Origin of the sequence: Gordonia sp. ABKF26, assembly GCF_041103195.1 — a bacterium.
Lineage (GTDB): Bacteria > Actinomycetota > Actinomycetes > Mycobacteriales > Mycobacteriaceae > Gordonia > Gordonia terrae.
In genome coordinates this window covers 54491-515863 of record NZ_JBGCVZ010000003.1, presented here as the reverse complement: position 1 = coordinate 515863, position 461373 = coordinate 54491, and the positions used below count along the sequence as shown (strand labels likewise).

Below are 461373 nucleotides of genomic sequence, written 5' to 3'. Positions count from 1 at the left end.
GGCGATGGTGGTGCGATCGAACGTGGCCGACTCGCGCAGGCCGCGCTGTTCGGTGCTCAGGTTGTTCGTCATGGTGGTTCTCTTTCGTCGTGTGGTCGTGCGACGTCGCGGCCCTTCGTGGCTCGTCGCTGGCGCTCCTCGCACCTCAGGGAGCAGAAGGTCGGGCCGCTGGCGCTCCTCGCACCTCAGGGAGCAGAAGGTCGGGGCCGCTGGCGCTCCTCGCACCTCAGGGAGCAGAAGGTCGGGGCCGCTGACGCTCCTCGCACCTCAGGGAGCAGAAGGCGCTCAGTACGCGGCGGTGTTGTCGACCTTGAAGTGGTAGAGCTCGCGGGCCGATCCGTAGCGGGTGTAGTCGCGGGGATCGTCGTCGCCGAACCCGGCGGCCTTCAGGAGTCCGGCCAGTTCCTCGAGGTGTTCGGCGCGCATCGGCTTGGCGATGCAGTCGGCGCCGAGGGATGCGACCTCGCCGCGTACGTAGATTCGGGTCTCGTAGATGGAGTCACCGAGTCCGTCGCCCGCGTCTCCGCGGACGACCAGGCGGCCGGCCTGGGCCATGAAAGCGCTGTTGTGCCCGACGTTTCCGCCGACGACGATGTCGACGCCCTTCATCGAGATCCCGCAGCGGGCGGCGGCGTCGCCCTCGACGACGAGAAGCCCGCCGTGCGCGGTGGCACCGGCCGACTGCGAGGCGTTGCCCTTCACGATGACGCTGCCGCTCATCATGTTCTCGGCGACACCGGTACCGGCGTTGCCGTTGATCGTGACCTCGGCCTGCTGGTTCATGCCGGCCGCGTAATAGCCGACGTGGCCGTTGATCGTGATCTTCAGGGGGAGGTTGACCCCGGCGGCGACGCTGTGTGCGCCGGCCGGATTGTCGATGACGATCTCACCCGAGATGTCACCGTGGAGCGTCGAGTTGATCTCGCGCAGTGCGGTGCTCGCGAGGTCGAAGGTGTGGTTGGGACTCATCGTCTCAGCTTTCGCCGTGCCGGTGGAGGCGGGTACGGAGGTTGTCGAGGCCATGTCGGCGGTCATCGTGTCCATGCGTAGACGACCTCCGGCTCGGGCTCCCAGATGCGGGCGTTCTCCACGCCGGGCAGCTTGGCCAGCGCTCGGTACTCACTTGCCATCGCCACCCAATCGTCGGTCTCGGCGATGACGGCCGGTTTGCACGCGATCGCGTCACGGACCACGGCGAACGAATCCCGGTTGGACACGAGGAGGGTGTAGAAGCCGTCGAAGTTCGCGCACACCTCCTTCAGCGCGGTTTCCACATCTTTGCCCGCCGCCAGCTGGTGGGCGACGAAGCGAGCACCCACCTCGGTGTCGTTCTCACTGTCGAATTCGACTCCCGCGGCGCGCAGTTCCCGTCGGATGGTGGCGTGGTTGGCGAACGAGCCGTTGTGGACCAGGCATTGCTCCGGACCGACCGCGAACGGATGCGCCCCCGAGGAGGTGACGGCCGACTCGGTCGCCATCCGGGTGTGACCGACCCCCTGCCATCCCGAAGCCGCTGACAGACCCCAGGATTCGGTGAGGTCTCGGGGAGCTCCGACACCTTTGAGCACGGTGAGGTCGGCGCCGAAGCCCGCGACGAGAGCGTGCGGGTAGGCCGCTCGGGCGGCGGCCAGCAGTTCGTCGGACGTCACCGGGGCGGAGGCCACGAGAGTGACGTCGATCGACTGTGCCGCGACGGGCACGCCGAGGGCCGCGCTCAAGATCGCGGACACCTCGTCGGGCACCGCGTCCAGTTCGAGCAGGGAGATGCAGCCGTGACCCGGCGGCGCCCACGCGGGGTTGCCGTAGACGGCGATTCCTGCCGAATCCGCACCGCGGTCCTGCATCTCGCCGAGCATCTCGGCGAGCATCTCGCCGAGCCGGGGGTGGAGGTCCGGGTTGCGCAGATGCAGCCCGACGATTCCGCACATGGTCAGATCCTTTACGTCGAGGGGTGGATGATGCTGTCTGAGAGATGAATCGGTCGAGGTGGACGGTCAGAACGCCGTCAGGTACTTGTCGACCTCCCACGGCGTGACCGCCGCGTGCCAGTCGAAGAACTCGTCGCGCTTCAACCCGGCGAAGTACGCCGAGACCCGCTGCTGATCGGCCGGCCAGTCCTCTGGCAGTGCGGCGTCGAGCGTTCCGGTGACCACTGCGTCGGCCTCCAGCGCCTCCACGGCGTGCAGGAGGGTGAGCGGGAGTTCGGCGATGTGACCGGGACAGTTCCCGACCGCACCGGGGTCCAGACTCCGCTTGATGCCGTCGAGTCCGGCCCCCAGCAGCGCGGCGGCGGCCAGATAGGGATTCGCCGATCCGTCGCCTCCCCGGAGCTCGACCCGCTGGTCGTCGGGCACTCGGATGTAATGGGTGCGATCGTTGCCACCGTAGGTGGCCCGCCGGGGAGCCCAGGACGCACCGGAGCGGGTCGCTGTCGCACCGGTGCGCTTGTAGGAGTTGACCGTCGGCGCGATGACGGCCTGGAGTGCGGGTGCGTGCTCCAGGATTCCGCCGATGAACCCGTAGGCGGTCTCCGACAATCCGAGGCCGCGCTCGTCGTCGGTGACCTGGGGGAATACCGCGTCACCCGCCTGCGTCAGGGACAGGTGGAAGTGCAATCCCGATCCGGTGCGCTCGGCGAACGGTTTCGGCATGAACGTGGCGATCATGCCCTTCTCGGCGGCCAGGGCGGAGAGCAGGTAGCGGAGGGTGACGACACGATCGGCGGTCGTCAACGCATCGGAGTAGGCGAAGTTCTGCTCGAACTGGCCGTTGCCGTCCTCGTGATCGTTGGCGTAGTTGCTCCAGCCGAGCTGGTTCATCGCGGTGGAGACAGTCGTGAGATGGTCGTACATCCGGGTGAGGCCGCGCACGTCGTAACACGGCTGATCGGAGTCGTCGGCGGCGTCGGCGGTCACCAACGAACCATCCGCGGCCCGCTTGAGCAGGAAGTACTCGACCTCCGCCCCGACCCACGGTTCGAAGCCGGCGTCCGCGGTCTGCGCGATGAGCGCCTTGAGGATGTTTCTCGGCGCGAAGGGCCACGGCTTGCCCTCGACATGCGGATCGCACTGGACGACCGCGAGCCCCTCTTTGATGAACGGGATGGGGAGGAACGAGCGGACGTCCGGGATCGCGATGAGATCGGGGTCCTTCGGTTCCTGCCCGATCGCGCCGACGGCGTAACCGGCGAAACCCACACCGTCGGAGGCCAGTTCGTCGACCGCCTCCACCGGCACCAGTTTGGCGCAGGGTTTGCCGCGGAGGTCGACGAACATCGCGAGGATGAACTTCGTGCCGTGCGTGGCGCAGAGATCGGCGAGGTCGCCGGTCGTCGTCTCGGTGGTTGTCATCATGTGCTCCGGGGGTCGACTCTAGGGGCTTCGGTTGCGTCTGTCCACTCACGTGAACCTTTGTCTACTAGTAGTAGACCTGTTGGATGTTTCGGCCCTGTTTCGACTCAGTGAGCGGTGGGTGTCGGTTTGCCCGCACGATTTCGGCGTCGCACAACGCAGACGCCTCGGGGGCCCACCGTCGAACGGTGAGCCCCCGAGTGGTCGGGTCGAGAACGACGACCGGCGTCGATCAGACCCCGGCCGGCGGCGCCGATGTCGGAGCGCTCGTGGGCATGGCCTCCTCCACCTTCTCCGCAGCGCGAGCGGGCGACATGGTCGCGAGCCCACCTGCGTGTCCGACTGAGGCGCTGGGGATCTCGTAGGCGGTCTCGGCGTGCAACGCGGTGTCGAGGCCGACCATCTCGGTCTCCTCGTCGACGCGCATCCCGATCAGCTTGTCGAGTCCCTTGGCGATAAGCCAGGTCATTCCGAACGAGTAGGAACACGTGATGACGATTCCGGCGAGTTCACGCCAGACGATGTCGACGGGTCCGCCGAACAGGATGCCCTGGACACCGGCCGGTGCCGCCTCGGTGGCGAAGAGCACGATGCAGATGGTTCCGACGATGCCGCCGATGCCGTGCACGGCGAAAGCGTCGAGCGTCTCGTCGATCTTGATCTTGCTCTTGAAGCTGAGCAGGAACGCCACGACCGCAGCGGCGAAGACGCCGACGAGCAGGGCACCGAGCGGGGCCATGCTGCTGGCCGCCGGGGTGATGCCGACGAGGCCGGCGACGGTACCGGTGATCATCCCGAGGGAGGTGACGTGTCCCTCGCGCCACCTCTCGATGATCGCGAAGCCGATCATTCCCGCCGAACCGGCCAGCAGCGTGTTCAGGATGACGGCCTGCGCGAGGAAATTGGCACCGAGCGCGCAACTACCGTTGAAACCGAACCACCCGAAGAACAGGATGCCGCCGCCCATGATGGTCATCGGCACGTTGTGCGGACGTTCCATCCGGCGCTTGCGCGCGCCCAGCACGACTGCCAGCGCGAGTGCCGCGACACCGGCGTTCATGTGGACCGCGGTTCCGCCTGCGTAGTCGACGATCTCGAGGTCGTTGAGCAGGAAGCCGCCGCTGTGGTTGTCGTCGACGTCGGCCGCGAAGACCCAGTGCGCCACCGGGAAGTACACCACCAGCAGCCAGATCGGCGCGAAGACGAGCCACGCCGAGAACTTCATCCGTCCGGCCGCACCACTTGCCACGATGGCAATGGTGATCGCGGCGAACAGGATGAACCACGCGGCGAAGTACAGGTTCTGGGTGGCGCCGGAGGCGTCGTCGGTGAGCCAGTTGGTCAGGCCTATGTAGTCGGTCGGATTGCCGATGAATCCCCACCCGCCCACCGACGGGCCGGACACCAGTCCGTGCCCGATCACGACGTAGAGGACCGCCGTGATCGCCAGGGTTGACATGACCATCGTCATGATGTTGAGGACGTTCTTCGATCCGACCATGCCGCCGTAGAAGAAGGCCAGGCCGGGGAACATCAGCAGGACGAAGACGAAGGCCGCCAGCATCCATGCCAGGTCGGCATTGGCGGCGAGTATGGGTTCCATGAGCGATCTTTCGGTTCAGGGACTCTACGAGAAGTCGGGTGTTCGGGACCTGAGCTCACGGGCGTCATTGACCGCGCAGATATGCGACGACGCTGTCGCGGTAGTCGAGAAATCCCTTGTAGGCGGCGATGTCCTCGCCGAGCGTCTCGATAACGGTCGCCAGTTGACCGGCCCACTCGGGAATGCGCTTCACGTCCTCGAGCGAGGCCATGAATGTCCGAATATTGAACGTCACCGCACCCGACATCGGCAACCGGACGAAGTGTTCCAACTCGATTCGCAGACGTGCGCGGCCGAAATCGCCGTCGGCGACCATGCCCGGGACGTCGGTCGCCCACTCCGGGAGTTCCTCGAGGCTGACGTCGAGCTTGTGGGAATCCGACGCCGACAGCGTCCAGTTCACCCGGCGGTACACCTGATCGGCGGGTAGCCTGCGCAGGAACTGCTCGGCGCGGGCGACGATGCCTTCGCGGAGCATCCGGGGAACGGGTACGTGGATCTCGTACATGTCCATGCCGACGTCGAACGAGACCGACCACGCCGCGGCGAAGGTGACGACGCCGGCGTCGAAGTACAGGTGTCCGTCGCGCTCGGTGACGAGCAGCAGGTCGTCGGGGACCTCGCGGGCGAGGAACTCCATCGGGCCCCACGGCAGGGTGGCCGGGTCGCCGAGGACGAATCCCTGGTCTGTCCCGAGAAGGTCGTTGCGCCAACGGAATCGGCCGTCACCGTACTCGGTGAGCCGCATGTCCGCGGGATAGGCGTGGCCGAGATCCCGAAGGTAGTACAGGAGAAGGTCCCAGCACGCGAGTTCCATGCCCGGACGCACCCGGACACGCGTCGGATCGGCGTCGAGGATTCGGCGTCGCTCGGCCATGATCGCCGGGTACTCGACACCGCCGAGGTCGACGAGGTGCCGCCCCCATTCCCCGGCGCGGGTGGGGCGCGGGATGCGTGCCGGCTCCACGTTGACGCTGTAGGAGAACTCCTCCAGTTCGTCCGGGAACGGCCAGGGCAGGTTCGCCAGATGGTCGACCCGCCGGTCACATTCGGCCCGCTCGCTTCGCTCCCGGCGCCGGGTCGAGAACGAATCGATGCTCACAGGTCCACCTCGATCTCCTCGCCACGCGACACGCAGCACAGCATTGCGTCGCCGGTGGCCTTTTCGTCGTCGGTCAATACGAAGTCACGGTGCTCGATACGCCCGCGTCGCACCGGGATCCGGCATTCGCCGCACACCCCCTGACGGCACAGGTTGGACACCGGCACACCGTGGTCGAGAAGCCGCTGCAGCAGCGACACCCCGGGCGGTACGTCGATCCGGACCCCGGTGGACGCCAGGGTGACGGTGAACGGGTCACCGGGATCCTGCTCGGGCGCACTGAAGCGCTCGAGATGAACACGTGCGCTCGGCCAGCCGGCCGCCTCGGCGAGTTCCGTATACGCCGTCAGCATCGACGCCGGGCCGCAGGCGTAGGCATGTGTGCCGAGCGGCTGGGCACGAAGCCGCTCGGCGAGCAGCGCGGCGGTCGCGGCGGCACCGGACACCTCGTGCAGCGTCACGGTGGGTTGCTCCGCGAGCGCGCGCAGGTCGTCGGCATGCGCATCGCACCCCGGGCGATACGAGTAGACGATGTCGGCGCGACGCCCGTCCCGGGCCAGAGCTCGGGCATGGGACAGCACCGGCGTCACGCCGATGCCACCGGCCACCAGCAGGGCGCCGCGCTGATCGAGCACCGGCGCGAACATCGAACGCGGACCCTCGATCTCGACGACGGAATCCTCGACGAGGTTGTCGTGCAACCAGTCCGAGCCACCGCCCGCGCCTCGCCGCAGCACCGAGATGCCGTAGCTGGTCGGGTACATCCCGTCGTCGACGAGCGAGTAGGCGTTACGTTGTCCACCCGCGGAGATGATCAGATGGCTGCCCGGCTGATACGCGGTCAGAGCCGGCGCATCGGCATCGAGGGGCCCGAACCGGAAGTGGGTCACCTCATCGGTGAGTCGTCGCACCGAGAGGACGCGCATCGGTCTCGGACCGGTGACGTATGCGGGGTGGAGGTGAGCCGGATACGCCACCCCGACAGTGGCCGCGGTCATGCCTCGCCGCCCGACGCGGAGCCCAGAAAGCTACCCAATACCGGCGAATGATGCTCGTGCACTTCGAGATCCCGTGCGCAACCGGGGCACCCGACGGTACCGCCGGCAGCGGCGACGACCCGAAAGGTGTCGCGGCAGTGTGCACAGTACAGTGGCAGATCGCGCGTGTGCGTGACATACGACGACAGTTCGGCCGCCACCGCGCCGGCGGCCCGGGCCATCGCGAGTGCGGTCATCACGTCGTACTGTCCCCCGGTCACCAGGATGCGGGTGCCGGTGCGGCACTCGTCGAGAGCCGACCGCAGCGCCGACCGGTCCGCTGCGTCGACGAGTGGGTCCAGGACCAGCAGACGCGTCGCGCCGATCGCCTCGGCCTCACCCACCCAGCCCCGGGACACGTGCGCGACGTCGGCGTCGTCTCCGATCGCCACGACGAGAAACGCTGATCCGGTGGTGTCGACGGCCGGCGGCCTCGTGGGCCAGACCGGCATCCCCGGTCCAGGCGTCGCGGCCGGCACGGGTGCGGCCGCCCGCAACCACTGCGCCGCTCGATCCCGGAACTTGATGATGCCTTTGTAGTCGGCCATGTCGGCAGGCAGCTCGGACAGGACGTCGGCGGCGCGGCGCCGCCAGGGTTCGACCGTCGCGAGTTGGTCGAGCGGCAGCATGTAGGTCCGGATCAGGAACATCACCGCACCCGAGTCCGACAGGCGGATGAGGTGTTGCACCTCCACGCGCAGATGCACCCGCCTGCCGAACTCGTCGTCGGGCACCCGCTGAATGGCCTCCCGGTCGGGTCCCCACTCGTGGTAGATCTCGGTCGAGACGTCGAGGCGGCGGTCGATGGTCAGGGTCCAGTTGGTCCGCCGGTACGGCTGATGGGGTTGCAAGCGCTTGAGGAACTCGTGCGCGCGGGTGATCACGCCTTCCTTCCGGATGCGTGGCACCGGTCCGTGGATCTCGAGGAAGCTCATCCCGACGTCGAACCCGAAGCTCCAGTCGGCGGCGAAGGTCACCACCCCGGCGTCGACATACAGCTGGTCGTTGCGCTGATCGAGGAGCGCGATGTCCTCCTGCACCTGAGAGGTGATGTACCGCAATGGTTCCTCGGGCAGAGACGCGGGATCGCCGTAGCGGAAGTGCTGCTCGATGCCCAGGATCTCGTTCCGCCACAACCAGGTGTCGGTTCCTGTTGTCCGGAGCTGCATCTGATCGGGGTGGGTGACGTCGAGTTCCCGCATCAGCGTCAACATCGCGTCCCAGGCGGCCGGCACCATGTGCGGCAGCACCGCGTGGCGCGTGGGATCGGCGGCCAGGATCATCGCGCGCCGGTCGAGTTCGGCGCGGTACTCCGAGTCGATGTCGACCACCGCTGCGCCCCACCGGCCGGCCGCGGTGGTCACCGTCGTCCGTGCCGGCTCGACGTTCGTGCTGTATCGGTAACGGTCTTCGGGGAACGGGAACGGAAAGCCCGCGAGGAGATCATCCGCGGACGGCACACCTGTTCCGGCCGCCGGTTCGAATGTGGTCGTCACAGTGGAACCTCCAAAGTGCTTGCGGCAGTGGCACGCGAGACGCACGGCATGATGGCGTCCCCCGCGTCTTTCTCCTCGGTGCTGAGATACAGGTCGCGATGGACCGGGGTACCGCCGGCGAGCGGGATGCGGCATTCTCCGCACACCCCCTGCCGGCAGAGATTCGGCACTGCGATGCCCTCGTCCTCGAGTGCCTCCAACATGCTGGTCCCCGCCGGCACGTCGACCGTGCGTCCCGAAGCGGTCAGCTCCACGCGGAACGGGTCGCCGGGATCGAGGGCGTCGACACCGAACCGCTCGAAGTGGACGCGCGATTCCGGCCAGCCCGCGTCGACGGCGGCACCGACGACCACGTCGATCATCGACGACGGTCCGCACACGTACAGGTGGGTCCCGACGGGTTGGGCTCGCAGTGCCTGCCCGAGACGATCAGTGAACGACGCACGGTCGGTGAACAATTCGGCGCGACGACCGGCCAGACGGGTGACGTCGTCGAGATGCGCGGCCGACGAGTCGCGAAAGACGTAGAGCAGCTGCACATCGCGACGCCACCTGACCGCCGCCCGAAGGTGCGACACCATCGGGGTGATGCCGATCCCACCGGCTATCAACAGGTGCTTGCGCGCCCGGGCGATCGGCGCGAACGCGCTGCGCGGCAGTCCCACCGTCACCGTTGCGCCGACCTCGAGTTCGTCGTGGAGCCACCGTGATCCGCCCTTGCCCCCGGGGAGCCGCAGAACCGAGATCGAGTACTGCGACGGGTGCGCGCCATCACCGGTGAGGCTGTAGGCGTTGGTGGAAGCGCCCGCGTGCACGACCAGGTGGCTGCCGGGTACGTAGGCGGGCAGGGCGCGTCCGCTCGGGTCGGCGAGGGTGATCGTCCGGATGTCCCGAGAGGGCGCGTCGACAGCGGTCACGACGAGTTCCAGCGTCGTCGCGGCAGATGCACGACGCAGGACGGGCTCGGACGGGCTCATCTCGGCCACTCCGCTGATCATGAGACGGGTTCCTCGTGTGGTTCGTTTGCTGGACAGGGCGATTGGGCGGTCTCCGCGTCGATCATGAATCCCAGGTAGTGACCGGTCCGGCGCGAGACGTGGTGGTACACGAGGAGATCGCGACGACATCCGGCGCAGGCGACGACATCGTCGATCGCCGCCGCCGTACGCGTGACCGAGCGGCAGTGCGCACAGAAGACCTCGACGGTGACCTCCGCTGCGGACGCCGCGGGAACGACGGTGATCTCGTCGTCCTCGAGGCCGGCACCGAGCGCCACCGCGCGCAGGGTCAACGCCGATCCCGCATCGGCTGCGATCCAGACCCGGACGCCGACAACGGCTTCGGTCAGCGCACTGCCCAGTTGGGCGGCGGCGGTGTCGGTGTCACCTTGGATCCGGGTCGTGACTTGCGGTGGCAGTGCGGACTCCCAACGCGCAAGGGTCTCGGCGACGTCCCCGACACCGACCAGCACGTAGGAACTGCCGGTCGGCACCGGCGACGTCGCCTCGATCGGACCACCGGGGCGTGCCCACGTCGGCACGCTGGAGAAGGCGATCTGCGACACGGCCGCGGCTCAGAGGAGGGTGGCGTCGCGCAGCCCGGTGTAGAAGGCGAGCGCATAGTCGGGGGTGCTGAAGTAGATCTTCGAACCCTTCGGGAAGAAGATCGCGTCCTTGGCCTTGGCGACCGTCTTCTGGCCGGTCTCCTTGTTCTCGAGGAGGAACTCACCTTCGAGAACGACCTTCATCTCGTCGTACTCGTATTCGTAGTACAGCGGCTCGTCGGTGTGGCGCAGCTCGAAATAGCCGCTGCACATGGGACTTCCGTCCGGATTCTCGTAGACGTCGCCGATGAAGCCCTCGGTTCCGGGGTACTCGGCTTCCGGCATCTTCGGCAGGTCTTCGTGTCCGCCGCTGGTCACGCGGAACTCCAACGCCTTGGCACTCTCGATGGTCACGATGCTCCTTCACAGTTTTCCGATGCGTACTCGCGGGCGGCGGTACGTCGACGATGTCCTTCGGATCGTCCGCGGTGCGGATCTACGTCGGCCGCGTGCGGCGACTCCCCTCAGTGGACTTTGTCCCCTGTTATGAAACAAGCGTCGTGTTTCGGAAGTGTGACGGCTCTGTAATGGAGTGCTACGCGCTCAGCGGGCAGTCGCCAACCCTTATCGTCTCGCACAGTGGGCCGGCTCCAGACCATTGAGCTCTCGGCTCAAGTACACCGGCATTAGCTCGACATGCGTGATCCGCGAACCAGGTCGTCGTTGGAGGGTCGACGCCAGGACTGTCAGTGTAACTATCACTGAGCTGAGTTAGTAAGGGGATGGTATTCAGACCTTCCCTGCGTCTTGCAGCCCCTCGCTCCTTCGATCGGTGGTATCGTCCGCTGAACGTTCGGCTTGCACCGCGCGGACGCTTCGCACAGATGTGATACCTGCGGGCGGGATGCGTTGTCGTGAGACGATGCTCCGGTGGCAAACGACCAAAGGCCCCTGATAGCGGCTATGCACGTACAGGACTTGCATGGACACAGAACCTACGACGTCGAGGCTCCTCTAGCGTCCGACGGCGCCGATACGTCCAGGTTGATACTGCTCCATGGGGAGAATGGTTCAGGCAAGACGACCTTGCTACGCCTCGTCTGGCATGCTCTGAGTAGCGCAGACAACCGCGGTCATCGTACGCACCTCGCACGAACCCCTTTCTCGACACTCTCCATCGACTTCACCGACGGTCGTACACTACTTTTCGACAAGGTATCAGGCCTGACGGGTGACTTTACAGTGAGCCTGAATAGCAAGTCGAAGCAAGAATGGGCTGTTTATTACTCGGTCGACGAGGACATGAGGGTTAGTCGTCGCTCGCGGGCTCTCTGGTCAGAGAGAATATCTCAGCAAGACAATGGTATTAAGTATCGCCATGTCTACCCGCACTCCCCACAGCTCGAGATGGATCTCGGTGATGATGTCAATACTAAGATCATCAAGTGGAGCGATGCGACAAATATTAAGAATGAAAATCGCTATTATCAGTTCCTTGAGAATTATGTAGAAACACCGCTATTCTTGGCGGACGATCGAATCCTCTACTCGGATGATCCTCTCCACAATAGGACTCGAGAAATGCTCTCGCGCCGTAGCGATCGTTCCGACCGACTTGATAGTCACCTGCCTACTTCCCACCAAGTATCCCTGGAACTTCGTATCACAATGCGCAGGGTGAACGATGTTCTGCGGAGTTTAACCATAGGTGGGCAGACAGACGGTTCCGCCAACAGAAACACGATTTACGCCGATGTTCTTCGCCAACTAGTTCAATCTCCGTTGACCCGAGCGGGTGCGACACCTCTTATCGAATCGGCATCGATATCTGTATACGCGCAGCTAGACGAAATTGCCGATGCGGCTCCGTCCTTTGAGCGATACGGACTGTCACCCAGGCTTGACGTTCCGGTCTTTCGCAGCCTACTTCAAGACGCCGACGCAGCGGGTATAGGGGACACTGCGCGATCGATTGTCGAACCCTTCCTATCCAGCATCCGAGCCCAGCAACATGCTCTGCGGCAATCCCAGCAGTTACTTGAGTCGCTTATCCCCACAATCAACGACTTCTTGCAGAACAAGACATTGAGTTTCGCCCCGCAGTCCGGGCTTGGCATCCATGCGACGCACGACGACAACGCGCTTGAGCCCGAGGACCTGTCGTCAGGAGAACGCCAACTATTGATGGTTCTCTTCACGACACTACTCGCCAGATTTGACACGCGGCTGTTTATTATCGACGAGCCCGAACTCAGCATGGGAGTCCCCTGGCAACGGCGTCTGATCGACGCGCTAATAACGTTAACTCACGACAGTCCAGTTCAGTTCCTTATTGCTACTCATTCAATCGAGATTATCAGCAGTCATGTCGACGCATTGGTACAGCTTAAGGATAGGAACAAGGGGTGACCGATTCCCGCGGGGCCTTACGTAGAACGACCGAAGAAATATTTACGCTTTACAAGTTGAACCCGCAATTCAGAGACGTAATTGTAGAAGGACGCACTGATGCACGGTGGATTCGCTGGTTCGTCAATCAACTCGGGATCGACGCAAAGGTCTATGCAGTAGACGACCGGATCCATATCGACCGCGCAACGACGTTGTCGTTCCACAGAGAGAATAATGCGCGCGGTCGCGTAATTGCATTCGCCGAACTGCTCGCAAAGAATGGAGACATTTCCTTATGCGCATCGGCGATTATCGATAGTGATTTTGATGTCATCGATAGAATGAGAGGCGAGGACGTACCTAACCCCTCGCCTCTACTTCGCACTGACTACCCTTCGATCGAAGTATACGCGATGGACGCGCGTCCACTCTCAAAGTTCCTAACTACCGTCATCGATACTGACGAGAGCGTTGAGACGATCTACGACGACATCGTTCCTGTACTGCAGATCCTATTTGCGGTTCGCTTCGTCATCCACCGAATGGGGTTCACCGCGAAAATCCCGAAGAAGGTTGCCGAGGACATGCAGATCCTCCCCGACAGGGTGTATCTAAATCACGAGGATCTCTTGAAAAGGTGTACGCCATCCTTGACGAGGGACGACCTCGCTCGTGCTGCGCACGAGACCTCCGCTCTTCTCGCGGACTTCGCGGATGGGCGGGGTCTATCTTTCGCTCACGGCCACGACATTGCGCCCGTCTTCGCGAAGTATTTTCGTCTGGCTAATCATATGGCCCGACCAGAGGTTCTCGAGCTGCACCTGATGCAGAGCCTGGAGCTCTCGGACCTGCATGCGACACCTATGTTTCAACGCCTGTCTGAACGATTAGCCGACTGACTCCCTGAGATGGGGCGGACGCGACAACCGGGGCAGACGACGTCCAGGCCCCGCCGTACGTTGCGCCCCGCCTCGAAGTCTGACAACATTCGTTCTCAGTTTGATCGGAGGTGTTCGGTGAACCAGCGGCGTCAGAGGGCGACGGTGGCCGTGATGGCGGCCGCAGACGGACGGCAGGTCCGGCGAGAGGACGGTCTCGCCGGCGTGCGCGACCCGCAGCCCACCTGTTCCTCGAACCCGGACGCGTGGTTTCCGGAACAGAACGCCGGACCCCGTAGCCAAGCGAACCGTCACGCGCTCGACGGATGCGTCCGCTGCCCCATCCGTTCCAGTTGTGCCCGTCTCGCCCTCGACGACCCCACACACCTCACCGGCATCTGGGCGGGCGTCTACGTGCCGCCGCCGGGCCACCAGCACACGGCCCGTACCCATGCGCTGAACCGGCTGCGGTCAATCGGGTTTGCCGCCACACGGGAGGATTCCGCGGACGCCCTTACCGCGGTGTGAGTCCCGGCCACTACCCGGGAGGTAGTGGCGTCCACGACGTCGGACGCCGACTCTGGAATCACGACGATTCCGGAGGAGGTGTCCGATGACCACCCACCCGACCATCGCGAGCACGCGGCCCCCTGCACATGTCGCGCCCACGACGTCGAGTCCACGCTGGTTGACGGCGGTGATGCGCTGCGACCGGGCCCTGTCGTCCTGGTTCATCGGGGCGGGTTTCTTCTTCGCGCCGATCCTGTTGATGCTCGACCCATGGCCCGTCGCCGTCGTGATCGCCTGGGTCACGATCTCGGTGTCCGGGCTGTGGCTCGGGCTGCTCGGCGTGTTCATGGCCGCCGGTCTCGCCCAGGTGCTGCGCGCCGGTGAGGAGATACCCGACGAATTCTGGTCCGGCCTCCTGGAGTACCGCATCCGAACCGGCCGGACGCCAACCGATCGGGCGTCGGGAGCCCGTCGCTAGGCGGGATCGGTTGCGCCGACCTTCGGCGCTCCGGTCCGGCCACGGACGAGCGCGGCCGCCGCGATGAGCACGAGCGACAGGCAGGCCGCGACGACGAACGCGAGGTGGATGCCGTCGGCCCCCGCCTGTAGCGGATTCACCCCGTCGTCGATGGCCGACTGCGTACCCCGGGACATCAGCGTGATGAACAACGCGGTACCCGCCGCTCCGGCGACCTGCTGGATCGTGCTGACCGTCGCGCTCCCGTGTGAGTACAGTTCGGGGCTCAGCGAGCCCAGGGCCGAGGTCATCAGCGGGGTCAACCCGAAAGCGATTCCGGCGCTGAGGATCACGTGGGCCGCGATCACCATGCCCAACGACGACCCGGCGTCGAGCGTGGTGAGCAACCACGTACCCGCGCTGACGGCGACCGTGCCGGGAAGAACCAGCGGTCGTGCGCCGACCTTGTCGAACAGTGCTCCCACGAACGGCGCCAGCAGACCCATCACGAGACCGCCGGGCAACAGCACGAGGCCGGTGGTCAGGACATCCTTGCCCATCACGTTCTGCAGATAGAGCGGCAGCAGGATGAGGGCGCCGAAGAGCGTCAGCATGAAGCCCGCCATCAGCACCACGGCCAGCCGGAACGGTGCGATCGCGAAGGTCCGCAGATCGAGCAGCGCCAGGCCGCGGTCGGCGAGTTTGAGCTGTCGCACGACGAACAGCGCCAGCGCGACGGCGCCGACGACCAGCGGGACCCAGGGCGGGATCGGCGCGTGTCCACCCGCCGATTCCCCGATGCTGCTCAACCCGTACACGATTCCACCGAAGCCCAACGCCGACAGCGGGACCGAGATGATGTCGAGCTGCGCGGGGCGCCGCTCGGTGACATTGCGGACGAACACCCCGCCGAGGATCAGCGCGCCGATCGCGATGGGCAGCACGATCCAGAACATGGCTCGCCAGCTGAGGGACTGCAGGATCAGACCGGACACCGTGGGCCCGACGGCCGGCGCCACGGCGATGACGATGGAGACCAGTCCCATTGTCCGGCCGCGGTTCTGCTCCGGTACGACGTTGAGGATCGTCGTCATGAGCAGCGGAACCATCAGCGCGGTACCGGATGCCTGCACCACGCGCGCGATGATCAGCAGTTCGAAGCCCGGCGCCAGCGCGGCGACGAGGGTACCGATGGTGAACAGGCTCATCGCCGCGATGTAGATGGAACGGAGGGTGAACCGCTGCATCAAGTACCCGGTGATCGGGATGACGATCGCCATCGTGAGAAGGAACCCACTTGTGAGCCACTGCGCGGTGGCGGCGGTGATGTCGAGATCGGTCATCAGCGTGGGCAACGCGACGCTGAGAATCGTCTCGTTGAGAATCACCACGAAGGCCGCGACGAGCAGCACGCCGATCAGCAGCACGGGGCTGCGATCCGTGCCGGTGGCGGAGCGGTTGTCGGTGCCCTGCAGGGCGGCGTTCTCGGTCACAGGCGTTCTTCCATCGCGTCGGTCATCCGGTCGATCACAGAACGAAGCTACCGGATTATGGCAGAGACTGCCACAGTGGCAGTAGATGCCACTGACGCAGATCGCCGCGCTAGTCTCGACGCATGCCAGATTCCTCCGAGACCGGTGGCCTTCGGGCCCGCCGGCGGGATGCGACGCGCATGGAGATCCACGAGGCCGCGGTGGATCTGTTCGAGCGCAACGGATTCGACGAGACGACCGTCGACGAGATCGCCGCGGCGGCCGGGGTGTCCCCACGGACCTTCTTCCGCTACTTCCCGACCAAAGAAGAGTGCGTGCTGTTCGACCGCTTCGGTTTCGATCAGGCGCTCGACGACCATCTGGCGGACATCGACCCCGACACCCTGGCGCTCGCCGACATCGAGCGTGTCTACCGGGCGCTGCTGGACGGCTTCGGCGATCGCAGCGACGACGTGTCCGCCCACTTCATGCGCGTGCAGAAGCTCGTGCTCGCAACCCCCACGCTGAGTAGAGCCGCACTCGGACGCTATGCCGACAAGTCGCGCCGCCGTCCGGAGGCTCTCGGCGACCGGAGTTCGGCGCGCACCCGGGGCCAGATCCGGATGATCCTGGAGATCGCCAATCTCGAGGTCCAATGCGCGTTCGAGGAATGGGTCGAGATCAACGAGGGCGCAGGCGCAGCGGGGACGGCCCGCGCGCTGGTGGACGTCTATGACGACGTGTGCCGTCGGATGCGGGAGCTGTAGGCGGAAACGACTCCCGCACCTGGATCACGGGCGATCACCCTGGCCGGGACCGGATACCGATGCGCAGCGACGCTGCGTCGAGGACTACCCGACGCGCACGATCGCAGGCGGCGACCAGGACGGGTCCCGCGGCCCGTACAGCCGAAGCATCACCCGGAACTCGTCGGGCGGACACGGAAGCCAGTTCGCCCCGGACGACGGTCTCGCATGCTGGAGGAGGAGAGCGAGCGCCCCGTCGTCGTTCACCTCGAGACCGGGCGTCCGATCGGTGATCGCATGGCGTCCGATGACGTTCTCGCACAGCAACCCTCGCCGGTGATACATCGTGAGCGACCAGAAGTGGTCCGCAGGAGGGAGATCGTCCGACGCGAACGTGATCGAGTAGCTGTGCGCACCGGTCAGGGAACGCCCGAGGTGGTCCGTCTCGCATACCGGGTACACCGCCTCGGCGGCCGGGTTGATGTAGATCTGCGAGTACGCCACTGCCGCTCGGAGAAGGTGGTCGTCGCCGAAGTCGGTCCCTCCGTCGTTGATCGCCCAGCCGTTCACGGTGCGGCCGAGCACCGAGACGTGCTGCGCGATCCGGTCCAGTCCTGTGGCCAGGCCCTGCGCGACCATGTTGCTCCCACCGCCCGATTCGTCGTCGGCCAACCACTTACGCAGTCGGAGTCGTGCCTCGACGACCCAGGAAGGTATGTCCGCCGTCGACAGGCCGGCCATCGCAGTGTCGAGCGATTCGAGAAACCCTTCTGGAGTGCGGACTTCGTCATCGCGACCCCGGTTGACGAGGGCAACGGTCCCCGGGGCGGACGGAGTCGCGGGCGACGGCGGCCCGGTCAGTTCGATCAGGTCCTGAAGCCGTTGCGCCGCAAGCAGGTCCCCGGACACACCGGGTTCGACGAGGATGCGGATCGCCACCATGAGATACCGCGACCGGCACTCCACACGGTCGTCGACCTCGGAACGTCCGGCCCCTCGGGTCAGTAGGAGTGGCGGCAACGTCGCTCCATGCGTCCGACACCCCACGACGGCGGCCGTCGACGAGTCCGCCTCCCCGATCTGCACGCTGTAGTAACGACTGCCGAAGTCCGGCATCCGCAGCTCGAAATCCCCGGAGTCGAGGTCGAGAAATGCCAGCGAATAGAGGGTGTCGACGTTGGGCGCCACGCCGGCCGTCAAGGTGTGGTCGGACAGGCGTCGTTGATGCCCGAGTTCGTTGAGCGGCGCTCCTGCCGAGGTCGGCGGGCGCGGGGTGCGCGGGTCGAGCGGACAGGTGAATCGGAGACGCAGTCGCTGCGCAAAGATCAAGGGGTAGCCCCAGATCTGTAGATCGCGTGCCGCGTCCATCACGGCAGCGGATTGGCTGGAGGTCATGAGTTGACTCCTGTCCGGGTTCTTGAAGTAAGTTCAATTCGGTCGAGTTGATGAACGACGAGGGTTTGACGAGGGAGCGACGTTGCCGCAGAACCGATCAGCACCCCGCCGACCTCGGTGGGTCTATGCCGCGGGCGGGGAACCGGATGCTCGATTCAGCCTGGCGAACGAGCGGACGTACCTGGCCTGGATTCGAACGTCACTGGCGCTCATGGCATCCGGCGTGGCGTTGCAGGCCTTCGACATCGGTGGCGGGTCCGTCGCGGGCATCGTGGCATCCTTGCTTCTCGTCGGCACATCCATCTGGTTGCCACTCCAGGCGTGGTGGAGCTGGGCACGCACCGAGCGTCAGCTGCGGCGCGACAACCCACTTCCGGCACCGCACGTGGCCGTGCCGCTCTCGGTACTCCTCGCCGTCACCGGTTGCCTCGTACTCTGGGCGGTTCTGGATTGACCGCGGCGGCCGTGCCCCCGAACCGAATCGCCGACGGTGGGCTGCAACTCGAACGCACGAGTCTGGCGTGGCAGCGCACAGCGTGTTCGATCGTCATCCTCGCCGCCGTCGGGATCCGTCTCGCCGCACATCTCGATTCCGTGTGGATCACGGTGGCCGCATCGGTTGTGGGCGTCGGCGCCGCGCTCGCCGTCCTCGCCGCCATTCGCCAGACCATGCCGGACCGGCGGGACCTCGCCCTCGACGACGATTCGGGGCTCGTGTACCTACAGGCCACCGCTGCGAACCGCGGCCTGCTCATGAGCGCCGCTGTGTCCGCGATGGGTGCCATCGCACTCCTCGGTGTGCTCACAGTGGCGTCAACCGGTCGATGACCGCACCCCGAGTGGAGGCCTCGCCGGCTCCGAGGCCTCCACGCCGTACTACCCGGTGAACATCTGCTGCCAAGCCTGCGAGCGCTGCTTGACGTAGTCCGGAGTCAACTGTCCGGGGTCAGGGGACCGGATGTCCTTCGCATCGGCGGTCGACCCGGGAATTCCCGGTAGCGCGGTGGCCACGCCGATCGCCTGCGCCGCTTGCCCTTCCGGACTGACCAGGAAGTCAGCGAGCAGCTGAGCCGCGTTCGGATGCGGCGCGACTGCCGTGATGTGCCCGAAGAACGGTGTGCCCCAAGACGGATCGGGCAGCGCCCAGTCGACCGGCGCACCGGTGGCCGCCTCCTGCACGAGCGGTTGGACCATCGGCGACACGACGACCTCGCCGGACGTCAGCGCCTGGGCGACACCGATCGCACTGGGGAAGATGCGCGGCTCGAGACCTGCCAGCTTCTCCTCGAAATCAGCGCCGAAGTGCTCACCATAGAAGTCATACAGGTCGACGAAGGAAGCGATCCCGTTCGGGTTCACGATCCCGATCCGGCCCCGGTACTCGGGTTTCAGTACATCCTGCGGCGTCGTCAGACCGGCGGGAACCGCGTTCGTGTTCCATCCCATGCCGAAGGTCGCGGCCACGGTGAGAAAGAAGTCACCGGCGCGGACACTCGTCTCACGCGCGTAGTCGGGATTGTCGAAGGCCGGCCCGCGCACCGCCTGGGAGAAGTCACCGGATTCGCCCGCGGAAGTGATCCACGAGGTGTCGGTCACCACGTGGACGTCGGCCGCTCCCCGACCGGTTCGGTTCTCGGTCTCGATCCGCGGATTCAGATCCGCGTCGGTGCCTCGGACGAACTCCATCGTGATGCCGGGATACTTCTTGTTCCAGGCCTTCTTGACGTTCTCGAGGATCACCGAGTTCTGACTCGAGTACAGCAGCACCGAGCCTTCCTGTTCCGCGGCAGCGACCACCTCGTCCCAGTTGCCCTCGACGGCAGACGTAGCGCCCGAACTGCCACCGCACGCGGCCGTCGTCATTGCGACGGCGGCGGCAACGGTGGCGCAAGCGACGTGTTTGACCAGCCTTCTGACCCGCACGTTCTCCTCCTTGTGTTGAACTGACATCAGTTCACCAGCTAGGCTGAGTGATGTCAATCACGCTGTGGCAATAGTTGTGATCAGCCTGATTTTTAAGAGAATGGAGCCGAGATGCGCGTCGACGACGACCGGAGATACACCACCTACGATCCGGCGGCCGCAGATCAACTGACCAGCTCGTCCGCGCCCGACATCCGTCCGATGTCGTCCTGGGCGCGACGCTCGCTGGCGCGTGCGGCCTCTCAACAGGCGGTCATCTATGGCCTGCCGTCGGTGTACCAATACGCCGCGATGTGCGCGCAATGCGCGCCGGACGGCGAAGGAGAACCGTGGCGTCTCGACGAACTGGACCACGCTCGTCGTCCCGCGGATGCCCGTTACCAGCCGTTTCGGGTTCCCAACGTCGACACCCTGTACTCCAACGGATGGCTGGACCTCACCGCCGGGCCCGTCCTCATCGATCTTCCCGACTTCGGGGATCGCTACTACACACTGAACTTCCTGGACGCCTACAGCAACGCCAGCAACGTGAGCGCGCGAACACATCCGGTGCAACCCCGCCGACTCATTGTGGTCACCTCTGCGTGGACCGGAGACGTCCCACCGGGTACCACCCTGCTACGCGTGGCCACACCGGTGTTGTGGCTGCTCTTGCGGATTCAGTACTTCGACGTCGACGACGACCTACGCGCGGTCCACCGGCTTCAGGATGGCGTGCACCTCAGCTCACCCGCCGCCGGCTCACGGTCCTGGCCGGTTGTCGACCAGGGTGCTGTCGAGACCTCGCCGGGAGAGTTCCTGACCGCTCTGGACGCGTCGTTGCGGATCAATGGTGTGCCGCACGCCGATGCCGCCCACGTCGACCAGTTCCGCATTCTCGGCGTGGGTGACTCGCCGACCGACGGCCGGCCGGAGCCCGATCCGGATGTCGCGCAGGGAATCCAGGACGGTTTCGATGAGGCGATGCGGTTGCTGCGCGAGTCCAGACCGCTGTTGGGACGCAGGATCGCCAGCGGATGGACCAGGGTGCTCGACAAGGGCGCCCACGGCACCAACTTCGTCGCCCGGGCCGTGATGAATCTGGTCGGCCTCGGCGCGAACGTCGTCGAGGAGAACTGCTCGTACAACACCTACGTCGACTCCGACGGGGACACCCTCGATGGGGCTGCGGCCGCCTATCGGATCTGTCTGCCGACACCACCACCCGCGCATGCCTTCTGGAGCGTCACCCTCTACGACGCCGACACCGGCCTGCTACACGACGCGCCCGACGCACGTCACAGCATCGGCACCGCGGTCAACCGCGATCACGACCAGGACACGTTCCCCGACATCGTCATCTCCACCGCTCCGCCGACGACCCCCGATGAGGAATGGTTACCGTGCCCGGCGAGACCCTTCTTCCTCGTGCTGAGGATCTACCAGCCCGCGCTCTCGGCACTTCGGGAGGAATGGACCCCACCACCGGTCGAGCGGATCGATGTGCACGGTGCGGCGAAACCGGTATCCGCATGACCGAGTTGGTCTGTCAGTCCAGCCAATCCAGCACGGACGCCGCGGTCCAGCTCTGCTGCATGCTGCCGAGCGGCTCACCGGTGAACGGTTCGTAGTACTCGGCGAACGTGCCGTCGGTCGCTTGCCGGAGCCCCTCCTCACGCAGGCGTGCCGACCGTTCGGTCCAACCGCGGCGGGCGAATGCCCAACTGAAGAGCCAGGTCATCACCGGCCAGACCGGGCCACGCCAGTACTCGCGGGGACGGAAGTCCGCCGAGATCGGCGACGTCGACGGCGGGACCGCGTAGCGCAGGTCCGGGTGACCGCAGTACCGCGGGCCGTCGAAGAGTCGGAGCAGGGCGCGTTCGCGGTCCCGGGAGAGGCCACCGCACAGCAGCGGCGCGAACACCGCGATCGTCTCGGTGTTGATCCACGAGTTGGCGCGCAGGTCGAAATCCCGTGCGGCCCCGTTGCGGTCGTTGGCGGCGGAGACGACCCCGGCCCGGAAACGGTCGGCCCACGCGCGGAGGTCGCGCACATCCGACCGCGGTTTGGAGTAGTCCTCCCCGATGGTGGCCAGCACGTCGCAGGCGACGGCGAAGATGGCGCTGACGAAGACGTCCTCGACCGCGAAGTCCATCACCTTGGGAAGCAGCTCGTCGTCGTATCCGGCGCGCTTCATCTGTTCGACGAGCCAGATGTACCGGTCGTATTCGAGGTCGGTGGGGCGCATCGACGAATCGTCGACGTGGTCGAGGTCGGCCCGTCGATACGGCGGAAGGTCGGGGCCGGGAACGACATTGGCGTACGCCGAATCCCAACGGGGCGAATTGTCCATCCCCGACTCCCACCCGTGGAAGATCGTGATCCGACCGCGCCCGTTGGGATCCCGAGCGTGCGCCAGCCAGCGATGCCAGCGGACGAGCGAGCTCCAGCGCCGGTCGATGAACTCGTTGGCCACGGCGCGGGTGGTGCGTCCATGGCGTCGGGAGTGATCGAGGATCCGCTGCACCGCGATCGCGTGTACCGGCGGCTGGGTGATGCCGGAGGTGTCGGGGAAATCGGGCGCGCACTCGGCCAGTCGGGCGCACTCCCATCGGGCCGGCCCGGGGAAGTATCCGTCGCGGCCGTTGGCGAACACGATGTGCGGGATCATGCCGTTGCGCCACTGCGCCGACAGCAGGGTGTCCATCTCGATGACGGCTCGTTCCACCGACAACGGCGCCAGACCGACCGTGACGAATGCCGCGTCCCAGCTCCACATGTGCGGATACAACTTGGGCGCAGCGCTTGTCATCGTGCCCAGGTCATTGCCTCGGAGCAGGTACGCGGCACGTGCCGAGAGCTGCGTTGGGGTGAATCCGTACCTGGCCACGTCGACGATTGTGCCCCGCGACGTCGGCGTGTGCTCATCGAGCCCGACGCGGCTCCCGGTCGCCGATTCCCAGTAGGGTCGAGGCGTGCCCACCGCGTTGATCACCGGGGCGAGCCGTGGCCTCGGAGCCGAGATCGCCCGCCAGCTCGCGCCCACCCACGACCTCCTCCTGGGCGGACGACCCTCTCCCGAACTCGACCGACTGGCCACCGAACTCGACGGGGCGAGCACCTTCGCCGTCGACCTCACCGACTACGACGAGGTCGAGGCCGCCGTGGAGGCGATCAACGAACTCGACGTACTCGTCCACAACGCCGGAGTGGCCAGCAGCCTCGAGCCGGTCGCGGAGACCCCCGTCGAGGAATGGCAGCACGTCCTCGAGGTGAACCTCGTTGCGGTCGCCGAACTGACGCGGCTGCTCCTGCCCGCGTTGCGAGCGGCCGGCGGCCACGTCGTGTTCATCAACTCGGGCGCGGGACGCCGGGTGAACCCCGGCTGGACCCCCTACGCCGCGAGCAAGTTCGGGGTGCGTGCGCTGGCCGACGGATTGCGGGCCGAGGAACCGACTCTTCGCGTGACGTCTGTCTTCCCCGGGCGCATCGACACCGACATGCAGCGTGACATCGTCGCCATCGAAGGGGACGACTACGACGGGTCGCGGTTCCTGCGTCCCGCGACCGTCGCCCGCGCCGTCGTGCAGGCCGTCTCCACCCCGGCCGACGCCCACCCGGAAGAGATCATCCTGAGGCCGACCGGGCGGGGGTGACCCTCAGAGCTGCTTGAGGTCCGACTGCTGCCAGACCGCGCGCATCGTCGACACCTTGCCCTCGGCGTCGAAGACCATGATGTCGACGGGGGTGATCTCGAAGGCGAGTCCGGCGGTCTTGGTGACCAGGGTGAACTCGAAGACGGCGGTGTCGCCGGCGATCTTCTTCCACTTGAGCGTCGCGGTGCGCTCGTCCATCCCGGTGATCACCGAGTAGAACTCGACAAGCTGCTCCCGGGTGTCGCGGATGTCCGCGCCGATGGGGTCCTCGACGGTCGCGTCGGCCGCGTACAGGTCGGCGATCTGTTCGGCGGTACCCGAGTTGAGCAGCTCGATGTAGGCATCGACGGCAGCGTCGATCTTCTCGGCGAGCCCGGCTTGTTCCACGGTCATGAATCCTCCAGAAAAGTAGAACGTGTTCTAGTTCGGCACGGTAGCACGGCGTCCGTCAACCGGTGGATGATTCCGGTGCGCCGTCGCAGTTGTTTGATACGTTCGCCGCACAGTTCTCCAGCGCGGAAAGGCCGGTGCACTTCTCGATGACCGAGCCGCCGCGCGTCCCGCACCCGCCGTCCGGCGAACCCCCATGGCAGCCACCCGATGTCTCCGACGAGTGGAGCCCGGTCCCATCTGCCGAGGCGTCGGACCGTCCGCGGGCCCGTCCGCCGGCACCGCCGCAGCAGCCGTCGACCGAGCCCGGACCGCAGCCCGCGTGGGGGTCAGCCCAGAGGGGTTCCACACAGTTGGGTTCCACACATTGGGGTTACGGAGGTTTCACACCGACCGCCCCGTGGGCGGGATGGGGGCCGCCACCGTCGGCATCGGCCGGCGTCCTGCTGCAGCGGATCTTCTCGACGGCAGTCGCGGCACCTCGTGTGTACCTCGGCCTCGTCGGCCTGACCTGGATCGTCGCGGCCGCCCCTCTCGCGCTCGCCACGTTCTGGCTGGTGAACGCCGAGGCCACCTTCGACGATCCGAGCGAATGGGCCTCGACCGTCGCACCGATCGCCGCGTTCGTCGGTGTCATCTTCGCCCAGTGGGTCGTGGTGGCGGGCATGGTCAGCGGCGTTGCCGCCCACTCCGTCACCCGACGTCGCGGCGGGTCGCGTCCGACCCTGGCCGACACGCTGCGCCATGCACGGGGGTCGCTGCCCCGGCTGCTGGTGTGGACCGCGCTCCTGGGGCTCGCCATCGCGGCGGCCTTCGCACCGGGCCTCGCGCTGTTCGGTCTGGGCGTCGGCTCCGGCGGGTTCGTCCTGCTCGCCGGGAGCCTCCTCCTCACCGTCGTCGCGCTCATCCCGGTGTCGTGGCTGCTGGTTCGCACGGCCTTCACCGCACCGGCGATCGTGATCGACGGGCTCGCCGTCAGAGACGCGATCGCCCGATCGGGTTCGCTGACGGCGGACCGGTTCTGGCGGACCTTCGGCATCCTGGCGGTCATGCTCGTGCTGGCGTGGGTCGCGATGACGACGATGATGTACCCGTTCGATCTGCTGGGATCGATCGCCGACACGTGGTTCGGCACCTCGGACTCCGGCATCGCGGCGACCGTTCTCTCGGTGATCGGCACCGTGGTCGCATCGATGGTCGTGCAACCGGCGCTGACGGTCGTGCCGGCAGTCCTCTACGACGATGCCGCGTCGGTACCGACAGCGTTTCCCCCGGGACGGGTCGACCGGTGATCGAAATCCTCGCGGCGCCGTTGGATCCCGACAACGAGCAAGCACGCCGGTGGGCCGAGCAGGAACTCTCCGAGTCCGACTACCAACCGCCCGAGCCGTCCTGGCTCGACCGCTTCGGTGAACGTCTCTGGGAGTGGATCGCCGACAACGTCTTCGGCTGGTTCGGCGGCTCCGACACCCTTCGCGCGATCGTCATCGTGCTCGCGATCGCACTCGTGCTCGGTCTCGTCGTCGCGGTCGTCCGTCACCTCCGCCGCAACCCGCGGCTCCCCCGGACCACCGGCTCGGCGTCCTCCGAGACGGTGCTGATCGGGCCCGCCCGGTCGGCGGCCGACTTCAGGTCCGACGCCGAGTCCGCCTTCGCCGCAGGCCGGTACGACGCGTGTGTCATCGCCGCCGTACGTGCCGTCGCGCGCCGCGGCATCGAGCGCGAGTTGCTGGCCGACGAGCCCTCACTCACCGCTCACGAGGTGGCTGTCGACCTCGGTCCTCGATTCCCCGCACAGGACGACCGGTTACGAAGGGCGACAGACCTGTTCGACGCCATCGCCTACGGCGACCGGCATGCATCCGCCGAATCGGCCCGCGAGGTACTGGAACTCGAGCAGGCAGTCTCGTCCACCCGGCCGGTCGAGGCCGACGCCTCACGTCCGCACCGCCTGGCGGTGCCCCGTTGACCGGCACCGTGCAGGCGACGCCGGCACCCGGGCCGGTCAAGAACCGGACCCCGCCGTGGGTCTGGGTGGTCATCGTCCTGGTGATCATCGTCGTGGTCGCCGGTGTCGGTCTACTCGGGATCACCGCGCTCACCGGTGTCGGGGGTACCCCCGGGCCCGGGGTCAACAACGACCCCGACAACGCCCGTCCCACCGGGTCACGCGCGCTCGCGCAGATCCTCGACGACCGCGGGGCCGACCTCCGGCAGATGCGCGGACTCGACGAGTTCACCGACGCTCCTCGTCCCGGCCGGGGAACAACGGTCGTGGTGAGCTCGACGTCGTCGCTGAATCCCGGTACCACTCAGCAGTTCCGCGAGCGCGTGCGAGACGCCGACCGCGTGATCCTGATCGCGCCGGACAACACTCTCCTGACCGCGCTGGATCTGCCCGTCACCTCCGGTTACGGTGCCGGCCCGGCCGCGGTCGCCGCCGGGTGCCGCACATCCGACATCGACGAGACCGACATCGTCGACTTCACCCCCTTCGGTTACTCACCGACGTCGACGTCGGCCACCGCCTGCTTCACCTCCGGTGGGGCGTCGAATCTCGTGATCGTGCCGCGGACGGCGGGGCGCCCCGAATTCATCGTCCTCAGCGGCGAGATGCTCACCAACGAGCGACTCGCACAACAGGACAACGCGGGCGTTGCGATCCGGGTCTTCGCGAGCTCCGACGAGATTCTCTGGTATGTGCCGTTTTTCACCGACCAGGTGGCATCCGACGACGACGAGTCCGACATCCCGGCCGCGGTCGGACCGCTGATCGTGCTGGGCGTGTTCGGCGTTCTGGCCCTGATGCTCTGGCGTGGTCGGCGTTTCGGGTCGCTGGTCGCCGAGCCTCTCCCCGCGGTTGTCAGGGCTGTCGAGACCACCCGTGCGCGGGGCCGGATGTATCACCGCGCCGGTGCCGACGCGCGGGCCGCGGGTGCGCTGCGCATCCACACCCTCGGTTCGCTGGCGTCGTATCTCGGTCTGCCGTTCGACGCGGCGAAGGCCACCGACGCACTCTCACGACCCGACTGGGAGACCGTCATCGCGCCGACCGAGACCGCGGATCCGTCGGTGTCGGCGATCGTCATCGCCGTGGCCGGGGCGACACACCGCGACCTCGCCGAGGTCCGTGCGCTGCTCGCCGGTCCGCTCCCCACCACCGACGCCCAGCTCGTCCACTTCACCGCCGAACTGACCGTCCTCGAGAAGGAAGTCCGACACACACCATGACCGTCGACCCATCCCGCAACCCCGGCCCCGGTCCGTACGCCCCGGCCGGACCCCCATCGTCGGACCCCTTTGCGAAAACGTCCGCCGGGCCGCCGCCGGAGAACGCGCACCACCGGCCGGGCGGACCGCCGAACCGCGCCCGCGACGCGCTCGGCGCAGTGCGCGGCGAGGTCGCGAAAGCCGTTGTCGGGCAGGACCCGGCAGTGGCAGGCATCTTGATCGCGCTGCTGTGCCGCGGGCACATCCTCCTCGAGGGTGTGCCCGGCGTCGCCAAGACCCTGCTCGTCCGGTCGGTGGCCGCCGCGCTCGACGTCGAGACCAAACGTGTGCAGTTCACGCCGGACCTGATGCCCGGTGATGTCACCGGATCGCTCGTATTCGATTCCGCCAGCTCGGAGTTCACGTTCCGCGAGGGGCCCGTGTTCACCAATCTCCTGCTCGCCGACGAGATCAACCGCACCCCGCCGAAGACGCAGGCATCCCTGCTGGAGGCGATGGAGGAACGGCAGGTGACCGTCGACGGCGACCCACGCCCGCTACCGAGTCCGTTTCTCGTCGCGGCGACACAGAACCCGGTGGAGTACGAGGGCACCTACCCGCTGCCCGAAGCCCAGCTCGACCGATTTCTGCTGAAGGTCACGCTTCCACTGCCCCCGCGCGACGACGAGATCACCGTGCTCACTCGACACGCATCCGGGTTCGATCCGCGGAACCTGGCCGCCGCGGGACTCCGACCGGTCGCCTCGGCCGCCGACGTGGAGGCCGGCGCCGAACAGGTCCGCCGGGTGACGGTCGCTCCGCAGGTCACTGCCTACATCGTCGACATCGCCCGGGCCACCCGGTTCTCCCCGTCGCTGGCACTCGGCGTCAGCCCGCGAGGCGCCACCGCCCTGCTGGGCACGAGCCGCGCATGGGCGTGGCTGAACGGTCGCGACTTCGTGACCCCCGACGACGTGCAGGCGCTCGCCCAATCGACGCTGGCGCACCGGTTGTCGTTGCGCCCGGCGGCCGAACTCGAAGGCGTGTCGGTGGGTTCGGTGCTCGACGCGGCGATCAACTCGGTGCCCGTACCCCGCTGATGTTCCTCACGGGCCGCTTTCTGATCCTGGTGCTGCTCGGCGCGGTGCCCATCCTGATCTGGCCGAATTACGCGGTCCCCGTGCTGTGGGCGCTGTTCTGCATCCTGCTCGTCTGCCTCGACATCGCGTTGGCGGGATCCACGAAGTCGATCACCATGTCGAGGTCGGCGCCCGGTCCTCTCCGACTCGGGCAGAGCACGACGTGTTCGATCGCGGTCACCAACCACGGCTCGAACACGTTCCGTGGCGTCCTGCGCGACAGCTGGCAGCCCTCGGCCGGCGCGTCGGGAAACACGCACCGCGTGACCGTTCCACGATCGGAGACCCGCTCGGTGACAACGACTCTGGCCCCCACCCGGCGCGGTGATCGGCTGGCGGTCCGGGTTGCCGTTCGTCGCGTCGGTCCGCTCGGCCTCGGCGGTCGGCAGCGGTCCGTGCCCCTGCCCGGTCGCGTCCGCGCACTCCCGCCGTTCGACTCCCGGCGGTTGCTGCCGTCGCGGCTGGCACATCTCCGTCAGCTCGACGGCAGGTCAGCGGTGCGTGTGCGCGGTCAGGGCACCGAATTCGATTCCCTGCGCGACTATGTCGAGGGTGACGACGTCCGCAGCATCGACTGGCGCGCGACCGCCCGGCGTCGATCGACGGTGGTCCGCACGTGGCAACCGGAGAAGGACCGGCACATCGTCATCGTGCTGGACACCTCCCGGACGTCGGCCGGGCGCGTGGGCGACACCCCTCGACTCGACGCCGCGATGGACGCCGCATTGCTCCTCGCCGCGCTCGCGTCGCACGCCGGTGACCGAGTCGACCTCATCGCCGGTGACCGCCGGGTCCATCGACGGGTGGTCGGCGTCGGCCGCACCATGTTGCTCAACAGTCTCGTCACCGCGATGGCGGATCTCGAACCTGCTCTGTTGGAGGCCGATTGGCCGCTGCTCGGAGCCGAGGTCGCCAAGATCGGGCGGCAGCGCGCACTACTTGTCCTGCTGACGCCGCTCGAACCCGCAGCCGTCGAGGAGTCGCTACTGCCCCCGCTGGCGGTACTGGCGCAGCGGTACAAGGTCGTCATCGGCTCCGTCGCCGACCCCGCGCTGGACGCCATGCTGATCGAGCGTGCCGACGCCACGCAGATCTACGACGCCGCGGCCGCAGCCCGCACGCTCACCCTGCGGGACCGCACCGCCACCGCGGTGAGCCGGCTCGGCGTCGACGTGGTGGACGCGGCGCCCGACAAGCTCCCGGCGAAGCTCGCCGACCACTATCTGTTGCTCAAGTCGCGCGGGTTGCTCTGAGCCACCCCCGGGATGGACCCGGCACCGAGCGAAGCCGCCGGGCCGAGCAAGCGACGAAGGAGCGCGTCGAGGTCGAGGCGCCGAGTCGAAACCACCTCGCAACCAAACCACCCTTCTCTCAACCACTCCCGGCATCGACCGCGTTTGTCGGTGGGGTGGTTTACCTTGGTGGGCAGAGGGCCGGGATGGGGACCGGTCCGCGAGAGTCCGGGGTCATCGTGCGGGTGTGGACCGATCTACCGAGCGAGTTCCTCGCCGGGATCGAGCCTGCCTACGTCGACGAAGACGACATGGTCACCCTCACGAACGGGCTGTCCGCCACCCACCGGGGCCAGTCCTATCTCGCCTGGAGTCGCTACCAGACGGTCGCGGTCCTCTACGACCGGCTCGTCGCCGCGCGCGAGCACACCGATGCGTTCGTGATGGACGGCTACGCCGACTGCGCCGCCCGTATCGCCCGCCAGTCCACCATCTCGCGGCGCCGCGCCGAGATACTGATCGACGAAGCCCTCGCCCTGCGAGATCGCCTCCCCGAGGTGGCCACCACCCTGCGCGACGGGATCCTCAGCGAGGATCAGATCCGCCTGGTCATCTCCCGCACCGAACTCATCCCCACGGACGACCCGATCATCCTGACCATCGACGCCGAGATCGCCAAGACCATCCGCAACCGGCGAGGCTCGTGGGATCGTGCACGGCTGCGGGACATGGTCGACCGACTCGTCTTCCGCCACGACCCCGACCTCGTCCGCGAACGACGCCGCGACGCCCTCGACTCCCGCGGCGTGTGGACCGACAACTTCCACGACGGCGTCGGGGAGATCACCGCCGTCATGTCCGCCGAGAACATCCGCATCGCCGCCAAAGCGGTACGGATACTGGCCGATTCGGTGTGCGAGCACGACGGCCGCCTCCTGGGTGTCCGAACCTCCGACGCCATGTTCGCCCTCCTCACCCGAACAGACTTCGAGTGCCAGTGCGACCGCGACGACTGCACCGCCACCATCCCCGACCCCGACGCTCTCGTCGCCGCTCTGCGCACCGAGGTCGTCATCCATGTCGTCACCGACGCCGCCACCCTCGCCGGCGCCACCGGACCCGGATTCCTCGACGGATACGGCGTCATCTCCGACGAGCATGTCCGCGACCTCGCCGCCCGTGCAGACGCCACCCTCACACCCGTCACACCATCCCGGACACGGCCGATACCCGCAGCGGCCGAATCGGTTTCCGGACCCAGCACCGACGACCCCGACCACACCGGCGAACGGCGCACCGCGCACCGCAACGCACCGGCCGTGTCGTCAGATCCCGAAGTCGCGGTGATCTACCCGGGTTCACAGCCGGCCGACCCCTACCGGCCCACGACGGCGTGTGCCGACTTCGTTCGCGTGCGCGACGGTTACTGCACCGAACCCGGCTGTGAACGTTCGGCTTTCGACTGCGACCTCGACCACGTCACCGAATACGACCACACCCATCCCGCGTATGGCGGTCCGACCGCGAGTGACAACCTCAACGCGAAATGCCGCCCGAGCCATCTCCTCAAAACTCACGGCGACTGGGTCGACGAGCAGTACCGCGACGCCGACGGACGCCTGCACACCGCATACACCACACCTGAAGGCGTCACGATCGACGGCGACGCCGAAACCCTCGAAGACCTGTTCGGTGAACCTGCGCCGCATCCGGTTCGAACAGGCCGCACAGGCACCGCCCTCACCCCACACGATCGTGCCCGAGGACAACCCGCGGCGCACCACCACCCGACTGGAGGCGAAACTGGCCCGTCGGCGGGCCGAACGTGCCCGCAACAAGAAGCAGCGCGAAGCCGAAGAAGCCGCCGACCGTCAGGACTTCCGGGACAACCCACCACCGTTCTGACATCGCGCTTCCGCGCCGCCATCAGTCGAGGATCGCGGTGGCCTCGACTTCGACGAGCACGTCTGGTTCGAAGAGGTAGTCGACGCCGATCAACGAAGCGGGCGGCATCGGAGACGGCAACCCGATGTCCGTCGCGACGCGCTCGACACCGGCCATGAAGTCGGCGATCTTCTCGGGAGCCCAGTCGGTCACGTAGAACGTCAGCCGGAGAACATCGTCGAAAGACGCTCCCGCCCCGGCCAGTCCGGTCGCGGTGTTCCGCAACGCCTGAGCGACCTGGCCCGCCAGGTCACCCGGTGCCACGGGCGTTCCGTCGGCAGTGCGGGCGATCTGGCCACTGACGTGCACGTGACGCGTCCCCGTGCCCACGGCCACGTGGTGGTAAGGCGTCGGTTGTGTCATGCCCTTCGGGGTCGAGTATGCAACTGCCATCGTGTTCTCCTTCGAGTGAATCCGATCAGGTATATCGTTGATACCTGGTTGTCGAAGGACACTTCAAGGAGACTTGGTTTCATGACCGATACCGGTGGGCGGGCCGCCGAACTCGCGATCAGCGCACCGCATCGCGAGCTGCTGGATCAGGTGCTCGACAAGTGGTCGTTGGCGGTGTTGAACGAGCTCTGTGAACAACCGAGCCGCTTCAACGGTTTACGGCGCGCAATACCGACGGTCACGCAGAAATCGCTGACCGCGACCCTGCGGAAGCTCGAGCGGAACGGCATCGTCGAACGGGTACTGCTGAGCTCGCGCCCGGTCGCGGTCGAGTACCGGATCACCCCGCTGGGCAAGACACTGCGTCCGCCGATCGATGCGATCCTCGAATGGGCGACGGCACACATGCCCGACATCGAACGTGCCCGGGCGGCCTTCGATTCCGCCGAAGACGACCGGACCTAGACCGCCACCGCAGGGATGTCCGCTGCGTAGCGGATGACCGAATCAACCCGGCCGAAACGGCGTTCGATGATCACGATCGCCTCGGCGAGCTGGTTCGGGTCGTCGACGTCGGCGACGAGGGCCGCGGTGTGACCGTTGTTGCCGAGCATGAACGGAAGGACCGCGGAGTACTGACTGCTGACGACGGCCAACGGGATGTCGCGACGGAACAGGTCGTAGGCGTGGTCGATCGCAGCGGGGTTCTCGAGGACGACCAGTGGGACTGAGGTGACGTGCTTGTTCTTTCTCATGATCCGAGAGTGAACCCGCAGGTTATGAGGCGGTTGACGGATCACTGTGAGTTCGCTGGCAGCTGCGTCCCGGCGCCGCCCCGGCCGACGAGGTCACCTGCCGAGTTGCTCGTCCAGAATGCTGGGGATGACCCCGCCGCGTCGGAGCAGGCGGCGGTCCAGGTCGGTCTCCGCGGCGACCTGCGCGTCGAAGCGGACGGCGGTCCCGTCCACCCGCCGAACCTCGACCGGCACCGTCCCGCGGTCGACGGCATCGGCGGTGCCGACGATGTGCAACCGGTCTCCCGGCCGCAGGTCCTGCAGGCCGCCGTCGACGTCAGCGGGGATGAGCAACGGCAGGACGCCGACGCCGATCAGATTGGACCGGTGGATGCGTTCGAAACTGCGCGCGAGCACGGCCCGCACTCCGAGTAGACGCACGAGCTTCGCCGCCCAGTCGCGCGAGCTGCCCATGCCGTACCGTTCCCCGGCCACGATCACCACCGCGTCGCCGTCCTGCGCGTACCGGTCGGCGGCCTGCGGAAGGGTCATGACCTCGCTGGTGGGTGCGTGCACGGTGTGCGCGGGACCCGCATCCGGGACGAGCGCGTTGCGGACATTCTTGTTCTGAAAACCGCCCCGCAACATGGCTTCCCAGTTGCCGCGTCGGGACGCGTAGACGTTGAGATCGCCCGGGGCCGCACCCCGCTCCACGAGGTATCGCCCGGTCGGACTCTCGACGTGGATCGCCCCCGCCGGCGAGATGTGGTCGGTGGTGATGTCGTCGGCGAGGACGAGCAGCGGGTGGGCGGCGTAGTCACCGAGCATGCTGCGCGCGAAATCGTCATCGGCGAACGGGGGACGCCGCAGCGCCGTCGACGACGGGTCCCAGGGAAAGAGCGGTTCATCCGGTGCATCGAGTGCGTCCCACGCGGGATTGCGCGACGCCGAGACGAAGTCGCCGACGACATCGCGCGGCCGCCGCGACGAATCCGTGAGGGCGTCGATCTCTTGAGGGCTGGGCCACAGATCGGCGAGCATCACGGCCCGTCCGTCGGCGTCGACCCCGATCGGTTCGGCGGTGGGGTCGATGGCCGCATCACCGGCGAGCGCGAAGACGATCACCATCGGCGGTGACATCAGCAGTCCCAGTTCGAGGTCCGGGTGGACGCGGCCGGGGAAGTTGCGGTTGCCGCTGAGTGCGGCAACCGGTTTGCGTGTTCCGTCAGCGGCCACCCCGGCGATCTCACGAGGTAGTCCACCCGAATTGCCGATACATGTCGCACAACCGAATCCGACGATGTCGAATCCGACGGCGGACAGGTCGTCGACGAGCCCGGTTCGCTCGAGCACGCCGGCAGCGGAGGGCGAACCCGGCGCGAGGGAGGTCTTCACATACGGCGGCACCCGCATCCCTCGCTCCCGTGCACGGCGGGCGACCAGGCCCGCGGCGATGAGGAGGCGCGGGTCGGAGGTGTTGGTACAGCTCGTGATCGACGCGATGGCGATGGGGAAGGCGGGCATGTCGATGTCGTCGTCGCATGCAGAAGGCGCCTCGGCGCGGAAGGTCGCCGGCAGATCGGTGAGCGGTACGAGATCCTGCGGACGGCGCGGGCCGGCCACCGAGGGGACCACGGCGCTCAGGTCGATGTCGATCGTGCGGGTGAAACGCGGCACGGCGTCGGGGTCGAACCAGAGTCCGAGACGTCGTGTGACCGACTCGACGAGGTCGCAGTGCTCTACCGAACGCCCGGTGTCGGCCAGATAGTCGAGGGTCCGTGCGTCGACGGGGAAGAACCCGGTGGTGGCACCGTATTCCGGTGCCATGTTGGCGATCACCGCCCGCTCGCCCACCGTCAGCGCCGATACGCCCGGCCCGAAGAACTCGACGAATTCACCCGTGACCCCGATGTCGCGCAGACGGTGGGTGACCACCAGCGCGAGATCCGTGGCGAGCACGCCCGCGGACAACGCACCAGTGAGGCGCACACCGACCACCTCGGGGATCCGCAGGGTGGTCGGCATGCCGAACATGACCGTCTCGGCTTCCAATCCGCCTATGCCCCAGCCCAGTACACCCAGACCGTTGATCATGGGCGTATGACTGTCGGTGCCGAGCATCATGTCGGGGACCGCGTGATCGACGCCGTCGACCGTCTCCACCGTCACCACGGTGGCGAGCTGTTCGAGATTGATCGTGTGCATGATCCCGGTACCCGGCGGGTTGATGTGCACGGTGTCCATGGTCTTCGACGCCCAGGACAGAAAGCGATACCGTTCCGAGTTGCGGCGCATGTCGTGGGCCAGGTTGACGACGGCGGCATCGCGGCGCCCGAAGGACTCGACCGCAAGCGAATGGTCCACCGAGACCTCCACCGGCAGGCGCGGGCTCAACGCCGTCGGATCCCCACCGCGGGCGGCGACCGCGTCCCGCATCGCGGCGATGTCGACGAGGGCGGGCGTGCTGGTGGTGTCGTGCATCAGCAACCGACCCGGTGCATACGGGATCTCGGCGTCGCTGCTGCCGGTCTCGAGCCACCGCGCCATGTCTCGCAGGGCTCGATCGCGCGTGCCGGGGTCGGCTCGGCGGGTCACGTTCTCGGCGAGCAGACGGATCACCGTGGGCCATTGCCGGTACACATCGACGCCGACTCGCTGCTCGACGTCGACCACCGGCAGCTCGGACCCGCACTGTTCTGGTCTGCTCATTCGCTCATCATAGGTTATAACCTATAACTTGCACCACCGGTGCTAGTATCTCCGCGTCCGGGAGCGCCGGACCCCGACGCCCACGACCACCACCCGGAGGCCCGCCATGACGACACCCGGCGGGATGTTCACCAAAAACGACTACGCATACGCCGAACTCCAAAGACGCATTCTCACCGGCGTCCTCCCGGCCGGCGCGGTGATCCCCCAGGCAAAACTCGCGGCCGAGATCGGCGTCAGCACCACGCCCCTCCGTGAGGCGATCCGTCGCCTGTCCGCCGAGGGCATGGTCGAACTCGAGGCCCACCGGGATGCTCGGGTGACCCCCGTGTCGGCCGACGAGGCACGTCACCTCTACCAGGTGCGCGAGAATCTCGATCCACTCGCGGCGGCGCTCGCCGCGCAGACGCGGACAGCGTCCGACATCGCGGCCATCAGCGCGGCCTTCGATCGCCTGTCGCCCATCGCCAGCGCATCCGATCTCGATGCCCTTGTCCGACACCGGGAATTCCACCGCACGGTGTACCGCGCATCGGGCAATCCCGTCCTGATCGGCATCCTCGAACGACTCTGGGACAAAGCAGACCGCTACCGGGTCATCGGCCTCTCCCACCGCGGCGACTCCCCCGAAGACCGGTCGCGGGTCACCGCCGAGCACCGGGCGATCATGGAGGCCGTCGCCGACGGCGACGCCGACCGAGCGAACGCGGTCATGCGCGAGCACATCGGCAACAGCCTGGGGCGTCGCGCGATCGATGCGCTCGCCGAGGATTCCGCAACCGGCTGACAGCCCACATCTGCACTTTGTGCGATGTGGCCCGCGCACGGTCATAGGTTATAATTTATAACCAGCACCCAAGGTAAAGCGCGCGAAAAGCGCAAAACGATACTTATGCGCCTAAGCGTGACCGTGATGCCGGTTACACCAACACTCCTGATGTGACCACCGACGTGGTTGCCTCACATCCGACCCAGAATCGAGAAGGCGATGTTGGCACTACTCGGCCTCGGCGACCGACCCCGAATGGAAACGAGCAACGCATGACCTCACCACCTCCCGGTGCCGACGCACCGGCCGAGACACCGTCGGCGCCGCCCACTCCGAGGCGTCTACCCACCCTCATCAAGGCGCTCGGCGCCCTGGTTGCCGTTGCGATCGTCGCCGTCGGAGTCATCGACGCGGCCGGGAGTGAGGGTGGGGCCGACGCACGTTCTCAGCTGACCCTGATCGCTCCCGCCGCCGCCGGCGGAGGGTGGGACGGCGCGGCGCGCGAGATGCAGCAGGCGATGCGAGCCCAGAACATCGTCAACAACTCGCAGGTCGTCAACATCCCCGGCGCCGGCGGCACCATCGGGCTCAGTCAGTTCGCCGGAATGACCGGGGACGCCACCACGATCATGGTCATGGGCATCACGATGCTGGGCGCGATCAACATCAACGGGTCCGATGTGGATCTCGGCGACGTCACCCCGATCGCGCGCCTCGCCGATGACTACGACGTGGTCGTCGTACCTGCGGATTCGCCGATCACCAGCGTCGACGAGCTGATGGCCGCGTGGAAGAAGGACCCGAAGGGTTTCACGTTCGGCGGCGGATCGCTGGGCAGCGTCGATCAGATGATCATCAGCCAGATGGCCCGCGAGAACGGCATGGACCCCGCTGCGGTCAATTACATCGCGTACTCCGGTGGCGGCGAGCTGGCGACGTCGCTCATGTCCGGGACGATCAAGGCCTCGGTCAGCGGTTACGAGGACTTCGTCGACCAGATCACCGCCGGAAACCTCCGCGCGCTGGCGATCTCGGCTCCCGCCCCGGTCCCGGCCATCGACCTGCCGACCCTGTCCGAACTGGGCTACGACGTCGCCCTCACCAACTGGCGCGGAGTGGTTGCGCCGCCGGGCATCACCGATGACCAGCGCACCGAACTCGAGGCGATCGTCACCGAGGTCGTCGAGTCACCCGAGTGGCGAGATGCGTTGCAGCGCAACAACTGGTCCGACACGTTCACCCCGGGGAACGGATTCACCGAGGTCATCGACCAGCAGTCGGAGTTCGTCCGCGGCATCTGGGCCGATCTCGGGTACTGACCGATGACCCCGGGCCTCCACCGCACAACCCCTGCCTCACACGACATCACGGAGACACCATGACCATCCTTGTCGCCTTCGCCCACACCCCCGAAGGCCGCGCGGCGCTCGATCACGGCCGGCGCGTCGCGCGCAGCGAGAACTCGCAACTGATCATCTTCGACATGGACACCCCCGCTGTCGACGACGACGGCGGCATCCCCGAGCCGGACTTCGCCCGTGCCGGAAACCCGATCGACGACATCGCGATCCGCTGGGTTGGCCATCGCCGGGAGGACTCCGATCCGGCCGCCGAACTCATCGACGTCTCGGAAGAATTGTCCGCCGATCTCATCGTCGTCGGCCTGCGCCGACGGTCGCGGGTCGGGAAGCTCCTGCTCGGCTCCAACGCGCAGCGCATCCTCATCGACGCCGAGGTCCCGGTCCTCGCGGTGAAGGCAGCCCATCATGACGACTGAGAATGCGGCGGCCCAGCCCGCGGGCACATCGATCGACGACGGACCGGTGCGCGCCCGCCGCCCCCTCACCGGACGGAGCGGTCTGGTCGTCGCGGGCTTGATGCTCGCGCTCGCCGTCTACCTGACCGCCGGCATCATCGGCATGGAGATCCCGGGAAGCGCGGCCACTCCTGGGCCGGCGTTCTTCCCGATCATCCTGACGATCTGCGCCTACCTCATCGCCGGTCTCCTGACCGTGCAGACGCTCCGTCACCCCGACGAGCCCGATCCCGACATCGTCCCACCCGCAACCGGACAGTGGCGCACGCAGAGCGATTGGCGTGCAATGGGTCTCGTCCTGGCCGGGCTCATCGCCTTCACCGTGCTGCTGATCCCGCTGGGTTGGATCCTGTCCGCCGCACTGCTGTTCTGGATGGTCGCCCACGCCATGGGTTCCACCCGCCCGATTCTCGACACCGGGGTGTCCCTCGTCGTCTCCTGTGCCGTGCAGGCGTTCTTCTCGGCGGGCCTCGGTCTGAATCTGCCCGCCGGCATCCTGGGAGGGCTGTTCTGATGGACAACGTCTCGCTTCTGCTGGAGGGCTTCTCCCAGGCGCTCACGCCGATGAACCTGCTCTGGGTCTTCATCGGCGCGCTGCTCGGTACCGCGGTGGGGGTGCTCCCGGGTCTCGGTTCGGCGATGGCCGTCGCGCTGCTGCTCCCGGTGACCTTCACCCTCGACCCCACCGCCGCGTTCATCATGTTCGCCGGTGTGTACTTCGGCGGTCTGTTCGGTGACTCGACCATGGGCATCCTGATGAACACGCCCGGCGGATCCACCGCCATCGCGACTTCGTTCGAAGGTCACCGGATGGCCAAGCGCGGGAGGGCCGCACAGGCGCTCGCCACCGCCGCCATCGGCGCCTTCATCGGCGGGATGATCGCGACGACGATCGTCGTGTTCTTCGCTCCCAAGCTGGCCGACCTCGCCATCCAGTTCGGTCCCGCAGAGTATTTCGCACTGGCCGTCTTCGCGTTCATCGCGATCGCCTCGGTGGTCTCCGACTCCGTGATCAAGGGCCTGACCGGGTTGCTCATCGGTCTGATCCTCGCGGTCATCGGGATCGACGGGATCTCGGGCACCCAGCGCTTCACCATGGGCGCTCCCGAGTTGTTCGACGGCATCAGCATCATCGTGATCACCGTCGGCACCCTGGCGCTGGGCGAGGTCATCTATGTCGCCTCGCGCATCCACCGCACTCGTGCCCCGGACGCGGACGCCGTCATCGGCCGGCCCTTCCTCAAGCGCGCCGAGTTCCGTGAGGCGCTCCCGGCGTGGCTGCGCGGCACCGGTTTCGGTGTTCCGTTCGGCGTCATCCCGGTCGGTGGCGCGGAGGTTCCCACGTTCCTCGCCTACGGAACCGAGCGGCGCCTGGACCGCAAGCGACCCGACCCCCAGTTCGGACAGGGCGCCATCCGCGGCGTCGCCGGACCGGAGGCGGCGGGCAACGCGACGTCGGGCACCGCGATGGGAGCCCTGCTCGCCATGGGCCTGCCCACGTCCGCCACCGCGGCCATCATGCTGGCTGCGTTCCAGCAGTACGGCCTGCAGCCCGGACCACTGCTCTTCGAACGCAACGCGGACCTCGTGTGGACCCTCATCGCCAGCCTGTTCATCGGCCTGGTCATGCTGCTGATCCTCAACATGCCGTTCGCCGCCATCTGGGCGAAGCTGCTGCTGATCCCCAGGCACTACCTCTACGCGGGCATCGCGGTGTTCTGCGTCCTGGGCGTCTACGCGACCTCGGCCGCGATCACCGACCTCATCCTTGTGATCGCAATCGCGTTCGTCGGATATCTGCTGCGCCGTTACGGTTTCCCGCTCGCGCCGGTCATGATCGGCGTCGTGCTCGGCCCCCTCGCCGAGACCAGCCTGCGCAACGCGATGATGTCGAGCGGCGGGGATCCGAGCGTGTTGGTGGGCAGCGCGATCACCTGGGTCCTCTACGGCGTCCTCGCTGTTGTCGTCCTGTTCACCGCGTTCCGCCGCCTGCGCATGCGGACACGTCAGGACACGTGATGCGCACAACCACCGACCGCGCACTCATCCGTTCCCGGTTCCTCGCCGTCGACGTCGCCAATGTCGCCGATGTCCTCGACGACCTCGGCCACCGTGATCAGGCGCTCGGGACCGACCTCGCCTGCGTGGCCGGGCGCGAACGTCTGGCCGGGTGGGCGTTCACCATCTCGGGTGCGATGAGCGACGAGCCGGGTCGGGACCCGCTGAAAGCGCAGGCGTGCAACGAGATCGGCCCGGACGAGGTCTCGGTGTGGGAGGGGAACGGACGTGGTGTCTGCTACTTCGGTGAACTCGTCGCGATCGGGATGATGCAGCGGGGTTCTCCCGGCGCAGTGCTCGACGGCGGTGTTCGCGACCGGAAGTGGCTGCACGAGATCGGCTTCACGACATTCTCGCGCTACCCGACGTCGGTCCAGACCAGCGGCCGCTGGCGCGTCAGCGCGTGGCAGCAGCCCGTCACCCTGCCGGGCGCGTCCGGGCAACCGATCGTCATCGAACCCGGGGACTTCATCCTCGGCGACGACGACGGCGTCATCGTCATCCCCGCCGCGATCGTCGACGTCGTGCTCGAGGCCGCCGAAACCATGACGGACAAGGAAATCGACGTCCGTGCGGCGATCCGCAACGGTATGACCCTCGCCGATGCGATGACGCAGTTCGGCCGCATCTGAACTCCCGCCCCCTGCGGAGCGAGCTTGCGAGCGTCATTCCCGCTCCCTGAGGAGGCCGGAGCCTGCGGAGGCCGTCTCGAAGGGTCGTGGCGAGATGCGTCGCCAACCCTTCGTGGCTCGTCGCTATCGCTCCTCGCACCTCAGGGAGCAGAAGTCATGCGGCCGTTTCGGATCAGGGACCAGGAGTCAGGCGGCCCTTTCGGATCAGGGAGCCGGGGGTGACGTGCGCTCCCGGACCTCCCGCTCCAGGTAGTCGAGGTTCTGCCGCATCTGCGCGATGAGTCGTTCCGCGCCCGACACGGTGTCGTCCGCATCGGGGTCGACGACCGAGCTGACCGCCATGTCGGCCAGCTGGCGCGCGACCTTCCGGTCATTCTCGCTGTCACCCGGGTGATGCCACCAGGCCAGCCAGTTCAACATGCCGACGATGCCGAGCGCGGAGATCCGTGGATCAGCGGCACGGAACCGGCCCCCGGCGATGCCTTCCTCCATGACCGCGACCAGCTCTTTCAGCACTCGCCGACGGCTCTGCCGGTAGGTCTCGGCGAGTGCGGGCGGCAGCTCCGCCTCCGAGCGGATCAGCAACCGGAACCGATCGAGGGTCTGGGTCTGGTGGAGTGCGATGGACATCGCCATCTCGTGGATTTTCCCGACGGGATCGAGGTCGGTTCGCTGATTGATCTCATGCAGCAGGATCGCCGGCTCCTCGGCGATCTCGCTGACCAGCCGGGCGAACAGCTCGTCCTTGTTGGCCACGTAGTGGTACAGCGCCGGACGTGTCAGGCCGGTGGCGTCGGCGATGTCCTGCAGGGTGGTGCTCGCCAGCCCACGCTCGGCGAACAACCTGGTGGCCTGCTCCATGATCTCGCGTTCGACCAGTTCACGCCGCGAATTGCTGCGGCCGGTGCGCCCGGCGGTCGGCGACTCCTGGGGCGTCGAGCTGGTCATAGGCGAAGAATAGTGCGTCCGGCCCCTGCGCCGCGTCCGACCTCCGGGACCCCGTCCGGGACCGCGCCGTCGCTCACGGACACGAGATCGGTGCGCAGGCTCACCAGCCCGGCGACGAGGTCGTCGTAAGAGCTGGTGGGCGCCTCCACGACGATCAGCGCGTCCGTCTCCTGTCGCAGACGCTCGCCGAGATCCAGTCGCGTCAGCACCGCGTCCCGGTCGCCGCGACCGGTCAGCCAGACCGCGGACGAGCCCGCGGCCCCGGCGAGAAGAGGTCCCGCCGCCTCTCCCCACGCGGAGTCGATGTCGACCTCGAGCCGGGTGGCTCCCGGTTCGGCCAACAGTTCGGCGGGGGCCAACCGGGTCGGAAACGACCACGACCCGTGTGACAAGGGCTGCTCGACAACCCATGTCGACAATCCGCCGGCGGGGACCGGCCCGACGTCGACGCCGGCATACGCGGTGAGTCCGCGCCGGGCCACCGCGGGCGCCGCGGACGCGAAACGGTCGAGCCCGACCTTCCCGGCGCGGGTCATGTACGCGATCATCAACTGGTCCACCGGCATGTCCGCACGACGCGGGAACGATTCCCACCACTGCTCGCTCCGGATGGCAATCGACTGCAGGTATTCGACGTTCGGCCGACGCGCCGACTCGTACGCCGAGAGCGCCTCGTCGAGCGTCGTCGCATCCCGCACCGCGCGGTCGAGTTCGATCGCGTCCTCCATCGCGAGTTTGGTTCCCGACCCGATCGAGTAGTGCGCGGTGTGCGCCGCATCCCCGAGCAGCACGACGTTTCCGGTGTGCCACCGGTTGCACGTCACGGTGCGAAAGCGCAGCCACCGGGTGCGGTTTCCGATCAGACGGTGACCGCCGAGCGTGTCGGCGAAGGCTCCCTGAAGGTACGCCAGCGCGGCCTCGTCGCTGTCGGTCATCGGGGTGGCCTCGGTCGAGAGATCGAAACCCGCACGACGCCAGGTGGTCTCGTCGGTCTCGATCAGGAACGTGCTGCGATCCGAGGCATAGGGGTAGGCGTGCGCGACGAAGGTGCCGTGTTCGGTGGTCACCGGCGTGAAGATGGCACTCGGCAGCGCGAAATCCGTCCCGCACCAGAGGTACAGGCCTTCGCCGGTGCTGATGGCCGGACCGAGGTCGTCGGCGAGATCGGTGCGGGTGGCGCTGTTGACGCCGTCGGCGGCGACGATGAGGTCCGCGTCGACGTCGGCAACCGACCTGCGCGCGCCGAACTCCAACCGCACACCCGCGGCCGTGGCATGGTCCTGCAAGACCTCCAGCAGCGTCGTCCGCGCGATCGCGAGCAACTCCCCGTGGGACAGGCGCGCGACGTCGTCACCGACCCGCATCGACATCTCGTGTGGATGCGACACCGCGACGATGGCGTCGAGGGACGCGGGGTCCGCCTCGCGCAGATTCCGCTGGGTTCGGGATGCGAGTCCGACGCCGAATCCGAAAGTGGTGTCGGGCGAACCCTGTTCGTACACGGTCACCTCGGCATCGGGGTGACTGCGCTTGAGCAGGCGCGCTGCGTACAGCCCACCCGGACCGCCACCGAGCACGGCGATTCGACTGAGTTTCATCGTTTCTTCCTCACTGATCAGTTCGCTCGAGCTTGGCCACGACGTCGGCGCGGAGTCTCTTCTTGTCGATCTTCCCGACGTTCGTCTGGGGCAGTTCCGACACGTGCTCGAGTCGCTCGGGCCACTTGAACTTGGCCACGCCCAGCTCTTCGAGGTGTGCGCGAACACTCGCCATCGACACCGGCTCGCCGTCCGCGGTGACCAGGTATGCGCAGGTCCGCTCACCCAGCCGCGGATCCGGCATCGCGACGACCGCCGCGTTGCGCACTCGCGGATGCGTGACGAGCAGCTGTTCGACTTCTTCGGCGTTGATCTTCTCGCCACCGCGGTTGATGAGGTCCTTGATTCGCCCCTCGATGGAGAGATGACGTTCGCCGTCGACCAGCACGATCTTCGCGAGATCCCCGGTCCGGTAGAAACCGTCGGATGTGAACGCGTTCCGATTGTGGTCGGCGGCGTCGAAGTAACCGGGGATCGTGTACGGGCCTCGGCAGGACAGCTCACCGACCTCGCCGTCGGGCACCTCGATCTCGGTGCCGGGGTCGAGGATGCGGATCTCGTCCCGCGTCGCGATCGGGGTGCCGACGGTGGCCAGCCGCGACTCCTCCAAAGCATTCCGCGGAGAGACCGTGACCAGGCCTTCGGACATCCCGAAAAGCTGACCGACCCAGCGTGTTCGGCCAACGGCCCGGTCGAAGAGCTCGCGACTCGGCTTGGCGCCGGACAGGATCACATTGCGCAGGAACGCACTCGGCTCGTCGAACTGAGGATCGGCGACGGCCTGATAGTGCCCGTGTCCGATCAGGACGTCCGTGGCCTGTTCCCGTGCCATGAGCGGGAACGCCTTCGACACGTCCGCGGTCGCGAGGACGAGACAAGCTCCCACCGAATGCGCGGCATGGAGTCCACAGCTGATGCCCGCGTTGTGGATGATCGGGATCAGGTGCGCGACGCGCGTCTCCTCGGTCCACCCCAGGCGCCGTGCGTACAGCAGGGCGTTGTCCCAGTACTCGACGTGCAGCCGCGGAATCACCTTCGGCACACCGGTGGTGCCGCCCGACAACTGGAAGACGCAGACGTCGAGCGGGTGGATGCCGGCCTGGATCGAGGTCACCCGCGCTCGGGCCTCCGCGGGTGCGGTTGCGGTGCCGAGCGCCTCCACGGGGTGCACGTCGTCGCCGACGTCGTCGAGCGCCCCGATGGTGAAGATCGTCCGCAGCGTCGGGTGGCCCTGGGCCTGCTCCCGCGCGAACTCGACGAGGTCGAAACCGAGCCCCGCCTCGACGATGTGTCCGACGGCGCCGACCGCACGGGAGATGTGACCGATCTCGTGCGCGCGGTGCGCCGCCAGCGTCGCCACCGGCACCAGCCCCGCTTTGAGACAGGCGTACCAGGCGAGGACGGTCTCCATCCGATTTCCTGCCTGGAACAGCACCGGGTCGCCGGGCACCAGGCCGAGATCGAGCAGTCCCGCCGCGATCCGATCGGTGCGAAGTCCCAACTCGGCGTACGTCATCGAGGCCACGTCGGTCACCACGGCCGGACGATCGGGAAAGCGGTCGACGGTGTCCTGCAGGCGATGAACCAGCGGACGGTCGGTCCACTCCCCCGCCTTCCGATAGACCGCAGCGCGGTCCGCCGGGTACCCGACCAGTCGGTCGGCCCAGCGTGACCGACCAGGTCCCGGAGTCCGGGCCGACGATCGCTCGGGGGTGGAGGTCACCGTCATCGACCCGCCACCGCTGGGAGCAGTTGCGCGAGTTCGGCGACGTGGTCGGGATGGTCGACCGGCACGATGCCCGAGTAGACGGCCGTGAAGCACCCCGGGCAGCATTGCTGCCGGAACACCACGTCGGTGTCGACGTATTCGCGGGGATCGGAGGTGACCTGCGGACCGGCGTCGCTCGACGGGCCGTCGTAGCGTGCCAGGTCGAGCCGGCCGGACTTGCTGTCGCCCAACAGCCTTCCGCAGTGTGCGCAGCCCACGACGCGGGCATCGCCGATCGTGGCCTCGACCAGGTTGTCGTCCAGTCGACGGGCGCGATCCAGGTCCAGGGTCGCCTCTTGGCCGGAGGGAAGCTCCGAACGGTTCCGTCGAATCTCGCGCAACTGTGCCCGCTTCGCCTCGGTCCGCGAGTCGTCGACCCGACCGTCGGCGAGAACGACGCCGTAGGTCTCCTCGGCACCGGCGAGGGTCACCTTGCCGTTGCGTACGTCTGTCGCCACGGCTTCCGGCTCGCGGTGCAGCGGGTCGCCATAACCGCCCCCGCCCTGCCAGTGCATGTACAGCACCTCACCAGGGGCGAGGTAGCTCTCGTCGTAGCACGCGCCGATCTCCTTGTTCCCGGTCAGTTCATCCATCGATCCGGGAATTCGCCCCTGTGCCAACAAGTCCTGCACGCCGGAATCACGAACGAGTATCTCCAGGCCGGTGTTGCCGGGCAGACCCCCCGCCAATCCGGAGTTCTGGGCCACCGCCTTGCCCGCCGAGGCGAACACGAGCCCCATCGGCAGACTGGTGCCGTACGGAGTGACCGCCAGCGACGCCGATACCCCGCCGCGATGCCGCCCCGGACCGCCGGAGTCGGGCTCCTCCCGGCGCCACAGGGTGAGCAGCGGGTAGAGGAACTCCGTCATCTCGGTGTCGGGGATGCGCCCCATCGGGATGCAGAACAGGCCACCGGTATCCATACCGTCGGCGACTGGCCGCGCGCCGTACCCGCCGGCCATCGGCTCCATCATGATGTTGAGGAACGGCACTGGTTGCTCACCGCGCTCGTCGAGGCCGGCCACCACCGCGGTGTCCCACGTACCGCAACACGACGCCTGCACGTTCTTGCCGAACTCGAGGTGGCGGTCCAACATCTGGGCCAGACACTCCGCGATCAGGTTGCCGGTGAGCCAGGCCGGGCCGATCGGTCCGCGGCTCACCGCGGCCGGGAAGGTCGCGTTGTTGATCGTCCCCTCCTCGGCCACCAGATCGAAGCATCGCATCAGACCGCCTGCCGACCAGGGGATGTCACCGGCGAGGATCGGGAGCAGCGCCAGCATCACCCCGCCGCGCATGCCCGCGTACGTGCAGTTGATGACGCCCGTCTGCGGGTCGGTACCGGTGAAGTCGAACTCGAGGTGGTCGAATGTCTTTGTCATGGCGACGGTGATCTTGTGGACACCGCGGTCGCCGGTCTGGGACTGGTCCTGGTACCCGGTGGCATGCCAGGTGCCGTCCGGCAGGTCGGACAGCTTCGTTCGCAGCCGCCCCTCGGCGTCGGACATCATCCGCTTCATGACGGCCTTGACCGTGTCGGCGCCGTACTGCTCGATGACGGCGAGCAACCGGTCACGTCCGACGCTGTTCGCACCGATCTTGGCGCGCAGGTCGAGCCCGACGAGCATCGGGACCCGACTTCGCCGGACCCAGACGTCGGCGACGTCGCGCTGCAGCTCGTAATCGCGGACCACCTTGATCGGCGGCGTCGGAAGCGACTCGGAGAACACGTCTTTGGCGGCCGGGTCGAAGGAGCCCAGCCCGGATCCGCCGAGGTCGGGCTCGTGGCAGATCGCACTCGTCCAGGCGAAGAGCTTGCCGTCGTGGAAGACGGGCTGGTAGACGATCACGTCGCTCTGATGGAGTCCGCCGCCGACCCACGGGTCATTGCAGAGGAACATGTCGCCCTCGGCAATCCCAGGATTGAGCGAACGGTGCTGCAGCGTCCAGTAGATGGCGAGGTCCACCGCGCCGACGAGCATCGTGTTGTACAGCCCGACCTGGACCTCTTGGCCCAGTTCGTCGCTGACCGCGAAGTCGAAGTCGTTGGCATCGGTCACGATCGGCGATCCCGACATCCGTTTGAGGGCTTCACCCATCTCGTCGGTGACCGACCACAACCGGTGCCGGATCACCTCGTACGTGAGCGGGTCGAGTGCATCGATCTGTTCCTGCGAGACGGTGTGCACCGGCAACGACGGCGGCAGGGATCGGGCCAGCGCGTCGAGATCGGTGGGTCGGCTCGAGAAGACCTCCGAGCCGGGAATGGGTGCGGTCATGAGAGCGACTCCTGTGATTGCTGCGTGTGGTCGGTCATGCGGGATCGACGGTGATGTTCAGGTTGCCGAGGCGGTCGATCTCACCGGTGGTGTCGTGCGGGACCACCACCGTCGTGGTGGGCACCTCGATGACGGCGGGACCGCGGATGATGTGGCCGGCTCGTAGTCCGGCGTAGTCGTAGATGTCGGTGTCGACGAAGCCGCGCCGGCCGTCGAGGCAGACCTTTCGCACACCCACGTGCGCCGACGACGGGTCGGTGGTGTCGGCGGTTGCCAGTTCGGGCAGCTCCGGCGAGAACGGCAGGATCCCCGTGCCGCGCACGCGGTAGGTGATGGCTTGGATGCCCGCCTCGCGGAATCCGCTGTCCTTTCCGTAGAGATCCGCGTACTTCTTCTCGAATGCCTCTGCTGCGTCGACGATCTCGGCGGATGTCAGCGAACCGTCCGGTAGCGGGGTCGCGACCTCGGCCAGCTGCATGCTGTATCGCATGTCGATCTCGCGCTCTATCTCGACCGCGGCGAACTGCAGGCCCTGACGGTCGAGCTGACCGCGTACCTGTTCCTCGAGGACCTTGAAGTTCTCCTCCACCCGGGCAGGGTCGACCGGCATCGCTGCCGGGTCCGAGAGTTCCTTGGCGAGAACGATGTTCGACGATGCCAGGCCGTAGGCGGAGAAGGCGGACGCCACCTGGCCGAGCGGGACGACGACCCGGGACACCCCGATCTCCTGCGCGTACAGGCCGCAGTGCGCCGGGCCCGAACCGCCGAACGCGTAGACGATGAAGTTGCGGGGGTCGTGACCGGCTTCGACGACCGTCTTGCGCAACAGGTCTCCGGTCTGGGCGTTCTGCACCGCGTAGATGGCCGCGGCGGCCTCTTCCACCGACAGGCCGAGGGGTTCGGCGATGCGGGTACGGATCGCCTCGCGGGCGAGCTGCAGATCGAGCGCCTTGCGACCACCCAGCAGGCCGCGCTCGGGCAGGATGCCGAGGACGAGATTGGCGTCGGTGTTGGTCGGTTCGGTCCCGCCCTGCCCGTAGCAGGCCGGACCCGGCACGGCTTGAGCGCTGTGGGGTCCGATCTGGAGGTTGCCGCCGGCATCGATCCAGGCGATCGCGCCGCCGCCGGCGCCGATCGCATGGACCTCGAGCGTGGGGACGTTGATCGGGTGATGGTTGATGATCGTCGTCGACGACCGGACCGGCTCGCCGTCGACGACGAGCCCCACGAGGAAGGTCGTGCCGCCCGCGTCGGTGGCGATGATGTTGTCGTGGCCCAGCTGCCGACCGAGGGACACCGACCCGACCACCCCGCCGGTCAGCACCGAACCGACGGTCGAGATGGCGTTGCCCGGCGCTTCGGACGCGGCGACCGCGCCGCCGTTGCTCTGCATGACGAGGAGGGGACCGGCGAGCTGATGGTCGCGCAACCTGCCCTCGAGTTCGCCGAGGTAGTCCCGGAGGCCGGGGCCGATCTGGGTGCTCATCACCGTGGTCGCGTTGCGCGCGAACTCACGGATCCGTGGACTCACCTCACTCGACAGCGAGACGAACACGGTGGGGTCGACCTCGGCGACGATCTCGCGAATCCGCTGCTCGTGGGCCGGGTTACGGAACGACCACAGCAGCGACACGGCGATGGCGGAGATCCCGTCGTCGAGCAGCTCACGGACTGCGGCGCGCACCTCGTCCTCGTCCAGCGTCACCACGACACGACCGTCACGGTCCATGCGCTCGGTGACCTCGAGCGCGTGACGCTTGTGGATCAGACCGTGGGATTTGTTCTGCGCGAGCACATTTTGCAGCTGTTCGGGTGACCGTCCGAGGTAGCGGCCCTCGACGTTCATGATGAAGATCGAGTCGCGGTGCCCCTTGGTGGTGATGAATCCGACGTCCGGCACCCGGCCCATGACGAGCGCGTTCAGCGACGATGTGGTGCCGTGCGCGATGTGGTGGGTGTCGGCGAGCATGTCGTCGAGTGGACGGCCCAGCTGCTCGGCCAGAACGGTCAGGACGTCGATCACGCCGGCCGAGTAGTCCGGCGGAGTCGATGGCGCCTTCCCGGCGACGACCAAGCCGTTGCCGTCGTCGAGGACGGCGTCGGTGAACGTCCCGCCGACGTCCACACCGATCACGTATGCCATGGCCAGGTACTCCTTCGTTGTCCGGGCTTCGAGGCCCTTCAGGTCCGTTTACGTTGGCGTTGAGTATTCGACGTGATCGACCATGTGTCAAGCATTTGATATGAGTTGGATCACCCCTGATTGTCCCCTACTCGCCCATCGCTGCAGGTCAACACGATCGAGACCAGCACCTTGACGAATCATCACTAGCGTCGAATAATCATCATCAGCGTCAACTTGGCGCGATCGACCCGCTGCACGGGTCGCGATCGAAAGGACCGGACCCATGGGTGTCCACCGCATCGGCCTCGTCGTGCCGAGTTCGAACGTCACGGTCGAGACCGAGATGCCGGCCCTCCTGAACCGGCACCCGATCTCGCAGTTCTCGTTCCATTCGACCCGGATGAGGATGCACACGGTGTCCCCGGAACAGCTCGCCGCGATGAACGCCCAACGCGAGCGGTGCGTTATGGAGATCGCCGATGCCTCGCCGGAGGTGATCCTCTACGCCTGCCTGGTTGCGCTGATGGTCGGTGGACCGGGCGAGCACCAGCGCGTCGAGGGTGCCGTCGCGGAACAGCTGGCCACCGGCGGCTCCGACGCGATCATCCGGTCGAGCGCGGGCGCTCTGGTCGAAGCGCTCCGTGCGCTGGATGCCCGGCGCATCGCCCTCGTGACCCCGTACCTCCGGCCACTCGCCGAGAAGGTCGTCGAGTATCTGGACGCCGAGGGCTTCGAGGTGATGGATTGGCGGGCCCTCGAAGTCGCGGACAATGCGGAGGTCGGATGCATCCCCGGTGACCGCGTCATGACCGCCGCCCGGTCCCTCGAACTGGACGGCGTCGATGCGCTGGTGCTGTCTTGTTGCGTCCAGATGCCGTCGCTGGATCTGATCGACGACGCCGAACGAGAGTTCGGCCTGCCCGTTCTGTCGGCCGCGACGGCGGGCGCCTACAGCATCCTGCGCGGACTCGGCCTGCCGGCGTCCATCGAGGGCGCGGGGAGCCTGCTGCGCGCCGACATCGCCACCGTCCCGGCCTGATCACTCATCCCGATTCTTCTGGAGCTCTCATGAATTCACTCCCCCACAAGGTTCGTGGCGTCGACCACGTCGCCTATCCCACCTTCGATCCGGCCGCGACGGTCCGCTTCTACCGCGACGTCCTCGGTTTCCCGGTCGTGCACTCGATCTGCGCGGCCGGCTGGGGACCCGACAAGCATCCCGACTTCATCCACTTCTTCTTCGACATCGGCAACGACGACCGGCTGGCGTTCTTCTACTACTTCGGTCTGGAGCCGTTCGACGGTGGCCCACAGGGTGATTCGTATTCACGATTCGCCGAGGACGTGCCGATCTGGTTCATCCGCTCGCGCCATCTCGCCATTCACGTCGACGACGAGAGCGACCTGTTGGAATACCGACGACGCCTCGACGCCAGTGAGTGGCCGGTCGAGATGCAGATCCAGCACGAGACCATCGAGTCCATCTACACCCACGACCCGAACGGTTACATGATCGAGATCACCCGCGCCATGCGACCGGTGACGCCGCAGGAGGACCTCGACGCCAACCTCACCATCGAGGCCCTCATCGACGTGGTGTCGCAACCGAATCCGAGCATGGATGCCCTGCTCGTACGCAAGGCGGAACGGATCCTCGAGCGTGCATCAGACTGGCAGGACCAACAGACGACCGGCAGCGTCCTCGCCGGTGGGGAGGTATCGTCGCGATGACGACGTTCTTCGTGCTCGACGTCCCCGAGAACAAGGCGGTCGCCGCGGTCGCCGGCGAGGCACCGGGTGTCACCGTGGATCACATCGGCCCCTACTTTCGCATCTCCTCCGACGACGCCATCGTCGTCGACCGGCGTGCAACCGGGTGTCGGCATGCCGTCTGGTACAGCAGCGTCGCGGGTCTGCTCGAGTCTCGAATCAGCCAGTGGGACAAAGACGCACTGAAGGTCGAGCCGCGATGACCGCCCACACCGCCGCGGGCGCAGACCGGCTCGGCGCCGGTCGATACATCGACGCCGCCGAATCACCGGCGGACACCACGACCTCCGTCCACGAGCTGACCACCGCCGACGGCGCCAAGGTCACCGGGGTCCTGCGCACCGTCCCCGGCGCGACCGTGGTGGTCGCACTCATGCACCCGCGTCAGGACCTCACGCATCATGTGCTCGTCCCCGAACTGCTCGCCCGAGGGTTCGCGGTGTGGACGCAGGGCACGCGTTCGGTCAACAACGACCTCACATTGATCCACGAACAGGCCATCCTCGACGCCGCGGCGGGACAGGCCTTTCTCCGCGAACGCGACTTCGGATCTGTGCTCACACTGGGTCATTCGGGTGGCGGCGCGTTGTTCGCCTTCTATCACCAGCAGGCCGGACTGGCGCCCGGTGACCGACTGACCACGACTCCCGCCGGGCGGCCGGTGGACCTGGCCGGCGCCGACATGCCGTTGCCCGACGGCGCGATCTTCCTGGCCCCGCACCCCGGTCAGGGCGAACTGCTGCTGCGCCTCATCGACCCGTCGGTGACCGACGAGGACGATCCGCTCGCCGTCGACCCGGCGCTCAATCCGTTCGATGCGGCCAACGGATACGCCGAACCGCCGGAGAGCTCTTCTTATACAGCTGATTTCGTCGAGAGGTACCGGGCTGCGCAACGCGCTCGCGTCGAACGTCTCGACGCTGTCGCACGCGAACTCGTCGCCGAGACCGGCCGCGCCCGTGGCCGTTTTGCCGACAGCGCGGATCCCGTCGACCGCCGGGCCGCACTCGCACCGCGCGTCATGACGGTCTACCGCACCGACGCCGACCTGCGATTCCTCGATCTGACACTGAGTCCCAACGACCGGCCGTACGGGTCACTGTTCGGCCGGCGTCCCGATCTCACGGATTACGGCCTGGTCGGGTTCGGTCGGCTGGCGACCCCGGATGCGTGGCTGTCCACGTGGTCGGGTCTGTCGAGCAACGCCGGATTCCTCCGCTGCGCCCCCGGTGTCCGGGTGCCCACGCTGTTCGTCGAGCTCACCGGCGACCAGGCGTGCTTCCCCGAGGATGCGGTGGCGATGGTGAACGCCCTCGGCGCGGGCGATGTCACGCACGTCCGCGTCGAGGGAACCCATTTCGGCGGTCCGATCCGCCGAGATGCTCCGAGCGGCGCAAGCCTGGCCGCCGCCGAGATCGGCGGCTGGCTCGCGCAGCGGTTCCCGCAGTTCGCCCCCTGAGGTGCGAGGAGCGCAAGCCGCCGGTCCGAGCAAGCGACGAAGGAGCGTGTCGAGGTCGACGAGCCACGAAGGGCGCCGTCGTCACTTCTTCGCAAGCGCCGCCCGGTAGCCGAGGAAGCCCACGTAACCAGCCAGCCCGACCAGGCCCAGGCGTCGGGTGCGCTTCGACACCAGCGCCGCACCGATTGCGGTCTCGCAGGCGCCGTTGCGGTAGGTCCACGTGGTGGTGTCGTCGGGGAACACCGGCGCGGTGATCGGCGCGAACGCTTGCGGGGCGACGAAATGCGCGAGCCCCATGGCCGCGAGTCCCCCGCCCACCAACGAGACCTTGTCCAGCGATTGCTTGCCTGCGGCCATCAGAGTGTTCCCTCCGTCGTCGAGTCTTTCCGGTGATCGTATGCACTCAGGTGGGTCCGGTTGCGGCGACCCACTCCTCGGCCGTCAGTGACCGCCGGCCTCGAGTGCGCGGCGCAGACCCCAGATGTAGTCGTCCGGCCGCTCCCACGCGGCGAAATGTCCACCGCGATCGAACTCGCGCCAGTCGGCGACAGCGAAGTGACGGTTCGCGAACTGCCTCGGGGCGTTGACCAGATCGTGGGCGAACAGCGTGAACACCGTCGGCGTCTCGACCCGCGGCCAGTCTTTGGCAGCCCTGGTCGCGTAGGGGCCGAACGATGTCGCGATCGTGCCGGTCAGCCAATACGCGGTCACCCAGGTGAGAGCTTCGTCGTAGGAGAACACGCGGGTGATGTCACCGTCGCAGTCGGTCCAGCGCAGAAGCTTCTCGACGATCCACGCCGCCAGTCCGACCGGAGAGTCGCCGAGTCCGACCGCCAGGGTGTCCGGCCTCGTCGACTGATACTGGGATACATCAGTGAAGTGCAGTGATGCCACGCGCTCCGGGTGGCGGGCGGCCAGGGCTTCCGCCACATCACACCCGACATCGCCGGCCGAGACGGTGAACCGGTCCACACCGAACTCCGTCATCGCGGCAGCGACGGCATCGGCCATCTGAACCGAGGACAAGCCACGCTCCACGGGCGCGGAGAACGGGAACCCGGGGAGCGCGGGCGCCACGTAGGACACATCCCCCAGGAGGGGAAAGAGCCGCTCGAACCGCAACACCGAGTCGGGCCAACCGTGGAGCAGCAGCACCACCGGGGCACGCCCGCCGTCGGCCTCGGACATCACAGCCCGCACGGGCACCTCGGCCCGCTCTGTCTCCACCCAGCCGAGCTCCGCTATCCGATCCTCGTGGATCCGCCAGTCGAACCCGGTCGTCCAGTGATCGACGAGGTCATCGAGCAACTCCGGATCGAATCCACCGGTCCCGGCGACGTCGGCGCGCGGGATCGACCGGAAGCGGAGCAGCCGGTCCCGGAGATCGTCGAGCGCGGCGGTCGTGCTGCGACGGAACATGTCCCGGGTCACCGCACCGTCGGTGCGGTGAGTCCGCGGTCGGCCTCGTCCAGATCACCGGTGTCGCCGTACTCGTACGCTCGGCGGCCGGCGACGAAGACGTATGCCATGAACAGCGACCAGGCCGTCACGCCGATCCCGATGCGCGCCCAGGTCGGGAGCGGGGACGGCGTGACGAACGCCTCGATGACCCCGCACAGCAACAACACGACGACCAGGCCCAGTGCCACGCCGACCGCCGCCCGGCCCTCCTCGCCGAGAGCCGCTGCGCGCGTCCGATTTCCCGGCGACACCCACGCCCAGAAGATTCGCAGTCCCACCCCCGCGGCGACGAACAGGCAGGTCAGCTCGAGCATCCCGTGCGGCAGGATCAGTCCGAAGAACAGGTCGCCACGGCCGTGGCGGATCATGATCGACGCCACGACGACCAGGTTCAGGACATTCGTGTGGAGCATCCAGATCACCGGAAAGCCGAAGACGCCCAACGCGATACACAATGCGGCGAGCCAGAAGTTGTTGGTCCACACGCGCGCGGCGAACGACGTCGCCTCGTATTCGCTGTAGTAGTTCTCGAAGTCGTTGGTCACGAGGCGCTCGATCTCGCCCGGTGACGCGAACGAGCTCTCGATCCGCGGGTGCTCGAGGACCCACCACGTCATGATCACGGCTGCACCGAGCGACCCGCCCATCACCGAGAGCCACCACCAGCGCATCCGGTACAGGGCGGCGGGGAACGACCTCGTGAAGAACTCGATCACCGTCGCCGGCGTGCTGACCCGGGTACCGGTCGCACGACCGCGAGCGCGTGCCAGCAGAGCCGACAGGTACGCGACGAGCGACGCATCGGGGGCGGTCGAGCGGATGACCGACAGATGGGTGGCCACCCGCTGGTAGGTGTCGATCATCTCGTCGGCCTCGGCACCGGTGAGTCGGCGGTGCCGCGAGAGCGCGTCGAGCCGCTCCCACGTCGCGCGATGCGCGGAGACATAGGCGTCGAGGTCCACGCGGCCAGCGTATCCGGCATTCTCGCGCCGGCGACGCGTGTCATTCAGCGGACGTCCGCGCTGTGTGTTCCCGATGCCGCCTCCCGGGACCGCGTCGTAGGGTGAGGCGTGATGACTCATCCCGTGCCGCCGCGACCCCCCGCCTGGGGATCCGGCGCCACGGCGACGGTCGGAGTCGGGCGCGACGACCTCGTCTCCGGCGAAGCGGTCGCGCTCGCACTGCCGCCCGCGAACCTCGGCTATCGGATTCTCTCCGGCATCATCGACGTCCTGCTGGGGTTCGGGCTGTGGCTGTTCTTGTGGTGGTTGTCGTTCAAGGTCGCCGGCGAGGCGAGCGAGGCGTGGCGGGGAACCATCAACACGCTGATCCCGATCGTCGCCGTCGTCGCGCTCCCGACACTGCTGGAGACACTGACCCCGGGAAAGTCCGTGGGCCACCTCGTCCTCGGTCTCCGGACGGTCCGGGACGATGCCGGACCGACGGGCTTCCGGCACTCGCTGACCCGCGCCCTGATCGGTTTCGTCGAGCTCTACGCCTGCCTCGGGCTCCCCGCCCTGATCTCGGCGGCCATCTCCCGCAGGAACAAGCGTCTGGGTGATCTGCTCGCCGGGACCTACGTGATCCGCGACCGTCATCGACTGGTCGAACAGGCACCCATCGACATGCCGCCGGGCCTGACGTCGTGGGCCGTCTCGGCCGACATGGCCGCACTTCCCGATCGGCTCGCCGTGATCATCCGCCAGTTCCTCAACGGCCGGCACGGCATGAAACCCGAACCGCGGGCCCACGCCGCGCGACGGATCGTGTTCGACGTCGCACCGTTCGTCGCCCCGGCTCCCCCACCCGGGGCCCCGTTCGAGGACGTGTTGTCGGCGATCATGGCCGAGCGCCGGCGCCGCGACACCGAACGCCTGGCGCGCGAGGCGGAACTGCGCGCGCGTCTGTTGCGATGATCCGTGCCTCGGGCCGCTCGGCTCGCCACGCGCGGTGACCGTGGCGGTTACGCTGCTGGGGTGACGGTGCCGGCCCCCTCCGCGAGGGACACGAGACGAGCCGGCGGGCGGCGCCCGGTCTCCGTCTTCCTCGCCGCCGGAATGGCCTGTGCCGCGGTCCTCGCGGGCGGCGGACCGTCATGGGCGGCGCCGGCCGAGGGGGCACCGGCGGTCCAGCAAGTGATCCCCCGCATCATCGATATCGAGAGCGTGACCGACCGGACCATAGCCCTCCCCCAGGCTGATTCGACGCCTCGCGTGCGATACACCTCGACTTCCGTGCGAGGAGTGCCCACGGTGATGTCCGGTACCCTCCTCACGCCGTCGACCCCTCCCCCGCCCGGCGGCTGGCCTCTTGCCGTCTGGAACCACATGACGGTGGGCGCCGCCGACGTCTGTGCGCCGTCCGCGGCGCACGCCGGGCACCCCGAACTGCCTCGGATGGTCTCCGGCGACGCCATCGTCTCGCGCCTGCTCGACGCCGGACTCGTCGTGGCCCGGCCGGACTTCGAGGGAATCGGTTCGCCCGGTCCGCACCCCTACCTCATCGGGCGTTCGCTGGCGCGGTCGACGATCGACATGGCGCTCGCCGCGGCCGATCACGACGCACGCATCGGTCGTGACGTCGTCGTCGCGGGCCACTCGGAGGGCGCCGTCGCCGCCTTGTCGGCCGCCGGCCGTCACTCCTCGGAATGGGGACATCTGCGGCTGCGCGGTGTGTCGGCGCTCGCACCGCCGACACGGGTGGCCGACCTGCTCGACGGGGCGTCGAACATCCCGGTGGCCGGGCCGGCGATCGATGAACTCATGGGGTTGGCCGCGCTGATCGGAAGTGGCGCGGCCGCAGCAGATCCCGGCTTCGATGCGTTGATGGAGAACGGGGGGCTCAGTGCCCGAGCGCGTGCGCTACGTCCACAGGTGGAGACCCGGTGCTACGCCGACCTGACCGCGCCGGACTCCTTCGGGGGTCTCGCTCCGACGCAACTCCTCGGCCCCCGGGGCGACGAGATGAAGCGGGAACTGCTCGAGGTGCTCAGGGCGAACGACGTTGCCCGTCTGCGGTTTCCACCAGGACTCCCGGTGCGCATCGACTCGGGAACCGTGGACACCGTGTCCCCGCAACCCCTGGTGTCCGGTCTGGTCGACACCTACCGACGGGCAGGGGTGTCGGTGACTTACTCCGACCACTTCACCGGACACCCGGGAGTGGCGACCGACCGCGACAACGCGGCCGTCATCGCCCGCTGGCTTGTCGGCCAGGTCTGAGGCGCCGAGCACCGCGATCCGGTCAGGCGGCCGGTCCCAACCAGGTCCGCGCAGCGACGACCTGCGCTCGCACCCCGATCGAGAGCGTGGGGTCGATGACCGGCGCATAGTGTGGGGAGTGATTCGACGGCACCTGCAGCAGCGCGGGATCCGTCATGTCGCCGGTCGTGAACAGGGCCGGATCCGCGCCACCGAGCAGCCAGTACGAGAGCGGCGCACCACAGCTCGTCGCGAGGATGCCCACGTCCTCGCTCCCCGCCCCCGCACCCGGGTCGAGGATGTTGTCCGAGCCCAACCATTCCGCGAACGCGTCGAGCGTGGTGGACAGCGCGGTGGAGTCGTTCGTCACCACCGGAAAACGTTCGATCTCGGTGATGGTCGGCTCTCCCGGCGCGCCCGATGCGGCAGCCTCCCCGCGCACGATGCGCTCCACACTGTCCAGGATTCGACGCCGCACGGTCTCGTCGTAGCTGCGGATGTTGAGCTGTAGCTCCGCCTCGCCCGGAATGACATTCGCGGCATCGCCGGCGTGGATGGATCCCACGGTCAGGACCGCGGTGGCGGTGCTCGGGATCTCACGCGAGATCACCGTCTGCAATCGCAGCACCGTCGAGGCCGCCAGCACGATCGGGTCGACGGACGCTTCCGGCATCGAACCATGCGCGCCCCGACCCACCAGTCGTATCCGCAACGAGTCCGACCCGGCGTACGATGCACCCGCGTGACCGGCGATCTTCCCCGCCGGAATCGGTGACACATGTTGCCCGAGAACGACTTCCGGAACCGGGACGCGGTCCCACAGGCCGTCGTCGACCATCGCCTGAGCGCCGGCCCCCAGCTCCTCCGCGGGCTGGAACACGACGATGAGGGTGCCCGACCACGTCGCGACCTCATCGGCCAGAATCGCTGCCGCACCCAGCAGGCAGGTGGTGTGGAGATCGTGTCCGCACGCGTGGGCGACCGGAACGGTCTTACCGTCTTCATCGGTCGCGGTGGCGGTGCTGGCGTAGTCGAGACCGGTGTCCTCCCGCACGGGGAGAGCATCCATGTCCGCCCGCGTCGCGACGATCGGACCGTCGCCGTTGCGCAGCACCCCGACGGCGCCGGTCTTCCCCACCTCGGTGAGGACGTCGAAGCCCGAGGACCGGAGACGATCCACCACGATCGACGAGGTCCGCCCCTCCCGGAAACCCAACTCCGGATTCCGGTGCAGGTCCTTGTACAGGTCGATCAGCGACGGGTCGATCGTGATGTTCTCGGGTGCGGTCATCCCACACCACCTCCGATGGACGGGATTCTCGGTCAGGGCGGCGGTCTCGGCCCTCTTCTCCCCCATCGTCACATCTGGGCAACCGGGATATGCCGTGTTTGTCGCTTTGCTCTGTGCGACTGCGGCCTACTACTTCAAATCGGTTGAGGTCTTCCCCAACACGCGTCGGGCGATGATCAACTGCTGAATCTGCTGTGTGCCCTCGAAGATGTCCAGGATCTTCGAGTCACGCGCCCACTTCTCCACCAGCGAGGTCTCGGAATAGCCTGCGGTGGCGCCGATTTCGACGGTCTTGTTGGTGATGTCGGTGACAGTACGGCCGGCCTTCGCCTTCGACATCGAGGCCTCGGTCGAGTTCGGCTGCTTGTTGTCGGCCATCCACGCGGCCCGCACCGTGTGCAACCACGATGCCTCCCAATCGGATTCGAGTCGGATGAACTCGGCGACGGTGGCGTGCTGCGACGTCGCGGGACGGTCGTAGTCGATCTGGTGACCGGCCTCCTCCAACATCCGCCGCAACTCCTCGAGGGACGCGCGGCCGAGCCCGATGGCCATCGCCGCGACGACCGGGCGGGTGTTGTCGAAGGTCTGCATGACCCCGCCGAAGGCCTTCTTGGTGTCGATCTCCGGCGAACCCAGGAGGTTCTCGGCAGGCACCCGCGCATTCTCGAAGCGGATGACCGCCGTGTCGGAGGCCTTGATGCCCAGCTTGTGCTCGAGACGGGCGACGGTGACACCGTCGGTGGTCATCGGGACGACAAAACTCTTGATGGCCGCGCGTCCGACGCTCTTGTCGATGGTCGCCCACACGACGACGTGGTCGGCGCGCGAGCCCGCGGTCACGAAAATCTTCTCGCCGTTCAGGATGTACTCGTCGCCGTCGAGCGTCGCGGTCGTCGACACCGCCGCCGAGTCCGAGCCGAAGCTCGGCTCGGTGATGGCCATCGCCGCCCACACATCGCCGAAACGCTCGAGCTGCTCGGGGTTGGCCACCGCCGCGATCGCCGCGTTGCCGAGGCCCTGGCCCGGGATCGAGAGCAGCAGGCCGACGTCGCCCCAGCTCATCTCGAGAGCGGAGAGCAGACCGCGCATGTTGGCGCCGTTCACCGACGGCGCGTCGGAAGCCGGCTTCTCGGCGTCGTCCGACTTCTCCGAGGATCGGCCCTGCTTGGCGAGCTTCGCCAGTTCGTCGAGTTCGACCGGATACTCGTGCTCGGCCTGGTCGTACTTCCGCGAGATCGGCCGGAAGAGGTGCTCGGCAGCCATGTGGGTGCGCTCGACCGTCGAATCGAACTTCTTCGGGAGCTCCAGGTTGATCGCCATGTCAGCACCTTACTGCGCAGTAAGTTCCTTGCCAAGTCCCGGTCCGTGACCGAAGCCGAATAGCCTGGACCGGTGGCGTACGACGAGGAACTGGCCTACCGCATCCGCGCTCTGCTGGCGACCGAGTGCGGCCTCGACGAGAAGACCATGTTCGGCGGTCTGGCGTTCCTGATCAACGGCAACATGGCCGTCGCTGCCAGCGGCAAGGGCGGGATCATGGTCCGCGTCGCACCCGAGGAGACCGAGAGCCTCCTCGAGTACCCGCACACCCGGCCGATGGTGATGTCCGGCCGTGAGACCCGCGGGTGGCTACGCGTCGACGACGCGGGCATCGCGACCGACCGACAGCTCTCCCGCTGGATCGCAATCGGTTCCGACTTCGCGCGGAAGCTGCCGCCGAAGTAGATAGCGTCGCCCTTCGAGGCTCGTCGCTTACGCTCCTCGCACCTCAGGGGGCAAAGGGGCGTCGCTTACGCTCCTCGCACCTCAGGGGGCAAAGGGGCGTCGCCATCGCTCCTCGCACCTCAGGGAGCAGAGGTCAGGGGACGATGTTCACCATCCGGCCGGGCACCACGATGACCTTGCGGGGCTCGGCGCCGTCGAGGATCGCGACGATCTTCTCGTCGGCGAGGGCGGTGGCGCGCACCGTGTCCTCGTCGGCGTCGGCGGGGACGGTGATCCGGCTGCGGACCTTGCCCTTGACCTGGACCGGGATCTCGACGGTGTCCTCGACCAGCCACGCCTCGTCGGCCACCGGGAACGACGCCCGCACCACGAGCGTGTCGTGACCCAACCGGTGCCACAGCTCCTCGGCGATGTGCGGGGCCAGAGGAGCGAGCATGGTCACGAGCGGCTCGACGGCATCCCGCGGCGCACCCGACTTCTCGAAGTTCTTGGTGAGGTGGTTGGTCAGGACTGTCAGCTTGGCGACCGCGGTGTTGTTGCGCAGCGCGTCGTAGTCCTCGCGAACGCCGGCGATCGTCTTGTGCAGCAGTCGCTTCGTCTCGTCGTCGAGTTCGGTGTCGGCGACGCGCAGCGAACCGGACTCCTCGTCGACGACGAGCCGCCAGATGCGCTGCAAGAAGCGCTGGGAGCCGACGACGTCCTTGGTCGCCCACGGGCGCGACTGGTCCAGCGGACCCATGAACATCTCGTAGACGCGCAGGGTGTCGGCACCGTAGTCACGGCAGATGTCATCGGGGGCCACCGAGTTCTTCAGCGACTTGCCCATCTTGCCGTACTCCTGGCGGACCTTCGCACCGTTGTAGAAGAACTCGCCGTTCTCCTCGGTGACCTCCTCGGCAGGCACGTAGACCCCGCGCGAGTCGGTGTAGGCGTAGGCCTGGATCATGCCCTGGTTGAACAGCTTCCGGTACGGCTCGCGACTGGTGACGTAACCGAGATCGAACAGGACCTTGTGCCAGAACCGCGAGTACAGCAGATGCAGCACGGCGTGCTCGACACCACCGATGTACAGGTCGAGACCGCCCGGATCGTTCGCACCGTGCAGTGCCGGGCGCGGACCCATCCAGTACGCCTCGTTCTCCTTGGCACACAAGGTCTCCGAGTTGGTCGGGTCGATGTAGCGCAGCTGGTACCACGAACTGCCCGCCCACTGGGGCATGACGTTGGCGTCACGCGTGTAGGTCTGGACGCCGTCGCCGAGGTCCAATTCGACGGTCATCCAGTCGGTGGCCTTCGCCAGCGGGGGAGAGGGCTCACTGTCGGCGTCGTCCGGATCGAAGGACACCGGCGCGTAGTCGTCGACCTCCGGGAGTTCAACGGGCAGCAGTGATTCCGGCAGCGCGTGCGGCTGACCGGCGGCGTCGTACACGATCGGGAACGGCTCGCCCCAGTACCGCTGCCGCGCGAACAGCCAGTCGCGCAACTTGTACTGGATTCGTCCGGAGCCAACACCGTCGGCCTCCAGACGTTCGACGATGGCCGCCTTCGCGTCCTCGACGTTGCGACCGTCCAGGAACCCGGAGTTCACCAGGGGACCATCGCCCACGTAGGCCTCGGTCGCGATGTCGGTGTCGGAGCCGATCACCTCGCGGATCGGCAGTCCGAAGACCGTCGCGAACTCGTGGTCCCGGGCGTCGTGGGCCGGAACCGCCATGATCGCACCGGTGCCATATCCCATCAGCACGTAGTCGGCGACGAAGACCGGAACCCGCTCGCCGTTCACGGGATTGACGGCGAAGCTGCCGGTGAAGACGCCTGTCTTCTCCTTGTTCTCCTGCCGCTCGAGGTCGGACTTCGCGGCGATCGACGCGCGGTACTCCGCGACCGCGGTCGCGGAGTCCGTTGCACCGCGGGTCCATCGGTCATCGGTGCCGGCAGGCCATTCGCCTCCGGTCAGCTCGTCGACGAGCGGATGTTCGGGCGCGAGGACCATGTAGGTGGCACCGAAGAGCGTGTCGGGACGGGTCGTAAACACCTCGATACCGCCGACACCGGGCACGTCGAAGCGAACCTGCGCGCCGCGCGAGCGTCCGATCCAGTTGCGCTGCATGGTCTTGACCTTGTCCGGCCAGTCCAGCAGATCCAGATCGTCGAGCAGGCGGTCGGAGTAGGCGGTGATCCGCATCATCCACTGCCGCAGGTGCTTCCGGAAGACCGGGAAGTTGCCGCGGTCACTGCGACCGTCGGCGGTGACCTCCTCGTTGGCCAGCACGGTGCCCAGCCCCGGGCACCAGTTGACCAGCGAATCGCTCAGGTACACCAGGCGATGGTCGTCGAGGATCTCGGTGCGCTCGGCGGGGGAGAGGTCGGCCCAGTTGCGCCCCTCGTGATTTCCGCTCAATGCTCGTGCACCCGAGACGAATTCGTCGACCAGTTCGGAGATGCGCCGGGCCTTGCCCTGGTCGGCGTCGTACCAGGCGTTGTAGATCTGCAGGAAGATCCACTGGGTCCAGCGGTAGAAGTCGACGTCGGTGGTGGCCACCCGACGACGCTCGTCGTGGCCCAGCCCGAGCCGGCGGATCTGGCCCAGGTAGCGCTCGATGTTCTGCTCGGTCGTGGTCCGCGGGTGGGTACCGGTCTGCACGGCGTACTGCTCGGCCGGCAGGCCGAAGGAATCGAAGCCCATCGTGTGCAGCACGTTCTTGCCGGTCATCCGCTGGTAGCGGGCGAAGACGTCGCTCGCGATGAAGCCGAGTGGGTGGCCGACGTGCAGGCCCGCACCGGACGGGTAGGGGAACATGTCCTGCACGAAGAGCTTGTCGGCCGCGTCGGCAGAGCCGCCGCCGAAGGCGGACAGGTCACCGGCGAGCGGCCCGACGGGATTCGGCGCCTCGTAGGCGTGCTCGTCGGACCAGGTCTGCTGCCAGCGCTGCTCGATCTCCCCGGCGACCGACGCCGTGTAGCGGTGTGCGGTCGTGCCGGCGGTGTCGCCGCTCGTCTTCTCGGCTGAAGTCACGCGACCAGGGTAAATCCTGTCGGTCGCAGCCCCCCAATCCGGTCGCTTCCGCGGTGGCCGGCGCCGGCGCGTCCGATACCGATTCTCCGCCGTACGACGCACGGTCGTATGCTGTGGGTCGTGAATGCCGTGTCCGTCGCCGTTGCCGTACTGCTCTTCGTGCTGGCCGGACTCTGGGCGGTGGTAGGAATCCGTGGACTCCGCGGCACCCTCCCGCGCAATCGGTGGATCGGCGTCCGCTCCGCGGAGACCATGCGATCCGACGAGGCGTTCACCGTCGCCAACCGCATCGCCGGGCCCGGCACCCTGGGAGCCGGTCTGATCCTCGCGCTGGGCGGCATCGCGACCCTCGCGGTCCCGAGCGGGTGGGCCGTTGCCTTAGGCCTGGTCTCGCTGGTCGTCGCGCTCGTGGTGATCGGGCTGGTCAGCGGCATCGGCGTACGTGCCGCGGCAGCCGTACCCGTCGACGACGACGGCTGTTCCTGCTGTTCGGGCGGCGACGCCCACGGTCATGCCGCCGACGAGGACACCTCCGGCCCGGCGGCCGATTGCGGCACCAGCAGCTGCGGTGCCTGCTCGTTGCGCGGCGTCTGCGCGAGCGACTCGGCCCAGGCCTGAGTCGGCCCGCGTCGTCTCACACCACTGATCTCGGGGCACATCCATGCGTACTCTCAAGAATCTTCTCGATCGCTCACCGATCGACGGCTTCATCCTGGCCATCATCATCGCCGTCGTCGTCGCCGCCTTCCTGACGGTTCGCGGTGCGGCAGCAGAGGCACTCGACTGGGTGGTGATCGTCGCGATCGCCGCGCTGTTCTTCCTCTACGGCACGCGATTGCATCCGCGCGAGGCACTCGAAGGCCTCCGGCACTGGCGACTGCACGTCACGATCCTGGCGTTCACGTTCATCGTGTTCCCGATCGTCGGGCTCGCGCTCAAACCGGTCGTCGAGCCGCTGATCGGCGAGGATCTCTACGCCGGCCTGCTGTTCCTGTGTCTGGTGCCGTCGACTGTCCAGTCCTCGATCGCCTTCACCTCGATGGCCCGGGGCAACATCGCCGGTGCCATCGTCAGCGCGTCCACGTCGAACATCCTCGGCGTCTTCCTGACCCCGCTGCTCGTCGTCGCGCTGATGCAGAACGCAGGCGACATCAGCATCGACGCGACGTCGGTCCTCAAGATCGTCGCGCAGATCCTGGTGCCGTTCCTGATCGGGCAGCTCGCCCGCAAATGGGTCGGCCCGTTCTTCACCCGGCACGCGAAGATCACCAAGCTGGCCGACCGTGGCGCCATCGTGCTCGTCGTCTATGTGGCGTTCAGCGAGGGGGTCGTCCAGGGCATCTGGTCGACCGTGGGCGTCGGCCAGGTCATCGCAGTGACCGTCATCTCGCTGCTGCTCGTCCTGGTGATGCTCGCGATCACCGGCTGGCTGCCGAAGCGGCTCGGCTTCGATCGCGCCGACACGATCGCCATCCAGTTCTGCGGCACCAAGAAGAGCCTGGCCACCGGCCTGCCGATGGCGACCGTCCTCTTCGCCGGGACCACCGTCGGCCTCATCGTGCTGCCGCTGATGATCTTCCACCAGATCCAGCTCATGATCTGCTCGTGGCTGGCCACCCGGTACGGGCGCGAGGCCGACGAGGCCGAAGTGGCCGGCGCGCCGGTCTGATCAGCCGACCGGCCGACCCACCGGCGTCGACAGCGGCAGGTTCACGAAGCTCGGCCGGTTCGGGTCGAGCTGGATGTGCTGCGGCCGCAGACCGGACTCGTTCAGCAACGGCCGCAACGGAAGACCGCGTGGGAAGTTCATCGCGAACACGTCGACCCGCAGCCGGTGCCCCGGCTTGATCAGCGCCTCGGTCGGCAACAGACCGATGTCGACGCTGACCGGACGGCCCGGCACGACCGGCTGCCGCGACGCCAGGGTCAGCTCGTAGAACGGATCGATCACGTCACCGTTGGGCGCGAACTGCGAGGCCGCCTTGTCGTACCCGCGCAGCGACGCCATCGCCTGACCCGAGGTCAGCACCTTCGACGTCCCGTCGGGGGCAACGTCGTTCAGCGTCGCCGTCCAGTAACCGTCGGTGGCGTCAAGCACGGTGTTCAATCGCACGTTCGAATACCCGGACACGCTGCGCGTCGTGGTCAGCGGGGGAGTGGTGAACGACAACGCCGCGCGCTCGGAGATGCGGGCGTCGTCGGCGCAGAAGGGGAAGATCGCGAGGGCGCCGGCCAGCTGTTGCGCGGCGTCGCGCGAACACATCGGTGCCAGACCGGGCGCGATGGTCATCCGGGCACGCGAGGCGGGTGGGGTGGGGGTCAGGCTGCCGTCGCGGACCGCGTGCGCCGCGGTGCCGCTGCGCCGGTCGCCGAGATAGAGCCGCTGACGTTCCATCCCGGCCCGCGGAAACTGCTGCGCGGTGATCCACGAGTCGCCGACCTGCTTGAGGTTGACCGGCCCATAGGAGTCGACACCGTTGTCGATTCCCTTGAGCCACTTGTCGAACCACGCCTTCTGTAAGACGTCCAACCGTGGCGGGGTGTTCCGCCGGCCCTCCTGGCCGCCGCCGATCGTGAGGTGATACCCGTCGCCCATGATCAGTTGCTTCTGGCCCGGCGGCAGCGGGATCTTGTTGTACATCCGGACTTCACTGTTGGTGAAGAGGTCGAACCAGCCGCCGTAGATGAGCGTCGGGGTGGTGATGCGATCGGCGTGGTCGAGCCAGGACGACCGTGGCTCGGAGTCGTTGTCCAGCAATGCCTTCAGGTTCGGCGGCACCGACGGGATGTCGGGGGTCAGCAACGCGGCGAACAATTGCGGGTAGAACGTGAACGGGTCGGAGATCCGGTCCGCCAACCACTTCCAGTCGAACGTGCCGTTCAGCATCGACGCGACGTTCGGGATCATCTTGGTGGTGTTGACCAGTGTCAGCCACAGCGGGAGGAATCCGACACCCAGAGCGCCGCCCGGGGCGACGATGTCGCGGATGAGGTCGCCGCCGGGCTCGACCGGGAAGATCGCCTTGAGTGCCTTCGGGTTCTTGTTGGCGGCCTGGATCTGGTTGATCGCCGAGTAGGACACACCCGACATGCCGACCTTGCCGTTGGACCACCGCTGCTTCGACGCCCAGTCGATCACCTCGATGGTGTCGCGCTGTTCCCGCGACTGGAAGACGTCCCAGACGCCCTGGGAGAAACCGGTGCCCCGGACGTCCACGACCACCTGCGTGTAGCCGCTGCGGACGAGGTCGAAGTCGACGAGGAAGGTCTTCGCACCGCCGTCGCGAATCGTGTGCGCGATGTCGTTGATGCCGTCGATCGGCGTCCCGGACAGGTTGATCGACCGCGCGATCTGCAGCAGATAGGGCTCGAGGACCGGGTTCTGCATCACCGCGGATCCGACGGTGGTGATGAGCTTGGTGTACGGCGTCATGTTGACGATGACGGGCGTCTTGGTCGCCGTCGGTCGCTCGCGGACGTCGGCCGGGCGGTACACGTTGGCCCGGAGCACCGTGCCGTCGCTCATCCGGATCGGGACATCCCAGGTGACGTTGACGCCGGCGTACGGCTGCGGGCCGTCATGGCTCGCCGCCCACCGTGCCGCATCGGCTCCGCCTGTCGGTCCGACCGGTGCGGCGCCCGCCACGGCGATCGGCGCGACCAGCGCGACCACCGCCAGGACCACCGCGATCAGGACCCGAGCACTCTTCGACCCACTCATGCACACCCCCGCATGTCATGCGCTGGAGAACCCACGGTTGATCCAGCGAGCTTGTGATCAAGCGTCCACAACCTAACACCTCGGGGGTGACGTGGATCACCGGGTGTCTCAGGGAATGCTCAGCATCACCGACGGGTGCCGGGACGACTCAGTTCAGACTGAGATCGATCGGGTGCGTCGCGAGGAGTGGCTTGGGCCAAGCCTGCCTGCGCAGGACGTCGAACCACACATCGGACGCCGGCGGTGCGAGCAGATCGCGGGGGAGTGCCGACGCGGTCATCCAGCTGAACTGGTCGAGCTCGTCGTCGAGCTGCCCGACCCCCCAGCCGCTGTAGCCCGCGAAGATCCGGACGCCCTCGAGGACGTCGGCAAGAGGTTCGGGGTCGGCGTCGAGGTCGACGAGGACGACCCGGCCGTCCACCGGACGCAGGGCGGGTACGTCGTCGACGTCGACGCCCGGTTTCACCACCCCCAGGCACAGCGCGGCTTCCTGGTTCACCGGCCCGCCCACATAGAGGGCGCGCGGCGAGGCCGCGATGTCGGTCCACTGGGGCAGGAGATTGTGGACGGCGGTCTGGCTCATCCGGTTGAGGATGACACCGAGGCTGCCCGACTCGTTGTGCTCGATCACGTAGATGACGGTGCGCGCGAAGGTGGGTTCGACGAGGTCGGTCGACGCGATCAGCGCGGTGCCCGCCCGCACCCTCGGCGTCGGGTCGGCGTCCCACGGAACGCCGGGCATACGTGCACCACCACCGGCACCCGCCGAGTGCTCTCCGGGGCGGGATTCCGGTGTGGGATCGTCTGCGTCGTCACCTCCGGCCACCCGACCATCATCGCACGTCCGTGGCCGACGGGGTCCATCGTCAGCTCGGTACCCTGGATCAGTGAGCAGCACCCAGGTGACCCGTGACCGACGCGGGTGGTCGGTGTTCGTCCACTCCCTCCGTTCCTCGCCTGGACTCGGCCGCCTGCTGTCGGTGCGACTGTCGAGTCAGATCACCGACGGCATCTTCCAGGCCGCGCTGGTCGGCAGCATCCTCTTCAACCCGGAGCGTCACGCCGACCCGCTCGCGGTGGCCGGTGGCCTGGCAGTGCTGCTACTGCCGTATTCGCTCATCGGCCCGTTCGCGGGGGCGTTGCTCGACCACTGGGATCGACGCAACGTGTTGCTGTACGCGAACCTCCTGCGCGGACTGATCATCGGACTCGTCGCACTCTCGGTCGCCTCCGGCGCGCCCGACGTCGTGGTGCTGATCTCCGCGCTCGCCGCGACGGGCGCGAGCCGGTTCGTCGCCGCCGGGCTGTCCGCCGGACTGCCCCACGTCGCCCGGCGAGAAGTGCTCGTCGCCACCAACGCACTGTTCACGACACTCGGTGGCGCGATGCTCACCGTAGGGCTCGGCGTCACGCTGGGTCTGCGTGCGATCTTCGGGGACGACAACGTCGGTAGCGCCCTCACGATGCTCTCCGGGATCGTGCTCGCCGTCGTCTCCGGCGGGCTGGCACACGGGTTCCGCCCACTGCAGCTCGGTCCCGACGAGCCCGACGATCCGGGTCGTTCGGCGGTGCACGCGGTGTCCGTCGGGCTGTGGCACGGCGCGCGTGCCGTCGCGCACCACAAGACCGTGGCCGCCGCGCTCTCGGCGATCGGCGCGCATCGGCTCGTGTTCGGGATGAACACGCTGATGATCCTGGTGCTGACGCGCCAGATGGGTCCCGGCGACGGCCTCGACCGCGTCAGCGTCGTGATCGGCTTCACCGGCGCCGGTGCGCTTCTTGCCGCGGTCGTGACGCCGATCGCGGTGGCACGCGCGGGCCGGTACGCGACCCTGCTCGTGGCGCTGGGCGTCGGGGCGGTCGCGGAACTCTCCGTGCTGAGTTTCGAGTTCGCGGTGATATGCGGTTCGGCATTCGTGCTGGGGCTCATCGGCCAGATCACGAAGCTGTGTGGAGACGTGGCGATGCAGGTCGACGTCGACGACGCGGTACGCGGTCAGGTGTTCTCGGTTCAGGACGCCGTGTTCAACATCGCCTATGTCGGTGCGGTGACGGTCGCGGCCCTCGCGATCCCCGACAACGGGCGGGCGACCGGGCTCGTCGTGCTCGGGGTGGTGCTGTACCTCCTCGGGATGCTCGTGGTGCGCCTCCTTCATCCGCGCGGGCACGGGTCCACCCAGCCCACGACCGTGCGGCCCACCGTCACCGACCCCGCCGCGTGAACCGCGGATCCCGCTTGTCGTAGGTCGCGTCGGCGATCCCGTCACCGTTCGTATCGACCAGGACCACATCGTGTCTGCCATCGGCATCGGAATCCACGTACAGACGTTCGCCGACGATCCGGCCGCCCCGGTCGGCTCCGACGATCTCGGCGTCGGGGTCACCGTCATCGTCGAGGTCGATTTGGGTGACGAGCGCCGCCGGGGGTCGCGAATTCTCGTCGGGGACGTCGCGCCGCGGCAGCTGGTCGCCGGCAAGGTCGGCTCGCGCGACGGGCCGGTCCCAGAGTCCCGCCCCGGAGTCGCGGTAGAACGCATCGGGCACTCCGTCGTCGTCGGTGTCGAGAGCGGCCACGTCAGCGACACCGTCCGCGTCCGTGTCCCACATAGCGTCATCGCGGTGTCCGTCGCCGTCGAAGTCGAGCCGGATGGCATCCAGGGCTTCGGACCGCGGGGTCCCGAGCGCGATATCGGCGGTGCCGGACCAGCGCGTCGTCCGACCGTCGCCGGTCCCGAAGAAGTACTCGATCGCCGGGTCCATGAGGTCTTGGACGCAGCGGGGCGTCGTCCGGTTCCCTGGAGTGGACACATCGCCGGGCCGGGTTTCACCGACGCACCCGCCGGGTGACCCCGCACCCGACCACCCGGTAGGTTGTGGCCCATGTATGTCAGCGATCTCGGCGAGCAGTGGCACGCGGCCCGGCTCGAACCAGCCCTGGCACATCTCGACTCTGCGTCGGCGGGTCGCTCCTCCTACGCACTGATCGGCGCGATGACGGCACATCTGTGGCGGGAGACCGAACGCGGTTCCTACGTCGCCGCTGACGACCGCGCCGATGAGATCGCGCGGGACACAAGGAATCTCGCCGCGCTCATCGGACACACCGGCGACGAGGTCGTCTTCCGTGAGAGCGCCCGCGCCGCACTGCGTGCCCTTCTCACCAACTGGAGCCTGCCCGTCACCTCGACGGTGTGGGTGGCCAAGAACGAATTCGGGCCCAACCTCGAGGAGTTCGAGCGCCGCGGCTACGCGGTGCGGACGATGCCCGACGGCGACGTCTACGGTCATGTCGACACCGACGCACTCGAGAACATGCTGCAGTTCGAGCAGCCCGACTTCATCCACGTCTGTCACATCGGCTCGATGTCCGGTGTGGTGCAGCCGGTCACGCGGATCGTCGAACTCGCGCACCGGGCCGGTGTGCCCGTGGTGGTGGACATGGCGCAGTCGGTGGGTCACGTCCCCACCGTCACCGGCGCCGACGTGGTCTACGGCACCAGCCGCAAATGGCTCACCGGCCCGCGCGGCGTCGGGTTCGTCGCGGTGCGCCGGGACTCGTTGCGGCCGGTCCGGATCGACGGCTCGGAGGCATTCATCGCCGGACGCCTCGGACTCGGTGTCGCCGTGCGCGAGCTGCTCGAGATCGGTCAGCAGCGCGTCTTCCGCGAACTCGCGAAGATCGGTCAGGCCACCCGGGAACGGCTCCACGGCATCGCGAGCTGGGAGGTGCTCGAACCACTCGACGAGCCGTCCGCGATCGTCACCCTCGCGCCGCCGCCCGGGTGGCAATTCGACGACATCGCCGCCGCCCGCGACAAGTTGCTCTCACTCGGCGTCCTGGTCACCGCCGCCGACACCTGGCGCGCGCCGCTCGCGACCGAGCACCCGGTCCTCCGGATCAGCCCGCATCTCGACGTGCGCAGAGCCGACCTCGACCGCGTAGCCGACGCCTTGCGCACGATGGGTTACTGACACACCCGGGAACGCCTCGACACCGGACTCCTCACCCGAGGACCTCGCCGACGATCCGCTCGATCTCCGGGCGGGCCGCGTCGGCGTCGCGCCGGACGAGTCCGATCCGGGTGCGCCGGTGCAGGATGTCGTCGGCGTCGAGGGCTCCCTCATGAGTCATCGCGAACTCGATCTCGGCGCGGGTGACGTCGATCCCGGGGACGATCGGATCCAGCGGACGGTCGATCGTCGCGGCGTCCACGACGGCCGGCGCCTCCCCACCGAAACGCTGCACCAGCGAAGGCGGCAGGCCCTGCTCCCGCGGAGTCCGCACCGCCCCCACCAGCGGCGTCGTGGTCGTGACACAGTCTCCGGCCGCCAGATCGGTGGTCGCCAGCGCGGCGTCGACGGCGTCCTGCGCCATGCGCCGGTAGGTGGTGAGCTTGCCGCCGAGGACGCTCACGAGACCGTCGCCGCGGACACCGACGTGGTGCTGCCGCGAGACGTCGGCCAGGGCATCGGCGTCGCGGCCGGCGGTGCCGCCGCGGGTGTCGACCAGGGGTCGCAGACCCGCGAACGTGCCGACGATGTCCGAGCGGTCGAGTGGCCGCGCGAGCGCGGGGTTGATCGCGTCGAGCAGGAAGTCGATCTCCGACTCGTCCGGCGTCGGGACATCCGGGATCGGTCCCGGCGCGGCGACATCGGTGAGGCCGACGTAGACGCGACCCAACTGGGCGGGTATCGCGAAGACGAACCGCGACACCGAGCCGCCCAGCGGGCTCATCAGCGCGGCGTCGGGATGGCCGAGCCTGGCCGCGTCGACGACGAGATGCGTTCCGCGACTGGGATAGACGGCGATGCCGTCGTCGATGCCGCCGGACCAGACCCCGGTCGCGTTGACGACCATCCGGGCACCGACGTCGAACCTCTCGCCGGTCTGCCGGTCGGTGAGGGTGGCCCCGCGGCCGTCCACGCGTTCGGCCCGGACCCTGGTGCAGATCGATGCGCCGTAACCCGCGGCCGTCCGCGCAAGTGCGATGACCAGTCGGGCATCGTCGATAAGCTGGCCGTCAGCGGCGGAGATCCCGCCGCGCAGACCATCGGGGGACACCGCCGGACAACGGCCGAGGGTCTCCAGCGCCGACAGCCGTGAGGGTGGGGGCAACAACGAATCGGAGGTGCCGGCGTTGCGTCGGAGCACGTCTCCCGCCCGGAGACCCACACGGATGACAGAGCTCTGCCGGCCGCCGCGATCGGGGATGATCTGCCGGAGGGGGGCGATCAGATGTGGGGCGATGGCGGTCATGAGGTGATGACGCTCGACCGCGCTCTCCCGCGCGATCCGGATCTCACCCTTCGCCAGGTAGCGCAGGCCGCCGTGCACGAGCTTGCTGCTCCAGCGGGAGGTCCCGGCCGCCAGGTCGTCCTTCTCCACGAGCGCAACGCGCAGGCCACGGGTCGCGGCGTCGAGCGCCACGCCGGCGCCGGTGACACCGCCTCCGATCACCAACAGGTCGAGAGGTTCATCGGATGCCAACCGGTCCAGCGCACGGCGGCGGGTCTCGGCGGACAGCGTGGCCATCAGTGCCGTCCCGCCGCGGGATCGGTGCTCACGTCGTCACCCGTCGCCGCCCGGTCCGACCGGACGCAGGTAACCGGCCAACATCTCGTGCAGTTCGACGCTCCAGCCGTCGGCGAGGATGTCGGACACCAGCGCCCCCGACTGCAGGAACGACTGCGCGATCAGCAGCACCATCGCGGCCATCCGCTTGGTGTCACCCGCACGCACCTGTCGCCGTTCCTGCCCCTGCGACAGCATGTCGGCGAGAATGGCGAGGATTCCCTGCTGGCTCGTACCCAGACGCTCGAAGACGTACGGCGACATGAACTCTCGCTGCTCACGCCACAGCGAGGCGATCAGTTCGTCGTCCCGGAGCGCGCCGACCACCGCCACCACCTGCCCGACGAGCGCGTCGAGATCGGCGGGCTCACCGGTTCCGCCGATGGCATCTTCGACCACCCCGAGGACCTCCCGGGTCAACAGACCGCGGATGATCTCGGTGATGTCGGGCCAGCGGCGGTACACCGTCGGTCGACTGACGCCTGCTTGTCGGGCCACTTCGGAGACAGTCACCTTGCGTCCGCCGCTACGCAGCAGGCAGCTCCGCGCTGCATCCAGAACGAGATCCCCGATCTCCTCGTTACGGATTGCCATGATGTGTAACACTGTAACGGATCACTTGAACGGCGGGGGGCCGACTCATATGACTATCGAACACGCCACAGTTGTGGCCAGTCCGTACGCGCGTCACGGAACGGGACTCCGTGTGGCGCACGACGCTGCGGAACTCCTGCGCGCCCGGGACGTGGAGGTGGAGGTCATCGTCGGCGAGGACATCGCCGACGCCGCCGATCTCGCGGGCAAGGCAGCACGGGGAGACACCGACGTCATCGTCGTCGTGGGGGGCGACGGCACGGTGCGTCTGGCGGTCGAGGCCATCATCGGATCCGGCAAGCCACTGGCCGTCATCCCGGCCGGCAGCGGAAACGACTTCGCGCGCAACCTCGGCATCCCGCTCGAGCCCGCCGATGCCGTCGAGGTCGTCCTCGCCGGTCACCGCCGGCCCATCGACCTCGGCCGCGTCAGCTTCCCGGACGGTCAGACCGCGTTGTTCAGCACGGTCGCCGCCACCGGGTTCGACGCAGCCGTCACCGCCCGGGCGATCGACATGCGCCGCCCGCGCGGACAGTCGCGGTACACGATCGCGGCGCTGCTCGAGCTGCTCGCGCTGCGCTCGCGCCACTACCAGGTCCGAGTCGACGACCAGGCCGTCGAATCCGACCTCGTCTTCGCCGCGATCGGCAACACCACGTCGTACGGCGGCGGTATGAAGATCACTCCTGCGGCCTCGATCACCGATGGGCAGCTCGACGTGACGCTTGCGCTCACCCCGCCGCGGCTGGCCCGCTGGACGATTGCCCGCGTGTTCCCGAAGGTGTTCTCGGGCAAGCACATCGACAGTCCCAATGTGCGGACCATGCGCGGCGAGGAAGTCGAGCTCTACTGCGATCCGCCGGCGCTGGTGTCGGTCGACGGCGACCTCGTCGGACAACTCCCGGCGGTCTTCGAAGCGGTGCCCCACGCGATCGAGGTCTTCGCACCCGCGAGCTGAGCCGGCCGGGGGGAAGCCGCGGGCGGCGTCACTTCCCGCCGCGGGCCGCCCACCATTCCCGCAACGCGTCCTCCGCCTCATCGCGGCTCAGTGGTCCGCGGTCGAGTCGCAGTTCTTTAAGGTGACGCCATGCCTGACCGACGATCGGACCGGGCGGCACACCGAGGAGCTCCATGATGGCGTTGCCGTCGAGGTCGGGACGGACCTTCTCCAGGTTCTCGGCCGCCTGCAGGGCGGCGATCCGCTGCTCGAGGTCGTCGTAGTTCTGTTGCAGACGCCGCGCGCGCCGTTTGTTGCGCGTGGTGCAGTCGGCGCGCACCAGTTTGTTCAGCCGGTCGAGCAGGGGACCCGCGTCGGTGACGTACCGGCGGACGGCCGAATCGGTCCACGCGCCGTCACCGTATCCATGGAACCTCAGATGCAGGAAGACCAGCTGCGCGACATCGGACACCACCGTTTTGGGGTACTTCAGGGCCCGCATCCGTTTGCGCACCATCTTCGCGCCGACCACCTCGTGATGGTGGAAGCTGACGCCGCCTCCCGGCTCGTGGCGGCGCGTCGCGGGCTTGCCGATGTCGTGCAGCAGGGCCGCCCAGCGCAACACCAGGTCCGGATCGCCGTCCTCGAGGTCGATGGCCTGGCGGAGCACGGTCAACGAGTGCTGGTAGACGTCCTTGTGCTGATGGTGTTCGTCGATGGTGAGCTTCATCCCCGGCACCTCGGGCAGCACCCGCTCGGCCAGGCCGGTCTCGACCATGGCGTCGAGGGCCTCGATCGGGAACTCCCCGCAGATCAGCTTGTCCAGCTCGGTGCGAACGCGTTCGACGGTGATGCGTTCGATCTCGCCGTTCATCTCGGTGACGGCCTGCCACACCCGCGGCGCGAGCCGGAACCCCAGCTGGGAGACGAACCGGACCGCGCGCAGCATCCGGAGCGGGTCGTCGCCGAACGACTGCTCCGGGGTCGCCGGGGTGTCGATGACCCCCGCCAGGAGTGCGGTCAGACCGTCGAGTGGATCGCGGAAATCCTGGGCGCCGGAGGAACCGACCTGCACGGCCATCGCGTTCACCGTGAAGTCGCGCCGGATCAGATCGTCCTCGAGCGACTCCCCGAAGGTGACATCCGGATTGCGGCTGACCTGGTCATACGCGTCCGCGCGGAACGTCGTGATCTCGATCAGGTGGTCACCCTTTCGGACCCCGACCGTGCCGAACTCGATGCCGACGTCCCAGAACGCGTCGGCCCAGCCGCGGAGCAGCTGCGAGACCGCCTCCGGGCGCGCGTCGGTCGTGAAATCGAGGTCGTTGCCCAGCCGGCCGAGGATCGCGTCGCGCACCGAGCCGCCCACCAGGTACAACTCGTGACCGGCGTTCTCGAAGAGTGTCCCCAGCGGCACCAGGACGTCGTCGAGTTCGCGGAGCGCGATCGCCGCGGCGGCGAGCAGACGGGTACGCCGTTCCGGGTCCGTCGCGCTCGATCGCCCGTCCGAGCTCACCTGGTCCGAAGAGGCCGTCGTCCCGGACGAGGATGTGTCGTTCACGGCTTGTCACCCTACCGTCGTGACCCGCGCCGATGACGCCGCGCAGTTCGACGCCGACCACTCCTACACTTCCCGCGCACTCTCGACACCCCGAATCCACAACCTACGCGCCCGGGGAGGCGTCCAGACAAACTGCAGGTGACCAGCCGCTAGCATCGTGGAGTGTCCACCGATTCCTCGACCAACCCTTCAGACGTCAGCGGCGTCTCGTCGGGTGCACATGGCGAGGGCGGCGGACAGGGCGAGCAGAACCCCGCCGGCCAGGGCCGTCGTTCCCGTCGCGGCCGCCGACGCCGGGGCCGTCGCAAGTCCGAGGCCCGCGGTGCCACGGCCGCCCACACGTCGGCATCGCACAAGCAGAGCGGCCACCCGCAGTCCTCGAACAGCCAGCCCAAGAACAAGCAGCCGGGTTCCGGCCAGGCGGGTTCCCGACCGGGCCACAAGCCGGGTTCACCCAACCCGGCGTCCGAACCGGCACCGTCCACACACCACCCGACGCCGAACGACCTCGCGCGCGCCCGGGCGTCGGATCCGGCGTGCCCGGACCCCGTCGAGGCCGAACCGGTCGACAAACTCCCTGTCGATCCCGACCGCGCACGGCCGCGGGTCACCCCGCCGAAGCCGTCGGACATGGTCTCCGTCAGCGCCAAGCTGACCAAGACCGGTCTGGCCCAGACGGGATCGGCGCCATCCGGAGGCAAGGCGGCGAAGGGCCGACGACGCTCATCACGACCCGACCGCGGATCCGAGCGTCCGGCCACCGAACGCACCCACTCCGACCGCGCCGGCACCGAGAAGCTCCGGACCGTGCGCGAGACCTCGGCGGGTGGCCTCGTCATCTCCGACCTCGACCTCCCCGTCGATCAGTTGTCGGCGGCGCTCATCGGCCGGGTCGACCGGCGGGGACGCACGATGTGGTCGTTGCCCAAGGGCCACATCGAGACCGGCGAGACCGCCGAACAGACCGCGATCCGTGAGGTCGAGGAGGAGACCGGCATCCAGGGCACCGTGGTCGCCCCGCTCGGCAAGATCGACTACTGGTTCGTCAGCGAGGGGCGTCGAATCCACAAGACGGTGCACCACTATCTCCTGCGGTGCACCGGTGGCGAACTCTCCGACGCCGACTACGAGGTGTCCGAGGTGGCCTGGGTGCCGTTGCACGAGCTCCCGCGCCGGCTCACGTACTCTGACGAGCGACGACTCGCCCGGATGGCCCGCGGCGTGATCGCCGAGCTCGCCGCCGACCCGACCCGGCTGGCCCAGTCCGAGGCCGACAGCATTCGCACCGAACCCAACGCCTATGAGAAAGCCGCCGCCGCGCGCAACCAGCGCCGCAACGAGCCGCCGCCCCCGGCTCGTCCTCGTCGGCGCCGGCGCCGTCCACGACGGCCCGCGGCCGGCGATGGCTGAGCCGCGTCCGTCCGCCGCCGCACCTCGTTCGTCTCGTTCATCGGCGCTGTCGCGCGCGACGCGGTCCCGTGCGCGCACAGCCCTGGCCGCGGCCGTGGTCCTGGCCGTCCTCGGTCTGACGCTCCTGTCCGGCGCGGTGGGATCGGGACCGGCCTCGGCGGCACCCGAGACGAGCACCAGCGGATCCGACACCGGAACCGGCACCTCGGACCAGCAATCCCCGAGCAGGTTCGCCCGCATCGTCATCGATTCGATGACGCCGAACATCGTGACCACGACCAGCCGACCGGTGGTCACCGTCAGCGGCCGCGTCGACAACGTCGGCGACCGGTCCATCACCGACCTCACCATCCGGCTCGAGCGCGGGGATCCGGTCACGTCGGCCGCCGGCCTGCAGACCGATCTCGCCGACGAGGATCCCGCGGTCGCGGTGGCCGGTCCGTTCGAGGCGCTGTCCGACTCGCTCGCCCCCGGCGAGAGCGTCGGGTTCCGCATGTCGATGGCCCTGTCGGCCAACAACGGCCCCGACGGTCAGGGCCTGGCCATCTCCCGGACCGGTGTCTACCCGATGCAGGTGAACGTCAACGGCACGCCCGAGTACGGCAACACCGCGCAGGTCGCGGGATCACGCATGCTCTTGCCGGTGTTGTCCCTCCCGCCCGACGAGACCCGCGCGGAAGGGTACGTCGACCCGTCCACCGAGTACTCCGACACCGACCCGGTCGCCGGGCTGGGACCGGACGGGTCGATCTCGGCGAACCTGTCCAGCCCGGCGCGCATGACCATGCTGTGGCCGCTGGCCGCACCGCCCCAGCTCGCCCCCGGCGTGCTCGGGGGCAACACCGAACCGGTCCGGCTGATCAACGAGAACATGGCCCGTTCCCTCGCCGACGGTGGTCGTCTCGACGAACTGCTGACGGCACTGCAGAAGGTCGTCGGCGAACCCCCACCCGCGCAGTCGGATTCGACCGCGTCTGGCTCAGCTCCGCCGGAGACGTCGGAGAGCCCTGAACCCGCCGCACTGCCGGGGTCGGAGAAACTCGCCGACAGCATGTGCCTCGCCGTGGATCCCGACCTCATCGTCACGGTGCGCGCGATGTCACTGGGATACGAGGTGTCCGACAATCCCGCCGATCCCAGGTCGTCGACCCGCCCGGGCAGCGGAGTCGAGGCCGCCGGGCGCTGGCTCGACACCCTGCGCTGGACCGCGCAGCGGATGTGCGTCGTGGCGCTGCCGTACGCGCAGGCGGACCTGACCTCGCTCTCCCGGATCGGCAACGCCGGACTCACCGAAGCCGCGCTGCGGTCGCCCGCCGACATCGTCGACACCGTCCTGGGTGTGCGGAGCGTGCGTGGTCTGTCGATACCGGCCCTGGGCGCCATCGACTCCGACGGTGCGGCGACGCTCACCGGGGCCGGGCTCGCCGCGACCGCGGTGGCGTCGAATTCCGTCGCACCGACGGGCCGTCGTGACGACGCCGGGCGCTACCGGATCGGCGACCTCGCGGCGCAGACCTACGATGCGCCGGTCACGGCGTCGTTCGCCGCCATCGGTACCGCGCCGTCCACCCCCGCGCTGACGCCACCCGATCAACGCGTCGACCTGTCCGACGAGTCCGAGGGAAGTCGCAGGCAGAGTGCGATCGGCGCGCTGGCGTACCCGGCGATCGCCGCCCCGGAGGCCGCACCGACCGGGTCCGATTCCCGGCCGTCGCCTCGCGACCCGGTCGTCGGGAGATCGGCATTCCTGCTGCCACCGACGTACTGGTCTCCGACGACCACCGACGCCGAGGCCCTGTTCGCCACCGCGCGCCTGCTGCTCGAGTCCGGTGCCGCGACGCCGACACCCCTGCCGACGCTGGTCGCCGAACTCGGGTCCGCTCCCGAGCAGGCACGACTGATCGACCCGCCCGGGGTCGGGCCCGTCGGCCGCATCGGTTCGGTGCTGACAACCGACGCCACCGCGTCGATACGGCGCAATGTCGAGGACAGCTGGCAGTTCGAGGGCGCCCTGGTGCGCTCGGCAGATGTCGCCGCGACCCCCGAGCGCTACATGTCCCCGCTGCGCGAGGACCAGTTGCGGGCCATCCGCTCGCCGGATGCCTGGGGTTCGGCCGTCTACACCCATCTGCGCCGGGCGCAGGCCGAGCGCATCGACGCGGTGTCGTCGACCCTGCACGGGATGTCCCGGTCGGTCACGATCCTCGATCCCGGCGGTCGCTACACGCTGGCCTCCGAGCGCAGTCCGCTGCTGCTGGTCGTGAAGAACGACCTCGCGCTGCCGGTACGCGCCCGGATCACCACGTCCGAACCGGCCGGCATCGAGATCGGCGACCTCGGCGTCATCGAGATCCCCGCCCGCGGCACCCGGCAGATCCAGCTGCCCACGCAGGGCGAGGCGTCCGAGGCGATCAGTGTCGAGATCCGCTTGTCGACGGTCACCGGCGTGCCGCTCGGCGAGCCGATCAGTCTGTCCGTCCACACCAACGCCTACGGCAAACCGCTCTTCTACATCACGATCATCGCCGCGGCAGCACTCGTCCTGCTCACCGCCCGGCGCCTGTGGCATCGTTTCCGCGGCCAGCCCGATCCCGCCGACGCCGACCGGCCCGAACCCGACGAACTCGAGCGGATGCTCGCCGGAAGCGGGTATCAGGAGCGACGCCGTACCCTGCAGAGCGAGGGTCGGATGCACGGCGAGGAACCGGACGATGACCCCTCATGACCGACATCAGACGACCCGAGGACGGCGGCAGAAGCGACGTGACCTGGAACGATGAGCCGCGTGCACCGCGGTCGGGGAAACCCGGCCCGGTGCCGCCCCAGCGTCCCGAGCGCGCCGCACCCCAACGGATCCCGCCGAACCGGGTCGCCGGTGGCCGAGTCCCGCCCACGCGGATTCCGCCAGGGTCCCCGGACCCGAGGTCGACGACTCCGCGGTCTGCCGACCCGCGGTCGTCGAATCCCCGACCCGGCCGGCCCACTCCCTCGGCCGGTCGTCCGCCGACGCCCCGCCCGCCCGCACCCCCGGTGGCCCCGTCGGCCCGACCCGACGCGTCACCCGCTGAGGGCAACACGCGGATCATGACCGCGCCCGCCCCCGATCGTCCGTCGGGCGGTCCGGCGACCACCTCCGCGGCGTCGGAGCAGAAGGCGCCGGGACAGGAGGCGTCGTCGACCGGGCTGGCGCGCGACTCCGACTCGAGCATCCTGCGCACCAGCGGATCCATCGCGATCGCGACACTGTTCAGCCGCATCACGGGCTTCCTGCGCACCGTGCTGATCCTGGCGATGCTCGGACCCGCCATCGCGTCGGCATTCCAGGCGGCCGATGTGCTGCCGAACATGATCGCCGAGGTGGTGCTCGGTGCCGTCCTCACCGCGATCGTGATCCCGCTGCTGGCCCGGGCCGAAGCCGAGGACAAGGACGGCGGAGAGGGGTTCATCAACCGGATCTTCACCATCACCGTCGTCGTCCTCGGGTCGGCGACGGTGGTGGCGGTGATCGCGGCACCGCTGCTGACCTATCTCAATCTGGGCGACGGCCAGGTCGATCGCGAGCTCGCCACCGCGCTCGCCTACCTGCTGCTCCCGGAGATCCTGTTCTACGGACTGTCCGCGCTGTTCATCGCGATCCTCAATCTCCGCGGACACTTCAAACCGGGAGCCTGGGCGCCCGTCCTGAACAACGTCGTGCAGATCACCACGCTCGTGCTCTATGCGGTGGTGCCCGGCGAGATCACCCTCAACCCCGTCCGGATGTCCGACCCGCAACTGCTGGTGCTGGGTATCGGTTGCACGACCGGTGTCGTCCTGCAGGCCCTCATCCTGGTGCCGTTCCTGCGGAAGTCGGGCGTGCGCCTCCGCCTGCAGTGGGGCATCGATGACCGGTTACGCCAGTTCGGGAACATGGCGGTCGCCATCGTCGCCTATGTCGCGCTGCTCCAGGTGGGCTTGATCGTCACGTACCGGATCGCGTCGTCGGCCGACGCCTCGGGCGTGAGCATCTACTTCACCCACTGGCAGTTGCTGCAGCTCCCGTACGGCGTGTTGGGCGTGACCATCCTGACCGCGATCATGCCGCGACTGTCCCGCAACGCCACCGCGGACGACACCAAGGCCGTCGTCGACGATCTCTCGCTGGCGACCAGGCTCACGATGGTCGCCCTCGTCCCGGTCGTGTCGTTCATGACGTTCTTCGGACCGGCCATCGCCATCGCCGTGTTCAACTTCGGCAAGTTCGACGCCGCGTCCGCGTCGCAACTGGGTTCGGTGCTGTCCTGGGGTGCGTTCACGCTCATCCCCTATTCGATGACCCTCGTCCAGCTCCGCGTGTTCTATGCGCGCGAGGACGCGTGGACCCCGACGTTCATCGCGCTGGGCATCACCGTGGTCAAGGTCGCGTCGTCGTATCTCGGGCCGGTGCTCTTCGACGATCCCGAACTCATCGTGCGCTGGCTCGCGCTGTCGAACGGACTGGGTTATCTCGTCGGTGCCGTCGTCGGACACTTCCTGCTCCGCAGCCGGCTGCGCGGGGCCCGGCTCTCCGATGTGGCACGCACGTCCGTCGTGACCTTCGCCGTCTCGATCGGGGTCTCCGGGACCGTCTGGGCCGTGGCGAAGCTGAGCGGTCTCGACCACATGATCGGCTGGCTGGGCAAGGTCGGTTCCGTGCTCTACCTCGGCCTCACCGCCGCGGTGGTGCTCGCGGTGACCTACGCCGGACTGGCCGCGGCCCGCGTGCCCGACGTGGTCGCGATCGGGCTGGCGGTTCGACGCCTCCTCGGCCGGTTCATCCCCTCGCTCGCCCCGCCGGCACAGCCCGAACGTGAACAGTCACCGGCGATCACAGTTCAGTTTCCGCGGGTCACCGGCGACGAATCGCTCCCGTACTCTGGTCAGGTACAGGTGCTGCGCCGCTTCGACAGAGGTACCGCGACGTGGCAGTCGTACTCCGTGCATTCCGGTGGCGCGATCGGCGCGACCCGGGACGTGCGCCCCATCCCGGAACGCGCGCCGGTGCCGCGCGACATCAGATACCGCAGGAGAGGAGTCCGTCGCGTGAGTGACAGTGAGGTCGACACCACCGCTGCCACCGGGCCGCCCACCGAGCCCGGAGCCGGCGACACACCCACTCCACCGACTCCGACTCCCGCCGATGCCGGTACGGCCGGCACCGCCGACACCGCAGCGAGCCCCCGCCGCCGCGGACCGCGCCTCATCCCCGGCGCGGCGGTCGCCGGTGGTCGGTACCGACTGCTCGAGCAGCACGGCGGCACCCGCGGACTCCAGTTCTGGCGAGCCCAGGACATCAACCTCGACCGCGAGGTCGCTTTGACCTTCGTCGACGCCGAGCAGTTGGCGCCGCCCCCCGAACGCGGCCAGGCCGCGAAGATGTCCGACCAGGGACCGCAGGCAGTGCTGTCGCGCACCCTGCGTCTCGGCCAGATCAACTCCGACGGCGTGGCACGCGTCCTCGACGTCGTCCGCGGGTCCTCCGGCGGCATCGTCGTCGCCGAGTGGGTGCCCGGATCATCGCTGGCCGATGTGGCGCGATCGGAACCGTCACCGATCGGCGCCGCCCGCGCGGTGCGTTCGCTCGCCGCGGCCGCCGAGATCGCCCACCGCTCCGGTGGTGCGTTGTCGATCGATCATCCCGACCGCATCCGGATCAGCCACGACGGCAATGCCGTGCTGGCGTTCCCGGGGACCCTTGCCGGCGACGACAAGGCGTCCGACGTCCGCGGACTCGGGGCGGTGCTGTACGCGCTGCTGCTCAACCGCTGGGCGCTCGACCCCGCCGACGGGTCCCGGCTGATCACCACCGCCGACGCCGCCGAACCCGTGGGCGGGATCCCGGTCGCCGCTCCCGGTGACGACGGCCGACCGGTCGAGCCGCGAGTGATCAAGCCCGACACCCCGTTCGAGATCTCGGCTGTCGCCGCGCGCGCTCTCGACGGGACCCGGGGTATCCGAACCGCCGCCACCGTCCAGCATGTGCTCGACCAGGCCACCGTCGTCGACCTCAACACCGACATGCTGCCGGCCATCACCGATGCAGACGCTCCACCGCCGGTGACGGTGACACCGCGTCTGGGCGGCAGCGGCGGCGAGAAGCCGCCGCGGCGCAACCTGGCGTTGCTCATCGGCGCCGGACTGCTGGCCCTGTTCATCGTCATAGCGCTGATCGTGGGCGCCACCAACGTCTTCGGTGGCAGCAACGGATCGAGCGACATCGACTCCATCCTCACCACCACCGAGCCTGCACCCTCGCCCGGCGCCAACCCGCCGCCGACCCCGGCGGCGCCGGCTGCTCCGACACCGATCGCGCTGCAATCGGTCTCGGTGGTCGATTTCTCCGCGCAGACGCCGGACAACTCGGCGAATGTCCGCAACGTGATCACCGGTGCCGCACCGCCGTGGCAGACGGACAATTACCGCGGCCGGCCGGATTTCGGCGGACTCAAGCCGGGATTGGGACTCATGTTCGACCTCGGCGCGGAGCGCGCGGTCCGGTCGGTCACCATCGAGAGCCCGACGCCCGGTATCGGCGTCGAGATCCGTACCGCGCCGTCGGCGCGCCCGGCCTTCGCCAGGACCACGACGGTGGCCTCGGGGCAGGTGGACCAGGCGTCGACCACGATCCCGATCGCGCAGCCGCCGACCACCCGTTATGTGATGGTCTGGCTCACGAGCCTGCCGAGTTCCGGAAGCGGCTACCAGGCGGAGATCTCGCGCGTCACGATGACCGGCTGACACGCCGGTCCTCGCGCCCCGCAGCCGAAGTCAGCCCGCGGTCTCGGCCGTGGTCGAGCTGGTTTCGGTCGCCGTGGCCGGTGTGCCAGGTCGGGTGAGGTCGCGCGGCGTCCATCCCGGAGGTCCGAAGACGTAGCCGAGGCGGGCGCGCCACGATGACGCCGCGCGGACGTCACGCGCGATCGCCGCGTACTCGTGCGTCTGCAGACGCACGATGTTGTAGGTGTCCACCGGCTTGGTCAGTCCGTAGCGGGGGCGTCGGACCTCCGGTGCGAATGTGCCGAACATCCGGTCCCACACGATGAAGACGCCACCGTAGTTGCGGTCGAGGTATTCGGGGTCGCATCCATGGTGCACGCGATGATGCGACGGTGTGTTGAATACGATTTCGAACGGTGCCCAGAGTCTTCCGATCCGCTCGGTGTGAATCCAGAACTGGTAGATCAGGTTCAGCGAGTAGGCGGCGAACACCAGCGCGGGCGGGACGCCGAGCAGGGGGAGTGGTATCCACATCACCACCGCGGCACTGATGTTCCATTTCTGCCGGAGTGCCGTGGCGAAATTGAAGACCTCGCTGGAGTGGTGGGCCTGGTGGGTCGCCCACACCAGGCGGACCCGATGCGAGACGCGATGGCTCCAGTAGAAGAGGAAGTCGACACCGACGAACGCGATCACCCACGTGTACCACTCGTCGGCGGGGAGTTGCCACGGCGCGACGTAGGCGAACAGCGCGCTGTACAGGAGTAGTCCCAGGAACTTCCAGAAGGTGCTGGTCGCGATCGACACCAGACCCATCGACACGCTGGAGCGTGCGTCCCGGGCGTCGTAGGCGCCCGGCGGTGCTTGCGCGGGACGCCCGGCGGGGTCCGAGTCGGCCGCTCCATCCGCGGTCAGCGCGTGTTCGTCGTGCTCCAGTTTGGCCGCGGCGAACCATTCGATGGCGAGCAGGGTGACGAAGAACGGGATCGCGAGCACGGTCGGCTCGCGCATCGGCTCCGGCAAGAACTCCAACACGGTGTACCCCTCACGACATCATCTGACACGAAGACGTGTCAGTTGGTTCTGACAAGGTATCGTGTCAGAAGCAGGGCTGTAAAGACCCGGGAGGGAGATCGCGTGGCGTCCGTGCCGAAGCCGACCCCATCGACATCGGAGAATCCGCCCGGACGCCGCTATGGCGGTGTCGACCCGGCGCAGCGAAGGGAACGACGCCGGGCCGCACTCATCACGGCCGGACTCGACGTGTTCGGCACCGACGGATACGCGAAGGTCTCGGTCAAGAGCATCTGCGACCAGGCCGGCCTGACGCAGCGTTACTTCTACGAGTCGTTCGCCGACCGCGCCGCACTGCTCGTCGCCGTGTACGACGACTGTGTGGCCTTCGTCCGTGCGGCGACCGTGCAGGCTGCCGCCGACATCGCCGAGGCCGACCCCGAACGGTTGGAGGCCGCCGAAGGTGTTGCCGCCGATCGTGTTCCGGACGTCACTCGTGCCGCCCTGGGCGCCTTCATGTCCTGCCTCGCCGACGATCCCCGACGCGCACGGGTGATGCTCGTCGAAGTGGTCGGTGTGTCCCCGGAGATCGAGCGGGTCCGGATGCGCGCGATCCACGACTGGGCGGCACTCATCCTGGCGCTGGCCCGCGGCGCGCGACCGCCGACGGACCGCGAGCGCCTGGCGTCGGTGGGCCTCGTCGGAGCGGTCACCCAGCTGCTCGTCGACTGGTACGTCGCCGGCGCGGAGGACGCCGACGCGGAGCGGTACGCGCTCGACGAGATCCTCGACGTGTGCGTCGAGCTCTTCGTCGCCGCCTACGGCCGACTCCTGACCTGACCCTTCGCGGCTCGCTTCGCCCAGTACTCCTGAGCTGAGGAGGGTCAGCGAGCCGTTGGCGAAAACGCTCCGAGAACCGGTTGCCGGGGAGTAGATTCTCGTGCAACTGCGCTACAACCGTCGGACGTGGGTCCGGGAGGTGTCCGGTGAGCACTGCCGAAGAACGTGCGAGACAGCTCGACCTTGTTGCGCGACTTCACTCCTCGTATCCCGAGCTGCCGGACGCGCCGACACCCGATCTCCTCGATCACAGCCGGTTCGTCGCCTACATGAAGCCGGTGCACGACGTCGGCGGCGAACCCGACGCTCCGATCACCTACGAGGGCAAGGCGTACGAGGAGTGGGAGCACATGACGTACGTCATGTGCGAAGTCCTCGCCTGGCGCGGGATCTGGCTGTCCGAGGAGCGTCGTCGGATCGGCAACGTCGATGTGGGGCGTGCGATCTACCTCGGTATTCCGTACTACGGGCGCTGGTTGCTCGCCGTCGCCAGGATTCTCGTCGAGAAGCACCACATCGCACTCGGTGAGCTCAGCGAGCGCATGCTCGACGTCCGGCAACGATACGCCGGGGGACTGGACGGTCGGCGCCTCGAGGCCCGACCCCGCGGCGTCGGAGACGGATCCGACGTTCCGCGGAACACCCATCATCGTCACGCGGTCGGGGTCGGCGACCCGCAGATCTACGCCGGCCGGGCCGGCGACGCCGCATTCCGGATCGGCAACCGCGTCCGAGTGCGCGAACTCCCCGTCCTGTTATACACGCGGACACCGGAATACGTTCGAGGAGCAGTCGGCGAGATCGCCGCCGTCGCATACGAGAGCCCGGCGCCCGAGGACGAGACCTGGGGTCTGTCCGATGCCCAGCCGGAATGGTTCTACGTGGTCCGGTTCACCATGGGCGACCTCTGGCACGGCTACACCGGACCCGCAGACGACACCCTGCAGACCGAGATCCCCGAGCGCTGGCTCGCCTCGGCCGGGGGAGAGGACGAACGCCGATGAGCGACGGCCACGGCACGCACGACCACGACCACGACCGCACGGTCAAACCGATGGTCGACGAGATCACCGACTTCGAGGTGCTCGAGATCGCACTGCGCGAACTGTGCATCGAGAAGGGTCTTTTCACCGCCGAGGAACACCGCCGCTTCACCGAGTTCGCGGAGCAGATCGGGCCGACCCCCGCCGCCACACTGGTCGCGCGAGCCTGGCTCGACCGGGATTTCGCGAAGCTGGCGCTCGACGATCCCGTGGCGGCCAGTAAGGAGGTCGGCGTCGATTGGCTGGAGCCGACCGGGTTCGGAACCCCCAGCGACTTCACGGCTTTCGAGATCCTCGCCGACACACCCACGGTGCACCATGTGATCGTGTGCGCGCTGTGCTCGTGTTACCCACGTCCCATCCTGGGGAACTCCCCCGAGTGGTACCGCACCCCGAATTACCGTCGTCGCATGGTGCGGTGGCCCCGACAAGTCCTGTCCGAGTTCGGCCTTCAGCTCCCCGACGGCGTCTCGGTACGCGTGCAGGACTCCAATCAGAAGCATCGGTTCATGGTGATGCCGCAACGCCCCGAGGGTACCGACGGGTGGACCGAGCAGCAGTTGTCGGAGATCATCACCCGCGACTGCCTCATCGGCGTCGCGCTGCCCAAGCCGGGTGTCACCACCAATGCCGTCTCCACCATCCGGCCGGCCGTCCACCCGGCGGGGGAGTAGGCCGATGATCGACGAGGGGAACTCCGGGTCCCACCGGCCGCTCGACGAGATCGTCGAGCGCAACCAGGTGTGGCACCGGATGGCGGCGAAATACGGTGTCGAGAACCCGGTTCCACCGTGGAAGACCAGCCTCGACGGGCTCTGCGACGCCCTCGATCGGGTCGCCGACTCCTCGTCCGTCCGCGCGGATACTCCCGGCGTCGTCGAACGACGGGACGAGGAGGACCGGTTGTCGTCGACGATCTACGCCGAGCTGCCGTACCCCGAGAACCAGCTCGTGGCGCTGGCGCACACCCTGCTGGACCGCGGTGTCATCGACGAGGGGGAGTTGCGGACCCAGATGGACGCGGTGCGCGCACGCCTGCAGTCCTGACCCGTCCCGCCTGAGGAGTAATCCACTTCGCTCCGGCAGCTGTGCACAGACGTCGCTTCATCGGATGACCCGGTCCGGGCTCCATTACTCTCAGCCCATGCCCGGGGGGAACGACGCGATCGACACGCGTACCGACGAGCAACTCCTGCACGCCCACCTCGCCGGTGATCCACACGCGTTCACCGACCTGATCAACCGCCACCTCGAGTACCTGTGGTCGGTGGCGTTGCGGGCCAGCCAGAATCCGGAGGACGCCGCCGACGCCCTGCAAGATGCCCTGTTCGCCGCTCACCGGACCGCGCAGGACTTCCGGTCCGACGCCAAGGTCACCAGCTGGCTGCATCGGATCGTCGTGAACGCCGGTCTGGATCGCATCCGGCGCAACAAGGTTCGCAGGACGGTGCCCCTGCCGGAGTGGGATGTCACGGCGATCGCCGACACCGCCGACGAGCTCGCCGCCGTCGACCTGTCGGTCTCGATCGGGCGCGCCCTCGACGTCCTCACCGACGGACAGCGAGCGGCCATCGTCGCGGTCGACATCGAGGGATACACGGTCGCGGAGGCGGCGACGATCCTCGGCGTCGCCGAGGGCACGATCAAGAGCAGATGCGCCCGCGGGCGCCTCAAGCTCGCGCAGGTGCTCGGCCATCTGCGTGACGGGTGAACGGAGCCCGCGGGGTGGCGCCGACCCGTTCCCGGCCGATCGCGATCACCGGGAACCGAATCGCAGCGGGGCGCGTCCAAGTATCCGACGCCGACCCGACGCGAACTCCACGAACGCCCGCGACCCCGGAAATGGAAGACTGACACCATGACCCCTCGGGGACCAGATGACCACGAGACGAGTGATCTACCCGATCCGCCGTACTCGGCAGATCTTCTCGCCGACTTCCACGCAGGTGCGCTGCCCGACCCGGTGGCTGCCCACATCCGTGCTCATCTTGCGGAAGATCCTGCAGCGCAGTCGATTCTGGACGCGCTGGATCGTACCGTCGGCGATCTGCGCTCCGCGGAAGCGGCGCGGGAACCCGTACCCGCCCGTGTGCGCGACGACGTTGCCGCCACTCTCACCGCGCTGGGAGCGAATCCCGAGCCCTCGATCCGACAGCCCGGGGGATTCCGTACCGGGTCTCCGCCCGTGGCATCTGCGCCCGTCGACATCACCACCGCACGCCGAGGGCGCCGCACGGCCACCCGACTCCTGCTGGCCGCAGCCGCGGTCGTCGTCGTGGCGGCCGGGTCGATCGGGGTGTCGCGACTGATCTCCGCGTCCGACTCGTCTCCCGGGCCGGCACCTCGAGCCCAGTCGTCGGCCCCCGCCCCGACCGGGCCCACCGATGCCGCGGTCGCACTCACCGTTCTCGGCCGGACCGACGGAGCACCATTCGGCTCCGTCGAGGCACTCCGTCGCTGCACCGCCGCCCACCTCGTGCCGGCGACCGTCGTGATCGTCGGCTCCGGCCGCATCGTCGTCGACGGCTCCGGCGCGGCGGCGATCCTTCTCTCCACCGGGGTGGCGGGACGTTTCGACGCACTGATCGTCGGCCTCGACTGCGACCTGGGGAACCCGTCGCTGATCTCGCGGGGCATCGTCGGCGGGTGACCGAGGCGTCCCCAGCCCGCCGGCGGCCGACGGGCCGGACGCGCGGCACATCCGAGGGAACATCTCCGCATACCCTGGTGTTGAAGCAGCCGTGACCCGCCGGGATGGGCGGGTCTCGCTAAACCCACAGCACGGAGGACAAGTGAGCCAGCCAGAGACCCAGCAGATCCACGAGTTGATCATCATCGGATCTGGTCCTGCCGGGTACACCGCAGCGATCTACGCCGCGCGCGCCGAGCTATCACCCATCGTCTTCGAGGGCACCCAGTTCGGCGGCGCTCTGATGACGACCACCGAGGTCGAGAACTTCCCCGGTTTCCAGACCGGTATCCAGGGTCCCGCGTTGATGGACGAGATGCGTGAGCAGGCGATCCGTTTCGGCGCTGACCTGCGCATGGAGGACGTGGACACGGTCCGGCTGTCCGGCCGCGTCAAGGAGGTCGAGGTCGGCGGCGAGGTCTACCGGGCCCGCGCGATCATCCTCGCCATGGGTGCCGCGGCACGCTACCTCGGCGTCGAGGGCGAGCAGCAGCTCCTCGGGCGCGGAGTGTCGGCCTGTGCGACCTGTGACGGATTCTTCTTCAAGGACCAGGACATCGCCGTCATCGGCGGTGGCGACTCCGCGATGGAAGAGGCCACCTTCCTCACCAAGTTCGCACGCAGCGTCACGCTGGTCCACCGCCGCGACGAGTTCCGGGCGTCGAAGATCATGCTCGAGCGCGCCCGCGCCAACGACAAGATCCGATTCGTCACGAACGCCGCCGTGCACTCCGTCGTCGGCGACGGGTCGGTGTCGGGCCTGAAGGTCGAGGACACCCGGACCGGCGAGGTCAGCACTCTCGACGTGACCGGCATGTTCGTCGCGATCGGCCACGACCCGCGCAGCGAACTCGTCCGCGGGCAGGTCGACCTCGATCCCGAGGGCTACGTCCTGGTCCAGGGACGCACGACACTCACCTCGGTGCCCGGTGTGTTCGCCGCGGGTGACCTCGTCGACCACACGTACCGTCAGGCCATCACCGCCGCCGGTAGCGGCTGTTCGGCCGCCATCGACGCCGAGCGCTGGCTGGCCGAGCAGGGCGAAGCCGCCGACCTCACTGTCGATGACGCCGAAGCTGCCACCGTTTCCGAGATCGACGCTGTTCAGGCACCTGCCTGAGCCGTCAACCACATTCACCCGGGCCATCGCGGCCCGGTCCGACCAAGGAGGTCACATCATGGGTGCACACACCGTCGCCGTCACCGACACCACGTTCAAGGACGCCGTTCTGGGCGCCGACAAGCCGGTCCTGGTGGACTTCTGGGCCACCTGGTGCGGTCCCTGCCGCATGGTCGCCCCGGTCCTCGAGGAGATCGCACGCGACCATGGCGACAAGCTGACCGTCGCCAAGCTCGACGTCGACGAGAGCCCGGCCACCGCGCGTGATTTCCAGATCATGTCGATCCCGACCATGATCCTGTTCGACAAGGGTCAGCCGGTGAAGACGATCGTCGGCGCCAAGGGCAAGGCCGCGCTGCTGCGCGAGCTGGACTCGGTCGTCGGCCAGTCGGCCTGACCACCTGCTGTTTTCCTCATATCGTCGCGACAGTCCGACGGGTGAACGACGCTGCCGTTCCACCCGCGGACTGTTTGCGTTGGTAGTGTCGGCCGTGGTCTCGACCGGAGACCCCTGTGCCCGGAGTCGGAATGCTTCGACCATGGACAGTTTGGTGTAGTGAAGTCCACCTGCGAGAATGCAGGCTGACGTTTGACCGATGTACCGCTTGGCGTACATCGCACATCGCGCAGAGCCGCACCTGCCGCGATTCGTACGAGGGGTGACGACATGCCATTGTTCCGACTTGGTGATCACGGCTCGGCGGTGGCCGAGATCCGCGCCATCTTGGTCGGACGCGGTCTGTTGCCCGACGACGGGTCCACGAACACCGCCCACGGTGGTACGACGAACGGCTGGAATCCTCCTGAGGCCGTCTTCGATGAAGCCTGCGACCGGGCTGTCCGGGCGTTCCAGCAGGAGCGGGGTCTGATCGTCGACGGCATCGTCGGTCCGGCCACCTATCGAGTCCTGCGCGAAGCGTCCTACCGTCTCGGAGCCCGGGTGCTGTCGTACCAGCTGTCGGCTCCCATGGTCGGCGACGACGTCGCCACGCTGCAGAGTCGGCTGCAGAATCTCGGCTATTTCACCTCCCTCGTCGACGGCGTGTTCGGCCTGACGACGCACAACGCCGTGTGCCTCTATCAGAGCGAGTACGGCCTCGCCTCCGACGGGATCTGCGGCCCGGCCACGCTGCGGTCGCTCGAGCGCCTCGGTACACGGGTGACCGGCGGGTCTCCGTATGCGATCCGTGAAGAAGAGCACGTCCGACGATCGGGACCGCAGCTGTCCGGCAAGCGAATCCTCATCGATCCCGGAACAGGCGGACTTCACGCACTGTCGACGGGTGATGTCGCCCACCGCGAGTCCGAACTGCTGTGGGACCTGAGTGCCCGCCTCGAGGGCCGGATGGCGGCCGCGGGCATGCAGACTTTCCTGTCGCACGACGGGCGTGGACGCCCCGGCGACGACGAGCGCGCCCGGGTCGCCAATCTGATGGACGCCGATCTGATGATCTCGCTGCGATGCGGTCACTACCGGAATACGCGCGCGAACGGCGTCGCGTCGTTCTACTTCGGCAACAGCAACTCGTACTCGACGATCGGTCGCAACCTCGCCGGCTTCATCCAGCGTGAGATCGCAGCGCGGACCCCGTTGTCGGACTGCCGAACCCACGAGCGCACCTGGGATCTCCTCCGGCTCACGAAGATGCCGGTGGCCCTCATCGACGTCGGATACATCACGAACCCCGATGACGCTGCAGTGCTTGCGGATTCAGACTGGCGGAACGTGATCGCCGATGCCATCGTGGTGGCCGTGAAACGGTTGTACCTGCTCGACCGGGACGATCGCCCTACCGGAACCTACACATTCGAGGATCTGCTGGCCGCGGAGAACAGCTCCCGCTGAACCGATGCGGCCCGGCTCCCACCGGGACCGCCGTCTGCTGCCGTCCGGCCAGATCGATCTGCGCCATCACCACCAGCTTCTGCAGCGCGCTCTCGACTTCGAACTTCCAGCCGAGGCCCTCGTCGAGTTCGAGTCGGAACCGTGGGAAACGCTGATGCGACGACACCACGTCGAATCCGGAGTCCTTCAGGAACGACGCGTCGTTCATGCAGGAAGTGCAGAGATCCGTTTGCGGATCGTCGAGGATCTCCCGCGCGACTTCGACAATGGCCTCATCCGACCACAGCTCGAGCTCGTCGGCCAGTCCGCCTGCACTGCCGACCGACTCGAACGGATCCACGCCGATCCCGTTCCGCACCAGACCGAATGACTCGACCGCTCGGACACCGCGACGGATGAGATCACCCAGCACTGCGTCCAGAAGGATCGTCGCCACCTCGTCATAACCGGGTTCGGTACGGATACTCGTGAGCAGCACCGCGTCGTGACTGACCGGCGAAGTGGGGAAGTGCTGCGACCGAGGAACACGATTGGGCGGCGCATAGAACGCCGTACCGACAACACTGTTCGTTCCGGACTCGATCGCGACCTGACCGCACGCACCCCACTCGAGGAGCAGACCCGAGATCCACGCCTCCTTGTCGAACTCGCTCTCGTAGGGCTCGAAGTCAGGGAGGCCGGTTGTCTCGGTCGCCGGCTCGACCTCCCAGAAGACGCATTTGCGCGTGTGCTGGGGGAGCGATCCGAAAAATCCGAGATCCAATCGACTGACAGACACACTCATGTCAGCGCACTCCGCGTCACAGCGCTCGATTGAACGAAAATTACTGAGCAACAAGCCCTTTCGCGATGAATGCGCCCGTCGGCTTCCTCTATCGTCACTGTGACATTACTTCCGCGTCTAGGTGGTACCGGAAATCCCGCGCCAGAATTCACTTCTTCGGATCGATGAACTGAACGATGCGTTCCAGGTCGTCGACCGAGCCGAACTCCACCACGATCTTGCCTTTTCTTTTCCCTAGACTGACTGTAACCCTGGTGTCCAGGCTGTCGGACAGCCTCTCCGCGAGATCCTGCAGGCCCGGCATCTGCATCGGTCGGCGCTTCGGTGCGGTGGGAGATTTCGCGTCCGGCCCGTCTCCTCGATTGGCGAGTGTGACCGCCTCCTCCGTCGCCCTCACCGACAGACCTTCGGCAACGATCCGCGCAGCAAGCGCCTCCTGCGCGTCGCTTCCGGTCTCGAGGGAGAGGAGAGCGCGAGCATGGCCGGCCGACAGCACCCCGGCCGCCACGCGGCGTTGGACGGGGATCGGCAATTTGAGTAGCCGGATCATGTTGCTGATCAGCGGGCGAGAGCGGCCGAGGCGGGAGGCGAGTTCCTCGTGCGTGACCCCGAACTCCTCGAGAAGCTGTTGGTAGGCCGCGGCTTCTTCGAGGGGGTTGAGTTGCGCGCGATGGATGTTCTCGAGCAATGCGTCCCGCAGCATGTCGCCGTCGGGTGTCTCCCGGACAATCGCGGGGATTGCGTCGAGTCCCGCCTCCTGGCTGGCTCGCCAGCGACGCTCACCCATGACGATCTGGTACGCGATCCCGTCCGCAGTGGGCTCCTTGAGGCGCCTCACCACGATGGGTTGCATGAGGCCGAACTCGCGAATCGAGTGCACCAGTTCGGCCATCGCCTCGTCGTCGAAGACGGTACGCGGCTGATTGGGATTCGGCTGGATTTCTTTCGGAGGCAGTTCGCGATACACCGCGCCCGCCTCTTCTGGACTGAGGGGTTGCGTTCCCGCACCCGTCGACGTGGCGGTTGCCGAGTCCTTGTCATTGCCACCGGTGGTGGTATCACGACCGGCAGTCGTCGGGCCCTTACCGATCACGACGTCGGCCGCGGCGTTACCGAGACGGGGCGCGCCCGACTGATCGTCGGCCGGTCCGGTCGGAATCAGTGCGGCCAGCCCACGACCGAGTCCGCCCCGGCGCTGAGCGGTATCCCGTTGACTCATTGGTGGTTCCCTTCGCGGTCCTGGTGCCAGATCAGCGCTTCACGTGAATCGTGGATACACATCACGCCGGCGCCCCCTCGGACGCACGTAGTGCCAACTCGCGCGCGGCGTCCAGATAGCTCATCGCCCCTCGGGAGCCCGGGTCGTATTCGATGATCGTCATCCCATATCCGGGCGCCTCCGACACCTTGACGCTGCGGGGGATGATCGTACTCAGCACCTTGTCGCCGAAGTGTCGACGTACTTCCTCCGCGACCTGGTCCGCCAGCTTGGTCCGGCCGTCGTACATCGTCAGCACGATCGTGGAGACGTGGAGGTCGCGGTTCAGGTGTGCTTGCACGAGTTCGATATTGCGCAGCAGCTGTCCCACGCCTTCGAGTGCGTAGTACTCGCACTGGATCGGGATGAGAACCTCACGAGCCGCCACCATCGCGTTCACGGTCAGCAGGCCCAGCGATGGGGGACAGTCGATGAAGACGTAATCGATCTGGTACTCCGCGAGAACATCGTCGGACAGCGCGTTGCGGAGCCGGTTCTCCCGCGCAACGAGCGAAACGAGTTCGATCTCGGCGCCGGCCAGATCCAGGGTGGCCGGGACGCAGAACAGACCTTGCTGACTCGGCGACTCCTGAATCGCTTCTCTCAGCGTCACCTCGCCGAGCAACAGTTCGTACACCGAGGCGATGTCCTGCGCCCGATGATCGATACCCAGCGCCGTGCTGGCATTGCCCTGCGGGTCGAGGTCGACCACCAGAACCCGAAGACCCCGCAGCGCGAGACCCGCCGCCAGGTTCACCGTCGTGGTGGTTTTTCCGACGCCGCCCTTCTGGTTGGCAACCGTCATGATCCGCGTGTGCGGAGGTCTCGGCAGCTGGCCGGCTCCCCCCGGAGTCAGGACTTGGCTCGCACGTTCGGCGGCCATCGCGATGGGGGTGTCGGCGAATGGCTGACCATCCACTCCAGGGCGTGCCCCGACCGGGGTTTCACGTGAAACATTCGGGTCTTGATCGACCACGCGTGGACTCCTTTGACCGACCTCGTAAGGACTCGCGTCAGTACCGTCGACGGCAGGGGCCGTCGATCCGACTACCGCGGAAGCGTCGATAGCGGCACCTTCGGGGGTGCCGGCAGAACGCTTCCTATTCTGCGCCCTCCGCGGACTCCACACCAATTCGATCGCCTCCTCAACGCCGTCCGGCGCGGCCGCTTCGCGACCGCTCACTCTTCGTTCCCGTGATCACCGTCGTCGGTGTGTCGAGGAACCGCTCACCGCATGTGCGAACCGACAGGTCGGTGATTCCAGAGCGCCCGACAACCGAGCGATCGCGCTCGATCTCCTCGGCCGCTGACGACCCCTTGATCGCGATCATCCGGCCGCCCGGACGGACCAGGGGAGCGGACCACTTCGACAGTCGTTCCAAGGGAGCGACCGCCCTCGACGTCACCACATCCGCGAGACCGACCGTTCCGCGAACAGACTTCTCCTCGGCTCGTCCGCGAACGACGGTCACGTTGTCGAGCGAGAGCGCCTCGGTCGTCCGCTCCAAGAAGGTGCTGCGTCGGAGTAGGGGTTCGATCAACGTGATCGACAGGTCGGGACGCGCGATCGCCAGCGGCACTCCAGGGAGCCCGGCACCGCTCCCGATGTCGATGACGCTCGCACGCTCCGAGATCAGTTCGCCGAGTACTCCACAATTGAGAATGTGGCGATCCCACAACCGAGGGATCTCACGCGGACCCATCAAGCCGTGATCGATTCCGTCGGTCGCAAGGATTCGCCAGTAATCGGCGGCCAGGTTCAGCCGATCGCCGAAGACGTCTACGGCAGCGGCCGGCGGAACCGCCAACGCATCGAGATCTTGATCGTGCTCGGGTAGTGCGTCAGACGGCACTTCGCCTCCGTTTCAGATGGTCCTTCGCACCCAGTGTTTCACGTGAAACCTCGGCGCGGTCCCGTCGGTGCATATCGCGCCGCCGCACGTCGTTTCACGTGAAACAACATCGATGTGATTCAGCGAAAAGCAGCCTGTCAGGTGTCCGAGATCGAATTGTCACGTGACGGACCAGGACGCCCTGCCCAGTCCGCCCACGGGGCCTGGCAACGAACGGAGTAGGCGACGGAGCGTGAGGGGCCCGACTGTCCACACCCACGAACCGTCGGTTGCACGACCGGAGGGTTCCACAACGAGAGTGTTCCACGACGAGAGTCTGACAATCCCAGCTACTGCGACGACGCCGCGGTCGAACTACTCCGGCACCCGGCGGCTCCGTGGCACCCAACGTTTCGGCACCATCGATCTCTCCATTGCCCCACACCTCACCATGACCGGATCGTGCTCTCGGACCGATCTGCCACACCGGTCCCTCACGCCGCCGTACCGGCCAGCCGCCATGAGACGAGGGGGTGACCCGCTACCCCTGTGGCAAGGCCGTCGGGCATGATCACGGCGACCGGGTTGCTGTGCACGGTTGGCCCGACCGATCCTGTTTCACGTGAAACAACACGTGTGTAAGTAACGCACCGCCCGCTTCCTACGGCTGGTGGACTCACGCCGGCAACCGAGACAGCACCCAGAAACAGATCAGGCCCCGACCGTCGGTCGGGGCCTGATCTCCTCCGTGGGGGAGGGGAGTTCTACTACGAGGGGAGGACAACCACGCGGCGCTTGGGCTCCGCGCCCTCGCTCTCGCTCACGACGCCGTCGACCACTGCCACTGCGTCGTGCACGATCTTCCGCTCGAACGGTGTCATCGGATCGAGAGCCTCACGCTCGCCCGACGACAGCACCCGCTCCGCAACTTCGCGACCCAGACGCGCCAGACGATCACGGCGATCCGAACGCCAGCGCGCGATGTCGAGCATCAGACGGCTTCGCTCACCCGTCGCCTGCTGGACCGCAAGGCGGGTCAGTTCCTGGAGTGCGTCGAGCACCTCACCCTTACGACCCACGAGCTTTGTCAGGTCGTCGCCACCGTCGATGCTGACGACCGCCCGGTCGCCATCGACATCGAGATCGATGTCGCCGTCGAAGTCGAGAACATCGAGCAACTGCTCGAGATAGTCGCCGGCGATCTCGCCTTCTTCGACGAGACGGTCTTCGTCGTCCTCGTCATCGGAGTCGTCGTCGTCGTCGACGTCATCGGTCTCGTCAGACGCGTCATCGCCGGTGTCGTCCGCGTCGGCGGCTTCACTCACCACCGCGGCCTCGGTGTCCGCAGCTTTCTGCGCGGTATCGTCGGCCTGATCCTCGGGCTGGGTCCCGGCCGTTGCCTCGGCGTCTGTACCGGCTTGAGTTGCAGTCTCTGCTGTCATCTCATTCACCTAACTTCTGTGCTTCATCGAACAAGTCTGGGGCGGTCACCGTTTGCCACCGCGTTTGTTGCCGCGTTTGGCCGTCGACCGGCTTCCGCGGTTGTGGTTCTGTTTCTTGCCCGGTGCGGCGCCTGCTCCGGGACGCGTGGGTTTCTGGCCGGGCTTGGGTTTGGCGCCGGCCGCGGTGTCCGGTGCGGCGGGCGTGGACTCGCCGGCCGGAGTGGCGTCGGTCTCCACCGCGTCGGCGTCGGGCTCGTCCGTGGACCCGTCCTTGGACAGCGAGACACCGGTCGAATCCGTGCCATTGCTGTTCGTGGCAGCGTTGCGCTTCTTCCGGTCGGGCCGCACACCCGGCTTCGGGGCGTTCGCCTTCAGCTTCTCCTGCTTGAGGAGCTTGGCCTCTTCCTCTTCCTTGGCGATGTTGCCGAAGACGATGTGCTGCTGGCCGTAGGTCCAGATGTTGTTGCTCATCCAGTAGAGGAGGATGGCGACCGGGAAGAACGGACCGGTGATGAGGATGCCGATCGGGAAGATGTACAGAGCGAGGTTGTTCATCATCCGCGTCTGCGGGTTCTCCAGCGCCGCCTCGGGCTGACGGGCAACCGAAGCTCGGGAGTTCATGTGCGTGGCGATCGACGCGATGATCATCATCGGCACGACGACGTACGCGATCTGCGGCCGGGTGAAGTCGATGGGGGAGCCCGGCTCGACGAACGCCTGGAACTCGGTGGCCGGCTCGACCAGATAGGACGACAGCGGAACCCCGAAGAGGCGGGCGTCGAGGAAGTTCTGCACCTGATCGGCGCTGAAGACGTAGTTGCCCTGCGAACGGGTCTCGGCGGCACTCATGCCGAGCTGGCCCATGCCGGTACCCATGCGGTTGAACGAACGCAGCACGTGGAACAGACCGATGAACACCGGGATCTGCAGCAGCATCGGCAGGCACCCGAGCATCGGGTTGAACCCGTGCTCCTTCTGCAGCTTCTGCATCTCCTCGGTCATCTTGACCCGATCCTTGGCGTACTTCTTACGAATCGCCTGGAGCTGCGGATTGATCTCCTGCATCTTCTTCGTGGTGCGGATCTGCTTCACGAAGGGCTTGTAGAGAATCGCGCGCAGGGTGAACACGAGGAACACCACCGACAGAGCCCACGCGATACCGTTGCCACCCGGGGTGTCGGGCGTGACATGGCTGAAGAGCCAATGCCAGACCCACATGATCCCGGAGACCGGGTAATAGATGAAGTCGAGCACGGGTCAGTTACCCCTCACTTGTTGTACTCACAGAGCATGCGTCTCGCCGGACGCCTGCTGATGGTTTCGAGGTCGGTGCGCTCCGGTCATCCCGCCCCACAGGCCGCGGCACAGTTCGCCGAAGCCGCGTTCGGGGACCGGGTCGTAACCGGGTCTGTGCCACGGCCCGCACTTGGCGAGTCGGACGATCGACAACACCGAGCCGTACAGAAAGCCGTGTCGGTCGAGCGCTTCGACCGCGTAGCCCGAGCAGGTGGGCTCGAACCGGCACGACGGTAGGCGCATCGGGGACACCCAGGTGCGATACAGCTCGATGAGGAAGATGACGGTGCGGCGGGGGAGGAGACGCACCCCCCGCATGAGGCGCGCGCCGGCCGCGGCCGAGGACTCGGAACCCGGCGGCGTCTCGGCGTGGTGTTCAGACGACGTGGCGTCGGGGGTTCCGCTCATGGCTACGACCCCACCCTCTCGGCCGGGACCGCAGCCGCAGCGGACAGGCCTGCGACCCGCTTGCTCGCGAACGCGTCACGGAGCTGGTCGGCGAGATCATCGCTGGATCGGTCTGCGGCACTGCGGCGAGCCCGGATGACCACGTAGGTCTCCGGGGGAAGGAGATGTGATGCATCCGTGAACGCGGCACGCAGACGTCGTGCCACGAGATGGCGGGTCACCGCGTTGCCGACGGACTTGCTGACGACAAGCCCGAGCCAGGGGCCGCCGACCATCGCGACATCCCGACGCAGACCTCGCGGGTCCGGCCAGTTCCGACCGACCATCGCGAGATGCACGACGAAGTCACGACTGTTCACCCGCGCACCGGACTTCAGGGTGCGAGAGAAGTCGGATCCCCGTGAGATCCGATGAAGGGGCGCAGTCATCGAACAGCTGACCGGATCCGCGGACGGATCCGGTGAGAGCCGACGATCAGGCGGTGAGCTTCGCGCGGCCCTTGGAACGGCGGCCGCTGACGATGGCACGCCCGGCGCGGGTCCGCATGCGCAGACGGAAACCGTGCACGCGTGCGCGACGACGGTTGTTCGGCTGGAAAGTACGCTTGCCCTTGGCCACGGTGACTCCTTGTGCTCCCTGTGGGCACGCCGGTTACCCGGGCATGACCCACATGTTGTGGTTGGTCTGTTGATCCAGGACGGTGCCGAACTGGTGTCGGTGATGACTCGGCGAACACGAACGATCGCCGCGCAAATCCGCAACCTGGATGACCAGTCGAGACTACTGACACCGAGCGTTCAAATCAAACGACGGGATCGCCTCGGGGGTACCGCCCCCCGACCAGTGTGTTCTGAACCACGAAAGCAAGATTCTCAGCAGATTCGAGTCAAACGTCCCGATCGCTTTGTGGCCCCCGGTCACCTCTGTTACGTTCCTTCACAGCGTCGGCCACCCGCCTGCCGAGGAACACCCTCGGGGGCCTGGCTCAGACCGAAGTCCCCAGCTCGTCGTCACCTTTGTACACAGGTGTGGATAACCCTGTGGAAAGATGCGGTCTCCGGCGCCGATGTCACCAGTCTCGTCAACGCTGGTAGTTTTCCGGACCAGGAGGCCAGCCCCGTGACTTCAGACCGAGACACTTTCGGCGAGGTGTGGCAGCAGGTCGTCGCCGAACTCAACGACGACGAAGCCGCACGCGACCACGAACCACTGACACGCCAGCAGAAGGCGTGGCTGTCGCTGGTTCGACCCCTCACACTCACCGAGGGTTTCGCCCTGCTGACCGTGCCGACGGCATTGGTCCAGGAACAGATCGAACGAAATCTCCGCGAGACCATCCGCTCGGTCCTGAGCCGTCACCTCGAGGAGCCCGTCGACCTCGGGGTACGTATCGCGACCCCGCGCAACGACGAGCCGGTGCCCGAGGCGCCGGTACCCGACGCTCGTCCGATCGGTGGACGCGCCGCGGCCGCCGACTACGCTGCTGCCCCGGTCAATGCCGGTCTGGGCTCGGCCCCCGTGTCGGAGTCCCCGCGGCCGTCCGGCGACTGGGCGTCGTACTTCGCCGAGCGACCCACGTCCACGCCGCCGGCAACCGGGGCAAACCTCAACCCCAAGTACACCTTTGACACATTCGTCATCGGTGCGTCGAATCGTTTCGCGCACGCCTCGGCGGTGGCGGTGTCGGAAGCCCCGGCACGGGCCTACAACCCGTTGTTCATCTGGGGCGAGTCCGGTCTGGGCAAGACGCACCTGCTGCACGCCGCGGGACACTACGCACAGCGCCTCTTCCCGGGCATGCGGGTGAAGTACGTGTCCACCGAGGAGTTCACCAACGACTTCATCAACTCGCTGCGCGACGACCGACGGGTGGCGTTCAAGCGCCGGTACCGCGACGTCGATGTCCTGCTCGTCGACGACATCCAGTTCCTGGTGGGCAAAGAAGGTATCCAGGAAGAGTTCTTCCATACCTTCAACACCCTGCACAACGCGAGCAAGCAGATCGTCATCTCCTCCGATCGACCGCCGAAACAGCTTGCGACACTGGAAGATCGGCTCAGGACGCGGTTCGAGTGGGGACTGATCACCGATGTCCAGCCGCCCGATCTGGAGACGCGGATCGCGATCCTGCGCAAGAAGGCGCAGATGGACAACATCGCGGTGCCCGACGACGTCCTCGAACTCATCGCGTCGAAGATCGAACGCAACATCCGCGAACTCGAGGGGGCGCTGATCCGCGTCACCGCGTTCGCCTCGCTCAACGACGCCGCACTCGACAAGTCCCTCGCCGACGTCGTCCTGCAGGCGCTGCTGCCCAATTCGGGGACCCTCGAGGTCAGTGCGGCGAGCATTCTCGCGATCACCGCCGAATACTTCGACATCTCCGTCGAGGAACTGCGCGGTCCCGGTAAGACACGATCGATCGCCCAGGCACGTCAGATCTCCATGTACCTGTGTCGGGAACTCACGGACCTCTCGTTGCCGAAGATCGGGGAGACCTTCGACCGCGACCACACCACCGTGATGTACGCCGAACGCAAGATCCGCAAGGAGATGGCGGAGCGACGTCGGGTCTACGACCACGTCCAGGAGCTCACCGCACGCATCAAACAGCGTGCCGTCGGCTGAGACGCCCTCTCCCGTATCTGTAGCTCTCTCGCACCCCCGAGGCCGCATCGGCCCGGGGGTGCGGTCGTCTCACGGTCCGACGCCGGCGACCGGATTCAGCGGGCCCGAAGGCCAACTCTGTTCCTCGGGTCGAGGGTCGCGGACGCCGTCCGACGACTTGTCGTCTTCGGATCCGGCAACGAACGGCCCTGGTCGCGATTGATCACCAGTTGTGGATGATCCTTGGGATAACCCCGGTCGGCATGTGCACCGACGGTGGACGCCGCGCGAACAACATGAAAACTCCACACCGGTGCCCGGATCCGCTCGACGTTGCTCCACCGGTCATGCACACGCTCACACCCATCCGGACTGGCCCGATGGCATGGTTGTCCACAGATTGCACAGCTCCTATTACTGAGATGGATCCCTCTAGAAAGAGAATCTTTTGTAAGAAGGTCTGTGCACAGACCGTTGCCGATCGGCGCGCTCGGACGCCGCCGGTACGAGGGCCGGACTTGCCCCCAACCACTCCGGCTCGGGCAGTGGCGTTCTACAGTGGGATTCCCGGATGCGGGATCCCACTCCAGGCCGGCCGACCCACTGTGGCGCCGACCCGGCGATCCAGGCGGGAACGAGAACGAGAGAAGGGCAACCTCCCAGCATGAAGTTTCGTGTCGCGCGTGACGAGTTCGCTGATTCCGTCGCCTGGGTCGCTCGCAGTCTCCCGTCTCGTCCGCCCGTCCCGGTTCTCGGTTGTGTCGTGCTCAACGTCGGTGAGACGGGCCTGACCGTCTCGGGCTTCGACTACGAGGTCTCGGCGCAGGAGAACCTCGGCGCGGAGGTCGCCGAGCCCGGGCAGGTGCTGGTCTCCGGCCGGCTTCTCGCCGACATCACCAAGGCCCTGCCGAACAAGCCGGTCGACGTGACCCTCGACGGCTCGCGCGTCGCGATCACCTGTGGCAGCGCGAAGTTCTCCCTTCCGACGATGCCGGTCGAGGACTACCCGCAGTTGCCCGACGTCCCGTCCATCACCGGCACGATCCCGTCGCAGCTGTTCGCCGAGGCCATCTCCCAGGTGGCCGTGGCAGCCGGCAAGGACGACACGCTGCCGATGCTGACCGGCGTGCGCGTCGAGATCGAGGGCAATTCCGTCGTTCTCGCCGCGACCGACCGATTCCGTCTCGCGGTGCGCGAATTGCAGTGGGAGCCTTCTGATCCCGACACGAAGGGTGCCGTTCTGGTCCCGGCCAAGACGCTGTCGGAGAGCGCCAAGACCGCAGGTGCCGAGGGCACCGGCGTCGTCTCCCTGGCCTTCGGCGGGGGCGCGGCCATCGGATCCGACGGCATCCTCGGCATCCTCGGCGAGACCAAGAAGACCACCACCCGCCTGCTCGACGCGGAGTTCCCGAAGTTCCGTCAGCTGCTGCCGGCCAGCCACACCGCCGTCGCCACCATCGACAGCGGCCCGCTGATCGAGGCGATTCGACGTGTGGCCCTGGTCGCCGAGCGCGGTGCGCAGGTCCGGATGGAGTTCTCCGAGGGATCCGTGCTGCTCACCGCAGGTGGCGACGAGGCAGGCAAGGCCGAAGAAGAGCTACCGGTGTCGTTCCAGGGCGAACCCCTCACGATCGCGTTCAACCCCGGCTACCTGCAGGACGGACTGTCGGCGATCAACGCCGACGCGGTGGACTTCGGGTTCACCACGCCCAGCCGGCCCGCCGTTCTCCGTCCGGCCGGCGGCGAGGATCCGGTCGCGGACGAGTCCGGCGCCTTCGTCGCCCCGGAGAGCGCATTCAGCTACCTGTTGATGCCCGTCCGCCTTCCGGGCTGACGGCCGCCGCCGGCCTCGCGTCACCAGGATCGACGCCGACTCGTGTTCGTCCGTGAGCTGCATCTGAGGGATTTCCGATCGTGGCGGGCCGTCGATCTCGATCTGGCCCCCGGTCCGACCGTCTTCACCGGCCGCAACGGCTTCGGCAAGACCAACCTGCTCGAGGCGCTCTTCTATCTCTCCACCCTCCGGTCGCATCGTGTGAGTTCCGACGCGCCGCTGGTACACGCGGGATCCGCGTCGGCCTCGGTGATCGCGACCGTCGAGAACGACGGCCGCGAACTGACCGCGGATCTACGGATCAACGCCGAGGGCGCCAACAAGGCCGCGATCAACCAGAGTCCGGCACGCCGACCCCGTGATCTGCTCGGGATCCTCCGCACGGTGCTGTTCGCGCCGGAGGATCTGTCCCTGGTGCGGGGGGATCCGAGCGACCGGCGGCGCTTCGTCGACGAGCTCGTCGCTCAGCGGGGTCCACGTCTGGCCGCAGCCCGCGCCGATTACGACCGGGTCCTCCGCCAGCGGTCTGCCTTGCTCAAGACCGCCGCCGCAGCGCTGAGACGTGGTGGGGACCAGGCAGATTCGGTGATCAGCACGCTCGATGTCTGGGACGGTCAGCTCGCGGATCTCGGTGGTCAGGTGGTGTCGGCGCGGTTGTCGGTACTCGCGGAGCTCGAACCCCATTTCACCGGTTCGTACGCATCGATCGCGCCGCATTCCCGACCGGCCGTGCTCCGATACCGGCCCGCGGGGGGTGCGGAGATCGACGAACGCACGCCCGAGGCGATCGCCGACGTGCTGGCGCTACGCCTGACCGAGTTGCGCGACAAGGAGATCGAGCGCGGCCTGTGTCTCGTCGGCCCGCATCGCGACGACATCGACATCGTCCTCGGCAGCGATATCGCGAAAGGTTTTGCCTCCCATGGGGAATCCTGGTCGTTGGCCCTGGCTTTGCGCCTGGGATCCGTCGAGCTGACCCGTGCGGAGGGTGTCGAGCCGGTGATCATGCTCGACGACGTGTTCGCCGAACTCGACGCCAAGCGGCGTGCCCAACTCGTCGAGTTCACCGCCGGTGCCGAACAGCTGCTGATCACCGCTGCCGTGGCGGAGGACATCCCCGAGCGGATCGGCGGACGGCGAATCGGTGTCGACGTCGTCGACGACGACGAGGGACGGCGTTCGCACATCGTCGACGTCAACGGCGCCGGGGCTCCCGAGGATGATGACGATGACCGCGAGGGTGACGACGAGGTGGCCGCGGGGGAGGGAACCCATGAGTGAGGACCACCCATCCGCTTCTCCGGATGATCCCATCGAGCCGGCGCCGCGCCCGACGCCGCCGGGTGAGCTGGGCGGATACGAACGCGCCCGCAAGGCACTCGAAGAGGCCCGTGCGCAGGCCCGCGCCGCGGGGAAGTCCGTCGGTCGGGGTCGGGCGTCGCCGGTGCGTCGGGTACCGCGGGGATCCCAGGGTCGCCGACGCTGGTCCGGCTCCGGACCCGATGCGCGGGATCCGCAGCCGTTCGGCAGGCTCGTCGGAGGTCTGGCGAAGGAACGCGGCTGGCAGGAGAAGATCGGCGAAGGCACCCTGTTCGGCATGTGGGAGCAGATCGTGGGTTCCGACATCGCTGCACACTCGAAGCCGGTTGCTCTGCGCGACAACGTACTCCACGTCCAGGCCGAGTCGACGGCATGGGCGACCCAACTCCGTTACGTCCAGTCGCAGATCCTCGCCAAGATCGCGGCCGCCATCGGCAACGGTCAGGTCACCTCGTTGCGGATCAGTGGCCCGAAGGGGCCGTCGTGGCGCAAGGGCGAGCGGCATGTGCGAGGCCGGGGCCCGCGCGACACCTACGGCTGATGCGTCGCTAGCAGAGTCGCCGGCACTTTACTAGTTGCTGAGCCTCGTGGGCCGTTTTACATCCCCAAGCCACGATCGACCCGGGATGAAGCCAAGAAAATCGATCTGAGGGCCTGTTAGCGGCCCCGGATGCGCGTTCCAGGGCGAGTCAGGCAGTACACTGTGGGGAGTTGTCCCGACAGGGGTGCACAACAACAGACAGACAGCGCCTTCAGGCTACCCGGATCCACACACCGGGTATCCCTGTGTGCGTAGCCGCCGTGTGCCCCGTCGAGAAGGATCGACGACGGATCCGGAGACCCCCTGATCCGTCGATGAGCAGAACAGGAGCGGACGCACCTCGTGGCCGACACCAGCGACACCGGACCGAAGAAGAACAAGAAGAAGCCGTCAGAGTATGGCGCCGATTCGATCAACATCCTCGAAGGTCTGGAAGCCGTCCGCAAACGGCCCGGCATGTACATCGGATCCACCGGTGAACGAGGCCTTCACCACCTGATCTGGGAGGTCGTCGACAACTCCGTCGACGAGGCGATGGCCGGTTTCGCCTCTCGGGTCGACGTGACGCTCCTCGCCGACGGCGGTGTGCAGGTCGTCGACGACGGTCGTGGCATCCCGACCGGCATGCACCGGACCGGCGTGCCGACCGTCGAGGTCGTCATGACCCAGCTGCACGCCGGCGGCAAATTCGACTCCGACGCCTATGCGGTGTCCGGTGGTCTGCACGGTGTCGGCATCTCGGTGGTCAACGCGTTGTCCACCAAGGTCGAGCTGGAGATCCAGAACGACGGCTACAACTGGGAGCAGACCTACAGCTACGCCAAGCCCGGCGCCCTGGAGCAGGGGAGCGCGACGCGCAAGACCGGCACCACCGTCCGGTTCTGGCCGGACCCCGAGATCTTCACCGAGACCACGCGATTCAACGCCGAGACGGTCGCGCGTCGACTGCAGGAGATGGCGTTCCTGAACAAGGGCCTCACCATCACGCTGACCGATCAGCGCCCGCAGGCCGTCGAGCCGCCGGGTGATGCCGACGGCGACGAGGACGGCGGCAGCACCGAGGCCGCCGAGGTGGTGAAGTCCGAGGAGGAGAAGGCTGCCGCGGCGGCCAAGCCGAAGACCCGCACGTACCACTACCCCGACGGACTCGTCGACTACATCAAACATCTCAACCGCACCAAGCAGTCGATCCACAACACGGTGATCGGATTCAACGCCAAGGGTGACGGCCACGAGGTCGAGATCGCGATGCAGTGGAACGCCGGCTACTCCGAGTCGGTCCACACCTTCGCCAACACCATCAACACCCACGAGGGCGGCACCCACGAAGAGGGGTTCCGCGCGGCGCTGACCAGCACGGTCAACAAGTACGCGCTGGACAAGAAGCTGCTCAAGGAGAAAGACGGCAAGCTCACCGGTGATGACATCCGCGAGGGTCTCGCGGCGGTCATCTCGGTGAAGGTCTCGGACCCGCAGTTCGAGGGCCAGACCAAGACCAAGCTGGGCAACACCGAGGTCAAGGGCTTCGTCCAGCGGACCTGCAACGAGCACCTGGGTCACTGGTTCGAGGCGAATCCGGCCGAGGCCAAGATCATCGTGAAGAAGGCCGTCGACTCGTCGCAGGCGCGCATGGCCGCACGCCGCGCGCGCGAGATGGTGCGTCGGAAGACCGCCACCGACATCGGCGGTCTCCCCGGCAAGCTCGCCGACTGCCGCAGCAACGACCCGACCAAGTGCGAGGTCTACATCGTGGAGGGCGACTCGGCCGGCGGCAGCGCCAAGTCGGGCCGCGACTCGATGTACCAGGCGATCCTCCCGCTGCGCGGCAAGATCATCAACGTCGAGAAGGCGCGCATCGACCGCGTGCTGAAGAACGCCGAGGTGCAGTCGATCATCACCGCGTTCGGCACCGGCATCCACGACGAGTTCGACATCTCCAAGCTCCGCTATCACAAGATCGTGCTGATGGCCGATGCCGACGTGGACGGCCAGCACATCTCGACGCTGCTGCTGACCCTGCTGTTCCGTTTCATGCGGCCGCTCATCGAGCACGGTCACGTGTTCCTGGCCATGCCGCCGCTGTACAAGCTCAAGTGGCAGAAGTCGGCGCCCGAGTTCGCGTACTCCGACCGCGAGCGGGACGGACTGCTCGAGGCCGGCCGCGCGGCGGGCAAGAAGATCAACACCGACGACGGCATCCAGCGCTACAAGGGTCTCGGCGAGATGAACGCCAAGGAACTGTGGGAGACCACGATGGACCCGGCGGTGCGCGTCCTGCGCCAGGTGACCCTCGACGATGCCGCGGCCGCCGACGAACTGTTCTCCATCCTCATGGGTGAGGACGTCGCCGCTCGCCGCAGCTTCATCGCCCGCAACGCGAAAGACGTTCGCTTCCTCGATGTCTGATCGCCAAACGGTTGGCTCCGAGCCGCTGATCCGCACCCCGCTGGTTGAGGTGCGAGGAGCGCTAGCGACGAGCCTCGAAACCACTGGCAGAAAGAATTCAAATGACTGACACCACCCTGCCGCCCGCCGGCGGTGAAGGCGATCGCATCGAGCCCGTCGATCTCGGGCAGGAGATGCAGAAGAGCTACATCGATTACGCGATGAGCGTCATCGTGGGCCGCGCTCTTCCCGAGGTCCGCGACGGCCTGAAGCCGGTGCACCGCCGGCTCCTCTATGCATCCTTCGACGCCGGGTTCCGGCCGGATCGCAGCTACGTGAAGTCGGCGAAACCCGTTGCGGAGACGATGGGTAACTACCATCCGCACGGCGACACCGCGATCTACGACGCCCTGGTGCGTCTCGCCCAGCCGTGGTCGATGCGGTACCCGCTCATCGACGGCCAGGGCAACTTCGGCTCACGCGGCAACGACGGTGCGGCCGCCATGCGGTACACCGAGGCTCGCCTCACCCCGCTCGCGATGGAGATGTTGCGCGACATCGGCGAGGAGACAGTCGATTTCGTCCCGAACTACGACGGCAAGACGAACGAGCCGACGGTTCTGCCGGCCCGTATCCCGAACCTCCTGATCAACGGATCCGGCGGCATCGCGGTCGGTATGGCGACGAACATGCCGCCGCACAACCTCAATGAGGTTGCCGACGCGGTGTTCTGGGCACTGGAGAACCACGACGCCGACGACGAGACCACTCTCGCGGCGTGCATGGAGTGCATCAAGGGTCCCGATTTCCCCACCGCCGGACTGATCGTCGGCAGCCAGGGCATCAAGGACGCCTACATGACCGGGCGCGGCAGCATCCGCATGCGCAGCGTCGTCGACATCGAAGAGAACAAGGGGACCACCACGCTGGTGGTCACCGAGTTGCCGTACCAGGTCAACCCGGACAACCTCATCCAGTCGATCGCCGAGCAGGTCAACGAAGGAAAACTGAAGGGCATCAGCCGGATCGAGGACCAGTCCTCGGACCGCGTCGGCATGCGCATCGTGGTGACACTGCGCCGCGACGCCGTCGCCAAGGTCGTGCTGAACAACCTGTACAAGCACAGCCAGCTCCAGACCAGCTTCGGCGCCAACATGCTGTCCATCGTCGACGGCGTGCCGCGCACCCTGCGTCTGGATCAGATGATCCGCTACTACGTGGCGCACCAGATCGATGTCATCGTGCGTCGTACCCGGTACCGGTTGCGCAAGGCCGAGGAACGCGCCCACATCCTGCGCGGCCTGGTGAAAGCCCTTGACGCCCTTGACGAAGTGATCGCGCTCATCCGCCGCTCGGCGAACACCGAGACCGCGCGGACCGGCCTGATCGATCTCCTCGACATCGACGAGATCCAGGCCGATGCGATCCTCGCGATGCAGCTGCGTCGCCTGTCTGCCCTCGAGCGTCAGAAGATCGTCGACGAGCTCGCCGAGATCGAACTCGAGATCGCCGACTACAAGGACATTCTCGACAAGCCGGAGCGTCAGCGCGCGATCGTGCGCGACGAGCTCAAGGAGGTCGTCGAGAAGTACGGCGACGAGCGTCGGACCAAGATCATCGCGGCCGACGGCGATGTCAGCGACGAGGACCTGATCGCGCGTGAAGACGTCGTCGTCACCATCACCGAGACCGGGTACGCCAAGCGCACCAAAACCGACCTCTACCGCAGCCAGCGTCGCGGCGGCAAGGGTGTGCAGGGAGCCGGGCTCAAGCAGGACGACATCGTCAAGCACTTCTTCGTGTGCTCGACCCACGACTGGATTCTGTTCTTCACCACCCGGGGTCGGGTCTACCGCGCCAAGGCCTACGAGCTGCCCGAGGCGAACCGCACCGCGCGGGGCCAGCACGTCGCCAACCTCCTGGCTTTCCAGCCGGAAGAGCGTATCGCCCAGGTCATTCAGCTCAAGACCTACGAAGACGCGCCCTACCTCGTGCTGGCCACCCGCAACGGTCTGGTGAAGAAGTCGCGACTCGTCGACTTCGACTCCAACCGTTCCGGCGGCATCGCGGCGATCAACCTGCGCGGCGAGGACGAACTGGTCGGTGCCCAGCTGTGCAGTGCCGACGACGATCTGCTCCTGGTCTCACAGAAGGGCCAGTCGATCCGCTTCCACGCCGACGACGAGGCCCTGCGGCCGATGGGCCGACAGACCTCCGGTGTCCAGGGCATGCGGTTCAACACCGACGACACCCTCCTGTCGCTCAACGTCGTCCGCGACGGCACCTACCTCCTGGTCGCGACGTCCGGTGGATACGCCAAACGAACCGGCATGGACGACTACCCGGTGCAGGGCCGAGGCGGCAAGGGTGTGCTGACCATCGCCCACGATCGCCGTCGCGGGGAACTGATCGGCGCCCTCATCGTCGACGACGACTCGGAGCTCTACGCCATCACCTCGGGCGGTGGTGTCATCCGCACCACGGCGAAGTCGGTGCGCAAGGCCGGTCGCCAGACCAAGGGTGTGCGCCTGATGAACATCGACGAGGGAACGACGGTCATCGCCATCGCCCGCAACGCCGACGAGCCGGACGAGACTGAGGTCTCCTCCTAGGCGTTAGGGTGAAGACCACTGTTTCGCGGCCCGCCGGCAGTCGGCGGGCCGGGGAACAGTGGGTTCGGACCCGGCGCCGAGCGAGCAACGTCAGAACGCCTGAGTGAGGGAATGTCTGTGAGCACACCGAACGAGCCGCATCAGGACCAGAACGGGCGCCCCGCCGGGGGGCCTGGGGGCCCCGGGACCGGTACCCCGACCGGGGGACTGGTGCCGCCCTGGCAGCGCGGACCCGCCGAGGATTCGGCCGCCGCACCGACCGAGACGTTCACTCGTGAGGGCGCGTCACGCCCCGGCGCCGACGGGAACCCGGGCGGCCCGCCGCCGAGCAACCCGGGCGGCCCGCCGCCGAGCAACCCGGGCGGCCCGCCGCAGAACAACCCGGGCGGCCCGCCGCAGAACAACCCGGGCGGCCCGCCGCAGAACAACCCGGGCGGCCCGCCGCCGCGCGGCGTCGTCACCAACAGCGGCACCGCCGCCGCCAGCATGAGCGGCCAGCAGGCGCCGGTGACCAAGCTCGAGAGTCCGCGCCGACCGGGTGCGGCGACGGCCACCGAGGAACCCGGCTTCGTCGAGTCACCGACCAGCACGATCGACCGAGGGCACCTGCCGGAGAACGACCTGCCCGATCTGGATCAGATCCACCACACGGCCGACCTGAAACGACCCGAGGCACCGCAGACGCCGCCGGGAGGCAAGTCGGCTCCGCGGTCGGCACCACGCCAGGTGCTCGCTGCGGGGACCGCGCTGCGCGCGTCGGTGCAGGTGCGTCGGATCGACCCGTGGGCGACGTTCAAGGTCGCGGCGGTCCTGTCGGTGGTCGGCTTCTTCATCTGGATGATCTCCGTGGCGGTGCTGTATCTGATCCTCGACGGCATGGGCGTGTGGGATCAGGTGAACAACAGCTTCGGAACACTCATGGCCGAGGAATCGAGCACGAGTGGTGACGTCATCGGGGCCGGCACCGTCTTCGGCGGTGCGGCCCTCCTGGGGGCCATCAACGCCATCCTGCTGACGGCGCTCGCGACGATCGGCAGCTACATCTACAACATCTGTGCCGACCTCGTCGGCGGCGCCGAGGTGACTCTCGCCGACCTCGACTGAGCGAGCTCCTGACCAGCCGTTTTGTTTGTTGGGGCATCGGTCGGGTAATCTCACTCCTCGGTTCAAGGGCCTATAGCTCAGGCGGTTAGAGCGCTTCGCTGATAACGAAGAGGTCGGAGGTTCAAGTCCTCCTAGGCCCACTGCGACAGATGTTTTCGAACATCGGAATTCGCATCCCGCCGAACCCATCCGGGTCGGTACGGGGCCTTAGCTCAGTTGGTAGAGCGCTGCCTTTGCAAGGCAGATGTCAGGAGTTCGAATCTCCTAGGCTCCACCACTTTCACCGAAGGCGACGATGCGGCTCGATGAGCCCTCGTCGCCTTCGGCGTTTCCACGATCCGCGGCTGTCACCCCAGCCGCACAACCGGCCGGTCACCATGTGGACCGAAGAGATGCAGGATCTCGACGGGGCTGTCGCCGGCCGGTCCGAACCAGTGTGGTGTCGTCGGATCGAACTGGGCCGTCTCGCCGGGTTCCAGGAGGTGCTCGTCGTCGGCGAGAAGTAGGCGCAGTCGCCCGGCGAGCACATAGAGCCAGGCGTGCCCCTCATGGGTGACGAGGTGCGGCTCGCGTGGGCCGAGGATGTGCTTGAACGCCCGTACCCGCCCCGGGTAGCCGGTGAGTGGAACGATGACACCCCCGGACGACACCGACCTCGGTTCGAGATGCACACGAGGATCAGCCGTGGGCGGTGCGTCGACGAGTTGATCGAGCGAGACCCGATACACCTTCGCGAGGGGGAGCAGGACGTCGAGCGTCGGCTGCCGCTTCCCGGTCTCCACCCGGGAGAGTGTGCTGATGGACAGTCCCGACTCCTCGGCCACAGCGGTCAGCGTGAGCGCCCGCGCGAGGCGGAGCGTGCGAAGCCGCGGACCGATCGCGCTGATCAGATCGTTCAGGTCCGCGGTCATGGCGTCATCTTTGCAGATTCCGCAAAAGCTCTCGCCGGTCGCGACTGCCGTCGCAGACGATGGACTCCATGAGCATCGGGAACGACGCAAGTGGCGTTGAGGTGGACGAATCGAACGAGCATCTAAGAATCCTGCTCCTCGGTGGGCGCGGTGCGGTGGGCACCTTTGTCGCCCGCGAGTTGGCGGCCGCCGGCCATGTCGTGACCGCGACGAGCCGCACGGCAACCGGTGACGCTCGGGTCGATCTACTGGGCAACCTCTCTGAGTTGCGTGGTCTCGTTGCGCGACACGACGTCGTCGTCAATGCCTCGGGGATCGAGCGCCCGGAGCTCGGCACCGCGACCGGACCGACGCCACTGGTCGACATCTCGGCGTCGGGGGCCTACCTCGACGCGCTGCGGGACGCCGCCGTGGGGCCCGTCCTCCTGGGAGCGGGGCTTGCACCGGGCCTGAGCACGATCCTGGCCGCCTCCCTCGACTCGCGCCCGGACGACGACCTCGATGTACTCGTGATGCTCGGAGCCGGCGAGAAGCATGGCCCGGCGGCAGTCGCCTGGACGGTCGGTCTGGTCGGCACCGACGTCCACCACCCGCCGGAAGGCCGGCCGGTGCGCAACCTCGGCGAGACCCGCCGCGCCACCGGACCGGACGGACGCAGCAGGCGCTATCTGCGCGCCGACTTCCCCGACCACGTCCTGCTCGACGACAAGCCCGGCGCGATCCGCTCGTATCTCACCCTCAGCTCGGCACCGATGACCGCGGCGCTGGGTCTGATCGGTCGGGTGCCGGTGTTGCGGAGCACCTTGACGTGGGCGCCTCCCCTCGGGTCGGACGCCTGGCACGTCATCGCCGAGAACCGGCGGTCCGGTGAACGTCGACACGCCTGCGGTACAGGACAGTCCGAGGCGACAGGTCGGTTGACGGCGCTGGCCGCCATCCGCGCTGCGACAGAGCTGCGCGATTCGTCGCGGACTGCGGTGACGATGGCCGACCTCGTCTCGCTCGACGACGCGCTCGCGGTGATGACGTAGGTCCGCTCCTACGTCGCGGCGTATTCGACGATCGAGACCCCGGTCTCGAAGTCCTGACCACTGACGCGGCGAAACCTCCTGGGCGCGTACCGACCCGGAGCCATCAGCGGGATCCCGCTGCCGAAGAGCACCGGCTGACGTTTCAGGACGAACCGGTCGATCTCGTCGGCCAGCTGGGTCGCCAGATCGCCACCCCCGCAGAGCCAGATATCCTTTCCCTCAACCTGTTTGAGATCGCGCACGACGTCGAGCGGGTCGCGGTCGGTGAACGTCACACCGTCCACGGGGTCGCGTCGTCGATGGGTGAAGACGTACTGGTCGAGGTGGCGGTACGGGCTCGTGACCTCGGGCAGCCCCGCAGCGTAGGTGCCGGCTCCCATGAGCACGGTGTCGAAGATGCCTGCGCTCTGGTCGATCCCGAGTGCGGCGGCGTAGTCGGTCGGGATCGTGTCGGCGAATCTGTCGTTGATCCCGTCCATGTGATCGCCTTCGATGAGAAAGGCGTCGAACTGCCCGTCCGGTCCGGCGATGTACCCGTCGAGACTGACGGCCACGTAGTACACGAGTTCACGCATGTTGTCCCCAATCACTTCAGATGTAGTGGTTGAGAAACTACAGCACATGTAGTGGTTGCGCTATCGTTTTCCCATGGCCCGAAACGACGACCGCCGACGCGCGCTGGCCGATGCGGGCCTCGAAGTACTCGCCGACACCGGCGCCCGCGGGCTCACCCACCGCGCCGTCGATCGTGCCGCCGGCGTGCCTGTCGGTACGACGACGAACTACTTCCGTTCTCGCTCAGCACTTCTGACCGGTCTGGTGGAGCGCATCTACGAGCGGCTGGCGCCGAGTGACGACTTCATCGCCGAACGGGCCGGACGCACACCGACGCGGGAGCTGTTTGCCGAGTACCTCCGCAACATCGTCGAACGTCTGATGGCGAACCGGACCGTCACCATTGCACTGATCGAACTCCGGCTGGAAGGTATTCGGCGCCCCGAGGTCGCAGAGATCATCGTCGAATGGCGCCGCACCGGATTCGCCGGGGACGTGGCCTTCAACGAGCAGGCGGGCCTGCCGGGAACCGCGCGGGAGATCGCCCTGTTCCACTACGCGGTCGACGGACTCCTCCTCGACCAGTTGACCGGCCCCCTGCTCCCGGACGTACCGGTCGACGACATCGTCGATGCTCTGGTCGACGGGTTGCTGCCCGGCTGAGATCGCGCCGCCCGGGTCCGACTTCGGGTCGACGATGGCTGGACATCGAACCCGCTACCGTGAACAGGTGGACCGAGACCTGCTCGACGGACGCTACGAGATCCGGGGAGTTCTCGGACGCGGCGGCATGGCAGTGGTTTACGACGGGTGGGACCGGCGACTCCACCGATCGGTCGCCATCAAACTGCTGCGCTCAGAGCCGGAGACCGGGACGGTCGCACGGGACCGATTCGCGGCGGAGGCGCGGGCGGCTGCCGCACTCAACCACGCGAACATCGTCGCCGTCCATGATTTCGGCGAGCACGACGGCACGCCGTACATCGTGATGGAACGGCTGAGTGGCACAACGGTCGGCGACCTCATGGTCGGCGGGCCGTTGCCACCCCACCGCGTCGCGGCGATGCTCGACGACGTCCTGGCCGCCCTGCAGGCCGCCCATTCCGCCGGCGTGCTGCACCGCGACATCAAACCCGCGAATCTGCTGATGTCCGGCGACCGGGTGAAGGTGGCCGATCTCGGCATCGCCAAGACCGCCGGGATGGCGCACACGGCGACGGGAGAAGTGGTCGGCACCATCTGCTATCTCAGTCCCGGTCGCGTGTTGGGCCGGGCGGCGACTCCGGCCGACGATCTCTACGCGGCTGCGGTCGTGGCGTACGAGGCGTTGACCGGTCGCCGAGCGTACGACCACGACAACCCTGCCGCCGTGGCGCACGCCATCCTGCACGCGCCACCGCCACCGCTGGCCGACATCCGTCCGGATGTCGCGCCGACACTGCGCGAGACGATCGACCGGGCGATGCGTCCGGGCGACACCGTGCCGTTTCCGAGTGCCGCGGCGATGAGCGCGGCGTTGGCGGGAGGCGACCACCCGGGCCGCGACGCGGGGACGAACCGGCTCACGGCGCCGCTGCCGCCGCTGATGCCGCCCCCTGGGATCCCGTCGGGAACGGCTCCGCTTCCGGGTGGGCCGAACCGGTCCCGACGTCGAACGTCGATCGCGGTTCTGGGTGGCGCTGCCGCCCTGCTGGTCGCCCTACTCGTAGCCGTCGTCGTCATCGCCGGCGGATCCGACGACGACACACCGGTCCCGGCGACCCCGACCTCCCTGCCGGCCGCCGAGTCCTCGGCCACTGAATCCCGTCCGACTTCGCCGAGCACAGTCGACGCGTCCACGCCGATCCCTGTACCGACCGACGCGACGGAGACCGACGCGCCACCGACCGAGCAGGGTCCGGCCGAAAGCGGTGGAAACGGGCGGGGGAACAACGGTGGTGGCAACAGTGGTGGTGGCAACAGCGAGAACAAGGGGAACGGGAAACCGAAGGACGACAAGAACTGACAGGTCCGCGGTGTCGGACTCCGCAGAAGACTTCGGACCCAGCGGTCTCAGGGTCGAGGCCCCGACCCTCAGTCGTTCTTCTTCTCCAGGTGCGCGTACCGACGGCGGAACTTCTCGACCCGGCCGGCGACGTCGGGGATCGTGTTGACGCCGGTGTAGAACGGGTGCGAATCGCTGGTGACATCGACGGTGATGAGCGGGTACTCGTTGCCGTCGGACCACGTGACGGTCGCCGACGACGTCGCGGTCGAGCGGGTGAGGAACTCCTTGCCCGTTGAACCGTCGCGGATGACCACGGGGTGGTAGTCGGGGTGGATGCCCTTCTTCATGCTGGGTGCCTTTCGAGAGATGGATGAGCGTCAGTTGTCCCGCGGGTCCGAGGCGTCGAGCCCCGGGATCGCGTCCACGGTCGACTCGGCGACGTCGAGGTCGTCGCACGGGTCGGCGTGGAACTGACCGAAGGGATCGTCGAAGGTCGACCAGAATTGCTGTCCCGCAGCGAATTCGACCTCGTTGAGGCACGCGGTCCGCAGTGCCTCCTCGATGTCGGCGGGTTCGCCCGAGTGAACGAGCACGACGAGTGACGTGTGGCGGTCGCCGAACGTCTCGTCCCAGCGCAGGGCACCGAGGGCGCGACGTTCGGCGGACACCTCGGCGAGCTCGTCATCGGACATGGAGGCCAGCCAGGGGCCTCCGTGGGCGACGCGCAGCCCGCCACCGGCCGACTCGAGCCACAGCGCCTCGTCGGGCTGTGTCGCCATCCAGAGCCTCCCGCGCGCACAGACGACCCCGTCGAGCAGCGCGTCGATCGCGTCGTGGAAACGGCCCGGGTGCAGAGGTCGGTCGCTGTGGAACTCGACCCAGGTGACCCCGCAGTCGGACTCCAACGGGGGCTCGCCTGCGAGCAGGGGATCGTGCGGACCGTCGATGCGACCCCGCCGTGAACGTGGGGGCACCGCGGCGAGCAACTGCTCGGCGAGAAGCGGTGTGATCGGACGCTGGGGCAGCTCGAACATCATCGGGACATGCGGTGCGAGCCGCTTGAGGACGGCGACGAGCCGGGCCGACGTCCACGCGTCGCGGAAGGTCGGGTCGCACGCCGCGACCACGAGCGCATCGGCGAAGGCGACCTGTCCGACCGCGACCTGAGCGAGCGTGCGGTCGTCGTCGAGCGCGACGTGCCCGCCTTCTGCCAGGGAGAGGTCGCCCGTCGCCGACGTCAGCCAATCTTCCTCGGCGACACACGCAATGGTGAGGTCGACGCGGACGTCGGCGGCCGCCGGGGCGTCGTCGAACCCGGGCATGTCCGCGACGATGACGTTCTCGATCGACCAGGCGACCTGCTCGGGTTCCAGGACGGGGTCGAGCGTGAGGACGATCCGGTTCACCGACGGTCGACGATGAAGGCGCCGGAGCATGGGGAGCAGGTCCTCGCGCAGCGTGCACGAGATGCATCCATGGGCCAACTCGACGATGCAGACGTCATGTCGGCTACGCCCGTCGGGTCCCCGCCAACTGAGGGTCCGGACGACGCGCCCATCCTCCACCTGGGTCAGGTCGTGGTGTACCTGCACGCTGCCGACACCGCCGCACTCCAACGCATCGCCCACCCGATGGATCGACGGTGCGTCGAGCCCGGTGACCAGGACGACCGAGGTTCGATGGTCGGTCGGTCCGGCGACCTCCGGGCGGTTCGCGAGTCCATCGTCGAACACGACTCCACTCCGATCTATTGAGAATGATTTCCATTTGTGCCCCGCCGACGGTACCGTGGCCGAACAGTTAATGCCAATCATTGTCGATAAGAACAGGAGGCAGCATGTCCAAGAGGTGCCAGGTCACCGGTCGGGTGCCGGGATTCGGCAAGCAGGTGTCGCATTCGCACAAGCGGACGTCGCGCCGGTGGGACCCGAACATCCAACGACGCCGCTACTACGTGCCCAGTGAAGGGCGGTATGTGATGCTGCGCGTGAGCGCCAAGGGGATCTCGACCATCGACAAACACGGCATCGAGTCGGTGCTGCGCAAGATCCGCGCGCGTGGAGAGAAAGTCTGATGGCGCGCAACGAGATCCGCCCGATCGTCAAACTGCGCTCCACCGCCGGGACCGGGTACACGTACGTGACCCGGAAGAACCGCCGCAATGATCCCGACCGGATGGTCCTCCGCAAATATGACCCGATCGCCCGGGCCCACGTCGACTTCAAGGAGGACCGCTGATGGCCAAGAAGTCCAAGATCGTCCGCAACGACCAGCGTAAGGACGTCGTCGCGCGGTATGCCGACCTCCGCGCCGAACTGAAACGCGCGAGCGTGGCGGCAGATTCGACGCCCGACGAGCGGATGGAAGCGATGCGACGTCTCCAACGGCTGCCGCGCAATGCAAGTCCGACGCGGCTGCGGAACAGGGATGCGGTCGACGGCCGTCCGCGCGGGTACATCGGGAAAGCGGGTCTGTCCCGCGTCCGGTTCCGAGAGCTCGCGCATCGCGGCGAACTACCCGGGATCCAGAAGTCCAGCTGGTGAGACGGCCCTACGAGAACCAGGAACGGTGATGGCCAACAAGAGAATCCGCCAGCGCGACGACGTGCCGGCCAAACGCAAGAAGAACCTGCTCGCAGCGCAGGGTGTACGCGTCGACGGGCGTAATCCCGTCGACTACAAAGACGTCGCGCTGCTGCGGCAGTTCTTGTCCGACAAAGGACGTATCCGGAGCCGACGGCTCACCGGATTGAGTCCACAGGAGCAGCGCCAGGTCGCCACGGCGATCCGCAACGCACGCGAGATGGCGTTGCTGCCGTACGACTCTCGGCACTGACGCGCGCCTCGGTATCTGCGGCCTGGCGGCCGTCGTGGAACAACAAAAGAACACTCGTGAGCGTCCCGATCTCTGCTCCCCGAGGTGCGAGCGAAGCGAGCCACGAAGGGGCTGGCGAGGTATCTCACCAGGCCCTTTCGTGGCTCGTCGCCAACGCTCCTCGCACCTCAGGGAGCAGAGGGGGGGCGCTTCTTTCGGATTAGGGAGCGGGAGGGGGCGTCGCTAACGCTCCTCGCACCTCGGCGAGCAAAAGTCCTACTTCGAGCCCTGCGGGACGTTCTCGAGTCGATCGAGCAGGGTGCGGGCCAGCGATTCCGACGATGCGGGGTTCTGGCCGGTCAACAGGTTGCCGTCGGTCTCGATGTGGACCGTCCACGGTTCGGCGAGGGTGACCTTGAATCCCGCCTGGGTGAGCCGGTCCTGCAGGAGCCAGGGAGCCTTGTCGGCGAGCCCGGCCTGCTCCTCCTCGGCGTTGCTGAAGCCGGTCACCGTGCGACCGGCGAACGCGTTGACCCCGTCGGGGGTGTTCGCGGCGAGCAGGACCGCCGGCCCGTGACAGACGATCCCGACCGGTAGTTGCGCCTCGTCGGCTGCGATCAGGAGGCCACCTGCGTCCGCGTCGACCGCCAGATCCTCCATCGGGCCGTGTCCGCCGGGAACGAACACGGCGTCGTAGTCGGCGATGCGAACGTCGGTGAGCGCGATCGGCTTCTTCAGTTCGGGTGCGGTCTCGACCACGTGGCGGATCTCGGCCGCGCGCTCGGGCGTGCCGATGCTCTCGACCGCCAGACTGGTCTCGTCGACCGGTGGCTGTACGCCGTTCGGGGTGGCCACCGTGACCTTGTATCCGGCCGCGCGGAAGACCTCCAGTGGGGCGACGGCCTCTTCGGCCCAGAACCCGGTCTTGTGAGCCGAGCCGTCGTTCAGCGTCCAGCTTCCGGCGCCGGTCATGATGAAGAGAATGTTGCGTGTCATCTGAACCTCCTGTGTCCAGGTAGACGATGTGGACATCGTCCGCCAACGTAGAGAACAACCGCGATCTCGGCCACGGTGCAGGTCAGGTCAGGTGAGACCGGTGAGCTCGGCGGAGCGCTGCCACAGACCGTCGATCAGTGTCTGGTCGTGGGCCTGGCGATTCTCCCGGCCGTTGGGCTTGTGGCGGTTGAAGTACACCCCGTTGACGCTCGGGTCGGCGCCGCGCTCGGCCAGGGCGATCAGCGGGGCGGCACCCTGCTCGGGGGTGATGGTCACCAGGCGTGTGATCGGGGACCGATAGGCGAGCCCGACGAATCGCGAGTCGCGGCCGAAGCTCGTTGCCGCGGGTCCGGGATGCACTGCGGCGGAATAGATCTTGTCGGCAGTCCAGCGCTGGGCGATCCCGCGCGTGAACAGGATGTTCATCAGCTTGGCGGTGCCGTACGGGCGCATCGCGAGTGTCCGGCGTTTCTCGAAGTCGAGATCATCGAGGTCGACCTGCCCGAAGAGATTGCCCACGCTGGAGGTGTTCAGGACCAGGGACTGCGGTGCCGCGGCCAGTCGGTCTCGCAGCAGGTGAGTCAACAGGAACGGCGCGAGATGGTTGATCTGGAAGTTGAACTCGTGCCCGTCGGCGGTGCGTTGGGACGAGTCGAACGTCCCGCCCGCGTTGTTCATCAGGACGTCGATCGTCCCCACGGCGCCGTTGATCTCGGCAGCGAGGTCCCGCACCTGCGCCAGATCCGAGAAATCCGCGGTGAACTGGGTCGCGCCGGTCTCCGCCGCGATCGGCGCGAGCTTCTTCGGTGAGCGTCCGACGAGGACGAGATTGGTATCGGGCCCGGCCAGGGACCGGGCGGCGATCGCGCCGATACCGTCGCTGGCGCCGGTGAGAACGATGGTGCGGGTCGGTTCGGCCATCACTGTCCCTCCGCCGTGCCCTCGGAACCGCCCAGAGCGTGGCCCTGATCGGAGTGACCGGTGTGGGGAGCGGCCTCGTAGGCGGCCTTCTCCTCCTCGGTCCGCTTCGTCTGCCCGATCGCGGTGTCACCGGCGGCCGGCAGAACGGACTCGGGACCGTGCTCCTCGTCCGGATCGTCCCGCAGATCGGGGTCGGTTCTCAGTTCGTCTTCGTTCGTCGTCCAGGTGGGCTTCTCGTTGTCCGGCATCTCTCCACCTTGCCCGAAGACGCGCGAATTCACACCGGTATTGACTTCAAGTTCACTTGAGGTTGTCTGCTCGTCGTCGTGACCACACTCGACCCGGCCAGCCGGCGCATCGGCCTCATCCTCGTCGTCCCGACCCTCATGGTGATGCTCGACGTGACGGTGGTGACCGTCGCGCTCCCACAACTCACCACCGAATTCGACGCCCCGCTGTCCAGCGTGCAGTGGGTGACCACCGCCTACGCGCTGGCCCTTGTGGCGGTGATGCCGCTATCCGCGTACGCCGGCAATCGGTTCGGCGGTCGGCGCGTGTACTGCGCGGCGCTGTTGGTCTTCGTCCTCGGCTCCCTGCTCACCGCCCTGTCCTGGAACATCGTCAGTCTCATCGTCTTTCGCGCCTTACAGGGACTCGGCGGCGGAATGCTCCAACCCGTGGGCATGGCCATCGCGCTGCAGGCGGTGCCCGAGAGACTACGCGGTCGGATGATGGCCATCTTGGGACTGCCCACCCTCGTCGGTCCCGTGCTCGGTCCGGTGCTGGGCGGCGTTCTCGTGGACCATGGCAGCTGGCGCGTCGTCTTCGCGGTCAACGTTCCCCTCGGACTGATCGCGGTGGCGTTGGCCTGGCGATTCTTCCCCCGGACCGGCTCTCGCCGGATGCCGCGGATCGACCTGCGTGCGGTTGCCGCTCTGTCCCCGGGTGGTGCGTTCCTGGTTCTCGGCCTGTCTCGCGCCGGCGACACCGGTTCGCTCCTCGCGGCGTCGATCCTGGTGCCGGTCGGTATCGGCGTGATCCTGTTGGCGTATTTCGTGCGCCGGTCGCTGCGCAGCCGCGCCCCCGTCCTGGATCTCCGACTCCTGGCACAAGCTCGCCTGCGTGGTGGCGTCGTGGTGATGATCTTCTTCGCCGGGGCGTACTTCGGCTCGATGACCATTCTGCCGATCTATGTCCAATCGGTCCGGTCCGATTCGGCCACGACCGCAGGCATGCTGTTCGTCCTCCCCGCGCTCCTGAGCGGCATCACTCTCCAGATCGCCACCCGCGTGGCCGATTCCGTGGACCCACGGCGGGTCGCGATCTGCGGGATCGTGCTGTCGACGACGGCGATGATCCTGATGGCGACGCTGCTCGACGAGTCCACTTCCTACCCGGTCATCGTCGCGATCCTCGCTCTCATGGGAATCGGTGTCGGAGCGACGATGTTGCCCACCATGACCGCCGCCACCCGCGATCTCGAAGGCGCCGACACCCCGGGTGGCACGACCATCCTCACGACCTCGAACCAGTTCGCCGTCGCGATGGCATCCGCCGCGATCACCGCCACCATTGCGGCGCTGATGAACTCGCGCAGCGGGGCGGTCGACGGTCGAGGAGTGGCGGGGGCGATGACGTTGAGTCCCACCGAACGCATCGACGCCGCGCCCGAGTTGGCCTCGGCGATCGCCGACACGTACCTCCTCACGGCCGGTCTGCTCGTGTGTGCCCTCCTCGCGGCCGTGTTCGTGATGCCGGCGCGGCGAGCCCTTCGAGACGCTCGCAAGGCTCGCTCCTCAGGGGGCGGGGTGAGACGCTCGCAAGCTCGCTCCTCAGGGGGCGGGGTGAGACGCTCGCTCCTCAGTAACTGCGGCCGTCGTGGACTGCGAAAGCACTCGTTGTGACCGGAGCGGGCCCAATTACTGCTCCCTGAGGAGGCCGGAGCTTGCGGAGGCCGTCACGAAGGGTCCTGGTGAGATGCGTCACCGAACCCTTCGTGGCTCGTCGCTAACGCTCCTCGCACCTCAGCTCAGGGAGCAGTGGTTGTGTCGTTCTTTCGGATTAGGGGGCGTGTTAGGTGGGCGCCGGCTCGCTTCTAGGTATCTGCGGCCCTTTTGGATCAGGGAGCGGGGGCGATCCGCGGGACCGCGGCGAGGAGTTCGCGGGTGTAGGGATGCTGCGGATCGTCGAAAACCGCGTCCGCCGAACCGTACTCGACGACCTCACCGGCACGCATCACCGCGATGTCGTCGCTCACGTGGTGGATGACGCCCAGGTCGTGCGAGATGAACACCAGCGCGACACCGGTTTCCGCCTGCAGACGAGCCAGGAGATCGAGGATCCGTGCCTGGATGGACACGTCGAGGGCCGACACCGGCTCGTCGCACACGATGACGGCGGGACGCGGTGCGAGCGCACGGGCGATCGCGACGCGCTGGCGCTGTCCGCCCGACAGTCGTGAGGGGTGCCGGTGCCGGTACTCCGTGGGCAGCCCGACCTGGTCGAGGAGTTCGGTGATCCGGTGGTCGAGATCTGCGCTGCGCACGCCGGTCACCCGCAGGGCGTCGGCCAGGATGCGGTCGACGGTCCATCGCGGGTCGAACGAACTGAGCGGGTCCTGGTAGATCACCGAGATCAGGTGGCGCGACGCGCGGCGCCGGGCCTCGGAGAGTCCGGACCACGCCGCGCCGTTCAATTCGACCGTGCCGGAATCGGGTTCGGTGAGCCCGAGGATGATCCGTGCGGTGGTGGTCTTGCCCGAACCCGACTCGCCGACGATGCCGAGGGTACGACCGGGCGCGAGGTCGAAGCTCACCCCGGCCACGGCGGGGCGGGCAGTGATCGCCGTGCCCCTGATCGCCGGATTGCCGAACGACTTGTGCAGGTCGCGAACACGGAGTGCGAGTGGCTGGTCGGGCGTCGGCGTCGGCGGAGTGGAGATCTGCTCACCGCTGACGAGCGACGTGCCCTTGGACGCGCGGGAGGGGATCGCGTCGATGAGACCTCGGGTGTACGCGTGCTGCGGGGCGGTCAGCACCTCCCGTGCGTTGCCGTACTCGACGATCTCGCCGTCGCGCATCACGGCCACCCGGTCGGCCAGGCGTGACACGACGGCCAGATCATGCGAGATGAGGATGATGCCGTTGCCACGCGACTTGGCCTCGGCCAGCACGTCGAGGATCTGGGCCTGGACCGTGGCGTCGAGTGCCGTCGTCGGCTCGTCGGCGATGAGGAGTTTCGGGTCCTGGGCGATCGCCGATGCGATGAGAGCACGCTGGCGGAGTCCGCCGGAGAGCTCGTGCGGACGCTGACGCGCTCGTACCCGCGGTTCGGGAACGCCCACGAGGTCGAGCAGCTCGACGACGCGTTCCTCGCGGAGCGCACGACCGAGCCGTGCCGGGGTCCGACGACCGATGCTGCCGTGCGCGGTCAGCGACTCGGCGATCTCGCTGCCCACCGTGCGCAGTTGATCCAGGGACACCAGGGCGTCCTGGAGGACGAATCCGATCTCGCGGCCTCGGATGGCGCGCCACTCGCGGTCGACCAGGCCGCGCAGATCACGCCCGCCGAACGCGAGGGCGGTGGCGTCGATCTCGGCGCCCGAACCGGTGAGTCCGATGAGGGTGCGCGCGGTGACGGACTTGCCGGAACCGGATTCGCCGACGATCGCCAGGCACTGGCCGGCAGAAACCGAGAACGACACGCCCTTGACGACCTGGCGGCCGGCGAACGAGACGCGGAGGTCGCGCACCTCGGCCAGCGGTGCGTCGGTGCGGTCGACGCGGACGGAGGCCATCGCCTCTCGGGTGACGACGGTCATCGGCGGTCTCCTTCCAGGCGTGCGCCGAGGTGACGGCCCACGGTCGTGAATGCCAGTGCCACCGCGACGATGACGAGACCGGGGAAGATCTCCAGCCACCAGGCCACGGTGATGTAGGTGCGTCCGGCGTCGAGCAGTGCGCCCCACTCAGGTGCGGGTGGTGGTACGCCGAGTCCGAGATAGGCCAGTCCCGACGCCCAGATGATGGCCTGTCCCACTCCCAGCGTCACGGTCACGATCATCGGGCGGAGCGCGTTGGGCGCGATGTGCTGCAGCAGGATTCGACGGCGAGGGTGCCCCAGGGCGGTCGCCGCCTCGATGTAGGGCGCAGTCCGGACGGCGAGCACCTGACCGCGCACGATGCGGGCATACCCCGGGGCGATGCCGATACCGATCGCCAGGATGAGGGTCACCTGTCCGGGCCCGAAGACCGAGGTCAGGAGGAGACCGAGAAGCACGATGGGGAAGGCGAACATCACCTCGATCCAGCGATTGGCCAGCGCCTGGGCTACGCGCCCTGACAGCCCCGCGGCGATGCCGAGCAACACCGCCAGGACCGACGCGAGTGCGACCGCGCCGAGCCCGATGATCAGCGATTGCCGGGTGCCGGCGATGACGCGACTCAGCAGGTCTCGTCCCGACAGATCGGTGCCGAACGGGTGTGCCCAGCTGGGCGGTTGCAGGGTGGCGTCCAGGTCGACGGCGAGCGGGTCGTAGGGAGCGAGCAGGTTGGGCGCCACCGCGGCCACGAGCAACAGAGCCAGCACCACGAGTGCGGCGATCACCGCCGCTGGTGGCCACGAGCGACGTGGCTGGTCGTCCTGACCGCGAGGCGTGCCGGTGGTGGACCTACGAACCGCGGAGAGCGCGTTCGTCAGTGCGGGGCGGACCGGATTGGTGAGGGTCATGGGACCTCGATCCTGGGGTCGATGACGGTGTAGAGGAAGTCCACGACGAGGTTGGCGATCGTGTAGACGAGGGCGACGAACAGAACGATGCCACTGACCAGCGGGACGTCACGCGAACTGGCCGCCGCGACCAGCGTCTGACCGATACCCGCTCGCGCGAACACGGTTTCGGCGATGACCGCACCGGACAGCAGCGCGCCCATGGCCCAGCCCGAGACCGTCACCGCGGGAAGAACGGAGTGTCGCAACACATGTCGATACCGGACCGACAGATCGCCGAGTCCGCGACTGCGGGCGGTGAGCACGAAGGGCTGGTCCAGTGCGCGGGCGAACTCGTCCCGGGCGATCTGGCCGAGGAAGCCCGACAGCGGGATCGCCAGGGTGAGCACGGGCAGGACGAGTCCCCACAGGCCGGTTCCGCTCTCGACGGGAAACCAACCGAGGTTGATCGCGAACACCACCAGGAGGATCGATCCCACCCAGTACTGCGGCAGCCCGGCGCTCACGGTCTCGATCAGGGACCCGGCCGCGCCCCAGGGTCCACGGTGGCCTGCCGTGAGCGTGGTGAGGACGAGGACGAAGAGCCACGCGACGACCAGGGCGGTGAGGGTGAGGACGAGTGTGGGTCCGATCTGGTCGGCGATGATCTCGGTCACCGGCTGCTGCAGCTGGAACGAGACGCCGAGATCGCCGCGCAGCAGACCGCCGAGATAGTCCAGATACTGCGACCACACCGAATCATCGAAGCCATACTCGGCGTTGACCGGAGCGAGTTCGTCCGGTGTGCGTTCCCGGCTCTCGCCGGACGAGAGGTTGAGGAGCAGCGTCGCGCGGTCGCCGGGAGCGAGCACCTGGAGCAGGAAGGTGATGGAGGCCGCGGCCCACAGCACGAAGACGGCCGAACCGATCTTGCCCGCCCACCGGGTCAGGCCCCGCGGGGGGACCACCTGGCGTCGGGCCGCGGTCACGGCCGGGTCGTCGACCAGGGTCATCGCACGAACCTCGCATCCGCGAACACCGGTTCGCCTTGGGATTTCTCGACCCACACCCCGTGGAGGCGTGGTGACACCGCCAACGACGTTGTCTGCGTGTACAACCCGATCGACAGCGCGTTGTCACCGATGAGGCGCTGGGCGTCGCGGTAGAACCCCCGGGCCTGTTCCGGATCCGGAGAGGCGTTGCCCTGCTCGATGAGGGCCTGCAGACGCGGGTCGTTGTAGTACGCGGTGTTGTGCGGGTTCGGACTGTCCGGGAGGCGCTGACGCCAGTTGATGTACAGCAGGCCCGGGGTCGGGCTCGTCCAGTAGCCGACGTAGGCGTCGTAGGTCGGTGCCTTGGCGTACTGCCCGCCGAAATACGCGCTCTGGGTGGCGGGGACGAGCTGGATGTCGAAGCCCACGTCACACGCCTGTCGAGCCACCGCCTGCAGGATCGCGGCACCCTCGGGTCCGACGATCGCGTCGGCGGCGTACACGACGCGCGCGGTCAGGCGTCGTCCGTCCTTCGTGCGGATGCCGTCGTCGTCGCGACCGGTCCAACCCGCGTCGTCCAACAGGGCAGCGGCCGCCTCCGGGTCGTGCGGGTAGTTCCCGGCCTCCGGGTCGTAGTCCGGGGTGCTCTGACTGAGCGCGCCGTTGGCGTTGTAGGGGACCACGCCGAGAAACGCCGTCTCGACGGCTTTGCGACGGTCGGCCGAGTAGGCGAACGCCTGCCGTACCCGGACGTCGTCGAACGGCGCGTGGTCGACGTTGAGGGTGATGGCATTCGGGCGCCCCGGCGTCACATAGCGGCTCACCTGATACCGGCTGGTCGCGTCCGCCCAGTTGATGGCCGGCACGTTGTAGATGACATCGGAGGAGTCGCTGCGCAGCGATCCGTAGCGGAGGACCGGGTCCTTGAGGAACTTCCAGATCAGCTTGTCCACGTACGCCGGACCCTGGTTCTCCGCGTTCGCCGGGGGAGAGTTGTACTTCGGGTTGCGCACGAAGGTGATGCTGCGATTGCGGTCCCAGCGTTCGATGATGAACGGGCCGGACCCGACCGGGCTGGTGCAGTTCGCCTTCGGACCACGCGCCAGCGCGGTCGGCGACTGGATTCCGAAGTAGCCCTGCGTCAGCACGGTGAGGAGCGGGGTGTACGGCGACCTGAGGTTCATCCGGTAGGTCAGCGGCCCGACGACCTCGTCGGACTCGAAGTACTTGCCGATGTAGGACACCACCGTGCCGTTGGGCTTGTCCGGGTTCAGATACGACGCGAAGGTGGCACGGACGGCCTCGGCGTCGAGCGGTGTGCCGTCGCTGAATTCGACACCGGGTTTCAGATGGAAGGTGTACGAGCGCCCGTCGGCGGAGATGTCCCAGCGGGTGGCCAGCCACGGCACCACTCGTCCCGAGTCGTCCAGCGACACCAGGTTGTCGAGGTATTGCCGTGCCAGATAGGCGTTTTGAACCCACCCACCGTGCACGCAGGGTGGTTCCTGCTCGTGGCCGTAGGAGATGGTCCCGCCCGAGACGTACTGGCCCGGCGCGGCGGGGACCCCCGTCGACTCGCCGTCACCGGTGCGCGGCTGGGCACATCCCGCCAGCAACGCCACGCAGGTCAGGGCGACCCCGGCCGCGGGCAGCAGGCGGGATCGCCGCGATCGTCGCGGCACAGGACTTCGTCGCAGCACAGAACTTCTCCTCGGGCAGCACAGATGGCGGCGGACGCGGCTCGAGGTCGTGGGACACGAGAGCGGGAGCCCGGCGTCGGGGCGGGAATCACCACAACCTAGGGGCTCCGGACGGTGTCGGGCACCCCTTGGGGCCACCCTGATCCGAAGTCGCCGGACGCGCGGCGCCGTCCGTAACGTCGCGCTGAGTCCGACGCCTCGTGATCAGGAGCAGCCATGTCCGCGCCCCCCTTGAACTTCGCCGCCTTCGTCATGAACACGACATCGCACATCCTGCACGGAGCGTGGCGGGCGCCGGAGGCGCAGCAACACCACTTCAACGATCTCGACCACTGGATCGGCCTCGCAAAACTGTTGGAGAAGGCCCGGTTCGACTTCATCTTCTTCGCCGACGTGGTCGGACTGTACGACGACTATCAGGGGGACTGGAAGAAGTTCGTCGACTCCGGCCTGCAGATCCCGAGCAACGACCCGCTCGTGCTGGCCTCCGCGATCGCCTCGCACACAGAGCATCTCGGCATCGCGATCACGAGTTCGATCCTGCAGGAGCACCCGTTCGACTTCGCTCGTAAGATCTCCACCCTCGATCACCTGAGCAAGGGCCGGATCGCGTGGAACATCGTCACGAGTCTGTCCGACAACGCCTGGCGCAACTTCGGATACGACGGGATCACCAAACACGACGACCGCTACGCATGGGCCGACGAGTACGTCGACGTCGCGTACAAGTTGTGGGAGGGTTCCTGGGACGAGGGCGCGCTGATCCAGGACAAGACGGGCGGTCTCCACGGAGACTATGACCGCGTCCACAAGATCAACCATGTCGGCGAGCACTACCGGGTCGAGGGACCTCATCTCGTGTCGCCGTCCCCGCAGCGGACCCCGGTGCTGTTCCAGGCCGGTTCCTCGCCGGCCGGACGACGTTTCGCGGCCCGCAACGCCGAGGCGCAGTTCATCCTCTCGCCGTCTCCCGACGCCGCGCGCACGCTGATCGCCGACACCCGTCGCCTCGCGGCCGAGGCCGGCCGGCAACCGACGGATCTCCAGTTCTTCCAGGGACTCTCATTCGTGATCGGGAGTACCGAGGAGGAAGCGGCGCGCAAGTCCCGCGAACTCGACGAGCTCATCGACCCGAGCACGATCATCGCCCACTCGGCGGGCGGCATCGGCGTGGATCTCGGGCACTACGACCTCGACACCCCGATCGGGCAGATCCACACCGAGGGTTCCCAGAGCTTCCTGCTGTGGCTTCGCGAGGCCGTGCCCGACCGCGAACCGACCGTGCGCGATCTCGCCCAGTTGCGCAGCCGGACAGGCCGGGTCGTCGGGACACCGGACCAGATCGCCGACCGTCTCGAGCAGTGGCGTGACGCCGGGGTGGGTGGCATCAACGTCATCAACGCGACCATCCCCGGCAGCTACGTCGACTTCGCCGACCACGTGCTGCCCGTTCTCCGCGAGCGCGGTCTGGCGAAGCGGGAGTATGCCGAGGGAACCTCACGTGCCAAACTCAGCGGCCACGACCGGCTTCCGGAGTCGCACCCCGCCGCACGCCATCGCGGCGCGTTCGCGAAGGTGCCGGCATGACCGCACCCGCGCGGGTCGTGACCGACCGGAACGAGATCCTCGCCGAGATCGCGGCCGGGTCGGCCGAGCGCGAGCGCCAGGGCCGGGACCCCCGCGAAGCCGTGGCGCTCCTCCGACGGTCGAGGTTGACCGCGCTGTCGCTCGACACACAGTCCGGAGGTGCCGGGGCCGGAAGTGTCGAACTCTTCGAGTTCATCATCGACCTCGCCCGCGCCGACCCGATCGCCGCGCACATCCTGCGCGCCCACTACTGGTTCGTCGAGCAGATCGAACGCCTCCCCGTCGGACCGGTGCGGAGTCGGTGGAGCGAGCGGATCGCCGCGGGCGCCATCGTCGGCAACGCGTCCAGTGAACGCGGTGTCGCCGCCGGGTCGCGCCAGTACGCGACTCAACTCGTCTCCGACGGTGACGGCTGGCGGTTGCGTGGCGAGAAGTTCTACAGCACCGGAACGGCTTTCGCGGACTACGTCACGGTCCTCGCCATCGTCCCGGACGCCCTGCGCGCGCGGCTGGTGAAAGTGGTCGTCCCGGTCGACCGCGACGGGGTGAGCGTCATCGACGACTGGGACGGGATCGGGCAGCATCGGACGGGCACCGGTTCGACGTTGTTCGACGATGTCCGCGTCACCTCGGACGACGTCCTGGAGTTCGTCGAACTCGATGATTCCACTCCGCCCGCCGCCAACGACGGCCCGTTCCTGCAGCTGTTCCTACAGGCACTTATCGCCGGCATCCTCCTGGCCGCCTCGGATGATGCGGTCGCACTGCTGAACTCACGCGCACGGACCTTCGAGCACGCGCCGTCGCCCGAGCCACGGCAGGATCCGATCCTGCTGGAGCGGATCGGTGAGATCGACGCCGCCGCACATGTGGCACGGGACGCGGTCCTGAGTGCGGCGCGGCAGGTCGAGACCGCGAACGCATTGGCGCGACGCGGCGTCATCGACGTCGAGCAGTTCGCGCAGGCGTCCCTCGCCGCCGCGCGCGTCAAGGTGCACGTCGATCGCATCGCCCTACCGGCGGCGGCGGCCGTCTTCGACGTGGGTGGTGCCTCGTCGGCGAGCCGTAGCCGCAACCTCGACCGGCACTGGCGCAACATCCGGACCATCACCCTGCACAACCCGACGTCGTACAAGGCCGTCGCCATCGGTGATCTCCGCGTGAACGCCACCCCGTTGCCGGGCAACGGGTACTTCTGATCGCGAGACCCGCCGGCAGCTCACCGAGGGCGCCCGGAGCTCGCACTTCCGGGGCGGAGGGTTGATTCCCTGCTCGTCGGTCGGCGTCAGGCGACGAACAGGATCCAGCCGTAGACGATCAGCCCGAACACGAAGACCCCCAGGTAGGCCCAGCCGACCCAGATCGCGGCGGTGGCGAAGGGCAGACCGATCTCGCGACGCTGCCGGATCTGCGTGCGCGACCGGTAGCCCAGGACGAGTCCCACGATGAAGGTGATCCCGAGGATCGACAATGCCAAGGCCCACAACGCCATCCGATTGACACGCGGACCGGCACCGGACTGGGGAGCCACGCTGTCCTCCGAACTACTAGTGGGATGTGCTGCTGCTGCTGAATAGGCCTGGGTTTCCTGGCGGTCGGCGACCGGAGGCGTGCTCACCGCGCCGGGACTGTCGACGACGCGGGTGTCCGACGCCGGATCCTCGGACTGATCGACGAATCCGCCAGCTGCTCCCACCACCTGCGTGGTGCGGTTGTCCCGGGTGGCATCCGGGCCGGGGGAGCCCGGGCGCTCGCCGGGCGCAGCACCTGGACGGGTGCCGGCAAACGGCGGACGTGATCCGTCGAGGGGTCGATTGCCCTGTGGCGGAACACCTTTGGCGAGTGGTGGTGCTCCGGGAGTCGGGCGCCGGCCGGGCGGGGGTCGATGCCCGGGTGGCCCGGCCGGCATCGGCGGGCGTTGGCCCGGACCGACGGGGCTGCCACCCGGCCTCGGTCCCGCGGGGTTGGCTCCCGCACCGGGCGCGTTGGGTGTCGGCCCGGCCCCGGTCGGCCCCGGTCCCGGCGCGGGTGGGCGCGGTCCGGCGGGACCTGCCGTCGGCCCCGGGGTGTCGGCGCGCTGCGGTGCCGGTCGTTGGCCCGGAGGTGGGCCGGGGCGGGTTTGCGGGCGACCGCCCGGAGGCGGGGTGAATCCGCCGCCCGGCGCCGGACGGCCGGCGCCGGGAGTGTCCGTCCCGTGCGGGGGCGCGCTGACGGGCCGTGCCGGAGCCCGTTCCCACGGCGCGGGATTGCTCGTCGGCGCGGAGCTCTCGGGCGTCGACCACGACTCGCGGGTCCGGTCGTCAGCGCCGCCGGACCCCGGCGGCGGGTTCGGGGAGCGCTCGTCGTCTGAGGTCACGAGTCCAAACTACCCGTGCAGGACATGCGGCCGGTGCCGAGGCGGCCGCGGCGGGTCACGACGCCTGCGTCTCGGTGCTCTCGGCGAGCGCCTCGCGCACCTCCTCGATCCGCGGGACGGTCGGGGACACCGGGGCCACCACGCGTCGTGCGCGACGCAGCGAGCCGACGGCGACGACGGCGGTGACGGATGCGACGACCACACCCAGCGCGGCGAAGAGGTAGTTCTTGGACATGGGCTCAAGACTGCCAGCCGGTGCCCACAGCTGCCACCCCGGCCCGGCGCATTTGCGCACCTCGCGGCCGTCTCCCGACCATCGGACCGGGTGTAAGTGGTTGGATGGAGGTGTGACTACACAGAAAACCTCCGCAGTCATCCACACCAATCGCGGCGACATCAAGGTCGACCTGTTCCCGAACCACGCGCCGAAGACCGTCGAGAACTTCGTCGGCCTGGCCGACGGCAGCAAGGAATACAGCAAGCCCAACGCGTCCGGCGGCAACTCCGGCCCGTTCTTCGACGGCTCTGTGTTCCACCGCGTCATCTCCGGGTTCATGATCCAGGGCGGCGACCCGACCGGAACCGGCATGGGTGGCCCCGGCTACCAGTTCGGTGACGAGTTCCACCCGGAACTGCAGTTCGACCGTCCGTACCTGCTCGCGATGGCCAACGCCGGGCCGGGCACCAACGGTTCGCAGTTCTTCATCACCGTCGGCCCGACCCCGCACCTCAACCGTCGCCACACCATCTTCGGTGAGATCACCGATCCGGCGTCGCAGCAGGTCGTCGACGCGATCGCCACCACCTCGACCGACCGCAGCGACCGGCCGCTCGACGAGGTCGTCATCGAGAAGATCGAGGTCAACTGACCTCTCCGGAGCACGCCGCCCCGCAGCGGGCGGTGTGCTACCGGCATCCCGATCGTCCCACCGGCTTGTCATGCAGCCGGTGCGGGCGTCCGGCATGTCCCGAGTGTCTGCGCCCGGCTGCGGTCGGCCAGCACTGTCTGGACTGTCTCCGCAACGACGGAGTGCAGCGGTCGCCGTCACTCGGCGGCCACAGGGGTGGCGTCCGCAGGATGGCGCCGACGCGCACCGCGCCCACGCAGCCCTACGCGACCTATGCGCTCATCGCGGTGAACCTGCTGATCTTCGCGCTGTGCGTTCTCCAGGCCGGGGTCGGTGACCCGGGCGGTGCGTCGATCTTCAGTGCCGGCGACCTCCTCAAGAGCGACGTTGCGGCCGGTGAGTACTGGCGTCTGCTGACCGCGGGCTTTCTGCACTTCAGCGTCATGCACGTGGCCGTCAACATGCTCTCGCTCTACATCCTGGGCCGCGACCTCGAACTCGCGCTCGGGATCGGCCGCTACCTGGCCGTGTACGTGATCGCCCTGCTCGGCGGCAGCGCCGCGGTCATGCTCTTCGAGAACGACCGCGCCCTGACCGCCGGTGCGTCCGGGGCCATCTACGGCCTCATGGGCGCGATGCTCGTGATCATCCTCAAAGCCCGTGTGTCCCCGGTCCCGGTGCTGCTCATCATCGGGTTCAACGTCGTGCTGTCGTTCTCGCTCCCCGGGATCTCGGTTCTGGGGCATCTCGGCGGTCTCGTCTTCGGCGCGGCCGCCACCGCGGCCATCGTCTATCTACCCGACGCGGTGCTCCCCGCGGGTCGTCGAGATCCGCAGACCGCGAGCCGGGTGGGCTGGATCGCGCTCGCCGCCCTGTTCGTGCTCGCTCTCGGCCTCGGCATCGGCGCAGGTGTCGCCTACGACGGGCTGATCTACATCCGCTGAGCCGGCCTGAAAACCGCCCCTCACCGGCCCTTCGCTGGCGCATTGCTTGCAGCCGCCTTCCCGAGGGTGGGTTTCAGCGCGTCTGCCCACACGGTGACCCGACCCTGGGTCCTGGGACCTCTACCCCTCGTCGACGACGAATCCCGACTCGCGCAGCGCGTCGACCACGGTCGGCAGGTCGGTGCCGAGGTCCCAGCGGCTGAGCACGACCAGGCGGGTGTCGTCGCGCGGACCCATGCCGTCACGGTGCGACGGCGACGCGGCTGCCTCGTCGTCGAGCACGTCGATCTCGAGTTGTCCGACGCGGCGTCCGACCCGGCGGATGGACAGCACGCGAATGCGCTCGATGCGTTCGCGGGGATACGCCCGCGGCCCGCGCAGCGTTCGGATGATCAGGACGGGCGACGGGCCGGACGAGACGGCCAGCCGGGGACGCACCAGCAGCGTGTAGGCACCGAGTGCGAGAAGAAGGATCCCGGCGACGCCCATCAGGACCGACCCGGCGGGATCCCCGGCGACGACCACGGCCGCCCCGACCAGCACGACACCGCCGAGGCACCCGGCGAGGCCGGCACCGACGGGGGTCGCCCAGGCATGTGTGTAGGAGTCGTCAGAGTTATCCACAGGAGTTACTCACAGTGGGGATGACTTACACACATGTGATTTCCACAGTGTGGATAACTTACACGCATGTGTTTCAGCAGCTCAGCGGCTTCGACACGCGAATGATCGACGACGCCTACCGCCAACGCATCGTCATCAACAGGCCCGCCACCATCAGCGAGAAGCCGATCAGGAAGTTCCACGAGTTGAGCTCGGCCATCCAGTGCAGGACCTGGCCCTCGCCGCCGTACGCGGTGGGGGTTGCGGCCAGGTAGTAGACGACGAGCCAGGCGAGACCCAGCACCATCAGGCCGAGCATGAGGCTTACGTAGATGGTGCTCGAAGGGCCGGCCTTGACCTTGACCGGCGTCCGGCTGGCCGGGTTGATCGTGTAATCGGTCTTCTTCCGGACTTTTGACTTCGGCATGACTTCCTCTGTTGTGCGGCACCGCCGGAGCGGTCGTACGCGAGCGGGGCGACAACACACGTCCCCGCCATTGGCAAACACTCGAGATCTACGGTATCTCACCAGGTCGCCGACGCCGAGCACCCGCTTCAGCGGTAGCCTTCTCGCGTGAGTCGCATTCTGGTGGTCGACAACTACGACAGCTTCGTCTACAACCTGGTCCAGTACCTCGGCCAGCTCGGCGTCGAGGCCGTCGTGTGGCGCAATGACGACCCGCAACTCTCCCCGGCCGACCCCGACCGTCTGCGCGAGGCGGTCGCCGGATTCGACGGCGTGCTCCTGAGCCCCGGCCCCGGTACCCCGCAGCGCGCCGGCGCGACGATGCCGATGGTCCGCGTCGCCGCCGAGGAAGAATTGCCGCTGCTGGGAGTGTGCCTGGGCCACCAGGCGATCGGGGCGGCGTTCGGCGGCACCGTCGACCGCGCACCCGAACTCCTGCACGGCAAGACCTCACTCGTCTTCCACGACGACGCAGGCGTTCTCGAAGGGCTTCCGGATCCGTTCACCGCCACCCGCTACCACTCGCTGACGGTGCTGCCCGAGACGATCCCCGACGAACTCGTCGTCACCGGCCGCACCGAGTCGGGCATCGTGATGGCGATGGCACACCGCGAACTGCCCATCCACGGCGTCCAGTTCCACCCGGAGAGCGTCCTGACCCAGGGCGGTCACCGGATGCTCGCCAACTGGCTCAAGACGTGTGGGATCGAGATCGACGAGACCCGGGTGTCCGCCCTCGAAGCGGAGATGGCGACCGCGATCGGCTGACCCGGGCAGTGGGGTCGACGAGGTGGTTTCGACTCGGCTCCTCGACCTCGACGCGCTCCTTCGTCGCTAGCTCGGCCCGGCGGCTGCGCTCGGTGCCGGCTCAACCAGCAGAGAATGCGGCTCCTCGACCTCGACGCGCTCCTTCGTCGCTAGCTCGGCCCGGCGGCTGCGCTCGGTGCCGGCTCAACCAGCAGAGAATGCGGCTCCTCAGTTGGGGAGCAGACTCGCCTGGCCGACGATGATCGTGATCGAACCGCTCTTGCGGGTCTGCGACCCGGGATTGGGTTCCTGTCCGACGACGCGACCGTCGTCGGGACTGCCGAGCGGGACGTTGCGGGTCTGGCGCGTCAGGGTGGACCGCTCCCACCCGGCCCGCTCGAGCTCGGTCTGTGCCTCGGCGGGCGTCTTGCCACGCAGGTTCGGGACGGTGAAGAGATTCCCGCGCGACACGCTGATCTGCACGGTGCTGCCCTGTTCGGCGGTCGAGCCCGGACCCGGTGACGTGGAGATGACCTCTCCGGCCGGACGGTCGGAGTCGGCGGCTACGACCACGACCATCATGCCGAGCTCTTCCAGCACCGACCGTGCCCGATCCTCGGACATTCCGACCACGTCGCGAACGGTGACCTCGCGCGGCCCGTTGCCCACGTTGACGACGACCGCGCCGTTGACCGGCACCTCGGTGCCGACTGCCGGGGCGGTCGAGACGACCTTGTCCTTCATCTCGGCCGACGAGTCCACCCGGTCGGTGCGCACATTGGTGAACCCCAGGACCTTGAGCGAGTCCAGGGCCTCCGTGGGTGTCTTACCGACCAGATCCGACGGCAACCGCACGCGCTGGGGACCCGTCGAGATGTAGAGCGCGATCTCGGAGCCCTCGGCCGTCATCACGCCCTCGCCCGGAGTTGTCCGGGTGGCGAGACCCGCGCCGACGTCGAGGCTGGGTTCTTCGAGAACGCGGACCTCGAAGCCGGCTCGTTCGAGCGAGGCCTGCGCGTCGTCGGAACTGAGGCCCGAGACCGCCGGGACCGATTCCTGCGGTGCCGACCCCGAACTCCACGGCGACCACAGGAACAGGGTGCCGACGAGCAGGGCCACGACGGCCAGGGCGCCGGCCATGAGCAGCCGAGACCGGCGTCGAGGTGTCTTCCCGTCCTCGTCCTCGTCGTCGCGGCGGTGAGTACCGCCGTTGCCGTTCGCGGTGCGGGCGGGGATCGCGCGGCGCGGACCCGTCGTCTCCGCGCGGGTCGGGCGCCGCGGCCCGGTGTCGATGAACTCGGTGCGCTCCTCGTCCGACAGCAGCATCGGCGCCGATGGCTTACCGCCGGCGAGAACCCGGATCAGGTCGGCGCGCAGGTCGGCGGCCGACTGATAGCGGTTGTCCTTGTTCTTGCTCATCGCCTTGAGGACGACGGAGTCGAGTTCGCGCGGGATCTCGGGGCGGACGTGCGACGGCCACGGCGGATCCTCGTGCACGTGCTGGTGTGCGACGGCCACCGGCGAATCACCCGTGAACGGCGGCTCACCGGTGAGGAGCTCGAAGAGCACGCACCCCATCGAGTAGATGTCGCTGCGCGGGTCGACCTTGATGCCGCGGGCCTGCTCCGGAGACAGGTACTGCGCTGTTCCCATCACCGCAGACGTCTGGGTCATCGTCGACGTCGCGTCGCTCATCGCCCGAGCGATGCCGAAGTCCATGACCTTCACGGCTCCGGACTTGTCGATCATCACGTTCGCCGGCTTCATGTCGCGGTGGACGATGCCGTTCCGGTGCGAGAAGTCCATGGCGGCCGCGACGTCGGCCATCCAGGTCATCGCCTGTCGCGGAGAGATCGGACCGTTGGCGCGCAACACATCTCGCAGGGTGTCGCCGTCGACGTACTCCATCACGATGAACGGCAGCGGACCGTCGTCGGTCTCGGCCTCGCCTGTGTCGAAGACCTGCACGATCGTGGGGTGGTTCAGCTTCGCCGCGTTCTGCGCCTCGCGACGGAAGCGGAGATAGAACGACGGATCACGGGCGAGGTCGGCACGCAGCACCTTGACCGCGACGTCGCGATGCAGCAACAGGTCGCGCGCGTAGTGCACCTCGGACATGCCACCGAAACCCAGCGTTTCGCCGAGTTCGTAGCGGTCGGAGAGGTGGTGTGGTGTCGACATCGGCCTCGGTGGTTCGCCCCTCAGGATCTCAGATCAGAACATATCGGTCGGAAACTTCTCGGTCGGAGACATTCGGAACACGGGCACTGCGGGTGCCTCGGCACGGTTGTCTCCAGTACAGCTGTCCATCAGCACAACGGTGAGAACGGCACGCCGGGGAAGCACGGGGTTCCGGTGGCGGCACCGGGATCCGGCGGCGAGTCGGGGGGTCCCGACGGCGCGAGTGTGGTCGTCTCCTCGCTCGTCTCGCTGGTGGTCGTGGTCTCTTCGCTCGTCGTCGTGCGAGTCGTGCGCCGGGTGGTGGTCGGCTCGTCGGTCTCTTCGGTCGGTGCATCGGTGGTCGTGGTCTCGGTGACCGTCGGCGACGACGACGGGGGTGGCGTCGCCGCCCCACCGTTTCCACTGTTCACCAGATAGAACCCGATGAGTCCGATGGCGCCGACCAGCAGGGCGGCCGCGATGCCGGCGAGGACCTTCTGCCCGGTCGTCCAGCTGTTGTCCGGCGGTGGTGGCGCGACCGCGGTGCGGGACGTCGGCCGGGGTGTCATCGGTCGCGACGCGGCTCCGGTCGGTGGCGTGGCGCCACGTGCGACCGCGGCACCGAGCGCTGCGGCACCCGCTGCTCCCGCAGCGGCACCGGCGATCGCCCCCGGACGAGGCGGACGGCGCCCGGCGCGTACGGCGGCCACCGCGTCGGCGAACTCGCCGCCGTTGGCGTAACGCTGCCGCGGATCCTTGGCCATCGTGATCTCGATGAGTTCGCGGACACCCGACGGCAGGTTCGACGGCAGTGGGGGCGGCGACTCCCGGATGTGTTTCATCGCGACGGTGATCGCGCCGTCGCCGAGGAACGGCCGCCGACCGGTGAGCGCCTCGTAACCGACGACTCCGAGCGAGTAGACATCCGACGCCGCGGTCGCCTCGTCACCGGTCGCCTGCTCCGGGGAGATGTACTGCGCCGTCCCCATGACCATCCCGGTCTTGGTGACCGGGGCGGAGTCGACGGCCTTGGCGATACCGAAGTCGGTGATCTTCACCTGGCCGACCGGCGTGATCAGGATGTTGCCGGGTTTGACGTCGCGGTGCACGAGACCCTGGTTGTGCGCGGCCTGCAGGGCGCGACCGGTCTGTTCGAGCATGTCGAGCGTGTTGGTCAGCGACAGCCGGCCCAGCCGGGAGATCACCGAGTTCAGCGGTTCGCCGTCGACGAGTTCCATCACCAGATACGCCAGCGGATCGCCGCCGTTGTAGTCCGGGGTCTCGCCGTAGTCGAAGACGTTCGCGATCCCCGGGTTGTTCAGCTTGGCGGTGGTCTGTGCCTCCGCGCGGAACCGGGCGATGAACTCCGGGTCGCTGGTGTACTCGGCCTTGAGGACTTTCACCGCGACACGTCGATTGAGACGCGTGTCGAGCGCCTCCCACACCTGTCCCATACCGCCTGTGGCGATCAGGCGGATGAGCCGATACCGATCGCCGATGGTGGTGCCGTTCTGCAGGGTCATCGACTGCCACCTCCCACCAGTGAGTTGATCACTTCTCGTCCGATCGGCGCCGCGACGGTTCCGCCGACCGAGTCCGCACCGAATTGTCCATTCTCCACCACGACGGCGACCGCGATCTGCGCGTTCGACGACGGCCCGAAGGCGATGTACCAGGAGAACGGGGTGTCCGTACTCGACCCGCTTTCCGCCGTTCCGGTCTTCGACGCGATCGACACCGGACCGCCCGCGCCGGCCGTCGACCGTTCCGACTCGATCATCATCGACGTCAGCTCGGCGGCCTGCTCGGGCGTGATCGGCTTGTTGGCCGTGGTCGGCGGGGTGGTCTGCAGCGTCCGCAGATCCGCGGCCTGCAACTTGTCCACCAGGTACGGCTGCATGCGCACACCTCCGTTCGCCACGGTCGCGGCGATCATCGCGTTCTGGAGCGGGGTGAGCCGGACGTCACGCTGCCCGATCGAGGCCTGCGCGAGGACGTCGAGGGACGGGATCTGTCCGACAGTCGAGTCGGCGACGGGCATCGGGATGTCGGGGCCCGGCTGATCGAGGCCGAAGAGGCTCGCGGTCTCGGTGAACTTCGGGATCGCGTCGGACATCTTCTCGGTCACCAGTTCGGCGAAGGCGGTGTTGCACGAGTACTTGAACGCCGTCTCCAGTGACACGGTTCCGCCCGACGACCCGGGGCAGGTCTCGCCGCCGTAGTTCGGCAGCGAGACATCGGTGCCGGGCAGCGGGAAGGTCGGCGCGGCGGTGAGACGGATGCCGGGAGTGATGTTGTCGCGCAGGGCGGCGGCCGACGTCACGACCTTGAAGGTCGATCCCGGTGGGTACAGCTGGCTGATCGCGCGGTTCAGCATCGGCTGCGCGGTGTCACCGGGGCGGTTCCACGCCTCCCAGCTGCCCTCGCGGACCTCCTGGTCGTGGCTGGCGAGCTTGTTGGGGTCGTAGCTCGGGGTCGAGACCATCGCGAGGATCTTCCCGGTGTTCGGCTGCAGGGCCACGACGGCGCCCCGGCACGGTCCGTCGCACGGGCCGTTGAGCATCGCCTGGTAGGCGGCCTGCTGGACCTTCGGGTTGATTGTCGTGACGACGTTGCCGCCGCGTGGGTCGCGGCCGGAGAACATGTCCATGAACCGCTGGCCGAACAACCGGTCGTCGGATCCGTTCAGGATGCTGTTCTCGTAGTGCTCGATCTGACTGGCGAGGTACTGGAACGAGTAGTAGCCGGTGACCGGGGCGAAGGCCTCGGCGCCCTCCCGCGGGTACTGACGGAGGAACTTCAGGCGGCTGTCGATCGGCACCGACAGCGCGATGACCGTGCCGTCGGCGGTGGTGATCAGACCGCGCTGGCGGGAGTACTCGTCGAGCAGCACGCGGTTGTTGCGGGTGTCGGTCTTCAGCGCGTCGGCCTTGAAGACCTGCACATAGGTGGCGTTCGCGAGGAGCGCGATGATCATCACGATCACCGCCATCGACACATTGCGGATCGGCTTGTTCACCGGCGCTTCACCACCTGCGTGGGCAGTGCCTCGACGGGCTTGGCCGCGGGCCGCTTCTTGCCGGGATCGGGTTCGCGCGCGGCGTTCGAGATCCGGATGAGCAGCGCGACCAGGATGTAGTTGGCCAGCAGCGACGATCCGCCGTAGGACAGGAAGGGGGTCGTGAGACCGGTCAGCGGGATCAGCTTGGTGACGCCGCCGACGACGACGAAGATCTGCATCGCGATGGTGAACGCGAGTCCGGTCGCCAGGAGTTTGCCGAAGCTGTCGCGTACGGCGATGCCGGTCCGTAGTCCGCGGTGGATGAAGATCATGTACAGCAGGAGGATTGCGGTGAGGCCGGCCAGGCCGAGCTCCTCACCGATGGTCGAGATGATGAAGTCGGTGTTGGCGAACGGCACGATGTTGGGCCGGCCCGAACCGAGGCCGGTGCCGAACAGTCCGCCCGTGGCCAGGCCGAACAGGCTCTGCCCGATCTGGTAACCCGAGCCGTCGAAGTCCGCGAAGGGATCCAGCCACACCGAGACACGTGTCTGCAGGTGCGAGAAGATCGACCACGCGAACACCGCGCCGATGGCGAACAACCCGATGCCCAGCACCAGCCATTCGACACGTGAGGTGGCCACGTAGAGCATCGTCAGGATCGTCGCGAAGATCAGCAGCGACGTACCCAGGTCTTTCTGGACCACCATCACGGCGATGGCGATCGCCCAGGCGGCCAGGAGCGGACCCAGGTCGCGGGCGCGCGGCAGGTCGACGCCGAGCACGTGCGGACCGGCCGTGATGAACAGGTCGCGCTTCGACACCAGCACCGCCGCGGCGAAGATGATGATCAGGATCTTGGAGAACTCGCTGGGCTGGATCGAGAAGAACGGTGTGATGATCCAGTTCTTCGAACCGTTGATCTCCGAGAACGCACTGGGCAGGATCGCCGGGATGATCAGGAAGACCAGTCCGCCGAGGCCGAGCGTGTAGGCATAGCGCGACAGCGTGCGGTGATCGCGGATCAGGATGAGGACCGCGGAGAACGCCACGATGCCGAGCACCGCCCACAGCAACTGCTGGTCGGCGTTGCGGGTCGCCTCGGTGGCGTTCACCGACTCCCCGGTGTTGCCCGTACCGAGGTCGAGCCGGTGGATCAGCACCAGCCCCAGGCCGTTCAGGACGGCGACGACGGGCAGCATGATCGGATCGGCGTGGGGTGCATAGCGTCGGACCACGAGGTGGGCGACACCGAACAGCCCGGTGTAGGCGGCCACGTACTTGAGGATGTCCCAGGTGAGGTTCTGACCCTGGGCGGCCTGGACGATGAGCAACGCCACCGTCACCAGACCGATGGCGAACACCAGGAGCAGCAGTTCGGCGTTGCGACCGGTGCTCGTGGCGGGTTGGCGTGGCGGGGCGTGCGGTGCGGGCGCGGCTTGAGTCATCTCACCTGCTGCCGGCAACTCGTGCCGGCGTCCTGATCAGGTGCGGGCGTGGCGGAAGGCCCGGCGTTGCCGGTGGGCGGAGCCACCGACTCGGTCGCACCCTGCTGCGGGATTCCCGGTGCGGGCGCCGCGGTGGCGCGTGGTGCGGGCGCGGACGGGTCGGTGCTCGGTGTGGACTCCGACGGTGCCGGTGGCGGGGGAGTCGGTGCGGGCGTTGCCGACGAGGGCGCGTTGTCGCAGCGGAAGGTCAGCTCGTCGGTGACGACGCCCTGGATCTGCTGCTCGCTCTTGTTCCGGATCATCACGTTCTTGACCGACTGCGCCGGCCCCGACACCAGGTCGTCGACGTTGAGGGGGAACTCGCAGGTGCCGTCGTCGTAGGAGATGAACGTGTACGTCGGTTCGGTCTGATCGAGGTCCTCGACGCAGACGCGCTGCACCGGGTTGCTCATCGAGAGGAAGAACACCTTTTCCGGTGATCCCTGGTAGACGAGCACGTCGCCGCTGTCGTCGGCGGCCACGTAGTAGTTGCTGCGTACGACGGAACGGACGACGAAGACGCCGACGACCAGCGCCGCCACCACGGTCAGCACGACACCGGCGACGATCCAGCGTCGGTACTTGCTCTTGTGTTTGGCGGCGGGCTCGTCCTCGGTCAGCACCGTCGGGCGCTGCGGTTCGGCGGGGGGCGGGCGAAGTGCTGCCGCCCGTCCCGCGGCGGTCGCCGGGTCGGGCGTGTAGATCTCCTCGTTGCCGCCGGCAGCGCCACCGACGATCGGGCGCGAGTCGCCGTACTCGGTGTCGACGACGTCGGCGAGGACGACGGTGACGTTGTCCGGGCCGCCGCCGCGCAGCGCGAGTTCGATGAGACGGTCGGCGCACTCCTTGGGGTCGGTGATGGACCCCAGGGTCTCGGCGAGGGTCTCCTCGGTCACGACGTCGGACAGGCCGTCGCTGCACAGCATGTACCGATCGCCGGCGCGGGCCTCGCGCATCGTCAGGGTCGGCTCGACCTCGGTGCCGGTGAGCGCGCGCATGATCAGCGAGCGTTGCGGATGGGTGTGTGCCTGTTCGGCGGTGATGCGACCTTCGTCGACGAGGGTCTGGACGAAGGTGTCGTCGCGGGTGATCTGGGTCAGCGCCCCGTCGCGGAACATGTATCCGCGCGAGTCGCCGATGTGACACAGGCCGATTCGGCTGCCGGCGAAGAGGATCGCGGTGAGCGTGGTGCCCATGCCGTCGAGTTCGGGTGATTCGTGCACCTGTGCCGCGATCGCCTCGTTGCCGGCACGGGTGGCGCCGTCGAGCTGGGTGAGGAGGTCGCCGCCGGGCTCGTCGTCGTCGAGGGTGCTGAGTGCGCGGATCACCAGCTGGCTGGCGACTTCGCCGGCCGCGTGGCCGCCCATTCCGTCGGCGAGGGCCAGCAGGCGAGGACCCGCGTAGAACGAGTCCTCGTTGTTGGACCGCACGAGACCACGGTCGCTGCGCGCGATGTAGCGCAACACAAGTGTCACGGGCGCAACTCGATCACGGTCTTGCCGATGCGGATCGGCGTGTTCAGCGGGACCTTGACCGCGGTCGTCACCTTGGAACGATCGAGGTAGGTGCCGTTGGTGGAGCCGAGGTCTTCGACATACCAGTCGTCGCCGCGCCTGGAGAGCCGCGCATGTCGCTCGGAGGCGTAGTCGTCGGTCAGCACCAGGGTCGAGTCGTCGGCGCGTCCGAGCAGGACCGGCTGCTGACCGAGGCTGATCCGGGTGTTCGCCAGCGCGCCGTGGGTGACGACGAGATAGCGGGCCGCGCCGCGGACGCCGCCGCTGCGACGACGCTTCTCCGAGCCGCCGGAGTACCGGGGGATGCGGAGTCCGCCGGCCGACGCGATGTCGGCGCGCAGCGTGCGGATCACGGCGAAGACGAACAACCAGAGCAACAACAGAAAACCGATGCGGGTCAGTTGCAGCACCAAGCCCTGCATGTCGTGTTCACCTCCAGCGCGTTCCGTCTCGGTCGGGTCGTACCCACGGCAGCGATCATGGGACCGCCGAGCGAAACGAGCGGACCCGACTGCATCTTATGGGCAGATTCGCCGAACCCGGTCATTCGGATATGACAGTTCAGTATCAACCGGCCGGAGCGGTCTCGGGCCAGTCTCGACCGCCGCCCACGACAGGTGGGCGTGCGCTCGGCGTTTGTGGGTCTACTGGAACCGGACGGTGATGTCGGAGTGTCCGACGCGGATGCGGTCGCCGTCGGCGAGTTCCCAGGTGTTCACCTGGAGATCGTTGACGGTGGTGCCGTTGGTCGAGTTGAGATCGGTGAGCATGGCGGTGGCGCCGTCCCAGCGGATCTCCACGTGGCGGCGCGAGACGCCGGTGTCGGGCAGACGGAACTGCGCGTCCTGTCCGCGGCCGATCACGTTCGATCCCTCGTGCAGCTGGAAGGTGCGGTTGCTGCCGTCCTCGAGGAGGAGCGTGATCGACGACGGGGCGTAGCCTGCGGCCGGGCGGCCCGCGCCGTATCCCTGGTCGTAGCCACCCTGGTAGTCGTATCCCGCGGGCTGCTGGGCGTACGCCTGCTGGCCGTAGCCCTGCTGCTCGTAGCCCTGCTGACCGTAACCCTGGTCGTAGCCGGGTTGCTGGCCATAGCCCTGCTGGTCGTATCCCTGTTGGCCGTAGCCGGGCTGCTGGCTGTAGCCCTGCTGCTCGAAGCCGGGCTGTTGGCCGTAGCCCTGCTGGTCGTATCCCTGTTGGCCGTAGCCGGGCTGCTGGCTGTAGCCCTGCTGCTCGAAGCCGGGCTGCTGGCTGTAGCCCTGCTGTCCGTAGCCGGGCTGTTGGCCGTAGCCCTGCTGGTCGTAGCCCTGCTGGTCATACCCCTGTTGTTCGTAGCCCTGCTGGCTGTAGCCCTGCTGGTCGTACCCCTGGTCATAGCCGGGCTGCTGACCGTACTGGTCGTACCCCTGCTGGCCGTAGCCCTGGTCTCCCGGCTGTCCCGATCCCTGGCCGTACTGGTCGTAGGCGGGATCGGCGCCCCTGCGCTGGTCGTATCCGGGATTCTGAGTCATCTTGGGGGCTCCTTGGTCGGGGGCGTTGGTAAGTGGGGGAACAGGGGCCGGGCGTCCGGCCGGCGGGCCGGGGACCGGCGCAGCGTGCGGATGCTCCGAACGCGCTCCCGCCGGGCGGGGCCGCGCGTCCGGGTTGACCGTGCCGCGTGCGCGGAAGATCCCCGTGTGCAAGGACGGCGATTGCTCGAACTCTACGACGACCTTGCCGTAGGTCTGCCATCCGTTGTCCTTGATGAAGTTTTCCAAATGCTTCGAGAAAGTCTTGCGGTTCAGCTCGTATTCCGCAGCGATGTGCTGATGATCGGTGGGACTGAACAGCAAGGTGTAGCTGTTGGCCGCAAGGACCGTACCGTCACCGAGGTTCTCGAGCGACTCCTCGGCTTCTCGCTGAAGCCCGTTCTCGATCTCCTGCGGGGCCACCTGACCACCGAAGACACGGGCAAAACCGTCGTCAACTGCACCTTCGAGCTTGCGTTCCAGTCGTTGCAGGATCCCCACCGAGACCTCCTTTCGCGGCAATAGAGCGTGTCGCCGTGCATCTGGCCTTGTTTGATGATAGCGACATCAACGGCCAACTGTGCCACCAAGGCAACTGGCGCACCGTGTGCAACTCCCGTCCCATTGGTGTGTATTCGGCATCTGACGTAACCCGACGTACTGCACAAATGCAACGTCGGAGATCGAGTTTTGTTTCGGCGGCGGCGTGCTGCTATCGTCGTCCAGTCGCCGGACACACCCAGTTCGACGACATGCCCACCGGATTTTCGGTGGCCACGGGCGAGTGGCGGAATGGCAGACGCGCTGGCTTCAGGTGCCAGTGTCCTTCGGGACGTGGGGGTTCAAGTCCCCCTTCGCCCACCACGAGCGAAGACAAGGTCAGGTTGCACAGGGCAACCTGACCTTTCTCGTTTCCGGACCCGATGGACGGGTACCGTCCTGCTGCCGCTCGTACCGCTCCCCGGTCGCAGGCAGGGACGCCGAACCACAATACGGTTCGCGACCGTTCGATCAGGAGGTGCGCTGTGTCCGACGACCGCGATCGCGACCCCGACGGTCGCGCGCGTCAGGCCCGGCCACGTGACGAGCTGGGACGGCCGCTGCCCTATGGCGAGCGCGGCGTCGAGCCCGTGTCCGAGGAGCCGTTGCCGCCCGACGAGACGATTGCGCTGGCATGGCGATTGCTCGAGGACGGTCGTCCGTTCTCCGCGCACGAGGTGTTCGAGACCCGCTGGAAGTCGTGTCCGCCGGCGGAGCGTCCGCTGTGGCAGGGACTGGCCCAGCTCTGCGTCGGACTGACTCACCATCGTCGTGGCAACGCCGTCGGCGCGCGACGCCTCTACGACCGCGCGGCTGCGCGATTGACGGAGTACGAGCAGTCGCACGGACCGACGTACGGGATGGACCTCGCCGCGATCCGCGCCCGTGCTCTCGAGGAGATCGACTCCGATCCCACCTGAACCGCGTCACACCGTCCGATAGCGCAGCAGCGAGACGCCCAGCTCGAAGGCCTTGGTGTCGACGAGCCGCAGGGTCGGGATCTCCAGACCGTCGGGGAACAGCCGCCGCCCCGATCCCTGGACGGTCGGGTAGACGAACAGCCGGTACTCGTCGACGAGACCGGCGCCGATCAGGGTGTGGCACAAGCTGATGCTGCCGGTCACGACGATGTCCTTGCCGTCGGCGTTCTTCAGCGCGGTGACCTCATCCACGACATCGCCGGACAGCACCGTCGAGTTCTGCCAGTCCGGGTCGGTCATCGTGCTCGACACCACGTATTTGTCGACGGTGTTCAGGTAGTCGGTGATCCCGGTGGCGTCCTCGGTCTGGTGCGGCCAGAAGCTGCGGAAGTCTTCGAAGGTCTGCCTTCCGACCAGCAGACCGTCGGCCTCGGCGTCCTGCCGGTGCGACTCGGCCATGAGGTCCGGCGCCTCGACAGTCGGGTCGAACCAGTCGGTCACCATCTCGATCGAGCCGTCGAGCGTCATGTTCTGGGTGATCGCCAGCGTTCGCATGCTTCTCCTCTGATTAGTCGCAATGTTCTCCCAGATATCGACCGGCGGGGCGGGCGATAGTCATCGGGGATCAGCGCGACGGCCGCAGACAGTTCTCGACGATCCGGTCGACGAGTTCGTCGTAGTCGATCCCGGGCGCGGCCAGTCCCAACGATCCCGTCGAGGACAGCATCGCGATCCCGTGTACGCCGACCCACAGCTCGGCTGCGCGCAGCTCGGGAGCGTCGACGGTGCCGCTGTGCTCGATCAGCGAGACCAGCCAGGCGAACAGTGGCCGTGAGGTGGTGCGGAGGTCGGCCCCTCCGCCCTCGAGCAGGTCGTGCCGAAAGATCAGGGCGAACATCGCAGGTCGACGACGGGCAAACGCGACGTACGCGAATGCGACGTGCCGGATGTTCTGGGGAACCTCGCCCGCCGCACGCATCAGTTCCGACGACAGGTCCTCCAGGCCTTCGCGGGCGATGGCCGCCAGAAGCGCGCGGTGCGTCGGGAACCATCTGCGGGGAGCGCCGTGGGAGACGCCCGCGCGGCGTGCGATCTCGCGCAATCCCACATCTGGTGAACCGGTCTCCTCCAGCAATTCGACGCCGGCACGAACCAACGCGATCCTGGTCTTCGCTGACTCCACGTAGACAGTGTCACCCATGCTCGGGTAGACACTGTCTATGCGCGCGAGAACCAGGCTGTCGTACGCCCTGTGTCGGTACGTTCTCATCGGTCCGGCACTCGTCCTGTGGGGGAGACCCCGGATAGCGGGCCGCGAGCATCTGCCCACCACCGGGCCGGTCATCGTGGCTGCGAATCATCTGTCCGTGCTCGATTCCTTCTACCTGGCTCTGGCCGCGCGTCGACCGGTGACGTTCCTCGCCAAGCGCGAGTACTTCGAGCGGCCCGGTCCCGTCGGTCGCCTGCAACGCTGGTTCTTTCTCACCCTGGGGCAGATCCCGGTCGATCGTCGTGGCGGCACGGAAGCGTCGTCGGCGCTCCGACGAGCGGTGGAGATCCTGGATGACGGGGGAGCCTGGGGAATCCACCCCGAGGGCACTCGATCCCCGGACGGGCGGATGTATCGCGGACGGACCGGGGCCGTGCGGGTGGCGCTGATCACGGGTGCGCCGCTCGTACCCGTTGCGATCTCCGGGACCGGGCGAGCGGATGGCCGGTTGCCAGGCAGACGCAGGGTCACGATCGACATCCTCCCGCCGATCGACCTCGGATGCGGAGACGTCGCCGAGGGCCGAATCCGCGTCCTCACAGACGAACTGATGGCGACGATCTGCGAGCGGTCCGGACAGAACTACATCGACGAGTACGCGCGGCGGTGGACCAGCGGCGAAGGGCGGCCCGGCGCTGCGTGAATCATCGAAAGGGCGGGACCCCTTACCGCGGTGTCAGCTCGACGATGGCCAGCGGACGCGTCGTCTTCTTCTGGTAGCCCGCGTAGCGACCGCGGTTCACCTCGTCGACGAGGACGAAGCGCCTGGCGTAGTCCGGGTCGTCGGGGTAGGTCGCCCGCGCGGTGACCTGGATCCGGCGCCGACCCACCTGGACCTCGACATTCGGATGGGCCCTGAGGTTGGCGAGCCACCCCGGCGGTCGCGGCGACCCGCCGTTCGACGCGACCACCAGGTAGGCCTCGCCGTCGCGGGCATAGGTCAGTGCGTTGCACCTCGCCTCACCCGTGCGGCGCCCGATCGTCCGCAGCAGCAGCGTGGGATTGCCCATGAGCAGGCGGTGGCCGACGAGACCGCCCGAATGCTCGTACAGCCACTGGTGGGTCTGAAGTGCTCGGATGAACAGCGAGGTCATTGGTCCACTATCGCCGAACCGCGATCGGCGAACCGGCTGAAACACCGGTTCGCCGATCGACGCTCCGCTCAGCTGTCCCCGCTCGCCACGCGCTGTGCGAATCCCGCGAGGTGGGTGCGCAGCGCGGCAATGCGTTGCTGCCGCACGGTTTCGGGGTCGTCGGTGGCGAAGATGGCCGACGGCTTGGCGCGGACGTTCGTCGAACATTCGAAATTCGAGCAGATCAGCGTGCCGACGGTGTTGCCTTTGCGCCCCGCGGCGCCGGCGAACTTCGCGCTGAAGAAGGCGACCTCGTTGGGCAGCTGGACATCTTCGCAGAACGAGCACAGCGGACGGTTGCGCGGCTGGCGGCCGCCGAGTCGCAGCATGATCCCGACGACGTCGTCGTCGGTCGGGATGACCACGTATCCGACCATCGGGAGCTTCGGATCCCGCCAACCGGCGAAATCCAGCTTCTCCCAGTAGAACTCGTCGAAGTCGGGTGGGAGGGTCATGCTCTTGCGTTCGCGCAACGAGGCGTTGACGAACGACGAGCGAATCTGGGCTTCGGTCAAGGAATGCATGGTTGTGTACACCTCAGGTGTCGGAGGATGGAGGAGAGCACGATTCGACCGGCGCGGTCCACAACAGGGGACGCGCGCCGGTCGGGGCGGGGTGCTCAACCGTCGGCGCGCACGACGCCGACGACCTCCTCACGCCCGAAGGGCGACACTCTGACAGACACGAGGACCGATGGTGGACCTCCTGGTGATCGCTGTCAACCCGTTTCGCGGTGACTCAGCCGGCGAGGAGTTTCGCGATGCGCACCACGCGTTGTGCCATGTGTGCGAGGGCCGCCTTCGTCGCGTCGTCGAGGTCGTTCTTGTTCTCCGGACCCGTGACGTGGGAGACGCCGTAAGGGTTGCCGTCGGCGAACTTCAGCCCGTCGGTGTAACCGGGCGGGACGAGGATGCCGCCGAAATGCATCAGCGACGTGTAGAGCCCGGTGAGCGTGGTCTCCTGGCCGCCGTGCGCGGTCTGGCTCGAGGTGAAGGCGGCGTAGGCCTTGTCGGCCAACTTGCCCTCGGCCCAGAGTCCGCCGAGCGAGTCGATGAACGACTGGAACGGCGAGGCCGTGCTACCGAACCGCGTCGGGCTGCCGAAGATCACCCCGTCGGCCCAGACGATGTCGTCACCGCTTGCCGCGGGCAGGTCCTTGGTGGCCTCGTAGTTGGCCGACCACGCCGGATTCTCGGCGAACGTCTCCGGATCCCGCGTCTCGGCGATGTGTCGGACACGAACCTCGGCTCCGGCGGACTCGCCGGCGTCTGACAACGTCTGCGCCATCGCGGTGCCGTGCCCGGTGGCCGAGTAATAGATGATCGCCAGCTTGGTCAATGTGTCGCTCCCGTCTCGGTGATTGGCATATGCCGCCGACGGGTACCCGGAGCACGTGAATCGACACCCACGCGCATGCCGACTACTCGTCGTGGACGGGATTCGTAGCCCCGTCCCCAACGGATAGGCACGACGGTGCTGTTCATCGGCACCTCCGGGTGGCAGTACCGCGACTGGCGGGGTGCGTTCTACCCCCAGAAGCTCCCGCAGCGTCTGTGGTTGGACTACTACGCCCAGCGGTTTCCGACCGCAGAGGTCAACAACACCTTCTATCGGCTGCCGGAGAGGAAGGCGTTCGAGAACTGGGCCGAGACCGTTCCCGCCGACTTCCGGATGGCGGCGAAGATGAGTCGCTACCTGACCCACATCAAGCGCCTCCAGGAGCCGACCGAACCGGTCCAGCGCTTCCTCGAGCGGTCGGCGGGACTCGACGGTCGGCTGGGGCCCGGTGCTCCTCCAGTTGCCTCCCAACCTCCGCGCCGCGCGCGACGCCCTCGACGAGACGCTCGCGCTGTTCCCGAAGACGATTCAGGTCGCGGTCGAGCCCCGGCACGACTCGTGGTGGACCGACGAGACCCGGTCGGTCCTCGAACGGCACAACGCGGCGTTGTGCTGGGCCGACCGGAAGAACCGCATCCTCAATCCACCCTGGCGCACAGTCGATTTCGGATACCTGCGACTTCACGACGGCACGTCGCGACGACCGATGAGCTACGGGACCCGTGCGATCGACGGCTGGCTGCGCCGCCTCTCGGAGTTCTACGACGACTCGTGCGATGTGTACATCTACTTCAACAATGACCCGGGTTGTGCCGCAATCGACAACGCGTTCACCATGATTCGCCGTGCGCAGCGGCTGGGGCTCGCCGTCAAGACCGTCGAGCGTTGATCCGGTGAGAATCGGGCCGGTCGGTTGTGCGGCACGGGCGGGTCCATCGTTCGACGTAATCGGAGCACAGTTGCCGCCGACGACGTGGCAGCCCGCCCGGCGCTCGGTACGGTGCGAGCATGTCGATCCTGCTGATGCTCGTCGTCCTGCTCGCGCTGCTGGCCGTCCTCGGTGCCGGGATCGCAGGCATCGTCGTCCTGGTGTCCCGGAGGTCGGCGGGTTCGGTTGTGGACGGCTCACAGAATGTCGTGGCCGGCTGGTACCCGGACCCGCAGGACCCGGTCGCGGATCGGTACCACGACGGTCAGACCTGGACCACTCACACCCGGCCCCGCATCGCCGACGGCGGATAGGCAGCCCGCACGCGTCGGGTGACCGGCATCACCGGTCTTAATTGGTATTCTGAGTACCAATTTATGATCTACTGACACTATGCAATTGACCCGCTTCACCGACATCGGCCTCCGAGTCGTGATGCGGTTGGCGGTCGCAGATCAAGGCGGCTCGGTTGCAACAGCTCTCACCACCAAGGACCTCGCCCGGGAACTCGCGGTCCCGTACACGCATGTCGCCAAGGTCGTCGGCAGGCTGTCGGAGATGGGCGTCGTCCATGCTCGACGCGGTCGAACAGGTGGGCTGACGATCACCGAACTCGGCCGCGATGCCCGCGTCGGGTGGCTCGCACGTTCGCTCGAAGGCGATGGTGAGGTCGTGGAATGCGAGGGCGCACAACCCTGTCCGCTGCGGAATGCGTGTCGGCTCCGGGGCTCGCTGGCCCGCGCGGTGACGGCCTTCTACGAAAGCCTGGACACCGAGACGGTCGCCGACCTCGCCCGCGAGCCGACGAGCGCGGTGTTGTTGTCGCTGACGCCGCGTCCGGCCGGCCATGAATCGTCCGCAATGACAGTTCGACGCCCGGGCTCCTAGAGCGCTCCGGGTCGGCCGGTACGCCGAAAACCCCAGATTTACTGCACACCAACCGATGAGCAGATGAACAAAGGAGTTCTCATGCTGTCTGACACCCAGCGCGCGACGATCGCCGCCACGCTTCCCGCTGTCGAGGGGTCGCTCGCGGAGATCACCCCGCTCTTCTACCGCGGACTCTTCGCCGCGCACCCGGACCTGCTCGACAACCTCTTCAACCGCACGCACCAGAAGTCGGGTGAGCAACCGCAGGCGCTCGCCGGGTCGATCGCCGCGTTCGCGCGGCTTCAGCTCGAACCCGACGTTCGGCGCCAGCGTTTCATTTTGGACCGCATCGCTCACAAACACGCATCTCTCGGTGTCACCGCTGAGCAGTATGTCGTTGTGCACGAGCATCTTTTCGCGGCGATCGTCGAAGTGCTCGGTGACGCGGTCACGCCCGAGGTAGCCGACGCCTGGGACCAGCTCTACTGGGACATGGCAGACCTGCTCATCGCTTCCGAGGCGCACCTCTATGCCGACGCAGCCGTCGATCCCGGGCACGTCTGGCGCGAAGTCCGGGTCACCGAGCGCGTGCAGGTCTCGCCCGACACGATCGCGCTGACGGTGGCAGCGGTCGACGGACGGCTGCCCGGATTCCGTCCCGGACAGTACATCTCGGTGCAGGTACCGCTTCTCGACGGTGCTCGACAGATCCGTCAGTACAGTCTCACCGGTTCTCCCGCCGAGTCGCGGTGGCGGTTCAGCGTCAAACTCGCCGGCGAGGTGTCGGCGCACCTGCACGAGCAGGTCTTCGAGGGGGATCTCCTCGACGTCAGCACGCCCTTCGGTGACCTGGTCCTGCCCGACGACGAGGCGCCGCTTCTGCTCGCCTCGGCGGGTATCGGCTGCACACCCGTCATCGGCTTGCTCACCGCATTGTCGGAGCAGCGCGACACCCGGCCGGTGACCGTGCTCCATGCCGACCGTTCGCGAGACCGGCAACCGCACCGCGGAATGCTGGCCGCCCTTGTCGATTCACTGCCGTCTGGCCGATTGATCCAGTGGTATGAGAGCACGTCACCCCACGTGGTCTCGGACGCGATCCGGGTCGGGCAGATGACACTCGACGACGTCGACGTCGATCGGGACTCGCACGTCATGCTGTGCGGGCCCACCGGATTTCTCTCGTCGATGCGCGAGGCATTCATCGGTCGCGAGGTCGACGAGAGCCGGATCCACTACGAGACGTTCGGACCGGAGCTGTTGCGGACCGGCGCGCGATGAGCGCTGCCGGCGCGGTCGTCACCGCGCTCACGTTCCTGTGGCTCGGCATGGTGTTCGCCATCTCGTTCATCGAGGCGCCGCTCAAGTTCCGCGCACCCGGGGTGACCCTGCCCATCGGGCTCGGCATCGGTCGGTTGGTGTTCCGCGCGCTCAATACCGCCGAGATCGCTTGGGCAGTGGGCATTCTCGTGGCCCTGGTCCTCGGTGAGTGGGGTGGTCTCGCGGAACCGATCGCGGCCGGCGTGGCAATTGCCGCCCTCATCGTTCAGCTGGTGGCGGTGCGGCCCGCACTGACCAAGCGGTCCGACGCGGTGCTCGCCGGGCATGAGGGACCCCGCAGTCACGCCCACTTCGTATACGTCGGATTCGAGCTGGTCAAGGTCGTCGCACTCGTCTGGCTCGGCGCTGCGGTGCTGATCGGCGCGACCTGATCGGTGGCCGCGTGCTGGTTGATCGGCAGGTCCTTGTACTGGCCGGTCTCTGTGACTGGTGGGGTTTCTGTTCGCCACGGTTCACTGCGGTTCACCGATGTTGCGTAAGTGGCAGAGAGTGTGGGGCAACTAGATTCGCTCGCGAGCGGGGTTGTGGAGAAATCTCGTCGTCGAACACTTTGGCGAGTACCTTGGTGTCATGACCTCGATCACCGAGCTTCGTGACACCCTCATTGCCTCGCCGTCACCACCCGACGACGGGAGTGGTCGCGCTCTGGTCGAGCGTCTCGACGAGCTGCGGATGATGCGCAACGTGCTGGATCATCAGATCGCCGTGCATATCGCGCTTCTCGACGAGTCGGGCGCGGCGACGCGTGCCGGTTCGACAACACGGTCGTGGCTGATCGAGATGGGCATGGCGCCGACGGCCGCGCACCGTGGCGTGCGAATCGCCGGCGGCCTGTCTTCGTTGCCGAAGGTCGCTGACTGTGCCGCCGAAGGCTATCTGTCGGCGGAGTGTGTCGACGCGGTGGTCCGCGGCATCGCGTACATCGACAAACGCACTGCGGCAGGGTTGTCCGACGACGACCGATCGGCGTTCGAGAGCGATCTGCTCGCGCAGGCGTTCTCCGGTGCCACGCCCGCCGAGATCGGCACCCACGCCCGCGGTATCGCCCTCCGGGTCGCCGACTCTGATCCGAACGCGGTCGCCGCCGCTGATGATGCGTCGCTGAACACTGTGCACACGCGGGTGACCGACGAAGGCAGAGTCGCCATCACCGGGGATGTGACGGCAGTGATCGGGGAGAAGTTCCTGTCGATGATCGACGAACGATCCTGCCCGCGCCCCGAACCCGACGGCGCCGAGGATCGTCGCAGTCTCGGAGAACGCCGCGCCGACGGCCTGGAACTCCTTCTGGATCAGGCGGCGATCGGTGCCGCGGTGACCACCGCCGGAGCACCCCGCACCCAAGTGTTGGTCACCATCCCCGCTGACGACGCAGATCCGGCACGATTGCCGTGGGTCGGGGCAGTCACGGCATCGACAGCACGCCGGTTGTCGTGTGACGGCGGAGTCGCCGAGATCGTCCTCGACAGCGAAGGGGTGCCGTTACGGATGGGCACCACCAAACGTCTGTTCCCGCATCACCTGCGCCAAGCGATCATCGTCCGCGATATGTGTTGTGTGAAATGCGTTGCGCCAGCGGCACATAGCCAAGTTCACCACCTGGTCCACTGGGCTGACGGTGGCCCCACGGACCTGGACAATGGATGCCTACTCTGCCAGAGGTGCCATACCCAGGTTCATCACCATGGCTGGCAGGTGGTGATGGGCCCGGACCGGCATCCCTGGCTGATTCCACCGGTCGACGTCGACCCGCGGCGTCTACCCCTGCCCGCTTACAACCGGCGCACCATGCGACTCGACGACGTTCTCGTCTAACCAGGATCCGCCTCCAACTAGACCCTCCGGCGTCGACAAGGATGCCACACGACCTTTGACAACTCCACAGTGTGAGGCCGACCCCGCCCGCCGGGTTTCGCAGCGAATTATGTTTTATAGCAGCGCGTTTGGCCACCCGTCCGGCGGATCGGGTGGGTCGGCTCGCCGCGCCCTCCGCAAGCTCCGGGCGCTACGCAGGGAGCAGTGGGTCAGCAGGTCTCTCGGGCTCAGGCGCGGCGGTGTCGCGGTTCTTTCGGATCAGGGAGCGGGAAGTGGCTGGCGTCGCTCGAACCGCAGGATTGTCGTACCCACGGCATAGCGTGTGCACGACTGACACCGGACGAGGGGACTTCGATGCCGAGCAGGATCGCCGCACTGGGAAACCACGACGCCGGCACACTCACCGGCTATCTCGAGGTGTGTGACGACCAGTGGGAGCACTGGCAGAGCATGGTCAACACTGCTCGACTGGCGGGCGCCGATCCGCGGACCATCCGGCTCTACGACTCCGAGGCCGCGTACTGGAGCCGCTTCGCGGAGATGCTCCGCGTCGCGATCGCGGAGGTCGAGGCGTCGAATCGGCGAGCCGGGCGCCGACGAACCGCGTGACACCCCGTGCGCGCACATGTCTGGAGGTTCGTGTGGGGCGTCGACCGGCCACTTGTCGGACGTATCCCAAAACCGTTGCCGCAGTGTCGTGTCCGGGTCGTCGATGTGGTAAGTTGAGTCACACCCCTCCACGATCGGAAGATGTTGTGACGGAAGCGAATAAGTCCGGCCGGCGCCCGGCGTACCAGGTCGTGGCCGACGCGCTTCGGGTTCGCATCCTGGCCGGCGAGCTGACCCCGGGCACCAGACTGCCACCCGACACCGAGTTGCGCGCCGAGTTCGGCGTGGGGCAGAGCACCGTACGTGAGGCCATCCGGTCGCTCGCCAGCGAGAACCTGGTGCACACCACGCGTGGCGTGACGGGTGGGACGTTTGTTGCGACCCCCGACATCAGCCAGCTCAGCGCCCACCTCGAAGCCGGGGTCACCCTGCTGGCGGCGGCCGAGGGTGTGACCGTCGATCAGCTCATGGAGGTCAGGCAGCTCACCGAGGTCCCCGCGGCGGGCGTGGCCGCGTACCGCCACACCGACGTGCATCTGGAAGAGTTGCGCGCCACCATCTTCGATCCTCTGGGTGAGATCGGTCCCGAGGTGTACGCGAACAACCAGGAATTCCATCGCGTGCTGCTCCGCGCCGCCGACAACCCACTCCTCGACCTCATCACCGTGCCGGTCTTCCGGGTGATCGGTAGCCGGTTCAGCCGGGACACCGCACCCGAGGACTTCTGGAAGTGCGTCGACGAAGACCACCGGGCCATCCTCGAAGCGGTCGAGGCGCGGGACTCGATGACCGCGATGACGCTCATGCGCCGCCACCTCGACCACCTCGGCGACGTCTACAAGCAGATGGACCTACTCAGACGCCAGGGCTGAGCAGACTCATCACGCTCTCACCCGCACCGGCGGAAGCAGTCGATGCCAGTCGGTGTGCGCCTGGAACTGCTCGGCGAGAGCGAACAGGGTTCCCTCGCCACCTCTCGTCGCGGTCATCTGTGCCCCGATCGGCATCCCGGACGGGTGGACTCCCACCGGCAGCGCGAGCGTCGGGCCGTCGTGTAACGACCACGGGTAGGTCAGCTGCCCCATCCGACGTGCCTGTGCAACAACGGCATCGCCACCACCGAGCAGGGGGACGTCCGCCGGCATCGCCGGGGTGAGGACCACGTCCACGTCCTCGAAGAGCTCGGCCGTGGCAGCGCGGAACAGATCACGTTGTCGCCGCGCCGTGGTCACCTGACCGTCGGAGATGCTGAGTCCGAGCAGGATCCGCTCGCGCGTCGCCGACTGGAATCGGCTCGGCTCGTCCCGCAGTCGTTCGGCATGGGTCTTCGCCAAGTCCGAGTAGATGAGGGTGTACACGACGTCCTGCGCCGATGCGCTGTGCGGAACCGGCACGTCGACGACACTGTGGCCCAGGTCGCGAAGCAGGTCCGCGGCACCGACCACCGCGTCGCGCACTGCCGGATCCACGTCCTCGGTGACGAACGGCCAGGGCAGAGCGATCCGCAACGACCCGCTCCGCAACGGTGCCGAGTCGGCGCCCGCGAGCACCGCGAACGTCTCCCGAACCAGTGCCGCCGATCGTGCCAGCGGGCCGACGGTGTCGAAATCGGCACTCACCGGGAAGATCCCGGTCATGTCGAGCACTCCGACAGATGGCCGCAGACCCGTCACACCGCAGCACGCGGCAGGCAGCCGGATGGATCCGCCGGTGTCCGTGCCGAGGGACACGTCGACTATCCCCGCCGCCACCGCGACGCCCGACCCACCGCTCGATCCACCGGGTACGCGATCGGCGGCCCACGGGTTCACCGACCCACCCGATGCCGAGTTCTGACTCGTCACACCGACGGCGAACTCGGCGAGATTCAGCGTCGAGGTGATGACGGCACCGGCCTTTTTCAAGGCGGTCACGCACGCCGCGTCGGCAGATGCCACCCGGTCCGCGAAGTACTCGGACCCACAGGTGGAGCGCACGCCGCCGACCTCGATGTTGTCCTTCACCCCGATCCGCAGGCCGGACAGCGGACCGGATGCGACATCGGGGTCGACACCGAACTGCTCGGGCACCCACGAGATGACCGTGTTGAGCCGCGCGGCAACGTCTCTCACAGATTGCGCCGCGGTGCTTTCCGGGGAATGGCCGGAGGGGCCGGCGACAGAATCGCCGGCCCCTCCGATGTCACTGGTCAGGACGCCACCCGCGACGCGCGGAGCTGCTCGGTGGCCGCTGCGTCGACGGTCCAGTCGTCGGTGTTCACGACGACACCGTAGTCCTGACGCGCCTCGTCCGCGGACAGGTACTCGTCCCACACGTCGGAGAGCACCGCGAACGGATCGCGCAGGAACGGATCGCCGAAGCCACCGCCCGACGGCATCCGGATCTCGAGACGCTCGCCCTCGCGGATGACCTCCTGGGTCACCTTCGAGAACAGCACCTCCTCCTCGGGCGTGCCGGGGTTGCGGACGAACGAACCCGACGCGCCGTCGCCGCCGCCGAGGGCGCCCGCGGGCGGGTCGGTGCGGTTGTCGGCCTCGGAACCGAGGAACGTGTCGGTCTGCATGTACCAGGTCCGCACGCTGCCGATGCCGCCGCGCCACTGGCCGGGTGCCGGTGACTCGTCGCGGAGCTCGTAGCGCTCGGCACGCATCGCGTGGTTCAGCTCGAGTTCCTCGATCGGGTTGTTACGGGTGTTGGCCATCAGGGCGTCGACGGCGTCCATGCCGTCCTTGCCGTTACGGGCGCCGTAGGAACCCTCGTTGATCTCGATGTAGACCCAGTACGACTCACCGTCCTCGGCCAGACCCGAGTACGCGATGGCGCACAGCGCCGCCGACGAACCGGCGATCGCCCGCTCGGGCAGCACCGGCGCCAGCGCCAGGTTGATCGAGTCGAAGATGCGGTTGACCTGCGAGAAGCGTGCGAAACACGATGCCGGGAAGTCCGGGTTGAAGATCGTGCCCTCCGGCGCGTAGGCGCGCACCGGACGGAAACACCCGTCGTTCTGCGGGACGAACTCCTCGGTGAGGTACTCGTCGAGCAGGATGGTGCGGATCGCGCTCACCGCCACCGGCAGCACCGAACCCTCGAACGGCACGTTGAACGCCGTCGGCACCTGGTCGTTGGAGCCGGTGAGATCGATGAGGACGTCCTCGTCCTCGACCTGCACGCGCACCGCGACCTTCAGCGGCACACCGCGGTTCTTGCCGTCGTCGTCGAGGTAGCCGATCGGTGCCTCGTAGCTGCCGTTGGGGATCTGGCGGATCCGACTGCGCAGCATCTCTTCCGAGTAGTCCATCCACCGGTCGGCGGCACTCATGACGGTGTCGAGCCCGTGCTTCTCGAGCAGTTCGACGAACCGCTTCTCACCGATGCGCGAGCAGGCGATGAGAGCCTCCAGGTCACCGCGGTTCTGTTCCGGGGTGCGCACGTTGTCCAGGATGTGCTGGATCAGCATGTCGTTGCGGACGCCGCCGTCGTAGATCTTCATCGAGTCCATCAGCTTGCCCTCGGCCCAGACGTCGACGACGTCCATGCACAGGCCGGGGAAGTTGCCGCCGATGTCGGAGACGTGACCGGTGCAGCCGGCGAACCCGATGTGCTCGCCCTCCCAGAAGATGGGGATGATCACGCCGTAGTCGGGGGAGTGCGCCGCACCGTGATACGGGTGGTTGTGCAGGATCACGTCACCGGGCTTGTACGTGCCGGCGAGCTTGCGGTTCACGCCACGGATGTACGCGGGGATCGAACCACAGTGCATCGGAGTCGAATCCGACTCGCACAGTTCGCGGCCGTTGACGTCGAAGATGCCGGCGCCGAGGTCCTCGGACTCACGGATGAGGCTCGAGTAGGCCATCCGGTAGAGGACCTGGGCCATCTCCTTGGCCATCGAGTTCAGCGCACCGCCGATGACGCGCAGGGTGATCGGGTCGACCTCGACGGTGTTCCAGGTCCGGTTGGCCTCGGCGGCGAGCGAAACGCCGTCCGTGGGCATCAGAGCTTTCGCCATGTCAGGCGCTCCTCTCGATGATGATGTGGCCCACGGCGTCGACCGTGGCCTTCTGTCCGATGCCGACGATGGTCGTCGAGTCGAACTGCTGGACGATCGCGGGACCGTCGAAGGTGTTGCCCGCCTTGAAGAGTGCGCGGTCGTAGATGGGGGTGTCGACCCATTCCGGATCGGCCGAGTCGTTCTTCCAGAACAGCGCGCGGGTGGTGGCCTTGATCGCCGACGACGCGTCCGCGTCGCCCTTCTCGATCTCGGCGATGCGGATGTGCTCGACCGCGCCCACCCCGGTCACGCGGATGTTGACCAGCTGGACCGGCTTGTCGTCGAAGCGCTGCGAGTACGTACGACCGTGGACCTCGTGGAAGGTGGCCGCGGTCTGCTCGACCCACTCGTCGGTGATGTCGCCGGCAGGTGCGGGCACCCGGAGCTCGTAACCCTGTCCGACATAACGACAGTCGACGCTGCGCTCGAGAGTGATCGCGTCCTCGGCGATACCGTCGGCGCGAAGCTGGGCGACGGCCTGCTCGGACAACCGGTCCATCTCGCGACGCAGCAGCTCCAGATCGGGTTCGGCCGACGAGGTCCACACGGTGGTCGGCACCTCGTAGCGAACATCGGTGGTCAGCAGGCCGACCGCAGAGGTGATCCCGGGATGACCGGGCACGATGACACGCGGAATGCCGAGGTGTTCGGCGATCTGCCAGGCGTACAGGGGTCCGGCGCCACCCTCGGCGACCAACGAGAACTCGCGCGGGTCATAGCCTTTGCGCACCGAGTGCAGCGAGATGGCCTCGGTCATCGAGTGCGCGAGGATCTGGAAGATGCCCATCGCGGCATGCTCGATGTCGGCACCGAGCTTGTCGGCGATGTGGGTCTGGACCGCCTCGGTGGCGAGTTCGGTCTTGACCTCCATGGTTCCCGACAGGAAGCTGTCCTCGCGGAGCCAGCCCATGACGACCATCGCGTCGGTGGAGGTGGGTTCGGTGCCGCCGCGGTTGTAGCAGGCCGGGCCGGGCATGGCACCGGCGCTGCGCGGTCCGACGCGGAACATGCCGCCCTCGTCGATGCTGGCGATGGATCCGCCGCCGGCACCGATGGTGTCGACCTCGGCCATCGGCACCATCGCGTGGTAGTCGCCGATGCGGGTGTCGAGCAGGTGCTTCATGCGGAGCTTGCCGTCGGGGGCGACGCCGATGTCGGCGGAGGTGCCGCCCACGTCGAGGGTGATGACGCTCGGGTAGCCCGACGCCTTGCCGATGAAGCAGCCGCCGAGGAGTCCGGCGACGACACCGCTGGTCAGGAGCGAGACCGGAACCTCGCTGGCGCTGCGCGACGTGACGAGACCGCCGGCGGAGGTCATCAGGTGGACGTCCTCGCCGACCTGTTCGGCCTTGGCCTTGCCGGCCAGGTTCTCGATGTAGCGGGAGGTCTTGGGGCCGACGAACGCGTTGAGCGCGGTGGTGGAGAAACGCTCGTACTCGCGGTACTGCGAGGCGACGTCGCTGGACAGCGAGACGAACACGCCGGGGTACTCCTCGGCGATGATGTCCCGGACGCGGTGCTCGTGGGCCGGATTGCGGTAGGCGTGCAGGAAGGCCACCGCGATGGCCTCGACACCGCGCTCGCGGAGCAGGCCCACCTCGCGGCGAACGGCATCTTCGTCGAGCGGGGTGAGCACGTTTCCGGCCGCATCCATCCGCTCGGCGACGGTGCGCCGGTTGCGACGGGGCACCAGCTGCCACTTCTGCCACGGCAGATCCTGGTAGTTGGAGTAGTTCAGGGGGCGCTTCTTGCGCGCGATGTGCAGGATGTCCCGGAAGCCGTCGGTGGTGATCATGCCGACGTCGCTGCCGTTGTGCTCCAGCACGATGTTGGTGGCCACGGTCGTGCCGTGGAAGAACATCTCGATGTCCGCGACGTCGATGCCCGCACGTTCGGCGAGCACCCCGATCCCGTCCATCGTGCCGATCGAGGGATCGTGGTTGGTCGACGGCGTCTTGTGCACCGTGACCGTCCCGTCGTCGTCCCACAGGACCAGGTCGGTGAACGTGCCGCCCACATCCACGCCGATTCGCTTCATCGAAACTCGCTTCCTCTGTACATGCCGTCACCCCGACGTCTTCAGCTGTGTCCCCGATGACGGGAGTGATCTGAGCCATAGCTGCGCTCCGGAGCATCATGCAATACCTCGGAGGGTTTCGGCAACACCTGCGGCAAAACTCAGGGTATTGCCAGGATGAGGAGATCCTTGACGTTCTAAAGATCAGATGTTTATGGTGGTCCGCGTCACGGCTCGTTGTGTGCACTCCACGACGCCGCACCCTGAGGAGGACCATTGACCACCCATCCCGCCACTCTCGGACGCTTCTTCGAGGACTACGTCGTGGGCGACGTCTACCAACACCCGATGGGCCGCACCATCACCGACACCGACAACGCGTGGATCACATGCCTGTCGATGAACACCAACCAGAACCACTTCAACTCCCACCTCGCCGCGACGAATCCCATCACCGACGGCAAGGTCATCGTGAACTCGGGTCTGACCATCGCCCTGGTCCTCGGACTCTCGGTCATCGACATGAGCCAGAACGCGGTCGCGAACCTGCAGTTCACCGACGTCAAACTGGCCCACCCGGTCTACGTCGGCGACACCATCTACGCCGAGAGCATCTGCACCGACCTGCGCCTGTCCCAGTCCCGTCCCTACGCGGGGATCGTGTCGATGGTGACCCGCGGGATCAACCAGGACGGCGAGGTCGTCATCTCCTGGAAGCGTTCGGTGATGGTCGCGACCCGCGAGAGCGGCATCGGACAGAACTACTTCCCCGAGGTCAAGGCCCCGTCCCTGACCGAGCTGACCGGAACCACCGAGGGGAGCGTCGGATGAAGCCGCTCGAGGACGTCCGCATCATCGCCATCGAGCAGTACGGCGCCGGCCCGTTCGGCAGCGTCCACCTCGCCGACCTCGGCGCGGACGTGCTGAAGATCGAGGAGCCGCAGTCCGGCGGCGACGTCGGAAGGTATGTCCCCCCGTACAACTCGGGCGAGGATTCCCTGTTCTTCGAGGCCTTCAATCGCAACAAGCGCAGTCTCTCACTGGATCTCGCGACCCCCGGCGGTCGCAAGGTGTTCGAGGACCTCGTGCGGACCAGCGACGCGGTCTACTCCAACCTGCGCGGCGACGTCCCGGCGAAGATCAAGATCACCTACGACGACCTCAAACACCTCAACCCGGCGATCGTCTGCTGCAGCCTCACCGGCTTCGGCATGACCGGTCCGCGCGCCAAACAGCCCGGTTACGACTACATCCTGCAGGGCCTGGCCGGCTGGATGGACCTCACCGGCGACCCGGACGGACCACCCACGAAATCCGGTCTGTCCCTGGTGGATTTCTCCGGCGGATTCGTCGCGGCCCTGAGCTTGATGGCCGGTCTGCACGCCGCGCGCCGCGACGGTGTCGGCGGCGACTGCGACGTCTCGCTGTACGACACCGCGGTCTCCATGCTCACCTACCCGGCCGCATGGCATCTCAATGCCGGTTACCGTCCGGGTCGCACCAAGAACTCGGCGCATCCGTCGCTGGTGCCGTTCCAGGCCTTCGAGGCCTCCGACGGTTGGTTCGTCGTCGGCTGCGCCAAGGAGAAGTTCTGGGTGCGCCTCGCCGAGGCCATCGGTCTGGCCGAGCTGCTCGACGACCCGCGGTTCACCGACTTCGCCGCCCGCGGACAGCACAAGGACGAACTGCTGCCGATCCTGGAGAAGCGATTCGCCGAGTCGACCGTCGACCACTGGGTGTCGCTGCTTACCGACGCGGGGGTTCCCACCGGGCCGATCAACGACGTCGAGCAGGCGCTCACCGAGGAGCACACGCTCGCACGCGGTCTCATCGCCACCACCGAACACGAGGTGTGGGGTGAGGTCCGGCAGGTGACCTCGCCGGTGCGTTTCGGCACGGACAAGACGGAGTATCGTCGGGCACCGCATCGCAACGAGAACTTCGACGAGGTGATGGGTCTGCTGGGCTACAGCGCGGACGACGTCCGTGGTCTCGTCGACGGCGGCGCCTTCGGCGCGGTCGCCCAGACTCCCTCCGGTCAGGCCCCGTCGTGACCGCCCGCCGACTCGCGAGCTGGGCCGCCGGCCTGAGTATCGACGCGATCCCCGAGACCACCCGCCGCGCCGCACTCCGACACCTGCTCGACGGCATCGGCAACGGGATCGGGGCCCGGCGCCTCGACCAGGGCGGACCGGGGTTGACGGTGGCTCGCGCGCTCGGCGGTCCCGCCCAGGCCCACCCGCTCGGAGATGCCGAGGCGATCTCGTCCCCCGCGGCGGCGTTCGCCAACGGCGTGCTGATGCATGCGCTCGACTTCGACGACACGCACGCCGGCGCGCTGGTGCACCCGACGACGGTCGTGGCCCCGGCGGTGCTGGCGGTCGCCGAGGAGGTCGACGCGACCGGCGCCGACACCGTCGTCGCGCTGGTGGCCGGGCTCGAGGTCGCGTGCCGTCTCGGCGCGGCCGCGCCCCACGGGTTCCATGCGCGCGGACTGCACGCCACCGCCGTCGTCGGTCCGCTCGCCGGTGCCGTCGCCGCCGGATTGCTGTACGGCGCCGGGACCGATGTGCTCACCAACGCGATCGGCATCGCCGCGTCGTCGTCGGGTGGGCTCCTCGAGTTCCTCGACACCGGCGCGAACACCAAGACCCTGCACCCCGGGAACGCCGGCTTCAGCGGTGTCCTGGCCGCGCGGCTCGCGGTGGCCGGGGCGAGCGGACCCGAGTCGGTGCTCGAAGGCCGCCGCGGTCTGTACCGTGCGCTCGCCGATCGTGACATCGATCCCGACATCATCGTGGCCGACCTCGGAACCCGCTGGGAGAGTGCCAGTATCGGCATCAAGCCGTATCCGAGCTGCCAGCTGATGCATGCCGCGCTCGACGCGGTCGGCGCCGCACTGGTCACGGCCGGCGAGCAGGGTCGCGAGATCGTGCCGGGGGAGATCGCGAGCATCGCCGTCGACGTCCACCCGGACAGCGTCGAGATCGTCTGCGGCCCTGGCACCGGTACGCGCAGCCCGCGCAGCGTCTACGACGCCAAGTTCGACTTGCCGTGGAGCGTCGCCGCCCTCGTGCACGACGGTGCCGTCACCGTGGGCACCTACGCTGTGGACTCGATCGGGCGCCCCGAGGTCGCGACCACCGCGGGACTCGTCGAGGTCACCACCGTGCCCGATGACCGCCCGGCCGCCGACGCCGCCGGCCGGGCGGTCATCACCTTCGCCGACGGCTCCCGGGTCGTCGGCGAGGTGCCCTGCAGCCGTGGCACTTCGGGCCGGCCGATGGACGACGCCGCCGTGGCCGCGAAGTTCCGTGGGAACAGCGGTGGCGGAGATGCCTCCGATGACCTCGTCGACGCGGTGTTCGGTCTCCCGAACGCGTCGTCGGTCGTACCGATCACCACCCTCGCGACGACCATCGTCGCCGCCGGCTGACACACACCACGCCCATCTCGCCGTGGGTTTGCCGCCGCGAACCCGTCCGGTCACGCCTGAGAGCAAGGATCACAATGGATTTCAGTTTCAATTCCGAACAGCGCGACTTCCGCGCCGCCCTGCGTCAGCTCGTCGACAAGGAGATCATCCCGGTCGCCAACGAGTGGGAGCGCACCGGCCGGTATCCCACCGAGATCGTCGACCGGTTGCGGGAGATGGGTCTGTTCGGGATCACCACGCCGGAGGAATTCGGCGGACTCGAACTCGACATGGTGTCCTTCACCCTCGTCTACGAGGAGCTCGCACGCGGTTGGATGGGCATCGCCGGAATCCTCGGCAGCCACAACCTGTCCTGCTGGATGATCGCGCGCCACGGCACCGACGAACAGAAGGCACAGTGGCTCCCGCGCCTGGCAAGTGGTGAGTGCCGCACCGGAATCGGCCTCACCGAACCCGGGGCCGGAACCGATCTACAGGGCATCAAGACAACCGCCACCAAGGACGGTGACGACTACGTCATCCGTGGCACCAAGACGTGGATCACCAACGCGCGTCACGCGAATGTGATTCCGGTACTGGTGAAGACCGACCCGTCGGCCACTCCGGCGCACAAGGGCATGAGCATCCTGCTGGTGGACACCACCACGCCCGGCTTCGAGGTCCAGCGGGACATGGGCAAGCTCGGCTACAAGGGCACGGAGTCGTGCGAGATCTTCCTCGACGAGGTGCGCGTCCCGCAGTCGACGCTGCTCGGCGGCGTCGAGGGCCGGGGCATGCAGCAGGCGCTGTCGGGCCTCGAGATCGGTCGGTTGAACATCGCCGGCCGTAGCGTCGGCATCGCGCAGGCGTCGTACGACGCCGCGCTCAACTACTCACGTGAGCGGACGGCATTCGGCAAGCCGATCTCGGACTTCCAGGCCATCCAGCTCAAGCTCGCCGACATCGCCACCCAGCTGCAGGCGGCGCGTCTGATGACGTACTGGGCAGCGGCCAAGGCGGATTCGGGTGCCCGGGTCGACGGCGAGGCCGGCATGGCGAAGTACTTCGCGTCGGAGACCGCGATCACCGCGAGCCTCGAGGCGATGCGCATCCACGGCGGATACGGCTACTCGACCGAGTTCAACGTCGAGCGCTACTACCGGGACGCGCCGCTGATGTCGATCGGTGAGGGCACCAACGACATCATGCGGACGGTCATCGCCAAGGCGCTCGTCAACGGCACCGTCACGGTCGGATGACGCAGACGCTGGTCTTCCTGTACGTCCCGGGCGACCGGCCCGAGCGCTTCGACAAGGCGGTCGGGTCGGGGACCGATGCCGTGGTCCTCGACCTGGAGGACGCGGTGCCGTTGTCGGGCAAGGACACCGCACGCATCGCCGTCGGCGCGTGGCTGGAGAACCGCGACCGGGACGGCGTCCCCGTCTGGGTGCGGGTCAACCCCGGAGCCGAACTCCGCGACGACCTCACCATGGCGGTGCGGGCCGGCGCCGACGGCGTCTGGCTGCCCAAGGTCGACGACGCGGCGACGCTCGAGCGGGTGGACACCATGCTGGCCGAGCTCGAGGCCGAGTGGGGACGACCCCGCACACCGGTGTCGCCGCTGATCGAGACCGGGGCCGGACTCTGCAACGCGGCGTCGATCGCGGCCGGACCGCGGGTCGAGTTCGTCCAGATCGGCGAAGTCGATCTCGCCGCCGACCTCGGGGTCACCTCGGTGGTCGGCAACGAACTGCTGTGGGCACGCTCGCAGGTGGTCGCCGCGTCGGCGGCGGCGCGGATCGGTCCACCGCTCGGCGCGGCGTCGCCGGTCATAGACGACCCGGACGGCTTCGCCGACGAGACCCGACGGCTGACCGCCCTCGGGTTCCTCGGGCGCGCCTGCATCCACCCGCGACAGATCGCCCCTGCCCGAGCAGGGATGGCGCCGACCGACGCCGAGGTCGCTTCCGCCCGCGACGTCCTGACCGCCTTCGACGCCGCGGGAGGCGCCGCGGCCACGGACAGTGCGGGCCGTCTGATCGACGAGGCGGTCGCGCGGATCGCCCGGCGAACTCTCGCCCGGCAGTCGACGTAGGATCGACAGCGCCGGGGCGGGGCGACCCACGGTTTCCTGCTCGGTGCCGGACCCGACCCCTCACGCGAACATCGAAACGGAGACGAACATGGTGGACAACATCCTGTGGCAGGCGATCCAGGACAACGAACTGGCACTGGCCGTACTGCAGTACGTGTTCTCGGGCGTCAAGTAGGGGAATCCCGAAACAACCGCAATCACGTTGCGGCAGCTCGGTCCGAATTGCGGGCCGAACTGCCGCAACAAACATTTTGGGACGTATTTCAGAAATCGATCCGGTGAATTCACCGGCTACTCGGGCGGTGTCTGAATTGTCCGCTAGTGTTTAGCGATGCTCACAGGCACGCGCGGTAATCGATGGCTGGTGCGTCTCTCGGTGACGGCACTTGTGCTGGCGGTGGCCGCAGGTTTGGCGATCGTCGCCCCCGGTCCGTCGCAGGCGGCGCCCGTGGTGAACCCCAAGGCCGGAAAGCTCGTCGCGCAGGCCGACTTCCAGGTCAAACGAGACGGTTTCTCGTTCGAGAACTGGGGGCCGAACGACGCTCTGCACACTCGTGGTTTGAGCATCGAGGGCATGCGGGCGGTCTTCGGTGACGAGGTCTGCGCCCGAATCGTGTTCGGAGTCTGTTCGCCGACGACGGTTGCCGAGCTCGTCCAGCAGGAATTCAACGAGTCGATGGCGGGCGGGCACTGCTTCGGGATGGCCGCCCTGGCCGGACTGTATGCCACCAAGCGGTTGAACCCGTTCCCGCTGGCGATGCCGTGGCAGTCCGTCTACAGCATCGGCCCGTCGGCGCCGCTCGACGAACTCATCGCGCGGATGTTCATCACCCAGGGCTTCCCGCCCACCGACCTCCTCGAGTCAGAGGTCACCGTCACAGAGGCGCTGTCCCGACTGCGCTCGGCGTGGGCGCGCAACGACAACTACGTCCTGGCGATCTACACCGATGAGGAGCAGAGCGCCGGGCACGCCATCAACCCGATCGCCATCCGCGACCTCGGGCAGGGCAAGCGCGGCATCGTCGTCTACGACAACAACTTCCCCGGCGTGGAGAAGATGATCGTCGTCGACCCGGCTGCCAACAGCTGGTACTACTCGACGGCCACCAACCCGTCCGAGCCGACACTGTTGTTCCAGGGGTCGCCGGCCAACAAGATGATGCTTGTTCCGCTGGCACCGATCCTGGCACGTCATCAGGATCCGGAGCTGCGTAACGACGAGACGGTCGTGATGGTGTCGGACAACAACGGCGGTGCACGCGGTGTCGGCGACGTCGACTGGGACGTGCGGGTCACCGATCCCGCCGGTCGTGCGATCCCGGGTGTCGACAAGAAGATCTTGTTCAACAACGACAACTCCGTCACGTTCACGGTGCCCGCGAACCGGAAGTTCCGGATCGTCGTGGACGGGGTGGAAGCGGGTCGGACCGCGGACATCGACGCCACAGTGCTCAGCGCGGGCGGCGTGGTCGCGATGGGTGATCTCGAGGTGCCCGCGGGTGCGGTCGCGGTCATCGACGCCGATCCGGCCCGGCACGGGATGCGGGTGACCTCGTCGGCACCGTCGACCGCGGAGTTCGAAGTCGCGACCGAGAATTCGCTGCGATCACTGTCGACCGAGACCACGCAGTTGGCGATCGGCCCGGGCTCGGCGGTCTCGGTGGGGGCCACCTCTCCGTCGGGAGTGACCGTTCGATCCGAAGGACGGGCACAGCGGCTCCGACTGGAGGTCGAACGCAGCGACACCTTCACCGATCGCGTCGCGGTCAGCCCGACGTCGATCTCGCTGCCCGCGGGCGCGACGGTCACGGTGCCGGTGAATCTGTGGCCCGGGTTCGGACCGCTGCCGGCGACCCTGCGTAGCGGCGCGTCGATCACGCCTGTACCGCTGAGCGTGCGGTGACGGCCACGTCGCGTCGCGTCCGCATCGCACTGGGGGTCGTCGTCGCCGGCGTGTTGGGACTGTCCGCGTGCTCCACGGGAACCACGCCGACCCCGACCCCCAGCAGCAGTGCCACAGCCGCCCCGGTCGAGTACCTCGACGAGGTGACCGTCCACCGGTTCGACTACCCGACGCCGGACGATGGTGACTCCGAACAGAATTGGGCCGAGCTGTACCTGCCCGCGGGTGAGCAACGGGTCGACACGATCCCGCTGGTGGTCCTCATCCACGGCGGTGCCTGGCAGAGCGCCCTCGGGGCCGACGTCTTCGAGCCGCTGGCACGAGACCTGGCCGATCGGGGCATGGCCGTGTACAACATCGAATACCGCCGCGTCGGATCGGGCGGTGGTTGGCCGACGACGTTCCGGGACGTCGCGAGCGCCCTGGACCACGTCGTCGTGGTGGACCGGCAGTTCCCGCAGATCGACACCGACGACGAGCTGGTTGTCGGGCACAGTGCCGGAGCGCAACTCGCGGTCTGGGGCGGCACCCGGCACAAACTGGACGACGACGAGGTCGGTGCGCGGCCGCTGTTTCGCCCGACGCGGGTCGTCTCGCTCGCCGGTCCACTCGACATGACCTATGCGGCCACGCATGGCGACGACCGGATCGTGACCGCCCTCGGCGGCACCCCGGCGCAGGTCCCGCAGCGGTACACGATGGTCGATCCCATCCAGAACATCGATCCCGACACCCCCGTGGTCGCCGTTCACGGAACCGCCGATCGGATGGTCGCGCCGGCCAATTCGCAACGCTACGTCGCCGCCGTCGTGCGTGACGGCGGAGACGCCGAGGCCGTTCTCATCCGTGGCGGCAACCACGGGTCGGTGGTCACCTCGACTGCGCCCGAGTACCCGCGGGTCCTCGACATCATCTCCGGAGCGTCGGCGGCGGATGTGCAGGACGTGGCCTGAGCTGGTCGTCGGCACCGGGACCGACGTGCCTCCGGGTCGACTCAGAGGGTCACGAGACTCGCTGCGGGCGTGTACTTCTCCCGCTTGATCCGCCGGGGCGGCATGCGTCGTCGCTTGAGGGCCCGGACCCCCGCCTCGACCATCGCGGGCGGGCCGCAGAGGTATGCCGAGTGGTTGCGGCAGGAGTCGAAGTCGGCCATCATCGCGTCACCGACGTAACCGGTACGGCCGCTCCACTCTTCGCGGCTGAGGCAGGGCGTGTACCGGACATTCGGGTGCTCGGTCTCGAGTGCGCGCCAGAAGTCGACGTCGTACAGCTCGGCCTCGGTGCGGACGCCGTGGTAGACGTGGATCTCACGATCGGGGTCGGCGTCGAGTGCTGCTCTCGCGATCGACTTCAGCGGCGCGAGACCGGTTCCCCCGGCGAGCAGGATGAGCCCGACGTCGGGTTCGCCCGGCTGATGGCAGAAGTCGCCCCACGGTCCCGTCATGGACACCGCCGCCCCGACCGTCAGGGAATCGAAGATCCACCGGTCGGTGGCGAGACCGTCTGGCTGCCTTCGGACGTGGAACTCGAGAGTGTCGGATTCGCTGGGCGGGTTGGCCATCGAGTACGGCCGGGTCTGGCCGGTGCCCGGGATCGACAACTCGACGTATTGGCCGGCCGTGAACTCGAACGGTTCGTCGAGTGACACCGTGATGGACACGGTGTCATCGGCCACCGCGGTGATCGAACCGACCGTTCCGGCGACATCGCGCAACAGGTGATGGCGCTCGCCGCACTCGGCGGCGGGCGGTTCGACGGCGATGTCGGTGATGGGTGTCGACTGACACGACAGCACGTATCCCTGCTGCTGCTCGGCGTCGGACAGGACACTGTCGGGGGCAGGCGGGGCGGTCACCATGCCGTCGATCACCCGGACCTTGCAGGTGCCGCAGGTGCCCTGGTTGCAGGAGTTGGGAATCCACACCCCCTGGCGCAACAGGGCATCGAGAACTCGCTGTCGGTCACCGCAGGTCACCGAGGTGTTGCCGGCGTCGATTCGGAAGGCCGTCGGGCCGGGCCGGGTCGTCGGGTCGGACACGTCACACCTCCCACACCGTGTGCAGTGACGTCGGCCCGCGGAAACCCCAACCCCAGAACTCGACGTCGCTGCTGTTGTCGCGCTCGAGGTTCGGGATGGACTCGAACAGCTCTTCGAGTCCGATCCGGCACACGTGATTGGCGAAGTAGATTCCTGCGCAGGCGTGGTTGCCGGCACCGAATGCGAGATGCGGCAACGGCGGTCGGGTGATGTCGTAGTCCGACGGTGCCTCGTAGACGGAGTGGTCATGATTGGCCGAACCGTACGACATCAGGACCACTGAGCCCTCCGGTAGGTCGACGCCCGCGACCTCGACGTCCTTCGTACTGATCCGGGCCGTGGCCGACCAGATCGGTGACGTCCACCGCATGCCCTCCGAGATCGCGCGCGGGATCAGGTTCGGCTCGTCGACGACCTGCTCGAATTGGTCCGGCCGGCTGAAGAGGCCGACCAGTGTGGAGGCCATGGCGTGGCCAGGCTCCTGCATCGCTCCGAGGAGGTACACGTACAGCGTCGGGTAGATGTAGTCGCGGTCGCGCGTCTGTCCCTCGGGCATACCGTCGTGCAACCAGTGGGAGATCGCGCTGTCGTCGGGATTCTCGATCCAGTTGTCGATCAGCGGATTGACGATCGACTGGATCTCCAGCTTCGCGGCGTCGGCCTCGGCGAAGCCGTCCGGGTTGGTGAACTCGCCGTTCTCGTCGACTCCCGCGTTGGTGAACGACGCCGACAGTTTGTGGAACCATTCGCGCAACTTGTCCGAACTCACCGACTGAAGGCCGAGAAGGTCGCCGAGCGCGCGCACGCTGACGGGTTCGCAGTACTGGCCGACGAGTTCGGCGCGCCCCACGTCCTCGAAGTCGCTCAGGTACCGGCGGGCGATCGGCCGGACGAGGTCGTCGATCCACCGGTCGACCTCCTGGGGTTGCAGGGCTGGATCGACCATCGACCGTAGGTCGTCGTGGATCGCACCGTTCACCCCGATCACTGCCGGGTGTCCGAAGGTACGGCCGCCGGCCTTGGTGATCACCGCCTCGAAGTCGGGGCTGGTGGCGATCGACCGGCAGATGTCCGCGGTCGTCGCGACGTACGACCCGAGAACCGGGACATAGGCGAGCGGCGCCTCGGCGCGAAGCCGTTCGTAGACGGGGTAGGGGTTGCGTTCGAGTTCGGTCATCGTGATGTCGTCGATCCACGACATGGTGCTGGTCATGGGTTCCTCCGCTGTGTTCGTCTCGAGAGCCGGGGGCGGCGGCCGGCAGGTTGTCGGCGACCCGGTGCGAGGTGACATTAGGGACCGCCGACCGGGCGGTCGATACGCTTCGCGCGTCGGCGGCACCGATCGCGCGGCAATGTGATCGCAGTCTCCGAACCGGGTGGCGAGTGTCGTGTGTCACCGGGTTGAATCGAGATGCACGACCCTGCGCGACCGGAGTACGAGGAAGAAGTCCATGCGGAGCACGACATCGACCAGCGACTGGGAGACGGCGCATCGTGCCGTCGAAGAGGTGTACTTCCCGCATGAGCTGACCGCGCTGTCGTCGCCGGATCAGCTGAATCTGAACCTGCAGACCGTCGAGCTGGGACCGGTCACGATCGGCAAGCTCAACTGGGGAACCGACGTCTCCATCTCCTGCGACTACCCGGGTGCCTACGAGATCAACATCCCGATCCGCGGTGTCCTGGACTCGCGCGCCGGGTCGGTGGAGACGACGTCGGAGGAAGGCAAGGCCACGGTCTTCACCGCGGATCGCCCGTCGACGATCACCCGGTGGTCCGCGGACTGTGTCGTGGTCGGGGTGAAGTTCGACGCCGACTACCTCGAATGCGAGGCCGACCGGGTCCGGGCGTCGGCGCTGCGTTCACAGTTGCGGCTGCCCGATCAGCTGGATCTCGCCGGACCCGACCAGCAGGCGTGGTTCGGGCTCGTGCGCGCGTTGTCGGCCCAGGTGCGCGAACCCGCCGACCTCCTGTCGAACCCACTGGTCGGACCGCAGCTGGCGAGCGCGATCAGCAGCGCGTTCCTCCTCGCTGTCTCTCCGGAAGAGGCGGGGACCGGTCTGCGCCCGCGGATGGTCAAGCGTGTGCTCGACGCATTGCATGACGATCCGGGACGCGACTGGCGTCTGGCGGACATGGCCGAACTGGGCGGCTCGAGCCTCCGGCGGCTGCAGGAGGGCTTCGCCGAACACGTCGGTGCGAGTCCGACCCAGACGCTACGGGACATCCGACTCGACCGGGCTCACCACGACCTCACCGAAGCGGACAACACCGACACGGTGGCCGAAGTTGCTGCGCGATGGGGCTTTTCGAGCCCCAGTCGGCTGGCGGCCGCGTACAAGAAGCGCTACGGCATCCCGCCGTCGGAACACCGTCGGCGGTAGGCATTCCGGGGGTACCGCTCGAATCTGTGCCGGAACTTCGCAGTTCAGACCACGCGGCGACGCCGATCGGTTAGTTTCCGCACTGCGTGATTCCGACGGACCCATCGAAAGGCGCGGCCATGAAACGTCGCCATGCTCTGCTTGCCACCCTCATCAGTGTCACGCTGGCACTCTCCGGGGGAGGGGTGGCGGCCGCCGCGCCGAACCCTTTGGGCGCATTGGATTTCGGATCGCTGGGCGGGCCGGAGGCGGGTGGATGTTCCGCACAGCTGTTGTACAACGACGAACTGTTCGGTCCGAAGATTCTGGCGACCGATGCCCCGGTGGGTCCGCAGTTGAGGGGTTACGACCGGCTCGCGGGTCTGAGTCCGAGCGAGTTCCTGCAGACGTATCGGAAAGGGGACAAGTGGGACTATCCGGACCACGACGGATACACGCTGAACCCCGACGGGTCCGCCAAGAAGTCGCTGACCACCCTCAACCCGAACAAGCGGATAGATCGCTATGGTCCCGCCAATGGTCGCTTCCTGGCCCCCGCGGGCACGCACTACAAGAGGCGGGCGCTTCCGCCGGAGAACCTCGTCGACAAAGACAACCCTCAGTTCTGCAACTACCACGTGTACGTGGTCATGCGCTCGGTGAAGGTGTGGACCGGACGTATCGCCAAGGGCTTCGGTCAGCCGGGCGGCGGCATTCAATATCAGATCGACCAGCAGCTCCTCGATCCCGGGTTGATCGAGGACCATCGCGGATGTTTCAACGAGACAGGCGGTTTCGTCAACACCCAGTGGTTGCTGTGTTCGGGTGTGCTCGAGAGCGTCTTCCCCGGATGACGTCGGGCGCCGACGACCAGCTCGACCCCGAGATGCGCAGCCGGATAGCCGATCTCGCGGCGACGATGTCGGCGGAGCCGTCCGATGTGCCTCGCCTGGGTCACATCCTCGACGACGCGACGCCCTCGTGCGTGCGCGACTCGGACGGTGTGTGGCACTTGATCATTCGCGAACGCGGCACGGTGATGTTCGACCGGCAGTCCAGCGATCCAGAGGAGTTCCTGAGCTGGGTTGCGGTGGCGATCGCCGAAGCGGCGTCGTATCGGCTGCACTCGCCCGGCGCGCCCGACTATCTGCGCCGGATCTGGGCGGAGCAGTATCGGATGCTGACCGCGGCCGACCCGGGGTGGGCCCGTACGTGGCTGGAGCGGACCCGGAAGAGGTTGGTCGACCAGGGAGCCGACGATCGTGAACTGGCGCAACTGCCGGGCGGGCACCACGGCTGAGACGAGGCCGGGAATCGGCGTCCACCGGTGTGGGCGGCGTAGCGGTGCAGGTTCGCTATCCCGGTCTCGAAGAGACGATCGTAGTCACCACGGCTGGTCGAGCCAGACTCATACTCGTTCGACATTGCGGCACGGCCTTTTCAGTCCGGTCTACGCGGGGGTCCACTCGAGTCCGAGGAGCGTCAGGGCGCGGGCCAATTGTGGATCCGCGGCGTCGATGGGGCAGTGATCGACAACGTCGATGTGGGGGCTGATGTCGGGGTCGGCGGCGCGTTCATAGAGCGCCCACATGCGCAGCTGGTCGCCGTGTCGGGAGTCGAACTCGATCCCGTCGACCGCTGCATGGCCGTGGTCGGTGAGGGCGTAAATCCAGCGGGAGATGGCCTGGGTGAGCCCGCGGGGCCGGCCGTCCCGCAACGCGGCGGTGTCGAGGTCATCGAGCCCGTAGCGGATCGCGAGCGGCCGAAACACCGTCCGGAGGGTGGCGAGGCTGTCCGGGTCGGCGGGCACCGCGAACCGTCCGGTCAGGGTGCCGTGACCGATCATCCGTAGATCGCACCACGATCGCGGAACGTGGCCGGGCGGCAGCGCGGGGTAGTCCTGCTCGTCTTCCTCGTCGACGACGATGTCGTCGAGCTCGGCGATCAGTTGTGGGCTGGGTCGGGCGAAGGCGAGGACTTCGAGGTAGCAGGCCAGGGGAGTGTCGGCGCAGTACAAGGTGCGCCACACCCCCGTCGGGGTCGTCCCAGCGGCCGGCGAAGCGGTCGTCGGTGGCGTACTCCCATGGTGTCCACTCCCACGGGCTGGGCGCGTATCCGACTCGATATATGGGCGTGGCAGTCCGGATGCTGGTGGTGATCGGGCCGTGCGGGGTGCTGATCGTCGAAGGCTGTGGTTGGTTCATCCCACCGCGGCGAATTGGCGGGCGGCGGCGAGTACTTGCGGTCCGACGTCGGCGAGCTCGCCGTCGCGCAACAGCAATGCCGGCGCCCGGTCGTCGAGGACCGGGTTGAGGCCCTGGAACCAGGCTTGTGCGACGGCGGGGGTGTCGCGTTCGGTGATCAGGCGGGCGGCGCGGTAGGCGATCCGGAGCCGTTCGACGTCCTCGGGGTTGGCGATGGTGCGGGTGCCGTCAGCCCATTGCCGCACCGCCCGGGTCTCGCTCACCCGACCCAGGTAGGCGACCAGCCGCGCGCCGAGCAGATCTCGCAACGCAGCCACCAGTTCGGGCTGCGACATACGAGCCGCCTCGGCGTAGGCAGCTAGTGTTCTGAGTCATTAATTCGTGTGCAGTAGTGGGCGATGGAGTCGAGGATCTGGTCAGCGGTCTTGACCCACACGTAGGGGCGGGGGTTGTCGTTCCAGGTCTCGATCCATGCTCTGATGTCGGCGTTGAGCGCTCTCACGGTGCGGTGGGGGGAGCGTTGGAGCTTCTTGGTGGTCAGTTCGGCGAACCAGCGTTCGACGAGGTTCATCCAGGATGAGCTCGTCGGGGTGAAGTGGACAACGAATCGTGGGTGCGAGGTCAGCCATCGTTTGACCGCGGGCGTCTTGTGGGTAGAGGCGTTGTCCATGACCAGGTGGACGTCGAGCTCGTCGGGCACCTCGGCGTCGATCTTGCGGAGAAACCCGATGAATTCTGTTGCCCGATGCCGTGAGTGAAGCGAACCGATCACTTTTCCCGACGCGATGTCCAACGCCGCGTACAGACTGGAGGTGCCGTTGCGCACATAGTCGTGGCTGGCCCGTTGCGGGGTGCCCGGGAGCATGGGAAAGATCGGCTGGGTGCGATCGAGAGCTTGGATCTGGGTCTTCTCGTCAACGCAAAGCACCAGGGCACGTTCGGGTGGGTTCATATAGAGCCCGACGACATCGCGGACCTTCTCGGTGAACAAGGGATCTCTCGACAGCTTCCACGAATCCTGTTTGTGCGGAGCCAATCCGAACGCCCGCCACACACGCGACACGGTTGACTGTGACATGTCGAGATGCTCGGCCATCGCCCGCGTCGACCAGTGTGTCGCATTCTTCGGAGTGGTCTCGAGAGTCGCGGTGATCAAGTTTTTGATCTGCTCGTCGTCGACGGTGCGAGGTCGCCCAGGCCGGGGTTCGTCGAGCAACCCCTCGCAGCGGTGCTCGACGAACCGGCCTCGCCAGCGCCGCACGGTACTGCGATTGAGGCCGAGTCGTTGTGCCACTTCAGTATTCGAACCGCCATCAGCGGCGGCGAGAACGATTCGTGAGCGCATCGCCAAACCCGAGGCCGTCGTTCGCCGACGCGCCCACCCTTCGAGCTCACGGCGCTCGTCATCAGTCAGAACAATATCCACTGCTCGCGGACCCCGGGTTGCCATTCCCTAGCCTAACAACCGAACGGAAATTAATGACTCAGGACACTAGGTGGGGTTCGCCGCGCTACATTCCAGTGATGACCGCACTTGAGCGCGGTCTTCCCGTTACGGCAACGTCGAACACACTCGTGAGCTGTCGTGGCTGAATCTATTGGCGATGGGCGGTTCGAGGCCGGGCTCGAGCACCTGCACCGCTACGTCGCGGTGTACGGCACCAGCAACGCCCGCCGGCGCGATGTCATTGACGGATTCGCGATCGGCACCTGGGTGCAGAGCCGCAGCGCTGACTACCGCAAGGGCCGGTTGTCGGCCGAGCGGATCGAACGGCTCGAGACCGAGTTCCCGGACTGGCGGTGGACCATCCGGACTAATCAGGGATGCGTCAATGCATCGCGACCGTAAGATGGCGAGCAGCCACCGCTCACGGAAGCGGAGCTTGAGAAACTGTTCCTCGCACTGGCCTAAACAGTCGGCCAACCTAGTACTACCGCGAGTCGTAGCGACTTGAATCGCCCCGGGTTTGCTGGAGGCTCGGTTAGTTGGTTCCAGCGTTTGCGGGGACCGGGTTCTCACGGTAGCTGGTGACGGTTTGGGTCGACCAGTAGGCGCTCTCGTACTCGACGGGTGGGACGTGTCCGATCTCGCCGTGCAGGCGGCGGTGGTTGAACCATTCGACGTACTCAGCGACGGCGATCTCGACCTCGCCCACACCTGCCCAGCCGCCTCGCGGGCGCATCACGGGGTTACGGATGCATTCGGCTTTGAACAGCGAGTTGAACGCCTCAGCCATCGCGTTGTCGTATGAATCCCCTTTGGAGCCAACAGATGTCACCGCTTCGGCTTCGGCCAGTCGTTCGGTGTAGCGGATGGCTCGGTATTGCACTCCGCGGTCGGAGTGGTGGATCAGCCCGGCCACGTCGTGGCCGGCACGCGACCGTGCCCACAATCCCATGTTCAGGGCGTCGAGGGCGAGGTCGGTGTGCATGGTGGTCGAGACCTGCCAGCCGACGACCATCCGCGAGAACACGTCCAGGACGAACGCCGCGTACACCCAGCCCGAGTGGGTGCGGATGTAGGTCAGGTCCGCCACCCACAACGCGTTCGGTGCCGCCGCGGTGAACTGACGGTTGACCCGGTCAGCCGGCCGGGGTGTTTCAGCTCCCTCGCTGCGCGTGGTCTTGCGTGTCTTGAGTCTCGCTATCCCTTGCAGCCCATCGGCTTTCATCAATCGCTCGACGGTGCAGCGGGCAGCACTATGGCCCTGTCTGCGCAATTGGGCATGCACCTTGCGGGCACCGTAGACGCCGAGGTTGTCGGCATGCACCGCGCGGACCTGGGTAAGGAGCTCCCGGTCACGCACCACACGAGGCGCCTCGGTCTTCTGGGGGCTCAGGTGGGCTCGTACCGTGGACGGAGCGATCTGGGCGGACGTATCGCGCAATGCCGCACAGATCGGATCGACTCCGTGTTCATCGCGGTGAGCCGCGACGAACTCCACGATCAGCGCTGTGGGCGGTCGATCTCCGCCGCAAAGAAAGCCGAAGCCTGCTTCAAGATCGTGTTCGCTCGCCGCAGTTCACGGTTCTCCCGCTCCAACGCCGCGATGCGGTCAGCGTCCTCACTCGTGGTGCCCGGGCGGACCCCGCCGTCGATCTCGGCCTGACGAACCCAATTGCGCAACGCCTCGGGATGGACTCCGAGCTGATCGGCGATCCGCTTGATCGCACCTCTCGACGAATCGGGATCTCGTCGCGCTTCACATGCCATCCGGGTGGCCCGGTCCTTGAGTTCCTCACTGTACTTGCGTGGTGCTGCCATGCTCTCCATCCTTCACAGGTTCGAGAGCCTCCGACAGACCCGGGGCGGTTCAACTGTAGCCAGGACGGAAGGAAGAGAGCTGCACATTCGAGGGAGCTCGCCGCCCTCCCCTCCAATCCTGTGAGAACAGTGCTGCCGGTGACCGTTATGGTTCAGCCGCTGTGTACGAGCCTGATGCTGCAGCGCCGCGACTGGTGGGCGGGCATTCCGCTCGGCCTGACCCTCGCGGTCAAGCCGGTCCTTGCGGTGTTGTTTTCCTGTCGCTACTGAACCGGCAGTGGAAGGCCGAGCGTTTGCAGTTCCAGCCCTGTTGACCGTCGCAGCCTGACCGCTGGCGGTGGATCGCCGAACGTGGTCGCGTACCTCGCAGAGTTGGCGGCGCGCAGAACGGAGACGCGTGCGGCGTCAGTCTGACCGCGTGAAGTTGGCGAAGAAGTCATCGATTGTTGATACGTCGGCATAACGTCGAAAGTGAGCAACGTCGACCTTGACGAAAACACCGCTAGAGGTGAAGTACGTTTGCTCATCGAACGATCCGGCGGCCGCGATGTGCAGTAGGCGATCCGACTCGTGGTCAATCCAGGCAGTGAGACGTATGGGAGTGTGCAGCGGGACCGGCCGGCGGTATTCGACGGTCAGGGTGCGGGTCACCGCGGGGGTCCGCGCGATCCACAGGGTGAAACCCATGATGTCGTCGCAGGCGGCCGAGATCGCGCCACCGTGCGCCAACCCGGGCGCGCCGAGGTGTTTCTCGTCGAAGGTGTGATCGGCGTACACCCGCTCGCCGCTCCGGTAGACCTCAAGTTGAAGTCCGTGGGGGTTGCTGCTTCCGCAGCCCATGCATTGGGACGAGTGTGCCGGCAGTCTTGCTTCGGGGGTCATCTCTGATCGTTGTCCTTAACTCAGCCCGCCACCTACGCAACAGGGTGCGGGGGGATCGATGAGGTGTGGGGAACCGGTCCCGAACACGGTCTGTGCTCACCACTATAGGTAATACTGCGAGTACCTGATACTGTCCATTACGCACACGCGAATGGAGTGGCGCACACCACACGCACTAGGGGGGGGAGATGGCCATCACCACCGGCACCGGCGTCAACCGTCTGCTAGACGGCGCTGCCACTTTTGGTAACACCGTCGGCTTGGCTGGTCAGGCCCTGCGGTGGGTAGCAGTAGACATTGCTACAGGACGATTTCCGTTTCGCGAAGCCGTATCGCAGACCTGGTTCGTCATCGTCGTGACAACTCTGCCGGCGATTCTGGTAGCTGTGCCATTCGGTGTCATCGTGTCAGTACAGGTGGGTAGCCTCACTCAGCAAGTTGGGGCCACGTCAATAGCTGGCGCCGCTGGCGGCCTCGGGATCATTCAACAGGGAGCGCCCATCGTTACCGCCCTCCTACTCGGGGGCGCGGCCGGATCAGCGATTGCCTCTGATTTGGGTGCTCGAACGATTCGCGAAGAAATTGCTGCCATGGAGACACTCGGACTCAATCCGATCAGGCGAGTCGTAGCGCCCCGGTTCGTATCTGTGTTGATCACCGCGCCGCTGCTCTGCATGCTAATCGTCTTCACCGGGCTGCTGGCGGGCTACGCCATCAGCGTCGACGTCCAAGGCATCACACCAGGCAGCTACGTCGCCTCGTTCGCTTCGTTCGCATCGATAACAGACATCGTTGTCGCTCTATGCAAATCGCTGGTGTTCGGACTTGTAGTGGTGACGATTGCTTGTCACCGCGGCCTGTCGACGAAAGGCGGCCCTAAAGGCGTCGCAACCTCAGTAAATGCCACCGTAGTACTGGGCGTCGTCGCATGCTTCGTGATCAATGTCTTTATCACGCAATTAACAACCATGTTCGTCCCCCAAACTATTGGATGAGAAACGCCTCGTGACCACCGTTCCCTCCCGGAGGTTCTCCGCCGCCACCCGCCCTGTCGAAGCCGTGATCGCGCCAGTTGTACACGTACCTGAACGCTTGGGGCACGTCGCGACCTTTGTGATCGCCGCGGTCCTCGGCATCCGCCATGTGATCACCACCTACCGACGCCAAACCCTGCTCTACATACAAGAATTCGCCTGGGGCAGAGGTGCAGTCTTGGTCGGTGGTGGAACGGCCATCGTCCTCGCCATCCTCGGCATCGCCGTCGGCGCCTCAATCGGTATCCAGGGTTACGCCTCGCTGGACCTCGTAGGGATGGGTTCACTGACGGGGTTCATCTCTTCCTATGCCAACACCCGAGAGCTTGCGCCAATGATCGCGGCGATCGGGTTCGCAGCACAAGCCGGCTGCCGGTTGACAGCTGAGATCGGCTCCATGCGCATTTCCGAGGAGATCGACGCTCTCGAGGCTATGGCGGTACGTCCTATTCCATTCGTCGTCAGCACTCGCGTAGTTGCGTCGATCACGACCGTGATTCCTTTGTACATCGTCGCGCTCATTCTCGGATTCGGGGCCGCCAAACTCGTCGTCACACAAGTTCACGGCCAATCCGGCGGCACTTACGATTTCTATTTCGACCAGTTCCTCAAACCTCAGGATCTTGCCTTCTCGCTTATCAAAGTTCTTGTATTTGTCATTTCTGTAGTGATTATCCATAGCTATCAGGGCTACTTCGCCACGGGCGGAGCTGAGGGGGTGGGTCGAGCGTCCGGTCGAGCGATCCGCACGAGCCTCATAGTCATCGTCGTGGAGGACATGATCTTGACCCTTCTGATGTGGGGATTCGATTCCGGCGTACGGATTTCAGGGTAGGGGGTTCAGTGGCTGTCTTTCATGATCCGTCCGGACGCGAGCCGTCGCACGGGAACCTGGCCCTTCGGGGGGTCGCCCTATTGATCCTCGGCGCGATAGCTGCCTACTTACTGATAAGTGACGCTAACGGCGACTTCAGCGATCACACGTCGTTGACCATCAACACCGACGCGATAGGCGACGGGTTGAAGGGGGGATCGGAGGTGAAGTACCTTGGGTTCACCGTGGGGGAGGTCTCGAGCATCGCGGTTCGAGACCGTGGCGCGGCGGTCAAAATCAACCTCACCGGTTCCGGTAACGACCTAGTTCTCCGGCAGGGCATGACGGTGAACTACACCTCGTCAAACGCATTGGGACCAACTGCACTGGAGATCGTAGATCCTGGACAAGGACCACCCATCGGTTCCGGCGGGAGTGTCTACGTGAGCAGGTTGCAATCTGAACAGACCTCGGTGTCAACGCTTGTTCGCAAGATCTCCACGCTGGTCGAGGCACTGGACCAGCCCTCATTTGAAGCGGTAGTGAGGTTCATCGTTGAGGACTCGCAGGCAATGGCTGATAGCGGAAGACTCGTTTTCCAGATTGCGCAACTCACGCGGGATGTCCAGAAACGGCCGGTCGGGGAGGACCTAGAAATTGCGGCTAACCTGTCCACCGGAGTCGCCGACTTCATGACGCCGTTTGTCCCTGGCGTCTTGAAGAACGTCGATATCGCTGACTTTTTCGCCACCCAACAAAACATCGACCGCACGAAGAGTAATCTCGGCGACACGGGAAAGGTTCTGTTCGGTGGGCTCGGCGGCCTGCTCGATAAGAATTACCCAGCCCTGAGTTCGCTGTTAGACGTCGGCCTTGACCTAGCGCGGCCCGTCGCCAGATCCGCCTCGGGGCTAGTTCGCACGGTGTACACGATCCCGCAGATCCTCGATGGCATCGACAAAGCCTTGCCGAAATTCAACGAACGGGTCCAGCTCCAGCTAGCGCTGGTGGTCCAGACGTCGCCTGCCCTACAAGGCGCATTGAGAATGGGGGGTGCCACTCGATGACTCTGAGGTCGCTAACACCCACAATCATTAAAATCGTCGCGTTCATCGCTCTCATCGGAGTCCTTTCATATGTCATCATCGCGATTCTGCAGCCGACCAACGAAGGATCACCCAGTTCGCAGCGTTCCGCGGTGTTTGCCGACGCTTCCGGACTCAAGCCCCGCGACGGGGTACGACTCGCTGGAGTGAAAGTGGGATATGTAACGGCTGTCGATCTCGAGGGCTCAACAGCGATCGTCCGTTTCCAACTGGATGACGGTGTCGCGATTACCCCCGCGACGACTGCCGCTGTGCGTTACCAAAATCTGCTGGGGCAGCGGTATGTGGAACTTATCAATGCCGGACAAGGCGCCGACCAGGACTCGATCACACAGGTGGCACTCGAGAAGACCGTCCCGTCCTTCGACGTATCGACACTATTCAACAGTTTCAAACCAGTATTCGATACATTGAATACTGCGGAAATCAACGAGCTTCAGTCGAACCTTCTACGGGTTGCCCAGGGAGACGGTCGAGGTATCGCACCAGTCATGAAGCAAGTCGCGAACATCACTGATTACGGGAACCAGCGTTCAGAGATCATCACCAATATTGTGACGAGCCTGGGGCAGGTGTCCGACCAGTTGATGGGGCGCTCCGCTGAACTGGTTGAGTTGATAGACAAATTGGGGTCAATCGTCGATGCGTTCAGCCGCGTGAGCGATCGACTGCGGGCCTCGCTGCGAGAGGTCAACCGTTCGATGGCAAAGACTGTACTCGCCGGTGAGCAGATCGAGTCGACCTACGACACCAGCTTCGCGGCTATCTTTCAGAGATTAGTGCGGGAGCCAGGGGATACAGAAGGCCTACTGAATGGTGCCGTTCTCCTGAAGCCGCTCCTGGACGCCCTGGCCGCAACATCCAACGCGACTCCCCCGCCCTCGGCGGCAGGGTGTACCCGAGGGGTGCTCGACCTACCGAGAACAGTGCAGATCGCCCTGATGGGTCAACGACTGGTGGTGTGCCAATGACCCGTTTCTTCGGCAAGCGTCCGCATCACCGCCCGCAGCGTCGGCGGGACCTCATCCTGGCGGGGGTCGTAACTATGGTCACGGTGGCCGGTCTCGTCGCCGCCGGAGCTGTGTATATCTCGCCGCCCGGACAAACTATCTACAGCGCTGAGTTAGTCAACACCGGCGGATTGGAAGCTGGCGACCAGGTACGTATCGCCGGGATCAGGAAAGGCAAGGTAGCGTCGGTCGACCTGACCGGAACGTTCATCACCGTGCGGTTCCGGCTGGACGACTCGATTGCCGTTCGGTCGGACGCGACGGCGAACGTCCGTCTCATCACCCCTATCGGTGGACGCGTATTGGACCTCGACCCAGGCTCAGGCCCATCGGCCATTGACGGCGCGATCCCACTGGTGCAGACAGGCAGCACCTATGATATTTCCAGCACCCTGGAGACATCTACACCGGTCTTCCGTGACGTGCGTGGTGTTGATCTACGGCGCACGGCGGCGTTGCTACAGGATGCCTTTTCCGACGGAAACACCAACATCCCAAACGCCCTTCAAAACGCGAGCAGCCTGATGGACTTGCTGGAGCGTCAGTACGCACAACTCGACAAGACGGTGGCTTTGTCCGACGAGTATGTCGCCGCCCTCGCCAACCGCAAGCAGGTACTCGTGGACTTCCTCCGCCAGCTCAGCTTCCTTGCCCGCACCCTTGGACCAGACATCGCCAACGTCCAGAGCGGGTTCGATTATCTACGTCGTCTTTTTAAGTTGCTGACCCGGCCGCTTGTCGCGTACCGCGACGGTATAGAACCATCGGTACAGCAGTTTAAGATCCTTCTAAACAAGGTGTCAGCCCAGATGCCCGCCTACCAAGACGCGCTGGCCCAGGTCGATCAGATCACCAGAAGACTGAGCATTCTCCTCAATGCTCCGCAGGTCGGACCTGCGAGTCATGAACCGACCGTCCGCGTCTGTATCCCGATTGGTGATAACAAATGTTGACGGAGCGGATGCGTCGGCATCTGATCCCGATCGCCACCATTGTCACACTGGCAGTAGTGATCGGGGGCGTCGGAATCGACTATGCGACACCCGACGACGACACGCGATCACTATGTGCGGAGTTTTCTGACGCATCAGGTCTGTACGAAGGCAATTCCGTCGCGATGCTCGGCAAGAAGGTGGGCAGCGTCGTAAGCATCCACGAGGAGGGACAGAAAGGTGTGCGTGTCGATATGCGGATCGACAAGACCGTGCCACTTCCCGCAGATGTGGGTGCGACCCTGGTGTCCACCTCGATTGTCACCGAACGACAAATCGAGTTCACCCAGCCCTATCGTGGCGGAGAATATTACAAGTCGGCTGAGTGTATCCCACTGGAAAAGACCAAGACCCCACTGGGGATTAGTCAAACACTCGACGCGATAAGCACTCTTTCAGACGAACTCGTCAAGGACGACGGACGTAACACGGATGCGATTCTTCAGGCACTTACACTCGTCTCGAAAAACATGGAAGGGACCCAGGGTGATATATCCGGCATTCTCCAGGACTCGGCCACGCTAATCAACGATCCGACCCGGCGTGATAGCCAGATACGCAGGATTGTCGCCAATCTCGCCACCTTAACCGGTGTTGCCACCGAAAACAGTACTGAGGTGACCCAGCTATTCGACAACTTCGTAGGCGCAATTGAGGTGATTGTTGCTTTCGGTCAAACATTCGGCGCCGCAACAGAGTACGCAGGCACCTTCGTCCCTATCCTGTCGCGCCTATCGTCTGACTTCGGGCCACCTATTTTCTCACTTGGAGATGCTGCGGTTCCTCTCCTCTCGCAAGCGGGCAAGCAAGAAAACATACTTGCGTCCGTCGCCGCTCGAACAGCTGACCTCATCGTTGAGCATCCAGATGCGAAGTCGATCCTGCGGGCATTCGCAATATCTGTACCACTGCAGGCCCTCAAGAACGCGTGCGCTCCTCCTTCCGTCAAGGACGTTTGCGCGACGGGTAACGAAGCGGCGACGATCGCCAACTTGATCGGAGGGCAATCTCGATGATGATCTACGGCTACCTCCGCCGCGTCACGGCCGCGATCGTGACGCTGTTCGTAGCGACTATCGCCCTCGCCGCCTGCAGCATCAGTGCTGACAACCCGCCGACCATCGGTGGATCACACGCCCGAGACGGCTACGACATCGAGATCGAGTTCACGAGTGCTCTGAACTTGCCTGCCCGTGCCAAAGTCCTCTCTCGAGGGATTGACGTCGGTACCGTCACCAGCGTCGCTTACGACGGAGGCCACGCGCTGGTTGCCGCCCGAATCAACGGAGACGCTCAACTGCCTGAAGATTCGCGCGCAGAACTCCGCCAAGACACTCTCCTGGGCGAGATTTACGTGGCCATCCTTCCCCCTGCACAGCAGTCCACCCAAGGCTTGCTGCGCGCGGGATCGGTAATACCTCTCTCACGCACCGCACCGGCTGCCAACGTCGAGGACGTGATGCGGGGTATGGCTAACGTATTGGGCGGGGGTGAACTCGATAAAATCCATACCGCGATATCGACGCTGAACTCGACTTTTCCGAGTGACCCCGCCGAGTTCGATGCGCTCTACCGCACGACCTTGCGCACCGTGTCTGAGGTGTCTGCCAACACCGACAAACTCGACGTAATCCTGCAGTCGGCCGATCGCACACTCAAAGTGATCCTGGCCGACCCGTCAGGTACAGACCGAATGTTGACCAAGGGGGGAGTGAACTTTTATGGTCTGGGCTACTCGCTAATTGACGTAGCGCTACTCATCGCTAATCTGCGCGACTTCGCGGTATCCGCAGGCCGTATCGTCGATCCTGAGTATTCCCGCATCAAGGAAACGGTGGGCGCGATCGCGCCAGTGGTCGCGTCCATCGCGCACTCAGACATCTACTCCAAAGATGTCTCCGACAAGGCGGCTCGTGTAATACGCGAAAAGCTCATCCCATTCGTAAGCTCCCCAGATATCAACGTCTCCGATGTGTCTATCGATGGCCGAGAACTGGCGCGGCGTGATGCCGAGTCGTTCATAACCGTATTGCGAGCGATCGGAATGATGCCATGATCCGCAGCACCCTCGTATCGCTGGTTGCCCTTGTCCTCGTTCTCCTCGTCGGAGCGACATACTTGATCATCGACGTGGCACGGGTAAACCCGTTCCGCACCGACTACGCGATCTCGGCCATACTCGAGAGCTCGGGCGGCCTTCTAGACACATCACCGGTAATGCTAGAGGGGGTGCCGGTGGGAAAGGTGACATCAATTCGCGTCACAGGTAATCAGCTCGCCGTCGACATGTCCATCGACTCCGATTATAAGATTCCTCGCGATAGTATCATGACGATTCAGAACCTCTCGGTCGCGGGAGAACAATACATCAATTTCATCCCACCGGGCACAACCACCAGTGAGTACTTGCGTAGTGGGGACCTAGTGCCCGCCGGCGCCATCCACGTGTCCCAATCCGTTCCCCAGGTACTCCCGAAAATGTCGGCAGTGGCGGACGCGCTCGATCCAGCATCGATTCAGTCCATCAACGAAACGATCTCGGCGGCAGTCGACGGCCGGCAAAAGGACCTCGACACGATCGGAGACATGATGCACCGCCTCGTGGACTTCGTCGGTGACGACGGTGCCGTCCGTACCACTGCGGACAATGCCGAGTTCCTCCTGGGCCTTATGTCGAACGTGGGCGGTGTGCTCAGCACCGCGTCGGTCCGGACCCCGGATGCCGTCGACGGTTTGGCGAGGATCCAACGTGCGTTCATCGTTTTCACTTCTACGTCCTACGACAAATGGCCACCGATCCTGAAGCTAGTGGAGAAGCTCAGCGGCTACATCCAGATACTCCAGCCCGATATTGTCGCCATTACCCGCGCGGTGAAGCCGGCGACGGCGAAAGTCGCAGACACATACATCGACTTCGGATCGATCGGTGATCTTCTGGCTCGAACATTCCCAGCGTCACATCGGGGGCAGGCGCAGATTCCGATCGCCGTCACGCCATCACCTCGCTGACGCCCGATGGATACCTCCTACACCAGCATTCACAGAAGGCAGCAAATGACGGCACAAGACAACGGACCAGAATCCAAGGACAGCAGCGCTGAGGATAAGCTGACTGCGGCTTCCGACAAAGCAGATCGCAGCGACGCCACTGGTGCTACAGAATCTGCGACGTCCCAAGACGGTCCCGCCCCGGACGAGGCAAGCCCCCCGACGTCCGAGGCCAGGCACCGATGGAGATCAGCACGCCTCCAGGCGGTGGCCGCCGGCGCTTTCGTGGTGGCACTCGCGGTGCTGGCCGGCCTCTTTGCTTACCTCTACATCGACATGCGGGAAGCAAAGACGTCCGCGGAGAACGCTGCCACACAACGAGCGCAAGCAGCGCAGGCAGCATCGGAATACACCACAAAGTCGCTCACCTACAGCTACCAAAACACCGGCGCATTCTTTACCGAAGTCAAAAAGAACGCCAGCGATGCCTTAGTCAAGCGATACGACGATGTCAAACCCACCTTGACCCAAATCATGGAACAGGCCAAGGTCCAAGCGTCGGGCCGCGTACTGGCGACCAGTGTCACCGGCAACCCCAGCGAAAACCGGGGGGAATACACGGTGCTCGTCTTCGCCACCCAGAAGACCCAGAATGTTCAGAACCCCCAGCCGAGCGAACTCCCAACACTGTTGAAAGTAGTCGTACTGAAGACCGACAACGGCTGGCAGATCCAGGATTACGGACCAGCTGAATAGTCCAGCGTCCGCCGCGAAAGGAGAGTTTAATGAAAAGCACCATGCAGGAGGTGCCGATGACAGTGTCATCGATACTGCGCCACGTCGCAACCAATCATACTGTCAGACAGGTGATTACCTATTCCGCGAACGGTTCTGCCCGGTATGCGACCTACGGCGATCTTGAAGAGCGATGCGCACGTCTGGCGAACGCTCTGCGTGGGGTTGGCGTGGTCGGCGACGACCGCGTGGCAACGATGCTGTGGAACAACCAGGAACACCTCGAGGCGTACGCTGCGGTACCCGCGATGGGCGCGGTGCTGCATACGTTGAACATCCGGTTATCACCGGCTCAACTGCAGTTCATCGCCAACCACGCCGAAGATAAAGTCATCATCGTGGATGGGTCGCTGGTGCCATTGTTGGCGGCGGTCCTACCGGGCTTGGCGACGGTTCGGGTTGTGTTGGTTACCGGCGACGGTGACACCTCCCCGCTCGACGGCCACGGCGTGACCGTGATGCGATACCACGACGCGCTCGCAGCAGAATCACCAATGTTCTCTTGGACTGATCCCGACGAGCGGTCAGCTGCGGGTATGTGTTACACGAGCGGCACCACAGGCGATCCCAAGGGGGTCGTCTACAGTCATCGCTCAGTGTTTGTGCACTCCATGGCAGCTTGTACCGGTAACGCTCTGGCGATCGCAGAAGCCGATCGTGTACTTCCCGTCGTGCCGATGTTTCATGCTAGCGCCTGGGGTCTGCCCTACGCGTCGCTGATGGCGGGTGCGGACTTGCTGATGCCTGATCGATACCTTCAAGCAGCGCCACTCGCTGACATGATCCAACAACATCGCCCCACGAAGGCAGGAGCAGTACCGACAATCTGGAACGATCTTCTCCAGTACGGTACCGCGCATCCGGGTGTCGACTTGTCATCGATCGACCTTGTCGCCTGTGGTGGAGCGCCTGTCCCGCAGTCGTTGATCGAGGGGTTTGCGGACCGCTTCGGCGTTCAGATTATTCAGGCTTGGGGCATGACTGAGACGTCCCCGCTTGCGGCGGTAAGTCGGCCTCCCGCCGGGATCAGCCCCACAAAGGAAATGTCGTACCGCAAGCGGCAGGGACGGGCAATTTGCGGGGTGGAGATGCGCCTCATTGACGAGGGCGGCCTGCCGGTTCCCCGTGACGACAAGTCCGTCGGCGAACTCGAAGTGCGGGGTCCGTGGGTTACAGGCAGCTACTACCGGCTCGAGGACGCCGAGAGGTTTCGGGGTGGCTGGTTGCGGACGGGCGACGTGGGACACATCAGCCCGGACGGGTACCTGACGCTGACCGACAGGTCCAAGGACGTCATCAAGTCAGGGGGCGAATGGATCTCGTCAGTGGAGCTCGAGAACTGGATCATGTCGCACCCGGATGTCGCCGAGGCCGCGGTTGTCGCGATGCCCGACCCCCGCTGGCAGGAAACAGCTCTCGCTGTGGTGGTTCCGGTACCGGGTCGAGAGGTGTCGGCTGACACGCTTCACGAGTGGTGCCTAAGAAATTGCCCGGAGGAGATCCCACACTGGTGGATCCCGAAGAACTGGACGTTCATGGAGCAGGTACCGCGTACGAGCGTGGGCAAGTTCGACAAGAAGGTGTTACGCGCGAAGCATGAGCAGGGCGAGCTGCCGGTTGTATCGAATTAGCGCCGCTATAGGCCGCAAGTGTGCCCACCGAACGTCGTCAGCGTTCGGTGGGCACACTTCTATAGAAGCAATGCATTTGCCGATGGACACCCCCGGGTGGGACAGACAGCACAGCACCGTCACTCGAGACTACGAGCCACCGACGACAAGCTGGGCTGGTCTTCGCGTTTGTTCCACCCCATTTGCACGGCGTTGCCCGCAGGGCCGTTTAACTCAGGGAGGCGCAACAGAGCGAGCTGTCCGGCGGCGGACTTTGGTACGGAGTGGCGGGGTGACATGACGAAGACCTCCGAGTGAAGTGCGAACTGCATAGGTCAGCACCGCTCAACTCAAAAGATCTGGGTGTCTCACCGTAACGCCCCTTTGACCGCACTCGGTCGCCTACGACTTGCCCAATCTGTCGTCGACGAAGGCTGGTCGATTCGCCCTGCCGCTGCACGCTTTCAAGTCGAACCGACTACCGCCCAGCGGTGGCCCACCCGCTACCGCGAACACGGCCCGGCCGGGCTGGTCCATCGCAACTGTCGTCCGCACTAACAGCCCCAATCGCACCGAACGCCGCTTCATCAAAGCCCGAGTGTTGCGCCACTGGGACCCGGCCCGCATCGCCGACCTCGTCGGCCTGAACGTATCGACCGTGTACCGGGTTCTCGCCCGCTAGGGCTGGCCCGGCTGTGCTGGCCCAGCTGTGCTGGCAGACCGACTCGCCGCGCGGGTAGTCCGACGCATTAGGGCCGACCACCCGGGTGATCTGGTGCAGTCGACGTGGAGAAGCTGGGCAAGATCCTCGCCGGACGGTGGTTGGCGCAAACTCGGTTGCACCGTCGGCAACCACCATCCTCACACCGACAGAAGCAGCGGCCAAGCGAACAAGTACGACCAGTCGGTGCGCCGCTCTCATTTGCTGCCCACCGCGATCAATGCCCAACACATCTGACCTACTCCGAGATCGTCCTGGCCGACGAAGGTCAGCACACCGCCACCGAATTACGGGCTCGAGGCCCAGGAATGGTTCGCGGACAGTGGTGACGGGGCTCAAGAAACTTCCCCAGGTGTGCTCACTGAAATTCCCCACCCGTGGGCGGCTCCTACTGTAGCGTCCGTCGGGTTGGTGCGGTGGCGGTGCGCTGGTTTTGGGTGCGGGCGTGGTGGTCGCGTAGCCGGTAGGAATCGCCGTCGAGTTTGAGCACGACGGAGCGGTGTAGCAGTCGGTCGAGCATGGCGGCGGCGACGGTGGTGTCGCCGAGGACTTCACCCCATTCGGCGACTGACCGGTTGGTGGTGATCACGATGCTTGTCTTCAAATATCGTTGTGCCACAACTTGAAACAGCGCTGACGCGGCTTCGGCCGGTAGCGGCAGGTATCCGAGTTCGTCGATCACCAGCAGGGTGGGACCGGCGAAGAATCGCATGCAGGTGGCCCAGCGGCCCTCGATGGCGGCTTTGTGGCAGCGGGCGGCCAGATCCGCGGCGGTGGTCACATACGTGCGGTAGCCGGCGTGCACCGCGGCATGCGCCAGCCCGACGGCGAGGTGGGTTTTGCCGGTGCCGGGCGGTCCGATGAGCAGCACGTTGGTGGCCGATTCGAGGTAGGCGCAAGTGCCCAGTTCGCGGATCAATGCTCGGTCGACTCCGGGGGCGGCGTCGTAGTCAAACCCGTCCAGGGTGGCGGGGGTGGGCAGGCAGGCGAACCGCAGCCGCCCGGCCAGGCGGCGGGCCTCGGTGGCATCGACCTCGATGCCGAGGAGGTGCTCGAGGGTGTAGGTCATCGTCCACTCCTGCTCGGCGGCGGTCTGCAGCACCTGCGGTAGGGCTTGCGCGGCGGAGTCGAGTTTGAGTGCGGCGAGATGCCCACGTAGCTGCTGATACACCGAGACCGCCGATTGTGACTGCGGTGCATCACTGTTCGGATTGGAGGTGGTGGTGGTTTCGTCGGTCTTGTTGGTCATGGGAGTTGGGTCCTGTTCTGTGCGGCGCGTTCGTACACGCTCAGATCGATCACCGACGCCTCGGTCGGTGTGGCGGGGTGGGCGGTTGCGCGGCGCAGCGCTTCTGCAGCTTGTCGGGCGGTCTGGCCGGGTGGGATGCGTTCCTTGCGGCGATGCGGTCGGCGACTCGATGAGGCGCCGGCCTGGGCCAGGGTGTCCAAGGCGACGACATGGCCGTGGTCACGCACTTGGGCTCCCGAGCCGGCAGTGGCCAGGCGGTGGCGGGCGATCACGATGCCCGAGTCGGTGGCGATGTCGATATGCCCGTCACCGAGACGCTCACTGACGTGCACGTCGCTCATCGCCAACTCCGGGGGCACCGAGTACTGGTTGCCCTTCCATGCCGCCAGCGCCTGGCGAGACACTTTCCGCACCTCGGTGACCGTCGTCGGGTACGGAGCTGCTGGCGGGGCGCTCAGGGGTTCGCGTTTGGCGATGGTGGCCACGTTCGAGCGCCCATCTTTGGTTCGGCGCACCCGAACATCCGAGCGGGTCCGGCAGAACGTGTCGCAACTGGTCTGGGCTTGCTCGACGGTCAGCTCGTCAGGAAGTGTGCGCCACCAGCGTTGCGCGGCAATGTGATTGGACTTCTCCACCACACCCTTGCGGTTCCCGCGCCGGGGTGGGCACACGGCCACCGAGACGCCGTAATGCTTGGCGACGCCGGCGAACTCGGCGGTCAACGCGCCGGTTGCCGGGTGACACACCGTGGCCATCCGGTCGAACCGCCACGACTTGGTGACCCCACCCAAGCGGCGGGTGATGCGGTCGATACCGGCGATCACCTGCGGGCGGGTCATATCCGGTGCCAGATAGCCACGCCACCGCCCCGAATGCGACAGTGACCCGACCAGCAGGAATGCGGTCGAACCCCAACCCCACTGCGCTGGAGGATTCGGCAACTCCACCCAATCCCATTGTGTCTCTTCACCCGGCGGGTGTTCGATGATCGCATTCGCCCGTTCGGTGACCTGCGCGCAGTCCGCACACTTCGGTCGCAGACCGCGAGTCCGGATCTGGCGGGTCAGGGTCTGATACGACTGGGTGTAGCCGAGGTCCTCGAGTTCATCGCACAACGTGCGTGACCACAGATGCGGGTCCTCGTCGAGTCGGGCCCGGACATAGTCGAGGTAGGGGTCGAACGGATCAACCGCCGGCCTCTTGCGCTGGCCCGGGGTGCGCTCACCGTTGAGGTAGGCCCGGATCGTCTTTCTATCGTGGCCGGTGTGGCGGGCGATCGCCGAGATCGTCCACCCCCGGTTGTGCAGTGCATGTACTTCCACATCGTTCTCCCGTGTCAACATGAAAGCGGGCCTCCCGAGGTTGCTGGTGAGTGGTCAGAGACCATCAGCATCACGGGAGGCCCGCCTACTCTGGCGGAGCCACACGGGTGGGGAATTCAGATGAGCATCACTGGGGAATTTCGATGAGCGCCGTCAGTGGCACCGAGGTACGGATAGTATTGAGACAACGGCTCGTGCCACCGCTCCCATGTCTTCACCCATACCCCGGGGGCCGTCGATCATCCACCGGCGCACCCGACCGTATCGTCACAATTAATGGCAAGGCTAAGCGGCTTCACCGAACCCTAGCCGATGACCGGGCCAATGGCCGCCTGTACACCAGGGGACGCCGAACCCTGTGCACAGTTTCCGGTACGGCTACACAACTACAATCATCACCGCGGTCAACCGCACTCGGAAGGCAACCACCAGCCAGCCGCGTACCAAGGTCAGTGCAGCTAGCGTTTGAATTAGGACGCAACTCATCTATCACGGCCGACGGTGCTGCGTCATGCTTATGCCCCTCCTACCTGTTGACGGAATGGTCGGGATATTCAGCGACCGACGCTTGTCAGATCCCCATGGGTCCGTCCGCGTGAGTTTGTCCGTCCGCGTGACTTTTGCGATGGTCAAGGGGCGAGCCGGAAACGGTCGATGTCACCCGGCCACCAGCTCGCAGTGCCCAGCAGCACCGCTAGCGCCGGGACTACTAAGGTCCGCACCAGGAACGTGTCGAGCAGCAAACCGACACCGATGATGAACCCGATTTGCACCATCACATCGATGGACCCGACCATCAGCCCAAACATGCTGGCCGCGAATATCAACCCAGCCGAGGTGATGACCGACCCGGTGTAAGCGACGGTACGCATTACGCCGACCCGCACGCTCCACCTCGTTTCCTCTCTCAGCCGTGACACCAGCAGCATGTTGTAGTCGGCGCCCACCGCCACCAAGACAATGAACGACACCAGTGGCACGGGCCAGGCGATCCCGGCACCGAGGATGTGTTGAAGTACGAGCACACCAATACCGAGAGCCGCCATGTAGTTCAAGACGACGGTTGCAAGGAGATAGACAGGTGCAACGACGGCCCGCAACAGCAGCATCAGGATCAGACCCACGATGAGAAGGGTGGCTATGCCGAGCAGTTTGAAATCGTACGACAACAGCCGCTGGACGTCGGAATTGATCGCAGGAAAGCCCGCAACAGAAGCACGTCCGCCCTCCAGAGTGGTGTTCGGCATCGCGTTCTCGGCGACGCTGGACAGCTCGTTCGCCAGCGTCATTGCATCGGCAGAGTATGGGTCGTAGGCGGTCTGTACCGCATAGCGCACGGTTTTCCCGTCGGACGAGATGAACTGTCGAGCGACCTGACTGAACTGCTGGTCCTTGAACGCATCCGCGGGGAGATAGAAGCCGGTTGCCGAGTCAGAATCGCCGACCTCCCGTGCGGGAGCCCGAAGCTGTGCGGCGACCTGTGCCAGTCCACTGAGTAGCTGAAGGTTGCTGTCCACCAGAGCACCGACTCCGTTCGACAACTGACGCGCGCCGTCGGCAAGTGCGCCGACGCCGGATTCGAGTTGCGAGAGCCTGTTCCCCAGGTCCTGTCCGCCGATGGCTTGTAGTGCAGAATCCAGCGTTTGAAGAGAACGCTGCAGCTGTGCAATGTTGGTCGAGCCTGGCGCACTCACGCGGCCGAGCTGCGCGGCAAAGTCAGCCACCCTCCCAAGCGACTGATCATCCGCGAGTGCCCGGATGTCGGCCGTTTGCGCGCGCAGTGCCGAGCACTGCGCGATCTGCTGGCACCACGGATTGTCTAACGCGGACAACGCCGGCGCGACCGCATCTGCCGCAGACTGGGCCCGACGTGCGAGTTGAGACAGCTCAGGCGCTTGCTTGGAAAACTGTCTAAGCCTTGGGGCAGCGTTCGCCAGTTGGTTCACAAGCGGCCGATACTCGTCGAGCTGCGGGCCAAATGACGACACCTCGTCGAGCAACCCCGACAGCGGAGCGAGGTTGGAGGATATCTGGTCTTCTAACAGTGCCAGGCCTCCGGCGAGCTGCTCTGACCCCGTCTTCAGGACGGCCAGATCACCCTTGCGGGCCTGTCCATCACCGGTCTCCTCGGTGATCTTGGTACCGATCTGATCATTCTGCCAAGATAATTGCGCCTGCTCTAGCTTCTCACCGGTCGGCCGCGTCACGCCAATGACCCTGGTCACGCCGGGAATCTGCGCGACGCGGGAGGCTAGCTGGTCGAGGTCGGCAAGGCCCTGAGCCGTGCGCATGTCGTTCTCGGACTCCACCACCAAGAATTCTGAGATGATGATGTCTTTCGGGAAGTGGCGGTTGAGAAGCGCGTATCCTTCGTTGCTCCCTGTGTCAGTTGGCTGCCCCTCGCGATCGTCGTAGGTGATCTGAATTGTTGCGGCGACCATGGCGAGGCCGATCAACACGACCACACTGATCGCGAGCAGAGGGACCGGCCGCCGGATAACCATGACTCCGACTCTTCTCCAGTAATCCCGCGTCAGGTCACGGCGGGGAAGGCCGGCACCTTTCTTGGCAGCGAAAGAGAGTACGAGGGGCAGCAATGTCACCGTCGCCAAGAATGCGAACGCTATGGCGATTGCGCAGGCCGGACCCAAAGTGTTAAACACACTGAGCTTGGCGAAGGCCATAGCCAGGAACGCTAGGGCCACAGTGCCCGCCGACGCTAGAACCACGCGGCCGATAGTTGCATTCGCGTGGGCGATAGCGACATCAGGAGAGTAACCCGCTCGAATACCTTCATGATAGCGGCTGATGAGGAACACCGAATAGTCAACTCCGGCACCGAAGATGATGACGGTCATGAACATTGATGTGAACTGGGATACCGGCATGCCCAGCTCGCCCAGTCCAGATAGAACTCCGCGACCCACAGCCAAGCTCATGCCCACGACAAGCAGCGGCATCAGCGCGGTGAAGACCGAACGATAGACGATCAGGAGGATCACGGCGATCAGCAGCACGGTGGCAACAGTGATCAGGACCAGATCCGACTCGCCCACGGCGAGTTGGTCGCTAAAGGTCGCGGGCGGGCCTGTCACACGGACTGTCGTCCCACTGTCACGAAAGATACTCTCAGCGATCTCACGCACCGCTGCGACCGCCTCCGCGGTATCGGGTCCCCCGAGTGTGCCGGCCACTCCCACGGGCAGATACCAGGCTTGCTTGTCTTTGCTGAGAGCCTGACTTGCGGTGAGGGGATCGCTCAGCAGGTCCCGGACAGCGATGACGTGCCTGTCGTCCGCCCGCAGGGTGTCGACAAGCACGTGATATCGATCGCGGGTGTTGTCGGACAGGCCTGCACTGCTCTCCATCACAACGAATACAGTGGTCTTGGCGCCGCGCTCGTCGAACGAGGCACCCATACGGTCCAAGGTCTGAAAAGACGGGACTCCGGCCGGGATTGGATCCACAGATTGTTCCCTGACCACCGACTCCAGTTGAGGAAAGACAAGGCCTAAGCCGATAGCAGCGCCGAGCCAGACCAGCGTCACAATTCCTTTGCGCCGGAGGGTAAACCATGCAACCCGCTCAAGGGTCGGACTGTACTCGCCGAGTCTCTCGCCCCCTCTCGACGGGCGGGTTCGAATGGGAGACGAACTCACCATGTGCAATATCCTCTCGACCTACAGTGGGCGACCCAATCGTGCGGACCCGTTTCGCGAACGTCCATGCGGTGGATGATTGTCACTTGTGGTGATGCTCGACCATGTTCTCGACTTCCTCGAGAGTGGTGGGCAGGTGGTATGGGGGAGTGCTCTTGCCTGAGATGCGGTATCGGCCCCAGAAGTCGGGATCCCCGACGACACACTCCGCTCGGCCCTCGGGGGTCGTAAACACAGCGATCGCGCGAGCGCCTTTCAGGAGACCGTCGAGCTCTTCATTCTTCTGAATACGGCCATACCAGGTGTACAGGCCGTTCAGCGGCTGGAAATAGCCTTTGATCTTCGCTTCGACATGGATCTCCGCCCCGCGGCACACCAGGGTCCCTTCGCCGGAGTAGTCGAGGTCATGGTCGTCAGACATACAGTCCTACCTTCTTCGCACTGAGCGTTGACAAATATCGCAGTTCGTGGATACTAGCAGTACCAGATACTACGAGTAATGGGTACTGGGCGCCAGACCCAACTCCCAGCCTTGAACGACCGAGGAGACGACATGACCGTGCAGGATGTCCAGATGAACCCCGACTTTTCGAAGGAGGGCATGGCTCGGGTGAACGGGCGTAAGCCCGTCGACATGGAACGATCTGCGGGTCGATTGCTGCGGTCTTCCGCAGAGAAGTTCTACGACGCGGAGATCGACATCGACTGGGAGTCGCCCTGGGAGGACGGCAAGTGCTTTCTGCCAGAGCATCGAGTGTCGCTATACGGCACCAGGCTGTGGGACAAGATGACTGAGGAGCAGCGCCGCGAGTTGGGGCGCCATGAGATCGTAAGCATCCTCAGTTTCGGCATCTACGCAGAGAATCTGTTGAGTTCAGCGCTTCTGCGCATGTCGGCGAAGGGGGCTTTAACCGATCAGAAGTCTCTATACGCGTTGACAGAGATCGGCGATGAGTCCCGCCACTCCACTATGTTCGCGCGCCTCATCAACAAGACGGGCGTGCCCCCCTACAAGCTTCCTAAGGGCTTCTTAAGCTTCGCGAAGATCCTGCATTTCGTCCCTCTCGGGCCGTCGGTGTCTGGAGCTACGCTGTTGATCGAGGAAATCCTGGACCGCGCCCAACGCGAGGCGATGAACGACCCCAACATGCAGCCGCAGCTTCGCCAGCTCATGAAGATCCACGTCCTTGAGGAAGCCCGCCACATTACCTTTGCGCGACTGGAGATGATCGAAGGCATGCAGCGTCGTCGTAAGGCAACGCGCGCCTGGCACCGAGGCGTGCTCGCCGTCATCGCGAACCTGGCGTACCCGCTGCTCATCAATCCGAAAGTGTACCCCGCAGTGGGAATTAGTCGCTGGCGTGGCGTGTGGGCGCAGCAGACCAGCCCAAACTACCGAACCAACCTGCAATTTATGTCTGAGCCCATGATTCGGTTCTTCCATGAGGCGGGAATGTTGGAAGGCAAATTCACAATGGCCATGTGGCGTGCGACGCGCAGCCTTCCCGACGATCTTCGCTGATCTCCGTTCACGCGACCGTGACGTCGTGATCGACACTATAGACCCGCGCGAAGCATGCTCGATCGCTTCGCGATCACTTCCGCCTCAACAGATCACCTGCCGCCACTGTGCGCAGGTGATGTGTTGTGCGATCCAACCTACGAGGGAGAAAGCATAACCATGGCATCATCGACTACCCGGCGCGCCACGCGCGCAACCGCCAAGACGGATTCAACCAACGACCCGATTTCCACCAAGATTCTGATTATTGGAAGCGGGTTCTCTGGTCTCGGGATGGCCGCGCAGCTTAGACGTCGCGGGTATAGCGATTTTCTGATTCTGGAAAAGGCCAGCTCCGTCGGCGGGACCTGGCGCGACAACACCTATCCAGGCTGTGCATGTGACGTTCCGTCGCTGATGTACTCGTACTCATTCGAGAGTCGAGGTAGCTGGTCGAAGGTGTGGTCATCACAGCCAGAAATTGAGCGGTATCTACAGGATGTCGCGGATAAGCGTGGCGTGACACAAAAGATTCATTTCGGCCAGAAATTGGTTTCTGGATACTGGAGCGAGTCGGAGTCGCGGTGGCACCTGCGCACTGAGTCCGGACGTGAGTACATTGCTCAGTTCGTGGTGTCAGGAGTCGGCGCGCTGCATATCCCCAATTTCCCCGAAATTTCGGGTATTGCGGACTTTAAAGGCGACGCGTTTCACTCCGCACAGTGGGATCATTCGGTGGATCTAGAGGGCAAGCGTGTCGCCGTGATCGGCACTGGCGCCAGCGCTATCCAGTTTGTACCTTTCGTGCAGAAGGAGGCCATGTCCCTCAAGGTATTCCAGCGAACCCCCGCCTGGGTCCTACCCCGCAAGAATTTCTCCGTTCCGCCGGCCCTGCGGACTCTTCTGAGTAAACTCCCGATTGCACGTCGTATCGCCAGGTGGTCGGTGTACTGGGGTGCGGAGAGCCTGGCCTTCGGCCTCAACGGTCACTCTAACCTCATGCGGCCAATTGAAAAGGTCGCTCAATGGAACATCGAACGCTCCATCACTGATCCGGCATTGCGCAAGAAACTGACCCCGTCGTATCGTATCGGCTGTAAGCGGATTCTGGGGTCAAACGACTATTACCCGGCGCTTGCGGCACCTAACACCACTGTCATCAGCGACCGGATTGAGAAGGTGACCGCTGATTCCATCATTACTTCAGACGGTGTCGAGCATCTCGTGGACGTTATAATTTATGCGACCGGTTTTCACGTGACTGACGGTTTCGATCAGCTCGCCCTCAAGGGCGCCAGTGGCGAGGATCTCCCGTCCCATTGGCATCAGACTGGCATTAATACGCACCTGGGCATCACGACCGAGGGTTTTCCCAACCTGTTTTTCCTCCTCGGACCCAACACGGGCCTCGGCCACAACTCCGTGGTGTTCATGATTGAGCAGCAGATCAAGTACATCATGAAGGCAATCGACGCAGTAGAACGCCGAGGCGCTGAGAAGGTCGACGTACGCCCGTCCGTGCAGGAACGTTTCAACACCGACATCCAGCGGAAGCTGGCCAAGGGAGTGTGGACCAACGGCGGCTGCACGAGTTGGTATCTCGATTCGAAGGGCGTCAACCGCACCGTGTGGCCGGGCTTCACCTGGCAGTACTGGCGCGCCACGAAAGATTTCGAGCCCGCCGAGTACGACATCGCCTGATGCCCGAACGCACGGAGACACGATTCGAAGAGATGGTGGGACGACGGTGAGCAGTTCTAATCGGCATGACTATACCGGCAAGGTGGCAGTGGTCACCGGTGCTGCGTCAGGGATCGGGCGATCTCTGGCACTCCAGTTGGCGAAGCGAGGTGCGGCATTGGCACTGTCCGACGTTGATGAGATGCACTTGAAGGAGACTGCAGAACTTTGCCGCACCACGCATGGGGCAACGGTAACCGCCGCCGTGTTAGACGTTGCGGACCGTGCTGCTTTTCAGGACTATGCCGACGCAGTGCGGTCAGAGTCCGGCCACGTAGACATGGTGTTCAACAACGCCGGCGTGGCTTTGGGCGTCGACGTAGTCGACATGGCCTGGGAAGACTTCGACTGGCTCATGGGCATCAACTTTGGCGGAGTCGTGAACGGGTCAAAGGCGTTTCTGCCTCACCTGATCGCGTCCGGGGACGGACATCTCATCAACACATCGAGCGTGTTCGGCTTGGTCGGAATCCCCAGCCAAAGCGCCTATAATGCCGCGAAATTCGGCGTCAGAGGCTTTACCGAGGCGCTCCGACAGGAGATGAAGATCAGTCGTTACCCGGTCACAGTGACCTGTGTGCACCCGGGGGGGGTAAAAACCAATATCGTCAACAATGCCAGAGGCGTCTCCGCCATGGGGGCAGACACCGCGACTGTCGCCTCGCTGTTCGACAAGATCGCACGAAGCACCCCAGAGAAAGCAGCGGCGACAATCCTGAAAGGTATGGACAAGAAGAGAGCGCGAGTGCTGATCGGTGCGGACGCCCGCGGTTTCGACTTCGTGGCACGGGTGATCGGTCCCCGCTACCAGGACATCGCGGCTCCACTGACACGAGCGGGTTACGCGGTCGCACGTAGACAGGGGATCCTCAAGTGACCGTCGAACCCGATTCACGTCCGGCTGCCGCGGCGGCCCGCTCACGCACCTTAACCGTCTCGGAAGTGATCCAGGAAACGAAAGACTCCGTTACCATTTCGTTCGAAATCCCCGACGCCATGGTCGAGGAGTTCAAGCATACCCCAGGGCAATTCATCACCGTCAAGATCCCATCTGATCGGACCGGTCATGTCGCACGGTGCTACTCATTGAGCAGCTCGCCTCACGTCGACGACTTCCGTCTCGAGATCGGCATCAAGCGGACCGAGAACGGTTACGCATCGAACTGGCTGTGCGATAACGCGATCACGGGAATGGAATTGACCGTCCTCCCGCCGTCAGGGCATTTCACGGCGAAGAATCTCGACGTCGATTTTCTATTCTTCGCAGGAGGAAGTGGGATCACTCCGGTCTTGTCGCTGATTAAGTCGGCACTTGTGTGCGGCGGGGGCGAAGTCACACTATTCTACGCGAACCGCGATGCCGAGTCGATCATGTACGGGGGGCAACTGACGCAGATCGTCTCCGAGTTTCCTGAGCGTTTCACCGTCTTCCATTGGTTGGAGTCGGCTATGGGTATTCCGACGCCTCAGAATGTCGAGTCCGCCATACGTGAGCACCGCGGTGCACAGATTTTCACCTGCGGTCCGGCGCCGTTCATGGATCTGGTGCAGAAGTCGGCGGAGGCCTGCGGTGTCGAGCACTCCTCGGTACATCGAGAAGTCTTCCAGTCACTGACCGGGGATCCGTTCGATACAGCCACGATGCGTCAGCTTGGTGACGACGACGGTGTGGCGACCGCTACGGTCTATCTGAATGGGCAGTCCATCACGACTGAGTGGCCGCGCAACACGCCGTTGCTCGACGTGCTACTGGCCCAAGGCCACAATGCCCCGTACTCCTGCCGAGAAGGAGCCTGCAGCGCGTGTGTATGCAAGCTGGTCGAGGGTGATGTAGAAATGGCGCAAAACCACATCCTCGTTGAGGATGATGTTGCCGACGGTGAACGGCTCGCATGCCAGGCACTTCCGCTGACGGATGCTGTCACGGTGAGCTTCGATGACCTCTGAGTTTGCGAGTGCGTCGCGAGGATCGCGTGACCTCGAGGTCCTTTCCTCCGACGGGACCAAGTTGTTCGCTCAGGAATTCGGTCCGGGCCGGGATGCTCCGCTCCTAGTCTTTAGTCACGGCTGGGCTTGTCAGGGACGTTTCTGGCGTCCGCAGGTCGAGCAGTTCGCGGCGACGCATCGGGTGGTGGTCTACGACCAACGCGGACACGGGTTGAGCGACCGGGGCCGGGTACCGTTCTCGGCGAAGCTCTTGGCCGATGATATGGAGGCCGTAGTCCGGGCAGTGGCGACTCCCGCCGACAAGGCTGTCGTGGTCGGACACAGCATGGGAGGCATGTCCATCATGAGTTGGGCGGCTGAGTACCCCGCCTCGGTTTCGGAGCTGGCCCGCGGAGTAGTACTGGCAAGCACCGGGCCATCACAGTTGGTGGATCGGTCTACATTGCTCAAGGTTCCCCGACAGCTACGACCGAGACTTGAGCGGGCCTTCGCGGCCAGTCTTGCAGTCGCCGGACCCGAGATGCAGGGGACGCGTTTGTCTCGCCGCCTGATTCGTTACGGAACCCTGGGCCCGGGCGCGACTGCCGAGGTAGTCGACGAGTGCGCCGACATCGTGTTGCGATGCCCACCACAGGTGCGCGGGATGTGGGGTTCAGTGTTGGCGACAATCGACGTCAGTAAGGGGGTTGACTCGCTGGAGGTGCCGGCGACGGTCATCGTAGGTGATGCCGACAGACTGACCCCAGCGACCCATTCAGTGGATCTCGCAGCGCGCCTGGGTCGGAAGGGCGTTCTATTTGAATTCACTCTTCTTGACAAAGTCGGTCACATGTCCAACCTAGAGGCCGTCGAAGACTTCAATTCAGCCGTGGCCAGATTAGACAAATCCGCCTGACGCGGGTCTCGTCGACCCAACCCATGTTCACTGGCTAGTGCGTCACTGGCGCGACAAGTCAGCCATCCTGATAACGTAGGAGGTCATGTCTGTAGTCCGTCGCATCTCCGCGGCCCCGGTGAAAGTGCAGCGACGTGTGCGCGACGCTCGAAGCACGCGCTGGGACGACCACCGCGCCGTCGTCAAAGCTGAACTCGTCGATGCAGCGATACGCGCGATCGAAAAGTTCGGCGATGCCGTGAGCATGGACGATTTTGCGGAAGAGGCTGGTGCGTCGAAGCCTAAGCTCTACCGCCATTTCGGTGACAGGGCTGGGCTCTACTCCGCCGTGGCAGCCCGTCTGGGTTCTATGATGTGGGAGTCAGCGCAGTCAACTCTGCTCTCCGGACAGGCAGACAGCACCGTCGACGAACTTTTCCGTTCAGCGGTGTCCGCATACGTATCCTTGGTTGATGAACATCCAGCGGTCGTCCGTTTCCTCATGACGAACCACATGTTCCAGTACTCTGAGTCCGGCGAGGGTGGGGCCGCAGATCAGCTGAGATCGGCAATGGAGATTATTTCCGACGAGTTCGCTCGTGGCCTCCGAGAGGTCGATGCCGAGGAGTCCCCCGTCGCCGTAGCAGTAGCCTCCATTCTGGGGGCTGGCCTATCAGCGACCCAGTGGTGGATCGATCACGGTCGGCAGAATGGAATGAGCAGGGACATGTTTGCCGCGCACCTGTGCCAGACCTCGTGGGGGATCATAGACGGCGCTGCAGCCACAGTAGGCGTTCGATTCCATAGGGACAGGCCCTTAGGCGACCCTGGATTCGCCACTCGCCTCGACGCCGTCTGATCCCCTTCGTACGGGTGGTCCGCCCTGTGTCACGCACGCGGCAGAACTGCTCACACAAACGGAGCGCATTTCACAATCCTGACTGCTGGCTGTCATGGGGGATCATCCTTGGTCGCCGCTCATCTTAGTAGCGGAGCGCTACAGACGGTACTGTTGACGACAGTGCCACAGTCGTGGCGGCACTCATAAGGCCCCCCTCGAGCCTTCCATCGGTACCGCCACTGGCAGTTTCGTTCTGTTACCGACGGTATTGGTGTGCAGTCAGAGGTTCTTGATTTGGTTTCGTAGGGAGTGGCCAGGGTGGAAACCATCGATTTCGACGATGTTGACCCGAGGCGGGTTCGGTCGCGTCAGCGTTTGTTGGATGCTGCGGTGACCTTGCTGAACAGTGGCGGGGTCGAAGCCGTTACCGTGGAGGCGGTCACTCGACTGTCTCGTGTTGCTCGCACCACCTTGTATCGTCACTTCGAGAGCTCCACAGATCTGGTGGCGGCTGCCTTCGAGCGATTGTTGCCTCAGGCCGAGACCCCCGAGACGACGACGTCGATCCGTGATGACCTGCTGAAGCTGATGCAGCGGCAGGCTGAGCTTATTGAGCATGCACCGCTGCAGTTGACGACGCTGGCATGGTTGGCAATGCTTCCCGAGCAGCCCCGGCAATCCGGGCAATCCGACGGGGATCAGAACGCGCTCGCGCCACTGCGTCGTCGAGTCGTCGAGCAGTATCGAGAACCATTCGATCGAGTTTTGACGAGTGACGTGGCCACGGCTGAGCTCGACAACTTCGATTTGACCATGGCTGTCACCCAGCTCGCGGGCCCGCTGATCTTTGCCAAGCTCACGGGCATTCGGTCGATGACCGTTGGCGATCTCGAACAGCTTGTCGACGATTTCCTCATGGCCCACCGGCGACACCAAACCTCCTGACCTCCTTCCCCATCTACGGTACTGCTAGTACCGTAACGATACCGTCGGTTTCGTAGACGGGCTGGGTCGAGGGTGAGGTGCTGCATATGGTGGTCCAACGTCCAAGTGGTGGGCGCTTGGCGGCGCGCCGGTTGGCGGAACGCAGCGAGTACAGCACGACATTGGGGCGGTTGGCACGGTTCACCTTGGCGCACAGATTCCTCGTCATCGGGGCGTGGGTGGCTGTGGGTATCGTCTTGGCGATTCTGTTTCCCCAGCTGGAGACGGTGGTGCGGCAGCAGTCTGTTGATCCGATCCCTGCTGGGGTTCCATCGTTTCAAGCACTCGATCAGATGGGTGGTGCGTTCGGTGAGAAGGGCGCCAAGACCACTGTTTTCGTGACCATGGAGAACCCGAACGGGTTCACCGACGTGGCGCGGGAACGCTACGACATGCTCGTTCTGCAGCTGCGCGAAAATTTCGACGATGTGCAGTCAGTGCGGGATTTGCTTTCCGATCCGACGACGGCCGGCCAAGCCTTGAGTGAGGACGGGCAAGCCTGGTACCTGCCTGTCGGGGTCACCGGAACATTGGGAGGGCCAACGGCCACGCATGCTGTGGAGACCGTGCGCCAAACCGCGCAGCGCGTGTTTGACGGTACGGGCACCACTGTCCATGTCACCGGGCCGACAGCCACTTTCAGTGACCAGATCGTCAGTGCTGAAAGCGATTTAGTCGTGATCACTCTGGCGACGGTGGCGCTTATCGCGATCATTCTGTTGATCGTTTACCGATCGCTGTTCACCGCGCTGGTGCCGTTGTTGGTGATCGGTGTCAGCCTCGGCGTGGGCCGTGGCATCTTGTCCGCACTCGGCGAACTCGGTATGCCGGTATCGCAGTTCACCGTCGCGTTCATGACCGTCATCCTGCTCGGAGCCGGGGTCGACTACTCAGTCTTCTTCATCAGTCGCTATCACGAACGGCTACGCCAGGACGCCACCACCGAGGTTGCGCTCGTGGACGCGACAGCAACTATCGGACGGGTCATCCTGGCTTCAGCTGCCACGGTGGCGCTGGCCTTTTTGGCGATGGTCTTTGGTCAGCTGAGCGTGTTCTCCACCTTGGGTCCGGCATGCGCGATCGCCATCCTCATCGGATTCCTCGCCACGGTCACCCTGCTACCACCGGTGTTGCTGTGGGCGGCACGATTCGGCTGGGGCGCACCCAGGCGAGATCTGACCCGAAAGTACTGGAATCGCGTCGCCGTGCTCGTCGTGCGGCGTCCTGTGCCGCTGCTGGCACTAACCCTGGTCGGGCTAATCGTGCTTAGCGTCTTCGCGACGGGCATCCAGATCACCTTCGACGATCGTGAGGGGCAACCCGCGACAACCGACAGCAACGAAGGCTACGCGTTGCTCGACCGTCATTTCCCTCAAGACGTCACTATCACCGAGTTCCTCGTCGTAGATGCACCGATCGATCTCCGTACTGCCAGCGGGCTGGCCGATCTTGAGCAAATGGCCTCACGTGTATCCCAGATCCCCGGAGTGACTCGAGTCATCGGCGTTACCCGTCCCACCGGGGACAAGCTCGAGCAAGCCGAGCTGTCCTGGCAGAACGGCCAGATCGGGAACCGGCTGGCGGGTGCGGTCGACGATGGCCAGAACCGCCGCGGTGACCTCGAACAGCTCCGTACAGGCGCATTCCAACTCGCCGACGGGCTTACTCAGCTCGACACCCAGGTACGCACCAACTTGGCCCCCCTGGCCGGCATCCTCGATCAGGCAAGCACAGCCGGGCAGCAAATTCAGCAGTACCAGCCACTACTACGCCAACTCGCCGCATCTGCACCAGCGCTCGATCGCGCTTCTCAGAATGCCCCACAGCTGGCCGCGCTCACCCGCCAAACATCTGCAGCCCTGGCAACAGTGACCTCGATCCTGCCCATCCTCGATAATGCGCCCTGGTGCACCCAAGTCCCGCAGTGCGCAGCTCTGCGCGCGCAGACCCGCAATCTCGACGCCCTACTGAGCAACGGGACCCTCGACCAGATCGCCACGCTGTCAACACAACTCGCGCAGCTGGATACACCGATCTCAACAGTCACCGACCAACTCACTTCCACCGTCAACTCACTGGGCTCCACGCTGGGAAGCATCAGCAGCCAAGACCTTCCCGGCAAGCTCACCCAACTGCAAACAGGTATCAGTCAACTCGCGGCGGGATCACGCCAACTCGCCGCCGGTGTATCCGCGCTGATCGACAGCAACCTTCAACAACTCGCCGGGATGGCCGCGCTAGCCACACAACTACAAACCTCCGCCCGCGAGACCGCCGGAACAAACTCAGCAACCGGCTTCTACCTCCCACCTCAGGCCAACGCAGACCGCCGTTTCGTCGACGTCGCTCGCCAGTTCGTCTCGCCCGACGGCCATACCGTGCGCTACGCAATACAAACCAGCTTCGACCCCTACAGCACCGAGGCCATGCAACTGGCCGACACAATCACCGATGTCGCACTCGCCGCCAGACCGAACACAACCCTGCAGGACTCCAACATCGCGACAGCCGGGTTCCCCGCCATCAACGCCGATCTGCAACGTCTACTCACCGAAGACTTCCGACTCCTAGCGTTGGCCACCCTCACCATCGTCGGCCTGATCCTGATACTCCTACTCCGAGCACTCATCGCGCCGCTATACCTTCTGGGCACCGTCATACTCAACTACACCGCGGCACTGGGTATCGGCGTCCTGATCTTTCAACACATCCTCAAAACCGACATCGCCTGGCCCGTACCACTACTGGCCTTCATAGTCCTCGTCGCGGTCGGCGCCGACTACAACATGCTTCTCATCTCTCGCCTACGCGAAGAATCCCAAAACAACATCCGCATCGGCGTCCTGAGAACCGTCACCAACACCGGATCAGTCATCACCTCGGCCGGCCTCATCTTCGCTGCCAGCATGTTCGGACTCATGGCCGGATCCATCTCGATCATGACCCAGGTCGGACTCATCATCGGCATCGGCCTGCTGCTCGACACCTTCATCGTCCGCACCATCGTCGTGCCGACCATCGCCACACTTGTCGGCAGAGCAAGCTGGTGGCCGAGTACCCGAACCGACACGCATCCAGCGTCCCGCTAGTACGCACGCACGTGCCGAGATCTGACCGGCCCCGCCAGTCATCCAGCCATCGCGCCCACCTCATCGACTGACACCCGCTCGACGGTCGGCCGCGGCACCACACCCGACCCACGTGCGAGCGCCCCTCGCGTCGTTGACGCTGGTAGAACTCGCAGGAGGGCCCGTCGCGGCGTTGGGGACTGTCGCTGATTCGGTGTAAGTGGTTTTGATCGCCCCCGGCGTGGGGCAGGAGGAATCACGACGATGACCGACACAATCGGGGGCGTGGATGCCCCGGTGGCAGGGCCGGTTCAGACCGGTCAGGAACACGATGTCACCACCGCGGATGCGGTGCGTGAGCTCTCGAAGGCCGAGCAGGCTTTGGTGAGCGATCTGGTACGTAGCTCACGCGCTCAGGGAGTGGCTCTGACCGGTCCTGACGGGCTGCTCAAAGCGCTGACCAAGAGCGTGCTCGAAGCCGCGCTCGATGAAGAGATGACCGAACATCTTGGCTATGACAAACATGACGTGGCCGGCCGCAACACCGGCAATTCACGCAACGGCACGCGCACGAAACGGGTCCTGACCGACGCGTGCGGGCAGGTGCCCATCGAGGTGCCCCGCGACCGCAACGCCACCTTCGACCCGGTAATTGTCGGTAAGAGCAAACGTCGCGTCACCGATGTGGATCGGGTAGTGCTGTCGCTGTATGCCAAAGGCCTCACAACCGGCGAGATCTCAGCGCATTTCGCCGATGTCTACGGTGTCAACGGCGGCTGAAAACTGACCCCTTATCGACGGTTGAATTTTGACCCCCTTTGGTGTGGTTACTGGTCGGTGTTGACGAGTTCTCGTCGGGCTTTGGTGCGGTAGGAGTCGCCGTCGATAGCGATGACCTCGGCGTGATGGACGAGGCGGTCGATGAGTGCGGCGGCGACGACGTCGTCGGCGAAGACTTCGCCCCAACGGCCGAATGGCATGTTCGAGGTGATCAGAATCGAGCCTTGTTCGTAGCGACTGGCAATGAGTTGGAAGAACAGGTTGGCGGTGTCGGAGTCGAATGGGAGGTAGCCGATCTCGTCGATGATGATCAGTCGGTAGCGGCGGAGCCGTTTGAGTTCGGCGGCCAGGCGGCCGGTGGTGTGTGCCTCGGTCAGGCGGGTGGCCCATCCGGTGGCGGTGTCGAAGAGCACGGGGTAGGCGTTGTGTGCGGCTTTGATCCCGAGCGCGATCGCGAGGTGGGTTTTTCCCACCCCGGGTGGTCCGAGAAGGATCACGTTGTCGCTCTTGGCGATCCAGGTGCTGGTGGCCAGGTGGGCGATCACATCACGACGCAGTCCTGGAAGGTGGTCGAAGTTGAAGTCCTCGAGTGTTTTGACCGCAGGGAAGCGCGCGCCGCTGATCCGCAGCATGGTGCCGTTGGCTTCGCGTTCGCTGACCTGGCGGTCAAGAATCGCTGCGAGGTACTGCTCGTGGGTCCAGTTGTCGGTGCGGGCCCGCTCGGCCAATTCCGCCCAGCATCGGCGGATCGCTGGCATCTTCAACGCCCGCGCCGCGAACTCGATCTGTTTACCTGTTTGATTGTCGGACACAGTCTTTCACCTTTCAATGCTGGTGGATGTGGTGGGCGGGTGAGCTTGGGGCGGGGTGGCAAAGTTCACCCCGAACAGCTCGTCGTAGTCCGGTAACGCCCGGATCGGCACCTCGTGGCCATCAGGGTGGGCGCGGATGCGGGCGGCGTTTCGGGCCCGGTTGGCGAGGTCTTGGCGGCGGTAATCGCGGCGCAGTTCTTTGGCTGCTCGCACGTGCTGAGGGTCGGCGATGGTGACGTGGTTGGCCCAGCTGCGCGCGTGGTCGGCGACGGTGACCTCGCCGCAGAGGATGCGCACCTGCTGCAGGTCGGCAGTGATGTCGACGAACCGACCGATCACCGACGGGTGCACCGAATAGTCATTGCCGGCTACACGTACGTAGTAGTCGCGACCGAGTCGCACCCGGCTACTCAAGCCGATATGCGGTGCGGTCGGAGGTAGGCCGGTCATCTGCTCGAGGTCCTCGGCGAACACGTCACACGGGCGTCGATCACCGATCGCGCGCACCACTCGGGTGTTGGCATGATCGGCCAGCCACCGATCGAACTGGGCGGTGAAATCGGCCGGTGAGCTGAACTGGCGGCCCGGCAGGAACGAGCTCTCGAAGAACCGGTTGTTGCGTTCGACCATGCCCTTGTACTCGGGGTCTCGCGGTGGCGCCAGCTCCAGCCGCGTACCCAACGTGCCCACGAAGCCGGCCGCCAACGCGGTGGGTGTGCCCTTGGGGCCGATCGCGGCTTCGCGGTCCCACACCAGTTTGCGGGTCACCCCGCCCAGTTGCGACAGCAGCAGCCACATTCCCGTCAGGATGTCTCCGCCCTGGCGAGACGGGATCATCACCGCCGACCGGTACCGGGAGAACGCCAACGTCATCACCAACACCGGTAGCATGGCGAACTGATTGTGGCTCAGAGGGATTCGGTAGTCCGGAAACCACAAATCCCACTGTGAACAGCCGCCGGGCTGATAGATCACCCGATCGGCTGGATCTACCCCACGAAACTCTGGACGAATAGCCCGGACCCGGTCTTTGAGGACCGTCAACGACCTCGTCCACCCAACCCGCTCGGCGATCACCGTCGCCGGCATCGTCGGATACTCCCGCAGCAACGCCCGGATCTGCGGTTCGAACGCGTCGACCGCCGAGCCCGTCGCCGGCCGCGAGTACTTCGGCGCGGTATCCGAAGCCAACGCCGCACGAACGGTGTTGCGGGCCACCCCCAACCGGCGCGCGATCTCCCTGATCGGCACACCCTCACTGCGATGCAAACGGCGGATCTCTGCCCATTGCTCCACTGAAATCACCCTCCTAACAAGACGGGGGGGGTCAAAATTCACCCGTCGTCAGGGGGTCAGTTTTCAGGCGTCGTCAACATACGGTGCGTCGGTATCGAAAGACACTGAACCGCCCCGGGTCTGTCGGAGGCTCTCGAACCTGTGAAGGATGGAGAGCATGTGTCATTTGCCACGGTGAAGGGACCGCTGTGAGCTGATTTTTGCCATGTGGATGGGACCACCTGGATTGCCAGTTATGGGACCACCGGCGCGTTGCGCTGGTGGTCTCTTGTTTTGTCAGTTGACTCGGCCGTGACGAGCAGTCATGGAAGGGGCGGCGGCATGGGCTATCGGGAGGTTGCTGTGGAAGAGATCAGAGAAGTCCTGCGGTTGTGGCTGGGTCTGGCGGTGGGGTTACCGTCGCCGGGTCTACGCACGATCGCCGCGCATGCGGGGGTGGACCGCAAAACGGTGCGTCGCTACGTCGTGGCCGCGCAGGCAGCTGGTGTGACGCGCGAGTCAGGGGCGGCGGGGCTCACCGATGAGGTGATCGGTCAGATCGTCGCTGCGGTCCGTCCGGCCCGCCCGAACGGGCATGGGCAGTCCTGGGAGCTGTTGGTGCCGTTCACCACGCAGATCAAGGCCTGGGTGGCCGGGTCGGACGACGCGAAACCGTTGACGGTGACCAAGATTCACGAATTGTTGGGCCGTCGAGGCTGTGTGGTGCCCTACCGGACGTTGGTGCGGTTCGCTACCGAGGAGTGCGGGTACCGGCGCACGGCGACGACGGTACGGGTCGCCGATGGTGAGCCGGGGGTGGAGTGCCAACTCGACTTCGGCTATCTGGGGATGCTCACTGACCCGCAGACGGGCCGGCGCCGCAAGGTGCACGCGCTGGTGCTCACGGCGGTGTATTCGCGGCACACATTCGTGTGGCTGACGTATTCGCAGACGCTAGCCGCGGTGATCGCCGGCTGCGAGGCGGCGTGGGAGTTCTTCGGCGGCGTGTTCGCGGTCCTGATCCCGGATAACATGAAAGCGATTGTCACTCAGGCGCATAAGCTGGAACCTCAACTCGGTCGCGGATGGCTCGACTATGCCCAGCATGCCGGATTCGTCACCGACACCGCCCGGGTACGCACCCCGACCGATAAACCACGGGTGGAACGCACGATCCATTTCGTGCAGAACAACTTCTGGGCCGGCGAGAACTTCACCAGCCTGTCCGAGGCGCAAGACGCGGCCCAGGTGTGGTGTGCCGATCGGGCCGGCCTGCGGGTGCACGGCACCACCGCGATGGCGCCGGCGCTCGTGTTCGCCGCCGACGAAGCTGCCCTGCTGTTACCGGTACCGGCCGCCTATGATGTGCCGATCTTCAAACAGGTGAAGGTACACAGAGACTTTCACGCCTCAGTCGGCAAGGCGTTGTACTCGCTGCCCGAAACGTGGATCGGCACCGTCCTCGACGTGCGCGCCGACAGCCAGAGCGTGAAGTTCTATCACCGCGGGCAGTTGGTCAAACAGCACCCTCGCCAGGCGCCGGGCGGGCGCAGCACCGATGCCAACGACTACCCTGCGGACAAGAGTGCGTACGCGATGCGCAACATCACCGCCCAACTCGACAGTTGTGACCGTCATGGCCCGAATATCGGAATCTACGCCGCCCGCCTGGTCGACGACCCGCAGCCGTGGTCACGGATGCGGTCGGTCTACGCGCTGATCGGGCTGGTCAGCCGCTACGGGCCCGGTCCGGTCGATACCGCATGCGCCACCGCGTTGGCCCTCGACGTGATCTCGGTGCCCAAGATCGGCTCCATGCTCGCCCGCGCCACCGAGAAGTCCACTCCGGCCCTGCCCGCCGCTGCCGGCCAGTCACCGACCCGATTCTCCCGCGACCCAGCCGAATACGCGACCACCCCAACGCAACTCACCCTCATCATCACCGATGCCGACAGTGAGGACAACTGATGACGACCCGACCGACGACTCCCGAACCGCTCGGCGCCGACATGATCGGCATGCTCAAAACGCTCAAGCTCGGTGCGCTCGCCGACACGCTGCCCGCCCGCGCCGCCCTGGCCCGACAGCACAAAACCTCCCACCTCGGGTTCCTCGAACAGCTACTCGCCGATGAAGTTTCCCGACGCGAATCCAGCTCAGCAGCACGACGATCAGCCAAAGCCGGTCTCGACCCGGCCATGCGCATCGAGGGCTGGGAAGCCACCGACGACCTCCGCTATGACCGCACCCTCCTCGAGGACCTGACCGCACTCCGCTTCCTCGACGCCGGGCACTCCGTCATCCTCCTCGGCCCCGTCGGAGTCGGCAAAACACATCTAGCAAATGCACTGGGCCACATGGCCATCGGACGCCGGCGCTCGGTCGTTTTCGGACGTGCGGACAAACTGTTCCACCGCCTCAAAGCCGCCCGCCTCGACAACAGCGTCGACGCCGAACTCCGCCGCCTGACTGCCGTCGACATCCTGATCATCGACGACTTCGCACTCCGCGCGCTCGACGCCACCGAAACCAACGATTTCTACGAACTCGTCGTCGAACGCCAAACCAAGACCACCATCATCACCTCCAACCGAGAGCCCGCCGAATGGCTCACCATGACCGCCGACGCTCTGCTCACCCAATCGGCCATCGACCGCCTCACCTCGCGCGCCCACACCCTCGTCATCGAAGGCCCGTCCTACCGGCAACGCGACCGCACTCGTCTTGACGGCCGACACCACGACGAGCATCCTCAATAACGCGCCACGGTGGTCCCATCCTCATGGCAACACGGCGGTCCCATAGCCGTGGCAAATGACAAGCATGGCAGCACCACGCAAGTACAGTGAGGAACTCAAGGACCGGGCCACCCGGATGGCATGTGAAGCGCGACGAGATCCCGATTCGTCGAGAGGTGCGATCAAGCGGATCGCCGATCAGCTCGGAGTCCATCCCGAGGCGTTGCGCAATTGGGTTCGTCAGGCCGAGATCGACGGCGGGGTCCGCCCGGGCACCACGAGTGAGGACGCTGACCGCATCGCGGCGTTGGAGCGGGAGAACCGTGAACTGCGGCGAGCGAACACGATCTTGAAGCAGGCTTCGGCTTTCTTTGCGGCGGAGATCGACCGCCCACAGCGCTGATCGTGGAGTTCGTCGCGGCTCACCGCGATGAACACGGAGTCGATCCGATCTGTGCGGCATTGCGCGATACGTCCGCCCAGATCGCTCCGTCCACGGTACGAGCCCACCTGAGCCCCCAGAAGACCGAGGCGCCTCGTGTGGTGCGTGACCGGGAGCTCCTTACCCAGGTCCGCGCGGTGCATGCCGACAACCTCGGCGTCTACGGTGCCCGCAAGGTGCATGCCCAATTGCGCAGACAGGGCCATAGTGCTGCCCGCTGCACCGTCGAGCGATTGATGAAAGCCGATGGGCTGCAAGGGATAGCGAGACTCAAGACACGCAAGACCACGCGCAGCGAGGGAGCTGAAACACCCCGGCCGGCTGACCGGGTCAACCGTCAGTTCACCGCGGCGGCACCGAACGCGTTGTGGGTGGCGGACCTGACCTACATCCGCACCCACTCGGGCTGGGTGTACGCGGCGTTCGTCCTGGACGTGTTCTCGCGGATGGTCGTCGGCTGGCAGGTCTCGACCACCATGCACACCGACCTCGCCCTCGACGCCCTGAACATGGGATTGTGGGCACGGTCGCGTGCCGGCCACGACGTGGCCGGGCTGATCCACCACTCCGACCGCGGAGTGCAATACCGAGCCATCCGCTACACCGAACGACTGGCCGAAGCCGAAGCGGTGACATCTGTTGGCTCCAAAGGGGATTCATACGACAACGCGATGGCTGAGGCGTTCAACTCGCTGTTCAAAGCCGAATGCATCCGTAACCCCGTGATGCGCCCGCGAGGCGGCTGGGCAGGTGTGGGCGAGGTCGAGATCGCCGTCGCTGAGTACGTCGAATGGTTCAACCACCGCCGCCTGCACGGCGAGATCGGACACGTCCCACCCGTCGAGTACGAGAGCGCCTACTGGTCGACCCAAACCGTCACCAGCTACCGTGAGAACCCGGTCCCCGCAAACGCTGGAACCAACTAACCGAGCCTCCAGCAAACCCGGGGCGATTCACACCGTCTCCCGAATCACGGATCGGGTCATCGAAGAGATGGTGTCGTGGTGGGCACGCCCGCTGGAGAAAGTGTACGCGGCGGTGTTCATCGACGCGATCATGGTCAAGATCCGGGATGGGCAGGTGCGTAACCGGCCCATCTACGCCGCGATCGGGGTGGATCTCGACGGGCACAAAGACATCCTCGGCATGTGGGCCGGCGACGGCGACGGCGAGTCGGCCAGGTTCTGGCTGGCGGTGCTCACCGACCTCAAGAACAGGGGTGTCCGCGACATCTTCTTCGTTGTGTGTGACGGATTGAAAGGGTTGCCCGACAGTGTATCTGCCGCGTTCCCGTTGGCCACGGTACAGACGTGCATCATCCATCTGATCCGCAACACCTTCAAGTACGCCTCCCGCAAGTATTGGGACACGATCAGCGCCGATCTCAAACCGATCTACACCGCGCCGACCGCCGCTGACGCCCGGGCGCGGTGGGAGGAATTCGCCGAGAAATGGGGCACGCCGTACCCGGCGATCGTGACCCTGTGGGAGAGCGCGTGGGAGGAGTTCATCCCGTTCCTTGACTACGACGTCGAGATACGGCGAGTGTTGTGCTCCACCAACGCGATCGAAAGTCTCAACGCCCGCTACCGGCGTGCGGTGCGCGCTCGAGGACACTTCCCGAACGAGCAGTCCGCACTCAAAACGCTCTACCTGGTCACCCGGTCGCTGGACCCGAAGGGTACCGGTCAGACGAAGTGGGCCGTACGCTGGAAGCCAGCGCTCAACGCCCCGGCCATCACGTTCGCCGATCGTATGCCCGCAGCCGAAGAACGCTGACCCGCCGAGCAATCGGAAAACCGCCGCTTACACCGAATATCGGACAGACCCGTCGGGGCCCGATTCCCGCCGAGCTCGTGGTGAGCGTGCGTGAGACGCTGGGTGGGGGTCGTCCAGAACGGGGGGTGTCCCTATGGGTTTGTCAAGCAGCTGAAGCGATTGGGGTTCGGTAGGGCTCGCTGTGCTTGAGCATCGCGTAGAGGACGTCGCATCGTCGGCGTGCCAGGCAGATGAGGGCGGCGTTGTGTTTCTTTCCTTCGGCGCGTTTGCGGTCGTAGTAGGCGCGGCTGGTGGGGTCGTGCAGTGCGGCGAACGCGGAGAGGAAGAAGGCTCGTTTGAGTTTGCGGTTTCCGAATCGGGCGGGGTGCTCGCCACGGATGGAGGTGCCGGATCGGTGGGTGACTGGTGCGATGCCGGCGTAGGCGGCCAGGTGGCCTGCGGTGGCGAATGCTGAACCGTCGCCGACTTCGAGGAGGATGCGGGCTGCTGTGTAGGGGTCGTAGCGGATCTGGTTTCGCACCGCGGCAAAGTGGCTCCGCGCCATGTCTCGATCGTTGTCCGCGTCGCCGGTAGCATCACGGGTGGACGCCTGCACGGTGGCGTGGTCGAAGGCCAGGATACGTGACGCTGCGAGAAGAACTGCAGGCTTCCCGGTTGCCTCCTGTCGATGTCACAGGACCCGGGTCAGCGGGAACCGGCGTCCTGCTGATGGTAATGCTCCTGCGTGCGTTTGTGTGAACGCGGCGGCCCTGCTTAGCGTCCTCCTCGCGGACTTGCCGCGACAGGCCGGTTAGCCTGACAAGGATGCTGCGGCCTTTCGTAGTGACGCCTCCAGGGTCGTTTCCGCCTCGGGTAGAGCCGCCGCGAGGGTTGTGACGGATCGGAGCCGCTCGGATGAGGCGTGATCCTTCTGTACTGCTGCGCGTGCGACTGCAGTCCAGGATGTCGCCGCATGGTGGGCGTTGGCTGCAAGGATGGCGGTGGCGTGATCGCCGGTGAGGCGCGCGATTTCGTCGCAGCCCTGTGCCAGCAGTCGGCGGAACAGGCCGCCGCCGGTCCCCGCTTTCTCGATGAAGGCGCCGAGGCTGAATAAATGCATCTCGAGGTCGTCGGTCGACAGGGCTCCCCAGCTGCAGACGTCGGATGCGAGCGCGCTGGCAGCGTCGAGGCCGTGTGACCCGTGTTCTGCGGGCCCGGCGATCGTCGATGCGCCTGGGGTGCTCAGGCTCGCTGCGGATTGTGCGAATGCCTGTGCGGCCACCTCGAGAATCGAAGGTGGCGTCTGTGGCCAATTGATACGAAACAGCGTGTGTCGGGTTGGCTCCGGGAAGGAGGTCGAGCGGCGCGCGCGTGCGAGTGCGTCCAGTGGGACGCGTTGAAGGTCTTCGCGATCGTTGTCGGCGATGTACGCGACGCCTTGCGTCTCGTCGTAGCCGACTACAACGATGTCGTGGCGGCTCATGCGCAACTGGACCCGCAGGTAGGGGAGTTCTGCGATCTCCGCCCAGACCAGTGCAGGGCGTCCCTGATCGATCTCGCCACGAAGGTTCTCCCAACCCTCGGCCGGGTCGTCTGTGGCAAGCACCTCGACGGTGCCGCCCAGACGGCGGGGGAGGTCGATCTCAAAATCAGGTCCTCGTCCGACTAAGTACACGGGTGGCATCAGCGCTTTTGATCGAATGTAGGTGAGGGAGAGGGCTCCGCCGAGGGCAAAGACGAGGCCCTCGTCGGGTGGGCCGTCGTAACCGAGCCCGGTCCACTCCATGAGGTCTCGCATCGCACCGGACCCACAGTGGCCACCCATTCGGTGCGGGTAGGGGTCGATCATCGAGGGGCCGGACACTGACACGATCCTCCTGTGTTGAGGCGGTACGAAAATTGTCGATTGCCGGGCCGACGACTGAGGCAGACCGGGTTAGGCGTGGAATGCATCTAGTGACGTCGCACGCTGCGTGAGTATAAGAGGGCCATAGGCCTCTTTTAGAGCCACCAGGATGTTGTCGAGAGGCAGGTCGTTGTACACACCTCTTTCGCGGACGTACTCCATGTGTGTTGAGCCGTCCGCGGAGTGAGCGTGGAGCAACGCGTCGCTGTCGCCGGTGAAGTCGATCGGGGCGACTCCGAACCGCGCGCACAGTTCCGAGTTGAACGCGGGTGTCGCCTTGAGCCACCGTCCGTCTATGTAGACGTGGCTGTACCCGTGATAGACGAAGACGTCGGTTCCCATCAGCTCACGTAGGGCGCCCGTTTGGAGGTGATTACGGACGTCGGCGAAGCCTAGCCGCGCTGGGATCCCGGCGGCGCGGAATGCGGCGGTAAGCACGACGGCCTTGGGGACGCAGTATCCACGCCCGGATTCGATTACATGGCTGGCCCGGTAGTGCTCTGGGTCGTTGGAGACGGTGTACGGGTCGTAGCGGATGGCGTCGCGCACCGCGGTGAACAGGCGGCCGGCTTTGTCTTTGTCGGTGGTCGCGTTGCCGACGGCTTCGCGTGTGAAGGTTGCGACGGTGGCGTGCTCGATGTCGAGGAAGCGTGAACCCGTCAGCGCCGCCGGGCTGACCGCATTTGTCGGTGATGTGGTCATGGGGCCGCTCCGATCAATTCGGACCTGACGATCGGCGCTCGTTGTGCAATGGCGCGCTTGGCGGTCACGAAGTCAGCGGGTCTGTTGACGCAGTCAGCTGCAATCAGTTCTCCGGCGGTTAAGTAGTAGCAGGTGAAGTCGCGGCCATGGGCGGGGTTGCCGCTGACCAGCACCTCGTCGTATCCGGTGTTGAGCCCGGCGATCTGGAGTTTGAGGTCGTATTGGTCGGACCAGAACCATGGCAGTGCGGCGCGACCGGTTGTGTTGTCGCAGATTGTGGCCGCCGCGATCTTGGCGTGCTCGGTTGTTGCGGACACGCACTCGAGACGAACACGTCGCCCGTACCGCTCGATTCGGTGGTTGGCGCAGTCGCCGGCTGCGACGATGTCAGGATCGCTGGTACGAGCGCGGTCGTCGACGAGGATGCCGTTTTCGACGTCGATGCCCGCAGCTGCTGCGAGCTCCGTGTTCGGAATGACGCCGACGCCGACGATGACCAGGTCAGCGGCCAGCGTCTCCCCCCCGGACAGGACAACGCCGTCGACTCGTTCGTCGCCGCGGAACCCTTCGACCATTGCGTCGGTCCGTACCTCGACACCCTTCTCGCGGTGAATTCGATCGAAGAATTCCGACACGACGGGCGCCGTGACACGTTCGAGTACGCGTCCTGCCGCCTCCAGGACGGTGACCTCGACACCCAGGGTTCGAAGCGAGGCCGCTGTCTCCAGGCCGATGTACCCGCCGCCGACAATGACGACCCGCGAACCCGGGACCGCGGCGGCGCGGATGGCCTCGACATCGGTGGCGGTGCGCAGATAGTGCACGCCCGGCAGGTCGGCGCCGGGGACCGGCAGTGCGCGAGCTCGAGCGCCGGTGCACAGGGCCAACTTCGAGTAGGACACCGCGTCGTTGTTGCCAAGAGTGACGGTTCGTTCGGCACGGTCGATCGAGGTCACGGTCCCGTCGACGAGCTCGATCCGTTGCTTGTCGTAGAACTGGCGGCTCCGAATCGCGACATCGTCGAGATGGCAATCGCCAGCCAGGTATGCCTTGGACAGCGGCGGCCGCTGATACGGCAGGCGGCCCTCGTCGCCGATCAGCAGGATGGCCCCAGCCCACTTCTCCTTGCGCAAATTGGCCGCCAGCTGTGCGCCCGCGTGGCTTGCGCCGACGATCACGACCCGATCAGTACTCACGTCTCCGGCTTGGGAGTCAGACGGACCATCATCTTGCTGATCCCACGAACGAAGTTGGACTGCACGTACTCCGGATCACCGACCACCTCGATGTCGTCGAAGCGCTCGAGAAGTTCTTCCCAGAGAATGCGCAACTGCAATTCGGCCAAACGGTTTCCCATGCAACGGTGCACACCGAAACCGAACGCGATGTGGTTGCGAGCGTTGGACCGATCGATGATGAGCTCGTCCGGGCGGTCGAACACTCGCTCGTCGCGGTTGCCGGAGGCATACCACATGACGACTTTGTCACCTGCGCGGATGAACTGACCGTTGAGCATCACGTCCTTCTTGGCGACCCGACGCATGTATGCCAGCGGGGTTTGCCACCGGATAATCTCCGACACCGCATTGGGAATCAGATCCGGATTGGCTTTGAGTTTCTCGAACTGCTCGGGAAACTCGTTGAGAGCCAGCACTCCGCCGCTCATCGAGTTGCGGGTGGTGTCGTTGCCGCCGACGATCAGCAGCACGAGGTTCCCGAGGAACTCCATCGGGCTATTGTCGAGAAGGTTCTTGGTGTCCTCGTTGCTCTGCAGCATGGTGATGAGGTCGAATCCGGTCTCCTCGCCTGCCGCGGTCCGCGCGGCCTTGTCTCGCCACAGCGCACTCAAGCCCTGTGCCATCGCGACCATCTCGCGGAAAACTTTGTCGTTGTCCGATGGTCCGCCGTTGGCCTGCTCCATCGACGTGGCCAAATCCGACCACTGGACGAGTTTGTGGCGCTGCTCGTAGGGGTAGTCGAGCAATGTCGCGAGCATCCGCGCGGTCAGTTCGACCGACACGGTCTGGACCCAGTCGAACGGTTCGTCGAGCGGTAGCTCCTCGACGACTTCCCGGACGCGAGACCGGATGAGGCCCTCCATCTCGCGCAGGTTCTTCGGTGCGACGACTCCCTGGACGGCGGCGCGCTGCTTGTCGTGCCGCGGCGGGTCCATGGCGATGAACATCGCGATATCCATGAAACGCGGGGGCCGACCGATGATGATGAACGGTTCGGCGGAGAACGCTTCATGGTTTTTGTCGACAGCGATGATGTCGGCATGTCGAGTGACCGACCAGAACGGCCCGAAGGGACTGCGGGGCTGGAAGTGAACGGGCGCCTCATTGCGCACACGCTCGAAGTAGGACCGCCACATGCCCTGTCGGTAGAGAAATGGGTTGCTCAGATCGATGTCAGTGAGTTCGACGTCCTCGACCGGCGGGATGGGGGTCTCGGTGAAGATTTTCTTGCCGTCGGTTCGGGTGACGATCCGGCGGGTCTTGTCATAGACGTGAGCGCCACGGATCTGCAGATCGATCGGGATCATGGACTGCGCCTTCTCGGCGATCGCGGTGGTAATGCTCATCTGAAAGTCGCTCTCATTCTCTCACTTCACAACTGGAACTCGGGGAGGTGAACGGTCAACCCGTCCCACTCTTCGCGCGCGGTCATCTGACACGACAGCCGCGAGTTGGCCTCACGCTCGGGGTGCATGCTCAACATGCCTTCTTCGACGTCTGTGCTGTGGCCGACGGTGTCGATCCACGCGCTGTCGACGACGACGTGGCAGGTTCCGCATGCCGCCTCACCGCCACAGTCGCCATCAATGCCCGGTATCGCCTGGTCGACCGCGGTCTGCATCAGTGACCTGCCGGGCATCACCGGCGCGGGGTAGTCCTCGCCGTCGTGGGTCACGTAGGTGATCGTGGCCATGGCCACCTCCTTGTTCCTGGGTCGTAGAGATGAGTGTGCGCGCGGCGAATGTGGTCGATCCAGGTTCGGACGTCGCGATGTCTTGTTAACTTGGCTCATATGAGCCTTGTCGAGTCGGGGATGCCGCCGCTGGCGTTCGCCCAGCTCCTCGACAGCGGCGCCTTGGGCGCGGCGGAGACCCGAGCGTTCGAACGCATCATGGCCCGCGAGGGCGTCGATCTCGCGGTCGTCATTGCGCGACAGGGCCAAGTGCCTGTCCGGTGGTTTCACGAGGTGTATCCGGCGATGGATTCCCAGCAGGGATTCCGGTTGGGCGTAGCGTTCGCCGAGCACGCTCAGCTCACCTCGTTCGGCCCCATCAGTTTGCCGCTGGTCAGTGCGGGTTCCGTCGTCGAAGTTGTTCAACTGCTTCAGTTCTTGCCCCTGATATCGACCGCGCTGAGCACCGAGTTCCAGCACGGAGATTCTGGACTGACGATCGCTCTGGCCGGGCGCACCGACAGCGCCGGCACCGATTGTTTCGCCGTCACCTACGGTGGTCTGGCTGTCCTGCGGTTGGTGGACATGCTCGCCGGTGCCGTCCCCTCCGTGGAGCTTCATCTGACATGCCAGGCGCCGGCAGACCTGATCGCCGTGGGTGAGATCGGCCATCGGATCGTTTTCAACGCGCCCGCGGCGTTCGTGCACATACCGGCTGCCGTGCTCTACGACGTGTGCCGTTTCTCCGACCCCGTGGCCTACCGGATCGGTATTGCCGAGCTTCGACGCGTCTACGAACAGCGTAGGCCCAGTTCCTACACGCAGCTGGTCCGCGCACAGTTCGATGCCGACCCTGCCCGCGCTGACGGTGCTCGTATCGCGGCGGAGCTGTCGATATCGGTGAGCACACTCAAGCGACGCCTGAACGCCGAGGGCACCACCCTGCGTCGCCTGCGGCAGCAGTTCGTCCAAGAACGGGCCACCGCGCGACTGCTGGATCCGGGCATCGGTGTCGGCGAGATAGCCGCAGAACTGGGGTACTCCGACGCCGCCAGCTTCTCTCATGCGTTCACACGGTGGGTCGGATGCTCCCCGACGCGGTTTCGCCGCGCACCGGCGAATCGGCAGGCAGCGCCGGGCATCTGAGCAGGTCAGTCCGCGCGAAGAAGATTGACGAAAAAGCTGTCTACCGTGGAGGTGTCGGCGTAGCGCGCGAAGTGCATGAGATCGACTTTCACGAACTCGCCGGTGGCGGAAAAGTAGGTCTCGCCGTCCACAGTCCCGCTCGCCCCGATGTGCAGGATGTGATCGGCGTCCTCGTCGATGCACGCCGTAAGACGTACTGGTACGTGGAGGGGTACCGGTCGGCGGTACTTGACGGTCAACGTGCGCGTGACGGCCGGGGTGCCGGCGATCCACAGCGTGAATCCCATGATGTCGTCGCACGCGGCCGAGATAGCGCCTCCGTGCGCCAAACCTGGTCCACCGGAATGCTTGGTGGTGAAAGAGTGATCGGCAAAAACGCGGTCGCCGTCGCGGTACACCTCGAGCTGCAGGCCGCTGGCATTCTCCGGCCCGCAGCCCATGCACGATGGGGAGTGTGCGGGCAGTTTGGTGGGTGCTGACATCACAGTCCTCGAATCGATGCTCGTGCCGGTAGCAGACCACTACCAACGGTATCGTTGGTAGAATGCCACATCCACGCTGGACCAACAGCGTGAGGAGACCTGGTGGCGGTGAGCATCAATGGCCTCGACGACGTCGATCCGCGGCGGGTTCGTTCCCGGAACCGTCTGCTCGACGCCACGGCGGTGTTGCTGCGCAGCGGGGGAGTGGAGGCTGTCACCGTCGAGGCGGTCACGAGCGTTCCCGCAGCTGGAGACAGTCGTGCGGCAGCAGTCGGTCGACCCGATCCCTGCGGGAGTGCCGTCGTTTCAGTCATTCGACCGGATGGGCACGGCGTTCGGGGAGAAAGGCGCCAAGACAACGGCGTTTATCGCCATGGAGAACCGTGGCGGCCTCACCCCGACGGTGCGTGCACGCTACGACGAGCTTGTCCAGGAACTTCGTGGCACCACCGCCGATGTCGCTTCCGCCCGCGACCTGGTGGGGGGATCGCCGATGTGTGTTGTCGAACTTGTCAGGATGTAAAGCCTGGGACGGGATCACGGTCGTTCTAGAAGTACTGGCCGACGTCGGCAATCTTGTAGGCCACCGGGTCATGCAGGCTGTGCGTCCGGATGTTGCGCCAGAACCGGTCCAGCCCCAAACGCGGGTGTGTCCCACGCGCCCCGATGACCTCGAAGATCCGGCTGCCTATAGACAGACCCGCCTCGGTGGCCAAGACCTTCACCCCCGACACCTGAACCATCAGCGAGGCCCGATCGGCGGGTGCCAAAGCATCACCCTTCTCCCAGATCCGCTGCACCGCGTGCGACGCATCGCGGGCCGCCGCGTCAGCGCCTTGTAGTTTAATCGCAAGCTCTCCAAAGGTCCGAACTACGTATGGATCCTGCGTGGCCTCAGAAACCCCCGCAGGGGTCCATGGCCGTGCGTGCTCCAGCGTGTATTCGCGAGCGGAGTCCAGCGCTTCGGCGGCAATTCCTATGTAGACGTGCGAGAAGATCAGTTGCACCAACGGGCCGAATAGGCTGGCGCGCCTATAGCCGAAAAAGTCGGTGATCACGCTGTTCGGAGCCCCCAACACCTCGTGCGGAAGCACTTGAACATCTTTGAAGTCCGTTGTACCGCTGTCGGTCCGCCGCATCCCCAGGGCTTTCCAGTCATTGTTGGGACGCACTCCCCCTCGGTCGGTGGGTATGACCGCTGTGATAATTCCCGACCGCTCGGGTGAGTCATCATCCTGCGCCACGCCAAACACCAGAAGCAGATCGGATCCGAGCGCCCCGCTACAGAAATGCTTGGTCCCGTTCAGCACGTAACCACCGTCGTCGCGTGGGGTTGCACGCACCTTCCAGTCGAGAATGTGACTGTTGTTCTCGCTCAACGCGTTCCCCGTCCAGGAACCCTGCGCCACGCGGCGGTAAGTGGCGTCGCGCTGCTCCGGCGAGCCGAGGAGTTCGATGAAGGCTGCACACACGAGGTGGTATCCGTAGAGGTGGCCAAGCGAGCCGTCGACCTTGGCAATCTCGCGGATTACTGCGAAGACTGAATCGCCCCGGGTTTGCTGGAGGCTCGGTTAGTTGGTTCCAGCGTTTGCGGGGACCGGGTTCTCACGGTAGCTGGTGACGGTGTGGGTCGACCAGTAGGCGCTCTCGTACTCGACGGGTGGGACGTGTCCGATCTCGCCGTGCAGGCGGCGGTGGTTGAACCATTCGACGTACTCAGCGACGGCGATCTCGACCTCGCCCACACCTGCCCAGCCGCCTCGCGGGCGCATCACGGGGTTACGGATGCATTCGGCTTTGAACAGCGAGTTGAACGCCTCAGCCATCGCGTTGTCGTATGAATCCCCTTTGGAGCCAACAGATGTCACCGCTTCGGCTTCGGCCAGTCGTTCGGTGTAGCGGATGGCTCGGTATTGGGCGCGTTCAATCGGTCGATGCAACACTGGGTTGTTGTAGCGAGTGTAGTTGTTCGCCAAAGACTTCGGCGGGAGTTTTCCATCCAAGGACTTTTCTAGGACGGTTGTTGAGGGTGTAGGCGATGGCCTCGAGGTCCTCAGCTGACCACCGCGACAGATCAGTTCCCTTAGGAAAATATTGGCGCAGAACACCATTGGTGTTCTCGTTGGATGGTCGCTGCCACGGTGAGTGCGGATCGGCGAAGAACACCTGCGTTCCGGTGTCCATCGCGAACTGGGCGTGAGCGGACAGTTCCTTGCCGCGATCCCACGTCAACGTTTTGCGCAACTGCTGCGGCAGCGCGGCGATCGACGCTGTCAGTCCTGCATTCATCGCGATGGCACCGTAGCCACCGAGTGCGGGCCCGTTCTTCACAGGCGGCTGCTCACCCCAGCCCTGCTGGCGTGGCAGATGCACCAGAAGTGTTGCACGACTACGACGTTCAACGATCGTGCCGATCGCCGATCTCCCAGTTCCGATAATCAGATCACCCTCCCAGTGCCCGGGGACGGCACGGTCCTCGGCCTCGGCAGGGCGCTGACTGAACACGACATCGGAGGTGACGTGACCCTGCGGCTTGTTGCGCGAGCGGGCCCGCGGCTCCCTCAGTGCACGTCCGGTGCGCAGGCACGCGACCAGCTCACGTTTGAGCGCGCCGCGGCCCTCGATGAACAGGGACTGGTAGATCGCCTCGTGACTGATACGCATGGATTCATCATCGGGGAAGTCGACCTTCAAACGCTGGGAGATCTGCTCTGGACTCCACGCCAGCGACCACCGCCGGTTGGCCCGGTGCGGTTTGTTAAGCCCCTTCCATGGCGGTGGCGTGGGGCCCGCAGCGATCGTGCCATCGGGACGGCGGACAACGCCGGCCAGGCGGTCCTGTACGTACTCCCGCAACTCGACGTGGGCCACGAGCTTCGCTGTTTTCGGGCGCTTGGCGGCCTGCTGGGCTTTCCACTGCGCCACCAACGCCCGATACTCGAGCTTCCCGCTCCTGGTTGCGGCGTTGCGCCGTAGCTCACGCGAGATCGTGGCCGGACTCCGCCCGATCCACCGTGCGATCTCACGCACCCCACGATCCTGGGCGCGTAGCAGCGCGATCTCTTCCCGTTCGGCGAAGGATAGATAGCGGCCCGAAGGCTCATCCAGACTCAGCGGCCTCATGCCGCCAGCGTGGCGGAACCAGCGTGTACCCACCGGCACCGACACACCGACAGCGATCGATGCCTGTGCCGTGCTCACCCCCGTCGCGACCACCCGCCAAAACTCACGTTGCACCTGCCGCGACGGCTCCGGCCGCCCCGGCGATCGCATCGCCGGCCGAAGTGCACGATCAGCACGCCACTGCCGACGAACACCTACCGCCACATCGCTGGTCCTCCGACTCCAGTCCGCCGTAGCCACCGCAAACACCTCCATGATCATGGTGTTGCGACGACCAGTTGAATCCGCCTTGCACTCCGCGGTCGGAGTGGTGGATCAGCCCGGCCACGTCGTGGCCGGCACGCGACCGTGCCCACAATCCCATGTTCAGGGCGTCGAGGGCGAGGTCGGTGTGCATGGTGGTCGAGACCTGCCAGCCGACGACCATCCGCGAGAACACGTCCAGGACGAACGCCGCGTACACCCAGCCCGAGTGGGTGCGGATGTAGGTCAGGTCCGCCACCCACAACGCGTTCGGTGCCGCCGCGGTGAACTGACGGTTGACCCGGTCAGCCGGCCGGGGTGTTTCAGCTCCCTCGCTGCGCGTGGTCTTGCGTGTCTTGAGTCTCGCTATCCCTTGCAGCCCATCGGCTTTCATCAATCGCTCGACGGTGCAGCGGGCAGCACTATGGCCCTGTCTGCGCAATTGGGCATGCACCTTGCGGGCACCGTAGACGCCGAGGTTGTCGGCATGCACCGCGCGGACCTGGGTAAGGAGCTCCCGGTCACGCACCACACGAGGCGCCTCGGTCTTCTGGGGGCTCAGGTGGGCTCGTACCGTGGACGGAGCGATCTGGGCGGACGTATCGCGCAATGCCGCACAGATCGGATCGACTCCGTGTTCATCGCGGTGAGCCGCGACGAACTCCACGATCAGCGCTGTGGGCGGTCGATCTCCGCCGCAAAGAAAGCCGAAGCCTGCTTCAAGATCGTGTTCGCTCGCCGCAGTTCACGGTTCTCCCGCTCCAACGCCGCGATGCGGTCAGCGTCCTCACTCGTGGTGCCCGGGCGGACCCCGCCGTCGATCTCGGCCTGACGAACCCAATTGCGCAACGCCTCGGGATGGACTCCGAGCTGATCGGCGATCCGCTTGATCGCACCTCTCGACGAATCGGGATCTCGTCGCGCTTCACATGCCATCCGGGTGGCCCGGTCCTTGAGTTCCTCACTGTACTTGCGTGGTGCTGCCATGCTCTCCATCCTTCACAGGTTCGAGAGCCTCCGACAGACCCGGGGCGGTTCAGACCGTCGGCCAATCTGCGCCCCAACCACCGTGCTCCTCGGGTACCGCGAGCGCCAGCAGACCACTTAGGCGTAAGTCCTCTTTCTCACGGGTGGCTGGCCCCCCATCGCGATCCCGTTCGACGATTCCCTCCCGCCAGCTTGCAGCAAGGTCTCGAGCCACCGCGAGAGGATCGCCCGCCCGCCGATCGGTGGCCGCCGCCGTGTCGTCGGTGACTGTCATTCGTATTCTCCAATCGCTGATGTGCCGGCCGCGCATGTACGCAGGCTCGTCTGCAGAAATTCCGGGGCCGACCAATCAGTCAGGTCGATCGCCTTATCCACCAGATCGTGGTCGACCAGGTACCGCTGTGTCGCAGCAAGGACAGTGAGCGCATCGTGGTCGAGGGTGGGTACTAAGTTGTCGGTGAAGTGCTCGCCGAAACCGCGTGTCACCGCAGTCTCGCTAACACCGAGGTTGCGGGCATGAATCGCGACTGTCTCGGTCAGATGATCGCGCGCCCAGGAGCCTGCCCGGACCACCGTATCCACCAGATGCTGCACGAGTGACGGGTTCTTATCGACGAGTTGCGCGCTGATTGTCCAAACGCTGGCGTAGTGGCTTGTCCTGTCCAAGCTCAGGTCACGCAGCGGTCTAACACCGGTGAGGTCTTCGAACTCCGCGGACCACGGAAGCCAGCTGAATAGCGCATCGACCGTCCCCCCGGCAAAGACTTGTGCCTGATGGGCCCCGACGGCGGGAAAGAGGTCCGAACCGTTCACTGATGCCGATGCGCTGAGTCGGTCCTGCGGTAAGTCGACTCCCGCCGTCTCAATGGGTACGAGCTCGATATCGTTTACTGTTACGCCGGAGTGACGAAGGGTGTGCTGCAGGGCTCGCGCCTCCCAAGTGCCCAGTGCGACGAGAGTCTGGCGCCACGGGTCGAGCTGTCGGTAGTCACCAAGGTCGCCGCGCAGGATCCGGATTGCCGATGCGGATACGCCGACACGATGCCCCGCCAGTTGCTCCGGTGCGGTCAGGGTGGGGTCGGCCGCGTAAAAGCCCAGCTTTCCCTCGAACAGGGTGACGCCCAGGAGGCGTGTGCGACCCGGTGCACGCAGGCCCTCACTCACCAACGGCGGGATCTCTCCGCCGAATCGGGTGTAAGCGGGATGATCGTAGGTGAAGTGCAAGGAGCCCAGCGGCCCTCCCAGCACGTCCAGATTGATGCCAGCCTCGGCGAGCAACTGCGACTCGCGGCCAACCAGCAGGGCGTTGGGAACAGGGCAGTTGCTGTACGCGAGGGTGTGGACCGCTGAGCTGGTGTCGGTCACAGCGCCGCCGCCCCGCTTGGCAGTTCCAGGCCGAGGTGGTCGCGCAGCGTTGATCCCTCATACTCGTCGCGGAATACCCCACGTTCTTGCAACAGCGGCACCACCTGGTCGACAAAGTCCTCGTAAACGCCGGGCAGATAGGCGGCGGAGATGATGAACCCATCAGCCGCTCTCGCATCGAAGTACTCGACCAGTCTGTCGGCGATCTGGGTGGGCGTTCCTCCCCACTGCGGGACAAAACCCACGTTCGTGCCATAACGCTTTCCAAGGTCGGCCAGTGTCAGATCCTCGCCGTCGCTCGCAACCGTGGAGAACATGTGGAGCATGGTGGGGATGTGCGCGTCCCCCAAGCTCGCGACGATGTCGGAGTACTTCGCGTCTAGGGGGAAGGCGGACAAGTCGATTCCACTATGACTCGACAACGTCGACAGACCGACCTCGGGGTGGACGAGACCGTTGATGTATTCGAGGCGATCGCGTGCGATCGCCTCGGTCTCCCCAAGTATGGGCATGACAGCTGTGAAAACCTTCGTGGCGTCGGGGTTGCGACCCGCGGCACTCACTTGCCCCTTGATGTCCTGGTACGTGCGCTGCATCATCTCCAGCGTCGGCGAGATGCTGAACACGGCGTCGGCCCACTGGCCCGCGAAACGTCTACCGCGAGGCGACAATCCGGCCTGGAGGAGTACTGGCTCGCGCTGACTTGAAGGGGGGATTTGCAGGGGGCCGCGCACGTCGAACCAGTCACCACGGTGATCGACGTAATGAACTTTCTTAGGATCAGCGAACCGGCCGCAGATCTTGTCCAACAGCAGCGCATCATCGTCCCACGAGTTCCACAGCTTACGTACGACCTCGACGAACTCGTCCGCGCGGTCGTAACGGGTGTCGTGTTCAAGATGAGCATCGATTCCGAAGTTCTTTGCCTCTGAATCGTTCAGCGATGTCACGATGTTCCACGACACCCGCCCGTCGGACAGGTTATCCAGCGTTGCCAGGATACGGGCGACGTGAAACGGCGGGTAATACGTGGTGGAGATGGTGGCTCCAAGTCCCAACCGGTCGGTCACGGCGGCCATCGTCGCCACCACCGTGGCGGGCTCGAGTGCGATCGCGCCCTGGCCGCCCAGTCCGACGCCTGTTTGCAGATCATGGCCGTAGCTGTCCTCGACTGCGAGAGCATCCGGAAGGAAAAGAAGATCAAACTTTCCGCGTTCAAGGGTCTGAGCGATCTTCTTATAGTATGCACCGGAAAGAAAATCGTTAGTTGCTGCGGATCTAGTGTCCTGAGTCATTAATTTCCGTTCGGTTGTTAGGCTAGGGAATGGCAACCCGGGGTCCGCGAGCAGTGGATATTGTTCTGACTGATGACGAGCGCCGTGAGCTCGAAGGGTGGGCGCGTCGGCGAACGACGGCCTCGGGTTTGGCGATGCGCTCACGAATCGTTCTCGCCGCCGCTGATGGCGGTTCGAATACTGAAGTGGCACAACGACTCGGCCTCAATCGCAGTACCGTGCGGCGCTGGCGAGGCCGGTTCGTCGAGCACCGCTGCGAGGGGTTGCTCGACGAACCCCGGCCTGGGCGACCTCGCACCGTCGACGACGAGCAGATCAAAAACTTGATCACCGCGACTCTCGAGACCACTCCGAAGAATGCGACACACTGGTCGACGCGGGCGATGGCCGAGCATCTCGACATGTCACAGTCAACCGTGTCGCGTGTGTGGCGGGCGTTCGGATTGGCTCCGCACAAACAGGATTCGTGGAAGCTGTCGAGAGATCCCTTGTTCACCGAGAAGGTCCGTGAATCACCCCTGGTTTGATGCCGCTTCCTTCTGAGTCAGGAAGGATGAGCACATGCCTAAGAAGATCGATCCGGAGGTCCGTTCGAGGGCCTTGCGTTTGCTGGAGGCGCACGGCGGCGAGTACACGTCGTTGACTGCCGCGGCAGAGGCGATCGCCAAGCAGGTCGGTGTCGGTGGGGAGACGGTACGTCGGTGGGCCGTGCAGGCCCAGGTCGATGCCGGCGCCCGGTCGGGGACCACGTCGAAGGAGTCCGCTGAGATCAAGCGACTCAAGGCGGAGAACAAGCAGTTGCGAGAGGACGTTGCCATTTTGAAAGCGGCGACGACTTTCTTCGCGGGGGAACTCGACCGCCGCAATCGATGATTGTGGCGTTCATAGATCAGATGCGCGCCAACGGTTTTGCGGTCGAGTCGATCTGTCGGGTCTTGCGTGAGCAGGGCTGCATGATTGCCGCACGAACCTATCGGGCGTGGCGAACACGCACGCCTGCCGCTCGGACCGTCTCCGATGCTCACGTCGTCGATGCGGTGCGCACCGTGGTCTGGCGGACCGGTGACGACGGCCGGCGGAAGATGACTCCGGAGGGCCTCTACGGGCGGGTGAAGATGCGCGCCCATCTGCATCGGACAACACTGCCCGGGGTGTCCTATGGCGCCGTTGATCGAGCGATGAAAGTGCTAGGCCACAACGGGATTCGAAGGTCCAAGGGAGTCCGTACGACCGTGCGGTCCGCTGATGGTGTACGTGCGGAGGATCTGGTGAATCGACAGTTCAGTGCCGTCGAGCCGAACCGGGTGTGGGTGACCGATTTCACCTACTGCCGGACGTGGGCGGGGTGGGTGTACGTGGTGTTCATCATCGACGTGTTCTCACGTCGGATCGTGGCGTGGCACGCCTCGACGTCGAAGACGGTGGAGCTGGTGACGGTCCCGCTTCGGATGGCGCTGTGGCAGCGGAAACGAGAGGGTCATCCGGTGAAAGCTGCTGAGCTGATTCATCATTCGGATGCTGGAAGTCAGGGCGGATTCAACTGGTCGTCGCAACACCATGATCATGGAGGTGTTTGCGGTGGCTACGGCGGACTGGAGTCGGAGGACCAGCGATGTGGCGGTAGGTGTTCGTCGGCAGTGGCGTGCTGATCGTGCACTTCGGCCGGCGATGCGATCGCCGGGGCGGCCGGAGCCGTCGCGGCAGGTGCAACGTGAGTTTTGGCGGGTGGTCGCGACGGGGGTGAGCACGGCACAGGCATCGATCGCTGTCGGTGTGTCGGTGCCGGTGGGTACACGCTGGTTCCGCCACGCTGGCGGCATGAGGCCGCTGAGTCTGGATGAGCCTTCGGGCCGCTATCTATCCTTCGCCGAACGGGAAGAGATCGCGCTGCTACGCGCCCAGGATCGTGGGGTGCGTGAGATCGCACGGTGGATCGGGCGGAGTCCGGCCACGATCTCGCGTGAGCTACGGCGCAACGCCGCAACCAGGAGCGGGAAGCTCGAGTATCGGGCGTTGGTGGCGCAGTGGAAAGCCCAGCAGGCCGCCAAGCGCCCGAAAACAGCGAAGCTCGTGGCCCACGTCGAGTTGCGGGAGTACGTACAGGACCGCCTGGCCGGCGTTGTCCGCCGTCCCGATGGCACGATCGCTGCGGGCCCCACGCCACCGCCATGGAAGGGGCTTAACAAACCGCACCGGGCCAACCGGCGGTGGTCGCTGGCGTGGAGTCCAGAGCAGATCTCCCAGCGTTTGAAGGTCGACTTCCCCGATGATGAATCCATGCGTATCAGTCACGAGGCGATCTACCAGTCCCTGTTCATCGAGGGCCGCGGCGCGCTCAAACGTGAGCTGGTCGCGTGCCTGCGCACCGGACGTGCACTGAGGGAGCCGCGGGCCCGCTCGCGCAACAAGCCGCAGGGTCACGTCACCTCCGATGTCGTGTTCAGTCAGCGCCCTGCCGAGGCCGAGGACCGTGCCGTCCCCGGGCACTGGGAGGGTGATCTGATTATCGGAACTGGGAGATCGGCGATCGGCACGATCGTTGAACGTCGTAGTCGTGCAACACTTCTGGTGCATCTGCCACGCCAGCAGGGCTGGGGTGAGCAGCCGCCTGTGAAGAACGGGCCCGCACTCGGTGGCTACGGTGCCATCGCGATGAATGCAGGACTGACAGCGTCGATCGCCGCGCTGCCGCAGCAGTTGCGCAAAACGTTGACGTGGGATCGCGGCAAGGAACTGTCCGCTCACGCCCAGTTCGCGATGGACACCGGAACGCAGGTGTTCTTCGCCGATCCGCACTCACCGTGGCAGCGACCATCCAACGAGAACACCAATGGTGTTCTGCGCCAATATTTTCCTAAGGGAACTGATCTGTCGCGGTGGTCAGCTGAGGACCTCGAGGCCATCGCCTACACCCTCAACAACCGTCCTAGAAAAGTCCTTGGATGGAAAACTCCCGCCGAAGTCTTTGGCGAACAACTACACTCGCTACAACAACCCAGTGTTGCATCGACCGATTGAACGCGCCCAGTACACATCGGTTACACTGACTGAGCGGCTGCGGCTCGAAGACATCGCCGCGTCGATCGGGTCGGTCGGAGACGCCTACGACAACGCTCTGGCCGAGTCGGTGAACGGGCTGTACAAGACCGAGTGCATCCGGACCACGATCTTCCACTCCGGCCCGTACCGGACGATCTCCGACGTCGAGTTCGCGACCGCTGGTTGGGTCGACTGGTACAACAACAGCAGGCTGCACTCGAGTATCGGCCAGATTCCCCCGACCGAGTTCGAAACGCTCCACTACGCTGGCCTCGGCCCCGAGGACCAGCCCACACTGGAGGCGGCACAAAACCCTAGGGTGATTCACCCAGCCGATCTTTCCCATGCTCCCGGGCACCCCGCAACGGGCCAGCCACGACTATGTGCGCAACGGCACCTCCAGTCTGTACGCGGCGTTGGACATCGCGTCGGGAAAAGTGATCGGTTCGCTTCACTCACGGCATCGGGCAACAGAATTCATCGGGTTTCTCCGCAAGATCGACGCCGAGGTGCCCGACGAGCTCGACGTCCACCTGGTCATGGACAACGCCTCTACCCACAAGACGCCCGCGGTCAAACGATGGCTGACCTCGCACCCACGATTCGTTGTCCACTTCACCCCGACGAGCTCATCCTGGATGAACCTCGTCGAACGCTGGTTCGCCGAACTGACCACCAAGAAGCTCCAACGCTCCACCCACCGCACCGTGAGAGCGCTCAACGCCGACATCAGAGCATGGATCGAGACCTGGAACGACAACCCCCGCCCCTACGTGTGGGTCAAGACCGCTGACCAGATCCTCGACTCCATCGCCCACTACTGCACACGAATTAATGACTCAGAACACTAGCGGGAATTATGTCATAACGTAGGTTATCGGCGAATCTTGGAGAAAGTCAGGTCATTTCGTCATCAATGACGAAACTGTGGAGCAATCACGAACCGTTCGGCCGTCGAGGCGTTCTCCAAGCTGATCCTGCGGAACGAGTACACCCTCTCCGACGTCGAGAAGGTCATCGCCGGGGACACCGATGCCGTCGACGTGCCACCCGACTAGACCCCGTCCAGCGGTAGGCCGCGACCGCTCACGGTCGTGGCCCATCGCCCCGGCCCCGCTCACACCCGCCACCTCGAGGGACCATCGTGACCATCACCGCCGAACTTTTCCCCCGCTGCGCCCTGCCCGGCTGCGCGATCCCCACCGACACCCAGGGCCACCCCTGCAGACAATGCCGCCGTGACCTCGGAACCCTCGTGCGCCACAACCCCGGCGGCCGCCGACGCCCAAACCGGCCGCGACCACGACGTCGCCCTGGCTTACCGGGCTTAAGAACAGCTACGCATCGCCGACGCCGCCGAACAACGCATCCCCCAGGCCGGTATGCAGGAGAAGCCCGGACAGTCCAGCTGGCTGTGCGAGGAACGCCGAAGGTGTGACATTCTGTCCGTTCCGTACCCGAGGAGTGCGAACGTTCTGTAGGTATCGCGCGACGGGCGGTGCGACCACCATGGATGCACTGCGCATCGTCGCGCGCCATGCCCGAACGCACCCCGCCCGATCGGGGGCCGACACCTCCTGGACGGACTCAATGACCGCACTCGACGCCGCGACCCCGTCGGCACCCGGACCGGGCCATTCGGGCCCGCAGGCCGAGGCCGAACTCGAACTGATCCCCGAATCCGCGAAGACCCATGACGTGCGCGGACAGTTCTGGATCTGGGCCGGTGCGAACATCGCGCCGATCAACTGGGTGCTGGGTGCACTCGGCGTCACGATGGGCCTCGGGCTGTGGGAGACAGTGGCGGTCCTCGTCGTCGGCAATGCCATCGGCATGACCATCTTCGGCGTCTTCGTCGTCATCGGTCAGCGCACCGGGGTCACCGGAATGGTGCTGTCGCGAGCCGTCTTCGGACGCCGCGGCGCCTACGTTCCCGCCGCCGTCCAGGCCCTGGTCTGCATGGGCTGGTGCGCGGTCAACACCTGGATCGTTCTCGACCTGGTGATGGCGCTGCTCGGCGAGATGGGACTCGTCGACCCGGACCTCGACAACAACGCCGCACGGATCGTCGTGGCCGCGGTCATCATGGGGATGCAGGTGACGATCGCGTGGTTCGGGTACCGGGTGATCTCCGCGTTCGAACGATGGACGGTGCCTCCGACGGTCGCGATCCTGCTCGTCATGACCGTCGTCGCGTGGGTCGGCCTCGACGTCGACTGGGGACAGACGACCGCTCCGGAGCTCACGGGATCGGCCCACATCGGCGCGATCACGGCGGTGATGACCGCGATCGGCATCGGCTGGGGTCTGACGTGGATCGGTTACGCCGGCGACTACTCGCGCTTCGTGTCCCGGGAAGTCCCGTCGCGCAGGCTGTTTCTCGCCAGTGCACTCGGGCAGTTCATCCCGGTCGTCTGGCTCGGAGTGCTGGGTGCGTCCCTGGCGACATTGAGCGACTCCGCCGACCCGGGTGAGATCATCGTCGACGCCTACGGCGTTCTCGCACTGCCGGTTCTGTTGCTGGTGATCCACGGACCGCTCGCGACCAACATCCTCAACATCTACACGTGCACGGTGTCGACGCAGGCGCTCGACATCCGCGTCGACCGGCGCGTGCTGAACCTGATCATCGGCGTCGTGGCGATGGCGGTCGTCGTCTACTTCGTGCTCAACAGCGACTTCGCTACCACCATCGACTTCTGGCTGGTGTCGATCGTCGGCTGGTTGAGCCCTTGGGGCAGCGTTGTTCTCGTGCACTGGTTCCTGATCGCTCGGCAACAGATCGACGCCGAGAGCCTGTTCGCCACACCGGCGGACAGCGTCCTGCCGATGGTCCGGCCGACCGCCCTCGTCGCACTCGCTCTCGGTGTCACCGCGACCTGGATGTTCATGTACGGGATGCTGCCGGCACTGCAGGGCCCCGTCGCCGTCGCCCTCGGCGGGATCGACCTGTCCTGGCTGGCCGGGGCCGTGGTCGCCGGTACCTCCTACTGGACCATGGAGAAGCTCACCGCCCCACGCGCTGCCTGAAGCCCGTCCCGCCAGAGCCGAGGCTGTCGGCGGCGACGACGGGCGAAAGCCGCCTATCGGGTCGGGGCGTCCACTAGGGTTCGGCCCAGCGGGAGGTAACGCGGCCTCCTGATGAGGAGGTTTCATGGCCACCGTCCAGACCGCAACCGGCTCGATCGATTCCGCCGACCTCGGGAACGTGTTGGTGCATGAGCACGTCTTCATCGTCAACGAGGAATTCCGGCAGAACTACCAGGACGACTGGGACGAGGACGAGAAGGTCGCCGAAGCGGTGCGCGATCTGGCGGAACTGAAGGAACTCGGGATCGACACGATCCTGGACCCGACGGTTCTCGGTCTCGGCCGCTACATCCCGCGGATCCAGCGGATCGCCGAACAGGTCGACCTCAACATCGTCGTCGCGACCGGCCTGTACACCTACAACGACATCCCGTTCCAATTCCACTATGCGGGACCCGGGCTGCTGTTCGACGTCCCGGAGCCGCTGGTCACCCTGTTCACGAAGGATCTCACCGAGGGCATCGCGGACACCGGTGTGCGGGCGGCTTTCCTCAAGTGCGCCATCGAATCCCAGGGACTGACACCGGGTGTCGAGCGCGTGATGCGCGCGGTGGGACAGACCAGCGCCCAGACCGGCGCGCCCATCACCGTGCACACCGATCCGCACAGTCAGTCGGGACTGGTCGCCCAGAAGGTCCTGGCCGAGGAAGGGGCCGACCTGACGAAGGTCGTCATCGGCCACTCCGGAGACAGCGTCGACCTCGACTACCTGATGAAACTCGCCGACGCCGGTTCCGTTCTCGGCATGGATCGTTTCGGGCTCGACCTCCTCCTGCCGTTCGACGAGCGCGTGAACACGGTCGCCGAACTGTGCAAGCGCGGCTATGCCGACCGCATGGCCCTCGCGCACGACGCCGCCTGCTTCATCGACTGGTTCGACCACGAGGCCAAGAAGCAGGCACTCCCGAAGTGGAACTATCGGCACATCAGTGAAGAGGTGTTGCCGGCGCTACGGGAACGCGGGGTGAGCGAGGCCGACATCACGACGATGCTCGTCGACGTGCCGCGACGCTACTTCGAGTAGCGCCGCGATACCGGCTCGGGGTCAGCGCAGGCTGGTCTGGTACCGGCGCATCCCGCGCAGCCACCGGTCGTAGTCGGCGCCCTTCTGGCGGTACATCTCGAGGACCTCGGGGTGGGGGAGGATGAGGAAGCGTTCGTCGGCGACGGCGTCGAGCACGATCGCGGCCACCGCCCCGGGCGTGAGCACCGTGCCCGCGGTCTCCACGGCGCGCTGCATCAGTCGTTGCTCCTCGGTGGCGGAATCACCGTCCGGCCGCAGCAGTTTGGTGTCGACGCCCATCGGGCAGAGGCAGCTCACCCGGATGCCGTCGTCGCCGTGGGTGATGTTGAGCCACTCCGCGAAGCCGACCGCCGCATGCTTGGTGACCGAGTACGGGGCATTGCCGATCTGCGTGAGCAGACCCGCGGCCGACGCCGTGCTGACGAAGTAGCCGGTCCCTCGTTCCACCCAGTCCGGGACGAGGCGCCGAGCTGCTCGGATGTGGGCGCGGAGATTGACGTCCAGCGTGAGATCCCACACCGCCTCGGCGGTGTCGACACCGCCACCCACACCCACGCCGGCATTGGCGAAGTAGAGATCGACCGGGCCGAACGTGTTCTCCGCCAGCCGAACCGCGGCGTCGATGTGCTCGTCGGATGAGGCGTCGCCGCCGATCGCGGTCGTCGAATCCCCCAGTGAGTCGGCGACGGCCAGGGCGCCGGACTCGTCGAGATCGGTGACGACGACCTTCGCGCCCGCATCGACCAGCGCATGCGCGATCGCCGCGCCGATACCCGCACCGCCACCCGTGACGATGGCCACCTTGCCTGCGACGTCCATGGATCTCCTTCGATCGCCGATGTGTGGGGTCCAGAGTTACCAGACGCGAGGGCGAAATCCCGCTCCCTGAGGTGCGAGGAGCGCAAGCGACGAGCCTCGAAGGGTCCCGACAGCAGTCACGAGACTCGAAGCCGATGACTTTTCCGCCGCCCCACGGTCTGACATCGTGACGTTCACCGCGAAGAGACGAGAGGCCACACCATGGGAAAGATCCACGTCCACGAATTCATCACCCTCGACGGCAGCTACGAGGACCCGAGCTTCACGATGCCGTATGGATTCGCCGACGGGATGGGCGAGCTGCTCGGCTCCTTCATGTCCGACTGCACCGGAATCCTGCTCGGACGCAACACCTTCGAGATGTTTGCCCCGGCCTGGGCGCACCGGACGGTCGAGGACGATCCCGGTGCGCCGTTCTTCAACGACACCACCAAGTACGTGGTGTCCTCGACCCTCGACGACGCGGCTGCCTGGCAGAACTCGGAGATCATCGGCGCCTACGACGCCGACCGGATTCGCGAACTCAAGAAGGATCGCGACCTCTACATCAGCGGCAGCGGCACCCTCGTGCGGGCGTTGCTGCGCGACGAGCTCATCGACGAGCTGCACCTGCTGGTGTACCCCGTGGTCCTGGGGAGCGGTGCCCGCCTCTTCGACGGTCTGGCCGATCTGCCTCTCACGCTCGTCGGCACAGACGTCTTCGACAACGGCGTCGTACACCTCTCGTACAGCTCCACCGACTGAGCGGTCGCGATCCTCGGCGGAGATGGCGCCGGAGTTCGTCGAAGGCGCAGCGGCCCTTCGTGGCTCGTCGCTTGCGCTCCTCGCACCTCAGGGAGCAGAGGGGGTCGCTCCTTTCGGACTAGGGAGCAGGGGGGCGTTGCGACGGCCCCGATGCCCCGTCGGCGAGGTCCATGGCGCTGAGGAGCAGGCGGGCGACGCGGGCGTAGGCCTGGTGCTCGGCCTCGCACAGTGCGATCTCCTCGTCGCCGAGCTCGGCATTGCGGGCTGTCGTCAGATTGTCCATCCACTCGCGCATCTCGGCGGCACAGATGTCGAAGAACTCGTGCACACGCTCCCGATCCCGGTGGCACGCCGCGAGAACCGTCGTCGGGGACAGCTTGTTGTCGAGCTTCTGGTTGACCCGCAGGAGACTGAGCAGGGCGCCGGGCAACCGATCGCCGCGGCCGCGATGATCCAGTTTCGGCTGGCTGCCGAGCCGCCTGATCATGTCGCCGCGGGCCGACCTGGCGAAGTCGTCCCAGCGCCGGAGGGCGGCATCGAGGTTCGCGGGACTGAACACCGCGACGTCGATCCGGCGCTGCGCGTACACGAGTCCGTTGCGCACGACCACCGCGACTTCGGGCCATCGCGGGGAGAACTCCGCGACCACCATCCCGAGCAGCGAGGGTGCGGGCACCGACGAGCTGAGGATGGTCACGATCTCCAGCGAGCGGGCATCTCGGGTCGGTCGTAGCAGCGAGGTGCCCGTCGACCGCAGGAAGATGGCCTTGCGCGGACTGACCACGGCGGGACGGCCCGCCGCGGTCATCGCGGCGCGGACCAGTTCGACGAGATGGTCTTTCGACTGCGGGATCACCCCGCCCTCCGCGGGGGCGTCGACGAATCGGGGCGGCGCGGTGAAGCGGAGTGTGTCGGCGTCGGTGATGCGTACGGTGTCGTCGGGATCCTCGCCGACCACGCGGCTCGACTCCGATGACCGGGCCTGGTCCCGCTCGGCGTCGAGATCGTCTGCGGGCAGAGGTGAGTGGTGGCGGGCGAAGGACGGGTCGCCGATGCTGACGAATGACGGATGGATGACACCCCACACCTCGCGCAGGGCCCGCACGGCGGCGTCGGCGAGGTCGGCGAACCGGAGGGGGTCGACCTCGAAACAGAAGGCGCTCCGACCTTCGAGCCGACACCAGCCGCGGTCGACGATGTAGGTGGCCTGTCGCATCCACCGGTCCTTGTCGGTCCAGGTGAGGTCACCCGCGGAGATGGTGCAGCGGAGGCGTTCGGTCGACCCGAGGGTTCCGGTCACCGCAAAGGTCATCCGTCGACGCCATCCCCCGGCGGCCGCCTCGACGATGGCGAGACTCTGACCCGGCAGGAGGCGTGGCACCCGGACCGCGAGAGTGTCGGCGAAGTCCCGCCAGGCCGCCTCGAGGACGGCGTCGAAGTCGGGGGACATGCGGGTTCCTCCTGGGCGGGACGTACGCGGACCGGATCCGAATAGTACGACGCGGAGCAGACACCCGGGGCGACACCCGTGACAGAACTAGCGGGGTGCCGAGTGCTCGACCGTCTCGTCGAAGACGGGGTGCCAGGGAAGGCTGTGCGCGGCGTAGTCGGCGCTCGTCGGCGCGGCCCGCGGCACCGGTTCACCGGTCATCGACCTCCATGCGATCGAGTTGACGATGCGGACCGTGGCGGCGTCGGAGATCGTCGGGTGCCAGGTGTCGACGGACTCGAGCGGACCCGTCACGAGCGGCGCGGCGAGGCGGGGATGCGCTCGTTCTCGTTCGGCTCGAGAGATGTCGCAGAGCACGCAGGTGCCGGGCGCCGACGGACGATGGCGTCGTCGCCGGGCCCACGCGTCGGCGCGCATCGGGATGACGGCCAGCTGCACGAGCGTCCCGAGTCGGCCGCCGTCCCCGACGGTGTGCGTCGAGGGGGCGAGGAACTGCTGATCGTCGAATCCACCGCCGGCCGGCCCCCGGTGCGAGGCGAGCGACGGTTGCGTGGGGACCTCGAGATAGTCGCCGGCGTCGAAGTCCGGCACCCCGGTGAACACCTCACCGCTGATCGCGTTGACACCGTCGACGCCGACCATCACCAGGAACGGATGCAGGTGCGGCGAGGAGAAATCCAGCCAGGTGGCCTCGGACTGCCACATCGGGATCGTCGCGTGTGCGTCCCCGTCGGGAGAGCCCTGGGCGAGGCGCAGGGCACCGTCGCCGCCGGCCGAGCCGCATCCTCCGACCGGGTCGGGGGTCCGCAGCGTTCGCTGGAACGTGACGTGCAAGCGCGCGTCGCGACCGAGTTCGGGAAAGGTGAACGTGAGCGCGCCGCGATCAGTGGTGATGGCCATGCGAGGGCTCCGATCGGTGACGCGAACCGCTGAGGGTGGCCTAAAGAATTGAACGCCTCGCCGGCCGCCGGCGCGATGGGCGGCGTCGAAAATCGTCCGCGCAGACTACGTGCGCCGATGATTCGGATCCCGATTTGCCGGGATCACTTGGCTGATGAGCTGCTGTCCGCGGTGTCGTCGTCGGACAGCACGACGACGCGGAGAGCGGCCCGCAGGTTGTGCGTGGTCGCCTTCCAGGTGTCGGCCTCGTGACGACAGGCATCGGCCTCCACCGAGTCCGACGCGGCGGCCGCGTCGACCGCCGAGCGCCGCCACGTGAGGTGCTGTTCTTCGCTGGTGTGGATGTAGGAGAGGATGTCGGCCTGGTTGTAGCGGCAGATCTTGGCGACCTCGCGGGCGCTCAACGACCGGCCGTCCGGGTCGAGCTCGAGCAGGGTCTGCAGGGCGTCGGGGAGCCGGCCGTCGTTCCGCGCGGTCAGGGGTGTGTCCTCGCCGACCTTGGCGATGACGGACGGTGCGCAGTCGGCGAGGAACGAGAACCACTCGGCCAGGGCCGAACTGAGGTTGTGCGGGTGGAAGACCGCGCACTCGACGGTCAGCGTCGCGAAGACCTCGTTCTCGAGCAGGTGCACGCGCACCGCCGAACCCATGGTCGGCTGGGCGGCGACGATGTCGGCGGCGCGCCGGCGGTCGGTGATGTCGCCGGCCAGGCGAGCGAAGAACTCGAGCCGCGGGGCGTCACTGCGCGGACTCAGCCACGACGAGACCGGCTTGGTGGGCAGGGCGATGTCACCGTCGGCGTCGGTCTGGATGCGGCAACCGGTGAGGTCTTCGAGCGAGCCGACGAGCAACGCGCGCAGATGGTCGGCGTCGAAGGGCTGGACCGCGACCTCGATGCGGGGTTCGGGGCGAGCGGCGGGGGAATGGTCGAGGAACGCGGGGTGCACGACCTCCCAGACCTGACGCAGCGTCAGCACCGTCACGTGCGCGAGCTGATCCACGCGGCGTCGGCCGACCTCGAAGATGTGGGTGCCGTTGCGCAGGCGCCGCCAGCCGAGAGAGGCGAGCATGGTCACGTGCTCGGCGAAGTACTCCGGGGTGGGATGCAGGTCGGTGTCGTCGATCGTGCAGCGCAGCCGACGTGAACCGGTGATCGTGAACCGCAGCGTCCCGTGGGGTCCCTCCGGGATCATCGGGTCCTGCTGGATCGTGAGGGTCTCGCCCGGCTCGAGATGCGACAGGCGATCGCCGACGTGCAAGGCGAACGTGCGCCAGGCGTCGTCGATGTTCGAGTCCACGGTGAAGTCGGTCATGTCGACTCCCTTCCTCGTGCGCTGACGAGCATGCGCATTGTGCAGCGATGTCGGGATCGGGAGCACGCTCCACCGAGCTGTTCGACGGCCGGCCCCGAACCCGCCTCGGAGTTCAGGTTAGGTGACCTGGCCGACAGACTTGGTCGGTTGAACAGACCCCGCGATGAACTCGTTGCCCGAACCGTACTCCAAGGTCGGTGACCCGGCTGAGTCAGGCACAGGTTGTCAACCGACAACGAGGAGTTGTGTCCCCAGCCTTGGGGACACGCACTCGGGCCACCGCTCAGACGCTGAGCCGCTGATGCCAGCGCAACGTCACCGAGGTCCCGTCGGGCCCGCTGGTCACGTCGGATGCGTCGCTGAGCGCCGAGATCAATGCGAGGCCGCGCCCGCGATAGGGCGACGACGAGGCATCGGATTTCCAGCGCCCCGAGTCGGTGACCGTGACCTCCAGCGATTCGTCGCGCGTCACGTGGGCGCGAACCCCGATGGCACGGGACCGTGTGGCCGAGGACTGGGCGGCGGGGGACTGGGCGGCGGGCGAGGGCGCGTCAGCGGCGTACGCGTGCTCGGCCGCGTTGGCCACGGCCTCGTAGACCGCGAGGACGATGTCGCTGCGACGTTCGGCGTCCACGTCGAGCGTCGCGTCCAGCCACCGTGTGAAGTGCTGCCGAAAGAGGTGGGCGGACTCGGGCGTGGCTGTCACCGACAGCGTCAGGCCGCCGTCCGAGTCCTCGGGGCGCGGGTGGGCCGATGAAATCCGGACCATCGGCGTCTAACCAGCCGGACGGTCGGCCAGCCCCTCTGTGGTGGTCATGGCCGTGACCGCGTCGTTCAGTGTCGGGTAGAGCACCATCGTCTGGTCGAGTCCCATCACGGTGAGGGGCCGTGTGGTCGCCGGTCCGGCGGCCACGACCCCGAACATGCCTCTCGGCGCGATGGCCTCATGGGCGGCGACGAGCGCTGCCATGCCCGCCGAGGCCAGGAATTCGGTGGTGGTCAGGTCGATGATCAGACCGTCCGGTTGCCCGCTCAGCGCCTGGCAGACCGCCTCGGACAACTGCGGAGCGGTGAGCACGTCGATGCTGCCCTCCACGGTCAGGATCACCAGCTGCTCGTGTGCCGCGGACACCACCGTCATCAGGGCGCGTCCGGCACTCAGGCCGTTGTCGTCGACGATCACAGCGTCAGGATGTTCTGCCTGCATCGGTGGTGGCCCTCTCTACGGGGGACTACAGCAGGCCGGCGTGCGGCCCCGTCCCGGCGAAACGTATGACGGCAGTTGCTCAACCGGTGCCGTCCATCGTGCCATGGGACGCCGTCGCGCCGGTACCGGGGTGAGCGAGAGATCTACCGCGCGATGAGTGACTATTTGCCGAAGAGCCGGTCGAGGAACGGGATCGTGTCGGCTTGCGACCGAACCAGTGTTCCGCTGTGGTCACTCGGATAGGTCCGGAAGGTCACGGGTTGGCCGTTGGCCGCCAGCGTCGCGGCGTACGCCGCGGTGGTGGGATACGGCACGTCGGTGTCCAGCAGGCCATGGCCCATGAAAAACGGCTTGTCGAAACCCTTTTCGGGCATGCCGAGGTAGTCGGCGAGGGTCGCCGAGAAGTTCGGCAGGCTGGTCAGCGGAGCGGAGAAGTAGTCGCCGACGGAGACTCCCCGGAGCTGCTCCTCGAACTCGCCGACACACTGTGTCTCGGCGAGCGCCACATACTTCCGGCCGGTCGGCGTGAGAATGCGATCGATGCCGAGTTCGGGGTGTGCGTATCGGAGGCCGGCCGTGATGTAGCTGAGGTAGGCGGTCAGCGCGGGTGTGATCGCCACCGGCGGTACGCCCGGGCCGGCGATCTGGACGAGGCGTTCGATGTAGGCCGGCGTACCGGTGCCCACGGCGCCGCGGTAGTCGAGTGCGGGACCGCCGAATTGCGTGGCGTAGCGCGCGGTGTAGATCGCCGCGCCGCCGCCCTGCGACTGCCCGACCGCCGCCCAGGATCGTGACAACCGCTGTGCGGCAGGCAGACTCGCGGAGAACTCGCGACCCGCCCGCACCATGTCGACGACATTGTGGGCCGTGGTCCGGCCGTCGAGGTAGGCATGCAGGCCGGGGGTGCCCAGGCCGGCGTAATCGCTGGCGACGATGGCGTATCCCTGCTGCATCCACTTGGCCAGGTACGGCAGGTCGCGCTCCGGGAGGCCTGGTCCCCGGACCGACGGCGCGCAGTCGTCGCCGATCCCGGATGTCCCGTGGGCCCAAGAGATCACCGGCCAGCCGCCGGGCGGGGCGGTGCCCTCGGGGATGAAGACGGTCCCGGTGCTCAGCGCCTTGTTCCCGAACGTGTCGGTGGTGACGTAGGTCAGGACGGTGGCGTCGGCGGACCCGGGCACCCAGAACTGCGGCGCCAGCGGGCGCGACGAGACGACCGAGCCGGTGTCGCCGAGAGTCGACGGTGAGGCGATGGCCGGACCGGTGGCGAGGGTCCCGGCCGCGCCGGAACTCCCGATCACGACGGCCGCACACGCGGCGAATGCCAGAACTTTGCGATGCCATCGAGTCACGGTCCTCACCGTACTGCGGACGAGTCCCGGTCGTCGATTCGCTCACCTATCCCGTTGCTGCGCAGCCATTTCGGTGAGCGGTACCGGATTCGGTGAGCGGGGCCGGTGGCCGCGGCAATACGCTGGGTCGGACAATCCCGACAGACAGGTGCCACGACATGGCGTTGCAGGCGGTCGACCTGCCGACTCCGGCGGAGATGCGATCCAGGTGGGCTGCCTACGCAGCTCTCCTGGCGGTACGAGGAGAACGCTGGGCGCAGGGTGCGCATGCGACGCCGGACGGGTGGCACTACGACGACGGTGGCGGCAACTGGGTCGACGTGGTGCTGGTCGGTGCCGACCGGGCGGTGCTCGTCGGCCACGATCACGAGTACTCCGAGACGTACTTCCGCGAGGGCGCCACATATTTCGGCGAGTCGGAGACCGACCTGCTCGGCGGCGCGCCGCCGTGGTGGGAACCGGCCATCGCGTCTCACCTCGAGAGGCAGCGCACCGACGGCATGTGGATCGGATTCGTCTACGGTTTCGACGGCCGATGGACCCGATCCGGTTACGACCTCGCCGACGGTTTCACCAGTGTCGGGCTGCCGTTCACCGATGACCAGAAGACCGTCGATGCGCTCGACGATCTGCTGGCGAACTGGTTCGTCGAATTGCGACTGGCGCTCCCGGCCGACATCCGTGCCCGTGTGCGGGAGATCATCGAGCCCGGGGCCGAGGTGACCGCGGCGGGTCTGCAACGGATACTCGGGCCGGCGGGCGCACACGCCGACATCCCCGGGGCAGTGGCTGCGGCGCAACGGTTCTGACGATGTCAGGTCCGACGCGCCGCACGTCCGTCACTGCGAGCGCAGCTCCCGCTTGAGCAGTTTGCCGCTCTGATTGCGGGGGAGCTCGTCGACGAACCGCACCTTCTTCGGGACCTTGAACGGCGCGATCCGGGACCGGACGTGCTCGATCAGTTCCTCCTCGGTCACCGACCGGCCGTCCCGCACCACGACGACTGCGGTGATGGCCTCGATCCACTTCTCGTCCGGCTCGCCGATGACGGCCACCTCCGACACCGCCTCATGGGTGTAGACGGTGTCCTCGACCTCACGTGAGGCGACCAGGATGCCGCCGGTGTTGATCACGTCCTTGATGCGGTCGACCACGGTGATGAAGCCCTCGGCATCGCGGGTGACGAGGTCGCCGGAGTGGAACCAGCCGTCTCGGAACGCCTCCTCGGTGGCCGCGGGGTTGTCCCAGTATCCGCGGCAGAGTTGCGGCGAACGATAGAGGATCTCGCCGGGGACCCCGGGCTCGACGTCGTTCCCGTCGGTGTCGACGACGCGCGTCTCGACGAAGAACACCGGGCGACCGCACGACGACGGCCGGTCGTCGTGTTCCTCCGGGCGCAGAACCGTTGCGAGCGGGCCGATCTCGGATTGCCCGAAGCAGTTGTAGAACTGCATGCCGGGGAACTGGTCGCGGAGCCGGTTCAGCACGGTCACCGGCATGATCGACGCGCCGTACTGCGCCTTGCGCAAGGAGGACAGATCGCTGGTGGCGAGGTCGGGATGATTGGCCAGCGGAACCCACACGGTCGGAGCGAGGAACAGCGAACCGATGCGGTCGGCCTCGACGCGCCGCAGGATCTCCGGGATGTCCGGCGTGGCCATGAGTCGGACGGTCGCGCCCACGGAGAGGTACGGCAGCATGAAGACGTGCATGCCCGCCGAGTGGTAGAGCGGCATGGCGATCAGCGGATTGTCCTCGGCCGTGAAGTCCAGCGCGATGACCGACGAGACGTACTCGCTGATCAGTGCGGCGTGGGACATCATGGCGCCCTTGGGCTTCGACGTGGTCCCCGAGGTGTACAACAGCTGCGCGAGGTCGTCACCCGAGGCCCGGGAGTCGAATGCGGCGGGCGGTTCGGATGCGGCCGACGCGAGCAGCGAGTCGTCGGCGTCACGCAACGGGACGACTGCCTCGACGTCGGCGAGATCGCCGCGGATCTCCTCGACCCGCTCGGACAGCGCGGGGTCGACGAGGACGGCGCGTGCGCCCGACTGCACCACGAGGTAGCGGAGCTCGTCACCCCGGAGCGCGTAGTTGATCGGCACGTGGACGAGTCCGGCGCGACAGCATGCCAGGAAGCCGATGACGTAGGCATCCGAGTTCGTGCCATAGGCCGCGACCCGGTCCCCCTGCTCCAGGCCGCGGGCGAGCAGGCCGGCGGCGGCAGCGGACACAGCGTCGTCGAGCTGACGATAGGTGTAGTCGCGGTCGTCGAAGACCAGCGCGGTGCGGTCGGGATGCCGCGCGGCGGACCTGCGGAGAATCCCGTCGATGCTGTTCGTGGAGGAGAGTCGCGGAGCCATACCGACGACGATACTTGGACGTCCTAGTGACACACCACCGATTGCGTGAGGTGGGTTCCGCCCATCAGGGCCAGAAGATGGTGCCGTTCAGGAAGTCCTGCGCGAACCGGCCGCCGGTCCGGTACTCCCCGCCGAGCGGAACCCCGAAGTACCCGCCCGCACCGCCGGTGTTCTCCCACTTCTGCCGGATCTGGCCCCACACGATCTGTGCGCCACCGGTCTTGGACCACGTGACGACGCCGCCCTGGAAGTCGTTGCTCCGCCCGCTGCCCGACCGGTACTCGTTGCTCACGGGGTAGCCCAGCGCGCCGCGCTCCGCGCCGGCCTGCTGCCATCGACTCCGGATCGCGCCGCCGACCTGATGCGCGGTGCCGCCGTCGGCTGCCGGGTGCCAGTAGAACGACGTGTCGCGCGAGAACGTCTGGAAACGGCCGCGCTTGGCGGCCGCGCGTTCGGGACCGGTCGGGACGCCCCACTTGAAGAACCCGCCCGTCGAGGCGTACGCCTGCTCGATCTTCCCGCCCACCAGGTGCCCGTTGATGACGCGGTCCGCATGCGCGCTCGGCGCGAACATCACCAGCGACGCCATCGCCGCCACGATCGCGACGCTCGCCAGACGTACCCGCACTCGCCTACGGGCGGATTCCGGGCGGAGGTCACGAGAGGGGCGTCGGGTCGACGTCGTCAGAGCAGACATGCGCGCGATGGTACGGACGTCCCAGGGTGCCTGCTGTTGGACAGCTCACACCCGTGGTGCGGTCACGGAGTCCCCGCAGGTGCTTCCGGGTCGGCGGGGGCGTCGGCCGGAGGCGGGCTCTCCGTGGTCGTCGTCGTGGTCGTGTCGTCGGGGAGCTCCTCGGCAGGGGTTGCGGGATCCGCGGAGCCGTCGGATGCCGGTGGCTCGGATGCCGGTGGTTCGGAAGCCGGGGCCGCCGGCGGCGCGGCGATCCAGTTCGCCGATCGGACGGTCACCGATCGCGACGCGCCGACCGCCGTCAGCGTCAGGGTCCACACCCCGGTGCCGGTGGTGGAGCCCGACACCGCAGGGCGGTGCAGCGCGGAACCGGCGACCGACCGGGTCACGCCGTCGGTGCACGAGAGCGTGACGGTACCGAGTGCGGGACCGCCGGGAACCGTACAGCCCACCGACAGCCCGGCGTCGACGAAGCTGAAACTGCCGACGACCTCCCCCGATCCACTGAACGAGGTCGGCGTCGTCGGCGTTTCGGCCGGTTGGTCGGGCCCGGGCGCGCCGGGTGCGCCGGGTTCCGTCGCAGGTCCGGGGAGCTCGGAGCCCGGGGCCTCGTAGCCGGGCTCCTCCGGGACGGGTACGTCGGAAGCCGGCACCGGGGCGTCCGGGGCCGGGGAATCCGGGCCGGGACCGGGGGTGTCGGGGGCAGCCGAGTCCGGTCCCGATGAGTCGGGGGCCGAGGAGTCCGTCGACGGCGCGCCTTCCGGCAGGCCGTCGTGCTCCTCGGCACGCTTCTCCAGTGCGGGCGCGGCCGCGGGATTGCCCGCTGCGAGGAGGCCGTTGTGCTCGGCGTCTTCGTCGGTGGCCGCCTCGAACGGGGTGTTCAACGCGGCCGGGGTGGGCAGCGGACCGGACGGTGGCGGGAATCCGCTCAGGTCGAGCAACCCGCCCGCCGGTTGCGAAAAGATCTGTCCGGTGAGGAAATTCAAGAGCTGGAGAACGTCGCCGGCGGGCGCCCTGGGGTCCGGGACCGGCGGCGCGGGGACGATCGTCGTCGACTTGCCGACCGCGGTGACGTGCTGGTTGTTGTACGCGATCCGGGCGACCGACCGGCTCTTGTAGCCCTCCCACGGCTGTCCGTCGAGTCGATACCCACCGAGCGGGGCGGCGGCCGGCGGGGCGAGCGGATTCCCGCAGGAACACATCGCGCGCGGCACGCCGGCGGAATCGACGTAGACCGCGGTGCCGCGTTCCAGGACCGACTGGAACGGGACCGCCCGGCCGGAGGTGTACGAGTGATTGGTGACCCAGGTGTCGGTCGTCAGAACCACCGGGGTCAGCGTGTTCAGGTAGTGCGGGATGTCGGCGGTATCGATGCCGTAGACCCCGGCCCACGCGCGCGCCGCCGGCGGATCGGCGAGCAGCCGGTTGCTGAGCGCGGCGGTGTCGCAGGCTGCGGCGTCGCCGGAGCCGTACAGCCCGGCGTCGGTACCGTTCACCGCGCGGCCGCCGAGGTCGGCGGCCCCCGCCGTGCCGGTGAGGGCGACATTCGCCGGCAGGTCGCCCGCCCCGGCTACGAGGACCGGATCGGTGAACGGGTCGATCCCCGGATCGTTGGCCGCGGTGAGGGTGAGGCCGGGTACGAAGATGTCCCCATCGCGCGCCTTGACGACGAAGACGATGCCCGCGGCGAGGATCAGCGCCAGGACGACGACGATCGCGCCGAGCACGAGAGTGAGGGCGCGCCGGCTGTCGGACTGCGGCGGCACCGGGCCGTACGGGTTCGACGGGTGGGACGGGGGACCGGGCGGATAGGTCATCTCGGAGCTCCTACTGGTCCACTCCTGCCGGGACGCATGCCGTGGAGTGGCGCTCCGCGGCGGCGGGGCGGATTCAGCGAGACGGCTCGCTCGCCGAGCCCAGTATCGGCGCGGCGTCTCGCGAGGAGCAAGGCTTGACCAGCATATTTACGGTGCTGAGGCGAAATCTCGACCGTTTGGACCACACCGGCGTAACGCCTCGCGCGGGTCGGCCGACACCACCCCGGTCTGCGTGAGCTGAGTCAGACCCGGCCGAACACCATGGAGTCCTCGACCTTGTTGATCCGGTGGTCGATGGCATCGCGGTAGTAGTTGTGCCGCACCTGCCAGTGACCCCGCGTGCCCGACTTCGGCAGCGCCTCCGGGGACCGTTCGACGTAACCCGCCTTGAGGTCCCACAGCGGCCGCGAACCCCATGACCTCCGAACCGAGATGGGGATAGGCATGGGTGTAGCCGTTGGTCCGCATGTACTTGACCAGGTCGGCGACGGCGCGAGCGGTCATGTCCGCGCGCAGGGTCCACGACGCGTTCGTGTAGCCGACCGACCAGGCGAGGTTCGGCACGTCCTCGATGAGGTAGCTCTTGAAGACGAATCGGTCGTGGGGTTTCACCTCGGCGCCGTCGACGCGGAGCCGGGTGCCGCCGAAGCCGAGGAGTTGGAGCCCGGTCGCGGTGACGATGATGTCGGCGTCGAGGTGGCGACCCGAGGTGAGGGTGACGCCGGAGGCGTCGAACCGGTCGATGTGGTCGGTGACCATCTCGACGGTGCCCTCGGCGATGTCGGCGAACAGATCGGCGTCGGGGACCATGCACATGCGCTGATCCCACGGGTTGTAGGTGGGATTGAAGTGGAGGTCGACCGGATAGTCCTCGGGCAGGTTCGCCACGACGTTGCTCCGGATCATCTTGCGCCCGAGCTTCGGGAACCGGTGGGTGAGGTGCACGATCGCCGCGGTCTGCGCCGCATATCGGGTGCGGATGACCTTGTGCGCGGCGTGGGGCGGCAGCAGCTTCTGCACGAGTGGCGCGAGGTATTGCTTCTGCTTGGACGAGAAGATGTACGACGGTGAGCGTTGGAGCATGGTGACGTGCTCGGCCTGCTCGGCGAGGCTCGGGATGAGGCTCACCGCCGTCGCGCCGCTGCCGATCACCACGATCTTCTTGCCTCGGCAGTCGAGGTCCTCCGGCCAGTGCTGCGGGTGCACGATCTGACCGGTGAAGTCGTCGGCACCGGCGAACCTCGGCGTGTACGGGTTGTCGTAGTCGTAGTAGCCGGTCGCGAAGATGACGAACCTGGCGCGGTAGGTCTCGCGGCGCCGGTCCTCGCCGACCTCGACCCCGAGCGTCCAGGTGTCGGTCGTCGAATCCCAGTCGGCGGTCAGGACATGCTGACCGAACCTGATCTGGTCGGTGATCGAGTACTTGGCGGCGGTGTCCTCGATGTACTCCCGGATGTCGTTACCGTGGGCCAACGCGCGCGGCTTGCGCCACGGCTCGAACGGGTAGCTCAGCGAATAGATGTCGCTGTCCGACCGCACGCCGGGATACCGGAAGAGGTCCCAGGTGCCGCCCATGCGTTCGCGGCGTTCCAGGATCAGATAGTCGGCGCCGGGATTCTGCTCTGTGAACCGGTAAGCGCAGTCGATGCCGGACAGGCCGGCGCCGATGATGATCATGTCGCGCACGGATGGCTGTGTGGCGTCGGTGTCGCTGTCGGTCACGGGGACCTCCTCGGTGGGGCTGCCTGGCGTGCTGTCATCATGCAACACTTGTCCTCAGATGTGAACGGAATCACACCGAACCGCAGGCCAGCCCGTCTGCGGTCGTCATCGAGCGAGGTCGAGGGGACGCACAGATGCCGATGGAGAAGCACACCTATTGCCGGATCTGCGAGCCGCTGTGCGGCATGATCGCCACCGTCGAGGACGACCGGCTGATCTCGCTGCGGCCCGACAAGGAGCATCCGCTGTCGAGGGGTTTCGCATGCCCGAAGGGGATCGCGTTCACCGAGATCGTCAACGACCCGGACCGTCTCCGGCACCCGCTCCGGCGACGCCCGGACGGCGAGTTCGAACAGGTCTCATGGGAGACCGCGCTCGATGAGATCGGCCGCAGGCTCGTCGAGGTCCACCAGACCTCCGGCAGCGACTCGATCGGTTGGTACTTCGGAAACCCGGCGACGTTCTCCACCGGGCACGTGCTGTGGACCGCGATCTTCATGAACCTGCTCGGCACACCGCACGTGTATTCGGCCGGATCGCAGGACGTGAACAACCGGTTCGTCGCCAGTCACTTCCTGTACGGGAACCCGCTGACCGCACCGATCCCCGACATCAATCGCGTCGACTACCTGGTGATCATCGGTGCGAACCCGGTCGTGTCGCACGGCAGTGTGATGAGCTCCCCGCGGATCCGCGAGGGTCTGAACGCCATCACCGCACGCGGCGGGTCCGTCGTCGTCGTCGATCCCCGCCACACCGAGACCGCCCGCGAGTTCGACTGGCTGCCGATCACACCCGACACCGACGCACTGTTCCTGCTGTCCGTGCTGCATGTGCTGTTCGACGAGGACCTCGCCGACCGCGACCGGCTTCGACGGCAGGCGCGGGGAGTGGGGGAGCTCGAGACGCTCGTCGCGGCCTATGCACCGGAGACGACCGCGGATCGCACCGACATCGACCCGGAGCGCGTCCGTGAGGTCGCCCGCTCGCTCGCCCGGACGGAGCGGGCGGCCGTGTACGGCCGGGTCGGGACGTCGTTGGGGCGCACCGGGACACTGACGACCGCGCTCCTGGACATGGTCAACCTCGTCGCCGGGAACCTGGACGTGCCGGGCGGGTCCATGTTCGGCGATCTGGGAATCCCCGGGCAGCGGCTGGGAGTGAGCGCGCTGCAACGGGTGTCGAGCTTCCGGTGGGCCGGACGTCGGAGCCGGGTCGGCGATCTGCCACAGGTCCTCGGGACGGCGCCGGCGTCGCTGATGGCCAAGGAGATCACCACGCCCGGCCGCGGCCAGCTGCGCGCCCTGTTCGTCAGCGCGGGCAATCCGGTGCTGTCGGTACCCAACGGCGACGAACTACGTTCGGCGTTGGACGAACTCGATCTCATGGTGTCGCTGGACATCTACCGCAACGAGACGAACGCGCGGGCCGACTACATCTTGCCGGCAACCACGATGTACGAGCGCGAGGATTTCCTGCTCCCGTTCCAGGCGCTGTTCACCACCCCGTTCAAGCAGGCGACCGAGGCGGTGATCCCCCCGCAGGGTGAAGCACGGGAGGAGTGGACGGTGATCAACGAGCTCATCGGCTTCCTCGCTCCGGAGAATGTGCTGATCCGTTCGCTACATGTCGGCAATCGGTTGGCGCGACGCATCGGTCGTCCGGTCACCCCGCGCGGGATCTCCGACCTGGTGATCCGAATGGGGTTGGGCGGGGACCGATTCGGTCTGCGTCGAGGCGGCTTGACCTACCGCCGCCTGGTCGAGGATCACCCGCATGGGGTCGTGGTCGCCGACAACCTCGCACCCGGGCAGCTGAGCAAGAATGTCACATACCTCGACGGTCGAATCCGGTTGGCTGCGCCGGAACTGATGTCCGAGATCGGTCAACTGGGCGTCGACGCCGACACGGGTTATCCGTTGTGGCTCATCGGAATGCGCGAGATACGTTCGGAGAACAGCTGGCAGCACAACGCGCCGATGCTGCTGCGCGGCGGACGGTCTCACGCGGCCCGGATACATCCGGACGATGCCACGGCACGCGGCCTGGCCGAGGGCGACCTGGCGACGGTCGCGTCCCGACACGGACGGATCTCGTTGCCGGTCACCATCACCGAGGACATCAAGCCCGGTGTCGTCGCGATTCCGCATGGCTGGGGCCACAACGGCTCCGGCGGATGGACGCAGGCGAATACGGCGGCGGAGAATGATCTGGGTGCCGGCGGAGTGAACGTCAACGCGCTCATCTCCTCCGATCCGGCCGATCTCGAGCGACTCGCGGGGATGGCCAACATGACCGGGGTGCCGATCCAGGTGTCGGCGATGTCCGAGAGTCGCCTTCAGTCGGCCGACACGGTGGAGCCGGCCCGGCACTGACCGCGCACAGCACGATTCTCACCGACGGGTCTCGTCGGTGAGAATCGTGGAAAGTGCTGTCACACAGCGGCTACGGTGAGATCACTCGCCGGCCGGGGGCATCAGCACCGTGTCGATCAGGTAGACCTGAGCGTTCGACGTGGTGACGCCGCCGCAGACGACGCCCGACTCGTTGACCTTCAGGTTGTCGCCCGAACCGGTCACGGTCACCTGCTGACCTTCGAGAGTGGTGTGCTCACCGACGATCTTGTCCGGAGCTGCCTGGCCCTCGACCACGTGGTAGGTCAGGATCTTGTTCAGCAGGGGGGCATCGGTCTTGAGCTGCTCGACGGTCTCCGGGGGCAGCTTCGCGAACGCGTCATCGGTCGGCGCGAACACGGTGAACTCGCCCTCGTTCAGCGTCTTCACGAGGTTCACCTCGGGATTCAGCTGGCCCGAAAGTGCTTGTGTCAGCGTGGTGAGCTCGGGGTTGGTGGCAGCCGCGGTGGCGACCGGCACGCTGGACATGCCGTTGACCGATGCCGGGCCCGAGGGGTTGGCCTCGGCGTATGCGGCGCAACCGGGTCCGACGAGATTGGCGGCGGGATCGGCCATCGCGCTCTCGCTCATCATGGCGCTGGATTCGGTTGCCGCGCCGGTGGTCTCGCTCGAGGTGTCAGAGTCGTCGCTGGAACAGCCGGCCATCACGCCGACGGCGAGGACCAGTCCGGTCAACGCTCCTGCTACGCGGGGAACTCGCTTGATCATCGTCGATCCAATCTGTGTTGGGGTGTCGACTGCGCCGTGCCGGCAGCCTCACAACGTCTTCGGTGCCGGGCGATCCGCGGATTGGTCAACGACGAGACTGATCGTGAAGGGCGCCTTGTCGGTCAGGCCGTCGAGGGCGTCACTGGGCCCAATCCTGGTCGGCCCAGCCCTCGGCCCAGTCCTGGCCTTCGGAGACCGCGCCCATGGTGGTCTGGCCGTCCAGCGCCTCGCGGATGATGTCCGCGTGGCCGCAGTGGTGCGCGGTTTCCCGGATGAGATGGATGATCATCGTCCGGATCGACGACCACTCGCGCTCGGGCGCCCACGGCGCGGTGGGCTGGGGAATCAGCTCGTCGAGGTTCTCGGCGTCGGCGATCACGCGATCGAGCTCGAGCGCCGCACGGTCGTACTCGGCCAGCCACCCGGCGATGGTCTCGTCGTCGCTCATCACGTACTCGGTCATGGCCTGACTCATGTCGAACTCGGCGTTCTCGTCCCGCTCGGTGATGATGCGGGCAGCGTTCTCCTCGCCGTGCGCGAGGTGCTTGATCAGGGCGCCGATGGTGAGGGTGCTGACCGTCGTCTGCTTGCGCGCGTCGGCGTCGGAGAGGCCACGCGCGGTGATCTTGAGCATGTTGCGCTGGTCCTGCAAGACGGTGAGCAGCTCCTTCTTCTCGCCGGTGACGTCGACGCTGACTTCCGCGGGGGTGTAGGTGCCCATGATGTGTCCTCTCGGTTGGTGTGAGGACCACGTTATGAGCCATAGAGGACAGGTTCGGTCCTCGTTCAGCCGAGTTCTTCCATCAGTCGTAGAAACCGACTGGAATGCGCCCAGCAGCGCGACGCCGGCGACGATATGTCGCCCGATTGGGTCTGCTGAGTGGTTTTCAGCCGGGTGGCAGAGTCCTGGTCTGAGTCAGCAAATCTGTTGAACCGGGGGCCGGCACGGGCGACCATGTCCGCATGACCTCGAACGGCGGCACCCCGACCGACGCGACTTCGCCGCTCGCGTCCCTGACGCGCAAACCCGAACGGGCCGCCGACCGTGCGTTGCTCGACGCGCTGCTCGACGAGGCGAAGGTCGGGACCCTCGGTACCGTCGTCGACGGACTGCCGTGGTCGGTGCCGATGCTCTTCGCCCGGGACGGCGATTCGATCCTGCTGCACGGTTCCACCGGGGCGGGCGCACTACGGCACGTGGCCGCCGGTGCGCCGGTGACCTTCACGGTGTTCGTCCTGGACGGCCTCGTCGTCGCCGACACCCTCTTCGACCACTCGGCGAATTACCGTTCGGCGGTGATCCGGGGCGTACTCGAAGTGTCAGCTGATGCTCAGACGGACCTGGAAGTGCTGTCGGACAAGCTGATTCCCGGACGTGTGGCCGAGGTTCGGCCGACGACCCGCAAGGAGCTGGCGGCGACCGTCGCCCTCCGGTTGCCGATCGCCGACGGTCAGTGGATCGCCAAGGCACGGACCGGTGGGCCGGGCGGGGAGTCGACGGACTGGACCGGGGTGGTCCCGGTACGAACGGTGTACGACGCCCCGCTCACCCACAGCGGAGAGGTGCCGCCCGATTCGGTACGGGCGCTGGTGGGCCCGTCGCCGTCGACCGAAGCGGGCGAGTGACGGAGAAGCGCAACCAGCGGATAGGGGTGTGATCCGCTGGTTGCGCGTCCGGTGACCGCGGCGGGCCGGGCGAGGTCGTCGAAGCCCGGCCGACGGGGTCGGTCTGGGCGCGGCCGGGCTCGGTGGGCCGCGCAACCGGTTCATCGCTCCCGCGCGGTGGCGCCGTTACGCGCCCGAGCGACTCATCTCTGGCGGAGCAGGAACCGCTGGATCTTGCCGCTGGGTGTCTTGGGCAGGGCGTCGACGAAGTGCACGGTGCGCGGGTAGGCGTGCGCCGCGAACTGCGTCTTGACCAACTGCTGGAGCTCGGCCTCGAGAGCGTCGGAGCCCTCGACCCCGTCGGCGGTGACGACGAAGGCCTCGAGGACCTCACCGCGGAGTTCGTCCGGGCGACCCACGACGGCGACGTCGACGACCGACGGGTGGGTGATCAGGACGCTCTCGACGTCGAACGGGCCGATCCGGTATCCGGCCATGATGATCACGTCGTCGTCGCGTGCCGTGAAGAAGTAGCGACCCTCGTCGTCGACCCGGCCGGTGTCGCCGGTCAGGTACCACCGCCCGTCCGGCGAGAACCGCTGCTTGGTCTTCTCCGGTGCGTCCAAGTAGCCCTCGAACCACATCAGCGGGCTGGCCGGGACATCGATGGCGATCTGGCCGTCGACGATGCCTGCGGCGAAGCCGGGCATCGGCTGACCCATCGAACCGGGCACGAGGGTCTCGTGCACCGACTCGTGCCAGTGGTTGTTGATGAACATGCCGTGTTCGGTCTGGCCGTAGTGGTCGCGGACCTCGGTGCCGATGGCGCGGAGCGCCCAGTCGATGACGTCGGGGGTCAGGGGCTCGCCGGCCGAGGACGCCCGGCGCAGCGAGAACCCGGAGATGCGCGAGTCCTTGCTGAGTGCGCGGTACACGGTCGGCGCGGCCGCGAAATTGGTGACACCGAGGTCGCCGAGGATCTTCGCGGTCAGCTCGGGGGTGAAGCCGGCGTGCAGCAGGAGGTTGCGCCTGCCGGCGGCCAGCGGACCGAGCACGCCGTAGTAGAGGCCATAGGCCCAGCCGGGGTCGGCGGCGTTCCAGAACACGTCGTCGGCGCGGACATCGAGGCCGAAGTGCATGTAGGCGACGAACGAGGCGAGCGCCTTGACCGGGACCGGAACACCCTTCGGCGCCCCGGTGGTGCCGCTGGTGAAGAGCAGGATCAGGGTGCCGTCGCCCCCGACCGCCACCGACTCGGTGACCGGTTCATGCGAGGAGATGAGTTCCTCGAACTGCTCGCCGGCGATCACCGTGGTGATCCCGTCGATGCCGGCGAGTTTGTCCGCCTGACTCGGCTCGGTGATGACGACCTTCGCGTCGCCGGCCGCCAGGCGCATCTCGATCGCGGGTGTGGCGAACGCGGTGAACAGCGGGATGTAGATCGCGCCGAGTCGGGCGATCGCGAGGAGCGACACGACGAGTTCCTCGCGTTTGCCCATGAGGACGCCCACCGTGTCGCCGCGACCGACGCCCATCTCCGCGAGAGCCGCGGCGAGTCGCTTGGACCGCTCGGCGAGCTCGCCATATGTGATGTCGGTGGTGACCGGGCGAACACCGCCGGACTGCTGATCGCCGGTCTGCTCGACCTCGATCACGGTGAAGGCGATCGCGTCGGGATCGTGACCGTCGACGAGCAGCGACGCGGCGTCGGCGTCGGGCGCCCCGTAGATTCCCAACCAGCGGTCGACCATGTCGACGGGCTTCGTGGTGGCCTGTGTCATCGTGAACCTCGCTCCGTACTGAGTAAGCTGAGTCACAGTGTCCTCCGCGACATGCCCCCGGAACACCCCCTGAAGAGGGGGAGAAGTGAGGTGAGATGCCCGAGCCGCTGAGCGGGATCGTCACCGAGGCGTTGCGTCGTGTGCGCAGGTCCAGCGGGGTGCCGCTGGCCTTCGCGGGCGTCCTCAGCGGTCCGTCGAACCTGCGCCTGCAGCATTTCGCCGGATCGACGGTGGGAGCGTTGAACGGCGTGTCGGTCGACGTCGGCCACGGTCTGGGCGGCAAGGTCGTCTCGCTGAACCGCCCGATGGTCGTCGACGACTACCTCCGCACCCCACGCATCACCCATCGCTACAACACGATCATCGAGCGGGAGGGACTGCGCGCGATGATGGCCGCGCCGGTGATCGTCGACCGCTCGCCCGTCGCGGTGCTCTACGGCGCGTTGCACACGCCGGACCCGATCGGCGGACGGATGCTCGACGTCCTCGCCATGGAGGCGCGCACCGTCGAACACGAGATCGTCGCATCCCGCGCACGTCTGGAGCACGCCGCTCAGGACGAGGCCGAGATGCGCGACCGGATGACGGCGGCCTACGCCCGACTCCGATCGCTGGCCGACACCGTCGACGACGCCCGGCTCGCCGATGAACTCGCCGCGATCACCGAGGTCCTGGTTGCCGCGAACCCGGTGGCGCAGACACAGGTGGACCTGACCGGTCGGGAGCAGGACGTGATCTCCCTTGCCGCACTGGGTTACTCGAACGCCCGGATCGCCGAGACCCTCGGCGTCACCGTGTACACGGTGAAGGGCTACATGAAGGATGCGATGCGCAAGCTCGGGGCGTCGTCGCGACTGGAAGCCGTGGTGACCGCCCGCAGCGCCGGCCTCCTGCCCTGACGGACTCCACTGAGTGAGGAGCGCCCGGAGCTTGCGGAGGGCGCGTCACCCTGCTCCCTGAGGAGCGCCCGGAGCTTGCGGAGGGCGCGTCACGAAGGGTCTCGCGACCCCGGTCGGAGGGTTGATCCGCGCGCGGAGGGGTAACACCGGGTTCCATGCGAACACTCTCGGCGACACTGCTGACCGCAGCTCTGCTCGGAACACTTCTCGTCGCCGCGCCGGCAACGTCGACGGCGGCACCCGCCGAGACGTGTGGCACCGAGCTCCGCCCGGCCGACCGCGAGCGGATCGTCGAACTCAGTACCTACGATCAGGATTCGCGGGACCTCCCGCTCGTGCAGCTACGACGCAACGTCGCGAAGCTGTACGGGATCGTCGACATCCTCACCGACCGCCGCGACCGTCGCGGGTTGTTCGCCCTCGGACTGGCCGCAGTGGAACGCGACGCGGTGATGCCGCTGCAGAACAATCCGCGCGTGTTCCAGACGCCGCGGTGGGCCCCGGTGATCAGTCTCGAACTCCTCAACCGGTTCCTCGACGCCGTCCGAGGCGAGTTCGGCGGCGGACCCGTGGCGCCCCAGTGGCGGCACTACTTCGACATGGCCGACGATTGCGCGGTCCCCGGCCAGCGGGTGGCCATGGCCGGCTACAACTCGCACATCACCGTCGACCTCGCATACGCGACCGCCGACGCCCGGGCCACACCATCGAACGCGCGCGACTTCTTCTTCATCGTCGACGCCATTGCTGCGCATGGGAACTCGATCATCACGGAAACACTGCGGGAGTACGGCGTCGACCTGGGCCCGATCTTCCGCTTCTACGTCGTCGGTGAGGGACTCGACCGGGTGGTCGGTGCCGGGCGCGCGACCGGGCCGATGCTGCGCGCCGTCGATGTGGGCTACAACGTACTGACGTTCCGCAACGGCCTCGCGCTCCAAGACGTCCGTGCGGCGCCCGGCGCGCGCGCCGACGTCAACGCGCTCTGGAACACCGGGGAGACCGCGCTCACGGCATTCCAGCGTGTCGGTCTGGTTCGCTGACCACTGCCCGGAACGCTTGGGCCGCGTGCGGACGAGCCAGGTGGAATAACTCGCCGAGGGACGCGGTTGTAGCCCTCGACGGTGACGGATCCATTGCCCCGGGTCCCACCCTTTTGCCGCTTCGAGCGGCCTGTTTGCCGAGAGGCGCACTGGCCGGCACCGTCCCTTTTCACACCGAAGCCGCCGAACCCTGAGGGGTCGGCGGCTTCGGTGGTGTCGGGCCCGGCGGATCGGGTTTCAGTGATCGCGGAGCTTCTCGATCAGCTCGTCCTTCTTCAGGTCCGAATAACCGGAGAGGTCCAGTTCCTTCGCGCGCTTCTTGAGTTCGTCGACCGTCCAGTCCTCGTAGGAACCGGACTTGCCCCCGCTCTTGCCGACGTCCGACCGCGAGCTGTTGGCCGCGGCGTTGGCGATCCGAGCGGATTTTTCCTTCGAGTTGCCCTCGTCGCGCAGCTTCTCGTAGAGCTCGTCGTCCTTGACCGAAGGTCCAGGGTCCTTCTTGTTCTCTGCCATGGTGTACGTCCTCGTGGTCGAGATGCTGAGTACGTCGCTGGGTTGCCCCGACGTGGCCGTCGTGAAACAACCTGCGTCGGCATGGACGCCGCGGGCTCGGTGTTCGCAATGGCCGAAACGGAGTCGAATCGGCCGATCGCGAGCCTAGGGTGATGTCCGAGCGGGCCACGGCGGCGGACCACCACTGGGTTTGGCTACCAGCAGTGGACGACGGCTACTCACAATAGATCGGTGTCCGCCCTACCGATAAGGTTGTGGCGATGTGTTCCGGCGATGCCACGACGCGTCGCCGTCCTTGCGAACACACGTTGCACACGTACCCCGAACAACGCAGTTGCGGAAGGAAGAACGCATGTCGCAGACAGTCAAGGGAGTCATCTCGCGCAGCAAGAAGGCGCCGACCGAGGTCGTGGACGTGGTGATCCCGGACCCGGGCGCGCGCGATGTGGTGGTGGCGATCAAGGCGTGCGGTGTCTGCCACACCGACCTGGCCTACCGCGAGGGTGGGATCAACGACGAGTACCCGTTCCTGCTCGGGCACGAGGCCGCGGGTGTGGTCGAGTCGGTCGGTTCCGATGTCACCCATGTCGAGGTCGGCGACTTCGTCGTCCTGAACTGGCGGGCGGTGTGTGGGCAGTGTCGGGCGTGTAAGCGGGGTCGTCCGTGGTATTGCTTCGACACGTTCAACGCCAGTGTGCCGATGACGTTGACCGATGGCACCGAGTTGACCCCGGCGTTGGGGATCGGTGCGTTCGCGGAGAAGACGTTGATCCACGAATTGCAGTGCACCAAGGTCAATCCGGACACCGACCCGGCGGTGGCGGGGCTGCTCGGTTGCGGTGTGATGGCCGGGATCGGTGCGGCGATGAACACCGGCAACGTGGGTCGTGGCGACTCGGTTGCGGTGATCGGCTGCGGTGGTGTGGGTGATGCGGCGATCGCCGGGGCTCGGTTGGCCGGTGCGACGACGATCATCGCGATCGACCGTGATGCGTCGAAGCTGGAATGGGCCACCGACCTCGGTGCGACGCACACGATCGACGGGTCGAAGGTCGACGACGTGATCGCCGCGGTGCAGGAACTGACCGACGGCAACGGCGCCGATGTCGTGATCGATGCGGTCGGCCGCCCGGAAACCTACAAGCAGGCGTTCTACGCCCGCGACCTGGCCGGGGTCGTGGTGCTGGTCGGTGTGCCGACCCCGGAGATGACCCTGGAGATGCCGCTGGTCGATTTCTTCTCCCGCGGTGGCGCACTCAAGTCGTCCTGGTATGGCGACTGCCTGCCCGAGCGTGATTTCCCGATGCTGATCGACCTGTACGAGCAGGGGCGTCTGCCGTTGGACAAGTTCGTCACCGAACGCATCGGTATCGACGATGTCGAGGCCGCGTTCTCGGCGATGGAGGCCGGCAAGGTGCTGCGATCGGTGGTGGAGTTGTGAGCGGCGAGTTGCGGATCGACAACGTCGTCACCTCGGGCACGTTCAGTCTCGACGGCGGCACCTGGGACGTCGACAACAACGTGTGGCTCGTCGGTGATGACGACGAGGTGATCATCATCGACGCCGCGCACTCGGCGAAGCCGATCCTCGACGGCGTCGGCAACCGGACGGTGACCGCGATCGTGCTGACCCACGGGCACAACGATCACGTCACCGTGGCCCCGGAGCTGTCGGAGGCGACCGGCGCGCCGATCCTGCTGCACCCCGGCGATGACATGTTGTGGAACGACACCCATCCCGGTGTCGCGCATCAGGATCTGGAGGACGGCCAGCGGATCAGCGTCGGTGGGACCGAGTTGACGATCATCAACACCCCCGGCCACTCGCCGGGGTCGTCGGTGATCCATCTGCCCGAGGCGAAGGTCCTGTTCTCCGGTGACACCCTGTTCCAGGGCGGTCCGGGCGCGACCGGGCGTTCGTATTCGAGTTTCCCCACGATCATCGCCTCGATCACCGAGAAGATCTTCACCCTCGACCCGGAGACGAAGGTCTACACCGGCCACGGCGACGGCACCACCGTCGGCGCCGAGGCACCCCACCTCGAAGAATGGATCAAACGCGGTAGCTGACAGGCCGAACGCGGCATCCGCTCGGCCGACTACCGGCCGTTCTCGGTAGTCGGCGCGGGCGGGTGACGGCCGCGGAGGATGCGTCAGGAGACGGACGCGACGAGGACTCGCAGCAGTCGTCGAAAGGTCGTTGCCTGACTGTCGGACATGGCGCCGTGGAGTAGCTCGTCCTCCACGGCCCGTATCTCGGCCTGGACGCGCTCGTGCAGTGCATGCCCCTCCGAGGTGATCGAAACGGTCCACTGGCGATGACTGCCCGACCTCTCCCTGGACACGATGCCCCGCCGCTGGAGTTCGTCCAGATGTTTGCCGAGTCGCGTCGGATCTCGCCCGGTGCGTTCGGACAACGCACGCTGCGACACAGCCGGCGTCGCGGCGACCTCGCCCACGATGGCGTACTCCCACATCGACAGGCCGGCGGCCCGGAGGATCGGCTCCTCGAGGCTGATCAGGTGCGGGATCAGTCGCCCGAGAAGTGCGCCGAGATCGGGCTCCGCACTCGAAACCCGGTCGTCGTCCGCCATCGACATCCCCTCTCAGATCGTCTACCGTGGTAGACGATCGTTGCGGCCGGTCACTCCCGCTCGATGCGGAAGCGTCCTCTCATCATCGCGGGCCGACGGGACGGATCGACAGTTCGGATGGGCACTGTCTTCGAGAAGGGGCGTCGGATGGACACAGCGGCACTTCGGGCGACGACCGACGATGTCGGCGCACATCTCTCCGAGATGACCGTCGGCGACATGAGCATTCCGGCCGCCGCCACGAACGGTGACCTCGGCGATCTGTTCGTGGCGGCCGTCGATCGAAACGCGCGTCTCACCGCGCTCCTCACCGGCGATGAGCTGACTTCTCCGCGAGCTGCACCGATCGACAGGGCATCGTTCCCGTTGGTGGCGGACCAGTACGGAGGCGGTTTCGATCACCGATACCGTCGAAGTGCCGGCCTGATGGTCGCCGCCTTCGCCGGAGTCCTCGACACGCACCGGGTCGTCGACCTAGACGGCACCCACACAACCGCGGGTGCACTCTACGAGCGCGCGGTCCGCGATGCCTTCTTGCTCACGTGGAACATCGCCACCGCAATCGACATCCGGTATCAGCCGCGACCCGACATCGTTCGAGGGGTCATCCAGACGATGCTCTCGCACATCGAGGATGCCGATCTGGCAACGGCAGTCGACGTCCTCGTCCAACTGTCGGGTCCACACCGGGACAAGTGAGGAGTCGCGGTGGGACTGCGATGAGCCGCACCCGCCGGGTGTCGCCGTCCGCTCAGCTTTTTCTCAGGGGTCGGAATCGGCGGCTCGAGCCGCAGGCGTAACGTCGCGCGGATGAGCGATTCCGCGGTCCGCAACATCGACCATCCCGACCAGGCGCCGGTACCCCGTAGCCGCATCGTGATCGCGTCGATGATCGGGACGAGCATCGAGTTCTTCGACTTCTACATCTATGCGACGGCCGCGGTCCTCGTGTTCCCGGTCCTGTTCTTCCCCAAGGGGGACGACACCGCGGCGCTGCTGTCGTCGTTCGCGACCTTCGGTCTCGCCTTCGTGGCGCGACCCATCGGCTCGATCCTGTTCGGCCACTTCGGGGATCGCGTCGGCCGGAAGGCGACACTGGTGGGGTCGCTCCTCACCATGGGTATAGCCACCTTCGTGATCGGTCTGCTGCCCACGTACGACTCCGTCGGCTACCTCGCACCGGCGCTGCTCGCGCTCATGCGCTTCTGCCAGGGCCTCGGACTGGGCGGAGAGTGGTCGGGCGCAGCGCTTCTCGCGACCGAGACGGCCGAGAAGGGCAAGCGCGCGTGGGCGGCGATGTGGCCGCAACTCGGCGCACCGGTCGGCTTCTTCTTCGCCAACGGCACCTTCCTGCTGCTGATGCTCGCCCTCGACTTCGACGCCGCGTCCGCCGACCCCGACCATGCCTTCATGACCTGGGGCTGGCGAATCCCGTTCCTGGCCAGCGCCATCATGGTGGCCGTGGGGCTGTATGTCCGGCTGAAGCTCACCGAGACACCGGTGTTCGCGAAGGCCGTCGCCGACGGCAAGAAGGTCAAGGCGCCGCTCGCCGAGGTCGTCAAGACCAGTTGGCGTCCGCTCATCGCGGGCACGTTCATCATGGTCGCGACGTACACGCTGTTCTACATCGTGACCACCTGGGTGATCTCCTACGGCACCGGCAAGGTGACCGACGAATCGGGTGTCAAGCTCTCCATCAGCTACGTCGACTTCCTGCAGCTGCAGCTTGTCGCGGTCCTCTTCTTCGCCGCATGCGTGCCGATCTCGGGACGCCTGGCCGATCGGTACGGGCGCCGTGCGTTCCTCATCATCATCACCGCTGCGATCATCGTGTTCGGCCTGTGCTTCCAGTGGCTGCTCGATCCGTCATCGATGACCGACGGAATGATGCTGTTCTTCCTGATCCTCGGGATGACGTTGATGGGGCTCACCTTCGGGCCGATGAGCGCGATCCTGCCCGAGCTGTTCCCGACCAACGTGCGCTACACGGGTTCGGGGATCGCCTACAACGTGGCGTCGATCCTCGGCGCGGCCGTGGCCCCGTTCATCGCGACGTGGATCGTCGCGGACTACGGCGTCGGCTGGGTGGGCGTGTACCTCGCGGTCGCCGCCTGCGCCACCATGATCGCCCTGCTCAGCGTCAAGGAGACCAAGACCGTCGACCTCACCGAGGTCTGAGTCACGGGCGCGCTGCCGACCGGGATTGTCGGCGGCACGGCGTACCGTCGAACGGGTGAATGCCCGTCCGGTTGCAGGTGAGGCGACATGAAGCTGGCCGACGTCGTCGAGACCTCCGCGGATGTCGCGCGCGACCGGTCGCGAACCCGCAAGACGGCGGTGCTCGCGGAGGCGCTCTCGGCGACGACGGACGCGGAACTGCCGATCGTCGTCGCATGGCTTTCCGGCGAGATCCCCCAAGGGCGTCTCGGCGTCGGATGGCGGTCGTTGTCGAAACTGATTGCGGCACACGCGGAGTCGCCGACTCTGGAGGTCGCGGCTGTCGATGCCGCCCTTGGTGAGCTCGCGTCGGCGTCGGGCCCCGGTTCGACGAAGCGCCGCGGCGACATCATCGCGTCCCTGTTCGCGGCGTCGACCGAGGCCGAGCAGAAGTTCCTCGTGGCACTGCTCACCGGCGAACTGCGGCAGGGAGCACTCGCCGGCGTCATGACCGACGCCATCGCCAAGGTCACCGGCCAGGATCTGGTGCTGGTGCGTCGGGCGAACATGCTGACCGGTTCGCTGCCGGAGGCCGCGGCGCTGGCCCGGTTCGGGGCCGAAGCGTTGGCCGCGGTGGGCCTCGAGGTCGGTCGTGCCGTCGAACCCATGCTCGCGACCCCCGCCGACGATCTCGATTCCGCTCTCGCGCTCCTCGGGCCCGACCTCATCGTCGACTACAAACTCGACGGAGCGCGGATCCAGGTTCACCGCAAGGGGACCGAGGTCTCGGTGTTCACCCGCACATTGCGGAACGTGACGGCCAACGTGCCCGACCTCGTCTCGGTGATCGCCGCGCTACCGTGCGACTCGGTCATCCTCGACGGGGAGACGTTGATGCTGTCCGACGACGGCCGACCGCGGTCGTTCCAGGACACCATGAGCCGTTTTGGTTCCGGGCCCACGGCGGCGGGTGAACCCGAACGCCTGCTCAAGCCGTTCTTCTTCGACTGCCTGCATCTCGACGGCACCGACCTGATCGACCGCCCGCTGTCCGAGCGGCTCGCCGCCATCGACTCGATCGCCCCGCAGCTGCGTATCCCGGCCGTGACGCGGCCGAGTGTCGAGGAGGCGCGCAACCACTTCGACGCCGCGATGGCCGACGGTCACGAGGGTGTGATGGTGAAGTCGCTCGACGGCCTGTACGTGGCCGGTCGTCGTGGAAAGGCATGGCAGAAGGTCAAACCGACGCACACCTTCGACCTCGTGGTGCTGGGTGCCGAGTGGGGGTCGGGGCGTCGCTCGGGCTGGCTGTCGAACCTGCATCTCGGCGCCCGCGATCCGGAGACGGGGGAACTCGTGATGGTCGGCAAGACGTTCAAGGGCCTGACTGACGAACTGCTGCGCTGGCAAACCGAGGAGTTCCCGAAACACGAGACGCACCGGGACTCGTACACGATCCACCTGCGCCCCGAGATCGTCGTCGAAATCGAACTCGATGGTGCGCAACGGAGTTCGCGCTATCCGGGTGGTGTCGCGCTGCGCTTCGCGCGCGTGGTCCGGTATCGGCCGGACAAGACCGCGGCCCAGGCCGACAGCATCGAGGCGATCCGCGCGTTGTTGAAGTGAGCTCTGGAAACCACCCGTGTAAACCGGACAGCCGCCCATATGCCGCCGGCCCGGCTCCACGGGGTGGTTTCCAGGAAACGGCCCGGTCAGGTCAGTGACAACTGCGCCACCGGGGTGGTGGTGGGCCGGTCCGAACCGCCGGGTGGTTCGACGGTGAACGCCAGCGTCGAGGCGGAGTTGATCCCGGACAAGACGGCGGTGGTGACCGGTTCGACGTCCTTGTCGGTCATCGTGCCGGCCGAGCGGGCACCGTCCGGCCCGATGAGCCACATCTGATACACCGTCCCCGGTTGAGGCGGCGGGACCGAATCCATGACCAGTACGCCGGTGTCCGCAGACTTCGCGAGGTAGACGGTGACGTTCCCGGTCGCGACCGGACCGCCGGTCGATCGCAGGTCCTCCGCGGAGAAGACCTGCTCGGCCGGTGAAGCGAGCGGGCGCACCTCCGGTTCCGGGGAGCTCGACTGTCCGATGACCCACCCGGCGGCGCCGATGGCGACGGCGAGGACCGCCGCGGCGGCGAGATATGTCCAACGGCGAGGCCTGCGTCGGTCATCGGCCCCGGTCGCCGGGGTGCCGGCGGCGGATTCCGGTTGCCCGACGTCGGTGCCGGCTGATGCGGGGTCTTGCTGGGGCATCGGATGATCCGACGCGCCGGACACGACCGGCCCGGACGCGGACGCGCCGGCCGGTTCGGCGACGTCCGGTGCGTCGAGACCCGCGTCGGCACGCGCGGCGGACAGGATGCGGTCGCGGAGCGTCGGCGGAGGTGGCGTGGCGGTCGTCTTGCTCATCGCGGCCAGTGCCTCGCGGGTCGCGCGGACCTGCTTGTCGAACAGGGCGCGTACATCGTGCGGCGCCCCTGCGACGCGCGCCTGGACGTCGCGTAGTTCGTCATCGGAGAGTGCGTCGAGGGCGACGAGCGGTGCCATCTCCAGCAGTTCGGCAGCGTCGGGATCGAGATGCTCAGACATCGCGTGCCTCCTGCCGTCGTCGAACGATGTGTCGTTGTCCCCCCGAACGCCGCTTCCGGCGGGCGGGTGTCACGTTTCCGCGTGGGCCCGGAGGCAACGGGGCTGCGGCAAGAAGTATGACGTGCGCTGCGGGTGATCGGGGTATCCGGGCCGTCGGCTGAACGACTCCTGGTGGAGTCGGGCGCCGGTGGCGTGCAGCGAGAAATGGGTCATCGCCACCGGCGGCAGCGCCGCGTCCGTACCGGGCCTGGCGCTCGCGACGTCAGTCTGGGACCCGTGTGTCATGCCACCTGTTCGGATCCACCGGCGAGGCGGATGGGTCGGGGGAGGTCAGCGCGACGTTCGGTGGGTCACATCCGCGCCGGCGTACCGCCGGGCATCTGCTGATCGGTCGGGACGATCTCGGCACCCAGCGGGAGCAGCGACACCGGAACCATCTTGAAACTCGCGATGCCGAGGGGGATGCCGATGATCGTCAGGCACATCGCCAGGCCGGTCGTGATGTGACCGATCGCGAGCCAGAGGCCGGCCACGATGATCCAGATGACGTTGCCGATCGTCGATGCCACACCCGCGGTCGGCTTGCGGATCACGGTTCGTCCGAAGGGCCAGAGCGCGTAGCTCGCCATCCGGAACGACGCGATGCCGAAGGGGATGGTGATGATGAGGATGCAGCAGATGATGCCCGCGACGACGTAACCGATCGCCATCCACAGTCCGCACAGGACGAGCCAGATGACGTTGAGGATGGTCTTCATTCCTCCATTGTCCATGTGGTGCCGGCCGGTGGGCACAAATGCGAGACGCAGGAGAGCGCCCGCGGGCCGGCACGACACTACGATGACGTCGTGGGTGGACGGCCGGGGCGTGCGCGGGAGGCGTTGTGGGCGGTGCTCGCCACCGTGGTGCTCGTCATCCGCATCCTGGCGACCATCGCGCTCGTGCTGTTCGTGATCGGATGGGCGGTCGCGGCGATCCGCGATTCACTCGAGAACGTGTTCCTGTGGCCGTCGATCGGTGCCGGCGTCGCACTCCTGGTCAGCACCTATGTCTACGGTCAACTCCGCGCGCGCTATCCGCGGCACAACGGGTGGATCCCGTGAGTGGTGCTGACCCCCTTGCTCCCTGAGCTGCGCGCGGAGTCCCGCCCCGGCTCGCTGAGTTGCGAATCTTGTGCTCCCTTCGTGGCTCGCTTCGCTCGCACCTCAGGGAGCATGTGGAGGCTCGCACCTCAGGGAGCATGGGGGCTCGCGCCTCAGAGGCAGAGGGGGTCAGGACGCGACGCGACCCAACTTCGCGAGAAGCGTCGTCTGACGGTCGGCGCCGGCGGGGATCTCGACCTTGCGGCACACGCCCTCGGAGTAGAGCGCGTCACCGAAACCGTCGACCGCCGTTTCCATCTCGGACAGTTCGTCGTCGGTGAACCGATGCTCTGCCCCGGCGGCCCGGGCGATGTCCCACCGGTGGGCGATCATGTCGAATCCGTAGAACCGGATGAGGGTCTCGCCGATGGTGGTCGGTCCGAAGTGGCCGTCGAAGGCGCGCTCGCCGACGCTCGGGTCGGCGAGCAGGCCGGCGACGGTGTCGCGGTGGGTGTGCCAGGCGGCGGCCGGATCGTCGAGGGAGGGCGTGGGTCCGAGATCGACGTCGTGGCGTGCGAAGAACTCGCGCTGCGTGTCGATGACGTGACCGACGACGTCGCGTCCGGTCCAGCCCTCGCACGGGGAGGATGCGGTCCAGGTGTCCGCGGGAGCGTCGTCGAGGATGGCGGCGAAACCGTCGGCGAGGAGGGCGTAGTGGTCGAGCAATGGTGAGGTGTCGTTGATTGCGGTCATGATGAAAGTCAACCGCACGAGTACGGGACGGTGATTGATGAAACCCGACAATGAGGGGCGCGCGCGGCTCGACGACGTCGAGCGCGCACACCTCGTCGACCCGTCGGACGCGAGCTATCGCATCGGGCGGTGGGCGCCGAGCCCCGATCTCGACGAGCTGGTGCGCCGCTTCTGGGTTCCGGTCTGGTGGGTGCCACCCGGCGCCGAGGCGCCGCAGCGCGTTCTGCAGTACCCGGTCTGCCTCATCGTCATCAGCAACACCTATGCGCGTTTCTACGGCGTGGTGACCGGACTGTCGGAGACGGTTCTGACGGGCGACGGCTGGGCGGTCGGGGTGATGCTGACGCCGGGGGCCGGGGGGTTGCTGACCGGCGATGTCGGGGCGTGGACCGATCGACATGCCGAACTCGCCGAGGTCTTCGGCGAGAAGGGCAGCGATCTCGAGCGGTCGGTGCGCTCGGCGATGGCCGTGGACCCCGGGATCGAGGAGACCCAGCGTGTCGCGACCGATCGGGTCGAGGACTGGCTGCGCTCGTATCTCCCGCTCGACGACGACGGCAGGCTGATCAACGCGATCGTGGAGTACGTCGAGACCGATTCGACCGTCGTGGCGGTCGCGCAGATCTGCGAACGGTTCCATCTCACCGAACGCAGCCTGCAGCGGCTGACCCGGCGTCGCCTCGGCCTGACCCCGAAGTGGCTGATCCAGCGTCGACGGTTGCACGAGGCGGCCGAGCGTCTGCGCGACCGGTCGGGAACGCTCGCCTCGCTCGCGGCGGAGCTGGCCTACGCCGACGAGGCGCACTTCGTGCGTGACTTCAAGACCGTCACCGGCATGACCCCGCGGACGTTCTCGGCGCGGTTCGGCTAGGCCGGGATCGTGGACCGGGCGCGGGATCGCGGACCGGCACGCGACGGCGGGGCCGGTCGAATGTTGCCGAGATCACATCGGTGCAGGCAGAATCGTCGACATATCGGGCAATCAACGGAGGGTGCATGACTGACGCGGCGTTGGTGGCCACGCGCATCCGCCGGGCGTACGAGGACTTCCTCTCCGGCGGGAATCCACCCGCGGATGCGGTCCGATCGATCGTCCGCGACTCGTGGGCGAGGTCGCTGACCAGGGGCGTCGACCCGAGTGAGGCCGCCGCGGACGGCGCCCGTGCGTCCGTGATGTCACCCGCGGAGTTCGCCGCCTACCGAGCCGCACATCCCATCACCGCCGTCCGGCCATTGGTGCAGTCGCTGATGGTCGATGCCATCGCCGACACCGGCGTCGTCGTCGCGCTGACGGATCAGGCCGGGCGCCTGCTGTGGATCGAGGGCGACACGGCCGCTCGCGATCGGGCCGGTCACATCAACTTCGTCGAGGGCACGGTGTGGAGCGAAGAGGTCGTCGGCACCAATGCCCCGGGACTCGCGCTGGCCGTCGACCGAGGCGTACAGGTCGTCGGACCCGAACACTTCGCCGGCCCCGTGCAGGAGTGGAGCTGTGCCGCGGCGCCCGTGCACGACCCGCTGACCGGGCACGTGATCGGTGTCATCGACGTGACCGGTGGACGTGAGGTCGCGGCACCGTTCGCGCTGGCGGCCGTCCGCTCGGTGGTCGCGGCCGTCGAGCGTGAACTGCGGGCGGGTGCTGTCGACCTCGGCGACCCGTCCACCTTCGATCCGGCGCCCAGACCACAGGGCGCGGCGCATCTCACCGTCCTCGGAGACGGTTCGGGACGCTGGCACCGAGTCGCCGACGGGCCGGGCGCCCGCGCGCTGTCCCGTCGACATGCGGAGATACTCGTTCTGCTACAAGCATTTCCGGAAGGACTGAACACCGAGCAGCTCGCGCTCAAGCTGGCCGAGGACGGGCTCGACCCGGTCACGGTGCGAGCCGAGATCTCCCGGCTCCGCCGCGACCTCGGTGCCGACGTCGTGGCAAGCAGGCCCTACCGCCTCACTCTCGACATCACCTCCGACGTCGACGCCCTCCGGTCGCGCATCGCGTCGGGTACGGATCTCGCGTCGGTGGTCGACGACCTCGGTCGCGGCGGACTGCTCGCCGAGTCGAGCGCGCCGGGCATCGTCGACATCTTCGAGGAACTCCGGGAAGATCTGCGGTCACGTCTCTTCGCGTCCGGCGACGTCGCGGCCCTCCGCCGGTGGACGTCGTCGACCCACGGACGCGACGACCTCGCCGCCTGGCGCCGCCTCGAACACCGTCTGCCGGTCGGCGACCCCGACCGGGCCGTCGTCGGCGGACGCATCCGACTCCTGGACAAGCGGTACGGGGCGTAACCGGCTGAGCTGCGTGAACAGCTGGTGGCCAACGTTGCAACGCTTGTGCAACCACCCCGCTCCTAGAGTGTGGAGCAGATCACAACGGACGCCTCCGGTGTCCCGTGTGACATCCGCAGAGCGTCCTCAGCTTGAGGCCCACACGCAAGGAGCAACCATGACCGTCTTCGCAAAGCCGGGTGCCGATGGCTCGGTGATGAGCTACGAGTCGCGCTACGACAACTGGATCGGCGGACAGTGGACCCCGCCGGTGAAGGGTCAGTACTTCGAGAACCCGTCGCCCGTCGACGGCAAGATCTTCTGCGAGGTCGCACGCTCGACCGCCGAGGACATCGACCTCGCGCTCGACGCCGCCCACAAGGCCGCACCCGGATGGGGCAAGACCCCCGTCGCCGAGCGCTCGCTGGCCCTGCTGCGCATCGCCGATCGCATGGAGGAGAACCTCGAGAAGCTGGCCGTCGCCGAGACCTGGGACAACGGCAAGGCCGTCCGCGAGACCATGGCCGCCGACATCCCGCTGGCCATCGACCACTTCCGCTACTTCGCCGGCGCCCTCCGCGCCCAGGAGGGCTCGATCTCCGAGGTCGACGAGGACACCGTCGCCTACCACTTCCACGAGCCGCTCGGCGTCGTCGGCCAGATCATCCCCTGGAACTTCCCGATCCTGATGGCGGTGTGGAAGCTGGCGCCCGCGCTCGCCGCCGGCAACGCGGTCGTGCTCAAGCCCGCCGAGCAGACACCCGCGTCGATCCTGTACCTGGTCAGCCTCATCAGCGACCTGCTTCCCGCCGGAGTCCTCAACGTGGTCAACGGGTTCGGCGTCGAGGCGGGCAAGCCGCTCGCGTCGAGCAACCGTATCCGCAAGATCGCGTTCACCGGTGAGACCACCACCGGCCGGCTCATCATGCAGTACGCCTCGGAGAATCTGATCCCGGTCACCCTCGAGCTGGGCGGCAAGAGCCCGAACATCTTCTTCAACGACGTGATGTCCGCCGACGACGGGTTCCTCGACCGTGCGCTGGAAGGCTTCTCGATGTTCGCGCTCAACCAGGGCGAGGTGTGCACCTGCCCCAGCCGCGCGCTCATCCAGCAGGACATCTACGACGAGTTCATCGCCAAGGCCGTCGACCGCGTCGGAAAGATCAAGCAGGGCAACCCCCTCGACACCGACACGATGATGGGCGCGCAGGCCTCCAACGATCAGTTCGAGAAGATCTCCTCCTACCTCGCCATCGGCAAGGACGAGGGCGCCGAGGTGCTGATCGGCGGCGAGGCAGCCGAACTCGACGGCGATCTGGCCGGCGGCTTCTACATCAAACCGACTGTCTTCCAGGGCAACAACAAGATGCGCATCTTCCAGGAAGAGATCTTCGGCCCGGTCCTCGCGGTCACCACCTTCAAGGACTTCGCCGACGCCATGCACATCGCCAACGACACGCTATACGGGCTCGGCGCCGGTGTGTGGAGCCGTGACGGTGCGACCGCCTACCGGGCGGGCCGCGAGATCCAGGCTGGCCGGGTGTGGACGAACACCTACCACGACTACCCGGCGCACGCCGCCTTCGGCGGGTACAAGCAGTCCGGTATCGGTCGCGAGAACCACCTCATGATGCTCGAGCACTACCAGCAGACCAAGAACCTCCTGGTCGGTTACGCTCAGAGCGCCAAGGGTTTCTTCTGACCCTTCGAGGCTCGTCGCTAGCGCTCCTCGCACCTCAGGGAGCAGGGGGCCGCGCTCCTCGCGTGAGCGGTGAGCAGCGGGGCCCTCTCCACGCGATAGCGGTGCAAGTACCAGCGAAGAGAAGGTGATTGACGATGACCGCCGAGCAGAGTGTTCCTGATCGCGTGGTCGCCACAGACTCCGCCGTGCAGCTCCTGACCAAGTTGTCGGAGCTGCACGGCGGCCTCATGATCCACCAGTCCGGTGGGTGCTGTGACGGCTCGGCCCCGATGTGTTACCCGGTAGGGGAGTATCGAGTGGGCCAGCGGGATGTGCTGGTCGGCGAGATCGAACTCCCCGAACCCATTCCGGCTGTACGGGTCTGGATCAACGGTGACCAGTTCGAGCTGTGGAAGCACACCCAGCTGATCCTCGACGTCGTGAAGGGTCGTGGCGCCGGATTCAGTCTCGAGGCGCCGGAAGGCGTCCGGTTCCTCTCGCGTGCACGAACTTTCACCGATGAGGAGAACGAGATCCTGGAGGCGTCGCCGCCGCTGACGGGGGCCACCGCCGGCCCCTGAGCTCGACCCCACACAGAATGCGTCGTCCGTATCGAAATCCGATACGGACGACGCATTCTGTGTCTGTCCGGGCTGGTTCACCACTGGTCGAAGCCGACGTTGACCTGGGGGTATCCGGTGTCGATGTGGTTGTTCATCCAGTAGTTCTGGGCGTGGGGTCCCCAGATGGTGCTCATGGCGGTGTTGACGTTGTGGGGGTGGTTGGTGAGTTGGTAGTTGGCGGTGGGGCCGAAGGCGCCGATGCGGTAGATGGCGTTGACGTCGAGGTGGTTGGTGAAGGGTGCGGTGGCGGTGATGGTTTCGGTGGCGCCGGGGTAGAGGATGTGTTGGGGTGCGTTGACCCATTGGCCGCCGTCGGCGTTGGCGCCTTGGAGGTATTCGGGCTTGTCGGTGTGGTTGGTGATGGTCATGGCGACGGTGGGTTCGCCGGGGCGGGTGATGGGGAGGGTGCCGGCGTGGGCTGCTCCGGCGGCGCCGAGGGCGATGCCTGTTGCGGCGGCGAGTCCGAGGGTGGCGGTGGCGATGCGGGTGGTGGTCTTCATGGTGTGCTCCCGGTGGTGTGGGGGTTGTTGTGGTGACACCACTGACTCTGCTAGGGACGGGGCGTCGGTGGTTTCCGCTGACCGGGTGATGGTGGGGGTGAACGCTGCATCCACCGATCGGGGGACATGGGGGTGGTCGCCGGGTGGCTTCGACTCGGCTCCTCGACCTCGACGCGCTCCTTCGTCGCTTGCTCGGCCCGGCGGCTTCGCTCGGTGCCGGTTCAACCAGCGGTGGGGGAGTCGGCGGGCAACTACCATCGAGGGATGTCGAACGCCGACGGCTCCCCACCGCCCCGCCCGCGCGTCGCCGTCACGCCGATGCGCCCGCAACGGCCGACCGGACGTGCCGCGGCCGTCCGGTACGTGATCCTCGGCTGGCTGGCGTCGGTCGCCCTCGTCGTGCTGACCGCGGGACTGACACTCCTGTCCCTCAACGACATTCGGTCCACCCTGGCCGCCGATCTCGTGCGGGCCCACCCGGAGAGCGGAACCGACGCCGCACATGCCGTGGACATCTCACTGATGGTCGGTGCGGTCATCGCCGTGGTCGTGGTGGTCCTGGGTCTGTGGGGATCAGCCCGACTCTGGGACAGCCGACGGTCCGGTCGCACCATCCTGACGATCGGTGCCGCGGCGGCTGTTGCCGGCGCCGTGGCGTTCCATCTCACCGTCAGTCCGTCCGCGACCGCCCTGGCCGATATCGGTATGCCGGTTGTCGCACAGTGGCTTCCGGCGGCTGCCGCCCTCGTCGCGGTCATCGCCACCGGGATCGCCTACACTCGGTCGGTCACGGCCTCCCTGCGCTGAAGCCCTCGACGCCGCCGGTCCGGACCACCGCGTCGAGTTGCGCGACGATGCCCTCGGCGCTGCGAACCGCGACCTGACATGCCGACGCCGACGCCGGACCGAGGAGCGGATGGCCGGCACGCGCCCGCCAGACACGCGCGGCCTCGATGGCCGCGTCGCGCAACGCATACAGGTCCGCGGTCGGTGGCAGCCCGAGGCGGACCGCGGGATCGATGCCCGATCCGCCGATGAGTCGGGTGATCTCGGCCGCCTGATCCGGGGGAAGATCGACGCCGCCGGCCCGGATGGTGCCGAGCAGACGCAGTTCACGGAAGCCGTGCACGTCCGCGAGCTCCCGACGGACCGAGGCCCGGACGTCGCGCGCTCCCGCCGACGGTGAGGCGGCGAGAAGGTGATCCATCGTCACCAGTGCGGAATGGGATTTGAGCTGGTCGGCGCGCTGGCCGAACTGGGTGTCGATGATGGCACTCAATTCCGAGAGCCCGCTGCGCTCGACGAGTTCGGCGGCCAGCGCCGACGACGAGGTGGCGCCGAACCGGATGAGCGTGACCGCCATGCGGATGCCGAAGGCGCCGAAGCGTTCGGCCAGCGAACGGCGCAGATCGGCCGGGATGGCAGGCAGGATGTCAGGGCGCGAGAACCGGTCCATGGTGAGCAGTGCCGCCTCGAGATCGGGACCCGGGGTCGCGGCCAGCTCTGCCAGCGCGCGGAACTCGACCTCCCGCATCGTCCGGGCGGCGAGCGCCAGGAGTCCCGCGACCGGCACGACCGCCTGACAGAGCCCGGTGCGTTCGAGTTCGCCGGCGAACCGCCCGGCGATCTGATGTGCCGAGATCATCGCGTCCATCCGGCCGGCGCCGAGCTCGTCGGCGCGGGAGACCACACCGATCACGCCCAGGGGACCCGACGATCCGCCGATGGCCGAACCGATGCGGCGCAGCATCGTCGTGTCGGTGGCGGTCAGGGAACGCAGCAGGTAGACGACGGCGTCGACGCCGGACAGGCCGTCGTCGGGGGTGAGGAGCGCGAGTGTGGACGCGGACAGCTCCGTCGAGAGCGAGGCCGTGCCCGGGGTGTCGACGATGGTCGTCGACTGCAGCGCCCGCGCAGGCCATTCGACGTCCAGGCGGTCGACGCGGTCGGCGGTCAGGCGCCCGAAGTCGAAGCCCAACCGGCCGTCGATGCGGGTGACCGGGATGCCGACCGCGCGGCCGTCGTCGACGTGCGCGGTGACCGACGGGGACCGTCCGTTGCGGTACCAGGTGACCACACGTGTGCACTCGGTGGCGTCGGTGGGGGCGATGTCCTGTCCGACTAGGGCATTGAGCAGCGTCGACTTGCCTGCCTTGAGCGAACCGGCCAGCGCGATCCGCACCGGCTGATACAACCGGTGGGCGCACACGTCGAGCTCGGCCTGTGCATGCGGGTCGTCGGCGAGCGCGGCGCGGGTGGCCTCGAGAAGCCCTCGGACACGGGCGATGTCGGTCATCGGTGAGGAAGCTCCGCGGCGGTGTCGTCGGGATCGAGATGGTCGGCCGCTCTGCGCAGGGCGGCGACCGCATGGAGCCGCGATTCGAGTTCGGCAACCCGTCCGGATCGTTCCGAGTCCGCGAGGGTCGCGGCGGACTGTGCAGCACTGAGGGATTCCGAGATCGAGCGCGCGGTCTGTTCGGCGACCGAGGTGAAATGGTCACGGAGGACTCGCTGGATCACCCGTAGCCGGTCGCGGGACTCCTTGCCGACCTGGAAGCTGACGTCGTCGGTGAAGGCGCGTACGGCGACCTTCGCCTTCGCGCGACGCTCGAGGACCTTGGCCTCCTTGTCATCCCGATAGGCCTTGGTACCCAGCAACAGTCCGGCGCCGACGGACACCGGGTTGATGAGAGCCATGCCGACCATCGTCGAGATGAGGCCGAACATCAGCACGCCGCCGTAGGAGCCGCGCATCCCGATCAGCAGTTTCTGGGCGACACCGACTCGGCCGCTGTCGAGTTCGGCGAGTTCGGCAACCGAGTCGAGAACGCCGGTGAGATCCGCGACGTCGATGTCGGGGAGCGAGTTCTGGCCGGCGGCCGCGAAGTGGTCGGCGACCCGTTCGGCGAGCCACACCGAACGCTCGTGCGCCCAGACGAAGTTGTCGCCGATCACCGCCGCGGTCTGGTCGGCCAACCACTCGCTCAACTGCTCCCAGTCGACCCCCGGGTCGCCCTCGTCGATCGCCCGCTCGGCCTCCCGGGTCACCGCACGCAGACGGTCCCGCAGGTCGTGGTCGATGTCGGCGGCGAGATCGGCGATCCCATCGGCCAGCGTCTGCTGCCATTGCGCGGACTGTCGGCGCATGGCCTCGGCGTCGGACTTGGCTTCCCGGAGTGCCCCGACGGCGCGGCCGGCGGTCTCGGGGTCACGCAGGGCGGCGAGTTCGCTGCCCAGGGTGAGCGCGAGATGCTCACTGACGACTCGTAGATCGGTGGCGACGGTGGCTCGCGTCGCCTGTCGCGCGGTGGCCACCACGCGCTCGCGCAGATAGCGGTACAGATCCAGGAACCCGGCCTCCGCGTTCAGTTTCTCGTCACCGAGACGCAGTGCGTGGGAACGGAGTACCGACGACACCGGCAGCAGCGGGACGTCGAGGCCCGCGGTCTGCAGATGCGACCGGTCGGCGTCGACGATGGCCCGCCAGTGCGGATACAGGTCGGTCTTCGTGACCAGGCACGCCAGCGTCGGGCACAGACCGGCCACCTGTTGGAGGAACGCCATCTCCGGTGCGGTGAACTCCTGGCTGGCATCGGATATGACGAGCACTGCGTCGGCCGCTGCGACCATACCCAATGTCGCTGCGGCATAGGGATGTCCGTGACCGCCGACGCCGGGGGTGTCGACCAGGACGAGGCCGTCGGCGAGCAACGGGCCGGGTGCCTCGATCTCGAGACGCAGAACTTCGCGGCCACCGGCGAGCGGGGAATCGGGGGTGATGCCGGCGATCGCCTCGATCGGCACCGGGATGCGGCTGTCGGTGGCCGGGCCGTCGACGATCAGATGGGCCGACGGTTGCGCGGCGTGCGAGATGACGGTCGGCACCGCGGTCGTCTCGTCGTCGCCGACCGAGCACACGTCGAGGTTGAGCAGCGCGTTGACGAAAGAGCTCTTGCCCTGCTTCAGCTGACCCACCACGACGATCCGCAGCCGGGGGTCGGTGATCCGGGTGCGTGCGCCGTCGAGTCGGCTGACGAGATCGTTGCGACCGGCCTCCCGGGCCACGTCCGACATCGTCGACAGCAATTCGCCGATGGTGCTGGGCGACTGGGGCGTTGCGGTGGGGGCTGATCGCGCCGGCGTGACCGCGGCCGGTGGTGTCGGGGTCGGTGGTGTCGGGGTCGGCGGTGCCGGGACCGGGTCGGGTTCGGGTGCGTCCCGGTCGGCGGCGTGCCGGCCGACCCGAGGTGGTTCGGCGGGTGGAGTGGTCATGGTGTCCTCACGGTAGCGGTGAGTCGGCGTGTCCGGTCGGCATCGGACGAGGACCGCCCCGGGACCTGCCCACGTCCAGGGTTGCTGGATCGGTGAGCGGTCCCGGGGCGGGTTGCCGACCTGGATGGGTCAGTCGGCCTCGGGTCCGGCGTCCGGGGTGTCGACGCCGATCCCGGTGTCTGTGTCGCCACCGAGGCCACCGGTCAGGCCGCCGGTGAGGCCCCCGGTCAATCCGCCGGTGAGGCCGGCGGTCGTGTCGGCCACGCCGCCGACGGTCGTGTCGAGTGCGCCGCCGAGTCCGGCTCCGGTGTCGGCCGCGCCACCCAGGTCCAGACCGCTGTCGGCCTCGCCCCCTGCTCCGACGCCGCCACCGGCGACCGTGCCACCGGTCAGTCCGCCGGTCACGCCACCGACGACGTCCGTCGTCGTGTCGAGGGTTCCGCCGACAGTCGTGTCGAGGGTGCCGCCGATCCCGGTTTCGAGCGAGCCCGCGGTCGCGCCGGCCACGTCTGCCGCACCGCCGGCGGCGCCGGAGATCGCGGTGGTCAGGTCGGCAGTGACATCCGCGGGCAGCTCGGTGTCGAGTGCGCCACCCAGGCCCAGGTCCCCGCCCAGACCCAGGTCCCCGCCCAGGCCGCCGCCGAGGCCGGTGCCGGTGTCGAGACCCAGCGCGCCGTCGAGCACCGGACCGGCGGTGGCCCCCAGTGCGGCGTCGCCGATTGAATCGAGCCCGCTCGCTCCGCTCCCGGCGCCCAGCCCGGCGAGTCCGGTCTCCAGGGTGCCGCCGAGGCCGCCCTGCAGGGTGCTGTCCACTCCGGCCACCAGGTCCGTGCCGGTCTCGGCCACGGTGCCCAGGCCGGCCAGTGTGCCGGCGCCCAGGTTGCCGGTGAGGCCGTCGACGACCGTGCCGCCGAGCCCCTCGGTGACCAGGATCGGTCCGCCGACGGTGATGGTGCCCTCGGGGGAGAGGATGAGGCTCGGGTTGATGATCGCCTCGAGTTCGCCGGTCAGCGCCCCGCCGAGACCACCTGTCGCCTCCAGGGTGGAGTCGAGGGTGGCGACGAGGCCGTCGGTGGCCGACAGGTCCACGTCGAGCGCGGTGCTGAGTACGGTGCTGAGGGCCGCGGGGAGTTCGGCTCCGCCTGCCAGCTGGCCGGCCAGCGAACCGCCGAGCTCTCCACTCAGCGCGGTCCCGAGGACGGCGCCGAGGGATGCGCCCAGGTCGGCGCCGACATCGCCGCCGGCAGCCAGCACGGTCTCGAGGGTTCCGCCGAGGTCGGCCGCGGTCTCGGTCACCAGGCCGAGTCCTGCGCCGGCGTCGAGTGCGGCGTCCAGCGCGCCGCCGAGCTGGGCGATCAGTGCGCCGTCGACGCCGAGTGCGCCGCCGAGGTCCGCAGCGAGCAGTTCGCCGAGGTTCAGTCCGGCACCGGCCGCGGCGTCGAGGATGCCCTCGATGCCGGTGGTCGCGCCCAGCACGCCGCCCAGGGTGGCGCCGAGTCCGGCTGCGAGGTCACCGCCGCCGCCGACGATCGCACCCAGTTGCGCGGCGAGATCGGTGGCCAGGCCGCCCTCGAGCAGACCCGTGAGGTCGGCACCGAGGACGCCGCCCAGTTCGAGTGCGCCACCCAGCGCGGCTCCCAGATCGGCGCCCGCGGCGGCACCCAGGACGCCGGTGAGCACGGTGCTCAGCGCGGTGTCGAGGCCGGCGCCGGCCGACAGCAGTCCGTTGAGCGCGGCGCCGAGTTCGGTGCCGAGCCCGCCCACGACCCCGAGCCCGCCGCCGAGGGCGCCTTCGACGGCGCCACCGAGACCGGCGCCAAGTCCGGCACCGAGGCCCAGACCCGCGTCGAGTGCCCCGCCGACCCCGGCTTCGAGTGCGCCACCGAGACCGAGTCCGGCGTCGATGGCGCCACCGAGTCCGGCGGTGAGGTCGGCTGCGAGACCACCTTCGAGTGCCGCGGCGAGCGTGCCGCCCAGGGCCGCGCCGAGACCGGCTGCGGCCTCACCGCCGACCTCGAGGCCGGCGGACAGGGCTCCGGCCAGAGTGGTACCGAGATCGCCACCTGCCTCGAGCAGTGCCTCGACGTCGACGATCCCGCCGGCTTCGAGGACGGATTCGAGTGCCGCGGCGAGTCCGGCCTGAGCGCCGCCGCCGACACCGAGTGCGGCGGTCAGGGCGCCGCCGAGGACGGCGTTCGCACCGGCTGCGCCGGTCAGGACCAGGCCACCGGTCGCGGCTGCCGTCGAGGTCAGGGCCACGCCCAGTGCGGTGCCGAGCGACGCGGCGGCCGTACCGCCCGCGGCCAGGGTGGAGCTGAGGGCGCCGCTGAGGGTGGCGCCCAGTTCGCCGGACAGATCGGCGATGGCCTGCGCGTCGAGCAGACCCGACAGCGTCGCGGAGAGGTCGCCGGCGACGTCGAGAGTGGAGGTGAGTGCGGCGGTCAGATCGCCGGACAGTTCGGCGCCCAGGCCGAGGGCACCGGTGAGGACCGCCGAGATGGCACCGCCCGCACCGAGACCGGCGCCGAGTGCGGCCGCGAGGTCGGCGCCGAGCGCGCCGCCCGCACCGATCGTCGCACCGAGCAGACCGCCCAGGGTCGCACCGAAGGAACCGGCGAGCGCGCCGCCCGCACCGAGTGCGGCGGACAGCTGCGCGGCGAGACCGCCACCGAGGCCGAGTCCGAGGTCGGCGCCGGCGGCGAGGAGTGCATCGAGCGAAGCCCCGAGTTGAGCGACCAGCGCGCCTTCGGCACCGATCGCGCCGGCCAGCGACCCGGCGATGACCGGCCCGATGCCTGCGGCGATCTCGATCCCACCGTCGACGACGGTGTCGAGCGCTGCACCCAGTGCCGCACCGAACTGCGCTGCGACCGCGCCGCCGGCACCCACACCGGCGGACAGCGCCGCGCCGAGTGCAACGGCCAGCTGTCCGGCCAGGTCGAGGTCACCGAAGGCGACGCCGCCGAGATCGAGATCGGCCAGCGACAGACCGGAGAGGTCGATGTCACCCAGCCCGATGCCGCCGAGGAGACCACCGAAGTCGATGTCGCCCAGATCGATTCCACCCAGATCGATTCCACCGAGGTCGAGTCCGCCCACGCCGAAGCCGCCCAGATCGATTCCACCGATTCCGCCGAAGTTCACGTCGCCCAGGGCGACGTTCCCGCCGCCGAGGTTGATGTCGCCGAGGTTCAGACCGCCCAGGCCGACGCCACCGCCGCCGACCACACCCCCGCCGACTGCGCCGCCCACGGCCCCACCGACGGCGCCACCGCCGGCGCCGATGATCGCGCCGAGTCCGCCGCCGGCCCCGGCGGCCAGGCCGGCATCCGCCACCAGCGGTGCTGCCGCGGAGACATCGGCCGGGGTGACGCCGGTGAGACCGGCGCGGTCGATCGCGGCCTGGGGGTTGCCGCAGTAGGCGTTGAAGGATTCCTCGTCGCGAAGCAGACCGAGGATGAAGTCGAGTACCGCGTTGCTCGGCATGGCGTCGTTCCTTGCGTCGGGGAGATCGGAGTTCGATCCCGTGTCGAGTTCGACCGTATGGACTCCGGCGCCGGACGACATCGGGGTAAATCCCCAGTCCTGTCGAGGAGGGGGGTGGGCCGGCGCCCCCGGGGATTCGGCTGGGGCCGGGCTCGTCGCATCCCACGTATAGGGGTGTCGGGACTTTCCCCCTAATCTCCGCCGAAGGGCTAACACCTGGGCATCAGTGCGCGACACACTGGGTGACGTGCACCGCCGGGGCCGGGGCACGTGACATCGACGGTGTGCTCGAGATGAGGGACCGTCACCGACCACCGTCTGCAGGTGCGAACAGGAGTGACCGTCATGGCCATCGGGATCGGTGTGAAGATCGGGACCGCGAACAGCGTCGCGGTAGCTGCCTCGGAACATTCCTGGGAGGGTGCGGTCTCGGTCGAGACCTCCGCTCTGGTGGATGCCGACGACTTCGTCGCCCGGGTCGGCGACCCGGTACCGATGCTCGACGACCACGGGCACACGATCGCGGCCGCCGAGATCTACGCGGACGCGGTCACAGCGCTGCTCGCCCGGCTCGACCTCGGGACGGACTCGTCACGGTTCGACGACGCGCACCTGAGTGTCGTGTTTCCCGACAACTGGACCGATCAGGCCGTCGACGAGGCCAGGACAGCGCTCGCGGCCCACCCCGACGCGGTGCCGGCGGAGTCGACGACCTGGGTTCCCGAATCGCGCGCCACCCTGGCCGCAGCCGAGCATGCCGAGGGCGCCTTCGGCGACGGCACCGTCGTCGTCTGTGATCTCGGCGCGACCGGCGTCACCGTCTCCGTCCTGACCACCGGCTCCGACGCGGCTCCGGTGGGCCGCCCGGTGCGGCTGGAGACGGTGAGCGGCAACGAGTTCGACCGCCTGGTGCTGGCGCACACGCTCCGGGTCACCGGTGCCGACGCCGAGGTCGACTCGGGCCTTGCCGACCCGCAGCGCAGCGGCGCGATCCTCGACGACGTGAACCGGCTGCGCGGCGACTGTCGACGGGCCAAGGAGTCGCTGTCGGCCGACACCGACACCGTCGTCGACGTGCGGGTCGGAGACGTCCGCACCGAGGCGCGGCTGGTCCGGGACGACATCGAGGATCTGCTCCGCGCCCCGATTCTGGAATCGGTTGCGCTGGTTCGTGAAGCGCTCACGGCCTCGGCGGTCGGCCTCGACTCCTCCGAGGCGGCCGCGACAGGGTTGAATCCGGCCGGTGCGACCGCGGTGCTCCTCGGTGGTGGCGGTGCCGCGATCCCGCTCGTCACCGAGATGCTGTCCTCGACCCTGCGCCTGCCGGTCGTCGGCGACCCGGACCCGGCGTCCGCCTCGGCGGCCGGTGGCGCACTGATGGCCGGCGCCGCCCTCGCTGCCCACCGGTCGGCGATCGCGCCCGCCGCCTCCACCACTGCCGTCGTCTCGGCCTCGCCCGACGAGCGCCCGCTCCGCGAGATCGTCCCGGCGCCGAGCACTCCGGTGACCGAACCCGCCCCGCGCTTGTCGCGACGCAAGCGCGGCACGCTGATCACGCTCGGCGCCGCCGCCCTGGCGCTCGTGACGGCAACCGGACTCTCCGTCGGCACCGGACTCGTCGGCTCGGTCGGGGAGTCCACGCCCCCACCCGCTGGAGCAGCGACGACGACGGCGACCTCGTCCCAGAATCCCGGGGGCGGTCCGGGTACCACGGTGGCGGGTGCGCGTCCGGGAACCTCGGCCGCGCCGGTGACCGGTGCGGGCACCCGGGCTCCCGGCGCCGGAACCGGCACACCCGGACGCGCCGCGACCAACACACCGACGGGTGGAGCGCCCGCCCCCGGAACCACCCCTGGCCGGACGGCACCCGCACCCGCGCCGGGACCGGCTCCGGCGGCGCCGTCGGTCCCGTCGGCACCCGGCACCCCGTCGGTGCCCAGCCAGCCAGAACCGGAAGTCCCCGATCCGGGCACCGGTGGCGGCTCCGGCGGTGGCGGAGTCACCCCGGGCGGGGTCCTGGAAGCTCCCGGTCGGGTCCTCGACGGCACCGGCCAGATCGTCTGCGGCGTCACCGGCGTCATCGGCGTCGACTGCTGAGCCCGGTGACTCCCGGCCACCCCTGGTCTGTGCGATGACGCCGACGACACCGGTCTCGATGATCGGCGACCTGTCACCCGCTGCGTCGCGTATCTCGTCGTGGATCTCGGGCGTCATCGACCGCGCGCAGGGCGGCCATCCGCTGTGCGCCGTGGTCGTCGGAACCCCGGGAAGCGGACGGTCGACGCTGCTGGGCGGCGTCCGGGAACAACTGCGACAGCGGGGTGTCCCGGTGAGTGTCGGGCTGCCCACGGGCAGCGAGACCGGCCCGGTGTTCGTCCTCGCCGACGACATGCACTTGTGGCCCGGGCCCATGATCGAGACCGCCCTGGGGATGCTCGACGCCGGGACGATCGGGTTGATCGCCACGACCGAACCGAGGGAACTGGACCCGAGCGTCCGCCTGCTCCGGGACCGCTCCCGGCCATACGGTGCCGTCCTCGAACTCGAGGCTCTGGGCACCGCCGACGTCCTGACCCGCGCGACGCGCACGGGTCTGACGCTCGACCCGACCACGGCATCGCAGATCCGCCGACGCTGTGGTGGTGCCCCAGTACTCGTCGACAGCGCACTCGAGGCGATCCGGAATGCCGGACTCGGCGTCGGGAACACCGCCGACGAACCGTCCGCCGACGTGATCGCGATCGTCGAACGGGTGGCCCGCGACTGGCACCACCGATTGTTGCGCGGGCTCGATCCGCTGACGCTCGCCGTGCTCGCCCTCGCCTCGGTCCGGGCGCCCCTCGACCCCGACAGCCTGGCCGACGCGGCCGGAGTGGACCGGGCTGCCGCGGCCGGGGCTCTCGACCGGGCACGGGGCTGCGGCCTGTTGCGCGGCTCGGACGTCTTCGTGTCGGCCGCCGCCGGACCGTTGCGAGATGTGCTGGGGGACCGACGGATCGGCGAGCTTCGCCACAGATCCGTCGTCGCCGCACTGCGCGCGGCCGAACTCACCCCGGACACCGCGCTGCTGGCCGCCGAGGCCGGTGTCGACGACCCACGCATCGTCGACGCGTTGCTGGCCGGCGCCACCGACGCCACCGGGGCGCGGGCGGCGGTCCTCCTCCGGGCCGCCGACCGGGTGGCGCCGGGACGCGATGACGTCCGGTTGCTGATGGCGCAACGAGCACTGGCGTCCGGTGACCTCGATGGCGCGGGCGACGCGGCCGATCAGCGGTTGGAGACGGCCGGTCCGGCCGACCCCGGGGTCGCGGAGTGGGTGGAGCTCGCCGCCACCGTCGCCGCGCATCGCGGACTGGCCTCGCATGCCGCCGACCTCCACCGGTGGGTCGGCTCGAGTTCGTCCGGGGTGCAATCGCTCCCGGCCGCGGTGGCCCTGCTCGCCGTCGGTGATCGCGCGGCGGTCACCGCCATCGCCGCGGCGGATCGAGGCCGCGCGCCGGTCGCAAGCAGGGCCGCACGGTCGCTGGTGACCCGTGGGCTGCTGGCCACCCTCGGCGATGCGGGCGACGCGCCCACCGGCGACGACGCGGTCGACGCCGTGATCCGGGGGCTCTCGGCCGGGGGTGCGGGGTCCCGGGGTCCGTATGCGGGCCGGATTCTGCAGGCGGCCACCGCGGTGGCGCTGAATCACGGTGACATCGTCGGGGCACAGACGATCAGGTCGGTGGCCCCCGAGTCCGGGCGCGCTCTGATCGACGCCGAGATCGCCTTGGCCGTCGGCGATCTCGAGATGACGGCGCGCCTGATCCCGTCGGATGATCCGGTTCCTGTGCCCGAACGTCTTCGATGGCAGGCGATTCGACTCGGACTCGCACGACGCCGAGGCGACGCTGCTGCACTGGCCGCGGCGTGGCAGCACGGGTTGTCGCTGCTCGCCGGCACCGAGGTGGACCTCTTTCTGCTGCGGGCGTTCGGCGAGTTCTGGATCGCCGCAGCGAGTGTGGGCCGGTTGTCGGCGGTCGATCGACACGTGGACACCGCCGACCGGTTGCTCGCCCGTCTGGAGGATCCCCCGGCATGGACACAGTTCTGGGACTTCGCCGGCGTGCAGGCAGCGGCCACCGCGCATGACGACACCGCCATGGCGCACCGGTTGGCTCGTCTCGACCTCGCAGCGGCGGAGAACCGGACGGCCCGCTCGCTCGCCGTCGCCGCCCGCGTCTGGGTGTCGCTGACACCCGATGACTCCGAGGCTGTCGCCGCCACCGCGGTTGAGGTCACGGCGGCGGTCGACGCGTTGCGGAGTGTCGGATTGCACTGGGAGGCAGCCCGGCTCGCAGGTATGGCCGCGCAGCGAACCGACGACCCGTCGACCGCGGCCGGGCTCCTCGACACCGCGCGCTCCGCCGGTGAGGACCGGCATCGAACCCCGCCGGTCGGTGGGCCGCTCACCGAGCGCGAGGCCGAGGTCGCACACGAACTGCTCCAGGGCTTCACCTACCGGGAGATCGGTGAGCGGCTGTACATCTCGGCGAAGACCGTCGAGCATCACGTCGCCCGGATCCGACGTCGGCTCGACGCCGGATCCCGCTCGGAGCTGATGGCTGCACTGCGTGCGGCCGGGTATCGGTGACGACTCTGCCCTCGCGCTGAGAACCGCCCCAGGAGAGGCCGCCGGGGACGATAGGTCGTCGGTCGACTTCCCTGGGGTGGCTTCCGGGTCGTTTCGACGACGGCCCGCGCGGAGATGCCACGGATCGGAACCCGGCGGTGGTACCAACAGGTCATGGAACACATGCTGTGCCCCGGTGATCGAGAGCCGCTCTGATGCCGGCGGTCCTCATCGAGCGCGACGGTGAGATCACGACGCTCACCCTCAACCGCCCGGACGCGCTGAACACCTTGAACGTCGACCTGGTTCGGGAACTGACCGGTGCCCTCGATGCCGTCGACGAGGATCCCGGGTGCCGGGTCGTGATCCTGACCGGGGCGGGCCGCGCGTTCTGCGCCGGCCTCGACCTGAACGGCTACGGCGACGACGATTCCGTCACCGCCCGCGGTGGGGTGATCCCGATGTTCGAGCGCCAGCAGGACATCGCCGGTCTCGCACGCCGGTTGCACGGGCTGCGCCAGCCGGTGATCGCCGCGGTCAACGGGCCCGCCGCCGGCGGTGGTCTGGCCCTGGTGTGCGCGAGCGACATCCGCATCGGGTCCACGACGAGCGTGTACGCGGTCGGGTTCATCCGGGCCGGGTTCTCCGCCTGCGACATCGGCGTGTCCTGGTTGCTCCCGCGCCTCGTGGGGACGGGCCGGGCGCACGAACTGATGCTGACGGGACGCAAGTTCACGGCCGTCGAGGCGGAGCGGTACGGATTGCTGGTCGATCTGGCCGAGCCCGGGGAATTGCTTGATCGGGCACACTCGACGGCCCAAGCGATCCTGGCCAATCCGCCGCTGTCGGTGGAGCTCACCAAGGTCGGGATGTGGGCCGCGGTGGAGTCCGATTCCTTCAGTGCCACCGTGGAATTCGAGAACCGGCAGCAGATGATCACGGCGATGACCGAAGATCGGGGCGAGGCGACCGCCGCCTTCCTGGAGAAACGAGCACCGAGGTACCGACGACGATGACTTCTGACCTGTTCGATGTGAGTGGCAAGACGGTGCTGGTCACCGGTGGCACGTCGGGTATCGGGGCGATGATCGCTCACGGCCTGCACGACCGTGGGGCCCGGGTGCTGATCACGGGCCGCAACGATGACGCGCTCGCCGACGCGCGCGCTGCGGGACTCACTGCGCTGCAAGCGAATCTGTCGACCGCCGAGGGTGCGCGCGCGCTCGCGGAGCAGGTGGCGTCGGAGACCGACACCCTCGACGTCCTGGTGAACAACGCCGGTGCGACCTGGGGCGCGCCGCTCGAGGAGTTCCCGGACTCGGCCTGGGACCGGGTGCTGAAGCTCAACGTGCAGACGCCGTTCGTGCTCACGCAGACGCTGCTGCCGTTGCTGACCGGTACCGCAACGGCTGACAACCCGTCGCGGGTCATCATGATCGGGAGCGTCGACGGGATCCGGGTGCCGCGCACCGCGTCGTACTCCTACTCGTCGAGCAAGGCGGCCGTCCACCAGCTGACGCGGCATCTCGCACGGGACCTCGGCCCGCGCCACGTCACCGTGAATGCCATTGCGCCAGGGCCGTTCGAGTCCAAGATGATGGCGCCGATCCTGGCCGAGCTGGGGGACGAGGTCGCCGCGGCTTCGCCGCTGGGGCGTATCGGTCGAGCCGACGACATGATCGGGACGGTGGTGTTCCTCGCCAGCCGTGCCGGTTGTTATCTCACCGGCACCGTGATCCCGGTCGACGGCGGGATCGCGACAACGCTCTGACCCCTGAGTCCAGTCGACGGGATTCCGACGCACGGTCAACGAAATCCGCTGCACAGTCAACGGGATTGGGCGCACGGTCAACGAAATACGGTGCACAGTCAACGGGATCCGAAGCACGGTCAGAGGGCAGTGCGGAATAGGCAGATGGTCGGGAGTTCCGGATCAAGAAAAGCACATACGGCATAGTTCACTGTGCGATGTGCGTGCTGGTCAGGTTCGCTGTGTAAAGGTGTTCCTCATTCAATTCCCGTCAATCGCGCTGGTATCCGATAAATCTCTTTGTTAGCTTGCGGGAGATCGATGGACCGAATGACAAAGGAGGAAAGAACCAGTGCGAAAAAATCTCATCCGTGTGACCACAGCTGGCGCGGCCCTCGGGGTCGCGGCTCTGATCGCTCCCGCGGTGGCCACCGCAGCCCCGGTATCCGAGGCGAACTGCGCCAGGACCTCGACACCCGCGAACCCAGCGGGGTGGGGCAACACCTTCGGCGACGAGCAGGGCCAGGCGGGCAAGGTGACCGCCACCACCGTCGTCGACCAGGACGGGTCGCTCGAGTTCGTGACCTCCGAGCAGACACCGCGCCAGGCCTCGTACCACAGTGCCGGACAGCTCGAGTTGGCCGACGCCGCGACCAAACCGCTCAGTTTCGAGAAGTCCGACGGTCAGGCGAACTGGCAGATCCGCGTGACCGGGGCGAACACCGGACAGGGCAACGGATTTGCCACGCTCGTCTGGACCGCTCCGGCGGGCGCGGGGAAGCAGGACGCCGCCGGCTCCGATCAGTGGTGGGCCACGCGCGACCTCGGTGACATCGAGCAGGGCACCAACGCCACGTTGGACGATCTGGTGAAGGCGGCCAACACCGAGGGTCACACCACGGTGGTGGACCACTACGGGATCTCGAGCCAGCCCAACGAGAAGACCGGCAAGGTCAACGTCGACAACGTCTCGTTCAACGGCTGCACCACCAACTTCGCCGCATCAGGTGCCGGCGGAGCATTCGGATCGCTGGAGAACATTTTTCCCTGATCCGTGAGTTCGACACTGCAGCAGGCGGGCCCGCGACCGGCGATCGGTCGCGGGCCCGTTTCTTCCCACCGGAGGTGAGCGGGTGTCATCCGCTCACCCGAGGGACTCCGACCTCACCACTGGTCGGAGCCGACGTCGACTGGCGACACTCTCGCGTCCTGCGGACGGGATCGGTGGATCGGGTGAGGCGCTTCAGTCGTAGAGCACCGCGTCGCCACGCTTCTTGAGTTCCTCGAGCCCCGCGCGGAACCGCTCGAGGTACTCCGGTGAATGACCCTCCCAATCGGTCATCTCGCCGACGACCCGGACCGGCCGGGCGCTCCGATAGGAGTGGGTCGGGTTGCCGGGGAACTTCTTGTCGGTGACGTTCGGGTCGTCGTGCACGTCGTCCTGCGGTTCCACGACGTAGACCCGGGGTGGACCGTCACCCACGGCCATCTCGGCCGCGAGCACGGCGCCGTCGAGCACCTTGGTCATGTAGACGAAGTTCGAGATGTGCTCGGGACGGTAGTTCGACCGGTGACCGGGTCTCAGGAAGTCGCCGACGCGGAGATCGGCCTTGGTGCCGTGGAAATAGTCCCCGGACTCGTGCACCCGGAAACGTTCCGGTGTGTCCGCCATGTCTGGCATCGATTGCCCTCCCAGTCGTCGGTCGTCGAGCGATTGTGCCCGGCCACCGGGGTCTTGCCGCAAGCCCCGGTCCCTGACTTATGGTGAAAGGGGCGGGGTTCGGGGGCGGGAGCACCACCCCCGAACCGATCCCCTCATCCTCCTCTCGGAATTCTCACCACTGGTCGAAGCCGACGTTGACCTGGGGGTATCCGGTGTCGATGTGGTTGTTCATCCAGTGGTTCTGGGCGTGGGGTCCCCAGATGGTGCTCATGGCGGTGTTGACGTTGTGGGGGTGGTTGGTGAGTTGGTAGTTGGCGGTGGGGCCGAAGGCGCCGATGCGGTAGATGGCGTTGACGTCGAGGTGGTTGGTGAAGGGTGCGGTGGCGGTGATGGTTTCGGTGGCGCCGGGGTAGAGGATGTGTTGGGGTGCGTTGACCCATTGGCCGCCGTCGGCGTTGGCGCCTTGGAGGTATTCGGGCTTGTCGGTGTGGTTGGTGATGGTCATGGCGACGCTGGGTTCGCCGGGTCGGGTGATGGGGAGGGTGCCGGCGTGGGCGGTTCCGGCGGCGGCGAGGGCGATGCCGGTTGCGGCGGCGAGTCCGAGGGTGGCGGTGGTGATGCGGGTGGTGGTCTTCATGGTGTGCTCCCGGTGTGGTGTGGGGGTTGTGTTGGTGACACCACTGACTTTCCTCGGGATGTGGGTGTGGTGGTTTCCGCTGACCGGGTGATGGTGGGGGTGAACGCTGCATCCACCGATCGGGGGACACCGAATCGGGATGGGCGCTCCGCGCGTCACACTCCGCGGGCCGGTACCTCGACGACCGCGACGGTTCCGCCGCCCGGATGATTCGTCAGCGTCAGCGTCCCGCCGGCCCCCTCGACGCGCACGCGCCGCGAGGCAAGGCCGATGTGGCCCTTGGCTTGTCGTCGGCGCATCAACTCGTCGACGTCGATGTCGGCCGGTAGGCCGGTGCCGTCGTCCACGACCACCAGGCGGGCTCGTCCCTCGTCGAATTCCGCGGTGACGTCGACCGTTGTGGCGGACGCGTGCTTGATCACGTTCGTCAGCAATTCGCGGGCGGTGGCGAACAGCAGCGAATCGGCAGAGGTCCGCAGTTCCGGCGGCCAGCCTGCGGTGTCGACGGCGACCGCGGGTGCGCCGGCGCGGCTGCCGAACGACGAGGCGAGGTCGGTCAGGGCCACCGACAACCCGGCTTGTTCGAGCACCGCCGGGTGCAACTCGCTCAGCGTCGAACGCAGGAGCTGGGCCGCGTCGCGAAGCGCACCGTCGACGCGGTCGAGGGTCACGGGGTCGGCGGAATCGCGCAACGTGGCGAGTTCCTGGCGCGACGCGAGCACGTACTGCAGGGCGCCGTCGTGCAGGTTGTCGGCGAGGGCCCGCCGTTCGCGCTCCTCGATCTCCATCGTCGCATCGAGCAATCGTGCGCGTTCGGCGGCGAGCGCCCCGATCGTCGTCACCCGCGATCGCTGCAACCGGGACAGCAGGATCGCGCCCACGGCGAGCGCCGCGACGACGAGGACGCGCAGCACGATCACCGACCACGGTTCGCCATTCGAGGTGCGAGCCAACGCGGACGAGACCGCGTACACCGCGGTCGTGACGATCACGACCACGGCGCATGTCCTGGGTTGCAGTGCGATCGCCGCGATCATCGGCACGAGGACGAAACCGCTGAGGAGAACGTCGGTGGTCCAACTCAATTCGTTGGACCGGCTCGCCGCCACGGCGAGCGCCGTGAGCAGCAGGAGGTCGATGGGCAACGCGATCCACGAGTAGCGGATCATCGCCGACTCGTGTCGGACGACGACGATCGCCCCACCGATGCACCAGGCCGCGTACAGGAGTGCGGTCACGACGCTGAACGTCTCGGCGTGCGCGGGTGGATCGAGACTGACGGTCAGCAACACGAACAACGACAGGAACAACCGCAGGACCACCTGAATGCGGATCCCGCGGATCGCGTGATCGATCAGGATGTTGTGGATCCGCGGCTCGTCGGCGAATTCGTCGAGACCCAGATAGCGTGTGGCCCCGGCGATCCTGTCGCTGTCGCCCGCGTCGGACCCCCGACTCGCGGGGTCCGCGCTACTCGAGGAGGCCACGGCGCATCGCTTCGGCGACCGCGGCCGCGCGGTCGGACACGCCCAGCTTCTCGTACAGACGCTGGGTGTGGGTCTTGACCGTCGACGCACCGATGTAGAGCTCGGCGGCTACCTGCGGGATCGATTGTCCACGAGCGAAACCCGTGAGCACCTGTCGTTCCCGCTCGCTCAGCGCCGGCGCATCACGCTGGGTCTGCGCCCGGATCTCGCCGGCCAGTCCGGCCGCGAGCTCGGGTGGCACCACGGTCTCGCCTCGTGCCACCCGAGTCACCGCGCCGACGATGTCGTCGCGATCGGCATCCTTGGACAGATAACCGGCCGCACCCTCCTGCAGCGCCCGGAAGACGATCGGGCCGTCGGTGACCGCCGACAGCAGCAACACCCTCGTCGCCAGCCCGTCCCGCGACACCGCATGCGCGACCTCGACGCCGGTCATGAGCGGCATCTGATGGTCGACGACCGCGACATCGGGGTTCTCGCGTCGGATCAGCTCGAGACCCGCGGCGCCATCGCCCGCCTCGCCGACGACCCGCACCCGGCCACTGGCCGTCAGGCCCCGGGACACACCGTCGCGGAAGAACGGGTGGTCGTCGACGACGACCACGGTGACGAGGCTGTTCATCGGATCAGGATATGTCCCGGTGCGTCTCGAACCGACCGTATCGGCCCGCATACGCCCCCGAAACGACGCGCGGCCTGGACATTCGCCGCGGCCGCGTTACCGCCAGGTTGCCTTCCGTGACAATTCGTTTACGCCCCTTGCCCGATCGTGTACGGGTCGTATACAACTGGTGTACGGCCTTGATGTGGTCCGCTTCACACGGTGATCAATGGTCTCGGGGTGGCTCGGTGGTTGCAGCAACAACCACCGAGCCGGACAGCTCCACCTGCACGTCCGGACGTTCGCCTACTGGCAGGTAGGCGCCGGTCGCGCAGTCGTCACGCAACGACGATTCGACTGAGGAGTCGACATATGGCAACTGCCACCACGAAATCTAGCAGTCGTAGATCCCACACCAGCCTTCCGGTGATCGCCGGTTCCAGCCTCGCCGGAACCGCCGTGGAGTGGTACGACTTCTTCCTCTACGGCACCGCCGCCGCGCTGGTGTTCAACGAGGTCTTCTTCCCCGCCGACGACCCGCTCGTCGGCACCATGCTGGCCTTCGCCACCTACGCTGTGGGCTTCATCGCCCGACCGCTGGGCGCGGCGGTGCTCGGCCACTATGGCGACGTCAAAGGCCGGCGCGCCACCCTCATCGCGAGCCTCATGCTCATGGGTGTCTCGACCTTCCTGATCGCGTTCCTGCCGTCCTACGCCGCCATCGGTGTCGGCGCGCCGCTGCTGCTGGTCTTCCTGCGCCTGGTCCAAGGGTTCGCGCTCGGCGGAGAATGGGGTGGTGCAGTGCTCCTGGTCAGCGAGCACGGTGACTCGACACGCCGGGCGTTCTGGTCGTCCTGGCCCAATCTCGGTCCGCCACTGGGAAATCTCATGGCCGCCGGTGCGCTCGCGATCCTGTCCGGGGTGATGTCGGAGGAAGCGTTCCTGTCCTGGGGCTGGCGGATCGCCTTCGCGCTCTCGGCCGTGATGGTGATCGTCGGGCTCGTGCTGCGCCTCTACGTCGCCGAGACCCCGCTCTTCGAGAAGTCACAGCAGAAGGCGAAGTCGGAGACCCGCCGGATGCCCCTGGGGGCCGCGGTGCGTGGGTACTGGCGTCAGATCCTGCTGGCAGCGTTCACCCGTTTCGGTGAGAACGCCGGCTTCTACATCTTCTCGCTGTTCGTCATCACCTATCTGACCCAGATCCTCGACCTCGACCGATCGACCGGGCTCAACGCCGTGATGATCGGAATGGTGGTGGCCCTGGTGACGATTCCGTTGTTCGCCATCCTGGCCGACCGGATCGGCAGGCGCCCCATCTACATCTCGGCCTCCCTGGCGACGATTGTGTGGGCCTTCGTCTTCTTCGGGCTGCTCGACACCAAGAACACCGTGGCGATCATCGTCGCCGTCTCCGTCGGTCTGCTGATCTTCGCGGCCTACAGTGCGGTGATCGGGGCGTTCTTCTCCGAGCTGTTCCCGACCGAGGTCCGCTATTCGGGTGTCTCCCTGGCCTACAACCTGGCCTCGGTGCTCGCCGGTTCGCTGGCCCCGATCATCGCGATCGCGCTCTACAACTGGTTCGACACCGGTTACGCCATCGGCGCGTACCTCGCAGTCATGGGCGTCATCTCACTGATCGCCGCCATCATCGCCCGCGAGACACAGTCGGTCGACCTGGCGACGGTCGGCACCACGAGGGACGACGCGGGGCTCGATCACGAACCCGACGAAGATCGCACCGCCGCAGGCGAAACGACCACGACCGGCACAAAGCAGCAGCCGTCCACCGCCGTTGCTCGGTGACGCTCTGAGAGGAGACCACATCATGTCGACATCGCGCTCCGGCACGACAACCGCGCCCGAACTCGCCTACGAATGGCTGAAGCAGACCATCATCACGCTCCCGCGCGACGAGGAGATGTTTCTGTCCGAGGCTCAGGTCGCGGCGTCGTCGGGAATCTCGCGCACCCCGGTCCGCGAGGCCCTGATGCGGCTCGAGGCGGAGGGTTTCATCCGCCGCGTTCCACACAAGGGGGCCTACATCCCGGCGCTGTCGGATCGCGATGTCGACGAGGTCATGCAGGCGCGACGTGTCGTCGAGGAGTGGTCGGTGCACGAGGTGGCACCGCGGCCGGGACTCGTCCCGGACAAACTGGCGCTCCTCTTGCAACAGCAGGAAGACGACCAGGACCCCGTCGACTTCATCGCGCACGACCTCGAATTCCACACGACGATCATCCGAGCGGCCGGCAACAGCCTCATGGGTGACTTCTACAACTCACTGCGCGATCGCCAGATGCGCATGGGTGTCCGCATCGTCATGAACGACGAGCACCGCAAGAAGCAGGTGCTGGTCGAGCACCGGGCGATCGCGGACGCAATCCGGGCAGGAGACGTCGACGCGGCGGTTCGCAGTGTGCGCGAGCACCTTCGGACCACGCACGACTCCCTGCGCCACTCCCATCTCTAGATCTGTACCGAGGAGACCTTCATGAAGATCGCACTGGTCCAGGTGGCCAGTCCCGACGACGAGACCGCCGCACATCGTCTCGACCGCGTGCGCACGCTCGTCGACGGCCTGCCCGACGACATCGACCTCATCGTCCTGCCGGAGCTGTGGCGGGTCGGTTACAACCACTTCGACGACTATCCGGCCTCGGCCGAGGACCTGTACGGGCCCACGGTGTCGACCATGGCTGCCATCGCGCGTCGACGGAGCTGTCTCGTCCACGCGGGCAGCATCGTCGAGGATCGTGGTTCGAACCGCCTGCGCAACACCGCCGTACTGCTCGGGCCGGACGGTACCGTCGTGCACCACTACAGCAAGGTGCACGTGTTCGGATATCAGTCGCAGGAGGCTCGGCTGCTGGAACCGGGCGAGCAGGTCCACGCCGTGGACACAGCCTTCGGCCCGGTCGCCGCGACCACCTGTTACGACCTCCGATTTCCCGGGCTCTGGTCCGAGATCGGCCTCGCCGGAGCGCAATTGGTGATCGTACCGGCAGCCTGGCCGATGGCGCGTCGGGAGCACTGGCGGTTGCTGACCTCCGCACGCGCCGTCGACAACCAGGTGTTCGTCATCGCGTGCAACGCCGCCGGTACCCACGCGGGGGTCGAACTGGCGGGTCACAGCCGCATCGTCGACCCGTGGGGATCGATTGTCGCCGAGGCCGGTTCGGCCGAAGGTGTCACCCTCGCCGAGATCGACCCCACCCTGGTCTCCACCGTGCGGTCCGAGTTCCCGGTACTCGGCGACCGCCTCCCCGACTATTCCGTCCTGTCCCGTAGAAAGGTCCACTCATGACCGGTACCGACACCCGGGTGCTCAGCTTCACGATCGCCGGCACCGCCGAGCAGGTCGAGTTCGACACCCTCCGCACACTCGTCGCCGGGTACACCGGGCGCGACGAGGCCGCAGTGCGACACCACATCGACGAGCTCGCGGCGATCGGGGTGGCCCCGCCGCCCGAGGTCCCCATGTTGTATCCCGTCGAACCGGGCAGCGTCACCACCGATCCGGTCACCGAGGTGAGCGGCAGCGAGACCTCCGGTGAGGTGGAGCCGGTACTGCTGCGCAGGGAAGGACGCTGGTACCTCGGTGTCGGCTCCGACCACACCGACCGCCAGCTCGAGACCGTGGACATCGGTGACTCGAAGCGTGCCTGCCCGAAGCCGGTCGGTCCGCAGGTCGTCGAGATCGAGTCATGGGCCGACTTCGACTGGGACGCATGCCGTGCCCGGAGTTGGGTCGATGGCCGCCTTTATCAAGACGGCGCGTTGTCGGGATTGCGGACGCCGGAGAACCTGCTCGGCATCCTCGCCGACCGCGAGGGTGACGACGGCGCGGACCTGCTCTGCTTCGCGGGCACGCTGCCCCTCCTCGACGGCACCTTCGTCTACGGCACCCGCTGGGATCTCGAACTCACCCTGCCGGACGGGACCGTCCTCACCCACTCCTACACCTCAGATCCGGAAGGACGATGATGATGCGTACCGGAACCGACTACCTGGCCTCCCTGAACGATGGACGCGTGGTGCTCGTCGACGGGCAGAAGGTCGACGACGTCACCACCCACCCGGCGTTCGCGCCGGTCGCGGCGACCATCGCCGAGATGTTCGATCTGGCCGCCGACCCCGAGCGCGGGATGCAGTACACCGCGCCGGAGACCGGTGCCCCTGCCAACCGCACCTTCGGGATCCCCCGCAGTCGTGAGGAACTCAGACTCCGTCGCGAAGCCATCCAGACGTGGGCCCGGCACACCCATGGGTGGGTCGGACGTAGCCCCGACCACGTCGGAACCTTCCTCGCATCCTTCGCCGCCCATCCCGAGGTGTTCACCGGCGAGGGCCGCGACCTGGCGGTGAACGTGACGGCATTCCATCGTCGGTTGCTGGAGGAGAATCTGTATGTCTCCTATGCGATCATTCCGCCGCAGGTCTCGCGGGCGACCACGGCGTCGGGCTGGGAGGGCGAGTTCCTCCAGGCCGGTGTCGTGCGCGAGACCGACGATGGGATCATCGTGCGCGGGTCGCAGATGCTCGCCACCGGCGCCGCGATCGCCGACGAGGTGTTCGTCTCGTGCATCAAACCGCTCGGCCCGGACGACAGTGACTTCGCCGTCTCGTTCGTGGTCCCGGTGGCGACCGAGGGACTGAAGCTGTACTGCCGCCGTCCCTATGCGCCCGCCGCGACCAGCAGCTTCGACTACCCGCTGACCTCACGGTACGACGAGCCCGACGCCCTGGTGGTGTTCGACGACGTGCTGGTGCCCTGGGATCGGGTGTTCGTCGACCGCGACATCGTCGGCGTGCGCCGCCAGTTCTTCGAGACCGGAGCACACGTTCTCGGCAACTGGCAGGCGCAGATCCGCTTCGCCACCAAGCTGAAGTTCATCGCCGGCGTGGCGCGCCGGGTGACCCAGGTGAACGGCGTGGACAAGATCCCCAGCGTCCAGGAGAAGCTCGGCGAACTCGCCGCCGTCGTGTCCGGCGTCGAATCCGCGGTGCTGGCGGCGGAATACACGGCGGAACCGGACGCCTCCGGGCAGTGGCTGCCGGGTCGGCAGGCACTCTACGGGTCGATGGGTCTGCAGTCGGAGACCTATCCGCGCGTGCTCGCCATCCTTCGCGACCTGGTCGGCGGTGGGGTGCTGCAGCTGCCCTCGAGCGTGCACGACCTCACGAGCTCGCTGACCGCCAAAGACATCCAGCAGTATGTGCAGTCGCCGGGAGTGCCGTCCGAAGAGCGGATAAAGCTGTTCAAGCTGGCCTGGGACATCGTCGGTTCCGAGTTCGCCGGCCGACACCAGCAGTACGAGATGTTCTACGCCGGAGCGCCTTTCGTCGTGAAAGGTGCCTACACCTACCGCAACTACGCCTACGACGACGCGCTCGAGGACGTTGCAGGCTTCCTGCAGTCCTACAAGCTCGAAAACGCCTGAGAGGAGCCATCATGGCCAAACCCGAATACGAGTTCTTCCCGGTCACCGATGTGGAATACACCGTGTGTCCCGGCGGCGATCCCAAGATCACCGAACGCATCCTGTCGCGCGACCCGGACGGCAACGTCGCCACCCGCATCCTCCGCTACGAGGCGGGCGCCGACTCCAGCCCGATGGGCGTGCAAAAGCACGACTTCTGGGAGGAGGTCTACATCCTCGAGGGTTCGTTCGTCGACCTGACCCTGGACCAGACGTTCTCGGCCGGTGAGTACGCCTGCCGCCCACCGGGAATGCCGCACGGCCCGTGGCGTACCGACGAGGGTGTGCTCACCTTCGAGGTCCGCTACCGCAGCGCATAGGAGACGATCATGACCCTGCCGGCCTTCTCTCGTCCCACTCCCTCCGACATGCGACGCAGCATGGGGAGGTTCACCACCGGTGTCGCGGTCGTCAGCGCCGAGGACTCCGACGGCGAACCGTGCGGCATGACCATCAGCTCGCTGACGTCGATCAGTCTCGACCCCGCGATCATCCTGGTGTCACTGACCCACGGATCCCGGACCACGGACGCGGTGGAGGCCGGCAGGCGGTTCGCAGTGTCGATCCTGTCGTCCCGGCAGGAGGCGGTCGCCCGGCGCTTCGCGACCCGTGGCGGCGCCCGCTTCGAGGGACTGCCGTATGACCGCACCGCGTGCGGACTGCCGGTGGTCGCCGATGCACTCGCGCACCTGGAATGCACGGTGCACAGCGCGCACAACATCGGCGACCACCGCGTCTTCTACGGCGACGTGTCCGAGCTGCGGTGGCGCGACGGCACCGGCCTGGTGTTCTACTCCGGCCGGTTCGGCGACTTCCGCGACTTCGGTCACGACGAGGTGCCCTGGCTGTTCTGAGCCGGAACAACGCTCCGACGCCACTCCGGATACCACGGCCGGTCGCGCGAGACAGCGTCATTTGGCAACCTCGATTCGGGGAACCGAGATCGAGGATCGGAGTGGGGGATGAATCGACCGGACCTACACCTGGGAGCGCTGGGCGGCCCGCTCCCGCGATCGCCGCTGCACGTGCTGCGGACCTACCTGGCCGCGACGACGCTGTTGTACGCGATGGGCGTGGCCCTCACGCTGTTCCCGGTCGACGACTCGGCGACACTGTCCGACCCGACCGGGGGACTGATCGCCGTCGCGCTGGGAATCGCGGCGCTGGGGTGGCTGTCGGTGCGGCCCCAGCGTCCGCTTCCGGCCGTGATCGCGGCGTGTGCGGCCACCCCGACAGTGATGGCGTTCCACGAGCTGATCGCTGCCGAGTTCCTCTGCATGGTCGCGGCGATGTTCCTGGCGATGTACCTGCGCGCCACCTTTCCGCGTCGCCAGGCGTGGGTGCTCGTCGGTCTGCTGACCGTCGGGTGTGTCGTCGCGCTCGCGGTGGCGCCCGCGCCCAAATACCTCAGCACCTACATCGTCGTCGCGGTGGCGATCCCCGCGGCGGCCGAGTCGTTCGGGTTGCTGACGCGGACACTGCTCACCGCGGTCTGCACGGACCCGCTGACCGGCGTCTTCAACCGCGCGGGTTGGGAACTCGCCACCGCCGGGCTCTTCGCCGGGCGGCGGTCGGCCGCGGCGGTCACGGTGATCTCACTGGACATCGATGCTCCTGCGCCGGCCGCCGGCATCGGCGATGGTGAGGCGGCGGGCCGGCAGCTGGTGCAGAACGCCCGGACCTGCGTCGGTCTGCTGCCCGCCGAGACCGCGATGGCCCGTCTGGGCGATTCCGAGTTCGCGATCTGCGTGGTGCACGACGACGACGGCCCGCCCGGGCAGGCTGCGACGTTGATCGACGAGCTGCGAAGAGAGCTTCCCGATGCCTCGCTGGCTGCCGCCACCGCACCCGCGCCGGCCGCGGACATCACCGCCCTGCATGCGCAGGCGGCATCCCGGCTGGCGTCGGTCCGACGCGACAGGACCCGACGGTCGGATCAGCCGGACCCGCAATGACGTCACCCGGTGTGATCACCGGAGTGGCGATTGCCCGCGAGAACGGCCGGCGCTCCCGCTAGGGTCGGGGGATGACCGGGTGGTTCGATGAGCGGATCGTCGAGACCGGTCGTCTGCCGCTGTTCTTCCTGCTCCTCGCCTTCGTCCTGACTTTCCTGTTCATCCGGTTCAGCGTGCGGATGATCCGCGCGGAGGTCAGTTGGTGGCCCGGGAACGTGACGCCGGGCGGGGTCCATGTCCACCACGCCTTCTTCGGGATGATGGCGATGTTGGTGGCGGGCTTCGGTTTCGTCGCGGTCGATCCACTGCGGACACCGGTGATCGACTGTGTGCTGGCGGCCCTGTTCGGGATCGGCTCGGCGCTCGTCCTCGACGAGTTCGCGCTCATCCTCCACCTCCGCGACGTCTATTGGGCGGAAGAGGGCCGAACGTCGATCGACGCGGTGTTCGTCGCGATCGCGATCGGTCTGCTCTTCCTGCTGGGGTTGCAGCCGTTCGGGGCGTTCGAGGTCGTCGGGGACATCCGAAACGAGAACGGGCTCGTGGCACGTCTGATCGCTGCGGGTGTCGTCGTGCTGAACGTGCTCCTGGCGATCGTCACGCTGATCAAGGGCAAGGTGTGGACCGGGCTGGTCGGCATGTTCGTCCCGGTCCTGCTGTGGTTCGGGGCAGCCCGACTGGCTCGGCCGCGATCGCCGTGGGCCCGGTGGCGGTATAAGAACCGTCCCCGCAAACTGGCCCGCGCGATCGGGCGGGAGCAACGCTACCGAGAACCGCTGATGCGGTGGAAGATCGTCGTGCAGGAAGCGGTGGCAGGTCGATTCGGGGTGCCCGAGAACCCCGCGCCGATTCCAGCCACGACACCGGCACCGACGGCGGTCGGTGTGGTGACCGAAAGAGTTCCGAGTGCGCTGGCGACCGCGATCCGGTGGCGGCGCACGCGCCGGGCGCTGCGCACGGTCCCGATCTGGCGATTGCCGGTCGTGCTGGTGACCCTCGCGATCGTCGCCGCGTGGACCACCGTCGGATTCGACGAGCTCCTTGAACTGGAAGTGGACCCGGGCACGCTGGCGACGCTGCTGAGCGTGATCGCCGGTTCGATGGCGACACTGACCGGTCTCGTGTTCACCGCCGTCACCCTCGCGATGCAGTTCGGGGCGTCGTCGATCTCGGTGCGGGTGATCCCCATGCTGCAGCAGGAACCCGTCATGCGGTGGTCCACGGGCTTCTTCCTCGCGACCTTCGTCTACAGCGTGATCATCGCGATCGACCTGTCGGTGGGCGGCCCGGACGAGCCGACTCCCGGTCTGTCGACGGCGATCGCGTTCATGCTCACCACGGTCAGCGCCTATCTCTTCATCGCGCTGGTCGGGAAGGTCGGGACCATCCTGAACACCGCCCGACTGCTGCAGTGGATCGCCGACGACGGCCGGTCGGCGATCGTCCGGCAGCTACCGCCGCCGGCGGCCCACCACGAGCTCACGGCGGCAACCGGATTCGACGAACAGGTCGTCGCCGGGACCGCCGCCGTCCCGGGGGATGGCAGCCCCGATCCCGGTGCCGCGGCGGAGGCGGTGCACACGCAGATCAGGCTGGGGGAGGTGAGCGCGCGAGGGCGGGTGTTGCTGGCCGTCAACGGCGATCGACTTCGACGGCACGCGGCGTCGTGGGACGTACGGATCAACCTGCTGATCGCCGTCGGCGACCATGTGCCGCACGATCTCCCGGTGGTCGAGGTCATCGGCGACCCGGCTCGGGTGGAGAAGCGGCGGGTGCTCGCCTGCCTGCTGTTCGGCGACACCCACCAACCATCGGTGAGTCCCGCTGCGGCGCTGCAGGCGATCTCGGACATCGCACTCAAGGCGATGTCGGCGGGAAGCAACGATCCGAGCGTCGTGGTGCAGGCGCTCGATCACACCGAGGATCTTCTGCTGCTGCTGGCACCTCGGCTGTGCGGCGACCGGACGGCGCCGGACACCTCCGTCCGCGGTATCCGCCGCAGCTGGGCGGACTATGTCGCGATCGGGACAGACGAGATCCGCCGGCACAGCACCGGGCAGGTGCAGGTGCAACGTCGCCTCCGTGCGCTGTTCGAATCCCTCCTCGGCGATTGCGGGCCGGCGCAGCGCGCTCCGGTGTCGGAGCGACTGGCCGTGCTCGACGCGCAGGTCGCGCGCGACTGGTCCGACGACCTCGATCGGCGACTGGCCGCAGCCGCGGACCGCCAGGGCTACGGTTCCGAATTCGGGCGGTGACGGTGAGCCGATAGATCACGCGAATCGGACACAGCCGATACCCTGGGTCCGTGCTCGCGTCTCATTCCGCTGACCGTCGCGAGGTGGTCGACGAGATGCGCGACGTCGTCGCGACCGCCCAGCGGGAACCGGGAACAGCCCGTCGCGGAGTCTGCGTGATCACCGCCGGACCGGGGGCCGGCAAGACCCACACCTTGCGGGAATTGGCGTCGGCCGCCGACGGATCCGTCCGGACGGTTCGGGCGGACGAACTGTCGTGGCGCCAGCCGTTCGGGCTCGCGGGGCAGTTGCTCGACGTCGATCTGCCGAACCCGGTGCCCGACGGCTTCGAGGACGACCTGTATGCGCGCGTGGACGCGCTGTGCGCCGGGGATCCGCTGGTGCTCGTCGTCGACGACGCGCACCATGCCGACGCCGCGACCCTGGAACTGTTGTCTCGTCTCGTGACCGCCACCCGGGTCCTTCCGCTGGTCCTTCTCGTCGGTCGCCGGCCGCTCCCGGAACGGGACCTGCTGAACCGGCTCGTGGCACGCGCGGAGGTCGGCGAATGGTCGTTGCCACCGCTGGGCGTCGACGAGGTCCGCCGGATCTCGGCCGAGATCGTCGGTGCCGCGCCGGATGACGAACTGCTCGAACTCCTCGACGCATCGGGAGGCAATCCGATGCACGTGATCTCGGTTCTGCGCGCCCTCCAGCAGTCGGGTGGCCTGCGGATCGCCGCCGGCCGTGCGTCGGTCGATGCCCGCACCCGGGCTGGTATGCCGAGCGGGCTCGAGGACGCGATCGCCGAGCATGTCGCACTGCTCGACGGCCGCGCGCGCGAACTGACCCAGAAACTGGCGGTGTGGGGTGGCCCGGCGACACTCGCCCAACTGGCCGCGGTCGACGCCGTTCCGCCCGCCTCGCTCGTCGGGGCGGCGCAGTCGGCGATCGACGCGGGGATCATCGCCGTCGACGATGCGGGAGCCTTGCGGTTCACCCACGACCTGTATGCCGACGTCACCTACGGGCACCTCGATCCGATGTTGCGCTCGGTGCTGCACGATGCGATCGCCAGTCATCCCAGCACCCGGCACAACCCGCAGTCCGTGGCACATCACCGGATCGCCTCGGGGAGTGACGAATCCGCGATGTTCGCCGCGGTGCGCCGGGCGGAGAGCGAACTCGCCAGCACACCGGCCGTCGCGGCCGAGCTCCTGGAGACCCTGGCCACGCGTACCGTGCGCCCGCCGGCCGGGGTCAACACCGCACTCGCCCTCGCCCTCGCCCGCACCGGTCAGCTGGACCGCGCGTCTCGGGTCGCCGAGGATGGCATGGCGTCGGCGACCGAGATCACCGAGATCGCCGACCTCCACCGAATCCTGTTGTTCGCGTTGATAGCCCAGGGCGAGACCGACCGGGTCCGGAGTCTGATCGATGAGACCCTGAAGCTCCCCGTGGGTGACGATGTCGTCGGCACGCTCACCGATCTGCGGCACTACGTCGGCCTTCTCGACGGGCGTGCCCCCGCCCCGGACACCCCGTTCTTCGACGTCGACCTGGATGCGTCGACCCGCTCGGTGTCCGGCCTGATCGCCGAGGCGCTCCGGCTGTTCCTGCGTGGCGAGGTGGACGACGCGCTGCGCACGGCGTTGCTCGCCTCGCGACGCGACGCCGAGGAATCCGCCGCCGGCACGTTGTCCACGTCGTCCGCCGACATCTGGCCCTCACTGATCGAGCAGTACGCGCACGGCCCGGCCGCCGCGGCGGACCTGCTCGCGGGCGCCGCCCGGTTGCGTTCGAGCCGGGGAACCGACTGGATGACCGCCTATCACGAGTTCACCCGCGGTGGGATCGCGCTGGGGCTCGGCGACCTCGACGACTCGGCCGCGTCCTTCGACGCCGGCCTGGACCGCGCGGACTCCGCGGACATGGGCTGGAAGTCGATGGCGGTCGGCGGGCGGGCCATGGTCGATGTGCTCCGTGGCGACCTCGCGACCGCGTCGACCCGGCTCGACGCGTGGGACGGGACGGGCCTGCCCAATCAGTTCGGATTCCCGGTGCCCGCCCACGCCCGGGCCCTGCTGCACGAGGCGAACCGGAAGCTGCGCGCGGCCGCGACGACGGCCGGTGCCGCCTGGGATGACGGCCGCCGCTTGAACCTCTGTTCCTGGCTGCCCACCGTCGCGCTGGGAACCGCGCGGATCGGCGTCCGCGCCGGCGACACCGCGCTGCTCGGCAGTGTTCTCGACGGTCTCGACGACATCCCGATCCCACCCGCGTGGCCGATGTCCGGCCCCGTCGCGGTGGCCCGCGCGATGTGCGCCGTGGCGCTCCACGACGAGAACCCGCTGACGATCGTGGCCGCCGCCGACGAGCATGCCGACATCCTGCAGACCGTCGGAGACCGGCAGTCCGAAGCGTGCGTGTGGGAGGAGGCCGCCTGTGCGGCGGCGATGGCGGGAGATCGGGACCGCGGCCGCGACCTCGCCCGACGTGCGATGCGCCTGACGCGCGCGATGGGCGCCGCCACCAGCTCGACGCGCGTGGCATCCCGGTTGCGGCCGTTGGGGATTCGGCTCGACCCCGCCGCGCGGGATCGGCCGACGCACGGCTGGGAGAGTCTCACCAAGACCGAGACGACCGTCGCCGAGCTGGTCGCGACCGGTATGAGCGGAGGCGAGATTGCCGACCGTCTGTTCATCTCGACCCGCACGGTGCAGACCCACGTCTCGCACGCCCTGGCCAAGCTCGGCCTGCGCACCCGCGTCGAACTCGCCGCGTTCGTCGTGGGTCGGCAGCAGAACTGATCGAACTCCGCACAGTTGGCGGCGATTTCTCCGTCATGACGCAGATGTACGCGTCATCGGCGCGGCGGACAGTAGGTGTACCCCAACGAGGACCCACCTCGGCCGTACCGAAGGAGAACACACCGTGAACGCCAAGTCGATGATCCTGGGACTCGCCCCGTGGTTCGTATTCGCCTGGTCGGCCGAACGCCTGGGCGCCGACCACGTCACGCTCGCCGCGCTCGCCGCGTGCGTACTGGCCCTGGCCGTCACCATCTACGAGGCGGTCCGCACCGGCGGCGGATGGAAGATCATCGACGTCGCCGGGGTCGTCCTGTTCGGTGTCATCGCGCTCATCGGCGTCTTCGGCGACCACGGGGTCGACGAGGCGCTCGTGTTCTTCGGACGCGGTGGTTCGGCGTTCGTCCTTGCCGCGGTCATGGCGGTGTCGGCGTTCACGGTCCCGTTCACCGAGCAATATGCCCGGGAGTCCGTTGACCCCGCGCTGTGGCACTCGCCCGTGTTCCGTGCCAAGAACCGCCAGATCAGCCTCCTGTGGGCCGGTGCGATCGCACTCATGGGTTGCTCGCACATCGTCGCCGGGTTCCTGGCGTCGTCGGCGTCGGTATCGGGCAGCCACCCCGGCAACATCCTGCTCAACTGGGTCGTCCCGATCGCGCTGATCGTGTTCGCGGTCAAGCGGACCCGGGCCATCGCCGACGCCGCGCCCAGCGCGCCCGCCGACTCCACCGCACCGGCCGCCGGCTGAACCGCCGCGACGCAACGCTTTTCGACCAGCCCAGAGGAATCCCGATGACCATCGCAACGCCCCCCACCCCCGCTCCCGTCGACATGGCCCACCACGCCCACCTCACCGGTGTCTTCGCGCCGCAGCGCGACGAGGTCGATGTCGCCGATCTGCCCGTCTCCGGCGAGATCCCGGCGGGCCTACACGGCAGCTACCTACGCAACGGGCCCAACCCTCGCTTCGATCCGATCGGCTCGTTCGTCTATCCCCTCGACGGCGACGGCATGGTGCATCGGATCAGCATCTCCGACGGTCGCGTCGGGTACACCAACCGGTTCGTCCGGACCCCGATGGTGATCGCGGAAGAGGCTGCCGGACATGCTCTCTGGTCGGGACTCACCGACGGATACACGCCGCCGGCAAGCGTGGTGGGTGACGAACTGGCCGGCACATACCGCGAACTGCCCGACATCAACATCGTCCGGCACGGCGGACGACTGATGGCGATGGCCGAATCCGACCAGCCCTACCTGCTCGAGCCGTCGTCGCTGGCCACCCTGGCCAAGACAGACTGCTCCGGGGCGATGCGGGTGGGTAGTACCGCCCACCCGAAGATCGACCCGTCGACCGGAGAGATGGTCCTGTTCAACTACGGCCTCGAGGCGCCATACCTGACGTGGTCGGTGGTGTCCGCGGACGGGACGACGACCACCGGGCCCACGCCGGTCGACGGACTCGACAAGCCGGTGATGATCCACGACATGGCCTTGACGTCCCGATACCTCGTTCTCTTCGTGTGCCCGTTGATATTCGACCTCGAAGGCGTGATGACCGGCGGGTCGCTGCTGTCCTGGCAACCCGACGACGGCACGCGCATCGCGCTCATCCCGCGCGACGGCGGTCCGGTGCGCTGGGTGCACACCGACCCGTTCTGGGTGTGGCACTTCGCCAACGCCTTCGACGGCCCGGGACCGGACGACGGCGTCATCGTCGACTACGTCGAATGGAGCTACCCGGGAGGGTTCGCCGACGAACCGCGGCCGGCGACGTCGGCACTCACCCGGGCGGTCATCCGCCCGGACGGCTCGATCACGCGGAACACGATCAGCGACAACGCCTTCAACATGGAGTTCCCGCGGGTCGACGACCGACTGCTCACCCGGGATCACCATCGTGTCGCGACGGTGGCCAAGGGGCCGAGGGACAGTGGCGCCACCGACAGCCTCTGGTTCCACGACCTCGCCGCCGGAACCGAGACCTACTGGAGTCCCGGGACCGCCATCGGCGAGCCGATCTACATCCCGGGCGCCGACGGCGACCACTGGGGCGCGATCGGCACCGATCCCGGCGACATGCGTTCGTATTTCTACCTTCTCGCCGCCGACGAGCCGACGGCCGGGCCGGTCGCCACCGTCGAACTCCCGATCCGCGTCCCGGCCGGACTCCATGGAGCCTGGCTCGCGGACCCGGCCTGACGACAAACCCACCCTGTTTCCGTGAACTCACCCCGTCCGCCGCGCGTGGTGGGTTTGCGGAAAAGGGGTGGGTGTGCGGGTGCGGGGCTACTGACGGTCCGGGGCCGTCACGTCGATGAACCGGGCCGCGATGTCGATGGCCGAACGCGCTTCGGCCGACAAGCGGGGGATCAGTTGGAAGACGTGGCCCTGATCCGGCCATGCCTGGATCACCGAAACCCCGCCGGCGCCGGTGATCTCGTCGTGCGTGGCGCGGGCGTCGGCGCCCATCACCTCGCGTGCGCCGTACTGGATGAGCGTGTTGGGCAGGGCCATGTCCGGGGTGAGCCGAACCCGCATCCGGGGATGATCGGGCGCCGCGGTCCGGGTGTAGAGCCGCAGGATCTTCCGGGCGGGCACCGCGTCGATGATCGGATCGCGGACTCCGGTCCGTTGATTGCGCACGGCCAGTTCGAAAGTGGGGTCGTAGAGCGGTGAGAACAGCACCATCGAACCCGGCTGCGGGGTGCCCGTCGCGTGGTTGACGGCGAGCAGGTCGAGCGCGAGGTGGCCACCGGCGGAGTCGCCCGCGATCACGATGTCCTCGGCGCGATACCCCTGAGACAGCAGCCAGCGATAGCCGCGGATGGTGTCGTTGCCCGCACACGGCCAGGCGTGTTCCGGGGCGAGTCGGTAGTTCAGGCTGAACGCCGGCAGGCCGGTCCGGTTGCCGAGCCGTCCGACGAGGCCCCGGTGCGTCCGCGGCGAACACACGACATACCCGCTTCCGTGCAGGTAGTAGATGATCCGAGAGCCGGGAGACGGGGCGCTCGCGTGCCGGCCGGTCACCCATTCGCCGCGGACCTGGCCGCCGCGGAAGCTCTCGCGCACGATCTCCACCCGGGTGTTGGCCGGAGGCGGGTTGAGGCGCTCGATCGTCCGATTGAGGGCCGGGCGGGTCCGCTGGATCATCTGCGCCGTCACCCGTGGATGACTGACCCCGGCCGCCGCCATCATCGGCCAGGTGACGCGGGCCAGGTAGGCGTTGACCGCGCGGGAGCGCCGCGAACCATGTGGATCGACGCCGAGGCGGCCGAACGGATGCTCGACGAGGACCGGGTCTGCGACGGGTTCGCCCGCGGGCACAGTGACACTCATCACCTGACGGTAGATGCCCGACGCCATCCGGGTGGGTGATCGTCCAGGGTGAGATCGGGCCGCAATCCGACCGCGACCGACGACGGCGTCGCAACCGACATCGACGGCTTCGCGGAGAGTCATGCGGAGGAGTCCTCGAAACGCCCGATTCCCGTCTGACGTGCACCTGCGGTGCCATTGTGGTAGCCGGATTTCTTGACTCGGCCCTTCGCGTGGAAAAATGGCTCACAATGCTCATACGGCTGCCCGGGGGCGCTCTGGCGTGCTGCGCGCGGTAGCTGCGATGAGCAGGGTGGTTCGGGCCCCGACGATGCGGCCCGAAGGGACCGTCAGCAACGGCGCTGACCGGGACTCACCGCCGCTGTGATCGTCGGCTCTGCCCAGGTCAGCCCCGATGCGGGTGGATGACGACGACGCCGGGGACATTGTGGTCCGCGGTCCGACACGGCCGGGTGTGGCCCCAGACATTGACGACGGGTAGTGCGTGCACCCCTCGTGCGCAAAGTGAGGCGAACTATGAAGCAGGCTCCGGGACCGGTGGGTCTCTACGACCCACGCAACGAGCACGACTCGTGCGGCGTGGCGTTCGTCGTGGACATGCATGGGCGGCGCAGTCGCAACATCGTCGACAAGGCGATCATGGCGCTGGTGAATCTCGAGCACCGCGGCGCCGCGGGCGCCGAGCCGAACACCGGTGACGGTGCCGGGATCATGATCCAGGTCCCGGACCGCTTCCTGCGGGAGACCGTGGACTTCGAGCTGCCCGCCGAGGGCAGCTACGCGACCGGTATCGCCTTCCTGCCCCAGGGCTCGGAGGACGCGCGCCTCGCCTGTGAGGGCGTGGAGAAGGTCATCGAGGCCGAGGGCCTGACCCTTCTCGGATGGCGCGAGGTGCCCACCAACGAGAGCTCGCTCGGAGCGCTCGCCCGCGATGCCATGCCGACCTTCCGCCAGGTGTTCGTCGGCGGCGCAGAGGGCATGGAGCTCGAGCGTCGCGCCTACGTCGTGCGCAAGCGCGTGCAGTACGAACTCGGCAACAAGGGTGCAGGCGCCGACGGCCCGGGCCGCGAGACCGTGTACTTCCCCAGCCTGTCCGGACGCACCTTCGTCTACAAGGGCATGCTGACGACCCCGCAGCTGCGGGAGTTCTACGTCGACCTGCAGGACTCGCGCGTCGAGAGCTCGCTCGGTCTGGTGCATTCGCGCTTCTCCACCAACACCTTCCCGTCGTGGCCGCTGGCGCATCCGTTCCGCCGCGTCGCCCACAACGGCGAGATCAACACCGTCACCGGCAACGAGAACTGGATGCGGGCCCGCGAGGCGCTCATCGACACCGAGGCCTTCGGGGCCGACGCGGCGTCGAAGATCTTCCCGATCTGCACCCCCGGTGCGTCGGACACCGCCCGGTTCGACGAGGTGCTCGAGCTGCTCCACCTCGGTGGACGGACCCTCCCGCACGCCGTGCTCATGATGATCCCGGAGGCGTGGGAGCGGCACGAGTCGATGAAGCCCGAGCACCGGGACTTCTACCGCTACCACTCCGCGCTGATGGAGCCCTGGGACGGACCGGCGTCGGTCTGCTTCACCGACGGCACCGTCGTGGGCGCCGTGCTCGACCGAAACGGTCTGCGCCCCAGCCGTATCTGGGTCACCAAGGACGGCCTCGTGGTGATGGCCTCCGAGGTCGGCGTGCTCGACATCGACCACTCCGACGTCGTGCAGAAGATGCGTCTGCAGCCGGGCCGCATGTTCCTCGTGGACACCGCGGCCGGCCGGATCGTCGACGACGAGGAGATCAAGGACGAGCTCGCCGCCGAGCATCCTTACGGGGAGTGGCTCGAGCAGGGACTGGTCCCGGTCGACGACATCGAGGCACCGCCGCACCAGCACATGCCGCATGACCGAGTCGCGCTGCGGCAGCAGGTCTTCGGTTACACCCGTGAAGAACTCGACCTCCTGGTCGCGCCGATGGCCAAGACCGGTGCCGAGGCACTCGGCTCGATGGGCACCGACACCCCGATCGCGGTGCTCTCCAAGCGCCCGCGCATGCTGTTCGACTACTTCCAGCAGCTGTTCGCCCAGGTGACCAACCCGCCGCTCGACGCGATCCGCGAGGAGATCGTCACCAGCGTCGGCGGCACCATCGGCACCGAGGCCGACCTGCTGAATCCCGGCCCCGAGTCGTGCCGGCAGATCGAGCTGACGTCGCCGGTTCTCGACAACGACACTCTCGCCAAGCTGGTGGAGATCAACACCAACGACGCGCTGCCCGGTTTCCGCAGCGTCCACATCCACGGCCTCTACCCGGTGGCCGAGGGCGGTGCCGGACTGCGCACGGCGCTCGACGAGGTGCGTGCCAAGGTCAGTGCCGCGATCGACGACGGCGCGAACCTGGTGATCCTGTCCGACCGCGAGTCCGACGAGACCTACGCACCGATCCCGTCGCTGCTCCTCACCGCCGCGGTGCACCACCATCTCGTGCGCGAGCGCAAGCGGACCCAGGCCGGCCTGATCGTCGAGTCCGGCGACTGCCGCGAGGTCCACCATGTCGCCGCGCTCGTCGGCTTCGGTGCCGCAGCGGTGAACCCGTACATGGCCTTCGAGTCGATCGAGGACATGATCGAGCGCGGTGTGCTCGGCAACCTCGACCTGGCCACGGCGCAGAAGAACTACATCAAGGCCGCCGGCAAGGGTGTGCTCAAGGTGATGAGCAAGATGGGCATCTCGACCCTCGCCTCCTACACCGGCGCGCAGCTCTTCCAGGTGATCGGCCTGTCGCAGGAGACGGTCGACGAGTTCTTCACCGGCCTCAACAGCCAGCTCGACGGCATCGGCCTCGACGAGATCGCCGCCGACGTCGCGGTGCGGCACGCGCTGGCGTTCTCCGACCGTCCCTCCGAGCGGGCGCACCGCGAGCTCGAGGTTGGCGGCGAGTACCAGTGGCGTCGTGAGGGCGAATACCACCTGTTCAACCCGGACACGGTGTTCAAGCTCCAGCACTCCACGCGCACCGGCCAGTACAAGGTGTTCAAGGAGTACACCAAGCTGGTCGACGACCAGTCCCGCCAGATGGCCTCGCTGCGTGGCCTGTTCGACTTCAACTTCGGTGATCGCGACCCGATCCCGATCGAGAAGGTCGAGCCGGCGAGCGAGATCGTCAAGCGCTTCTCGACCGGCGCGATGAGCTTCGGCTCGATCTCCGCCGAGGCCCACGAGACCCTGGCCATCGCCATGAACCGTCTCGGCGGCCGGTCCAATTCGGGTGAGGGCGGCGAGGATCCGCGTCGCTTCCACCACGACGAGAACGGCGACTGGCGGCGCAGCGCGATCAAGCAGGTCGCGTCGGGACGCTTCGGCGTCACCTCGCACTATCTGTCGAACTGCACCGACATCCAGATCAAGATGGCGCAGGGCGCCAAGCCCGGTGAGGGCGGCCAGCTCCCGCCGCACAAGGTGTACCCGTGGGTCGCCGAGGTCCGCGGTTCGACGCCCGGCGTCGGGCTGATCTCGCCGCCGCCGCACCACGACATCTACTCGATCGAGGATCTCGCTCAGCTGATCCACGACCTGAAGAACGCCAACCCCAAGGCGCGCATCCACGTGAAGCTCGTCAGCGAGGTCGGCGTGGGCACCGTCGCGGCGGGCGTGTCGAAGGCACACGCGGACGTGGTCCTCATCTCCGGTCACGACGGTGGCACCGGTGCCACCCCGCTGACCTCGATGAAGCACGCCGGGGCGCCCTGGGAGATCGGCCTCGCCGAGACCCAGCAGACCCTGCTGCTCAACGGATTGCGCGACCGCATCGTGGTGCAGGTCGACGGCCAGCTCAAGACCGGCCGGGACGTCGTCGTCGCCGCCCTGCTCGGTGGCGAGGAGTTCGGCTTCGCGACCGCACCGCTGGTGGTCTCCGGCTGCATCATGATGCGCGTCTGCCACCTGGACACCTGCCCCGTGGGCGTGGCGACCCAGAACCCGCTCCTGCGTGAGCGTTTCGCGGGCAAGCCGGAGTTCGTCGAGAACTTCTTCCTGTTCATCGCCGAAGAGGTCCGGGAACTCTTGGCGCGCCTCGGCTTCCGCACCCTGCAGGAAGCCGTCGGACACGTCGAGGCCCTGGACACCACCAAGGCGCTGGCGCACTGGAAGTCCGAGAAGGCCGGCAAGCTAGACCTGTCGTCGATCCTGACGATGCCGGAATCGCCCTTCATGAACCAGGATCTGTACTGCTCGGGCGTGCAGGACCATGCACTGGACAAGGCGCTCGATCAGCAGCTGATCGCACAGAGTCGTGAGGCGATCGACCACGGGACCCGGGTGTCCTTCACCTCGAAGATCACCAACGTGAACCGCACCGTCGGCACGATGCTGGGCCACGAGGTCACCAAGGCCTATGGCGCACAGGGTCTCCCCGACGGGACGATCATCGTCGACTTCACCGGTTCGGCGGGCAACAGCTTCGGCGCCTTCGTGCCGAAGGGTGTCACGCTGCGCCTCGAGGGTGACGCCAACGACTTCGTCGGCAAGGGATTGTCGGGCGGTCGTCTGGTGGTCCGTCCGGCACGCAATGCGCCGGCCGACTTCGTCGCCGAGCACAACATCATCGCCGGCAACGTGATCGGGTTCGGTGCCACCGCGGGCAAGATCTTCCTGCGCGGCATCGTGGGCGAACGCTTCTGCGTCCGCAACTCGGGTGTCACGGCGGTCGTCGAGGGCGTGGGCGACCACGGTTGCGAGTACATGACCGGCGGGCGCGTCGTCGTCCTCGGTGAGACCGGCCGCAACTTCGCGGCGGGCATGTCCGGCGGTATGGCCTTCGTCTACGACCCCGAGGGCAAGCTGGCCGACAACCTCAACACCGAGCTCGTCGACCTCGAGCCGCTCGTCGACGAGGACATCGAGTTCCTCGCCGCGATCATCGACGAACACCGTGCCGAGACCGATTCCCCGGTTGCCGCCGCACTTCTCGGCGACTGGGACACCGCCCAGACCAAGTTCGCCAAGGTCATGCCGCGCGATTTCAAGCGTGTGTTGCTGGCCATCTCCGACGCGGAGAAGTCCGGGCGAGACGTGAACGAAGCGATCATGGAGGCCGCACGTGGCTGACCCCAGAGGATTCCTCAAGCACCCCGAGCGGGAGCTGCCCGACCGCCGTCCGGTGGAACTGCGTCTGCTGGACTGGAAAGAGGTCTACACCGACTTCGACAAGGGCCACCTGAAGACGCAGGCGAGCCGCTGCATGGACTGCGGTATCCCGTTCTGCCACAACGGCTGCCCGCTGGGGAACCTGATCCCCGAGTGGAACGACCTGGTCTACAAGGACCAGTGGCGCGACGGTATCGAGCGTCTGCACGCGACGAACAACTTCCCGGAGTTCACCGGCCGTCTGTGCCCGGCTCCGTGCGAGGCGTCGTGCGTGTTGGGGATCAACCAGCCGCCGGTCACCATCAAGCAGGTCGAGGTCGAGATCATCGACAACGCCTTCGACAACGGCTGGGTCACCCCGGTCCTGCCGTCGGAGAAGACCGGCAAGTCGGTCGCCGTCGTGGGCTCCGGTCCCGCGGGACTGGCTGCGGCGCAGCAGCTCACGCGTGCCGGGCACGACGTGACCCTGTTCGAGCGGGCTGATCGCATCGGTGGTCTGCTCCGCTACGGCATCCCCGAGTTCAAGATGGAGAAGCGCCACATCGACCGCCGTCTGGCGCAGATGGAGGCCGAGGGCACCGTCTTCCGCACCGGCGTCAACGTGGGTGTCGACGTCACGGTCGAGCAGCTCCGCGCCGACTTCGACGCGGTGATCCTCGCCAACGGTTCGACCATCGGCCGTGACCTGCCGATCCCCGGGCGTGAGCTCGACGGCATCCATCAGGCGATGGAGTTCCTGCCGCAGGCCAACCGGGTGCAGCTCGGCGACGACGTCGAGGGCCAGATCTCGGCGAAGGGCAAGAAGGTCATCATCATCGGTGGTGGCGACACCGGTGCCGACTGCCTCGGCACCTCGCTGCGCCAGGGCGCCGAGATCGTCCACCAGTTCGAGATCATGCCGAAGCCGCCGATCGAGCGTGCCGAGTCGACCCCGTGGCCGACCTACCCGCTGATGTACCGCGTGTCGTCGGCTCACGAAGAGGGCGGCGAGCGCGTCTTCTCGGTCAACACCGAGCAGTTCACCGGCGAGGACGGCAAGGTCACCGGGCTCAAGGCGCACGAGGTACAGATGCGCGACGGTCGCTTCGAGAAGGTCGAGGGTTCGGACTTCGAACTCGAGGCCGATCTGGTGCTGCTCGCCATGGGCTTCGTCGGTCCCGAGCGCGAGGATCTCCTCGACAAGATGGGCGTCGAATACGATCCCCGCGGAAACGTGAAGCGCGACAACAGCTTCGCTGCTGTCGGGCAGCCGGGTGTCTTCGTTGCCGGCGACGCCGGCCGCGGGCAGTCGCTCATCGTGTGGGCAATCGCCGAGGGCCGGTCGGCCGCCGCGGCCGCCGACAAGTTCCTCACCGGGGCATCGGACCTGCCGGCACCGATCGTGCCCACGCAGGTCGCGCAGCGCTGATCGCGCGGTCGCACAGAACCCCACCGAACTCCCGCTCACCCGCTGAGGGTGGGCGGGAGTTCTGCGTGTAGGGGACAGGCGTGTCGGGTAGGTGTCTCCCGGCCCTGCGACCGGGGCGGGGTCAGCGTTCCTCGGGTGTTCCGCGGGCCGCAACGCATCGGCGGGTCGCCGGTCCTACACTCGCCTCATCGCTGTCGGCCGGCCCTCACCGGCCAGTACGAAGGGAACGGACCATGCGTCGGATCGTCGCGACCGTGTGCGCGCTGCTGTGCGCCGTCTTGGCCGGAGGTGGCCTCGCCCTTCCGAAAGCCGACGCCGCGCCGCGCGGGTGCCCGGAGATCTATGTGCTCGCCGTGCCCGGCACCTGGTCCAACGGTGCCAATCCGGGCCTTCTCGCCGAGGTCACCGCGGGGCTCGGACCGGAGACCCGTGTGCAGTACGTCGGATACGACGCCACGGCGTTCCCCTGGGAGAAGGCGATCTACGGGAAGTCGAAGGCACAGGCCGTGGCGAACACCACCGGACTGGCCCTGCAGATGCTGCGCCGATGCCCCGGCACCCGGATCGCGTTGGTGGGTTACAGCCAGGGCGCCGACGCCGCCGGCGACCTCGCCTCCGAGATCGGCACCGGACGCGCCGCCATCAAGCCGGGTCAGGTGGCCGGCGTCGTGCTGATCGCCGACCCGCGCCGGTCCAAGCGCGACAACCTGGTCGGCCCGCCGCTACGCGGCGAAGGCAGCGGCGGACCGCGCCTCGACAGCATGGGTTGGGTACTGCCGAGGGCGTTCACGATCTGCGAACCCACCGACGTCTACTGCAACGTGCCCCGCGACTACTACGTGACTCGGATCGTCGGCTACCTCGCGGAGACCAGTGACCCGACGCCGAGCCAGATCGGCCAGTACCAGGCGGAGGCGGGGGCGATCCTCGCCGAACTGCTCACCCTCGGTGGTCCCGGGGAGATCGTGCAGGAACTCGGCGACGAGCGGGCCCGCGAACAGATCAGGTCGTTCAACCGCTTCCTGCAGTCCGGATCCCACGGCACCTATCGCGACTTCGAGGTCCGTCCCGGGGTGACGGCGGTGCAGTGGGCCAATCGCTTCCTCGCCGGTCTCGCGTGAGGGATGCCGGTCGGCTGACCTGTGCCGAAACCGGATGAATCGGACGTCCGACTAGAGTGGCGGCCGAGGCGGTCACCGATGCCGGAGACCAGCCACCCGCCCGCCCTCGGACAGACGGACTCAATCCTTGTCAACGCAGCTCGCCGCCGTACTCGCCCAGACCGACCCGTCCCAGGGTCACAGCGGTTTCATCGGCTGGATCCTCGACCTGATGGACACGCTCGGGGAGCTGGGCGTCGGGGTGGCGATCCTGCTCGAGACCTTCCTGCCGCCCATCCCGTCCGAAGCGGTCCTTCCCGGCGCCGGGTTCCTCGCCTACGAGGGCCGCATGAACGTCTGGCTCGCCTGGGCGGCCGCGACCGTCGGTTCGCTCGTCGGCGCCTGGCTCTGGTACTGGATCGGTGCCGCTCTGGGGCGCGATCGCACCCGACGTCTCGTCGGACGGCTCCCGCTGTTGGACTACGACGACTTCGACAAGGCGGAGGAGTACTTCGTCCGCTGGGGCGGGCTGGCGGTTCTGCTCGGGCGGTGCGTGCCGCTCGTGCGATCGTTCGTCTCGATACCCGCCGGCATCGAGAAGATGCCGTTCTGGCGCTTCACCGCCTATACGACGCTGGGTTCGGGGGTGTGGAACGCGCTGTGGATCGGGATCGGTTTCGGGTTCGGCCCGGCCATCGCTCCGGCGCTGGAACGCTGGAGCGGCGTGCTGTCGAACATCGTGATCGTCGTTCTGGTCCTCATGATCGCCTGGTTCGTCGTGAAGCGGATCCGCCGCCGACGCGTGAGCTCCGCGGGATGAGAAGGGCGTCGGGAACGCCTCCCGGTGCCGGCCCCGATGAGGCCACGGACGACGCCTGGGTCATTCATGCAGGTGAGGGGCGCGTCGCTCCCCGCGTGGTAACGCTTCGCGTGCGACGATCGATCTAGCCGTCGTGTGCGGCACTCGCCACTCCGAGACCCGGACGAGCGAGATCCACACGTGTCGGTGGTCGGGGGGACGTGGCGAAAGCCACGCGAAAGTCCGGCGACATGATCCGGATCAGCCGCTACAGTAGAACAAAGTTTGAGTCCGTTGTAACGAATGTGAAGTATCAGGAAGTGATTGGTCATGAAGTTGGCTGACACCTTTCATGCACCCCGCCGGGGCTCCCTGCTGAACTCGCTCACCGGTGGGCGACTCGGGGGCCGCCCCTCCACGCCGGTGTTCCCCGCCGAAGCGGAACGCCTCATCACCCCCGCCGAACTCAGACGGTTCGGCGTTCGGACCTAGTCAGGGGGCGGGCTGCTCGTCGCTCTCCGAGGCGACTCGTACGCTCATCCCGCCGACGGACACCACGTCGCCGATCGCCAGCTGCCGGCCCCGCCGGGTCTCCACCTCGTCGTTGACGGTGACCAGGCCGTCGGCGATCACCTCCTTGGCCTCGGCCCCGGACTCGATCAGGTTCGCGAGCTTGAGGAACTGGCCGAGGCGGATGGACTCGTCGCGGATCGTCACGTCGTACACGGCTTCGATCATGCCGGTACCGGGCGTGCGCGGCCACCCCGGTCGGAGCTGCGACGACATGCGCCGAGGCGAGACGATCTGAGCCGGACATGACCGATCCGCGTGGAGTGCCGGGACAGATCCCCGTTCCCGACTACCGTTTACGCATGGCCACCGACACCCCCCTCGCGCCGGTCGACCCCGAGAACCCCGACGAGCGCCACATCGGTACCTCGCGCGCACCCACCGCGGCCGATCGTCGTTCCCTGGCGCTCCTCGACAAGATCAGGCGCCCCACGGGGTTCGGGACCCGCGCACCGCACGTCGCGGGCACCGTCGTCGGTGTCCTCGCCGCTATCGCGTTGCTGTCCAGTCTCTTTCCCGCGATCCGGCATCTGATCCACGACCCGCGACGCTACGTCGACGACTACATCATCACCCTGCCCGACACCAGTTTCGCCTGGGCGTTCGTCCTCGCGCTCCTCGCGGTCGCCCTGTCGGCGCGCAAGCGGATCGCCTGGTGGATCAGCGTCGTCTATCTCGTGCTGTTCATGACGGCCAACGTCCTGTATCTGATACCGGCGCTCGAGGACGACCTCGGAGTCACGGCATGGGACCGCACCAACATCTACCTCGGCCTGTTCATCGACGCCCTCGCGTTGATGTTCCTGCTCTCCACCTATCGCCAGTTCTATACGCGGGTCCGCAAGGGGGCGATCCCCGCGGCGTTCGGCACCCTCATCGCCGGACTGGTCATCGCGACGCTGCTGGGCTGGGCGCTGGTATGGGCGTTCCCGCACACGCTGACCCGGGGCGACCGGTTGCCCTACGCGTTCAACCGGGTTGTCGCCTTCGGTGCCATCGACCAGGACGCGTCGTTCGACGGCCGGCACACGCACCTCTTCGTCAACGGGTTGCTCGGGTTGTTCGGTGCGCTGGCGCTGATCGCGGCGGCGATCGTGCTGTTCCGGTCGCAGCGGCTGCGCTGGCTCATCACCGCCGAGGACGAAGCACTCATCCGCGCACTGATCGCGCGGTTCAACGACGACGACTCGCTGGCGTACTTCTCGACCCGGCGCGACAAGGCCGTGGTGTTCTCACCCGACGGCCGCGCGGCCATCACCTACCGCGTCGAGGTCGGCGTCGGACTCGCCGGCGGTGACCCGATCGGCGACCCGGAGTCGTGGCCCGACGCCATCGCCGAATTCCTCACGCTCTGCGAGAAGTACGGGTGGCATCCGGCGTCGATGGGGTCGAGCCCGCGCGGGGCGGCCGCCTTCGACGCCGCCGGCTTCGTCTCGCTCAACATCGGCGACGAGGCCATCCTGCACACGCGCGAGTTCAGCCTCAGCGGGTCGGCGATGAAGGCGGTGCGCCAGGCCGTGACCCGCACCCGCCGTGCCGGGGTCGGCGTCCGCATCCGACGGCACAACGAGATCGGCGACACCGAGATGGCGCAGATCGTCGCGCGCGCCGACGACTGGCGCGACACCGACGAGGAACGCGGCTTCGCGATGGCGCTCTCGCGCATCGGTGACCCCGCGGACGGCGACTGCCTGCTGGTCGAGGCCGTGCTGGACGAAGGCGAACCCGGCGAACGGGTCGTCGGCATGCTGTCGTTCGTCCCGTGGGGGCGTCGTGGCGTCTCACTCGACCTGATGCGTCGTGACCGGCACGGACCGAATGGTGTCGTGGAGACGATGGTCGCCGAATTGTGCCGTAACTCAGAGCAGTTGGGCATCACCGAGGTGTCGCTCAACTTCGCCGCGTTCCGCGCGTTCTTTGAACAGGGACCCCAGATCGGTGCCGGACCGGTGATGCGGATGGGCTATTCGGTGCTGATGTTCGGCTCGCGGTTCTTCCAGATGGAGTCGCTGTACAAGTCGAACGCGAAATACCTGCCGGACTGGCAGTCGCGCTACCTGTGCTTCGAGGACAGTCGGATTCTGCCCCGGGTGGGCCTGGCCGCCATCGTGACCGAGGGTTTCATCACGTTGCCCCGGTTCGGCCGGGCCAAGCACTACACGCAGGGGCCGCCGTCGATCCCGCCCGGTGTCGACGCCCCCGCCCTCATCGCCGAACTCGAAGCCGAGACGGCCACCCCCGAGGGTGCGGTCGTCCATCGACCGGAACAGGTACGTGTCCGGCTCGAGAAGATGGACCGGCTCGTCGAGCGGGGTTTCGATCCGTACCCGCCGGCAGATCAGCCCACCCACACGATCGCGCAGGCCAAGGCCGAGCCCGAAGGAACGGTCGTCACCGTCGCCGGCCGCGTGACGCGGCTCCGCGACTTCGGCAAGGTCGTGTTCGCCGACGTCCACGACTGGTCCGGCGAGGTCCAGGTGCTGGTCGAGGACTCTCGGGTGATCCCGGGAACCCCCGATTTCGGCACAGACGTCGACCTCGGCGACCTCATCCAGGCGCGTGGCGTCGTGGGCACCAGCCGCAAGGGTGAACTGTCGATCCTGATCGACGCCTGGCGGATCAACGGCAAGTGCCTGCGTCCGCTACCCGACAAATGGGCCGGCCTCACCGATCCGGAAGCGCGTGTCCGCCAGCGCTATGTCGACCTGGCGATCAACGAGCAGACGCGAGCATCGCTCGCCACCCGCAGCCTCGTCGTGAAGTCGTTGCGCGACTTCCTCTCCGCGCGTGGCTACCTGGAGGTGGAGACGCCGATCCTGCAACAGATCCACGGCGGCGCCAACGCGACCCCGTTCCAGACGCACATCAACGCCTACAACCTCGACCTGTATCTGCGCATCGCTCCGGAGCTCTACCTCAAGAGACTCTGCGTCGGTGGCGTCGAGAAGGTCTTCGAGATCGGCCGCAACTTCCGTAACGAGGGCGTGGACTTCAGTCACAACCCGGAGTTCACGAGCCTGGAAGCGTATGAGGCGCACAGTGATTACCTCAAGATGCTCGACCTCACCCGCGAGATGATCCAGCACGCGGCGACGGCGGCCTACGGGGAACCGGTGATCGTGCGCACCGACGCGGACGGAAACGAAGAGCGCGTGGACATCTCGGGGGAGTGGCCGGTCAAGACCGTTCACCAGGTGGTCTCGGAAGGTGCCGAGCAGGAGATCACCCCGGAGACCTCCGTCGAGGAGTTGCGGGCGGTGTGCGACCGTCTGGAGATCAACCACCGGCCGGACTGGGATGCCGGGCAGATCGTGCTGGAACTCTACGAGCATCTCGGCGAGGACCGGACCACGTTCCCGACGTTCTACACCGACTTCCCGACGTCGACGTCGCCGCTCACCCGCGCGCACCGGAGCAAGCCGGGCGTCGCCGAGCGGTGGGACCTCGTCGCCTGGGGCGTCGAACTCGGTACGGCCTACACCGAACTCACCGACCCGGTGGAACAGCGCAAACGTCTCACCGAGCAGTCGATCCTGGCCGCTGACGGCGATCCCGAGGCGATGGAACTCGACGAGGACTTCCTGCAGGCGCTCGAGTACGCGATGCCGCCCACGGGTGGGCTCGGCGTCGGCGTCGACCGGGTGGTCATGCTCATCACCGGGCAGTCCATTCGCGAGTCGCTCGCGTTCCCGCTCGCGAAGCCGCAGGACGCCTGATTCGACCGCGTCAACCGCAGAGGCCGTCGACGGCGTCGTGGTCGTGCGTCGGGATCACCCGCAGCGCGTGACGGGCCAGGTGGAGAGCGCCCCTCGGACACCGCCGACCGGTGGATCGGTGCCGGTCAGCACCCACTCGCGTTCCACCCGGTGCAGCCGCACCGGCAGGTCGGTCAGGTCGTGCAGCCCGCACACGTGATCCCAGTGGGCGTGTGTCGGCAGGGCGAAGTCGGGGGTCCGGCGCAACGGCCGCAGCTCGAGACCCCCGGCCGTGCTGATCGTCGAGCGAGGCGGGGTGATCAACGGACGCAGGACCGTGGGGAGCTCGGGTAGCACCCGGAGATGAGCGTCCCGGCAGAAGCCCGGATCGACCAGAAACGTCGCCTCGGGGTGTTCGACCACGAAGGTCGTCATCGCGGAGGGCAGGCGACGGAAGGTCAGGGCTCCCTCGACGAGTCCGGCGGCCGGCACCCGACGCGCGACCTGAGGCAGAGCGCGCACGCGCACCGTGGTCATCGCCTCGGGAAGTCCGGCGTCCACGATCGCGCTGATGAGCCGCTGGTCGGGTGATCGTGGCCGGATGGCGCCACGTACGGCGAGCGCGCTCGTGCGGAGCATCTCGGTCGGTGTCGGACCCGGTTGGCGAAAGGTGGCCACCGCGTAGTACTACCCCGACGGCCAGGTGCGCGCGCCGATTCCGGGCATGTGGTTGTCACATGTAGTTCACCGGGGGGAGGTTTTGGGTAGCACTCCGCCGTCGTTGAATGGTCCTGGCTCTCCGAAGGGCTGCTGTCGTCTCAACGGGCTACAACAGATCACAATGTGTAACGACGGGCTAGGGTCGAACGACCTACTTCACGACCCCCGCCGTCTGACGAGAGGTGCCCCGGATGATCCTCCAAGAGCCCGTACAGCAGGACCCTCGGGCGGGCCGTCGTTGACATGCACCCGGGTCAAATTCCGTTCACGGCGACGGTTCTCGCGGAGCCTCTGAGTCGGCACGTGCCTCGACCTCGAGCCGGCAGCAGCTGAACCCGTGGCGCCGAGGGAGAGCGACGCGACCGCGGATGCGGATCATGGGGGCGGGGGCGAATCGCAGGTGCTCAGCGACCTGCTGGCTCTGGTGGCCGACGGGGATCGCGCGGCGTTCACACGCTTCTACGATCTGACCAGTTCCCGGATCTACGGCCTGGCCGTCCGGGTGGTCCGTGACCGGCACTACGCCGAAGAGGTGGTCCAGGAGGCCTACCTGCAGTACTGGCAACAGGCCGTCGACTACGAACCCGCACGTGGGTCGGTGATCACCTGGATGATGACCATCGCGCACCGTCGCGCCGTCGACCGGGTCCGCACCGAGAACATGCAGACCGAGAGAATGTCGGAGTACGGGGTCAGGAGCGTGGAACCCGAAGCGACGCAAAATCTTCCGTTGGAGGCCGTGGTCCGCACGGCGGAGGTGAACGCGGTGCGCACCTGCCTCGGACACCTCACCGATCTGCAGCGCGGAAGCCTCGAGATGTCGTACTTCGGGGGACTCTCGTACCCGGAGGTGGCCGCACGCATGGACACGCCCCTGCCCACCACGAAGTCTCGGATCAGGGACGGCCTGCGAAAGCTGCGCACCTGCCTGGACTCTCATGAGGACGGCTGATCACTCACCGCACTGAGCCCGGTCGCGTCGTCCGATGACGCCGTCCGGCTCACCCGGGCACACTGAACGCGTGCACGAGACGACACGCGACGACGGTTTGAGGTCACCCGGTGAGTTCGTGACGGTCGGGGAGCATCGTCTCCATGTGCTCGACGAGGGTTCGGGTCCGCCGCTGCTGCTCATGGCGGCGCTCGGGAGCAACTGGTTCGATCTCGATCCGCTGGTCGCGCGACTCTCCTCCTCGTGGCGGGTCCTGCGGTACGACCGTCCGGGCTACGGATTGTCCGATCCCATCGGCCGGGGCCACCATCCGTCGCTGCTCGGCGAGGTGGAGCGGATGGCCGCCGTGCTCGACGCGCGTGGCGTCGACGAACCGGTTGTCGTCGTGGGTCATTCGCTGGCGTCGTTGTACGTGGAGGCGTTCGCTCGGCGGTATCCGGAGCGGACCGCGGGTGTGGTCGTGCTCGACGGGTCGTTCGTGTTGTTGCCGTGGCGGATCGTCCCGCTGTCGTTCCGTGTCGGCAACGCGCATCGGCTGGTCGGCGCGGCGCGCGCGGTGACCAGTCGCGTCGGCATTCGCCGCTGGCCGAGTTTTCAGGTGTGGAGCCGTGTGGTGCCGGCTCCCCCCGAGGGTTGCGGAGAGCAGCAGCAGCGGTGGAGCACCCACGTCTTCGGGCAGCCGCCCTATCTGCTCGCCCTGCTCGTCGAGAACGCCGCGTTCGGGTCGATGAACCAGACGTTGCGCAGTCTGCGCCGGTCCGCGCCGATGCCCGGTGTCCCCACGATCGTCGTCGTGGCGTCGTCGAGGCTGCCCGGATGGCGTCACTTCTGGGAGTGGAAGCAGCGGCGATACGCCGAGGTGCTCGACGCCGGTGAGATCGCCGTTCTGCCGCGGGCGAGACACTTCCTCGTCTCCGAACGGCCCGACGACGTCGCCGAGATCATCGATGGCGTCCGATCGCTCCCTACCCGCGAGTAACCAGCTACTTGCGGTTACACCTAAACTGTTCGGCATGAGCGAGCTCACCTTCACCCCGACGGCCGATCTCGTCGACGAGATCGGTGCCGATGTCCGCAGCTGTGACACCCAGTTCACCCAGTTCGGCGGCAACCGGGAGTTCGTCGGACGGGTGTCGACGGTCCGATGCTTCCAGGACAACGCCCTGCTGAAGTCGGTCCTCGGTGAGTCCAACCCCGGCGGGGTGCTCGTCGTCGACGGCGACGCGTCTGTCCACACCGCGCTGGTGGGAGACCTGATCGCCGAACTCGGCCGGTCCAAAGGCTGGGTCGGGATCATCGTCAACGGCGCCATCCGCGACGCCAAGACCATCGGTGGGATGGAGATCGGGGTCAAGGCCCTGGGCACCAACCCGCGCAAGTCGACCAAGACCGGCGCCGGTGAGCGCGACGTCCCGCTGACCATCGGCGGCGAGACGTTCACCCCCGGCGACGTCGTCTACTCCGACGACGACGGCATCGTGCTCGTCGCGGCGGAGCCACGGTAGAGGTCGACCCCAGCAAGCCCCCGGTCGCCGAGCCCGACGATCGTCATCGAACAGAACACCGGACATCCGACAGCGCTGAGGAGCACCGCCATGCCGAAGCCCACTCCCGACCACTTCGCTCGCCTGGGTGCGCTCGTCGCCATCGACGACGCCGCGAGTCGTCCGACGCGCCCCGTTCTGGAGGCGTTCAGCGGGACCGAGATGGCCACCATCCCGGTCGCCACCGCAGACGATCTCGAGGTGGCGGTCGCCCGTGCCCGCCAGGCGCAGCAGGGGTGGGCGGCTCGCACACCGGCCGACCGCGCCGCGATCATCGACCGATTCTCCGAGCTGGTCCACCGCAACGCGGCATCGCTGATGGACATCGCCCAGGCCGAGACCGGCAAGGCGCGCATCTACGCGCAAGAAGAGGTCATCGACGTCTCGATCACCGCGCGGCACTACGCGACCAACGGACCCAAGCTGTTGGCCGACCGCAAGGTCAAGGGCATGCTGCCGGGCGCGACGAGCGTACGCGTGCGGTATCTGCCCAAGGGCGTGGTGGGCGTCATCAGCCCGTGGAACTACCCGCTCACGCTGGCGGTGTCCGACGCGGTGGCGGCGCTGATCGCCGGCAACGCCGTGGTCATCAAGCCCGACAGCCAGACTCCGTACTGCGCACTGGCCCTGGCCGAGTTGCTCTACGAGGCAGGTCTCCCGCGCGAGCTCTACGCCGTGGTGCCCGGGCCGGGAGGCGTTGTCGGACAGGCCATCATGGCCTCCACCGACTACGTGATGTTCACCGGTTCCTCGGAAACCGGGGCCACCCTCGCCGAGCAGGCCGGGCGCAGGCTCATCGGATTCTCGGCAGAGCTCGGCGGCAAGAACCCGATGGTGGTCACCGCGAGCGCCGACATCGCCAACGCCGTCCGGGGCGCGGCGCGGGCGGCGTACTCCAACTCCGGGCAGCTGTGCATCTCGATCGAACGGATCTACGTCGACAAGAAGATCGCCGACGACTTCGCCGAGCGGTTCGCCGCGTACGTCTCGACGATGAAGCTGTCGGCCTCCTACGATTTCACCGCCGACATGGGGTCCCTGGCCTCGGCCGCCCAGATCGACACCGCCGAGGCGCACGTGGAGGATGCGGTCGCCAAGGGTGCCAAGGTACTGGCCGGCGGCAAGCGACGCGCCGATCTGGGGCCGTTCTTCTTCGAGCCGACGGTCCTCACCGACGTCACCGACGACATGGTGTGCTTCGCGAACGAGACCTTCGGACCCGTCGTCTCGATCTACCCGGTGGACTCCACCGACGAGGCGATCAAGCTCGCCAACGACACCGACTACGGTCTGAACGCCAGTGTCTTCGCCGGGAGCAGTGCCGAGGCGCAGCAGGTCGCCGAGCAGCTCCGGGCCGGGACGGTCAACATCAACGAGGGTTACGCGGCGGCGTGGGCGTCGACGGCGGCTCCGATGGGCGGCATGGGCATCTCCGGAGTGGGACGCCGCCACGGCGACGAGGGTCTGCTGAAGTACACCGAGCCCCAGACCATCGCCGAGCAGCGCTTCATCGGCATCGACCGCATGCCGGTGGTCCCGACGAGCATCTACCGCGCCATCACCCCGACCGCGGTCCGCGCGCTCAAGTACCTGCCCGGCCGCTAGGAGCAGAGGGACGCCCGCAAGCTCGCTCCTCCGGCACGTACGGGCCCGGCGAGACGCCGGATGTCCTGCCCGATCGGTGTGAGCGTGGTTACGGTAGCCCTGTGACCCGGAGCCCCCGCATGCGCAGAGACCCCGTAACCCGATCCCGCCGGACGCGTCTGGGGGTGCTGACCGCGGCCGTCTCGGCTGCCCTCGTCGGCGCCCTGGTGTCCGCGCCCGCCGCCGACGCGGCACCCGCACTGCGGGTGACCACCGTCGCCGACGGACTGAGCATCCCGTGGGGCGTCGTGGTGGCCCCGGACGGAACGGTGCTGACCGGAGAGCGGTCGGGACGGTTCGTCGCAGTCCGCCCGGGCGGGCAGCGGGTGAACGTCCGCGCCGACCTGTCGCGCATCTTCGCGCAGGGCGAGTCCGGGCTGATGGGCCTCGCGATCGATCCGCGATTCGAACAGACCCGCCGCGTGTACTCGTGCCAGGCGGAGGCAACCGTGCCGGGTGCGCCGGGGGCGCCCGGTTCGCTGTCGAACATCCCGATCGAGTTCCCGCAGACCGGTCAGACCATCCAGGTCGTGTCCTGGCGGGTCGGCGCCGACTGGACCCAGATGGCCCGTGAACGCACTGTGCTGAGCGGGATCCCGGTCAACTCGTCGGGGCGGCACGGCGGTTGTGGTCTCGCGGCCACCGGGGACAGCCTCTGGGTCGGAACCGGCGACAATGCCACCCCGTGGATTCCGCAGTCCCGGACCTCGCTGGGCGGCAAGGTGTTGCACATCAAGCTCGACGGGACGCCCGCTACGGGAAATCCGAACCCCCGCAGTCCGATCCACAGTCTCGGGCATCGCAACGTGCAGGGTGTGGCGGTCCAACCCGGTACGGGTCGCGTGTACGCCATCGAGCAGGGCACGACCCGCGACGACGAACTCAACCGGATCGTCGCCGGCGGCAACTACGGATACAAGCCCGACCGCCTGCCGGTGATCTACGACGAGTCGGTGCCGATGACCGATCCCGTCCGTGTCCCGGGTGCGATCGGTCCGGTGTGGAGTTCGGGCGACCAGACGATCGCCCTCCCGGGTATCGCCTTCCTGCCCGACACCGGGTGGGGCGAGTACAGCGGCGGTCTCGTGCTCACGGCGCTCAAGGGCAAACGACTGGTGTTCCTGAATCTCTCCGATGACGGGCGACGCGTGGTGTCGGAGACCGAGGCCTTGAAGGACGCGCACGGCCGTCTGCGCGGGGTGGCCGTCGCCCCCGACGGCTCTCTGGTCCTGACGACCAGCGACGGTGAGGGGTCGGACCGCATCCTGCGCGTGCGCTGGAACGGCTGAGCCGTGTGCGACGACGCGATCGTCGGACATGCCCACGACGAAGCCCGTCGGATGTCTCGTCGAACCGCGCTGAGGGTTGCTGCCGGTGTGGCGACCGGGATCTCGGCGTCGATGGCGGCCGGAACCGGCCTGGCTGCCCCCTCTCGAGGCGCGCCGGGCGGCGCGGCAGCCGGCCGGGTCGTCGACCTCACCCACACGCTGTCGCCGTCGTTCCCGGTGTGGCCGGGTAATCCGCCCATGGTCTCGGTCCCGACATCCCTTGTGCGGGGCCTAGATTCGGGCTTCTCGACCAACTGGGTCTCGTTCGCCGAGCACACCGGTACCCACGTCGACGCCCCTGCCCACAAGATCGGGCGCGGGATCACCGTCGACCGCATCGACCCGGCCGACCTCGTGGCACCTCTGGTGGTGATCAGCATCGAGACGAGGGCACGTCGTGACCGGCGGGCCGAGTTGACCGAACGTGATGTCGCGGAATGGGAATCGAGACATGGGCGGATTCCCCGCGGCGCGCTGGTCGCGCTGCGCACCGGGTGGCAGCCGCGAACCGGTGGCGCGGACGCCGCCGGTTACTCATCCGCCGCGGTCGGCATGCTCGTGACCGAGCGGGGAGTCGTGGCCATCGGGACCGACACGCTCAGCGTCGACGTCCGCGGCGCCACCGGTGCCCACACGGCGATCCTCGGCAGCGGGAGGTACGCCGTCGAGGCGATGGCGAACCTGGAAGCCGTTCCGGCGCAGGGTTCGACGGTGGTCGTCGGCGCGCCGAGGTTCGCCGGCGGCACCGGTGGTCCGGCGCGGGTACTCGCGCTGGTGTGAACCGACAGGAAGGTCATCGATGACCACACGCCTCACCCGATTCGGTCGCGGACCGTACACCTTCGATGTCATCGACGACGGACCGGCAGACGGAGAACCGATCGTGCTGCTGCACGGTTTCCCCCAGCGGGCCTCGTGCTGGGAGCTCGTCGCACCGATATTGCACGACAAAGGATTTCGGACACTCGCGCCGGACCAGCGCGGCTATTCGCCCGGCGCGCGGCCCACGCGGCGACGGGATTACTCACAGGGGGAGCTGGTGTCCGATGTGCTCGCCCTGCTCGACTCTGCCGACATCGAGCGAGCGCACCTCGTCGGCCACGACTGGGGTGCGATCGTCGGGTGGACGGCGGCGGCGCATCATCCCGACCGGGTCGAGACGCTCACCGCCCTGTCCGTCCCGCACGCCGGGGCGTTCATGCGTGCCATGCCCCGGGGCCAGATTCTCCGGTCCTGGTACATGGCCGCCTTCCAGATTCCGGTGCTGCCGGACAAGCTCCTCGGCTGGGCGATGCGGACACAACCGGATTTCGGGGAGCGGATGGGACTCCCGCAGCCGTTCGCATCGCGGGTGGCAACCGAGATCGGCGACCACGGTGCATTGCCCGGCGCGCTGGGGTGGTATCGCGCGATGTTCCTGCCGGACCAGCGGTCCGCGCCACGACCGGTCCGTGTCCCGACCACTTTCGTGTGGGGTGACGCCGATGTCGCGATAAGCGGGGCCGCGGCCCGGTTGTGTTCGGGCTGGGTGGAGGCGAACTACGAGTTCATCGCTCTTCCGGGCGCGGATCACTGGCTGCCGGAGGCGCACCCCGACGAGGTCGCGGCCGCGATCCTCGCCCGAGTCGGCCGCCCGTACACCGGTTCCGGCGCAGCGGGTTCGGTGCGGTCACACGGACCGGGTGCGGCCTCGGCGGACGAGACGTCAGCGCAGGATACGGCGTAACACGACGAAGACGATCAGCGCGACCGCGGCCGCCAGCCCGGCGAATGCGGGCGTCAGGTTGGTGGTCGGGGCCTCGGTCGGGGAGCCCGAGCGCAACTGTGCGAAAGTCGCTCGGGCAGCGTCTGATTCGGCGACCACATCGACCGGCGGATGTGCCGGCGGAGCCGAGGGTGTGGGCGGGGTGGCGGGGCGGGGGGTGGACGCCGGCTCCGGGGAACGGGTCACCGGCGGGGCGGGAGGAGACGCCGGGGTCGGGGCAGGCACCTGGGGCGCTTCGGGTTCGGGTGCCGCAGCCTGCGATTCCGGCACGGGCGGCGCCGACTTGGCCGGTGCCTTCTTCGGTGGCGCCTTCTTGGCGGCCGACTTCTTCGCCGGTGCGACGCCCGCTGCCTTCTTCGCCGGACTCTTCTTGGCCGGCGCCTTGGCCGGAGGTGTCTTCTTGGCGGCCTTCTTCGGCGGGAGCTGGTCGCCGCCGGACTCCGCGGCCGCCGTCTCCGGTGTGGTCTTCTTCGCGGGCGCCTTCTTGGCCGGCTTCTTCGCTACCGGCTGCTCGGGTGCGGGCGCCGGAGCGTCGGGTGAGCTGCTGGACCCGGGATCGCCCGGTGTGGCGATCGGGAACAGTGCCTGCTCGTCGCGGTTCGGGTCACCGTCGGACGGTGTGACGTTCGGATCCGGCTCGGTCATTCGGCGCTCCCTCGCAAGTGTCCGGCACGCGCTCGGAAACCACTCCGCGGCGCGACCCGTTTGGGGCCATCTTAGTCGTTGTGTTCCCTGGGATTCGTGTCAGGAACGGACGCCGAGCCGGGCCAGGATGTCGGCGTCGACGGCCTCGAGCTCGTCGGCGATGGCCTTGTGGGCGGTGCGACGCTGACCGGCCGACATCGTCTCGGCGGTCTGTACCGCGATGTCGAGGTTGTCGAGGCGCTTGGTCATCGCGGCGACGAAGTCCTTGGCATCGGCACTGGTGTCCTGGGCCACGACCTTCTCCAGGGCCGTGCGGGTGGTGGCGATGCGCGCGGACAGGGCGGCGCCGTGACCGCTGAACTGGCGCAACACTTCCGGCGAGACCCCGGCACGATTCGCCTGTAGCGTCGAGAGCTGCTCGCGACCGGCGACCGCGGCCCGGTAGACGACGGGTACGGCGATCGGAGCCACGAGTCGCGCGACGGTGAGGTAGCGCTTCACACTGGCCGGGCTGAGCGCCTTCGCGTCGGCAGCCGCCTGTGCCTCGACGGCGAACTTCTTCGCCTCGGCCTTGCTCACCTTCGTCTGGGACTTGGCGAGCTGCTTGGCGGTCTTGCGCTCGGCCTTCATCTCCTTCTGGAAGTACTTGTGCTCGTTCTTGCGTCGAGCCTTCTGTTCCTTGCGCCGCGACTTGGCGTCGAACTTCGCCTCCAGCTTGGCTTTGGCCTTGAGAGCCTTGGCCTCTGCCTTGCGCTGCGCTCGAGTCGTACCGTCGGACGAGAACAATCCCATCGAATGCCCTTTCGCTGGTGGCGAGAAGACCGCAGTCGACCCCCGGCCCGCTCTCGTTCCGCTCCCGGCGCCGGTCGACCGGCTCGCTGCCCGCGTCCGGCGCCGCACTTCCGTGGCCCCGCTCGCATCGCTCCCGGCGTCAGGTGCGCGTGATAACAAGTACAAGCATGACATGTGGTTGTATCCGACCACGTGTCTCCTCTGCCCGAGCCAGGAAGGGATGGCGTGGCCCCTGTCGTGTTGTCGCCGCGCGACCTCGCCGGTTGCGAGCACCGCGTGGCACTCGACTTCGCCCACGCCCGGCGTCCCGCCGACGAGCCCGACCCGCCCGGTGTGCAGCGCCGGAAGGAGGCTGCCGCCGATCATCGCGCTGCGATCCGCGAACTGCTCCGAGGCGTGCACAGCGATCAACCCGGGGTCTTCGTGGTCGTCGACCCCGACGCGAGCGCATCGGACCGCGTCGCGGCAACGCTGCAAGCCTGCGATGACGGCGCCGGATGGATCTGGAACGCGACGCTGCCCATCGACGAGGCGCACGGGCGGCGCGGCCACTCGGAGTTGCTGGTCCGGGTGGGTGACGGATACATCCCGGTCATCGTCGTGAACCACCGGGTCAGCCAACCCGCGAAGTCGGCGCCCGACCCGGACGGACGCCCGACCGGCCTGGTGACGAGTCCGTTCTGGACGTGGGCGCCGAGCCCCGATCCCTACCGGACCGGCCGGCCCAACCGCCGGGACAACCTCCGCCTGGCCCAACTCACCGCCATGCTCGTCGAGATCGGCCGGGCGTCGTCGACCGACACCGCGGATCTCCGCGGCGGGATCATCGGGGTGGACGCCGACTGCATCGTCGTCCTGGACACCGGTGCGATGCTCGACGACTATTCCGCCGTCCTCGAGCGCCGACTGGCGGTCGCTGCGGGCACGATCCCGACCGAGCCCCGGCGGATCAGCGAATGCCGATCCTGTCCGTGGTGGGTGCGCTGCGGACCCGAGCTGGAGGAGAAGCGCGACGTCAGTCTGGTGGCGTCCGGCAATCAGGGAACGGTGCTGATCGACGCCGGGATCACGACGATCGATCAGCTCGCCGCCCAGCGCGGGTCACCCCCGGAGGGGTGGCCGGGGGGCGTGCGGTTCGGCGACGCGGTCGTCAACGCGATCGCGTGGCTGACCGGCACCGAACTCGTACGCCGTGTCGACTCGCCCCGGGTCCACCGCGCCGACATCGAGATCGACGTCGACATGGAGAGCTACGGCGAGCACGGGGCGTATCTGTGGGGAACGCTCCGCACCGACACCACCGATCCGTCGGTACCCGTGGAGTACCGCCCGTTCGTCACCTGGGATCCGCTGCCCACCCGCGACGAGGCGCGGTCCTTCGCCGAGTTCTGGGGATGGCTGATGGCCGAACGGGCTGCGGCGCGGGACGCCGGAAAGACTTTCGCGGCCTACTGCTACTCGCAGCAGGCGGAGAATCGGTGGCTTCTGGGTTCCGCGGACCGCTTTCCGGACGAACCGGGCATGCCGACCCGTGCCGAGGTCCAGGCCTTCATCGGGTCGTCGGAGTGGGTGGACATCTACGAGGCCGTGGGCGAGAACTTCATCTGCCCCCGTGGCAAGGGACTGAAACGGGTGGCGCCGGTCGCGGGTTTCTCGTGGCGCGATGAGGATGCGAGCGGCGAGGCGTCGATGGAGTGGTATCGGGCGGCCGTGGCGCTCGGCGGCGGGCGCCCCGACGCCGGTCAGCGCCGGCGCCTCCTCGAGTACAACGAGGACGACGTCCGGGCCACAAAGGTCTTGCGCGAGTGGATGTCCGACGGCGCGGCCACGCAGGTACCGCATGAGCGCGAGCTGCTCGAGCGGTTCCCGGACGGGAACAACTCAGGGGCGCATGGACCGCAACGAGTCGAGGAACGACCCGCTGCCGAACAGGGCGACGGCGCCCAGCAGGAGTAGCGCACCGGGCGCCACCCCGAGCACGAATCTCCGCATCGACGTCAGTGTCGAGTCGTCGGGCGCCCCCGACGACGCCTGAGGCGGGCCCGCCGGTGGCAGCGGGGCACCTGCGACCGTTTGCGACTCGGTGTCGTCGGATGAGTCGTCGGGGTCGGCCTCGGCTTCCGGTCGGCCGGCACCCGACTCGCCCGCCGAACCGGCGGACGGGGTCGATCCGGACGTCCCTGCCGAACCGCCGCCGCTCGGCGGGGCGACCGACGGTACGTCGCCGATCGCCGGCCCGGTGCCGGACGGAACACCTGCAGGATCAGACCCGCCCGCACCGCCGTCCGGCGTCGACGTGGCGGCCTCCGGCATGCGGCGGCCGCGGATGATGACGCCGTCCTCGCCGTCGCCTGCGGATGACGTCTGGGGTTCGGTGGTCGTCGGGTCCGGATCATCGGACGTCGTTGTCGTCGTTGTCGTCGTGTCGGTGGTGTCCGTGGTCTCGGTGGTGGTCGGGTCCGATGTCTCGGTCGTGGGGGTCGACGGTCCGCATCCACAGGGATGGAACGGCGACGAGGGCCCGTCCGTGGTTTCCGGATCGGTGGTTTCCGGATCGGTGGTTTCCGGATCGGTGGTCTCGGGATCGGTGGTGCCGCCGTCGGTCGAGTCCGAGTCGGAGGTCTCGGACTCATCGGTCGCCGAGGCCCCGGATTCGTCGGAGTCGGTGCCGGTGTCGGTGTCGGTGCCGGTGCCGGTGGCGTCATCGTCGTCGGTGGCGTCGAGGACCGAGTCCGAATCCGTGCCCGTCGAATCCGCCGAGTCGGACCCCGCCGAGCCGGGGTCCGACGGTGCGGGCGACGCGACCCCGGGCGCCAGGACGATGAACGCGATCGCGGCGATCACGACGACGAGGACGGCGAGTCCGCGCGGCCTGGATCGGGCGCCGGGGTCAGACGGGAGACGGTGGGTCATTCTTCGTCAGGCGTACAGTCGGTGGGGAGAGACAACGCCGCTGAACCCGCGCAGCACACCGCCACACGCCCCGCGCCGGAGCCGAATGTTCACCTGCCGGATCCGTGTCGGCAACCGATAACCCCCAAGAATGTGAAGAACGCCACACTAACGATCGTTACACCATCTTCACAGGTGATACGCGCCGAGCGCGGCAGTCCGGTACTTTCTGAGCGTACCGATCGTTGCGACGGCCGTGTGCAGCGGGCTTTAATGCTTGCAAATTCAAATTTTGCGTTTCGGAGAAGATTGTCATGACTTCAGGAGGGGCGGAGAAGCCTATGGGCGACACCGGACGCACCGACTCCGATCGTTCGAGGACGACGGACACGGATGCTCTCGACCCCGGGCTGTTCGCCCGGCGGCTCGAGGAACTGTTCCGGACTGTTCCTGGTCCGAACGGTAGGGCGTACAGCGCGAAAGCGATCGCGGCTCGATCGACCGAGCGGGGGTTCCGGCTCGGCGAGTCGTATCTGAGCCAGCTGCGATCGGGGAAGGCCAAGTCCCCGTCGTTCCGCACGGTGGAGGGCATCGCGGCCGCTTTTGGGGTCGATGTGCATTATTTCCTCGAGGACCGGGCGGCGCAGCGCACTCGCGACGAGATCGATCTGATGCGGTTGCAGGCCGACACGAACGTTCAACTGGCGGCATTTCGGCTGGCCGGACTCTCGAGCGATTCCGTCACGGTGGTCAACGAGTTGATCAAGGTGCTCCGGGAGCAGCAGGGTCTGCCCAAGGATCCGCCGGACGTCATCGCGGCCGGACTCGGTGACAGCAAGCCGTCGGCCGATTCACGTCTGCGGGTCGTCGGGGACAACAGCGACGACTGACCGTAGCCGGGGCGTTCGCAGAGCCTGATCGTCCGGACCGAGGGGTGTCGGCCCGGACAGGCCAGTGACGTCGATCGCTGCGGGTGGATCGCGGCGTCGTGAGTGCTCATGATTCGATGAGGCCATGCGTCGATCAGAGCGCGCATTGCGTACGTTGTGCCGGACCACGTTGAAGGGGCTCGATCTCGATCTGCCCCTCGACGTCACTCAGCTGTGCGAACGGTACGGCGATCGCCGCGGTCGGCCCATCCGGCTGATCGCGCATCCGCTGCCCGCGGGTGTCCCCAACGGCATCTGGTTGGCCGCCACCGATGCGGATTACTTCTTCCACCAGGCCGAGACGTCACGGCTGCACCGCGATCAGATCGTCATCCACGAGTTCGGCCATCTGATCGCCGGCCACCAGGTTCTGGGTGAGGCCTCGGCACAGGGCATCGCCGCCCTCACGCAGGACGAGTCCACGGCCGCGCTCCGGCGCACGTGCTATTCCGACGACGCCGAGTGGGAAGCCGAGATGCTGGCCTCGCTGATCCTCGGTTGGGCCGAGGACGCCAGTACCGGCGTCGGGAGCACCGCGTCGCACGACGAACTGCGCGGGTTGCAACGGCTCCTCGGTGGGCATCGTGGGTGGTTGTGACGTGCCCGCCGGTTGCGACCGCGCTGAGAATGTGAGTCCCTGTTGGGCGTGATCACTGTCGCGGGCGGGGGCCCGACGGTCAACCTGTCGTCCGGGGTCGACGTCGGCATCGGCGCGGTCAACGCGGTCGCCGCCGTCGTCTTCGCCTTCGCCTTCTGCTGGCGCCTCGATCAGATCCGGCGCGGCGGGTGGGGGCTGCAACCGCTCGCGATGATGGTTGCCGTCGCGGCGCTGACCCTTGCGTTCGTCGTCGTCGACGAGTCGGTCGCCGACGTGTTGAACGAAGTGGGCTTTGCCGGTCTGTCCCGGATGGCGTTCTACGCCCTCCTGGCCATCGGGGTGGCGGCGCTCGTGGTGGTGTTCTTCTTCCCCGGGCAGGTCACGCGTGAACGCCGGGCCGGCTGGGAGGCGCTGCCACTGGTGATGGCACTCGTCGGGCTGCAGGTGACCATGCTGGTCATCCCGGTCGAGATCCGCACCGCGACCATCGACGAATGGACCGTCCAGAACTGGGGTTTCGCACTCTTCATGCTGATCGCGAGCGGGTACCTGACGTACGGCTTCATCGCATGCGTCAACAGTGTCCGCAAGTTTTATGCCACTGCGGACGGCTATCTCCGTGTGTCCCTTGGTCTTCTGATGACCGGCCTGACGTGCTTGGCGATCGGCGCCGTCTGTCAGATCGTCTTCGTGGTCGTCTCCGCGACGAATGTCGTTCGGTCACCGTGGCTTCTGACGACGAACCGGGTCGTCGCCGTCGTCGGTGCCGTCGCATTCCTGATGGGGATCAGTTATCCGATGATCTACGCGCGGATTCAGACGGTCGCCGCGAACCGGCGTCGCCGACGCCTCGACACCGAACTCCTACCCCTGTGGCGGCTGGTGACCGACGCCGTGCCGGAGGTGGTCCTGCCCGACGCCGGGCGTCTGGCGCCGACCACACGTCTGCATCGGCGCGTCGTCGAGACCCGAGACGCGCTGACCCAGTTGAGTCCTCGGATTCCCGCGGTGTTCGGTTATGCCGAACCCGCGGTGCAGGCGAGGTTGCTGCGGGCCGCCGTCGCCGAGCACGATCCGCGTGACGGAACGGGCGGCACCGTCCGGGATCTGGCCCCGGCCGAGGGGGACGGACTGGAGGCCGACGCCGCACCGCTGATCCGGCTGGCCCGTGCGCTGGCGACGCCACAGGCCGTCGAGGAGCCGGCCGGTCGATGATCGGCCGGCCGGCTCTCACGCGACGGAGTCGCTCAGGTCAGCCGCGACGGAGTCGCTCAGGTCAGCCGCGACGGAGTCGCATGGATCAGCCGCGACGGAGTCGCTCAGGTCAGCGCGGCGCCATGCGGATCGCACCGTCCATGCGGATGGTCTCACCGTTGAGATAGTTGTGCGCGACGATGAACTCGGCGAGCTGTGCGTACTCGTCGGGTTCGCCGAGACGCTGTGGGAACGGGATGCCCTCGGCGAGGGTCTTCTGGAACTCGGGGGTGACGCCCGCCAGCATCGGGGTGCTGATGGTTCCGGGAGCGATGGTGCACACGCGCACGCCGACCCGCGCGAGGTCGCGCGCTGCGGAGATGGTCATCGCGTGCACGCCGCCCTTCGACGCCGCGTACGCGATCTGCCCGATCTGGCCTTCGAAGGCAGCCACCGACGCGGTGTTGATGATGACGCCGCGCTGGCCGTCGCCGTCGATCGTGGATTCCTCCTGCATACGGTTGGCGGCCAGTCGCATGACGTTGAAGGTGCCGACCAGGTTGATGTCGATGACCTTGCGGAAGAGGTCGAGTTCGTGCGGGCCGTTCTTGCCGAGGATTCGCGCAGCCCAGCCGACGCCCGCGCAGTTGACCGCGACGCGCAGCGGCGCACCGGATTCGGCGATGGTGTCGATGGCGGCCTGGACCTGGGTCTCGTCGGTGACATCGGCGGCGACCAGCGTGACTCCGTCGGTGGGCGCGGCCTTGTCGATCGAGGCCTGCAGGTCGAGACCGAAGACCTGGGCGCCGGCTGCGGCGAAACGCCGTGTGGTGGCTGCGCCGAGGCCCGAAGCCCCGCCGGTGACCAGTACGGAAGCGCCTGAAACGTCCATGTGTGAAGTGATCCTTTCGCGGTTCCCGACCCGTTCTCCTGCCGGCCGCGCCGCCGTCGTCGGCGACGCCGCTCCGGCTCGTGCAGCAGTTTCACGATAGTCAGGTGCCGGGAACGGTCTCCGATCCGCCCTCTGTTTTACCGAACGAGCGCTCGGGCGCTGTCCTGAGTGCGGAGTCGGGTCTCGCGCCGGATCAACACGACGCCGACGCCGGTGATGACCACGACCGCGCTGAGGGTGCCGGCGATCACGGGTACCGATGCACCGATCAGACCGTCGGTGATGAGCCAGGCCGCGAAGGCGAAGAACAGGACGGCCGCCCCGATGGCGATGACCCGCTCGGGGAGGTGACGGCCCAGCAGGACGCCCACGCCGATGGCGAGCGCGTCGGCGGCGACCATGCCGAGCGTGGACCCGATCCAGACCCCGAGCCAGTCGTTGTCGGTGGCGAGGGTGATGGTCGCGAGCATGGTCTTGTCGCCGAGTTCGGCGAGGAAGAACGCCGACATGACCGCGAAGAACACCGAGGCGCCCACGCGGGTCGCCCGGCTGGACTCCTCGTCGTCGAGTCGGTCGCCGCGGAGGGTCCACAGACCGAAGACCAGCATGGCCAGTCCGGCGAGGATGGTCAGGAGCGCGGTGGGTATGGACAGCCCGAGGAAGTGGCCGAAGAAGACGGAGACGGCGTGGACAGCGGTGGTGGCCACGGTGATCGCGAGGAGGATGACCCACCAGCGGTAGCGCAGGGCATAGGTCATCGCCATCAGCTGTGACTTGTCACCGAGCTCGGCAACGAAGATCACGCCGAAGCTCAGGAGCAGGGCGGCAATCACGGACGCCAGGTTAGTCAGGGCTAACTCGCGGGCGCAACTCGTCGAATGGCCGTATTTTCGCAGGTAGGGCCATCAAAAACAGATGTTCGGGTGGCCGTAATCCGGTGCCCCGGGAGCCCGTCGGAACGGCTTCGGGGAGCCGCCCCGCCCTACGCTGCGAGAAGCATCGCGAGCACCGCGGTGTCGGGGTCGGCGTTGGGGTCGATACCCACCTGGTTGCGGAGATTGACCACCGTTCCGTCGGCCTCCGCCTCGGCCCAACCCGCCCGATGCTCGAGTCCGAGTTCGGGGAGACCGGGCAGCAGTACGCACCCGGAGGCGACCTGCGAGCATTCGGGCAGCGACGGGCGCGTCTGCGAGGGCGGGTGCAGCATGACCAGCGCCGGCGGGTTGTTCAGAAACCGTCCCGCTTCGACGAAGCTGTCGTCGACGACGTTCCCGATTGCGACCATCATGCCGACGGTGTCCGCCTCACCCTGTTCGGGACGCTGCTCGACGACGCCGAAGATCGTCGTCGTGGGCAGGAAGCCGGGCCGGCAGGCGATCCGGACCGATGCGACGAGGGTCTGGGTCCACTCCAGCGTCGACTCCGGCCAGCGGCCCGAGATGAGTATCCCGTTCAACGTGCCCTCGTGCTGGAACGGGGTGAGCCCGATCGGAATCGACTGCATCATGTCCTCCTCCGACCCGGGCGCGACGTCGGGATGATCCACGGACTGGGGACCGACAGCCGACCCGGGTGAGAAAGACCATCCACCCGCCGCGCGACGTCGACAACTCGAATCACCGTGTTGTGATGGATCTTTAACATGCGAACGACCGACAGCCGCGGTCCGGGGACGCTGCGCCCGCCGGTGGGGAGCGCGACACCAGGCACACTGGACCGGTGAAGAACTCGCCCCCGCTGCGACCCATGGAGTTCGCGTCCGTCGCGATCTTCGGCGGACTGACCGTCGCGGCGGTGGTCATCGCGTCGGTCATCCCGCTGGCCCAGGCGGCCGGACTGCTCGCCCCGGTGCCGCTCGCCCTCATCGCGGCGCGCACCAGGCCGCGGGCCCTGCTCACCGCCACGGTGGCCACCACCGCCGTGGCGTTCGCGATGGCGGGGACCGGCGCGATGGCAACCGTCCTGGGTTCCGCGCTGGTCGGTGGGCTCGTCGGTGACATCAAGCGTCGTGGCCGGGGGATCGGCGTGCTCGGGGTGGCCACCCTGGTCGCGTCGCCGCTGCTGGGCGGGATCTCCGTGCTGATCCTGCTCGTGCTGGTGCCCCTTCGTGAACTGACGATCGAGGCGATGACCAACTCCATCCACGGTGTCGCGAAATGGTTGCACGGATGGGGCCCGACCGGGGGCGTCGCCGACGGGCTCGATGCCATGAGCCGGAGCATCGCCGACCACTGGTGGGTGTGGGTCTGGGTGTCCGGGACCGTCGGCACCGCGATCTCGCTTCTCGTCGCGTGGTGGATTCTCGGTTCCGTCATCAGCCGGTTGCGTGATGTGCCGAGCGAGGACACGCTCGACGGCGCCACGTCGGGATTCGCGCCGGCCACTGCTGCCGGCGCACCCCGTGATGCGGGCATCGCGCCACTTCCCGTGGTCTTCGAACGTGTCGGATTCGCTTATGCGCCCGAGGCCCGCCCGGTGCTCCACGAGATCGACCTGCGGATCGACCCGGGTGAATTCGTCGCGGTCGTCGGCGCCAACGGCTCGGGGAAGTCGACGCTGGCGAAGATCCTGGCCGGTCGCCACCCGTCGACGGGCACGGTCCGTCGGCCGGGTCTGCCGGGGCTGGGCGCGCGCGGGGGGACCGCTCTCGTCCTGCAGCGGCCGGAGATCCAGATGTTGGGCTCGCGTGTCGCCGACGACGTCGTGTGGGGTCTGCCGCCCGGTGTCGACGTGGACGTCGAGGCGCTGCTCGCCGAGGTCGGACTCGACGGCCTCGGCGACCGGGAGACCACGGACCTGTCGGGCGGTCAGCAGCAACGGCTGGCGATCGCCGGGGCGCTCGCCCGTGACCCGCAACTCCTGATCGCCGACGAGGTGACCTCGATGGTCGACCCGGAGGGTCGGGGACAACTGCTGGCCCTGCTCGCGGCTCTACCGGCGCGCCGGGGAATCGCCGTCGTGCTGGTCACCCACCGCGGCAGTGAGGCGGCCGCGGCCGATCGGGTGATCCACCTGGCCGCGGGTCGACTGGTGCCGCACGCGCCGGACTGGATGCCGAGTCCCGACGCCGACCTGGCGGCGCCGGCGCAGACACGTCCCTCGACGCCTTCGGCGCCGACCTCGCGGATCGGCGGGCCGCTTCTCGTTCTCGACCAGGTGGGCTACGCCCACCTCCCCGGGTCTCCGTGGGAGGTCGTCGCGCTGCATGACATCTCGCTGACGGTCTACCGCGGCGAGGGGCTCCTCATCGTCGGCGGCAACGGATCGGGCAAGACCACTCTCGCGTGGATCATGGCGGGGTTGCTCACGCCCGGGACCGGAACGTGCCGTCTGCTGGAGATCCACGAGAAGATCAACCCCGGAGCCGGTTTCGACGCCGGCACACCGATGACCGACCGTGTCGGTGCGGTGGGGCTGGGATTCCAGCATGCGCGCTTGCAATTGCAGAAGGTCACCGTCGCCGACGAGATCATGGCCGCGGGTGGCGAAAAGGTGGGCACCGCGGAGGTCGCGCGCGTCCTCGAACTCGTGGGGCTGCCCCGCCAGATGGCGGCGACCAAGGTCGATGCGCTGTCGGGTGGGCAGATGCGCCGCGTCGTGCTGGCCGGTCTCATCGCGCGCCGCCCCGACCTGCTCGTCCTCGACGAACCGCTGGCCGGTCTCGATCCACCCGCTCGCGAGGAGATCGTCGCGCTTCTGGCTCGACTGCGCGCCGACGGGATGACCATCGTGATCATCTCCCACGACTTCGAATCGCTCGACTCGGTCTGTACGCGCCGGGTCCGACTGGTGGACGGCCGTCTGCTGCCCGATTCGCACCTGATGATCGACCAGGCTCCCGGCTGGGATGGAGAAACCCGATGACGATGCGTACCGTCCCGCTGCGGCAGGTGCCGGGCGACTCGTTCGTGCACCGCCTGTGGGCGGGTACCAAGCTCGTGATCGTCCTCATCCTCGGGATCATGACCTGGGTGCTGCCGTCGTGGCCTGCGCTCGGGATGGTCGCCGCGGTGGTCGTGATCACCGCGCTCGTCGCGGGAATCCCGTTGGGCGCCATACCTCGTCCGCCGTGGTGGTTCTGGGGACTGATCGGCATCGGTGTCGCGTTCAACGTGTCGTTCGCCGGCATTCCCGGCGCCCTGGTGTTCCTGCGCGCGATCACTCTCGCACTCGTCCTCGTCGCGAGTTCGATCCTCGTCATCTGGACCACGCCCATGGCGGATGTGGCGCCCGCGCTGGCGCGGCTGATGCGCCCACTGCGGTGGTTCCGGCTGCCCGTCGACGAGTGGGCGGTCGCGATCGCGTTGTGCCTCAGGGTCTTCCGCTGCTGATCGAAGAGTTGCGCATGCTGCGGGCGGCACATCGACTGCGTCCGACGGCCAAGGGGCGTAGCGACCACCCGTCGGCGGAGATGGGGATCATGGATCTGATCACCGCGGCGATGTCGTCGGCGCTCCGACGCAGCGCCGAGATGTCCGAGGCGATCACCGCCCGCGGCGGTACCGGCCGCCTCACCGCCCATCAGGCCGGCCCGGGTCGCGCAGATGTGGTGGCGCTCATCGTCATCGGCTTGGCCTGCGCGGTCGCCATCACGGTCACGCTCGTACTGTGAGGGCGGGGACACACACGGCGCCGGCCACCCGAAGGTGACCGGCGCCATTGATGTTTCGGCGAACCGGGGTCAGGCCGGGACGACCAGTCCGCTGCCCTGGCTCTTCGCGCGGGCGAGACGCTCGTTGGCGTCGGCCCAGTTCACGACGTTCCACCACGCCTTGACGTAGTCCGGCTTGACGTTCTGGTAGTCCAGGTAGAAGGCGTGCTCCCACATGTCCAGCATGACGACCGGGATGATGGCGGCGGGGATGTTGCCGCTCTGGTCGGTCAGCTGCAGGATGACGAGCTTGCCGCCGATGGTGTCGTAACCCAGGATCGCCCAGCCCGACCCCTGAAGGGTGGTGGCTGCGGCGGTGAAGTGGGCCTTGAACTTGTCGAAGCCACCGAACTGCTCGGTGAGGGCGGCCGCGAGGTCGCCGTCGGGCTCGCCACCGCCGTTGGGCGACAGGTTCTTCCAGAAGATGGAGTGGTTGGTGTGACCGCCCAGGTGGAACGACAACGTGGCGGAGAGTCCGTAGACCTTGCCGGCGATGCTGTCGTCGTCGCGGGCCGCGGCCAGCTTCTCCAGGGTGTCGTTGGCGCCCTTGACGTAGGTGGCGTGGTGCTTGCTGTGATGGAGCTCCATGATCCTGCCGGAGATGTGCGGTTCCAGTGCCGCGTAGTCGTAATCGAGATCCGGCAAGGTGTATTCAGCCACGATGTTCCTCTCTGAGGTGCTACTCGTTTTCCCTGTCCACGCGTGGCGCCGACCACTCGGTCGGGAGCCACACGAACGCTTCCAGCCTTCCCCAGTGCACTAGTGATTGCAACAATCCCGGGCAAGAAACATCAAGCGCGGTTGAGCTTTCAACGACGCCGGACCTCTGCGTCGGGCGGTGGGAACAGCGGCGTCAGCGCTGCGTCGAGTGTGTGGTGCTCAGATCACGATGAGCAGAACGAACACGATGACGAGAGCGAGGATGGTGAGGGCGCTTGTGCGGCAACTCCTCGCCACGTCGTAGGTGGCCCGCGGGGCGGTTCGGCCGACCCCGGGGGCGCGTCGGAGATCTCCGCTCGCGTGCGTCGCCATCGTCGCCCTTCGTCGGTGGACCGGCTGCACATCCCCTCGTCGAACAGACCGAGATGACATCGAAGTGATCGGTATCACACTGCGGTGGATGTGACCGCCATCATAAACAGACTCGAGCGATGACCTCAACTCGTCGTCTCCGGGGTCCGGCGTCTGCCGCGCGTAGACTTGCTCCATGTCTTGGCTCGACCAGCTCTTCGCCGCCGGATCACGCAAGCAGGACCTCGTCGCCGCCGACGCCGCCCTGCCCGGCCGCACGTCCGAGATCACGGTCCCGGGCGACCACCTGATCCTCGGAACGCCGATGCGCGGCCGGCCCGAATCGGACGGGACATACGAGCACGGGATCGGCGGGTTCGACGACGGTCTCGCCTCGATCGTGCTGGCCGGTGGCTGTTTCTGGGGAATCGAGGAGATCTTCTGGCAGGTTCCCGGCGTGTACACCACGGCCGTCGGTTATGCGGGCGGGTACACGCCGAACCCGACCTATGAGGAGACGTGCACCGCGCGCACCGGGCACACCGAGGCGACGCTGGTGGTCTTCGATCCGGCCGTGATCGATCTCGAGGGCCTGCTGAAGATCTTCTGGGAGTCGCACGACCCGACCCAGGAGATGCGCCAGGGCAACGACATCGGAACCCAGTACCGGTCTGCGGTGTACGCCCTGACCGATGCGGATCTGGCCACCGTCCAGGCCACCGCCGCGACCTTCCAGACCGCGCTCGACGCCGCCGGTGAGGGTGCGATCGCCACCGAGATCAAGCCGCTCGCCGAAGCGGGCGACGGACGGTTCTACTACGCCGAGGATCACCACCAGCAGTACCTCGCGAAGAATCCGCACGGGTATCGCTGCCACGCCGCGACCGGCGTCGTCTACCCGGGCTGACGCCGCGGTGCCGGGCCGAGACGACCGCCCTTCATCTCGACGAGACCTGCGGTGACCGAACGGATCTCGCTGCGGCAATGGAACCGCACCCTCTTGCAGCGCCAGCACCTGCTCACTCGTGTGGCCGAGGATGCGATCGAGGTACTCGACCGCTGCGTCGGGCTGCAGTCCCAGGACCCGCGTGCCGCTTTCTTCGGACTGTGGTCGCGCATCGAGGATTTCGACCCGCTCGAGCTGGAAGATCTGCTCACCGACCGCGAGGTCGTGCGGATGGCGTTGCTGCGGTCGACGATCTTCCTGATCGACGCCGAGGACGCACGCTGGATTCGTCCGCTCGCCGATCCGACGCTGCGCCGCGAGCTGACCGACATCCACGCGCGGAAACTGGCCGGGGCCGATCCGGCGCAGGTTCTGGCGTCGGCCGCGGAGATCCTCGCGGGCCGCGAACTCGCCGGCGCCGAACTCGGGAGAGAACTGGCCGCCCGCCACCCCGCCGAGAACCCGTCGACACTCACCACGATCGCCCGGTGCGGTCTGCCGCTGGTCCAGGTTCCGCCGCGCGGCCTGTGGCGGGGCCGGGGCGGGCCCACCTACCGCCTGTTCGACGAGTGGGTGGGTCCCGGCGAACCGGCCGTCGTGGACGACGACGCCCGCGCCGACCTGATCAGGCTGTATCTACGCGGGTTCGGTCCGGCGACCGTCAAGGCCATCCAGACCTGGTCCGGGCTCACCAGGTTGCGGCCCATCATCGAGAAGCTCGAAGCCGATTGGGAGCTCGTCCGACTCGCCGGGCCGAACGGCGAGGTGCTCTACGACCTCGACGGCCTCGCGCTCGCCGACGCGGATGCGCCGGCACCGGTCCGGCTGATCGCCCCGTTCGATCATGTGATCGGCGCGCAGGCCGACCGGATCCGGATCGCCGAGCCGGAGATGTTCCGCCGCACGGTGACCGCCAACGGCCGGTCGCCCGGATTCGTGCTCATCGACGGATTTTTGGCCGGCACATGGTCTCTCGACGCCGACGAGCTCCCGGTGGTGGACTTCCTGCGCCCGGTGTCCGCCGCCGAACGACACGACGTCGACGCCGAGGTCGACCGGCTCCGCGAGTTCACGACCGGCACCTGAGGGTGAGGCGGTGCGCGCCGGCAGTTCCGGTTCGCGACTCAATCTCCGGTGCGGGGGTTCCGCGAGGTGATGCAGTAGGTGCGGCCGACCGGATCCGCCATCGTCGTCCACTGCGGATACTTCTCGATCGCGCGGGCGCCCCAGTCCTCGTGCCGAGCCACCTCGTCGGCGACCGAGTTGGTGGCGATGTCGAGATGGGCGGTCGCCGGTCCGCTGTCCGACGACCCTTCTTGCTTGCGTTGCAACAGGATTCCGAGGGTCACCGCCGGGTCGCGATGCAGCGCGATCAGCTCGGGCCGGCTCCGCGGTGTGGTGGCCCAGCCGGTGAGCCGTGTCCAGAACCCGACCTCGGCGTCGAAGGCGTCGGCGGGGATGTCGATGCACAGCTGGTCGATGATGCTGATCGCGTCACCGGGCCATCGAATGGGGCGCGATCGTTTCGACTCGCCCTCCCAGGGCACGAGGCAGAACACGAACCCGGCCGGCGATCGGAGCGTGAGGTGGGTGCCGGCGTCGTGGACGAGGATGGCCCCGAGCGCGAGTGCCTCCGCGGTGGCGGTGTGCGGGTCGTCGGTGTGGATGTCGAGGTGGACTCCGCCCGGACCGTCATCGATGCGCTGGACCCGTAGGTGCGGGTCGCCGTAGAACGGTTCCAGCGACGCGAACTCACGATGCTCGCCCCGTGGCGGGGAGACAGTACTGCCCGAGATCGCGCGCCAGAAGGTCACCTCGCTGCCGAACACGTCGGCGGGGAAATCGAGGAATGCGCTGAGCCACCGCACCTGCACCCGGCAGATTCTACGGTGCGTCCGCCGGCGCCGGGTGCCCCGGCGCATGCGAACGGGAGACGGACGCTGTCCGTACACGTCGTTACACTCGGGCAGATGACTGTCGGACCGCTGGGGGCGGTGGGGAAGAAGTTCTCGAAGGCGCGGACCGAGCAGGTCGCCGTGGTTCGTCTCGACGGCCCGATCGGCATCACCGGGATGGGCAAGCACGGCGTCAACACCGAGTCCGTCGAACCGGTCCTCAAGAAGGCCTTCGCCACGGAGCGTCTGCGGGCCGTCGTGGTGGTCGTCAATTCGCCCGGCGGTTCGCCGGCACAGTCGGAGTACATCGCCGAACGCATCCGCCAGCTCTCCGCGGAGAAGGGGGTGCCGGTCCTCGCGTTCTGTGAGGACGTCGCGGCCTCCGGCGGCTACTGGATCGCGTGCGCGGCCGACGAGATCTTCGCCGCCCACACCTCCATCGTGGGCTCGATCGGCGTCGTGTCGTCGGGGTTCGGTTTCTCGGCCCTGCTCGACCGGTTCGGTGTCCAACGCCGGCTGTACACGACGGGTGAGAACAAGGCGCGGCTCGACACGTTCTCTCCCGAGCAGGCCGAGGACGTCGAATGGCTCAAGGGTCTGCAGGGGCAGTTGCACGAGGCGTTCATCGCGTGGGTCCGTCAGCGGCGCGGCAAGAAGCTGACGGCGTCCGACGACGAACTGTTCAACGGTGACGTCTGGATCGGGAGCCGGGCCGCGGAGCTCGGTGTCGTGGACGGTATCGGCGTGATGCGGTCGGTTGTGGCCGAGCGATATCCGGATGCCGAGATCACCGTCGTCGAGACACCGAAGCCGCTGTTGATGCGACTGGTCGGGAGTCAGACCTCGGTCGCCGGGTTTGCGGAGAGTGTGACGACCGGAGTTCTGGCGGCATTCGACCGTGCTCCGTCGTTGCGGACGTCGCTCATGCACCGGGACTGAAAACCGTCGGCGGGGGCCATCGCACTGTTCTTCTTGTGCATTGTCCCCAAGTTATCCACAGGTGTTGTTCACTGAAGTGGAATTTCAGGTCGCCCCGGCCCATTCACTGACGTGAATTTCCTACGCGCACATTCGATCAATCAAGTGACCGCTGTCACAAGTAGATCGGCTGTGGCCTGCGTTTTTCCACAATTCCACAGTCTCATCCCCAACTAGACGGTCAGTCTGTGAGCGGGGGGACAAACGTCCAGAACATGCATGTGGATAAAATTATGCAGGTCGTCATAACGGCAGTTCGACGCTTGCCGGAGGCTGACGGAGGCGCCGCGCAGGCCTCGTCGTGGACAGGTGACGTCGCGCCCGGCCGTCTCTGTGCCACCATGGAAAACGTGACCATGGGCGACATCACTCAGGTGCCGGTGACCGAACTTCCGGACGACTTCACCGGGCGGGCCGACGCGGTCATGCTCGATGTCCGTGAGGACGACGAATGGGCCTCCGGCCACATCCGGGGAGCGGTGCACATCCCGCTGGCCGAGGTCCCGGGCCGACTCGACGAACTCGACCCCGATCACGATCTGTACGTGGTCTGCCATTCCAGCGGCCGGTCCATGCGTGTCCTGCAGTATCTCGCCCAGGTCGGCTACGACGGAATCTGCGTCCGCGGCGGCATGCTCGCCTGGCAAGAACACGGCAAGCCCGTGGAGATCGGCGACCCGCGACCCGAGGGCGACGCCGGCCGATGATCGACCTCTGCCCGCGGTGCCGAATCCAGGCGCCGCATCGTCCCGGACGCGAACACTGTCCCCGGTGTGGCGGTCCGCTGAGCGTCGTCGACGACGCCGCGCGTGCCCTGGCGGCGCGACGAGAGTCCTCGGTGCGTCCCTCGGGCCCCGGACACCCGGGCCCCCGGCATCCGGGCCCGACTTCGGCGCCCGCCGGGCGTCTGTACCGCAGTCGCAACGTGCGATGGGTGGCCCGCCGCCCACCCGAGGCCGTACCGGCCCGCCGCGGCCCCGTAGGCCGGCGTGGTCCGCGACTCATCCCTCGCTACGTCTACGTACCCACGTGGGGTCTGCACGACGAACCGACGCCGGCCGACGCCGCGCACCAGAAGCTCGACGATTCCCGCTCCCGACTGGGGCTCGCGCTGCTGCTCGCGGGTTCTGCGCTGACCGCGTCCGCGCTCGTCCATCTCGTCCGCTACATCCTGCTGGTCGTCAACCGCGACCGTCCGCTGCCCGAGTTCCTCATCATCGCCTCGAACTGGCTCACCGTCTTCGTCGGGGTCGTCGCCTTCCTCGGATTCGTGTTGGCGACACTCGCTTTCATGCGGTGGGTGCTGGAGCTGCGCGCCGACACCTATGCGTCGGCGGGCCTGCTCGACCCGCGCCGGCCCGGTTGGGTCGCGGCATTGTCCGGGCTGCCACTGGTCAACCTGATCGGCGCCCCGCTCGTGCTGCAGGAGGTCGCCGCGCACCGTGTCGGCCAGGACCCGTCACTCGACGCCGACCTCGTGGGCCGCCGACTCCGCAAGTTGTGGGTCGCCTGGATTCTGGTCAACGTGGCGGCCGGGGCGGCGATCGTCGCCCGGCTCATCGCCTGGCGCTCGGACTCGCTGCAGACCGGGGCGAACGCGCTGGCGATGGTCATCGTCAGCACGGCGATCTCTGCAGCGTTCGCCTTCTGGATGGCGCGCCGGGTGCGGACACTGTTCGGAGCCGCCGCGGCGGCCCCGGTCCCGACGAGACGGTGGGTGGCGGTCGGATGAACTCAGGGGTGAACGTGGGCGCGGCCGAGAAGGTCTCGCGTTCGGGAAAGCCGGCGGTGGTGGCGCACCGCGGGGCGTCGGGTGACTGCCCGGAGCACACCCTCGCCGCCTACGAACTCGCCCTCGCACAGGGCGCGGACGGACTCGAATGCGACGTCCGGCTGACCGCCGACCACGAACTCGTCTGCGTGCACGACCGAACCGTCGACCGCACGTCCGACGGCTCGGGCATCGTCAGCGAGATGACCCTCGCCGAACTGCGCGAACTCGACTTCGGCAGCTGGCACGCGTCGGGTGGGCCGGCATCGATCCTGACACTGCGGGAGCTGCTGACGCTCACCCTGGACTGGCGTCGTCCCGTCCGGTTGTTCATCGAGACCAAGCACCCGGTTCGTTTCGGCAGTCTCGTCGAGCAGAAACTCCTCGAGATGCTGCACGAGTTCGGGGTGGCGACTCCGCCGTCGGCCGATCACAGCCGCGCCGTGGTCATCTCGTTCTCCTCGGCGGGGGTCTGGCGGATACGACGCCACGCACCCATGCTGCCGACGATCCTGCTCGGCGACACCGCTCGGGTTCTCGGCGGCGGTGCCGCCACAGCGGTGGGAGCGACCGGCATCGGGCCGTCGGTGATGACCTTGCGGCAATATCCCGAGATCGTCGACCGCGCCGCGGCAGCCGGTCGGGTCACCTATTGCTGGACCGTCGACGAGCAGGTCGACGTCCAGCTCTGCGCCGACCTCGGTGTGCGGTGGCTGGCCACCAACCATCCGGCGAAGGTCCGCGACTGGCTGGTCACCGTCGACTGACCGCTGCGCGTACGAGGCTGTCGGGCGTCGCGGTGGGGGCGTGAGAGAGTGGACCGATGGGCAAGAAGAGCAAACGGGGCAGTGGACCACGTCCGGGAAGCAATCGAGCCGAGCGCGTGGCGGCACGGAAGGCACGGCAGGCGGCAGCTCTGGCGCCGCCGCCCCGGCCGTTTGCCGGGTTCGCGTCCGAGTGCGACTTCGTCGCGCTGCGGACCTTCGTCGCCTCGGCGACCGCGCGACTGGAACTCAACGAACCGGCCGGATCGCGCAACGACGTCTCCATCGTGACGATCCTGCCCGGTGCCGTGCCCGCTCTCGCGCGCGAGGTCGACGGTGCCACAGAGGGATTCGTGGGTCTGCAGACCGACCCGGACCGGACGGCGCTGGCCGTCGAACTGGCTGCGGCCATCGCATGGTCCGCGCATGCCGAGGCCGGCAGTGAATTCGACCTCGACGCCGCCGACGAGGCCCCGACGCTCGACGAGGTCGTGAACACCGACGCCGTCCTGGACATCACGGTCCACCAGGACTTCGCCTGGTGGTTCGTGGAGGGCACCGACGTCCCCGCCGAGATCACGGCGATGTTCGAGCGCGCCAACGACTCCGTGCTGCCGACGGCGCGACTGGTGGTCGACAGCGGCGCGAGTGCGCCCTGGTGGGTCGACGCCGGAGAGCGTGCCCACCTGCGCTGGATTCGGCCCGAGCCGGAAGATGATCTGATGTCGGCGATGGCGCGGCTCCACGCCGCCGGACGGCTGACGATCGGCGAGGGGTCGCGCTTCGCCGGGTCGTTCCGCACCCATGGGCTGCTCGTCCCGGTCTTCGACCTCGACAACGAGATGCACCACGAGGAGTGGTACGCCGGTCTGAATCAGTTCGACCAGTGGCTCGGCGAGGCGCTCGCCGACACGTCGCCGCTCACGATCGAACAGCGCAGCTCGCGGGACGGCATCCGCGGTCGACAGGTGACCCTGCGCTGATCGCCGCGCCCCCTGCTAGCTGATCCGAGAGAACCACACAAGCTCCGGTCCCTGAGGTGCGGGGAGAGTAAGCGTCGGCCACTCCTGCTCCCTGAGGTGCGGGGAGAGCAAGCGTCGGCCACTCCTGCTCCCTGAGGTGCGAGGAGAGCAAGCGGCCGGCCACCCCCTGCTCCCTGAGGTGCGAGGAGAGCAAGCGGCCGGCCACCCCCTGCTCCCTGAGGTGCGAGGAGCGATAGCGACGAGCCACGAAGGGCATGGCGAGGCAGCCACCATACCCTCGTGGCTCGCTTCGCTCGCATCTCAGGGAGCCAGAACGCTTCGGCGTCAGATGTTCCCGCCGGCCGCGGGGGGTGCGGTGGCGTCGGAAGTCTTGTCGCCGTTGAACTCTCGTTCGACGAAGTTCTCGAGGTCGAAGAGATTGCCGTTGCAGCGCTCGGCGATGGTCTGCAGGGTCGTCATGGTCGCGACCTCTTCGACCTGCTCCTTGAGGAACCACTGCACGAACTGCTCACCCAGGTAGTCGCCGGTGTCGCGGGCCGACTTGGCGAGGTCGACGACCTGCTGGGTGACCGTCTTCTCCTGTGCGAGAGCGAGATCGATGGGCGCGCGGTAGTCCTCGAAGCGGTTGTTGGGCGCCGGGATGCCGGGGATCTCGACCTCCATGTCCCGGTCGAGGAAGTACTGCACGATCATCATCGCGTGATTGCGCTCCTCGACTGCCTGGCGGTAGAAGAGCTTCGCGAGCTGCGGCATGTCGTGGTTGTCGAAGTAGGTGGCGACCGCGATGTACTGCTGAGAAGCGTAGAACTCGTTGCTGATCTGGTCGTGCAGCAGTTGGTGGAATTTCGTGTGTTCGGTCATGTGGCCCATCGTAGGGCCGAAAAATGGCTCTCACCAGCAAGTTCAGGCTAACTAAGGCAAGTCTCGCCTGCGTTTGGGAACCCTTCTACGACGGCCCGCCGGCGTCGACGAGAAGGTCGTCGGGGATGGGTTGACCTGCACGGAGGAGTGCGAAGAACTCCTCGGTCTGTTCGTTGACCGGTAGTGCGAGTCCCTCATCGGTGAAGGTGCTCTCGCCGGCGGGTGTGGTCGTGGTGATGGGGTCCCGAAGAGCGAACATGAGCGACGCGAGGTTCCAGATGTGATCTCGCTCATCGACTGTGAGCGCATCGATGGCGCCGCCGATGAAGCCGAAGAGCCGGAACGGATTCAGCAGCACCGTCGGACTTGTTGCGCGAGAGACCAGTGCCGCGAGGAACTTCCGCTGATTGACGACTCGCTCGAGGTCGGCGCGGGGGAATGCGCGGGTGCGCACCAGACCCAGCGCCTGGCGGCCGTCGAGGCGGTGGCAGCCCTTCGCAAGCCGCAGTCCGGCTTTCGGGTCGTTGAGAGGCTGGTCGATACACATGTCGACGCCGCCGACCGCGTCGACCAGGGTGTCGAACCCGCCGAAGCCGATCTCGGCGTAGTGGTCGATGTGGATTCCGGTGAGGTTCTCCACGGTCTGCACGAGCAGCGCCGGACCGCCGATGCTGAACGAGGCGTTGATCTTCAGACTGCCCTGGCCCGGGACCTCCACGTACAGGTCGCGCGGGATGCTCACCACGATCGCCTTGCCGCCGCCGGGTGGGTTGTGGACGAGCATGATCGTGTCGGTGCGGGATCCGTCGGCGTCACCGGTCGCGAGTGCCCGGCGTTGTTCCTCGGTGAGATCGGAGCGCGAGTCGGTGCCGACGATGAGCCAGTTGGTGCCGGGGGTGTCCGACGGGCGTCCGGCATAGGCCCGTAGCGCGTCGATGCGGTCGAGTCTGGAGTCGTAGTAGAACAGCAGTCCGACGGACCCGAGGACGACGACGAGCAGCAGGATCAGCAGGACCTTGCCGATGCGGACCGCGCGGCGGCCGCCGCGTCGGGGACGGGGCGACGTGGTCGGGCGCGGGGGCGCGGGTGGGGGACCGGCGGATCGGTCACGGCTCCGACGGTCCGCGGGTGACGGCCGACGGCCGCGGGAGCGATCGTCCGGGATCGGCTCGGGTTTCTGGGTGGGGGCATACCCGCCCGGGCACGGTTGCCCCGACGGGGAGGGCCGGTCGGCCGGGGCGGGATGCGGCGGACGGCCGCCGGCACCGGGCGCCGGGGCGCGGCGCGGATCGGGTCCGCGTGCGGGGATCCGCGGCATGGCCTGCGGATGAGCGGACGGGCCGACGGCGCCGGGAGGTGGGCGATGGCCCTGGCCGGGCGGTGGTCCCGGGCGCAGCGGCGGGCCCGCTGGCCGCCCGGGCGGCATCGGTGGCCCGGGGCGACCTCGCCGGAGGATCGGCGGGTCCTGCTCGTTCATCCCATCAAATGTACGCATGGGCGGCCGTGAGGGATGTCGGTCGGTTGGTGTGTGAGGTGGCGTCGACGCCTCCGGGGAGTGATTCGTCACCGAGGTCTCGATCCGGCCCGAACGGGGTACAGGACTCGCCATGACCGACAAACATGTCGCCGAAGCGGGCGACTCCGAGGAGACCGGGACCGGCGCCGGGGCCGACGGTGGGCACACCCCGCTGCGGCGGGCCATCACCGGCAAGTTGCTGTTCCTGTTCATCCTGGGCGATGTCCTCGGCGCGGGTATCTACGCGCTCGTGGGCGAGGTCGCCGGTGAGGTCGGCGGCGCGATCTGGGTCCCGCTGGCGCTGGCCCTGGCGCTGGCGATGCTGACCGCGGCGTCGTATGCCGAACTCGTCACCAAGTACCCGCGGGCCGGCGGCGCCGCGGTGTTCGCGCGGCATGCGTACCGCCATCCGCTCGTCTCGTTCCTGGTCGGGTTCTGCATGCTGGCCGCCGGGGTGACGAGCGCCGCCGGACTCGCGCTCGCCTTCGCGGGCGACTACTTGCAGGTCTTCCTCGACGTTCCGACCACCGTGGCGGCTCTGGTGTTCCTGCTCGCGGTCGCGGCGCTCAACGCCCGCGGGATCAGAGAGTCCCTGAGCGCGAACGTGGTGATGACCGTCGTGGAGGTCTCCGGGCTCGTCCTCGTCGTCGTGCTGGCCGGCATCGTCCTCGGTCGTGGTGACGGAGAGCCGCAGCGGGTGCTGGAGTTCACCGACGAGACCACACCGGCGCTGGCCGTTCTCGGTGCGGCATTGCTCGCCTACTACTCGTTCGTCGGCTTCGAGACCTCGGCCAACATGGCCGAAGAGGTCCGTGACGTGCGGCGGGTGTATCCGAAGGCGCTGTTCGGTGCACTGCTCACGGCCGGCGTCGTGTACGTGCTCGTCGGCCTCGCGGTGTCGGTGGTCGCACCACCCGAGCGGCTGGTGGAGTCGTCGGGGCCGCTGCTGGAGGTCGTCTCGATCGCCGACGTCGGGATACCCGACCAGCTGTTCTCCCTGATCGCGCTGATCGCCGTCGCGAACGGCGCGCTGCTCACGATGATCATGGCGTCGCGCCTGACCTTCGGCATGGCACGGGACGGGCTGCTCCCGGGTGCACTGGCAAAGGTGCTGCCCGGTCGTCGCACGCCGTGGACGGCGATCGTGGCCACGACCGCGGTCGCAATGATCCTCTCGGCGACGGGCACGGTCGCGGCGCTCGCCGAGACGGTGGTGCTCCTGCTGCTGTTCGTCTTCGTCAGCACCAACGTCGCCGTGCTCGTGCTGCGCCGCGATCGCACGGACACCGACCACTTTCGGACCCCGACGATCGTTCCGATACTCGCGGTGGTCTCCTGCATCGTGCTGATGACACAGCAGAGCGCGTCGACATGGCTGCGCGCAGGCATCCTGATCGTCGTCGGACTCGTGCTCTATCTGCTCGCGCGGGTCACCGGGTCGGGTGGACGGCCGGTCGCCGAGGATGGTCGCGATGACGCCGAGCGCCTCACCTGACGCGGATGTTGCTCGCGCGGTAGTCGTAGCCGTCTTGACCGGGGAATCAGTATGATCTCGAGCCCGGAATCCGGGCACAACATCATCCGGATCCGGTGCCATCGGCTCCCGGGTCCCGGACCGCGTCACGACGGCGCAGCGACAACCCTGATGCGGCGATCAGCGCTCCGCGAGTGACCCGATCTCCGGTGCGTCGGGGCCGAAGTGGCGGAAGAGGGCACGACGCCGTGCGCGAGCGCCGGTCCATTCCAGATAGCGCGGGCCGACCGGCGTCCGCGCGATGACCTGGTAGGTGAGCGTGTTGCGCACCCAGGCGAGACCGAAGGCCCAGGGCAGGGCGGGACGCAGGCCGAGGTCGCGCATACCGCGTACCCCCAGGAAGCCCTGCAGCATGCTGACCAGGCGCGCTCGGGTGTAGCGCGCGGCCACGCGGGGGAAGCGTCGGTAGTGCAGGCGGTTCTGGGCGTCGACGATCGCGGTGGTGAGGGCCGCACCGGCGTCGGTCACGTCGTGTTGCGTCAGCAGGACCGCGTAACTCAGCTGATGCTGGTCGCGTTCGGAGTCGAAGAGCCAGTCGTCGTCGACGCCGATCAGCCACCCGACGTACTTCCACAGATGCATGAGGGCGCGGGAGTCGTCGCGGCTCACGGGGACCCCGAGCGCACGGACGCCCATCATCAAGGCGCCGCTGAAGAGGTTGAGGGTGGCGGCGAGATCGGACTGGTTGATCGGCAGACCCCACTGGTCGATGTCCCAGCGACCGTTGTGTTCGTACCTCTCGTTGACCAGGGCATGCATCAGGCGCACGTGGACGGTGAGCCGCCAGCCCTCGCCGTCGCGTGCCATGCCACCCGGCTCGCCGACCGCGATGGCCCAGGTCTGTGTCTCACCGAGGCGTCGGATGACGGTGTTCCCGGTGAGTCCGCCCGTCGCGACCAGCAGGTCGGCGGGCCCGCCGAAGCGGTAGCCGCCGATCAGGGAGAGCTGCAGCAGGACATCGTTCGCGTTCTGGCCGAAGCGCCGGTAGACAGCGGCGCCGCGGTCGCAGAGGTCGGGATCGACCCAGTCGGGCGTGTTCTCGACCAGCGCGAAGAAGTCACGAAGCGCGACCGGGGCGTCGGACGGCATGTCGCCGGCGAGCGCCTGCTCGAACTGGCGCATCGTCACCCGGCCGTCCACACCTCGGGGCAGGCGCATGGCCCGGACCAGCGTCGCGGCGGGTTCGTCCCGTGTGCGCAACCGGCGTCCGAGCTGCGCGAGCTCGTCGTCATCGGGTTCGCGAAGGTGGTTGTAGACCTTCAGGAGTTTGCCGATGCGTCGGCCGCGGGACTCGGCGGCCCGATGCCGTCGCGGGAAGGGGAGGCTCGCCGGCTCGGTGGCCGGGCCGGGCGGCACATCGACAGTCATGAGACGAATTTAGCGAATCATCTCACCGTGTTCAACGGTGCTGGGGTAGGGCGCACAGTCGACGGAAACGGACGCACGGTCGACGAAAACGGACGCACAGTCAACGGCGATGGACGCACGGTCGACGAAAACGGGGGCACAGTCGACGGGTGTCTGGGGCCGCTCACCCGACCCAGGACAGGTGGTCCCGGAGCAGCCCGTATCCGACGAAGGCGACCACGTCGATGACCGCATGGGCGATGACGAGAGGCCACACGCGACCGCTGACTTGATAGAAGCGGCCGTAGACGAGGCCCATGACCAGGTTGCCGACGCCGGCACCGAAGCCCTGGTACAGGTGATAACCGCCGCGGAGGATCGCGCTGGCGGCGAGCGACGCGCCGTCGGACGCCCCGAGCTGACGCAGCCGGGTGATGAAGTACGCGACCACGACGATCTCCTCGGCGGCGGCATTGCCGATCGCGATCAGCACGAGAACCGGCCACTCCCACCAGGTGTCGGCCTGACTGGGTACGAGACTCGCGTTCAGACCGAGGGCGCGCGCCACGGCGACCAGCGCCAGCCCGGGCAGACCGATCACGGCGGCGAGGACGAGTCCGGCGGGGACGTCGCGGCGTGGCGCCCACCGCCCCAGGCCGACGCGTGAGAGCCCGATTCCGCTGCGCCACAACAGGTATACGCCCAGGGTCGCGATGGCGAACAGGCGGAGCCCGCTCATGATCTGCCGGACGGCGTCGATGACGCCGAGGTCGGACCGGCTGGGATTGAGTGCGACGGTCGTCTCGCCGATGCCGCCGGCGAGTTGCGCCTCGAGCAGAGCGAGGGCGGCCGACAGGGCCGAGAATGCGAACGTCAGGGTCCCGACGATGACCAGCTCGACGATGATGCCGCGTCGCTCGATGCGGTCGGTGACGACCGGGATGCCGTGCGGGGACGGCTTCAGGTACTCGCGCAAGGCCATGCGGGTCAGCCTAGGGCCCCGCGACCGGTGGCGATGATGTGGAACAGCGCGGTGGTTCGCGAGACGCGGGTCAGTCGGGAATCGAGTTCAGGAACGGACAGCCCGCGAGGTTGCGCAGTGCGCGGGACAGCTCGAACACGTCGGAGACGGGACGGGCGAAGGGGAGTCGGACGTCGGAGTCGCCCTCGAGTCCCTCGATCCGGAAGCGGATGCCGAAGCGGTCGAGGCCGAGTGGCCGCACGCGCCCGGTGCGGAGATCGGCGGGTAGCTTTCGGACCAGTTGTCCGACGATGTCGGCGTGGTCGGTGTCGAGGTGTTCGAGCCAGCTGCCCTCGTGCTCCCAGAACGGGTCGGGGTCGGCGTCGGCGAGTTCGCCGGCCGACACCGAGGCCGCACCGGCCGACGAGGCGATCACCGCGGTGTCGATCTGCAGTCGCAGCATCGATGCGCCGTGTCCGATGTCGAGCAGTCCGTCGTCGGGGTGTTCGGTCGCGATCTCGATGGCCAGGTCGCGCTCCAGATCCCGGGGGACCTCGTGCAGGGTGCCGTTCAGCCAGATCACCGAACGCACCCGTTCGCGCAGGTCGATGGGTGCCCAGTCGGTCACTTCGAGCATGGCGGGCACGCCCTCGGCCTCGTCGACCGCCTGCATGGCGTCGCCGGCGGACGGGACGAGGACGAACGCCTGGGACTCGAAGAGGTGGACGACGTCGATCGGGGTGGCGTCGGCACCCTCGACGGCCAGGATGGCGGAACCGACCCGACGACAGGCCGTTTGGATCATCTCGGCATCCGTCGGGCGGTCGGTCGTCGTTCTCGTCATGACAGTCTCTCCGGTCGGCGTCGCGTGACGGGGTCGTTGAAAGGTAACCCTAACCTAAATTCCCGGACCGCATGCGTCAATGGTTTCGGCACTGATGCGTCGATGTCGAGACACATGCCGGCGAACGGTCCCACCGGCCGGCTTCCACTAGTCTCGTGTGGTGCCTGTGATCGCCTACTTCGGCCCGCCCGGAACCTTCACCGAAATGGCACTCGACGCGGTCCTCGCCGCACATCACGACGACACCGCCGGCCTCGGCCTGTCCGGCGAGATCGAGCGTGTCGCCGCGTCGAGTCCCGCCGCGACCATCGCCATGGTCCGCAGCGGTGATGCCGAGTACGGCTGCGTGCCGATCGAGAGCTCGCTCGAGGGTTCGGTGCCCGCGACGATGGACGCGCTGGTGCCGTCTACGAGCGACGCCGCCATCGGGCGCGTGCAGGCTTTCGCCGAGACCGTGCTGGACATCTCGTTTGCGATCGCCGCGGTCACGCCGCTGCCCCCGGACGAGGTCCGCACCATCGCCGCCTATCCCGTTGCGTCCGCGCAGGTGCGTCGTCGGGTGGGTGAGCTTTTCCCGAATGCCCAGTTCGTGATCTCGAGCTCCAATGCCGCTGCCGCGCAGGACGTCGCGGCGGGCAGGGCGGATGCCGCGGTCACGACCGGACTCGCGGCGAGCCTGTCCGGGCTGGTGGTGCTCGCCGACGGTGTCGCCGACGCGCGGGACGCGACCACGCGGTTCCTTCTGCTCGGTCGGCCCGGGGTCCCGTTGCCCCGCACCGGCGCCGACCGGACGTCGGTCATCCTCGACCTGTCGAACGAGCCGGGCAGCCTGATGGCGGCGATGAACGAATTCGCCTCGCGCGGAATCGACCTCACCCGTATCGAATCGCGCCCACAGCGCGACGAGGCACAGGGGCGCAGCATCGCCGGACGGTACCGGTTCTTCCTCGACGCCGTCGGCCACATCGACGACGCCGCCGTCGCCGAAGCGCTTGCCGCCCTGCATCGCCGGTGTGAGCGCGTGGTGTTCCTCGGGGCGTGGCCCGCGGTGCGCACCACCGGCGCCACGCCGCCCGATCACACCGAGTCGCTCGCCTGGGTCGACTCGATGCGCCGAGGAGGCAACTGATGGCGCGCCTGCACCTGGTCCGCCACGGCGAGACCACCTCGAACGTCATGCGGCGCCTCGACACCGCCCTGCCCGGTGCCGCACTCACCGATTTCGGTGCGCGGCAGGGAGTTCGGTTCGGCCTGGAGAACGCTCCGGAACACCACGCGGTGTTGCTCAGTTCGCGTGCACTCCGCGCACGCCAGACCGCCGAACTCATCGGCTCGGTGTGGGACGTGGAGACCGCGCCGATCGACGGTGTGCACGAGGTGCAGGCCGGCGATCTGGAGGATCGCACCGACCGCGAGTCCTATGAGGTCTTCCAGGACATCATGCACCGCTGGCACGACGGCGATCTCGACGCACGCATCCCGGGCGGCGAATCCCTGGCGATGGTCTACGACCGGTACCTGCCGACGGTCGAGGACCTGGCCGACATGTACCTCACCGGACCGGACCAGCGCGATGTGTTCCTGGTGAGTCACGGTGCGGCCATTCGCCTGGTCGCCGCACGGCTGGCCGGGATCGACTCCCGGTTCGCCGCGGCAACCCACCTGGGCAACACCGGTTCCATCGAACTGGAGTACTCCGACGGGCTGTGGGTGTGCCGGCGATGGGGTGCCGCGACGGCCCCGTTCGAGGTGGTCGACGAGCCGCTCGTCGACGAACCGATGGGCTGAGGGCGTCACCCCGTTCCCTGAGGAGCGAGCTTGCGAGCGTCTCCCCGCTCCCTGAGGAGCGAGCTTGCGAGCGTCACTCCGTTCCCTGAGGAGCGAGCTTGCGAGCGTCACCCTGTTCCCTGAGGAGCGAGCTTGCGAGCGTCTCGAAGGGCTACTTGATGATGGCGTCGACCGTCTTCTTCAGGGCCGAGGGTTGCGAGGGCCGGCGCGGAGCCTTCTCCCGGCGGCGCAGCATCTCCTCACCGATCTCGCGCAGTTCCTTGCGGCTCAATGCGTCTCGGACCTTCGGGAACCATTCGTCCTCTTCCTCCTCGATGTGGTGCTCGACGTTCTCGATGAGGACGGTGGTCTTGGCGTCGAACCGCTCGGCGTCCGGCGAGAGGGCGGCCAGCTCGACGACGAGGACGTCGGCGACGTGGTGCTCCTCGTAGGACTCGAGGATGTCGTCCTCGAGGTCGGGCACGCGCTTGCGGATCTCCGGGTACATCACCTCGTTCTCGATGTACGTGTGCACGGTGAGGGCCTCGATGATCTTGTCGACGATCTTGCCCTTGGTCTTGACGGCGTTGTCGCCCTGCGACTTGAAGTCGCGGAACAGTTTGCGGATCTCTTTGTGCTCATCCCGGAGGATGACGATGGCGTCTGAGGACATGGACGTACTCCTGAGATAGAGGGCTGCTCGATCTGCTACCCCTCGTACCTCGTTCCGTCGCAGGTCAAACATCGAACCCGGTGGACGCGGCGCCACTACCCCCAGCCGTTGGCGTGCAGCCAGTCGTCGTCGATGCCGAAGTGGTGCGCGATCTCGTGGACGACGGTGACCGCGACCTCGTGCACGACCTCCTCCCGCGAGTGACACATCGCGAGGATGGGATCGCGGTAGATGGTGATGGTGTCCGGCAGAAAACCGCCGTAGTCGCTGGTCCGCATCGTCAGTGCCACACCGTGATACAGACCGAGGATGCCCGGCTCCTCGGGGTTGGACGGCTCGACGAGGATGACCACGTTGTTCATCGCGTCGGTCAGATCGGTCGGGATGGTGTCCAGGGCATCGGAGACCAGCCCGTCGAACTCGTCGTCGGACATCGGAACGGGCATCGGCTCAGCCCGCCGGGGCCGGGGCTTCGTCGGGGTTGGGCGCGATCCCCGGTGGAAGCGGCACCGGGGTGGGTAGAGCACGCCCCGGAGGAGCCTCCGGAGGCGCGACCGGTGCCCGCCCGTTGATCAGCAGGGCGCCGCCCTTGGCGTCGCCGACGAGGGTCGCGAACCCGCCGCGCTTGTCGGGGAGGCCCAGGTAGCACACCACCTTGCGGCTGCCGGCGAGCCAGCTCGGCTCGCTGAGTACCGACCACTGGACATTGAGCGTGGTCGCGTCGAGCGGCTTGCGCCCGCCGGCGAACCGTTCGGCCTGGACCGGACAGATCGACCCGAGGTAACCGTTCTGTGCACCGGTCGGCGGCCACGGCTTGTTCGACATCCGGTCACCGAAACGGACCGACAGATCGACGATCCCGGTCGTCTGGAAGGCGTGGGGCTCAGCGCAGTTCACCGCGAAGCCGGTCGGGGCGCGGGTCTCGGTGTCGATACCGACGCACGTTCCCTCGGGCCAGACGTAGGACTGGTTCTGATCGGCCACCCGGCCGGAGAACTGGACCGGCGCACCGTCGGCGCCGTTCTCCTGGACCCCGCAGCGCAACTGACGCGCGCCCTTGTCCCACTGCGCCTGTGAGGGGTACATCATGCCGACCGCGAAGCGGCCCTGCGGGTCGAGGCGCCCGTCGAGATACTGGTCCACCATCACCGGGCACTGCTCGTCGCGGATCGCGGCGAACCGCTCGGCACCCGGCCAGAGAGCGTCCTCGCCGAACTCGGCGCCGGGGATCAAGGCGGTGTCGATGGCGCCCGCGACCTCGAAGCGGTGCTTCTGCTCGCACGGTACGTCGACCGGCTGCCCGGGGTTCCCGGCCGGCCAATCGAGGCAGTCGCCCGCCACCGACTTGGTGAAGGCGTTCTCGATGAGCCGTTCGCCTTCGCCGATGTTGCTGCCGCCGACGCTGCCGCTGTCGTCGAAGACCCCCGTCGCGAAGGCGATCCCGCCCGCCACGATCGCGCCGACGACGATCGCGCCGAGGATCACGAAGACCGGATTGCGGGCGAAGTTGCCTGGTCGGCGGGCTCCACCGGCCGGTCGGCCGGATGCGGGCGCGGTGGGCGCGTCGGCATCGGCGGGGCGGCTGCGGTCGGGGTCGGGGGCGTTCATCGGGATCCATCATGCCTAACGGACCCGACCGGGCACACCCTCGTGCTCGGATGCTCCGACGCAGCCACGCCCAGGATGGACGCCGGCGCGCGGTCTGGTGCCTGTTCGGTCACCCGCGGTCGGGCGCCAGGTGTCGTGCGGCGAGTCCGGTGAGTTCGTTGCGGAACTCCTCGTACGCGTCGCGGAGACGATCGCTCGGCCACGGCTCCGGTAGTAGTTCGCCGGGCAGGAGCGGGTCGCGCAGGATGTGGCGCACGATGGCTGCGGCGATCTCGAAGCGGTTTGCGATGCCGGGCGCCGCCGCGAGCGCGTCGAGCAACTCATCGGCCGACGATGCCCAGGCCGACGGTGTGAAAAGGCGGGAAGCCAGGTCCGTCGACGCCTCCTCGGGAGCTGCACGGAAGAGGTTCAGGCGTCGGCGCAGGTCCGGGGAGAACTCGAGGTCGAGATTGGCCGGACGCGCCCACACGCCCTCCCGGATCTCGCCGAGTCGTGCTTTCTGCAGTGTGTCGCGCAGGAGCGCACGTTCGGTCGAACTCTCGGAACCGACGGTCACGACGGCGAGATCCCACATCCCGTCCCAGTCGCGCCGCGCCGGATGCAGTGCGTGGTCCTGTCGTTGCTGTCGTTCGAGGAGCCGCGGCGAGAGCCGGCAGCGACCGTTCGTGCGTTCCAGATCTCCCGCGGCGACCAGTCGCGTGAGGGCCACGCGGACGGTCGATTCGCGCAGACCGAGGTCGGTGGCCATCGCCAGGATCCCGGCGATCGACGCATCGGGCGAATCGAGTCCGAGCAGCGCACTGAGAATGACCGAACGCGCCGTGAGCTTGGGAATCTCCACGCGTCCGGGCACGCGGTCGATGCTATCGGCCGACTCGTCGCACGTCGCCACACGCGGATATTACTGAACTATAGCGAGCGCGTAAGAAGTGTAATACGGTGGATGGCGACCCCGATCAGGAAGGTGGGTCAGGCCATGACCACCCATGTCGTCACCAATCAGGTCCCCGAACTCGTCGACTTCGACGCCGCTGACACCCCGGCCATCGCCGAGGCGGTCCACCGCGCGGGCGCCGACCACATGCTCGAGGAGTTGCACCGGATCGGCCGGCTGGCCGGGGGCGCCGAGGCGCTCGGTTGGGGCGATCTCGCCGAGTCCCACCCCCCGGAGCTGCGGACCCACGACCGGTACGGCAACCGGGTGGACGAGGTCGTGTACGACCCCGCCTACCACCACCTCATGCGGACGGGCATCGGCCTCGGCCTCGCCGGAACCGCGTGGTCGAACCCGAGCCCGACAGCGCATTTCGAGCGAGCCGTGAAGTCGAGCGTGTGGGGACAGGTTGACGCCGGACACGGATGTCCGATGTCGATGACCTACGGGGTGGTGCCTGCCCTGCGCGCCAACGCCGAGCTCGCTGAACTCTATGAACCGCTTCTGGTCTCGACGACGTATGAGCCCGGGCTCCGGAGCCCGCTGTCGAAGGCGGGACTGACGGCCGGGATGTCGATGACGGAGAAGCAGGGCGGGTCCGATGTCCGCGCGAACACGACGACCGCAGTCGCGCAGTCGGATGGCTCGTATCGCATCACCGGGCACAAGTGGTTCACCTCCGCGCCGATGTGCGATGTGTTCTTGGTGCTGGCACAAGCGCCGGGAGGTCTGTCGTGCTTCTTCGTCCCGCGGGTGCTTCCCGACGGGACGCGCAACACCTTCCAGCTGCAGCGGCTGAAAGCCAAGTTGGGCAACCACTCCAACGCGAGCAGTGAAGTGGAGTACGACGACACCGTCGGATGGCTCGTCGGTGATGAGGGCCGCGGCGTGGCGACGATCATCGAGATGGTCAACATGACCCGCCTGGACTGCACCCTCGGGTCGGCGACCGGCATGCGGGTCGGCGTCGCCCAGGCCGCCCACCACGCCACCCACCGTCGGGCCTTCGGTGCCGCGCTCGTCGATCAGCCGTTGATGCGCAACGTCCTCGCCGATCTGGCGATCGAGTCGGAAGGCGCGACGATGGTGGCGCTGTGGCTCGCGGAGCTGACCGACCGGGCCGTCGCGGGCGACCAACGGGCCGACGCCCTACGACGGATCTCGCTCGCGGTCAGCAAGTACCACGTGTGCAAGCGGGCGCCGATCCATGCCGCGGAGTCGCTGGAGTGCCTGGGCGGCAACGGATATGTGGAGGAGTCTCGGATGCCTAGGCTCTACCGGGAGGCCCCGCTCATGTCGATCTGGGAGGGGTCGGGCAACGTCGCCGCCCTGGACGTGCTGCGGGCGATGGTCAAACAACCGGACACGGTGACCGCGTTTCTCGACGAGATCGACAGCGCGGCAGGGGCCGACCGCCGCCTCGACGCCGCTGGGGCCGACCTGCGGAGCGAGTTCGATGACCTCGATGCGATGCAGTACCGAGCCCGCCGGGTGGTCGGCCGCATGGCCCAGCTCCTGCAGGCCTCCCTGTTGGTGCGCAACGGGCACCCGGCCGTCGCCGATGCGTTCGTCGTGAGCCGCCTCGGCAACGACCGGGGTGATGTGTTCGGCACGTTGCCGACGGGGGTCGACACGGCGTCCATCATCGAACGCGTGATCCCGAAGACGGTGCAGGAGAACACACATGGTTGAGTCGAGCGGCTCGCGCCCGGCCGCGTGGCGCGACGATCTGCGCCACGGTGAGGACTCGTTGTTCGCCGGACGCGCGGAACGCGAGCCGGACATCGACTACCGCACGCTCACCTACGAAGTCACCGGCCGGATCGCCCGCATCACGTTCGATCGGCCCGAGCAGGGCAACGCGATCACCGTCGACACCCCGGTCGAACTGTCGCATGCGGTGGAACGCGCCGACCTCGACCCCGGTGTCCACGTGATCGTCGTATCCGGGCGGGGCAAGGGTTTCTGCGGCGGATACGACCTGTCGATCTTCGCGGAGAACGGTGGCGACCCGTCGCAGGCTGTCGATCCCCGGTCGGGCACCGTCCTCGATCCCGTTGTGCAGGCGCGCAATCACGACCCGGGCCGGACCTGGGACCCCATGATCGACTACGCGATGATGAGCAGATTCAACCGCGGTTTCGCCAGCCTGCTCCACGCGAACAAGCCGACGGTCGCGAAGTTGCACGGATTCGCGGTCGCCGGCGGCACGGACATCGCGCTCTACGCCGACCAGATCATCTGCGCCGACGACACCAAGATCGGCTATCCGCCCACCCGGGTGTGGGGAATTCCCGCGGCCGGTATGTGGGCACACCGTCTCGGCGATCAGCGCGCCAAACGGCTGCTGTTCACCGGTGACTGCCTGTCGGGCCGGCAGGCGCACGAGTGGGGACTGGCCGTCGAGGCCCCGCCGGCCGAGGACCTCGACGCCCGCACCGAGGATCTCCTCGAGCGGATCGCGCGGATGCCGGTCAATCAGCTCGTGATGGCCAAGCTGGCACTCAACAGCGCGCTCCTCGCCCAAGGGGTCGCCAATTCGGGAATGATCAGCACGGTCTTTGACGGGATCTCCCGCCACACCCGCGAGGGATACGCCTTCCAGCAACGTGCCGCGACCGCGGGTTTCCGGGAGGCGGTCCGCGAGCGCGACGAGGTCAACGGGGACTGGAAGCGGGCCCAATTCCGTTCGCCGTCTGAGTGATTCGCTGGTCCCTGACCCGAGTGCAGCGCCCCCATCTGCTCCCTATCCGAGAGCAGCGACCCTCTCTGCTCTTCCTGATCCGAAAGCAGCGACTCTCTCTGCTCTTCCTGATCCGAAAGCAGCGACTCTCTCTGCTCTTCCTGATCCGAAAGCAGCGACCCCCCTCTGCTCCCTGAGGTGCGAGGAGCGATAGCGACGAGCCTCGAAGGGTCTGGGACCGGCGGTCGTTGTAGGTAGGGCCATGGATTCGAGTTCGCGGCCGACGTCATCGACGGCGACAAAGGTGTGGGTGCGCTTGTGAACATCAGCACCGATGACGATCATGGATCTTGCCTTCCTGTCACAGGGTGGGCGGACAGTCGGGCCGGTCGGTGGTGGAGGGGCGCTGCCACGCTCCTATCAAGTCACGCCGGCCGGTCCGGCACACCAGTTGCCGGCACGATGAGGCAACACCAACCCCGCAGGGGTGACAGGGAGAAGTAGAGCCACACTTGGTGGACGACACCCGATCACCATTCCCCCGTGTGACTGATGGGGTTTCTGTTCACCACAGTTCACCACGGTTCACCGCTGGGGCGTGAGTGACATCGATTGTGGCGCAGTCGAAATCGAGAACAAGACGGTTGTGGATAAATCTCGTCGTCGAACGTTTTGGCGAGTACCTTGGTGTCATGCCCTCGATCACCGAGCTCCGCGACACCCTCATCGGTCTGACTCCACCGCCCGACGACGGGACCGGTCGCGCGGTGCTCGACCGACTCGACGAACTACGGGTATTGCGCAACGTTCTCGATCACCAGATCGCTGTACACGTAGCCCTTTTGGACGCTTCTGGCTGGGCGGCGCGTGCCGGCACCACCACGCGTAACTCGTTGATCGACATGGGGATGCCGCCGGCGGTCGCCTACCGTGGTATGCGGATCGCCGCGGGGCTGGCGTCGTTGCCGAAGGTCGCTGACTGGGCCGCCGAGGGATATCTGTCCGTCGAGTGTGTCGATGCGGTTGTCCGCGGTCTCGCCTCCATCGACAAACGTTCAGCCGCTCGGCTTTCCGACGACGACCGGCAGCTGTTCGAGACCGAGTTGCTCACCCAGGCGTTCTCCGGTGCCACACCCGCCGAGATCGACACCCACGCCCGCTCGATCGCCATGCGTGTCGCCGAGGAGAACCCGGACGCGGTTCCGGCCGCCGATGACGCATCACTGAACACCGTGCACACTCGGGTGACCGAGGAGGGCCGAGTCGCCATCACCGGCGATGTGACGGCGGTGATCGGGGAGAAGTTCCTGTCGATGATCGACGAACGATCCGGTCCGCGACCCGAACCCGACGGCGCCGAGGATCGACGCAGTGTCGGGGAACGTCGCGCCGACGGGCTGGAGTTGCTGCTGGATCAGGCGGCGATAGGCGCGGCGATGACCGCCGCGGGAGCCCCGCGTACGCAGGTGCTGGTCACCATTCCCGCCGATGGTCTCGATCCGGCACGCCTGCCGTGGGTGGGTGCGGTCACGGCATCGACGGCCAGGCGGTTGTCGTGTGACGGCGCGGTGGCCGAGATCGTCCTCGACGCCGAGGGCGTCCCGTTACGAATGGGAACCACCAAACGACTGTTCCCGCACCATCTGCGCCAGGCGATCATCGTCCGCGACGTGGGCTGTGTGAAATGTGGTGCCCCCGCTGCACATACGCAGGTGCATCACATCGTGCACTGGGCTGACGGCGGTCCCACCGATCTCGACAACGGATGCCTGCTCTGCCAACGCTGTCATACCCAGGTCCATCACCACAGTTGGCAGGTGGTGATGGGACCCGACCGGCACCCGTGGTTGATCCCACCGGCCGACATCGACCCCCGACGCTCACCCCGCCCCGCCTACAACCGGCGCACCATGCGACTCGACGACGCACTCGTGTAACCGTCCCGCGCACCAGACCCTCCGGCGTCGACCCTGACGCCACACGACCTTTGACAACTCCACAGTGGAAAAGGGCCCGCCCGCGCCCGGTGGGATCAGGGGGCGTCGGGCACGAGGTCGACATCCCCGGGCGCGGACAGGGTCAGCACCGCTTCGGTGATCCGTGGGTCGCGCTCCAGCTCGTTCTCCAGTTCGCGCAGGGCGACCGCCACCGAGGATTCTGCGTCGTCGCCCGCGAAATCGACTGCGGCGACCAGGAACAGCTGAACGGGTCCGGTGTACTCGACGTGTAGGTAGGTCACCCGATCGATGTTGCTGTGCGCCAGCAGGTCTCGGAGGACTCGGCGCTGAACGGCGTCGTCCACTGCCTGTCCGAGCAGGAACCGGCGGTTCTGGTTGATCAGGACGATCGCGACGATCCCGAGCAGCACACCGACCAGGATGGAACCGATCGCGTCGTAGGTGGACGACCCGGTGACCTGGTGTAGGAGTACGCCGACGAAGGCGATCGCCAGACCGATGAGTGCGGCCGCGTCCTCGGCGAAGACCGCACGCAGCGTCGGGTCCGAGGTGCGGAACACCTGCCGGAGCAGGCCGATCCGGCGCTTGACGGCGCCGCGCTTGGCCTGCTGGTACGACCGCACGAACGAGATTCCCTCGAGCACCGCGGCGACCGCCAGGACCGCGTAGGCGATGCCGTAATCCGTGGCCGGTTCGGGCGACAGGAGTTCGGAGATCCCGTGCTGCACCGACACCGCCGCGCCGACCGCGAACAGTCCGAACGCGGCGAACATCGACCAGATGTACGCTTCGCGCCCATAGCCCTGCGGATGGGTGGAGTCCCGCGGGCGATGCGCACGACGTTCCGCGACCAGCAACAGGATCTCGTTCCCGGTATCGGCCCACGAGTGCGCGGCTTCGGCGACGAGCGATGCGGACCCGGTGATCATCGCCGCACCCGTCTTGGCGACCGCGATCAGCAGGTTCGACACGAAGGCGATGACGACCGTCAGGAAACTCTCGCTGGGGCCGCCGGATTCGTGCTGCGCTTCGGGAGGAGGAGACACTGCGGTCAGTCTCGCACACGGCGGGGTGCCACCGGTTCCATCCTGGCGGAGATGCCGGGCGGCGCGCCTACACTCGCGGGAGTGGCAGCCCACCCCGATGATCGACCGGCTTCCGGTGCCCCCGGTCCCGACGTCGTCGAACTGGCCACCCGGCTGTTCGACATGGCACGATCCGGCGACGCCGAGACGCTGGGCAGTTACCTCGATGCCGGCGTCCCGGCCGATCTGCGCAACCAGTCCGGTGACTCGTTGCTCATGCTCGCGGCCTATCACGGGCACGCGTCGACGGTGTCGACCCTTCTCGCCCGCGGTGCCGACGCCGACCTCGCCAACGACAAGGGTCAGACGCCGCTGGCAGGTGCAGTCTTCAAAGGCTTCGACGACGTCGTGCGCGTGCTGGTCGACGCCGGGGCCGATCCCTACGGCGGAACCCCGGACGCCGACGCCGCCGCGTCCATGTTCGGTCGTGACGACCTGCGTCGACTGTGGACCTGACCTGTCGGCGCGGGCCGACGCGGCGTGATCGGGTTCGCATCACGCTCTCAAGTAGGGTTTGAAGTCGTGATCGACCTGAAGACTGTTCGCGACAACCCCGACCTCGTCCGCACCTCACAGCGCACCCGCGGTGAGGACCCGGGCCTGGTGGACGCACTGCTCGCCGCCGACGCCGAGCGTCGCGCCGCGATCGTCGAAGCGGACGCGTTGCGGTCCGAGCAGAAGACGCTCGGCAAGCAGGTCGGCAAGGCTCAGGGCGAGGAGAAGCAGGCGCTCCTGGCGAAGGGCAAGGAACTCGCCGAGCAGGTGAAGGCGGCGGTGGCGCGTCAGTCCGAGGCCGACGCGGCAGCCGCGAAGGCTCACCGGGCGATCTCCAACATCGTGGCCGACGGAGCACCGGCCGGTGGTGAGGACGACTACGTGGTCCTCGAGCACGTCGGCGAGCCACGCGACATCGAGAATCCGAAGGATCACCTCGAACTCGGTGAGTCACTCGGACTGCTCGACATGGAGCGCGGCGCCAAGGTGTCGGGGTCGAGGTTCTACTTCCTCACCGGTCAGGGTGCTCAGTTGCAGCTCGCACTGCTGAACATGGCCGCGCAGAAGGCGACGGCGAATGGGTTCACCCTGATGATCCCGCCGGTGCTCGTGCGTCCGGAGGTCATGGAGGGCACCGGGTTTCTCGGTGCCCACGCCGACGAGGTCTACCACCTGGACAAGGACGACGACCTGTACCTGGTCGGCACGTCGGAGGTGCCGCTCGCGGGGTACCACATGGACGAGATCCTCGACCTGTCCGACGGTCCCAAGCGTTACGCCGGATGGTCGACCTGTTTCCGTCGCGAGGCCGGCAGCTACGGCAAGGACACCCGCGGCATCATCCGCGTCCATCAGTTCGACAAGGTCGAGGGCTTCGTCTACTGCCGTCCCGAGGACGCGGAAGCCGAGCACCAGCGTCTGCTGGGCTGGGAGAAGGACATGCTCGCCGCCATCGACGTGCCTTACCGCGTGATCGACGTCGCCGGGGGCGACCTCGGCTCGTCGGCCTCGCGCAAGTACGACTGCGAGGCCTGGGTTCCGACGCAGGGCACCTACCGCGAGCTGACCTCGACGTCGAACTGCACGACGTTCCAGGCGCGTCGCCTCTCGATCCGGTACCGCGACGAGAACGGCAGACCGCAGACCGCCGCGACCCTCAACGGCACCCTGGCGACGACGCGCTGGCTGGTCGCGATCCTCGAAAACCATCAGCAGCCCGACGGCTCCGTCCGGTTGCCCGCCGAGCTCGCGAAGTTCGTCGGCACCGACGTGCTCACCCCGCGCTGAGCTGAGCTCGTGTCGTGACCGCCGGCATCGTCATCGCGGTGATCGGTTCGCTGGCGTTCGCCGCCGCGGCCGTTCTGCAGGCGCTGGGCGCCGAGCAGGTCGCGCAGCGAGCGGCGATCCGGGAAGAGCGCCGACGATCCGCTGCCGCGCACCCGTCGCTGCGGTCGACCGCGGCGACGATGCTCACACTGCCGTTCCTCGTCGGATTCGTCTTCGACATCATCGGATTCGTCGCGACTATCGCCTCCGCGCGGATGATCCCGCTCTTCCTGTCGCAGACGATCATCTCCGCCCGGCTGGTGGCAACCGCGCTGCTCGCGATGGTGATCCTGAAAGTTGGACTCACACTGCGGGATTGGATCTCCGGCGGGGTGATCGTGCTGTCGCTGGTGTTGCTCGCGGTCTCCGCCGGTCGCGAAGGCGTGGAGCACACCTCATGGATGCACTGGGCGGTGCTCGTCGCCGGGCCGGCACTGATCGCACTGGGCGTGATCATGATGCGCCGGCTGCGCACGCACATCGCGGCGGTCACCGGTCTCATCGCCGGGGCCGTCTTCGGCGTCATGGCGGTCGCGTCGCGCATCCTGGACGGACTCGACCCCCTCGACCTGTCGGTGCTCTTCACCGATCCGGCGCTGTATGCGTTGCTGCTCAGCGGGATCGGCGGTTTCTACCTGTTCACCGTTGCGCTGCAGACCGGCTCGGTCAACGCGGCGGCGGCTGCACTGGTCGTCGGTCAGACGGTCTTGCCCGGCGCGGTGGGGATCGCGTTCCTCGGCGACGTCACCCGAGCCGGGTGGGGCCCCGTCGCGATCGTGGCCTTCGCCGCCGCCGTTCTGGGTGGGGTGGTCCTGGCGTCGTCGGGCGCGGTCACCGCGGTCGAGACCGCCGACGCGACGAACGCGCCTCGCGGATACGGGCATCCGCCCCGCGAGGCCGATCGCCGCTGAAGCGGTCGTAGGGGCGTCGGTCCCCTCACATGATCGCGCCGAGCAATCGGTCGAGTGCTCGGTGTGTGCGTTCGCGGGCGGTGTCGTCGTCGGGGTGCCGGGCCAGCCAGAGTGCGGCCTCGTTCATCGCCCCCGACAGGAGCATCGTGAGGACGTCGACCAACTCGCCGTCGACCCCGACCGCCTCGAGGGCTTCGCGCAGATGGGCGGCCGAGCCGGCCTCGTCGAGTCGACGCCACTCATCCCAGCCGACGACGGCCGGGCCGTCGATCAGCAGTATCCGTACGGCGGGCCCGCTGGTGATCGCATCGACGAAGGCGTGCGAGCCGGCGCTCAATTGGCGCGCCGGGTCGGTGCCCGCGGACTCGGCGGCCGCGACCACCGCGTCGGCGACCCGGTCGTGGCACGCCGCGGCCACGGCCGTGAACAACGCCGCCTTGTTGCGGAAGTGGTGGTAGACCGCGCCGCGGGTGACGCCCGCCGCCTCGGCGACGTCGTCGAGGGACACATCGGCGAACCCCCGCTCGGCGAACTGGCGGGTGGCGGCGGCGAGTACGGCGCGGGCCGTTTCGGCGGCGGCTGCGGCAGAGGCTCTCGGCACAGAGGTTCCTTTACGTACGTAGCGTATGTATAGTCGGCTATACATACTCATCGTACGTAAAGGGGTTCGGCCATGACCATCACGAGCGTGTATCCAGTCCTCATGTCGACGGACGTCTCCTCGGCGTCGTCCTTCTACCAGCGCGTTCTCGGCTTCGAGGTCACTTTCGCCGCAGACTGGTACGTCAGCCTCCGCACCGGAGTGTTCGAGTTGGCCCTCGTGGACGCGACACATCCGACGATCCCCGAGGGCTATCGCCGACCCGCCGCCGGACTGTTGGTCAACATCGAGGTCGACGATGTCGACGGTCTGCACCGACGCCTGACTGACGACCACGGGTTGCGTCCGATCCTCGAGTTGCGCGACGAGGACTTCGGTCAGCGGCACTTCATCGTCGAGGGTCCCGACGGGGTGCTCCTCGACTGCATTCAGCCGATCGCGGCGGTCGGCGAGTTCGTGGACGCGTACGCCCCCGGATCGTCGACCGTCTGATCCCGATCGTCCTGATCCGGATCGTCGTGATCCCGATCGGCCCGACCGGTTTCCGTCGACGCGCGGTCGGCAACAGTGGCGATCGTCCCGCACGAGGAGCGCGTCGGTGGCTACTGTTCGACCATGCTGATCGGGATCCTCGCGGCGGTGTTCGCGGCGCTGGCGTACGGCACCGCGTCGGTGTTGCAGGCGCGCGGTGCGCAGAGTGTCGAGGACACGGGTGGTCCAGGTGCGGCACCGTCGCTCCGGTCGACGATCACCGCGATGCTGACCGTGTCGTTCCTGGCCGGGATCGCGCTCGACGGGATCGGGTTCCTGGGCAACATGGTCGCCGCCCGCATGATCCCGCTGTTCCTGGCACAACCGATCGTCAGCGCGAATCTGGTGGTGACCGTCGTGCTCGCCACGATCTTCCTGCACGCGAGACTGTCGGCCCGCGACTGGACGGCGATCGCGGTCGTGGTGGTGTCGCTGGTCCTGTTGGGGTTCGCGGCCGGGGACGAGGGACACGAACACGAATGGTGGTTGCACTGGGCGGTTCTCGCGGCCGGGGTGGCGATTCTCGGTGTCGGCCTCGTGGTCCTGCCGCGGATGCAGAGTCGGGTCTCGGTTCTCGCCGGGCTGTCGGGGGGCGTGCTGTTCGGCGTCCTCGCGGTCGCGGTGCGCATCCTCGACGGCCTTGACCCCTTCGATCTCGGCGAACTGCTCACCGACCCGGCGCTGTACGCGATCATCTTGTGCGGCCCGGGCGGTTTCTACATGTTCACCGTCGCACTGCAGAAGGGGTCGGTGAGCGCCGCATCGGCCGCCCTGGTCGTCGGTGAGACGGTCGTCCCAGGAGCCATCGGAATCCTGGTGCTCGGCGACACCACACGGGCCGGTTGGGGGGCCGTCGCGGTGATCGCGTTCGTCGCCGCCGTGGCCGGTGCGGTGGTGGTCGCGATGTCGCCGGTGGTCGAGGCGGTCGAGCGGGCCGGCGAGAATCCGGTGCCGGACGCCACTTCCGGGTGAACAGCGGTACGCGGCGTCGTGCCGAGTCGGAACGAAACCTGCTGCCGACGCCGCATATCGGGCATGATCATGACTCATGCGGCTTCTCTCCCGCAGCCTCGGAACGCTGACCGCGATCCTCGGGCTGACGACGTCCCTGTCCGTGCTCGCGCCCACGGTGTCGGCGGCTCCGGTTCCCGTACCCGCGGCGGCGCCGGCGCAGTTGCCGTCCCAGGATCCGTTCTATGACCCGCCATCGGGGTACGAGTCGCGTTCGCCGGGTGCGGCGCTGAGGACGCGACAGGTCGAGTTGGGTTGGCGCGGAACCAGTATCCCGATCTCGGCCACCCAGATCCTCTATCGGACGACGAACCAGTTCGGTGGGCCGACGGCGACGGTCACCACGGTCATCTCACCGCCGGGTGCGCCCGCCGGGGCCCCGCGGCGCGTCGTCTCCTACCACTCGTTCTACGACGCGCTGGGCTCGCAGTGCGACCCGTCGTACACGCTGCGCGGTGGCAATGCGGCCGAGGCGCCGATCGACATCACGCTCATCTCCGGTCTCCTCGCCGCCGGGTACACCGTCGCCGCCCCCGACTACGAAGGTCGCGGACTGCGGTGGACGATGGCTCGCGAATCGGGCTACGCCGCACTCGACGGTGTCCGCACCGCGCTGACCCACCTGCGCGCGCCGGCCCGGACCCCGGTCGGCCTCTTCGGCTACTCGGGGGGGTCGATCCCCACCGGCTTCGGCGCGGAACTGGCCCCGCGCTATGCACCGGAGCTGAACATCGTCGGTGCGGCCGCGGGCGGCGTGCTGGTGAATCCGGCCAACAATCTCGGGTACGTCAACGGCAGCGAGAACTGGGCCGGCGTCATCCCGGCGCTGATGGCGGTGTACGGCGAGACCTACGACATCGACCTGCAGCCGTACCTCTCGCCGAAGGGCAAGCGGGTCCTCGGGCGGGTGGCGGGGGAGTGCATCGAGGCGTTCGCCGACAAGTACCCGGGTCTGACCGATCACCAGCTCCTCGTGCCGACGGTCGGCGGCCTGCTGGACGTCCCCGGCGTGCGGCAGGCGATCTCGCAGAACGTGATGGGCACGCTCGGCACCCCGCGGAGTCCGATGATGCTGGGGGTCGGCAACGTCGACGGCACCGGCGACGGTGTGATGGTCACCGCCGACGTCGCACGCCTGGCCGGGTCGTTCTGCAATCGAGGGGTACCGACCACGTTCACCGAGTACCGCGGCTCGAATCACACCCGGGCGTTCATCCCGTGGAGCGCCGACGCGCTCGGATTCCTCGACCGTCGGTTCGCCGGGCAACCCGCCGGCGGGTGCGGCCGATGACCGCCATTTCTGTCGCCGCGACCTGCGGGAAACCGTGAGCAGGTGGACGACGCGCGTCGAGCGCGCCGGAGATGCCGATGCCATCCGCGAGGTGGTGACGGCGGCCTTCCCGACCCCCGACGAGGCGCGGATCGTCGACGAGCTGCGCGCCGATCGCGACGCCTGGATCGACGGGTTGTCGATCGTCGCCACCGACGCCGACGACTCGATCGTCGGGTACGCCCTGTACTCCAGGTGCCGGGTCGACGCCGAGCTCGCGCTCACCCTCGGACCGTGCGCGGTGGTGCCGTCGCATCAACGGACCGGGGCCGGCTCGGCGGCCGTCGTCGCCGGTCTCACCGCGGCGCGAGAACTCGGCGAGAACCTGGTGCTGGTTCTCGGTCACGCCGAGTACTACCCGAGGTTCGGCTTCGTCCCTGCGTCCCGCTTCGGCATTCGTGCTCCGTTCGACGTCCCGGACGAGGCGATGATGGCGCTACCCCTCGACGACGCCCGTCCGGTGCCGAGCGGGACCATCGCCTACCCGGCCGCGTTCGGGGTGTAGAACGCGTCTCGCGCCCCAGGGATGGACTCCCTGGAGCGCGAGACCTGCTGCCGACGTGATCCCGCCGAGGGGACGCGGGTTCAGTCGGCGTCGGCCGAGGGACTGGCGTTGGTTCCCCCGTCGGACACCTCGAAGTTCTTCCACTCGCCGTCATCGTGGACCTGCATCACGGTGCCCAGGCTGTCGTCCGGTGCGGCGACGGTCTTGAACCAGTCGTAAGCGCCGGTGGCGTCGTCGAACTCCTTCTCCTCGACGACGTTCTCGTTCGCGTCGACTACGCGGTACTTGGCCATGATGTTCTCCTCACGGTCGATGTGTGCGACGTCTGGTCCCCGGGCCCGGTCGGGCCGAAAGTCCTGACGCCATCGTATGAATCGGGTCGCCGACGTGGGGTCGATGTGCGTGCGTCGACGTCGGATCGTGTCTGCGCGCAACGGGTCGGTAACGATCGACTCGGGCAGGTCCCTTCCTGCCGTGCCGGAGGTCTACCCACAATCGCGGCGAGGTAATCCGGAGGACGGACCGTCGGGGTCAGAGGCCGCCGAACGAGTGACTTCGGGTGTCGGTGGGTACACCGCGGAACGACATCGGTGTCGTGTCGTCAGGAGGAACGGTGAACGACAGGATCGTGGATCCGTGGGGTAGGCGCACCCCCTACGCATCCGGGGAACAGTGGCCGACGCGTGTCGACCAGCACCTCGCCGACGGGTTGACCGACGACGATGTACAGCGGTGGGTTCGGTCCGCATCGGTGCTGCATTCGAACGGTGATGCCTTGGACATCGCGGTGACCGACGACCGGATCGTCGGGGTCCGGGGCCGGGCGAAGGATCGGGTCAACCGCGGTCGCGTCGACGTGAAGGATCTCTATGGGTGGCAGGCCAGTTCGTCGCCCGACCGGCTGACGCGCCCCCTCGTACGGGAGAACGGCCGCCTCGTCGCGGTCGACTGGGACACTGCCATGAACCGGATCGTCGAGCGGTCCCGGCTGCTGCTCGAGGAACAGGGTCCGTCCGCGATCGGCTTCTACACATCCGGTCAGCTCTTCCTGGAGGAGTACTACACACTGGCGGTCATCGCGCACGGCGCCATCGGTACCGACCACGTGGACGGCAACACCAGATTGTGCACGGCAACGGCGGCCGAAGCACTCAAGGCATCGTTCGCGAGCGACGGTCAGCCGGGCACCTACACCGACATCGACCATGCCGACACCATCGCGCTGTTCGGTCACAACATCGCCGAGACCCAGACGGTCACCTGGATGCGCATGCTCGACCGCCTGGCCGGACCGAACCCGCCCGCCATCGTCTGTGTCGATCCGCGGAGCACGCCGGTGGCCCGGCACGCCACCGTCCATCTCGCGCCGATGCCCGGGACGAACGTCGCGCTGATGAACGGGCTGCTGCACGAGATCATCGCCAACGAGTGGGTCGACCGGGAGTACATCGATTCGTACACAGTCGGTTTCGACGACCTGCTCCGCGTGGTGGCCGACTACCCACCCGACCGTGTCGCCGCTGACTGCGGTGTGCCGGTCGAGGACCTTCGCCATGCGGCACGACTGCTCGGGACCGCCGAGCGGTTGACGTCGACGGTGCTGCAGGGCTTCTATCAGTCCCACCAGGCGACCGCCGCCGCCGTCGGGGTCAACAACATCCACCTGGTGCGCGGCATGCTCGGCCGGCCGGGATGCGGTCTGCTGCAGATGAACGGTCAGCCCACCGCCGAGAACACCAGGGAATGCGGCGCGGACGGCGACCTCGCCGGATTCCGCAACTGGGCGAACGACGACCACGTGACCGAGCTCGCCGAGCTGTGGAACATCGACAAGGATCATCTCCCGCATGAGAATCCACCCACGCATGCCATGGAGATCTTCCGCCTGGCCGAGGCGGGGTCGGTGCGGATGCTGTGGATCAGTGCGACGAATCCTGCTGTGTCGCTACCGGAACTGTCGCGGATCCGGGCGATCCTCCGGCGGGACGACCTGTTCGTGGTCGCCCAGGACATGTTTCCCAACGAGACCACCGAACTCGCCGATGTCGTACTGCCGGCCGCCGGTTGGGGCGAGAAGACCGGGACCTTCACCAACGCCGACCGCACCGTGCACCTGTCCGAGAAGGCGGTGGAGCCACCCGGTGAGGCCAGGCCCGACCTCGACATCTTCCTCGACTACGCGCGGCGGATGGACTTCCGCGACCGGGACGGGGATCCGTTGCCGCCGTGGACCGACGCCGAGTCGGCGTTCGACGCCTGGCGGGACTGCAGCGCGGGCCGGCCGTGCGATTACAGCGGGATGTCCTACGAGTTGTTGCGGACGCGCGGCGGAGTCCAATGGCCCTGCACCGCAGACGCTCCCGACGGAACCGAGCGTCTGTACGCCGATGGGCGGTTCTGGAGCGCGGCCGATCACTGCGAGTCGTTCGGCAAGGACCTCGTCACCGGTGATCCGCTGGACGCCGATGACTACCGGGCGATCAATCCGGGCTCGCGGGCGCTGATCAAGGCGGTCCCCTACTTGCCTCCTCCGGAGAGTCCCGGTGCGGAGTTCCCGTTCGCCTTGATCACCGGACGCACGGTCTACCACTTCCACACCCGCACCAAGACCGGACGAGCGCCCGAACTCGAGCACGCGGCACCCGAGGTGTGGGTGGAGGTCAACGCTGTGGATGCCGCGCGCACCGGTGTGCACGACGGCGACCTCGTCGAGATCGCCAGCCCGCGCGGCGCCATCACCGCAACGGTGCGGATCGCCGGCATCCGCCGCAGTGTCCTGTTCGTGCCCTTCCACTACGGATACTGGGACGCCGACGACGACGCCGGGCACCACCGCGCGGCCAACGAGCTGACGATCACCGACTGGGATCCGGCGTCGAAGCAGCCGATCTTCAAACTCGGTGCGGCGTCGTTGACGCTCCGCGCGCCGGGGTGACCCGACCGTATGTGCCGGGCACCGCGTCACGGCACCCGCGGCGGATTGCCCAACCGCTGGTTGATCACCAGGGCCAGATTGTTGCCCACGAGGTTGACGAACGCGCGCCAGGTGGTCGGGTCGAGCGCCATCGATCCCTGATCGCTTGTGGTGCAACCGGTCTGTGCCGGCTTGCCGTCCAGGCGATCCCGCATCCACACGATGGCCGGCGCGAACCCCTCGACAGCAAGGGTGATGTGTTCACTGAAATGGTCGCGCACGTATCGCACACTCGCGCCATCGGCGCAGTAGGAGCGGACCAACTCGTTGACCGGGCCCACGGGGGCGATCCAGTCGGGGTTCGACTGATAGATGAACATCGGGAAGTCGGGCGTGGTGTGACCCATTTCGAGCTGACCCAGCACCTTTCGCGGTGTCGGGTGGTCCAGTGGATCGCCGGGCAGGTTCACCAGGCCCTTGATGTTCACGAAGGGGGCGAGTGCGGCCTGGTAGGTGAGGCACAGCGGATTCTTGGTCGCCAGCAGGGCTCTGCCGAGCGGGTTCATGTGTCGCTGGAGGAAACGGTCGAGTTCCGGGTATTCGCGGCTGACGCCGATGATGCCGGCCATGATCAGACCCGACGCCGCGTTCTTGTCGGCGAGATCGACCAGCGCTCGGATGTTCGCGGGCACCCCACCTTCGGCAGCGCCGACGATCGGGAGTTCCGGCGCGTACTGTGAGTGCAACTCCGCTGCCCACCCGGTGGCGATCGCGCCGCCGGAGTAGCCCATCAGACCCACCCGCACGTCGTCTCTGAGCCCCAGTGGTGCGAAGTTCCGCGCGCCCCGGATCCCGTCGAGGGTGATGCGTCCCGCGAGAGGCCCGGCTGCGAAGGCGGATTCGGGGCCCTGATGGTCGGGGATGACGACCGACCAGCCGGCGCCGACCAACGAGGTGATCTGTAGGACCTCGAGGCTCGAGTCCGCCGAGCCGGTCAGCTGCCCCGGGATGGAGGCCTGCTGCAAGGCATACGACGGCGCGCAGTACATCGCGGTGGAGTCCTCCGCGGACTGCCACGACACCAGCTTCGACGGTCCGGGCTTCGCCGGCCCCTTGGGTTTGAGCAGCGTCGCCACGGCCGGGATCGGCTCGCCGCGGGTGTTGGTCGAGCGGTAGGAGATCTGCCAGGCGTCGACGTTGATCGGGATCACCGACAGGGCGGCGACATGGACACGCCGGGCGGCGATGAGCTCACCGGGCTTCTTGGCCGCGACCACCGCCTGCGGCGGCAGATAGAAGTCCGTGTCGAACTCCGGGATCGCGGGCGGCACCGGGAACGGGAGGACCGGCGCCACCGGGACCGACGCTGGGGTTGCATTCGCGGCAGCCGAACCCAGTGGTCCGCCGGCGATCAGCGCAACCAGTCCGATCCCGACAGTCAGGCGCACGACGATCCGTGAGCTGTGGCGTTTCCATCCCCGCATGGCAACCCTTCCGAAAAGTGAGACGGAGGTGTCTCACACTTCGGCAGAACATACACCCGGTGTGTCCGAGGACACAACGTCCGGGGTGGGCGGCGAATGTCTCAGAGCGTGGTGAAGGCGAGCAGGATGTCGGCGAGTACCGCGACGACGTCGTCGAGTGTGCCGGGTTCGGGCGATTCGCTCCAGCGATGGACCAGGCCGGTGAGTGCCCCGACGAATGCGATCGCGAGGTGGCGCTGCCGCGGCGTCGCGGGGCGATCGGCGAACTCCGACATGGCGTCGACGAAGAACTCGACCCATTCCTCACGGCCGTCGAGGCGGTGCTGCTCGACGCGGGGGCTCACCCCGACGATCTGGACGAACGACACCGCCGCGCGCCGGGGATCGGTGCCCACCGATTCCATGTAGGCGCGCATCGCCGCCGTGCTCAGGTCGCGGAGATCCCGAGAAGGGCTGGCGGCCAATGCTTCTGCCACGGCGACGCGAGCGGCGCCCTGCACGGTGTCGTACAGCGCGACCAGCAGTTCCTCGCGGTCGGTGAACTCCGCGTAGAACTGCCGGCGAGACAGTCCGGCCACCCGGCAGATCGACGTCACCGACGACTTCGCGTAGCCGGTGCCGGTGAACTCGACCAGCGCGGCGTCGAGGAAACGCTGCCGCCGTTCGGCGGCGCGGTCGCTCACCGAACGGCCACCGTACGTGCGTTCGGAGGTCATCGGGGTGGCGATCCGGCTACGAGTCGAGTCTGGACGCGCGGAGGTCGTGTCCCTTCGACGTCAGGCAGCGTCCGGTGGGCAGGTCCCACTGCCATCCGTGCAGATTGCAGGTCAGCTTCTCGCCCTCGATGACCCCGAACTTGCCGAGGTCGGCCTTGAGGTGCGGACACCGCCGCTGAATCTCCCAGCCGTCCTTGGTGATCGACGCCGAGTCGTCGTGCGCCTCGGCGAACCACCCGTCCGCGTAAGCGATCCGCTCGTCGGTGAGGCATTTGAAGAAGGTGTAGAGGAACTCGTTGTACCCGCCGATCCGCCAGGTGGTGAAGCGCGTCGACAGGAAGATGGTGTTGACCCAGTCGGGCTCGTCGTCGCGCAGGACGGTCCGCACCAGCTCGGTGGCGATGCGGAATCCGTAGCGGTACTTGCCCTCTCCTTCTTTCGGCTCACGCACGATGCGGTTCGGGAAGTCGAGGACGACCGTCTCGGTGGCGTCGTTGGCCGCGCCCCCGCCCGGCGTCATGACGAGCCCGACGGGGTAGCCGATGCCGTCGCAGATGAGGTCCGACTGTCGCATGATCGGTTCGAAGAGGTCCCGCAGCGCCGGCAGCAGCGGCTCGCCCTCGGCCCGTGCCCACGTGGCCTTGTCCGCGGCGATGACCGGCGCGAACTTCTCCTTCATGCGCTCGAGGTACGCGCGCTTGTTCTCGCCGAAGACGTCGGCGGGTGCGTAGGGATGCGTGACCTCGTTCAGGACCGGACCGGAGAACTCTGCGACGGAACCCGACACCATCATCAGGCCGCGGTGCTTCTCACCGTCGTCGGTGCCGTGGATGCGCATCTGCTCCAGGAAGGTCTCCTGGTCGGGGAAGATCGAGGTGTCGTCGGCGGTGTCCGCGGACCCGAAGTCGTTGAGGTAGAACAGATCCTCGTCGAGGAACATCGGCGGGCCGGCCGACGGGACCACCCAGGTCGCGCCGACCTGCTCGATGTACGAACGCGCCCGGTCCATTCCGCGTTGCCGCTTCTGAGAGGCGAAGTTGGCCTTGGACTTCCGCGGGATGTCGTAGACCATCGGGTACCAGATGGCGCCCGAGTACTGCAGCAGATGGACGTCGACGTGTCCGAACGCCTCGTCGACGACGTCGAGGTCGATCGGGCGGGCGTCGTTCATGTTGAAGCAGACGGTCTCGCCGTCGGAGACGATCAGGCCGCTGTCGCCGATCGGCCCGTCGGCGGGCGCGCGCAGCGCGATGATCATGACGTCGAGCGAACCCTTGTCGTTCGTGACCGTCGTCTTGACCGAGTCGGTGGTCTCGACGAATTTGGTGAAGCCGAGTTTCTCCAGTTCGCGGCGCAGGTCCGGCACCGGATAGTCGGGCAGCAGGACCGTGGCGTCCTTGCTGACGTTCTCGCGCAGGTTGCGCTCGTCGAAGTGGTCCCGGTGCAGGTGCGAGACGTAGAGGTAGTCGCAGTCGCCGAGCGTCTTCCAATCGAGTTCGGAATTGTCCGGGAAGGGCACCCAGGAGGCGAAGTACGTCGGGTTGACCCAGGGGTCGCAGAGGATCGATCCGGCGGTGGTCTGGATGTGGAAACCGGCATGACCGATGCTGGTGATCTGCACGAAGGGGCCTTTCATGGTGTGCGCGGGGCTGCGCGGCAGGGCACTACAGGCATCCAGGGTATCGAGCCGTGCCGGACGGACGCGTGGGCCATGAGTCCTCCTCGGGTGCGCGGCGTGAGCAGGCTCACGGCGCAGTCTGTCTGGGCCGCTGCACGGTGAATCGGGTGATGTCGATCAGTGCGATCGCGCGAGATGCGACGATGAACACGTGATCGGGGCGAACTGGTGACCAGGCGGACCGGGTGACGTCGGAGAAACTGTGGCGCGGCCAAACCCTCGCCGACCGGTCGTCCGACCGTCGCGAGCAGATGCTCGCCGTCGCCGAGCAGCTGCTCGGTTCGGGCGGCGCGAGTGCGGTGACGATGCGCGCAGTGGTCCGCGAGGCGAATCTCAGCCCCCGGTACTTCTACGAGAGCTTCGCGTCGCGCGAGGACCTGGTGACGGACGTGTACGACCGGGTCACCGACCAGCTCCTGACGGAGATCGCCGCCCTTCCACGCGTCGCCGACCGTCGGGAGAATGTGCGGGCTGTGCTCGAGGTCTGCCGAGAGTTCTTCGAGGCCGATCCCGGACGAGCGCGCATCCTGCTGCGCGAACCGCTCGCCGACGACGTCCTGCGCGCACGACGGGCGGCAACGGTGCCCGGCTTCGTCGCGTCGGTGCTGGAGATGACCACCGGGTCGCACGCGAGCTCACCCGAGCGACTCGCCGTCGTGTCGTCGGCGCTGGCGGGGGCACTGGTCGCGCTGTACCTCGACTACATCGACGGCCGCCTCTCGCTCACGCCCGCGCAACTGGCCGACGCAGCGGTCGACCTCGTGTCGGCCGTCACCCGGCTCGCCACCGCCGACGACGGCGAGGGGTCGGCGGCGAGTGGCTAAGCTCTCTCGCATGGAACCCGTCTACGACACCGTGATCACCGCCGCCCGCCTGCTGTGGCTGGCCGAAGGTCTGAAGTTCACGGTGTCGGGTGTCGAACACGTACCGGCCGACGGCCCCGGCGTCGTCGCGATCAATCACACCGGCTATCTCGACTTCACCTACGCCGGCATCCCGGCTTTCCTGCAGGGGCGTCGCAAGGTCCGCTTCATGGCGAAGAAAGAGGTCTTCGACAACAAGATCTCCGGCCCGATCATGCGCTCGCTCAAGCACATCCCCGTCGACCGCGCCCAGGGTGCGGACAGCTACCGCAACGCGGTCGACTATCTCAGGCGCGGCGAACTCGTCGGGGTCTACCCCGAGGCGACGATCAGCCGGAGCTTCGAGCTGAAGGCCTTCAAGTCGGGCGCCGCGCGGATGGCGATCGAGTCCGGTGCGCCGATCGTGCCCACGGTCATCTGGGGCGCGCAACGAGTCTGGACCAAGGGCCACCCCAAGCAACTGGGTCGGACCGGGTACAAGATCTCGATCGGTGTCTGTGAGCCCCTCGATGCCACGGGCAGCCCCGACGCCCTCACGGCGAAGCTGCACGAGGTCATGAGTGCGAAACTCCTCGAACTCCAGGAGGCCTACGGCGAGCACCCGAAGGGCGAGTTCTGGGTTCCCGCCCGGCTCGGCGGTTCCGCGCCGACGCTCGAGGAAGCCAACGAGATGGATGCCCGGGAGCAGGCCGAACGGGCCGCCAAGCGCGAACCGCGCAACGACGATCCCGGCGTGGTCTGAGCAGACCTCGGGCCCCTACGTTGCCTGTCGGTTGTCGTCGTCCCGCGGTGTCGTCCGGCGTCGTTAACCTGGACTCATGAGCGCAGGGAGGCATGGGCACCGCGAGCCGGTGTATCGCACCCTGGAACTCATCGCCAACGGACTCGTCCGAGCCCAGGGTCTCGACCTGCACTTCACCGGTGTCGAGAACGTCCCGGACACCGGCGGCGCGGTCCTGTGTGTCAACCACACCGGTTACGTCGACTTCCTCCCGCTCGCGCTCGGCGTCCAGCGCGCCGGCCGCCGAACCCGCTTCCTCATCAAGTCCGAGGTCATGGACATCGGGATCATGCGGTTCCTGGTCAACCACACCAGAACGGTCCCCGTCGACAGGTCGCGCGGCGCGGAGGCCTATCGCGCCGCGCTCGGGCGTCTCCGGGACGGGTACATCGTCGCCGTCTACCCGGAAGCGACGATCAGCCGCAGCTTCGAGCTCAAGGAGTTCAAGAGCGGGGCGGCCCGGATGGCAGCCGAAGCCGGCGTCCCCATCATCCCGGCGATCGTGTGGGGTGCCCATCGGCAGTGGACGAAAGGTGGGGCGCGGGACATCGGGCGCAGCCGGCTCCCCGTCCATGTCCGATACGGTCTGCCGTTCACCCCCGGGCCGGACGAGTCCCCGGAGCGTGAGACCCTGAGGCTCCGCGACACCATGAACTCGATGCTCCTCGAGGTCCAGGACTCCTACGGTCCGCACCCACCGGGTGAGTTCTGGGTTCCGTCACGACTCGGCGGCTCGGCACCGACACCCCAGGAGGCCGCCGTGATCGAAGCCGACGAGGCGCTGCGCAAAGCCGAGGCGCGGGCGAGACGAGCCGCCGAGAGAGCTCGGTCGAGAGGAAGCAGACGCTGATGACATTCGGTCCACCCACACTCATCGCCAGCGATGTGGACGGAACCCTCATCGACGACGAGAACCGGGTCTCCCCGCGCACGTTGTCCGTGCTGGCCGCCGCCCGCGCCGCCGGAGTGGAGTTCGTGCTGGCCACCGGCCGGCCCCCGCGATGGATCGCCGAGATCACCGATCAGTTCGCCGGCACCGAGGCGTTCGTCCGGTACGCGGTGTGCGCCAACGGCGCCATCATCTACGACGCCGAGCACGATCGCGTGCTGTGGTCGGCGAACCTCGAGCCCGACGCGCTCGTCAAACTCGGAGAGATTGCCTACCAACAGATCCCGGGATGCGGCATCGCGGCCGAACGTGCGGGCCGGTCCGCGCACGACGCGGCGACGGCGCCCTTCGTGGCGAGTGCCGGTTACGAGCACGCGTGGCTCAACCCCGATCACGTCGAGGTCGGCGACGACGAGGTGTTCGGTGATCCGGCGGTGAAACTCCTCGTCCGCAAACCGGGTATGGCCTCCGACGAGATGGCCCGTCGGCTGCAGCCCGTGGTCGGCGACCTCGCCCAGGTGACCTTCTCCACCGACAACGGACTCATCGAACTGTCGGTGCCGGGAACCCACAAGGCGTCGGGGCTCGCACGCCTCGCCGACCTCGCCGGACTCTCGGCCGACGCCGTGATCGCGTTCGGCGACATGCCCAACGACGCCGAGATGCTCACCTGGGCGGGGCACGGCGTCGCGATGGGCCACGGTCACCCGGCGGCGCTCGACGCCGCCGACGAGGTCACCGTCGGCAACAACGACGACGGCGTCGCCAAGGTACTCGAGCGCTGGTTCGCCCCGCGCTGATCGTCTCGCGGATCCGCGGATCAGCGGATCAGGCCGCAGGCGGTACCGGTGCGGGTGCTCCGGGCTCGGCCGGCGGCGGCGCGGGGGCACCGGGATCGGCCGGCGGGGGAGCCGGGGCGGCCGGATCGGCGGGCGGCGTCGGTTCGGGTGCCGGCGGGGCACCGCCGGCGAGCGCCCGGATCGCGGTGAGCGCCGCGTAACCGTGTACCCCCGGGCAGCTGGTGCTGTTGTAGTCCCGGTGCCCGGAGATCACCGGCAGATTCGACTGGGTGCCCGCGGCGAACTTGGTGCCGGCGAAGCCTTCTGAGGTCAACGTCGCGGTCCCGGCGGGATTGAGTCCGGCCTTGCCGAGGCGCCAGCGCAGGAACTTGCCGGTCGCCGACACCATCGCCGCGGTCGGCGGGACCTCGTCGAGATTGCCGATCATCGACACCCCGACGGTCTCCTTGTTGAACCCGCCCGTGTGCGTGCCCTCGACATTGCGGTCGAGTCCGCCGAACGCGCCCTCGAAGATCTGGCCGTACTTGTCGATCAGCACGTTGTAACCGATGTCGCACCAGTTCAGGCTGCGCGCGTGGTACGCGTAGATGCCGCGGACGATCTCGACGGACTGCTGCGGGGTGTAGTCGTTGCTGCCGGCTGTGTGGTGCACGATCGCGCCGCGCATGTGCGGGGAGTAGACCGGTTGCGAACAGCGGATGGACTCATCGGCGCCCCACGCCTGGCGGGCGACGACCTGCGGCCCGCCGGTCAGCGGCGACAGCAACGACGAGCCCAGGCCGAGCAGGCTCTCCGGGCTGATGAGCGTCGCCTTCAGCGCGTTCAGGGCGACGGTGGCCAACTCCGTCACCACCGTGCTCGCGGTGCCGACGGCCAGTTGGGCGAGATCGCCGCCCTGTGTTTCCGCAGCCGGGATCGCGAGTCCGTCCTTGCTCGCGGCGACCTGCACCTCACGTGCGTCGCCCACCCAGACCGGCTCGGTGCCGACCGGGTTCTTAACGCTCGGCGCCTGCCCGCGCGAGATCTGTTCCAGGACGGTCCACGGCCCCCACTTGCCGTCGGGGTTCTTCGCGCGCAGCTTGAGGTCGACATCGACGGGACGGTCCCACGTGAACGCGACCATCTTGATGGGCGCCTCGCGCACGATGTGCGTCACCGCGGCCCCGACCTCGCGGCCGTCGCGCATCGTGGGTGTCGCGGGCGTCGTACTGCTCGGGGTCGACCGGGTTGTGCCCGGAGTCCGATCGCCTCGCGGCGCGGGTGTCGCCGCCGCATCCGGGGACTCCCGGGTGGTCGACGGAACGCGACGCTCGCTCGTCGGAGCGTCGGTCGTCGGGGTCGCGGATTCTGTGGTCTCCGACGCTGATTGCGACGTCGACGACCCGGGCGTCGACTCCGGTGACGACGAACCCGGTGACCCGGACGGGCCGGTGCTCGTCGATGCCCCGCCGGCACCCGGTACGAGTCCCTTCGGCAGCGGAACCGTCAGATCCGGCAGCGGGAACGCGTCCGGATCGATCGGCGGCAGCTCGACACCGGCCGCGGCGAGACCGGAAGACGCGACGTCGACGATGGCCGCGGGCAGTTCCCGCAGCGGGACCTGCTCGATCTCGGTGTCGGAGACCGTCTGCTTGTTGTCCACGAGCTGTGGCTCGGACTGGCTCGCGATCACCACGAACGGTGTCGCGACGACCGCAGCGGCGATCGCGGCGAGCGCGATCGAGGGTTTCGGTCTGGGGTAACGCACTCAGGTCTCCTCGCAGGTTGGTCGGACCGCGGCACGGGTGGTCGTGGGGGTGTGGTCGGGTCCGGTCAGCCGTCGGCATCCACGCAGCCGACGGCGTCGGAGCCCGGAGGCTTCGAACGCGGTCGACTGTGCTCGGTACGGCGGCCATCGTCGCGGTCGCCGATCCCGGACGTCGGCGACACACGCCGCAACCGCGTAACTCGTGATGTTCTTGTTATCTGTGAGGCACGAGTGGTTCAAGTGGTGATTGTTGATCAAGAGGCAGCTCATCCTCGAGGGCGGTGCGAGGTCACGACAGCCCGGGCAACTCGTGATCCGGTTGTGATCCCCTCGGGTTGGAGATCGGCTCCTTGGTTCACTAGGGTCACTTAAGTCCCAATCGTCACATCAGTCACAGGCGTTACGGAGGCCGTGAGTCCGCGGCAGCCGCGGCTGGTGTCGTCGCGACCGAAGGATGTGTTCTGCAGTGACCAAAGCCCGACCTACACGGCGTCTGCCGAGATGGACGGCGAGCGGTGCGCGGCCCGGACGGGCTCGCAACCGCGCGTTGACCTGGGCCGCGGCCGGGCTGGCGCCCGCACTGCTGGCCGGTGGACTCGCGGTTGCGAGTTCATCGGAATCGGCCGAACAGGTCGAGCTCTCGGTCGGGTCGACGGTGACGCTGATCGGGCACGGTCATGGCCACGGCCGCGGAATGGGGCAATGGGGAGCGTACGGCTACGCCCGTAAGGGCTGGACGGCACAGCAGATCCTGCGCCACTACTACGGTGGCACCACCGCGGGGAAGGTGGACAGGCCCGAGATCCTGGTGGCCCTCACGGGTCAGGGCTCGGTGAATGTGCACGCGGACGCCGGCATGCGAGTCGGTGGTCAGACGGTGGCTCCCGGGCAGGCGGTCAGCCTGTCCGGGGGCACGGCCACCATCCTCAGCGGATGCGGTGGTGGGGCGGTGCGGTCGGTACCCGCCACGTTCGTCGAACCACTCAGCATGGCGCCCAATCGACCGGGCGGCGAATTCCTCAAGTTCTGCGGTTCGAACAAGGCCTACCGCGGGGCCATGGGCCTCGAAGGTGGGCGCGTGGTCAACCGCATCCACGTCGACGACTACGTCAAGGGCGTCATCCCGCGCGAGAGCCTGCCCGCCTGGGGTGACTCCGGCGGCGCGGCGGCGTTGCAGGCGCAGGCGGTGGCGGCCCGCACCTACGCGCTCGCGGCGATCGCGGGCGGCAAGAAGATCGACGACACCCAGAATTCGCAGGTCTACGGCGGCGTCTCCGGTGAGGACCGGCGGACCAACGCGGCGGCCGACGCCACCGCCGGCCAGATCCTGTTGCAGAACGGACAGCCGGCCTTCACCGAGTTCTCTGCATCGACCGGCGGTTTCACCGCAGGTGGTCGCTTCCCGGCGGTGGTCGACGAAGGGGATACGGTCTCGCCGAACCACAACTGGACGGCCACCGTGAGTGCGGGCAGCATCGGATCGGCTTTCGGGGTCGGTGCCCTACGGAGCTTCGAGGTCATCGAGGCCAACGGCCTGGGCGCCGAACACGGGCGCGCGATCAAGGTCCGCGCGGTCGGCTCGGGTGGCACCGCGGAGGTGAGCGGTGAGGAAGCACGGACCAAGCTGCAGCTGAAGTCCTCGTGGTTCGCGGTGCAGGGCCAGCCCGCACCGCCCCGCATCGTCAAACCACCCACCGGTCCGGCGTCGCCCGGCGGCGGTGGGATCGACTTCGGCAGCCTCGATCAGCTCGCCGAGCAGATCTTGCCCGGGTCGTCGAAGTTCCTGGACATGGCGACCTCGGCGATGAACGGGCGGTTCGCGGACCTCGGTGGGATCACCGGACCGCTCGGCCAGGCGCTCGGCGTGCCGACCCTGACCCCCGACGCCGCGGGCGTCACGCAGCTCTTCGAGAAGGGGATGATGTTCTTCACCCCGGCCACGGGCCCGCGGGTGCTGGTCGGCAAGGGGCTCGAGCGATACCAGGACCGCGGCGGCATCCCCGCGCTGGGCTTCCCGAAGCGCGACGCGTTCCGCTGAGCGCTCAGTCGCCTTCCGGTCCCGCTTCGACGATCTGGGCGGCGACGTCGACGAGTTTGGTGTTGGTGTCCTGCGACAGCCTGGCGAGCAGTGCGAACGCTTCGTCGGCGTCGAGCCGGTAGCGCTCCATGATCATGCCCTTGGCCTGCCCGATGATGTCCCGTGTGCCGAGTGCCGCGCGGAGCTGCTGCTTCTCCTGTACGGCTCCGAAAGTCGTCGCGGCGTGGGCCGCGAACAGCTCGCCGACCTGCAGTGCGTCAGGTGTGAACGCGTGGGACCGGGTGCTGTGGAGATTCAGTGCAGCCGAGTCGTCGCCGTCGATGTAGAGGTAGAAGCATGCCATCGACCTGATGCCCAACTCGGCGGCGGCAGCAGCGAAGGCGGGCCATCGGGTCTCGACGGTCATGTCATCGATGCAGACGGTGTGGACGCCGATGGCCGCGCGTAGGCACGGGCCCTCACCCAGCTCGCGCTGCAATCGGTCCGCCTCGCCGCCGAGGTGGCCCACCATCACCGGTGTCTCGATCGCCCCGTCCGTGACCATGGTCACGGTCGCGTACTCGGCCCCGGGAACCGCGTCGACCGCGAATTTGGTCATCGAACGGAGCGCTGCCTCGGCGTCGTCGCTCTCTTTGCGCATCTCGTTCGCGATCCGCGCCATCTCAGCTCCGAAGTCCGCCAACTCGGTCACCTCTGCCTCCTCGTGAGACATCCATGCGCGCGCCTCAGCTGGACCGACACCAAAGCGCTGGCTGTTGAACACCCGTTGTCGAAAAGATCATTATGCCGTACGGTGTGCGGCTGCGGCATCGACGAGTCCTTCTCGTTGCGCAACCGACCCGAGGGGTGACGAAGTCATCACGTCGATGCAGAAGTCGGTGTCCGCGTACGACGCTGACGGGTGCAGCGCTGACGAGCGCAACGCGTCATGGACTTGGTCGCCGGTTCGCGGATACTCCTCGACCCGCCATCTCCAATGCACCGCCAGCACCTCGCCCGTGGGCGACAACGAGTCCGGAAGCCGTGCGATGACCTCGTCGAGATCGGCGTCGTCGAGGTAGTAGAGGACCTCGCTGAGCACGATCAGGTCGAACCGGCCCGACGGCCAATCGGTGACGATGTCACCGACGCGCACGTCGACCGAGTCGTGGCCGTCGAGTCGCCTCCGTGCGAGTTCCACCGCACGTGGGCTGACATCGGTACACAGCAGATGGTCGGCGCGCGTGGCCAACTCGGCGCTCAGCACGCCGATCGAGCAGCCGGGCTCGAACACCGAGCCATACCGGGGAGAGCTCAGCGCCGCGAGGGTCAGAGCGTACTTCCGCTGCTCGTACCACCGCGTCGCGAAACCCCACGGGTCGTCGCTGCGGCGATACATGTCGTGAAAGTAGCTGTCGGGCAGCGATTTTCGATCACTACCGGTGGTGCCGTCGTCGGTCATGGCCTCGTCCGTCCTGTCCTCGCCGGTCGTGTTCTCGACCGGTCGCGCTGCCTTGCTCCGCGCCTGCCCCGGATGTCGGTGGTCACACGAAGACGAACTCCCGATCGCGGAGCAACCGGTCGAGAATGTGCGGTCCGAGAACGGCGGCGTCCTCGGGTGCCGGTGACAACGGGCGGATCTGGGTCTCGAAGGCCTGTGTCGCCGCGCGTTTGGCCACGGCGATGTCGTCGTCGAGGACGAGGGTGCGCAGCCTGTGCCAGGGGATGTCGGGATCGTCGGGGGTTGCCCAGTGCCACATCCAGATCGGATACATCCAGACCGGGACACCGCGCCGGTCGCCGACGCGACGTGCACACCGTCCGACGGCCTCGTGGTCGGGATGACCGTCGTGCATCCAGACCGCCAGCAGTGCGGTCGGGGTGTCGGGTTTCTCGGAGATCGTCGCGTCGACGATGGCCTCGATCTCGTCGTCGTGGGCCGACAGGGTGCCGTCGCCGAGCCCGCACCATCGGGTGGTGCCGATGCCCAGCGTCGACGTCGCGGTGTCGACTTCGGCGTGGCGCCGGACGGCCAGCTCGGCCGGCGACAGCGTCGGCGAACCGGGATGCGACGCCGAGCCGTCGGAGAGGCAGAGCGCGACGACGTCGACACCCCGTCGGTGGGCGGCCGCCATCACCCCGCCGACGCCGAGGATCTCGTCGTCGGGGTGGGCGGCGAGGACGATCAGCCGCCTGACGTCCGGCTCGAAGTCGGGCCACGGCCCCCGCGCGGCGAACCACCGCTGCCACTCCGACTCCGGGGTTCCCCCCGACGATGTCGGGGTCGTCCCGAAGCGGTCCGTCGAGGAGATGTCGCCGGTTGTCATGACGTCTCCGATCCCGGGCCGGGTATCCGACCCCCGGTCAGTCCGCCCAGGACCGCGAGATCACGGTCGGCGTGGGACTGCCGGATGTAGACGGTGAGGTCGGCGACAGCCTGGGCGTGGTCGGGATCGGCGGCGAGCGGGCCGGGACCCAATGCACGCCCGACCCGATCGATCACCGCGGTGGCGACCTGTTCGACGGACCAGCGCACCGCGAAGGCGAGTCGTTTCGCCGACGCGGTCGGGTCATTGTCGATCTCATGTGCCGCGGCCTGCAGGTGCGCCCATCCGGCGGCGAGGTGGGCGTCGACGGCGCCGGCGTGCATCCGCAGCAACGCGTCGTCGGAGCGCTCGGCCGCGCGGTAGAGCGGTGCCGCGACCTTGCGGGCCCCGCCGAACCAGCAGGCCGCGACCCCGATCCCGCCCTGCCAGAAGCCCGGCCGGTCGAGATAGGCGGCGGGTTCGCCGATCGGGTCGGCGGGCACGGCATCGAAGGTGACGGTCCCGGTGTCGGAGTCGCGCATACCCGTGTTGGTCCAGGCCGAGCTGTCCGCGGAGACCCCCGGGCGACCGAGATCGACCGCGAACAGTCGGCTGCCGGCGTCGGTGTGCGCGGTGACCAGCGCATGCGTGCACGACGTCGCCCCCGAACACCATTCCTTGATGCCGCTCAGTTCCCAGCCGCCTGCGACCGACCGGGCCTCCACGCGGGTGTCGCGCCCCTCGGCGGCCCACACGCCCCAGAACTCGCCCGAGGCGGTCCCGCCGCCAGAGATCTCCGCGAGGATGGCGTCGGCATCGGCGTGCGCCTCGACGAGACGGCCCGTGCTGATGTCGTCGGAACAGGCGCGGACGAGAGCGGCGAACCGGTCGAGGGTGTGGCCCCGGCCGGGGCGGGGGAGCGGGAAGGACGGGTCGTCGACGATGGCCCGGGCCCGCGCGGGCGTCACCCGGCTGCCTCCTCGGGCTGGTCGTCGGCCAGGTCTCGCAGGTAGCTCGCGAACCCGTGCCGGGTCCGTCCCTCCCGCCGGGTCGATGTGCGGACCGGGACCCGGGCACCCCGTTCGACCGTTGCACCCGAGCGGCGCAGGCGATCGACGAGATCGACGTCTTCGTCCACGTCGAGCTCGGCGAACCCGCCGACGGCGACGTACGTCGAGGCCCGGATGCCGAGGTTCGCGCCGTGGACGTGGCCGTGCCCGGGACCCGCGTCGTACTCGCGCAGATATCTCTCGTCGGTCCCCGCCGGCCACCCGTCGAACCCGTCGGGGGTGACAGTGCCCACATAAGCGTCCGCGCCGGCATCGGCGGCCGCGACGTGTTCGACGAGCCAGTCCCGCGGAACCGTCGAATCGGCGTCGGTGGTCGCGAACCACGTGGTGTACGACTCCGCGGCCGAGATGGCGGCTGCGTCGAACCCCGCTCGACGCGCCGCCCCGACGCATCGCGCGTCGACGACGACGGTCGAGACATCCGCCGTGAGCAGCGTTGCGGAGTCGTCGTCGCAGGCGTCGAGCACCACGACCACCTGCACCGGAATGGCCACGGCGGTCGCTGCGCCCTCGAGAGCGGCGAGACATCTCGGGAGATGTTCGGCCTCGTTGTGGACGGGGACCACGACGACGACACGCTCGACCGACGGGTGTGAAGGTGGGTTCGTCCAGTCCCCGAGAGGGGGACCTGTCTGCTCCCTGAGGAGCCCCGGAGCCTGCGGAGGTGGCCCGGTCTGCTCCCTGAGGAGCCCCGGAGCCTGCGGAGGGGGACCGGTCTGCTCCCTGAGGAGCCCCGGAGCCTGCGGAGGGGCGTCACGAAGGGCACTCGGGGAGGGGTCGTCGGGCGGTCGTACGAACAGCGGCGTCACGCAAACCCCGAACTACTCACCGGACAAGGCACGGGCCCGGGGGCTACAGGCCGACGATCGAAACATTACCCGGCTTCCGTGCCAGGCCACGTGGCTCGGAGATTCCTCAGGGAGGGTCCGTTACCCTGAGGACCCGTGGCAACCAGTAGCAGTTACGACCTGATCGTCGTCGGCTCCGGATTCTTCGGCCTCACCGTCGCCGAACGGGCCGCGACGCAGCTGGGCAAACGGGTCCTCGTGCTCGACCGACGCGACCACCTCGGCGGCAATGCGTACTCGGAACCCGAACCGACGACCGGGATCGAGATCCACAAGTACGGGGCGCACCTGTTCCACACCTCCAACGAGCGGGTGTGGGAATACGTCAACCAGTTCACCGACTTCACGAACTACCAGCACCGCGTGTTCGCGCTGCACAACGGCCAGGCCTACCAGTTCCCGATGGGCCTGGGGCTGGTCAGCCAGTTCTTCGGCAGGTACTTCAGCCCCGACGAGGCGCGGAAGCTGATCGCCGATCAGGCCAGCGAGATCGACACCGCCGAGGCGCGCAACCTCGAGGAGAAGGCGATCAGCCTGATCGGTCGCCCGCTGTACGAGGCGTTCATCAAGCACTACACCGCCAAGCAGTGGCAGACCGACCCCAAGGAGTTGCCCGCGGGCAACATCACCCGCCTGCCGGTGCGCTACACCTTCGACAACCGGTACTTCAACGACACCCATGAGGGTCTGCCGGTCGACGGTTACACCGCGTGGCTGGAGAACATGGCTGCCGACGACCGCATCGAGGTGCGGCTGTCCACCGACTGGTTCGACGTGCGCGAGCAGCTGCGCGCCGACAACCCCGACGCCCCCGTCGTCTACACCGGCCCCGTGGACCGGTACTTCGAGTACTCCGCGGGCCGACTCGGCTGGCGCACACTCGATTTCGAGACCGAGGTGCTCGACACCGGCGACTTCCAGGGCACTCCGGTGATGAACTACAACGACGCCGACGTCCCGTTCACGCGCATCCACGAGTTCCGGCATTTCCACCCCGAGCGGAACTCCTACCCCGACGACAAGACCGTCATCATGCGGGAGTTCAGCCGGTTCGCCGAGAACGACGACGAGCCGTACTACCCCATCAACACCCCGGAGGACCGGGCGATGCTGACCGCCTACCGCGAACTCGCCCGCACCGAGACCGCAAGTGCCGGAGTGCTGTTCGGTGGTCGTCTCGGTACCTATCAGTACCTCGACATGCACATGGCGATCGCGAGCGCGCTCACCATGTTCGACAACACCCTGGCACCGCATCTGCGTGATGGTGCGCCGCTGGTGGCCGACCCCGCAGGAGCCGAATAGATGACGGTGACTCCCGTGAACCAATCCGACATCCCCGACGCAGGCGTCGGGCCGTCGAAGGCGAAATCCCTTCTGCAGCGGGTGATCTTCCCGCGGGCGGGTGAGCCGCTCGACGTGCGGTCGCTGTACGTCGTCGAATCCGAGAGCAACAACCGCCGGGCGCATGCCCCGAGTCGGACCTCGGTGCTTCTCGGCGCCGAATCCGAGGTGAGCTTCGAGACCTACTTCAACGCGTTCGCTGCGGCCTACTGGCGGCGCTGGAGCATCCTCGACTCGGTGGTGCTGCGCGTCGAGGTGATCGGCACCTGCCGCGTCGACCTGTACCGCTCTAAGATCGACGGGTCGCGTATCGGCATCGGCGGTGACCTGGTCGACACCGACGAAACCGGCCGCGGCGTCGTCGAATTCGAACTCGACCTCGGTCCGTTCGAGGACGGTGGCTGGATCTGGTTCGACGTCACCACCGACACCGACACCGAAATCGTCTCCGCCGGTTGGTATGCGCCCATCGACGCACCGACGGCCGACGAGGAGACCAAGCGCGTCACGGTCGGCATCCCGACGTTCAACCGCCCGACCGATGCGGTGAACGCGTTGGCCGCGTTGACCTCCGACCCGTTGGTCGACGAGGTCATCGATGCGGTCATGATGCCCGACCAGGGCACCAAGAAGGTCGTCGACGAGCCCGGATACACCGAGGCCGCCGCGGCTCTCGGCGATCGCCTGCACATCTTCGACCAGGGCAACCTCGGCGGATCGGGCGGATACGCGCGCATCATGTACGAGGCGCTGCGGCTCACCGACTCGCCCTACGTGCTGTACATGGACGACGACATCGCGATCGAGCCCGACTCGATCCTGCGTGCACTGGCCATGTCGCGATTCGCCAAGGCGCCCATGCTCGTCGGCGGTCAGATGCTCAATCTGCAGGACCGCAGCCACCTGCACTGCATGGGCGAGGTGATCCGCCGCGACACCTTCATGTGGACGGCGGCGCCGTTCGTCGAATACGACCACAACTTCTCGAAGTACCCGCTGCGCGACCGCGAGAACTCGAAGAACCTGCACCGGCGGATCGACGTCGAGGGCAACGGCTGGTGGATGTGCATGATCCCGCGCGAATGCGCGGAGCAGATCGGCCTCCCGATGCCGTTGTTCATCAAGTGGGACGACTGGGAGTTCGCGCTGCGAGCCGCCAAGGCCGGTTACCCCACGGCCACCGTGCCGGGAATCGCCATCTGGCACATGGCCTGGAGCGACAAGGACGACGCCATCGACTGGCAGGCGTACTTTCACCTGCGCAACCGGCTCGTCGTCGCATCGATCCATCACGACGGCCCGATCAAGGGCATCGTCCGGTCGATGACCAAGGCGACCGCCAAACACCTTCTCTGCCTCGAATACTCCACCGTCGCCATCCAGAACGAGGCGATCCGGGACTTCCTCGCCGGACCCGATCACATCCGCAACCTGCTGCCGACCGCGCTGCCGAAGGTCGCGCAGATGCGCAAGCAGTATCCGGACGCAGTGGTCTTGCCGTCGGCGACCGAGTTGCCCCGGACCTCCGGCGAGGCAACGCGCCTCGGGACCTCGATACCGCTGAACCCGCTCAGCAAGATCAAGGCGCTGACCGCCGCCGTGGTGAACAACGTCCGCCCGGCCGACCCGCGGCATCACGAGGTCCCGCAGGCCAACTTCCCGCCCATCGAGGCGCGGTGGTTCTCGCTCGGTCGTGTCGATGGGGTCACCGTCACCACCGCCGACGGCCGCGGCGTCGTCTATCGGCAGCGCGACCGCGAGAAGATGATCGAGCTCGCGCGCGAACACTTCGCCCTCGTGAAGGAACTGCAGGACAAGTTCCCGGAGATGAAGCAGCAGTACAGGTCTGCGCACCGCGACCTGACGTCGAAGGAGAGCTGGGCGGGTGTCTTCGGAATCTGATGGTCCGGTGATCGGCAGTGGGGACGACACGGTGCTGGAGGATCGTGCGGAGACGGGCCGGGTCCCGGCCGACGACATCCCGCGTCCCCTGAACGGTGAGGAGAAGGCCCTCGTGGCCATCCAGGCCGGGATCGGTGGCCGCCCCGGCGTCCGTCCGGCCGCGCGCGGACTGTCGCACGTGGGTGAGCACGCACTGGGCTGGCTCGCCATCGCGGGTACCGGCTGGGCGCTGGCCCGCCGCCGCGGCGATGTGCGCGCGCAGCAGCTCTGGCTCGAGGCCGGGGTGGGTGCCTTCGGTGCGCACGCCGCGTCCGTGATCATCAAGCGCATCGTCCGGCGCCCACGCCCGGCCCACCCGCAGATCGCGATCGGGGTGTCGACGCCGAGCAAACTGAGTTTCCCGTCCTCGCACGCGACCTCGACGACCGCGGCCGCGATCCTCATCGGCCGCGCTGCCGGCTGGGACCCGAAGGTGCTGCCCGCCGTCCTCGTGCCGCCGATGCTCGTGTCCCGCCTGGTGTTGGGTGTGCACTACCCGAGCGATGTCACCGCGGGCGCCGCGATCGGTGCCGCGAGCGCAGCGGCGGTCGTCGTGGGCGATAAGGTGCTGCTCGAACCCACCCGGAACAACCCGGACCCCGGGCGTGCCCGCCGTGCGGCGCGCGTCCTGGCCCGGCTCGGTCTCACGGCCGCAGTACCCGGCGGGCCGCTGCGTCTTGCCGCGTCCCCCGTCATCGCGCGGGTGACACGACACAGGGAGAGTGCATGAGCGAGGAGCCGATCGAGCACGGAAAGGTTCTCGGACCGCCGAAGAACCTGACGTCCGGGCTGATCAAGGCCGTCCGGCCGCGGCAGTGGGTCAAGAACGTCCTGGTGCTCGCCGCTCCGCTCGCCGCGGGCAACATCACCGACGCCTCGGTGCTGGCCTCCGCCGGCGTCGCCTTCGTCGCGTTCTGCCTCGCCGCGTCGAGCATCTACCTGGTCAACGACGCGATGGACGTCGAGTCCGACCGCAATCACCCGACCAAGCGGTTCCGGCCGATCGCCGCCGGCGTCGTCCCGGTGACCCTGGCCTACGTTCTCGCCGTCGTCCTGCTCGTCGGCTCGATCGGTATCGCCTTCCTTGCGAACTGGCAGACGGCCGTGGTCATCGCCATCTACCTGGTCATCCAGCTCGGCTACTGCTTCGGCCTGAAGAACCAGGCCGTCATCGACATCTGCATCGTGTCCTCGGGCTTCCTGCTGCGTGCGATCGCCGGTGGCGTCGCCGCCGAGATCGTGCTGTCACAGTGGTTCCTGCTCGTGATGGCCTTCGGGTCGCTGTTCATGGCGGCGGGCAAGCGCTACGCCGAACTCCAGCTCGCCGAACGCACCGGCGCCAAGATCCGCAAGGCCCTCGAGTACTACACGACCACCTATCTGCGATTCGTCTGGACGCTGTCGGCGACCGCGGTCGTGATCTTCTACGGCCTCTGGGCGTTCGACAAGGGCTCCGACCACGACACCAACGTCGCGTACGCCATCTCGATGGTGCCCTTCACGGTGGCGATCCTGCGCTATGCCGTCGACGTCGACGGCGGTGCCGCGGGCGAACCCGAGGAGATCGCGCTCGGCGATCGTGTCCTGCAGCTGCTCGCCGTGGCGTGGCTGGTGTGTGTGGGTGTCGCGGTCTATGCAGTCAATTGATGAGTCGCCAACCGGTTTCCGGGCGCTGAACACCGGCCGCAACAAGGTTGCGGCCGTCAGTTTCGTCCTCGGCGCCGTCGTCGTCACCACCTTCTTCGCGATCGGTGCGTGGCAGCGCAGGTGGATCGCCGACGACGGACTCATCGTCCTGCGCACGCTCCGCAATCTCTTCGCCGGGAACGGTCCGGTCTTCAACGCCGGGGAGCGGGTCGAGGCCAACACCTCGACCGCCTGGACGTACCTGTTGTGGTTCTGGGCGTGGATCACCGACGGTCAGCTCGAATACGTCGCGCTCTGGGTGGCGCTGGTCTGCTCGGTGGCCGCGATCCCGATCGCGATGTACGGCAGCGCGCGTCTGTTCGGCACCCGGATCGGCGGGATCACCGGCGACGGTTGGACCCTGCTGCTGCCGTTCGGTGCCGTCATCTACATCGCCATCCCGCCCGCCCGCGACTTCGCGACCAGCGGATTGGAGAACGGCCTCTGCATCTTCTGGGCGGCCGTCCTGTGGTGCCAGCTCGTCGCATGGGCACGTCGCGGCCCGCACGCGAGCCGCGGGAGCGCGGCTGTGCACGCGAGCCGCGGGAGCGCGGCGGCCACGCTCGCGCTGGCCTTCACCGCCGGTCTCGCCCCGCTGATCCGGCCCGAACTGGCGATTCTCGGCGGCCTGGTGCTGCTGCTGGTCTTCTTCGCGCCCCTCGGTTGGAAGATGCGGATCGGTGTCGTCGTGGTCGCGGGTGCGCTGCCGGTCGGCTACCAGATCTTCCGCATGGGCTACTACGCCCTCCTGGTTCCCAATCCCGCCGTCGCGAAGGACGCCAGCGGTGCGAAGTGGGATCAGGGTTTCGCCTACCTCACCAATCTGTTCGGCCCCTACGTGCTGGTGCTGCCGGTCGTCCTGGCTGCGGTCGCGGGCGTACTGCTGATCGTCGGCGGCCGGATGCGGGCCACGGCGGCCGACGCCCAGGGCACCGACCCGGCCGACACCGGTGACGCCACCCCCTCGACGCGGTCGTCGCGTCTCGCAGGCTGGTCGCGTCGGCTGCAGTCCTCGACCGCGGTGGTGACCGTCGTGGTCCTCGCCGGCATCGTCCTGATCGTCTACTGGATGCGCCAGGGCGGCGACTTCATGCACGGACGGGTGCTGCTGGTGCCGGTGTTCGTCACCCTGCTGCCGCTGATGGTCGTGCCGGTGACGATCCCCGCGCACGTCGGCGCGGCGTTCCGTCGCCGGCCGTCGAAGGACTCCGACTCGGTGATCTCCGACCCCGCGACCGACCCCGATCCCGTGCCGTCCGCGCCCGAGCCCGCGGATCGCCGTCGAGCGCGTGCCCAGCTCGTCGGTGCGATCGCCATGAGCGGCATGTGGATCACCGTCGTCGTCTGGGCGGTCGTGACGCATGCCAACGTCCTGCCGAACGCCGGCATCGACATCGGCCGCAGCGGCATCGTCGACGAGCGTCGGTTCTACGTCACCAACATGGGCAACGAGAACCCGGTCACCGCCGAGGACTACCTCGACTACCCGCGTATGAGCGCGATGGTCGAGAAGATCGACGAGTACCGCGAGGACGGCGGCGTGATCCTGCCGTCGTTCAACTACGACGAGTGGTACGTGGCACAGCTGCCGGCCGTGATGCCCAAGGGCGGCGAGCGGCAGGTGACCGTCTACTTCTTGAATCTGGGTATGACGAGCATGAACGCACCGCTGGATGTGCGCGTCATCGATCAGATGGGTCTGGCCTACCCGCTCGCGGCGCACACCGAGCGCCTCGAGGACGGCCGCATCGGGCACGACAAGATCCTGCCGAGCGAATGGGTCGTCGCCGAAGCAGGCGCGTACCCACGCCGTCCGGTACTGCCCGGGTACCTCGACGAGGATCTGGTCCGCCAGGCCCAGGTCGCGCTGCAGTGCCCGGAGACCAAGGACCGGTTCGCCTCGTTCGAGGCCCCCTGGTCCTTCGATCGCTTCAAACACAACCTGCGTCAGGCGTTCACCTTCAACAGCTATCGAATCCAGCGCGAGCCGGAGTACGAGATCCAGCGCTGCGGGTTGGAGATGCCGCCGCCGGTCCACCCGCGCTAGTGCCACGCCACCGGGCGTCGAACCCAAGCACACGACACCAAGAGAACGCATAGAAAACACGGGGCCGAACCTGTGGAGTTGCCGTCGAACATCTCGGATCGGTAACGTCCCCGTGGGCGCGGCCGATAGAAAGGTCGTGACGGAGGTGTTCTGAACTGCTGGGACGCCGAAGTGACGGGGGTTGTGATCGCGATCACATGGTTTGTCACGTCCGGGGGCATCGAATAGGCTCGCCGACGGTGAATCGCATGCGAGAACGACTCGTGAACGACGTCGCGCCGCGCAATGAGCCGGGGGACGAAAAATGTGTGACGCACAAGGACCGATCGGCCGCTAGGGACTACGAGTTCCGGCCGATCGGCTGAAGAGGGAGATTCTGTACATGCGTGAAGCTGCCACCGAGGCGCCGAGGCCTGCGCGCAACCGGATGAGCAACCGGTTGATCGCCGCTTTCGTCGCCATCCTGACAGTTGTCGGACTGACCGGTGTCGTCGCCGGCCAGGCCAACGCCCGGATCGGCGGAACGCAGGTCGGCAAGCAGGAGTTCTGGGTCAACGGCTGCGGGATGCCGAACGTGAAGGTCCGCGCCTGGAAGAAGCCCGGCAACTACAAGACCGTCATCCTCCTCGACGGCATGCGCGCCCAGTACGACTACAGCGGCTGGGAGATCAACACCAACGTCCAGGAGATGGTGAAGTCCGGCGTCAACGTCGTCGAGCCCATCGGTGGACCCGCAAGCTTCTACACGGACTGGGATGCACCCAGCAACTTCAACCGGCAGCCCTACCGGTATCGCTGGAACTGCGTCATCAGCCGGACCCTGATCAGCGCGCTCGACGCCCGCGGCTTCCGCGTCGGACCGTCGAAGCGCTACGCCATCATGGGTCTGTCCATGGGTGGTAACGCCGCACTCGTCCTCGGCGCCCAGAACCGTCAGCACTTCGACCGCGCCGGCTCGCTCTCGGGCTACAACTTCCTGAGTGCGCCCGGTATGCGTACCGCCCTGCGTCTGGCGATGCTCGACGTCGACCCGAAGCCCTGGAACATCGACGCCATGTGGGGCCCGCCGTGGAGCATTCGCTGGTTCCAGAACGATCCCTTCTGGAACATCGGCCTGATGCGCGGCATGAAGGTCTTCGTCGGTTCCGGTAACGGTCTCTTCGGCCGCTACAACGCACTGCCGAATGTGTTCGACGACCTGTTCAAGGGTTCGACCCTCGAGCTCCTCGCGTTCACGCAGTCCAAGGCCTTCGAGGCTGCGGCCTTCGTGCAGGGTGTGCCGCTGATGACCTACTACGCAAACGGCACCCACGCCTGGGGTTACTGGCAGGACATGATCTGGAACGCCAAGAACCGCGGATTCTTCCGCTGATCTGACATCGCCGGTCCGCCGGCCGCACGACGCCCCGCCCGGGTCACCGGGCGGGGCGTCGTCGTATCACTCCGCTCCCTGAGGAGCGTCCGGAGCTTGCGGAGGGCGCGTCACGAAGGGGGTCGGCGACCCGAGGTGAGAGACCCTTCGTGACGCTCGCAAGCTCGCTCCTCAGGGAGCAGGGCGAGATATCAACTGTCACACAAATCCCACGTGTCACAGCGTGGCGTGCGGACAGGCCGCGCCGTGGCGTGTAAGAAACTCCTGAGGCGTTTGATACTTATGAGGCATGTGTGACTGACGGGGAATCGGTCACGGGTGCTGGCGCCGGTGTACAGGGGCGAAGGAGTTCTGGAGAGTGATGCGGCGAAACAGTGGTACAGGCAAGGTCGACGCGCGACCGGCCGATGCAGGGCAGGATGGCGCGCGCCCGGCCGGTCGTCGGGCGACCCTTCGCCCGGTGAAGGCCGCCGTGGTCGCGCTGGCGACGGTCGCGGTACTCGTGATCGGTAACGGGCTCGCCGGGGCCGAACCCGCGCCGGCCCCGCCCGCCCCCGCGGCACCGCCCGCGGCGCCCGCGCCGCCGGCCTCACCCAGCGCGCCGGCACCCGCACCGCCGAGCTCGCGTGCCCCGGTCGCACCGGCGTCGGTCCCGGCCGCGCAACCCGCCAAGGTGACCAACACGTACTGGTACACCGACCGGCGAGTGGCCCTGTGGGTCTACTCCCCGGCGATGAACACCAACATCCAGGTGCAGATCCTGCTGGCCCGCGACTGGCACGCGAAGCCGAAGGAGAAGTTCCCGCAGCTGACGATGCTCGACGGTCTGCGCGCGCAGGACGATCAGAGCGGTTGGATCATCAACACCAAGATCGTCGACTTCTACAAGGACAAGAACGTCAACGTCATCCTGCCGATCGGTGGCGAGTCGAGTTTCTACACCGACTGGAAGGAACCCGATCGCGGCAAGAACTACAAGTGGGAGACGTTCCTCATGCGGGAACTGCCGCCCATCCTGGAGAACGATTGGCGGTCCACCGACGTCCGCGGCATCGAGGGGCTGTCGATGGGCGGCTCCGCCGCGATGATGCTCGCCGCGCGCAACCCCGGGTTCTACAAGTTCGCGGCGTCGTTCTCGGGAATCCTGCAGCTGAGTTCATTCGGTATGCCGCAGGCGATCCAGTTCGCGGTGCGCGACGGTGGCGGCTACGACTCGATGAAGATGTTCGGCCCGCCGTCGGACCCGGCCTGGAAGGAACACGATCCGTACCTGCTGGTCGACAAGCTGCAGGGCACGAGTCTGTACGTCTCGTCGGGCAACGGCATGGTCGGGCCCCACGACAAACCGTCCGACATCCCGATGCTCGCGACCAACTACTCCGGTGTGGGACTCGAGATGCTGAGTCGCGTCACCTCGCAGCAGTTCGCGATCCAGTTGAATCGCAAGGGGATTCCCGGCCAGGCCAACTACCGGCCGTCGGGTACGCACACCTGGCCCTACTGGGAGTTCGAGATGATGCAGGCCTGGCCGCAGGCCGCGGCCGCGCTCGGACTGTCGCGTGATGCGGTCGCATGCCGCGTCGACGGTGCCTTCCGCAAGGTCTGGGACGCCAACAAGGCGGACCTGGGAGGTTGCCTCACCCCGTCGTACCCGGTGGCGGGCGGCAAGGCCCAGGACTTCGCCGGCGGACGCATGTTCACCGGACCGAAGGGCCCGAAGATCGTCACGGGCGCGATCGGTGGCGCCTACGTCGCCGCCGGCGGTCCGGCCGGTCGTCTCGGCAAGCCGACGAGCGACGAACTCCCGACCCGCGACGGCAAGGGCCGCGTGAACTACTTCGAGCACGGCCGGATCACCTGGACCGCGAAGGACGGCACCAAAGTCCTCAAGTGAGGAGTCCGGTGAGCGAGGCGGGATTCGACAGAAGAGGACGGGGGCACCCGTCGGTGCCCCCTAACCTCGACCGCACGTGTGTGCGGCCTGAAACTTCGCTGAGGAATCGGACTGTTTGTGCAGGTGGCGCGAGTGCGGCGGCCGGAATGCCCCCGCGCGGGCGGTAGCCTGACGTGGTGTGCGATGCGGGGTGCCCCTGCATCGCGATCGGCCGCAGGCCGGACGCGTGAGGTGTCGCCGGACAGATCGTCCGGTGGTGCGCGATCTCGACGGAGAAAGGTTCGGCAGGAAGTGGCGATGACAACGAAGTGTGTGCGGCTGGTGCTGGCCGTGACGGGCCTCGCTCTCGCGCTCGGGTCCGTGTCGGCCTGCGCCGACGACTCGACGGCCAGTGCGCCGATCACCAACAACCCGGTCACGACGACCTCGCTCTACTCGGCGGCGGAGTCCTCGACGAGCACGCCGGGCACGACCTCCGCAGAGGCCACCCCGTCCACGACCGGCGGCACGTCGGAGCTGCCCGCGACCGCGCCGAACCCCAGTACGAAGGTCCCGGCCAGTTTTCCCGGGCCCAGCGGCCAACCACTCGACGACAAGGCCCGCGCCTACCTGGCCGCGCTGAAGCAGCAGGACGTCACCTTCATGGGGGACAACGACAACTCGGTCGCCCTGACCATGGCGAAGTATGTCTGCGGCGCCAAACAGAAGGGCACCGACCCGAGCATGGTGAAGGCCTTCGTCACCGCCTCCGTCGGTCCCGGTGCAGACAATGTCGAAGAAGCGAACGTGAAGGCCGACAAGGTCATTCGCGCAGCAGAACAGCACTACTGCTGACGTGGCCGCCCGTCGCAACGCCGCGGGCCGCACCCGCAAGGGTCCGGTTCGGCGGCTCGGCAAGTTCGCTCTGCTGCTCCTCGCGCTCGCGGCCATCGCGATCGTGCTCATCGTCGTGCTGGTCCTGGTGTGGCTGGCGCCCGGCCCCGCGCCGATCGGTCCCGGTGGGCCGCCGAGCACGCCGCCGTCCGGCGAACGTCCCGACGCCCAGCCCGCGGACTGCCCCGATGTCCTGACGGTCGTCATCCCCGGCACCTGGGAGTCGAGCGCGGACGACGATCCGTACAAGCCGTCGGCGAATCCGAACTCGCTGATGCTGCGCGTCTCGCGCGCGCTGTCGAACGACTTCGACACCTCGCGCACCGAGATCTACACCGTCCCCTACACGGCCGAGTTCCGGAACCCGACCAACCTGGCCGACCGGCAGGCCGACTACAACGTCTCGCGTACCCAGGGCTACAAGCGCGCGGCAGGCAAGATCATCTCCACCAACGAACGCTGCCCGTTGACCGGCTACGTGATCATGGGCTTCAGCCAGGGCGCGGTCATCGCCGGTGATCTCGCGAGCAACATCGGCAACGGCCGCGGCGTGCTCGACGAGAGCGACCAGGACCTCGTGCTCGGTGTCGGGCTCATCGCCGACGGCCGACGCCAGCCGGGTGAACAGAACGACATCGAGCCGAGCCCCAACGGTGTCGGCGCGGAGATCGCGCTCGGCGGGATGGGCAATCTCGTACCCGGGATCTCGATGACCGGCCCGCGCAACGGCGGATTCGGCGACCTCCGCGATCGGGTCCAATCCATCTGCGCGCCGGGCGATCTCATCTGTGACTCGCCGACGATCGTCAATCCGCTGGCGGCGGTGTCGAAACTGGCGAACGCGGCGTCGAACCCCATCCACGCGATGTATGCGACGACGCGCTACTGGGAGAACGACGGCCAGACCGCGACCCAGTGGATGTACGACTGGTCCAAGGACCTCATCCAGGACGCGCCCGCGCCCAAGCACAACTGACCCTGGCTCGCCCGCCGGACGACACCGGCCGGGCACCACCGATGCACCACCGGTCCCGTCGTCGAACTAACCGGCCGGTAACCTCGTCTGGCGGCGTCGGCCGATTCGTTTGGCGGTGCCGTCACGCTGCATTAACGTGTTGGGCTGGCCCGAGGAACACCGCGGACGCCGGAGGGCGTACACGCGCCCTCACCCATCCGGCGATCACGACGAGAGGACAGCGATGACGCAACCCCCGAGCGATGCCGGTGGTGCCTCCTCCGGCTTGCGGAAGTTCCGCTTCGGCGCGGGTGGTGAGGGCAACAAGGACGAGGGCGGTGCCCGCAAGTTCGTCAAGCTCGCGCAGACCGCCGAGGAGTACGGCTACGACACCTTCGCGGTGCCCGACCATCTCGGCAACCAGGTCGGCCCGCTGGCGGCACTGGGCGCGCTGACGCAGGCGACGAGCACGATCCGCCTGGCCACCTCGGTGCTCGCCAACGGCTGGCGCCACCCGGCCCTGCTCGCCAAGGAGGCCAACACGATCGACGTCCTGAGCAAGGGACGTCTCGAGTTGGGCATCGGCGCCGGCTGGATGAAAGAAGAGTTCGACAAGGCCGGGATCGAGTTCGAGTCGCCCGGTGTGCGCATCCGTCGCCTCGATGAGGCGCTGACGGTCCTCGACGGCCTGATGCGTGGCGAGACGGTGAACTTCGACGGCGAGTTCTACCAGATCAACGGCCTCGAGGGCAGTCCTCGGCCGAGGCAGGGACCGCGTCCGCCGATCGCCGTGGGCGGCGGTGGACCCAAGATGCTGGCCCTGGCCGCCAAGCACGCCGACATCATCTCCGTCGCTCCCGGCACCACCACCGACGGCAAGATGAAGCTGTCCGACATGACCATCGCCAAGACCACCGAACGCGTCGACCGCATCCGTGAGGCCGCCGGCGACCGGTTCGACGATCTCGAGCTGAACTGGACGATTGCCGTCATCGTCATCACCGACGACCGGGTCGCCACCGCCGAGATGGCGTTGAAGGCCCTCGAACAGGGCTATCCGCCGAACATCGCGCACGACACGGAGTTCACCGTCGACGACGTGCTGACCTCGCCGTACATCGCGATCGGCAGCTTCGACGAGATCGCCGACCAGATCCGGGAGGTGCGTCGCCGTACCACCATGTCCTACGTCGGGGTCTTCCCGACGCAGATGGATGCTTTTGCGCCCGTGCTGGCGCAATTGAAGGGGGAGTAGGATGGCCGACGGTCTCGCGACTCAACAGCGAGGTGACGGGTCGGTGAACCCGGGGGTGCGCGTCGAGGGGCGACGCGCACTCATGCGAAACCGAGCATGACGAACGCGAGTTTTTTCGTTGGGTAACTGGACGTGCGCTACCGTATCCCGCGGTCGGCACAGGACGTGGACGGCAGGACTGCGTGGTGGTGTCGCCAAGACCTCGCCGGAGATCTGCGCCCGCGTGGGGGAGTCCACGAGGGGGCACAGGAGTAATGAATGCTGAGTACTGAACTCGAAGACTTTCTCGATGAGACCGGGAACATCTCTTTCAGCGAGGAAGCGACCCTGGTCGACTACGTCGAGCAGAACGTCCGCGAGCAGGCCGACACACTGGCCTACCGGTTCATCGACTACAGCCGTGAGCGCGACGGGGAGCCGCAGGATCTGACCTGGGCGCAGTTCGGTAAGCGGCTGCGCGCGGTGGCGGCGCGTCTGCAGCAGGTCACGAAGCCGGGCGACCGTGTGGCGATTCTCGCGCCCCAGTCGCTCGAGTACGTGATCGGGTTCTTCGCGGCGCTCTATGCCAGCAACGTCGCGGTACCGCTGTTCTCCCCGGACGAGCCCGGCCACACCGACCGTCTGCACGCGGTCCTCGACGACTGCCGGCCGACCGCGATCCTGACCTCGACGAAGTCCGCCGAGGCGGTCCGCGATTTCTTCGCGCCGCTGCCGGCCAAGGAGCGCCCGCGCGTCATCGCCGTCGACGCGGTGCCGGATTCGGTGGGGTCGAGCTGGGTGGCACCGGTCGCCGGTCAGGACCACAACAAGGACACCGTGGCCTACCTGCAGTACACGTCGGGTTCGACGCGTGTCCCCGCAGGCGTGGAGATCACCTATCAGGCGGTCGCCGCCAACGTGCTGCAGATCTCCGACACCATCGGCATCGACCGGAAGGCGCGCGGCGTCACCTGGTTGCCCATGTTCCACGACATGGGCTTGCTGACCGTGATCCTGCCCGCACTCGGCGGTCGGTACATCACGATCATGAGCCCGCAGGCGTTCGTGCGTCGTCCGGGTCGCTGGATCAAGGAACTGGCCGCGGCCGCCGACGGCGCCGAGACCTTCGCCGCCGCGCCCAACTTCGCCTTCGAGCACGCCGCCGCGCGCGGTCTGCCGAAGGACGGCGAGGAGCTGGATCTCTCGAACGTCATCGGCCTGATCAACGGCTCCGAGCCGGTGACCGTCAGTTCGATGAAGAAGTTCAACGAGGCGTTCGCGCCCTACGGTCTGCCGAAGACGGCCATCAAGCCCTGTTACGGCATGGCCGAGGCCACGTTGTTCGTGTCCGCGACGCAGCGCGAGAACGAGGCGAAGATCGTCTACGTCGACCGCGACGACCTCAACGCCGGCAGCTTCACCCTCGTCGACGCCGATGCACCCAACGCGGTCGCACAGGTGTCCTGCGGCCAGGTCGCGGTGAGCCAGTGGGCCACCATCGTCGACGCCGAGACCGCGACCGAACAACCCGACGGCCACGTCGGCGAGATCTGGCTGCACGGGCTGAACATCGGCGCCGGCTACTGGAACAAGCCGGACGAGACGGTGGAGACGTTCCACAACAAGCTGGTCACCCCGCTCCCCGAGAACAGCCACGCCGAGGGTGCGCCCGCGGACGCGATCTGGATGCGGACCGGCGACTTCGGCGTCTGGCTCGACGGCGAGCTCTACATCACCGGGCGCGTCAAGGACCTGGTGATCGTCGACGGCCGCAACCACTACCCGCAGGACCTCGAGTACAGCGCGCAGGAGGCCAGCGACGCACTGCGCCCCGGCTTCGTCGCGGCGTTCTCGGTGCCCGCGAACCAGTTGCCCGGTGAGGTGTTCGAGTTCGCCGGCAGCGGCCTGAAGCCCGACGCCGACGACGCGTCCGAGCAGCTGGTCATCGTCGCCGAGCGCGGACCCGGTCGTAAGGCCGACCCGCAGGAGGTCGCCGACACCGTGCGCGCCGCGGTCGCCCAGCGTCATGGCGTGATGGTCCGCGACGTCCTCCTGGTGCCGGCCGGCTCGATCCCGCGCACGTCGTCGGGCAAGATCGCCCGTCGCGCGACGCGTGCGGCCTACATCGACGGCAGCCTCCGGGGCGGCTACAAGCAGACGGCGTTCCCGGACGCCGAGTAGCGATTCTGCGGACCCGGGCGGGGTGAGTGCGTCGAGTTGCCGCGCCCGGACACCCCGCGGGCTCATAATGCACCCGGCACCAGTTCAGGTGCCCCGAGATCAGTAGTCTGGAAGCGATGTCTGAACTGAATACCGACGAGGCCCGCACCATCGATTCCGCCGCGTCCGGCACCGACGGTGAGACCGCCGGTGACCTCACCGTCGACCAGCTTCGTGACTGGCTGCGCGAGTGGGTGTCGCAGGCCACCGGGCTCCCCGTCGAGCAGATCGCCGTCGACCGTCCCATGGAGGAGCTCGGTCTCTCGTCCCGTGATGCGGTGGCGCTCGCCGCCGACGTCGAGGACAAGACCGGGGTCATCCTCACCGCGACGGTGGTCTACAACCACCCCACGATCGCGACGCTCGCGCAGCGGATCATCGAGGGTGACCCGGACGAGGGCCTCGACGGCGACGCGGACACCTTCTGGCAGCGCGAGCGCAGCGTCGACGACGACATCGCGATCGTCGGACTCTCGACGCGGTTCCCGAAGTCGGGCACCACGCCCGAGTCCACCTGGGAGGCGCTGCTCGGCGGTGTCGACGGCATCTCCGAGCTGCCCGAGGACCGCTGGACCGAGTTCAAGGCCGATCCGCGTCTGGCCGAGGTGCTCGAGAACGCCAACACCCATGGCGGCTACCTCGACGACGTCCGGACGTTCGACGCCGACTTCTTCCAGATGAGTCCGCGCGAGGCCGAGATGGTCGACCCGCAGCAGCGGCTGGCGCTCGAACTGACCTGGGAGGCACTCGAACACGCGCACATCCCACCCAGCGACCTGAAGGGCGCGCCGGTCGGTGTGTTCATCGGGACGTCGACCAACGACTATCAGCTGCTGGCGACCCTCGGCCTGGGCGAGGGCGCCCAGGACACTGCGGCGTACGCGCTCACCGGTACGTCGACCGCGATCGTCGCCAACCGCGTCTCCTACTTCTACGACTTCCGCGGTCCGTCGGTCGCGCTGGACACCGCGTGCTCGTCGTCCCTGGTCGCAGTCCACCAGGCCGTCCGCAGCCTGCGCACCGGCGAATCCGAGGTCGCCCTCGCGGGCGGCGTCAACATGATCATCAACCCGGCCGCCAGCCTCGGCTTCGACAGCATCGGGGCACAGGCGAAAGACGGTCACATCAAGGCCTTCTCGGCCGACGCCGACGGGATGATCCGCGCCGAGGGCGGCGGTCTCCTCGTCCTCAAGCGGATGTCCGATGCCCGGCGCGACGGCGACCGGGTCCTGGCGGTCATCGCCGGGTCCGCGGTCAACTCCGACGGCCGTTCGAACGGTCTGCCCGCCCCCAACCCGGAGGCGCAGGTCGATGTGCTCCGGAGTGCGTACACCGACGCCGCGATCGACCCGCGCTCGGTGGACTACGTCGAGGCGCACGGCACCGGCACCATCCTCGGTGACCCCATCGAGGCCGACGCGCTGGGTCGCGTCGTCGGCAAGGGCCGTGCCCCCGAACAGCCGATGCTGCTGGGCTCGGTCAAGACGAACTACGGCCACATGGAGTCGGCCGCCGGTGCCGGCGCTCTCGCCAAGGTCGTCCTGGCGATGCAGCACGGCGTCATCCCGGCCTCGCGCAACTACACCGGGCCCAACCCGTACATCCAGTTCGACGCGACCAACCTGAAGGTCATCCCGGAGAACACCGAATGGCCGCGCTACTCCGGCCACGCCGTCGCCGGTGTCTCCGGGTTCGGCTTCGGCGGCACCAACGCGCACGTCGTCGTGCGCGAGGTGCGGCCCGAGGACCTCGAACCGGCGTCTGCACCGGCCGGTGATGCGAGCGCGTCCGAGCTGCCCGCCTCGGCGTCGCTCGGCGACGAACCCGATCTCGACGACGACGACGTCTACCTGACCGAGGCCGAGCGCGCCGTGCTCGCCGCGCAGGCGAAGAACATCGATCCGGTGGTCGAGGAGACCGCACCCGACCCCGCCGCCGGCTTCGCGCCGTGCGCGGTCGAGGGTTCGGTTGTGCCGCTGGTCATCTCGGGATTCCTGCCGTCGCGCCGACGCAAGGCCGCCGCGGACCTGCTCGAGTGGCTCGAGTCCGACGCCGGCCGGTCGACACCGCTCGCCGACATCGGACGCGCACTGGCCCACCGCAACCACGGGCGCTCGCGCGCGGTCGTCATGGCCCGCACCCACGACGACGCGCTCACCGGTGTTCGCGCGATCGCCGACGGGAAGAGCAATCCGATTGTCTACTCGTCGGATTCGCCCGATGCGGCGTCGGCCGTCTGGTTGCTGTCGGGCTTCGGTTCGCAGCACCGCAAGATGGCCAAGCAGCTCTACACCGAGAACCCGATCTTCGCGAAGTACGTCGACCGCGTCGACGAACTGGTCCAGAACGAGCTCGGATACTCGATTGCGGAGATGTTCGTCGACGACGAGCAGACCTACGGGATCGAGCAGAGCCAGGTCGGCATCTACACGATCCAGGTCGCCCTCGCCGACACCCTGCGTCACCACGGGGCGGAACCCGGTGTGCTCGTGCCGCATTCGATGGGTGAGGCCTCGGCCGCGTACATCAGCGGCGGTCTGTCGCTGGAGGATGCGACGCGTGTCATCTGCCAGCGATCACGGCTGATGGGTGAGGGCGAGTCGATGCTGCAGGGCGACGACATCCGTCTCATGGCGCTCGTCGAGTACAGCGCCGACGACATCAACGGCGTCCTCGTCGACTACCCCGATCTCGAGATCTGCGTCTACGCCGCGCCGACCCATACGGTCATCGGCGGGCCGGAGTCGCAGGTCGACGCCATCGTCGAGCGGGCCGAGAGCGAGGGCAAGCTCGGCCGGAAGCTGGCGACCAAGGGCGCCAGCCACACCTCGCAGATGGATCCGCTGCTGGGCGAACTCGCCTACGAGCTCACCGGCATCGAGCCGCTGCGCCCCACCACCGGCTTCTACAGTTCGGTCGACCGCGAGGTCTTCTACCGTGCGGGTCACGAGCCCGTCCACACCATCGACTACTTCACCAAGGGGCTGCGCCACAGCGTGTGGTTCAGCCAGGCGATCGCGAAGTCGGTGGAGAACGGACACCGCACCTTCCTGGAGCTCTCGCCGAATCCGGCAGTGCTGATCTCCGTTGCGGCGGTGACCTTCTCGGCCGGACTGCACGATGCCGAGCTCATCGAGACGCTGCGGCGCAAAGAGGACGAGAGCTTCGGTCTCGTCAACGCGCTGCTGAAGCTCTACGTCCACGGTCACCCGGTCGACGTCGGATCGTTGTTCGGGACCGGCGAGCATGCCGCGATCCCGCGTACCCGCTTCGAGCGCAAGGAGTTCTGGCTCACCGCCACCATCTCCTCGGGCGGCTCGGCCGGCAAGATCCCCGGTTCGCACGTGGCGTTGCCCGACGGCCGGCACGCCTGGGAGGTGAACGCCGCGGCGGTCACCGACCCGCGCGCGCTCGTCCACGCGGCGGCCGGACAGGTACTCGCCAACGCGTCCGTCGGCGCGGCCGTGACCCATGGCGAGGTCCCGACGACGGGCACCGTCACCACGACGCTCAGCCCACACCCCGGCGGCGGCTCGGTCACCGTGCACGTCCGCCCGGACACCACCAAGGCGGACAAGAACTTCCGGTTGTTGTTCGAGGCGGTCGTCACCGGCGATCCCGAGGCTTCCGCCGACAGCGCCCCGGCCGACACGGTGCAGGCCGGTGCCGGTGCGGCGGTCTTCGCCGACGACAAGGTGGTCGTCGAAGACGAGGTCATCGACGACATCGGCAACAAGTGGAGTCCGGAATCCGGTGAGCCCGTGGGTGATCGTCTCGCGATCATCGTCGGTGAGTCCATGGGCTACGACCCCGAGGACCTGCCGCGCGAGATCCCGCTCATCGAACTCGGTCTGGACTCGCTGATGGCGGTACGCATCAAGAACCGCGTCGAGTACGAGTTCGACATCCCGCAGCTCCAGCTGCAGGCGATGCGGCAGGCGAATCTGGCCGACGTGCAGAAGTTCGTCGAATTCGCGGTCACGCATCGCGATCAGCTCGACGACCTGGCGCAGGCGGGCGACGGCGGCGAACTCGACACCGCTGCCCTCAACGCCTACATCGACGAGCAGAACGCGAAGGACGAGCCCGCCGAGGAGTCGCCCGAGCGCAAGCTCGAGGTCGCCGAGGACGCGGCCGACGTCGAGGCGGCGGTCGCCGACTCCCCGGCGCAGACGCCGACTGTGCCCGAGGCGGCCCCGACGGCAGCGCCGAGTCAGGCAGCACCGCAGGCGACCACGGACATCACATCGCAGCGGGCCGTCGCCGAGGCCGCCGGTTCGGACGTGCCGCCGCGAGATGCCGCCGAGCGCTTGACCTTCGGCACGTATGCGGTGGTCACCAAGGCCTCGGCCGGTGGCATCTTCAACAAGCTGCCGGTCCTGTCCGAGGACGTCGCCCAGCAGCTCACCGACCGGTTGAACGAGCGCACCGGAGGCGACATCGACGTCGAGGACATCCTCGACTCGGAGACGATCGAGGAGATGTCGAACTACGTTCGTGAGCACCTCGACGCCGGCGCGTCCACCGACGGTTTCCTGCGCTACCTGCGTCTGGTCCCGGACAGCAAGAAGGTCTACGACCCGTCTGCCGGCGACCCGACCCCGATCCTGCTGTTCCATCCCGCGGGCGGCAACACGTCGGCGTACGAGGCGCTCCTCAAGCGTCTGCCCGAGGACCGGCCGGTCATCGGGTTCGATCGTGGGATCGAGGGGACGATCGAAGAGCGTGTGCGCGAATACCTTCCGCGCCTGCGCGAGCTGCAGCCACATGGTCCGTACGTGCTGGTCGGCTGGTCGTTCGGTGGCGCCCTGGCCTATGGGGTCGCGCAGCTCCTGCGCGAAGCCGGCGAAGAGGTGGCCTTCGTCGGTCTGATCGACGTGGTGCGTCCCCGCGCGGACATGACCGAGACCCCGGACAGCAAGCGGGCGCGGCTCGAGCGCTGGAAGGAGTTCGCGATCCGCAACTACGATCTCGACCCCGATGTGCCGATCCCGATGGATCGTCTCGTCGAGGCCGACGACGAGGGGCAGTTCGCGATCATCATGGAGATGATGTCGATGTCGGGCACCAAGATCCCCGGCGGCATCATCGAGCACCAGCGGACCTCGTTCATCGAGAACCGGGTGCTGAGCAGCATCGCCCCCGAACCCTATGACGGCAAGGTCGTCCTCTACCGGGCCGACAAGATGCACGCCGGGGCCATCGAACTCGAGCCGCAATGGGCCGAGATCGACGAGGACGGTCGCTGGGGCGAGGTGGTCGACGACCTGGAGATCATCCATGTCGGCGGCGACCACCTGTCGATCGTCGACGAGCCGTACATCGGCAGGATCGGTAGCGATCTGGCCGCGCGTCTCGGGCGGATCGACGAGAAGTAGCGTCACTTGTTGCTCATCGGAAACAGCGGTTGCGTAGAAAGTGAGACACCGTGACTGACACCACCGCAGGCAAGCTCGCCGACCTTCGCCAGAAGCTGGAGGCCGCCCGGGAACCGGGAGGCGAGAAGGCGCTCGCGAAACGCGCCGCGAAGGGGATCTGCTCTCCCCGTGAGCGTCTGAACATGCTCTTCGATCCCGGCACCTTCGTCGAGATCGGCGCGCTGGCGAAGATGCCGGGTGCGGCCGAGAGCGGTTACGGCGACGGTGTGGTCACCGGACACGGTCTGGTGCACGGCCGCCCGGTCGCGGCGTTCTCGCACGACCAGTCGGTCTTCGGCGGAACCGTCGGTGAGATGTTCGGCCGCAAGGTCGCCTCGCTGATGGAGTGGGCAGGCAAGATCGGCTGTCCCATGGTCGGTATCAACGACTCGGCCGGAGCGCGGATCCAGGACGCCGTGACCTCACTCGCGTGGTACGCCGAGATGGGCCGTCGCAACGACCTGCTCTCCGGTCTCGCGCCGCAGATCTCGGTGATCCTCGGCAAGTGTGCCGGCGGCGCGGTGTACACCCCGGCGAACACCGACATCCTGGTGGCCGTCGAGGACAAGTCGTACATGTTCGTCACCGGACCCGATGTGCTGAAACAGGTCAACGGCGAGGAGATCTCGGCCGAGGACCTCGGCAGCGCGCACAACCAGGCGCGTTGGGGCAACATCCATCACGTCGCCGTCGACGAGAAGTCCGCGTTCGACTGGGTCCGCGAGTACCTGCAGTACATGCCGTCGAGCGCCTACGAGCGCCCGCCGGTGATCAACCCGGGCCTCGAGCCGGAGATCACCGAGTCGGACCTGTCGCTCAACGACTTCATGCCCGACAACGACAATGCCGGGTACGACATGCACGACATCATCATCAAGCTGTTCGACGACGGCGCTTTCCATGAGGTCGGCGAGTTGTTCGCGCCCAACATCATCACCGGGTATGCCCGCGTGGACGGCCGTTCGGTCGGTGTGGTCGCCAATCAGCCGAGCGTGATGTCGGGTGTGCTGGACACCGATTCGTCGGAGAAGGCGACACGCTTCGTGCGCATCTGCAACGCCTTCAGCATCCCGCTGGTGTTCCTGGTGGACACCCCGGGCATCCTCCCGGGTCTCGCGGAGGAGCAGAAGGGCACCATCCGACGCTCCGGCCGCTTCCTCTACGCCTATGTCGAGGCCGACGTCCCCAAGGTGACCGTCGTGCTGCGCAAGGCCTACGGCGGCGCGTACGCGGTGATGGGCAGCAAGCACCTCGGTGCCGACGTCAACTTCGCCTGGCCCACCGCCAAGATCGCGGTCATGGGCGCCGAATCGGCGGCCGCCGTGCTGACCCGACGTCAGACCGAAGGTCTCTCGGCCGCCGAGGCAGACAAGATCCGTCGCGAGTTCATCGACTTCTACAACACGATGATGGCCACCCCGTACCTTGCCGCCGAGCGCGGGTACGTCGATGCCGTCATCGAACCCGCCGAGACCCGGCTGCAGCTCCGAAAGGCGTTGGCGCAGTTGCGCGACAAGGAGGTCCTCAAGACCCCGCGCAAGCACTTCCTGATGCCGATCTGACCGTCGTCCTGGATGGTCGAGGGCAACTCGTTTCCGCTCCCTGATCCGAAGAAGCGCACTGCTCCCTGAGCTCAGAGAACGACAGACCCCCCATCGCTCCCTGAGGTGCGAGGAGCGAGGAGTGCACTGCTCCCTGAGGTGCGAGGAGCGAGGAGTGCACTGCTCCCTGAGGTGCGAGGAGCGAGGAGTGCACTGCTCCCTGAGGTGCGAGGAGCGAGGAGTGCACTGCTCCCTGAGGTGCGAGGAGCGAGGAGTGCACTGCTCCCTGAGGTGCGAGGAGCGATAGCGACGAGCCTCGAAGGGCGGACGAGCATCTCACCTGGCCCTTCGAGGCTCGCTTCGCTCGCACCTCAGGGAGCAGAGAGTGAAGCTCGCCCCTCAGGGAGTGGGACGCACAGCGACTAGTTCTTCACCGCCCGCATGGGTCCGGGTGTCCAGAGACCGTTGTGGGTGTCGGTGGTGATGGTCAGTTCCGCGTCGGTCTGCGGGAGGATCGGGGTCAGGCTCTGGAGCATGCCCCAGTCCTTGGCCCAGTCGTTGCGCAGATACGACGGGTAGACGCGTGGGCGCAACTCGTTCTCGATGATGCCCAGCGGACCGCCGGAGTCGCCGGCCATCCACCGCTGCGAGTTGACGCGTTCGCCCTCGCGGTCCGGCGAGATCCGCCACTCCGGCGTCTCCAGCACCCCGTACTTCACCTGAGCGGGACGCTGGCACGGGAACGCGAGCCCGGCCTCCCAGTCGATGAGCACCGGATCCTCGCTGCCCACGAGCGAATTGAGCGTCACCATCGTCGACATGCGCGGCGGGGTCACGGCCAGCCACTGATCGCGCAGCGTCGAGGTGTCCTCGGCGAGGATGCGCACCACCGTCGCTCCCGGGGGCGCCTGATCCATCGGGAAGCGCAGGTTGCGCCATTCGGGTGCGCCGCCGATGTCGAGCGGGACCATCTGTCCGGCCGGTGCCACCGTGCCGTCCGGTGCGACGCGGCCGAACTGCAGTCGTACGCGCTGTCCGGGCCGGGTGACGGCGAGGTCGTCGACGTACTCGACCTGTCCCGCCACCGAGATCGTGACGAGTGGCTGCTCGCCCGATCTGTTCTGCGGCAGCTGGTACCAGTCGGACGTGAGACGTCCGGTACCGGTGGGCGAGTTGTACGTTCCGAGCACCGGGGTCTCGCTCGGCGACAGCCCGAACGGCAGCTTCACCGTCGAGCCGTTGACGCCGGCCTGCGACGTCTGTCCGCCGCTGGTGTCGCTCGACCCGGCGGCGGTCTCGGTGTCCGAGCCGCTGCTGTCGTCGGTCGGATCGGTCTGGGTCCGGTCGACCTCGGCGGTCGAGGTGCCCGATGAGGATTCCCCGCCTTCCTCGTCGGTCTGCTCGGACAGGTCCGAGGCCACCCCGTTGGGATCGAAACCCTCCATCCCGGTGCCGGCGAGGGCCGCGCCCGGTGAGGGATCGCGCTGTCCGGCCACTCGCGCGGGCGCCAGCAGACCGGCGTTCGGATCGTCCTCCACCAGTACGGCATCGGCCAGTGCGCAGGGCTGACCCTGGAGGGCATTCACGTTGGAACTCAGCCACGACCACGAGTTGCGTTGCGTCCAGTCCGCTTTCGCGAACGACACCAGCGTGAACAGCAGCATGATCGTCGACACGACGATGATCGACGGGCTCCGCAGTCGGGTGAACACCGAGCGCGGCTGCCCGGCGCGGACGCCGTCGTCGACATAGTCGTCGCGGAAGTGTTGCCACAGGCCGAGCGCGGTGAGCGCGACGGCGACGGCCAGGATGCCCGTCCACAGCGGGATGCCGCGCACGTCGGGAACCGCGTCGCGCCACGGGATTCCGTAACTGCCGACGTACCACCACTGGTTGCGTCCGGAGAACGCGAGCGCGAGGACATATGCGCAGGCGGCGGCGAACAGCGTCCGGTTGCGCCGGCGCCGCATGATGGTGCGATCAGCGCAGGCGGTCGCCACCGCGGCGAGCGCGCCGCCGATCGCGGCGTACACCCCGAGCTGGTGGGTCCACTTGGTTGGCAGGAACGCCATCAGCACGGCCGACCCGGCGACCATCGCGACCAGGCGCCACGTGGGAGCGGTCGCGATGCCGGGCAGGCGTCGCCGGTTGAGCAGCATCACCACGACCAGGATGAAGCAGGTGAACACGATGAGAATGCCGAAGCGACGGGCGATGCCGCCGTCGGCGGTCGGATTCATCAGCATGTAGTAGCGCATCGGTTCTTCCCACCACTTGTTGGTGGGACCGACCTGGCCGTTGACCGAGACCGCCTCCAAGATGGGTGCCAGCGGCTGGTCGGCGAAGATCTCGAACATCACCGCCAGTCCGGCGGCCAGGATCGGCAACAGCAGCGGCCACAGCCCATCGCGCTTGCGGCGCATCGCGAAACGCTTGATGAGCGGTCGGATACCGGCGATGAGAGCGATCGCGGCGATCACACCCGTGGGGTGGATGGTCAGGGTGAACGCGGCCGCGATGATGCCGATCGTCAGCGGGAAGAAGCGACCCGTGGCGATGGCACGCTCGACGCACACCCACGTGAAGAGGGTGCCCAGCGCGATGAGCGGTTCCACGCGCAGGCCGTTGTTGTACGGCATCCACACGGCGAGGAAGACAAGTGCCGCAGCCCAGATGGCCGGAGTCGACTCCCGGACCGCACGGCCGAGACGGGGGATCGCGGCACGGCTGATGAGCCACCACGAGGCCATGGCGAACAGGAACGGGAGCAGACGCAGCCACGGCGTCGCGGTGCTGACCTCCATCCACGCGGACAGATAGTGGTAGTGCCAGCCGAACGGATCCTGCGGAACACCGAAGTAGCGGTAGTAGTTGTCGAGATAGCCGGCCTCGCTCGCGATCCGACCGACGGTGACCTGATAGCCGTCGTCGGCCGTGTTGCCGCCGACGAACAGCCAGATCAGCAGCACGAGGGCGACGACACCGTCGACCGGGCGCACCCGCCACCAGCCCGCCGGGAAGATCTTGTGATGGCCACGCGCATCCCGGGCGTCGAGGACGGCCAGAGCGGCGAGCGACAGGATCGTCGACGCGATGCCGAGAACCAGCAGCCAGAACTTGAGGGTCGTGGGCGTGGAGACGAATCGGGTGTCGATGGTGGACCGGAACGACAGGCCCTCGGTGCCGACATCTGCCGGCAGGCTCGAGTACACGCCGATGATCTGCGGGCGCGCGTTGGGATCTCGCAGGTCGAAGGACCGCACCGCACCGGTCTGATCGGTCGGGTTCGCCCCACTCCCCTCGCCCCCAGCGCCGGTGCCGTCCGGCAGTCCCTGGATCGAGCCACGGGTCCCCTCGGTGTCTGCCTCGACGACGATGCGGCAGTCCGGTGCGTTCTGTGCTGCCGTCCGAGGAGTGTTGAGCAGCACGACGTTTCGCTGCACCACCTGGATCGAGTCGGCGGTGGCCCGGACGAAGAGCCCGACCTTGCCTGCCTCGGCGCCGCCCTCGGGCACCGTCGACAACAGGACTCCGCCGGACGCAGGCAACGACGCGCCGAGCGCACAAGGCACGGTGACATCCATGGAGACCGGGACGAACGACACGTTCGGGGCCGCGACGTTGGCCACCGAACCCTGCTGCGGCCAGGTCAGTTCGGCCTTCGTGTAGTCGACCGGCAGGAACGGGCTGAGCAGCGCGAGCAGGATTCCGACGACACCCGCGGCCATCGCGACGATGCGTGCGGTGCCGGCGTGGCGTTCCGCGAAACCGGTGGGACGGGGCTCCTCGAGTTGCGCGGTCGCGGACGGACTCGCGCCGGGGGAAGTGTCGGTGCTTGCCACGTCTGCCTGGTTCTCTCCGGGGTGAGGGTTCGCCGGGTCGGCGTGCGGGTTGTTGCGGTCAGTCATCTTCGGGCACCACCCTGATCGGACCCGGGCGGGACCATCCCCACGTGGTCGACGTCCCGGTCTGCACCTCCGCGGGACGTGCCTGCGGGGCCAGCGGTGTCAGACGCTGAAGGTTGCCCCACTCGCGATACCAGTCGTTGTCGAGGTAGGTGGCCAGCGTCGACGGTCGTGTGAGCGCCTCGACCGGCGCCAGCAGTCCGCCGTCCTCGGCGGCCATCCAGGTCTTCGACTGCGAGTTGGCGATCCACGATTCGGGCAGGATGCGCCACCCCGGGATGTCGAAGACGCCGTGGTGCGCGGTCATCGGTCGCTGGCACGGGAACACCGCGCCGGCGGCGAAGTCGATGAGCACGGGGTCGGTGGAGCCCACGACGTCCTGCAGGGTCTGCAGGACCGGCGCACGCGGTGGTGTGACGGCCAGCCACTGGTCCGGGTCGAGGTTGTTGTCCCGGGCGACGATCCGCATCACGGTCGCGTCGGCGGGTACGCGGTCCATCGGGACGCGCAGGTTCCGCCACGGCCGGTTGGTTCGTTCGGGATCGATCGGGATCGCGGGCGCGCCGACCTCCTCGAACTGTCCGTTGGCAGCAACATTCGGCCCGCTCGCTTCGCTCCCGGCGCCGGCTTCGGTGCCGAACTGCACCTCCAACGCCTGCCCGAAGTTCGGGACACCGTCCCGGTCCAGCGTGAAGACGGCGCCGGCAGCGGTGATGACGATGAGCGGCGAGGAGTCGCGCGCGGGCAGGCGGTACCAACCCGTGGTGAGAGTGGCCTGGCCACTGGTGGTCTCGTGACTCCCCAGGACCGGGGTGGTCGCCGGGTCGAGGCCGAATGGGAGTGCGGCGGTACTGCCGTTGACGCCACGGGGGCCCACTCCGCCGGTCGTGCCCGGATTGCTGCCGTAGACGATGAACGTCTTCGACAGGTCCGCCGAGGTGTTCATCGCGCCGGGCTTCTGGGCGCCGGCTTGGGGCGTCAAATCCGGTTTCACGCCGTCGGGACGGAAACCCTCGGATCGGCCCTGCAGGGTCGACGACGCCGTGCCACCCTCCGCCGGAGTCAGCATGCCCCGGTTCGGATCAGGTTCGACGAGCACGGAATCGGCCATCGCGCAGGTGTTTCCGCGCGCGGAGTCGAGGTTGGCCGACAGCATCGTGAAGGTGTCCGTGCGACCGGCCGCGGCTTTGGCGAACACCGCGAGTTCGCTCACGACGATGAGGACGGCGATCACCGCGATGGGGGCGGAGGCGATACCGATGCGCCAGCCGGACGGCGCCGCGCCGCGATCGTGGGCGAGGCCGGTCTCGTCGACGAAGTCCATCCGGAGGTGCTGCCAGATCGCGAACAGCAGCGCCACCACCGCCAAGGCGAGCAGCACGGTCGACACCTGGATGCCGGCGACGACCGGTGCCTTGTCGAACCAGGCGATTCCGAAGTTGGCCGGCCACGGCCACGCGTTCTTGCCCGCCGAGGCGGCCGCGCAGGCCACCAGGAGTCCGGCGACCAGGATCGACAGGTTGCGCAGCGTGCGACGCGCTGCCTGCCCGATCGCCACGCAGGCGACGGCGGCCAACGCCGCACCGAGGCCCGCGAAGATGCCGAACTGGATGGTCCACTTGGTCGGGGTGAACGACAGGAACAGGACGGTGAGCAGGGAGGCGCCCAGCGCGCGCCACACCGCACCCGGATCGATCCCGTCGATGCGCTTGCGCCGCAACATGATCGCCAGCACGACGAACATGGACACCGCGAACAGCAGGACGGGGATTCGCCGGGCCAGGGCGCCGTCGGTGGTGTTCACCGCGAGGAAGTAGTAGCGGAGCAGTTCCTGGTACCAGGCCAGTGTCGGACCGACCGAGTATCGGATGCGCAGGGCCTCGAAGACGGTCGCGAGCGTCTGATCCCGGAAGACGATGATGACGACCAGTGCCACCCCGGCGAGCAGCGGGGCGAGCAGCGGCAGGAGTCCGTCCTCGGCACGGCGTCGGACGAGGATGCGGAGCATGGGCCGGGCGCTCGCGATGAGCAGGGCCAGCGCGACGAGACCATGCGGGGCCAGGGCGAGCGTCAGCGCGGCGGTGAACGCGGCGACGACGGCCGGCAGCATCCGCCGCGTCGAGACCGTGACCTCGACCGCCCACCAGGTCGCCAGGGTGCCGAGGACGATGATGCCCTCGCTGCGCAGTCCCGAACACATCGGCAGCCAGAACGCGAGGAACACCGCCGCGCCGGTGAGCATCGCCCACTGCGAACGCCGCACCGCACCGCCCAGGCGGGGGAGCAGGACTCGGCTGAGGATGAACCAGGCGGCCAGACCCGCGAACAGCGACGGGAGCCGCATCCACAGGCCGGTCGTCGAGATGGTCGACCAGTAGGCCAGGAAGTTGTAGTACCAGTCGAACGGGGCTTCGGGGATGCCGTAGAAGCGGTAGTAGTTCGCCAGGTATCCGGCGTCGGCGGCGTTGCGCCCCATGTTGAGGATGTAACCGTCGTCGGGCGATCCGGCGCCGAGGAAGTGCCAGAGCACGAGCGTCAGCGTGACGCCGATGTCGGTGGGGCCGGGCCTCAGGACCGTGCGCAATCGCAGGCGACGCCCGACGCGGCGGTGGTAGCCGTGGATGCGGTCGAGACGTCCGACGGCGACGAGGGCGACGACCGCGGCCCCGACGCCGATGACCATCACCACCCATTTGAGGATCGACGGTGCGGAATCGAAGCGGTCGTCGATGTCGAGGCGGACGGCGAAGCCCGGTGCCGACCGGACCTGCTCGGGCGTGAGGTCGGTGAAGACACCGGCGATCTGGGGGTTCGCCGACGGCTCGGCGAGGCCGACGTCGCCGCCGCCCGCTGTGGCCGGACCCGGGGGCAGGCCGACGAATTGCGCGCCGGTCGTCGTGGCATCGGAGAAGATGCGGAGTTCGGCGCAGCCGGCGAGGGCTTCGCGCGGCGCCGACGCCAGGGTCTTGTTGCGGTTGGAGACCGTGACCCCGGCGGCGTCGGCCACGACGAACAATCCGTTGTCGCGGGCCTTGGACGCGGCCGCGGGCATCGTCGACAACACGACGGTGGACGCATCGCCGGGGGTCGTCGCCAGTACGCGGCACGGGATCGTGATCGACACGTCGCGAGCGGTCTGCGCGACCAACGGGGCCGTGACGGACGCCGATGCGCCCGTCTGCTGCGGCCACGTGATCGACGCCGTGGACGTGCTGACCGGAAGGAAGGGTGTCAGGACCCCGGCGATGACGGCGACGAGTCCGGCGATCGCGGCGACGAGGGCGACGGTGCGGGATCCGGGTCCGCCGGACGCGCGCTGCGCAGCGGATTCGGCGGTGGTGTCGGCGTTGCCAGCGGACACTTCAGGCGACTTCGGCACAGGCGCATCGTAGTCAGCCATGCTGTGACAAACCCAAATCCTCTGTTGGCCGAGTCCCCGCTGGCCGAGCAGCGTCGTCCGAGCGCAGCGAGGCTGCCGGGTTCTCTCCTGCTGGCCGAGCAGCGTCGTCCGAGCGCAGCGAGGCCGCCGGGTTCCCTCCTGCTGGCCGAGCAGCGTCGTCCGAGCGCAGCGAGGCCGCCGCGTCCGTCGAGGTCACTCGTCGCGACAGCTGCTGCGATCAGGAGAACCGCATGAGGATCGAGTGCACCGCCTGGGTGACGGTCATGCGGTCGTAGGTCTGCACGAATTCGAAGGTGCGCTCGAGATCGGGCCCGGCATCGTGCTGGTCGCGCGCCGAGAGCAGGGCCGCGAAGTGCGGTCCGAGGACCGCGACATTCCACTCGTTGATGAGGTCGTCATCGGCGTCGAGGGGGGCGCGGTGCACGTTCCCGTCGCGGATGTCGGGGAGACCGACGCCGTAGACCCCGGCCAGGCCGGTTTTCTCCGACATCTCTCGCCACCGCTTCGCGGTCCGCGAGGTGAAGTGCTCGGCGAACTGGAAGGTGCCCAGGACGATTGCGGCGCCGCCGATGGCCGCCTGCTCCTCTAGCGCCTTGCTCATCTCGATGAGCAGGCGCTTGTTGCCCATACGCGGGGAGATCGAGGTCGACGCGATGCGGTAGGGCGTCGACTTGTCCGGGCCGGGCGTCGTCCAGACCGGCATCTCGGGCAGCGGCACGACGGTGCGATTGGCGAGAACGGACGGGTCGGTCACGGCGGGGTAGAGATCACCGATACCGAAGGCGGCACCCATGGTCTGCGCGGTGATGCGGCTGTCCTCGTCGTCGACGCCCTCGGCGATGACGACGGCGTGACTGCGCTCGGTGTGCGCGGCCAGCGCGTGGGCGAGGTGGGCGGCGTCGGAACTGGTCCGCGATGTGAGCAGCTCGGCGCCGGTGACGATGATGTCGGGCTCGACGAGGGAGAGCAGGGTGGCCGCGTGCTCGCTGCGGACCAGGCCGTCGACGCAGATGATCTTGCCGGCCGCGCGGGCGCGGGCGACCCGGGCGAGCGTTCGCTGCGGGCTGCGCTCGACGGCATCGGGCAGGATGACCATGACGTGGCGTTCCAGGCTGCGCGCGGTGTCGTCGTCGAGGTTGTCGATGAGATCGAGATCGAGCGTGACCAGCAGCGGCAGGATCTTGGCGAGCGACTGGGCACGCTGGGACGCGGCCATCTTGCGCTTGCGTTCATCGAGGACGGGATGCTCTTCGACGAGGCGGGCGGCGCGCTTGAGAGCGGCGGCAGTGGCCAGGCGGGTCCCGGCCGGACCTCGGAGCTGCAGTTCGACGGCGGCCAGAGCGCCGTCGGACAGCCGGCAGACCGGCGCGAACTGCATGTGGAGCTCCAGATCATCGAACAGGGTGAATGATCGCGTTTCGGACACACGTGCCTCCCCGTCAGAGCGAGAAGCGCCCCGATCGATCTGGTGGACGCGGTTTGCTACACATCCTGTTCGCGGCAAAAGCCTGTGGCCAGCGTAACAAACCGCGTTCTCCGGACACGATGAAGAAGCCCTTGGATGTGGAAGTCCCAAGCGCCGCAACGTATTCGACTGTGAGTCCTGTTCGTGTATCAGTACCTGTTCGGAGTAGAGGTTGACAGAAGGTGTGCCGCGGTCGTGACCAACGGGGCAGAAGGTCGCGACCGCGGCTCCGGGGCGGGTCCGGGGGTGTGGTGACCCGCTACTCGGTCTTCATACGGCGAGGTCAGCGGGCTGCGTCGGCCGCTTCCTTCTCGCCGCTTGCGCCAGCGTGGGTGAGCTCGCCGGTGTAGCTCTCGAGGTGAGCTCGCACGAACCACTGGAACTTCTCGAGCTCGGCGGTCTGGCCGATGAGGATGTCCTCGGTGATCGGATCGATGTCACCGATCTTCGAGATCCCGTCGCGATGCGAGGTGATGAAACCGTCGTACACCAGGTCGAGAGCGCCCAGGTGGGCCTGCGCGGTGTCGCGTCCGATGGAGTAGTCACTCCACGAGCGATCCTGCTCGATGGCCTTGGCGGTGCCCTTCGGCGATGCGCCGAGGGTGGCGATGCGCTCGGCGATGGTGTCGGCATATCCGCGGACGAGCTCGACCTGAGGGTCGATCATCTCGTGGACGCCGATGAAGTTGGCGCCGACGACGTTCCAGTGGATGTGCTTGAGGGTGAGGTGCAGGTCGTTCAGCGCGCTGAGGCGCTCCTGCAGGATGCCGGCGACCTCGTCGGCGGCTTCATTGCTGAGTCCTGGTGCGGTGAATTTCGGCATACTTCGACGCTAGGCCCGCCGCTCCGGGGTGACGAGCGTGACGGGGCATGAGTGACGGAACCGAGACGGCAGGTCACAGTGCGGTAACGAACGCCTGTGCGGGTGTTTGCGGCACCGACCCGCGGGAAGCGTAACCGCAGGTCGGCGCCGGTGTGTCCGTGTGCGCCGGTTCGTTACTCAGTAACCGCTCGAGCGCATCGGGGCGGGGTCGTACAGCCCGGAGCGTCGAGCGGTACCGAGGTCGAGTTCCGCGGCCGGTGCCGGGATGATCTCGGTGAACTGTTGCAGTCCGCCCCAGTCGCGTCCCCAGTTGTTACGGAGGTAGGTGGGCAGGAGGGTCGGACGCAGCATCGCCTCGGTGATGCCGAGCGGGCCGCCCGCGGTTCCCGACATCCAGGTCTGGCTGTTCTTCCGGGTGGCCTCGGCGTCGGGCATGATCCGCCACTGCGGCACCTCGAGGACGCCGTTGCGCACCTTCATCGGCTGCTGGCACGGGAAGACCATGCCGGGCAGCCAGTCGATGAAGACCGGGTCGGTCTGACCGACCACGTCGTTGAGCGTGGCCAGGGTGCTGACCCGCGGCGGCGTGACCGCCACCCACTCCGACGGTGCGGCCGCGGTGTCGGCGACCTCGACCCGCACGACGGTCGCCCGCTGCGGCGCATCGGCGAGCGGGAACCGCAGGTTGCGCCAGGTCGGGGTCTCGCCGATGTCGATCGGGAACATCCGGCCCAGAGCAGTCACCCGACCGTCGGTCTCGACCCGGCCGAACTGCATAGTGACCTTCTGGCCGGCGTGGACCACCCCGATGCCGTCGACCGCCTCCACCGAGCCGGCGACCGCCATCGTCAGCAGCGGGGCGTCCTCGGAGCGTTCGGGCAGCTGGTACCAGTCCGAGGTCAGCGACCCGGTGCCCGACGGCGAGCCGTAGCTGCCCAGCACGGGCGTCACGGCGGGGTCGAGTCCGAACGGCAGACGCACCGTCGATCCGTTGACGCCGCGGGCGCCCTGGCCGCCCTCGGTGCCGCCCTGAGCGGATGAGCTGTCGGCGGATTCGTCGGAACCCGCACCGGTCTGGGCGCTGTTCTGCGCACCCGAGGTGGTCGACGACTCGGTGCTCTCGGTCGCGTCGACCGAGAGCCGCCCGGGTACGCCGTTGGGGGTGAATCCGATGGCGTCCGGGCCGGCCAGCGCGGCGGCGACACTCGGCGCCGGCCGTCCGTCGACGGCCGCGGGCCGCAGCAGACCGGCGGTGGGATCGGCCTCCACGAGGACGTCGTTGGCCAGCCCGCACGAGTTGCCGGTGAGGGCGCGTGCGTTGGACTTCATCCACGACCACGAATCACGCTGCTCGTAGGCGCCTTTCGCGAACGAGGCGACCATGAACAGCACCATCATCCCGGCGATGACCGGCAGCGGGGAGAACTTCAGCTTCGAATACCACTTGTCGCCGCCCCGGGTTCGGGTCGTCTCGTCGACGAAGTCGTCGCGGAAGTGGAACCACAGACCCGCCAGTGCGGTGGCGACCGCGGCGACGAGGATGAACCAGGCGATGTTGATGCCGCCCACCGTGGGTGGGCGATCCCACCACGGGACGCCGTAACTGCCCACGAACCACCAGCCGTTGGTGCCGGCGAAGGAGATCCCGGTGATCGCCAGCACCGCGGCCGCGAAGAAGCTGCGGTTGCGGCGCGATCGCAACACCGCCGGCGCCATCATGGCGCCCGCCGCGGCGGCGAGGCCTGCGGCGATACCCGCGTACACACCGAAGTGGTGGGTCCACTTGGTCGGTGTGAAGGCGATGAAGAACATGGTGCCGAGGGTCACCGCGACCAGGCGCCAGATCGGAGCGCGCGCAACGCCGTTCGGGTGTTCCCGACGGAGCAGGCGGAGCAGTACGACGAAGAGGCACAGGATCATCGCCAGCACGCCGAAGCGTCGTGCGAGCGTGCCGTCGGCTGTCGGAAGGATCAGGTAGTAGTAGCGGATCGGCTCCTGCCACCACTCGAGCGTCGGACCGACGTCGGAGGCGACCTTGTTGCCCGCGATCAACGGCGCGAGCGGCTGATCGGCGAAGATCTGGAACAGCACGGCGGTGCCGGCGGCCAGGATGGGGGCGAGCATCGGCAGCAGGCCGTCGCGGGAACGGCGCGACACCAGCGTTTTCACGATCGGCCGGATTCCGGCGAGCAGTGCGGCGACCGCCATCAGTCCGCCGGGAGCGAGGGCGAGCGTGAAGGCGGCGGTGACCACCGCGATGGCATAGGGGAGCAGTCGGCGGGTCGCGATCGCGCGCTCCACACAGCACCAGGTCAGCAGTGCGCCCACGGCCTCGGCCGGTTCCGGACGCAGACCGTTGTTGAACGGCAACCAGATCGCGAGGAAGACGAAGGCAGCCGACCACACGGCGGGCGTGCTGTGCCGGACCGCACGGCCCAGACGCGGGATCACCTCTCGGCTGATCAGCCACCAGCCCAGCAGGCCGAGAAGGAACGCGGGCAGGCGCATGAACGGCGCCGCGACGCTCACGTCCGTCATGGCCGAGATCACCTGGAAGTGCCAGCCGAACGGATCCTGCGGCACACCGAAGTAGCGGAAGTAGTTGTCGGCGTATCCGGCGTCGCCGGTGATCCGGCCGACGATGAAGTTGTAACCGTCGTCGGAGGTGTTGGCGCCCGCGAACCACCAGAAGGCGAGGATCGCGAACACCGCGACGTCGGGTGGCCGGATGGTGAACCATCCGGACGGGAGGAAGCGCTTGTGGCTGCGGCCATCTCGTCGATCCAGAATCCCGAGTGCGATCAGCGAGACGATCGTCAGGAGGATGCCGAGCACGATCGCGGTGAGCTTCAGCGGGGTGGGGGTGCTGACGTAGCGGGTGTCGATGGTGGCGCGCAGCGCCAACCCGTCGCGCGGCGCGTCGGCGGGCAGATCGCTGTAGATGCCGACGATCTGGGGACGCATCTCGTGGTCGGGCAGGGCGAAAGCATGCGAGGCACCCGAGTCCGCGGCCGGTTCGGGGAGACCCACGAATCGCCCGCTCACCCCTTCGCCGTCGGCCTGGAAGACGATGCGGCAGTTCGGGTTCGTCTGTGCGGCGGTGCGATCGGTGTTCAGCAGCGCGACGTTGCGGTCGGTGAGGGTCAGCGCGTCGGCCGTCGCCCGGACGAACAATCCGCGGGCGCCGGCGTCCTGGCCGCCCTCGGGGATTGTCGACAGCAGCACCCCGCCCTGCGCGGGCAACCGGGTGGCCAGCGAACACGGCACCGACATGTCCATGTCGATCGGGACGAAGGACACCAGCGGCGCGGCGACATCCGAGACGCCACCACCCTGCGGCCATTTCAGTTCCGCGGTCGACTGATTCACCGGGAGCAGCGGGGTGAGGACGGCCAGCAGGAACCCGAGCAGGCCGGTGACGGTCGCGACGATCTTCGCGTTGACCCTGATCGTCGGGTTGCCCGCCGCCAGGCGGGAAGTGCGGGACTCACTCATCGGATTGGGGCTCCACCCTGATCGAGCCGGTGCGCGACCAGCCCCATTGCGTCGTCGATGCCGTGTCGATCCGCGCGTCGGGCGCGTCGGACACGAGCGGTGTCAGCTTCTCCAGTGCGCCCCAGTCGCGCACCCAGTCGTCCTGCAGGTACGTCGAGACCGCCGACGCCGAGGTGGTGGCCTCGGAGATGCCCAGCAGCCCGCCGTCCACGCCGGCCTGCCAGGTCTTGGACTGGGAGTTGGTCAGCGGGTAGTCGCCGAGGATGCGCCACTGCGGCACCTGGGCGACGCCGTGGGAGACGCCCATCGGCCGCTGGCACGGGAAGTGCGAGGCCACCCCGAAGTCGATGAGCGTGGGCGCCGCCGATCCGACGACCTCCTGCAGCGTCTGCAATCGCGGGGCGCGCGGCGGTGTGATCCCGATGAACTGCTTCTCGCCGAGATTGTTGTCCTGCAGGGACAATCGCATCACGGTCGCGCGCGGCGGGGCCGCCGACATCGGCACCCGCATGTTGCGCCACGGCATGTTGAGGATCACGGGCCCGGGGTCGATCGGCAAGATGTCGGGGCCGACCTGCTCGAAGGTCCCGTCGACGCCCGGACGCCCGAACTGCACCACCATCTTCTGTCCGAAGTTCCGTACGCCGAAGGTGTCGATGGTCGAGACGGCGCCCGCGGTGCTGAACACCAGCAGCGGCGACGCGGAGCGGTCGGCGGGCAGGTCGTACCAGCCGGTCGTGAGCCGCGCCTCGCCCGGATATCCGTAGCTGCCCAGGACCGGCGTGGTGGCGGGGTCGAGTCCGTAGGGCAGTTTGGCGGTGGAACCGTTCACGGTCTCCGGTCCGCGCCCGCCGGTGGTCCCGGCACCCAGCCCCCCGGTGATGGCGAACGGGCGGGCCATACTCGCCGACACGTTCATCTGTCCGGGCCGCTGGCTCCCCGGCTCGGGCTGGAGGTCGTCGGGAATCCCGTTGGGGGAGAATCCCACCGGGTTCTCGCCGCGCAGCGCCTGGGTCGTGGTCGCGCCGCCCGCCGGGGTCAGCATGCCGGCGTTGGGATCGAGTTCGACGAGAACATCGTCCGCGAGGCCACAGCTGTTGCCGCGCAGGGTGTCCAGATTCTCGGCCAGGGCCGTCGACGCCGGGTATCGGGTCACCGCGGCCTTGGCGAACAACAGCAACTCGACGATCACGAGGAGCCCGGCGATCACCGCCAGCGGAGAGGAGGCGAGAAAGAGTCGTCGACGATCGGCCCGTGTCTCGCCGGGCCCGGTGTCGGCGTGGGCGAGACCGCGATTGGTGACGTAGTCCAGGCGCAGGTGCTGCCACACCGCGACCGCGGCGGCGATCACGGCGAGGATCAGGAACAGGGTCGACGCCTGGTAACCGGCGATGACCGGCGCCCGGTCGAACCAGGAGATGCCGTATTCGTAGAGGAACGGCCACGAGTTGTATCCCGCCATCGCCGCCGCCATCGCGAACAGCAGCCCCGAGACGAACACGGTCAGGTTTCGGGCCGACCGGGCCGCCGACTGGGCCACGGCCACGGTGGCCACCGCCGCGATCGCCGACGCCAGCCCGGCGAGCACGCCGAACTGGATGGTCCATTTGGTGGGCGTGAACGCGAACAGCAGCAGGGTGACACCCACGGCGCCGATCAGGCGCCATGCCGGCCGCGGGTCGACGCCGCGAATCCTCGTGCGGCGCAGCATGACCGCGACCGTCACGAACAGGCCGGCGAGCAGGAGCAGCAACGGCACCCGACGGGTGAGAGCGCCGTCGTCGGTCACGACCGAGATGAAGTAGTACCTCAGGAACTCCTGGTGCCAGGAGATGACCGGTCCGACCGTGTAACGCAGCTTGATCGCCTCGAGGACGGTCGCCAGGGTCTGATCGCGGAACACCACGATGAGGACGAGCATTCCGGCCGCGGCGATCGGCGCGAGGAGGGTCAGCGTCGACGTCCAGACGGAGCCGTCGAGTCGTCTACGCCGATCGATGAGGATGTGCAGCAGCGAGCGGGCCGCCACCAGCAGGATGGCCACGCCGACGAGGCCGTGCGGGGCGAGCGCGAGAGTGAACCCCGCGACCAGCGCGGCGAGGGCCGCCGGCAGGAGTCGTCGTGTCGCGATCGCGTGTTCGGCGGCCCACCAGGTGAGCAGCGAACCGAGGACGATGATCCCCTCGCTGCGCAGCCCGCTGCAGAACGGCAGCCAGAACGCGGTGAACGTGAGGGCGGCGGCCCAGATCGCCCAGGAACTCCGTCGTACTGCCGGACCGAGGCGGGGTAGGAGCACCCGGCTGAGGACGAACCACGACACGAGCCCGGCGATGAGTTGCGGGATGTGCATCCACAGCACCGACGGCGAGACCGATGACCACGCGGCGAGGAAGCTGTAGTACCAGTCGAACGGAGCCTCGGGGATGCCGTAGAAGCGGTAGTAGTTGGCGAGGTAGCCGAAGCCGTCCGCGGTCCGGCCCATGTTGAGGATGTAGCCGTCGTCGGGTGAACCGGCCCCGAGGACGCTCCAGACCAGCAGGATCGCGGTGACGATCAGGTCGGTGGCCCGGGGTTTCAGCGAATGCCACCAGGAGCGGGTTCGCGCGCCGATCCGCCGGTGGTATCCGCCGATGCGATCGAGCAGCCCCAGCGCGACGACGGCGACGAGAACGGACAGGGCGGCGAGCGCCATCACCACGATCTTGAGGACCGACGGCGACGATTCGTAGCGGTTGTCGATGGTCACCTGCACGCGGAGGCCGTCGGCGGCGGCGGCGCGTGCCTGCTCCGGGCTCAGGTTGCTGAAGATGCCGTCGACCTGGGGGCGGCGGTCCGGCGGCAGCGTCGTCGACTGGCCGAGTCCGACGAACTCCGCGCCGGGGCCGGTGGGTCCGGAGAAGATGCGCAGTTCCCGGCATCGGTCCAGGTCGGCACGCGCGGCGGTGGCGGCGAGGCTGTTCCGGAAGGTCACGGTGATCGCGGCGTCGGTGGCGGTGACCCACAACGACGACGACTTCGACTTCGGCGCGTTGGTCGGCATGGTCGCCAGGACCACCCCGTCCTCGGCCGATGCCAGCGTCGCGCATGGGATGCGGGCGTCGAGGGTCTGCGGGGTCTGCGCGATGAGCGGGGCCATGACCGATGAGGTGTCGGCGCTCAGGTCCTGTCCGGCGGGCCAGTCGAAACCGGCGTCGACGGCCTTGACGGGCAGCAGTGGGGTGAGGGCGCACAGCACGATGCCTGCGATCCCGGCCACGATCGCCACCCACCGGGCGGTGCCTGCGGAGATCCTGGTCCCCGGCCCCGATGTTGCCGGCCCCGGCGACGACGGTTCTGCGGAATCCTCTGGCGAGGTCGGGGCTGTCACAGGCACGGTGCCTCATCGTAAGCGACGTGCCTCAGGCCACCTAGGGCCCACCCCGCAGCCTGATCGACGAGGTGCGTGAACGTCGGTACCACTGCTTCCTGAGGAGCGTCCGGAGCTTGCCGTAGGGCGCGTCACCCCCGCTCCCTGAGGAGCGTCCGGAGCTTGCGGAGGGCGCGTCACCCCCGCTCCCTGAGGAGCGTCCGGAGCTTGCGGAGGGCGCGTCACGAAGGGTCCCGCCCGCGCGACAGCTCAGATCTTGCCCGCGGGGCGGAGCGTACCAGCAACCACCGACAATCTTCAGTGGTGACTAGGTAGAGGGAAAAGTTTGTCGGACAACATATTTCGCTCTGCCGACTGCCCGCCTTTCGTGTACAGTCGAACGTACATTCGCAGCAACGGCTCCCGGGGGAGGTGACCGTCATGGCCGACACGACACACGTCGACGACGATTCGGCGGCGCCGCAACCGCGTGCCGTCGAGCTGGTGGCCGAGTTGCATGCGATCCTCGACGAACTGCAGACCGTGGACCTGTCACCGTGCACCGATACTGAGTTGGCCGACGTGGCAGCCGAGACCGAACGCGCCATCGCACGACTGACCGTCGCCGGTGACCGGCAGATCGATCAGGCCGAGGCTCGCGACCTCCCCCGCAAGACCGGCTGCCGCACGCTCATGCAGTTCATGACCCACCGGCTGCGGGTCTCCAACCCTGTGCGGCGTCGTAAGCAGATGGACGCCACCGCCACCCGCACCAGCCTCGGCGGCGAGGTCCTACCGCCCGAACACCCCTGCCTCGCTGAGGCGTTCGCTGCGGGAGCGGTTGGCTCTGCACACGTGCAGGCCGCCCTCGATGTCCTCGACCAGATCCCCCACGCCGTCGAGCATGATGTGAAAGTCGCTGCCGAGCGGCAGATGGCCGAGATCGCCGCCGACCACACCCCTGCCGACATCACCCAACTCGGCGCGCGGCTCCTCGCTCACCTCGACCCCGACGGCACCCTGTCCGACGACACCGACCAGAAACGGCGCCGCAACCTGTGGATCGGACGCCAACGAGCCGACGGCACCGCGAAGATCTCCGGCACCCTCACTCCCGCACTCGCCGCCCGGCTCACGATGATGTTCGCCGTCTGGGGCAAACCCGGACTCAACAACCCCGACGACCCGAACTCACCGTCCGGACCGGCCGGCACCGCGGACCCCGACGCCCTGGCCCTCGCCGCCGACCGCGACCAACGCACCCCCGCCCAGACCAATCACGACGCCCTCGACGCCGCACTGGCCGCCGGTTTCGCCGACGGCACACTCGGCACGTCGCACCGCGGCCTGCCCGTGCAACTGATCATCAAAGCCGACCTGAACGACCTGATCCGCGAAGCCGGGCTCGCCACCACCGCCACCGGCACCCTGCTGCCCATCCCCGACCTGATCGCGATGGCCGGCGACGTGCAGCCGTGGTTGGCGATCTTCAAAGACGCCACCGCGGTGCCGCTGCATTTCGGTAGGGGCAAGCGTCTGGCCACCCGCGAACAACGCCTCGTCTCCTTCGCCCGCCCCGACGGTGAAGTGTGCTCGGCACCCGGATGCGACCAGCCCGCCACCCACGTCGAACTCCACCACGCCCAGAAAGACTGGGCCAAAGGTGGTTCCACCGACATCGACGACCTCGCCCCGGCCTGCCCCCGCCACAACCGCATGGTCGGCGACCAGCCCGGCCAGTACACCACCCGCATCGAACGGTCCGGACCCGACGAAGGCCGCTGCCTCTGGCGGTTGAACGCCGAACCCGGCGCGCCACCCAACCCCGAACGCCTCAATCGCCGGCCCGACATACCCCGGCGGTTCACCACACACCTGAACACAGTGCGCAACGAGATCCACGGACCGACCACCCGGCCCGGCGTCGGGTCGCGCTCAGGCCTGTCGCGCCCCGACGCCGTCGGTCATGGCGACAGCGGTCGGCGTCTCGAACTCGCCTACCGCGAACTCGTCCAGCCGCGAACACTGCCGGAGCATCCCACCACTCGACCACTGACCCCGGTCGAAGCAGCCCTCGCACGCATCCTCGCCGACCATCCGTGACTGCGGAGCAGCTCGCCGGGCTGACTGCCACCACGGCGACCGGGCCGTCAGCGCCGCCGAATCGCTAGCATGCCGCCTGACTGTCAGTGCCGCAGCGGCGCGGGACTCCACAATCCGCTGCGGGTGGCCGTGCCGGTCTCGATCTCGGCGAGCGTGTCGACGTCACCGTATGGCTCGTAGCGTTCGAGGGCGCCCCAGTCGCGTCCGATGTCGGCCATCAGATAGGTCGGCAGCGCCGTCGCCTGCTGGGAGACCTCGATCCACCCGAGCGGGCCGCCGCCGAAGCTGTTCTGCCACGCCGACACCGCAGCCGCCAGGTCGGACCCGGGCTTGATGCGCCACTTCGGGATCTCCGCGACCCCGACGTCGTGGGTGAACGGACGCTGGCACGGGAAGGCCAGCCCCGATGTCCAGTCGATGTGGACCGGGTCGGTGTCGCCGACGACGTCCTGCAGGGTGTCCATCTGCGGGATCCGCGGCGGGGTCAGCACGATGAACCGGTCCTCGGCGAGGTTGTCGTCGGTGGCGACGATCCGCACCGCGGTGGTGTCCGAGGGGAGCTCGTCGGTGTTGTATCGCAGGTTTCGCCACGACGGGCGCGGGCCGGGGTCGATGAGTTCGGTGTCGCCCGCGGCCTCGAGATCGGCGTCGCGGGTGCCCGGGCCGATCGGGTCGGCGGTGTACTCGAGCATGACGTTCGGGTTGTCGTACTCGCCGGCCACCGCCATCGTCAGCAGCGGGCGGTCCCGCCAGTCCTCCGGCAGTGCGTACCACCCGGAGGTGAGGCGGGCCGGCACCTGGTCGAGCTTCGAGTAGCTGCCCATGACCGGGGTCGACGCGGGGTCGAGGAAGAACGGGAGGGCCGCGGTGCTGCCGTTGATCCCGGGCTCGGAGATCTCGCCGCCGCCGGTGCCGCCGGGGTTGGAGTTGACGATGTCGGGGGACTGCCAGACGTCGCCCGACAGCACGCCGAGCGATCCCTCGCTGGCCGTTGATTCCAGTGCCGTCGGCACGCCGTTCGGGAAGAACCCCGAGGTGGTCGGGGAGGTGCCGGGTGCCGCTGGCGGTCCGCCGAGCGGGTTGGACAGGGTGGGATCGACCGGACGGAGCATGTCGCGGTTGGGATCGGATTCCACCCAGACCTTGTCGGCCATGCCGCACGGGTTACCGGCGACCGCGGCGAAGTTGGACCGCGGGACCGAGTACGACGAGCTCTGGTGGATGCCGGCGAAGATCGCGGTGACGATCTGGAAGACGACGACCGCCATCGCGAGGTAGGCGAGCGGCGCGGCGGCCATCGAGGCGATCAGCCGCCTGTACCAGCGCTGATGAGCGGCGTCGCCGGCGGTCGACTCCTCGACGTGCGGATCGGTCCCGGTGAACGGCTCGCGGAAATGGAACCAGAGCGCGAGGAGCAGCAGGGCGAGCGCGGCGTAAAGCAGCACGCTGCCGAGCATGATGCCGCCGATCTTGACCTGCTCCACTCCCCACGGCATGCCCCAGGCGGAGTAGTAGTAGTACGAGTTCGGCGCGGTGAAGGCGAGACCGCCGATGAACAGGACGAGCGCGCAGAACAGGGTGCGGTTGCGCCGGGAGTGCATCGACTGCTGGCTGGCGGCGATCGCGGCGATCGCGGCAAGGGCGGCGGCGATGCCCGCGAAGACACCGAAGTGGTGGGTCCACTTGGTGGGCGTGAACATGAGGAAGACCAGCGACGCGAAGGTGATAGCGACGATGCGACGCGTGGGGCCGATGGCGGTGCCCGGGATGCGGTTCTTGCGAACCAGCACGGCCGCCGAGACGACCAGTCCCAGGATCATGGCGAGCACGGCGAAACGTCGGGCGATGGAACCGTCGGCAGAGAAGGCGAAGAGCGCCGAGTAACGGCCGATCTCGTTGTACCAACTCATCGACGGGCCGAGCGCCGACTTCATGCTCGACGCCTCGGCGAACGACCGCAGGGTCAGGTTCGAGAACACGACGAAGACGACGAAGGTGCCGGCAGCCAGGATCGGCGCGATCAGCGCGACGAACGACCAGCGCAGTGATGTGCGGCGGTCACGGTCGGCGGCTTCTGAATCCTTCGGTGACGAACCAGTGGACGAGGTGGAACCGGACAACTCGGCGACGACGCGGGCCCGCTTGATGAGCGCCATGATCATCGGTCGCGCGCCTGCGATCAGTGCGGCGACGGCAAGGAGGCCCGTCGGCCCGGCGGCGATGCTGAAGGCACCGATCAGGCAAGCGACCGCGGCGGGCAGCATTCGGCCGGTGGCGATGGCGCGTTCGACCGAACACCACGTCAGCAGCGCACCCAGGCAGATGATCGGCTCGGGCCGCAGGCCGTTGTTGAAGGGGAACCAGCACGCGAGGAACGCGAATGCGGCGGTCCAGGCGACCATCGGTCGGGTCAGGGCGGCCCGGCCCAGACGGGGGAGAACCTCGTGACTAACGATGAGCCACACCAGGATTCCGCACAGGAGTGCCGGCAGTCGCATCCACGGGCTGGCCACCGAGACGTGGCTGAGCAGACCGAACACCTGGTAGTACCAGCCGAAGGGTGCCTCGGGCGCGCCGTACCACCGGAAGTAGTTCGCGGTGTAGTCGCTGTCCTGGGCGACTCTCGACATGGTCAGGAGGTAACCGTCGTCGGAGGTGTTGGGCCCGATCATGTGCCAGAGGATCAGCGCCCCGATGACCACGTAATCGCGGGCGTTGAGACGCCACCATCGGGCCGGGAAGATCCGTCGATGGCGGCGACCGTCGGTCGAGTCGAGCGCGGCGAGTGCGGCCAGCGACAACAGCGTCGACGCCACGCCGACGATGACGACCAGCCACTTCGAGATGGTGGGCGCGGTGTTGTAGCGCGAATCGATCGTGACGTGGGCGTCGAGGCCCGCGATGTCGGCGGCGGGGCCGGACAGGTCGGTGAAGAGGCCGGTGACCTGGGGGCGTTGATCGGGCCAGTACTTGAAGGCTTCTTTGTCCTCCGTCGTTCCTGCGAGCGGTTCGTCCTCGCCGTCCTCGTTCTGGGTGCCGCTCGTCATGCCGACGAACTCGGCGGTCACCGCGTCGGAGTCGGCGTGCACGACGATCTCGCGGCAGCCCTGGTCGCGCATGTCCTGCAGCGTGGCCGAGACCAGCGAGACGTTGCGGATCACGACCTCGACGCCCTGCCGGTCCAGGGGCGCATAGGCAGCGCCGGTTTTGCGGATGAACAGGCCGCGCTCACCCGACTTCGGCGCTTGCTTCGGAGTCGTCGAGAGCAGCACCGATCCGCCGGGCGGCAGGTCGTCGACGGCGGTACAGGGGATCGTGACGTCGAGGTCGACGGGTGTGTAACCGATCAGCGGCGACGACACCGAACCGATCTGTCCGTTCTGGGGCCAGTCGATCTCGGCGGTTCGCTGCGACACCGGCATGAGTGGTGTCGCGAGTGCGAGGAGGAACCCGAGCAGTCCGGTGACGATGGCGACGATCCTCGCTCGTCGAACGGTCTGCGATGGCACAAAGAGAGATGGTAGCCCTAGGGACGTCTCGTCCCGGTCGGCGGCGGTGCCGGCGTCGGAGACTCGCCGACCGGCAGGTCAGGGCCAGTAAGGTGAACGCCATGTCCGACGCCGAGGTGACCGACCGTCTGCCGATCCTGCTGCTCAACGGTCCCAACCTGAACACGCTCGGCACCCGGGAGCCCGCCGTCTACGGCTCGGACACCCTCGCCGACGTGGTCGACCTCGCCGAGCGCACCGCTGCCGAGCTCGGCTTCGGGGTGCGCGCCGCGCAGACCAATCACGAGGGACAGATGCTCGACTGGATTCACGAGTCCGTCGGCGAGATCAGCGGCATCGTCATCAACCCCGGCGGATGGACACACACGTCGGTCGCTCTCGCCGACGCGCTCGTCGTCCCCGACGTCCCCGTGCTCGAGGTGCACATCAGCAATGTGTATCGGCGAGAGGCGTTTCGTCATCACTCCTATGTGTCCCCGATCGCGGCCGGGGTGATCGCCGGTTACGGCATCCGCGGCTACGAGTTCGCGATCCGCAGGCTCGCCGAACTCGTCGACTGACCCCGCGCCCCGTCGACTGTGCGCGGTGTGATCGCGGCGGGTGGCCTGAGCGCGTCGAGTCACGGTGGCTCGACAGAGGATTCGAGAGCGCGGTCGAGGATGGTGCGGAAGCCCTTGACCAGTGCCTGGCGGGAATGCAGCGTGCCGCTCTCGAAGCCGATCAGCAGATACATTGCCGCGGTGGCGAATTCCTCGGCCTCCTCGCGATCGTGGAGCACCTCCTCGTAGGTGGCCGCGATGATGTCGCGGCGCTCCCGGTCCACGGTGTGCTGAATGGCGAGCACCTCGGGATCGTGTGCGGCCCACACGCGGATCGCGGCCTCGGTCGCGTGTGGCAGCCGTAGGCCGATGTCCGTGAGGGCGTCGAGACGCTCCCGTGGATCGGCGATGTCGCGAGCACCGGCGATCAGTCGCTGGCTCTGTTCGTCGCGCCAGTGACGGATGAGGGCGGATCGGTACTCGGCCCAGTTCCCGAACGCGTGGTAGAAGCTCCCGGTGGTCGTGCCGGTCGCCTCGCAGATCGCTGCCAGCTTCAACCCGGCATGGCCGTGCTCCGTGAGGATGGCCAGGCCGGCGTCGAGGTAACGCCGTTGCGTGTACTCCGACGGCTTCGCTTTCTTGCCGGTGGCCATCACCCCAGTGTGCTGCACGATTGGCGAGGTCGGCGCCCGGGGTCCGCGCTCCCGCAGCACCGCGAACACATCGAATGTGACCCCTTGCACATTTCTATAAGTCGACTTACAGTGACGTGGCACTCACCGAGGAGGACATCCGATGGGCAAGGCGACCCGCAATCAGGGACTCGATCCGCAGACGCAGTTCCACGAGATCTACCGAAACCTGTCGACCTTCGACTTTCCGTGGGACATCAACCAAGCGCTGAGCTTCGCGCTGTTCCGCACGTACGCGGTACCGAGCATCGGCCGGTTGCTCGACGAGACGCGTGCGTTCACGGCTGAGACCCAGAAGCGCTACGACGACACCTCGCTCCTGCTGGAGGTGCCGCTCCTGGACGGATTCGACAGCAGACGGGGCAAGTCCGCCATTCGGCGCATCAACCAGATGCACCGCATGTACGACATCAGCAACGACGACATGCGTTACGTCCTGTCGACATTCGTGGTCGTCCCGAAGCGGTGGATCGACGATTACGGCTGGCGGAAGCTGACCGACGACGAGGTGACCGCGTCGGTGAACTACTACCGGACGCTCGGGCGCCACATGGGGATCAAGGAGATCCCCGAGACCTACGGCGCTTTCGAGACCCTGATGGACGCCTACGAACGCGAGCATTTCGCGTTCGACGAGGGTGGTCGCCGCGTCGCTGATGCCACCAAGGGTCTGCTCGCGTCGTTCTATCCCAAGCCGCTCGCGCCGGCGATCGACGTCTTCAGCCGATCGTTGATGGATGACGCGTTGCTCGAGTCGTTCGGCTACCGGCGACCTGGACGTGTCGCGCGGTTGCTGTCGATCGGAGGACTCAAGGCGCGCGCCCGGGTCGTGGCCGCCCTGCCGGCCCGTCGATCACCACAGTACGTATCCGAGATGCAGCGAATTCGCAGCTACCCGAACGGTTTCGACATCGAGAAACTGGGCACGTTCGCGGGTGGCTGCCCGGTTCGGCACCTGCCGGCCGAGCCTGCACAGCACGCTCCGGCCGGGAGCTGAGGCTCGGGCTGCGTCTGCGGAATCTGCGAAAAGGTTGATCCGTTCGCTCCGAACCCTTGCGCCGCGGAGGCATTAGTGCAACCCTGGGGTTGCATCAATAACCGGCGACGGGGAGCACCGATGAGCGACGACACAGATACATATGACGTGACCGGTTCGGCGGCAGTCGAATTCGACCGGATCGAGCGCGAGATCTCGATCGACGCATCCGCCGAGAGGGTCTGGTCTCTGGTCAGCGAGCCGGGGTGGTTCATCAACGACAAGGCGATCACCGAGCACCGGATCGAACGCGACGGAGACCTGTCGACCATCCACGACCCGGCTCACGGCGCCTTCACGTTCCGCACCATCGCACTCGACGAACCGAGATACGCCGCGTTTCGGTGGCTCGCCGACTCCGCTGATCCGCAGTCGGATTCGACGCTCGTCGAGTTCTGGATCACGCCATCGGAATCCGGCGTTGTCCTCAAGGTCGTGGAGTCCGGCTTCGCGTCCCTCCCCGGAACGGATGCCGAGCGGCGCGCGCGGTTCGACGGCAACAACGAGGGGTGGACCATCGAACTCGAATTGGCGCGAACACATCTCGGCGGCGTGCATGCCTGACGTCGCATCGGTCGAGGTCTTTGCCGCGCTGTCCGATGAGAGCCGATGGCAGATCCTCACGCGCCTGGGTTCGGAACCCGCGTCCGCGTCACGTCTCGCGGACGAGCTCCCGATCAGTAGGCAAGCGATCGCGAAACACCTTCGCGTGCTCACCGAGGCGGGGTTGGTGACCTCGTCACGGGTCGGCCGCGAGATCCGCTACGAAGCCGTGGGGACGCAGCTCTCCCGGGTCGCGCACCGCCTCGACGCCATCGGACGAGGCTGGGATCGCCGTCTCGCCGACATCAAACTCCGTGCCGAGCGGGGTTGAGCCGCACCTCAATGCTCCCTGAGGTGCGAGGAGCGTTAGCGACGAGCCTCGAAGGGTCTGGCGAGACGACTCGCGAGACCCTTCGTGACGCAGCCTCCGCAAGCTCCGGCCGCTCCTCAGGGAACGGGGGCGCCGATTACGCTCCTCGCCACTCGGGGAGCGGAGGCTCCTCAAGGGTTGCGGACTTTCAGCACCTCGTCGATCGCCCGGGCGGTGTCGGCGGCGTGGGGTGCGCGAATCATCGAGATGTGATCGCCGGAGACGTCGAAAAAGGTCACCTCGCCCGACGACATCCGCCGCCACAGGTCCGGGTCATCGGGATTGGTGCGCGCCCGGATGACGCCTACGGGGCCGGCGTGGTCGCGCGGCCGGTAGCGGCGGATCATCCTCGTGCCCAAGCGGAAGAACACGACCCACTGCACGGGGGTCGGGAGCTGCACCATGCCGGCGGTGGGCACGAGGACCGCGAGCACGATCTCCTTCACCACCCGTTGGGGAAGAGGTTCTTTCGCCGGGGTGGGATCGTCCCCGGTGCGGTCGGGGAGAGCGGTGTCCTGGGTGTCGCCGCGTCGGGCACGCAACCGGTCGAGGACTCCTCCCTTCTCGCCGCGGACCCGGCGAGCCAGTGCCGGGTCGAACAGCGAGTCGAGGACGACGACCGGATCGCACGTCTCGCCCGCGTCGGTCAACCGCGCAGCGACTTCCATCGCGACGAAACCGCCGAGCGAATAACCGCCGACCTGATACGGCCCGTGGGGTTGAACCGACCGGATGTCGTCGATCGCCCGTCGTGCCGCGGCGCGAACGGAATGATCGGCGCGACCGCGCTTTTCGACGCCCCGCGACTGGATCGCGTAGACCGGCCGGTCGGTCTGTAGTGCGCGGACGACCGGGGTCAGACTCGTTGCGAGGCTGCCGGCGCCGGCGACCAGGAAGATCGGTCGGCCGGTACCCTTTCGCAGCGGGATGAGGGTGGCACCCGAGGCATTCGCCGAACGTTCCCTGGCGGCGGACTCGATGCGCTGCGCGAACAGCGCGATGGTCGGCGCCTCGGCGAGCATCGCGGTGTTCACGTCGAGTTGGAGGTGATGCTGAACCTCGGCCAGCATCTTCGCCGCTGCCAGCGAGTCGCCTCCGAGCTCGACGAAATCCTCGTTGCGGCCGATGGATTCGAGACCGAGGATCTGGCACCAGAATCGGTGCAGCGCCATCTCGGTCATCCCGCGGGGCGGCTCGTGATCGGGTCGGGCGGGCGGCGGTGGCAGTGCTGCCCGGTCCACCTTGCCGCGCTCGTTGCGGGGGAGTTCGGCGAGGACGACGATGTCACGCGGGATCATCCACGGTGTCAACGTCTTCCCGAGCTCCTGCCGGATCTCGGCCGGCGAGGGCGACCACTTCTCCGGATCCACGGCGACATGGGCGGTGAGCCGGGCTTCGTCGCGGTCGGCGGTGACGACCGCGTCGGTGGTCCAGGCCAGGGCGCGGAGCGCGGCTTCCACCTCCAGTGGTTCGACGAGGTAGCCGCGGATCTTGATCGCGTCGTCGCTGCGTCCGAGGAGCGCGAGTTCGCCGGACTCGTCGAGTCGTCCCAGATCCCCGGTGCGATAGCGGGCTCGGCCGTCGGGCAGCTGGATGAAACGCTCGGCGGTCAGCTCCGGATTCCGGTGGTAACCGGACGCGATGTGAGCGGACTCGACAAGTACCTCACCGGTGGCGCCGACGGGCAGGTCGTTGCCGTCGGCGTCGACGATGCGGACGGACTTGTCCGATGCCGGTACACCCACCGGAATGGCGCCCGGTTCGATGTCCCGGTCGGGTGGGAACAGATTGAAGGCCAGGTTGCCGACCTCCGATGCGCCTGCCCAGCAACAGAAGACCCCGCCGGCGAGGATCGTGTCGCGGGCCAGCTGCACATCGGCACGATGCGTCGGTTCGCCACACGTGGACAGCAGGCGTAGCGAGTCGACGGCGTCGTCGGCCGACAGTTCACCCAGCCACGACCGCAGCAGCGACGGGGTGCAGTGTGCGGTCGTCGCCTCCTGCGCGACCAGCCAGTCCCGCAACCCGGTGGTGGTGCGGCGGCGGACGTCCCACAACAGCATGGTCGACCCGTTGAGCAGGCTCATCGCGAGCGCGTCCAGGCCGCCGCCGAAACTGAGCGGCAGCAGGACCACGGCACGATCCGTCGGCCGCATGCCGAGGAAACGGCGGCCGTCCCGGGCATGGTTGACCGGCATCTTCTGCGACAGCACAACGCCTTTGGGGGTTCCGGTCGATCCCGAGGTGAACAGCAGGACCGCCGGATCGCTCGGTCCTGGCTCGACGACGTCAGTTCGCGAGGGCCCGGCCTCGGCGTCGGTGTCCAGCAGTTGCGCACCGGAGCGTTCCAGCACGACGTCGCGTCGGTCCGGTGGCAGGAACGGGTCGATGAGGACGAGGGGCCGCCCGGAGCACAGCACGGAGAGCATCGCGATGACCGAGTCGATGTCGGATTCGATCTCCACTGCGACGGGTCGGCCCGAGTCGGTCGTCGCGGTGATCGTGCGCGTGAGGTCGTCGACTCGCCTGGCGGCATCCGCGAAGGTGATGGACTGCTCGGGCGTCCGGATCGCGATCGCGTCGCCACGGGCCGCGGCCACCGCTCGCCAGCGGGCGGCAGCTGTGTGCGCGGTGCCGGTGCCCGTGAGGTCGGTGACGACCGCACCGTCGGGGTGAGTCGGACGTGTCTCGAGAGGTTTCTGGCTGGTCATGTCCTCAAACTTCCGCGGAGGCGGGAACGTCGACGGTCATGGACGGGCCACGGGAACTCGAGCCCGGGCAACGGTGCCACGCCGTGCGGGACTCGGCCCCTCCTCCGGCCCCGCCAGCTTGCTAGGTAAACCTACCTTTAGTTGCGCGATGCAGCACGACCGGGAGCCTGCGTACAGCGTCGTCCGTACGCCCGAGATCGCCGAATGTAACCTGGTCCTGGTCGCCGGACACTGTGTTCAGCGCCGTCCGTCGACGATGATCGGGTCGTTCGACTTGTGCGAGGAGAGATCGACGATGCAGTACGACGAAGTGGTTCTGGGGCGTCGCAGCATTCGCGGGTTCACGCCGGACCCGGTCCCCCGGGAACTGATCGAGGAGATCCTCGCTCTCGCGATGCGGGCACCGTCGTCGATGAACACACAGCCGTGGAACTTCCATGTGATCACCGGTGAGCCGCTGGATCGCATCCGTGCCGGGAACACCGAGCGCAATCTCGCCGGAGTGCCCCATTCACGAGAGTTCCGGACCGGTGCGGAGAAGTTCACCGGCCCGCACCGCGACCGTCAGGTCCAGGTCGCCAAGCAGCTGTTCGGTGCGATGGGCATCGCGCGCGAGGACACGGAGATGCGGCTGGACTGGGTGCTCCGGGGTTTCCGCCAGTTCGATGCCCCGGTGTGCGTGATCGTGACCTACGACCGCATCCTGGACGGCAGCGACGACACGCCATTCGACTGCGGGGCGGTCTCGACCGCACTGGTCAACGCCGCCTGGTCCCGCGGTCTGGGCGCGGTGATCAACAGTCAAGGCATCATGCAGTCACCCGTGGTCAGAGAACACGCCGGGATTCCGGACGACCAGGTGATCATGAAGAGCATCGCGCTGGGCTGGCCCGATGACACGTTCCCGGCCAACTCGGTGATCTCCGAACGCAAATCGGTCGAGGAGGCCACCACCTTCGTGGGCTTCGAGCAGTAGCGGCGTCGCACCCTGGTCCGGTGGCGGCGGTCAGCGCGGTAGGCGGGTCATTCCGTAGAGTCGCTCGGGCCGCACGCGCAGCAGTCGCCGCTGTTCGCGCACCATCGCGGCCCGATACTCGTCCCAATCCGGATGATCCTCACCGCGAAACGCCCGATACCAGGCGACCAGGTGGTCGACGGTCGCGTCGTCCGGAGCCGCCGCCACCGGACTCAACGTGCCCGTGCCCTCGACCACGGCGTAACCCGAGAAGAATCCGTCGCCGAGGACATGGAGACTGACCCGGGGATCACGCTCGACGTTGCGCGACTTCGCGCGCGGCGCCGTGACCGAGATCAGCGCAGACTCGGTCTCCGGCTCCCAGACATGAACAACGTTGGACGATTGTGGTCGTCCGTCACGCCGGAGCGTGATGAGGATCGACTGCTGGTGATCGGCGACGATCTTCAGCAGTTCAGGGTCGAGGGCATCTCGGGGAACGTTCATGCGCATCTCCAACGTCGGCGGCGCAGAGATCCTTACCAGGGAACCTCAGATCGGGCGGAGCTCGGGGCCGGCCGCGTCAGCGCGACAGCGCCTCACGTGCGGCCGTGGCGACTCCGCCGCGATGGATCGGTCCGTGGCCGGGAAGCAGTATGTCGGCCTCGAGCTCGGTGAATCGTTCGACGCTGCGTCGAGCCGTGGGTTCGTCGTGCTGGAAGAGCGACGGGATGCACTGTGGGCCGGTGATCGTCGAGATCTCGTGTCCGCTCACGAGCGCGTCGCCGGATACCAGGGCGCGGCCGTCGGCGACGAGGTAGGCGCTGTGGCCGTCGGTGTGGCCGGGACTCGCGACGGGGACGGGCGCACCGGGGAGATCGAGCGGTTGCCGCTCGTCGACGGCGGCGTCGACGGGGAAACCCGACGCCCGTGCCAGGCCCGCGCGGCTGAGGACACCGAGCGGAGTGGTCTTGGCGAGCCATGCCCATAGTCGCGGATTCGCGACCTGCGGGGCGAGGTCGAGTGCATTGGCCTGCTGAAGGTGGTGGCGCAGCGCGTGATCCACCTCGACCGCGTCCATGTAGACGTCGAACCCGTACTGCGCCTGCAGCTTCACGAGGCCGCCGAGGTGATCCACGTGGGCGTGGGTGAGCAGTGCGCCGTGCACATCCTCGGGCGTGCGGCCGATCCGCTCGATGGATTCGACGACCTGACCGGCCTGCCCCGGGTAACCGCCGTCGATCAGCGTCAGTTCACCGTCCTCCTCCAGGAGGATCCAGTTCACGACGTCGGTGGAGACGAAGTGCGTCGTCGAGGAATCGCCGTCGACCCGGGTGATCGTCATCGGACGCGAGGTGCCGAACGGGAGCCGCATCGTGATCACTTCCGGACGACGAGGACGAACGGGCCGCGCTCGGTGACCTCGAAGCGCGGGTCGTCGAAGACCGTGGGGTCGAAGGTGACCGTGTAGCGCTTCACGTTCGGGTCGTTGGGATAGACGTCTTCGGCGAGACGGAGCGTGTAACCGTCTGCGCTGTACCGGAACAGGAAGACATTCGGCGGAGTCCACGGCGAGCGGTCGAGGGCGTCGACGAGCTGGTCGGCGTTCTCGCTCTCCGCCCATCGCGCGATCGCCGCTGCGCGCTTGTCGAATTCGGCGAGCGGATTCGCGTAGTGGGAGGTGAGTCCCTGGAAACCCCAGTAGGGGTAGATCGACAGGAACCCGAAATCGGCGGTGAGAACGACGTTGTCGGTGCGCGGCTTGCCGGTCTGCTCACGGATCAGTGTGTCCAGCTCCGCGAAATACGATTCGGCGCCGGCCGGGCGGGCATCGGCGCGTTCGCCGTAGCCGTCGGTGTCGGTGTAGGCGGTGGTGATCTCGGTCCCCAGATGGCCCGGGATGCTCTGTGCCATCGCGATGGCCGAGAGAACGGCGAGTGCCCCCACGACGACGCGCACGTCACCGAACCGGCGCACTGCCCAGTGCGTGAGATCGACGACGCCGAAGACCCCGGCCGCGCTCAGGGTGGCGACCAGGATGGGCTCGAGGCGGAACGAGAGCAGGGTGGTGCCCAGTGCGGTCATCAGCATCGACAGCAGACAGAAGAGGTAGACCGTGACGACCGTGACGCCCATCGCCAGGGCGACGGTGCGTGTGCGGAAGCGCAACAGGATCCACAGGAGGCCGATCATCGTGATGGCGCCGACGAGATCCAGGCCGAACATCGGGAGCGGCAACACCGAACCACGCTCGGGCAGATAGTGTTCGGCGGTCCCCCCGCTGGCGGGGGTATTGGTCAGGCGCGCCCAGAGGTAGGGCGCCCAGACCAGCAGTGCGATCAGTCCGGAGATGACCCCGACGGCGACCAGCCGACCGACCACCGCGAGCACCACGCCGCGTCGTCGGCTCGTGACGGTCGCCGATGGAGTGGCCTTGTTCGACGCGCCCAGCCATCCCTGCACAGCGAAGTAGCCGGCCAAGAGGACGGCGGTGAGGGCGAACAACCCGGTGTAGAGCGTGTAGGTCGCGGCCGAGATACCCAGGAACACACCGGACGCCGCCACGGCAGGCCAGCTCGTCGCGCCGAACAGCGGGCCCACCGGTCCGTCGGCGGCTCGCGTTCGCCCGCGCAGCGCGTAGGTCAGGGTGATCAGCATCGGCACGCCGATCAGCACCAGAATTGCGGCGTACGGTTCCGGCGAGGCATACAGGAGAGTGACGGTCGTGACCGCGAGACCGAGCGCGACACCGCGATCCGCGCCGAACATGCGGATGAACAGGATGACGCCCACGGCTGCCGCGACCGACATCGACACGATCGCCCACGTCTTGTAGGCCTCCCAGCCGGGCTGGCCGAGCAGGTTGGCGAAGCGGCCGCCCCACCAGAACCAGCCGGCCGGGTAATAGGGCGCCAGGTCGGTGTAGGTCATGTCCGCGAGGTGCGGGCTCGACGTCATCCGGGTGAGGTACTCGGTGCGGAACTCCTGGTCGACCGACAATCCGAACAGGTAGAGACGTGTTGCGCCCAGCGGCATTCCGATGGTGACGGTGACGAACCCCGACATCGCGGCCGCGGACAGCGCCGGCACCAGCAGGCGTCCCTTGCCGTACCGGTAGAGCAGTGCGGCCACCACCAGGATGGCGATGGCGAGCACCTGCCCGGCGGTCGTCAGCGACCGGGTCACGTTGGAGGAGTTGAACGCCGGCCAGTCGACGGTTCCGATGGCCGTCAGTCCCGCCATCGACACCACCCCGCCGACCACCACGGCGATCAGCAGTGACAGTGCCGTCCGCCCGTAGCCCGTTGAACTTCGACGGTCGGCCGGCGAGGTTTGCCCCGCTCCCTGTGGTGCGGGCGGCGAGTCTCCACCCGCTCCCTGAGGAGTCCCGGAGCTTGCGGAGGGACGTCTCGAAGGGTCAGGTCGGTTCATCACGTCCACTCAGACTCGGCGATTCAGCGATCAGATCGGCAGCTTGCGGAAGATCGGCCGCGGGATGTGGCGCAGCACCATCATGATGTAGCGGAACGGTCCCGGCACCCAGACGATCTCCTTGCCCTTGGTGGCCGCGGCCACGGCCAGGCGCCCCACATCTTCCTTGTCGACCGTGAGCGGCGCTTCCTTGACATGCGCCGACAACCGGGTGCGCACCTGGCCGGGACGGATGACGAGGACGCGAGCACCGAAGGGGCGCAGCGCCTCTCCGAGTCCGAGGTAGAACCCGTCGAGGCCGGCCTTGGTGGACCCGTAGACGAAGTTGCTGCGACGGACGCGCTCGCCGGCGACCGAACTCATGGCGATGATCTGGCCGTGTCCCTGGGCCTTGAACTTCTCACCGAGCAGCACGCCGACGGACACCGCTGCGGTGTAATTGATCTCGGCTTCGGCGACGGCGAGGCCGTGATCCTGCCAGGCCTGTTCGTCGTCGCCCTGGATGCCGAAGGCGACGATCGCGACGTCGACGTCGCCGTCGGCGAATGCCTTGTCGATGACGGCCCGGTGGGTGTCGGTGGCGCGGGCGTCGAAGTCGATCTGGGTGACCTCGGTGGCGCCGGCGTTCTTGGCCTTCGCCACGGCCGCGGCGGCGGTGGGATCACCCGGCAGGGTGGCGAGGATGACCCGCGCCGGGCCCTTGGTCAGGTACTCGGCGGTGATGGCGAGCCCGATCTCGGAGCTGCCGCCCAGGACCAGGATGGACTGCGGGGCGCCCACGGCGTTCAACATGTGTACTCGCTTTCGATGACGTGCAGGTCGGTGGGGTGCGTCGGAAAGGCTGGGAGTCAGGCGAGTTCGAGTCGCCGGCCCATGTCCGACATGAACACCCGGTTGGGGTCGATCCGACGACGCGTGGCGATCCACCCGTCGATCTCCGGGTACATGGCGTGGAAGTTCTCCGCCGAGGTGCGCGAGTCCTTGGCGGTGTAGAGGCGGCCGCCCATCGACATGACGCGGCGGTCGAGCTCGTTGAGGAACTTGGCGAGACCGGCCTTGACGGGGAAGTCGAGGCAGACGTTCCAGCCCTTGAACGGGAAGCTCAGGGGCGCCCGGTTGCCCTCGCCGAAGAGCTTGATGACGTTGAGGAAGCTGACGTGGCCCGACGCCTGGATGTCCTCGATGAGTGCGGTGAACTCGCCCTCGTTGCCGGTCGGGACGATGAACTGGTACTGGCAGAAGCCGCCACCGCGTCCGTACGCGTTGTTCCAGTCACCGAACACGTCGAGCATGTGATAGAACTGCGCGAGATTTTTGACCTTGCCCTCGCTCGGCGGTCCGATCCGGTAGTAGGCCTCGCCGACCGCGGAGAAGCTGAGCTTGTTGGCGAGCCCGCGCGGGAAGATGTCGGGGAACCGGACCAGCGGCTTGTTGTTGAACGACAGCGGGTTGTCCCGGTACTTCTCCGGCAGTTCGTCGACGCGGGCGAGGTTGCCCCGCGAGAAGGTGCCGCGGCCCAGCTTGGGCGGTGCGCTGATGGTGTCGAACCAGCCCGAGGCGTACTCGTACCCGTTCTCGAAGCCGTCCTCGAGGTGCAGGTCGATGGTTTCCTGCAGCGAGCCGGTACGAGCGGTATCGGCGATGAAGTACGCGCTCTCGGTGCGCTTCATCTGGATCGTCGCGCGCAACACGATCCCGGTCAGTCCGATGCCGCCGATGGTCGCCCAGAAGAGTTCGCCGGTGGGATCGTCGGCCGAGCCGCCCGGGGTCAGGGTCAGGACCCGTCCGTCGGCGACGAGGAGTTGCATCTCGACGACATGATTGCCGAAGCTGCCCTGGCTGTGGTGGTTCTTGCCGTGGATGTCGTGCGCGATCGCGCCGCCCACCGTCACCTGGCGGGTGCCCGGAAGAACCGGCACCCACAGGCCGTGCGGGAGCGCTGCCTGCATGAGCGCGTCCAGGGAGACGCCGGCATCGACATCGACGGTGGCCGATTCGTCGTCGATGGCATAGATCCTGGTCAGTGGCGTCATGTCGATCGTGAGGCCGCCGCTGTTCTGGCCCGACTCGTTGTAGGAGCGACCGAGTCCGCGGGCGATGACGCCGCGCTTGAGGTAATCCGGCTTGTCCGCGTTGCCGTCGGCCACGCGGGCCACGGCCTCGGCGATGACCTCGGGGTACGGCGTGGACAGGACATGACCCTCGATCGGGGTGGTGCGAGACCAGCCCACGAGCTTGCGGGTCGTGATCGGCAGCAACTCTTCAGTAGACATCGCTAGAGAGGGTACCTGGGCGAGGTGCTCACCGACCGTCATGCCGGGGCCGGGTCCGGGAGGCGCACCGGTGGACACGAGGCCCGTCGGTGCCATCAGGAAACGAACCATTGACTGATGGCACGATCCGTGGTGGCATGCATCACAGACGCAGTCCCGCGTACGACGAGGAGTCCGGCATGGAAGCGCTCAGTGATGTGACCCGTTCCGACGACGGGATCGACGAGGTGTCGCAGCGACTGCTGGTGTCGGCCGCGCGGTTGTCGCGCAATGCGCTGACGGAGATCGACTGGGAGGCGCCGCTCGACCCGGGCAAGTACGGCTGCAGCCCGGAATGGTCGACGCTGTACGGCACCGCGTACTGGGACGAGATGACCGAGCAGCAGCGGATCGCCCTCACGCGGCACGAGACAGCCTCGATCATGAGCATCGGCATCTGGTTCGAGATGATGCTGCAGGAGATGGTGATCCGCGACCAGTACCTCGGGGACTACCACCGGCCGGAGTTCCAGTTCGCGCTGACCGAGGTCGCCGACGAGTGCCGGCACTCGCTGATGTTCGCCAAGACGTCGTACAAGCTGACCGGGACCAGCTATACGCCGCACCCGCGCCTGGGTCGCTTCGGCAAGCTGTTCATGCGGGTTGCCGGCAGCGAAGTCGCCTACGCCGGAATCCTTGCCGCGGAGGAGGTCCTGGACGTGCTGCAGCGCGGGTGCATGCGCGACGACCGGGTGCTGCCGCTCGTGCGGACCGTCAACGAGATCCACGTCCTGGAAGAATCCCGGCACATGCGATTTGCTCGCGAAGAGGTCCGCCAGTCGATGCAGGACGCCAATTGGCTTCGACGACAGTTCAGTTCGGTGATCACCGCGATGGCGGTGTCGTACATCCTGGTCAGTCTCGTCCGTCCCAAGGCCTACGCCGACGCCGGTTTGGACCACCGTCGCGCCGTGGGGGAGATGCGCCGCAACCACCACTTCCAATCGATGGTCCGCTCGGGCTGCGCGCACCTGATGGGTTTTCTCGACGACGTCGGCCTGCTCACCCGGCCCGCGGCGCGCATCTACCGCAAGGTGCACATGCTCTGACGGCGCGACGAGACCGTCTACTCGACGTTGTCCACGGTCTCATCGGCGTGCTCGAGAACGCCCGCACCGCCTTCGGCGAGTTGGGCGCGTGAGGTGTCCTTCAGTGCGACTCCCGATCGTCCGAGTTTGCGGGCGCCGTCGACGAGGGATGCGGTGATGGCGGCCGCGGTCGTGTAGTCGAGCCCGTCGGGCGGGTGGATGTTGGAGATGCAGTTCCGGTCGGCATCGCTGCGCCCCGGTCGGGGGAGGTGGGTGAGGTAGATCCCCAGACTGTCCGCGACCGACAGACCGGGACGTTCGCCGATGATCACGATGATCGTCTGCGCGCCGAGGGCTTCGCCGATGTGATCACCCAGGGCGACCCGGGCCTGGGTGGCGATCACCGGGGGCGCGATCGAGAACCGCGAGCCCAACTCGTCGATGAGCGCCGCGAGCAGTCCGCGTCCGTGGTCGACGAGCGCGCGCGGCGACAGACCGTCGGCGAGCACGATCCCGACGTCCGAGCCGGTCTCGGGCAGATGTGAGAGGTCGTCGGGCTGCCGTCCGAGGTCGGGTCGTCGTAGATACTCACCGCGGGACCCGGCTCTGCTGGAGACGTGCAACGCCGGCTCGATGTCGACGTCGCTGATCTGCTCGGTGAGGGCGGCGACGTCGAGTGGTTCGTGAACGGCATCGCGGGCGGCGGAGTGGGCGGCCTTGAACTCGAGCACCCGCCGCGACGGGAGCGAGTTCCCCGCCCGGCCCAGTCCGATGCGCGCCTGTGTGGTCTGTCGCAACTCGGCCCAGGGGTCCTGCGCCGGCCGGGAGGAGGCGTTCATCGGGCCACGGTCAGTGATCGCAGGGGTGAGGTGTCCAGATCGACGGGCAGGATGCGTCCGTCGGGGTCGACCATGCCGAGCCCGGCGAGCCAGGTCTCGAACTCCGGGGCAGGGCGAAGGCCCAGTGCGCGGCGAACATACAGCGCGTCGTGGAACGACAGGCTCTGGTAGCCGAGCATGACATCGTCGGCGCCCGGGACCGCGATGACGAAGGCCGCCCCGGCAACGCCGAGCAGGGTCAGCAGAGTGTCCATGTCGTCCTGGTCTGCTTCGGCGTGATTGGTGTAGCAGACGTCCACGCCCATGGGGAGGCCGAGGATCTTGCCGCAGAAGTGGTCCTCGAGGCCGGCCCGGATGATCTGCTTTCCGTCGTAGAGGTATTCGGGCCCGATGAATCCGACGACCGTGTTGACGAGCAGGGGTTCGAGGATGCGGGCCACTGCGTAGGCGCGCGCCTCCAGGGTCTGCTGATCGACGGGTTTGCCGCCGGTCCCCAGGTGAGCGTTCGCGGAGAGCGCCGACCCCTGCCCGGTTTCGAGATACATGAGGTTGTCGCCGACCGTGCCGCGATGCAGCGACCGTGCGGCCTCGTTGGCTTCGCGCAGGATCGAGATGTCGATCCCGAAGCTGCTGTTGGCCTTCTCGGTTCCGGCGATGGACTGGAACACGAGGTCGACCGGCACGCCTTGGTCGATCATCTCGATCGTGGTGGTGACGTGGGACAGGACGCAGGACTGCATCGGAATTCCGAAGCGTTGCCGTATGTCGTCGAGCAGGTGCAGCAGGTCGGAGGTGGCGTGAGGTGAGTCGGTTGCCGGGTTGATCCCGATGACCGCGTCCCCGCACCCCATCAGCAGTCCGTCCAGGGTTGCTGCGGCGATGCCGCGGGGATCGTCGGTGGGGTGGTTGGGCTGTAGGCGGGTGGAGATGCGTCCGGGCAGTCCGACGGTCGTGCGGAATGCTGCGGAGACCGTTGCTGCCGACGCGGCCAGGATCAAGTCCTGGTTGCGCATGATCTTCGACACCGCGGCAACCATCTCTGGTGTCAGTCCCGGTGCGACCGCGGCGATTCGGGCGGCGCTGTCCTTCCGGACCGCGGTTTCCAGGAACCAGTCTCGAAGGCCGCCGACGGTGAGGTGTGCGACCGCCTGGAACGCGAGGCGGTCGTGGGTGTCGATGATCAGTCTGGTGACTTCGTCTGTCTCGTAGGGAACGACGGGATTTTCGAGGAAGGTCGTCAGCGGGAGGTCGGCGAGTTGCCAAGCCGCAGCTGCACGTTCGGCATCGGACTCGGCGGCGCACCCGGCGAGTTCGTCGCCGGAGCGACGGGGGGTGGCCTTGGCCATCAGGTCGACCAGCCCGTCGAATGTGTATGTCGTGCCCGAGATGGTCTGGGTGTAGCTCATCGGAGATCCTCCTCGGCTTCGGCGAGGGCGGCGAACTCCTCATCAGGAGAGTTGGCCACCAGGTGATGGCGGCTGTACAGCGCGAAGTACAGCATGAACAAGGCGAACACACCGAGGCAGCACAATGCTGCCACCACATCGACCAGGAACGTCGCGATGACGGCGATCAGTGCGACGACGAGGGCGAAGCCGGTGGTGACGACGCCACCGGGGGTGCGGTAGGGGCGATTCATGTCGGGTTCCCGCCGCCGCAGGATGATGTGACTGACCATCATCAGCACGTAGCTCGACGCCGCGCCGAAAACGGCCATGTTCAGCAGCAGGTCACCTTTCCCGGTCAGCGACAACAGGAAACCGATGATGCCGGGCACGATCAGCGCCAGGGTCGGCGCCTTGCGCTTGTTGGTCACCGACAACACGGGCGGCAGATAACCCGCGCGCGAGAGCGCGAACAACTGTCGCGAGTATGCGTAGATGATCGAGAAGAAGCTCGCGATCAGCCCGGCCAGTCCGATGTAGTTGACCACCTTGGCCATCGACGAATCCCCGAGTGCCTCGACGAGCGGATTGCCGGACTCCGACATCGGCCCTGCGCCACCCGCGCCGGTGGTGAGGAACAGCACGGTCACGCAGGTGACGAGCAGAACGCTGATCGCGGCGATGATGCCCCGCGGCACGTTGCGTTCGGGATCGGCGGCCTCCTCGGCTGCGAGCGGCACGCCCTCGATGGCCAGGAAGAACCAGATCGCGAACGGAATCGCCGCCCAGATGCCGAGGTAACCGAACGGCAGGAACGATGACGCCCCGGCTGCGTCGGTCGGTGCGATGTCGGTGAGATTGCCGACCTCGAAGTGCCCGATCGCGGTGATCGCGAAGATCACCAGGCCGATCAGCGCAATCGCGGTGATCGCGAACATCACCTTCAATGCCTCACCGGCGCCCGACAGGTGAATCCCGATGAAGATCGCATAGACGGCCAGGTAGACCCACCAACCGTCGGTGATCCCGAACAGGTTCAACGATTCGACGTAGGCGCCGATGAATGTGGCAATCGCGGCCGGTGCGATCGAGTACTCGATCAAAATCGCTGTGCCCGTGGCGAAGCCGCCCCATGGACCGAGGGCGCGGCGCGCGAACGTGTAACCGCCACCGGCCGCGGGGAGGGCCGAGGACAGTTCTGCCATTCCCAGCACGAGGCACAGGTACATGGCCGCGATCACCACCGCGGCGATCGCGAGCCCGCCGAAACCGCCCTGTGCCAGTCCGAAATTCCACCCCGAGTAGTCGCCGGAGACCACGTAACTCACGCCCAGGCCGGCGAGCAACAACCACCCCGCGGTCCCGCCCTTGAGCTGGCGTCTTGCCAGATAGTCCGGAGACTCCGAATGGCTGTCCGCACCCCCGGCGTGGTGCGCACTCGCCGAATCGTCGATGGCCATGATGGCCTCCCTTTACTCAGGGGCCAGCCACTCGGTGCTCCGGGCAACACTGGTCCAAGAAAATGTGACGCCCGACACTAAGTCGCGCAACGTTGCAACCGAGTTGGCCAGGTTGATCACCTGCCCGAGCGGCCAGGTCGATCGGCCTGCGCACCCTGCCCGCGCCACGGCGGGTCGCAGGGCCCACCCGTTCTGACGGACCAGGGTCGACGGGCCGCGGTTCAGGAATCGTGACGCGGGGGAGTGATGATCGCGGCGTTGACCAACGACAGCAGGTCCTCGACCCTGATGCCGTCGGGCAGCTCGGTGGCGAAGTCGGTCTCCAGCGAGGCCAGCCCGTGCGCCATCGCGAAGGTCGCGATCGCGATAAGATTGCCGGGCACTCCGCCGCCCCAGCCGTCATCCGCGGCGTCGGAGACCGTGCGCATGTGGAGTTCCCACGCCCGTGCCCGGGCCGCGACCAGCTCCGGGGCCTTGTTGTCGACCAGGCGTGAACCCATCATCAGGCCGACCGCGGCGCGGTGGTCGCGCGCGAACCGGACGTAGACCTGGCCCAGAGTGGCCACCGCCTCTCCGAGCGGCGCATTGCCGGGCAGCTGTTCGAGCGCACGGGTGTGCTCGGCGTGCAGGGTGTCGAACCCCTGCACGGCCACCGCCGTGAACAGCGCACGGCGATCGGCGAAGTGGTGGGCCACCGACTGATGGGTGATTCCCACGCGGCGAGCGATGGCGCGCAGGCTCGCCTTCTCCGGACCGGCCTCGTCGAGCTCGGCGACGGCCGCGACGAGCAGCGCCTCCCGGACCTCGGGTGTGGTCCGGCGTCGGATCGGGCAAGCCGGCTTCTGCATGTCCGCGATTATGTCCCACCCATGCGGGTGAGTTGGCGGACTCGAGGTCGCCGGGGCACGTGCTCGAGGCACGTCTCGGACCCCTCACTGCCGCCACGATCCGTTAGGTTAGGATGCGCTAACTGGCAGGGTCGGGGTTGACCGGTGCCGCTCTCGGCAGCGCCGATTCGGGAAAGGGCTTGTTGCATGCGTGCGTCCGTGGTTCGACGTGGAGTGGTGCTGGCGGCGGCGATCGTCGTGGGATTGGCGGGGTGCTCGTCTCAGTCGGACGGCGAGGACGACTCGGCTGCCGGTGGCGGAACACAGAGTGTGGAGCATGCCCGCGGCACGGCAGACGTTCCGACGAATCCGCAGCGGGTCGTCGTGCTCGAGCCGGTGGAACTGGATACCGCGGTCGCGCTCGGGGTGACGCCGGTGGGTGCCGCGGTGGCCAGCAACGTGGCGGGGATTCCGAAGTATCTGGGCGTCGATTGGGTGGAGCCGGTCGGAACGGTGCCGGAACCCGATCTGGAATCGATCGCCGCCTTGAAGCCGGACCTGATCCTGGGTACCGAGTCTCGTCATTCCAAGTTGTACGACCAGCTCGAGTCGATCGCGCCGACGGTCTTCATGGCGTCGCAGGCGGACCCCTGGCAGGAGAACGTCCTCCTGGTCGGGCAGGCGTTGGGCCGCAAGGACAAAGCGCAAGAAATGCTGAACGGCTTCAACGAGCGGTGCGCCCAGATCAAGGACACCTATGACGTCGAGGGCGAGACAGCTAATCTGATCCGGCCGCGCGACGAGACGACACTGAGCCTGTACGGACCGACCAGCTTCGCCGGCGGGACCCTGCAGTGTGTGGGGTACACGATCCCCGACCGCGAATGGGAAGACGGTTTGCAGGCCGACATCTCGCCGGAGAACATCCGGCAGGCGGTGGCCGACGACGTGTTCATCACGACGAGTGATGTCGACGACCCGTCGACGATCCCTGCTGCCATCACCCAGAACCGGGCTGCGTTTCCGTCGGTGACATTGGTGGACACCAGCTATTGGATCTCGGGAGTCGGGCTCAAGGGCGGCGCACTTGTTCTCGACGACATCGAGCGGTTCCTCCAGAAACCCTGATGTCGTCGTTGATCGACGCACCCGCCGGCACCGGCAGCGAGAACGCGGCGTCCGAACGGATGCTGCGGGCCTTGCCGACGCCGATCGGCCTGATGGGTGTGGCGCTTCTTCTCATTGTCGCGGTGGCGATGTCGCTGATGATCGGGTCGAACTCGATCACACCGGCAGCGGTGCTCGAGGTTCTCCGGGGTGGCGGTTCGCCCGAGGCGCGGTACGTGGTCATGGAGCTGCGGATCCCGCGTACGGCCGTCGGCCTGGTGGTGGGGGCGGCACTCGGCGCCGCCGGCGCGTTGATCCAGGCGTTCACCCGTAATCCGCTCGCCGACCCGGGCATCCTGGGAGTCAACGCGGGCGCTGCGTTCGCGGTTGCGGTCGGAGTGGCGTTCTTCGGGTTGCAGAGCATTCTCACCTCGGTCTGGCTGGCGCTTCTGGGGGCACTGGTGGTCACGCTCGGGGTGTATGTCATCGGTTCGTCGGGCCGCGGTTCGGCCGACCCGGTGCGCCTCACCCTGGCCGGCGTGGCGCTGGGCGCGGTGTTCTCCGGCATGACCACGGGTATGACGCTGAGCAATCCGGAAGCCTTCGAGCACATGCGTTCGTGGAATGCGGGCTCGCTGGTCGGTCGCGGGCTGGATGTGCTGGCCCCGACCGTGCCGCTCGTCGCGGTCGCCTTGCTCGCGGCGTTCGTGCTGGCCGCCGGGTTGAATGCGCTCGCGCTGGGCGAGGATGTCGCGCGGGCGCAGGGGGCGAACGTGCGCGCCCTCCGCATCGGCGTCATCGCGTCGGTGACGGTTCTGGCAGGCACCGCTACCGCGCTCGCCGGGCCGATCGCCTTTGTGGGACTGATGGTTCCGCATGTGGCGCGGTGGTTGTTCGGGGTGGACCAGCGCAGGATCCTGGCGGCGTCGGTGGTCCTGGCGCCGGTGCTCGTCCTCCTCTCCGACGTGCTGGGGCGAATCCTCATCTCGCCGGCGGAGATTCCGGTCGGCATCGTCACGGCGTTCGTCGGGGCGCCGGTACTGATCCTGTTGGTTCGGCGGCAGAAAGCGAGCACGCTGTCATGACCGGCACCGGGTTGATCGACGTCGGTTACCGACGGCGGGTGATCGGCGTCGGTCCGTACGCGGTGCCGGTGCGGGCGCGCAGCGTGGCCGTGGGTGTCGGCCTCGGTCTCGCCGTCGTCGTCCTCGGTGTCGTCGCACTCGGGCTGGGAACCTATCCGTTGTCGCCACTTGCCGTCGTCGAGACCCTGCTGGGCGGGGGCGACGCGCTCGATCGCACCGTGGTCTTCGAATGGCGACTGGCACGCACCCTTGCCGCGATCATTCTCGGCGCACTACTGGCGGTGGCCGGTGCGATCTTCCAGACGGTGACCCGGAACCCGTTGGCCAGTCCGGACATCCTGGGCCTGTCCAACGGGGCGTTCACCGGCATGCTCGTCACCGTTGTGGTGTTCTCGGCGAGCTGGTCGCAGATCACAGCCGGAGCGGTCGTCGGTGGTGTGGTGACCGCCGCAGTCATCTGGATGCTCGCCTACAAGGGCGGATTGCAGGGTTTCCGCCTCATCGTCACCGGCATCGGGGTGGCGGCGATGCTGGCGTCGCTCAACACGTGGATGCTCCTCGAGGTCGAGCTGGACACCGCGATGTTCGCCTCCGCCTGGGGCGCGGGGAGCCTGAACGGTGTCACCGCAACGCCTTTGATCGGCGCCGTAGGCGTGGCGATCGTCCCGGTGATGGTGCTGGCGGTCCTGACGCCGCGGCTGCGGCAGCTCGACCTCGGTGACGACGTGGCCGCGGCCACCGGGGCCCGCCCCGCCCTCGTTCGCACAGTGGTACTGCTCAGCGCCGTCACACTCGTGTCCGCGGCGACCGCGGTCATCGGGCCGGTCGCCTTCATCGCCCTCGCGGCCCCGCAGATCGCACGACGACTGTCCGCGACTCCGTATCTGTCGCTGACGATATCGGCGCTCGTGGGGGCGCTGTTGCTGTTGGCGTCCGATGTGATCGCCCAGCACGTTCTGCCCGTGACGCTGCCCGTCGGGGTGGGCACCGTCTCGGTGGGAGGCATCTACCTCGTCGCCATGATCATCCAGGAGATCCGTCGTCGTGCCTGACAAACACTCACCCACATCCGGCAACCGGCCCCGCACTTCGACGGAGGGCTCCGTGCGGTTGCGCGCCGACGACGTGACCCTCGGCTACGACGGCAAGACCATCATCGCCGGGCTGAGTGCGTCGATCCCGGACCGGTCGTTCACCGTGATCATCGGCCCGAACGCGTGTGGCAAATCAACACTTCTCCGTGGCCTGTCACGACTTCTCGCGCCCACGTCCGGGCAGGTGATTCTCGACGGCAAGGCGATCTCGAGCCGGCCGGCGAAAGACGTGGCGCGGCGCCTCGGTCTGCTCCCACAGTCCGCGATCGCGCCGGACGGGATCACCGTCGCCGATCTCGTTGCGCGGGGGCGATATCCGCACCAGGGTCTGCTGCGGCAATGGAGCAGTGCCGATGAGCAGGCGGTCCTCCACGCGCTCGAGGCCACGGGGACTGTCGATCTCGCCCCGCGACGCGTCGACGAGCTCTCCGGCGGGCAACGCCAACGCATCTGGGTGGCCATGGTGTTGGCGCAGGAGACCGATCTTCTCCTCCTGGATGAGCCGACAACATTTCTCGACATCGCTCACCAGGTGGAGCTCATGGAGTTGTTCGCGCATCTCAACCGCCGGGGACGTACCGTCATCGCGGTCCTGCACGACCTCAATCACGCAGCCCGGTACGCCGATCACATCATCGCCATGCGGGAGGGTGAGATCCTCGCGGCAGGCCCACCCGCGGAGGTGGTCACCAGCCAACGGGTCGAAGAAATCTATGACCTGCCCAATGTCGTCATCGCCGACCCCATCACCGGCGGGCCCCTCGTCGTACCCCGTCCGACGCCCGTCGGATCCATCCCGCACGAGGAGGCAGCACAATGACGCAGTCGATCGAATCGACCCGACCGTGGGAGTACAGCGCGTTCCCGGTGACAGTCGCGGGCATACAACGGATCTCGCCGAACTTCATCCGCGTCACCCTGCTCGACCCGTCGCTGGGGAATTTCGCTCCCTGGGGCCTCGACCAACGCATCAAGCTCGTCCTGCCCATGGTCGACGGCACCGAACCCGACTTCGGACTCCTCGAGGACCCGACCCCGCACCCGAAGCAGTGGTACACCCGTTGGAAGGAGCTCCCGGCGGACCGCAGGAACGAGCTGCGGACTTACACCCCGTCGGCGATCCGTCCCGACCAGGGTGAGATCGATGTCGACGTGTTCGTCCACGAGCCGGCCGGGCCGGCTTCTCGGTGGGCTCTGACCTGTTCGGCCGGCGACCGTCTCGTGATCACCGGGCCGGACGTCCGAGTCGGGCGCACCGGTTATGGAATTCACTACCAGCCACCTCACGCACCTGATCGGTTGCTCCTGATCGGTGATGAATCCGCGATGCCGGCGATCGGCAACATCA

395 protein-coding genes, 3 tRNA genes, 15 pseudogenes and 3 other annotated features (2 of these 416 only partly in view) are annotated in these 461373 nt (G+C 67.3%); of the genes and pseudogenes, 231 read left to right on the top strand and 182 right to left on the bottom strand.

The features are described from left to right. The 11 genes from AB4Z55_RS02890 to AB4Z55_RS02840 all read right to left on the bottom strand — a co-directional run. Window positions 1-72: the beginning of an FMN-binding glutamate synthase family protein gene (locus AB4Z55_RS02890; protein ID WP_239403024.1), read on the bottom strand. It extends 1260 nt beyond the left edge of the window; only the first 72 of its 1332 coding nucleotides appear in the window; its start codon is at window positions 70-72; its stop codon lies off the left edge, out of view. Between the two features lie 213 nt (window positions 73-285). After that, window positions 286-1044, bottom strand: coding sequence for a protein glxC (locus tag AB4Z55_RS02885; RefSeq protein ID WP_239403025.1), 759 nt, complete (start codon window positions 1042-1044; stop codon window positions 286-288). Further along, window positions 1032-1928, bottom strand: a complete 897-nt coding sequence (locus AB4Z55_RS02880; protein WP_101820493.1) for a glutamine amidotransferase — start codon at window positions 1926-1928, stop codon at window positions 1032-1034. The genes AB4Z55_RS02885 and AB4Z55_RS02880 overlap by 13 nt, the downstream gene beginning before the upstream one ends. A gap of 66 nt (window positions 1929-1994) precedes the next feature. Further along, a complete protein-coding gene (gene glnT / locus AB4Z55_RS02875) occupies window positions 1995-3350 on the bottom strand; it encodes a type III glutamate--ammonia ligase (RefSeq protein WP_064570940.1) in 1356 nt (451 codons plus the stop codon). A 232-nt stretch (window positions 3351-3582) separates the two neighbouring features. Then, complete coding sequence (locus AB4Z55_RS02870; protein ID WP_239403028.1) at window positions 3583-4953, bottom strand: ammonium transporter; 1371 nt, start codon at window positions 4951-4953, stop codon at window positions 3583-3585. 64 nt (window positions 4954-5017) lie between these two features. Beyond that, window positions 5018-6049, bottom strand: coding sequence for a DUF3445 domain-containing protein (locus tag AB4Z55_RS02865; RefSeq protein ID WP_369520968.1), 1032 nt, complete (start codon window positions 6047-6049; stop codon window positions 5018-5020). A gap of 2 nt (window positions 6050-6051) precedes the next feature. Then, window positions 6052-7053 carry a 2Fe-2S iron-sulfur cluster-binding protein gene (locus tag AB4Z55_RS02860; RefSeq protein WP_369519088.1) on the bottom strand — a complete coding sequence of 334 codons (1002 nt, stop codon included), beginning with the start codon at window positions 7051-7053 and terminating at the stop codon, window positions 6052-6054. Then, window positions 7050-8588 carry a heme-dependent oxidative N-demethylase subunit alpha family protein gene (locus tag AB4Z55_RS02855; protein WP_369519087.1) on the bottom strand — a complete coding sequence of 513 codons (1539 nt, stop codon included), beginning with the start codon at window positions 8586-8588 and terminating at the stop codon, window positions 7050-7052. The genes AB4Z55_RS02860 and AB4Z55_RS02855 overlap by 4 nt, the downstream gene beginning before the upstream one ends. Beyond that, entirely contained in the window at window positions 8585-9586 is a 1002-nt protein-coding gene (locus tag AB4Z55_RS02850) for a 2Fe-2S iron-sulfur cluster-binding protein (protein ID WP_369519086.1), read from the bottom strand. The genes AB4Z55_RS02855 and AB4Z55_RS02850 overlap by 4 nt, the downstream gene beginning before the upstream one ends. Continuing rightward, window positions 9583-10152, bottom strand: a complete 570-nt coding sequence (locus AB4Z55_RS02845) for a dimethylamine monooxygenase subunit DmmA family protein (protein ID WP_369519085.1) — start codon at window positions 10150-10152, stop codon at window positions 9583-9585. Before AB4Z55_RS02845 ends, AB4Z55_RS02850 begins: the two co-directional genes overlap by 4 nt. A 9-nt stretch (window positions 10153-10161) precedes the next feature. After that, window positions 10162-10545, bottom strand: coding sequence for an ethanolamine utilization protein (locus AB4Z55_RS02840; RefSeq protein WP_101820487.1), 384 nt, complete (start codon window positions 10543-10545; stop codon window positions 10162-10164). A gap of 516 nt (window positions 10546-11061) precedes the next feature. On the opposite strand from AB4Z55_RS02840, the gene AB4Z55_RS02835 reads away from it, so the two are divergent. From AB4Z55_RS02835 to AB4Z55_RS02820, 4 genes are all read left to right on the top strand, one after another. Continuing rightward, the gene (locus tag AB4Z55_RS02835) at window positions 11062-12540 is read left to right on the top strand and encodes an AAA family ATPase (protein ID WP_369519084.1); all 1479 of its coding nucleotides are present in this window, start codon (window positions 11062-11064) and stop codon (window positions 12538-12540) included. Next, window positions 12537-13421, top strand: a complete 885-nt coding sequence (locus AB4Z55_RS02830; RefSeq protein WP_369519083.1) for a hypothetical protein — start codon at window positions 12537-12539, stop codon at window positions 13419-13421. The genes AB4Z55_RS02835 and AB4Z55_RS02830 overlap by 4 nt, the downstream gene beginning before the upstream one ends. A 153-nt stretch (window positions 13422-13574) precedes the next feature. Further along, entirely contained in the window at window positions 13575-13928 is a 354-nt protein-coding gene (locus tag AB4Z55_RS02825; protein ID WP_369519082.1) for a WhiB family transcriptional regulator, read from the top strand. A gap of 85 nt (window positions 13929-14013) precedes the next feature. Continuing rightward, window positions 14014-14388: a hypothetical protein gene (locus tag AB4Z55_RS02820; RefSeq protein WP_369519081.1), complete on the top strand. Its 375-nt coding sequence runs from the start codon at window positions 14014-14016 to the stop codon at window positions 14386-14388. On the opposite strand, the gene AB4Z55_RS02815 is transcribed toward AB4Z55_RS02820, so the two are convergent. Further along, complete coding sequence (locus AB4Z55_RS02815) at window positions 14385-15860, bottom strand: MDR family MFS transporter (protein WP_354562451.1); 1476 nt, start codon at window positions 15858-15860, stop codon at window positions 14385-14387. The genes AB4Z55_RS02820 and AB4Z55_RS02815 overlap by 4 nt on opposite strands. 122 nt (window positions 15861-15982) lie before the next feature. Between AB4Z55_RS02815 and AB4Z55_RS02810 the strand changes: the two genes are divergently transcribed. Next, complete coding sequence (locus AB4Z55_RS02810; protein WP_275448019.1) at window positions 15983-16606, top strand: TetR family transcriptional regulator; 624 nt, start codon at window positions 15983-15985, stop codon at window positions 16604-16606. Between the two features lie 84 nt (window positions 16607-16690). Here AB4Z55_RS02810 and AB4Z55_RS02805 read toward each other — a convergent pair whose 3' ends face one another. Further along, a complete protein-coding gene (locus tag AB4Z55_RS02805; protein WP_369519080.1) occupies window positions 16691-17980 on the bottom strand; it encodes a DUF1214 domain-containing protein in 1290 nt (429 codons plus the stop codon). A gap of 82 nt (window positions 17981-18062) precedes the next feature. Here AB4Z55_RS02805 and AB4Z55_RS02800 point away from each other — a divergent pair, with 82 nt between their 5' ends. Both AB4Z55_RS02800 and AB4Z55_RS02795 read left to right on the top strand, forming a co-directional pair. Then, on the top strand, window positions 18063-18434 hold the full coding sequence (locus AB4Z55_RS02800; RefSeq protein ID WP_275448018.1) for a YidH family protein: 372 nt from the start codon (window positions 18063-18065) through the stop codon (window positions 18432-18434). Window positions 18435-18445: 11 nt separating this feature from the next. Further along, the gene (locus AB4Z55_RS02795) at window positions 18446-18808 is read left to right on the top strand and encodes a DUF202 domain-containing protein (protein WP_369519079.1); all 363 of its coding nucleotides are present in this window, start codon (window positions 18446-18448) and stop codon (window positions 18806-18808) included. A gap of 48 nt (window positions 18809-18856) precedes the next feature. Here AB4Z55_RS02795 and AB4Z55_RS02790 read toward each other — a convergent pair whose 3' ends face one another. Further along, window positions 18857-19843 (bottom strand): ABC transporter substrate-binding protein, encoded by a 987-nt coding sequence (locus AB4Z55_RS02790; RefSeq protein WP_369520967.1) that lies wholly within the window; start codon window positions 19841-19843, stop codon window positions 18857-18859. Between the two features lie 171 nt (window positions 19844-20014). Between AB4Z55_RS02790 and AB4Z55_RS02785 the strand changes: the two genes are divergently transcribed. Next, window positions 20015-21418: a DUF1254 domain-containing protein gene (locus AB4Z55_RS02785; protein ID WP_369519078.1), complete on the top strand. Its 1404-nt coding sequence runs from the start codon at window positions 20015-20017 to the stop codon at window positions 21416-21418. Window positions 21419-21431: 13 nt separating this feature from the next. On the opposite strand, the gene AB4Z55_RS02780 is transcribed toward AB4Z55_RS02785, so the two are convergent. Beyond that, on the bottom strand, window positions 21432-22772 hold the full coding sequence (locus tag AB4Z55_RS02780) for an amylo-alpha-1,6-glucosidase (protein WP_369519077.1): 1341 nt from the start codon (window positions 22770-22772) through the stop codon (window positions 21432-21434). 85 nt (window positions 22773-22857) lie between these two features. Between AB4Z55_RS02780 and AB4Z55_RS02775 the strand changes: the two genes are divergently transcribed. Continuing rightward, complete coding sequence (locus AB4Z55_RS02775) at window positions 22858-23538, top strand: SDR family oxidoreductase (protein ID WP_064572123.1); 681 nt, start codon at window positions 22858-22860, stop codon at window positions 23536-23538. Between the two features lie 3 nt (window positions 23539-23541). On the opposite strand, the gene AB4Z55_RS02770 is transcribed toward AB4Z55_RS02775, so the two are convergent. Further along, the gene (locus AB4Z55_RS02770; RefSeq protein ID WP_064572124.1) at window positions 23542-23931 is read right to left on the bottom strand and encodes a nuclear transport factor 2 family protein; all 390 of its coding nucleotides are present in this window, start codon (window positions 23929-23931) and stop codon (window positions 23542-23544) included. Between the two features lie 350 nt (window positions 23932-24281). On the opposite strand from AB4Z55_RS02770, the gene AB4Z55_RS02765 reads away from it, so the two are divergent. The 6 genes and pseudogenes from AB4Z55_RS02765 (at window position 24282) to AB4Z55_RS02740 (ending at window position 31414) form a co-directional block, all read left to right on the top strand. Next, window positions 24282-25220 carry a glycerophosphoryl diester phosphodiesterase membrane domain-containing protein gene (locus tag AB4Z55_RS02765; protein WP_369519076.1) on the top strand — a complete coding sequence of 313 codons (939 nt, stop codon included), beginning with the start codon at window positions 24282-24284 and terminating at the stop codon, window positions 25218-25220. Then, on the top strand, window positions 25217-25897 hold the full coding sequence (locus tag AB4Z55_RS02760; protein ID WP_239403641.1) for a DUF4129 domain-containing protein: 681 nt from the start codon (window positions 25217-25219) through the stop codon (window positions 25895-25897). The genes AB4Z55_RS02765 and AB4Z55_RS02760 overlap by 4 nt, the downstream gene beginning before the upstream one ends. Further along, window positions 25894-27159, top strand: coding sequence for a DUF4350 domain-containing protein (locus tag AB4Z55_RS02755; RefSeq protein ID WP_354562443.1), 1266 nt, complete (start codon window positions 25894-25896; stop codon window positions 27157-27159). The genes AB4Z55_RS02760 and AB4Z55_RS02755 overlap by 4 nt, the downstream gene beginning before the upstream one ends. After that, complete coding sequence (locus tag AB4Z55_RS02750; RefSeq protein ID WP_369519075.1) at window positions 27156-28238, top strand: AAA family ATPase; 1083 nt, start codon at window positions 27156-27158, stop codon at window positions 28236-28238. The genes AB4Z55_RS02755 and AB4Z55_RS02750 overlap by 4 nt, the downstream gene beginning before the upstream one ends. Further along, window positions 28238-29530 (top strand): DUF58 domain-containing protein, encoded by a 1293-nt coding sequence (locus tag AB4Z55_RS02745; RefSeq protein ID WP_369519074.1) that lies wholly within the window; start codon window positions 28238-28240, stop codon window positions 29528-29530. The genes AB4Z55_RS02750 and AB4Z55_RS02745 overlap by 1 nt, the downstream gene beginning before the upstream one ends. 185 nt (window positions 29531-29715) lie before the next feature. Beyond that, window positions 29716-31414, top strand: a pseudogene (locus AB4Z55_RS02740) (DUF222 domain-containing protein). A gap of 21 nt (window positions 31415-31435) precedes the next feature. Here the strand turns inward: AB4Z55_RS02740 and AB4Z55_RS02735 are convergent. Further along, window positions 31436-31846 (bottom strand): RidA family protein, encoded by a 411-nt coding sequence (locus AB4Z55_RS02735; protein ID WP_369519073.1) that lies wholly within the window; start codon window positions 31844-31846, stop codon window positions 31436-31438. Window positions 31847-31927: 81 nt separating this feature from the next. Here AB4Z55_RS02735 and AB4Z55_RS02730 point away from each other — a divergent pair, with 81 nt between their 5' ends. Continuing rightward, window positions 31928-32311 carry a winged helix-turn-helix transcriptional regulator gene (locus AB4Z55_RS02730; RefSeq protein ID WP_369519072.1) on the top strand — a complete coding sequence of 128 codons (384 nt, stop codon included), beginning with the start codon at window positions 31928-31930 and terminating at the stop codon, window positions 32309-32311. Here the strand turns inward: AB4Z55_RS02730 and AB4Z55_RS02725 are convergent. Continuing rightward, window positions 32308-32601 carry a hypothetical protein gene (locus AB4Z55_RS02725; RefSeq protein WP_004021037.1) on the bottom strand — a complete coding sequence of 98 codons (294 nt, stop codon included), beginning with the start codon at window positions 32599-32601 and terminating at the stop codon, window positions 32308-32310. The genes AB4Z55_RS02730 and AB4Z55_RS02725 overlap by 4 nt on opposite strands. 93 nt (window positions 32602-32694) lie before the next feature. Then, entirely contained in the window at window positions 32695-35289 is a 2595-nt protein-coding gene (gene acnA / locus AB4Z55_RS02720) for an aconitate hydratase AcnA (protein ID WP_369519071.1), read from the bottom strand. 106 nt (window positions 35290-35395) lie between these two features. Here acnA and AB4Z55_RS02715 point away from each other — a divergent pair, with 106 nt between their 5' ends. From AB4Z55_RS02715 to AB4Z55_RS02690, 6 genes are all read left to right on the top strand, one after another. Then, window positions 35396-36076: a GntR family transcriptional regulator gene (locus AB4Z55_RS02715; protein ID WP_369519070.1), complete on the top strand. Its 681-nt coding sequence runs from the start codon at window positions 35396-35398 to the stop codon at window positions 36074-36076. Window positions 36077-36330: 254 nt separating this feature from the next. After that, window positions 36331-37377 carry a Bug family tripartite tricarboxylate transporter substrate binding protein gene (locus AB4Z55_RS02710; protein WP_369519069.1) on the top strand — a complete coding sequence of 349 codons (1047 nt, stop codon included), beginning with the start codon at window positions 36331-36333 and terminating at the stop codon, window positions 37375-37377. Window positions 37378-37436: 59 nt separating this feature from the next. Continuing rightward, window positions 37437-37835 (top strand): universal stress protein, encoded by a 399-nt coding sequence (locus tag AB4Z55_RS02705; RefSeq protein WP_369519068.1) that lies wholly within the window; start codon window positions 37437-37439, stop codon window positions 37833-37835. Continuing rightward, complete coding sequence (locus AB4Z55_RS02700) at window positions 37825-38388, top strand: tripartite tricarboxylate transporter TctB family protein (protein ID WP_369519067.1); 564 nt, start codon at window positions 37825-37827, stop codon at window positions 38386-38388. Before AB4Z55_RS02705 ends, AB4Z55_RS02700 begins: the two co-directional genes overlap by 11 nt. Beyond that, the gene (locus AB4Z55_RS02695) at window positions 38388-39893 is read left to right on the top strand and encodes a tripartite tricarboxylate transporter permease (RefSeq protein WP_004021031.1); all 1506 of its coding nucleotides are present in this window, start codon (window positions 38388-38390) and stop codon (window positions 39891-39893) included. Before AB4Z55_RS02700 ends, AB4Z55_RS02695 begins: the two co-directional genes overlap by 1 nt. Then, complete coding sequence (locus AB4Z55_RS02690) at window positions 39893-40564, top strand: RraA family protein (RefSeq protein WP_369519066.1); 672 nt, start codon at window positions 39893-39895, stop codon at window positions 40562-40564. The genes AB4Z55_RS02695 and AB4Z55_RS02690 overlap by 1 nt, the downstream gene beginning before the upstream one ends. A 204-nt stretch (window positions 40565-40768) precedes the next feature. Here the strand turns inward: AB4Z55_RS02690 and AB4Z55_RS02685 are convergent, their stop codons facing one another. From AB4Z55_RS02685 to AB4Z55_RS02665, 5 genes are read right to left on the bottom strand one after another with little or no spacing between them, the layout of a single operon-like run. Next, complete coding sequence (locus AB4Z55_RS02685) at window positions 40769-41512, bottom strand: TetR/AcrR family transcriptional regulator (protein ID WP_369519065.1); 744 nt, start codon at window positions 41510-41512, stop codon at window positions 40769-40771. Then, complete coding sequence (locus AB4Z55_RS02680) at window positions 41509-43110, bottom strand: FAD-dependent monooxygenase (RefSeq protein WP_369519064.1); 1602 nt, start codon at window positions 43108-43110, stop codon at window positions 41509-41511. The genes AB4Z55_RS02685 and AB4Z55_RS02680 overlap by 4 nt, the downstream gene beginning before the upstream one ends. A gap of 10 nt (window positions 43111-43120) precedes the next feature. Further along, window positions 43121-44839: a (2,3-dihydroxybenzoyl)adenylate synthase gene (locus AB4Z55_RS02675; RefSeq protein WP_369519063.1), complete on the bottom strand. Its 1719-nt coding sequence runs from the start codon at window positions 44837-44839 to the stop codon at window positions 43121-43123. Next, a complete protein-coding gene (locus tag AB4Z55_RS02670; RefSeq protein WP_369519062.1) occupies window positions 44836-47157 on the bottom strand; it encodes a hydantoinase B/oxoprolinase family protein in 2322 nt (773 codons plus the stop codon). Before AB4Z55_RS02670 ends, AB4Z55_RS02675 begins: the two co-directional genes overlap by 4 nt. Before the next feature lie 34 nt (window positions 47158-47191). After that, entirely contained in the window at window positions 47192-49300 is a 2109-nt protein-coding gene (locus tag AB4Z55_RS02665; protein WP_354562420.1) for a hydantoinase/oxoprolinase family protein, read from the bottom strand. Window positions 49301-49565: 265 nt separating this feature from the next. On the opposite strand from AB4Z55_RS02665, the gene AB4Z55_RS02660 reads away from it, so the two are divergent. The 4 genes from AB4Z55_RS02660 to AB4Z55_RS02645 are packed head-to-tail and all read left to right on the top strand — an operon-like array spanning window position 49566 to window position 52511. After that, a complete protein-coding gene (locus tag AB4Z55_RS02660) occupies window positions 49566-50321 on the top strand; it encodes a hypothetical protein (protein ID WP_064571863.1) in 756 nt (251 codons plus the stop codon). A 29-nt stretch (window positions 50322-50350) separates the two neighbouring features. Then, window positions 50351-51013 (top strand): VOC family protein, encoded by a 663-nt coding sequence (locus tag AB4Z55_RS02655; RefSeq protein WP_004021023.1) that lies wholly within the window; start codon window positions 50351-50353, stop codon window positions 51011-51013. Further along, window positions 51010-51255: a hypothetical protein gene (locus tag AB4Z55_RS02650; protein ID WP_369519061.1), complete on the top strand. Its 246-nt coding sequence runs from the start codon at window positions 51010-51012 to the stop codon at window positions 51253-51255. The genes AB4Z55_RS02655 and AB4Z55_RS02650 overlap by 4 nt, the downstream gene beginning before the upstream one ends. Then, entirely contained in the window at window positions 51252-52511 is a 1260-nt protein-coding gene (locus AB4Z55_RS02645; protein WP_369519060.1) for an alpha/beta hydrolase, read from the top strand. Before AB4Z55_RS02650 ends, AB4Z55_RS02645 begins: the two co-directional genes overlap by 4 nt. Before the next feature lie 81 nt (window positions 52512-52592). Here the strand turns inward: AB4Z55_RS02645 and AB4Z55_RS02640 are convergent, their stop codons facing one another. The 3 genes from AB4Z55_RS02640 to AB4Z55_RS02630 form a co-directional block, all read right to left on the bottom strand. After that, complete coding sequence (locus AB4Z55_RS02640) at window positions 52593-52868, bottom strand: hypothetical protein (protein ID WP_004021020.1); 276 nt, start codon at window positions 52866-52868, stop codon at window positions 52593-52595. A gap of 84 nt (window positions 52869-52952) precedes the next feature. Continuing rightward, a complete protein-coding gene (locus AB4Z55_RS02635; RefSeq protein ID WP_369519059.1) occupies window positions 52953-53930 on the bottom strand; it encodes an alpha/beta fold hydrolase in 978 nt (325 codons plus the stop codon). 8 nt (window positions 53931-53938) lie between these two features. Then, window positions 53939-54934, bottom strand: a complete 996-nt coding sequence (locus tag AB4Z55_RS02630) for a stage II sporulation protein M (RefSeq protein WP_354562413.1) — start codon at window positions 54932-54934, stop codon at window positions 53939-53941. Between the two features lie 111 nt (window positions 54935-55045). Between AB4Z55_RS02630 and AB4Z55_RS02625 the strand changes: the two genes are divergently transcribed. Next, window positions 55046-55888, top strand: a complete 843-nt coding sequence (locus tag AB4Z55_RS02625; protein ID WP_239403631.1) for an RDD family protein — start codon at window positions 55046-55048, stop codon at window positions 55886-55888. Between the two features lie 339 nt (window positions 55889-56227). Continuing rightward, window positions 56228-57193, top strand: coding sequence for a lipase family protein (locus AB4Z55_RS02620; protein ID WP_369519058.1), 966 nt, complete (start codon window positions 56228-56230; stop codon window positions 57191-57193). Window positions 57194-57215: 22 nt separating this feature from the next. Here the strand turns inward: AB4Z55_RS02620 and AB4Z55_RS02615 are convergent, their stop codons facing one another. Together AB4Z55_RS02615 and AB4Z55_RS02610 are read right to left on the bottom strand one after the other, a co-directional pair. Further along, on the bottom strand, window positions 57216-58463 hold the full coding sequence (locus AB4Z55_RS02615) for an amidohydrolase (RefSeq protein WP_369519057.1): 1248 nt from the start codon (window positions 58461-58463) through the stop codon (window positions 57216-57218). A gap of 129 nt (window positions 58464-58592) precedes the next feature. After that, window positions 58593-59786, bottom strand: a complete 1194-nt coding sequence (locus AB4Z55_RS02610; RefSeq protein WP_369519056.1) for an acyl-CoA dehydrogenase family protein — start codon at window positions 59784-59786, stop codon at window positions 58593-58595. 72 nt (window positions 59787-59858) lie between these two features. Here AB4Z55_RS02610 and AB4Z55_RS02605 point away from each other — a divergent pair, with 72 nt between their 5' ends. Continuing rightward, on the top strand, window positions 59859-60191 hold the full coding sequence (locus AB4Z55_RS02605) for a TfoX/Sxy family protein (protein ID WP_064572148.1): 333 nt from the start codon (window positions 59859-59861) through the stop codon (window positions 60189-60191). Window positions 60192-60324: 133 nt separating this feature from the next. Here AB4Z55_RS02605 and leuS read toward each other — a convergent pair whose 3' ends face one another. Further along, window positions 60325-63207, bottom strand: coding sequence for a leucine--tRNA ligase (leuS, locus tag AB4Z55_RS02600; RefSeq protein ID WP_369519055.1), 2883 nt, complete (start codon window positions 63205-63207; stop codon window positions 60325-60327). Between the two features lie 108 nt (window positions 63208-63315). On the opposite strand from leuS, the gene AB4Z55_RS02595 reads away from it, so the two are divergent. After that, window positions 63316-63825: an SdpI family protein gene (locus tag AB4Z55_RS02595; protein ID WP_369519054.1), complete on the top strand. Its 510-nt coding sequence runs from the start codon at window positions 63316-63318 to the stop codon at window positions 63823-63825. A gap of 43 nt (window positions 63826-63868) precedes the next feature. After that, complete coding sequence (locus tag AB4Z55_RS02590) at window positions 63869-64876, top strand: bile acid:sodium symporter family protein (RefSeq protein ID WP_369519053.1); 1008 nt, start codon at window positions 63869-63871, stop codon at window positions 64874-64876. On the opposite strand, the gene AB4Z55_RS02585 is transcribed toward AB4Z55_RS02590, so the two are convergent. Both AB4Z55_RS02585 and AB4Z55_RS02580 read right to left on the bottom strand, forming a co-directional pair. Then, entirely contained in the window at window positions 64877-66928 is a 2052-nt protein-coding gene (locus AB4Z55_RS02585) for a CocE/NonD family hydrolase (protein WP_369519052.1), read from the bottom strand. Window positions 66929-67076: 148 nt separating this feature from the next. Beyond that, window positions 67077-67670 carry a YqgE/AlgH family protein gene (locus tag AB4Z55_RS02580; protein ID WP_354562403.1) on the bottom strand — a complete coding sequence of 198 codons (594 nt, stop codon included), beginning with the start codon at window positions 67668-67670 and terminating at the stop codon, window positions 67077-67079. A 145-nt stretch (window positions 67671-67815) separates the two neighbouring features. Here AB4Z55_RS02580 and AB4Z55_RS02575 point away from each other — a divergent pair, with 145 nt between their 5' ends. Then, window positions 67816-69150, top strand: coding sequence for an MFS transporter (locus AB4Z55_RS02575; protein WP_101820456.1), 1335 nt, complete (start codon window positions 67816-67818; stop codon window positions 69148-69150). Here the strand turns inward: AB4Z55_RS02575 and AB4Z55_RS02570 are convergent. Continuing rightward, window positions 69131-69688, bottom strand: coding sequence for a hypothetical protein (locus AB4Z55_RS02570; RefSeq protein ID WP_354562400.1), 558 nt, complete (start codon window positions 69686-69688; stop codon window positions 69131-69133). The two genes, AB4Z55_RS02575 and AB4Z55_RS02570, sit on opposite strands and share 20 nt — an antisense overlap. Before the next feature lie 120 nt (window positions 69689-69808). On the opposite strand from AB4Z55_RS02570, the gene AB4Z55_RS02565 reads away from it, so the two are divergent. Then, window positions 69809-70900 (top strand): aminotransferase class V-fold PLP-dependent enzyme, encoded by a 1092-nt coding sequence (locus AB4Z55_RS02565; RefSeq protein WP_354562399.1) that lies wholly within the window; start codon window positions 69809-69811, stop codon window positions 70898-70900. A 31-nt stretch (window positions 70901-70931) separates the two neighbouring features. Here AB4Z55_RS02565 and AB4Z55_RS02560 read toward each other — a convergent pair whose 3' ends face one another. Together AB4Z55_RS02560 and AB4Z55_RS02555 are read right to left on the bottom strand one after the other, a co-directional pair. Then, window positions 70932-72461 carry a glycerol-3-phosphate dehydrogenase/oxidase gene (locus tag AB4Z55_RS02560; protein ID WP_354562398.1) on the bottom strand — a complete coding sequence of 510 codons (1530 nt, stop codon included), beginning with the start codon at window positions 72459-72461 and terminating at the stop codon, window positions 70932-70934. 36 nt (window positions 72462-72497) lie between these two features. Next, complete coding sequence (locus AB4Z55_RS02555; protein WP_033204208.1) at window positions 72498-73094, bottom strand: TetR/AcrR family transcriptional regulator; 597 nt, start codon at window positions 73092-73094, stop codon at window positions 72498-72500. 49 nt (window positions 73095-73143) lie between these two features. Here AB4Z55_RS02555 and AB4Z55_RS02550 point away from each other — a divergent pair, with 49 nt between their 5' ends. Beyond that, window positions 73144-74052 (top strand): diacylglycerol kinase family protein, encoded by a 909-nt coding sequence (locus tag AB4Z55_RS02550; protein ID WP_033204210.1) that lies wholly within the window; start codon window positions 73144-73146, stop codon window positions 74050-74052. Between the two features lie 28 nt (window positions 74053-74080). On the opposite strand, the gene AB4Z55_RS02545 is transcribed toward AB4Z55_RS02550, so the two are convergent. Beyond that, window positions 74081-75547, bottom strand: a complete 1467-nt coding sequence (locus AB4Z55_RS02545; protein WP_369520966.1) for a CCA tRNA nucleotidyltransferase — start codon at window positions 75545-75547, stop codon at window positions 74081-74083. Window positions 75548-75754: 207 nt separating this feature from the next. Between AB4Z55_RS02545 and AB4Z55_RS02540 the strand changes: the two genes are divergently transcribed. The 3 genes from AB4Z55_RS02540 (at window position 75755) to murJ (ending at window position 83758) form a co-directional block, all read left to right on the top strand. After that, entirely contained in the window at window positions 75755-77002 is a 1248-nt protein-coding gene (locus AB4Z55_RS02540; RefSeq protein ID WP_064571876.1) for an NUDIX hydrolase, read from the top strand. Beyond that, window positions 76893-79727, top strand: a complete 2835-nt coding sequence (locus tag AB4Z55_RS02535) for a hypothetical protein (protein WP_369519051.1) — start codon at window positions 76893-76895, stop codon at window positions 79725-79727. The genes AB4Z55_RS02540 and AB4Z55_RS02535 overlap by 110 nt, the downstream gene beginning before the upstream one ends. A 359-nt stretch (window positions 79728-80086) precedes the next feature. Continuing rightward, window positions 80087-83758 (top strand): murein biosynthesis integral membrane protein MurJ, encoded by a 3672-nt coding sequence (gene murJ / locus AB4Z55_RS02530; protein ID WP_369519050.1) that lies wholly within the window; start codon window positions 80087-80089, stop codon window positions 83756-83758. Window positions 83759-83788: 30 nt separating this feature from the next. Here the strand turns inward: murJ and AB4Z55_RS02525 are convergent, their stop codons facing one another. Continuing rightward, on the bottom strand, window positions 83789-84772 hold the full coding sequence (locus tag AB4Z55_RS02525) for a sterol desaturase family protein (RefSeq protein WP_369519049.1): 984 nt from the start codon (window positions 84770-84772) through the stop codon (window positions 83789-83791). A gap of 102 nt (window positions 84773-84874) precedes the next feature. Between AB4Z55_RS02525 and AB4Z55_RS02520 the strand changes: the two genes are divergently transcribed. The 9 genes from AB4Z55_RS02520 to AB4Z55_RS02480 all read left to right on the top strand — a co-directional run bounded on the left by AB4Z55_RS02520 (window position 84875) and on the right by AB4Z55_RS02480 (window position 92289). Next, on the top strand, window positions 84875-85591 hold the full coding sequence (locus tag AB4Z55_RS02520) for a TetR/AcrR family transcriptional regulator (RefSeq protein WP_239403608.1): 717 nt from the start codon (window positions 84875-84877) through the stop codon (window positions 85589-85591). A gap of 146 nt (window positions 85592-85737) precedes the next feature. Continuing rightward, the gene (locus AB4Z55_RS02515; RefSeq protein WP_239403607.1) at window positions 85738-86595 is read left to right on the top strand and encodes an SH3-like domain-containing protein; all 858 of its coding nucleotides are present in this window, start codon (window positions 85738-85740) and stop codon (window positions 86593-86595) included. Then, window positions 86592-87308, top strand: a complete 717-nt coding sequence (gene scnC, locus AB4Z55_RS02510; protein WP_369519048.1) for a thiocyanate hydrolase subunit gamma — start codon at window positions 86592-86594, stop codon at window positions 87306-87308. The genes AB4Z55_RS02515 and scnC overlap by 4 nt, the downstream gene beginning before the upstream one ends. A 4-nt stretch (window positions 87309-87312) precedes the next feature. Continuing rightward, on the top strand, window positions 87313-87681 hold the full coding sequence (locus AB4Z55_RS02505) for a thiocyanate hydrolase (protein ID WP_239403606.1): 369 nt from the start codon (window positions 87313-87315) through the stop codon (window positions 87679-87681). A gap of 97 nt (window positions 87682-87778) precedes the next feature. Then, the gene (gene sigM, locus AB4Z55_RS02500) at window positions 87779-88345 is read left to right on the top strand and encodes an RNA polymerase sigma factor SigM (protein WP_004020981.1); all 567 of its coding nucleotides are present in this window, start codon (window positions 87779-87781) and stop codon (window positions 88343-88345) included. 147 nt (window positions 88346-88492) lie between these two features. Beyond that, window positions 88493-89284: an anti-sigma factor gene (locus AB4Z55_RS02495; protein ID WP_239403605.1), complete on the top strand. Its 792-nt coding sequence runs from the start codon at window positions 88493-88495 to the stop codon at window positions 89282-89284. Window positions 89285-89426: 142 nt separating this feature from the next. After that, window positions 89427-90443: a thioredoxin-disulfide reductase gene (gene trxB, locus AB4Z55_RS02490; protein WP_064571929.1), complete on the top strand. Its 1017-nt coding sequence runs from the start codon at window positions 89427-89429 to the stop codon at window positions 90441-90443. A 58-nt stretch (window positions 90444-90501) separates the two neighbouring features. Next, on the top strand, window positions 90502-90840 hold the full coding sequence (gene trxA, locus AB4Z55_RS02485) for a thioredoxin (RefSeq protein ID WP_064571930.1): 339 nt from the start codon (window positions 90502-90504) through the stop codon (window positions 90838-90840). Between the two features lie 270 nt (window positions 90841-91110). Further along, on the top strand, window positions 91111-92289 hold the full coding sequence (locus AB4Z55_RS02480) for an N-acetylmuramoyl-L-alanine amidase (RefSeq protein ID WP_239403604.1): 1179 nt from the start codon (window positions 91111-91113) through the stop codon (window positions 92287-92289). Here the strand turns inward: AB4Z55_RS02480 and AB4Z55_RS02475 are convergent. From AB4Z55_RS02475 to rpmH, 9 genes are all read right to left on the bottom strand, one after another. After that, window positions 92234-93073: a hypothetical protein gene (locus AB4Z55_RS02475; RefSeq protein WP_369519047.1), complete on the bottom strand. Its 840-nt coding sequence runs from the start codon at window positions 93071-93073 to the stop codon at window positions 92234-92236. The genes AB4Z55_RS02480 and AB4Z55_RS02475 overlap by 56 nt on opposite strands. 148 nt (window positions 93074-93221) lie before the next feature. Then, complete coding sequence (locus tag AB4Z55_RS02470; protein ID WP_101820447.1) at window positions 93222-94292, bottom strand: ParB/RepB/Spo0J family partition protein; 1071 nt, start codon at window positions 94290-94292, stop codon at window positions 93222-93224. Between the two features lie 61 nt (window positions 94293-94353). Then, window positions 94354-95307, bottom strand: coding sequence for a ParA family protein (locus AB4Z55_RS02465; protein WP_101820446.1), 954 nt, complete (start codon window positions 95305-95307; stop codon window positions 94354-94356). A gap of 169 nt (window positions 95308-95476) precedes the next feature. Next, window positions 95477-96184 (bottom strand): 16S rRNA (guanine(527)-N(7))-methyltransferase RsmG, encoded by a 708-nt coding sequence (rsmG, locus tag AB4Z55_RS02460; protein WP_004020973.1) that lies wholly within the window; start codon window positions 96182-96184, stop codon window positions 95477-95479. 746 nt (window positions 96185-96930) lie between these two features. Beyond that, entirely contained in the window at window positions 96931-97605 is a 675-nt protein-coding gene (locus AB4Z55_RS02455; RefSeq protein ID WP_369519046.1) for a protein jag, read from the bottom strand. 45 nt (window positions 97606-97650) lie between these two features. Continuing rightward, window positions 97651-98859 (bottom strand): membrane protein insertase YidC, encoded by a 1209-nt coding sequence (gene yidC / locus AB4Z55_RS02450; protein WP_004020971.1) that lies wholly within the window; start codon window positions 98857-98859, stop codon window positions 97651-97653. Between the two features lie 27 nt (window positions 98860-98886). After that, a complete protein-coding gene (gene yidD / locus AB4Z55_RS02445; RefSeq protein WP_239403648.1) occupies window positions 98887-99219 on the bottom strand; it encodes a membrane protein insertion efficiency factor YidD in 333 nt (110 codons plus the stop codon). 92 nt (window positions 99220-99311) lie between these two features. Further along, window positions 99312-99737 (bottom strand): ribonuclease P protein component, encoded by a 426-nt coding sequence (gene rnpA / locus AB4Z55_RS02440; RefSeq protein ID WP_239403599.1) that lies wholly within the window; start codon window positions 99735-99737, stop codon window positions 99312-99314. Window positions 99738-99783: 46 nt separating this feature from the next. Then, on the bottom strand, window positions 99784-99927 hold the full coding sequence (rpmH, locus tag AB4Z55_RS02435; protein ID WP_004020968.1) for a 50S ribosomal protein L34: 144 nt from the start codon (window positions 99925-99927) through the stop codon (window positions 99784-99786). 501 nt (window positions 99928-100428) lie between these two features. Here rpmH and dnaA point away from each other — a divergent pair. From dnaA to AB4Z55_RS02390, 9 genes are all read left to right on the top strand, one after another. After that, window positions 100429-101937: a chromosomal replication initiator protein DnaA gene (gene dnaA, locus AB4Z55_RS02430; RefSeq protein WP_039866015.1), complete on the top strand. Its 1509-nt coding sequence runs from the start codon at window positions 100429-100431 to the stop codon at window positions 101935-101937. A gap of 643 nt (window positions 101938-102580) precedes the next feature. Further along, window positions 102581-103750: a DNA polymerase III subunit beta gene (dnaN, locus tag AB4Z55_RS02425; protein ID WP_064571351.1), complete on the top strand. Its 1170-nt coding sequence runs from the start codon at window positions 102581-102583 to the stop codon at window positions 103748-103750. 42 nt (window positions 103751-103792) lie between these two features. Continuing rightward, a complete protein-coding gene (recF, locus tag AB4Z55_RS02420) occupies window positions 103793-105031 on the top strand; it encodes a DNA replication/repair protein RecF (RefSeq protein ID WP_248644183.1) in 1239 nt (412 codons plus the stop codon). Continuing rightward, on the top strand, window positions 105024-105611 hold the full coding sequence (locus AB4Z55_RS02415; protein ID WP_239403597.1) for a DUF721 family protein: 588 nt from the start codon (window positions 105024-105026) through the stop codon (window positions 105609-105611). The genes recF and AB4Z55_RS02415 overlap by 8 nt, the downstream gene beginning before the upstream one ends. Window positions 105612-105953: 342 nt before the next feature. Beyond that, on the top strand, window positions 105954-108017 hold the full coding sequence (gene gyrB, locus AB4Z55_RS02410) for a DNA topoisomerase (ATP-hydrolyzing) subunit B (protein ID WP_004020963.1): 2064 nt from the start codon (window positions 105954-105956) through the stop codon (window positions 108015-108017). 101 nt (window positions 108018-108118) lie between these two features. After that, complete coding sequence (gyrA, locus tag AB4Z55_RS02405; RefSeq protein WP_101820438.1) at window positions 108119-110608, top strand: DNA gyrase subunit A; 2490 nt, start codon at window positions 108119-108121, stop codon at window positions 110606-110608. A 117-nt stretch (window positions 110609-110725) separates the two neighbouring features. After that, window positions 110726-111712 (top strand): DUF3566 domain-containing protein, encoded by a 987-nt coding sequence (locus AB4Z55_RS02400; protein ID WP_369519045.1) that lies wholly within the window; start codon window positions 110726-110728, stop codon window positions 111710-111712. A 66-nt stretch (window positions 111713-111778) separates the two neighbouring features. Next, window positions 111779-111852 (top strand) — tRNA-Ile (locus AB4Z55_RS02395). A gap of 61 nt (window positions 111853-111913) precedes the next feature. After that, a tRNA-Ala gene (locus AB4Z55_RS02390) sits at window positions 111914-111989 on the top strand. 70 nt (window positions 111990-112059) lie between these two features. Here AB4Z55_RS02390 and AB4Z55_RS02385 read toward each other — a convergent pair. After that, window positions 112060-112623: a helix-turn-helix transcriptional regulator gene (locus AB4Z55_RS02385; protein WP_248644187.1), complete on the bottom strand. Its 564-nt coding sequence runs from the start codon at window positions 112621-112623 to the stop codon at window positions 112060-112062. A 68-nt stretch (window positions 112624-112691) separates the two neighbouring features. Between AB4Z55_RS02385 and AB4Z55_RS02380 the strand changes: the two genes are divergently transcribed. Next, window positions 112692-113654 carry a saccharopine dehydrogenase gene (locus AB4Z55_RS02380; RefSeq protein WP_248644189.1) on the top strand — a complete coding sequence of 321 codons (963 nt, stop codon included), beginning with the start codon at window positions 112692-112694 and terminating at the stop codon, window positions 113652-113654. A gap of 8 nt (window positions 113655-113662) precedes the next feature. Here AB4Z55_RS02380 and AB4Z55_RS02375 read toward each other — a convergent pair whose 3' ends face one another. Further along, complete coding sequence (locus AB4Z55_RS02375; RefSeq protein ID WP_101820436.1) at window positions 113663-114229, bottom strand: dihydrofolate reductase family protein; 567 nt, start codon at window positions 114227-114229, stop codon at window positions 113663-113665. Between the two features lie 73 nt (window positions 114230-114302). On the opposite strand from AB4Z55_RS02375, the gene AB4Z55_RS02370 reads away from it, so the two are divergent. Together AB4Z55_RS02370 and AB4Z55_RS02365 are read left to right on the top strand one after the other, a co-directional pair. Further along, window positions 114303-114872, top strand: a complete 570-nt coding sequence (locus tag AB4Z55_RS02370; protein WP_369519044.1) for a TetR/AcrR family transcriptional regulator — start codon at window positions 114303-114305, stop codon at window positions 114870-114872. A 67-nt stretch (window positions 114873-114939) separates the two neighbouring features. Next, complete coding sequence (locus AB4Z55_RS02365; protein WP_369519043.1) at window positions 114940-116214, top strand: serine/threonine-protein kinase; 1275 nt, start codon at window positions 114940-114942, stop codon at window positions 116212-116214. 68 nt (window positions 116215-116282) lie between these two features. Here the strand turns inward: AB4Z55_RS02365 and AB4Z55_RS02360 are convergent, their stop codons facing one another. Then, entirely contained in the window at window positions 116283-116543 is a 261-nt protein-coding gene (locus AB4Z55_RS02360; RefSeq protein WP_101820434.1) for a type B 50S ribosomal protein L31, read from the bottom strand. 30 nt (window positions 116544-116573) lie between these two features. Further along, window positions 116574-117929: a GTP-binding protein gene (locus tag AB4Z55_RS02355; RefSeq protein ID WP_369519042.1), complete on the bottom strand. Its 1356-nt coding sequence runs from the start codon at window positions 117927-117929 to the stop codon at window positions 116574-116576. 104 nt (window positions 117930-118033) lie between these two features. Between AB4Z55_RS02355 and rpmB the strand changes: the two genes are divergently transcribed. From rpmB to rpsR, 4 genes are read left to right on the top strand one after another with little or no spacing between them, the layout of a single operon-like run. Further along, window positions 118034-118270 carry a 50S ribosomal protein L28 gene (gene rpmB / locus AB4Z55_RS02350; RefSeq protein ID WP_101820432.1) on the top strand — a complete coding sequence of 79 codons (237 nt, stop codon included), beginning with the start codon at window positions 118034-118036 and terminating at the stop codon, window positions 118268-118270. Next, entirely contained in the window at window positions 118270-118434 is a 165-nt protein-coding gene (gene rpmG / locus AB4Z55_RS02345) for a 50S ribosomal protein L33 (RefSeq protein WP_004020951.1), read from the top strand. The genes rpmB and rpmG overlap by 1 nt, the downstream gene beginning before the upstream one ends. Further along, a complete protein-coding gene (rpsN, locus tag AB4Z55_RS02340) occupies window positions 118434-118739 on the top strand; it encodes a 30S ribosomal protein S14 (protein ID WP_369519041.1) in 306 nt (101 codons plus the stop codon). The genes rpmG and rpsN overlap by 1 nt, the downstream gene beginning before the upstream one ends. A gap of 28 nt (window positions 118740-118767) precedes the next feature. Then, window positions 118768-119031 carry a 30S ribosomal protein S18 gene (gene rpsR, locus AB4Z55_RS02335; protein ID WP_004020949.1) on the top strand — a complete coding sequence of 88 codons (264 nt, stop codon included), beginning with the start codon at window positions 118768-118770 and terminating at the stop codon, window positions 119029-119031. Window positions 119032-119286: 255 nt separating this feature from the next. Here rpsR and AB4Z55_RS02330 read toward each other — a convergent pair whose 3' ends face one another. The 3 genes from AB4Z55_RS02330 to AB4Z55_RS02320 all read right to left on the bottom strand — a co-directional run bounded on the left by AB4Z55_RS02330 (window position 119287) and on the right by AB4Z55_RS02320 (window position 121175). Next, complete coding sequence (locus tag AB4Z55_RS02330) at window positions 119287-120006, bottom strand: type 1 glutamine amidotransferase domain-containing protein (protein ID WP_369519040.1); 720 nt, start codon at window positions 120004-120006, stop codon at window positions 119287-119289. Between the two features lie 87 nt (window positions 120007-120093). Then, complete coding sequence (locus AB4Z55_RS02325) at window positions 120094-120927, bottom strand: SDR family NAD(P)-dependent oxidoreductase (RefSeq protein WP_064571344.1); 834 nt, start codon at window positions 120925-120927, stop codon at window positions 120094-120096. After that, window positions 120927-121175 carry a hypothetical protein gene (locus tag AB4Z55_RS02320; protein WP_369519039.1) on the bottom strand — a complete coding sequence of 83 codons (249 nt, stop codon included), beginning with the start codon at window positions 121173-121175 and terminating at the stop codon, window positions 120927-120929. The genes AB4Z55_RS02325 and AB4Z55_RS02320 overlap by 1 nt, the downstream gene beginning before the upstream one ends. A 78-nt stretch (window positions 121176-121253) precedes the next feature. Between AB4Z55_RS02320 and AB4Z55_RS02315 the strand changes: the two genes are divergently transcribed. Further along, window positions 121254-122831: a DHA2 family efflux MFS transporter permease subunit gene (locus AB4Z55_RS02315; protein WP_369519038.1), complete on the top strand. Its 1578-nt coding sequence runs from the start codon at window positions 121254-121256 to the stop codon at window positions 122829-122831. 215 nt (window positions 122832-123046) lie between these two features. Here the strand turns inward: AB4Z55_RS02315 and AB4Z55_RS02310 are convergent, their stop codons facing one another. From AB4Z55_RS02310 to AB4Z55_RS02295, 4 genes are read right to left on the bottom strand one after another with little or no spacing between them, the layout of a single operon-like run. Beyond that, the gene (locus tag AB4Z55_RS02310; RefSeq protein ID WP_369519037.1) at window positions 123047-124747 is read right to left on the bottom strand and encodes a dipeptide ABC transporter ATP-binding protein; all 1701 of its coding nucleotides are present in this window, start codon (window positions 124745-124747) and stop codon (window positions 123047-123049) included. Next, a complete protein-coding gene (locus AB4Z55_RS02305; RefSeq protein ID WP_101820423.1) occupies window positions 124744-125655 on the bottom strand; it encodes an ABC transporter permease in 912 nt (303 codons plus the stop codon). The genes AB4Z55_RS02310 and AB4Z55_RS02305 overlap by 4 nt, the downstream gene beginning before the upstream one ends. Next, window positions 125652-126647, bottom strand: coding sequence for an ABC transporter permease (locus AB4Z55_RS02300; protein WP_369519036.1), 996 nt, complete (start codon window positions 126645-126647; stop codon window positions 125652-125654). The genes AB4Z55_RS02305 and AB4Z55_RS02300 overlap by 4 nt, the downstream gene beginning before the upstream one ends. After that, the gene (locus AB4Z55_RS02295) at window positions 126644-128326 is read right to left on the bottom strand and encodes an ABC transporter substrate-binding protein (protein WP_248644201.1); all 1683 of its coding nucleotides are present in this window, start codon (window positions 128324-128326) and stop codon (window positions 126644-126646) included. The genes AB4Z55_RS02300 and AB4Z55_RS02295 overlap by 4 nt, the downstream gene beginning before the upstream one ends. Window positions 128327-128542: 216 nt before the next feature. On the opposite strand from AB4Z55_RS02295, the gene AB4Z55_RS02290 reads away from it, so the two are divergent. Beyond that, entirely contained in the window at window positions 128543-129913 is a 1371-nt protein-coding gene (locus AB4Z55_RS02290) for an LLM class flavin-dependent oxidoreductase (RefSeq protein ID WP_369519035.1), read from the top strand. Continuing rightward, the gene (locus AB4Z55_RS02285) at window positions 129910-131112 is read left to right on the top strand and encodes an acyl-CoA dehydrogenase family protein (protein ID WP_369519034.1); all 1203 of its coding nucleotides are present in this window, start codon (window positions 129910-129912) and stop codon (window positions 131110-131112) included. Before AB4Z55_RS02290 ends, AB4Z55_RS02285 begins: the two co-directional genes overlap by 4 nt. Window positions 131113-131198: 86 nt before the next feature. Here the strand turns inward: AB4Z55_RS02285 and AB4Z55_RS02280 are convergent, their stop codons facing one another. Both AB4Z55_RS02280 and AB4Z55_RS02275 read right to left on the bottom strand, forming a co-directional pair. Continuing rightward, entirely contained in the window at window positions 131199-131609 is a 411-nt protein-coding gene (locus AB4Z55_RS02280) for a DUF4190 domain-containing protein (RefSeq protein ID WP_369519033.1), read from the bottom strand. A gap of 715 nt (window positions 131610-132324) precedes the next feature. Beyond that, window positions 132325-132504 (bottom strand): hypothetical protein, encoded by a 180-nt coding sequence (locus tag AB4Z55_RS02275; protein WP_033204236.1) that lies wholly within the window; start codon window positions 132502-132504, stop codon window positions 132325-132327. A 112-nt stretch (window positions 132505-132616) separates the two neighbouring features. On the opposite strand from AB4Z55_RS02275, the gene AB4Z55_RS02270 reads away from it, so the two are divergent. Next, window positions 132617-133138 (top strand): peptidylprolyl isomerase, encoded by a 522-nt coding sequence (locus AB4Z55_RS02270; RefSeq protein ID WP_004023318.1) that lies wholly within the window; start codon window positions 132617-132619, stop codon window positions 133136-133138. A gap of 209 nt (window positions 133139-133347) precedes the next feature. Next, the gene (locus AB4Z55_RS02265; RefSeq protein WP_064572118.1) at window positions 133348-134061 is read left to right on the top strand and encodes a rhomboid family intramembrane serine protease; all 714 of its coding nucleotides are present in this window, start codon (window positions 133348-133350) and stop codon (window positions 134059-134061) included. Between the two features lie 120 nt (window positions 134062-134181). Here AB4Z55_RS02265 and AB4Z55_RS02260 read toward each other — a convergent pair whose 3' ends face one another. Then, window positions 134182-134685 (bottom strand): PH domain-containing protein, encoded by a 504-nt coding sequence (locus AB4Z55_RS02260; RefSeq protein WP_248644205.1) that lies wholly within the window; start codon window positions 134683-134685, stop codon window positions 134182-134184. Between the two features lie 115 nt (window positions 134686-134800). Further along, window positions 134801-135091 carry a cell division protein CrgA gene (crgA, locus tag AB4Z55_RS02255; RefSeq protein WP_369519032.1) on the bottom strand — a complete coding sequence of 97 codons (291 nt, stop codon included), beginning with the start codon at window positions 135089-135091 and terminating at the stop codon, window positions 134801-134803. A gap of 147 nt (window positions 135092-135238) precedes the next feature. Between crgA and AB4Z55_RS02250 the strand changes: the two genes are divergently transcribed. Next, complete coding sequence (locus AB4Z55_RS02250; protein ID WP_086537819.1) at window positions 135239-135898, top strand: aminodeoxychorismate/anthranilate synthase component II; 660 nt, start codon at window positions 135239-135241, stop codon at window positions 135896-135898. A 207-nt stretch (window positions 135899-136105) separates the two neighbouring features. On the opposite strand, the gene pknB is transcribed toward AB4Z55_RS02250, so the two are convergent. From pknB to AB4Z55_RS02215, 7 genes are all read right to left on the bottom strand, one after another. Continuing rightward, window positions 136106-138058, bottom strand: a complete 1953-nt coding sequence (pknB, locus tag AB4Z55_RS02245) for a Stk1 family PASTA domain-containing Ser/Thr kinase (protein WP_354562347.1) — start codon at window positions 138056-138058, stop codon at window positions 136106-136108. 128 nt (window positions 138059-138186) lie between these two features. Beyond that, entirely contained in the window at window positions 138187-139560 is a 1374-nt protein-coding gene (locus tag AB4Z55_RS02240) for a protein kinase (protein ID WP_101820415.1), read from the bottom strand. Next, window positions 139557-141056, bottom strand: a complete 1500-nt coding sequence (locus tag AB4Z55_RS02235) for a penicillin-binding protein 2 (RefSeq protein ID WP_004023309.1) — start codon at window positions 141054-141056, stop codon at window positions 139557-139559. Before AB4Z55_RS02235 ends, AB4Z55_RS02240 begins: the two co-directional genes overlap by 4 nt. Continuing rightward, window positions 141053-142486 (bottom strand): FtsW/RodA/SpoVE family cell cycle protein, encoded by a 1434-nt coding sequence (locus AB4Z55_RS02230; protein ID WP_004023307.1) that lies wholly within the window; start codon window positions 142484-142486, stop codon window positions 141053-141055. Before AB4Z55_RS02230 ends, AB4Z55_RS02235 begins: the two co-directional genes overlap by 4 nt. Then, complete coding sequence (locus AB4Z55_RS02225; protein ID WP_369519031.1) at window positions 142483-144000, bottom strand: PP2C family serine/threonine-protein phosphatase; 1518 nt, start codon at window positions 143998-144000, stop codon at window positions 142483-142485. Before AB4Z55_RS02225 ends, AB4Z55_RS02230 begins: the two co-directional genes overlap by 4 nt. Beyond that, window positions 143997-144461, bottom strand: coding sequence for an FHA domain-containing protein (locus AB4Z55_RS02220; protein ID WP_004023305.1), 465 nt, complete (start codon window positions 144459-144461; stop codon window positions 143997-143999). The genes AB4Z55_RS02225 and AB4Z55_RS02220 overlap by 4 nt, the downstream gene beginning before the upstream one ends. 222 nt (window positions 144462-144683) lie before the next feature. After that, complete coding sequence (locus AB4Z55_RS02215; protein WP_369519030.1) at window positions 144684-146045, bottom strand: FhaA domain-containing protein; 1362 nt, start codon at window positions 146043-146045, stop codon at window positions 144684-144686. Window positions 146046-146322: 277 nt separating this feature from the next. Here AB4Z55_RS02215 and AB4Z55_RS02210 point away from each other — a divergent pair. Next, window positions 146323-146408: transfer RNA gene (locus AB4Z55_RS02210), tRNA-Leu, on the top strand. Window positions 146409-146569: 161 nt separating this feature from the next. Next, window positions 146570-147004, top strand: a complete 435-nt coding sequence (locus AB4Z55_RS02205) for a DUF309 domain-containing protein (RefSeq protein WP_369519029.1) — start codon at window positions 146570-146572, stop codon at window positions 147002-147004. A gap of 6 nt (window positions 147005-147010) precedes the next feature. Here the strand turns inward: AB4Z55_RS02205 and AB4Z55_RS02200 are convergent, their stop codons facing one another. Both AB4Z55_RS02200 and AB4Z55_RS02195 read right to left on the bottom strand, forming a co-directional pair. After that, window positions 147011-147559, bottom strand: coding sequence for a dihydrofolate reductase family protein (locus AB4Z55_RS02200; protein ID WP_004023302.1), 549 nt, complete (start codon window positions 147557-147559; stop codon window positions 147011-147013). Window positions 147560-147629: 70 nt separating this feature from the next. After that, window positions 147630-148205 (bottom strand): TetR/AcrR family transcriptional regulator, encoded by a 576-nt coding sequence (locus tag AB4Z55_RS02195; RefSeq protein WP_369519028.1) that lies wholly within the window; start codon window positions 148203-148205, stop codon window positions 147630-147632. Window positions 148206-148224: 19 nt separating this feature from the next. Here AB4Z55_RS02195 and AB4Z55_RS02190 point away from each other — a divergent pair, with 19 nt between their 5' ends. Beyond that, entirely contained in the window at window positions 148225-148917 is a 693-nt protein-coding gene (locus AB4Z55_RS02190; RefSeq protein ID WP_369519027.1) for a lysophospholipid acyltransferase family protein, read from the top strand. Between the two features lie 22 nt (window positions 148918-148939). Here the strand turns inward: AB4Z55_RS02190 and AB4Z55_RS02185 are convergent, their stop codons facing one another. From AB4Z55_RS02185 to wrbA, 3 genes are all read right to left on the bottom strand, one after another. Beyond that, window positions 148940-149368, bottom strand: a complete 429-nt coding sequence (locus AB4Z55_RS02185; protein WP_369519026.1) for a nitroreductase family deazaflavin-dependent oxidoreductase — start codon at window positions 149366-149368, stop codon at window positions 148940-148942. 68 nt (window positions 149369-149436) lie between these two features. Then, window positions 149437-149931 carry an FBP domain-containing protein gene (locus tag AB4Z55_RS02180; RefSeq protein WP_064572120.1) on the bottom strand — a complete coding sequence of 165 codons (495 nt, stop codon included), beginning with the start codon at window positions 149929-149931 and terminating at the stop codon, window positions 149437-149439. 214 nt (window positions 149932-150145) lie between these two features. After that, complete coding sequence (gene wrbA / locus AB4Z55_RS02175) at window positions 150146-150745, bottom strand: NAD(P)H:quinone oxidoreductase (protein WP_064572107.1); 600 nt, start codon at window positions 150743-150745, stop codon at window positions 150146-150148. A 135-nt stretch (window positions 150746-150880) separates the two neighbouring features. On the opposite strand from wrbA, the pseudogene AB4Z55_RS02170 reads away from it, so the two are divergent. The 8 genes and pseudogenes from AB4Z55_RS02170 to AB4Z55_RS02135 all read left to right on the top strand — a co-directional run bounded on the left by AB4Z55_RS02170 (window position 150881) and on the right by AB4Z55_RS02135 (window position 157180). After that, window positions 150881-151634, top strand: a pseudogene (locus AB4Z55_RS02170) (DUF72 domain-containing protein). 119 nt (window positions 151635-151753) lie between these two features. Then, window positions 151754-151987 carry a DUF2510 domain-containing protein gene (locus tag AB4Z55_RS02165; RefSeq protein ID WP_369519025.1) on the top strand — a complete coding sequence of 78 codons (234 nt, stop codon included), beginning with the start codon at window positions 151754-151756 and terminating at the stop codon, window positions 151985-151987. A 79-nt stretch (window positions 151988-152066) separates the two neighbouring features. Further along, window positions 152067-152561, top strand: coding sequence for an Rrf2 family transcriptional regulator (locus tag AB4Z55_RS02160; RefSeq protein WP_064572106.1), 495 nt, complete (start codon window positions 152067-152069; stop codon window positions 152559-152561). An 81-nt stretch (window positions 152562-152642) separates the two neighbouring features. Then, a complete protein-coding gene (locus tag AB4Z55_RS02155) occupies window positions 152643-153824 on the top strand; it encodes an FAD-binding oxidoreductase (RefSeq protein ID WP_369519024.1) in 1182 nt (393 codons plus the stop codon). Further along, window positions 153821-154255, top strand: coding sequence for a hypothetical protein (locus tag AB4Z55_RS02150; RefSeq protein ID WP_369519023.1), 435 nt, complete (start codon window positions 153821-153823; stop codon window positions 154253-154255). The genes AB4Z55_RS02155 and AB4Z55_RS02150 overlap by 4 nt, the downstream gene beginning before the upstream one ends. A gap of 199 nt (window positions 154256-154454) precedes the next feature. Further along, complete coding sequence (locus tag AB4Z55_RS02145; protein WP_369519022.1) at window positions 154455-155699, top strand: DUF222 domain-containing protein; 1245 nt, start codon at window positions 154455-154457, stop codon at window positions 155697-155699. Between the two features lie 354 nt (window positions 155700-156053). Further along, a complete protein-coding gene (locus AB4Z55_RS02140) occupies window positions 156054-156308 on the top strand; it encodes a hypothetical protein (protein ID WP_369519021.1) in 255 nt (84 codons plus the stop codon). A gap of 146 nt (window positions 156309-156454) precedes the next feature. Next, window positions 156455-157180, top strand: coding sequence for a FadR/GntR family transcriptional regulator (locus AB4Z55_RS02135; protein ID WP_369519020.1), 726 nt, complete (start codon window positions 156455-156457; stop codon window positions 157178-157180). Between the two features lie 9 nt (window positions 157181-157189). Here the strand turns inward: AB4Z55_RS02135 and AB4Z55_RS02130 are convergent, their stop codons facing one another. The 3 genes from AB4Z55_RS02130 to AB4Z55_RS02120 form a co-directional block, all read right to left on the bottom strand. Next, entirely contained in the window at window positions 157190-158419 is a 1230-nt protein-coding gene (locus AB4Z55_RS02130) for an amidase (protein WP_369519019.1), read from the bottom strand. A 77-nt stretch (window positions 158420-158496) separates the two neighbouring features. Then, window positions 158497-160317 carry a hydantoinase B/oxoprolinase family protein gene (locus AB4Z55_RS02125; protein ID WP_033204242.1) on the bottom strand — a complete coding sequence of 607 codons (1821 nt, stop codon included), beginning with the start codon at window positions 160315-160317 and terminating at the stop codon, window positions 158497-158499. A 1-nt stretch (window position 160318) separates the two neighbouring features. Further along, window positions 160319-162397, bottom strand: coding sequence for a hydantoinase/oxoprolinase family protein (locus AB4Z55_RS02120; protein ID WP_033204244.1), 2079 nt, complete (start codon window positions 162395-162397; stop codon window positions 160319-160321). A gap of 255 nt (window positions 162398-162652) precedes the next feature. Here AB4Z55_RS02120 and AB4Z55_RS02115 point away from each other — a divergent pair, with 255 nt between their 5' ends. The 8 genes from AB4Z55_RS02115 to AB4Z55_RS02080 all read left to right on the top strand — a co-directional run bounded on the left by AB4Z55_RS02115 (window position 162653) and on the right by AB4Z55_RS02080 (window position 170742). After that, window positions 162653-163207 (top strand): MaoC family dehydratase, encoded by a 555-nt coding sequence (locus AB4Z55_RS02115; RefSeq protein WP_065632054.1) that lies wholly within the window; start codon window positions 162653-162655, stop codon window positions 163205-163207. Then, window positions 163204-164430 (top strand): CaiB/BaiF CoA transferase family protein, encoded by a 1227-nt coding sequence (locus tag AB4Z55_RS02110; RefSeq protein ID WP_369519018.1) that lies wholly within the window; start codon window positions 163204-163206, stop codon window positions 164428-164430. Before AB4Z55_RS02115 ends, AB4Z55_RS02110 begins: the two co-directional genes overlap by 4 nt. Next, window positions 164427-165812 (top strand): MmgE/PrpD family protein, encoded by a 1386-nt coding sequence (locus AB4Z55_RS02105; protein WP_369519017.1) that lies wholly within the window; start codon window positions 164427-164429, stop codon window positions 165810-165812. Before AB4Z55_RS02110 ends, AB4Z55_RS02105 begins: the two co-directional genes overlap by 4 nt. Before the next feature lie 74 nt (window positions 165813-165886). Then, window positions 165887-167050: an acyl-CoA dehydrogenase family protein gene (locus AB4Z55_RS02100; protein WP_369519016.1), complete on the top strand. Its 1164-nt coding sequence runs from the start codon at window positions 165887-165889 to the stop codon at window positions 167048-167050. After that, complete coding sequence (locus AB4Z55_RS02095) at window positions 167047-167886, top strand: CoA ester lyase (protein ID WP_369519015.1); 840 nt, start codon at window positions 167047-167049, stop codon at window positions 167884-167886. The genes AB4Z55_RS02100 and AB4Z55_RS02095 overlap by 4 nt, the downstream gene beginning before the upstream one ends. Before the next feature lie 43 nt (window positions 167887-167929). Beyond that, window positions 167930-168061, top strand: coding sequence for a hypothetical protein (locus tag AB4Z55_RS02090; RefSeq protein ID WP_255220179.1), 132 nt, complete (start codon window positions 167930-167932; stop codon window positions 168059-168061). A gap of 156 nt (window positions 168062-168217) precedes the next feature. Next, a complete protein-coding gene (locus AB4Z55_RS02085; protein WP_101820401.1) occupies window positions 168218-169789 on the top strand; it encodes a hypothetical protein in 1572 nt (523 codons plus the stop codon). After that, window positions 169786-170742 (top strand): S9 family peptidase, encoded by a 957-nt coding sequence (locus AB4Z55_RS02080; protein WP_101820400.1) that lies wholly within the window; start codon window positions 169786-169788, stop codon window positions 170740-170742. Before AB4Z55_RS02085 ends, AB4Z55_RS02080 begins: the two co-directional genes overlap by 4 nt. Window positions 170743-170783: 41 nt before the next feature. Here AB4Z55_RS02080 and AB4Z55_RS02075 read toward each other — a convergent pair whose 3' ends face one another. Both AB4Z55_RS02075 and AB4Z55_RS02070 read right to left on the bottom strand, forming a co-directional pair. Further along, window positions 170784-171827, bottom strand: a complete 1044-nt coding sequence (locus AB4Z55_RS02075; RefSeq protein ID WP_369519014.1) for a 2Fe-2S iron-sulfur cluster-binding protein — start codon at window positions 171825-171827, stop codon at window positions 170784-170786. A gap of 1 nt (window position 171828) precedes the next feature. After that, complete coding sequence (locus AB4Z55_RS02070; protein ID WP_101820398.1) at window positions 171829-173040, bottom strand: cytochrome P450; 1212 nt, start codon at window positions 173038-173040, stop codon at window positions 171829-171831. A gap of 238 nt (window positions 173041-173278) precedes the next feature. Between AB4Z55_RS02070 and AB4Z55_RS02065 the strand changes: the two genes are divergently transcribed. The 3 genes from AB4Z55_RS02065 (at window position 173279) to AB4Z55_RS02055 (ending at window position 175490) form a co-directional block, all read left to right on the top strand. Continuing rightward, window positions 173279-174211 carry an AraC family transcriptional regulator gene (locus AB4Z55_RS02065; protein ID WP_101820397.1) on the top strand — a complete coding sequence of 311 codons (933 nt, stop codon included), beginning with the start codon at window positions 173279-173281 and terminating at the stop codon, window positions 174209-174211. A 119-nt stretch (window positions 174212-174330) separates the two neighbouring features. Beyond that, window positions 174331-175044: a TNT domain-containing protein gene (locus AB4Z55_RS02060; protein WP_004020848.1), complete on the top strand. Its 714-nt coding sequence runs from the start codon at window positions 174331-174333 to the stop codon at window positions 175042-175044. Next, a complete protein-coding gene (locus AB4Z55_RS02055; protein WP_004020847.1) occupies window positions 175041-175490 on the top strand; it encodes an Imm63 family immunity protein in 450 nt (149 codons plus the stop codon). Before AB4Z55_RS02060 ends, AB4Z55_RS02055 begins: the two co-directional genes overlap by 4 nt. Before the next feature lie 150 nt (window positions 175491-175640). Here AB4Z55_RS02055 and AB4Z55_RS02050 read toward each other — a convergent pair whose 3' ends face one another. From AB4Z55_RS02050 to AB4Z55_RS02040, 3 genes are all read right to left on the bottom strand, one after another. Further along, window positions 175641-176219, bottom strand: a complete 579-nt coding sequence (locus AB4Z55_RS02050) for an RES domain-containing protein (protein WP_231896066.1) — start codon at window positions 176217-176219, stop codon at window positions 175641-175643. Window positions 176220-176390: 171 nt separating this feature from the next. Next, a complete protein-coding gene (locus AB4Z55_RS02045) occupies window positions 176391-176729 on the bottom strand; it encodes a hypothetical protein (protein WP_033204248.1) in 339 nt (112 codons plus the stop codon). 23 nt (window positions 176730-176752) lie between these two features. Beyond that, the gene (locus AB4Z55_RS02040) at window positions 176753-177844 is read right to left on the bottom strand and encodes an IS630 family transposase (RefSeq protein WP_068884350.1); all 1092 of its coding nucleotides are present in this window, start codon (window positions 177842-177844) and stop codon (window positions 176753-176755) included. A gap of 135 nt (window positions 177845-177979) precedes the next feature. On the opposite strand from AB4Z55_RS02040, the gene AB4Z55_RS02035 reads away from it, so the two are divergent. Beyond that, entirely contained in the window at window positions 177980-178243 is a 264-nt protein-coding gene (locus AB4Z55_RS02035) for a helicase associated domain-containing protein (RefSeq protein WP_004022477.1), read from the top strand. Window positions 178244-178376: 133 nt separating this feature from the next. Here the strand turns inward: AB4Z55_RS02035 and AB4Z55_RS02030 are convergent. After that, window positions 178377-179659, bottom strand: a protein-coding gene (locus tag AB4Z55_RS02030; protein ID WP_085949824.1) for an IS3 family transposase whose coding sequence is annotated in 2 segments (ribosomal slippage) — window positions 178377-179371 and window positions 179371-179659 — 1284 coding nt in all. Because the reading frame shifts where the segments join, the coding sequence is not laid out codon by codon here. Continuing rightward, window positions 179253-179381, bottom strand: a sequence feature (AL1L pseudoknot). Its footprint overlaps the gene before it by 129 nt. Window positions 179660-179797: 138 nt before the next feature. Between AB4Z55_RS02030 and AB4Z55_RS02025 the strand changes: the two genes are divergently transcribed. Then, complete coding sequence (locus AB4Z55_RS02025) at window positions 179798-179929, top strand: hypothetical protein (RefSeq protein ID WP_369519013.1); 132 nt, start codon at window positions 179798-179800, stop codon at window positions 179927-179929. 135 nt (window positions 179930-180064) lie between these two features. Here the strand turns inward: AB4Z55_RS02025 and AB4Z55_RS02020 are convergent, their stop codons facing one another. Further along, window positions 180065-180541 carry a PaaI family thioesterase gene (locus AB4Z55_RS02020; RefSeq protein ID WP_004023289.1) on the bottom strand — a complete coding sequence of 159 codons (477 nt, stop codon included), beginning with the start codon at window positions 180539-180541 and terminating at the stop codon, window positions 180065-180067. Window positions 180542-180801: 260 nt separating this feature from the next. Here AB4Z55_RS02020 and AB4Z55_RS02015 point away from each other — a divergent pair, with 260 nt between their 5' ends. The 11 genes from AB4Z55_RS02015 to AB4Z55_RS01965 all read left to right on the top strand — a co-directional run bounded on the left by AB4Z55_RS02015 (window position 180802) and on the right by AB4Z55_RS01965 (window position 191448). After that, window positions 180802-181536: an ABC transporter permease gene (locus tag AB4Z55_RS02015; protein ID WP_033206584.1), complete on the top strand. Its 735-nt coding sequence runs from the start codon at window positions 180802-180804 to the stop codon at window positions 181534-181536. Between the two features lie 10 nt (window positions 181537-181546). After that, window positions 181547-182410 (top strand): ABC transporter permease, encoded by an 864-nt coding sequence (locus AB4Z55_RS02010; RefSeq protein WP_014928961.1) that lies wholly within the window; start codon window positions 181547-181549, stop codon window positions 182408-182410. A gap of 8 nt (window positions 182411-182418) precedes the next feature. Continuing rightward, a complete protein-coding gene (locus AB4Z55_RS02005) occupies window positions 182419-183456 on the top strand; it encodes an MlaD family protein (RefSeq protein ID WP_238422768.1) in 1038 nt (345 codons plus the stop codon). Beyond that, window positions 183453-184466, top strand: coding sequence for an MlaD family protein (locus tag AB4Z55_RS02000; RefSeq protein ID WP_238422769.1), 1014 nt, complete (start codon window positions 183453-183455; stop codon window positions 184464-184466). The genes AB4Z55_RS02005 and AB4Z55_RS02000 overlap by 4 nt, the downstream gene beginning before the upstream one ends. Further along, complete coding sequence (locus AB4Z55_RS01995; protein WP_238422770.1) at window positions 184463-185458, top strand: MlaD family protein; 996 nt, start codon at window positions 184463-184465, stop codon at window positions 185456-185458. The genes AB4Z55_RS02000 and AB4Z55_RS01995 overlap by 4 nt, the downstream gene beginning before the upstream one ends. Beyond that, a complete protein-coding gene (locus AB4Z55_RS01990; RefSeq protein ID WP_064572172.1) occupies window positions 185452-186513 on the top strand; it encodes an MlaD family protein in 1062 nt (353 codons plus the stop codon). Before AB4Z55_RS01995 ends, AB4Z55_RS01990 begins: the two co-directional genes overlap by 7 nt. Next, window positions 186510-187553: an MlaD family protein gene (locus AB4Z55_RS01985; RefSeq protein ID WP_064572167.1), complete on the top strand. Its 1044-nt coding sequence runs from the start codon at window positions 186510-186512 to the stop codon at window positions 187551-187553. The genes AB4Z55_RS01990 and AB4Z55_RS01985 overlap by 4 nt, the downstream gene beginning before the upstream one ends. Beyond that, entirely contained in the window at window positions 187550-188506 is a 957-nt protein-coding gene (locus tag AB4Z55_RS01980) for an MlaD family protein (protein ID WP_064572168.1), read from the top strand. The genes AB4Z55_RS01985 and AB4Z55_RS01980 overlap by 4 nt, the downstream gene beginning before the upstream one ends. Window positions 188507-188512: 6 nt before the next feature. Then, window positions 188513-189241: a hypothetical protein gene (locus tag AB4Z55_RS01975; RefSeq protein WP_238422771.1), complete on the top strand. Its 729-nt coding sequence runs from the start codon at window positions 188513-188515 to the stop codon at window positions 189239-189241. A 29-nt stretch (window positions 189242-189270) separates the two neighbouring features. Continuing rightward, a complete protein-coding gene (locus AB4Z55_RS01970; protein ID WP_238422772.1) occupies window positions 189271-190911 on the top strand; it encodes a fatty acid--CoA ligase in 1641 nt (546 codons plus the stop codon). A 342-nt stretch (window positions 190912-191253) separates the two neighbouring features. Then, window positions 191254-191448 (top strand): leucine zipper domain-containing protein, encoded by a 195-nt coding sequence (locus tag AB4Z55_RS01965; RefSeq protein ID WP_369519012.1) that lies wholly within the window; start codon window positions 191254-191256, stop codon window positions 191446-191448. A 551-nt stretch (window positions 191449-191999) separates the two neighbouring features. Here the strand turns inward: AB4Z55_RS01965 and istB (AB4Z55_RS01960) are convergent. Continuing rightward, the gene (gene istB / locus AB4Z55_RS01960; RefSeq protein WP_024498619.1) at window positions 192000-192860 is read right to left on the bottom strand and encodes an IS21-like element helper ATPase IstB; all 861 of its coding nucleotides are present in this window, start codon (window positions 192858-192860) and stop codon (window positions 192000-192002) included. Beyond that, window positions 192857-194203, bottom strand: a complete 1347-nt coding sequence (locus AB4Z55_RS01955; RefSeq protein ID WP_191834414.1) for a DDE-type integrase/transposase/recombinase — start codon at window positions 194201-194203, stop codon at window positions 192857-192859. Before AB4Z55_RS01955 ends, istB (AB4Z55_RS01960) begins: the two co-directional genes overlap by 4 nt. A gap of 162 nt (window positions 194204-194365) precedes the next feature. Here AB4Z55_RS01955 and AB4Z55_RS01950 point away from each other — a divergent pair. Continuing rightward, a pseudogene (locus AB4Z55_RS01950) lies at window positions 194366-194628 on the top strand (IS481 family transposase); the annotation flags it as partial. 183 nt (window positions 194629-194811) lie between these two features. On the opposite strand, the gene AB4Z55_RS01945 reads toward AB4Z55_RS01950, so the two are convergent. Both AB4Z55_RS01945 and AB4Z55_RS01940 read right to left on the bottom strand, forming a co-directional pair. Beyond that, window positions 194812-197844 carry an RND family transporter gene (locus AB4Z55_RS01945; protein WP_369519011.1) on the bottom strand — a complete coding sequence of 1011 codons (3033 nt, stop codon included), beginning with the start codon at window positions 197842-197844 and terminating at the stop codon, window positions 194812-194814. Between the two features lie 79 nt (window positions 197845-197923). Beyond that, the gene (locus AB4Z55_RS01940; RefSeq protein ID WP_064572173.1) at window positions 197924-198262 is read right to left on the bottom strand and encodes a DUF4873 domain-containing protein; all 339 of its coding nucleotides are present in this window, start codon (window positions 198260-198262) and stop codon (window positions 197924-197926) included. A 132-nt stretch (window positions 198263-198394) separates the two neighbouring features. Here AB4Z55_RS01940 and AB4Z55_RS01935 point away from each other — a divergent pair, with 132 nt between their 5' ends. From AB4Z55_RS01935 to AB4Z55_RS01895, 9 genes and pseudogenes are all read left to right on the top strand, one after another. Next, window positions 198395-199363 carry a diiron oxygenase gene (locus AB4Z55_RS01935; protein ID WP_238422774.1) on the top strand — a complete coding sequence of 323 codons (969 nt, stop codon included), beginning with the start codon at window positions 198395-198397 and terminating at the stop codon, window positions 199361-199363. A 159-nt stretch (window positions 199364-199522) separates the two neighbouring features. After that, window positions 199523-201043 (top strand): NAD(P)/FAD-dependent oxidoreductase, encoded by a 1521-nt coding sequence (locus tag AB4Z55_RS01930; RefSeq protein WP_238422784.1) that lies wholly within the window; start codon window positions 199523-199525, stop codon window positions 201041-201043. 46 nt (window positions 201044-201089) lie between these two features. Next, a complete protein-coding gene (locus AB4Z55_RS01925; RefSeq protein ID WP_238422775.1) occupies window positions 201090-201959 on the top strand; it encodes an SDR family oxidoreductase in 870 nt (289 codons plus the stop codon). Continuing rightward, complete coding sequence (locus tag AB4Z55_RS01920; protein ID WP_238422776.1) at window positions 201956-203029, top strand: ferredoxin--NADP reductase; 1074 nt, start codon at window positions 201956-201958, stop codon at window positions 203027-203029. The genes AB4Z55_RS01925 and AB4Z55_RS01920 overlap by 4 nt, the downstream gene beginning before the upstream one ends. Continuing rightward, window positions 203019-203924 (top strand): alpha/beta fold hydrolase, encoded by a 906-nt coding sequence (locus tag AB4Z55_RS01915; protein WP_004021761.1) that lies wholly within the window; start codon window positions 203019-203021, stop codon window positions 203922-203924. The genes AB4Z55_RS01920 and AB4Z55_RS01915 overlap by 11 nt, the downstream gene beginning before the upstream one ends. An 85-nt stretch (window positions 203925-204009) precedes the next feature. Next, entirely contained in the window at window positions 204010-204762 is a 753-nt protein-coding gene (locus tag AB4Z55_RS01910; RefSeq protein WP_004021760.1) for a TetR/AcrR family transcriptional regulator, read from the top strand. 300 nt (window positions 204763-205062) lie between these two features. Further along, window positions 205063-205689, top strand: a complete 627-nt coding sequence (locus tag AB4Z55_RS01905; RefSeq protein WP_004021759.1) for a TetR/AcrR family transcriptional regulator — start codon at window positions 205063-205065, stop codon at window positions 205687-205689. An 86-nt stretch (window positions 205690-205775) separates the two neighbouring features. Then, window positions 205776-208817 carry an RND family transporter gene (locus AB4Z55_RS01900; protein ID WP_033206569.1) on the top strand — a complete coding sequence of 1014 codons (3042 nt, stop codon included), beginning with the start codon at window positions 205776-205778 and terminating at the stop codon, window positions 208815-208817. 243 nt (window positions 208818-209060) lie between these two features. Then, a pseudogene (locus tag AB4Z55_RS01895) lies at window positions 209061-209567 on the top strand (transposase); the annotation flags it as partial. A gap of 56 nt (window positions 209568-209623) precedes the next feature. On the opposite strand, the gene istB (AB4Z55_RS01890) reads toward AB4Z55_RS01895, so the two are convergent. Beyond that, window positions 209624-210388, bottom strand: a complete 765-nt coding sequence (istB, locus tag AB4Z55_RS01890; RefSeq protein ID WP_004021756.1) for an IS21-like element helper ATPase IstB — start codon at window positions 210386-210388, stop codon at window positions 209624-209626. Window positions 210389-210394: 6 nt separating this feature from the next. Continuing rightward, window positions 210395-211693, bottom strand: a complete 1299-nt coding sequence (istA, locus tag AB4Z55_RS01885; RefSeq protein ID WP_165629285.1) for an IS21 family transposase — start codon at window positions 211691-211693, stop codon at window positions 210395-210397. A gap of 312 nt (window positions 211694-212005) precedes the next feature. Here istA (AB4Z55_RS01885) and istA (AB4Z55_RS01880) point away from each other — a divergent pair, with 312 nt between their 5' ends. From istA (AB4Z55_RS01880) to AB4Z55_RS01865, 4 genes and pseudogenes are all read left to right on the top strand, one after another. Continuing rightward, window positions 212006-213631 (top strand): IS21 family transposase, encoded by a 1626-nt coding sequence (istA, locus tag AB4Z55_RS01880; RefSeq protein WP_354563582.1) that lies wholly within the window; start codon window positions 212006-212008, stop codon window positions 213629-213631. Continuing rightward, window positions 213631-214422 carry an ATP-binding protein gene (locus AB4Z55_RS01875; RefSeq protein ID WP_369519010.1) on the top strand — a complete coding sequence of 264 codons (792 nt, stop codon included), beginning with the start codon at window positions 213631-213633 and terminating at the stop codon, window positions 214420-214422. Before istA (AB4Z55_RS01880) ends, AB4Z55_RS01875 begins: the two co-directional genes overlap by 1 nt. A gap of 64 nt (window positions 214423-214486) precedes the next feature. Next, a protein-coding gene (locus tag AB4Z55_RS01870; protein WP_085949824.1) for an IS3 family transposase occupies window positions 214487-215769 on the top strand; the annotation gives its coding sequence in 2 pieces (ribosomal slippage) (window positions 214487-214775 and window positions 214775-215769; 1284 coding nt in all). After that, window positions 214765-214893: a sequence feature (AL1L pseudoknot), on the top strand. (Overlaps the previous gene by 129 nt.) A gap of 31 nt (window positions 215770-215800) precedes the next feature. Next, window positions 215801-216622 (top strand): annotated as a pseudogene (locus AB4Z55_RS01865) (IS256 family transposase); the annotation flags it as partial. Window positions 216623-216764: 142 nt separating this feature from the next. On the opposite strand, the pseudogene AB4Z55_RS01860 reads toward AB4Z55_RS01865, so the two are convergent. From AB4Z55_RS01860 to AB4Z55_RS01835, 6 genes and pseudogenes are all read right to left on the bottom strand, one after another. Further along, window positions 216765-217112: pseudogene (locus AB4Z55_RS01860) on the bottom strand (transposase); the annotation flags it as partial. A gap of 300 nt (window positions 217113-217412) precedes the next feature. Beyond that, the gene (locus tag AB4Z55_RS01855; protein WP_172622077.1) at window positions 217413-218426 is read right to left on the bottom strand and encodes a BtrH N-terminal domain-containing protein; all 1014 of its coding nucleotides are present in this window, start codon (window positions 218424-218426) and stop codon (window positions 217413-217415) included. Between the two features lie 111 nt (window positions 218427-218537). After that, entirely contained in the window at window positions 218538-219209 is a 672-nt protein-coding gene (locus AB4Z55_RS01850; protein WP_004020618.1) for a transglutaminase-like domain-containing protein, read from the bottom strand. Then, window positions 219206-220405 carry an NAD(P)/FAD-dependent oxidoreductase gene (locus tag AB4Z55_RS01845; RefSeq protein ID WP_014928948.1) on the bottom strand — a complete coding sequence of 400 codons (1200 nt, stop codon included), beginning with the start codon at window positions 220403-220405 and terminating at the stop codon, window positions 219206-219208. Before AB4Z55_RS01845 ends, AB4Z55_RS01850 begins: the two co-directional genes overlap by 4 nt. Continuing rightward, window positions 220402-221793: a cytochrome P450 gene (locus AB4Z55_RS01840; RefSeq protein ID WP_004020620.1), complete on the bottom strand. Its 1392-nt coding sequence runs from the start codon at window positions 221791-221793 to the stop codon at window positions 220402-220404. The genes AB4Z55_RS01845 and AB4Z55_RS01840 overlap by 4 nt, the downstream gene beginning before the upstream one ends. Window positions 221794-221819: 26 nt before the next feature. Then, a complete protein-coding gene (locus tag AB4Z55_RS01835; protein WP_004020621.1) occupies window positions 221820-222140 on the bottom strand; it encodes a 2Fe-2S iron-sulfur cluster-binding protein in 321 nt (106 codons plus the stop codon). A 99-nt stretch (window positions 222141-222239) separates the two neighbouring features. Here AB4Z55_RS01835 and AB4Z55_RS01830 point away from each other — a divergent pair, with 99 nt between their 5' ends. Next, entirely contained in the window at window positions 222240-223265 is a 1026-nt protein-coding gene (locus tag AB4Z55_RS01830) for an AraC family transcriptional regulator (RefSeq protein ID WP_004020622.1), read from the top strand. 5 nt (window positions 223266-223270) lie between these two features. On the opposite strand, the gene AB4Z55_RS01825 is transcribed toward AB4Z55_RS01830, so the two are convergent. Continuing rightward, a complete protein-coding gene (locus AB4Z55_RS01825) occupies window positions 223271-223747 on the bottom strand; it encodes a PaaI family thioesterase (protein ID WP_004020623.1) in 477 nt (158 codons plus the stop codon). A gap of 108 nt (window positions 223748-223855) precedes the next feature. Here AB4Z55_RS01825 and AB4Z55_RS01820 point away from each other — a divergent pair. Further along, window positions 223856-223981, top strand: a pseudogene (locus tag AB4Z55_RS01820) (TetR family transcriptional regulator); the annotation flags it as partial. 25 nt (window positions 223982-224006) lie between these two features. Continuing rightward, on the top strand, window positions 224007-224270 hold the full coding sequence (locus tag AB4Z55_RS01815; protein ID WP_004020624.1) for an MMPL family transporter: 264 nt from the start codon (window positions 224007-224009) through the stop codon (window positions 224268-224270). A gap of 25 nt (window positions 224271-224295) precedes the next feature. Here the strand turns inward: AB4Z55_RS01815 and AB4Z55_RS01810 are convergent, their stop codons facing one another. The 7 genes and pseudogenes from AB4Z55_RS01810 to AB4Z55_RS01780 form a co-directional block, all read right to left on the bottom strand. Continuing rightward, on the bottom strand, window positions 224296-225219 hold the full coding sequence (locus AB4Z55_RS01810) for an acyl-CoA dehydrogenase family protein (RefSeq protein WP_014928945.1): 924 nt from the start codon (window positions 225217-225219) through the stop codon (window positions 224296-224298). Window positions 225220-225318: 99 nt separating this feature from the next. Continuing rightward, window positions 225319-225666, bottom strand: a pseudogene (locus tag AB4Z55_RS01805) (integrase core domain-containing protein); the annotation flags it as partial. A 4-nt stretch (window positions 225667-225670) separates the two neighbouring features. Then, window positions 225671-226870 (bottom strand): IS30 family transposase, encoded by a 1200-nt coding sequence (locus AB4Z55_RS01800; RefSeq protein ID WP_101819295.1) that lies wholly within the window; start codon window positions 226868-226870, stop codon window positions 225671-225673. 169 nt (window positions 226871-227039) lie between these two features. Further along, a complete protein-coding gene (locus AB4Z55_RS01795) occupies window positions 227040-227780 on the bottom strand; it encodes an IS3 family transposase (protein WP_014928955.1) in 741 nt (246 codons plus the stop codon). Then, window positions 227694-227822 (bottom strand) — a sequence feature (AL1L pseudoknot). (Overlaps the previous gene by 87 nt.) Further along, window positions 227783-228100, bottom strand: coding sequence for a transposase (locus AB4Z55_RS01790; protein ID WP_004022138.1), 318 nt, complete (start codon window positions 228098-228100; stop codon window positions 227783-227785). Its footprint overlaps the feature before it by 40 nt. A 270-nt stretch (window positions 228101-228370) precedes the next feature. Further along, window positions 228371-229465: a hypothetical protein gene (locus AB4Z55_RS01785; protein WP_004022072.1), complete on the bottom strand. Its 1095-nt coding sequence runs from the start codon at window positions 229463-229465 to the stop codon at window positions 228371-228373. After that, window positions 229462-230760 (bottom strand): LLM class flavin-dependent oxidoreductase, encoded by a 1299-nt coding sequence (locus tag AB4Z55_RS01780; RefSeq protein ID WP_068970850.1) that lies wholly within the window; start codon window positions 230758-230760, stop codon window positions 229462-229464. The genes AB4Z55_RS01785 and AB4Z55_RS01780 overlap by 4 nt, the downstream gene beginning before the upstream one ends. Window positions 230761-230789: 29 nt before the next feature. On the opposite strand from AB4Z55_RS01780, the pseudogene AB4Z55_RS01775 reads away from it, so the two are divergent. From AB4Z55_RS01775 to AB4Z55_RS01745, 7 genes and pseudogenes are all read left to right on the top strand, one after another. Then, window positions 230790-231272, top strand: a pseudogene (locus tag AB4Z55_RS01775) (IS630 family transposase); the annotation flags it as partial. Window positions 231273-231321: 49 nt separating this feature from the next. After that, window positions 231322-232295 (top strand): annotated as a pseudogene (locus AB4Z55_RS01770) (IS3 family transposase); the annotation flags it as partial. Between the two features lie 283 nt (window positions 232296-232578). Then, window positions 232579-233778 carry an IS30 family transposase gene (locus AB4Z55_RS01765; protein ID WP_101819295.1) on the top strand — a complete coding sequence of 400 codons (1200 nt, stop codon included), beginning with the start codon at window positions 232579-232581 and terminating at the stop codon, window positions 233776-233778. Between the two features lie 4 nt (window positions 233779-233782). Next, a pseudogene (locus AB4Z55_RS01760) lies at window positions 233783-234082 on the top strand (integrase core domain-containing protein); the annotation flags it as partial. Window positions 234083-234125: 43 nt separating this feature from the next. Further along, a pseudogene (locus AB4Z55_RS01755) lies at window positions 234126-234650 on the top strand (IS630 family transposase); the annotation flags it as partial. A gap of 739 nt (window positions 234651-235389) precedes the next feature. After that, on the top strand, window positions 235390-236829 hold the full coding sequence (locus AB4Z55_RS01750) for a cytosine permease (protein WP_369519009.1): 1440 nt from the start codon (window positions 235390-235392) through the stop codon (window positions 236827-236829). Between the two features lie 124 nt (window positions 236830-236953). Further along, window positions 236954-237913 carry a phosphotriesterase gene (locus AB4Z55_RS01745; RefSeq protein ID WP_369519008.1) on the top strand — a complete coding sequence of 320 codons (960 nt, stop codon included), beginning with the start codon at window positions 236954-236956 and terminating at the stop codon, window positions 237911-237913. A gap of 21 nt (window positions 237914-237934) precedes the next feature. Here the strand turns inward: AB4Z55_RS01745 and AB4Z55_RS01740 are convergent, their stop codons facing one another. Continuing rightward, window positions 237935-238732 (bottom strand): SDR family oxidoreductase, encoded by a 798-nt coding sequence (locus tag AB4Z55_RS01740; RefSeq protein ID WP_369519007.1) that lies wholly within the window; start codon window positions 238730-238732, stop codon window positions 237935-237937. Between the two features lie 201 nt (window positions 238733-238933). On the opposite strand from AB4Z55_RS01740, the gene AB4Z55_RS01735 reads away from it, so the two are divergent. Then, window positions 238934-239476 carry a dihydrofolate reductase family protein gene (locus AB4Z55_RS01735; RefSeq protein ID WP_058253419.1) on the top strand — a complete coding sequence of 181 codons (543 nt, stop codon included), beginning with the start codon at window positions 238934-238936 and terminating at the stop codon, window positions 239474-239476. Window positions 239477-239594: 118 nt separating this feature from the next. On the opposite strand, the gene AB4Z55_RS01730 is transcribed toward AB4Z55_RS01735, so the two are convergent. The 6 genes from AB4Z55_RS01730 to AB4Z55_RS01705 all read right to left on the bottom strand — a co-directional run bounded on the left by AB4Z55_RS01730 (window position 239595) and on the right by AB4Z55_RS01705 (window position 245707). Beyond that, window positions 239595-240926 (bottom strand): hypothetical protein, encoded by a 1332-nt coding sequence (locus AB4Z55_RS01730; RefSeq protein WP_064571441.1) that lies wholly within the window; start codon window positions 240924-240926, stop codon window positions 239595-239597. An 87-nt stretch (window positions 240927-241013) separates the two neighbouring features. After that, window positions 241014-241826 carry a hypothetical protein gene (locus tag AB4Z55_RS01725; RefSeq protein WP_004019699.1) on the bottom strand — a complete coding sequence of 271 codons (813 nt, stop codon included), beginning with the start codon at window positions 241824-241826 and terminating at the stop codon, window positions 241014-241016. 143 nt (window positions 241827-241969) lie between these two features. Continuing rightward, a complete protein-coding gene (locus tag AB4Z55_RS01720; RefSeq protein ID WP_369519006.1) occupies window positions 241970-243139 on the bottom strand; it encodes a hypothetical protein in 1170 nt (389 codons plus the stop codon). Between the two features lie 283 nt (window positions 243140-243422). Next, the gene (locus tag AB4Z55_RS01715; protein WP_004019696.1) at window positions 243423-243908 is read right to left on the bottom strand and encodes an ATP-binding protein; all 486 of its coding nucleotides are present in this window, start codon (window positions 243906-243908) and stop codon (window positions 243423-243425) included. Window positions 243909-243914: 6 nt separating this feature from the next. Continuing rightward, a complete protein-coding gene (locus AB4Z55_RS01710) occupies window positions 243915-244346 on the bottom strand; it encodes an STAS domain-containing protein (RefSeq protein ID WP_369519005.1) in 432 nt (143 codons plus the stop codon). A 161-nt stretch (window positions 244347-244507) separates the two neighbouring features. After that, window positions 244508-245707: a prolyl oligopeptidase family serine peptidase gene (locus AB4Z55_RS01705; RefSeq protein ID WP_369519004.1), complete on the bottom strand. Its 1200-nt coding sequence runs from the start codon at window positions 245705-245707 to the stop codon at window positions 244508-244510. Window positions 245708-245856: 149 nt separating this feature from the next. On the opposite strand from AB4Z55_RS01705, the gene AB4Z55_RS01700 reads away from it, so the two are divergent. Continuing rightward, window positions 245857-246507 (top strand): hypothetical protein, encoded by a 651-nt coding sequence (locus AB4Z55_RS01700; protein WP_248644249.1) that lies wholly within the window; start codon window positions 245857-245859, stop codon window positions 246505-246507. 30 nt (window positions 246508-246537) lie between these two features. Here the strand turns inward: AB4Z55_RS01700 and AB4Z55_RS01695 are convergent, their stop codons facing one another. The 4 genes and pseudogenes from AB4Z55_RS01695 to AB4Z55_RS01680 form a co-directional block, all read right to left on the bottom strand. Beyond that, on the bottom strand, window positions 246538-248061 hold the full coding sequence (locus AB4Z55_RS01695) for a fatty acyl-CoA synthetase (protein ID WP_354563436.1): 1524 nt from the start codon (window positions 248059-248061) through the stop codon (window positions 246538-246540). A 64-nt stretch (window positions 248062-248125) separates the two neighbouring features. Beyond that, window positions 248126-248758, bottom strand: a complete 633-nt coding sequence (locus tag AB4Z55_RS01690; RefSeq protein WP_064571445.1) for an LGFP repeat-containing protein — start codon at window positions 248756-248758, stop codon at window positions 248126-248128. A gap of 62 nt (window positions 248759-248820) precedes the next feature. Further along, the gene (locus AB4Z55_RS01685) at window positions 248821-250572 is read right to left on the bottom strand and encodes a DUF6777 domain-containing protein (protein WP_354563437.1); all 1752 of its coding nucleotides are present in this window, start codon (window positions 250570-250572) and stop codon (window positions 248821-248823) included. 242 nt (window positions 250573-250814) lie between these two features. After that, a pseudogene (locus tag AB4Z55_RS01680) lies at window positions 250815-252249 on the bottom strand (flavin-containing monooxygenase). A 179-nt stretch (window positions 252250-252428) separates the two neighbouring features. Here AB4Z55_RS01680 and AB4Z55_RS01675 point away from each other — a divergent pair. After that, entirely contained in the window at window positions 252429-254669 is a 2241-nt protein-coding gene (locus AB4Z55_RS01675; protein ID WP_369519003.1) for a molybdopterin-dependent oxidoreductase, read from the top strand. An 81-nt stretch (window positions 254670-254750) separates the two neighbouring features. Here AB4Z55_RS01675 and AB4Z55_RS01670 read toward each other — a convergent pair whose 3' ends face one another. Both AB4Z55_RS01670 and AB4Z55_RS01665 read right to left on the bottom strand, forming a co-directional pair. After that, window positions 254751-255416 carry a fasciclin domain-containing protein gene (locus AB4Z55_RS01670; protein WP_004019684.1) on the bottom strand — a complete coding sequence of 222 codons (666 nt, stop codon included), beginning with the start codon at window positions 255414-255416 and terminating at the stop codon, window positions 254751-254753. Between the two features lie 139 nt (window positions 255417-255555). After that, window positions 255556-256137: a DinB family protein gene (locus AB4Z55_RS01665; RefSeq protein WP_058253408.1), complete on the bottom strand. Its 582-nt coding sequence runs from the start codon at window positions 256135-256137 to the stop codon at window positions 255556-255558. Window positions 256138-256379: 242 nt separating this feature from the next. On the opposite strand from AB4Z55_RS01665, the gene AB4Z55_RS01660 reads away from it, so the two are divergent. Beyond that, window positions 256380-257042, top strand: coding sequence for a pyridoxamine 5'-phosphate oxidase family protein (locus tag AB4Z55_RS01660; RefSeq protein ID WP_248644254.1), 663 nt, complete (start codon window positions 256380-256382; stop codon window positions 257040-257042). A gap of 182 nt (window positions 257043-257224) precedes the next feature. Here AB4Z55_RS01660 and AB4Z55_RS01655 read toward each other — a convergent pair whose 3' ends face one another. Next, window positions 257225-258802: an AMP-binding protein gene (locus tag AB4Z55_RS01655; RefSeq protein WP_078111944.1), complete on the bottom strand. Its 1578-nt coding sequence runs from the start codon at window positions 258800-258802 to the stop codon at window positions 257225-257227. Window positions 258803-258897: 95 nt separating this feature from the next. On the opposite strand from AB4Z55_RS01655, the gene AB4Z55_RS01650 reads away from it, so the two are divergent. Together AB4Z55_RS01650 and AB4Z55_RS01645 are read left to right on the top strand one after the other, a co-directional pair. Beyond that, window positions 258898-259701, top strand: coding sequence for a LuxR C-terminal-related transcriptional regulator (locus tag AB4Z55_RS01650; protein ID WP_004019679.1), 804 nt, complete (start codon window positions 258898-258900; stop codon window positions 259699-259701). A 155-nt stretch (window positions 259702-259856) separates the two neighbouring features. Continuing rightward, window positions 259857-260744 (top strand): DUF5995 family protein, encoded by an 888-nt coding sequence (locus AB4Z55_RS01645; RefSeq protein ID WP_369519002.1) that lies wholly within the window; start codon window positions 259857-259859, stop codon window positions 260742-260744. Between the two features lie 237 nt (window positions 260745-260981). Here AB4Z55_RS01645 and AB4Z55_RS01640 read toward each other — a convergent pair whose 3' ends face one another. Then, complete coding sequence (locus AB4Z55_RS01640) at window positions 260982-261257, bottom strand: Rho termination factor N-terminal domain-containing protein (RefSeq protein WP_101822725.1); 276 nt, start codon at window positions 261255-261257, stop codon at window positions 260982-260984. 352 nt (window positions 261258-261609) lie between these two features. Here AB4Z55_RS01640 and AB4Z55_RS01635 point away from each other — a divergent pair, with 352 nt between their 5' ends. Both AB4Z55_RS01635 and AB4Z55_RS01630 read left to right on the top strand, forming a co-directional pair. Next, window positions 261610-262698: an S-(hydroxymethyl)mycothiol dehydrogenase gene (locus AB4Z55_RS01635; protein WP_369519001.1), complete on the top strand. Its 1089-nt coding sequence runs from the start codon at window positions 261610-261612 to the stop codon at window positions 262696-262698. Then, entirely contained in the window at window positions 262695-263327 is a 633-nt protein-coding gene (locus tag AB4Z55_RS01630) for an MBL fold metallo-hydrolase (RefSeq protein ID WP_369519000.1), read from the top strand. The genes AB4Z55_RS01635 and AB4Z55_RS01630 overlap by 4 nt, the downstream gene beginning before the upstream one ends. Before the next feature lie 83 nt (window positions 263328-263410). On the opposite strand, the gene AB4Z55_RS01625 is transcribed toward AB4Z55_RS01630, so the two are convergent. Further along, complete coding sequence (locus AB4Z55_RS01625) at window positions 263411-263851, bottom strand: MarR family winged helix-turn-helix transcriptional regulator (RefSeq protein WP_064570926.1); 441 nt, start codon at window positions 263849-263851, stop codon at window positions 263411-263413. 117 nt (window positions 263852-263968) lie between these two features. On the opposite strand from AB4Z55_RS01625, the gene AB4Z55_RS01620 reads away from it, so the two are divergent. From AB4Z55_RS01620 to AB4Z55_RS01610, 3 genes are all read left to right on the top strand, one after another. Next, window positions 263969-264550, top strand: coding sequence for a hypothetical protein (locus AB4Z55_RS01620; protein WP_369518999.1), 582 nt, complete (start codon window positions 263969-263971; stop codon window positions 264548-264550). Window positions 264551-264661: 111 nt separating this feature from the next. Continuing rightward, complete coding sequence (locus AB4Z55_RS01615; protein WP_369518998.1) at window positions 264662-266029, top strand: MFS transporter; 1368 nt, start codon at window positions 264662-264664, stop codon at window positions 266027-266029. Between the two features lie 87 nt (window positions 266030-266116). Further along, entirely contained in the window at window positions 266117-267634 is a 1518-nt protein-coding gene (locus AB4Z55_RS01610; protein WP_369518997.1) for an ATP-dependent DNA ligase, read from the top strand. A gap of 86 nt (window positions 267635-267720) precedes the next feature. Here the strand turns inward: AB4Z55_RS01610 and AB4Z55_RS01605 are convergent, their stop codons facing one another. Together AB4Z55_RS01605 and AB4Z55_RS01600 are read right to left on the bottom strand one after the other, a co-directional pair. Further along, window positions 267721-268608 (bottom strand): anti-sigma factor, encoded by an 888-nt coding sequence (locus AB4Z55_RS01605; protein ID WP_369518996.1) that lies wholly within the window; start codon window positions 268606-268608, stop codon window positions 267721-267723. 350 nt (window positions 268609-268958) lie between these two features. Beyond that, window positions 268959-269366, bottom strand: a complete 408-nt coding sequence (locus AB4Z55_RS01600; protein WP_369518995.1) for a YccF domain-containing protein — start codon at window positions 269364-269366, stop codon at window positions 268959-268961. Between the two features lie 90 nt (window positions 269367-269456). Between AB4Z55_RS01600 and AB4Z55_RS01595 the strand changes: the two genes are divergently transcribed. Next, entirely contained in the window at window positions 269457-269711 is a 255-nt protein-coding gene (locus AB4Z55_RS01595; RefSeq protein WP_369518994.1) for a hypothetical protein, read from the top strand. A gap of 168 nt (window positions 269712-269879) precedes the next feature. Here the strand turns inward: AB4Z55_RS01595 and AB4Z55_RS01590 are convergent, their stop codons facing one another. After that, window positions 269880-270443, bottom strand: coding sequence for a maleylpyruvate isomerase family mycothiol-dependent enzyme (locus tag AB4Z55_RS01590; RefSeq protein WP_064570925.1), 564 nt, complete (start codon window positions 270441-270443; stop codon window positions 269880-269882). Between the two features lie 37 nt (window positions 270444-270480). Between AB4Z55_RS01590 and AB4Z55_RS01585 the strand changes: the two genes are divergently transcribed. The 4 genes from AB4Z55_RS01585 to AB4Z55_RS01570 all read left to right on the top strand — a co-directional run bounded on the left by AB4Z55_RS01585 (window position 270481) and on the right by AB4Z55_RS01570 (window position 274973). Continuing rightward, window positions 270481-271314: an AraC family transcriptional regulator gene (locus tag AB4Z55_RS01585; RefSeq protein ID WP_004021501.1), complete on the top strand. Its 834-nt coding sequence runs from the start codon at window positions 270481-270483 to the stop codon at window positions 271312-271314. Between the two features lie 125 nt (window positions 271315-271439). After that, complete coding sequence (locus AB4Z55_RS01580; protein WP_248644263.1) at window positions 271440-272732, top strand: GAF domain-containing protein; 1293 nt, start codon at window positions 271440-271442, stop codon at window positions 272730-272732. A 157-nt stretch (window positions 272733-272889) separates the two neighbouring features. Then, window positions 272890-274413, top strand: a complete 1524-nt coding sequence (locus AB4Z55_RS01575; RefSeq protein ID WP_004021499.1) for an aldehyde dehydrogenase family protein — start codon at window positions 272890-272892, stop codon at window positions 274411-274413. Between the two features lie 134 nt (window positions 274414-274547). Beyond that, on the top strand, window positions 274548-274973 hold the full coding sequence (locus AB4Z55_RS01570) for a DUF779 domain-containing protein (protein WP_004021498.1): 426 nt from the start codon (window positions 274548-274550) through the stop codon (window positions 274971-274973). Window positions 274974-275050: 77 nt separating this feature from the next. On the opposite strand, the gene AB4Z55_RS01565 is transcribed toward AB4Z55_RS01570, so the two are convergent. Further along, window positions 275051-275515 (bottom strand): hypothetical protein, encoded by a 465-nt coding sequence (locus tag AB4Z55_RS01565; RefSeq protein WP_004021497.1) that lies wholly within the window; start codon window positions 275513-275515, stop codon window positions 275051-275053. Between the two features lie 264 nt (window positions 275516-275779). On the opposite strand from AB4Z55_RS01565, the gene AB4Z55_RS01560 reads away from it, so the two are divergent. Continuing rightward, on the top strand, window positions 275780-276322 hold the full coding sequence (locus AB4Z55_RS01560) for a hypothetical protein (RefSeq protein WP_369518993.1): 543 nt from the start codon (window positions 275780-275782) through the stop codon (window positions 276320-276322). Here AB4Z55_RS01560 and AB4Z55_RS01555 read toward each other — a convergent pair. The 3 genes from AB4Z55_RS01555 to AB4Z55_RS01545 form a co-directional block, all read right to left on the bottom strand. After that, window positions 276303-277811 (bottom strand): dynamin family protein, encoded by a 1509-nt coding sequence (locus tag AB4Z55_RS01555; RefSeq protein WP_369518992.1) that lies wholly within the window; start codon window positions 277809-277811, stop codon window positions 276303-276305. The genes AB4Z55_RS01560 and AB4Z55_RS01555 overlap by 20 nt on opposite strands. Continuing rightward, window positions 277808-279787, bottom strand: coding sequence for a dynamin family protein (locus AB4Z55_RS01550; RefSeq protein ID WP_369518991.1), 1980 nt, complete (start codon window positions 279785-279787; stop codon window positions 277808-277810). Before AB4Z55_RS01550 ends, AB4Z55_RS01555 begins: the two co-directional genes overlap by 4 nt. A gap of 129 nt (window positions 279788-279916) precedes the next feature. After that, window positions 279917-283273, bottom strand: coding sequence for an IniB N-terminal domain-containing protein (locus tag AB4Z55_RS01545; protein WP_369518990.1), 3357 nt, complete (start codon window positions 283271-283273; stop codon window positions 279917-279919). Window positions 283274-283618: 345 nt separating this feature from the next. Here AB4Z55_RS01545 and AB4Z55_RS01540 point away from each other — a divergent pair, with 345 nt between their 5' ends. The 5 genes from AB4Z55_RS01540 (at window position 283619) to AB4Z55_RS01520 (ending at window position 290686) form a co-directional block, all read left to right on the top strand. Then, window positions 283619-285370, top strand: a complete 1752-nt coding sequence (locus AB4Z55_RS01540; RefSeq protein ID WP_369518989.1) for an Hsp70 family protein — start codon at window positions 283619-283621, stop codon at window positions 285368-285370. Between the two features lie 34 nt (window positions 285371-285404). Continuing rightward, window positions 285405-287906 (top strand): LuxR C-terminal-related transcriptional regulator, encoded by a 2502-nt coding sequence (locus AB4Z55_RS01535; RefSeq protein WP_369518988.1) that lies wholly within the window; start codon window positions 285405-285407, stop codon window positions 287904-287906. Window positions 287907-288100: 194 nt separating this feature from the next. Beyond that, on the top strand, window positions 288101-288901 hold the full coding sequence (locus AB4Z55_RS01530; RefSeq protein WP_369518987.1) for an enoyl-CoA hydratase/isomerase family protein: 801 nt from the start codon (window positions 288101-288103) through the stop codon (window positions 288899-288901). After that, window positions 288898-289656: an SDR family oxidoreductase gene (locus AB4Z55_RS01525; RefSeq protein ID WP_064572087.1), complete on the top strand. Its 759-nt coding sequence runs from the start codon at window positions 288898-288900 to the stop codon at window positions 289654-289656. The genes AB4Z55_RS01530 and AB4Z55_RS01525 overlap by 4 nt, the downstream gene beginning before the upstream one ends. A 352-nt stretch (window positions 289657-290008) precedes the next feature. Then, window positions 290009-290686, top strand: coding sequence for a hypothetical protein (locus AB4Z55_RS01520; protein WP_101821852.1), 678 nt, complete (start codon window positions 290009-290011; stop codon window positions 290684-290686). A gap of 192 nt (window positions 290687-290878) precedes the next feature. Here AB4Z55_RS01520 and arr read toward each other — a convergent pair whose 3' ends face one another. From arr to AB4Z55_RS01500, 4 genes are all read right to left on the bottom strand, one after another. Further along, window positions 290879-291307 carry an NAD(+)--rifampin ADP-ribosyltransferase gene (arr, locus tag AB4Z55_RS01515; RefSeq protein WP_239403212.1) on the bottom strand — a complete coding sequence of 143 codons (429 nt, stop codon included), beginning with the start codon at window positions 291305-291307 and terminating at the stop codon, window positions 290879-290881. 163 nt (window positions 291308-291470) lie between these two features. Next, entirely contained in the window at window positions 291471-291935 is a 465-nt protein-coding gene (locus tag AB4Z55_RS01510; RefSeq protein ID WP_369518986.1) for a hypothetical protein, read from the bottom strand. Between the two features lie 155 nt (window positions 291936-292090). Next, a complete protein-coding gene (locus AB4Z55_RS01505) occupies window positions 292091-293422 on the bottom strand; it encodes a sensor histidine kinase (RefSeq protein WP_369518985.1) in 1332 nt (443 codons plus the stop codon). Beyond that, entirely contained in the window at window positions 293406-294044 is a 639-nt protein-coding gene (locus AB4Z55_RS01500) for a response regulator transcription factor (RefSeq protein ID WP_101821782.1), read from the bottom strand. The genes AB4Z55_RS01505 and AB4Z55_RS01500 overlap by 17 nt, the downstream gene beginning before the upstream one ends. A 351-nt stretch (window positions 294045-294395) precedes the next feature. Here AB4Z55_RS01500 and AB4Z55_RS01495 point away from each other — a divergent pair, with 351 nt between their 5' ends. The 12 genes from AB4Z55_RS01495 (at window position 294396) to AB4Z55_RS01440 (ending at window position 308704) form a co-directional block, all read left to right on the top strand. Then, window positions 294396-295826 carry an MFS transporter gene (locus AB4Z55_RS01495; RefSeq protein WP_354563464.1) on the top strand — a complete coding sequence of 477 codons (1431 nt, stop codon included), beginning with the start codon at window positions 294396-294398 and terminating at the stop codon, window positions 295824-295826. Window positions 295827-295848: 22 nt separating this feature from the next. Further along, on the top strand, window positions 295849-296493 hold the full coding sequence (locus tag AB4Z55_RS01490) for a GntR family transcriptional regulator (RefSeq protein WP_101821854.1): 645 nt from the start codon (window positions 295849-295851) through the stop codon (window positions 296491-296493). 21 nt (window positions 296494-296514) lie between these two features. Next, the gene (locus tag AB4Z55_RS01485; protein ID WP_369518984.1) at window positions 296515-297327 is read left to right on the top strand and encodes a carbon-nitrogen family hydrolase; all 813 of its coding nucleotides are present in this window, start codon (window positions 296515-296517) and stop codon (window positions 297325-297327) included. Beyond that, window positions 297324-298007 carry a DUF2848 family protein gene (locus AB4Z55_RS01480; protein ID WP_369518983.1) on the top strand — a complete coding sequence of 228 codons (684 nt, stop codon included), beginning with the start codon at window positions 297324-297326 and terminating at the stop codon, window positions 298005-298007. The genes AB4Z55_RS01485 and AB4Z55_RS01480 overlap by 4 nt, the downstream gene beginning before the upstream one ends. A gap of 2 nt (window positions 298008-298009) precedes the next feature. Beyond that, window positions 298010-299464 (top strand): 4-hydroxyphenylacetate 3-hydroxylase N-terminal domain-containing protein, encoded by a 1455-nt coding sequence (locus AB4Z55_RS01475; protein ID WP_354563469.1) that lies wholly within the window; start codon window positions 298010-298012, stop codon window positions 299462-299464. 11 nt (window positions 299465-299475) lie between these two features. Next, window positions 299476-299823 (top strand): cupin domain-containing protein, encoded by a 348-nt coding sequence (locus AB4Z55_RS01470; RefSeq protein ID WP_064569928.1) that lies wholly within the window; start codon window positions 299476-299478, stop codon window positions 299821-299823. Window positions 299824-299832: 9 nt separating this feature from the next. Next, window positions 299833-300357 carry a flavin reductase family protein gene (locus tag AB4Z55_RS01465; protein WP_354563471.1) on the top strand — a complete coding sequence of 175 codons (525 nt, stop codon included), beginning with the start codon at window positions 299833-299835 and terminating at the stop codon, window positions 300355-300357. Between the two features lie 108 nt (window positions 300358-300465). Further along, window positions 300466-301458 (top strand): hypothetical protein, encoded by a 993-nt coding sequence (locus AB4Z55_RS01460; RefSeq protein ID WP_354563472.1) that lies wholly within the window; start codon window positions 300466-300468, stop codon window positions 301456-301458. A 71-nt stretch (window positions 301459-301529) separates the two neighbouring features. Beyond that, on the top strand, window positions 301530-303713 hold the full coding sequence (locus AB4Z55_RS01455) for a DUF2254 family protein (protein ID WP_369518982.1): 2184 nt from the start codon (window positions 301530-301532) through the stop codon (window positions 303711-303713). 50 nt (window positions 303714-303763) lie between these two features. After that, the gene (locus AB4Z55_RS01450; RefSeq protein ID WP_369518981.1) at window positions 303764-306502 is read left to right on the top strand and encodes a LuxR C-terminal-related transcriptional regulator; all 2739 of its coding nucleotides are present in this window, start codon (window positions 303764-303766) and stop codon (window positions 306500-306502) included. Between the two features lie 124 nt (window positions 306503-306626). Next, window positions 306627-307250, top strand: a complete 624-nt coding sequence (locus AB4Z55_RS01445; protein WP_369518980.1) for a hypothetical protein — start codon at window positions 306627-306629, stop codon at window positions 307248-307250. A gap of 44 nt (window positions 307251-307294) precedes the next feature. Beyond that, window positions 307295-308704, top strand: a complete 1410-nt coding sequence (locus AB4Z55_RS01440) for a carotenoid oxygenase family protein (RefSeq protein ID WP_369518979.1) — start codon at window positions 307295-307297, stop codon at window positions 308702-308704. Between the two features lie 87 nt (window positions 308705-308791). Here the strand turns inward: AB4Z55_RS01440 and AB4Z55_RS01435 are convergent, their stop codons facing one another. Then, the gene (locus tag AB4Z55_RS01435; RefSeq protein ID WP_369518978.1) at window positions 308792-309841 is read right to left on the bottom strand and encodes an alpha/beta hydrolase fold domain-containing protein; all 1050 of its coding nucleotides are present in this window, start codon (window positions 309839-309841) and stop codon (window positions 308792-308794) included. Window positions 309842-310357: 516 nt separating this feature from the next. Between AB4Z55_RS01435 and gltB the strand changes: the two genes are divergently transcribed. The 5 genes from gltB to AB4Z55_RS01410 all read left to right on the top strand — a co-directional run bounded on the left by gltB (window position 310358) and on the right by AB4Z55_RS01410 (window position 318779). Continuing rightward, window positions 310358-314941 carry a glutamate synthase large subunit gene (gltB, locus tag AB4Z55_RS01430; protein WP_064569922.1) on the top strand — a complete coding sequence of 1528 codons (4584 nt, stop codon included), beginning with the start codon at window positions 310358-310360 and terminating at the stop codon, window positions 314939-314941. After that, entirely contained in the window at window positions 314934-316388 is a 1455-nt protein-coding gene (locus AB4Z55_RS01425) for a glutamate synthase subunit beta (protein WP_004021447.1), read from the top strand. The genes gltB and AB4Z55_RS01425 overlap by 8 nt, the downstream gene beginning before the upstream one ends. A gap of 233 nt (window positions 316389-316621) precedes the next feature. Then, window positions 316622-317509: a cutinase family protein gene (locus AB4Z55_RS01420; protein ID WP_004021446.1), complete on the top strand. Its 888-nt coding sequence runs from the start codon at window positions 316622-316624 to the stop codon at window positions 317507-317509. A 127-nt stretch (window positions 317510-317636) separates the two neighbouring features. After that, the gene (locus AB4Z55_RS01415; RefSeq protein WP_004021445.1) at window positions 317637-318308 is read left to right on the top strand and encodes a DedA family protein; all 672 of its coding nucleotides are present in this window, start codon (window positions 317637-317639) and stop codon (window positions 318306-318308) included. Window positions 318309-318617: 309 nt separating this feature from the next. Next, window positions 318618-318779 carry a hypothetical protein gene (locus AB4Z55_RS01410; protein WP_248644292.1) on the top strand — a complete coding sequence of 54 codons (162 nt, stop codon included), beginning with the start codon at window positions 318618-318620 and terminating at the stop codon, window positions 318777-318779. Here AB4Z55_RS01410 and AB4Z55_RS01405 read toward each other — a convergent pair whose 3' ends face one another. Further along, window positions 318780-319025 (bottom strand): RNA-binding S4 domain-containing protein, encoded by a 246-nt coding sequence (locus tag AB4Z55_RS01405; protein ID WP_004021444.1) that lies wholly within the window; start codon window positions 319023-319025, stop codon window positions 318780-318782. A 134-nt stretch (window positions 319026-319159) separates the two neighbouring features. Between AB4Z55_RS01405 and lysX the strand changes: the two genes are divergently transcribed. Then, complete coding sequence (lysX, locus tag AB4Z55_RS01400) at window positions 319160-322573, top strand: bifunctional lysylphosphatidylglycerol synthetase/lysine--tRNA ligase LysX (RefSeq protein WP_369518977.1); 3414 nt, start codon at window positions 319160-319162, stop codon at window positions 322571-322573. A 54-nt stretch (window positions 322574-322627) separates the two neighbouring features. Here lysX and AB4Z55_RS01395 read toward each other — a convergent pair whose 3' ends face one another. Continuing rightward, on the bottom strand, window positions 322628-323191 hold the full coding sequence (locus AB4Z55_RS01395; RefSeq protein WP_369518976.1) for an MBL fold metallo-hydrolase: 564 nt from the start codon (window positions 323189-323191) through the stop codon (window positions 322628-322630). A 481-nt stretch (window positions 323192-323672) separates the two neighbouring features. On the opposite strand from AB4Z55_RS01395, the gene AB4Z55_RS01390 reads away from it, so the two are divergent. From AB4Z55_RS01390 to AB4Z55_RS01360, 7 genes are all read left to right on the top strand, one after another. Then, complete coding sequence (locus AB4Z55_RS01390; protein ID WP_231895859.1) at window positions 323673-324224, top strand: sigma-70 family RNA polymerase sigma factor; 552 nt, start codon at window positions 323673-323675, stop codon at window positions 324222-324224. Window positions 324225-324294: 70 nt separating this feature from the next. After that, entirely contained in the window at window positions 324295-325203 is a 909-nt protein-coding gene (locus AB4Z55_RS01385) for an alpha/beta fold hydrolase (RefSeq protein WP_369518975.1), read from the top strand. Window positions 325204-325237: 34 nt separating this feature from the next. Continuing rightward, window positions 325238-325729, top strand: a complete 492-nt coding sequence (gene rraA / locus AB4Z55_RS01380; RefSeq protein ID WP_369518974.1) for a ribonuclease E activity regulator RraA — start codon at window positions 325238-325240, stop codon at window positions 325727-325729. Window positions 325730-325819: 90 nt separating this feature from the next. Further along, on the top strand, window positions 325820-327373 hold the full coding sequence (locus AB4Z55_RS01375) for a succinic semialdehyde dehydrogenase (protein ID WP_064569918.1): 1554 nt from the start codon (window positions 325820-325822) through the stop codon (window positions 327371-327373). Window positions 327374-327492: 119 nt separating this feature from the next. Then, window positions 327493-328701: a sorbosone dehydrogenase family protein gene (locus AB4Z55_RS01370; protein ID WP_369518973.1), complete on the top strand. Its 1209-nt coding sequence runs from the start codon at window positions 327493-327495 to the stop codon at window positions 328699-328701. A gap of 3 nt (window positions 328702-328704) precedes the next feature. Further along, a complete protein-coding gene (locus tag AB4Z55_RS01365; RefSeq protein WP_369518972.1) occupies window positions 328705-329520 on the top strand; it encodes a cyclase family protein in 816 nt (271 codons plus the stop codon). 19 nt (window positions 329521-329539) lie between these two features. Beyond that, window positions 329540-330466 carry an alpha/beta fold hydrolase gene (locus AB4Z55_RS01360; protein ID WP_369518971.1) on the top strand — a complete coding sequence of 309 codons (927 nt, stop codon included), beginning with the start codon at window positions 329540-329542 and terminating at the stop codon, window positions 330464-330466. On the opposite strand, the gene AB4Z55_RS01355 is transcribed toward AB4Z55_RS01360, so the two are convergent. Further along, window positions 330446-331150 (bottom strand): hypothetical protein, encoded by a 705-nt coding sequence (locus AB4Z55_RS01355; RefSeq protein ID WP_248644298.1) that lies wholly within the window; start codon window positions 331148-331150, stop codon window positions 330446-330448. The genes AB4Z55_RS01360 and AB4Z55_RS01355 overlap by 21 nt on opposite strands. Window positions 331151-331249: 99 nt before the next feature. After that, window positions 331250-331942: a DUF6474 family protein gene (locus AB4Z55_RS01350; RefSeq protein ID WP_369518970.1), complete on the bottom strand. Its 693-nt coding sequence runs from the start codon at window positions 331940-331942 to the stop codon at window positions 331250-331252. Between the two features lie 225 nt (window positions 331943-332167). On the opposite strand from AB4Z55_RS01350, the gene AB4Z55_RS01345 reads away from it, so the two are divergent. Continuing rightward, window positions 332168-333898 carry a TM0106 family RecB-like putative nuclease gene (locus tag AB4Z55_RS01345; protein ID WP_369518969.1) on the top strand — a complete coding sequence of 577 codons (1731 nt, stop codon included), beginning with the start codon at window positions 332168-332170 and terminating at the stop codon, window positions 333896-333898. Here AB4Z55_RS01345 and AB4Z55_RS01340 read toward each other — a convergent pair. Next, complete coding sequence (locus tag AB4Z55_RS01340; protein WP_369518968.1) at window positions 333824-334855, bottom strand: hypothetical protein; 1032 nt, start codon at window positions 334853-334855, stop codon at window positions 333824-333826. The genes AB4Z55_RS01345 and AB4Z55_RS01340 overlap by 75 nt on opposite strands. Window positions 334856-335148: 293 nt before the next feature. On the opposite strand from AB4Z55_RS01340, the gene AB4Z55_RS01335 reads away from it, so the two are divergent. The 3 genes from AB4Z55_RS01335 to AB4Z55_RS01325 all read left to right on the top strand — a co-directional run bounded on the left by AB4Z55_RS01335 (window position 335149) and on the right by AB4Z55_RS01325 (window position 337576). Continuing rightward, complete coding sequence (locus AB4Z55_RS01335; RefSeq protein ID WP_004021431.1) at window positions 335149-335724, top strand: helix-turn-helix transcriptional regulator; 576 nt, start codon at window positions 335149-335151, stop codon at window positions 335722-335724. 124 nt (window positions 335725-335848) lie between these two features. Further along, on the top strand, window positions 335849-336361 hold the full coding sequence (locus AB4Z55_RS01330; RefSeq protein WP_004021430.1) for a hypothetical protein: 513 nt from the start codon (window positions 335849-335851) through the stop codon (window positions 336359-336361). 42 nt (window positions 336362-336403) lie between these two features. Next, window positions 336404-337576: an MAB_1171c family putative transporter gene (locus AB4Z55_RS01325; RefSeq protein ID WP_239403055.1), complete on the top strand. Its 1173-nt coding sequence runs from the start codon at window positions 336404-336406 to the stop codon at window positions 337574-337576. Window positions 337577-337685: 109 nt separating this feature from the next. On the opposite strand, the gene AB4Z55_RS01320 is transcribed toward AB4Z55_RS01325, so the two are convergent. The 3 genes from AB4Z55_RS01320 to AB4Z55_RS01310 all read right to left on the bottom strand — a co-directional run bounded on the left by AB4Z55_RS01320 (window position 337686) and on the right by AB4Z55_RS01310 (window position 339951). After that, the gene (locus AB4Z55_RS01320; RefSeq protein WP_004021428.1) at window positions 337686-338447 is read right to left on the bottom strand and encodes an SDR family NAD(P)-dependent oxidoreductase; all 762 of its coding nucleotides are present in this window, start codon (window positions 338445-338447) and stop codon (window positions 337686-337688) included. 137 nt (window positions 338448-338584) lie between these two features. Beyond that, entirely contained in the window at window positions 338585-339280 is a 696-nt protein-coding gene (locus AB4Z55_RS01315) for a TMEM165/GDT1 family protein (protein WP_369518967.1), read from the bottom strand. Window positions 339281-339429: 149 nt separating this feature from the next. Continuing rightward, entirely contained in the window at window positions 339430-339951 is a 522-nt protein-coding gene (locus AB4Z55_RS01310) for a hypothetical protein (protein WP_058253731.1), read from the bottom strand. 215 nt (window positions 339952-340166) lie between these two features. Between AB4Z55_RS01310 and AB4Z55_RS01305 the strand changes: the two genes are divergently transcribed. Next, the gene (locus AB4Z55_RS01305) at window positions 340167-342311 is read left to right on the top strand and encodes an ABC transporter ATP-binding protein (RefSeq protein WP_369518966.1); all 2145 of its coding nucleotides are present in this window, start codon (window positions 340167-340169) and stop codon (window positions 342309-342311) included. Then, window positions 342308-343059 (top strand): annotated as a pseudogene (locus tag AB4Z55_RS01300) (energy-coupling factor transporter transmembrane protein EcfT). Before AB4Z55_RS01305 ends, AB4Z55_RS01300 begins: the two are co-directional and overlap by 4 nt. Window positions 343060-343128: 69 nt before the next feature. Here AB4Z55_RS01300 and AB4Z55_RS01295 read toward each other — a convergent pair. Together AB4Z55_RS01295 and AB4Z55_RS01290 are read right to left on the bottom strand one after the other, a co-directional pair. After that, entirely contained in the window at window positions 343129-343758 is a 630-nt protein-coding gene (locus AB4Z55_RS01295; protein ID WP_004021423.1) for a superoxide dismutase, read from the bottom strand. 219 nt (window positions 343759-343977) lie between these two features. Then, window positions 343978-344130 (bottom strand): hypothetical protein, encoded by a 153-nt coding sequence (locus AB4Z55_RS01290; protein WP_231895856.1) that lies wholly within the window; start codon window positions 344128-344130, stop codon window positions 343978-343980. Window positions 344131-344305: 175 nt separating this feature from the next. On the opposite strand from AB4Z55_RS01290, the gene msrA reads away from it, so the two are divergent. Beyond that, window positions 344306-345016 carry a peptide-methionine (S)-S-oxide reductase MsrA gene (gene msrA, locus AB4Z55_RS01285; protein ID WP_064569904.1) on the top strand — a complete coding sequence of 237 codons (711 nt, stop codon included), beginning with the start codon at window positions 344306-344308 and terminating at the stop codon, window positions 345014-345016. Window positions 345017-345067: 51 nt separating this feature from the next. Further along, window positions 345068-346141: a winged helix DNA-binding domain-containing protein gene (locus AB4Z55_RS01280; RefSeq protein WP_369518965.1), complete on the top strand. Its 1074-nt coding sequence runs from the start codon at window positions 345068-345070 to the stop codon at window positions 346139-346141. Window positions 346142-346179: 38 nt separating this feature from the next. Here the strand turns inward: AB4Z55_RS01280 and AB4Z55_RS01275 are convergent, their stop codons facing one another. Then, window positions 346180-346929: a VOC family protein gene (locus tag AB4Z55_RS01275; protein ID WP_354561628.1), complete on the bottom strand. Its 750-nt coding sequence runs from the start codon at window positions 346927-346929 to the stop codon at window positions 346180-346182. Between the two features lie 96 nt (window positions 346930-347025). Here AB4Z55_RS01275 and AB4Z55_RS01270 point away from each other — a divergent pair, with 96 nt between their 5' ends. The 5 genes from AB4Z55_RS01270 to AB4Z55_RS01250 all read left to right on the top strand — a co-directional run bounded on the left by AB4Z55_RS01270 (window position 347026) and on the right by AB4Z55_RS01250 (window position 351446). After that, window positions 347026-347889: a S49 family peptidase gene (locus AB4Z55_RS01270; protein ID WP_354561627.1), complete on the top strand. Its 864-nt coding sequence runs from the start codon at window positions 347026-347028 to the stop codon at window positions 347887-347889. A 395-nt stretch (window positions 347890-348284) separates the two neighbouring features. Further along, window positions 348285-348635, top strand: coding sequence for a rhodanese-like domain-containing protein (locus AB4Z55_RS01265; RefSeq protein WP_033204771.1), 351 nt, complete (start codon window positions 348285-348287; stop codon window positions 348633-348635). Window positions 348636-348862: 227 nt separating this feature from the next. After that, window positions 348863-349660 (top strand): DUF4328 domain-containing protein, encoded by a 798-nt coding sequence (locus AB4Z55_RS01260; RefSeq protein WP_369518964.1) that lies wholly within the window; start codon window positions 348863-348865, stop codon window positions 349658-349660. Further along, window positions 349657-350466 (top strand): glycerophosphodiester phosphodiesterase family protein, encoded by an 810-nt coding sequence (locus AB4Z55_RS01255; RefSeq protein WP_064569901.1) that lies wholly within the window; start codon window positions 349657-349659, stop codon window positions 350464-350466. Before AB4Z55_RS01260 ends, AB4Z55_RS01255 begins: the two co-directional genes overlap by 4 nt. Before the next feature lie 56 nt (window positions 350467-350522). Then, window positions 350523-351446, top strand: coding sequence for a DUF5926 family protein (locus AB4Z55_RS01250; RefSeq protein WP_369518963.1), 924 nt, complete (start codon window positions 350523-350525; stop codon window positions 351444-351446). 324 nt (window positions 351447-351770) lie between these two features. Here the strand turns inward: AB4Z55_RS01250 and AB4Z55_RS01245 are convergent, their stop codons facing one another. Continuing rightward, window positions 351771-352307, bottom strand: a complete 537-nt coding sequence (locus AB4Z55_RS01245) for a ferritin (RefSeq protein ID WP_033204722.1) — start codon at window positions 352305-352307, stop codon at window positions 351771-351773. 85 nt (window positions 352308-352392) lie between these two features. Then, window positions 352393-353625: an LCP family protein gene (locus AB4Z55_RS01240; protein ID WP_369520965.1), complete on the bottom strand. Its 1233-nt coding sequence runs from the start codon at window positions 353623-353625 to the stop codon at window positions 352393-352395. A 289-nt stretch (window positions 353626-353914) separates the two neighbouring features. On the opposite strand from AB4Z55_RS01240, the gene AB4Z55_RS01235 reads away from it, so the two are divergent. After that, the gene (locus AB4Z55_RS01235; RefSeq protein ID WP_101821829.1) at window positions 353915-355318 is read left to right on the top strand and encodes an APC family permease; all 1404 of its coding nucleotides are present in this window, start codon (window positions 353915-353917) and stop codon (window positions 355316-355318) included. Between the two features lie 159 nt (window positions 355319-355477). On the opposite strand, the gene AB4Z55_RS01230 is transcribed toward AB4Z55_RS01235, so the two are convergent. From AB4Z55_RS01230 to AB4Z55_RS01220, 3 genes are all read right to left on the bottom strand, one after another. Continuing rightward, window positions 355478-356725: an oxygenase MpaB family protein gene (locus tag AB4Z55_RS01230; protein ID WP_369518962.1), complete on the bottom strand. Its 1248-nt coding sequence runs from the start codon at window positions 356723-356725 to the stop codon at window positions 355478-355480. A 163-nt stretch (window positions 356726-356888) separates the two neighbouring features. Beyond that, a complete protein-coding gene (locus tag AB4Z55_RS01225; RefSeq protein ID WP_369518961.1) occupies window positions 356889-357686 on the bottom strand; it encodes a CPBP family intramembrane glutamic endopeptidase in 798 nt (265 codons plus the stop codon). A 70-nt stretch (window positions 357687-357756) separates the two neighbouring features. After that, window positions 357757-358509 carry a DUF2470 domain-containing protein gene (locus AB4Z55_RS01220; RefSeq protein ID WP_101821835.1) on the bottom strand — a complete coding sequence of 251 codons (753 nt, stop codon included), beginning with the start codon at window positions 358507-358509 and terminating at the stop codon, window positions 357757-357759. Window positions 358510-358666: 157 nt separating this feature from the next. Between AB4Z55_RS01220 and pheA the strand changes: the two genes are divergently transcribed. Together pheA and AB4Z55_RS01210 are read left to right on the top strand one after the other, a co-directional pair. Continuing rightward, window positions 358667-359638: a prephenate dehydratase gene (pheA, locus tag AB4Z55_RS01215; RefSeq protein ID WP_369518960.1), complete on the top strand. Its 972-nt coding sequence runs from the start codon at window positions 358667-358669 to the stop codon at window positions 359636-359638. Further along, the gene (locus AB4Z55_RS01210) at window positions 359638-360297 is read left to right on the top strand and encodes a histidine phosphatase family protein (protein ID WP_004021407.1); all 660 of its coding nucleotides are present in this window, start codon (window positions 359638-359640) and stop codon (window positions 360295-360297) included. The genes pheA and AB4Z55_RS01210 overlap by 1 nt, the downstream gene beginning before the upstream one ends. 151 nt (window positions 360298-360448) lie before the next feature. Here the strand turns inward: AB4Z55_RS01210 and AB4Z55_RS01205 are convergent, their stop codons facing one another. The 4 genes from AB4Z55_RS01205 to AB4Z55_RS01190 form a co-directional block, all read right to left on the bottom strand. Further along, entirely contained in the window at window positions 360449-360949 is a 501-nt protein-coding gene (locus AB4Z55_RS01205; RefSeq protein WP_004021406.1) for a hemerythrin domain-containing protein, read from the bottom strand. Window positions 360950-361044: 95 nt separating this feature from the next. Further along, window positions 361045-361395 (bottom strand): metallopeptidase family protein, encoded by a 351-nt coding sequence (locus AB4Z55_RS01200; RefSeq protein WP_004021405.1) that lies wholly within the window; start codon window positions 361393-361395, stop codon window positions 361045-361047. Between the two features lie 4 nt (window positions 361396-361399). Then, complete coding sequence (locus AB4Z55_RS01195) at window positions 361400-362557, bottom strand: septum formation family protein (RefSeq protein ID WP_004021404.1); 1158 nt, start codon at window positions 362555-362557, stop codon at window positions 361400-361402. A gap of 109 nt (window positions 362558-362666) precedes the next feature. Then, window positions 362667-363410 (bottom strand): PaaX family transcriptional regulator C-terminal domain-containing protein, encoded by a 744-nt coding sequence (locus AB4Z55_RS01190; RefSeq protein ID WP_369518959.1) that lies wholly within the window; start codon window positions 363408-363410, stop codon window positions 362667-362669. 123 nt (window positions 363411-363533) lie between these two features. Between AB4Z55_RS01190 and AB4Z55_RS01185 the strand changes: the two genes are divergently transcribed. Further along, window positions 363534-365183, top strand: coding sequence for an acyl-CoA dehydrogenase family protein (locus AB4Z55_RS01185; RefSeq protein ID WP_369518958.1), 1650 nt, complete (start codon window positions 363534-363536; stop codon window positions 365181-365183). Then, window positions 365176-366195, top strand: a complete 1020-nt coding sequence (locus tag AB4Z55_RS01180; RefSeq protein WP_369518957.1) for a crotonase/enoyl-CoA hydratase family protein — start codon at window positions 365176-365178, stop codon at window positions 366193-366195. The genes AB4Z55_RS01185 and AB4Z55_RS01180 overlap by 8 nt, the downstream gene beginning before the upstream one ends. 216 nt (window positions 366196-366411) lie before the next feature. Here AB4Z55_RS01180 and AB4Z55_RS01175 read toward each other — a convergent pair. Next, a pseudogene (locus AB4Z55_RS01175) lies at window positions 366412-366519 on the bottom strand (IS110 family transposase); the annotation flags it as partial. Window positions 366520-366866: 347 nt separating this feature from the next. Between AB4Z55_RS01175 and AB4Z55_RS01170 the strand changes: the two are divergent. Further along, window positions 366867-368111 (top strand): DUF222 domain-containing protein, encoded by a 1245-nt coding sequence (locus AB4Z55_RS01170; RefSeq protein WP_369518956.1) that lies wholly within the window; start codon window positions 366867-366869, stop codon window positions 368109-368111. Window positions 368112-368206: 95 nt separating this feature from the next. Here AB4Z55_RS01170 and AB4Z55_RS01165 read toward each other — a convergent pair whose 3' ends face one another. Beyond that, a complete protein-coding gene (locus AB4Z55_RS01165; protein WP_369518955.1) occupies window positions 368207-369178 on the bottom strand; it encodes a cation diffusion facilitator family transporter in 972 nt (323 codons plus the stop codon). 81 nt (window positions 369179-369259) lie between these two features. On the opposite strand from AB4Z55_RS01165, the gene AB4Z55_RS01160 reads away from it, so the two are divergent. The 3 genes from AB4Z55_RS01160 to AB4Z55_RS01150 all read left to right on the top strand — a co-directional run bounded on the left by AB4Z55_RS01160 (window position 369260) and on the right by AB4Z55_RS01150 (window position 371949). Next, entirely contained in the window at window positions 369260-369673 is a 414-nt protein-coding gene (locus AB4Z55_RS01160) for an ankyrin repeat domain-containing protein (RefSeq protein ID WP_101822490.1), read from the top strand. 66 nt (window positions 369674-369739) lie between these two features. Continuing rightward, on the top strand, window positions 369740-370999 hold the full coding sequence (serS, locus tag AB4Z55_RS01155; RefSeq protein WP_004021397.1) for a serine--tRNA ligase: 1260 nt from the start codon (window positions 369740-369742) through the stop codon (window positions 370997-370999). Window positions 371000-371013: 14 nt separating this feature from the next. Further along, window positions 371014-371949, top strand: coding sequence for a hypothetical protein (locus AB4Z55_RS01150; RefSeq protein ID WP_004021396.1), 936 nt, complete (start codon window positions 371014-371016; stop codon window positions 371947-371949). 25 nt (window positions 371950-371974) lie between these two features. On the opposite strand, the gene AB4Z55_RS01145 is transcribed toward AB4Z55_RS01150, so the two are convergent. Beyond that, on the bottom strand, window positions 371975-372550 hold the full coding sequence (locus AB4Z55_RS01145; RefSeq protein ID WP_101822492.1) for a TetR/AcrR family transcriptional regulator: 576 nt from the start codon (window positions 372548-372550) through the stop codon (window positions 371975-371977). A gap of 72 nt (window positions 372551-372622) precedes the next feature. Between AB4Z55_RS01145 and AB4Z55_RS01140 the strand changes: the two genes are divergently transcribed. The 4 genes from AB4Z55_RS01140 to AB4Z55_RS01125 all read left to right on the top strand — a co-directional run bounded on the left by AB4Z55_RS01140 (window position 372623) and on the right by AB4Z55_RS01125 (window position 375927). Further along, entirely contained in the window at window positions 372623-373042 is a 420-nt protein-coding gene (locus tag AB4Z55_RS01140; RefSeq protein WP_101822494.1) for a VOC family protein, read from the top strand. A 123-nt stretch (window positions 373043-373165) separates the two neighbouring features. Further along, window positions 373166-374053: a hypothetical protein gene (locus tag AB4Z55_RS01135; protein WP_004021393.1), complete on the top strand. Its 888-nt coding sequence runs from the start codon at window positions 373166-373168 to the stop codon at window positions 374051-374053. A 76-nt stretch (window positions 374054-374129) separates the two neighbouring features. Beyond that, window positions 374130-375383 (top strand): lipase family protein, encoded by a 1254-nt coding sequence (locus AB4Z55_RS01130; protein ID WP_369518954.1) that lies wholly within the window; start codon window positions 374130-374132, stop codon window positions 375381-375383. 34 nt (window positions 375384-375417) lie between these two features. Then, the gene (locus AB4Z55_RS01125; RefSeq protein WP_248645700.1) at window positions 375418-375927 is read left to right on the top strand and encodes a GNAT family N-acetyltransferase; all 510 of its coding nucleotides are present in this window, start codon (window positions 375418-375420) and stop codon (window positions 375925-375927) included. 80 nt (window positions 375928-376007) lie between these two features. Here AB4Z55_RS01125 and AB4Z55_RS01120 read toward each other — a convergent pair whose 3' ends face one another. Then, window positions 376008-376220: a hypothetical protein gene (locus tag AB4Z55_RS01120; protein ID WP_004021390.1), complete on the bottom strand. Its 213-nt coding sequence runs from the start codon at window positions 376218-376220 to the stop codon at window positions 376008-376010. 320 nt (window positions 376221-376540) lie between these two features. Between AB4Z55_RS01120 and AB4Z55_RS01115 the strand changes: the two genes are divergently transcribed. Beyond that, window positions 376541-378862: a molybdopterin oxidoreductase family protein gene (locus AB4Z55_RS01115; protein WP_369518953.1), complete on the top strand. Its 2322-nt coding sequence runs from the start codon at window positions 376541-376543 to the stop codon at window positions 378860-378862. Window positions 378863-378888: 26 nt separating this feature from the next. Here the strand turns inward: AB4Z55_RS01115 and AB4Z55_RS01110 are convergent, their stop codons facing one another. The 3 genes from AB4Z55_RS01110 to AB4Z55_RS01100 form a co-directional block, all read right to left on the bottom strand. Beyond that, window positions 378889-380325, bottom strand: a complete 1437-nt coding sequence (locus AB4Z55_RS01110; protein WP_369518952.1) for a lipase family protein — start codon at window positions 380323-380325, stop codon at window positions 378889-378891. A gap of 101 nt (window positions 380326-380426) precedes the next feature. Then, window positions 380427-381041 (bottom strand): TetR/AcrR family transcriptional regulator, encoded by a 615-nt coding sequence (locus tag AB4Z55_RS01105; protein ID WP_004021388.1) that lies wholly within the window; start codon window positions 381039-381041, stop codon window positions 380427-380429. Window positions 381042-381057: 16 nt separating this feature from the next. Continuing rightward, window positions 381058-382662: a Rieske 2Fe-2S domain-containing protein gene (locus tag AB4Z55_RS01100; RefSeq protein WP_369518951.1), complete on the bottom strand. Its 1605-nt coding sequence runs from the start codon at window positions 382660-382662 to the stop codon at window positions 381058-381060. 242 nt (window positions 382663-382904) lie between these two features. Here AB4Z55_RS01100 and AB4Z55_RS01095 point away from each other — a divergent pair, with 242 nt between their 5' ends. From AB4Z55_RS01095 to AB4Z55_RS01080, 4 genes are all read left to right on the top strand, one after another. Next, a complete protein-coding gene (locus tag AB4Z55_RS01095) occupies window positions 382905-383543 on the top strand; it encodes a TetR/AcrR family transcriptional regulator (RefSeq protein WP_369518950.1) in 639 nt (212 codons plus the stop codon). A 10-nt stretch (window positions 383544-383553) separates the two neighbouring features. After that, window positions 383554-384324 (top strand): 1-acyl-sn-glycerol-3-phosphate acyltransferase, encoded by a 771-nt coding sequence (locus AB4Z55_RS01090; protein WP_101822506.1) that lies wholly within the window; start codon window positions 383554-383556, stop codon window positions 384322-384324. Between the two features lie 76 nt (window positions 384325-384400). Further along, complete coding sequence (locus tag AB4Z55_RS01085; RefSeq protein WP_101822509.1) at window positions 384401-385213, top strand: 1-acyl-sn-glycerol-3-phosphate acyltransferase; 813 nt, start codon at window positions 384401-384403, stop codon at window positions 385211-385213. Next, window positions 385213-386052 carry an HAD family hydrolase gene (locus tag AB4Z55_RS01080; protein WP_101822511.1) on the top strand — a complete coding sequence of 280 codons (840 nt, stop codon included), beginning with the start codon at window positions 385213-385215 and terminating at the stop codon, window positions 386050-386052. The genes AB4Z55_RS01085 and AB4Z55_RS01080 overlap by 1 nt, the downstream gene beginning before the upstream one ends. Window positions 386053-386080: 28 nt before the next feature. Here AB4Z55_RS01080 and AB4Z55_RS01075 read toward each other — a convergent pair whose 3' ends face one another. Next, entirely contained in the window at window positions 386081-387799 is a 1719-nt protein-coding gene (locus AB4Z55_RS01075; RefSeq protein ID WP_369518949.1) for a peptidoglycan recognition protein, read from the bottom strand. Between the two features lie 454 nt (window positions 387800-388253). Here AB4Z55_RS01075 and AB4Z55_RS01070 point away from each other — a divergent pair, with 454 nt between their 5' ends. After that, window positions 388254-389837: a SpoIID/LytB domain-containing protein gene (locus AB4Z55_RS01070; RefSeq protein ID WP_239450644.1), complete on the top strand. Its 1584-nt coding sequence runs from the start codon at window positions 388254-388256 to the stop codon at window positions 389835-389837. A gap of 4 nt (window positions 389838-389841) precedes the next feature. Here AB4Z55_RS01070 and AB4Z55_RS01065 read toward each other — a convergent pair whose 3' ends face one another. From AB4Z55_RS01065 to AB4Z55_RS01045, 5 genes are all read right to left on the bottom strand, one after another. Next, entirely contained in the window at window positions 389842-390528 is a 687-nt protein-coding gene (locus AB4Z55_RS01065) for a GAF and ANTAR domain-containing protein (RefSeq protein ID WP_248644328.1), read from the bottom strand. 90 nt (window positions 390529-390618) lie between these two features. Further along, a complete protein-coding gene (locus AB4Z55_RS01060) occupies window positions 390619-391278 on the bottom strand; it encodes a class I SAM-dependent methyltransferase (protein WP_248644329.1) in 660 nt (219 codons plus the stop codon). A gap of 82 nt (window positions 391279-391360) precedes the next feature. Next, window positions 391361-392143, bottom strand: a complete 783-nt coding sequence (locus tag AB4Z55_RS01055; protein WP_369518948.1) for a PIG-L deacetylase family protein — start codon at window positions 392141-392143, stop codon at window positions 391361-391363. Then, window positions 392140-393090 (bottom strand): acyl-CoA dehydrogenase family protein, encoded by a 951-nt coding sequence (locus tag AB4Z55_RS01050; protein WP_369518947.1) that lies wholly within the window; start codon window positions 393088-393090, stop codon window positions 392140-392142. The genes AB4Z55_RS01055 and AB4Z55_RS01050 overlap by 4 nt, the downstream gene beginning before the upstream one ends. Further along, complete coding sequence (locus AB4Z55_RS01045; protein WP_369518946.1) at window positions 393087-393758, bottom strand: glycosyltransferase; 672 nt, start codon at window positions 393756-393758, stop codon at window positions 393087-393089. Before AB4Z55_RS01045 ends, AB4Z55_RS01050 begins: the two co-directional genes overlap by 4 nt. 378 nt (window positions 393759-394136) lie before the next feature. Between AB4Z55_RS01045 and glf the strand changes: the two genes are divergently transcribed. From glf to AB4Z55_RS00980, 13 genes are all read left to right on the top strand, one after another. Further along, window positions 394137-395345, top strand: coding sequence for a UDP-galactopyranose mutase (glf, locus tag AB4Z55_RS01040; RefSeq protein ID WP_101822528.1), 1209 nt, complete (start codon window positions 394137-394139; stop codon window positions 395343-395345). Next, window positions 395346-397286 carry a glycosyltransferase gene (locus tag AB4Z55_RS01035; RefSeq protein ID WP_101822530.1) on the top strand — a complete coding sequence of 647 codons (1941 nt, stop codon included), beginning with the start codon at window positions 395346-395348 and terminating at the stop codon, window positions 397284-397286. 34 nt (window positions 397287-397320) lie between these two features. Then, a complete protein-coding gene (locus tag AB4Z55_RS01030; protein WP_033204779.1) occupies window positions 397321-398055 on the top strand; it encodes a phosphatase PAP2 family protein in 735 nt (244 codons plus the stop codon). After that, window positions 398052-398972, top strand: coding sequence for a decaprenyl-phosphate phosphoribosyltransferase (locus AB4Z55_RS01025; RefSeq protein WP_101822532.1), 921 nt, complete (start codon window positions 398052-398054; stop codon window positions 398970-398972). The genes AB4Z55_RS01030 and AB4Z55_RS01025 overlap by 4 nt, the downstream gene beginning before the upstream one ends. Then, a complete protein-coding gene (gene zomB / locus AB4Z55_RS01020) occupies window positions 398959-401058 on the top strand; it encodes a flagellar motor control protein ZomB (protein WP_369518945.1) in 2100 nt (699 codons plus the stop codon). The genes AB4Z55_RS01025 and zomB overlap by 14 nt, the downstream gene beginning before the upstream one ends. Window positions 401059-401440: 382 nt before the next feature. Beyond that, the gene (locus AB4Z55_RS01015) at window positions 401441-402430 is read left to right on the top strand and encodes an alpha/beta hydrolase family protein (protein ID WP_004021369.1); all 990 of its coding nucleotides are present in this window, start codon (window positions 401441-401443) and stop codon (window positions 402428-402430) included. Between the two features lie 361 nt (window positions 402431-402791). Further along, a complete protein-coding gene (locus AB4Z55_RS01010; RefSeq protein ID WP_248644335.1) occupies window positions 402792-404324 on the top strand; it encodes an alpha/beta hydrolase-fold protein in 1533 nt (510 codons plus the stop codon). 297 nt (window positions 404325-404621) lie between these two features. After that, window positions 404622-405158 carry a DUF732 domain-containing protein gene (locus AB4Z55_RS01005; protein ID WP_004018727.1) on the top strand — a complete coding sequence of 179 codons (537 nt, stop codon included), beginning with the start codon at window positions 404622-404624 and terminating at the stop codon, window positions 405156-405158. Window position 405159: 1 nt separating this feature from the next. Continuing rightward, window positions 405160-406173: a cutinase family protein gene (locus AB4Z55_RS01000; protein ID WP_369518944.1), complete on the top strand. Its 1014-nt coding sequence runs from the start codon at window positions 405160-405162 to the stop codon at window positions 406171-406173. Between the two features lie 223 nt (window positions 406174-406396). After that, window positions 406397-407407, top strand: coding sequence for an LLM class F420-dependent oxidoreductase (locus AB4Z55_RS00995; RefSeq protein ID WP_004018729.1), 1011 nt, complete (start codon window positions 406397-406399; stop codon window positions 407405-407407). A gap of 258 nt (window positions 407408-407665) precedes the next feature. Then, window positions 407666-409567, top strand: a complete 1902-nt coding sequence (gene fadD32 / locus AB4Z55_RS00990; protein WP_004018730.1) for a long-chain-fatty-acid--AMP ligase FadD32 — start codon at window positions 407666-407668, stop codon at window positions 409565-409567. Between the two features lie 116 nt (window positions 409568-409683). Next, window positions 409684-414984, top strand: coding sequence for a polyketide synthase Pks13 (gene pks13, locus AB4Z55_RS00985; protein ID WP_369518943.1), 5301 nt, complete (start codon window positions 409684-409686; stop codon window positions 414982-414984). Between the two features lie 50 nt (window positions 414985-415034). Next, on the top strand, window positions 415035-416585 hold the full coding sequence (locus AB4Z55_RS00980; RefSeq protein WP_101822542.1) for an acyl-CoA carboxylase subunit beta: 1551 nt from the start codon (window positions 415035-415037) through the stop codon (window positions 416583-416585). 401 nt (window positions 416586-416986) lie between these two features. Here the strand turns inward: AB4Z55_RS00980 and AB4Z55_RS00975 are convergent, their stop codons facing one another. The 6 genes from AB4Z55_RS00975 to AB4Z55_RS00950 all read right to left on the bottom strand — a co-directional run bounded on the left by AB4Z55_RS00975 (window position 416987) and on the right by AB4Z55_RS00950 (window position 433025). Beyond that, complete coding sequence (locus tag AB4Z55_RS00975) at window positions 416987-420472, bottom strand: arabinosyltransferase domain-containing protein (protein WP_369518942.1); 3486 nt, start codon at window positions 420470-420472, stop codon at window positions 416987-416989. Further along, entirely contained in the window at window positions 420465-423869 is a 3405-nt protein-coding gene (locus AB4Z55_RS00970; protein ID WP_369518941.1) for an arabinosyltransferase domain-containing protein, read from the bottom strand. The genes AB4Z55_RS00975 and AB4Z55_RS00970 overlap by 8 nt, the downstream gene beginning before the upstream one ends. A 217-nt stretch (window positions 423870-424086) precedes the next feature. Further along, entirely contained in the window at window positions 424087-425295 is a 1209-nt protein-coding gene (locus AB4Z55_RS00965; RefSeq protein ID WP_101822579.1) for a DICT sensory domain-containing protein, read from the bottom strand. A gap of 322 nt (window positions 425296-425617) precedes the next feature. Continuing rightward, a complete protein-coding gene (locus AB4Z55_RS00960; RefSeq protein ID WP_004018737.1) occupies window positions 425618-426157 on the bottom strand; it encodes a Dps family protein in 540 nt (179 codons plus the stop codon). A 177-nt stretch (window positions 426158-426334) separates the two neighbouring features. Continuing rightward, window positions 426335-429652, bottom strand: a complete 3318-nt coding sequence (locus AB4Z55_RS00955; protein WP_101822581.1) for an arabinosyltransferase domain-containing protein — start codon at window positions 429650-429652, stop codon at window positions 426335-426337. Next, a complete protein-coding gene (locus AB4Z55_RS00950; protein ID WP_369518940.1) occupies window positions 429645-433025 on the bottom strand; it encodes an arabinosyltransferase domain-containing protein in 3381 nt (1126 codons plus the stop codon). Before AB4Z55_RS00950 ends, AB4Z55_RS00955 begins: the two co-directional genes overlap by 8 nt. Before the next feature lie 414 nt (window positions 433026-433439). Here AB4Z55_RS00950 and AB4Z55_RS00945 point away from each other — a divergent pair, with 414 nt between their 5' ends. Continuing rightward, on the top strand, window positions 433440-435101 hold the full coding sequence (locus AB4Z55_RS00945) for a DUF222 domain-containing protein (RefSeq protein ID WP_369518939.1): 1662 nt from the start codon (window positions 433440-433442) through the stop codon (window positions 435099-435101). Between the two features lie 83 nt (window positions 435102-435184). On the opposite strand, the gene AB4Z55_RS00940 is transcribed toward AB4Z55_RS00945, so the two are convergent. After that, window positions 435185-438610, bottom strand: a complete 3426-nt coding sequence (locus tag AB4Z55_RS00940; RefSeq protein WP_369518938.1) for an arabinosyltransferase domain-containing protein — start codon at window positions 438608-438610, stop codon at window positions 435185-435187. 101 nt (window positions 438611-438711) lie between these two features. On the opposite strand from AB4Z55_RS00940, the gene aroQ reads away from it, so the two are divergent. Further along, the gene (gene aroQ, locus AB4Z55_RS00935) at window positions 438712-439170 is read left to right on the top strand and encodes a type II 3-dehydroquinate dehydratase (protein ID WP_101820633.1); all 459 of its coding nucleotides are present in this window, start codon (window positions 438712-438714) and stop codon (window positions 439168-439170) included. Between the two features lie 59 nt (window positions 439171-439229). On the opposite strand, the gene AB4Z55_RS00930 is transcribed toward aroQ, so the two are convergent. After that, on the bottom strand, window positions 439230-439802 hold the full coding sequence (locus AB4Z55_RS00930) for a TetR/AcrR family transcriptional regulator (RefSeq protein WP_257881238.1): 573 nt from the start codon (window positions 439800-439802) through the stop codon (window positions 439230-439232). 142 nt (window positions 439803-439944) lie between these two features. Here AB4Z55_RS00930 and AB4Z55_RS00925 point away from each other — a divergent pair, with 142 nt between their 5' ends. The 3 genes from AB4Z55_RS00925 (at window position 439945) to AB4Z55_RS00915 (ending at window position 441751) form a co-directional block, all read left to right on the top strand. Beyond that, on the top strand, window positions 439945-440838 hold the full coding sequence (locus tag AB4Z55_RS00925) for an oxygenase MpaB family protein (protein ID WP_101820634.1): 894 nt from the start codon (window positions 439945-439947) through the stop codon (window positions 440836-440838). Window positions 440839-440958: 120 nt separating this feature from the next. Further along, the gene (locus AB4Z55_RS00920; protein WP_101820635.1) at window positions 440959-441441 is read left to right on the top strand and encodes an SRPBCC domain-containing protein; all 483 of its coding nucleotides are present in this window, start codon (window positions 440959-440961) and stop codon (window positions 441439-441441) included. Then, window positions 441434-441751: a metalloregulator ArsR/SmtB family transcription factor gene (locus AB4Z55_RS00915; protein ID WP_004021849.1), complete on the top strand. Its 318-nt coding sequence runs from the start codon at window positions 441434-441436 to the stop codon at window positions 441749-441751. Before AB4Z55_RS00920 ends, AB4Z55_RS00915 begins: the two co-directional genes overlap by 8 nt. Window positions 441752-441921: 170 nt before the next feature. Here the strand turns inward: AB4Z55_RS00915 and AB4Z55_RS00910 are convergent, their stop codons facing one another. Beyond that, complete coding sequence (locus tag AB4Z55_RS00910) at window positions 441922-444501, bottom strand: alpha/beta fold hydrolase (protein WP_369518937.1); 2580 nt, start codon at window positions 444499-444501, stop codon at window positions 441922-441924. A 295-nt stretch (window positions 444502-444796) separates the two neighbouring features. Between AB4Z55_RS00910 and AB4Z55_RS00905 the strand changes: the two genes are divergently transcribed. Next, window positions 444797-445477 carry a nitroreductase gene (locus tag AB4Z55_RS00905; RefSeq protein WP_101820717.1) on the top strand — a complete coding sequence of 227 codons (681 nt, stop codon included), beginning with the start codon at window positions 444797-444799 and terminating at the stop codon, window positions 445475-445477. A 30-nt stretch (window positions 445478-445507) separates the two neighbouring features. Here the strand turns inward: AB4Z55_RS00905 and AB4Z55_RS00900 are convergent, their stop codons facing one another. The 5 genes from AB4Z55_RS00900 to AB4Z55_RS00880 form a co-directional block, all read right to left on the bottom strand. Next, window positions 445508-445963 (bottom strand): PPOX class F420-dependent oxidoreductase, encoded by a 456-nt coding sequence (locus AB4Z55_RS00900; protein WP_101820718.1) that lies wholly within the window; start codon window positions 445961-445963, stop codon window positions 445508-445510. A gap of 76 nt (window positions 445964-446039) precedes the next feature. Beyond that, the gene (locus tag AB4Z55_RS00895; protein WP_369518936.1) at window positions 446040-446831 is read right to left on the bottom strand and encodes an MBL fold metallo-hydrolase; all 792 of its coding nucleotides are present in this window, start codon (window positions 446829-446831) and stop codon (window positions 446040-446042) included. 5 nt (window positions 446832-446836) lie between these two features. Further along, complete coding sequence (locus AB4Z55_RS00890) at window positions 446837-448888, bottom strand: galactan 5-O-arabinofuranosyltransferase (protein ID WP_369518935.1); 2052 nt, start codon at window positions 448886-448888, stop codon at window positions 446837-446839. 30 nt (window positions 448889-448918) lie between these two features. Next, window positions 448919-449680 carry a decaprenylphospho-beta-D-erythro-pentofuranosid-2-ulose 2-reductase gene (locus AB4Z55_RS00885; protein WP_004021843.1) on the bottom strand — a complete coding sequence of 254 codons (762 nt, stop codon included), beginning with the start codon at window positions 449678-449680 and terminating at the stop codon, window positions 448919-448921. A 56-nt stretch (window positions 449681-449736) separates the two neighbouring features. After that, complete coding sequence (locus tag AB4Z55_RS00880) at window positions 449737-451161, bottom strand: FAD-binding protein (RefSeq protein WP_369518934.1); 1425 nt, start codon at window positions 451159-451161, stop codon at window positions 449737-449739. Window positions 451162-451340: 179 nt separating this feature from the next. Between AB4Z55_RS00880 and AB4Z55_RS00875 the strand changes: the two genes are divergently transcribed. Further along, entirely contained in the window at window positions 451341-452249 is a 909-nt protein-coding gene (locus tag AB4Z55_RS00875) for a diiron oxygenase (protein ID WP_369518933.1), read from the top strand. A gap of 17 nt (window positions 452250-452266) precedes the next feature. Here the strand turns inward: AB4Z55_RS00875 and eutC are convergent, their stop codons facing one another. From eutC to AB4Z55_RS00855, 4 genes are all read right to left on the bottom strand, one after another. Beyond that, the gene (eutC, locus tag AB4Z55_RS00870; RefSeq protein WP_101820637.1) at window positions 452267-453067 is read right to left on the bottom strand and encodes an ethanolamine ammonia-lyase subunit EutC; all 801 of its coding nucleotides are present in this window, start codon (window positions 453065-453067) and stop codon (window positions 452267-452269) included. Beyond that, entirely contained in the window at window positions 453064-454473 is a 1410-nt protein-coding gene (locus AB4Z55_RS00865; RefSeq protein ID WP_369518932.1) for an ethanolamine ammonia-lyase subunit EutB, read from the bottom strand. Before AB4Z55_RS00865 ends, eutC begins: the two co-directional genes overlap by 4 nt. Continuing rightward, window positions 454470-455912, bottom strand: a complete 1443-nt coding sequence (eat, locus tag AB4Z55_RS00860; protein ID WP_004021838.1) for an ethanolamine permease — start codon at window positions 455910-455912, stop codon at window positions 454470-454472. The genes AB4Z55_RS00865 and eat overlap by 4 nt, the downstream gene beginning before the upstream one ends. A 221-nt stretch (window positions 455913-456133) precedes the next feature. Next, the gene (locus AB4Z55_RS00855; RefSeq protein WP_004021837.1) at window positions 456134-456760 is read right to left on the bottom strand and encodes a TetR/AcrR family transcriptional regulator; all 627 of its coding nucleotides are present in this window, start codon (window positions 456758-456760) and stop codon (window positions 456134-456136) included. A 186-nt stretch (window positions 456761-456946) separates the two neighbouring features. Here AB4Z55_RS00855 and AB4Z55_RS00850 point away from each other — a divergent pair, with 186 nt between their 5' ends. The 5 genes in view from AB4Z55_RS00850 to AB4Z55_RS00830 are tightly spaced (at most 52 nt apart) and all read left to right on the top strand, a layout consistent with a single transcriptional unit that may run on beyond the window. Continuing rightward, on the top strand, window positions 456947-457867 hold the full coding sequence (locus AB4Z55_RS00850; protein WP_369518931.1) for an ABC transporter substrate-binding protein: 921 nt from the start codon (window positions 456947-456949) through the stop codon (window positions 457865-457867). Further along, window positions 457867-458931: an iron chelate uptake ABC transporter family permease subunit gene (locus AB4Z55_RS00845; RefSeq protein ID WP_369518930.1), complete on the top strand. Its 1065-nt coding sequence runs from the start codon at window positions 457867-457869 to the stop codon at window positions 458929-458931. Before AB4Z55_RS00850 ends, AB4Z55_RS00845 begins: the two co-directional genes overlap by 1 nt. Next, the gene (locus tag AB4Z55_RS00840) at window positions 458928-459983 is read left to right on the top strand and encodes a FecCD family ABC transporter permease (RefSeq protein WP_369518929.1); all 1056 of its coding nucleotides are present in this window, start codon (window positions 458928-458930) and stop codon (window positions 459981-459983) included. The genes AB4Z55_RS00845 and AB4Z55_RS00840 overlap by 4 nt, the downstream gene beginning before the upstream one ends. A gap of 52 nt (window positions 459984-460035) precedes the next feature. Further along, a complete protein-coding gene (locus AB4Z55_RS00835; RefSeq protein ID WP_369520964.1) occupies window positions 460036-460845 on the top strand; it encodes an ABC transporter ATP-binding protein in 810 nt (269 codons plus the stop codon). Beyond that, a protein-coding gene (locus AB4Z55_RS00830; RefSeq protein ID WP_369518928.1) for a siderophore-interacting protein crosses the window boundary here: on the top strand, window positions 460842-461373 show its 5' portion. The gene runs 335 nt beyond the window's last position; 532 of the gene's 867 nt are visible here — the first part of the coding sequence; its start codon is at window positions 460842-460844; its stop codon lies beyond the right edge, outside the window. Before AB4Z55_RS00835 ends, AB4Z55_RS00830 begins: the two co-directional genes overlap by 4 nt.

Excerpts from the sequence above, each read along its gene's own strand:
- AB4Z55_RS02120 (WP_033204244.1), bottom strand. The coding sequence starts at position 162,397 with ATGAAGCGAATCGGCGTGGATGTGGGCGGCACGTTCACCGACCTGGTC.
- AB4Z55_RS02140 (WP_369519021.1), top strand. The coding sequence starts at position 156,054 with ATGCCGAGCAGGATCGCCGCACTGGGAAACCACGACGCCGGCACACTC.
- pknB (WP_354562347.1), bottom strand. The coding sequence starts at position 138,058 with ATGTCGACACCACACCACCTCTCCGACCGCTACGAACTCGGCGAAACG.
- AB4Z55_RS01240 (WP_369520965.1), bottom strand. The coding sequence starts at position 353,625 with ATGCCGCGGATCCCCGCACGCGGACCCGATCCGCGCCGCGCCCCGGCG.
- AB4Z55_RS01490 (WP_101821854.1), top strand. The coding sequence starts at position 295,849 with ATGTCGACATCGCGCTCCGGCACGACAACCGCGCCCGAACTCGCCTAC.
- AB4Z55_RS00840 (WP_369518929.1), top strand. The coding sequence starts at position 458,928 with ATGACCGGCACCGGGTTGATCGACGTCGGTTACCGACGGCGGGTGATC.
- AB4Z55_RS01035 (WP_101822530.1), top strand. The coding sequence starts at position 395,346 with ATGACGGTGACTCCCGTGAACCAATCCGACATCCCCGACGCAGGCGTC.
- AB4Z55_RS02870 (WP_239403028.1), bottom strand. The coding sequence starts at position 4,953 with ATGGAACCCATACTCGCCGCCAATGCCGACCTGGCATGGATGCTGGCG.
- AB4Z55_RS02145 (WP_369519022.1), top strand. The coding sequence starts at position 154,455 with ATGACCTCGATCACCGAGCTTCGTGACACCCTCATTGCCTCGCCGTCA.
- AB4Z55_RS01170 (WP_369518956.1), top strand. The coding sequence starts at position 366,867 with ATGCCCTCGATCACCGAGCTCCGCGACACCCTCATCGGTCTGACTCCA.
- AB4Z55_RS01290 (WP_231895856.1), bottom strand. The coding sequence starts at position 344,130 with ATGGCGACGCACGCGAGCGGAGATCTCCGACGCGCCCCCGGGGTCGGC.
- AB4Z55_RS01005 (WP_004018727.1), top strand. The coding sequence starts at position 404,622 with ATGACAACGAAGTGTGTGCGGCTGGTGCTGGCCGTGACGGGCCTCGCT.
- AB4Z55_RS01655 (WP_078111944.1), bottom strand. The coding sequence starts at position 258,802 with ATGACACAGGCCACCACGAAGCCCGTCGACATGGTCGACCGCTGGTTG.
- AB4Z55_RS01600 (WP_369518995.1), bottom strand. The coding sequence starts at position 269,366 with ATGAAGACCATCCTCAACGTCATCTGGCTCGTCCTGTGCGGACTGTGG.
- AB4Z55_RS01180 (WP_369518957.1), top strand. The coding sequence starts at position 365,176 with ATGGTTGAGTCGAGCGGCTCGCGCCCGGCCGCGTGGCGCGACGATCTG.
- AB4Z55_RS00885 (WP_004021843.1), bottom strand. The coding sequence starts at position 449,680 with ATGTTGAACGCCGTGGGCGCCCCGCAGTCCATCCTGGTCCTGGGCGGC.
- AB4Z55_RS01250 (WP_369518963.1), top strand. The coding sequence starts at position 350,523 with ATGGGCAAGAAGAGCAAACGGGGCAGTGGACCACGTCCGGGAAGCAAT.
- AB4Z55_RS02190 (WP_369519027.1), top strand. The coding sequence starts at position 148,225 with ATGCGCGCGAGAACCAGGCTGTCGTACGCCCTGTGTCGGTACGTTCTC.
- AB4Z55_RS01745 (WP_369519008.1), top strand. The coding sequence starts at position 236,954 with ATGGCCACCGTCCAGACCGCAACCGGCTCGATCGATTCCGCCGACCTC.
- AB4Z55_RS01900 (WP_033206569.1), top strand. The coding sequence starts at position 205,776 with ATGGTGGTCCAACGTCCAAGTGGTGGGCGCTTGGCGGCGCGCCGGTTG.
- AB4Z55_RS01255 (WP_064569901.1), top strand. The coding sequence starts at position 349,657 with ATGAACTCAGGGGTGAACGTGGGCGCGGCCGAGAAGGTCTCGCGTTCG.
- AB4Z55_RS01110 (WP_369518952.1), bottom strand. The coding sequence starts at position 380,325 with ATGCGGGGATGGAAACGCCACAGCTCACGGATCGTCGTGCGCCTGACT.
- AB4Z55_RS02595 (WP_369519054.1), top strand. The coding sequence starts at position 63,316 with ATGCTGTGGGTCGTGAATGCCGTGTCCGTCGCCGTTGCCGTACTGCTC.
- AB4Z55_RS01395 (WP_369518976.1), bottom strand. The coding sequence starts at position 323,191 with ATGCTCCGCACGAGCGCGCTCGCCGTACGTGGCGCCATCCGGCCACGA.
- AB4Z55_RS00855 (WP_004021837.1), bottom strand. The coding sequence starts at position 456,760 with ATGCAGAAGCCGGCTTGCCCGATCCGACGCCGGACCACACCCGAGGTC.
- AB4Z55_RS01535 (WP_369518988.1), top strand. The coding sequence starts at position 285,405 with ATGACGCCGACGACACCGGTCTCGATGATCGGCGACCTGTCACCCGCT.
- AB4Z55_RS02790 (WP_369520967.1), bottom strand. The coding sequence starts at position 19,843 with ATGACGACGGCCGCGTGCGGTGGCAGTTCGGGCGCTACGTCTGCCGTC.
- AB4Z55_RS01575 (WP_004021499.1), top strand. The coding sequence starts at position 272,890 with ATGACCGTCTTCGCAAAGCCGGGTGCCGATGGCTCGGTGATGAGCTAC.
- AB4Z55_RS02415 (WP_239403597.1), top strand. The coding sequence starts at position 105,024 with ATGAGTGAGGACCACCCATCCGCTTCTCCGGATGATCCCATCGAGCCG.
- AB4Z55_RS02195 (WP_369519028.1), bottom strand. The coding sequence starts at position 148,205 with ATGGGTGACACTGTCTACGTGGAGTCAGCGAAGACCAGGATCGCGTTG.
- AB4Z55_RS02730 (WP_369519072.1), top strand. The coding sequence starts at position 31,928 with ATGACCGATACCGGTGGGCGGGCCGCCGAACTCGCGATCAGCGCACCG.
- AB4Z55_RS01640 (WP_101822725.1), bottom strand. The coding sequence starts at position 261,257 with ATGGCAGAGAACAAGAAGGACCCTGGACCTTCGGTCAAGGACGACGAG.
- AB4Z55_RS01675 (WP_369519003.1), top strand. The coding sequence starts at position 252,429 with ATGCCGATGGAGAAGCACACCTATTGCCGGATCTGCGAGCCGCTGTGC.
- AB4Z55_RS01320 (WP_004021428.1), bottom strand. The coding sequence starts at position 338,447 with ATGGACGTTTCAGGCGCTTCCGTACTGGTCACCGGCGGGGCTTCGGGC.
- AB4Z55_RS01225 (WP_369518961.1), bottom strand. The coding sequence starts at position 357,686 with ATGGCCTTGCGCGAGTACCTGAAGCCGTCCCCGCACGGCATCCCGGTC.
- AB4Z55_RS02480 (WP_239403604.1), top strand. The coding sequence starts at position 91,111 with ATGCCATTGTTCCGACTTGGTGATCACGGCTCGGCGGTGGCCGAGATC.
- AB4Z55_RS01945 (WP_369519011.1), bottom strand. The coding sequence starts at position 197,844 with ATGGTGAGTTCGTCTCCCATTCGAACCCGCCCGTCGAGAGGGGGCGAG.
- AB4Z55_RS00890 (WP_369518935.1), bottom strand. The coding sequence starts at position 448,888 with ATGAACCGACCTGACCCTTCGAGACGTCCCTCCGCAAGCTCCGGGACT.
- AB4Z55_RS00880 (WP_369518934.1), bottom strand. The coding sequence starts at position 451,161 with ATGTCTACTGAAGAGTTGCTGCCGATCACGACCCGCAAGCTCGTGGGC.
- rnpA (WP_239403599.1), bottom strand. The coding sequence starts at position 99,737 with ATGACTGCGCCCCTTCATCGGATCTCACGGGGATCCGACTTCTCTCGC.
- AB4Z55_RS01580 (WP_248644263.1), top strand. The coding sequence starts at position 271,440 with ATGACTGACGCGGCGTTGGTGGCCACGCGCATCCGCCGGGCGTACGAG.
- AB4Z55_RS01130 (WP_369518954.1), top strand. The coding sequence starts at position 374,130 with ATGCGGCTTCTCTCCCGCAGCCTCGGAACGCTGACCGCGATCCTCGGG.
- AB4Z55_RS02155 (WP_369519024.1), top strand. The coding sequence starts at position 152,643 with ATGCTGTCTGACACCCAGCGCGCGACGATCGCCGCCACGCTTCCCGCT.
- AB4Z55_RS01375 (WP_064569918.1), top strand. The coding sequence starts at position 325,820 with ATGCCGAAGCCCACTCCCGACCACTTCGCTCGCCTGGGTGCGCTCGTC.
- AB4Z55_RS01455 (WP_369518982.1), top strand. The coding sequence starts at position 301,530 with ATGACCGGGTGGTTCGATGAGCGGATCGTCGAGACCGGTCGTCTGCCG.
- AB4Z55_RS01725 (WP_004019699.1), bottom strand. The coding sequence starts at position 241,826 with ATGGCCATCACCACTGATCGCGGCGCGCTCACGTTCACCTTTCCCGAA.
- AB4Z55_RS02110 (WP_369519018.1), top strand. The coding sequence starts at position 163,204 with ATGAAGCCGCTCGAGGACGTCCGCATCATCGCCATCGAGCAGTACGGC.
- AB4Z55_RS01355 (WP_248644298.1), bottom strand. The coding sequence starts at position 331,150 with ATGACCGAGCCGGATCCGAACGTCACACCGTCCGACGGTGACCCGAAC.
- AB4Z55_RS02825 (WP_369519082.1), top strand. The coding sequence starts at position 13,575 with ATGGCGGCCGCAGACGGACGGCAGGTCCGGCGAGAGGACGGTCTCGCC.
- AB4Z55_RS01360 (WP_369518971.1), top strand. The coding sequence starts at position 329,540 with ATGACCACACGCCTCACCCGATTCGGTCGCGGACCGTACACCTTCGAT.
- AB4Z55_RS02690 (WP_369519066.1), top strand. The coding sequence starts at position 39,893 with ATGCGCACAACCACCGACCGCGCACTCATCCGTTCCCGGTTCCTCGCC.
- AB4Z55_RS02700 (WP_369519067.1), top strand. The coding sequence starts at position 37,825 with ATGACGACTGAGAATGCGGCGGCCCAGCCCGCGGGCACATCGATCGAC.
- AB4Z55_RS02695 (WP_004021031.1), top strand. The coding sequence starts at position 38,388 with ATGGACAACGTCTCGCTTCTGCTGGAGGGCTTCTCCCAGGCGCTCACG.
- AB4Z55_RS01955 (WP_191834414.1), bottom strand. The coding sequence starts at position 194,203 with ATGTTGACACGGGAGAACGATGTGGAAGTACATGCACTGCACAACCGG.
- rraA (WP_369518974.1), top strand. The coding sequence starts at position 325,238 with ATGAGCGAGCTCACCTTCACCCCGACGGCCGATCTCGTCGACGAGATC.
- AB4Z55_RS00900 (WP_101820718.1), bottom strand. The coding sequence starts at position 445,963 with ATGAACGTTCCCCGAGATGCCCTCGACCCTGAACTGCTGAAGATCGTC.
- AB4Z55_RS02750 (WP_369519075.1), top strand. The coding sequence starts at position 27,156 with ATGACCGTCGACCCATCCCGCAACCCCGGCCCCGGTCCGTACGCCCCG.
- AB4Z55_RS02805 (WP_369519080.1), bottom strand. The coding sequence starts at position 17,980 with ATGACCTCCAGCCAATCCGCTGCCGTGATGGACGCGGCACGCGATCTA.
- AB4Z55_RS01740 (WP_369519007.1), bottom strand. The coding sequence starts at position 238,732 with ATGGACGTCGCAGGCAAGGTGGCCATCGTCACGGGTGGCGGTGCGGGT.
- AB4Z55_RS02360 (WP_101820434.1), bottom strand. The coding sequence starts at position 116,543 with ATGAAGAAGGGCATCCACCCCGACTACCACCCCGTGGTCATCCGCGAC.
- AB4Z55_RS01330 (WP_004021430.1), top strand. The coding sequence starts at position 335,849 with ATGCGTCGATCAGAGCGCGCATTGCGTACGTTGTGCCGGACCACGTTG.
- msrA (WP_064569904.1), top strand. The coding sequence starts at position 344,306 with ATGTCTTGGCTCGACCAGCTCTTCGCCGCCGGATCACGCAAGCAGGAC.
- AB4Z55_RS02580 (WP_354562403.1), bottom strand. The coding sequence starts at position 67,670 with ATGCCCGGCGTTCCGTGGGACGCCGACCCGACGCCGAGGGTGCGGGCG.
- AB4Z55_RS01840 (WP_004020620.1), bottom strand. The coding sequence starts at position 221,793 with ATGAGCATTACCACCGCGATCGCCGAGAAGGCGCAGTCCATGATCCCG.
- AB4Z55_RS00975 (WP_369518942.1), bottom strand. The coding sequence starts at position 420,472 with ATGACTGACCGCAACAACCCGCACGCCGACCCGGCGAACCCTCACCCC.
- AB4Z55_RS01440 (WP_369518979.1), top strand. The coding sequence starts at position 307,295 with ATGACCATCGCAACGCCCCCCACCCCCGCTCCCGTCGACATGGCCCAC.
- AB4Z55_RS02625 (WP_239403631.1), top strand. The coding sequence starts at position 55,046 with ATGACTCATCCCGTGCCGCCGCGACCCCCCGCCTGGGGATCCGGCGCC.
- AB4Z55_RS02850 (WP_369519086.1), bottom strand. The coding sequence starts at position 9,586 with ATGATCAGCGGAGTGGCCGAGATGAGCCCGTCCGAGCCCGTCCTGCGT.
- AB4Z55_RS01120 (WP_004021390.1), bottom strand. The coding sequence starts at position 376,220 with ATGGCCAAGTACCGCGTAGTCGACGCGAACGAGAACGTCGTCGAGGAG.
- AB4Z55_RS00905 (WP_101820717.1), top strand. The coding sequence starts at position 444,797 with ATGCAGTACGACGAAGTGGTTCTGGGGCGTCGCAGCATTCGCGGGTTC.
- AB4Z55_RS02385 (WP_248644187.1), bottom strand. The coding sequence starts at position 112,623 with ATGACCGCGGACCTGAACGATCTGATCAGCGCGATCGGTCCGCGGCTT.
- AB4Z55_RS01270 (WP_354561627.1), top strand. The coding sequence starts at position 347,026 with ATGACTGTCGGACCGCTGGGGGCGGTGGGGAAGAAGTTCTCGAAGGCG.
- AB4Z55_RS01420 (WP_004021446.1), top strand. The coding sequence starts at position 316,622 with ATGCGTCGGATCGTCGCGACCGTGTGCGCGCTGCTGTGCGCCGTCTTG.
- AB4Z55_RS01720 (WP_369519006.1), bottom strand. The coding sequence starts at position 243,139 with ATGACCGACTTCACCGTGGACTCGAACATCGACGACGCCTGGCGCACG.
- AB4Z55_RS02165 (WP_369519025.1), top strand. The coding sequence starts at position 151,754 with ATGTCGATCCTGCTGATGCTCGTCGTCCTGCTCGCGCTGCTGGCCGTC.
- AB4Z55_RS01185 (WP_369518958.1), top strand. The coding sequence starts at position 363,534 with ATGACCACCCATGTCGTCACCAATCAGGTCCCCGAACTCGTCGACTTC.
- AB4Z55_RS02705 (WP_369519068.1), top strand. The coding sequence starts at position 37,437 with ATGACCATCCTTGTCGCCTTCGCCCACACCCCCGAAGGCCGCGCGGCG.
- AB4Z55_RS02160 (WP_064572106.1), top strand. The coding sequence starts at position 152,067 with ATGCAATTGACCCGCTTCACCGACATCGGCCTCCGAGTCGTGATGCGG.
- AB4Z55_RS01935 (WP_238422774.1), top strand. The coding sequence starts at position 198,395 with ATGACCGTGCAGGATGTCCAGATGAACCCCGACTTTTCGAAGGAGGGC.
- AB4Z55_RS01825 (WP_004020623.1), bottom strand. The coding sequence starts at position 223,747 with ATGTCAGCACCCACCAAACTGCCCGCACACTCCCCATCGTGCATGGGC.
- AB4Z55_RS01550 (WP_369518991.1), bottom strand. The coding sequence starts at position 279,787 with ATGACCACTCCACCCGCCGAACCACCTCGGGTCGGCCGGCACGCCGCC.
- AB4Z55_RS01850 (WP_004020618.1), bottom strand. The coding sequence starts at position 219,209 with ATGACCACATCACCGACAAATGCGGTCAGCCCGGCGGCGCTGACGGGT.
- AB4Z55_RS02670 (WP_369519062.1), bottom strand. The coding sequence starts at position 47,157 with ATGACCGCACCCATTCCCGGCTCGGAGGTCTTCTCGAGCCGACCCACC.
- AB4Z55_RS02085 (WP_101820401.1), top strand. The coding sequence starts at position 168,218 with ATGCTCACAGGCACGCGCGGTAATCGATGGCTGGTGCGTCTCTCGGTG.
- AB4Z55_RS01780 (WP_068970850.1), bottom strand. The coding sequence starts at position 230,760 with ATGACTCAGGACACTAGATCCGCAGCAACTAACGATTTTCTTTCCGGT.
- AB4Z55_RS01765 (WP_101819295.1), top strand. The coding sequence starts at position 232,579 with ATGAGGCCGCTGAGTCTGGATGAGCCTTCGGGCCGCTATCTATCCTTC.
- istB (WP_024498619.1), bottom strand. The coding sequence starts at position 192,860 with ATGACCAACAAGACCGACGAAACCACCACCACCTCCAATCCGAACAGT.
- AB4Z55_RS02380 (WP_248644189.1), top strand. The coding sequence starts at position 112,692 with ATGAGCATCGGGAACGACGCAAGTGGCGTTGAGGTGGACGAATCGAAC.
- yidD (WP_239403648.1), bottom strand. The coding sequence starts at position 99,219 with ATGCGGGGGGTGCGTCTCCTCCCCCGCCGCACCGTCATCTTCCTCATC.
- AB4Z55_RS02020 (WP_004023289.1), bottom strand. The coding sequence starts at position 180,541 with ATGACCCCCGAAGCAAGACTGCCGGCACACTCGTCCCAATGCATGGGC.
- AB4Z55_RS02185 (WP_369519026.1), bottom strand. The coding sequence starts at position 149,368 with ATGACCTCGCTGTTCATCCGAGCACTTCAGACCCACCAGTGGCTGTAC.
- AB4Z55_RS01090 (WP_101822506.1), top strand. The coding sequence starts at position 383,554 with ATGGAACCCGTCTACGACACCGTGATCACCGCCGCCCGCCTGCTGTGG.
- AB4Z55_RS01350 (WP_369518970.1), bottom strand. The coding sequence starts at position 331,942 with ATGGGATTGTTCTCGTCCGACGGTACGACTCGAGCGCAGCGCAAGGCA.
- AB4Z55_RS01025 (WP_101822532.1), top strand. The coding sequence starts at position 398,052 with ATGAGCGAGGAGCCGATCGAGCACGGAAAGGTTCTCGGACCGCCGAAG.
- AB4Z55_RS01995 (WP_238422770.1), top strand. The coding sequence starts at position 184,463 with ATGACCCGTTTCTTCGGCAAGCGTCCGCATCACCGCCCGCAGCGTCGG.
- AB4Z55_RS00930 (WP_257881238.1), bottom strand. The coding sequence starts at position 439,802 with ATGGCCACCGGCAAGAAAGCGAAGCCGTCGGAGTACACGCAACGGCGT.
- AB4Z55_RS01510 (WP_369518986.1), bottom strand. The coding sequence starts at position 291,935 with ATGAAGACCACCACCCGCATCACCACCGCCACCCTCGGACTCGCCGCC.
- AB4Z55_RS01220 (WP_101821835.1), bottom strand. The coding sequence starts at position 358,509 with ATGACGAGAACGACGACCGACCGCCCGACGGATGCCGAGATGATCCAA.
- AB4Z55_RS02455 (WP_369519046.1), bottom strand. The coding sequence starts at position 97,605 with ATGACAGCAGAGACTGCAACTCAAGCCGGTACAGACGCCGAGGCAACG.
- AB4Z55_RS02300 (WP_369519036.1), bottom strand. The coding sequence starts at position 126,647 with ATGACCCTGGTCGACGACCCGGCCGTGACCGCGGCCCGACGCCAGGTG.
- AB4Z55_RS01910 (WP_004021760.1), top strand. The coding sequence starts at position 204,010 with ATGTCTGTAGTCCGTCGCATCTCCGCGGCCCCGGTGAAAGTGCAGCGA.
- AB4Z55_RS01335 (WP_004021431.1), top strand. The coding sequence starts at position 335,149 with ATGACTTCAGGAGGGGCGGAGAAGCCTATGGGCGACACCGGACGCACC.
- AB4Z55_RS02635 (WP_369519059.1), bottom strand. The coding sequence starts at position 53,930 with ATGTTCCGTCGCAGCACGACCGCCGCGCTCGACGATCTCCGGGACCGG.
- AB4Z55_RS01790 (WP_004022138.1), bottom strand. The coding sequence starts at position 228,100 with ATGGCAGCACCACGCAAGTACAGTGAGGAACTCAAGGACCGGGCCACC.
- AB4Z55_RS01605 (WP_369518996.1), bottom strand. The coding sequence starts at position 268,608 with ATGTCTGAGCATCTCGATCCCGACGCTGCCGAACTGCTGGAGATGGCA.
- AB4Z55_RS02325 (WP_064571344.1), bottom strand. The coding sequence starts at position 120,927 with ATGGCCGAACCGACCCGCACCATCGTTCTCACCGGCGCCAGCGACGGT.
- crgA (WP_369519032.1), bottom strand. The coding sequence starts at position 135,091 with ATGCCGAAGTCAAAAGTCCGGAAGAAGACCGATTACACGATCAACCCG.
- rpsN (WP_369519041.1), top strand. The coding sequence starts at position 118,434 with ATGGCCAAGAAGTCCAAGATCGTCCGCAACGACCAGCGTAAGGACGTC.
- scnC (WP_369519048.1), top strand. The coding sequence starts at position 86,592 with ATGAGCGACGGCCACGGCACGCACGACCACGACCACGACCGCACGGTC.
- AB4Z55_RS01500 (WP_101821782.1), bottom strand. The coding sequence starts at position 294,044 with ATGAACAGCCTCGTCACCGTGGTCGTCGTCGACGACCACCCGTTCTTC.
- AB4Z55_RS00910 (WP_369518937.1), bottom strand. The coding sequence starts at position 444,501 with ATGACCAGCCAGAAACCTCTCGAGACACGTCCGACTCACCCCGACGGT.
- rpmB (WP_101820432.1), top strand. The coding sequence starts at position 118,034 with ATGTCCAAGAGGTGCCAGGTCACCGGTCGGGTGCCGGGATTCGGCAAG.
- eutC (WP_101820637.1), bottom strand. The coding sequence starts at position 453,067 with ATGAACGCCTCCTCCCGGCCGGCGCAGGACCCCTGGGCCGAGTTGCGA.
- gyrA (WP_101820438.1), top strand. The coding sequence starts at position 108,119 with ATGACTGACACCACCCTGCCGCCCGCCGGCGGTGAAGGCGATCGCATC.
- istA (WP_354563582.1), top strand. The coding sequence starts at position 212,006 with ATGGGCTATCGGGAGGTTGCTGTGGAAGAGATCAGAGAAGTCCTGCGG.
- AB4Z55_RS00955 (WP_101822581.1), bottom strand. The coding sequence starts at position 429,652 with ATGAGTGAGTCCCGCACTTCCCGCCTGGCGGCGGGCAACCCGACGATC.
- AB4Z55_RS01370 (WP_369518973.1), top strand. The coding sequence starts at position 327,493 with ATGCGCAGAGACCCCGTAACCCGATCCCGCCGGACGCGTCTGGGGGTG.
- AB4Z55_RS01135 (WP_004021393.1), top strand. The coding sequence starts at position 373,166 with ATGCTGATCGGGATCCTCGCGGCGGTGTTCGCGGCGCTGGCGTACGGC.
- AB4Z55_RS01915 (WP_004021761.1), top strand. The coding sequence starts at position 203,019 with ATGACCTCTGAGTTTGCGAGTGCGTCGCGAGGATCGCGTGACCTCGAG.
- AB4Z55_RS02505 (WP_239403606.1), top strand. The coding sequence starts at position 87,313 with ATGATCGACGAGGGGAACTCCGGGTCCCACCGGCCGCTCGACGAGATC.
- AB4Z55_RS01055 (WP_369518948.1), bottom strand. The coding sequence starts at position 392,143 with ATGACAACCGGCGACATCTCCTCGACGGACCGCTTCGGGACGACCCCG.
- AB4Z55_RS02650 (WP_369519061.1), top strand. The coding sequence starts at position 51,010 with ATGACGACGTTCTTCGTGCTCGACGTCCCCGAGAACAAGGCGGTCGCC.
- AB4Z55_RS02285 (WP_369519034.1), top strand. The coding sequence starts at position 129,910 with ATGACCGCACCCGCGCGGGTCGTGACCGACCGGAACGAGATCCTCGCC.
- AB4Z55_RS02070 (WP_101820398.1), bottom strand. The coding sequence starts at position 173,040 with ATGACCAGCACCATGTCGTGGATCGACGACATCACGATGACCGAACTC.
- AB4Z55_RS01875 (WP_369519010.1), top strand. The coding sequence starts at position 213,631 with ATGACGACCCGACCGACGACTCCCGAACCGCTCGGCGCCGACATGATC.
- AB4Z55_RS02675 (WP_369519063.1), bottom strand. The coding sequence starts at position 44,839 with ATGACGGTGACCTCCACCCCCGAGCGATCGTCGGCCCGGACTCCGGGA.
- AB4Z55_RS01940 (WP_064572173.1), bottom strand. The coding sequence starts at position 198,262 with ATGTCTGACGACCATGACCTCGACTACTCCGGCGAAGGGACCCTGGTG.
- fadD32 (WP_004018730.1), top strand. The coding sequence starts at position 407,666 with ATGCTGAGTACTGAACTCGAAGACTTTCTCGATGAGACCGGGAACATC.
- AB4Z55_RS02310 (WP_369519037.1), bottom strand. The coding sequence starts at position 124,747 with ATGACCGTCGTCACCCGAGAGGCGATGGCCTCCGTCCGCGTCGACCGC.
- AB4Z55_RS02570 (WP_354562400.1), bottom strand. The coding sequence starts at position 69,688 with ATGGACCCGGCGATCGAGTACTTCTTCGGGACCGGCGACGGTCGGACG.
- AB4Z55_RS02100 (WP_369519016.1), top strand. The coding sequence starts at position 165,887 with ATGGATTTCAGTTTCAATTCCGAACAGCGCGACTTCCGCGCCGCCCTG.
- AB4Z55_RS01990 (WP_064572172.1), top strand. The coding sequence starts at position 185,452 with ATGTTGACGGAGCGGATGCGTCGGCATCTGATCCCGATCGCCACCATT.
- AB4Z55_RS02555 (WP_033204208.1), bottom strand. The coding sequence starts at position 73,094 with ATGGCAATCCGTAACGAGGAGATCGGGGATCTCGTTCTGGATGCAGCG.
- AB4Z55_RS02590 (WP_369519053.1), top strand. The coding sequence starts at position 63,869 with ATGCGTACTCTCAAGAATCTTCTCGATCGCTCACCGATCGACGGCTTC.
- AB4Z55_RS01660 (WP_248644254.1), top strand. The coding sequence starts at position 256,380 with ATGACCTCGAACGGCGGCACCCCGACCGACGCGACTTCGCCGCTCGCG.
- AB4Z55_RS01310 (WP_058253731.1), bottom strand. The coding sequence starts at position 339,951 with ATGCAGTCGATTCCGATCGGGCTCACCCCGTTCCAGCACGAGGGCACG.
- AB4Z55_RS02550 (WP_033204210.1), top strand. The coding sequence starts at position 73,144 with ATGACTATCGAACACGCCACAGTTGTGGCCAGTCCGTACGCGCGTCAC.
- AB4Z55_RS01800 (WP_101819295.1), bottom strand. The coding sequence starts at position 226,870 with ATGAGGCCGCTGAGTCTGGATGAGCCTTCGGGCCGCTATCTATCCTTC.
- AB4Z55_RS01245 (WP_033204722.1), bottom strand. The coding sequence starts at position 352,307 with ATGACCGAACACACGAAATTCCACCAACTGCTGCACGACCAGATCAGC.
- AB4Z55_RS01670 (WP_004019684.1), bottom strand. The coding sequence starts at position 255,416 with ATGATCAAGCGAGTTCCCCGCGTAGCAGGAGCGTTGACCGGACTGGTC.
- AB4Z55_RS01650 (WP_004019679.1), top strand. The coding sequence starts at position 258,898 with ATGCCCGAGCCGCTGAGCGGGATCGTCACCGAGGCGTTGCGTCGTGTG.
- AB4Z55_RS02615 (WP_369519057.1), bottom strand. The coding sequence starts at position 58,463 with ATGACCGCACCCGAGAACATCACGATCGACCCGTCGCTGATCGACCTG.
- AB4Z55_RS01480 (WP_369518983.1), top strand. The coding sequence starts at position 297,324 with ATGACCGGTACCGACACCCGGGTGCTCAGCTTCACGATCGCCGGCACC.
- AB4Z55_RS01700 (WP_248644249.1), top strand. The coding sequence starts at position 245,857 with ATGGCGTTGCAGGCGGTCGACCTGCCGACTCCGGCGGAGATGCGATCC.
- murJ (WP_369519050.1), top strand. The coding sequence starts at position 80,087 with ATGACCGCGCCCGCCCCCGATCGTCCGTCGGGCGGTCCGGCGACCACC.
- trxA (WP_064571930.1), top strand. The coding sequence starts at position 90,502 with ATGGGTGCACACACCGTCGCCGTCACCGACACCACGTTCAAGGACGCC.
- AB4Z55_RS02665 (WP_354562420.1), bottom strand. The coding sequence starts at position 49,300 with ATGGCATACGTGATCGGTGTGGACGTCGGCGGGACGTTCACCGACGCC.
- AB4Z55_RS01015 (WP_004021369.1), top strand. The coding sequence starts at position 401,441 with ATGCGTGAAGCTGCCACCGAGGCGCCGAGGCCTGCGCGCAACCGGATG.
- AB4Z55_RS01010 (WP_248644335.1), top strand. The coding sequence starts at position 402,792 with ATGCGGCGAAACAGTGGTACAGGCAAGGTCGACGCGCGACCGGCCGAT.
- AB4Z55_RS01105 (WP_004021388.1), bottom strand. The coding sequence starts at position 381,041 with ATGACCTCCGAACGCACGTACGGTGGCCGTTCGGTGAGCGACCGCGCC.
- AB4Z55_RS02240 (WP_101820415.1), bottom strand. The coding sequence starts at position 139,560 with ATGACCCTGCAGAACGGCACCACCATCGGCGATCGGTATCGGCTCATC.
- AB4Z55_RS02475 (WP_369519047.1), bottom strand. The coding sequence starts at position 93,073 with ATGAGTGTGTCTGTCAGTCGATTGGATCTCGGATTTTTCGGATCGCTC.
- acnA (WP_369519071.1), bottom strand. The coding sequence starts at position 35,289 with ATGAGCAGACCAGAACAGTGCGGGTCCGAGCTGCCGGTGGTCGACGTC.
- AB4Z55_RS01555 (WP_369518992.1), bottom strand. The coding sequence starts at position 277,811 with ATGACCGACATCGCCCGTGTCCGAGGGCTTCTCGAGGCCACCCGCGCC.
- AB4Z55_RS01970 (WP_238422772.1), top strand. The coding sequence starts at position 189,271 with ATGAAAAGCACCATGCAGGAGGTGCCGATGACAGTGTCATCGATACTG.
- AB4Z55_RS01590 (WP_064570925.1), bottom strand. The coding sequence starts at position 270,443 with ATGACCGCAATCAACGACACCTCACCATTGCTCGACCACTACGCCCTC.
- AB4Z55_RS02660 (WP_064571863.1), top strand. The coding sequence starts at position 49,566 with ATGGGTGTCCACCGCATCGGCCTCGTCGTGCCGAGTTCGAACGTCACG.
- AB4Z55_RS01540 (WP_369518989.1), top strand. The coding sequence starts at position 283,619 with ATGGCCATCGGGATCGGTGTGAAGATCGGGACCGCGAACAGCGTCGCG.
- AB4Z55_RS01715 (WP_004019696.1), bottom strand. The coding sequence starts at position 243,908 with ATGGTCCGGATTTCATCGGCCCACCCGCGCCCCGAGGACTCGGACGGC.
- AB4Z55_RS02265 (WP_064572118.1), top strand. The coding sequence starts at position 133,348 with ATGGCGCCGACGCGCACCGCGCCCACGCAGCCCTACGCGACCTATGCG.
- AB4Z55_RS00850 (WP_369518931.1), top strand. The coding sequence starts at position 456,947 with ATGCGTGCGTCCGTGGTTCGACGTGGAGTGGTGCTGGCGGCGGCGATC.
- AB4Z55_RS00970 (WP_369518941.1), bottom strand. The coding sequence starts at position 423,869 with ATGGCTGACTACGATGCGCCTGTGCCGAAGTCGCCTGAAGTGTCCGCT.
- AB4Z55_RS00925 (WP_101820634.1), top strand. The coding sequence starts at position 439,945 with ATGGGCAAGGCGACCCGCAATCAGGGACTCGATCCGCAGACGCAGTTC.
- AB4Z55_RS01830 (WP_004020622.1), top strand. The coding sequence starts at position 222,240 with ATGAGCCTTGTCGAGTCGGGGATGCCGCCGCTGGCGTTCGCCCAGCTC.
- AB4Z55_RS00960 (WP_004018737.1), bottom strand. The coding sequence starts at position 426,157 with ATGCCGAAATTCACCGCACCAGGACTCAGCAATGAAGCCGCCGACGAG.
- AB4Z55_RS02000 (WP_238422769.1), top strand. The coding sequence starts at position 183,453 with ATGACTCTGAGGTCGCTAACACCCACAATCATTAAAATCGTCGCGTTC.
- AB4Z55_RS02230 (WP_004023307.1), bottom strand. The coding sequence starts at position 142,486 with ATGACTCAAGCCGCGCCCGCACCGCACGCCCCGCCACGCCAACCCGCC.
- AB4Z55_RS01635 (WP_369519001.1), top strand. The coding sequence starts at position 261,610 with ATGTCGCAGACAGTCAAGGGAGTCATCTCGCGCAGCAAGAAGGCGCCG.
- rpmG (WP_004020951.1), top strand. The coding sequence starts at position 118,270 with ATGGCGCGCAACGAGATCCGCCCGATCGTCAAACTGCGCTCCACCGCC.
- AB4Z55_RS01205 (WP_004021406.1), bottom strand. The coding sequence starts at position 360,949 with ATGTCCTCAGACGCCATCGTCATCCTCCGGGATGAGCACAAAGAGATC.
- AB4Z55_RS00895 (WP_369518936.1), bottom strand. The coding sequence starts at position 446,831 with ATGCGGCTCCCGTTCGGCACCTCGCGTCCGATGACGATCACCCGGGTC.
- AB4Z55_RS01435 (WP_369518978.1), bottom strand. The coding sequence starts at position 309,841 with ATGAGTGTCACTGTGCCCGCGGGCGAACCCGTCGCAGACCCGGTCCTC.
- AB4Z55_RS01585 (WP_004021501.1), top strand. The coding sequence starts at position 270,481 with ATGAAACCCGACAATGAGGGGCGCGCGCGGCTCGACGACGTCGAGCGC.
- AB4Z55_RS00995 (WP_004018729.1), top strand. The coding sequence starts at position 406,397 with ATGACGCAACCCCCGAGCGATGCCGGTGGTGCCTCCTCCGGCTTGCGG.
- AB4Z55_RS02150 (WP_369519023.1), top strand. The coding sequence starts at position 153,821 with ATGAGCGCTGCCGGCGCGGTCGTCACCGCGCTCACGTTCCTGTGGCTC.
- AB4Z55_RS02640 (WP_004021020.1), bottom strand. The coding sequence starts at position 52,868 with ATGGCCGCAGGCAAGCAATCGCTGGACAAGGTCTCGTTGGTGGGCGGG.
- eat (WP_004021838.1), bottom strand. The coding sequence starts at position 455,912 with ATGGCCATCGACGATTCGGCGAGTGCGCACCACGCCGGGGGTGCGGAC.
- AB4Z55_RS02320 (WP_369519039.1), bottom strand. The coding sequence starts at position 121,175 with ATGCCGGACAACGAGAAGCCCACCTGGACGACGAACGAAGACGAACTG.
- AB4Z55_RS02060 (WP_004020848.1), top strand. The coding sequence starts at position 174,331 with ATGAAACGTCGCCATGCTCTGCTTGCCACCCTCATCAGTGTCACGCTG.
- AB4Z55_RS01835 (WP_004020621.1), bottom strand. The coding sequence starts at position 222,140 with ATGGCCACGATCACCTACGTGACCCACGACGGCGAGGACTACCCCGCG.
- AB4Z55_RS02330 (WP_369519040.1), bottom strand. The coding sequence starts at position 120,006 with ATGACACGCAACATTCTCTTCATCATGACCGGCGCCGGAAGCTGGACG.
- AB4Z55_RS02180 (WP_064572120.1), bottom strand. The coding sequence starts at position 149,931 with ATGCATTCCTTGACCGAAGCCCAGATTCGCTCGTCGTTCGTCAACGCC.
- AB4Z55_RS01525 (WP_064572087.1), top strand. The coding sequence starts at position 288,898 with ATGACTTCTGACCTGTTCGATGTGAGTGGCAAGACGGTGCTGGTCACC.
- AB4Z55_RS02880 (WP_101820493.1), bottom strand. The coding sequence starts at position 1,928 with ATGTGCGGAATCGTCGGGCTGCATCTGCGCAACCCGGACCTCCACCCC.
- rpsR (WP_004020949.1), top strand. The coding sequence starts at position 118,768 with ATGGCCAACAAGAGAATCCGCCAGCGCGACGACGTGCCGGCCAAACGC.
- AB4Z55_RS02560 (WP_354562398.1), bottom strand. The coding sequence starts at position 72,461 with ATGGCCACGCTGTCCGCCGAGACCCGCCGCCGTGCGCTGGACCGGTTG.
- AB4Z55_RS02040 (WP_068884350.1), bottom strand. The coding sequence starts at position 177,844 with ATGGCAACCCGGGGTCCGCGAGCAGTGGATATTGTTCTGACTGATGAC.
- aroQ (WP_101820633.1), top strand. The coding sequence starts at position 438,712 with ATGTCCGACGCCGAGGTGACCGACCGTCTGCCGATCCTGCTGCTCAAC.
- AB4Z55_RS02305 (WP_101820423.1), bottom strand. The coding sequence starts at position 125,655 with ATGACCCTCACCAATCCGGTCCGCCCCGCACTGACGAACGCGCTCTCC.
- AB4Z55_RS01985 (WP_064572167.1), top strand. The coding sequence starts at position 186,510 with ATGATGATCTACGGCTACCTCCGCCGCGTCACGGCCGCGATCGTGACG.
- AB4Z55_RS02055 (WP_004020847.1), top strand. The coding sequence starts at position 175,041 with ATGACGTCGGGCGCCGACGACCAGCTCGACCCCGAGATGCGCAGCCGG.
- AB4Z55_RS01460 (WP_354563472.1), top strand. The coding sequence starts at position 300,466 with ATGAATCGACCGGACCTACACCTGGGAGCGCTGGGCGGCCCGCTCCCG.
- AB4Z55_RS01645 (WP_369519002.1), top strand. The coding sequence starts at position 259,857 with ATGCGAACACTCTCGGCGACACTGCTGACCGCAGCTCTGCTCGGAACA.
- AB4Z55_RS00915 (WP_004021849.1), top strand. The coding sequence starts at position 441,434 with ATGCCTGACGTCGCATCGGTCGAGGTCTTTGCCGCGCTGTCCGATGAG.
- AB4Z55_RS01620 (WP_369518999.1), top strand. The coding sequence starts at position 263,969 with ATGGGCACTGTCTTCGAGAAGGGGCGTCGGATGGACACAGCGGCACTT.
- AB4Z55_RS01695 (WP_354563436.1), bottom strand. The coding sequence starts at position 248,061 with ATGGCTCCGCGACTCTCCTCCACGAACAGCATCGACGGGATTCTCCGC.
- AB4Z55_RS01735 (WP_058253419.1), top strand. The coding sequence starts at position 238,934 with ATGGGAAAGATCCACGTCCACGAATTCATCACCCTCGACGGCAGCTAC.
- AB4Z55_RS02745 (WP_369519074.1), top strand. The coding sequence starts at position 28,238 with ATGTTCCTCACGGGCCGCTTTCTGATCCTGGTGCTGCTCGGCGCGGTG.
- AB4Z55_RS02290 (WP_369519035.1), top strand. The coding sequence starts at position 128,543 with ATGTCCGCGCCCCCCTTGAACTTCGCCGCCTTCGTCATGAACACGACA.
- AB4Z55_RS02885 (WP_239403025.1), bottom strand. The coding sequence starts at position 1,044 with ATGGACACGATGACCGCCGACATGGCCTCGACAACCTCCGTACCCGCC.
- pks13 (WP_369518943.1), top strand. The coding sequence starts at position 409,684 with ATGTCTGAACTGAATACCGACGAGGCCCGCACCATCGATTCCGCCGCG.
- AB4Z55_RS02375 (WP_101820436.1), bottom strand. The coding sequence starts at position 114,229 with ATGCGTGAACTCGTGTACTACGTGGCCGTCAGTCTCGACGGGTACATC.
- AB4Z55_RS01855 (WP_172622077.1), bottom strand. The coding sequence starts at position 218,426 with ATGGGTGGCCACTGTGGGTCCGGTGCGATGCGAGACCTCATGGAGTGG.
- AB4Z55_RS01070 (WP_239450644.1), top strand. The coding sequence starts at position 388,254 with ATGTGTTCTGCAGTGACCAAAGCCCGACCTACACGGCGTCTGCCGAGA.
- AB4Z55_RS02685 (WP_369519065.1), bottom strand. The coding sequence starts at position 41,512 with ATGACCAGCTCGACGCCCCAGGAGTCGCCGACCGCCGGGCGCACCGGC.
- AB4Z55_RS02045 (WP_033204248.1), bottom strand. The coding sequence starts at position 176,729 with ATGTCGCAGCCCGAACTGGTGGCTGCGTTGCGAGATCTGCTCGGCGCG.
- AB4Z55_RS01210 (WP_004021407.1), top strand. The coding sequence starts at position 359,638 with ATGGCGCGCCTGCACCTGGTCCGCCACGGCGAGACCACCTCGAACGTC.
- AB4Z55_RS01545 (WP_369518990.1), bottom strand. The coding sequence starts at position 283,273 with ATGCCGAGCAACGCGGTACTCGACTTCATCCTCGGTCTGCTTCGCGAC.
- AB4Z55_RS02495 (WP_239403605.1), top strand. The coding sequence starts at position 88,493 with ATGACCCCTCGGGGACCAGATGACCACGAGACGAGTGATCTACCCGAT.
- AB4Z55_RS01200 (WP_004021405.1), bottom strand. The coding sequence starts at position 361,395 with ATGCCCGTTCCGATGTCCGACGACGAGTTCGACGGGCTGGTCTCCGAT.
- AB4Z55_RS00920 (WP_101820635.1), top strand. The coding sequence starts at position 440,959 with ATGAGCGACGACACAGATACATATGACGTGACCGGTTCGGCGGCAGTC.
- AB4Z55_RS01475 (WP_354563469.1), top strand. The coding sequence starts at position 298,010 with ATGCGTACCGGAACCGACTACCTGGCCTCCCTGAACGATGGACGCGTG.
- AB4Z55_RS02680 (WP_369519064.1), bottom strand. The coding sequence starts at position 43,110 with ATGAAACTCAGTCGAATCGCCGTGCTCGGTGGCGGTCCGGGTGGGCTG.
- AB4Z55_RS01485 (WP_369518984.1), top strand. The coding sequence starts at position 296,515 with ATGAAGATCGCACTGGTCCAGGTGGCCAGTCCCGACGACGAGACCGCC.
- AB4Z55_RS01610 (WP_369518997.1), top strand. The coding sequence starts at position 266,117 with ATGAAGCTGGCCGACGTCGTCGAGACCTCCGCGGATGTCGCGCGCGAC.
- AB4Z55_RS01235 (WP_101821829.1), top strand. The coding sequence starts at position 353,915 with ATGACCGACAAACATGTCGCCGAAGCGGGCGACTCCGAGGAGACCGGG.
- AB4Z55_RS01265 (WP_033204771.1), top strand. The coding sequence starts at position 348,285 with ATGGGCGACATCACTCAGGTGCCGGTGACCGAACTTCCGGACGACTTC.
- AB4Z55_RS01060 (WP_248644329.1), bottom strand. The coding sequence starts at position 391,278 with ATGACCGACGACGGCACCACCGGTAGTGATCGAAAATCGCTGCCCGAC.
- gltB (WP_064569922.1), top strand. The coding sequence starts at position 310,358 with ATGAAGCAGGCTCCGGGACCGGTGGGTCTCTACGACCCACGCAACGAG.
- AB4Z55_RS02610 (WP_369519056.1), bottom strand. The coding sequence starts at position 59,786 with ATGGCGATCAACCTGGAGCTCCCGAAGAAGTTCGATTCGACGGTCGAG.
- AB4Z55_RS02470 (WP_101820447.1), bottom strand. The coding sequence starts at position 94,292 with ATGAGTCAACGGGATACCGCTCAGCGCCGGGGCGGACTCGGTCGTGGG.
- AB4Z55_RS02585 (WP_369519052.1), bottom strand. The coding sequence starts at position 66,928 with ATGAGTGGGTCGAAGAGTGCTCGGGTCCTGATCGCGGTGGTCCTGGCG.
- arr (WP_239403212.1), bottom strand. The coding sequence starts at position 291,307 with ATGGCGGACACACCGGAACGTTTCCGGGTGCACGAGTCCGGGGACTAT.
- AB4Z55_RS01470 (WP_064569928.1), top strand. The coding sequence starts at position 299,476 with ATGGCCAAACCCGAATACGAGTTCTTCCCGGTCACCGATGTGGAATAC.
- AB4Z55_RS01340 (WP_369518968.1), bottom strand. The coding sequence starts at position 334,855 with ATGACCCACCGTCTCCCGTCTGACCCCGGCGCCCGATCCAGGCCGCGC.
- AB4Z55_RS02065 (WP_101820397.1), top strand. The coding sequence starts at position 173,279 with ATGCGGAGCACGACATCGACCAGCGACTGGGAGACGGCGCATCGTGCC.
- AB4Z55_RS02785 (WP_369519078.1), top strand. The coding sequence starts at position 20,015 with ATGCGCGTCGACGACGACCGGAGATACACCACCTACGATCCGGCGGCC.
- glnT (WP_064570940.1), bottom strand. The coding sequence starts at position 3,350 with ATGACAACCACCGAGACGACGACCGGCGACCTCGCCGATCTCTGCGCC.
- AB4Z55_RS02620 (WP_369519058.1), top strand. The coding sequence starts at position 56,228 with ATGTCCGGTACCCTCCTCACGCCGTCGACCCCTCCCCCGCCCGGCGGC.
- AB4Z55_RS01080 (WP_101822511.1), top strand. The coding sequence starts at position 385,213 with ATGACATTCGGTCCACCCACACTCATCGCCAGCGATGTGGACGGAACC.
- AB4Z55_RS02710 (WP_369519069.1), top strand. The coding sequence starts at position 36,331 with ATGACCTCACCACCTCCCGGTGCCGACGCACCGGCCGAGACACCGTCG.
- AB4Z55_RS01410 (WP_248644292.1), top strand. The coding sequence starts at position 318,618 with ATGAAGTTGGCTGACACCTTTCATGCACCCCGCCGGGGCTCCCTGCTG.
- AB4Z55_RS01405 (WP_004021444.1), bottom strand. The coding sequence starts at position 319,025 with ATGATCGAAGCCGTGTACGACGTGACGATCCGCGACGAGTCCATCCGC.
- AB4Z55_RS01495 (WP_354563464.1), top strand. The coding sequence starts at position 294,396 with ATGGCAACTGCCACCACGAAATCTAGCAGTCGTAGATCCCACACCAGC.
- AB4Z55_RS01690 (WP_064571445.1), bottom strand. The coding sequence starts at position 248,758 with ATGTCTGCTCTGACGACGTCGACCCGACGCCCCTCTCGTGACCTCCGC.
- AB4Z55_RS01560 (WP_369518993.1), top strand. The coding sequence starts at position 275,780 with ATGTCGAACGCCGACGGCTCCCCACCGCCCCGCCCGCGCGTCGCCGTC.
- dnaN (WP_064571351.1), top strand. The coding sequence starts at position 102,581 with ATGAAGTTTCGTGTCGCGCGTGACGAGTTCGCTGATTCCGTCGCCTGG.
- AB4Z55_RS02655 (WP_004021023.1), top strand. The coding sequence starts at position 50,351 with ATGAATTCACTCCCCCACAAGGTTCGTGGCGTCGACCACGTCGCCTAT.
- AB4Z55_RS02645 (WP_369519060.1), top strand. The coding sequence starts at position 51,252 with ATGACCGCCCACACCGCCGCGGGCGCAGACCGGCTCGGCGCCGGTCGA.
- AB4Z55_RS00865 (WP_369518932.1), bottom strand. The coding sequence starts at position 454,473 with ATGAGCTACACCCAGACCATCTCGGGCACGACATACACATTCGACGGG.
- AB4Z55_RS01465 (WP_354563471.1), top strand. The coding sequence starts at position 299,833 with ATGACCCTGCCGGCCTTCTCTCGTCCCACTCCCTCCGACATGCGACGC.
- AB4Z55_RS01140 (WP_101822494.1), top strand. The coding sequence starts at position 372,623 with ATGACCATCACGAGCGTGTATCCAGTCCTCATGTCGACGGACGTCTCC.
- AB4Z55_RS01975 (WP_238422771.1), top strand. The coding sequence starts at position 188,513 with ATGGATACCTCCTACACCAGCATTCACAGAAGGCAGCAAATGACGGCA.
- AB4Z55_RS01615 (WP_369518998.1), top strand. The coding sequence starts at position 264,662 with ATGAGCGATTCCGCGGTCCGCAACATCGACCATCCCGACCAGGCGCCG.
- AB4Z55_RS01750 (WP_369519009.1), top strand. The coding sequence starts at position 235,390 with ATGACCGCACTCGACGCCGCGACCCCGTCGGCACCCGGACCGGGCCAT.
- AB4Z55_RS01530 (WP_369518987.1), top strand. The coding sequence starts at position 288,101 with ATGCCGGCGGTCCTCATCGAGCGCGACGGTGAGATCACGACGCTCACC.
- AB4Z55_RS02735 (WP_369519073.1), bottom strand. The coding sequence starts at position 31,846 with ATGGCAGTTGCATACTCGACCCCGAAGGGCATGACACAACCGACGCCT.
- AB4Z55_RS02370 (WP_369519044.1), top strand. The coding sequence starts at position 114,303 with ATGGCCCGAAACGACGACCGCCGACGCGCGCTGGCCGATGCGGGCCTC.
- AB4Z55_RS02220 (WP_004023305.1), bottom strand. The coding sequence starts at position 144,461 with ATGCAGGGCTTGGTGCTGCAACTGACCCGCATCGGTTTTCTGTTGTTG.
- AB4Z55_RS01085 (WP_101822509.1), top strand. The coding sequence starts at position 384,401 with ATGAGCGCAGGGAGGCATGGGCACCGCGAGCCGGTGTATCGCACCCTG.
- AB4Z55_RS01195 (WP_004021404.1), bottom strand. The coding sequence starts at position 362,557 with ATGAACGCCCCCGACCCCGACCGCAGCCGCCCCGCCGATGCCGACGCG.
- AB4Z55_RS02770 (WP_064572124.1), bottom strand. The coding sequence starts at position 23,931 with ATGACCGTGGAACAAGCCGGGCTCGCCGAGAAGATCGACGCTGCCGTC.
- AB4Z55_RS02535 (WP_369519051.1), top strand. The coding sequence starts at position 76,893 with ATGAGAAAGCCGCCGCCGCGCGCAACCAGCGCCGCAACGAGCCGCCGC.
- AB4Z55_RS01625 (WP_064570926.1), bottom strand. The coding sequence starts at position 263,851 with ATGGCGGACGACGACCGGGTTTCGAGTGCGGAGCCCGATCTCGGCGCA.
- AB4Z55_RS02820 (WP_369519081.1), top strand. The coding sequence starts at position 14,014 with ATGACCACCCACCCGACCATCGCGAGCACGCGGCCCCCTGCACATGTC.
- AB4Z55_RS02095 (WP_369519015.1), top strand. The coding sequence starts at position 167,047 with ATGACGCAGACGCTGGTCTTCCTGTACGTCCCGGGCGACCGGCCCGAG.
- sigM (WP_004020981.1), top strand. The coding sequence starts at position 87,779 with ATGCCCGGGGGGAACGACGCGATCGACACGCGTACCGACGAGCAACTC.
- AB4Z55_RS02275 (WP_033204236.1), bottom strand. The coding sequence starts at position 132,504 with ATGTCCAAGAACTACCTCTTCGCCGCGCTGGGTGTGGTCGTCGCATCC.
- AB4Z55_RS01685 (WP_354563437.1), bottom strand. The coding sequence starts at position 250,572 with ATGACCTATCCGCCCGGTCCCCCGTCCCACCCGTCGAACCCGTACGGC.
- AB4Z55_RS02565 (WP_354562399.1), top strand. The coding sequence starts at position 69,809 with ATGTATGTCAGCGATCTCGGCGAGCAGTGGCACGCGGCCCGGCTCGAA.
- AB4Z55_RS02125 (WP_033204242.1), bottom strand. The coding sequence starts at position 160,317 with ATGGCGAAAGCTCTGATGCCCACGGACGGCGTTTCGCTCGCCGCCGAG.
- AB4Z55_RS00875 (WP_369518933.1), top strand. The coding sequence starts at position 451,341 with ATGGAAGCGCTCAGTGATGTGACCCGTTCCGACGACGGGATCGACGAG.
- AB4Z55_RS02715 (WP_369519070.1), top strand. The coding sequence starts at position 35,396 with ATGACGACACCCGGCGGGATGTTCACCAAAAACGACTACGCATACGCC.
- AB4Z55_RS01710 (WP_369519005.1), bottom strand. The coding sequence starts at position 244,346 with ATGCAGGCAGAACATCCTGACGCTGTGATCGTCGACGACAACGGCCTG.
- AB4Z55_RS01230 (WP_369518962.1), bottom strand. The coding sequence starts at position 356,725 with ATGACTGTCGATGTGCCGCCCGGCCCGGCCACCGAGCCGGCGAGCCTC.
- AB4Z55_RS02860 (WP_369519088.1), bottom strand. The coding sequence starts at position 7,053 with ATGACCGCGGCCACTGTCGGGGTGGCGTATCCGGCTCACCTCCACCCC.
- lysX (WP_369518977.1), top strand. The coding sequence starts at position 319,160 with ATGGCCACCGACACCCCCCTCGCGCCGGTCGACCCCGAGAACCCCGAC.
- zomB (WP_369518945.1), top strand. The coding sequence starts at position 398,959 with ATGCAGTCAATTGATGAGTCGCCAACCGGTTTCCGGGCGCTGAACACC.
- AB4Z55_RS02810 (WP_275448019.1), top strand. The coding sequence starts at position 15,983 with ATGCCAGATTCCTCCGAGACCGGTGGCCTTCGGGCCCGCCGGCGGGAT.
- AB4Z55_RS00945 (WP_369518939.1), top strand. The coding sequence starts at position 433,440 with ATGGCCGACACGACACACGTCGACGACGATTCGGCGGCGCCGCAACCG.
- AB4Z55_RS02725 (WP_004021037.1), bottom strand. The coding sequence starts at position 32,601 with ATGAGAAAGAACAAGCACGTCACCTCAGTCCCACTGGTCGTCCTCGAG.
- AB4Z55_RS00845 (WP_369518930.1), top strand. The coding sequence starts at position 457,867 with ATGTCGTCGTTGATCGACGCACCCGCCGGCACCGGCAGCGAGAACGCG.
- AB4Z55_RS01980 (WP_064572168.1), top strand. The coding sequence starts at position 187,550 with ATGATCCGCAGCACCCTCGTATCGCTGGTTGCCCTTGTCCTCGTTCTC.
- AB4Z55_RS01570 (WP_004021498.1), top strand. The coding sequence starts at position 274,548 with ATGACCGCCGAGCAGAGTGTTCCTGATCGCGTGGTCGCCACAGACTCC.
- AB4Z55_RS01930 (WP_238422784.1), top strand. The coding sequence starts at position 199,523 with ATGGCATCATCGACTACCCGGCGCGCCACGCGCGCAACCGCCAAGACG.
- AB4Z55_RS01665 (WP_058253408.1), bottom strand. The coding sequence starts at position 256,137 with ATGGGCACCTACACCCCCGCGGAAGTCAGCGTCGACGTCACCGGCGAG.
- AB4Z55_RS02200 (WP_004023302.1), bottom strand. The coding sequence starts at position 147,559 with ATGCGAACGCTGGCGATCACCCAGAACATGACGCTCGACGGCTCGATC.
- AB4Z55_RS01565 (WP_004021497.1), bottom strand. The coding sequence starts at position 275,515 with ATGAAGACCACCACCCGCATCGCCACCGCCACCCTCGGACTCGCCGCC.
- AB4Z55_RS01730 (WP_064571441.1), bottom strand. The coding sequence starts at position 240,926 with ATGTCCCCCGACTTCGACGCCGTCCTCGAGGCGGCCTGGCGGGACTTC.